The organism is Marinobacterium weihaiense, from assembly GCF_019061305.1.
GTDB classification, from domain to species: domain Bacteria; phylum Pseudomonadota; class Gammaproteobacteria; order Pseudomonadales; family Balneatricaceae; genus Marinobacterium; species Marinobacterium weihaiense.
The window spans coordinates 1-391,397 of record NZ_JAHQZT010000001.1; the positions used below are offsets into that span (position 1 = coordinate 1).

Annotated in this window: 354 protein-coding genes, 9 tRNA genes, 2 pseudogenes and 2 riboswitches; of the genes and pseudogenes, 144 read left to right on the forward strand and 221 right to left on the reverse strand. The window is 57.1% G+C overall.

The window, feature by feature from the left end; all coding sequences use genetic code 11:
• From KTN04_RS00005 to KTN04_RS00040, 8 genes and pseudogenes are all read left to right on the forward strand, one after another.
• A pseudogene (locus KTN04_RS00005) lies at positions 1–145 on the forward strand (electron transfer flavoprotein subunit alpha/FixB family protein); the annotation flags it as partial.
• 85 nt (positions 146–230) lie between these two features.
• The gene (locus KTN04_RS00010; RefSeq protein WP_217333156.1) at positions 231–1,382 is read left to right on the forward strand and encodes a helix-turn-helix transcriptional regulator; all 1,152 of its coding nucleotides are present in this window, start codon (positions 231–233) and stop codon (positions 1,380–1,382) included.
• 42 nt (positions 1,383–1,424) lie between these two features.
• Positions 1,425–2,495 (forward strand): tartrate dehydrogenase, encoded by a 1,071-nt coding sequence (locus KTN04_RS00015; RefSeq protein ID WP_217333157.1) that lies wholly within the window; start codon positions 1,425–1,427, stop codon positions 2,493–2,495.
• A 312-nt stretch (positions 2,496–2,807) separates the two neighbouring features.
• Complete coding sequence (locus tag KTN04_RS00020) at positions 2,808–3,590, forward strand: SDR family oxidoreductase (RefSeq protein ID WP_217333158.1); 783 nt, start codon at positions 2,808–2,810, stop codon at positions 3,588–3,590.
• A 54-nt stretch (positions 3,591–3,644) separates the two neighbouring features.
• Positions 3,645–4,640, forward strand: a complete 996-nt coding sequence (locus tag KTN04_RS00025; protein ID WP_217333159.1) for a bifunctional MaoC family dehydratase N-terminal/OB-fold nucleic acid binding domain-containing protein — start codon at positions 3,645–3,647, stop codon at positions 4,638–4,640.
• A 9-nt stretch (positions 4,641–4,649) separates the two neighbouring features.
• Complete coding sequence (locus KTN04_RS00030) at positions 4,650–5,084, forward strand: acyl-CoA dehydrogenase family protein (protein WP_217333160.1); 435 nt, start codon at positions 4,650–4,652, stop codon at positions 5,082–5,084.
• Positions 5,085–5,104: 20 nt separating this feature from the next.
• On the forward strand, positions 5,105–6,319 hold the full coding sequence (locus KTN04_RS00035; RefSeq protein ID WP_254262266.1) for an acyl-CoA dehydrogenase family protein: 1,215 nt from the start codon (positions 5,105–5,107) through the stop codon (positions 6,317–6,319).
• Positions 6,316–7,452, forward strand: a complete 1,137-nt coding sequence (locus KTN04_RS00040; RefSeq protein ID WP_217333161.1) for an acyl-CoA dehydrogenase family protein — start codon at positions 6,316–6,318, stop codon at positions 7,450–7,452. Before KTN04_RS00035 ends, KTN04_RS00040 begins: the two co-directional genes overlap by 4 nt.
• Here the strand turns inward: KTN04_RS00040 and KTN04_RS00045 are convergent.
• The 3 genes from KTN04_RS00045 to KTN04_RS00055 all read right to left on the reverse strand — a co-directional run bounded on the left by KTN04_RS00045 (position 7,449) and on the right by KTN04_RS00055 (position 12,017).
• On the reverse strand, positions 7,449–8,723 hold the full coding sequence (locus KTN04_RS00045; protein ID WP_217333162.1) for a PDDEXK-like family protein: 1,275 nt from the start codon (positions 8,721–8,723) through the stop codon (positions 7,449–7,451). The two genes, KTN04_RS00040 and KTN04_RS00045, sit on opposite strands and share 4 nt — an antisense overlap.
• Positions 8,724–9,028: 305 nt before the next feature.
• Positions 9,029–11,158: an oxidoreductase gene (locus KTN04_RS00050; protein ID WP_217333163.1), complete on the reverse strand. Its 2,130-nt coding sequence runs from the start codon at positions 11,156–11,158 to the stop codon at positions 9,029–9,031.
• A gap of 28 nt (positions 11,159–11,186) precedes the next feature.
• Positions 11,187–12,017 (reverse strand): alpha/beta fold hydrolase, encoded by an 831-nt coding sequence (locus KTN04_RS00055; protein WP_217333164.1) that lies wholly within the window; start codon positions 12,015–12,017, stop codon positions 11,187–11,189.
• A 392-nt stretch (positions 12,018–12,409) separates the two neighbouring features.
• On the opposite strand from KTN04_RS00055, the gene KTN04_RS00060 reads away from it, so the two are divergent.
• From KTN04_RS00060 to KTN04_RS00075, 4 genes are all read left to right on the forward strand, one after another.
• Positions 12,410–14,233 carry a long-chain-acyl-CoA synthetase gene (locus tag KTN04_RS00060; RefSeq protein WP_217333165.1) on the forward strand — a complete coding sequence of 608 codons (1,824 nt, stop codon included), beginning with the start codon at positions 12,410–12,412 and terminating at the stop codon, positions 14,231–14,233.
• A 10-nt stretch (positions 14,234–14,243) separates the two neighbouring features.
• Positions 14,244–15,461: a thiolase family protein gene (locus KTN04_RS00065; protein ID WP_217333166.1), complete on the forward strand. Its 1,218-nt coding sequence runs from the start codon at positions 14,244–14,246 to the stop codon at positions 15,459–15,461.
• Between the two features lie 3 nt (positions 15,462–15,464).
• Positions 15,465–16,397, forward strand: a complete 933-nt coding sequence (locus tag KTN04_RS00070; RefSeq protein WP_217333167.1) for a bifunctional OB-fold nucleic acid binding domain-containing protein/MaoC family dehydratase — start codon at positions 15,465–15,467, stop codon at positions 16,395–16,397.
• 180 nt (positions 16,398–16,577) lie between these two features.
• Complete coding sequence (locus KTN04_RS00075) at positions 16,578–17,738, forward strand: NAD(P)H-dependent flavin oxidoreductase (protein ID WP_217333168.1); 1,161 nt, start codon at positions 16,578–16,580, stop codon at positions 17,736–17,738.
• A gap of 10 nt (positions 17,739–17,748) precedes the next feature.
• Here KTN04_RS00075 and KTN04_RS00080 read toward each other — a convergent pair whose 3' ends face one another.
• From KTN04_RS00080 to KTN04_RS00120, 9 genes are all read right to left on the reverse strand, one after another.
• Positions 17,749–18,948, reverse strand: a complete 1,200-nt coding sequence (locus KTN04_RS00080) for a VWA domain-containing protein (RefSeq protein ID WP_217333169.1) — start codon at positions 18,946–18,948, stop codon at positions 17,749–17,751.
• On the reverse strand, positions 18,948–21,239 hold the full coding sequence (locus tag KTN04_RS00085; RefSeq protein WP_217333170.1) for a DUF5682 family protein: 2,292 nt from the start codon (positions 21,237–21,239) through the stop codon (positions 18,948–18,950). Before KTN04_RS00085 ends, KTN04_RS00080 begins: the two co-directional genes overlap by 1 nt.
• Positions 21,240–21,251: 12 nt before the next feature.
• Entirely contained in the window at positions 21,252–22,331 is a 1,080-nt protein-coding gene (locus KTN04_RS00090; protein ID WP_217333171.1) for an AAA family ATPase, read from the reverse strand.
• A complete protein-coding gene (locus KTN04_RS00095) occupies positions 22,328–23,980 on the reverse strand; it encodes a hypothetical protein (protein WP_217333172.1) in 1,653 nt (550 codons plus the stop codon). Before KTN04_RS00095 ends, KTN04_RS00090 begins: the two co-directional genes overlap by 4 nt.
• A gap of 2 nt (positions 23,981–23,982) precedes the next feature.
• The gene (locus KTN04_RS00100) at positions 23,983–25,326 is read right to left on the reverse strand and encodes an SWIM zinc finger family protein (protein ID WP_217333173.1); all 1,344 of its coding nucleotides are present in this window, start codon (positions 25,324–25,326) and stop codon (positions 23,983–23,985) included.
• 94 nt (positions 25,327–25,420) lie between these two features.
• Complete coding sequence (locus tag KTN04_RS00105; RefSeq protein WP_217333174.1) at positions 25,421–26,695, reverse strand: hypothetical protein; 1,275 nt, start codon at positions 26,693–26,695, stop codon at positions 25,421–25,423.
• A gap of 49 nt (positions 26,696–26,744) precedes the next feature.
• Positions 26,745–27,227, reverse strand: coding sequence for a hypothetical protein (locus tag KTN04_RS00110; protein ID WP_217333175.1), 483 nt, complete (start codon positions 27,225–27,227; stop codon positions 26,745–26,747).
• A gap of 786 nt (positions 27,228–28,013) precedes the next feature.
• Complete coding sequence (locus tag KTN04_RS00115) at positions 28,014–29,090, reverse strand: NAD(P)H-dependent flavin oxidoreductase (protein ID WP_217333176.1); 1,077 nt, start codon at positions 29,088–29,090, stop codon at positions 28,014–28,016.
• 13 nt (positions 29,091–29,103) lie between these two features.
• Entirely contained in the window at positions 29,104–30,303 is a 1,200-nt protein-coding gene (locus tag KTN04_RS00120; protein WP_217333177.1) for a YbfB/YjiJ family MFS transporter, read from the reverse strand.
• 56 nt (positions 30,304–30,359) lie between these two features.
• On the opposite strand from KTN04_RS00120, the gene KTN04_RS00125 reads away from it, so the two are divergent.
• Positions 30,360–31,196, forward strand: a complete 837-nt coding sequence (locus KTN04_RS00125; RefSeq protein WP_217333178.1) for a LysR family transcriptional regulator — start codon at positions 30,360–30,362, stop codon at positions 31,194–31,196.
• Positions 31,197–31,260: 64 nt separating this feature from the next.
• Here KTN04_RS00125 and KTN04_RS00130 read toward each other — a convergent pair whose 3' ends face one another.
• Positions 31,261–31,680, reverse strand: coding sequence for a DUF4399 domain-containing protein (locus tag KTN04_RS00130; protein ID WP_217333179.1), 420 nt, complete (start codon positions 31,678–31,680; stop codon positions 31,261–31,263).
• A 156-nt stretch (positions 31,681–31,836) separates the two neighbouring features.
• Positions 31,837–32,775 carry a LysR family transcriptional regulator gene (locus KTN04_RS00135; RefSeq protein WP_217333180.1) on the reverse strand — a complete coding sequence of 313 codons (939 nt, stop codon included), beginning with the start codon at positions 32,773–32,775 and terminating at the stop codon, positions 31,837–31,839.
• A 139-nt stretch (positions 32,776–32,914) separates the two neighbouring features.
• On the opposite strand from KTN04_RS00135, the gene ydiJ reads away from it, so the two are divergent.
• Both ydiJ and rraA read left to right on the forward strand, forming a co-directional pair.
• Positions 32,915–35,971 carry a D-2-hydroxyglutarate dehydrogenase YdiJ gene (ydiJ, locus tag KTN04_RS00140; RefSeq protein WP_217333181.1) on the forward strand — a complete coding sequence of 1,019 codons (3,057 nt, stop codon included), beginning with the start codon at positions 32,915–32,917 and terminating at the stop codon, positions 35,969–35,971.
• A 94-nt stretch (positions 35,972–36,065) separates the two neighbouring features.
• Entirely contained in the window at positions 36,066–36,560 is a 495-nt protein-coding gene (gene rraA / locus KTN04_RS00145; RefSeq protein WP_217333182.1) for a ribonuclease E activity regulator RraA, read from the forward strand.
• Between the two features lie 60 nt (positions 36,561–36,620).
• On the opposite strand, the gene KTN04_RS00150 is transcribed toward rraA, so the two are convergent.
• Positions 36,621–37,847 (reverse strand): EAL and HDOD domain-containing protein, encoded by a 1,227-nt coding sequence (locus KTN04_RS00150; protein ID WP_217333183.1) that lies wholly within the window; start codon positions 37,845–37,847, stop codon positions 36,621–36,623.
• Positions 37,848–37,970: 123 nt separating this feature from the next.
• Here KTN04_RS00150 and ylqF point away from each other — a divergent pair, with 123 nt between their 5' ends.
• The 3 genes from ylqF to KTN04_RS00165 are packed head-to-tail and all read left to right on the forward strand — an operon-like array spanning position 37,971 to position 40,384.
• Positions 37,971–38,891 (forward strand): ribosome biogenesis GTPase YlqF, encoded by a 921-nt coding sequence (gene ylqF, locus KTN04_RS00155; protein WP_217333184.1) that lies wholly within the window; start codon positions 37,971–37,973, stop codon positions 38,889–38,891.
• Positions 38,888–39,184: a hypothetical protein gene (locus KTN04_RS00160; protein WP_217333185.1), complete on the forward strand. Its 297-nt coding sequence runs from the start codon at positions 38,888–38,890 to the stop codon at positions 39,182–39,184. The genes ylqF and KTN04_RS00160 overlap by 4 nt, the downstream gene beginning before the upstream one ends.
• A 24-nt stretch (positions 39,185–39,208) precedes the next feature.
• Positions 39,209–40,384: a BaiN/RdsA family NAD(P)/FAD-dependent oxidoreductase gene (locus tag KTN04_RS00165; RefSeq protein ID WP_217333186.1), complete on the forward strand. Its 1,176-nt coding sequence runs from the start codon at positions 39,209–39,211 to the stop codon at positions 40,382–40,384.
• 48 nt (positions 40,385–40,432) lie between these two features.
• Here the strand turns inward: KTN04_RS00165 and KTN04_RS00170 are convergent, their stop codons facing one another.
• Positions 40,433–41,263, reverse strand: a complete 831-nt coding sequence (locus tag KTN04_RS00170; protein WP_217333187.1) for an enoyl-CoA hydratase-related protein — start codon at positions 41,261–41,263, stop codon at positions 40,433–40,435.
• A gap of 183 nt (positions 41,264–41,446) precedes the next feature.
• Between KTN04_RS00170 and KTN04_RS00175 the strand changes: the two genes are divergently transcribed.
• The gene (locus KTN04_RS00175; protein ID WP_217333188.1) at positions 41,447–42,145 is read left to right on the forward strand and encodes an endonuclease; all 699 of its coding nucleotides are present in this window, start codon (positions 41,447–41,449) and stop codon (positions 42,143–42,145) included.
• Between the two features lie 45 nt (positions 42,146–42,190).
• Here KTN04_RS00175 and KTN04_RS00180 read toward each other — a convergent pair whose 3' ends face one another.
• From KTN04_RS00180 to KTN04_RS00205, 6 genes are all read right to left on the reverse strand, one after another.
• A complete protein-coding gene (locus tag KTN04_RS00180) occupies positions 42,191–42,433 on the reverse strand; it encodes a hypothetical protein (RefSeq protein ID WP_217333189.1) in 243 nt (80 codons plus the stop codon).
• 255 nt (positions 42,434–42,688) lie between these two features.
• Entirely contained in the window at positions 42,689–44,596 is a 1,908-nt protein-coding gene (locus tag KTN04_RS00185) for a radical SAM protein (RefSeq protein WP_254262267.1), read from the reverse strand.
• Positions 44,597–44,869: 273 nt separating this feature from the next.
• Positions 44,870–46,465, reverse strand: coding sequence for an isocitrate lyase (locus tag KTN04_RS00190; protein WP_217333191.1), 1,596 nt, complete (start codon positions 46,463–46,465; stop codon positions 44,870–44,872).
• A 510-nt stretch (positions 46,466–46,975) separates the two neighbouring features.
• Positions 46,976–48,121, reverse strand: coding sequence for a cupin domain-containing protein (locus KTN04_RS00195; RefSeq protein WP_217333192.1), 1,146 nt, complete (start codon positions 48,119–48,121; stop codon positions 46,976–46,978).
• On the reverse strand, positions 48,114–48,377 hold the full coding sequence (locus KTN04_RS00200) for a hypothetical protein (protein ID WP_217333193.1): 264 nt from the start codon (positions 48,375–48,377) through the stop codon (positions 48,114–48,116). Before KTN04_RS00200 ends, KTN04_RS00195 begins: the two co-directional genes overlap by 8 nt.
• Positions 48,378–48,435: 58 nt before the next feature.
• Positions 48,436–49,167: an RNA methyltransferase gene (locus KTN04_RS00205; RefSeq protein WP_217333194.1), complete on the reverse strand. Its 732-nt coding sequence runs from the start codon at positions 49,165–49,167 to the stop codon at positions 48,436–48,438.
• 170 nt (positions 49,168–49,337) lie between these two features.
• Here KTN04_RS00205 and KTN04_RS00210 point away from each other — a divergent pair, with 170 nt between their 5' ends.
• A complete protein-coding gene (locus KTN04_RS00210; protein WP_217333195.1) occupies positions 49,338–50,090 on the forward strand; it encodes an HD domain-containing protein in 753 nt (250 codons plus the stop codon).
• Positions 50,091–50,107: 17 nt separating this feature from the next.
• On the opposite strand, the gene KTN04_RS00215 is transcribed toward KTN04_RS00210, so the two are convergent.
• A complete protein-coding gene (locus KTN04_RS00215; RefSeq protein WP_217333196.1) occupies positions 50,108–50,941 on the reverse strand; it encodes an alpha/beta fold hydrolase in 834 nt (277 codons plus the stop codon).
• A 58-nt stretch (positions 50,942–50,999) separates the two neighbouring features.
• On the reverse strand, positions 51,000–52,364 hold the full coding sequence (gene purB / locus KTN04_RS00220; protein ID WP_217333197.1) for an adenylosuccinate lyase: 1,365 nt from the start codon (positions 52,362–52,364) through the stop codon (positions 51,000–51,002).
• Between the two features lie 259 nt (positions 52,365–52,623).
• On the opposite strand from purB, the gene KTN04_RS00225 reads away from it, so the two are divergent.
• Together KTN04_RS00225 and KTN04_RS00230 are read left to right on the forward strand one after the other, a co-directional pair.
• Positions 52,624–53,973: a sulfite oxidase gene (locus KTN04_RS00225; RefSeq protein ID WP_217333198.1), complete on the forward strand. Its 1,350-nt coding sequence runs from the start codon at positions 52,624–52,626 to the stop codon at positions 53,971–53,973.
• 9 nt (positions 53,974–53,982) lie between these two features.
• Positions 53,983–54,345 (forward strand): hypothetical protein, encoded by a 363-nt coding sequence (locus KTN04_RS00230; protein WP_217333199.1) that lies wholly within the window; start codon positions 53,983–53,985, stop codon positions 54,343–54,345.
• 19 nt (positions 54,346–54,364) lie between these two features.
• On the opposite strand, the gene hflD is transcribed toward KTN04_RS00230, so the two are convergent.
• The 3 genes from hflD to KTN04_RS00245 are packed head-to-tail and all read right to left on the reverse strand — an operon-like array spanning position 54,365 to position 56,621.
• Positions 54,365–55,039 carry a high frequency lysogenization protein HflD gene (gene hflD / locus KTN04_RS00235; protein ID WP_217333200.1) on the reverse strand — a complete coding sequence of 225 codons (675 nt, stop codon included), beginning with the start codon at positions 55,037–55,039 and terminating at the stop codon, positions 54,365–54,367.
• The gene (gene mnmA / locus KTN04_RS00240) at positions 55,039–56,172 is read right to left on the reverse strand and encodes a tRNA 2-thiouridine(34) synthase MnmA (RefSeq protein WP_217333201.1); all 1,134 of its coding nucleotides are present in this window, start codon (positions 56,170–56,172) and stop codon (positions 55,039–55,041) included. The genes hflD and mnmA overlap by 1 nt, the downstream gene beginning before the upstream one ends.
• A 2-nt stretch (positions 56,173–56,174) precedes the next feature.
• Complete coding sequence (locus KTN04_RS00245) at positions 56,175–56,621, reverse strand: NUDIX hydrolase (protein WP_217333202.1); 447 nt, start codon at positions 56,619–56,621, stop codon at positions 56,175–56,177.
• A gap of 90 nt (positions 56,622–56,711) precedes the next feature.
• On the opposite strand from KTN04_RS00245, the gene moaE reads away from it, so the two are divergent.
• A complete protein-coding gene (gene moaE / locus KTN04_RS00250) occupies positions 56,712–57,170 on the forward strand; it encodes a molybdopterin synthase catalytic subunit MoaE (protein WP_217333203.1) in 459 nt (152 codons plus the stop codon).
• Between the two features lie 4 nt (positions 57,171–57,174).
• On the opposite strand, the gene KTN04_RS00255 is transcribed toward moaE, so the two are convergent.
• Positions 57,175–57,795, reverse strand: a complete 621-nt coding sequence (locus tag KTN04_RS00255; RefSeq protein ID WP_217333204.1) for a pseudouridine synthase — start codon at positions 57,793–57,795, stop codon at positions 57,175–57,177.
• Positions 57,796–57,807: 12 nt separating this feature from the next.
• Complete coding sequence (cspD, locus tag KTN04_RS00260; protein ID WP_217333205.1) at positions 57,808–58,014, reverse strand: cold shock domain-containing protein CspD; 207 nt, start codon at positions 58,012–58,014, stop codon at positions 57,808–57,810.
• A gap of 295 nt (positions 58,015–58,309) precedes the next feature.
• Between cspD and clpS the strand changes: the two genes are divergently transcribed.
• Positions 58,310–58,642, forward strand: a complete 333-nt coding sequence (gene clpS / locus KTN04_RS00265) for an ATP-dependent Clp protease adapter ClpS (protein WP_217333206.1) — start codon at positions 58,310–58,312, stop codon at positions 58,640–58,642.
• 14 nt (positions 58,643–58,656) lie between these two features.
• Entirely contained in the window at positions 58,657–60,915 is a 2,259-nt protein-coding gene (gene clpA, locus KTN04_RS00270; RefSeq protein WP_217333207.1) for an ATP-dependent Clp protease ATP-binding subunit ClpA, read from the forward strand.
• A gap of 33 nt (positions 60,916–60,948) precedes the next feature.
• Here the strand turns inward: clpA and infA are convergent, their stop codons facing one another.
• The 4 genes from infA to trxB form a co-directional block, all read right to left on the reverse strand.
• Positions 60,949–61,167, reverse strand: a complete 219-nt coding sequence (gene infA / locus KTN04_RS00275; RefSeq protein ID WP_217333208.1) for a translation initiation factor IF-1 — start codon at positions 61,165–61,167, stop codon at positions 60,949–60,951.
• 89 nt (positions 61,168–61,256) lie between these two features.
• Positions 61,257–61,973, reverse strand: a complete 717-nt coding sequence (locus KTN04_RS00280) for an arginyltransferase (RefSeq protein ID WP_217333209.1) — start codon at positions 61,971–61,973, stop codon at positions 61,257–61,259.
• Entirely contained in the window at positions 61,966–62,685 is a 720-nt protein-coding gene (gene aat / locus KTN04_RS00285) for a leucyl/phenylalanyl-tRNA--protein transferase (protein ID WP_217333210.1), read from the reverse strand. The genes KTN04_RS00280 and aat overlap by 8 nt, the downstream gene beginning before the upstream one ends.
• Complete coding sequence (gene trxB / locus KTN04_RS00290) at positions 62,685–63,641, reverse strand: thioredoxin-disulfide reductase (RefSeq protein WP_217333211.1); 957 nt, start codon at positions 63,639–63,641, stop codon at positions 62,685–62,687. The genes aat and trxB overlap by 1 nt, the downstream gene beginning before the upstream one ends.
• A 235-nt stretch (positions 63,642–63,876) precedes the next feature.
• Here trxB and KTN04_RS00295 point away from each other — a divergent pair, with 235 nt between their 5' ends.
• The 6 genes from KTN04_RS00295 to KTN04_RS00320 all read left to right on the forward strand — a co-directional run bounded on the left by KTN04_RS00295 (position 63,877) and on the right by KTN04_RS00320 (position 71,558).
• A complete protein-coding gene (locus tag KTN04_RS00295) occupies positions 63,877–66,489 on the forward strand; it encodes a DNA translocase FtsK (RefSeq protein WP_254262268.1) in 2,613 nt (870 codons plus the stop codon).
• Positions 66,490–66,491: 2 nt separating this feature from the next.
• Positions 66,492–67,148: an outer membrane lipoprotein chaperone LolA gene (gene lolA / locus KTN04_RS00300; RefSeq protein WP_217333213.1), complete on the forward strand. Its 657-nt coding sequence runs from the start codon at positions 66,492–66,494 to the stop codon at positions 67,146–67,148.
• The gene (locus KTN04_RS00305; protein WP_217333214.1) at positions 67,148–68,500 is read left to right on the forward strand and encodes a replication-associated recombination protein A; all 1,353 of its coding nucleotides are present in this window, start codon (positions 67,148–67,150) and stop codon (positions 68,498–68,500) included. The genes lolA and KTN04_RS00305 overlap by 1 nt, the downstream gene beginning before the upstream one ends.
• Positions 68,497–68,868 (forward strand): fluoride efflux transporter CrcB, encoded by a 372-nt coding sequence (gene crcB, locus KTN04_RS00310; protein WP_217333215.1) that lies wholly within the window; start codon positions 68,497–68,499, stop codon positions 68,866–68,868. Before KTN04_RS00305 ends, crcB begins: the two co-directional genes overlap by 4 nt.
• 63 nt (positions 68,869–68,931) lie before the next feature.
• Entirely contained in the window at positions 68,932–70,206 is a 1,275-nt protein-coding gene (gene serS / locus KTN04_RS00315) for a serine--tRNA ligase (RefSeq protein WP_217333216.1), read from the forward strand.
• A gap of 143 nt (positions 70,207–70,349) precedes the next feature.
• Positions 70,350–71,558 carry a UbiH/UbiF/VisC/COQ6 family ubiquinone biosynthesis hydroxylase gene (locus tag KTN04_RS00320; protein WP_217333217.1) on the forward strand — a complete coding sequence of 403 codons (1,209 nt, stop codon included), beginning with the start codon at positions 70,350–70,352 and terminating at the stop codon, positions 71,556–71,558.
• A gap of 87 nt (positions 71,559–71,645) precedes the next feature.
• On the opposite strand, the gene KTN04_RS00325 is transcribed toward KTN04_RS00320, so the two are convergent.
• Positions 71,646–72,131 carry a phasin family protein gene (locus KTN04_RS00325; RefSeq protein ID WP_217333218.1) on the reverse strand — a complete coding sequence of 162 codons (486 nt, stop codon included), beginning with the start codon at positions 72,129–72,131 and terminating at the stop codon, positions 71,646–71,648.
• Between the two features lie 174 nt (positions 72,132–72,305).
• Complete coding sequence (locus tag KTN04_RS00330) at positions 72,306–72,692, reverse strand: phasin family protein (RefSeq protein ID WP_217333219.1); 387 nt, start codon at positions 72,690–72,692, stop codon at positions 72,306–72,308.
• A gap of 344 nt (positions 72,693–73,036) precedes the next feature.
• Here KTN04_RS00330 and KTN04_RS00335 point away from each other — a divergent pair, with 344 nt between their 5' ends.
• Both KTN04_RS00335 and KTN04_RS00340 read left to right on the forward strand, forming a co-directional pair.
• Positions 73,037–75,952, forward strand: coding sequence for an insulinase family protein (locus tag KTN04_RS00335; RefSeq protein ID WP_217333220.1), 2,916 nt, complete (start codon positions 73,037–73,039; stop codon positions 75,950–75,952).
• 70 nt (positions 75,953–76,022) lie between these two features.
• Positions 76,023–76,877 carry a DMT family transporter gene (locus tag KTN04_RS00340; protein ID WP_217333221.1) on the forward strand — a complete coding sequence of 285 codons (855 nt, stop codon included), beginning with the start codon at positions 76,023–76,025 and terminating at the stop codon, positions 76,875–76,877.
• 90 nt (positions 76,878–76,967) lie between these two features.
• Here KTN04_RS00340 and KTN04_RS00345 read toward each other — a convergent pair whose 3' ends face one another.
• Together KTN04_RS00345 and metH are read right to left on the reverse strand one after the other, a co-directional pair.
• The gene (locus KTN04_RS00345) at positions 76,968–79,196 is read right to left on the reverse strand and encodes an NADP-dependent isocitrate dehydrogenase (protein ID WP_217333222.1); all 2,229 of its coding nucleotides are present in this window, start codon (positions 79,194–79,196) and stop codon (positions 76,968–76,970) included.
• 424 nt (positions 79,197–79,620) lie between these two features.
• The gene (metH, locus tag KTN04_RS00350) at positions 79,621–83,343 is read right to left on the reverse strand and encodes a methionine synthase (protein ID WP_217333223.1); all 3,723 of its coding nucleotides are present in this window, start codon (positions 83,341–83,343) and stop codon (positions 79,621–79,623) included.
• A 486-nt stretch (positions 83,344–83,829) separates the two neighbouring features.
• Here metH and KTN04_RS00355 point away from each other — a divergent pair, with 486 nt between their 5' ends.
• Positions 83,830–85,725, forward strand: coding sequence for a propionyl-CoA synthetase (locus KTN04_RS00355; RefSeq protein ID WP_217333224.1), 1,896 nt, complete (start codon positions 83,830–83,832; stop codon positions 85,723–85,725).
• Between the two features lie 143 nt (positions 85,726–85,868).
• Here KTN04_RS00355 and KTN04_RS00360 read toward each other — a convergent pair whose 3' ends face one another.
• The 3 genes from KTN04_RS00360 to KTN04_RS00370 form a co-directional block, all read right to left on the reverse strand.
• Positions 85,869–86,048, reverse strand: a complete 180-nt coding sequence (locus KTN04_RS00360) for a DUF7230 family protein (protein ID WP_217333225.1) — start codon at positions 86,046–86,048, stop codon at positions 85,869–85,871.
• Positions 86,049–86,375: 327 nt separating this feature from the next.
• Positions 86,376–86,825: a YeeE/YedE family protein gene (locus tag KTN04_RS00365; RefSeq protein WP_217333226.1), complete on the reverse strand. Its 450-nt coding sequence runs from the start codon at positions 86,823–86,825 to the stop codon at positions 86,376–86,378.
• 1 nt (position 86,826) lies between these two features.
• Positions 86,827–87,270: a YeeE/YedE family protein gene (locus KTN04_RS00370; RefSeq protein ID WP_217333227.1), complete on the reverse strand. Its 444-nt coding sequence runs from the start codon at positions 87,268–87,270 to the stop codon at positions 86,827–86,829.
• A gap of 146 nt (positions 87,271–87,416) precedes the next feature.
• On the opposite strand from KTN04_RS00370, the gene KTN04_RS00375 reads away from it, so the two are divergent.
• Positions 87,417–88,715 (forward strand): tyrosine-type recombinase/integrase, encoded by a 1,299-nt coding sequence (locus tag KTN04_RS00375; RefSeq protein WP_217333228.1) that lies wholly within the window; start codon positions 87,417–87,419, stop codon positions 88,713–88,715.
• Positions 88,716–90,147: 1,432 nt separating this feature from the next.
• On the opposite strand, the gene KTN04_RS00380 is transcribed toward KTN04_RS00375, so the two are convergent.
• The 7 genes from KTN04_RS00380 to KTN04_RS00410 form a co-directional block, all read right to left on the reverse strand.
• Positions 90,148–90,699, reverse strand: coding sequence for a DUF6933 domain-containing protein (locus KTN04_RS00380; RefSeq protein ID WP_217333229.1), 552 nt, complete (start codon positions 90,697–90,699; stop codon positions 90,148–90,150).
• Between the two features lie 24 nt (positions 90,700–90,723).
• Positions 90,724–90,996: a hypothetical protein gene (locus KTN04_RS00385; protein ID WP_217333230.1), complete on the reverse strand. Its 273-nt coding sequence runs from the start codon at positions 90,994–90,996 to the stop codon at positions 90,724–90,726.
• A 336-nt stretch (positions 90,997–91,332) separates the two neighbouring features.
• A complete protein-coding gene (locus KTN04_RS00390; protein ID WP_217333231.1) occupies positions 91,333–97,284 on the reverse strand; it encodes a DUF4011 domain-containing protein in 5,952 nt (1,983 codons plus the stop codon).
• A 231-nt stretch (positions 97,285–97,515) separates the two neighbouring features.
• Complete coding sequence (locus KTN04_RS00395) at positions 97,516–97,815, reverse strand: hypothetical protein (protein WP_217333232.1); 300 nt, start codon at positions 97,813–97,815, stop codon at positions 97,516–97,518.
• Between the two features lie 45 nt (positions 97,816–97,860).
• The gene (locus tag KTN04_RS00400; protein ID WP_217333233.1) at positions 97,861–98,535 is read right to left on the reverse strand and encodes a response regulator; all 675 of its coding nucleotides are present in this window, start codon (positions 98,533–98,535) and stop codon (positions 97,861–97,863) included.
• 78 nt (positions 98,536–98,613) lie between these two features.
• Entirely contained in the window at positions 98,614–99,048 is a 435-nt protein-coding gene (locus KTN04_RS00405) for a response regulator (protein ID WP_254262269.1), read from the reverse strand.
• A 42-nt stretch (positions 99,049–99,090) separates the two neighbouring features.
• The gene (locus KTN04_RS00410) at positions 99,091–99,750 is read right to left on the reverse strand and encodes a DNA-binding protein (RefSeq protein WP_217333234.1); all 660 of its coding nucleotides are present in this window, start codon (positions 99,748–99,750) and stop codon (positions 99,091–99,093) included.
• Positions 99,751–99,894: 144 nt separating this feature from the next.
• On the opposite strand from KTN04_RS00410, the gene gap reads away from it, so the two are divergent.
• The 4 genes from gap (at position 99,895) to KTN04_RS17240 (ending at position 102,286) form a co-directional block, all read left to right on the forward strand.
• Entirely contained in the window at positions 99,895–100,899 is a 1,005-nt protein-coding gene (gene gap, locus KTN04_RS00415; RefSeq protein WP_217333235.1) for a type I glyceraldehyde-3-phosphate dehydrogenase, read from the forward strand.
• A gap of 104 nt (positions 100,900–101,003) precedes the next feature.
• Positions 101,004–101,089 (forward strand) — tRNA-Leu (locus KTN04_RS00420).
• 83 nt (positions 101,090–101,172) lie between these two features.
• Positions 101,173–101,406, forward strand: coding sequence for a hypothetical protein (locus KTN04_RS00425; protein WP_217333236.1), 234 nt, complete (start codon positions 101,173–101,175; stop codon positions 101,404–101,406).
• Positions 101,407–101,448: 42 nt separating this feature from the next.
• A riboswitch (glycine riboswitch) is annotated at positions 101,449–101,540 on the forward strand.
• Between the two features lie 3 nt (positions 101,541–101,543).
• A riboswitch (glycine riboswitch) is annotated at positions 101,544–101,638 on the forward strand.
• Positions 101,639–101,668: 30 nt separating this feature from the next.
• On the forward strand, positions 101,669–102,286 hold the full coding sequence (locus KTN04_RS17240) for a trimeric intracellular cation channel family protein (protein WP_217333237.1): 618 nt from the start codon (positions 101,669–101,671) through the stop codon (positions 102,284–102,286).
• Between the two features lie 145 nt (positions 102,287–102,431).
• Here KTN04_RS17240 and KTN04_RS00435 read toward each other — a convergent pair.
• The 10 genes from KTN04_RS00435 to mtnN all read right to left on the reverse strand — a co-directional run bounded on the left by KTN04_RS00435 (position 102,432) and on the right by mtnN (position 108,762).
• Positions 102,432–102,505 (reverse strand) — tRNA-Cys (locus KTN04_RS00435).
• 102 nt (positions 102,506–102,607) lie between these two features.
• Positions 102,608–102,681: transfer RNA gene (locus KTN04_RS00440), tRNA-Cys, on the reverse strand.
• A gap of 18 nt (positions 102,682–102,699) precedes the next feature.
• A tRNA-Gly gene (locus KTN04_RS00445) sits at positions 102,700–102,775 on the reverse strand.
• Between the two features lie 97 nt (positions 102,776–102,872).
• Positions 102,873–103,421: a CDP-diacylglycerol--glycerol-3-phosphate 3-phosphatidyltransferase gene (gene pgsA, locus KTN04_RS00450; protein WP_217333497.1), complete on the reverse strand. Its 549-nt coding sequence runs from the start codon at positions 103,419–103,421 to the stop codon at positions 102,873–102,875.
• A gap of 32 nt (positions 103,422–103,453) precedes the next feature.
• Positions 103,454–105,283 carry an excinuclease ABC subunit UvrC gene (uvrC, locus tag KTN04_RS00455; RefSeq protein WP_217333238.1) on the reverse strand — a complete coding sequence of 610 codons (1,830 nt, stop codon included), beginning with the start codon at positions 105,281–105,283 and terminating at the stop codon, positions 103,454–103,456.
• Positions 105,284–105,290: 7 nt separating this feature from the next.
• Positions 105,291–105,605, reverse strand: a complete 315-nt coding sequence (locus KTN04_RS00460; RefSeq protein ID WP_217333239.1) for an excinuclease ABC subunit C — start codon at positions 105,603–105,605, stop codon at positions 105,291–105,293.
• A 62-nt stretch (positions 105,606–105,667) separates the two neighbouring features.
• Positions 105,668–105,811: a hypothetical protein gene (locus KTN04_RS00465; RefSeq protein ID WP_217333240.1), complete on the reverse strand. Its 144-nt coding sequence runs from the start codon at positions 105,809–105,811 to the stop codon at positions 105,668–105,670.
• Positions 105,812–105,872: 61 nt separating this feature from the next.
• Positions 105,873–106,742, reverse strand: a complete 870-nt coding sequence (locus KTN04_RS00470) for an NAD(P)-dependent oxidoreductase (protein ID WP_217333241.1) — start codon at positions 106,740–106,742, stop codon at positions 105,873–105,875.
• 29 nt (positions 106,743–106,771) lie between these two features.
• Positions 106,772–107,959, reverse strand: coding sequence for a pyridoxal-phosphate-dependent aminotransferase family protein (locus KTN04_RS00475; protein ID WP_217333242.1), 1,188 nt, complete (start codon positions 107,957–107,959; stop codon positions 106,772–106,774).
• Positions 107,960–107,997: 38 nt separating this feature from the next.
• The gene (mtnN, locus tag KTN04_RS00480) at positions 107,998–108,762 is read right to left on the reverse strand and encodes a 5'-methylthioadenosine/S-adenosylhomocysteine nucleosidase (protein WP_217333243.1); all 765 of its coding nucleotides are present in this window, start codon (positions 108,760–108,762) and stop codon (positions 107,998–108,000) included.
• A gap of 412 nt (positions 108,763–109,174) precedes the next feature.
• Here mtnN and cspE point away from each other — a divergent pair, with 412 nt between their 5' ends.
• A complete protein-coding gene (cspE, locus tag KTN04_RS00485; RefSeq protein ID WP_217333244.1) occupies positions 109,175–109,381 on the forward strand; it encodes a transcription antiterminator/RNA stability regulator CspE in 207 nt (68 codons plus the stop codon).
• A gap of 121 nt (positions 109,382–109,502) precedes the next feature.
• Here the strand turns inward: cspE and KTN04_RS00490 are convergent, their stop codons facing one another.
• Positions 109,503–110,810, reverse strand: a complete 1,308-nt coding sequence (locus tag KTN04_RS00490) for a DEAD/DEAH box helicase (RefSeq protein ID WP_217333245.1) — start codon at positions 110,808–110,810, stop codon at positions 109,503–109,505.
• A gap of 266 nt (positions 110,811–111,076) precedes the next feature.
• Between KTN04_RS00490 and KTN04_RS00495 the strand changes: the two genes are divergently transcribed.
• Positions 111,077–111,556 carry an S-ribosylhomocysteine lyase gene (locus KTN04_RS00495; protein ID WP_217333246.1) on the forward strand — a complete coding sequence of 160 codons (480 nt, stop codon included), beginning with the start codon at positions 111,077–111,079 and terminating at the stop codon, positions 111,554–111,556.
• 101 nt (positions 111,557–111,657) lie between these two features.
• On the opposite strand, the gene KTN04_RS00500 is transcribed toward KTN04_RS00495, so the two are convergent.
• A complete protein-coding gene (locus KTN04_RS00500) occupies positions 111,658–112,425 on the reverse strand; it encodes a pseudouridine synthase (protein ID WP_328515940.1) in 768 nt (255 codons plus the stop codon).
• Positions 112,426–112,463: 38 nt separating this feature from the next.
• Positions 112,464–112,551: transfer RNA gene (locus tag KTN04_RS00505), tRNA-Ser, on the reverse strand.
• Positions 112,552–112,666: 115 nt separating this feature from the next.
• Here KTN04_RS00505 and KTN04_RS00510 point away from each other — a divergent pair.
• The 7 genes from KTN04_RS00510 to KTN04_RS00540 all read left to right on the forward strand — a co-directional run bounded on the left by KTN04_RS00510 (position 112,667) and on the right by KTN04_RS00540 (position 116,148).
• The gene (locus tag KTN04_RS00510; protein ID WP_217333248.1) at positions 112,667–113,347 is read left to right on the forward strand and encodes a Bax inhibitor-1/YccA family protein; all 681 of its coding nucleotides are present in this window, start codon (positions 112,667–112,669) and stop codon (positions 113,345–113,347) included.
• A gap of 71 nt (positions 113,348–113,418) precedes the next feature.
• A complete protein-coding gene (tusD, locus tag KTN04_RS00515) occupies positions 113,419–113,817 on the forward strand; it encodes a sulfurtransferase complex subunit TusD (protein WP_217333249.1) in 399 nt (132 codons plus the stop codon).
• Positions 113,814–114,176, forward strand: coding sequence for a sulfurtransferase complex subunit TusC (gene tusC, locus KTN04_RS00520; protein WP_217333250.1), 363 nt, complete (start codon positions 113,814–113,816; stop codon positions 114,174–114,176). The genes tusD and tusC overlap by 4 nt, the downstream gene beginning before the upstream one ends.
• Positions 114,173–114,454: a sulfurtransferase complex subunit TusB gene (tusB, locus tag KTN04_RS00525; RefSeq protein ID WP_217333251.1), complete on the forward strand. Its 282-nt coding sequence runs from the start codon at positions 114,173–114,175 to the stop codon at positions 114,452–114,454. Before tusC ends, tusB begins: the two co-directional genes overlap by 4 nt.
• A 1-nt stretch (position 114,455) precedes the next feature.
• Entirely contained in the window at positions 114,456–114,788 is a 333-nt protein-coding gene (locus KTN04_RS00530; RefSeq protein WP_217333252.1) for a TusE/DsrC/DsvC family sulfur relay protein, read from the forward strand.
• Entirely contained in the window at positions 114,785–115,588 is an 804-nt protein-coding gene (locus KTN04_RS00535; protein ID WP_328515941.1) for a hydroxypyruvate isomerase family protein, read from the forward strand. Before KTN04_RS00530 ends, KTN04_RS00535 begins: the two co-directional genes overlap by 4 nt.
• Positions 115,585–116,148 (forward strand): chemotaxis protein CheW, encoded by a 564-nt coding sequence (locus tag KTN04_RS00540; RefSeq protein WP_217333253.1) that lies wholly within the window; start codon positions 115,585–115,587, stop codon positions 116,146–116,148. Before KTN04_RS00535 ends, KTN04_RS00540 begins: the two co-directional genes overlap by 4 nt.
• A gap of 81 nt (positions 116,149–116,229) precedes the next feature.
• Here KTN04_RS00540 and KTN04_RS00545 read toward each other — a convergent pair whose 3' ends face one another.
• The 14 genes from KTN04_RS00545 to KTN04_RS00610 form a co-directional block, all read right to left on the reverse strand.
• Positions 116,230–117,129, reverse strand: coding sequence for a radical SAM protein (locus tag KTN04_RS00545; RefSeq protein ID WP_217333254.1), 900 nt, complete (start codon positions 117,127–117,129; stop codon positions 116,230–116,232).
• Positions 117,130–117,134: 5 nt separating this feature from the next.
• A complete protein-coding gene (locus tag KTN04_RS00550) occupies positions 117,135–117,911 on the reverse strand; it encodes a TatD family hydrolase (protein ID WP_217333255.1) in 777 nt (258 codons plus the stop codon).
• A 29-nt stretch (positions 117,912–117,940) separates the two neighbouring features.
• A complete protein-coding gene (locus KTN04_RS00555) occupies positions 117,941–118,291 on the reverse strand; it encodes a PilZ domain-containing protein (protein WP_217333256.1) in 351 nt (116 codons plus the stop codon).
• A 13-nt stretch (positions 118,292–118,304) separates the two neighbouring features.
• Positions 118,305–119,300, reverse strand: coding sequence for a DNA polymerase III subunit delta' (locus tag KTN04_RS00560; protein ID WP_217333257.1), 996 nt, complete (start codon positions 119,298–119,300; stop codon positions 118,305–118,307).
• Positions 119,297–119,929 (reverse strand): dTMP kinase, encoded by a 633-nt coding sequence (tmk, locus tag KTN04_RS00565; RefSeq protein ID WP_217333258.1) that lies wholly within the window; start codon positions 119,927–119,929, stop codon positions 119,297–119,299. Before tmk ends, KTN04_RS00560 begins: the two co-directional genes overlap by 4 nt.
• Before the next feature lie 4 nt (positions 119,930–119,933).
• Complete coding sequence (gene mltG / locus KTN04_RS00570; RefSeq protein ID WP_217333259.1) at positions 119,934–120,968, reverse strand: endolytic transglycosylase MltG; 1,035 nt, start codon at positions 120,966–120,968, stop codon at positions 119,934–119,936.
• Positions 120,962–121,789, reverse strand: a complete 828-nt coding sequence (gene pabC, locus KTN04_RS00575; protein WP_217333260.1) for an aminodeoxychorismate lyase — start codon at positions 121,787–121,789, stop codon at positions 120,962–120,964. The genes mltG and pabC overlap by 7 nt, the downstream gene beginning before the upstream one ends.
• Positions 121,790–121,820: 31 nt before the next feature.
• Entirely contained in the window at positions 121,821–123,059 is a 1,239-nt protein-coding gene (fabF, locus tag KTN04_RS00580; RefSeq protein WP_217333261.1) for a beta-ketoacyl-ACP synthase II, read from the reverse strand.
• Between the two features lie 93 nt (positions 123,060–123,152).
• Positions 123,153–123,386, reverse strand: coding sequence for an acyl carrier protein (gene acpP, locus KTN04_RS00585; protein WP_010323864.1), 234 nt, complete (start codon positions 123,384–123,386; stop codon positions 123,153–123,155).
• A gap of 181 nt (positions 123,387–123,567) precedes the next feature.
• Entirely contained in the window at positions 123,568–124,311 is a 744-nt protein-coding gene (gene fabG / locus KTN04_RS00590) for a 3-oxoacyl-ACP reductase FabG (RefSeq protein ID WP_217333262.1), read from the reverse strand.
• 25 nt (positions 124,312–124,336) lie between these two features.
• Entirely contained in the window at positions 124,337–125,266 is a 930-nt protein-coding gene (gene fabD, locus KTN04_RS00595) for an ACP S-malonyltransferase (RefSeq protein WP_217333263.1), read from the reverse strand.
• A 114-nt stretch (positions 125,267–125,380) separates the two neighbouring features.
• Positions 125,381–126,412: a phosphate acyltransferase PlsX gene (gene plsX / locus KTN04_RS00600; protein WP_254262271.1), complete on the reverse strand. Its 1,032-nt coding sequence runs from the start codon at positions 126,410–126,412 to the stop codon at positions 125,381–125,383.
• 2 nt (positions 126,413–126,414) lie between these two features.
• The gene (gene rpmF / locus KTN04_RS00605) at positions 126,415–126,594 is read right to left on the reverse strand and encodes a 50S ribosomal protein L32 (protein WP_217333264.1); all 180 of its coding nucleotides are present in this window, start codon (positions 126,592–126,594) and stop codon (positions 126,415–126,417) included.
• Between the two features lie 17 nt (positions 126,595–126,611).
• Positions 126,612–127,046: a YceD family protein gene (locus KTN04_RS00610; protein ID WP_254262272.1), complete on the reverse strand. Its 435-nt coding sequence runs from the start codon at positions 127,044–127,046 to the stop codon at positions 126,612–126,614.
• 211 nt (positions 127,047–127,257) lie between these two features.
• On the opposite strand from KTN04_RS00610, the gene KTN04_RS00615 reads away from it, so the two are divergent.
• On the forward strand, positions 127,258–127,839 hold the full coding sequence (locus KTN04_RS00615; protein ID WP_217333266.1) for a Maf family protein: 582 nt from the start codon (positions 127,258–127,260) through the stop codon (positions 127,837–127,839).
• Positions 127,840–127,845: 6 nt separating this feature from the next.
• Here KTN04_RS00615 and sppA read toward each other — a convergent pair whose 3' ends face one another.
• From sppA to paaN, 5 genes are all read right to left on the reverse strand, one after another.
• The gene (gene sppA / locus KTN04_RS00620; protein ID WP_217333267.1) at positions 127,846–128,880 is read right to left on the reverse strand and encodes a signal peptide peptidase SppA; all 1,035 of its coding nucleotides are present in this window, start codon (positions 128,878–128,880) and stop codon (positions 127,846–127,848) included.
• A gap of 14 nt (positions 128,881–128,894) precedes the next feature.
• Positions 128,895–129,557, reverse strand: a complete 663-nt coding sequence (locus tag KTN04_RS00625; RefSeq protein WP_217333268.1) for an HAD family hydrolase — start codon at positions 129,555–129,557, stop codon at positions 128,895–128,897.
• A gap of 30 nt (positions 129,558–129,587) precedes the next feature.
• Entirely contained in the window at positions 129,588–130,334 is a 747-nt protein-coding gene (locus KTN04_RS00630; protein WP_217333269.1) for an SDR family oxidoreductase, read from the reverse strand.
• A 147-nt stretch (positions 130,335–130,481) separates the two neighbouring features.
• Positions 130,482–131,267, reverse strand: coding sequence for an enoyl-CoA hydratase-related protein (locus KTN04_RS00635; RefSeq protein WP_217333270.1), 786 nt, complete (start codon positions 131,265–131,267; stop codon positions 130,482–130,484).
• 14 nt (positions 131,268–131,281) lie between these two features.
• Positions 131,282–132,952 (reverse strand): phenylacetic acid degradation protein PaaN, encoded by a 1,671-nt coding sequence (gene paaN, locus KTN04_RS00640; protein ID WP_217333271.1) that lies wholly within the window; start codon positions 132,950–132,952, stop codon positions 131,282–131,284.
• A 402-nt stretch (positions 132,953–133,354) separates the two neighbouring features.
• Between paaN and paaF the strand changes: the two genes are divergently transcribed.
• From paaF to paaK, 6 genes are all read left to right on the forward strand, one after another.
• On the forward strand, positions 133,355–134,137 hold the full coding sequence (paaF, locus tag KTN04_RS00645) for a 2,3-dehydroadipyl-CoA hydratase PaaF (RefSeq protein WP_217333272.1): 783 nt from the start codon (positions 133,355–133,357) through the stop codon (positions 134,135–134,137).
• Positions 134,138–134,140: 3 nt separating this feature from the next.
• Entirely contained in the window at positions 134,141–134,932 is a 792-nt protein-coding gene (paaG, locus tag KTN04_RS00650) for a 2-(1,2-epoxy-1,2-dihydrophenyl)acetyl-CoA isomerase PaaG (RefSeq protein ID WP_217333273.1), read from the forward strand.
• Positions 134,933–134,940: 8 nt separating this feature from the next.
• The gene (gene paaH / locus KTN04_RS00655; RefSeq protein WP_328515942.1) at positions 134,941–136,446 is read left to right on the forward strand and encodes a 3-hydroxyacyl-CoA dehydrogenase PaaH; all 1,506 of its coding nucleotides are present in this window, start codon (positions 134,941–134,943) and stop codon (positions 136,444–136,446) included.
• Positions 136,443–136,898, forward strand: coding sequence for a hydroxyphenylacetyl-CoA thioesterase PaaI (paaI, locus tag KTN04_RS00660; RefSeq protein WP_217333275.1), 456 nt, complete (start codon positions 136,443–136,445; stop codon positions 136,896–136,898). The genes paaH and paaI overlap by 4 nt, the downstream gene beginning before the upstream one ends.
• An 11-nt stretch (positions 136,899–136,909) precedes the next feature.
• Positions 136,910–138,118 carry a 3-oxoadipyl-CoA thiolase gene (pcaF, locus tag KTN04_RS00665; RefSeq protein WP_217333276.1) on the forward strand — a complete coding sequence of 403 codons (1,209 nt, stop codon included), beginning with the start codon at positions 136,910–136,912 and terminating at the stop codon, positions 138,116–138,118.
• Positions 138,119–138,195: 77 nt separating this feature from the next.
• Positions 138,196–139,482 carry a phenylacetate--CoA ligase PaaK gene (gene paaK, locus KTN04_RS00670; protein ID WP_254262273.1) on the forward strand — a complete coding sequence of 429 codons (1,287 nt, stop codon included), beginning with the start codon at positions 138,196–138,198 and terminating at the stop codon, positions 139,480–139,482.
• 62 nt (positions 139,483–139,544) lie between these two features.
• On the opposite strand, the gene rnk is transcribed toward paaK, so the two are convergent.
• Entirely contained in the window at positions 139,545–139,931 is a 387-nt protein-coding gene (gene rnk, locus KTN04_RS00675; RefSeq protein WP_217333278.1) for a nucleoside diphosphate kinase regulator, read from the reverse strand.
• Between the two features lie 379 nt (positions 139,932–140,310).
• Here rnk and KTN04_RS00680 point away from each other — a divergent pair, with 379 nt between their 5' ends.
• Entirely contained in the window at positions 140,311–140,742 is a 432-nt protein-coding gene (locus KTN04_RS00680; protein ID WP_217333279.1) for an RrF2 family transcriptional regulator, read from the forward strand.
• Here the strand turns inward: KTN04_RS00680 and KTN04_RS00685 are convergent.
• Entirely contained in the window at positions 140,739–142,052 is a 1,314-nt protein-coding gene (locus KTN04_RS00685) for an MFS transporter (protein WP_217333280.1), read from the reverse strand. The two genes, KTN04_RS00680 and KTN04_RS00685, sit on opposite strands and share 4 nt — an antisense overlap.
• 116 nt (positions 142,053–142,168) lie before the next feature.
• Between KTN04_RS00685 and KTN04_RS00690 the strand changes: the two genes are divergently transcribed.
• Positions 142,169–143,080 (forward strand): DMT family transporter, encoded by a 912-nt coding sequence (locus KTN04_RS00690; RefSeq protein WP_254262274.1) that lies wholly within the window; start codon positions 142,169–142,171, stop codon positions 143,078–143,080.
• Here KTN04_RS00690 and KTN04_RS00695 read toward each other — a convergent pair.
• On the reverse strand, positions 143,055–143,657 hold the full coding sequence (locus tag KTN04_RS00695) for a hypothetical protein (protein WP_217333281.1): 603 nt from the start codon (positions 143,655–143,657) through the stop codon (positions 143,055–143,057). The two genes, KTN04_RS00690 and KTN04_RS00695, sit on opposite strands and share 26 nt — an antisense overlap.
• 11 nt (positions 143,658–143,668) lie before the next feature.
• A complete protein-coding gene (locus tag KTN04_RS00700) occupies positions 143,669–144,016 on the reverse strand; it encodes a PilZ domain-containing protein (protein WP_217333282.1) in 348 nt (115 codons plus the stop codon).
• A 199-nt stretch (positions 144,017–144,215) separates the two neighbouring features.
• Between KTN04_RS00700 and KTN04_RS00705 the strand changes: the two genes are divergently transcribed.
• Entirely contained in the window at positions 144,216–144,785 is a 570-nt protein-coding gene (locus KTN04_RS00705) for a rhodanese-like domain-containing protein (RefSeq protein WP_217333283.1), read from the forward strand.
• 71 nt (positions 144,786–144,856) lie between these two features.
• Positions 144,857–145,531 (forward strand): response regulator, encoded by a 675-nt coding sequence (locus tag KTN04_RS00710; RefSeq protein ID WP_217333284.1) that lies wholly within the window; start codon positions 144,857–144,859, stop codon positions 145,529–145,531.
• Positions 145,532–145,573: 42 nt separating this feature from the next.
• On the opposite strand, the gene KTN04_RS00715 is transcribed toward KTN04_RS00710, so the two are convergent.
• The 8 genes from KTN04_RS00715 to pedF form a co-directional block, all read right to left on the reverse strand.
• On the reverse strand, positions 145,574–148,171 hold the full coding sequence (locus KTN04_RS00715; protein WP_217333285.1) for a hybrid sensor histidine kinase/response regulator: 2,598 nt from the start codon (positions 148,169–148,171) through the stop codon (positions 145,574–145,576).
• Positions 148,161–149,321 (reverse strand): nitric oxide-sensing protein NosP, encoded by a 1,161-nt coding sequence (nosP, locus tag KTN04_RS00720; protein WP_217333286.1) that lies wholly within the window; start codon positions 149,319–149,321, stop codon positions 148,161–148,163. Before nosP ends, KTN04_RS00715 begins: the two co-directional genes overlap by 11 nt.
• A gap of 272 nt (positions 149,322–149,593) precedes the next feature.
• Positions 149,594–150,739 (reverse strand): porin, encoded by a 1,146-nt coding sequence (locus KTN04_RS00725; RefSeq protein WP_254262276.1) that lies wholly within the window; start codon positions 150,737–150,739, stop codon positions 149,594–149,596.
• 323 nt (positions 150,740–151,062) lie between these two features.
• The gene (locus KTN04_RS00730; protein ID WP_217333287.1) at positions 151,063–152,835 is read right to left on the reverse strand and encodes a PQQ-dependent methanol/ethanol family dehydrogenase; all 1,773 of its coding nucleotides are present in this window, start codon (positions 152,833–152,835) and stop codon (positions 151,063–151,065) included.
• 178 nt (positions 152,836–153,013) lie between these two features.
• On the reverse strand, positions 153,014–153,934 hold the full coding sequence (locus KTN04_RS00735; RefSeq protein WP_217333288.1) for a quinoprotein relay system zinc metallohydrolase 1: 921 nt from the start codon (positions 153,932–153,934) through the stop codon (positions 153,014–153,016).
• Between the two features lie 9 nt (positions 153,935–153,943).
• A complete protein-coding gene (locus tag KTN04_RS00740) occupies positions 153,944–154,729 on the reverse strand; it encodes a quinoprotein dehydrogenase-associated SoxYZ-like carrier (RefSeq protein WP_217333289.1) in 786 nt (261 codons plus the stop codon).
• A gap of 38 nt (positions 154,730–154,767) precedes the next feature.
• Positions 154,768–155,706: a transporter substrate-binding domain-containing protein gene (locus tag KTN04_RS00745; RefSeq protein WP_217333290.1), complete on the reverse strand. Its 939-nt coding sequence runs from the start codon at positions 155,704–155,706 to the stop codon at positions 154,768–154,770.
• Positions 155,693–156,133, reverse strand: a complete 441-nt coding sequence (gene pedF / locus KTN04_RS00750; protein ID WP_217333291.1) for a cytochrome c-550 PedF — start codon at positions 156,131–156,133, stop codon at positions 155,693–155,695. The genes KTN04_RS00745 and pedF overlap by 14 nt, the downstream gene beginning before the upstream one ends.
• 386 nt (positions 156,134–156,519) lie before the next feature.
• On the opposite strand from pedF, the gene KTN04_RS00755 reads away from it, so the two are divergent.
• A complete protein-coding gene (locus KTN04_RS00755; protein ID WP_217333292.1) occupies positions 156,520–158,400 on the forward strand; it encodes a methanol/ethanol family PQQ-dependent dehydrogenase in 1,881 nt (626 codons plus the stop codon).
• Between the two features lie 91 nt (positions 158,401–158,491).
• A complete protein-coding gene (locus tag KTN04_RS00760; RefSeq protein ID WP_217333293.1) occupies positions 158,492–159,142 on the forward strand; it encodes a pentapeptide repeat-containing protein in 651 nt (216 codons plus the stop codon).
• 94 nt (positions 159,143–159,236) lie between these two features.
• Here the strand turns inward: KTN04_RS00760 and KTN04_RS00765 are convergent, their stop codons facing one another.
• The 8 genes from KTN04_RS00765 to KTN04_RS00800 all read right to left on the reverse strand — a co-directional run bounded on the left by KTN04_RS00765 (position 159,237) and on the right by KTN04_RS00800 (position 165,009).
• A complete protein-coding gene (locus tag KTN04_RS00765; protein ID WP_217333294.1) occupies positions 159,237–159,647 on the reverse strand; it encodes a hypothetical protein in 411 nt (136 codons plus the stop codon).
• 52 nt (positions 159,648–159,699) lie between these two features.
• Positions 159,700–160,002 (reverse strand): DsrE family protein, encoded by a 303-nt coding sequence (locus tag KTN04_RS00770; protein WP_217333295.1) that lies wholly within the window; start codon positions 160,000–160,002, stop codon positions 159,700–159,702.
• A 2-nt stretch (positions 160,003–160,004) separates the two neighbouring features.
• Entirely contained in the window at positions 160,005–160,736 is a 732-nt protein-coding gene (locus KTN04_RS00775; protein ID WP_217333296.1) for an ABC transporter ATP-binding protein, read from the reverse strand.
• Positions 160,721–161,506 carry an ABC transporter permease gene (locus KTN04_RS00780; protein WP_217333297.1) on the reverse strand — a complete coding sequence of 262 codons (786 nt, stop codon included), beginning with the start codon at positions 161,504–161,506 and terminating at the stop codon, positions 160,721–160,723. The genes KTN04_RS00775 and KTN04_RS00780 overlap by 16 nt, the downstream gene beginning before the upstream one ends.
• A gap of 10 nt (positions 161,507–161,516) precedes the next feature.
• Positions 161,517–162,518, reverse strand: a complete 1,002-nt coding sequence (locus tag KTN04_RS00785; protein ID WP_217333298.1) for an ABC transporter substrate-binding protein — start codon at positions 162,516–162,518, stop codon at positions 161,517–161,519.
• Positions 162,519–162,630: 112 nt separating this feature from the next.
• Positions 162,631–163,272, reverse strand: coding sequence for a response regulator transcription factor (locus KTN04_RS00790; RefSeq protein ID WP_217333299.1), 642 nt, complete (start codon positions 163,270–163,272; stop codon positions 162,631–162,633).
• 4 nt (positions 163,273–163,276) lie between these two features.
• On the reverse strand, positions 163,277–164,554 hold the full coding sequence (locus tag KTN04_RS00795; protein WP_217333300.1) for a sensor histidine kinase: 1,278 nt from the start codon (positions 164,552–164,554) through the stop codon (positions 163,277–163,279).
• Between the two features lie 14 nt (positions 164,555–164,568).
• Entirely contained in the window at positions 164,569–165,009 is a 441-nt protein-coding gene (locus KTN04_RS00800) for a cupredoxin domain-containing protein (protein WP_217333301.1), read from the reverse strand.
• Between the two features lie 167 nt (positions 165,010–165,176).
• On the opposite strand from KTN04_RS00800, the gene KTN04_RS00805 reads away from it, so the two are divergent.
• Genes KTN04_RS00805 through KTN04_RS00820 form a run of 4 tightly spaced genes read left to right on the forward strand, consistent with a single transcriptional unit; the run spans position 165,177 to position 168,908 of the window.
• Positions 165,177–166,370 carry an ABC transporter substrate-binding protein gene (locus KTN04_RS00805; RefSeq protein ID WP_217333302.1) on the forward strand — a complete coding sequence of 398 codons (1,194 nt, stop codon included), beginning with the start codon at positions 165,177–165,179 and terminating at the stop codon, positions 166,368–166,370.
• On the forward strand, positions 166,370–167,341 hold the full coding sequence (locus tag KTN04_RS00810; RefSeq protein WP_217333303.1) for a YVTN family beta-propeller repeat protein: 972 nt from the start codon (positions 166,370–166,372) through the stop codon (positions 167,339–167,341). The genes KTN04_RS00805 and KTN04_RS00810 overlap by 1 nt, the downstream gene beginning before the upstream one ends.
• Before the next feature lie 38 nt (positions 167,342–167,379).
• The gene (locus tag KTN04_RS00815) at positions 167,380–168,120 is read left to right on the forward strand and encodes an ABC transporter ATP-binding protein (protein WP_217333304.1); all 741 of its coding nucleotides are present in this window, start codon (positions 167,380–167,382) and stop codon (positions 168,118–168,120) included.
• The gene (locus KTN04_RS00820) at positions 168,111–168,908 is read left to right on the forward strand and encodes an ABC transporter permease (protein WP_217333305.1); all 798 of its coding nucleotides are present in this window, start codon (positions 168,111–168,113) and stop codon (positions 168,906–168,908) included. Before KTN04_RS00815 ends, KTN04_RS00820 begins: the two co-directional genes overlap by 10 nt.
• A 13-nt stretch (positions 168,909–168,921) precedes the next feature.
• Here the strand turns inward: KTN04_RS00820 and KTN04_RS00825 are convergent, their stop codons facing one another.
• Positions 168,922–170,652: a hybrid sensor histidine kinase/response regulator gene (locus tag KTN04_RS00825; RefSeq protein WP_217333306.1), complete on the reverse strand. Its 1,731-nt coding sequence runs from the start codon at positions 170,650–170,652 to the stop codon at positions 168,922–168,924.
• The gene (gene ercA, locus KTN04_RS00830) at positions 170,636–171,826 is read right to left on the reverse strand and encodes an alcohol dehydrogenase-like regulatory protein ErcA (RefSeq protein ID WP_254262277.1); all 1,191 of its coding nucleotides are present in this window, start codon (positions 171,824–171,826) and stop codon (positions 170,636–170,638) included. The genes KTN04_RS00825 and ercA overlap by 17 nt, the downstream gene beginning before the upstream one ends.
• 203 nt (positions 171,827–172,029) lie before the next feature.
• On the opposite strand from ercA, the gene KTN04_RS00835 reads away from it, so the two are divergent.
• The 4 genes from KTN04_RS00835 (at position 172,030) to KTN04_RS00850 (ending at position 176,655) form a co-directional block, all read left to right on the forward strand.
• Entirely contained in the window at positions 172,030–173,337 is a 1,308-nt protein-coding gene (locus KTN04_RS00835) for an NAD(P)/FAD-dependent oxidoreductase (protein ID WP_217333307.1), read from the forward strand.
• Between the two features lie 127 nt (positions 173,338–173,464).
• On the forward strand, positions 173,465–173,839 hold the full coding sequence (locus KTN04_RS00840) for a thiol-disulfide oxidoreductase DCC family protein (RefSeq protein ID WP_217333308.1): 375 nt from the start codon (positions 173,465–173,467) through the stop codon (positions 173,837–173,839).
• A gap of 66 nt (positions 173,840–173,905) precedes the next feature.
• Positions 173,906–174,793 (forward strand): ADP-ribosylglycohydrolase family protein, encoded by an 888-nt coding sequence (locus KTN04_RS00845; RefSeq protein ID WP_217333309.1) that lies wholly within the window; start codon positions 173,906–173,908, stop codon positions 174,791–174,793.
• Positions 174,794–175,101: 308 nt separating this feature from the next.
• Positions 175,102–176,655 carry a methyl-accepting chemotaxis protein gene (locus KTN04_RS00850; protein ID WP_217333310.1) on the forward strand — a complete coding sequence of 518 codons (1,554 nt, stop codon included), beginning with the start codon at positions 175,102–175,104 and terminating at the stop codon, positions 176,653–176,655.
• A 2-nt stretch (positions 176,656–176,657) separates the two neighbouring features.
• Here KTN04_RS00850 and KTN04_RS00855 read toward each other — a convergent pair whose 3' ends face one another.
• Entirely contained in the window at positions 176,658–177,275 is a 618-nt protein-coding gene (locus KTN04_RS00855; protein WP_217333311.1) for a LysE family translocator, read from the reverse strand.
• Positions 177,276–177,426: 151 nt separating this feature from the next.
• On the opposite strand from KTN04_RS00855, the gene KTN04_RS00860 reads away from it, so the two are divergent.
• A complete protein-coding gene (locus KTN04_RS00860) occupies positions 177,427–178,848 on the forward strand; it encodes an aminotransferase-like domain-containing protein (RefSeq protein ID WP_217333312.1) in 1,422 nt (473 codons plus the stop codon).
• Positions 178,849–178,915: 67 nt separating this feature from the next.
• Positions 178,916–179,098 (forward strand): PLDc N-terminal domain-containing protein, encoded by a 183-nt coding sequence (locus tag KTN04_RS00865; RefSeq protein ID WP_217333313.1) that lies wholly within the window; start codon positions 178,916–178,918, stop codon positions 179,096–179,098.
• Between the two features lie 3 nt (positions 179,099–179,101).
• On the opposite strand, the gene hypE is transcribed toward KTN04_RS00865, so the two are convergent.
• Genes hypE through hypF form a run of 6 tightly spaced genes read right to left on the reverse strand, consistent with a single transcriptional unit; the run spans position 179,102 to position 185,021 of the window.
• Entirely contained in the window at positions 179,102–180,139 is a 1,038-nt protein-coding gene (hypE, locus tag KTN04_RS00870) for a hydrogenase expression/formation protein HypE (protein WP_217333314.1), read from the reverse strand.
• 23 nt (positions 180,140–180,162) lie between these two features.
• Entirely contained in the window at positions 180,163–181,278 is a 1,116-nt protein-coding gene (gene hypD, locus KTN04_RS00875) for a hydrogenase formation protein HypD (RefSeq protein WP_217333315.1), read from the reverse strand.
• 26 nt (positions 181,279–181,304) lie between these two features.
• Positions 181,305–181,559 (reverse strand): HypC/HybG/HupF family hydrogenase formation chaperone, encoded by a 255-nt coding sequence (hypC, locus tag KTN04_RS00880; protein ID WP_217333316.1) that lies wholly within the window; start codon positions 181,557–181,559, stop codon positions 181,305–181,307.
• Positions 181,560–181,571: 12 nt separating this feature from the next.
• Positions 181,572–182,339, reverse strand: a complete 768-nt coding sequence (gene hypB, locus KTN04_RS00885) for a hydrogenase nickel incorporation protein HypB (protein WP_217333317.1) — start codon at positions 182,337–182,339, stop codon at positions 181,572–181,574.
• The gene (gene hypA / locus KTN04_RS00890; RefSeq protein ID WP_217333318.1) at positions 182,339–182,680 is read right to left on the reverse strand and encodes a hydrogenase maturation nickel metallochaperone HypA; all 342 of its coding nucleotides are present in this window, start codon (positions 182,678–182,680) and stop codon (positions 182,339–182,341) included. The genes hypB and hypA overlap by 1 nt, the downstream gene beginning before the upstream one ends.
• Positions 182,673–185,021, reverse strand: coding sequence for a carbamoyltransferase HypF (hypF, locus tag KTN04_RS00895; RefSeq protein WP_217333319.1), 2,349 nt, complete (start codon positions 185,019–185,021; stop codon positions 182,673–182,675). Before hypF ends, hypA begins: the two co-directional genes overlap by 8 nt.
• A gap of 217 nt (positions 185,022–185,238) precedes the next feature.
• On the opposite strand from hypF, the gene KTN04_RS00900 reads away from it, so the two are divergent.
• A complete protein-coding gene (locus KTN04_RS00900) occupies positions 185,239–185,598 on the forward strand; it encodes a hypothetical protein (protein ID WP_217333320.1) in 360 nt (119 codons plus the stop codon).
• A 103-nt stretch (positions 185,599–185,701) separates the two neighbouring features.
• Here KTN04_RS00900 and KTN04_RS00905 read toward each other — a convergent pair whose 3' ends face one another.
• From KTN04_RS00905 to KTN04_RS00930, 6 genes are all read right to left on the reverse strand, one after another.
• A complete protein-coding gene (locus tag KTN04_RS00905; RefSeq protein WP_217333321.1) occupies positions 185,702–186,448 on the reverse strand; it encodes a phosphate/phosphite/phosphonate ABC transporter substrate-binding protein in 747 nt (248 codons plus the stop codon).
• Positions 186,449–186,461: 13 nt separating this feature from the next.
• Positions 186,462–186,923, reverse strand: a complete 462-nt coding sequence (locus KTN04_RS00910) for a PAS domain-containing protein (RefSeq protein WP_217333322.1) — start codon at positions 186,921–186,923, stop codon at positions 186,462–186,464.
• A 72-nt stretch (positions 186,924–186,995) separates the two neighbouring features.
• Complete coding sequence (locus tag KTN04_RS00915) at positions 186,996–187,358, reverse strand: roadblock/LC7 domain-containing protein (protein ID WP_217333323.1); 363 nt, start codon at positions 187,356–187,358, stop codon at positions 186,996–186,998.
• Between the two features lie 64 nt (positions 187,359–187,422).
• Positions 187,423–188,055, reverse strand: a complete 633-nt coding sequence (locus tag KTN04_RS00920; protein ID WP_328515943.1) for a hypothetical protein — start codon at positions 188,053–188,055, stop codon at positions 187,423–187,425.
• Between the two features lie 44 nt (positions 188,056–188,099).
• Positions 188,100–189,338, reverse strand: a complete 1,239-nt coding sequence (locus tag KTN04_RS00925) for a hypothetical protein (RefSeq protein ID WP_217333324.1) — start codon at positions 189,336–189,338, stop codon at positions 188,100–188,102.
• A 23-nt stretch (positions 189,339–189,361) separates the two neighbouring features.
• Positions 189,362–189,832 carry a hypothetical protein gene (locus tag KTN04_RS00930; RefSeq protein WP_217333325.1) on the reverse strand — a complete coding sequence of 157 codons (471 nt, stop codon included), beginning with the start codon at positions 189,830–189,832 and terminating at the stop codon, positions 189,362–189,364.
• A 295-nt stretch (positions 189,833–190,127) separates the two neighbouring features.
• Between KTN04_RS00930 and acnB the strand changes: the two genes are divergently transcribed.
• Together acnB and KTN04_RS00940 are read left to right on the forward strand one after the other, a co-directional pair.
• A complete protein-coding gene (gene acnB, locus KTN04_RS00935; RefSeq protein ID WP_217333504.1) occupies positions 190,128–192,725 on the forward strand; it encodes a bifunctional aconitate hydratase 2/2-methylisocitrate dehydratase in 2,598 nt (865 codons plus the stop codon).
• A gap of 171 nt (positions 192,726–192,896) precedes the next feature.
• Entirely contained in the window at positions 192,897–193,319 is a 423-nt protein-coding gene (locus KTN04_RS00940) for an immunity protein Imm33 domain-containing protein (RefSeq protein ID WP_217333326.1), read from the forward strand.
• A 16-nt stretch (positions 193,320–193,335) separates the two neighbouring features.
• Here the strand turns inward: KTN04_RS00940 and amrA are convergent, their stop codons facing one another.
• Positions 193,336–193,923 (reverse strand): AmmeMemoRadiSam system protein A, encoded by a 588-nt coding sequence (gene amrA / locus KTN04_RS00945; RefSeq protein ID WP_217333327.1) that lies wholly within the window; start codon positions 193,921–193,923, stop codon positions 193,336–193,338.
• Positions 193,910–194,710, reverse strand: a complete 801-nt coding sequence (gene amrB / locus KTN04_RS00950) for an AmmeMemoRadiSam system protein B (protein WP_217333328.1) — start codon at positions 194,708–194,710, stop codon at positions 193,910–193,912. The genes amrA and amrB overlap by 14 nt, the downstream gene beginning before the upstream one ends.
• A 60-nt stretch (positions 194,711–194,770) precedes the next feature.
• Here amrB and amrS point away from each other — a divergent pair, with 60 nt between their 5' ends.
• Positions 194,771–195,850, forward strand: a complete 1,080-nt coding sequence (gene amrS / locus KTN04_RS00955; protein WP_217333329.1) for an AmmeMemoRadiSam system radical SAM enzyme — start codon at positions 194,771–194,773, stop codon at positions 195,848–195,850.
• Here amrS and KTN04_RS00960 read toward each other — a convergent pair.
• The 15 genes from KTN04_RS00960 to leuC form a co-directional block, all read right to left on the reverse strand.
• Positions 195,827–196,798: a tRNA dihydrouridine synthase gene (locus KTN04_RS00960; RefSeq protein WP_256449034.1), complete on the reverse strand. Its 972-nt coding sequence runs from the start codon at positions 196,796–196,798 to the stop codon at positions 195,827–195,829. The genes amrS and KTN04_RS00960 overlap by 24 nt on opposite strands.
• A 48-nt stretch (positions 196,799–196,846) precedes the next feature.
• A complete protein-coding gene (locus KTN04_RS00965; RefSeq protein WP_217333330.1) occupies positions 196,847–198,073 on the reverse strand; it encodes an O-succinylhomoserine sulfhydrylase in 1,227 nt (408 codons plus the stop codon).
• Between the two features lie 8 nt (positions 198,074–198,081).
• Complete coding sequence (gene purF, locus KTN04_RS00970) at positions 198,082–199,605, reverse strand: amidophosphoribosyltransferase (protein ID WP_217333331.1); 1,524 nt, start codon at positions 199,603–199,605, stop codon at positions 198,082–198,084.
• A 51-nt stretch (positions 199,606–199,656) separates the two neighbouring features.
• The gene (locus KTN04_RS00975; protein ID WP_217333332.1) at positions 199,657–200,151 is read right to left on the reverse strand and encodes a CvpA family protein; all 495 of its coding nucleotides are present in this window, start codon (positions 200,149–200,151) and stop codon (positions 199,657–199,659) included.
• Between the two features lie 67 nt (positions 200,152–200,218).
• Positions 200,219–200,770 carry an SPOR domain-containing protein gene (locus tag KTN04_RS00980; RefSeq protein WP_217333333.1) on the reverse strand — a complete coding sequence of 184 codons (552 nt, stop codon included), beginning with the start codon at positions 200,768–200,770 and terminating at the stop codon, positions 200,219–200,221.
• Positions 200,767–202,056, reverse strand: a complete 1,290-nt coding sequence (gene folC / locus KTN04_RS00985) for a bifunctional tetrahydrofolate synthase/dihydrofolate synthase (protein WP_217333334.1) — start codon at positions 202,054–202,056, stop codon at positions 200,767–200,769. The genes KTN04_RS00980 and folC overlap by 4 nt, the downstream gene beginning before the upstream one ends.
• The gene (gene accD, locus KTN04_RS00990; protein ID WP_217333335.1) at positions 202,053–202,997 is read right to left on the reverse strand and encodes an acetyl-CoA carboxylase, carboxyltransferase subunit beta; all 945 of its coding nucleotides are present in this window, start codon (positions 202,995–202,997) and stop codon (positions 202,053–202,055) included. Before accD ends, folC begins: the two co-directional genes overlap by 4 nt.
• A gap of 85 nt (positions 202,998–203,082) precedes the next feature.
• Complete coding sequence (locus KTN04_RS00995) at positions 203,083–203,700, reverse strand: phosphoribosylanthranilate isomerase (protein WP_217333336.1); 618 nt, start codon at positions 203,698–203,700, stop codon at positions 203,083–203,085.
• Between the two features lie 56 nt (positions 203,701–203,756).
• A complete protein-coding gene (gene truA, locus KTN04_RS01000; RefSeq protein WP_217333337.1) occupies positions 203,757–204,596 on the reverse strand; it encodes a tRNA pseudouridine(38-40) synthase TruA in 840 nt (279 codons plus the stop codon).
• A 12-nt stretch (positions 204,597–204,608) separates the two neighbouring features.
• Positions 204,609–207,263 carry a FimV/HubP family polar landmark protein gene (locus KTN04_RS01005; RefSeq protein ID WP_217333338.1) on the reverse strand — a complete coding sequence of 885 codons (2,655 nt, stop codon included), beginning with the start codon at positions 207,261–207,263 and terminating at the stop codon, positions 204,609–204,611.
• 130 nt (positions 207,264–207,393) lie between these two features.
• Entirely contained in the window at positions 207,394–208,398 is a 1,005-nt protein-coding gene (locus KTN04_RS01010; RefSeq protein WP_217333339.1) for an Asd/ArgC dimerization domain-containing protein, read from the reverse strand.
• Positions 208,399–208,471: 73 nt separating this feature from the next.
• Complete coding sequence (gene asd, locus KTN04_RS01015) at positions 208,472–209,587, reverse strand: aspartate-semialdehyde dehydrogenase (protein ID WP_217333340.1); 1,116 nt, start codon at positions 209,585–209,587, stop codon at positions 208,472–208,474.
• A gap of 115 nt (positions 209,588–209,702) precedes the next feature.
• Positions 209,703–210,788, reverse strand: a complete 1,086-nt coding sequence (leuB, locus tag KTN04_RS01020; RefSeq protein WP_217333341.1) for a 3-isopropylmalate dehydrogenase — start codon at positions 210,786–210,788, stop codon at positions 209,703–209,705.
• 26 nt (positions 210,789–210,814) lie between these two features.
• Positions 210,815–211,462: a 3-isopropylmalate dehydratase small subunit gene (gene leuD / locus KTN04_RS01025; RefSeq protein WP_217333342.1), complete on the reverse strand. Its 648-nt coding sequence runs from the start codon at positions 211,460–211,462 to the stop codon at positions 210,815–210,817.
• A gap of 15 nt (positions 211,463–211,477) precedes the next feature.
• Positions 211,478–212,896, reverse strand: coding sequence for a 3-isopropylmalate dehydratase large subunit (leuC, locus tag KTN04_RS01030; RefSeq protein ID WP_217333343.1), 1,419 nt, complete (start codon positions 212,894–212,896; stop codon positions 211,478–211,480).
• Between the two features lie 150 nt (positions 212,897–213,046).
• Between leuC and KTN04_RS01035 the strand changes: the two genes are divergently transcribed.
• From KTN04_RS01035 to KTN04_RS01045, 3 genes are read left to right on the forward strand one after another with little or no spacing between them, the layout of a single operon-like run.
• Positions 213,047–213,916, forward strand: a complete 870-nt coding sequence (locus KTN04_RS01035) for a LysR family transcriptional regulator (protein ID WP_217333344.1) — start codon at positions 213,047–213,049, stop codon at positions 213,914–213,916.
• Between the two features lie 52 nt (positions 213,917–213,968).
• A complete protein-coding gene (locus KTN04_RS01040) occupies positions 213,969–214,838 on the forward strand; it encodes a poly(R)-hydroxyalkanoic acid synthase subunit PhaE (RefSeq protein WP_217333345.1) in 870 nt (289 codons plus the stop codon).
• Entirely contained in the window at positions 214,825–215,886 is a 1,062-nt protein-coding gene (locus KTN04_RS01045; RefSeq protein ID WP_217333346.1) for an alpha/beta fold hydrolase, read from the forward strand. The genes KTN04_RS01040 and KTN04_RS01045 overlap by 14 nt, the downstream gene beginning before the upstream one ends.
• Before the next feature lie 4 nt (positions 215,887–215,890).
• On the opposite strand, the gene phaR is transcribed toward KTN04_RS01045, so the two are convergent.
• The 7 genes from phaR to prmB all read right to left on the reverse strand — a co-directional run bounded on the left by phaR (position 215,891) and on the right by prmB (position 221,670).
• Entirely contained in the window at positions 215,891–216,445 is a 555-nt protein-coding gene (gene phaR, locus KTN04_RS01050) for a polyhydroxyalkanoate synthesis repressor PhaR (RefSeq protein WP_254262279.1), read from the reverse strand.
• A gap of 13 nt (positions 216,446–216,458) precedes the next feature.
• Entirely contained in the window at positions 216,459–216,713 is a 255-nt protein-coding gene (locus KTN04_RS01055; RefSeq protein ID WP_217333347.1) for a DUF6489 family protein, read from the reverse strand.
• A 63-nt stretch (positions 216,714–216,776) separates the two neighbouring features.
• Positions 216,777–217,931 (reverse strand): MFS transporter, encoded by a 1,155-nt coding sequence (locus tag KTN04_RS01060; protein WP_217333348.1) that lies wholly within the window; start codon positions 217,929–217,931, stop codon positions 216,777–216,779.
• 62 nt (positions 217,932–217,993) lie between these two features.
• The gene (gene speE / locus KTN04_RS01065; protein WP_217333349.1) at positions 217,994–218,851 is read right to left on the reverse strand and encodes a polyamine aminopropyltransferase; all 858 of its coding nucleotides are present in this window, start codon (positions 218,849–218,851) and stop codon (positions 217,994–217,996) included.
• Entirely contained in the window at positions 218,829–219,326 is a 498-nt protein-coding gene (gene speD / locus KTN04_RS01070; RefSeq protein WP_217333350.1) for an adenosylmethionine decarboxylase, read from the reverse strand. The genes speE and speD overlap by 23 nt, the downstream gene beginning before the upstream one ends.
• Positions 219,327–219,606: 280 nt before the next feature.
• Positions 219,607–220,704, reverse strand: a complete 1,098-nt coding sequence (gene aroC / locus KTN04_RS01075; protein ID WP_217333351.1) for a chorismate synthase — start codon at positions 220,702–220,704, stop codon at positions 219,607–219,609.
• Positions 220,705–220,752: 48 nt separating this feature from the next.
• Positions 220,753–221,670, reverse strand: a complete 918-nt coding sequence (gene prmB / locus KTN04_RS01080; protein WP_217333352.1) for a 50S ribosomal protein L3 N(5)-glutamine methyltransferase — start codon at positions 221,668–221,670, stop codon at positions 220,753–220,755.
• 68 nt (positions 221,671–221,738) lie between these two features.
• Here prmB and KTN04_RS01085 point away from each other — a divergent pair, with 68 nt between their 5' ends.
• The 3 genes from KTN04_RS01085 to folE all read left to right on the forward strand — a co-directional run bounded on the left by KTN04_RS01085 (position 221,739) and on the right by folE (position 224,083).
• Complete coding sequence (locus KTN04_RS01085) at positions 221,739–222,311, forward strand: Smr/MutS family protein (RefSeq protein ID WP_217333353.1); 573 nt, start codon at positions 221,739–221,741, stop codon at positions 222,309–222,311.
• A gap of 82 nt (positions 222,312–222,393) precedes the next feature.
• On the forward strand, positions 222,394–223,461 hold the full coding sequence (locus KTN04_RS01090) for a PilT/PilU family type 4a pilus ATPase (protein WP_217333354.1): 1,068 nt from the start codon (positions 222,394–222,396) through the stop codon (positions 223,459–223,461).
• Between the two features lie 82 nt (positions 223,462–223,543).
• Entirely contained in the window at positions 223,544–224,083 is a 540-nt protein-coding gene (gene folE, locus KTN04_RS01095) for a GTP cyclohydrolase I FolE (RefSeq protein ID WP_217333355.1), read from the forward strand.
• A gap of 20 nt (positions 224,084–224,103) precedes the next feature.
• Here the strand turns inward: folE and KTN04_RS01100 are convergent, their stop codons facing one another.
• The 7 genes and pseudogenes from KTN04_RS01100 to dinG form a co-directional block, all read right to left on the reverse strand.
• On the reverse strand, positions 224,104–224,955 hold the full coding sequence (locus KTN04_RS01100) for a DUF4892 domain-containing protein (RefSeq protein ID WP_217333356.1): 852 nt from the start codon (positions 224,953–224,955) through the stop codon (positions 224,104–224,106).
• A gap of 4 nt (positions 224,956–224,959) precedes the next feature.
• Complete coding sequence (locus tag KTN04_RS01105) at positions 224,960–225,823, reverse strand: alpha/beta fold hydrolase (RefSeq protein WP_217333357.1); 864 nt, start codon at positions 225,821–225,823, stop codon at positions 224,960–224,962.
• A 78-nt stretch (positions 225,824–225,901) separates the two neighbouring features.
• Positions 225,902–226,360: a SixA phosphatase family protein gene (locus tag KTN04_RS01110; protein ID WP_217333358.1), complete on the reverse strand. Its 459-nt coding sequence runs from the start codon at positions 226,358–226,360 to the stop codon at positions 225,902–225,904.
• On the reverse strand, positions 226,357–227,388 hold the full coding sequence (locus KTN04_RS01115) for an NAD(P)H-dependent glycerol-3-phosphate dehydrogenase (RefSeq protein ID WP_217333359.1): 1,032 nt from the start codon (positions 227,386–227,388) through the stop codon (positions 226,357–226,359). Before KTN04_RS01115 ends, KTN04_RS01110 begins: the two co-directional genes overlap by 4 nt.
• A 41-nt stretch (positions 227,389–227,429) precedes the next feature.
• Positions 227,430–227,642 carry a hypothetical protein gene (locus KTN04_RS01120; RefSeq protein WP_217333360.1) on the reverse strand — a complete coding sequence of 71 codons (213 nt, stop codon included), beginning with the start codon at positions 227,640–227,642 and terminating at the stop codon, positions 227,430–227,432.
• A gap of 520 nt (positions 227,643–228,162) precedes the next feature.
• Positions 228,163–229,488, reverse strand: a pseudogene (gene rhlB / locus KTN04_RS01125) (ATP-dependent RNA helicase RhlB); the annotation flags it as partial.
• Between the two features lie 5 nt (positions 229,489–229,493).
• Positions 229,494–231,599: an ATP-dependent DNA helicase DinG gene (gene dinG / locus KTN04_RS01130; RefSeq protein WP_217333362.1), complete on the reverse strand. Its 2,106-nt coding sequence runs from the start codon at positions 231,597–231,599 to the stop codon at positions 229,494–229,496.
• Positions 231,600–231,724: 125 nt separating this feature from the next.
• Here dinG and lexA point away from each other — a divergent pair, with 125 nt between their 5' ends.
• Both lexA and KTN04_RS01140 read left to right on the forward strand, forming a co-directional pair.
• Positions 231,725–232,339, forward strand: a complete 615-nt coding sequence (gene lexA, locus KTN04_RS01135) for a transcriptional repressor LexA (protein ID WP_217333363.1) — start codon at positions 231,725–231,727, stop codon at positions 232,337–232,339.
• A gap of 17 nt (positions 232,340–232,356) precedes the next feature.
• Positions 232,357–232,764 carry a SulA-like leucine-rich domain-containing protein gene (locus KTN04_RS01140; RefSeq protein WP_217333364.1) on the forward strand — a complete coding sequence of 136 codons (408 nt, stop codon included), beginning with the start codon at positions 232,357–232,359 and terminating at the stop codon, positions 232,762–232,764.
• Positions 232,765–232,786: 22 nt separating this feature from the next.
• On the opposite strand, the gene KTN04_RS01145 is transcribed toward KTN04_RS01140, so the two are convergent.
• Together KTN04_RS01145 and topA are read right to left on the reverse strand one after the other, a co-directional pair.
• Entirely contained in the window at positions 232,787–233,314 is a 528-nt protein-coding gene (locus tag KTN04_RS01145; protein ID WP_217333365.1) for a DUF6586 family protein, read from the reverse strand.
• 46 nt (positions 233,315–233,360) lie between these two features.
• The gene (gene topA / locus KTN04_RS01150) at positions 233,361–235,994 is read right to left on the reverse strand and encodes a type I DNA topoisomerase (RefSeq protein ID WP_217333366.1); all 2,634 of its coding nucleotides are present in this window, start codon (positions 235,992–235,994) and stop codon (positions 233,361–233,363) included.
• A gap of 173 nt (positions 235,995–236,167) precedes the next feature.
• Here topA and KTN04_RS01155 point away from each other — a divergent pair, with 173 nt between their 5' ends.
• Positions 236,168–236,884 (forward strand): DNA topoisomerase I, encoded by a 717-nt coding sequence (locus tag KTN04_RS01155; RefSeq protein ID WP_217333367.1) that lies wholly within the window; start codon positions 236,168–236,170, stop codon positions 236,882–236,884.
• Between the two features lie 3 nt (positions 236,885–236,887).
• Here the strand turns inward: KTN04_RS01155 and KTN04_RS01160 are convergent, their stop codons facing one another.
• On the reverse strand, positions 236,888–237,394 hold the full coding sequence (locus KTN04_RS01160; protein WP_217333368.1) for a hypothetical protein: 507 nt from the start codon (positions 237,392–237,394) through the stop codon (positions 236,888–236,890).
• Positions 237,395–237,559: 165 nt separating this feature from the next.
• Here KTN04_RS01160 and KTN04_RS01165 point away from each other — a divergent pair, with 165 nt between their 5' ends.
• A complete protein-coding gene (locus KTN04_RS01165; RefSeq protein WP_217333369.1) occupies positions 237,560–238,000 on the forward strand; it encodes a universal stress protein in 441 nt (146 codons plus the stop codon).
• Here the strand turns inward: KTN04_RS01165 and KTN04_RS01170 are convergent.
• Positions 237,997–239,880, reverse strand: coding sequence for an ATP-binding cassette domain-containing protein (locus tag KTN04_RS01170; protein ID WP_217333370.1), 1,884 nt, complete (start codon positions 239,878–239,880; stop codon positions 237,997–237,999). The genes KTN04_RS01165 and KTN04_RS01170 overlap by 4 nt on opposite strands.
• A 147-nt stretch (positions 239,881–240,027) precedes the next feature.
• On the opposite strand from KTN04_RS01170, the gene KTN04_RS01175 reads away from it, so the two are divergent.
• Positions 240,028–241,968, forward strand: coding sequence for a transglycosylase SLT domain-containing protein (locus tag KTN04_RS01175; RefSeq protein WP_217333371.1), 1,941 nt, complete (start codon positions 240,028–240,030; stop codon positions 241,966–241,968).
• 6 nt (positions 241,969–241,974) lie between these two features.
• Here KTN04_RS01175 and KTN04_RS01180 read toward each other — a convergent pair whose 3' ends face one another.
• A complete protein-coding gene (locus KTN04_RS01180; protein ID WP_254262280.1) occupies positions 241,975–242,226 on the reverse strand; it encodes a glutaredoxin family protein in 252 nt (83 codons plus the stop codon).
• Between the two features lie 105 nt (positions 242,227–242,331).
• Here KTN04_RS01180 and KTN04_RS01185 point away from each other — a divergent pair, with 105 nt between their 5' ends.
• From KTN04_RS01185 to KTN04_RS01195, 3 genes are all read left to right on the forward strand, one after another.
• Positions 242,332–242,868: a PAS domain-containing protein gene (locus tag KTN04_RS01185; RefSeq protein WP_217333372.1), complete on the forward strand. Its 537-nt coding sequence runs from the start codon at positions 242,332–242,334 to the stop codon at positions 242,866–242,868.
• A gap of 8 nt (positions 242,869–242,876) precedes the next feature.
• On the forward strand, positions 242,877–244,364 hold the full coding sequence (locus KTN04_RS01190) for a methyl-accepting chemotaxis protein (RefSeq protein ID WP_217333373.1): 1,488 nt from the start codon (positions 242,877–242,879) through the stop codon (positions 244,362–244,364).
• Between the two features lie 161 nt (positions 244,365–244,525).
• The gene (locus tag KTN04_RS01195; protein WP_217333374.1) at positions 244,526–246,271 is read left to right on the forward strand and encodes a PHA/PHB synthase family protein; all 1,746 of its coding nucleotides are present in this window, start codon (positions 244,526–244,528) and stop codon (positions 246,269–246,271) included.
• A 60-nt stretch (positions 246,272–246,331) separates the two neighbouring features.
• On the opposite strand, the gene KTN04_RS01200 is transcribed toward KTN04_RS01195, so the two are convergent.
• On the reverse strand, positions 246,332–247,783 hold the full coding sequence (locus tag KTN04_RS01200; RefSeq protein ID WP_217333375.1) for an NAD-dependent succinate-semialdehyde dehydrogenase: 1,452 nt from the start codon (positions 247,781–247,783) through the stop codon (positions 246,332–246,334).
• A 239-nt stretch (positions 247,784–248,022) separates the two neighbouring features.
• Here KTN04_RS01200 and KTN04_RS01205 point away from each other — a divergent pair, with 239 nt between their 5' ends.
• The 4 genes from KTN04_RS01205 to KTN04_RS01220 all read left to right on the forward strand — a co-directional run bounded on the left by KTN04_RS01205 (position 248,023) and on the right by KTN04_RS01220 (position 253,087).
• Positions 248,023–249,363 carry an MATE family efflux transporter gene (locus KTN04_RS01205; protein ID WP_254262281.1) on the forward strand — a complete coding sequence of 447 codons (1,341 nt, stop codon included), beginning with the start codon at positions 248,023–248,025 and terminating at the stop codon, positions 249,361–249,363.
• Positions 249,302–250,366 carry a DUF3080 family protein gene (locus tag KTN04_RS01210; RefSeq protein WP_217333377.1) on the forward strand — a complete coding sequence of 355 codons (1,065 nt, stop codon included), beginning with the start codon at positions 249,302–249,304 and terminating at the stop codon, positions 250,364–250,366. The genes KTN04_RS01205 and KTN04_RS01210 overlap by 62 nt, the downstream gene beginning before the upstream one ends.
• 127 nt (positions 250,367–250,493) lie before the next feature.
• Entirely contained in the window at positions 250,494–251,129 is a 636-nt protein-coding gene (locus tag KTN04_RS01215; RefSeq protein ID WP_217333508.1) for a transglutaminase-like cysteine peptidase, read from the forward strand.
• Between the two features lie 2 nt (positions 251,130–251,131).
• Entirely contained in the window at positions 251,132–253,087 is a 1,956-nt protein-coding gene (locus tag KTN04_RS01220; RefSeq protein WP_217333378.1) for a bifunctional diguanylate cyclase/phosphodiesterase, read from the forward strand.
• Here KTN04_RS01220 and trxC read toward each other — a convergent pair.
• The 3 genes from trxC to tusA form a co-directional block, all read right to left on the reverse strand.
• A complete protein-coding gene (trxC, locus tag KTN04_RS01225) occupies positions 253,076–253,510 on the reverse strand; it encodes a thioredoxin TrxC (protein WP_217333379.1) in 435 nt (144 codons plus the stop codon). The two genes, KTN04_RS01220 and trxC, sit on opposite strands and share 12 nt — an antisense overlap.
• 61 nt (positions 253,511–253,571) lie before the next feature.
• Complete coding sequence (locus KTN04_RS01230) at positions 253,572–254,018, reverse strand: ProQ/FinO family protein (RefSeq protein ID WP_328515945.1); 447 nt, start codon at positions 254,016–254,018, stop codon at positions 253,572–253,574.
• A gap of 120 nt (positions 254,019–254,138) precedes the next feature.
• Positions 254,139–254,384 carry a sulfurtransferase TusA gene (tusA, locus tag KTN04_RS01235; protein ID WP_217333381.1) on the reverse strand — a complete coding sequence of 82 codons (246 nt, stop codon included), beginning with the start codon at positions 254,382–254,384 and terminating at the stop codon, positions 254,139–254,141.
• 120 nt (positions 254,385–254,504) lie between these two features.
• On the opposite strand from tusA, the gene KTN04_RS01240 reads away from it, so the two are divergent.
• The gene (locus tag KTN04_RS01240; protein ID WP_217333382.1) at positions 254,505–254,786 is read left to right on the forward strand and encodes an antibiotic biosynthesis monooxygenase family protein; all 282 of its coding nucleotides are present in this window, start codon (positions 254,505–254,507) and stop codon (positions 254,784–254,786) included.
• A gap of 12 nt (positions 254,787–254,798) precedes the next feature.
• On the opposite strand, the gene rlmM is transcribed toward KTN04_RS01240, so the two are convergent.
• Entirely contained in the window at positions 254,799–255,878 is a 1,080-nt protein-coding gene (gene rlmM, locus KTN04_RS01245) for a 23S rRNA (cytidine(2498)-2'-O)-methyltransferase RlmM (RefSeq protein ID WP_217333383.1), read from the reverse strand.
• Positions 255,879–256,272: 394 nt separating this feature from the next.
• Here rlmM and ccoN point away from each other — a divergent pair, with 394 nt between their 5' ends.
• From ccoN to KTN04_RS01315, 14 genes are all read left to right on the forward strand, one after another.
• Complete coding sequence (gene ccoN, locus KTN04_RS01250) at positions 256,273–257,703, forward strand: cytochrome-c oxidase, cbb3-type subunit I (protein WP_217333384.1); 1,431 nt, start codon at positions 256,273–256,275, stop codon at positions 257,701–257,703.
• Between the two features lie 22 nt (positions 257,704–257,725).
• On the forward strand, positions 257,726–258,346 hold the full coding sequence (gene ccoO / locus KTN04_RS01255) for a cytochrome-c oxidase, cbb3-type subunit II (RefSeq protein ID WP_217333385.1): 621 nt from the start codon (positions 257,726–257,728) through the stop codon (positions 258,344–258,346).
• A 6-nt stretch (positions 258,347–258,352) separates the two neighbouring features.
• Entirely contained in the window at positions 258,353–258,553 is a 201-nt protein-coding gene (locus KTN04_RS01260) for a cbb3-type cytochrome oxidase subunit 3 (protein ID WP_217333386.1), read from the forward strand.
• Positions 258,550–259,452 (forward strand): cytochrome-c oxidase, cbb3-type subunit III, encoded by a 903-nt coding sequence (gene ccoP, locus KTN04_RS01265; protein WP_217333387.1) that lies wholly within the window; start codon positions 258,550–258,552, stop codon positions 259,450–259,452. The genes KTN04_RS01260 and ccoP overlap by 4 nt, the downstream gene beginning before the upstream one ends.
• 132 nt (positions 259,453–259,584) lie before the next feature.
• Positions 259,585–261,009 carry a cytochrome c oxidase accessory protein CcoG gene (gene ccoG / locus KTN04_RS01270; protein WP_217333388.1) on the forward strand — a complete coding sequence of 475 codons (1,425 nt, stop codon included), beginning with the start codon at positions 259,585–259,587 and terminating at the stop codon, positions 261,007–261,009.
• A gap of 73 nt (positions 261,010–261,082) precedes the next feature.
• Entirely contained in the window at positions 261,083–261,598 is a 516-nt protein-coding gene (locus KTN04_RS01275) for a FixH family protein (protein ID WP_217333389.1), read from the forward strand.
• Between the two features lie 8 nt (positions 261,599–261,606).
• Complete coding sequence (locus tag KTN04_RS01280) at positions 261,607–264,060, forward strand: heavy metal translocating P-type ATPase (protein ID WP_217333390.1); 2,454 nt, start codon at positions 261,607–261,609, stop codon at positions 264,058–264,060.
• A 3-nt stretch (positions 264,061–264,063) separates the two neighbouring features.
• Complete coding sequence (gene ccoS, locus KTN04_RS01285; RefSeq protein WP_217333391.1) at positions 264,064–264,258, forward strand: cbb3-type cytochrome oxidase assembly protein CcoS; 195 nt, start codon at positions 264,064–264,066, stop codon at positions 264,256–264,258.
• Positions 264,255–264,932, forward strand: coding sequence for a sulfite exporter TauE/SafE family protein (locus KTN04_RS01290; RefSeq protein WP_217333392.1), 678 nt, complete (start codon positions 264,255–264,257; stop codon positions 264,930–264,932). Before ccoS ends, KTN04_RS01290 begins: the two co-directional genes overlap by 4 nt.
• Before the next feature lie 72 nt (positions 264,933–265,004).
• Positions 265,005–266,396: an oxygen-independent coproporphyrinogen III oxidase gene (gene hemN / locus KTN04_RS01295; protein ID WP_217333393.1), complete on the forward strand. Its 1,392-nt coding sequence runs from the start codon at positions 265,005–265,007 to the stop codon at positions 266,394–266,396.
• Positions 266,397–266,510: 114 nt separating this feature from the next.
• Positions 266,511–267,290, forward strand: a complete 780-nt coding sequence (gene fnr, locus KTN04_RS01300; RefSeq protein WP_217333394.1) for a fumarate/nitrate reduction transcriptional regulator Fnr — start codon at positions 266,511–266,513, stop codon at positions 267,288–267,290.
• A gap of 203 nt (positions 267,291–267,493) precedes the next feature.
• Entirely contained in the window at positions 267,494–268,036 is a 543-nt protein-coding gene (locus KTN04_RS01305; RefSeq protein ID WP_217333395.1) for an adenine phosphoribosyltransferase, read from the forward strand.
• Positions 268,037–268,132: 96 nt separating this feature from the next.
• Positions 268,133–268,585 carry a thioredoxin domain-containing protein gene (locus KTN04_RS01310; RefSeq protein ID WP_217333396.1) on the forward strand — a complete coding sequence of 151 codons (453 nt, stop codon included), beginning with the start codon at positions 268,133–268,135 and terminating at the stop codon, positions 268,583–268,585.
• A gap of 38 nt (positions 268,586–268,623) precedes the next feature.
• Complete coding sequence (locus tag KTN04_RS01315; protein ID WP_217333397.1) at positions 268,624–269,535, forward strand: recombination-associated protein RdgC; 912 nt, start codon at positions 268,624–268,626, stop codon at positions 269,533–269,535.
• A 2-nt stretch (positions 269,536–269,537) separates the two neighbouring features.
• Here the strand turns inward: KTN04_RS01315 and KTN04_RS01320 are convergent, their stop codons facing one another.
• On the reverse strand, positions 269,538–270,188 hold the full coding sequence (locus KTN04_RS01320; protein WP_217333398.1) for a rhodanese-like domain-containing protein: 651 nt from the start codon (positions 270,186–270,188) through the stop codon (positions 269,538–269,540).
• Between the two features lie 143 nt (positions 270,189–270,331).
• Here KTN04_RS01320 and queE point away from each other — a divergent pair, with 143 nt between their 5' ends.
• Positions 270,332–270,961 carry a 7-carboxy-7-deazaguanine synthase gene (gene queE / locus KTN04_RS01325; RefSeq protein WP_217333399.1) on the forward strand — a complete coding sequence of 210 codons (630 nt, stop codon included), beginning with the start codon at positions 270,332–270,334 and terminating at the stop codon, positions 270,959–270,961.
• 2 nt (positions 270,962–270,963) lie between these two features.
• On the opposite strand, the gene KTN04_RS01330 is transcribed toward queE, so the two are convergent.
• Complete coding sequence (locus tag KTN04_RS01330) at positions 270,964–271,851, reverse strand: bile acid:sodium symporter family protein (RefSeq protein WP_217333400.1); 888 nt, start codon at positions 271,849–271,851, stop codon at positions 270,964–270,966.
• A 327-nt stretch (positions 271,852–272,178) separates the two neighbouring features.
• Between KTN04_RS01330 and KTN04_RS01335 the strand changes: the two genes are divergently transcribed.
• On the forward strand, positions 272,179–273,348 hold the full coding sequence (locus KTN04_RS01335) for a cation diffusion facilitator family transporter (protein WP_217333401.1): 1,170 nt from the start codon (positions 272,179–272,181) through the stop codon (positions 273,346–273,348).
• 69 nt (positions 273,349–273,417) lie between these two features.
• Here the strand turns inward: KTN04_RS01335 and gor are convergent, their stop codons facing one another.
• Positions 273,418–274,773 carry a glutathione-disulfide reductase gene (gene gor, locus KTN04_RS01340; protein WP_217333402.1) on the reverse strand — a complete coding sequence of 452 codons (1,356 nt, stop codon included), beginning with the start codon at positions 274,771–274,773 and terminating at the stop codon, positions 273,418–273,420.
• Positions 274,774–274,957: 184 nt separating this feature from the next.
• Between gor and xthA the strand changes: the two genes are divergently transcribed.
• Positions 274,958–275,773 carry an exodeoxyribonuclease III gene (gene xthA, locus KTN04_RS01345; protein ID WP_217333403.1) on the forward strand — a complete coding sequence of 272 codons (816 nt, stop codon included), beginning with the start codon at positions 274,958–274,960 and terminating at the stop codon, positions 275,771–275,773.
• 22 nt (positions 275,774–275,795) lie between these two features.
• Here xthA and KTN04_RS01350 read toward each other — a convergent pair whose 3' ends face one another.
• Positions 275,796–276,734, reverse strand: a complete 939-nt coding sequence (locus tag KTN04_RS01350) for a universal stress protein (protein WP_217333404.1) — start codon at positions 276,732–276,734, stop codon at positions 275,796–275,798.
• A gap of 158 nt (positions 276,735–276,892) precedes the next feature.
• On the opposite strand from KTN04_RS01350, the gene KTN04_RS17245 reads away from it, so the two are divergent.
• Positions 276,893–278,176 carry a GGDEF domain-containing protein gene (locus KTN04_RS17245; protein WP_217333405.1) on the forward strand — a complete coding sequence of 428 codons (1,284 nt, stop codon included), beginning with the start codon at positions 276,893–276,895 and terminating at the stop codon, positions 278,174–278,176.
• A gap of 12 nt (positions 278,177–278,188) precedes the next feature.
• On the opposite strand, the gene KTN04_RS01360 is transcribed toward KTN04_RS17245, so the two are convergent.
• Positions 278,189–279,592 carry a solute carrier family 23 protein gene (locus KTN04_RS01360; RefSeq protein WP_217333406.1) on the reverse strand — a complete coding sequence of 468 codons (1,404 nt, stop codon included), beginning with the start codon at positions 279,590–279,592 and terminating at the stop codon, positions 278,189–278,191.
• Between the two features lie 361 nt (positions 279,593–279,953).
• Here KTN04_RS01360 and KTN04_RS01365 point away from each other — a divergent pair, with 361 nt between their 5' ends.
• Positions 279,954–280,238 carry an ArsR/SmtB family transcription factor gene (locus KTN04_RS01365; RefSeq protein WP_254262306.1) on the forward strand — a complete coding sequence of 95 codons (285 nt, stop codon included), beginning with the start codon at positions 279,954–279,956 and terminating at the stop codon, positions 280,236–280,238.
• On the opposite strand, the gene KTN04_RS01370 is transcribed toward KTN04_RS01365, so the two are convergent.
• The 3 genes from KTN04_RS01370 to KTN04_RS01380 all read right to left on the reverse strand — a co-directional run bounded on the left by KTN04_RS01370 (position 280,239) and on the right by KTN04_RS01380 (position 284,041).
• Positions 280,239–280,511, reverse strand: a complete 273-nt coding sequence (locus KTN04_RS01370) for an AzlD domain-containing protein (RefSeq protein WP_254262282.1) — start codon at positions 280,509–280,511, stop codon at positions 280,239–280,241.
• Positions 280,512–280,543: 32 nt separating this feature from the next.
• Entirely contained in the window at positions 280,544–281,239 is a 696-nt protein-coding gene (locus tag KTN04_RS01375) for an AzlC family ABC transporter permease (protein WP_217333408.1), read from the reverse strand.
• Between the two features lie 66 nt (positions 281,240–281,305).
• The gene (locus KTN04_RS01380; RefSeq protein ID WP_217333409.1) at positions 281,306–284,041 is read right to left on the reverse strand and encodes a bifunctional acetate--CoA ligase family protein/GNAT family N-acetyltransferase; all 2,736 of its coding nucleotides are present in this window, start codon (positions 284,039–284,041) and stop codon (positions 281,306–281,308) included.
• 210 nt (positions 284,042–284,251) lie between these two features.
• Here KTN04_RS01380 and KTN04_RS01385 point away from each other — a divergent pair, with 210 nt between their 5' ends.
• Together KTN04_RS01385 and KTN04_RS01390 are read left to right on the forward strand one after the other, a co-directional pair.
• Positions 284,252–285,988: a PHA/PHB synthase family protein gene (locus tag KTN04_RS01385; RefSeq protein WP_217333410.1), complete on the forward strand. Its 1,737-nt coding sequence runs from the start codon at positions 284,252–284,254 to the stop codon at positions 285,986–285,988.
• Positions 285,989–286,217: 229 nt separating this feature from the next.
• A complete protein-coding gene (locus KTN04_RS01390; RefSeq protein WP_217333411.1) occupies positions 286,218–286,424 on the forward strand; it encodes a PA3496 family putative envelope integrity protein in 207 nt (68 codons plus the stop codon).
• An 18-nt stretch (positions 286,425–286,442) separates the two neighbouring features.
• On the opposite strand, the gene KTN04_RS01395 is transcribed toward KTN04_RS01390, so the two are convergent.
• From KTN04_RS01395 to ectA, 5 genes are all read right to left on the reverse strand, one after another.
• Complete coding sequence (locus tag KTN04_RS01395) at positions 286,443–287,393, reverse strand: TPR end-of-group domain-containing protein (RefSeq protein WP_217333412.1); 951 nt, start codon at positions 287,391–287,393, stop codon at positions 286,443–286,445.
• Positions 287,381–288,811 (reverse strand): aspartate kinase, encoded by a 1,431-nt coding sequence (locus tag KTN04_RS01400; protein ID WP_217333413.1) that lies wholly within the window; start codon positions 288,809–288,811, stop codon positions 287,381–287,383. Before KTN04_RS01400 ends, KTN04_RS01395 begins: the two co-directional genes overlap by 13 nt.
• Before the next feature lie 105 nt (positions 288,812–288,916).
• A complete protein-coding gene (locus KTN04_RS01405; RefSeq protein WP_217333414.1) occupies positions 288,917–289,315 on the reverse strand; it encodes an ectoine synthase in 399 nt (132 codons plus the stop codon).
• A gap of 55 nt (positions 289,316–289,370) precedes the next feature.
• Positions 289,371–290,645 carry a diaminobutyrate--2-oxoglutarate transaminase gene (ectB, locus tag KTN04_RS01410; RefSeq protein WP_217333415.1) on the reverse strand — a complete coding sequence of 425 codons (1,275 nt, stop codon included), beginning with the start codon at positions 290,643–290,645 and terminating at the stop codon, positions 289,371–289,373.
• 13 nt (positions 290,646–290,658) lie between these two features.
• Positions 290,659–291,171 (reverse strand): diaminobutyrate acetyltransferase, encoded by a 513-nt coding sequence (ectA, locus tag KTN04_RS01415; RefSeq protein WP_217333416.1) that lies wholly within the window; start codon positions 291,169–291,171, stop codon positions 290,659–290,661.
• A gap of 281 nt (positions 291,172–291,452) precedes the next feature.
• On the opposite strand from ectA, the gene KTN04_RS01420 reads away from it, so the two are divergent.
• Positions 291,453–291,980: a MarR family winged helix-turn-helix transcriptional regulator gene (locus KTN04_RS01420; RefSeq protein ID WP_217333417.1), complete on the forward strand. Its 528-nt coding sequence runs from the start codon at positions 291,453–291,455 to the stop codon at positions 291,978–291,980.
• A gap of 91 nt (positions 291,981–292,071) precedes the next feature.
• On the forward strand, positions 292,072–293,133 hold the full coding sequence (gene hisC, locus KTN04_RS01425; protein ID WP_217333418.1) for a histidinol-phosphate transaminase: 1,062 nt from the start codon (positions 292,072–292,074) through the stop codon (positions 293,131–293,133).
• A 17-nt stretch (positions 293,134–293,150) separates the two neighbouring features.
• Here the strand turns inward: hisC and KTN04_RS01430 are convergent, their stop codons facing one another.
• Positions 293,151–294,041: a GGDEF domain-containing protein gene (locus KTN04_RS01430; RefSeq protein WP_217333419.1), complete on the reverse strand. Its 891-nt coding sequence runs from the start codon at positions 294,039–294,041 to the stop codon at positions 293,151–293,153.
• A 163-nt stretch (positions 294,042–294,204) separates the two neighbouring features.
• Here KTN04_RS01430 and KTN04_RS01435 point away from each other — a divergent pair, with 163 nt between their 5' ends.
• Positions 294,205–295,410 (forward strand): EAL and HDOD domain-containing protein, encoded by a 1,206-nt coding sequence (locus KTN04_RS01435; protein WP_217333420.1) that lies wholly within the window; start codon positions 294,205–294,207, stop codon positions 295,408–295,410.
• A gap of 28 nt (positions 295,411–295,438) precedes the next feature.
• On the opposite strand, the gene KTN04_RS01440 is transcribed toward KTN04_RS01435, so the two are convergent.
• From KTN04_RS01440 to KTN04_RS01460, 5 genes are all read right to left on the reverse strand, one after another.
• Positions 295,439–295,735: a c-type cytochrome gene (locus KTN04_RS01440; protein ID WP_254262283.1), complete on the reverse strand. Its 297-nt coding sequence runs from the start codon at positions 295,733–295,735 to the stop codon at positions 295,439–295,441.
• 135 nt (positions 295,736–295,870) lie between these two features.
• Positions 295,871–297,787 (reverse strand): molecular chaperone HtpG, encoded by a 1,917-nt coding sequence (gene htpG, locus KTN04_RS01445; RefSeq protein WP_217333422.1) that lies wholly within the window; start codon positions 297,785–297,787, stop codon positions 295,871–295,873.
• A 76-nt stretch (positions 297,788–297,863) separates the two neighbouring features.
• Complete coding sequence (locus KTN04_RS01450) at positions 297,864–298,325, reverse strand: PaaI family thioesterase (protein ID WP_217333423.1); 462 nt, start codon at positions 298,323–298,325, stop codon at positions 297,864–297,866.
• Positions 298,309–298,797, reverse strand: coding sequence for a PaaI family thioesterase (locus KTN04_RS01455; RefSeq protein WP_217333424.1), 489 nt, complete (start codon positions 298,795–298,797; stop codon positions 298,309–298,311). Before KTN04_RS01455 ends, KTN04_RS01450 begins: the two co-directional genes overlap by 17 nt.
• On the reverse strand, positions 298,794–299,513 hold the full coding sequence (locus tag KTN04_RS01460; RefSeq protein ID WP_217333425.1) for a DUF599 domain-containing protein: 720 nt from the start codon (positions 299,511–299,513) through the stop codon (positions 298,794–298,796). Before KTN04_RS01460 ends, KTN04_RS01455 begins: the two co-directional genes overlap by 4 nt.
• A gap of 55 nt (positions 299,514–299,568) precedes the next feature.
• Here KTN04_RS01460 and KTN04_RS01465 point away from each other — a divergent pair, with 55 nt between their 5' ends.
• Positions 299,569–300,441 (forward strand): DMT family transporter, encoded by an 873-nt coding sequence (locus tag KTN04_RS01465; RefSeq protein ID WP_217333426.1) that lies wholly within the window; start codon positions 299,569–299,571, stop codon positions 300,439–300,441.
• Between the two features lie 3 nt (positions 300,442–300,444).
• Here KTN04_RS01465 and KTN04_RS01470 read toward each other — a convergent pair whose 3' ends face one another.
• Positions 300,445–301,914 carry a protein adenylyltransferase SelO gene (locus KTN04_RS01470; RefSeq protein ID WP_217333427.1) on the reverse strand — a complete coding sequence of 490 codons (1,470 nt, stop codon included), beginning with the start codon at positions 301,912–301,914 and terminating at the stop codon, positions 300,445–300,447.
• Between the two features lie 123 nt (positions 301,915–302,037).
• Between KTN04_RS01470 and KTN04_RS01475 the strand changes: the two genes are divergently transcribed.
• Positions 302,038–302,361 (forward strand): DUF3301 domain-containing protein, encoded by a 324-nt coding sequence (locus tag KTN04_RS01475; RefSeq protein WP_217333428.1) that lies wholly within the window; start codon positions 302,038–302,040, stop codon positions 302,359–302,361.
• Here KTN04_RS01475 and KTN04_RS01480 read toward each other — a convergent pair.
• The 11 genes from KTN04_RS01480 to sdhC form a co-directional block, all read right to left on the reverse strand.
• Complete coding sequence (locus KTN04_RS01480) at positions 302,358–302,822, reverse strand: YaiI/YqxD family protein (protein WP_217333429.1); 465 nt, start codon at positions 302,820–302,822, stop codon at positions 302,358–302,360. The genes KTN04_RS01475 and KTN04_RS01480 overlap by 4 nt on opposite strands.
• Before the next feature lie 10 nt (positions 302,823–302,832).
• Positions 302,833–304,209, reverse strand: coding sequence for an ATP-dependent RNA helicase DbpA (gene dbpA, locus KTN04_RS01485; RefSeq protein WP_217333430.1), 1,377 nt, complete (start codon positions 304,207–304,209; stop codon positions 302,833–302,835).
• 120 nt (positions 304,210–304,329) lie between these two features.
• Positions 304,330–305,211 carry a succinate--CoA ligase subunit alpha gene (sucD, locus tag KTN04_RS01490; RefSeq protein ID WP_217333431.1) on the reverse strand — a complete coding sequence of 294 codons (882 nt, stop codon included), beginning with the start codon at positions 305,209–305,211 and terminating at the stop codon, positions 304,330–304,332.
• A 2-nt stretch (positions 305,212–305,213) separates the two neighbouring features.
• Positions 305,214–306,380: an ADP-forming succinate--CoA ligase subunit beta gene (gene sucC / locus KTN04_RS01495; RefSeq protein ID WP_217333432.1), complete on the reverse strand. Its 1,167-nt coding sequence runs from the start codon at positions 306,378–306,380 to the stop codon at positions 305,214–305,216.
• Between the two features lie 125 nt (positions 306,381–306,505).
• Complete coding sequence (gene lpdA / locus KTN04_RS01500; protein WP_217333433.1) at positions 306,506–307,945, reverse strand: dihydrolipoyl dehydrogenase; 1,440 nt, start codon at positions 307,943–307,945, stop codon at positions 306,506–306,508.
• Positions 307,946–307,985: 40 nt separating this feature from the next.
• Positions 307,986–309,197 carry a 2-oxoglutarate dehydrogenase complex dihydrolipoyllysine-residue succinyltransferase gene (gene odhB, locus KTN04_RS01505; protein ID WP_217333434.1) on the reverse strand — a complete coding sequence of 404 codons (1,212 nt, stop codon included), beginning with the start codon at positions 309,195–309,197 and terminating at the stop codon, positions 307,986–307,988.
• 57 nt (positions 309,198–309,254) lie between these two features.
• A complete protein-coding gene (locus KTN04_RS01510) occupies positions 309,255–312,086 on the reverse strand; it encodes a 2-oxoglutarate dehydrogenase E1 component (protein ID WP_217333435.1) in 2,832 nt (943 codons plus the stop codon).
• 319 nt (positions 312,087–312,405) lie between these two features.
• Positions 312,406–313,110 (reverse strand): succinate dehydrogenase iron-sulfur subunit, encoded by a 705-nt coding sequence (locus KTN04_RS01515; RefSeq protein ID WP_217333436.1) that lies wholly within the window; start codon positions 313,108–313,110, stop codon positions 312,406–312,408.
• 12 nt (positions 313,111–313,122) lie between these two features.
• Positions 313,123–314,898, reverse strand: coding sequence for a succinate dehydrogenase flavoprotein subunit (gene sdhA, locus KTN04_RS01520; protein WP_217333437.1), 1,776 nt, complete (start codon positions 314,896–314,898; stop codon positions 313,123–313,125).
• Between the two features lie 3 nt (positions 314,899–314,901).
• Entirely contained in the window at positions 314,902–315,249 is a 348-nt protein-coding gene (gene sdhD, locus KTN04_RS01525; protein WP_217333438.1) for a succinate dehydrogenase, hydrophobic membrane anchor protein, read from the reverse strand.
• Positions 315,243–315,620, reverse strand: a complete 378-nt coding sequence (gene sdhC / locus KTN04_RS01530) for a succinate dehydrogenase, cytochrome b556 subunit (RefSeq protein WP_217333439.1) — start codon at positions 315,618–315,620, stop codon at positions 315,243–315,245. The genes sdhD and sdhC overlap by 7 nt, the downstream gene beginning before the upstream one ends.
• A gap of 447 nt (positions 315,621–316,067) precedes the next feature.
• Here sdhC and gltA point away from each other — a divergent pair, with 447 nt between their 5' ends.
• Positions 316,068–317,345, forward strand: a complete 1,278-nt coding sequence (gene gltA, locus KTN04_RS01535; RefSeq protein WP_217333440.1) for a citrate synthase — start codon at positions 316,068–316,070, stop codon at positions 317,343–317,345.
• Between the two features lie 470 nt (positions 317,346–317,815).
• Here the strand turns inward: gltA and KTN04_RS01540 are convergent, their stop codons facing one another.
• On the reverse strand, positions 317,816–318,346 hold the full coding sequence (locus KTN04_RS01540; protein WP_217333441.1) for a putative molybdenum carrier protein: 531 nt from the start codon (positions 318,344–318,346) through the stop codon (positions 317,816–317,818).
• Between the two features lie 341 nt (positions 318,347–318,687).
• On the opposite strand from KTN04_RS01540, the gene KTN04_RS01545 reads away from it, so the two are divergent.
• The 6 genes from KTN04_RS01545 (at position 318,688) to KTN04_RS01570 (ending at position 324,243) form a co-directional block, all read left to right on the forward strand.
• Entirely contained in the window at positions 318,688–320,121 is a 1,434-nt protein-coding gene (locus KTN04_RS01545; RefSeq protein ID WP_217333442.1) for a tyrosine-type recombinase/integrase, read from the forward strand.
• A gap of 604 nt (positions 320,122–320,725) precedes the next feature.
• Positions 320,726–320,923 (forward strand): helix-turn-helix transcriptional regulator, encoded by a 198-nt coding sequence (locus KTN04_RS17360; protein WP_217333443.1) that lies wholly within the window; start codon positions 320,726–320,728, stop codon positions 320,921–320,923.
• Positions 320,920–321,057, forward strand: coding sequence for a hypothetical protein (locus KTN04_RS01555; RefSeq protein WP_217333444.1), 138 nt, complete (start codon positions 320,920–320,922; stop codon positions 321,055–321,057). Before KTN04_RS17360 ends, KTN04_RS01555 begins: the two co-directional genes overlap by 4 nt.
• Entirely contained in the window at positions 321,054–321,935 is an 882-nt protein-coding gene (locus KTN04_RS01560) for a toprim domain-containing protein (RefSeq protein WP_217333445.1), read from the forward strand. The genes KTN04_RS01555 and KTN04_RS01560 overlap by 4 nt, the downstream gene beginning before the upstream one ends.
• Positions 321,932–323,833, forward strand: coding sequence for a DUF927 domain-containing protein (locus KTN04_RS01565; protein WP_217333446.1), 1,902 nt, complete (start codon positions 321,932–321,934; stop codon positions 323,831–323,833). The genes KTN04_RS01560 and KTN04_RS01565 overlap by 4 nt, the downstream gene beginning before the upstream one ends.
• Positions 323,833–324,243 carry a TubC N-terminal docking domain-related protein gene (locus KTN04_RS01570; RefSeq protein WP_217333447.1) on the forward strand — a complete coding sequence of 137 codons (411 nt, stop codon included), beginning with the start codon at positions 323,833–323,835 and terminating at the stop codon, positions 324,241–324,243. The genes KTN04_RS01565 and KTN04_RS01570 overlap by 1 nt, the downstream gene beginning before the upstream one ends.
• 1,761 nt (positions 324,244–326,004) lie before the next feature.
• On the opposite strand, the gene KTN04_RS01575 is transcribed toward KTN04_RS01570, so the two are convergent.
• Positions 326,005–326,598 carry a hypothetical protein gene (locus KTN04_RS01575; protein ID WP_217333448.1) on the reverse strand — a complete coding sequence of 198 codons (594 nt, stop codon included), beginning with the start codon at positions 326,596–326,598 and terminating at the stop codon, positions 326,005–326,007.
• 296 nt (positions 326,599–326,894) lie between these two features.
• On the opposite strand from KTN04_RS01575, the gene KTN04_RS01580 reads away from it, so the two are divergent.
• The 7 genes from KTN04_RS01580 to KTN04_RS01610 all read left to right on the forward strand — a co-directional run bounded on the left by KTN04_RS01580 (position 326,895) and on the right by KTN04_RS01610 (position 335,736).
• Positions 326,895–329,648 (forward strand): DNA methyltransferase, encoded by a 2,754-nt coding sequence (locus tag KTN04_RS01580; RefSeq protein ID WP_217333449.1) that lies wholly within the window; start codon positions 326,895–326,897, stop codon positions 329,646–329,648.
• A gap of 52 nt (positions 329,649–329,700) precedes the next feature.
• Complete coding sequence (locus KTN04_RS01585) at positions 329,701–330,033, forward strand: type II toxin-antitoxin system RelE/ParE family toxin (RefSeq protein ID WP_217333450.1); 333 nt, start codon at positions 329,701–329,703, stop codon at positions 330,031–330,033.
• Positions 330,030–330,338, forward strand: a complete 309-nt coding sequence (locus KTN04_RS01590) for an addiction module antidote protein (protein ID WP_217333451.1) — start codon at positions 330,030–330,032, stop codon at positions 330,336–330,338. Before KTN04_RS01585 ends, KTN04_RS01590 begins: the two co-directional genes overlap by 4 nt.
• Positions 330,339–330,367: 29 nt before the next feature.
• Entirely contained in the window at positions 330,368–332,449 is a 2,082-nt protein-coding gene (locus KTN04_RS01595; protein ID WP_217333452.1) for a DEAD/DEAH box helicase, read from the forward strand.
• A complete protein-coding gene (locus tag KTN04_RS01600; RefSeq protein WP_217333453.1) occupies positions 332,446–333,720 on the forward strand; it encodes a GIY-YIG nuclease family protein in 1,275 nt (424 codons plus the stop codon). The genes KTN04_RS01595 and KTN04_RS01600 overlap by 4 nt, the downstream gene beginning before the upstream one ends.
• 53 nt (positions 333,721–333,773) lie before the next feature.
• A complete protein-coding gene (locus KTN04_RS01605) occupies positions 333,774–334,685 on the forward strand; it encodes a hypothetical protein (RefSeq protein ID WP_217333454.1) in 912 nt (303 codons plus the stop codon).
• Between the two features lie 352 nt (positions 334,686–335,037).
• The gene (locus KTN04_RS01610) at positions 335,038–335,736 is read left to right on the forward strand and encodes a hypothetical protein (RefSeq protein ID WP_217333455.1); all 699 of its coding nucleotides are present in this window, start codon (positions 335,038–335,040) and stop codon (positions 335,734–335,736) included.
• A gap of 823 nt (positions 335,737–336,559) precedes the next feature.
• Here KTN04_RS01610 and KTN04_RS01615 read toward each other — a convergent pair.
• The 11 genes from KTN04_RS01615 to uvrB all read right to left on the reverse strand — a co-directional run bounded on the left by KTN04_RS01615 (position 336,560) and on the right by uvrB (position 348,165).
• Complete coding sequence (locus tag KTN04_RS01615; RefSeq protein WP_217333456.1) at positions 336,560–336,754, reverse strand: hypothetical protein; 195 nt, start codon at positions 336,752–336,754, stop codon at positions 336,560–336,562.
• Positions 336,755–337,053: 299 nt separating this feature from the next.
• Positions 337,054–337,130: transfer RNA gene (locus KTN04_RS01620), tRNA-Val, on the reverse strand.
• 122 nt (positions 337,131–337,252) lie between these two features.
• Positions 337,253–337,906 (reverse strand): response regulator, encoded by a 654-nt coding sequence (locus KTN04_RS01625; protein WP_217333457.1) that lies wholly within the window; start codon positions 337,904–337,906, stop codon positions 337,253–337,255.
• Positions 337,903–339,273 (reverse strand): cache domain-containing protein, encoded by a 1,371-nt coding sequence (locus KTN04_RS01630; protein ID WP_217333458.1) that lies wholly within the window; start codon positions 339,271–339,273, stop codon positions 337,903–337,905. The genes KTN04_RS01625 and KTN04_RS01630 overlap by 4 nt, the downstream gene beginning before the upstream one ends.
• Before the next feature lie 65 nt (positions 339,274–339,338).
• Positions 339,339–340,628, reverse strand: a complete 1,290-nt coding sequence (locus KTN04_RS01635) for a TRAP transporter large permease (RefSeq protein ID WP_217333459.1) — start codon at positions 340,626–340,628, stop codon at positions 339,339–339,341.
• Positions 340,629–340,642: 14 nt separating this feature from the next.
• On the reverse strand, positions 340,643–341,179 hold the full coding sequence (locus KTN04_RS01640) for a TRAP transporter small permease subunit (protein ID WP_217333460.1): 537 nt from the start codon (positions 341,177–341,179) through the stop codon (positions 340,643–340,645).
• A gap of 86 nt (positions 341,180–341,265) precedes the next feature.
• Complete coding sequence (locus KTN04_RS01645) at positions 341,266–342,339, reverse strand: TRAP transporter substrate-binding protein (protein ID WP_217333461.1); 1,074 nt, start codon at positions 342,337–342,339, stop codon at positions 341,266–341,268.
• Between the two features lie 177 nt (positions 342,340–342,516).
• Positions 342,517–344,247, reverse strand: a complete 1,731-nt coding sequence (locus KTN04_RS17250; protein WP_217333462.1) for a sensor histidine kinase — start codon at positions 344,245–344,247, stop codon at positions 342,517–342,519.
• Positions 344,237–345,373, reverse strand: a complete 1,137-nt coding sequence (locus tag KTN04_RS01655; protein WP_217333463.1) for a substrate-binding domain-containing protein — start codon at positions 345,371–345,373, stop codon at positions 344,237–344,239. Before KTN04_RS01655 ends, KTN04_RS17250 begins: the two co-directional genes overlap by 11 nt.
• 32 nt (positions 345,374–345,405) lie before the next feature.
• A complete protein-coding gene (locus KTN04_RS01660; protein WP_217333464.1) occupies positions 345,406–346,143 on the reverse strand; it encodes a sulfite exporter TauE/SafE family protein in 738 nt (245 codons plus the stop codon).
• Between the two features lie 9 nt (positions 346,144–346,152).
• Positions 346,153–348,165: an excinuclease ABC subunit UvrB gene (gene uvrB, locus KTN04_RS01665; RefSeq protein WP_217333465.1), complete on the reverse strand. Its 2,013-nt coding sequence runs from the start codon at positions 348,163–348,165 to the stop codon at positions 346,153–346,155.
• A 210-nt stretch (positions 348,166–348,375) separates the two neighbouring features.
• On the opposite strand from uvrB, the gene KTN04_RS01670 reads away from it, so the two are divergent.
• From KTN04_RS01670 to KTN04_RS01695, 6 genes are all read left to right on the forward strand, one after another.
• Positions 348,376–349,563 carry a pyridoxal phosphate-dependent aminotransferase gene (locus KTN04_RS01670; RefSeq protein WP_217333466.1) on the forward strand — a complete coding sequence of 396 codons (1,188 nt, stop codon included), beginning with the start codon at positions 348,376–348,378 and terminating at the stop codon, positions 349,561–349,563.
• Positions 349,564–349,621: 58 nt separating this feature from the next.
• Complete coding sequence (locus KTN04_RS01675) at positions 349,622–350,806, forward strand: GGDEF domain-containing protein (protein ID WP_217333467.1); 1,185 nt, start codon at positions 349,622–349,624, stop codon at positions 350,804–350,806.
• 62 nt (positions 350,807–350,868) lie between these two features.
• Entirely contained in the window at positions 350,869–351,486 is a 618-nt protein-coding gene (locus tag KTN04_RS01680) for a TetR/AcrR family transcriptional regulator (protein ID WP_217333468.1), read from the forward strand.
• A 9-nt stretch (positions 351,487–351,495) separates the two neighbouring features.
• The gene (locus tag KTN04_RS01685) at positions 351,496–352,551 is read left to right on the forward strand and encodes an efflux RND transporter periplasmic adaptor subunit (RefSeq protein WP_217333469.1); all 1,056 of its coding nucleotides are present in this window, start codon (positions 351,496–351,498) and stop codon (positions 352,549–352,551) included.
• A complete protein-coding gene (locus KTN04_RS01690; protein ID WP_217333470.1) occupies positions 352,548–355,604 on the forward strand; it encodes an efflux RND transporter permease subunit in 3,057 nt (1,018 codons plus the stop codon). Before KTN04_RS01685 ends, KTN04_RS01690 begins: the two co-directional genes overlap by 4 nt.
• A 21-nt stretch (positions 355,605–355,625) precedes the next feature.
• Positions 355,626–356,927, forward strand: coding sequence for a TolC family outer membrane protein (locus KTN04_RS01695; protein ID WP_254262284.1), 1,302 nt, complete (start codon positions 355,626–355,628; stop codon positions 356,925–356,927).
• A gap of 64 nt (positions 356,928–356,991) precedes the next feature.
• Here the strand turns inward: KTN04_RS01695 and KTN04_RS01700 are convergent, their stop codons facing one another.
• The 7 genes from KTN04_RS01700 to KTN04_RS01730 form a co-directional block, all read right to left on the reverse strand.
• A complete protein-coding gene (locus KTN04_RS01700; RefSeq protein ID WP_217333472.1) occupies positions 356,992–357,783 on the reverse strand; it encodes a hypothetical protein in 792 nt (263 codons plus the stop codon).
• A gap of 24 nt (positions 357,784–357,807) precedes the next feature.
• Positions 357,808–358,455 (reverse strand): hypothetical protein, encoded by a 648-nt coding sequence (locus KTN04_RS01705; protein WP_217333473.1) that lies wholly within the window; start codon positions 358,453–358,455, stop codon positions 357,808–357,810.
• Positions 358,456–358,476: 21 nt separating this feature from the next.
• Positions 358,477–359,043 (reverse strand): dCTP deaminase, encoded by a 567-nt coding sequence (dcd, locus tag KTN04_RS01710; protein WP_217333474.1) that lies wholly within the window; start codon positions 359,041–359,043, stop codon positions 358,477–358,479.
• Between the two features lie 126 nt (positions 359,044–359,169).
• A complete protein-coding gene (gene apbC / locus KTN04_RS01715) occupies positions 359,170–360,267 on the reverse strand; it encodes an iron-sulfur cluster carrier protein ApbC (protein ID WP_217333475.1) in 1,098 nt (365 codons plus the stop codon).
• Positions 360,268–360,322: 55 nt separating this feature from the next.
• Complete coding sequence (locus KTN04_RS01720) at positions 360,323–363,799, reverse strand: acyl-[ACP]--phospholipid O-acyltransferase (RefSeq protein WP_217333476.1); 3,477 nt, start codon at positions 363,797–363,799, stop codon at positions 360,323–360,325.
• Positions 363,792–364,400, reverse strand: a complete 609-nt coding sequence (locus KTN04_RS01725; RefSeq protein WP_217333477.1) for a TetR/AcrR family transcriptional regulator — start codon at positions 364,398–364,400, stop codon at positions 363,792–363,794. The genes KTN04_RS01720 and KTN04_RS01725 overlap by 8 nt, the downstream gene beginning before the upstream one ends.
• Before the next feature lie 96 nt (positions 364,401–364,496).
• On the reverse strand, positions 364,497–365,261 hold the full coding sequence (locus KTN04_RS01730) for an EAL domain-containing protein (protein ID WP_217333478.1): 765 nt from the start codon (positions 365,259–365,261) through the stop codon (positions 364,497–364,499).
• A gap of 182 nt (positions 365,262–365,443) precedes the next feature.
• Here KTN04_RS01730 and KTN04_RS01735 point away from each other — a divergent pair, with 182 nt between their 5' ends.
• Positions 365,444–366,031 (forward strand): peptidylprolyl isomerase, encoded by a 588-nt coding sequence (locus KTN04_RS01735; protein ID WP_217333479.1) that lies wholly within the window; start codon positions 365,444–365,446, stop codon positions 366,029–366,031.
• Between the two features lie 61 nt (positions 366,032–366,092).
• Here KTN04_RS01735 and paaE read toward each other — a convergent pair whose 3' ends face one another.
• From paaE to KTN04_RS01765, 6 genes are all read right to left on the reverse strand, one after another.
• The gene (gene paaE, locus KTN04_RS01740) at positions 366,093–367,193 is read right to left on the reverse strand and encodes a 1,2-phenylacetyl-CoA epoxidase subunit PaaE (protein WP_217333480.1); all 1,101 of its coding nucleotides are present in this window, start codon (positions 367,191–367,193) and stop codon (positions 366,093–366,095) included.
• A 9-nt stretch (positions 367,194–367,202) separates the two neighbouring features.
• Positions 367,203–367,742: a 1,2-phenylacetyl-CoA epoxidase subunit PaaD gene (gene paaD / locus KTN04_RS01745; RefSeq protein ID WP_217333481.1), complete on the reverse strand. Its 540-nt coding sequence runs from the start codon at positions 367,740–367,742 to the stop codon at positions 367,203–367,205.
• Between the two features lie 26 nt (positions 367,743–367,768).
• Positions 367,769–368,533: a 1,2-phenylacetyl-CoA epoxidase subunit PaaC gene (paaC, locus tag KTN04_RS01750; protein WP_217333482.1), complete on the reverse strand. Its 765-nt coding sequence runs from the start codon at positions 368,531–368,533 to the stop codon at positions 367,769–367,771.
• Positions 368,534–368,567: 34 nt separating this feature from the next.
• Positions 368,568–368,861 carry a 1,2-phenylacetyl-CoA epoxidase subunit PaaB gene (gene paaB, locus KTN04_RS01755; RefSeq protein WP_217333483.1) on the reverse strand — a complete coding sequence of 98 codons (294 nt, stop codon included), beginning with the start codon at positions 368,859–368,861 and terminating at the stop codon, positions 368,568–368,570.
• Positions 368,862–368,875: 14 nt separating this feature from the next.
• Positions 368,876–369,817 carry a 1,2-phenylacetyl-CoA epoxidase subunit PaaA gene (gene paaA / locus KTN04_RS01760; protein WP_254262285.1) on the reverse strand — a complete coding sequence of 314 codons (942 nt, stop codon included), beginning with the start codon at positions 369,815–369,817 and terminating at the stop codon, positions 368,876–368,878.
• A gap of 265 nt (positions 369,818–370,082) precedes the next feature.
• Complete coding sequence (locus KTN04_RS01765) at positions 370,083–370,847, reverse strand: metallophosphoesterase (RefSeq protein WP_217333485.1); 765 nt, start codon at positions 370,845–370,847, stop codon at positions 370,083–370,085.
• 146 nt (positions 370,848–370,993) lie between these two features.
• Between KTN04_RS01765 and KTN04_RS01770 the strand changes: the two genes are divergently transcribed.
• Positions 370,994–373,177, forward strand: coding sequence for a putative bifunctional diguanylate cyclase/phosphodiesterase (locus tag KTN04_RS01770; RefSeq protein WP_217333486.1), 2,184 nt, complete (start codon positions 370,994–370,996; stop codon positions 373,175–373,177).
• 212 nt (positions 373,178–373,389) lie between these two features.
• On the opposite strand, the gene KTN04_RS01775 is transcribed toward KTN04_RS01770, so the two are convergent.
• From KTN04_RS01775 to KTN04_RS01795, 5 genes are all read right to left on the reverse strand, one after another.
• Positions 373,390–373,465: transfer RNA gene (locus tag KTN04_RS01775), tRNA-Ala, on the reverse strand.
• Positions 373,466–373,498: 33 nt separating this feature from the next.
• Positions 373,499–373,574 (reverse strand) — tRNA-Glu (locus tag KTN04_RS01780).
• Positions 373,575–373,594: 20 nt separating this feature from the next.
• A tRNA-Ala gene (locus KTN04_RS01785) sits at positions 373,595–373,670 on the reverse strand.
• A gap of 89 nt (positions 373,671–373,759) precedes the next feature.
• Positions 373,760–375,244: a glutamate--tRNA ligase gene (gene gltX / locus KTN04_RS01790; protein ID WP_217333487.1), complete on the reverse strand. Its 1,485-nt coding sequence runs from the start codon at positions 375,242–375,244 to the stop codon at positions 373,760–373,762.
• Between the two features lie 95 nt (positions 375,245–375,339).
• Complete coding sequence (locus KTN04_RS01795; RefSeq protein WP_217333488.1) at positions 375,340–375,711, reverse strand: diacylglycerol kinase; 372 nt, start codon at positions 375,709–375,711, stop codon at positions 375,340–375,342.
• Between the two features lie 320 nt (positions 375,712–376,031).
• On the opposite strand from KTN04_RS01795, the gene KTN04_RS01800 reads away from it, so the two are divergent.
• Complete coding sequence (locus KTN04_RS01800) at positions 376,032–377,252, forward strand: OprD family outer membrane porin (protein WP_217333489.1); 1,221 nt, start codon at positions 376,032–376,034, stop codon at positions 377,250–377,252.
• 51 nt (positions 377,253–377,303) lie between these two features.
• Here KTN04_RS01800 and KTN04_RS01805 read toward each other — a convergent pair whose 3' ends face one another.
• From KTN04_RS01805 to KTN04_RS01815, 3 genes are all read right to left on the reverse strand, one after another.
• Positions 377,304–379,451, reverse strand: coding sequence for a UvrD-helicase domain-containing protein (locus tag KTN04_RS01805; RefSeq protein ID WP_217333490.1), 2,148 nt, complete (start codon positions 379,449–379,451; stop codon positions 377,304–377,306).
• A complete protein-coding gene (locus tag KTN04_RS01810) occupies positions 379,444–385,860 on the reverse strand; it encodes a DEAD/DEAH box helicase (protein ID WP_217333491.1) in 6,417 nt (2,138 codons plus the stop codon). The genes KTN04_RS01805 and KTN04_RS01810 overlap by 8 nt, the downstream gene beginning before the upstream one ends.
• Positions 385,861–385,998: 138 nt before the next feature.
• Positions 385,999–389,181, reverse strand: coding sequence for a DEAD/DEAH box helicase (locus tag KTN04_RS01815; protein WP_217333492.1), 3,183 nt, complete (start codon positions 389,179–389,181; stop codon positions 385,999–386,001).
• A gap of 214 nt (positions 389,182–389,395) precedes the next feature.
• Between KTN04_RS01815 and KTN04_RS01820 the strand changes: the two genes are divergently transcribed.
• A complete protein-coding gene (locus KTN04_RS01820; protein ID WP_217333493.1) occupies positions 389,396–390,874 on the forward strand; it encodes an anion permease in 1,479 nt (492 codons plus the stop codon).
• 65 nt (positions 390,875–390,939) lie between these two features.
• Here KTN04_RS01820 and KTN04_RS01825 read toward each other — a convergent pair whose 3' ends face one another.
• On the reverse strand, positions 390,940–391,233 hold the full coding sequence (locus KTN04_RS01825) for a helix-turn-helix domain-containing protein (RefSeq protein ID WP_217333494.1): 294 nt from the start codon (positions 391,231–391,233) through the stop codon (positions 390,940–390,942).
• Positions 391,234–391,397: the final 164 nt, after the last annotated feature.

The following is a 391,397-nucleotide window of genomic DNA, read 5'->3' on the forward strand; positions in this document are numbered from 1 at the left end:
GCATCTGGCCGGCATGAGTGATTCAAAAGTGATCGTCGCGATCAACAAGGACCCCGACGCGCCGATCTTCCAGGTGGCCGATTACGGCCTCGAAGCCGACCTGTTCGAAGCCATTCCGGCCCTGACCCAAACACTGGCCCGCTGAAACGGCCCCTGGCTGTCGATCACCCGTGCATGTGATGAAGCCGGCAGCCAAGCCGCCTGATTACTATAAAAACAAGGGACATGACATGAGCATGATTAGCGCCGACAGCCTCGATCAGTTTCTGTCTGAACTGTACGAGGCAACCATCGATAATGAACACTGGGGTGTTGCGCTGGAGATTATCAAGGATATCTTCAGTGCCAACTATGTCACGTTGATCATCCGCATGCCTCATGCTCAGGACGAGGATAATATCGGCCTGATGGTATCGGTCGGTGATCTGGACAACTCGGGTGAGATGATCTCCTTTCCCTACCGTCACAACCTGACCCCCTTTCACAATCAGGAGCCGGATCAGGTCTTTACCGTGTTCGATATCATGAAAGAAGCCAACTGGCGTGAAAACGCCTTTCGGACCCATTGGCTTGCCCCTTCGGATGTCTATCACGTGATGGGGGTGGATATCACGACCCAGGATTCGGGCCTGTTGCGGCTCAGAATTACGCGCGGTGAAAATCAGCAGCCGTTTGCCTGTGATGACAAGCAGTTGTGTGAGCGGCTGCTGCCGCATATCCGTCGGGCCTTGAGAATCAACAAGCAGATCGATCACAGCCAGAAGATCGAATCGGTCTACTCCCGTGCCATCAGCAAGCTGTCGATCGCCACCTTGCTGATTGACGAGCAGGGCACGGTGCTGGATGAAAACATTTATGCCCGCAGCATCATTGACGCCTGCGACGGTCTGAAGATCATCGGCGGCCGGCTTGAGGCCGTGTATCCCTCGGACAACAAGGAGCTGAAACGGTTGGTCAAGGAAGCCTTTGATGCGGCCTTGAGCGGCGAATGCCAGGTGTTGCCGGGCGCCATGTCGATTACCCGGCCCTCGGGTGAGGTCAGCCTGGGGCTGGTGGTGGAGCCGATTCCGGTCAACAAATGGTCCGAGGGCAAAAGTACGCCAATCGCCATGATTTATATCCGTGACGCCGCCGGCAAGCTCAATGCCAATGTGGATGTGGCACGCAAGCTGTTCGGACTGACCACGGCGGAAAACGCACTGGCGTTCAAGCTGGCCGATGGCCTGTCACTGGAAGATGCCGCCGAGGCGCTGAGCATCAAGCGCAACACGGCCAGAGCCCACCTGAGATCCATCTTTTCGAAGACCGGTATTCGGCGCCAGACCGAGCTGGTGCGTGTCTATGTCAACAGTGTTGCGGCACTGGGCAGTGATGAATTGTAAGCATCAATACTCATCAAACTCCTCAAGAATAAAAGAGATGACATGAAAGAATTCAATATAGCGGTGATTCCCGGTGACGGAATCGGCATGGAAGTGATTCCGGAGGGGATCAAGGTACTCGATACCGTGGCCGAAATGCAGGGTATTCGGCTCAACTACACTCACTTTGACTGGTCCTGTGAAACCTACCATCGTACCGGGCGGATGATGCCTGAAGGCGGCCTGGAGCAGTTGCAAGCGTTCGATGCCATCTTCCTCGGGGCCGTGGGTTTTCCGGGCGTGCCCGACCATATCTCGCTCTGGGGGTTGTTGCTGCCGATCCGTCGTGCCTTTGATCAGTACGTGAACCTGCGACCGGTGCGTCTGTTCGAAGGCCTGCAATCACCGCTGGCGGGCAAGAAGGAAGGCGATATCGATTTCTATGTCGTACGCGAGAACGTCGAGGGGGAATACTCCAATATCGGCGGTATCCAGTATGAAGGCACCGATGATGAAATCGTTTCGCAGCAGAGCATTTTTACCCGCAAGGGCACGGATCGTATCCTCAGATACGCCTTTGAGTTGGCGCAATCACGTGACAAGAAACATCTGAGTTCGGCGACCAAGTCCAATGGCCTGTTCCACTCCATGCCGTATTGGGACAGCCGCGTCGAAGCCATGGCGCAGCAGTATCCCGAGGTCAAGGTCGATCAGTATCACATCGACATCTTTACCGCGAACCTGGTCCGCATGCCGGAGCATTACGACGTGATTGTCGGCTCCAACCTGTTTGGTGACATCCTCTCCGATCTCGGCCCGGCCTGTACCGGTACCATCGCCATTGCACCCTCGGCGAATATCAACCCGGACCATCGTTTCCCGTCGATGTTCGAGCCGGTACACGGTTCCGCGCCCGACATTGCCGGGCAGAACATTGCCAATCCCATCGGCACCGTATGGGCGGCGGCCATGATGATGCAACATTTGGGCTGTGACGACATGCATGACACCATCATGCAAGGCATCGAAGATGTCATCCGCAACGGGGACAGCCTGACCCGAGACATGGGCGGCACCGCCAGCACCCAGGCGCTGGGTGACGCCCTTGTAAAGGCGATTGCAGCGGCGCACTGAGCGTTTAAGCCGGGGCGTAGATGTCACGTCCCGGCGCTTTCCACTGGCGTGCGCACGGCTATCATCAATACCGCCATTCCGGCGACCCATTCGGGGTCCCGTCTCTCTGTTTATTCTGCTCCAGCGCCTTGAATAAGGCCTGCACGTCAATACGCGTGTGCCGTTTTAATAAACCGGCTTCCGGCATTTAAAGGTGTAATTGTATTAAACATTATCTTTTCATTCATTAACCCTCAAACACCGTCCATTTGGACGTAGATTGCAGGGCAAGACACTGCCTAGACTATATAAATGAGATGTCTGGAGGCATATATGACTGGAACAGATAATTTTGATTATACCGGTAAAGTGGTTCTGGTAACCGGTGGTACAAAAGGAATCGGTTACGGGATTGCAAAATCCTTTCTTGCGGCACAGGCGACCGTGATTATATGTGGTCGCAACGCTCCCGAGAAACTGCCTTCCGTCAATGGCCGCGAGGCTGTCTTCATGCCGCTGGATGTACGTGATTATGACGCGGCCGAGGTAGCGCTGCAGCAGATCATCAATGATTACGGCCGGCTGGATGTGCTGGTGAACAATGCCGGTGGTGCGCCCCATGCCCTGGCGGGCGAAGTATCCCCCCGTTTTCATGAAGGTATTCTGCGCCTCAATCTGATCGCCCCCCTGAACCTGGCCCAGCTGGCCAACCGCCACATGCAGGCGCAGGAAGAGGGCGGTTGCATCCTGTTCATCGGCAGTATCAGCGCGCTACGGGCCTCTCCCGGCTCGGCGGCCTATGGTGCGGCCAAGGCGGGCGTGCTGTCACTGGCGGCGTCACTGGCTGTTGAGTGGGCGCCGAAAGTGCGCGTGGCAGCGGTCAGTCCGGGGCTCATCGAAACCGAACAATCTCATCTTCACTACGGTGACAGCGCGGGCATTCAGGCGGTGGCTGACACCATCCCTGCAGGACGCCTGGGGCAGCCGGAGGATATCGGCAATGCCTGCCTGTACATGGCCTCGCCCATGGCGGCCTATGCCAGTGGCAGCAACCTGCTGCTCAACGGAGGGGGCGAGCGTCCCGCCTTCCTGCAAGCGAGTACAACAACACACTGAAATGACTCGGCGTCGCCTGCAACAGGTGACCTCAATGGCTTGAGGAGAAGCGTTTTGGCTGAATACGAATGGTTGTCAGAGGTTCATGCATTGGTCGGTCGAGAATATGGCCGCGTCTATGCGTGGGATGAAGTAAACCCGATGATGGTGCGCCACTGGTGTGAAGTCATGGGTATTGAAAACCCGCTGTATACCGACCCGGAGTATGCAAAAAATTCCGAATTCGGCGAACTGGTCGCCCCTCCGGCCATGCTGCAGCCCTGGTGCCTTGAAGGGCTGCACATGAATAACTATCCGCCGGGCTCCACGGATGAAAATCCGTATGAAGTGCTGGGGTTGCTGGAAAAACAGGGCTATGCATCAGTCGTCGCCGTCAATTCTGAACTGCAGTTTGACCGTTACCTGCGCATGGGTGAAAAGCTGTATTACACCACCATCATTAAAGAGGTGAGTGAAGAAAAAACCACTGCACTGGGAACCGGCTTTTTTGTGACTCAGGTCATGCCGTTTTATTCGGTCAAAGAGAGCGGCGACGAAAAAGTCGGTGAACTCCTGTTCCGCGTCTTCAAATTCAGGCCCGCGCGTTCAAAAGAGTCCTTCGACAATGCACAAGCGGCCGACACCCAGTCAGAGGCCAAGGCCGCCACGACCATCAAGCGTCCGCGTCCCGGCATCAGTGATGATACCCGCTTCTTCTGGGACGGTTGCGCCAACAGCGAGCTGCGCATCCAGCACTGCAAGCGCTGCAGCGGCCTGCAGCACCCGCCGGCACCGGTCTGCAGCCACTGCCAGAGTTTCGACCTGGACTATCGCGTCAGCAGCGGCAAGGGTCACCTGTATTCGCATGTCGTGATGCATTACCCGGAAGTGCCGCCATTCGATTATCCCAATCCGATCGGGCTGATCGAGCTGGATGAAGGCGTGCGCATGATTGCCGGGCTTTCCGGGATCGCCCCCGAGGCGCTTGAAATCGGTCAGCGGGTTGAGGTCGAGTTCAAAACCTTCGATGACGACCTGGTCCTTCCCGTGTTCCGTCCTGAATCAGGCTGAGGAGTTGCTATGGATTTTACGTTAACTGAAGATCAGCGTGCGATTGCTGAAATGGCCCAGGGCCTGTTTCAGGATTTCTGCACCGATGAACGCATGCGCGAATTCGACCAGTCCGGTGCGACGATCATGCAGGACTTGTGGCAAACCTGTATCGAAACCGGACTGCATTCGCTGTATATCCCGGAAGCCTTCGACGGCAGCGGGCTGGGCATGACCGAACTGATGCTGGTGCTGGAAGCCCAGGGGCAGGGCCTTGGTCTGGTGCCCTTGTGGCGTCATCAGCTGGCGGCGGCTGCCCTGGCGACCTTTGCCGGTGAGCAGCACGGTGAACTGCTGGCGGGTGCCGCAACGGCCGAGACCCTGCTGACCTTTGGCGGCGGTACCAACGAGATTCAGCGTGAGCTGATTGCCCAGTTTGGCCTGGGCATGCCGCGCGGGCGTTGAGGCAGGCAAAAGGAGACGCAATGATGAGCAGTATAGAGGCGTTTCGCGCCGACACTTGCGCCTGGCTGGAGGCCAACTGCCCTGCATCCCAGCGTGGACCAGCCAGGGACGGCGAACTGGTCTGGGGCGGTTCGCGGGTCGAGTTTCTCAACGAAGACCAGCGCCTGTGGTTCGAGCGCATGCGCGAACGGGGCTGGTTCTGCCCCGACTGGCCCACCGCCTATGGCGGTGGCGGCCTGAGCCCGGAAGAAGACGCCGTTCTGCAGCAGGAGATGAAGCGGCTGAAATGCCGCCCGCCCCAAATCAATCTGGGCATCTGGATGTTGGGACCGGTGCTGCTGGAATACGGCACCGAAGAGCAGAAGCAGCGACTGCTGCCGCCGATGGCGCGGGGCGAGGTGCGCTGGTGCCAGGGCTTCAGTGAACCCAATGCCGGCTCTGACCTGGCCAGCCTGCGCACGGCGGCGGTGGATGCCGGCGATCATTTTGTCGTGAACGGCAGCAAGATCTGGACCTCCTACGGCGACAAGTCCGACTGGATGTACTGCCTGGTGCGCACCGATCCACAGGCGGCCAAGAAGCAGGAAGGGATCAGCCTGGTGGTGCTGGACATGCACGCCGAGGGCGTCGAGGCACGCCCCATCGACTTGATCAGCGGCAAGTCGGCGTTCTGCGAAGTCTTCTTCGATAACGTGAAAGTGCCCAAGGACAACCTGATCGGGCCGCTCAACGGTGGCTGGACCCTGGCCAAGCGTCTGCTGCAGCACGAGCGCAGCGCCATGTCCAAGTTCGGCGATTTCTGCCTGCCGAACCATTTTGATCTGATGGAGATCGTCAACCGCTACCTGCCGCCGGATCGCCAGACACCCTCGGATATCGCGCTGCGGGCGCGGGCCCAATCGCTGGCGCTGGATGAGCAGGCCTATAACTTGACCGTGCAGCGCATGGGCCAACAGGCCCGCGCCGGTCAGGACGTGAGCGGGATCGCCGCCATCATGAAACTGGTGCATACCGAGCAGGAAAAGCAAAAATTCGAGCTGCTGGTGGATGTCATGGGGCACCGGGCACTGGGCTGGGAGGGCGATGAATTCGGTGAACAGGAGCTGGCCATCAGCAAGGCCTGGCTGCTGAGCTACACCCAGACCATTTCCGGCGGCTCGTCCGAAGTGCAGCTGAACGTGATTGCCAAGCGAGTGCTACAGCTGCCTGACGCGCCCAAAGGAGGCGCCCAATGAGCCTGATCTATAACGAAGAGCAGCGCATGCTGCTGGACACGGCGCAGGAGTTCTTTGCCGAACGCAGCCCGGTGTCCGCCCTGCGCGCCCTGCGTGACCGTGGTGATGAGCTGGGCTTTGAACCGGCCGTTTGGCAGGAGATGACCGAACTGGGCTGGAGTGCGATTCCGTTCCCGGAAAACCTGGGTGGGCTGGCGTTCGGCTATACCGGCATGGGTGCGGTGTTCGAGTCCGCCGGTCGTCACCTGAGCGCCTCGCCGCTGTTATCTTCCATCGTGCTCTGCGGCTCGGTGCTGGAACTGGGCGGCAGCGAACCCCAGCAGGAACAGTGGCTGGGTGAGCTGATCACCGGCAGCAAGCGTTTGGCGCTGGCGGTGGATGAAGGCGCGCGACATGCGCCCGATCAGGTCAGCCTGAGCGCCGTGCCCACCGATACCGGTTTTCAGCTCGATGGCCAGAAGGTGATGGTGGTGGACGGCCTGCAGGCCGACGGCTGGATTGTCGCCGCCTGCACCGGGCAGACAGCCGATGCCATCAGCCTGTTCATCGTGCCGGCGGGTACAGTCGGCGTTGAGGTGCAGCCGCAGCGCTTGATCGACGCACGCAACACGGCGCGGGTGAGCTTCACACATGTACAGGTGGCCCCTGAACAGCTGATCGGCGAGCTGGACCGGGGCGCTGCCATTCTGGAACGCGCACTGGACCGTGGCCGTGCCTGTCTCGCCGCCGAACTGCAGGGCGCTTGCGAAAGTCTGTTCCAGACCACGCTGGAATACCTGCGCACCCGCGTGCAGTTCGACGTGCCTATTGGCTCGTTTCAGGCGTTACAGCACCGTGCCGCCTGGATGCATGTGGAGCTGGAACTGGCCCGTTCCAGCCTGATGGCGGCACTGGCAGCCCTGGATGCCGATGATGCGCAGGCGGCGCAGCGAGTCAGCCTGGCCAAATGGAAGGTCGGTCAGATGGCGGACAGGGTCAGCGGTGAAGCGATTCAGATGCACGGTGGCATCGGTGTCACCGACGAGCTGGATGTGGGTCTGTACTTCAAGCGTATCCGTGTGCTCCAGGCCCTGCTGGGTGATGCCGATTACCACTTGGCGCGGGGCTATCAAGATAATCGCTCATCACACTAGGGAAGCATGGAAGGCAGGGGCCGATTGGAATCCAATAGGCGCCTGGCCCTTTCAATCAACTGGCGCTGGTGCTGCACCAGGGCCTCCACCCGTGCTTGACGGCTTTCAGCCTCAACCAGCGCCAGCACGGCCTCGTTGAAGTGGTGGAAGTTGAGGATGGCCGGTTGCCGTGCAGGGTCATGGTAATAACAAACCAGCCAATCCTTATGTTGATTAGCGACTGCGTTACCGTCCTTGAAATGCCCTTGAAACTGGTCGCGAGTACTAGCGCATGCCAAGGGCACTCCCGGTTTGGTTTCCAGCCGCAAGCCGTAGTGAATGGCATGATAGAGGTTGATATACAGACACAGCGTCTTCCCATCCTGGCGGCTGATCGGTATGCGCAGGCCGACATGCTTGCTATCCCGCTTACCATGGCAATATTCGTGGCACAGTGTTCTAAGGTTCTTGCTGTTGTATACCTCGGGCATGATGCCCAGGGTTTCAAATAGCTGTGTCTGCAACAGCTGCCAGAAATTCAGCATCACGCGGGTTTTGGCTTTTGGCAATGCCGCCGCGACCGCCAGTGCGGTGCCGAGGTCATCCTTGTCGTGTGCCAGCTGGTCGGCAAGCATGGAGGTCATGGTAAAGCCTGTTCCTGTAAGGGTTTCGATCAAGCGCCTATACTGCAGAATGCCGTGGGCCAGCTCCGGCTTGGGTTGGCTGCTTGCATGGCAGCTATTTAACCAGTGACGGATATCCCGGGCGAATGAAAGGCAGTGCACCTGTCGTGAATCCAGACCCTTCAGGCTGTCGGCCGAAGGCGCCTTGCCATCCAGCGTCAGGTACACCAGGGTGACGTGTTTTCGGCCCCGAGCCCGCTGCTCCAGTTCGGCATGGTAATCGGCTAGTTGCGCGGGCTGATCGGCCGCATCCACTTTGACTTCAATCCCGATCAGCCGATCCGGCATATCAACGACAATATCGATGCGTCGGCGCTCCTCGGTCGACAACTCCCGCGTTACGCGAACGGGTGAGCTGACGGGCGTGTTCAGTTGCAGCAGATCATTCTTGAACACCTGCAAAAAGCAGCTGCCCATGCCATGGCGTCCATTGGGGTCCAGCAGTTCGGCCAGAAAGCGGGAGTGGGTGCGCGCTTCATCCCGCTGCACGCCGAGAATGGCAAAGATATTGAATTGCTCACCCTGTCGATTGGCCTCTGTCCGGCACTGCTCGACGCGTCCACTCAGACGGGCGAAGGCAGGAGGGCAGGCGTGTCGGTTGGTGCTCATGCCGCCCCGGCCTTTGCGCTTTTGCAACGTGGTGCGCGGGCCGGTTTCAGCGCGTCGTGCTCGGCCAGAAAATGAAAGTTGGTGGTTTCGTTAGAAGTACCTGTTGCGCGCATAACCTGCAAAATCCCTTTCCCTGTAACCTGCAATGACCGCGGAGCCCCATTACGAGAGGCAACCCGCAACACGGGCTGTATTGTGTACGTAATAGCTTACGAAAACACAAGCGACCTGGCTATTGGCACAAGGACTCGGTGGGCAGGTCGGGAGCCGGCAGGGCTCCCGTGGGGGTAGGCATGCAGGGGTAATCAGACCGCCAGCGCCGCTTTCATGCCCGATGTGAGTGCGCCTTCGATGTAGGCCACCTCGTTGCCGTCGCCGATGTTGATGATCTCCAAACCGGGCCGGGACAAAGACCGGCTCAGGCAGGGGTTGGTTTCGGCGCCGATGGCCAGTACCACGGAGTCGGTGCTGATTGCGTGGCAGTTGCCCTCGGCATCGGAGTAGTTGACGCTCTTTTTGCCGATGGTGTGCACCTGGGTGTTTTTCTCCATCGCGACGCCGTGGCTTTCCAGGTTGTGCAGCACCTTCCAGCGGCGCACGATGGCCAGTTCGGCACCCAGGTCCGGGCCGGGTTCCAGTACGTGCACTTCTCGGCCACGTTCCACCAGAAATTCGGCCAGTTCCAGCCCGACCAGGCCGCCGCCGATAATGGTGACGCGCTTGCCCAGCGGCATCCACAGCTTGGACAGGCTTTGCATCGCTTCGGTGCTGTTGGTGACACCCACCAGCGAGCCGGATTTCATCATCATGCGCTGGGTCACGCTGAGCTTGCGTTTGGCGATGTCGTCACCTTCACCGGTCATCAGCTTGCGCAGCTCATCCCCCGACCAGACGTGTTTCTGATCGGCACCGGGAATATCCGGCGCATTGCGGCGCGCACCAACGGCGACGATCACCTGATCGGGCTGCAGGGCGTTGACCAGTGTGTCATCGGCGGTGGTATTCAGGCGCACGTCGATGGGCAGCTCGCGTACCTGTTTGATCAGGTAATCGAGCAGGGCACCGTTTTCCGGGTAGGCTAGAGCAGCGAAAAACAGGGTGCCGCCGAGACGGCCGCTGCGTTCGACCAGCGTGACCTGATGGCCGCGCAGGGCGCTGACGCGTGCGGCTTCAAGGCCCGCGGGGCCACCGCCCACCACCAGCACTTTGTGCGGGGCATCGCTGGCAATGATCTGCAGTTCGGATTCATGGCCGGTCTGCGGGTTGACCGCACACTTGACCCGTTCGTTGACGAAAATCTGGCTGACGCAGGCGTAGCAGTAGATGCAGGGGCGCACGTCGGCCGCGCGATTTTCCTTTAATTTGTTGGGCAGCTCGGGGTCGGCCAGCAGCTTGCGGCCCATGGCGACGAAATCGCACTGACCCTCGGCGATGGCGTGATCCGCAGCCTCAGGGTCCAGGCGACCGGCCGCGGTGACCGGGATATCCAGATGCGTGCGGAAATGGGCCGCCCATTCCAGGAAGCGTCCTTTGCCGTGTGGAATCGGCGCCTGGGTGAAGGCATTGCCGGTACTCAGGTTGGCATAGGCGGAGACACTGACCAGATCGATACCGGCCTGCTGGGCCATCTGCGCGGTGCGGGTGGCGTCGTCCAGGTTGATGCCACCGGGCAGATCCATTTCCACCGCGTCCATGCGCATCCAGACCGGAAACTCGGGGCCGACCCTGTCGCGGATGGCGTGGATCACATCCAGCAGCAGGCGGGCGCGGTTTTCCAGCGAGCCGCCATATTCATCATCGCGCTGGTTGTAATAGCCCGACAGGAAACCGGCCAGAATGTAATTGTGACCGGCATGAATTTCCACGCCGTCAAACCCTGCTTTCTGCGCACGCTCTGCCGCATCGGCGAACCAGGTGATCATTTGCCGGATATCATCCCGGTCCATGACGCGAATGCGTACGCCAGGCCGCTCACGGCCCTTGGACGAGCTGATGAAACGGCCCAGTTCCGATTGCGTCAGTGCATTGAACATGTCGGTTTTGGCGGCAGGCGGCATCGAAGGCACCCACAGCTCACGGCCTTCGGCCAGATCGCGGGTCGATGACTTGCCGGCATGCTGCAGCTGAATGGCGATCTTGGCGCCATGCCGGTGTACCCGGTCGGTCAGTTGTCGCAGCCCGGGAATGAAGTCATCCGATGAGATCCCCACCTGGTAGGGCTCGGCGGTGCCGCCGGGGTAGGCGATGGAACCTACGCCCATGGTCAGCAGCCCCGCTCCCCCCCTGGCGCGGGCCTCGTAAAAGGCTTGTATGCGTTCACCGCAATGGCCGTCCGCTTCGGCAAAGTTCGAGCCCATGGGGGCCAGCAGAATGCGGTTGGACAGCTCAAGTTTGCCGATCTTCCCGGGGGCGAGAAGGTGTTTGAAAGCGTTCACGGCCATACCTCCTGTTTATATCGATCGATCAACCGTGCTGGAGGAAGTCGATGCAGGTGCGGTTGAACAGGTCGGTATGCTCGACCTGAACCCAGTGGCCGCAGCGGTTCAGCATCAGGAAGCGGGCATTGGGCGCATGATCGAGAAACTTGAAGGTGCCCTCGACCGGGTTGAAGTTGTCGTTATTGCCCCAGAAGCCCAGCATGGGAACTTTGATCTCGTGCAGGCGCTCGGTCATGTTGGGCACCATCATGGTCGAGAACAGGTTGGCAGGCTGAGTGACCGCAACCGCTGCGCGCTCGATCAGCAGCTCCTCTTCCAGCTGAGACGGATCAAACAGCTGCAGCTGCATGACATGGCGCATCTCCTCGACGCCCATGGGGCCGCGGTTGAACACCTCCACCATGCGTACGATGCCTTCCATCTGGAAATAGGTTTCGCGCTCTTCCACGCCTCCCGGTGCCATCAGGATCAGACGCTCGACCGTGTCGGGATGCGCCAGGGTCTGGCCCAGTGCGATGGCACCGCCCAGTGAGTTGCCCAGCAGAGTGCAGGGCTTGAGGTCAACGGCTTCAATGAACTGGTTCAGACACTCGACAAAGAAGTCCAGGTCATAATTGCCGGTATCCGGCTTGTCGGAGCGGCCAAAGCCGGGCAGGTCGAGAATGATGTTTCTGAAGCCCTGCTCGGCAAACAGCGGGTAGTTGGTCTTGAAATTGCTGTGCCCGCTGGCGCCGGGACCGCTGCCGTGCAGCCAAATAACCGTGGGGCCCTGGCCTACGTCCAGGTAATGCAGAGTCAGTCCGTTTTCGAGTTCAACAAAATGGCCAACCGGAAGTGGAAAGTCTTGATGCTGCATGGTGATTCCTCTTTGTTTTTATAAGCCGGATATTCAACACACATTAATAGGCAAAACCCTGTTTTCAGGCATCGTCCAAATGGAGCAAACCTTTTCGTTAGTCCTGTTGAGGGATGCATGGCCCTGAAAATTGCAGCACCTTGTTAAGTGATGGATATCACTGCTGAACACGCCGTATCTGGCGTGTGCCGCAGATACCGGATTGGCCCGGTGGTCGCCGGTTCATGAGGCAGTGTTTGATCTTACCATACAGTCGCAAGCATCAACGGAAAGGGTCTTTTATTTATCCATTTTGAATGGCATGACTTTATATAAAAGGCCTTGCTTTAATCGTTGGTCTTAAAAGTTCACGCTTACTGAACCCTTATTATAAGAATGTAAGGTAACCTTTTATGAATATTGCACGCACCGCGCAGTCAATACCGCCCCGAGAGGAAACCCAGCGCAAGCTGGACCTTCGTGCAGCTGCGGCTGCTCTGATCAAGCCTTCTGACCACTACACGCTTGCCGACCGGCTGGAAGAACAGGTCGACCGCCTGGGGGAGCACGATTTTCTCGTTTATGGTGATCTCAGGCTCAGTTACGCGGCATTTGATCAGCGCGCCAACCGCGTGGCACAGGCTGCGCTGGCATCCGGGCTGCGTCCAGGCGATGTCTGTGCGTTTGCACTGGAAAACCGACCCGAGTTCTTCTCGGTCTGGTTTGGCCTGGCCAAGATCGGAGTCGTGGTCGCGTTCATCAATAACCAGATCAGCGGTCGGCCGCTGGTGCATGCGCTGGAATGCACCGATGCAAAGGCCGTGATCGTGGGGGAAGAGTGTGCGCAGAATTTTCATGAAACCGACGGTATCCGGGTACCGATGTGGCTGCTGCCCGATCCTGAAAAACCGGCCCCTGAAACGGTGCTGCAGGGCTTTGACCGCGGTTTCATGGACGCGCTGGAACAGGCATCGGACACGCGGGTAGAGCGCTCGCATCGAGCGCATATCACGGCCGAAACGCCTGCCCTGATGATCTTCACCTCCGGTACCACCGGGCTGCCCAAGGCTGCTATTTACAGCCATATGCGCTGGCTGTGCACGGGTGACGTGATGGGCGTGACCATTCACCCTACACCCGAGGACGTGTTCTACTGCTGCCTGCCCCTGTATCACGGCGCTGCGGCAACATCGGTGACCTCCACGGCCCTCAAGGCGGGGGCGTCTATCGTGCTGCGACGCAAGTTCAGTGTCAGTCGATTCTGGGACGATATCTGCAGCAATAACGTGACGATCTGCCAGTATATTGGGGAGATTTGCCGCTACCTGCTCAACCAGGATACACGCTGTACCGACCATACATTGCGGGTGATGATGGGCGCCGGCCTGTCTGAAAAGCTGTGGCGTCGCTGGATCGAGCGCTTTGGTGACATGGGCATTTTCGAAGGCTGGGGCTCTACCGAGTCCAATACCAATATCATTAATGTCGACAATCATGTCGGCGCCTGCGGGCGGATACCGGACTGGAGCAAAACCAATCTGCGCATTGTGCGCTATGACATCGAGTCCGATGAATATATCCGTGATGAGAATGGCTACCTGATGCTCTGTGAGCCGAATGAAGTTGGCGAAGGCATCGGCATGATCATCAACCATCCTGATACTGGTGGTGGCCGTTTCGAGGGTTATACCTCCAGGGAAGCCTCCGAACAGAAGATTCTGCGCAATGTCTTCAGCGAGGGCGACAGCTGGTGGCGCTCGGGTGACCTGCTGCGCTGTGATGAACATGGCTTCATCTACTTCATTGACCGTATCGGCGATACCTTCCGCTGGAAGAGCGAAAACGTGTCGACCCAGGAAGTCGCGGGGGCACTGTCCGACTTCAAGGGCGCCGAGCTGATCAATATCTATGGCGTCAAGGTGCCCGAGCATGAAGGCCGTGCCGGCATGGCCGCCATCGTGATGCAGAACGGGGCCACCTTTGATCCCAAGGCCTTTTATGACCTGACCACCGAACGGTTGCCAAGTTATGCCGTGCCGCTGTTTGTGCGCGTTGGTCAGGAAGCTGACCTGACCACCACCTTCAAGTTGAGGAAGGTCGATATTCAGCGCCAGGGTTACAGCCCCGAGTACTGTTCAGATCCGCTGTATGTCCGTAATGACAAGACCGGCACCTATGAACCCTATTCGCTGAGTCTGTTGAACAGTCTGGGCCTGCCCCCTTTCGAACACGAGTGAGGATCAATCGATGACGTATGGATTAAAGGGTGACGCGGCCATTGTGGGGGCCGCGCAGTATCGGCCCGAAAAATATGCCACGGCACCACAGATGTTCCACCTGGAGCAGGTGGCCGACTTGGCGGACCAGGCACTGGAAGACGCGGGCCTGAAAGCCAGTGATCTGGATGGCCTGGTGGTCAACGGTGCGCAGTTTCATGAAGCTTCGGTCTTCGTGCCGGCCATGGTCGCCGAATATCTGGGGATTGAGGTCAATTTTGCCGAAGCGGTCGATCTGGGCGGCTGCACCTCGGTTGGCATGATCTGGCGCGCGGCGGCGGCTATCGAGCTTGGTTTATGTGAAGCGGTGCTGTGTGTGATCCCGATGCGAATGGCGCCGCTGGCGCCTTCGGAAGATGCCGCCTGGATGGCGCGCGCCATGCGCTTTGGTGGTCACAGCACCGCGTACGGCGCACCCGAGGCCGAGTTCGACCTGCCGTACGGCCATATGGGCCAGAACACCGGTTACGCCATGATTGCCCAGCGCTACGCGGCGCAGTACGGCTATGATCAGGCGGCCATGGCCAAGCTCTGTGTGGCTCAGCGTACCAATGCTCAGGCCAACCCGGACGCCATGTTCTACGGCAAGCCGCTGACGGTGGAAGAGGTGCTCGGCTCCAAGATGGTGGCTGACCCGCTGCACGTGCTGGAGATCGTTATGCCGGTCGCCGGCGGTGCCGCCGTGATCGTCACCTCCAAAGAGCTGGCGGCGAAGACCAAGCACCGCCCGGCCTACGTGAAGGGCTTTGGCGAGCGCCTGTCGTTCAAGTCACCGTCCTATGCCAACGACATGACCGTAACCCCGGTCGCCGAGGCGGCCAAACGCGCCTTCGCCATGGCCGGCGTCAAGCCGCAGGACATGGATGCGGCGCAGATCTACGACTGCTACACCATCACCGTGTTGCTGTCGCTGGAGGATGCCGGCTTCTGCCCGAAAGGGGAGGGGATGCGTTTCCTCATGGAGAACGACCTCACCTTCAAGGGGAACTTCCCGCTCAACACCCACGGCGGCCAGCTCAGCTTCGGTCAGGCCGGTAGCGCCGGTGGCTTCTCACAGGTGATCGAAGCCTACACCCAGATCGCCGGGCGGGCCGGTGCGCGCCAGCTGAAACGCTGCGATCAGGTGTTCGTCTCCGGGACCGGCGGCGTGATGAGTGAACAGGGCGCATTGATTCTGCAGGGGGGCTAAGCCATGAGTCTGAAACCGATGCCAGAGATGACCGAGATCTCCAAGCCCTTCTGGCAGGGCCTCAATGAAGGCGAGATCCGTATCCAGCAATGTAACGCCTGTGAAGGTTGGGTGTTTTACCCACGCCGTCACTGCACCCACTGCCTGTCCCATGACCTGGCGTGGAAGCCGGTATCCGGCGAGGGCACGCTGTACAGCTACACCCTGACCCGCATCCCGACGCTGCCGGAATTTACCGACGAGATGCCGCAGGCCCTGGCGGTGGTGGAGCTGGCGCAGGGCGTGCGCGTCAACACTACCCTGGTGGGGCTGGCCGAAGACGAGATCCAAGTCGGCATGGCGCTCAAGCCGGTGCTGAATCAGGTGGATGCTAAGGGCAACACCCTGCTGCGCTTCACCGGTGCCGACAAGTCACTGGAGAGCCTGCCGTACGTGAACCCGCTGGGCAGCCTGCCGCGCAATGAGCAGGGCCAGGTGCAGGTCGGCGTCGATAACCCGGCCGCCCTGCAGGCGCTGGTCAGCGACGAGTACACCGAGTGGAGCAACCGCATTGTGGTCGATCAGGAACTGATCAACACCTTTGCCGAGCTTTCCGGTGACAGTTACTGGATCCACACCGACCCGGAACGTGCCGCCAAGGAGAGCCCCTTCGGCACCACCATCGCGCACGGCGCACTGGTGCAGATCCTGCAGTCGCGCCTGAACTTTGCGCTGCCGTTCGAAATTACGGGATTCCAGACCATGGTCAATTACGGCTCTGACCGTCTGCGCTTCCCGGCACCCGTTCCGGCCGGATCCGAGATCCACGCCCGGGCGCGGGTGAAGTCAGTGCAACAGTCCCGCAAGGGCACTGCGCTGACGCTTGAGGTCAATATCTACGTCGTGGGTAATGACCGTCCCTCGGTGGTCAATGAGCTGGTGATTCTGTATCGCTGATTGCCCAATCTGCCGTTTCGCCCCTGTACTTGTGTGTTCGCCCTGTTCCGGCAGGGCGCTTTTTACATACCCCGTCGTGCTTAAATCCAGCGTACCCCGCCCGCTCAAGGGGTATCCGCCGGGTACGTGAGCCGCGCATATCCAAGCCTGTTGAGGAATCCGTCATGATGACAGCCCGTCATGCCCGTGAAGAGCAACAATGTTCTGATCATTCGGCAGCCAACCCGCCCCCCGTCAAGCGCCTATCTGGACACCGAGTTGACCCGCCGTTTGGGATGCCGTTTTCCCATCGTTCAAACCGCCATGGGTTGGGTTGCGGACGCCAACCTGGTGATCGCGACCACCCGTGGCGGCGGATTCGGCTTTCTGGCCGGTGCCACCATCGAACCTCAGCACTTGGAAGCTGAAATCAATAAGGTGATCGAAGCAACCGGCGGCAGCAATTTCGGCCTCAATTTCCACATGTTCCAGGAAAACGCCATGCAATGCGTGGAGCTGGCGATCAAATACCGGCTCAAGGCTGTCAGCTATGGTCGCGGCCCTGATAAGGTCACCATTAGCCGTCTCAAGGCGGCCGGAGTGTTGTGTATCCCGACGGTGGGGGCGCTCAAGCACGCGCTCAAGGCCGTGGAGCTGGGGGCCGACATGATCACCATTCAGGGCAGTGAAGGCGGCGGCCACACCGGCGGAGTCCCGACCACGATCCTGCTGCCTCAGGTACTGGATGCCGTGGAGGTGCCGGTGATTGCGGCTGGCGGCTTTTCAACCGGTCGGGGGCTGGCATCGGCCCTGGCCGCGGGGGCAGCCGGCATTGCCATGGGCACTCGCTTCATGATGACCACCGATTCACCCACGCCAGCGCAGACGAAGGCACGTTATCTGGCGGTCCATGACCCTCAAAAGATTCGCGTGACCCGGTCGGTGGATGGCATGCGCCACCGTATTCTGGAAAATGCGTTCATTAAGAAGCTGGAAGCGGCAGGGCCGCTGAAAAAGCTGTTCATTGCCCTTGGCAGTGCCTACCGCTGGAAACGCGAGACCGGGATGACCTTCGGTCACATGATCAAGACCTTTTTCAAAGCGATCAAGGAAGATCCCGCCCAACTGTCACAGGTGGTGATGTCAACCAACCAGCCGGTTCTGCTGCAGCGCTCCATGGTCGATGGCGTGCCGGACGAGGGCATCCTGTCCGGCGGCCAAGTGGCGGCCTCGATTGACCAGCTGCTCAGCGCATCGGATCTGATTCATGGCATTGCCCGTGAGGCCGATGCCTGTTTGCAGCGCGTCTGTGCGTCGGGTGAGTCTCAGGCGCCCACACGCGAAGCATCCATGCCGCGCTGATTCACCCTGATCAGACTGTCGATTCTTCACCCGTCACCACCGGCAGGTTATGGCTGGAGGCAAACTGGTGCAGGTCGCGTCGTTCCAGTGCGGCGGCCATCAGGGGCGGGAAGAGATCGGGGGTACAGGCAAACGCCGGTGAGCCCAGCGCCGTGAACTGGCCGGCGATATGCCGGTTGGAGATCGGTGCACCATCATCGGACAGCGCCAGCAGGGTGACCAGATTGGTACCGCCCTCGATGATACGCTGGGCACTTTGCAGCAGGGCTTGCTTGTCACCGTTTTCATAGAGATCGCTGATCAGAATCAGCTGCGTCTCCGAGGGGTTGGTGATCAGCCCTTCGCAGTAGGTCAGGGCTTTGGCGATATCGGTTCCGCCCCCGAGCTGGATACCGAACAGCATATCAACCGGGTCCTGCAGCTGTTCGCTCAGATCAACCACCTCCGTATCAAACACCACCAGCTGCGTGTGCAGTGACGGCATGGAGCTGATCACGGCGGCGAAGATCGAGCTGTAAATGACGCTGTCCGCCATGGAGCCGGACTGGTCGACACACAGGATCACCTGCTTGGCCCGTCGCTGCCGACGTCCATAGCCCACTAGCCGTTCGGGGAAGATGATCTGTTCCTCGGGCTGCCAGTGCTTGAGGTTCTTGCGAATGGTGGCGTTCCAGTTCACCTCGGACGGACGCGGCCGGTTGCTGCGGCTGGCACGGTTGAGCGCCCCACGAATACTCTGCTCAGCCGCCGGACGATAATGCTGCATCAATTGCTCGACCAGCTGCTTAACCAGCTTGCGGGCATTGTCCTTGGCCTCGTCCGGGATGTAGTCCTTCATCATCAGCAGGCTGGCGACCAGATTGATATCCGGCTTGACCGCGTCCAGAAAGGCGGGGTCCTGCAGCAGTGATGACATGTCAAGCCGTTGCAGCGCATCGTTCTGGATGATGCTGGCGGCACTCTCCGGAAAGAGGGCACGAATATCCTTGAACCAGAGTGCGGCCTTGGGCAGCCGGCGGCCATAGTGGTGCCCGTAGCGCCCACCCTGGCTTTCACCCGGTATGTAGAGCTGTTCCATCAGTTGGTCGAGCCGAGTGTCCTGTTCAGACAGCGGCGTGTCCAGCTCGGCGTCGTTGCCCAGTACCAGGCGCCAGCGTCGTTGACGCTCGTCCTGCTGCAATTTTGGCTGATTGGGGTCCTTGATCGTCATTACGGCGTCTCCGTGGCCGGCAGGCCGAGGCCCAGCAAACGGCCCAATTGCTGGCGGGCCTGTTGGACCAGGCGCGCATCATGGGTATGGGGAGTATCGGCACGGCGATTGTGACCGTGGCGCACATGACGGCCGGTCAGCTGCAGATCCTGGGCGCTGAAAGACGAGAAGGCTCGGCGCAGCACCGGCAACACCTGCAGTAGATGATCTTCGCTCAGGCGGCACAGCCAATGATCCAGCAGCTGAAAAACTGCCGTGCCATAGATCAGGCCCGCAGCACTGCCGGCCAGCATCCCCTCGACCCAGTAGGCCGCGGCCATGGGGTCTTCGGGGTCGGAGAGTCGCAGGCTTAATTCGTGCTCCAGCGCTTCCGGCTCGACCCGATCGGTATCCAGCAGCATGCGGCCTACTCGGCCCTGAATCAGTGGGTGGATGCAGCGGTTGGCCCAGAGCGCCTGCAGGCTGGCATGCCAGCGCTCCAGCAGGTCATCGCGGCTGAGCATGCCGATGGCGCTGTGCGCGGCATCGACCGACTGCAACAATGCCCGTGCCGCGTCGTCATCAATGCCGGTACAGACTTGGGGGAGGCCGTTGCAGACACGGATGCTGATCACGTCCGTCAGCGGCATCAATTCGTCGGCCCTGAGCGCACGAACCGAGCCATAGCGAATGATCTGGGCAATTTTCAGCAAGGCCTGCATCAGCTCACCCAGGTCGGCTGAGACGGCAATGGCATCCCCCAGGCGCTGGATAGCCGGTGCCATCAGGCCGGGCAGGTGGCAGCGCAGCAGGGCGTCCACGGCGTCCAGCAACACCGGGGCGGAGTCTGCCGTATCCAGCCGTTCCTTGAGCCTGGCGGTGGCCGCGCTTTCCAGTGTGTTGCCATAGAGGCTGGCATCCAGCAAGGCGATGGCAAATTCAGGCTGCCAGTTAAGATCCCAGGTCTCCCGTGAGGTGCCGGTTCCGATGGACTCGCCTCCCGCAGCCCAGGGAATGCTCAGCAGGTCCAGGCGATTGAACAGCTGTGATTTGAGTAGAGCATTGGGCTGGCGCAGGTCCAGCTGCACCTGCTGCGGCTCCTGAGTGCGCTTGAGGCGCAGGCGCTTCAGGGTGGCGTTGAAATCCTGTTCCAGCGGCAGGATGGGGCTGTCGGCCGGGATGGAGCCGATACGTTCGCCGACCAGCAGCGACGGCCCGATACGTTCGATGGGCGCCTGGCGGCCCTCAGTCATCACGGATTGGGCCGCCTCCATCAGCTCGGCCAGTCCGGGCATATGCTGATCTCGCAGCCGGGCCAGGCTCAACGCCAGACGCACGGCGTCGATAACCTGGGCGCTGGAGGTGGCAAATCCCTGGCTGCGCAGGTTGGCGGCCACCCGGACCATCCAGGCGATGGCCAGCTGCTCCGGTGAGGCATCCTGATGCTGATAACGGTAAAGGTGCTCATACCAGCCAGGGGCCGCGATGCCCGCGTTGTAACCGGAATGGGTGCTCAGGCGCTGGTAGGTGTACGGAATCCAGGCCTGATCGATCTTGCGCTTGCGCAGGCCCTTGAGCAGTGCGTTGTCATCTTTGACCTTTGCCTTGGCGGCCAGTGCCGGCAGGTGCCAGGCGCCGCAAATGACCACGATGTTGTGGTATTGCTTGCGTGCGGCCCTTAGCTCGCGCCGCATCCAGGCCTCACGCAGGGCTTCGCGCGGATCGCCGGTCAATAGCGGGTCGGGGCGCGCACTGGATACCAGCTCGAAGATGGCTGCGAAGCTATCGAGGCCGCCGCGATGGTGCTCCACGTACTGATCCCACCAGACTTCAGCGTCCACAATGCCGCACCGGTGCAGAAACGTGTGGAGGGAGTCGGGCTCGGGCAGCGGGTGCGATGTGCCTGACTCTGCTTCAGGCTCGGTGCTGTCCGCCTCGATATCGGCTTCTGCAGATAGATTCCCGTTATCGCCCTGCTCATCCAGACTGAAGGTGATCGAGGCCGGCAGGTCGATCATCTGCAACGGAATGGAAGCCTGACCTGCGAAGTGCATGGCCTGCCATTCAGGCGTGAATTCGGCCCAGGGATAGATCATGCTGCAGCGGGGCTGGGCAGGATCATAGAGCAACTGCGCCACGGGGGGCTGCATGTCGGGCTTGAGCATGTCCTGCCAGCTGTCTTCCAGTTCCTTGGCACCTTCCAGCAGGATGACATCCGGCTGCAGGGCCTCCAGTGCCCGCTGCAGGGCGGCCGCACAGCCGGGGCCGTGGTGGCGTATACCCAGCAGGTGTACCTGATCGTCCAGTTTCATCGGTGCTCCCGGTTACAGAATCTGGCGCAGCGCTTCGTCCAGGTCGCGGTCGGCGGCCCGGTTCTTGAGGATGCGGTCGGCATAGTTGCGGAATACCAGTCGGTCTTCCGCCTCGCGTACCACGACCCCTTCCAGGCCGCTGGCGATATGGTCGGCCTGAATGGCATCGTCACCACCAAAATAGGCCGACATACTGATTGCCTGGCTGATGACGGAGATCGCTTCCGCCGGACTCAGCGTGGCGCTGGGTTTTTCGATCTTTTCACTGCCGGACTGGCCTTCACGCAGCTCGCGGAAAATGCGCACCACGCGCTGAATCTCTTCCGTCAGGTTGATCGGCAGCGGCAGGTCTTCAGCCTTGCACAGTTTGCCAACCTGATGCTCCACGATATTGATTTCGGTCTGTTCGTCGTCCGGCAGCTCAAGGCGCACAGTGTTGAAGCGGCGGGACAGGGCCTTGGACAGGTCGTTGACACCCTTGTCCTTGTCATTGGCAGTGGCGATGATGCTGAAACCGCGGCTGGCCATGACAGCGGTGTTCAACTCGGGGATCGGCATCATCTTTTCCGAGAGGATGGTGATCAGCGCATCCTGCACATCGGACGGAATACGCGTCAACTCTTCCACGCGAGCCAGCATGCCTGCTTCCATGGCGCGGAAAATCGGTGTTTTCACCAGTGCGCCGGTGTCGGTACCCTTGCTCAGGCGATAGGCGTAATCCCACTCGTACAGCACCTTTTCTTCGCTGATGCCGGCCGTACCCTGCACGATCAACTGGCTGTTGCCGCAGATGGCGGCGGCCAGCAGTTCGGACAGCGTGGACTTGCCGGTACCGGGCGGGCCGTACAGCAGCAGGGCGCGGTCGGTGGTCAGCGTGGCAACGGCGACCTGAACCGCCCGGTCGGCACCGAAGTACTTGGCACTGATCGGGGTATCGCCGGCCATGCCGCCGGTAATGAACAGCACAACCGCCTGTGGCGACAGCTGCCAGGCATAGGGGCGTGCGTGTCCGTTCTCGGCATCCCAGGCCTTGAGGATTTCGATTTCATCCTGAAAGCGGTCTTCGGCCAGTGGCTTGATCAATTCGTTCACGGGTGGTCTCCTTGCGATGTGCTGGCCTGTGAGTGCGTCAGGGATTGTCTGAACGCCATGGCCTCTCCAATTCGTTGACAGTGGTCGCGATACAGCGTGAGCTGGTCTTCGGTCAGTTTGTCCTTGTGTTCCGGCGGCCGATTGAGCTGCTCGGTCGTCAGGTTGAGCAGCAGCAGGGTGCAGGGGCCCGGCCCGTAGTCATCAATGAGTTCGGGTTGAAGCTGCTGCCACCAGCGCAGGCTGTCGGTCGGCGTGAGCTCAACACCCGCCAGGAGCAGGGCTTCGTCAAAACGTCCCAGCTGCAGCAGATGCCATGCATCCTGCTGCCGAATGCTGTCGACCAACGCGGTAGCGGCCTGGGGCTGGTTGACAACATGCCCCGCTGCCAGGCGCGCCAGGCTATGCTGCAGGTGGAAACGTTTGGGCTGGTCAGCCGCGTCATAGAGGATCGGCAGCAGGTGCAGCTGGCGGTGCCAGAAGAGGCTGTCCTGCATGAACGGCAGCAGCTCTTTGCAATAGCGGCTCTCAAGCAGCAGACGGCAGGCGTCTTCTTCGCAGGTGTCGAGCAGCTCCGCCCAGAGGCTGGGGCCGCTCAGACGAATCAGCTGTCCCAGGCGTGCGGCCGGCTTGCTGATGTCCAGATCTTCATGGCATCTGATATCGGCCACACCCAGGGTAATCAGTTCAGGTGTCAGTGCCTCCGGGGCCTGAAGGTCGAATCGGGCCTTTTTGGCTGTCGTGAAACAGGCCGCGGTAGCCTGTTTCAATCGATTAATGTGTTCATCAGCGGGCGCCGCAACCAGCTGCAGCCGCGTCTTCAACAGGGCCAGCAGCTGGCGTACTGATGTGGCGCGCTCGTCGGGCAGGTTATGTAGCCAGTCATGCATGTCTTGGCCGTCGGGTGACAATAACCAGTCGCTGATGCCGGCCAGCAAGTGAACCAGTGCCGTGCGCCCTTCTGCACGGGTACGCCCCCAGGCGGCACGAATGAAACCGGCCTGAACGGTCGCCGGCGTGCGTGCCAGAGCGCGCATCAGCCATCCGCGCAGGTTGGCACGGCCATCGTTGAAGATCTGAATCCAATGCTCCTGATCGGCATCGCTGACGGCCTGATCAGGGTGGCGCAGCAGGCGCTGGGCCGGGGCGATCCAGTCACTGCTGCCCGTCGACAGACGCTGGCTCCAAGCGGGCAGCAGCGAGAGCATCCAGCGCACACGGGGGCTGGCGCCCAGTCCACAGAGATCATCCAGGCCACGATAACCACCGCCAAACGCCTTGAGGGCCAACTCATCCGGCAAAGCGTAACCGGCGTTGAGCATGCAGCACAGCAGGGCCTGAACCCCGCTTTGGGTGAACCGCTCTTGCAGTTGGGCAAAGGCGGTCAGGCATTGTGGTGCAGGCGTCTGCAACACGACGCCGGGCTCGGGCGGCAGTGGCTCGATGGCGTCGGTGGCAGCGGGCAGGCGGGCAATGGAATGCTCAAGTTGCTGCAGGCTGAGCAGTTGCAGAAAACATTCGGCATCGGAGCGGAAATGCTCACGGACAAAGGTGTCGGTCAGATCGGCAGGGATCAGGCTATCCAGATCGGCGGCCTGGCTCAGGCCGGTCACAGCGGTTCTGACCAGCCGGTCCTGAAGCGTATCGGACATGTTCAGTCTCCAGTATTGTCGCTGGCCAGGCTGTGCCAGGTGTCGGCAAAATGTCCGCCCAGCGGCAGCAGTGTCTGCCCGTCACGGGTCGACATGAACAGCGTGCAAGGGGCAGGGCCTGCCAGGTGCATGAGCCTTAGAGTGGCCTTGAAATCAGGATCCAGCGCCATGGCATGGCCCCGGTTGTCAGCCAGTACCAGTGCGCCGGACAGTGACGCCAGGCGCATGCCGGAGACCATCAGTGGCCATTGCTCCGAAAACGGGTTCTGTGCCCGTTGCATCTGCACGCACTGGATGGCGTCCAGCAGGTTGTCATGGGCCGCCTGGGTCAATACATCCGGCGAGATCGGCGTCGGCTCAGTCAGCAGGTTGGTGGCTTCCAGTTCGGCACGCAAGGGTGACCAGGTGGAATCGAATCGGAGATGACCGTTCAGACTGCGGCCCGGGGCAAAGCCCCCGGGCAGTGAGGCGCCACCAGCGGCACTGGCAAAGTGCAGCAGATAGGCAAAGCGCTGGTGTTGCGGGTCCAGCAGCCAGATACGCTGCGAATTCAGGCCATCTTCGTAACGGCGTTCATTGCTGAGTACCAGCCAGTCACGGCACTCATCCGGCGGTGACGAGGTTGTGCGTGACCAGCCAATCTGTTGGCGCAGATAGGACAGTTCGCCTTCATCGAGGGTTTGACGATTGTGCCAGGCCTGACACAGCAGATTCAGCTGAGTAATCTCGACCAGTGCCTGCTCGGTGCTCTCGGCGCCCTGAGACACCAGACCACGCAGTGATTCGACCCGGTTGGCCAGTCCGCCCGCCTGAGCGTCGACCAGGCGCCGCCTCATATTGTCCCAGACATCATGGGTGCGCTTGCCGGATTCGGCCAGACCTGCAGTCAGAATATCTTCCAGGAACAGACGCAGCTCCTGAACCCCCTGATCCACATTGGCTTCTCGCTTTGCGGCACGCCGGGCTTGGGCTTCAGGGTCTTTGATTTCGCCGCTTGCACGGCTCTCTTTGGCCTTGGCGGCACCGTCACGCTTGGTGAGCCATTCCGTCAGAGGCTCAGGGCGCTCATCGGAGGTGGCCAGTGACGGATCATCCGCCACCAATAGCATCAGACCCATGATGTGCTTGCAGGGCAGTTTCTTGACCGGGCAGCTGCAGCGAAAGGCGGGACCATTCAGGTCCACGAGGGACAGGTATTCGCTGGAACCCAGGGCCGTGCCCCAGATGGCGCGGTCATCAGCACCGATATTGGTGTAGGCGGCGGGCTTGGCGATCTTGCGACCGCGGCTGAGGGTACCGCTGTCAGGCGCGAAGCTTTCGGCCTGATCCCTGGTCAGCTTGCTCATGCAATATCCTTATCGATCATGCTGTGTAAAACAGACGAGGCGAGAAGTCTCTTTGATTATGCCGCTCGGGGCAAGTGCGCTTTTTAAAATGCTGCTATAGGTCACCAAGGGCAAACCCTCGCAGGCAACGCAAGCCAGCCGAGTCTTCCAGAGGCCCCTTCAGACAGATCTGCCTGGCTTTGGGCTTCAATGCTACCGTGGGATCATCCGGATAATACGGATTGATCCAGTGACGTCCCGGGGCCGTTGGGGAGGGCGGGTTGATGGCATTGAACAGCTGAATCTTGCTGTCCAGGTCATGCAGCCTGGCGGCGTATACCCACATGTCAGGCGTGGCAACTCGGTTAAGCACTGTTCCCAGGGGGTTACGGACCCAATGCGCTTGTGGGCCAGGTCGGTTCTTGGCTGTTACAAATGCAACAAACTCGGCAGGGGATATTTCAGAGGCTGCAATGGGGTATTGGTAAACCGATAGCGCGGCATTGACAGTCAAGCCGGGTTTGAACAGTAATCTGGATAGCCAGGCTGGCATGGGGTGTTCGGAATCCAGCAGGTCCGGTTGACCGGACATGGTAAAAAGACCGTTGGATAACAGGGCAAATTCACGTGCCATGGCCATACGGAGACTTTTTTCTTTCAGACTGAGCGGGGCAAGTGGCTGGGCCGGAGATAGTTGAAAATGCTGCTGTAAAGCATTCAATAGATCGATCTGGTCGGACAGCAGACTGACGGCAACCATTTTGCCGATCATATGGCTTTCACGCGCAAGAAACTGTCGCATATGTTGCATATCGTCCAACACTGCAGCGCGTGCCCGGTGAGCTTGGCCATTTTGCGCCAGGCGGATAATGCTGCGAAGTGAAACTCTGCCAGCTGCCACCAGGTGCGGATAGGGCGGGAGAGGTTCTTCAAGGCTTGCGGTTGTCAGAACACGATAATCTCGTAGCGCATGGAACCGGCGCCAGCGAGACAACAGCTCGGATTCGGCAGGCGTCAGTGATGATTCGATAGCATGCAGCTCAAACAGGGATTTCAAGCAACCGGGGGTTTTAAAATGGCAAAACGCAGGTCCTTGTGGCAAGGGTATCCCGTCGTTAGGCAGTGCAGGTTGGAAAATGTCTGTTGTGTTTTCGGTTTGCTGTTCGTGCAGCTGCTCGCGCACGAGCACTTTCTGGCCGGCCACCTCCGGCGAATGATCCAAACGAGTATCAAAGCCCATCAGGTACACAAAAGCACGGCTTTGATCAGAGGGCTCTGCAAGCATCAGCAGCGATCGTGCGTCTGGTGAAAGATCGGGATCTTGGGTCAGGGTAGCGGCACTGATGACAAGCAGGCTTGCAACGAGCAATACCAGGAAAAACCGAGGCATATAAGGAACCGGGATGAACCGGCTGCTGGTAAACAGCCGGTTGCGGGTGTTAGAATAGGTTGATCAAACGTGCCCGGAAATCGCTTGCGGTGCGCGTCATGTACCAGCCATTTTCAATCGTCAGCGTGCTACCGTCCAGGCTAAACGCCGATTTATAGTCATCGAATTTCGGCTTGGGCTGTACCTGAATCATGCTGATCTCTGCAATGGCGGCTTTGTAGTCGGCATCATCGCTGCAGATTTTACCCAGCGCTTCCATGCTTGCAGCCGTACGATCACCCAGCTGAGCGTAAACCCAGTCGAGGCGCATGCCTTTGTCTTTGATAATGTCAGCATTCTGCTCCGCTGCGCCATCAACGCCCGCCCAGTCAACATTGACCGACAGCTCGGCGTTGCCGCATGCCGATTTCATGCTTTCCACGGCTGTGCTGATATTTTCTTCAGCTGCGCGCTGAGCCTTTTTTTCCTTGACGCCGGCCTGAGCGTTGGCGGCGAGAACGGCGAGACAGGCACAAGCAATTGCTTTTTTCATCTTTCCTCCATGAAGTGTATCTTAATTAAAACAAAAACAGGCATTATTACATCAGGTTGAATGGAATGTCCTGAATTCTGCTACAGAATTTCATATTCAACTTTAAAAATCAGGCAAACAATTACATGACTTGTCGTGAAAATCAATATTGAACAAAATTTTAATGGTTGTGTGTTACACCCATATTATGAACAGCGGCTTAACTTTTAAACCAATCGTTGGTAATTATTAAAAATTAAATTCTTTATTTTATTATGCGCAGATAGGTCGTTAAAAATTATATTTTGGCTGTTGAATTCATACTATCTATTTAATGGTTGTTGGCGTTCAAATTATATGCGGCTATCAGAGTGGAAATAAAAATGGCAGGGTTTTATATTGTTAATTGTGCGGTCAAGAATGATGAAGTTGAATTCGCGCATACCTTCTGATGGTTAAAAATGATAGTGGATATGAAAATAAAGCCACTAGGTGGCGAGTGATAAGTTGTGCGCCTTCAATAATTCAGGAAAGAGATAAGAGAGATGATTTGCTATAAATTATAGAAGTTGAGCATATAGATCCTATAGCTCTCAATAGAGGTACAGCGTAAACCTGAAGTAAAGGCTATTTTGTGCGATTCAAGAGGGCAGTGTTACGTCGCTGGTGAGGGCTGGGAAGAGGCCCCGGGGTTAGCGACACGCGCCTGCCAGCAAGCCCTGTTCCAGCAGGTTAAACAGGCGCATGTCACAGTCATGACCATGTATCGGGACCCCAAAGCCAAAGGCTGGTTCACGATAGGCTGGTCTACACAGCGGTGTGCGAATGCCCGTGTGCGTCCAGCGTAATGCCACTGCAAAGCTGGTGCGTCAGCGCCTGTGCTGAAACGGCCTTGCAGCCCTCGGTGTTTTGTCCGGCCCAGAGGGGAGTGAAATCCCCTTTTCCAAGACGTTCAGCTTGTGCTCTCAGGGAGGCAGATGCGGCGGTTGAAAGCGGGAAGGGTGGAGCATCGGGGGCGATCGGGCCCTGTTCGCGGATGATGCGATTGACGATGCCGCGAGCCGGTCGGCCGCTGAAGATGTTGGTCAAGGCCGTGTGCCGAGCAGCATCGCTTTGCAGGGCGGCACGATGCACCGCTGAGGTTTTGGCCTCGTGGCACAACAGATATGCCGTGCCGACCTGGACGCCGGCCGCACCCAGCAACAGGGCGGCTTTGACACCCCTGGCATCCGCAATGCCTCCTGCGGCAATGACCGGAACCGAAACAGCCGCAACGATTTGCGGCAGTAGCGCCAAGAGGCCCGTTTGAGTTGTGATGTCATCAGACAGAAACATGCCGCGATGCCCACCCGCTTCCAGTCCCTGGGCAATGATGGCGTCAACCCCCTGTTGTTCCAGCCAGAGCGCTTCCTCAACCGTCGTGGCCGATGAAAGCACCCTGGCACCACTGTCCCGCACTTGTTGCAATAGCTGCTGATCGGGCAATCCGAAGTGAAAGCTGACCACCTCCGGTTTCACCGCACTCACCACATCGGCCATGGCCTGGTTGAATGGCTGGCGGCCAGGCCCCGCAGGTGCGCCGGGTATCTCAACGCCGAGTTCATCATAATAGGGTCGAAACCGCTCAAGCCAGGTCTGCTGGATGACCGGATCAGTGTCGGGTTGCCGGTGGCTGAAGAAGTTCAGGTTGATGGGCCCGGAAGTGTGCTGACGAGCCTTGAGCACGGCATCTTGAACGCCTTCGGGCGTCAACATTGCGCAGGGAATGGAGCCCAGTCCCCCGGCCACGGACACGGCGGCGGCCAGTTCCCAATCCTGCACCCCGGCCATCGGGGCTTGGATAACGGGATATCGAACATTGAGCAGTGCAGTTATTGCGGTCATGTAAACTCCAAAATCAGGATGTTGCGCAGTTGAGGCGTTTTAGCCAGCAGGTTGTCAGGGTCAGCAGGCAGGATGCGATGATGCATCCCATTTCCAGTGCCGCTAGGCCGAAGGTGTTCAGATGTTCAAGCTGCTGGACCAGTATGGGTCCGGCAATCTGGCTCGATGCAAAGCCTGCGGTCATCAGGCCCAGCAAGGGGGTCGGGTTGTCCGGCTCCCGTTCACGTGCCAGCTGCAGCCCGGCCAAGGTTGCGAGCATGAACGTGCCGCCAACCAGCAAAGCCGAAAGGGCCAGGCATTCCAGCCGCTGGCCGAAGGCCGGGATCAGCACGCCAACGGCCATTACACCCTGTGCCGTTGCCCAGGTGCGTTGATGAGACCAGTGACGACATTTGAAAGCGACCAGGGCAACCGATAGCAATGCCGCCAGGCCAAAGATTGGCCAAGCAAGGCCAAATAGGTGCGGATTGTCGATTTGCTGCTGTGCCAGGGCAGGCAAGTAGGTTGCAGGGATGATATAGCCAAAGCCCGAGAGGGCGTAACAGCCGATCAGCGGCCAATGGCGCGCGTTTGGTGTCAGGTTACGCTGTACGTGGCGACCGGTTTCGCCGGACAGGTATCGGACCTCGGGCTGGCACAGGGGAAGCACGCTCAGTAACAGCGCCAGCAACCCCAGCATGATCCATGCATCGGTGGCAAACAGTGAGCCACTCAGCCATGTCAGCGTGCCGGTCAGCGCAATGCCTGCGCCAACACCGGTGTAGATCCAGCTGCCATGATGACGCTTATCGATGTGTGTCAGCGCATTCAGGCACCAACTGCTGGTGCAGACCAGCACCCAGGCGCTGAGCAGGCCACAGCCAAACCTCAGGGCGATGCCCGCCTGGGCGAGTTGCGGTATATCAAGTATCCCTGTACTCAGAGTCATCAGCGCGATGCCCAGCAAACCGGCCTTGAGTCCGATCAGGGGATGGCGCTGAAGCCAGAATGCGCTGAGGGCGCCCATCAGATAGCCCAGGTAATTGGCACTGGCCCAGCCGTATACGCTGGTGGTGTCCAGGAGGCCATCCCTGAGCATGAGCGGCAGCAGCGGCGTGAAAGCAAAACGGCCAACGCCCATGGCAACGGCCAGGGCCAGGGCGCCTGTCAGCACCAGTCGCAATGGCGTATAAGGGGGCGCAGCAAGTCGAGTCGTTTGATTCATGCTCGCCATTAGAAAGAATCCGGATATAATTAAAAAGTGAATAATATGTAGAGTCAATTCTCATAATGAGAACAATAACGATCGAAGATCTTGAAATATTTCAACGTGTTGCCCGTGGCGGGGGCATTCTGCGTGCCGCTGAAGCCCTGCACCGTGTGCTGTCCAACATCACCACCCGCATCAAGCGCTTCGAAGCCAGGCTGGGGCAGAAGCTGTTTCGGCGCCAGGGGCGCGGGCTGGTGCTCACCGAGGCCGGCCGGAAGCTGCTGGTGCATGCGGATGCTTTGCTGCAGTTGGCCGATGAAGTGGAAGCGGACATGTGTGGTGGACGTGTATCCGGGCGGTTGAGTCTGGGCTCGCTTGAAAGTGCGGCGGCGGCCTATCATGGCCGTTTCGATGATATTGCCGTTGAATTGAAGACCGGCAGTACCGGTGTGCTGCTGGATCTGTTGTACCGGAGTGAAATCGAAGCGGCGTTCGTGTCTGAGCCGTTTGATGGCGCAGGGCTGGATGGCCAACCGGTATTCGAGGAAAAACTTGTGTTGATCACGGGGTTGGGCTGGCCGCCGGTGTCAACGCCTGATGATTTAAGCGGACGGGCGCTGGTGGCTTTTCCACACGGTTGCTCCTACCGCCGTCGCTTGACTGAATGGCTGGCCTCGGCCGGCGTATCACCGCCGCGTTTCATGGATCTGAGTTCCTATCATGCCATCATCGCCTGTGTGGCTGCCGGTGCAGGGGCGGCCATTGTGCCGGAATCCGTATTGGCACTGGCCGATAGTACCGGCGTGCAGTGTCATGAACTACCGCATGAAGTGGCTCGAAACCACACGCATCTGGTTTGGCGCGGGGCGCCGAGTCGTTCGCTGCAAGCGCTGATATCCATGGTGTCCGGCACCTGAAAGCGTGCCGGGCAACAACAGCACCTGTGAAGCGCCGTGTGTTGTTGCCCTCGGCCGAGAGGGATCATTCAACCTGGATAGTGATCACCTCGGACATGACGGGCGGGTGATGCGGTGCATGTCCCATATCCCCCAGAATCAGCTGCAGGGTATGTTGACCCGCTGGCAGCGTTACCATGGTTTCCGTTTGTCCACCGCCAAAGTGCATCACTTCTTGCCCCATGGCCTTGCCAGACATCGGCATCTCTTTGCCATCGATCATCAGGTGATGGTGGCCGGTGTTGGCCTTGTCCATCCCGGCGGGCGCAACGCCCATGCCACTGAGTCCAAACTGGACCTTGAACGTTTGCGGGACAGTAGCACCGTCCTCGGGGGTAATAAAATAGACTTTGGCATCGGCAGGAGCGGGTGTGGCGGTTTCAGCAGCGAATACACCTTGCGCAAGCAGGGCGCTGAAACAGAACACTAATATTGACTTGAGCATCTGAATTCCCCTTTCGGTTGAGGGCCAGTGCCGCGGGCGTGCAGGACGCGCTAATTCCGTAACAGCAGGCCAATACACCCAACAGCATAGTTGATCCATTCGGAAAGGCCTTTTATCGGCCAGATGCCGATTGCTTGGCGCCGGAGGCCAATCGCCTCATTCGACTGCTTTCACCCAGGCCGGCAAGCGGATCTGGGCCAGATGCTGACGCAGGGTCTGCAGCAGTGCCGCAGCGGCGGGACTCAGCGCACGGCCCCGGCGGGTAATGATGCAGATTTCGCGCTCGATCACCGGTGTCTCCAGCGGGATAAAGCTCAGTCCGGCAAAGGAATGCACATCGGCGGCCAGCGCCGGCAGCAGAGTCACCCCCAGCCCCTGACTGATCAGCGCCGCCATGCCGGCGGGATTGGATACCTCGATCTGGACCTGGTCCAGCCGTGTCGGGATCTGCCCGCGTTGACTGAAACGGGTCAATTGGGCACGAATGCCGGTGTCGTCCGACAGTAATAGCAGATTGTCTTCCGGTACCTGCTGCCAGAGAACCGACTCGCGTCCGGCTAGGGGGTGATCGCTGGGCACCACCAGTCCATAGCGATCACGCAGCAGCGGGGCATAGGCCAGTTCCGGCTGCTGAGAGTGGTTGCCGGCCAGGGCGAAATCGACCTCGTTGTTCAACACCCGCTGCTCCAGGCTGCCGGCACTTTCATCCCGAATGGTCACCTGCATCGAGGGATACTGGTGCCGAAACTCGGCCAGGGCGCTGGGCAGCAGGCGGGTCACTACCGAGGGTGAACCGGCCACGCTGACATGGCCCTGCTGCAGCTGGGCGCGGGCGCGCAGATCGGTCATGGCGGCAGTAAAGTCGGAGTGCAGTCGTTCGGCCACCGGCAGGAAGCGTTCGCCTTCGGTGCTGAGCACGACGCTGCGCGTGGTGCGGTCAAACAGGGTCAGGCCGGCATCCTGCTCCAGCTGCTTGATGGTGGTGGTCAGGGCCGACTGTGTCAGATGCAGCCGCTCGGCGGCCCGGGTGAAACTGCCGCAACGAGCGACTTCTATAAAGGCTTGCAGGTGGCGAATGCCAATGGCGCTGCTCATAATTTATCAGTATTTATTGTTAATTAATAGAATTTAATCATTTGAATGATAAATGCGTTTTGCGCATCATTACTAGTCAAAATACACGTGTATAGATTTGCACCCTGAGCCGCCACGGTCAGCCAGCATCGGAGAGCCTATGATCCCGCGCATTGATACCATCGACGCTACCCAAAGCCTGTATCTGGATTTTATCGAAACCCTCAAGCAGCAGGGCTTCAAGGGCGATTTGAACCCGGATTATGCCAACCGCGTGGTGCTGGCCACCGATAACAGCATTTACCAGGTGCTGCCGCAGGGCGTGTTGTACCCGCGCAACACCGATGACCTGGTGATGATCGCCAAACTGTCCGACGAGCCGCGCTTCCGCGACATCGTGCTCAGCGCCCGGGGGGGCGGCACCGGCACCAACGGCCAGTCGCTGACCGACGGCCTGATCGTGGACGTGTCCAAGCACATGAACCATATTCTGGAAATCAACCCGGACGAGCGCTGGGTGCGGGTGCAGGGCGGCGTGGTCAAGGATCAGCTCAACGCGGCGCTCAAGCCCTATTGCCTGTTCTTTGCGCCGGAGCTGTCCACCAGCAACCGCGCTACCGTGGGCGGCATGATCAACACCGATGCCAGCGGCCAGGGCTCGGTACTGTACGGCAAGACCCGCGATCACGTGCTGGAGCTGACCAGCGTGTGGCTGGACGGGACGGTGTGGCAGTCCGGTGCCATCGATGATGAGGCCTTGGAAGATGCCAAGGAACGTACCGACCGGGTCGGTGAAGCCCACCGTCTGCTGGATTCCATCCAGAAGGAGAAGCAGGCCGAGATCGATGCCTGCTTCCCCAAGCTGAACCGCTGTCTGACCGGCTACGATCTGGCCCATATCCGGGATGAGTCCGGTCGTTTCAATCTCAACTCCGTGCTGTGTGGGGCCGAGGGGTCGCTGGCGTTTATCGCCGAAGCCAAGCTCAACGTGCTGCCGATTCCGAAATACGCCGCTCTGGTCAACATCAAGTACGACAGCTTTGAAACCTCGCTGCGTGACGCCAAGGCCCTGATGGAGTGGCAGCCGACCTCCATCGAGACCATCGACTCCAAGGTGCTCAACCTGGCCATGGGCGATATCGTTTGGGATACGGTGCGCGACTACTTCCCCGAGAAGGAAGGCGATCCGGCGATCCAGGGCATCAACCTGGTGGAGTACACCGGTGACGACGAAGCCGAGCTGCGCGCCAAGGTAGACAAGCTCTGCCAGCATCTGGAGAGCGTGAACGGCAAAGCGGGCAAGAGCTTTGGTTACAGCGTGGTGTATGGTGCCGCCGAGATCAACAAGGTCTGGGGCATGCGCAAGAAGGCGGTGGGCCTGTTGGGCAACGCCCAGGGCCAGAAACGACCGATCCCGTTTGTGGAAGACACCGCCGTGCCGCCGGAAAACCTGGCCGATTTCATCATGGCGTTCCGCAAGGTGTTGGATGACCGTGGCCTGGCCTACGGCATGTTCGGCCACGTCGACGCTGGTGTGCTGCATGTACGTCCGGCCATCGACATGAAAGATCCGGCGCAGGAAACGCTCATTCGTGAAATCACCGATGAGGTGGTGCGCCTGACCCAGGAATACAAGGGCCTGCTCTGGGGCGAACACGGCAAGGGCGTGCGTTCCGAGTACGCCCCCGAGTTCTTCGGTCCTCTGTATCCGGTATTGCAGCAGATCAAGGGTGTGTTCGACCCGCGCAACCAGCTCAACCCGGGCAAGATTGCCACGCCGATGATTGATGGCGCTGAGCTGCTCAAGATCGATAGCGTGCCCACCCGTGGCCAGCAGGATCGTCAGATCGATGCGCCCGTGCGTGAGCAGTACGACTCGGCCATGAACTGTAACGGCAACGGTGCCTGCTACAACTACGACCCCAACGATGCCATGTGCCCGAGCTGGAAGGGCACCCGTGAGCGGATCCATTCACCGAAAGGGCGTGCCTCTCTGATCCGTGAATGGCTGCGCCTGATGGCCAATCGAGGCGTGGATGTGACTGCCGAGGCGGAGCAGGTGCGTGAGCGTGGCTTTATCCGCTCGCTGCCCAGCCGTATCCGCAACACCCTCGACAAGCGCAAGGGCGAATACGATTTCTCCAACGAAGTGCATGAAGCGATGATGGCCTGCCTGGCGTGCAAGTCCTGTGTCGGCCAGTGTCCGATCAAGGTCAACGTGCCGGACTTCCGCGCCCGCTTCCTGGAAGTGTATTACGGTCGCTACCTGCGCCCGATGAAGGATTATCTGGTGGGCAGTCTGGAATACATGATTCCGACCCTGTCCAAGTTCCCGGCGCCGTACAACTGGGCCATGCGCAACACCCTGGTGAAAAGCTTCATGCGCCGCGTGGGCGGCATGGTCGACAGCCCGGTGATCTGCACCAACAGTCTCAAGCAGGGTCTGGACCAGCGCGGCATCGAGCTGGCCACCCCTGAGATCATTCGTGGCCTGACCGTGGCTCAGCGCGAGCGCACCGTGGTGATCGTGCAGGATGCCTTTACCAGCTATTTCGAAACCCGTCTGGTGCTGGACTTGGTGGATCTGCTGGGCAAACTGGGTTTCTACGTGCTGGTGGCACCGTTCATGCCCAACGGCAAGCCGCTGCACGTTCACGGCTTCATGAAGGCATTTGACACGGCTGCCAAGCGCAATGCGCAGATGCTGCAGCAAATTGCCGAGTTCGAGGTGCCGCTGATCGGTATCGACCCGTCCATGACCCTGACCTACCGCCAGGAGTACAAGGACGTGGTCGAAGGCGAACTGCCGCCGGTGCAGCTGATTCAGGAGTGGCTGAGCACGCGCCTGGCGACGGCCGAGCTGCCTGAAGTGGTGTCATCCAATGTTTACCATCTGATGGCGCACTGCACCGAGAAAACCTCCGCGGCGCCGTCCATTCGTCAGTGGCAGCAGATCTTCGAAGCGCTGGGCCAGAAACTGGAAGTGATCTCGACCGGCTGCTGCGGCATGTCCGGTACCTTCGGCCATGAAAGCGACAATCTGCAACGCTCCAAGGATATCTACGAGCTGAGCTGGCGCGGTATCGTCAACCAGCCTGACAACAAGGGCAAGCTGGTGGCGACCGGTTATTCCTGCCGTTCTCAGGTGAAGCGCTTTGATGATCAGCAGCTGCCGCACCCGGTGCAGGCATTGCTGGACGCGTTGCAGGCCAACTGAGCACAGGGTCCCTACTGCATAAGTTGTAGTGCAAATGCAGCAGGGATCGGCCATCATGCGCGCCAATATTCACTGAGTCTGGAAGGAGTACGCAATGGAAGATCTGCTGCCTGATCTGTGTGATCACTTTGAAGCACTGGTGCAGGTTGTCGAGCCGATGTTCGGCAACTTTGGCGGTCGCGAAACCTTTGGTGGCGAAATTGTGACCATCAAGGCGTTTGAAGACAACTCACTGGTCCGTGAGCAGGTGGCTCAGCCAGGCAAGGGCAAGGTGCTGGTGGTTGATGGTGGTGGCTCCATGCGTCGCGCCATGCTGGGTGACATGCTGGCGGAAAAGGCACAGGACAACGGCTGGGAAGGGATCATCATCTACGGCTGCATCCGTGATGTGAATGCCATTGCTGATCTGGACCAATTGGGCGTTCAGGCGTTGGGTGCGCACCCGATGAAAACCGAAAAGCTGGGCGTGGGTCAGCTGAACGTGCCGGTCACCTTTGGTGGCGTGACCTTCCGTCCGGGTGAATACGTGTATGCCGACAATAACGGCGTGTTGGTATCACCGCAGAAACTGGAATTGCCGGAAGGCTGATTCCTGTCGGGTGCGCACTCGCGCATCCGCTCTCATTCTACGTTGCCTGTGCTTTCAGGCTTATTCGTACATCGCCTGCATGGATTCCTTGGTCCATTTGAGACTGTGACGGTAGGCCGCTTCATACAGCGAAATGTTGAAGTTGCTGGGCAATAGATCCCAGTCGCCGGACTCATAGGCCATGACCTGCTTGAGTACCTGGCCCATGTTACCACCGCCGTTGCTAAGCGCATCCTTGATGTCTTCACCCAGTGGCAACTGTTCCAGCAGGGTTGGCTGGTCGAGATCCAGCATGGCATGCAGACCGGACATCATGCCCACCATGAAAAAGCCCGAAGGGTTGGGCAAATTTTGGCTTTGGGCGATCATTTCGCACATGTGGCCGCGGGTCAGCAGAATCCGGGTCAGTTCTTCGGGCTTGTCCTTGTTGGCTGAAATGGCAATCAGCGTGGCCCACTTGCGTACCTGCTCCATCCCCAGCAGAACCACGGCTTCCGCCACGGATTCCACCTCACGTACCAGGGAGTAGGCAGCTGAGTTGACAATTCTCAGCAGTTTATAGGTGAGAATCGGGTCGCGAATGATCATGTCTTCCAGCCGTTCAGGCGTGGTGGACGGCTTCTGCAGCTCCTGAATCAGCTGCATCAGCGCGATCTGGTTGGCGCTGACCTTGCGGCCTTTTACGACCTTGGGCTTGCTGAGGAAACTGCCCTGGAACAGCTTGTAACCGCTTTCGATGCAGTCTTCCAGGGTTTGAAAGCTGTGAATGTTGCCGGCCAGCAGGGTGGACTTGAAGGGGGCAAGCTGGCGGGCCTGTTCGGCGATGGCGGCAGCGTCCAGGTTGCTGACATCAATATGCACGATCTTGGCCAGCTTCAGTGCTGTATCGCAGGCCGGCGTGTAAGTGAAGTCATACAGGGCAAACCGGTAGCCATCCTTTACCATGGCGTGCATGGCGCGCAGCAGTTCCATGTTGTCCGGCTGGGTCAGGCGAATGAAGATGACAACCTGTTTGGAAGGCAGGGCCGGCATGCTGCCGTCCAGAATCATCTTCTGGCTGACGCGGATGAAAGCCGGTACGCGCTTGATCTCTCCCTGATCGGAAATGCTGGTATATGCATGAAGCAGCAGCTCCGAGCTGGATTCAGCCTCGGGATCGACCTCCAGCATGGCGCCAAGGTGTCCTTCATCGCTTCCGACCAATTCATACGCGATCACACGCTGTTGATGGTCGAAGATGGGCTGACGTGCCAGCAGTGGCTGGCCCTGTTCGGTCGTACTGTCCATTAATGTCCCCGAATCGAGCAATACAAAAAACTGATTTTATCATCTCTTCGCGCTTCATCGGTATGGCTCAAGCCTTTGCAGGGGTATAATGTGCGCCCTTCCAAGCAACGTACTGGATTTAGTATGACCCGTATCAACTGGTTTCCCGGCCATATGCACAAGGCGCGCAAGGAAATTGCTCAAGTCATGGACGAGATCGATGTTGTGATCGAAGTCCTCGATGCCCGTTTGCCGATGTCGAGTGAGAACCCGTTGGTGGATCAGCTGCGCAAGGGCAAGCCAGTATTGAAACTGCTTAACAAGCAGGATTTGGCTGATCCCGAACGTACCCGACAGTGGTTGGACTATTTTAACGCGCGCGAGGATATCACGGCTGTGGCGCTGGATATTCAGCAGAAAGCCGTGATCAAGCGCATCCCCGAGATGTGCAAGCAGATGGTTCCGGCCCGTACCCGCCAGGAGCGTCCGGTACGGGCCATGATTATGGGCATTCCCAATGTCGGCAAGTCAACGCTGATCAACGCATTGCTCGGGCGCAAGATCGCCAAGGTGGGCAATGAGCCCGCCGTGACCAAGGCGCAGAAGCGCTACAGTGTACACAACGGTATGGCGCTGTCGGACACACCCGGCATCCTGTGGCCGAAGATCGAGGATGAGGATTCAGGCTATCGGCTGGCCGCCAGTGGCGCCATCAAGGACACTGCCATCGAGCATGAAATGGTGGCTGCCTACGCGGCAGGGTTCATGCTCAGCGACTATCCTCAGCGCCTGCAGGAGCGTTACAAGCTCAAGGCGTTGCCGGAGGGGCAGGATGCCCTGTTGGATGAAATCGGTCGCAAACGTGGTTGTTTGCGACCGGGCGGCGTGGTCGACCGCCACAAGGCGTCCGAAATTCTGCTGACGGAATTGCGCGCTGGCAAGCTGGGCACCATCACCTTCGAAACGGTCGAAGAGTGGGAACGTAAACGAATTGAAGCTGAACAGGCAGCGGCGGAGGCGGCGGCAGAAGCAGCTGCGGCAGAAGCCGAGGAGAACAAGTCATGAGTCGTAACAAAAAATCACGCAAAACCGGTGCCTTTATGACGGTGCTGGAGCGCAAGCCGACCAAGCAGGAGCGTCTGGCCGACCCAACCAGCAAAGAAAGCCGCCGCAAGCGTTCGCTGGAGCAGCGCAAGAAGCACAAGTCCGTACTGGAGAAGACCCGTGCAACCCAGTCCGCTACCGAGCGTGACACTAAGGCCGGACGCAAGGGGACGCGCCATGGGGGGCCGCTGGCTGCCAAAATCCGTCGTTTGAATGCAGAAAAGCGTGAACAATCTGCTGCGGCAGATGAATAACCGGTGTAGCGGGCGGAGTAATTTGTGACATACGATGTTGTCGTCATTGGCGGGGGCGCGTCCGGCCTGATGTGTGCCGCCACGGCCGCCTACCGTGGGCGCAGAGTGCTGGTGCTGGAGCACACCAAAAAATTGGGACGCAAGATTCTGATGTCCGGTGGAGGGCGATGCAACTTCACCCACATGCATAATACGCCGGCCAACTTTCTGGGCGCCAATCCGCACTTCTGCAAATCCGCGCTGAGCCGTTACAAACCGCTGGATTTTGTCGAGCTGGTGGATCGTCATGGCGTTGAATACCACGAGAAAACCCCCGGACAGCTGTTCTGCAATGAGTCCAGCAAGGAAATATTGCAGCTGTTGTTGACCGAGTGCGATTGGGCCGGGGTCGAACTAATGACCGAAACCAGTGTGTTTTCAGTGACTCAGGCAACCACCGGCTACTACATCAAGACATCACGGGGGCAGTTCGTGGCGCCGTCAGTGGTGATTGCCACGGGAGGGCTATCGATTCCCAATGGTGGCGCGACCGGGTTTGCCTATGAGATTGCCGAGCAGTTTGGCCTGGCTGTCACATCGCGTCAGGCGGCACTGGTTCCCTTTACCCTGCAGCCGGACCTGCTGGAGCATCTCAAGCCGCTCTCGGGTGTGTCTCAGCCAGTGAGTGTCAGCTGCAACGGCATGACGTTCAGCGAGAACATGCTGCTGACACACCGAGGCCTTAGTGGTCCTGCGATGCTGCAGATATCGTCCTATTGGTGTGCAGGTGACATGATTGAAATCGATCTTGTACCGCAGCTGGCGTTGGACGAGTGGCTGCGTGAACAACGCCATGACCGACCCAAGGCTGAGTTGCGCACGCTCATGGCTCAGCACATGACCAAGCGTCTGGCGCAAACACTGTGTGATCTTTGGGGGTTTGAAGGGGAGCTTGGCCAGTACAGCAACGTGCGTCTGCAGGAAGCTGCACGGCAGTTCAAGCGCTGGCAGATCAAGCCGTCGGGGACGGAAGGCTACCGAACCGCTGAAGTTACCCTCGGCGGCATCGAAACCGATGAGGTCTCGCAGAAAACGTTTGAGGCCAAAAAGGCGCCCGGCCTGTATTTCATTGGTGAGTGTCTGGATGTGACCGGTCATTTAGGTGGGCACAACTTCCAGTGGGCCTGGGCATCGGGGCATTGCGCCGGTCAGCATGTCTGACACGGCGCTTAGTACGTAATACGTATTGAGTATTTTTAGTACAAAATACTACTTGCCACGATAGACACCTTCGCGGCGCTCCACAAAAGCATTGACCGCTTCGACATGGTCATCGGTGTTATGCAGCATGCCTTGCCAAGCGGCACAAAGCTCCAGAAAATCGGGCAGCTCCTGTCGCTGGGCCTGCTTCATCAGGCGCTTGCCCATACGCAGCGCCTGGGGCGGCTTGGCAGCCATTTGGCTGGCCAATGTCAGGGCGCGAGACATCAATTGCTCAGCCGGGATCTGTTCCATCATCAATCCGAGTTGTACCGCTTCTTCCGCATGCACCAGACGGCCGGTCAGCGTCATTTCGGCCGCACGTTGGTAGCCGATGAGTCGCTGCAGGAACCAGGCGCCGCCATCACCTGGAATAATGCCCAGATTGACGAAGGTTTCGCCAAAAGTGGCACGTTCGGAGCCGATCCGAATATCACACATGCAGGCCAGATCACATCCGGCACCGATCGCGGGACCGTTGATGGCAGCAATGATCGGTATTTCAGCCCGGTGCAGGGCAAGCGGGATGCGCTGTATGCCCTCGCGGTATTTGCGTTCCAGTTCCAGTGCCGTGCCACCAAAGGGGCCTTCCCGGTGATCGCCGTCACGAAATTGCATCTCCTTAATATTGCCTCCGGCACAGAAGGCCTTGCCGTTGCCGGTGATGATCAAAACTGATACATCAACACTGCGATTCGCCCACTCAACGGTATCAACAATATCATCGATTAGAGCCGTGCCGGTGAGGGCATTGCGCAGATCATCCCGGTCAAGGGTCAGGATGGCAACACGGTTTTCGAGGTCGATGTGGGCGTCTTGTAAATAAGGGATATTCGCCATGGTCTGTCGCTCCCTGTTCATTATTGTTATCGGTTCAGGCTGGTGCAAAGAGTTTCAAGAATATCAGAAGTGATACGCCAATGGGCTTGCGTATCCATCAAAATGCCGTAATGATGCCGCCCTGGCAAAGGACGCACGTGCATTCAAGGATGAGTTTGTACCTCTTTGCATACGGTAGTTGAAATGCGCCTGATGTTTGCCCTGTTCGCCACCCTGGTGGCGACACCCGTGGTTGCCGATACACCATCGTCGTTTTATTCCGCCAAGAAAATACTGTCACGTGAAGTCTATCAGTCTGATGATCGCGTCACCTTTTACTGTGGCTGCCGCTTTGATGAGCAGCCGATTCCCGGCAAACCGGAGCGAACACGCCTGGCACCGGATGCTGCCAGTTGCGGCTTGCTGCCGCGCAAGAATGCCAATCGTGCGGCTCGTATCGAGTGGGAGCATGTCATGCCGGCCTGGGAGTTCGGCCACCAGCTGCAATGCTGGCAGCAGGGCGGGCGCAAGGCCTGCCGCAAGGATCCGGTATTCAAAAAGATGGAGGCGGATCTGTATAACCTTGTGCCTGCCGTGGGAGAACTCAATGGTGATCGTTCGAACTTCCGTTTTGGCATGATTCCGGGCGAGCCAAGGCTCTATGGCCGTTGTGACTTTGAAGTGGATTTTCAGGGCCGGGTAGCAGAGCCGCCGCCGCATGTCAGGGGCGACGTTGCACGCACTTACTTCTACATGGCAGATCGATACGGTGTTCGTCTGAGTCGTAAGCAGTTACAACTGTTTCGAGCCTGGGCGGCGGAAGATCCGGTGGATGCAGTTGAGCAGCGTCGTGCCCGCCGTATCCAGGCCATACAGGGGCACGCTAATCCGTTTGTTGAATAGGAACGAAGCACGCAGGCGGTTCGCCTGAACCCCTTCGCTGCCGTTTCAGCTCCCGGTAAAGAAACCGCGTGCGGAATTTTCCATCGCGTCCGCGCTTTTGCGTCCGACGCCTACCTTGATGATCAATTTGGGTGGCTTGTCGGTGCTGGTGTCGGCGGTAACGTGTGAAATTTCCTTGACCTGATAACGGTCGCCGGCATGTTCAATGTATTCTCCGGCAAAGGGGCGGGTCTGCAGGTAGACCTGCTTGCGTGTGCCGTCTTGAAAGGCAATGAGGGCTGTCAGCATGGGGGCTATCCTCGTTCATTCCTTGGGTCGTTGAGGGGGGGGGCAGAAAACTGATACATGAGTATACACAAAAACAAATGTTTGATTATCGCGTTGTGTGTATTTAGCTTCGGTTCGCTGCGCCTGATCAGGCAAGTGCTTTCATGCGACACTTCCTGCATTGGCACCGGCCGCTGAATACGATGTATATCGACTCGGCCCTGCATGGTCGCCGTTTGCCTTGATCAGGTGCCATGATGCTGTGTTTACTGCCGGTCAGTCATTGCTGATAACAATGAAATTGTTAACCGCTTTCGCAACAAGGTCTCTCGGAATGCCGGTATCGGCGACCGGCCGTTCAAACCAGAATCCCATTGGCTCTTCATAGCCGACGCCATGCATGTAGTTGTAGACGGCTTTTCTGAGACCGGCGCCCAGCATGTCATGGTCAGTACCGGTAGGATCGATGAAATCCACATCGTTCTCGGCAAACAGGATTTCGTCAGGCTCTACCAGCGTGATGCCATATTCCTCGGGATTCATGCCGATCGGGCTGTGCACCGTAGCCACAAAACGGTGCCAGAATGCCGACTGGAAACATCCCTCCTGCATCAGCTGGCGCACCATTTCGAGCGAATCGACGGTCTCCTGCTCGGTTTGCGTGGGGAAACCATACATGAGGTAGGCGTGAACCAGAACGCCTGCATCGCTGAAAGCCTTGGTGACACGGGCGACCTGCTCAACGCTGACGCCTTTTTTCATCAGCTTCAATAGCCGGTCGGATGCTACTTCCAGTCCGCCACTGACAGCGATGCAACCCGAGTCGGCCAGCAACTGGCAGCGCTCGGGGGTGAAGGTTTTTTCAAAGCGGATATTGCCCCACCAGCTAATCATCACCTTACGTTCAATCAGCCGCGTTGCCAGTGCAAACAGCAGTTTGGGTGGCAGAGCTTCATCGACAAAATGGAAGCCGGTCTCACCGGTTTCTTCGATCAGCTGCTCGATACGGTCCACCAGTACATCGGCGCTGGCCGCATCATAGCGGTCGATATAATCCAGGCTGACGTCGCAGAAGCTGCATTTGCGCCAATAGCAGCCGTGCGCGATGGTGAGCTTGTTCCAGCGGCCATCGCTCCAGATGCGGTGCATCGGGTTCAGCATTTCACACAGCGAAAGGTACTCACCCAGTGGCAGGCCGTCGTAGACCGGTGCCCCCACATCAGACTGCGGAATATCGTGCAGCTCCGCGTTGTTGTTGAAATGTACGAAGATTTCGCCATCTTCATCTTCGGCCAGAAAGTAGGTCCGTACCAGCTCATCGACGCCACGCTCGCCGTTAAGGTACTCCAGCAGGGTCAAAAAGGGGCGTTCACCGTCATCCAGGCAGATGAAATCGACAAATTCGAAGACGCGAGGGTCCTTCAGTGCGCGCAGTTCGGTATTGATGAACCCGCCCCCCATGACAACCGGTAGGTCTGGATTGACGGCCTTGCAGGTTTGAGCGATACGCAGGGCACCCAGCATGTTGCCGGGAAAGGGAACCGTGAGCGCCACCACATCCGGCTGTGTTTCTTCCAGGTATTGCTCGACCAGCTGCTCCAGAATTTCGGCGCTGAAACTTGGCTCGCCCATCAAGGTATCGTAGAGATTGTCGAAGCTAGGGTTGGCGGCGGCCAGCTGCTCGCCGTAACGACTAACCTCAAAATAGGGGTCAACGCCCTGGGTAATGACGGCTGACAGATCGTTGATAAACAGAGTGGTCAGATACTTGGCTTTATCCTGCACACCCAAGCTGCCAAAAGCCGCTTTCAGCACATCACCGGATACGGCTTCCATCTGGGCAATGGCGTCAAATGCGGGACCCTCGGGCAGGAAACGACGAGAATTGATACGCAACGCGAGACTTGGGTCCTTACCCTGCAAAAAGCGAATCGCCGCTTCGACTGTCTGCTGGTAGCGATCAAACTCGGCCAGAAAATTGAAGATCACCTCCGGCAGTTCGTCATCTTCAAACTGTTCGTAGTTGGCTTCTACATGCTGACGAATGATGTCCAGTGCAGGGGCGGTCATCATCTCCAGAAACAGCTCGATGGCCGGATCACGCTGGACCGCCTTATAACCGCGTGAGCGTAAAAAGCCCGTCAAATACGCAGTCGCCGGGTAGGGCGTATTCAACTGAGTCATCGGGGGGGTCATGAGAAGAACGGTCATAGTCAGCCTTGGAGTAGTAAGCCGTTAAGCTCGATGCCAAATCGAGCGCGGCAACTGGAACAGTTGCCAAAACAGGACGCGATTCTAACAAATGAACCGGGTGGGTACTAAGGAAGATATATGGCTGAGTAACGCAGGGGGCGAACAGGAAGGAGGCCACACATAAAAAAACCGCACCATCTCGGGGAAGAATGGTGCGGTTTCTCAACACGTCCGGGTGCGGGGGGCACCCGGAGGAAACAGTTCTTAGAACTGGTTCATGGTGTTGTCTTTACCAGAAGCCTTCAGTGCAGCATCACCAGAGAAGTACTCTTTGTGATCGTCGCCCATGTCAGAACCAGCCATGTTCTGGTGCTTGACACATGCGATGCCCTGACGGATCTCTTTGCGCTGTACACCTTCAACGTAGCCCAGCATGCCGGCATCACCGAAGTACTCTTTGGCCAGGTTGTCGGTAGACAGGGCCGCAGTGTGGTAAGTCGGCAGTGTGATCAGGTGGTGGAAGATACCAGCTTCGCGGGCAGCATCAGCCTGGAAGGTACGGATCTTCTCGTCTGCAGCGGCAGCCAGCTCGGTCTGATCGTATTCAGCAGACATCAGGTTGGCGCGGTCGTAGGCAGATACGTCCTTACCTTCTTCAGTCCAGGCATCGAATACCTGCTGACGGAAGTTCAGCGTCCAGTTGAAGGACGGGCTGTTGTTGTACACCAGCTTGGCATTCGGTACTGCTTCACGGATGCGGTTAACCATGCCAGCGATCTGACCAACGTGCGGCTTCTCGGTTTCGATCCACAGCAGGTCGGCGCCGTTCTGCAGAGACGTGATGCAGTCCAGAACAACACGGTCTTCGCCAGAGCCTTTCTTGAACTGGAACAGGCCAGAGGCCAGACGCTTCGGCTTCAGCAGCTTGCCGTTAGCCTTCACAACGACATCGCCGTTGTCGATGTCGTCAGCGCTTTCGATGTAGTCACCGTCCAGGAAGCTGTTGTACTGGTCGCCAAGGTCGCCCGGTTCGTTAGTAACAGCGATCTGCTTGGTCAGGCCAGCCCCCAGGGAGTCGGTACGGGCAACGATAACACCGTCTTCAACACCCAGCTCCAGGAACGCGTAGCGTACGGCGCGGATCTTGGCCAGGAAGTCAGCGTGCGGAACGGTTACTTTACCGTCCTGGTGGCCACACTGCTTCTCGTCAGATACCTGGTTTTCGATCTGGATCGCACAGGCACCGGCTTCAATCATCTTCTTAGCCAGCAGGTAAGTGGCTTCTTCGTTACCGAAACCAGCGTCGATGTCAGCGATGATCGGCACTACGTGAGTCTGGAAGTTGTCAATCTGACCCTGCAGTTCAGCTTCTTTAGCTGTGTCGCCGGCTTCACGAGCGTCGTCCAGCTGACGGAACAGGCCGCCCAGTTCACGAGCGTCAGCCTGACGCAAGAAGGTGTACAGCTCTTCGATCAGAGACGGTACAGATGTTTTTTCGTGCATGGACTGGTCGGGCAGCGGACCAAACTCAGAACGCAGTGCAGCGATCATCCAGCCTGACAGGTAGAGGTAACGCTTGTTGGTGTTACCGAAGTGCTTCTTGATCGCGATCAGTTTCTGCTGACCGATGAAACCATGCCAGCAGCCCAGAGACTGAGTGTACTGAGCAGTGTCTGCGTCGTAGTCGGCCATGTCCTGGCGCATGATCTTGGCAGTGTAGCGTGCGATATCCAGACCGGTCTTGAAACGGTTCTGCAAGCGCATGCGAGCAGCGTATTCAGGGTTGATCGCTTCCCAGGTTTCACCCGCTGCTGCACGAGCAGTAGAGATAGCATCGATCTCGGTTTTGTATGCTGACATGGTCATTCCTTCACAGTGTTTGTGTTTAGGTAATGCTGGAAGCGGAGGCGTTGAGTCACCGTTTCCAAATTAAGCGCCGGATCCGTTTGGGGTCGTCCCGGCGTTGTTGAAGCAAATGATGGTCTCACCGGCACGGCGAGTCAAAGCGATTTTGTGCAGAGCAGCAAGGATGTAGTCAGACTACACTGCCGGAGATGACAGAACTGTAAAAACACTACAGCTGGCAATGTGGGGCAAGATGGCTGCAGGCAAGTAACCATGCAGTTTTGAGGGGCTAAAACTTAAGGCTGAGCCACTTTGGTATTAGATGGTAAAACAGCGTTTTACATGATTTTGTGGTTATATAGGGATGATTTTTTATTCTTAATTAATCTATAGTGTTTTCACTACATTTTATGAAAAATTCACTATTTCAAAGGGTTATGGTGGTTTTCCTTACGACCAAAGTCGATCAAGAAACAAAGCCACCCCGTGCGGAGTGGCTTTTTGTAGTCGAGCCCAACGTGTCTACTACATATGAAGGTAGACGCTACCCTGGTTAATCAGCTGCAACAGTAGTATGCGCGACTCGCGGTCATCCAGGCAGGTATCGACCTGGTTGGCACAGAGCTGTTTGGCTAGCGCGATGGCCGCGGGTGCACAAAGCGCGAATACCTGCCCATCGGCAAACAGCGTAAAGTGTTCATTATCGTCATGGAATGCCAAGCGGGCACCTTCGGTCACGACTGGCTGAGCGCCGCCTGTCAGCGTCTCGCTCAACTCGGCCTCGGTCAGTGCCGCGTCCGGTACGTTGAGCTCGGGATATTTGGGTTCGGTCATGAACTGGCCCAGCCAGCCGGCCAGCTGTGCGGGGTCATCAAGATACTGGCGCAGAATACCCTGCACTCGAGCGATGGCATCCTGGCCAATTTCGCCGGGATGGGGCTGCATTTCAAGGTCAGGATCCTCGTAACGCAGGTCTGAGCTGAGCCCGTCACAGAGTCGCGAGGTCAAGCCTTGCAGAATTTCGGCATGAGAGGGCGCCCGGAAACCGATGGACCAGGTCATGCAGCCATCTCCCACGCCAACGCCGTTGTGCCCCACGCGCGGGGGCAGATACAGCATGTCGCCGGGCTGCAGCTCCACGCTGTGCTCAGCGTGCCACTGCGGCAGGATCATGACCGGCGTATTTTCCCGGCGGGGCGAGTCCTCCCCGTACAGTCCGCCAAATTCCCAGCAACGCACACCCTCGGCTTGCAGCAGGAACACATCATAGTTGTCGTAATGCGGGCCGACCCCTCCTTGATCGCTGGCGTAGCTAATCATCAGGTCATCACGGCGCCATTGTGGGATGAAGTCAAAAGCCTGCAACAGGGGAGCAACATCCGGCACCCAGTGATCAACGGCCTGTACCAGCAGTGTCCAGGGCTTGTGCCCCAAAGTGGCAAAGCGGTCTTCGTCAAAGGGGCCGTGCTCCAGCGACCAGTCGCCGCTGTCGGGGTCGGTTTCGATCAAACGCGATTCCACGTCTTCTTCGCAGGCCAGCCCCGCCAGCTCGTCGGCACTGATGCACGGTTCGAAGTCGGGAAAGGCATTGCGGATCAGCAGGGGCTTTTTCTGCCAGTATTCGCGCAGGAACTGCTCGGCGCTAAGGTCGCCCCAGTGTATTTCAGTCATTGATATTCAAAAGCTCCGCCATTTCTGTGATGGCATCCTCTAATTCGGCCATGACCTTGCGGGTGTCACGTGCCGAGAGGGCTGCCTTGCGGTCATTACCGACCATGCGCATGCATTTACGAATCCGTTTCATGCAGTCCTGAACCCCGTTGACGTTCAGCTCGAACTGTTCGAAGTCCCGTGCGGTTGCCTGCAGGCTATTGCGAAGGGCTTCAGCCTGAGCGGCCAGTTGGTTCAAAGAGTGTGCGTGGCTCATGTTCTCTCCTTGCTTATTGTTGTGTCCACTGTACATGCAGGCTGCGGATGGCAGCCTTTTAATGCTTGTCTGTCGTGGGCGTATCCAGAACCTCTTCGACCGAGGTCAGGATGCCACGCAGCATGCCCAGTTCGGCCTTTTCCGGCCGAGTGCGATTGAAGTAGCGTCGCAGCTTGTCCATCACCCGCCCTTCATGCTGAGGAATGATGAAACGGGTCCGTCGCAGTACTTTTTCCAAGTGCTCATAAAACAATACCATTTCCTGCTGGCGCGGATAGGGGGCAGGCTCCGGCAGTGTATCGATCTGCCTGGATGCGCGACGCAATTCGTAGCACACCAGTTGAATGGCCTGGGCAATATTCAGTACCGGATAGTCTTCATTGGCGTCGATGAAGAGGTGGCGGTGACACAGCATCATCTCCTCGTTGGTCAGCCCCATGGTCTCGCGGCCGAACAGGATTGCCACCTGACCATTACGGGCCTCGTCCGCTACCATGAGGGCCGCCTGTTCGGCATCCATCAGTGGCTGATCGAAACTGCGCTGGCGGGCACTGGTACCAATGACCAGCTGGCAGTCGGCAATGGCCTCTTCGACCGTACTGACCACGCGAGCACTGTCCAGCAGATCTTTAGCCCCGGCGGCACGGGATTCCGCCTCATCGTGAGGGTACTCGACCGGGTCGACCAGCCAAAGCTGACTCAGGCCCATATTCTTCAATGCCCGGGCGGCCGCGCCGATGTTGCCGGGGTGGAAGGTGTTAATCATGACAATGCGGATGTTTTCGAGCATAACGGCCTCGCAGGTTGGAATGCAGCGCATTATAAGGGGGCAACCGGGGGTAGTGAAACGTTGTTCGCGAGTTGGCCCGCACGTATATGGAGACAGTTGTGGGGCGGGGCAATGCCGGTTACTCTTTAGCCGTTTTTTATGGATGAATGACTCAAGCATGAGGGCATGCCATGTCAGCCAAGGATGACACTCACACCTTGCACAGTCTTAGTGACTTGCTGGGTTCCGACAGACTCCCGGATACCCCCCGCAGCGACCTGTTTGAAAGGGTGGCTCATGCCGATGACGGCATTGACTGTACGCCAGGCGTGGGCTTTGATGAAGAAGCGTTCCATGGTTCGCGTTCGCTGGTGATGCCGACCAGTCAAGCGCGTGAAATCTGCCTGGCTCGGGTGCGCGATTACGCGCTGGCGGCACACAAGGGGCAGGTACGCCGTTATACCCGTGAACCCTACTGGAAGCACCTGGCCGATGTCGCTGGCCTGGTGACCACATCAAGGTGCAGTACGCCAAGGGCTCTGGCGCTGGCTTGGTTGCATGATATCGTCGAAGACACGGCCGTTACCCTGCGTGAAATCGAGCGTGATTTCGGCGCCAGTATCGCTGATGGCGTGCGCTGCCTGACCGGCTCGGCCAATACCATGATTTCCCGAGAGGCGCGCAAACGCCGTGATAGAGAGCGGTTGGCTGCCGGTGATGCCGACGTGCACACCGTCAAGTTGGCCGATATGGCGTCCAACCTGTCGTCAATTGGCCTGTTTGATCCTGACTTTGCACTGGGCGGTTATCTGGAGGAAAAGCGTCTGGAGATGGGCGTGCTGACGCAGGGAGACGAAGGGCTGAGAAAGCTCGTTAGAGCTTTATGGCTTGAGGCCCGGCAAGTCGCCGAGCGGGCTGTTCCTACCATGGGGGATCCGTTCTGAGTGCCTGCGTGACCCGATCAGAGTTTGTGCATCCAGCGGCGCAGGTCATGGGCAAACTTCTCCTTGTGCCACAGATGCGGCGAGTGGTCTGACTGCGGATAGACATGGAGTTCCGGAAAAGGCAGCCGGGACTCTATCCACTCGGCCACTTCGTGCGTGTAGAACTGGCTACTGTCCCCGTAGACCATCAATACCGGGCAGTTGATGCGCGGCAACAGGTCGCGGTAGTCCTGCTGCGTCAACGATTCCCAGCAGTGACGCAGCGCCGTGCCGTTCAGGCCGTTCAGGTATTCGCGCATCTGCTGAAAGCCCCGGCTGTTCTGCACATAATTCTGGTGGCTGCGGGCATTCAGGCCATTGGCGGCCAGTTCCAGCACGCCTTCGGCAAAGTCTTCATCCAGCCGTTCAAGGAAAGCCTGATTGCGGTCATGATCGAAGTCGCCGTAAATGCCCAGTGACCATTCACCGTCTGTCAACAGCCTGGGTGACTGGTCAACAATGCAGATACCCGCCAGGCGTCTCAGTCCATGGTTGCGGATATATTCCCAACTGATCAGCGCGCCCATTGAGTGCCCCACCAGGACGGCGTCGTGGATGCCGTGGTGGTCCATCAGCCGTTCAAGGTCGTCGGCCATTTGACTGATCTGCATCTGCTGCGGCAGGGGAGGCGGGTGCTGCCCGTGGCCTCGGGCATCCCAGCAGAATGTGTGATGGCAATCGCTGAGTTCGTTGGCGAACGGCAGCCATTCACGGGCGCCGGAGGTCCAGCCGTGGAGAAAGAAAACGGCCTGGCCACGCCCGAGGCTGACAAAACGGATGGGGTGTCGATCGGTACCGAGCAGAGTTTCCATACAGCTCACCTGACGAGTAAAGATACAAAAACGGGGCCTTCAGGCCCCGTAATGTGCATTAGATACGCTTGGCCTGGTCGGCGGCGTTGCCGATGTACAGCGCCGGCGTCAGTGCCTTGAGTTCAGCCTTGGCCGCTTCCGGCATGTCCAGAGAGTCGATGAAGTTCTGGATGGTCTCCTGATTCATCTCCTTGCCGCGGGTCAGATCCTTCAGCTTTTCGTACGGCTTCTCGATGCCGTAACGACGCATGACGGTCTGGATCGGCTCGGCCAGGACTTCCCAGGCGTTGTTCAGATCTTCCGCCAGACGCGCAGCATTGATCTCCAGCTTGCCGATGCCTTTCAGGCTGGCCTGGTAGGCGATCAGGCTGTGGCCGAAGCCGACACCCAGGTTACGCAGCACGGTAGAGTCGGTCAGGTCGCGCTGCCAGCGGGAGATCGGCAGTTTGGCGGCCAGATGCTGCATGATGGCGTTGGCAATACCCAGGTTGCCTTCGGAGTTTTCGAAGTCGATCGGGTTGACCTTGTGCGGCATGGTGGAGGAGCCTACTTCGCCGGCAACAGTCTTCTGCTTGAAGAAGCCCAAGGAGATGTAGCCCCACACATCACGATCGAAGTCGATCAGGATGGTGTTGAAACGGCATACGACATCAAACAGTTCTGCGATGTAGTCGTGCGGCTCGATCTGGGTGGTGTACGGGTTCCAGGTCAGGCCCAGGCTTTCAACGAAAGACTTGGCGTTGGCTTCCCAGTCGATATCGGCATAGGCGGACAGGTGAGCGTTGTAGTTGCCTACGGCACCGTTGATCTTGCCCAGGTACTCGATTTGATCCAGCTGCTTGAGCTGACGCTGCAGACGGTAGGCAACGTTGGCCATCTCCTTGCCCATGGTGCTGGGGGAGGCGGTCTGGCCGTGGGTGCGGCACAGCATCGGCTGGTCAGCGTGCTCACGACCCAGTGCGGCGATGGCATCGGTGACCTGCTGCATCTGGCTGCGCGTTACTTCAACACCGTGGCGCAGCATCAGCGCGTGAGACAGGTTGTTGATGTCTTCAGAGGTGCAGGCGAAGTGAACGAATTCGTTGACCGCCATCAGCTCGGCGTTATCGGCGATCTGCTCCTTGATGAAGTACTCAACCGCCTTCACGTCGTGGTTGGTGGTACGTTCGATCTCCTTGATCCGCTCGGCGTGCTCGACACTGAAGTTGTCGACCAGGTTGTCCAGCAGTGCGTTGGCTTCTGCGCTCAGGGCCGGTACTTCCTGGATCTGCGGGTGGGAAGCCAGCTGCTGCAGCCAGCGGACCTCGACCTGTACGCGGAAACGGATCAAACCGAATTCACTGAATACAGCGCGCAGATCAGCAGTTTTGCTGCCGTAGCGGCCATCAACCGGGGATACGGCGGTAAGGGCGGAAAGCTCCATGTTACACAGTCTCACTTGTCAGCTTGTGTCATTAAAGGGGCGATTATACGGAAAATGGCCGCTACTGGGTATGCCGTTGGCGAGGTTTGCGGCGCCTTGGACACCTGCCGGGGAAAAAGCTGCTACGCTCAAATGCGAGAGACTGCCGGACGGGTGCAGGGTGCCCGTCTATCCGGATAGACCAATAAGAACAGTCTGGTCGCGCCGACCGCCGCATAGAAGGAGTCGGTGAACGGTCAGGCCCGAAGGAGTTCTCGCCATGAGTCACAAGAACAAAGACGCGGTGGGGCAGGGCCCCGATACCCGTGGTATTCATGAATTGTATGCAGAAGATCCGGCTGAAGCCGACCGCAAACTCTGGGGGCGGCAGGTGGATCCGGCGTCCCGGCGCGGTTTTCTGAAACGCTCCAGCCTGCTGGCGATGGCCTCGGCGCTGGGTGCCAGTGCCATCCCCTTTGGAGATAAGATGCCCGGTGGGTTGATTCCGGCGGCGCTGGCCAATACCACCGAGCCTTTTGCACTGGCAGGCAAGGATGGTCTACGTGTCTTGAACGATCGTCCCATCAATGCGGAAACACCGGCCCACCTGCTGGATGACCGTGTTACACCCAATAATCGTATGTTTGTGCGCAACAACGGCTTGCCGCCGGAGATGAATGCCATTGATACGGCGACCTGGACGCTGGAAATTGCGGGCGAATCCTGCGAGAACCCCATGACATTCACTCTGGCGGAATTGAAGGAACGATTCAAGCATCACACCTATCAGCTGCAGGTGGAGTGTGGCGGCAATGGCCGCTCCGAGTTTGTCCCTTCGGCCAGTGGCAACCAGTGGACACTGGGAGCGGTTGCCTGCCCGCGGTTTACCGGCGTGCGCGTGCGTGATGTGCTTGAAGCCTGTGGTGTCAAATCGGATGCTGTGTATATCGGCTATTACGGTGCCGATCAGCACCTGAGCCGGGATCCGTCCAAGGAGGCCATTTCACGCGGTGTACCCATTGAAAAGGCGATGGAAGACGAATCGCTGATTGCCTGGGCGATGAATGATGAAGACATTCCCCTGCTGAACGGCCACCCATTGCGACTGGTCTGTGGTGGCTGGCCAGGTTCGGTATCCGGTAAATGGCTTAAGAAAATCGTCATTCGCAACCAGGTACATGACGGTGCCAAGATGTCACCGCCTTCCTATGCGGTACCCAAATATCCGGTCGCCCCCGGCACGGAGGTGCCCAAGGCGGATATGAAAATCATCGGTTCCATGCCGGTGAAATCACTGGTTACCTTTCCCAAATCGGGCCTGACCCATGCGCTGGATGTGCCCCTGGCTATCCGTGGCCACGCCTGGGCCGGTGATCTGGCGGTCAGTGAAGTTCACGTCTCGATCGACTTTGGTGCCACCTGGCAGAAGGCCACGCTGGAAGCGCCTGCAAATCGGCTGGCCTGGCAGCATTGGTCTGCCGAACTGCGCTTTCCGGAAAAGGGATACTACGAAGTATGGGCGCGCGCGGTGGATACCGAAGGGCATTCGCAACCCATGGTTGTGCCGGGCTGGAACCCGAGAGGCTATCTCAACAATGCTTGCCACCGCATTGCGGTTCAGGTGGCATAAGGAGGGCGTATGAAAATCCTGCCCGTGGCCAGCCTGGCGCTGGCCCTGTTGATGCCACTGCCGGCAGCGGCTGAAAAAGATCCTGCTACGGGGCTTGTACTGGCCGATGGCTGGGAAGCAGTACGCAACAACTGCACCGCCTGTCATTCTGCCGGGCTGGTGACCCAAAACAGCGGCTCACGCAACTACTGGCTCAACCTGATCCGCTGGATGCAGGCGACACAAAACCTGTGGCAGTTTGACCCGGCAACCGAGAAAACCATTCTGGATTATCTGTCGACGCACTATGGCGTGAAGGAGGGCGCGCGGCGTGAAGCACTCCCGCGCGACCTGATGCCCGTTAATCCGTACAAGGCTGACAGTAACTCATGACGATATAATCTGCGGGCCATCAGGCCCGCATGATGCGTCGCAGTGAAGGCTTGAGGCGCGAGCGGAAAAACAGCATGTGCCAGCGCTTGCCGCCGACCTGACGCCACAACAGCGTGGCACGGATGCCGGCCAGCAGTAGCGCGCGAATGCGTGCAGCGTTTTCGGTGTTCTGCAGATGTCGCGGATCCCCTCCGACCTGAATGCGGAAGCTGAACTGGCTGATGGTTTCCTGGTACAGGTTATCCAGCGCCGCGATGACATTGCGATGTGTATACGCCACCGGCGCCAACGGTACGCTGGAAGCAGCATCCTGGTCGTTGAAGTAGCGTGCCTTATCGGCAATCGCATCAATGCCCTTGCCCAGCTTTGACATGACGTCAGGATGCTTGTCGAGTTGGCGTTCCAGCATGATCATGCCCAGTACATACTGGATGATCTGCTTGTTCTGCCCACTTTCCTTTTTTTCCACCATGTCCTGCAGGTGACGCAGGCCAAGACTCAAGCCATAGGGCACTTCCTTGACGCCGCCGAAGACATCCTCGGTTAGCTTCGGGTTAGTGGCAAACAGGCTGGCAATACAGGTTTCATAGTTGTTCTGCGGCACCATGCCGCGTTGCGCAACCTGATCCACCAGGCTTGCAGCCTGAAACATGCCGGCCAGGGCTATGGTCTGTTCATCGTGTTGGCGTGACATCAGGCCTCCTTGGCTGAAGCGGCTACCGAGTGACGGGAAGTGGATTCAATGACGCCCCCCCCCAGGCAAAGGTCATCGCGGTACAGTACCACGGACTGGCCTGGCGTCACCGCACGCTGAGGCGTGTCAAAGATGACGCGATAGCCGCCCTCGGGTGCGGCCTCAAGGGTGCAATCCTGGTCCGATTGGCGGTAACGTACCTTGGCCTTGCAGCGCAGCGGCAGAGCAGGGGCTTCGCCGCTGATCCAGAAGATATCGCCGGCATGCAACCAGTCCGCATACAACAGCGGGTGCTGGCCTTGCACGGCAATCAACACATTACGGTCCAGGTCCTTGGCCGCGGCAAACCAGGGCTCTTCCGGATAGTCCTTGAGGCCACCGATGCCAAGCCCCTGACGCTGGCCAATGGTGTAGTACATCAGGCCCTGGTGGTCGCCGATCACGTCGCCATCGGGTGTTTCAATCTTGCCGGGCTGAGCCGGCAGGTACTGCTTCAAAAAGTCGCTGAAACGGCGCTCGCCAATGAAGCAGATGCCGGTGCTGTCTTTCTTGTCATGCGTGACCAGACCGTGCTCTTCCGCCAGTCGGCGCACTTCCGGCTTTTCCAATTCTCCCACCGGGAACAGGGTCAGCTTCAGCTCCTCTTCGCCCACCTGATGCAGGAAGTAGCTCTGGTCCTTGTTGGCGTCCAGTCCCTTGAGCAAAACGGTATGTCCGTCACGCTCGCCGCGGCGCACGTAATGCCCGGTGGCAATCATGTCCGCACCCAGCATGCGGGCGTATTCCAGAAATGCCTTGAACTTGATTTCCCGGTTGCACAGGATATCGGGGTTTGGCGTGCGGCCTGCCTTGTATTCTTCCAGGAAGTGCTCGAATACGTTATCCCAGTATTCAGCGGCAAAGTTGGCACTGTGCAGGTGAATGCCAAGCTTGTCGCAGACTGCCTGGGCATCGGCCATGTCTTCCTTGGCGGTACAGTATTCAGTGCCGTCATCCTCGTCCCAGTTCTTCATGAACAACCCTTCCACCTGATACCCCTGTTGCAGCAGGATCAGAGCGGATACGGAGGAGTCCACGCCGCCGGACATGCCGACGATCACTTTGGTCTGGGCGTTGGTTGCAGGTGCAGTCATGTTCAAGCGGTTTCCTGAATAAATTCGAGCGGATAGCGCATGCCGCTCAGGTAGTCATCGATACAGCGGGTTACCAGTTCACTGCGCAGGTCGTTACGGCGCGCCTCCAGTTCTTCCCGCGTGAGCCACAGCGGTCCGATGATGCCGTCATCGAGTACCGCGCCATCCACCGGTGCAAGCGGGCGTGCAATGAAGCAGAAACGGTGGTAAGTCACGCCGTTGGAGGGCGCGCGATAGGTGTACAGCCCCAGCAGCGCCTCGGGCTCAACGTGCCAGCCGGTTTCTTCCAGTGTTTCCCGGCAGGCAGCCGCCACAAAACTTTCACCCTCTTCGAGGTGTCCAGCCGGCTGATTGATCACGGCGCGTCCGCCGGCCATCTCCTCCACCAGCAGGAAGCGCCCGTCCTGCTCAATAATACAGGCAACCGTTGCGTGGGGTGTCCAGCGCATCACATCTCCATCATACTCTGTTGTACTGGATCCAATGATAACAGTTTGCCGTGATGTTTGTCGGGTATCCCCTTGGCGAGGACAGGTGTAATGAATGATTTAATACGGGTGCAGGTCGAGGATTTCAACCCCGGGCAGTATCAGGAATGGCTGCGCGAGGGCGGCGTCGAGGCTGGCGCCATTGTCACCTTTACCGGTCTGGTCCGCGATCAGCTTCAGGGAGCGCTGGAAGGGCTCTATTTGGAGCATTATCCGGGCATGACAGAACGGGCGCTGGCGGATATTGTCCGGCAGGCACGGCGGCGCTGGCCGCTGGGCCGTGTACTGGTATGCCATCGCATCGGGTGGCTGCAGCCCGGAGATAATATCGTCTTCGTCGGCGTTGCCAGCGCGCATCGAGCCGAAGCCTTCGAGGCCGCAGCTTTTCTGATGGACTACCTCAAACGTGACGCGCCTTTCTGGAAAAAGGAACGCATCCGTGGTGACGAGCAGTGGGTTGAGCAGAAGGACACCGACCTGCAGGCTGCAAAGCGCTGGTTAACCGATTGAAGAGTTAGCGCGCACGTGCCGGTCGCCTGGTCGTGTTGGCATGGCCTCGCTTGATGGGCTTGGTCGGACGTTGCCGCGGCAGGTTGACGCTTTCTTGCCGCCATTCACCGGGTGCCAGTGTATCCAGTGACCAGGGGCCAATCGACCAGCGAATCAGGCGCAAGGTGGGGAAGCCAACGTCTGCCGTCATGCGCCGTACCTGGCGGTTACGGCCTTCGGTAATAGTCAGTTTCAGCCAGCTGGTGGGCTGTTCCTTGCGGTAACGCACCGGGGGCGTGCGCGGCCACAGCCATTCCGGCTCATCAATGCGCTTGGCTTTGGCAGGGCGCGTAGGACCGTCCTTCAAGGTTATACCATTGCGCAACCGCTCCAGTGCTGCATCTGAAATCAGGCCATCAACCTGCGCATAGTAGGTTTTGGGCATTTTGAAGGCGGGATTGGCCAGCTGGTGTTGAAGCTGCCCATCGCCCGTCAGAATGAGCAGGCCCTCGGAGTCATAGTCCAACCGCCCCGCAGCATAGACTCCGGGGACCTTGATGTAATCGGCGAGTGTCGCGCGCGCACCCTGGTCGGTAAACTGGGTCAGTACCCTGAAGGGCTTGTTGAAGAGCAGGATGGTCGACATGTATAACGCTGATTACTCCGCGGGCTGAATATTGATGGCGTGCAGCCCCTTGGGGCCTTCCTGAGTTTCGAATTTAACGGCTTGGCCGGCCTTGAGGCTTTTATAACCGTCCATGGCAATGGCCGAAAAATGGGCAAACAGTTCTTCGTCATGCGCTTCGGACAAAATGAATCCGTACCCTTTTGCATTGTTGAACCATTTAACTGTCCCTATCTGCATCACTACTTCCTCCTGCGACATTCGGAGCCTTGCTCCTTCGGTCATGTCCCGCACACGGCTGTGTATCGGGGTTCCTTTTAAAAAAGCTAGAGTCAGGGACTGCAGGCGGGCAACCGTGGAAGTCAGCCACGAACGGCGTAGACTTATGGGCAGGCTGCCTTTAACCTCTCCTTGTATGAGGCCGAGTATAGCATTTGCAGTCCATGACACTAGATGGCGCAGGGCTTTTCCGGCGGGATTTAGACTAATATCGAAGGTAGAGATGTTGCTGCAAAAGGTGCAAGAGTTCAGATTGATGGGAGCCGACCATAATGCTGATGAAGACCATCCGGGAGAGGGCGGTCTGGCAACAGCTGAAGCCAAACCGGCACTCAAGCGGCCGCCGATGTATCGCGTCGTGTTAATGAATGATGACTACACGCCGATGGATTTTGTGGTTGAAGTGCTGATGATTTTTTTCAGTATGGATCAGGAAAAAGCGACACAGGTGATGCTTGCGGTCCATACTCAGGGTAAGGGCGTATGCGGTGTATACACCCGTGACGTTGCCGAAACCAAGGCAGCTCAGGTGAATCAGTACGCCCGGGAAAACAAACACCCTCTGCTGTGTGAAGTGGAAACGGTCTGACGGAGGCGAATGCCATGCTGAACCGAGAGCTTGAAGATACCCTGAGCGTTGCATTCCGGTCTGCCCGGGACAAGCGACATGAATTCATGACGGTCGAGCACCTGCTGCTGGCATTGCTCGATAACCGCCAGGCAGCGGAGGTGTTGAATGCCTGTGGTGTTGATTTGGACCGGCTGCGTCAGCAGCTGACCCAGTTCATCGAAGAAACTACTCCCCTGTTGCCGGACAACATTCCCAACATGGAAACTCAGCCGACACTGGGCTTTCAGCGCGTGCTACAGCGGGCCGTCTTCCACGTCCAGTCATCCGGCAAGACCGAAGTCAGTGGTGCCAACGTGCTGGTGGCCATTTTCAGCGAACAGGAAAGCCATGCCGTATTTGTGTTGCAGCAGCAGGGCATCGAGCGTGTTGACGTCGTCAATTACATCTCGCACGGTATTTCCCGTATCAATGAAAGCGAGTCAGACGACCCGGAAGCTGCCGTTGAGGGCGAGGAAAGCAGCGAGAAGGGCAAAAGTCCGCTGGCGCAGTATGCCGTTAACCTGAATCAGCAGGCGGCACAGGGGCGGATCGATCCGCTGGTGGGCCGCGACGCTGAAGTCGAACGCGTGGTGCAGATTTTGTCCCGTCGCCGCAAGAACAACCCCTTGCTGGTCGGTGAGGCGGGCGTGGGCAAGACGGCCATTGCCGAAGGTCTGGCCAAGCTGATAATCGAGGACAAGGTGCCTGATATCATTGCGGAAAGCGTGGTGTATGCCTTGGACCTGGGGGCCTTGCTGGCCGGCACCAAGTACCGTGGCGACTTCGAAAAGCGCTTGAAAGCGCTGCTGAACGAGATTCGCCAGCAGTCCAAGGCCATTCTGTTCATCGATGAGATTCATACCATCATCGGTGCCGGTGCGGCGTCCGGAGGCTCCATGGATGCGTCCAACCTGCTCAAACCATTGCTCAGCTCCGGCGAGATTCGCTGCATTGGTTCGACAACGTTCCAGGAGTTCCGTGGCATTTTCGAGAAGGATCGTGCCCTGGCGCGCCGATTCCAGAAAATTGATGTTCTGGAGCCCAGTGTCGAAGATACTTACCACATCCTGCGAGGACTCAAATCGCGCTTTGAAGAACATCATGATCTGGAATACACCGACGCGGCCCTGCGTGCGGCCTCCGAACTGGCGGATCGTTACATCAACGACAAGCACATGCCGGACAAGGCCATCGATGTGATCGATGAAGCCGGGGCCTACCAGCGCTTGATGCCGGAAGAGCAACGCAAGCGCGTGATTGACGTGGTAGACGTTGAAAGCGTGGTCGCCAAGATTGCGCGCATTCCGCCGAAAAGCGTGTCGACTTCCGACAAGGATCAGCTGCGCAAGCTGGAGAACAACCTCAAAATGGTGGTTTTGGGGCAGGATGAGGCAATCGATTCTCTGGCCTCGGCCATCAAGCTGTCGCGCGCTGGCCTGAAAGAGCCCAACAAGCCTGTAGGCAGCTTCCTGTTCGCCGGTCCCACCGGGGTCGGTAAGACCGAAGTGACTCAGCAGCTGGCCCGTATTCTGGGAATCGAGCTGGTGCGTTTCGATATGTCCGAGTACATGGAGCGGCACACCGTGTCACGCCTGATCGGCGCACCTCCGGGCTATGTCGGTTTTGATCAAGGTGGTTTGTTGACAGAGGCGATTACCAAGTCACCGCACTGTGTACTATTGCTGGATGAGATCGAGAAGGCGCATCCGGAAGTCTTTAACCTGCTCTTGCAGGTCATGGATAACGGTACCCTGACCGACAATAACGGCCGCAAGGCGGATTTCCGCAACGTGATTCTGGTCATGACCACCAACGCCGGTGCCGAGGCCCAGAGCCGTCCGTCGATCGGCTTTACGCGTCAGGATCACAGCTCCGACGCAATGGAGGCGCTCAAGCGCCTGTTCACGCCGGAATTCCGTAACCGTCTGGATGCCGTGATTCAGTTCAAGGCGCTGACGCTGGATATCGTCAAGGGTGTGGTCGACAAGTTCCTCACCGAACTACAGGCGCAGCTGGACGAGAAACATGTGGTTCTGCATGTTGATGAAAGCGCACGCGCCTGGCTGGCCGAGCATGGTTACGACGTCAAGATGGGCGCGCGCCCTATGCAGCGTCTGATTCAGGAAAAACTGAAGAAACCGCTGGCTGAAATGATTCTGTTCGGGGAGCTGGCAGAGTCGGGTGGCGACGTGGATATAAGTGTGGGTGAAGACGGGGAGATCAGCGTGGAGGTCGCAGCGGTGGCAGCCTAACGGCTGCCATCCACCGGAACCGCGCCTGGTAAATTAACGGGCGCGGTAGACGATGCGACCTTTGCTCAGGTCGTACGGAGTCAGCTCAACCTTAACCTTGTCGCCGGTCAGGATGCGGATGTAATTTTTACGCATCTTGCCGGAAATGTGAGCCGTTACAACATGACCGTTCTCGAGCTCTACTCGGAACATGGTGTTGGGCAGGGTATCAACAACAACCCCTTCCATTTCAAATGAATCTTCTTTAGCCATTCACTACCTACCTTTGAGGCTGGATTGCCTGTTTGGAAAGCGCAATATTCTGCCTGAAATTGCGCTTGAATTCAAAATCTATCCTTGAGTTATGCCTTATCCATCAGTTTCCACTCGCCATTATGGAGCATTTCCAGTGGCGAATAGGCCGTTTTATAGTTCATTTTCCTGCACGACTTGACCCAATACCCAAGATATAGAAAAGACAGACCCAGCCGGCATGCCTGGCGTATTTGCCAAAGTACCGCATAAACACCCAGGCTGCGTCTATATTCATCCGGATCGTAGAAGGTGTACAGGGCGGACAAGCCCTGATCCAGCCGGTCGGAAACCGCGATGGCCAGCAGGTGACCGTCGGTATTTCTGAACTCGTAAAAGCAGCTGTCGGCACAGCCTTCCGTCAGAAAGTTGCTGAATTGATCTTCACTGGGCGGGTACATGTCACCGTCGGCATGACGTTGACGAATATAGCGCTCATAGAGCGCGTAATATTCATCCGTCAGACGGCAAGGCGCCGATTGCACGACAAGATCCGCGTTGCGGTTTTCGATGCGACGCTGGGTTTTTGACGGGCGAAAGCGGTCAACCGGAATACGCACCGAGATACAGGCCTGGCAGCCTTCGCAATGGGGACGGTATATATGGCCGCCACTGCGGCGAAAACCTAAATCGGACAACTGGCTGTACAGGTTGCGGTCAATACTGGTGCGGGGGTCTACGAACAGCGTTCGGGCCTGGCGGTCTGGTAGGTAACTGCAACCGTGCTCGGGTGTGGCGTAAAACCTCAGCGTGCGCAGATTACTCATGACGGGCTCCAGTGATGTCGTCACGGCTGATTGCAAACGACCACGCATGGCATACGGGAGTATCACGCAACTGTTCCAGCCGGCGCGTGAAATCCTGACGCGGAATTTCGGTCGCCCCCAGACTGGCCAGGTGGTCGTTGTATACCTGACAGTCAATCAGCTCATACCCCCAGTATTGCAGCTGATGGGCCAGCCAGGCAAAGGCGATTTTGGATGCATCCCGCTGGCGGGAAAACATGGACTCGCCAAAGAACACTCGACCGATCGCCAGTCCGTACAGGCCACCGACCAGCTCGTCGCCTATCCAGACCTCGACAGAGTGCGCATGCCCCTGATGGTGCAGGTTGAGATAGGCGCCGAAGATGTCGTCACTGATCCAGGTGCCTTCCTGACCACGCCGGGGCGCGGCACAGGCTGCCACGACCTTGGCGAAGGCCTGATCGAAGGTAACCCGGTAATCCTGCTTGCGCAGCCGCTTGCGCAGACTGCGTGACAGGTACAGTTCATTCGGAAAGAGCACACAGCGGGGGTCCGGGCTCCACCAGAGAATGGGTTCACCCGGGTTGTACCAGGGGAAAATACCGTTGCGATAGGCGTGCAACAGCCGTGCCTCGCTGAGATCCCCCCCGGCTGCAAGCAGTCCATCCGGCTCGACCAGTGCCTGCTCGAGGGGAGGGAATTCCAGACTGTCATCGGCCAGCCAGAGAATCATCAGCTGTCGAGGTTATCCAGGAATTTTTCGGCATCCAGCGCCGCCATGCAGCCGAAACCGGCCGAGGTAATTGCCTGACGGTAGTTATGATCACACACATCACCGGCGGCAAATACGCCCTCGATGCTGGTCTGAGTGGCATTGCCCTCCAGACCGGAGCGAATCTTGAGATACCCGTCCTCCATGTCAAGTTGGCCGACAAACAGGTCGGTATTCGGTTTATGACCGATAGCAACAAATACGCCCTGCAGGTCCAATTCTTGGGTGCTGTCATCCGTTGTGCTGCGCACACGCATGCCCGTGACGCCGCTGTCATCGCCCAGCACTTCGTCGAGCTGATGGTTCCACAGAATATTAATGTTGCCGTTTTCGGCCCGTTCGAGAATCTTGTCCTGCAAAATCTTCTCGGCGCGCAGGCTGTCGCGGCGGTGTACCAGTGTCACTTCTGCTGCGATATTGGACAGATACAGCGCTTCCTCGACCGCGGTATTGCCCCCGCCAATGACGGCAACCTTCTGACCACGGTAGAAAAAACCATCACAGGTTGCACAGGCACTGACGCCCTTGCCCATAAAGGCTTCTTCAGACTCAAGCCCGAGATACTGTGCCGATGCACCGGTGGCAATGATCAAAGCGTCACAGGTGTACTCGCCCATGTCGCCCTTGAGGCGGAAAGGACGGTTGCCCAGGTCGGTTTCGTTGATATGATCGAAGATGACCTGAGTATTGAAACGCTCGGCATGAGCCTGCATGCGCTGCATGAGTTCAGGGCCCTGAACGCCGTCCACATCACCCGGCCAGTTATCGACATCCGTGGTAGTAGTCAACTGGCCGCCGGCCTGCATGCCGGTAATCACGACCGGTTCAAGGTTGGCGCGGGCTGCGTAGACGGCAGCAGTGTAACCGGCGGGGCCCGAACCCAGAATAATCAGGCGATGATGCTGTACTTCGCTCATGAGTGTTCCAATTCCACGTTAAGATGTTCGTAAGCTGGCTCATGCGATCATGAGCCCTCGGCAGATTGACGCTGACTCTAAACCTGCGGGCATGGATTGTCTATTCCGAGGCCTGTCGCGATAGCGCGCCTGTCACGCGATTCCCTTTTAGAACAGGGCAATAGTCTGCTTCTGTGAGCGTATTATGGTATTTTTGCGGCAGCTAGATGATCTGTTGAGTGTAAGGATAACCGGATTGAGTGATAACCACCCCAAAAGCCCGCATTCGCTGGCAGAGCAGCTGATTACCGTCGCTCGCGAAAGCGCTCTGATTCTGTTGATCGGTGCCAACCTGTTCCTGCTGCTATCGCTGATTGGGTATGACCCGCGTGACCCCGGCTGGTCGCACTTGGGTTACCAGCCTAAGGTGGAGAACTTTACCGGTGCGGCAGGCGCCTGGCTGGCTGATGGCGTTATTTCATCGATCGGGATCGGGGCCTATCTGTTGCCGGGGCTGTTGCTATGGCCTGCTTGGCGCTTTCTGCGCCGCCCCAGGCATAGTTTGCTCGACACCCTGCCACTGGTGATGCTGAGGGTCACGGGCGCGGCCGTTTTCATGTTGAGCCTCTGTGCACTGGCATCAATTCACTTGTCAAATGAGGGGCTGCATTACCCGTTCTCCGTTGGTGGTCTGCTGGGGCAGGCGCTTTCAGACTGGAGCGTCAGCTGGTTCAGCGTCACTGGCAGCTCGGTCGTTTTGTGGACCCTGCTGCTGCTGGGACTCACGCTATTTATGGAAATTTCATGGCGTGATGCGCTTGAGTATGTGGGTGACAGGATCCTGTTGGCTGTCGAGTGTACTCGCGACCGCATGAGTAACGGCTGGTGGCAGGGAGCTCACACCGAGCCGGAATGGGACGATACGTCGCCTGAAGCACGAAAGCCGCTCTCGGAGCCGCTGCGCAGGCAGGCCCAGCACGAGCTGCCGGTTGCCCCGCCTGCTCGCGGTCAGACGTCTTCGCGTGTCGAGCCTTCACTGTCGGGTATGGCTGATGACCCCGTGCCGTTTGAGTTTGCGCCCGCCTCAGGTACGGCAGCTCCGATGACAGCGACACGGGACGAGCCACAGGCACTCGTCGACAATGCAATCGCTGCCGTAACCACTCAGGCCTCTCCAGTTGAACAAGCTGAAGCCATGCGCAGCGAGCAACCGGCTCCAGCGCGCCGATCTGCACCGCCTGTTGAACCGGCCCCCACTGGGGCAGCAGAAGCGGCACAGGCCAAAAAGAATCTGAAAATCGTCCCCCTGTCCGAGACGCATCAGCCACTGGCGGCCGAGGCCGATCAAGAGCCCACGCAGAAACGCAAGCAGCTGCCGCGACTGCCGTCTCTGGACCTGCTGGACCCGCCGTCCGAGCATCATGAAAACGGCTATAGCGAAGACGATCTAGAGCAGATGTCGCGCTTGCTGGAAACCAAGCTCAATGACTTCGGTGTGAAAGCGGAAGTAGTTGAGGTTAACCCCGGCCCCGTGATTACCCGGTTCGAACTGCAACCTGCACCTGGCGTCAAGGCGAGCAAGATCTCGAACCTGTCGCGTGATCTGGCCCGTTCCATGGCCGTGACCAGTGTACGAGTGGTTGAAGTCATCCCCGGCAAATCCGTGGTCGGTGTGGAAATTCCCAACGAGGTGCGCCAGACCGTGCATCTGAGCGAAGTGCTCAATGCCAAGCCTTACCTGGAGGCTTCTTCACGCCTGACGCTGGCGCTGGGCAACGACATTGCCGGTAATCCAGTGGTCGCCAACCTGGCCAAGATGCCGCACCTGCTGGTAGCCGGTACAACCGGCTCGGGCAAGTCGGTAGGCGTCAATGCCATGCTGCTGAGCCTGCTGCTCAAGGCGACACCGGACGAAGTAAGGCTCATTCTGGTCGATCCGAAAATGCTGGAGCTGTCGATTTACGAAGGTGTGCCGCACCTGCTGACACCGGTTATCACCGACATGAAGGAGGCCGCCGGTGGCCTGCGCTGGTGCGTGGCCGAAATGGAACGTCGCTACAAGTTAATGGCCAAGATGGGCGTGCGTAACCTGGCCGGCTTCAATGACAAGGTCATCAATGCGCAGGAAGCCGGCCAACCGCTGGCGGATCCACTGTGGAATCCTCAGGAACACGGTTTGCCGGATAACGAGCCGGCCCCCGCATTGGAAACGCTGCCGTACATCGTGGTGGTGATCGACGAGTTCGCCGACATGATGATGATGGTCGGCAAGAAAGTTGAAGAACTGATCGCCCGTATCGCGCAAAAGGCACGCGCGGCGGGCATCCACCTGATTCTGGCCACACAGCGTCCTTCCGTGGATGTGATTACTGGCCTGATCAAGGCCAACGTGCCGACGCGCATCGCCTTCCAAGTGTCGTCCAAGATCGACTCGCGTACCATTCTGGATCAGGGCGGTGCGGAGAGTCTGCTGGGCTACGGTGACATGCTGTACGTGCCGGCCGGCACCAGTATTCCGAACCGTGTTCACGGTGCGTTCGTCAGTGACGACGAGGTACACCGTGTCGTCGAACAGTGGAAGCTGCTGGGTACGCCGAACTACATCGACGTGAACTTGTCCGAAGGAGGGAGTGAGTCCGGCGGCAGTGGTGGCGGCTTCGACGACGAGCAGGATCCGCTGTATGACGAAGCGGTCGCTTTTGTTACTGAGTCTCGCAAGGCCTCGATTTCCAGTGTTCAGCGCAAGCTGAAGATCGGCTACAACCGTGCCGCACGGATGATTGAATCCATGGAAGCCGCCGGTGTCGTGTCCGAAGCCGGCAGCAACGGTCAGCGTGAAGTGCTGGCCCCACCACCCCCGAGGGATTAACAATGATCAAATCCATACTGACCAAGGTAGTGGTACATGTGGTAGCAACGGCCACATTGGTACTAGGTGCCACTGTAACCCAGGCCAGCCCCGTCACTGAACTTGACGCTCTGCTGTCGGGACATGAGGCCGCCCGGGCTAACTTTACCCAGTTTGCCCTTAACAGTGACGGCAACCGGGCCGAGGATTCCAGTGGCCATTTCGTGGTTGCCCGCCCGAATCGCTTTCGCTGGGTGACGGAAACCCCCTTTGTGCAGGAAATTGTCAGCGACGGCGATTTCATCTGGATTCATGACCCCGATCTGGAGCAGGTGACACGCAAGCCGGCCAACGGCCAGAACAACAGTGCTCCGGCGATGATTCTCAATGGCCAGATCGAACAGCTGAGCGAACGCTTCGACATCGCCCGCATCAACGCCAGTGAAAACGGCGTAGCGCTCTATGAGCTCAAGCCACTGGATGCCGAGAACGCCACCTTTACCCGCATCCGGCTGCTATTCGAGGGTGAACGGATCAGCGAGCTGTCCATGGAAGACAGTCTTGGCCAGCGCAGCATGCTGGTCCTGGATGATCTTGAATACGACCCCGAACTGGAAGAGGGCGTGTTCGCGTTCATTCCTCCAGAAGGCGCGGATGTCATTCTGGACCCGGGTCAGTAATGCAGGATCTGTTCAGCAACCAGCCGCGAGGGTATCAGCCACTGGCAGCACGCATGCGCCCCGATTCTCTGACGCGTTACATAGGTCAAAGTCATCTGCTGGCGCCAGGCAAACCGCTGCGCCAGGCGCTGGAACAGGGTGCCATACACTCGATGATTCTCTGGGGACCGCCGGGAGTCGGCAAGACCACCCTCGCGCAATTGGTGGCGCACCAGGTGGATGCCCATTTCATGACCGTTTCGGCGGTGCTTGCCGGGGTCAAGGAAATTCGTCAAGCCGTGGATGAGGCGCGCCAGGTCAAGGCGCAAAGCGGACGCAAGACCATTTTGTTCGTGGACGAGGTTCACCGTTTCAACAAGTCGCAGCAGGATGCTTTCCTGCCCTATGTGGAAGATGGCACGGTCATCTTCATTGGTGCCACGACGGAAAACCCCTCGTTTGAACTCAACAACGCGTTGTTGTCACGGGCCAGAGTATATCTGCTGCGCTCGCTGACCCATGACGAACTCATGCAGGTGGTAGAGCAGGCGCTGCAGGATGAGGAGCGTGGGCTGGGAGCTCTATGCCTGCAGATGTCGGCCGAGATGCGCGAGCAGGTGGTGCGGGCAGCCGATGGTGATGCACGCACCGCGCTGAATCTGCTCGAAATCGCCGCCGATCTGGCGCAGGAGCAGGCTGATGGCAGTCGCCAGGTAACCCCGGACGTGCTGACTGAAGTGCTGCAGGCCGGTGGACGCCGGTTCGACAAGGGCGGTGATCATTTTTACGACATGCTGTCAGCGTTTCACAAGTCGGTGCGCGGCTCATCCCCCGACGGCGCACTCTACTGGTACTGCCGCATGCTGGACGGCGGTGCCGATCCGTTGACAGTGGCGCGGCGGCTGGTTGCCATCGCCTCGGAGGATATCGGCAATGCCGACCCCCGTGCCATGCAGGTCGCGCTGTCGGCCTGGGATGCCTTTGAGCGGGTCGGCCCTGCAGAAGGGGAGCGCGCCATTGCCCAGGCGGCGGTGTACTGTGCCTGTGCGCCCAAGAGCAACGCCGTGTATCGCGCCTTCAACCAGTGTCGGGCCGAAATACGCGAGCAGGGATCGCTGCCGGTTCCGGAGCACCTGCGCAACGCACCCACCAGCCTGATGAAAGACCTGGGGCATGGCGCCGAATATCGCTATGCCCATGATGAACCCGACGCTTATGCAGCGGGCGAGAACTATCTTCCGGAGGCCATCGCCGACCGACAGTGGTATCGGCCGGAACCGCGCGGACTGGAAATCAAGATTCGCGACAAGCTTCAACACCTGCGCCAGCAGGATGCGCACAGCCCCAGGCAGCGTTACCGGAGGCAGCGATGATGCACCTGTTGGCCGTGGCGCTGGGGGGCGCTTTGGGTGCGCTGGGGCGCTACTGGGTCAGCGGTATGCTGAACAACGCCGAACATCGCCTCCCTTTGGGCACCCTGACGGTGAATATTCTGGGCTCCTTCCTGATGGGCGTCTGCTTTGTACTGATTCTGGAGCGTGCCAGGTTGTCGCCCGAGTTGCGGCCGCTGTTGATGGTCGGTTTTCTCGGTGCCTTTACTACCTTTTCCACTTTTTCGCTGGAAACCGTGGCCATGATCGGGGAAGGGCATGTCATGTCGGCGCTGATTTATATATTATTGAGCGTTTCATTGTGCATTACGGCACTGGGTGCCGGATTGTGGTTGACCCGCTTGTTCTGACAACACGTGTTCCGAAGACAAGTGTTCTGACAACTGTTCTGACAACAAGGTAAGTTTGATCTCATGCTGGATCCGAAATATGTACGCGCCAACCCGGAAGAGGTGGCCAATCTGCTGAAGAAGAAGGGCTACGAGTTTCCGGTGGAGCAATTTGTCGAGCTGGATAACCAGCGCAAGGCTATCCAGACCGAAACCGAAACCCTGCAGAACGAGCGCAACACCCGATCGAAAGGCATCGGCAAGGCCAAGGCGGCCGGTGAAGACATCCAGCCGTTGCTGGCGGAAGTACAGAATCTGGGTGATCAGTTGGACGCGGCCAAGGAGCGCCTGAATGATGTTCAGGCCCAGTTGGATGACTTGCTGCTGGGCGTGCCCAACATTCCGCACGACTCCGTGCCTGAAGGTGCCGACGAAGATGATAACGTGGAAGTGCGCACCTGGGGCACGCCTGCCGCGTTCGACTTCGAGCCGCTGGATCATGTTGCCCTGGGCGAGAAAAACGGCGAGCTGGACTTCGAAACGGCTGCCAAGTTGACTGGTTCACGTTTTGCCGTGATGAAGGGCAAAATGGCACGCCTGCACCGTGCTTTGACTCAGCTGATGCTGGACACCCATATCGGTGAGCACGGTTACGAAGAGATCTATGTGCCGTACATGGTCAACGCAGACTCCCTGCAGGGGACTGGTCAGCTGCCGAAATTCGAGGAAGACCTGTTCCGTATCCCGTTCGGCGAGCGCGATTACTACCTGATCCCGACCGCAGAAGTGCCGGTAACCAATACCGTGCGTGACGAGATTGTCGATGCTGCCAATCTGCCGCTGCAATACACCTGCCACACGCCGTGCTTCCGCTCTGAAGCGGGTGCCTCTGGTCGTGATACCCGTGGCATGATTCGTCAGCACCAGTTCGATAAAGTCGAGCTGGTACATGTGGTGGAGCCGAGTAAATCCTGGGATGCGCTGGAGGCTCTGACAGGTCACGCTGAAGCGATCCTGCAGAAGCTGGAGCTGCCGTACCGTGTGGTCGCGCTCTGCGGTGGCGACCTGGGCTTCAGTGCGGCCAAGACCTACGACATCGAAGTCTGGCTGCCGGGCCAGGGCAAGTTCCGTGAAATCTCGTCCTGCTCCAACATGGGAGATTTCCAGGCACGTCGCATGAAGGCCCGCTGGCGCAACCCGGAAACCGGCAAGCCGGAATTGGTCCACACCCTCAACGGATCAGGCCTGGCGGTGGGCCGTACACTTGTGGCCGTGCTGGAGAACTATCAGACAGCCGACGGCAAGGTGCGCGTACCTGAAGCACTGCAGCCCTACATGGGCGGCGTGACCGAACTCTGAAACCGTCTCAGAGACAGGTTCGCCACTGAGCCCCGCCCAAGCGGGGCTTTTTTATGGCAGAACTGACCTCGGGCAAGCGTGCGTATCAGGCATCGAGTATACTGGCCTGCACCACGGAGGCATTGGGAGTGAGGAGCGCAGCGATGAAAACGCGGTATGATGTTCTGATTGTAGGGGGAGGGATGGTCGGCTCTGCACTGGCCTGTGCCTTGGGTAACACAGGGTTGTCGGTCGCTGTTCTCGAGCGTCAACTGCCGGAGCCCTTTGTGGCCAGCCAGCCACATGATCTGCGTGTCTCCGCGCTCAGTATTGCCTCCGAACGTTTCCTGCAGAATATCGGTGCTTGGGATGGCATTCGTTCTCGTCGCAGCTGCCCTTACAAGCGCATGAAAGTCTGGGAGCGTAGCTCTGACAAGGGTGCGACCGAGTTTGATGCCGCCGACAGCGGTTACAGCCATCTGGGTCACATTGTCGAAAACCGCATCGTGCAACTGGCACTGCTGGAGCGGCTGGGCGAACTGGACAATGTAGACCTGATCTCGCCGGCGCGCACCCTGCGCATCGATTATTCGCCCGGCGCAACGCTGGTCGAGCTGGAGGGCGGTGAGCAGGTTGTGGGGCGCCTCGTAGTTGCAGCCGATGGCGGTGATTCCATGGTGCGTCAGGCTGCAGGCATTGGTGTGACCAAGTGGGACTACCATCAGCATGCCCTGGTCGCCGGCGTGACTACTGCTTACGGACAGGAAGACATCACTTGGCAGCAGTTTCAGCCCAGCGGTCCGTTGGCCTTTTTGCCGTTGAGCGGACACAACGCCTCGGTGGTCTGGTACAACACGCCTAACGAGGTGAAGCGTCTGCGCGCCTTGCCGGACGATGCCTTTCTGCAGCAGCTGCACGCCAACTTTCCGCCTGAACTGGGCACCATTACAGAAATTCAGGGGCGCAGCAGTTTTCCGCTGCGCCGTCAGCATGCACAACAGTATGCGCTTGAAGGGCTGGTACTGGTGGGTGACGCGGCACACATGATTCATCCATTGGCCGGGCAGGGCGTCAATATCGGCATGCTCGATGCGGCCGCCTTGGCTGAAGTGCTGCTGCAGGCACACGCCCAAGGTGAAGCACATGAATCCATGCCGGTGCTGTCACGTTACGAAAAGCAGCGTCGACACCACAATCTGCTGATGATGCAGATCATGGATGGCTTTTATCATGTGTTCACCAATGATATCGGCCCGCTGAAACTGGTTCGCAACCTGGGGCTTGGGTTGGCAGGACGTATTCCACTGGCCCGTCGCCAGGTAATGGAATTTGCAATGGGTATACGGGGCAGCCTGCCAGGCTTGGCACGCTGACCATGGCGCGAAACTTACGCACGTAAATACGAAAAAGACCGCCCGGGGGCGGTCTTTACATGTATCAATTCGGTGTGTCAGGGCAATTCAAGCCGTAGCAGCGGCTGAGGCCGAGTTTGACTTGCGAGTAGCAGGCTTGGCATTGGTAGCGGCCGGCTTTTTGCTCTCGTCGTCGGTTTTGGGCATGAAGGAGCTGAAGTCGAGGCCCTTCATGTCGAAGGACGGCATTTCGAACTTGGTCATGTACGACATGTCACCCAGAGAGCTCAGGCTTTGCTCGAACAGGGCGGAGGCCTCCTCGCGCACTTCATTCAGTGCGGCCAGTTCCTGCTCGGCCGTATCGGTCCACTTGGCTTCTTGAGATTTGATGAAGCTCATCTGCAGCTCGAACACTTCCTTCGGCTCTTTCACTTCAGACAGCGCTTTGACCTGAGCCAGGCCGGCATTGACAGAATCCGTGAAAAACGCGGACTGGAGTGCAAAGATCTTTTCGGCAGCCTTGCGGTTGGCTTCGGCCAGATCAGCGACGGGTTTCATTTTGTCCTGCATCTCTTTCAGCATGTTGTCATACATGATCGCTCACCTTTGTGTAATGCAAATATGTGCAAGTTCCCTGTGATTACTGCAGTGCAGCAATCGGTATCCTATTGGGCTTCGATCAGTATTGCAAACCTGTCCATGCGCCCCTGTCATGTCGAAGCCGGGCATTCCAGGGATGCCCCGGAGCAAAAGCTCCGGGAGGCCTTTTTACTTGGCGTTCTTGCCGGTCATGTCCATCGGCTTCATGAACTTCTGCAGTTCAGCCATGAACGGCATGTTCTGAACGTCGCCCATGTCAGTGACACTTTTCTCGACCAGCTCGGTCAGCTGCTCCTTGGCTTCGGCCAATGCTGCCATTTCCTTCTCAGCAACATCGGTCAGCTTAGACTCGACTTCTTTCAGGTACTTGACCTGGAGTTCGACCGCAGCCTTCGGCTCGCGCACTTCGGCCAGGGTCTTCATCTGGTTCAGGCTGGCATTAACGAACTCGGACACGTAACCGGACTGCAGAGCGATCAGCTTCTCGGTGGTTTTCTTGTTGATTTCGGCCATATCCATAACCGGCTTCATGGAATCTTTCATCTTGTCGTACATGCGGGTCACCTCTTGACTGACGTTTATCAATGACGATTACAGTGATTTACTGCGTTTTGTGCATTGCAACATAGCCACCACTCTATTGGTTACAATTTGTACTGTCAAGCGTTATTTGTGCGCTGCACAAAAAATATGGGTGCCATAAAATTCGAGGGTTGGGAGCAGAAAGATGGCAGCGTCCCTTCAAGCAGTTCCAGGTATTGCGCTGCAGTATTAATACCCCAGGCAGAAAGACACGCTCAGCACTGACCACTCCGGCTGCTGTCGTACACTGCAATGATGATCCGGAATGGTTACAATGCGATAAAATGTTTATCGACAGTCAACGGAAAAGGCTTCTCATGCAAGCAGAACAGAGTCATCCCGCATTTCGTTTCCTGCAGAGCAGGGTTGTAGAGGCCCTGAATATAGAAGTAGCCGAGTACGAGCATGTCGCGACAGGTGCGCGCCACTATCATATGGCGTCCGATCACGATGAAAACGTGTTCCTGGTTGCCTTCCGTACCGTCCCTGAGGATTCACGCGGTGTAGCACATATTCTCGAGCACACGGCTTTGTGCGGCAGTGAACGCTATCCGGTTCGCGACCCCTTCTTCATGATGACCCGGCGTTCACTCAACACCTTTATGAATGCATTTACCAGCAGCGACTGGACGGCCTATCCTTTTGCCAGCCAGAACCGCAAGGATTACTTCAATTTGCTCGATGTCTACCTGGATGCGACTTTCTTTTCGCGCCTTGATTCACTCGATTTTGCCCAGGAAGGGCACCGGGTAGAGTTTGTCGAACCGAACAATCCGGATACCGAGCTGGTGTACAAGGGCGTGGTTTACAATGAGATGAAGGGCGCCATGAGTTCGCCGGTGTCTACCCTGTGGCAGACGCTGACACGTTACCTGTTTCCAACGACTACTTATCATCACAACAGTGGTGGTGAGCCAGATTGCATTCCGGATCTGACTTACGATGATCTGCTCGAGTTCTACCGCAGCCATTATCATCCGAGCAACGCCGTTTTCATGACCTTCGGCGATATCCCGGTGGCCGAGCTGCAGCAGCGCTTTGAAGACAACGCGCTGTCGCGCTTCGAGCGGCGTGATGATGTCATCGCGGTAGAAGACGAGAAACGCTACTTTGCACCGGTTCGAGTTGAGGAAGCTTATGCATTGACGCAGGACGACTTGAGCCGCTCAACGCATCACGTCATGGGGTGGCTGCTACCACGCTCCATTGATCTGGATGACCTGATGCAGGCTCACCTGCTGAGCCGCGTCCTACTGGACAACTCCAGCTCTCCGCTGCGGGCAGCACTGGAATCCACCGACCTGGGCAGCGCACCCTCACCACTCTGTGGCTTGGAAGACTCCAACCGCGAAATGAGCTTCCTGTGCGGCCTTGAAGGCAGCGAGCCCGAACATGCCGCTGCATTTGAGTCGCTGGTGATGGAGACGCTGGAAAGTGTGGCACGTGATGGCATTCCCATGGATATGGTAGAAGCCCAGCTGCACCAGTTGGAATTGACCCAGCGCGAGATTACCGGCGACGGCTATCCGTTCGGCCTTCAGCTGATCATGGCATCCATGTCGGCCGCCATTCATCGCGGTCATCCGATCGATGTACTGGATATCGACCCGGCATTGGAAAAACTGCGTGAACAGATCAAGGATCCGGAATTCATTCCGGGATTGATCCGCCGCTGGTTGCTCGACAACCCGCACCGGGTACGTCTGACCCTGCGACCGGATGCCGAGCTGGCTGAACGTCGCGATGCTGCTGAAGCTGCACGCCTGGCGCAGATCAAGGCAGGCCTGAATGATGAGCAGAAGCAGCAGATCATTCAGCAGGCCCAGGCTCTGGAGGCGCGTCAACAACAGGTGGATGACGACAGCATTCTGCCAACGGTGACACTGGAGGATGTGCCGGCGGAACTGAAACTGCCGACGGCCACGGAGCTGGCACAGGGCGTCCTCAACACGACCCTGTTCCATGCCGGTACCAATGGTCTGGTATACCAGCAGGTGATCATTGACCTGCCAAATCTGAACGAAGATCAGCAGGCCCTGTTGCCGCTCTATACCTACTGTCTAACCGAGCTGGGCTGTGGTGAACGTGACTACCGGGCCAATCAGGCCTACCAGAGTCAGGTGACCGGCGGTCTGCATGCCTACACAAGCCTGCGCGGCAGCGTTGGTGATGAGCAAAAGGTCAACGGTTTTCTGGTGATGTCCGGCAAAGCCCTGAGCGTCAATAGCGACAAGCTGACAGCCTTGATGGCCGAAACACTAGACCACGCGCGTTTTGACGAGCACGGCCGCATTCGAGAAATCGTTGCTCAGCAGCGTGCCCGTCGCGAGCAGAGTATTACCGGTTCCGGCCATGCCCTGGCGATGATGGCTGCCAGCGCAGGCTTTGCCCCCGTGGCCCGATTCAGCCACTATACCCGTGGCTTGGAAGGTGTACGCCGCGTCAAGGCATTGGACAAGCAGCTGGAGCAGGCCGATGCCCTGCAGCAACTGTCCCGTGAGTTGACCGCGCTGCACGGTCTGATCCGTCAGGCTCCCCGACGCTTCCTGCTAGTGGCCGAAGAGGAACACCAGCAGGCGGTTCTCAATCAGCTGGAGCAATACTGGCAGCCAGCCGAGTCGTCCGACTTTGCTCCGTTGGCCTTGCCAAGTACGCGTGAACCGGTGAAGCAGCTATGGCTAACCAGCACCCAAGTCAATTTCTGTGCCTGCGCCTTCCCGACAGTTGCCACTGGCCATCAGGATGCGGCGGCTTTGACAGTGCTGGGCGACTTTCTGCGCAACGGTTATCTGCACCGTGCCATTCGCGAGCAGGGTGGTGCTTATGGTGCCGGTGCCGGACAGGATAACGGTGATGCCATCTTTCGCTTCTTCTCCTACCGCGACCCGCGTGTGGAAGGTACTCTGAACGACTTCCAGCAGGCCGTTGATTGGCTCAACGCCTGTGAAGACGAACAGCAGCGCCTGGAAGAGGCCGTGCTTGGAGTAATCAGTTCAATGGACAAACCGGGGTCTCCGGCGGGCGAGGCAAAATCGACCTACCACAGCTCTCTGTTTGGTCGCACGCCGGAGGTGCGTCAGGCCTTGCGTGAACAGATCTTGGCGGTAACGCTGGATGATCTCAAGCGCGTTGCCCAAACCTATTTGGTGCCAGAAAAGGCCAGTGTGGCGGTGGTCACCAGCCAAAAAACGGCCGAAGCACTGCCGGCCGATTACGAACGCATCAGCATCTGATACGCCGTTCCTACCTGTCATGGCTGCCTGATTGTCTCGGGCAGCCATTTTCATTTCTGGAGTCTTGTTTTTGAATGCCAACCCCTTGTTGCAGGGGGCATTGCTGATTCTGCTGTCTGAATGGATGCTGGTGGCCAGCGGTATTATCATCCGTCAGCTCAGTGATAGCCTGCCCACTGAAGTTCTGGTGTTTCTGCGCAACAGCCTTGGTCTGCTGTGGCTGCTGCCCTGGATCATTCGCCGAGGGCGTCGTGAACTGCCCACGCAGCGTCTGCATCTGCACCTGCTGCGGGCGCTGGTCGGCATAACCGCCATGTCCTGTCTGTATTACTCCTGGGCCAACCTGCCACTGGCTCAGGCGGCGCTGCTGAAACAGACGTCGCCTTTCTTCGTTCCGGTGATTGCCTTCTTTTGGCTGGGCGAGCGCATTAATGCAGCCGTGCGCTGGGCGATATTGGTCGGTTTCATGGGGGTGCTGCTGATTCTGCAGCCGGGTTCGGGGGCGCTGGAATGGGCCATGATGGCAGCCCTGGCGGGTGCCGCACTGGGTGCCACCGCCAAGGTGTGTATTCGGTCGATGCGTTCTACCGAATCACCCCAGCAGATCGTGTTTTATTTTGCCCTGTTCGGATCCTGTCTGGCTGCCGTGCCGGCCTGGCAGAACTGGGTCATGCCGATGGGCACGGATTGGTTATGGCTGCTGGCCCTGGCCGCCGCCTCGACTCTTGCACAACTGCTGCTCAGTCGTGCCTATGGTTTGGCGGGTGCCGGTACTCTCGGACCCTTCACCTATGCCTCCATTCCATTTGCGGCATTGGCAGGATGGTGGATATGGGACGAAGCTATGGGTCTTTGGACGCTGGCCGGTATGGGACTGGTGTTCATGGGAGGCATGCTGGCACTTAAGGGGCAGAGCAGGGCGTAGATCCCCTGTGATACCCTGATCAGTACACATGGGTACAAATAAAAAAGCCCGGTCACTTGACCGGGCTTTTTACTTTCTGCAAGAGCTGGCTTACTGTTTGAAGCTATCCAGAATCTGGTTGAAGGTGGCGCTCGGACGCATCACCTTAGCAACGGTTTCCAGACTGGCATGGTAGTAGCCATCCAGTTCAGCCGGCTTGCCCTGTACAGCATTCAGTTCGTCAACGATCTTCTGCTCGTTTTCGGTCAGTGCATCTGCCAGCGGCTTGAATTCGGCGGCCAGTTCAGCATTCTCGGTCTGAGCGGCTACTTCCTGTGCCCAGTACATGGCCAGATAGAAGTGGCTGCCACGGTTGTCCAGCTCACCCGCCTTGCGTGACGGAGACTTGCCGTTTTCCAGCAGACGTTCGGTTGCTTTGTCCAGCGCCTTGGCCAGAATCTGAGCGCGCGGGTTGCCTTCCTTCAGGCCCAGCTCGTCCAGAGAAACGCCCAATGCCAGGAACTCGCCCAGGGAGTCCCAACGCAGATGGTTCTCCTGCTCGACCTGCTGTACGTGCTTGGGCGCAGAGCCGCCGGCACCGGTTTCGTACATGCCGCCACCGGCCAGCATCGGTACGATGGACAGCATCTTGGCAGACGTACCCAGCTCCATGATCGGGAACAGGTCGGTCAGGTAGTCACGCAGTACGTTACCGGTTACGGAGATGGTGTCCTGACCACGGATCATACGCTCCATGGAAACACGGATAGCTTCGTTGTAGGACATGATGCGGATGTCCAGACCTTCGGTGTCGTGCTCCTTCAGGTACTCTTCAACCTTCTTGGTCAGCTCCAGGTCGTGGGCACGTTCTTGGTCCAGCCAGAAGATGGCCGGCGTGTCGGACTGACGAGAGCGGGTAACGGCCAGCTTGACCCAATCGCGGATCGCCGCGTCCTTGGTCTGGCAAGCGCGCCAGATGTCGCCTTTCTCGACGTCGTGCTGCATCAGCACGTTGCCGTTGGCATCAACCACACGCATGGTGCCGTCCGCTTCGATTTCGTAGGTCTTGTCGTGAGAACCGTATTCTTCGGCTTTCATCGCCATCAGACCAACGTTCGGTACGCTGCCCATTGTGGTCGGATCGAACGCGCCGTTGGTCTTGCAGAAGTTGATCATTTCCTGGTAGATACGTGCGTAAGTGGACTCCGGCATAACCGCTTTGGCGTCCTTGGTCTTGCCGTCGCGGCCCCACATTTTGCCTGAGCTGCGGATCATGGCCGGCATGGACGCATCGACGATAACGTCAGACGGTACGTGCAGGTTGGTGATGCCCTTGACGGAATCAACCATTGCCATTTCCGGACGATGCTCGTAGCAGGCGTGGATCGCTTCTTCGATCTCGTCCTGAGTGGACTGCGGCAGGGTCTTGATCTTCTCGTAGACGCTGCTCATGCCGTTGTTCGGGTTAACACCGATTTCGTTGAACAGATCGCCGTACTTGTCAAACACTTCACGGTAGAACACACGTACCGCGTGGCCAAATACGATCGGGTGGGATACCTTCATCATGGTCGCTTTAACGTGCAGGGACCACATGATGCCGGCTTCTTTACAATCCTGCAGCGTGTCTTCAAAGAACGCGTCCAGTGCCTTGGCGCTCATGAACATGCTGTCCAGAACTTCACCCTTTTCCAGGGGCAGTTCCTTCTTGACGACCGTCTCACCACCCTTGGGTGTGAATTCGATGCGTACATTGCCGGCTTCCGGCATAGTGATGGACTGTTCGCTGGAGAAGAAATCACCTTCGCGCATGTAATCGGCGTGAGAGCGAGACGCCTTGCTCCATTTGCCCATGGAGTGCGGGAACTTGCGGGCGAACGCCTTGACAGCTGCCGGCGCACGGCGGTCGGAATTGCCCTGACGCAGAACCGGGTTTACCGCGCTGCCCAGGATCTTGGCGTAACGGTCGTTGGCATCCTTTTCCTCATCAGTCTGCGGGTTATCAACAAATTCGGGTACATCGTAACCCTGACCCTGCAGTTCCTTGATGGCAGCACGCAGCTGCGGCACGGACGCACTGATGTTCGGCAGTTTGATGATGTTGGCGTGCGGGTCCTTGGTCAGCTCACCCAGGGAAGCAAGGCCATCGACGACGCGCTGTTCTTCGCTCAGGCGCTCGGGGAAGGCGGCCAGAATACGGCCGGCCAGAGAGATATCGCTCAAGTCAACTTCGATGTCTGCAGAAGACGCGAAGGCACGTACAATCGGCAGCAGCGAAGAGGTCGCCAGTGCCGGTGCTTCATCAGTAAGGGTATAGATGATTTTTGATTTTGTAGGCATGTTTTTCCCCGAAATGATTTATGGCTGGATTGCCAAAGGCTCGTTCGGGCGATGGATAATCACCCTGCGCTGTCCAGATGTAGAGCCTGGCGCTTGTAAATCGGCTACAAATTATAATGCCTGAAAGGGTGATTTCATACCCGGGAAGTATCGACTTAGGGCTAAGTTTGCCTCAATTCATGACTGGGCCTTGCAACGCTGTGTTGTATTGCAATTACAGTTTCAGGTCACATCCCTTATACGAAAGGTGCATTTTTGCACAATTTTTTGTAGCAAAATAAACTGATGATTCTGCGACGAAAATGATCGCACACCAGGGTCAGGCCGGAACGAGCGTTAAACCAGAATATGAAAAGGGGCTTACCCTAAGGACAGCCCCTGTACTGTACGGTGTGCGGCTTGGTATTGCAGAGCCGTCGTCGGTTTACCCCTGTTCCGGCTCGTAACCCAGATTGGGCGCCAGCCAGCGTTCGGCTTCGTCCATGCTCATGCCTTTGCGCTTGGCATAGCTTTCCACCTGATCTTCGCTGATCTTGGCCACACCGAAGTAACGCGCATCCGGATGGCTGAAGTACCAGCCGCTGACCGCGGCGGTCGGCAGCATGGCAAAGCTGTCTGTCAGCGTCATGCCGGCATTATGCTCCACGTCCAGCAATTCCCACAGCAATGCCTTTTCGGTGTGATCCGGGCAGGCCGGGTAGCCCGGTGCCGGACGAATACCCTGGTACTGTTCGCGAATCAGCGCGTCGTTATCCAGATTCTCATCGGCGGCATACCCCCAGAACTCGGTACGCACACGCTGATGCAGACGCTCGGCAAAGGCTTCCGCCAGACGGTCAGCCAGTGCTTTGATCATGATGCTGTTGTAATCATCATGATCGGCTTCGTACTGCTCGACCCACTTGTCGATACCGATACCCGCGGTGACCGCGAAAGCACCCACGTAATCCTGCACGCCGCTGTCCTTAGGCGCCACGTAGTCACTCAGGCAATGGTTATAGCGACCTTCCACCTTCTGGGTCTGCTGGCGCAGGTGGTGCACCTTCATGCGCACTTGGTCACGAGTCTCATCGGCATAGATTTCGATATCGTCATGGCCCACACAGTTGGCCGGGAAAAGGCCGAAGACGCCGCGTGCCTTCAGTTTCTTGTTGTCGATGATGTCACGCAGCATCAGCTTGGCATCTTCATACAACTTGCGCGCTTCTTCGCCCACCACTTCGTCATCCAGGATGCGCGGGAAGCGACCGGCCAGCTCCCAGGACTGGAAGAAGGGCGTCCAGTCGATGCACTGGGCCAGCTCTTCCAGATCGTAGTCTTCGAGCACATGGATGCCCGGCTGCAGCGGTACCGGCGCCTGATAGCCTTCCCATTCGATCGGTTGACGATTGGCGCGGGCGGCTTCGAGTGTTACGCGGCGCTGGTCATGCTGACGCGCGGCATGACGCTCGCGCACCGCTTCATATTCGGCTTTGATCTCCTTGATATAGCTGTCTTTCTTGGTTGCCGACAGCAGGGAGGACGCAACCCCTACAGAACGGGAAGCGTTGGTGACGTGTACCACCTGGTTGTTCTTGTAGTTGGGCTCGATCTTCACCGCGGTGTGGGCCTTGGAAGTGGTGGCGCCACCGATCAGCAGCGGGATATCGAAGCCCTGACGCTGCATCTCCTTGGCCACATGCACCATCTCGTCCAGTGACGGGGTGATCAGGCCGGACAGACCGATAATATCGGCATTGGTTTCGCGCGCGGTCTGCAGGATCTTCTCGGCCGGGACCATGACACCCAGGTCGATGATCTCGAAGTTGTTGCACTGTAGCACCACGCCGACGATGTTTTTACCGATGTCATGCACGTCGCCCTTGACGGTCGCCATGACGACCTTGCCGGCGGAGCTGCTTTCATTGCCCTGCTTTTCTTCTTCAATGAAGGGCATCAGGTAGGCCACGGCCTTCTTCATCACACGGGCGGATTTGACCACCTGAGGCAGGAACATTTTGCCGGCACCGAAGAGGTCACCGACGATGCCCATGCCATCCATCAGCGGGCCTTCGATCACCTGTAGCGGGCGTTCGTAGTTGTGGCGGCACTCTTCCACGTCTTCATCGACGTAGTCGGCAATGCCTTTCACCAGCGCATGGGCCAGGCGCTTGTTTACGTCCCACTCACGCCATTCCAGATCCTGCTTGACCGAAGACTCGGACGCGCCGCCGCGGTATTTCTCGGCCAGTTCCAGCATGCGCTCGGTACCGTCTTCACGGCGGTTGAGCACGATATCTTCCACGTGTTCACGCAGTTCTTCCGGCAAGTCATCGTAGATCGCCAGCTGACCGGCGTTGACGATGCCCATGTCCATGCCTTTCTGGATGGCATGGTAGAGGAACACGCAGTGAATGGCTTCACGCACTTTGTCGTTGCCGCGGAAGGAAAAAGACACGTTGGACACGCCGCCGGACACCTTGGCGTAGGGCAGGTGCTGTTTGATCCAGCCGGTGGCATTGATGAAGTCGTTGGCGTAGTTGTCGTGCTCTTCGATACCGGTGGCGATGGCGAAGATATTGGGGTCGAAGATGATGTCTTCCGGCGGGAAGCCGACCTTGTCCACCAGCACGCGGTAGGAGCGTTCACAGATCTCGATCTTGCGCTCGTAGGTGTCGGCCTGACCGGTTTCGTCAAAGGCCATGACCACGACAGCCGCACCATAGTGACGGATCTTGCGTGCCTGGGCGATGAAGTTCTCTTCACCTTCCTTCAAGGAAATGGAGTTGACCACGCCCTTGCCCTGGATGCGTTTGAGACCTTCTTCCATCACGTGCCACTTGGAGGAGTCAAGCATGATCGGCACACGGGAGATATCCGGCTCGGAGGCGATCAGGTTAAGGAAGCGGTTCATCGCCGCTTCGGCATCCAGCATGCCTTCGTCCATGTTGATATCAATGATCTGGGCGCCGTTTTCCACCTGCTGACGGGCTACTTCCAATGCGGTCTCGTAGTCGCCTTCCTTGATCAGGCGGCGAAACTTGGCGGAACCGGTGACGTTGGTACGCTCGCCCACGTTGACGAACAAAGTATCGGCGCCGATGTTCATCGGTTCCAGGCCGGACAGGCGACATTCGACGGCGACCTCGGGAATCTGACGCGGCGCCTGGTCCAGCAGCGCCTCTCGGATCACCTGGATGTGGTCCGGGCGGGTACCACAACAGCCGCCCACGATATTGACGAAGCCTGACTGGGCCCATTCGCGGATCTCTTCCGCCATCTGCTCTGGGGTCTCATCATAACCACCAAAGGCGTTGGGCAGACCGGCATTGGGGTGCACGGATACATAGGTATCGGCCACGCGGGACAGCTCTTCCACGTACTGGCGCAGTTCCTTCGGCCCCAGGGCACAGTTCAAGCCAATGCTCAGCGGGCGCGCATGGCGCACCGAGTTCCAGAACGCCTCGGTGGTTTGGCCGGAAAGGGTGCGGCCGGAAGCATCGGTAATGGTACCGGAAATCATCACCGGCACGCGGATGCCGTGCTGCTCGAAGTAGTGTTCGAGGGCATAGATGGCAGCCTTGGCGTTCAGAGTGTCGAAAATGGTCTCGATCAGAATGATCTGGGCGCCACCTTCCAGTAGACCGTCAATTGACTCGGTGTACGCTTCAAACAGCTCGTCGAAGGTCACGTTGCGGTAGCCCGGGTCATTCACGTCCGGTGAAATGGAGCAGGTACGGTTGGTTGGGCCCAGCACACCGGCCACGTAACGTGGGCGATCCGGTGTTTTCGCGGTCATGGCATTGGCGGCTTCGCGGGCTAGGCGGGCGGCGGCCACGTTGATCTCGCGGCTCAACGCCTCCATCTCGTAATCGGCCATTGCGATACGGGTGGCGTTGAAGGTGTTGGTTTCGATGATATCGGCGCCACCTTCAAGGTAGGCGGTATGGATGTCACGGATCATATCCGGCTGAGTCAGCACCAGCATGTCGTTATTGCCTTTGACATCCAAGTGCCAGTCGGCAAAACGTTCACCACGAAAATCCGCTTCGGTCAGCTGGCGCTCCTGGATCATGGTGCCCATGCCGCCGTCGAGCATCAAAATACGTTGGTTCAGAGAGTGACTGAGTTGCGCATGCAGATTATTGTCGTTCACGTGTACATCCATTATGTGACCTGTATAGAGAGGACGCATTGTAGTCCAAAGACGAGGCAAATTGCCTGAGTGCTGGTCATACAGGATTGAAAATATTTAAAGATTGTTGCGAGGCCGATACTTTTCCAGCGTTTTTCAGGGAGCGGCAGGGCGTCAGCGGAAATCCGATTGCGCCTACTGCTGTATACGGCGGCATGCTGCGCGTCGACAAAGGGCACCGCATTCTGGATACATGAACACCCTTAGATTAACGAATCATGTCGACACTTTGTGCATTTCAGTGTTGCCACTCGACTGATGTCATCATACTAAAGTTGCGTTTTTTACTCACAAACCACTGTTTACGTTCTATTTGCCGGGATTTGCCCCCTCATGCTAAGCCTTTTGTCGTAGTTTCCTCAGCGATAACTTTCGCTAGAGTTCCTGACCAATGACCTAAAGTGTCAACAATAAAAAAGATCTGGTTCGAACACCCACCGAGAGTTAGAGGATGCTGCAATGACGTATCATGCAGAATACACCAAGTCTGTTGAAGCCCCCGAAACGTTCTGGGCCGAGAAGGCAGCTGAGCTGCCCTGGTTCAAACAGCCGGAGCAGATTCTGTCCAAGGATGAGAATGGTATCGATCGCTGGTTTGCCGATGGCGAGATGAATACCGCCTATATGGCACTGGACTACCATGTCGAAAATGGACGTGCCGATCAGGCCGCCATTATCTACGACTCTCCGGTCGCCGATACCAAGCGCGTTATCACCTACCGTGAAATGCGTGATCAGGTGGCCAGCTTTGCAGGCGTACTCAAAGCTCAGGGCGTTGCGAAGGGCGACCGCGTGGTCATTTACATGCCAATGGTACCGGAAGCGCTGATCGCCATGTATGCCGTTGCCCGTCTGGGTGCGATCCACTCGGTGGTATTCGGTGGCTTTGCACCGCATGAACTGGCTGTACGTATCGAAGATGCCGAGCCCAAGGTCATTGTGACGGCTTCCTGCGGTATCGAAGTGTCCAAGGTAATCGAATACAAGCCGATGCTCGACGAAGCCATCGAGCAATCCGTGCACAAGCCGGATGCCTGCGTGGTGCTGCAGCGTCCCCAGGCCAAGGCCGAGCTGGTTGCAGGCCGTGATCTCGATTGGGAAGAGGCCATTGCCCAGGCCGAGCCGGCCGACTGCGTTCCGGTCAAGGGTACCGATCCGCTGTACATCCTCTATACCTCCGGCACGACCGGCAAGCCCAAGGGTGTGGTACGTGATAACGGCGGCCATGCCGCTGCGCTCAAGTACTCCATGAAGGCAATCTACAATATCGAGCCGGGCGATGTCTTCCTGGCCGCGTCTGATGTGGGCTGGGTTGTGGGTCATTCCTACATCGTCTATGCGCCGCTTCTGGCTGGCGCGACCACCATCGTGTACGAAGGCAAACCGGTTCGCACTCCGGACGCCGGTGCCTTCTGGCGCCTGTGTGAAGAGTACAAGATCAAGGCACTGTTTGCGGCACCGACGGCCTTCCGTGCCATCAAGAAGGAAGACCCGGAGGGCAAGCTGGTTGGCAACTATGATCTGTCCAACCTGGAAATCATCTTCATGGCCGGCGAGCGTTTGGACCCGCCGACCTACCACTGGACCATCGAGAAAACCGGCAAGCCGGTCATCGACCACTGGTGGCAGACCGAAACTGGCTGGGCCATCTGCGGTAATCTGATGGGCATCGAAGCCAAAGAACCCAAACCGGGCTCCGCATCCTTGCCGATTCCGGGCTTCAACGTCCAGATTCTTGATTCTGACGGCAATGAGCTGCCGGCCGGCGAGCAGGGTGCCATTGCCATCAAGCTGCCGCTGCCGCCCAGCTGCCTGCCGACCGTCTGGAACAACCACGAACGTTTCAAGAGCGGCTATCTGACAGACTATCCGGGTTATTACACCTCTGGTGACGGCGGCTACAAGGATGAAGATGGTTACGTTTTCATCATGGGACGCACCGATGATGTCATCAACGTGGCCGGCCACCGTCTCTCGACCGGTGAAATGGAAGAGATCATTGCCGACCATCCGGCAGTGGCCGAATGTGCCGTCATCGGCATCAACGACAACCTCAAGGGTCAGGCTCCGGTAGGCCTGGTCCTGCTGAAGGACGGTGTTGATATTGATGAAGAGGAACTGGAGAAGGAATTGATCGCCATGGTGCGCAAGGAGATCGGTCCGATCGCCTGCTTCAACAAGGCAATGGTGGTACAGCGCCTGCCGAAGACGCGTTCTGGCAAGATCCTGCGCAAGCTGATGCGCCAGATTGCGGATGGTCAGGAGTATACCGTGCCGTCCACGATCGATGATCCGAGCAGCCTGGCAGAAATCGAAGCGCTGATGGATGAGCGCGGCCTGGTCCAGCACGCCTGATTAGCTGAACGGTATCGAATGACAAAGGCAGCCTCAAGGCTGCCTTTTTTACGTTTATAAGCATTGGTGCCCGCGGACACACGAAACGGACTCGGTGTGCTGGCTGGCGCCGAAAACCGGCAGACAGCAGGTTTCAGCCCTTATCAGGCCGCCGCAGCGAGTGCGACGTCCTGATAAGGGCTGATGCCCTTGTGCTTTACCTTGCCACGCTTGAGCGCTTTCTTGCGATCTTCAAATTTGGCTGCCTTGTTGAAACAGCGAGCGTGTTTGGCAACGTAGTTACGAGTGTCTGGTTCCACTGTGCCGTGTTCCCGTTTTTTCATCGTTTTCTCCTGGGCAAGAAGCCCGCGATGGGTATGAATGTGCGCACCAACGCAAGGCACGCATTTTGTGGTCTAGTCCGGCGTTTCCACACCTGCACAGCAGTAACCGGCTCGGCATCCTTGTTGACGCTTCCTTGAAGCAAGGGTCTGGCTCAGAGGGCATGGAGTGCCACGCGGCAGGCATGGAATTGAACAGGCAGCAGATTAGAAAACAAACACGCCCGCTGCAAGCATTTATGGCCCCAGATCCACAATATAGGCTGGCGCACGCTGGCATGCACCGGACACCAAGAACCCGTTCCAATGTCCGATGCTCGCGCCGATGTCCTATTGGCGGTCCTGGCCATGAGTGGGCCGGTGTGCCAGATGCCAGCGGGTGGCAAAGGTGCCGACAACAAAGGCAGCCACAACGGTCAGAATGTCGCTATCGGCAAAGCTCAGGGACGTCAGCATGGGGCCCGGGCAATAACCGGCCAGTCCCCAGCCGATTCCGAAAATGGCCCCGCCCATTACGATGCGTTTATCGACCTGCTGGCGCGTAGGCAATTGGAAGTACTCAGCCAGCAGCGGCTTGTTGCGCTTGAGAATCAGCGGGGTCGCGATCATGTTGATCAACAGGCCTCCGGCCATGACAAAAGCCAGCGACGGATCCCATTGTCCGGTAATATCCAGGAAGTTGATGACCTTGGCCGGATCAATCATTTGTGCCACCGAGAGGCCAAAGCCGAACAGGGTGCCGGCCAGCAGGGCGGCGATAATACGTTTGCCATGTGTCATATCAGGCGGCTCCCAGCAGATGACGGGTGACAAAAACGGTCAGCAGCGCGCTGCCCATGAAGCAGAGCGTCGCCACAAGCGAGCGAGGACTGCGTCGAGCCAAGCCACAAATGCCGTGACCACTGGTGCAACCGCTCCCGATCTGAGTGCCGATGCCCACCAACAGCCCCCCCGCAATCAGCCACGGCTTGCTGACAACCGCTTGAATATGCTCGACGCCGGCACCGAAACCCGTGAGCTGATACAGCAGTCCGCCCAATACCAAGCCGACGAGAAACACGATCCGCCAGCCGATATCACCCTTTGACTCGGGATAGATCACGCCGCCGGCGATACCGGAAATGCCGGCGATGCGTCCCTTGGCATAGAGCAGAAAAGCGGCAGCCAGCCCGATCAGAGCACCGCCGATCAAGGCGGGCCATGGCGTAAAGTTCACGATGGTCATAAGCGAAGCACCCTATTTATTAGATTGTTCTTATATATTAGCCAGTCCTGCATGGCCGCTCAAGCATAGCGTGACACGGATATCTGGTGAATGGGGCGACCAATTGTTAAAGTGGTCTTATACATTAAGCATTTAAGTACTTGTATATGAATGAAATATCTGCAGCCATCCCGCTGTTTGATGCCGTTGATCACCTTGAAGACGGCAATGCACAGGTCAACGAATATCTGGCACGCGTAACACTTGGTCGGGTCGATGATGCGGCACTGGTCTATGAGTACTCGGTGGACTGGCTGCTGGAACAGCGCGCCAGTGAAAACAACTACAAGACCTACAGGTCCGAGCTGACCACCTTTCTGTACTGGTGCTTCGAGATCGAACAGGCGAGTCCGCTGGCGATTACCCGGCGCAGCCTGTTTCGTTACGTCGAGTTCTGCCGCCAGCCCCCGGATGTTTTGATTGGCTATTTCAACACCGCCCAGTTCAAAACCCATAAGGAAACCGGTGAGCGGCTGCCGAACCCTGCCTGGCGGCTGTTTCTGGGCCGGCGCCGCGACGGGGAAATACTGCCGTATCGACTCAGCGAACCGGCCTTACGGACCAAGCTGGCAATTCTGTCAGCCTACTACAGTTATCTAATCGACGAGGAGCTGACCGAACGCAACCCCGCGCGACAAATCCTCAAAAGCGGCGTTTTCAAGGCCGGTGACCAGTTTCGCGCCAGTGGCGAAGATAACGAAAACCTCAAGGCATTCAGCGAGCTGCAATGGTCCTATGTGATGGGAACCGCCCTGAAGCTGGCACAGACCGATCCGGAGCTGCACGAACGCACACTGTTCCTGGTCAGCCTCATGTACGGCTGTTATCTGCGCATATCGGAAGTTTCGGCGCGGCCGGGGTTTGCCCCAATGATGGGACAGTTCCGGCGTGACAGCCAGACCGGCATCTGGAGCTATCACATTCCACGCAGTAAGGGCGGCAAGCAGCGCAGTGTTGCCGTGTCCCATGCACTGCTGACAGCCCTGAAGCGTTACCGCCGCTACCTGGGGCTGAGTGATTTGCCGCCCCCGGGAGATGAAACTCCGCTGTTTGTCCGCCATCGGGCAGCGGGGCACGGCCGCGATGCGGGCATTCAAAATGCCAACCTGGGCATTCGTCAGATACGCGAGTTGCTGGATGAGCTTTTCAGCCAGGCCGCCGTGAGCGCGGAAGAGGACGGTTTTATCGAAGATGCCAACGAGATCCGACAAATGACACCTCACAGTCTGCGTCACACGGGCATCACCCATGATATCAACCTGAACGGCCGCCCCTTGTCACATGTTCAGGCTGATGCCGGCCATGACAGTATCGACACGACCTCGCGCTACCTCCATACCAGTCGTGTCGAACGGCATGAGTCGGCGGCAGGCAAAAAGCTGGATCGCCTGCAGGAAGCGGAATGACAGCCGGTACCGGGCTACGCTTATGGCAGTGCTCACGTAAGGGGCAGGGCATGTGATCCAAGATACGTACCGGTGTGCTGATGGCGGTTCCAACCCGGCGGATACCGAGGAGCCTCCTTTGATTTATGCCGTGTCCTGGCGCGGCGGTGAGGAATCGTGCCAGGTTGTAAGGGTGATCTCGACAAACACCCTGAGCGCGTCAATATCCATGCCATCGCAGTGGGTATCACACTCCGGGAGGCCTGGCTTACAGAGCAGCGGGTGAACTTTCTGTATCCGGGCTCAAATTCGTTACTGGATATGTGGCACAGGCTGCAGTTACCACTGTACAGCCCGTACAAGTGCCTGGGCGTGAGTCCGGCGCCCGATGTCTCGGGTCGGTTGGCAGGCAGAACGACCACACACGCAACCGAACATGACACGGCTGATCAAAAAGCCATCGAGTTCATGTAGCCAGCCGGTTTGTGGCTATCAGGCAATTGTACCGACATCTTGGCCATAGCGCCGGAACTAACGCCACAGGTGTAGCGGCAACGTTCATGCCGACACGCGACTGTGCGGAAATACCCATGAGTCAGACATGAGGTGCATGCCGATCATAGTAACGGGCATTTTCAAGCGCTTCCTGACCATTGCACAGCGCGCAGCATTGCAAGCGGCAAACCGATCTCAACCGTGCGCTGAAAGTGACTGACCGACGACTGCGTGACAACGAAAAACCACTGTGATCAGACACGCAGACATGGTACGTGCTGAAGGCTGATCAGCACGACCAGAGTGCAGAGCACGGAACAAGCTCAAGACTGTCAGGATACTCAGCCAGCGACGCCAGATAACCGGCATACAGGGGTCAGTGATTGATTCGATGCACAGGCAATACAGGATGGACTGCAAGATTCATGCGAAGCCAGCCTGAGCAGGACTTCAAGCATGGTATGAAAGATGAATCTGGCGAGTCAAAAGTCAGCGATGGCCGAATGCCAAAATGGCCTGATATGGATATGCCGATAAATCAGGTTATCGGTATTGAGGTGCATGATAGCCATCGAGGCTGCCACCCCGATAAGACCGCCTCACCAAAGCACCGAAATGCCACAATATTACACTTCGTATAATGTATATTATGTTAAATTAACTATTATTTCAGGCTCATGGTTTCTGGGCTTGTGACGCTTCCAACCACGTTGGGATTACGTACCGGCAATTTGGTATTCATCTTGGTGCCCTTACACTCCGGGCGTCATCCTGATTTTGTGGCTACCTCAAAGTGCCTGCGCCCTGAACCTGAGTCGTCAGTGCTTCCCTGTGCTAACTAACGCTCTGCTGACTTATCAGTCGATTAAGCCCCCTGAATTTGGTGCGGAGAGTCGCGAAGATTTGAGTTTTGCGGGCTGAAAGCCGTTCCGTGCAAGCTGGTGACGACTGTACGCGATTAGTGCATGGCCTCGCGTGGGTCTGGTAGCTGCTTCAGCAGATTGTGCATCTCTGCAGCTGGCCAAATGAACTCTCGCTTCTTCATGCCTTTGATCCCGCATGGTCGCTCACACAGCTTCGCCGACACTGAGTATGGTCCCAGTTCCATGATGTCACGGCCATCCCAGGTAAATGCATCCAGATCAAGCATCATGTTTTTCAATGTGCCTTGTACTGATCGGCTGCACACTGTGTCGAAGCTCAGTTCATCGACCAAGCCAATGGCTCGTTCCATCAACTCTGCGGGATAACCCAGCTTGAGCATGGTGTTGGCCAGCATATCCCTGAACCAGAACGTCAGTGCCTTGAGCTCTTTTTGCGTCACGCCGATCAACGCCAATGAGAACCGCGTCTGGTCGTGGGTAAACACCAGACACTGACGACGCTGAATCGTGGTGATATTGGCATGCCATTCACCCAATGCAGATGGGCTTTCCTCAGGCGCATCTGCAATCTCAAAACCTGCCTTTTTGAGCTTGTCGGCCAACTTCTTGGTAACGTGGATTCTCATGTTTTTACCATAATCCCTTGATACCTATGCATTTCCCTTGTTCAGCAGCATGTCAAATACCACTCGCGCAAACCCTTGAGCGACCTGCGGATTACTGAGAATCTGCAGCATCTGGTTCTGGTGTGCTTCCGAGCTTCCCATGACTGCATCATCGACCGCCTGCGGAAAGTCACCGAGAAATGCCTGCTCAGGTGTGTTGTTCCTCAGCTGGTGCATCACACGATCATTCTCCCCTACTTTATCCGCTACGGTGCGGGCGTAATTGAGCATATCGGCATCGGCCAGGTTGTCGGTCAATTGGTATGTCCGTTGCCAGTTGTATCGTTCCATCAAGTAGAAGCTGATATCCCGTTGGGCTTCACTGGCTGAAATATATCCTTATATCCTGATGTCGCGGTGCGTGAGGACACCTGCAGACATCCGCCGGGGCCACACGGTGGCCAATAATCTGGCTACACTGCGCCTGTCGCCTTCAACCAGTTAACGTCGAGAAACGACCAAGAAAGCCAGCACCCGCCTGGAACAACGGCTGGCGGCTATGAATATCAGCCATCTGGAGAACGTGATACATACTTAAAAATGTTCACGCTCTCACCCCGGCCTTGCAGGTGTTAAAGAGACTGAATACTTCGATTACCCCACAAGGTTCTGAGCATCACGGATCCATGCTTCAAACGTGCTCGTGGTAGATGGATGCCGGCGTCCAATCTTGAACTCATTGAACAGCCAGTCAACGGGGTCTTCTGGTTGTGCCGCCAATGCTGCACGAGCAATACCTATCTGCTCCTGGTAACACAATCCCTTCCAGTCACGCTCCTGACCAAAAGCGTTCAAACCTCGCCACGGGATCTCATCACACACGTCCTCTGGCGACAGCCAAACCGTCGTATTCTCATCTTCACCATCCCAGAAACCGGCCCAACCGGCAATTACGTCGCGCAGGTGCTGTCGCTGCTTGCGAGAACTTCGATTCAAATCGTGCTTCTGGGCAATATCTAGAGTGAGCTCGTGAAGCGAAATGCCATTTTTCCGTTGAAGCACGGCACGCGCCAATGCACTCAAATTATCCCGATGTTCCACCTGGAAGTAGCACTCCTTGTCATATGCAGGAAGGTCTGCCAGAACATCACCATCGACGGGATGCATCGTATCAGCGGACGTCGGGGACAAAACAGCACGATTTTGTACGGTCTCATCAAAGGCTTCAGGTTGATGAGCACTTAGCTCCGGAGCCTCATGACGCTGACCGATCTCCGCTCTGCCAGCTACTTTCTGCGGCGCATCAACCCATTCAGGTTCCTGTTCCTGTTCCTGCTCGGTCTTGGTCTCGGCTGATTCGAGTATTTCCGCTTCAGCAGATGCGGCACACTCGGCAGCTTGTCGGTCTTCCGCCAAGAGGTTTTCCAGACGCTCGTGCAAGCGCTTCATTGCGTACTCCGGCTCCTGGAAATAGTCGGTCGACCACAGTCGAAGAATACGCCAACCAAGATTTTCCAGAATAACCTGGCGCACCCGGTCACGATCCCGTGCCGAGGGTGAACCATGATAGGTTGCCCCATCACACTCAACACCAGCAAGGTACTCACCCGGTTTATCCGGATGCACAACCCCCAGATCCACTCGGAATTTGGATACCCCAACCTGGGTTTGGACCTTCCAACCCCTTTCGCGCAATGTCATCGCGACAGCCTGCTCAAACGGTGAGTCGAACTGGTCCACACCATAATTGGCCGTACTAAATTCAGCGAGAGCGATAGGCCCACGCTCTGCGAATTCGAGATAGTTTTTCAAATGCTCCACGGCCGTCGCTTTGGTTCGCGACAGATCCACCATGGAAGAGTCAAAACTGGTGAATAACAACACTTCAGTTGTTGCACGCGTTACCGCAACATTGAGTCTGCGCTCGCCTCCCGTCTTGTTCAACGGTCCAAAGTTCATGCTCATGGTGCGGCCTCCAGGTTCAGTGGGGCCATACGTCAGAGAAAGAATGATGATATCCCTCTCATCACCCTGAACCGATTCCAGGTTCTTCACAAACAGCGGATCGTAGGTATCGGTTGCAGTAAAGAAGCGCTCCAGTTCAGGGTTATTCCGACGTGCTTCATCCATTAGGTCTTCAATCATGCGCTGCTGTTGCGAGTTAATGGTCACGATACCCATCGTTCGCACTGGCGCACCCTGCAACGTTGCCGTCAGCAGTTTGACGACTTCCGCGACCACGGCCTGCGCCTCAATGACATTCGTCTGTCCACGGCCCTTGGCATAGACCCCGTCAACACGGTGTAACGTCACCGCACTCTCTTTGGTCTCCGCCGACGGGAAAGTCCTTAATTGGTTTTCGTAGTAATGCGAGTTAGAGAATGCGATCAACGTTTCATGACGACTGCGGTAGTGGCCCGTCAAGCGCAGATGGGGCAAGCGTGCGGCCAGAGCCTGATCAAGGATGGACTCCAGGTCACCTTCATCCGAATCCTCTTCTTCCTTACGCCCGAAGGTATTGCTGGGCGGCATCTGTTTGGGGTCACCAACCACGATGACGTTCTTGCCACGCGCAATCGCACCAACGGCATCCCAAGTGGTGATCTGTGAGGCCTCGTCAAATACCACAAGATCGAAGAGTGCAAAATCTGCCGGCAGGAATTGCGCCACGGATAGCGGAGACATCATGAAACAGGGCGTCAGATCCGTCAGTGCCGCTCCCATTTCCTTGACCAGCGCCCTCACCGGCTTGTGGCGGGTTTTCTTGGTGAGTTCACGTGCCAGCACGCCGTACTCCGCCGGCGCATTGGGTGCGTTACGATCGGGCACAGCACCCGCTGTTTTCGCCAGGATATAATCAGCAGTTGTCTCGGCGACCTCCGCATCAAGCTCCCTGAACATCTCGATGGTTGATTCATGCGAAGCGCCTGCGAACTGCACCAGTGAAGGACTCTGGTCGATTAATTTCGGAGCCAGCCAAATGCAGAGCGCCGTCATTGCATTATCTTCACATGCATGAGGGACAATGACGCGATTTTCTAGGGCCTGTGACAGTGGCTCAAGCTGATACTGAGCCGCTTTTTGTTTCGCTCCCAGCCATCGACACCATCGGTTCAAGCGTTCGCTCTGCTGCTCAATCACTGCGAAGTCTGCTGCGATTGTAGCCAAGTCATCTCCCTGACGGATGGTGACTTGCAACTGTGCCGCTTCTTCCACCAGCTCGGCCAGCTGCGCTGCATCATCAGCCACCGTCCGAGACAATTTGACCAGCGGTGTATTTTCGGTGAGGTAGTCTCGCCCTTCCACGAGCACTGAACGTAGCTTGCGCAATGGAATGGCAGGATCATCAAAGGTGCTAATGAATGCCTTGAACAGCTCCATCGCTTTGATGCCATTGGCCAGAGTTCGCTCTAATTCTTCTGCCTCTGAATCTACCCCTGCCCAAATACTGCTACCCTCAAGTTCAGCTGCACTCTTTTTGAGCGTTTGCAACGTCTCACGAGCGGCAAGTGCCTTCTCCAGAATGCTGAAGTCCGAGATCTTCTCGAGACCCTGTGCGCACATTTGCTGACGCAGACTCCGACGTTTAAAAAACCCGAACAGGCCTGTTGCGTCATTGCGCTGTTGGATCCATTGATCCCAGGCGCAGTCCTCCAGCATGTTCCACTTGAGACCATGCCCAAAATCCCGGATCTGTTCTTGCAACCGAGCATGTAAGGGCACGCATTCTTTTAACGCTTTGACACGTGCGAGCCCTCCTTGTTGGAGCGCAAAAACAACATCAAAACGCATCACAAACTCGCACAACTCTGCCAAACGGGCCAACTGCACATGCTTATCTGGTGAAATGTGATCTAGGGGAACCCCCAAGGCCTCCAATAACGTCTCTGCATTGGAACGAGCCTGCTTGGCGATCGCACTGATGCGCCTTGCAAAGGTCACCAGAGAGGTACGCCACTGGTTGGAAAATTCCTGTTGAGTAACCGATTCAAAGTGATCCGGCTCCAGGTCTTCAATTTCACCAAAAGCGATCCCCAGTTCTCGTGCGGTCTCCAAATAAGGATCGAGCTCAGCTTCAGTTGTGATGGGTGCCTGAAGCAGGTCTTCAGGCCAATCCAGGCGTAACGGATGCTCATAGGAAAAACGGACCACCCTCGCCATCGCATCACGGGCAGACAAGCCAAGTGCATGGGGGCGGTGCAATTCAACAACGTAGCTATTCAGCCCGTGCCTAACCTGTTCCAGCTTCTGCGCCTTGGCGACCCAGTCACTCTGGGAGGCACTTTGACGCCGCGTCCAGGCTCCGCCCAGCTGGTCCAACACCGATTTCTTGTTGGCCTTGTTGGAGTGCAATTCCAGACACAGGTGGGCCAGTCCTATCTTCTCCATGCGACGGTATACCACTTGGAGCGCCGCCATTTTTTCAGCCACAAACAGGACCTTTCGCCCTTGCGCCAGGTTGTGGCAAATGATGTTGGCAATGGTTTCCGACTTGCCTGTTCCGGGTGGGCCTTCCAGGACAAAGTCTTGAGGGTGAGATGAAGCCTCAACCGCCACCATTTGAGAAGAGTCGCAGTTCAGGGGTGCATAGAAGTCTTCCGGCGAAATTTTCTCATCCACACGATCACGTTCGATGAAGCGATGATCCTGATTGAACGCAGCCGTTGGGCGCTCAATCAGATGCTCCACAAACGGGCTTCTTTTGAGCAGCTCCGTGCGGTCACGCAAGTCTTTCCACATCAGGTACTTGGCAAAGGAAAATGAGCCGAGAACAATTTCCTCCACCACGATAAATCCAGGTTGTTCCTGGATGGCCGCACGAACGATATTCCAGATCGCCTCGACATCGACACCGGATTCATCTTTAGGGAGGTCATTGCGTAGCTGATCCAGCGTGATGTCGTAATCCGCCTGAAGCATCTCGATCAGCGTCAAGTTGAAGATCGGCTCTTCGTCAGCCAGCTGAGAGAGCTTGACCGGTGCCTGCGCGCTGCGGCGCTCAAGCTTCACCGGCAACAAGATCAGCGGGGCACGGAACGATTTGTCACTTTCAGGAGTTTCCTTCCAGCGCAGCATCCCGATTGCCAAAAACAGCGTATTGCTGCCCCCCTCTTCCAGGTCGTTCTTGGCTTTACGCAGCAGTTCGATCAGCTTGGTTTCGGCTCGTTTTGCCGTCTCATTCACAATGAGCTTTTTGTTATCAAGCTGTTGCAGCGCAAATTCCCGATGCAAGTCCTCGCCTGTCGATAACCGAAATGCTTCGGCACTGCGTTCTTCATCCACGAGCGGTGTATCTTCGGCTGACACAAATCCGAATATTTGATCAGCGGCCAGCATGTCCTCCAACTTGCCCAAGTCTGGACAAAAGAGCTTCAGCGCCGATTGTTTTACATTCAGCAGCGGGTTGCGTTTGGTCAAATCCAGCAGCTTACGCTGCCACATGTCAATCCGTGTCTCTGGTGTTTCTTCATAAACCCGCTCGTCCCCGCGCACCGGTGGCAGTGGCGGTGGACCGTCTATACCGATCGACACCACACGCGCAACGGTTTTACTGTCTGTTTCGGGTGCGTCTTTAGGGCGTTCTTCAATGATACCGATGGGTTTGATTCGACGTGCCCGTGCCTGCTTGATATCAATCAGCATGACAAAGTCGGATTCCTTGTCTTCTTCCAACAAGGTTTTCGCGTGATCAATAGCTTGCTTAAACGTAACGGGTGAATCGTTGGTGACCAGCGTCGTCTCGAACATGACAAGGTCAGACGTATCCATGCGCTTCCTCAAATCGATGGGGTCATCGTTGGTTAGCACCGGAAAGCATTCATCAATCAACCAGAAACCGGCAAACGCATGGGTCTTGGTTAGCGCAATAACGGGGTTCAACCCCATATTTTCGAGGCAACTCGCAAACAGGACAGACGTATCCAGGCACGCAGCGGTTTTATGCTCCAGGATATCCTTGGCCGGGCGGATGCGCTGCCCCTGTTTTGCCCAACCATTCGGTGGCGACAGGTACATCAAACGTTCGTTGAAAAGCGTGGCCCACAACGCAGCACCGAACAAGAATGGCCGCTCGCGGGTATTCGACTGGTAACCATCGATAGCACTGTTCTGACCATCATCACGCAATCCTTGTGCGACTTTTGCGGTCAACGCTTCAACGGCATGGACATTAGGCTGCACAAAAGCACCCAACAACTCAGCTTGACGAGACTCACCGCCCCAATAATCGCCTGGCAGCACACTCACTTCATAATGAGAAGTCAGCTCCCGTGACTGCCCTTCTGCATCGATATAGGATGCGGCAAATGTCAGCTGAACCTGCATCTCCTCTGTCAGGCCCGTCAGCTTCTCGAACTGGGGCTTTAGTGGTCGTTCTTGCAGTTTTGCAGACTGTCCCGCAGCCAAGCGGTCTATTAACCACTCTTCCGGTTCAAAGAAGACGGGATCACTGGTGAGCCGTATCCGAATATCAGTGATACTCCCAGAAGGCTCGCCTTCAGTGGCCTCAGGTGCTGAAACCAGCGCACGCTTGAGCAACGGATAGGCGTTCTGTTGCGCCGCCAAAGAGAAGGTGGAGGCCAATTCGCAATTGAGGTGCAACTCCATGTTAACGTCCTTTTTGATCCTTGAAACATCGTATCGGCTTACGAAATATGCTCCCAAGCCAAGCAATCAGCCTGCCAGGTTAAGGCGTAGTCGCCTGACCCTCAACTCTCAAGTTCAGCCTGGTTAAATCGTGTTGAATTCAGCGGCATATAGCAGTGAAGAATAGTTGTTCATGTTTTCCCTGTTCCTCCCATCAGGATAAATACACGCGCCGAGCAGCCTACCCCACCGTTAATGAAAATTCGCGGGAGGTTGGGCGGCAATGCTGTCCAGGTAGTTGCAAATCAAGCCGGGATGAAGCTCTACCAACTCACTGGTGAGTTCTGACTGGACAACAAACATCTGGTGGCACGGGGACGGGTCGGTTTTGGCCAACACTTCGTACAGGCGCCCTTTCGTGAGCACCTTGTGGTTGTGGTCAATCAGATCCGCTTCAATCTGGACCAAGGTTCCGACGGGGATGACCATCCATAGCTGATGTGATTCCAGAATCATCTCCGTACCGATATCACGCACTTCAGATACGGTCATGGCTTCACCTGCTGCTGAATGTATCTCTCCTAGTATAGACCCCAGTCAGGCCTGAATGATTCCGGAACGCAGGGCCAGGTGAATGATTTCTGAGCCATTACTGAGCTTGAGCTTGCGCAAAATGTTGGCACGGTGGGCATGGACGGTCTTGGGGCTGAGAAAAACGCTTTCGGCAATCGCATTGACGCTACGCCCTTCGGCCAGCAGGGTGAAAATCTCCAGTTCACGGCGCGTCAATTGCGCGATCGGAGAGCAATCGGCACCGCCGGCAGCATCCTGGTTGATCTGCTGACTGATCGCCGATGAAAAATACTCGCGCCCCGCATTGACTTCACGCACAGCGTGAACGAGTTCATTCTGCGCACAACGCTTGGTGACGTAACCCTTAACGCCGGCTTCGGCAACACGTGAGGGATAAGGGCTGGCCTCCCAGATGGTGAGCACCAGAATGCGCGCATCCGGGTCGCCGAGCATGATACGCTTGATCGCATCCAGCCCCCCGGATGTCGAGGACGCCTCGGTATTGTCATGGTCCGCGGGCATGGCCAGGTCCATCACGACCACATCAGGTTTGACTTCACGATACAGCTCAACGGCCTGACTGCCGTTTTCTGCCTCCGCGACGATCTCCATATCCGCCTCTTTAAGCAACATGTGCTGAAAGCCTGCACGTACAATTGAGTGATCATCAACCAGCAGGATACGGATTTTTTTGCTCATTCTCGGGTTCCTTCAAAATCTGAATGCAGCATAACAGATTGGTGTCGCCCACTCATGCAGGAGCACTTCCCCTTTGGTCTAGGTCAAGTGACTTTCGGCACCACGATAGACACCCGAAGTATCCAGGTCGATCGCTTCCGCCGAAAGACCGGTACCGTCATCAAGGTGCGCCGGAATGGCAACAAGATCATCACTGAAACCGATCAAATGAATCCCTTCCTTTTCACAGTGTGCCAGTACTTTTTCAAGCGCCTTGAGAACGGTCTCCTGACGGTCGGTAAAACGGTCCTGCTGCTCCTGGCGACGCTTGCGGCTTGTCACTGAACGGATGACATAGTCACCTTGGTCCAGCAACTGAATGGTCAACCCCGGCAGTTTTTCACGCACCAGGACCGCTTTGGCAACTTCAAACAAGGCGGCATCACGGCAGCTGATTGAATCACCATAACAGCATGACTTGAGGCGCTCTTTGACCTGTTCCACTCGCATGTCGGCTTCCAGGAAAAACTCCATATTTCAGCACCTTACAGGGTAATCATAGAGTAATACATGCGGTTATAGCCCGGCCTTTAGAGACGCATTCTCGCCACTCAGACGATCGTTCTGACGACGCAGACGCTCGATTTCTTCTTCCTGAATACGCGAACGCACGCGGAGCTCAATCATGGCCTCATCATTTAACCCCTGACGATCGCCAAGCTTTTCCAGCTGTCGTACTTCGTGCATAGCTTGATCACGCTCCATTGTCAGTCGAATTTGAGCTTCCTCGAGCTCAAGAATGCGCTTCTCAAGCTGGTGCTTTTCATCTGCCAGCTGCTCGCACCGCTCCAGCAGTCGTGCATTTTGCTGCTGAGCGGCCAGCAAGGCTGATTCGCCGTCATACCGTCGTGCATCAGAAGCCTGCCGAAGTTCTGCCTGCTTCTGCTCCAGCTCAATACGCTGTTGGTTGAAGCGATGCTCGGCATAGGCCAGTGCTCGATTCCAGGTTTTATCCGCTAGCTGGATAACGGGCTCAGGGAGCTCTGGATGCTCATTACGGCGCTGAATGCGCGCAGCGAGTGTGTGCCACCAGTCATTCAGGGCGCGATTGATGGTTGTCAGGCTACCGCTGCCAAGGCGCTCGCGCACGTTCTGCTGAGTCGGCCGGATACCCTCCGACAGCAGCTGATCCGCCACTTCAATGGCGCGGCTATGTGTATCGTTTTTCTTGGCCATAAAGTACTCAATATGTACTAATGATATGTATCAATTGTGATGCGTATTAAACGCGCTTGCTCGCCCGGGTGCAAGCAATTCCCTGCATACCACCACAGCAAATTCATTTATGATGACAACAGATTGAGAAAAGGAGTAACTCTAATGCCCATTAAAATTGCAATAAACGGCTATGGCCGCATTGGCCGCAACATTCTGCGCGCACTGTTTGAAAGCGGTCGTCAGGACGAATTCCAGGTGGTCGCCATCAATGATCTTGGTGACGCCTCTATCAGCGCCCACCTGACCGAGTTCGACTCCGTACACGGGCGATTCATGTGGCCGGTAAAGGCCATTGACGGGCATCTGCAGGTTGGTGAATACGCAATCCCCATGCTGCAACAGGCTGATCCGCATGCCCTGCCCTGGAGGGATTATGACGTTGATATCGTCCTTGAATGCACCGGCCGATTCACCGCGCGCGAACAAGCTGAAATTCATCTGCAGCAAGGCGCCCGCAAGGTACTGGTATCCGCACCCGCCAAGGGTGCCGATGCCACCATCGTATTCGGCGTGAACGAGGAGAGCCTTGGCGCGGATGATCGGATCGTATCCAATGCATCCTGCACCACCAATTGCCTGGCACCGATGGCCAAGGTATTGAATGACGGGCTCGGCATTCAACAGGGACTGATGACAACCATCCACGCCTATACCAACGACCAGCACCTGACGGACGTATATCATACCGACCTGTACCGCGCCCGCGCCGCTGCACTGTCGATGATCCCGACCAAAACCGGTGCTGCCAGCGCGGCTGGCCTGGTCCTGCCGGAACTGGATGGCCGCCTGTCCGGCCTAGCCGTTCGCGTACCGACGGCCAACGTTTCCCTGGTAGATCTGACCTTCACCGCCGCACGTGAAACCTCGCGGGATGAAGTCAACCAATTGATGCTCAATGCCGCCCGCGGCAACATGAGCAATATCATCGAGTTTAACGAAACACCTCTGGTCTCGATCGATTTCAACCATCACAGCGCCTCTTGCGTATTCGATAGCCTGCAAACCCAGGTTATGGGCAGCATGGTAAAAGTCTTTGCTTGGTATGATAACGAGTGGGGCTTCTCCAACCGAATGCTGGATACCGCCGCACGCATGGCGCAGCTATAAGTCAAATGCGCATTGTCGATTGACATTTGTCGATTTCAACGCGACAATGCGCCCTTAACGCATTGATTAAAAAGGCACATGCTTTTTAACGGCGTATCCCCCCAGCCCGGATGGTGAAATTGGTAGACACAAGGGATTTAAAATCCCTCGGCCTTAGGCTGTACCGGTTCGAGTCCGGTTCCGGGCACCACATCCATACGCCGCCATGCCTTCCTGTATTAATGTGACGTCCTGATCCTCATTGGCATGTGTATTGCCCAGGTTTACTCCATCATGATAGATACTTGTGAAGTTTCTGCTTTTCTGATGAGCCTTAGCCTCGAGCAGCTGGAAAAGATAAAGCTAGACCTTGAAAAAAAAGTCGAGCAGAAAAAGCAACAACAGAACCTGGAAACACAAAAGCCCCGCTCCCGCATACCGCCAACCTACAACGACCTCGATGCCCTGGCCGCCAACACGGGGCTGGACCTTAGCGGACTCATAAAGGACATCAAGCGTCGCAGTTGATACTCAAGTCTATTGGAGTATTACACTCAGTCAGCCTATAATCCCCTCCTCGCAGGAGAGAGGGCGGAATTCAGTCGCCCCGCCGAAGGCGCAAACTCCCATAATCGCTCAGGCACATGTACTGCGACCGCAACTGGATAACGTCGACTGGAGAGAGGCCATCAAGGCCCACCGAAGGGGCAACGCAGTCATCGCTGCGCAAACTCTCAGGTAACCGGACAGAGGGAGAGGCGAAAACAACACCCGATCGGGAGGTATTTTCGTGCTCACCTACATCTATATTATTGCCATTACCGCCGAAGGCATGTCCGGCGCGCTCGCCGCAGGCCGTCGCAATATGGACATCTTTGGCGTTGGCGTCATTGCATTTATCACCGCACTTGGCGGTGGCACCATTCGCGACATTTTACTGGGCAACTTTCCAGTTTCCTGGACGCAACACCCGCCCTACATTTATCTAACCGTTTCGGCCGGCCTGCTGACGATCGTCATCGCACGCTTCATGCACCATCTGCACAAGCTGTTTCTGCTGCTGGACGCCATGGGACTTATCGCCTTCACGATCATTGGCTGCAACGTCGCCCTGGAGCTGGAATACAATATGGCTGTTGTGGTCATGGCGGGGATGATTACCGGCATATTTGGCGGCATCCTGCGTGACATCCTATGCCAGCGCGTTCCTGTTGTATTCAGGCACGAACTATACGCCAGCGTCTCCCTGCTGGTCGCCCTGCTCTACCTGAAGCTAAATGCACTGGGGATTGATCAGGATATCAATCTTGCAGCATCATTCGCCTTTGGCCTCAGCCTCCGCCTATCCGCTCTGTATTGGCATTGGTCATTGCCGACCTTCTGCTATGAGCCCGAGCGCTGGAAGTGACTCCACAGAATCAGTCAACCATAGGGTGCCTACGGCGCCCTTTTTAACGCGCATTTGCTTGAGACATGGAGTGACTAAGAGGCCAGTAGAAAAGCAGCGACTCTTCTTGCGAGCAAAAAAGCGAGTAGGACTGATAATCAATTGATGGAGGCTGGAGTCGGAATCGAACCGGCGTACACGGAGTTGCAGTCCGCTGCATGACCACTCTGCCATCCAGCCATCATAAAAAGGTTGATTCAGGCTATTCAGCCTTTATACAACCAATTGCTCGGTCGAGCATATTCGGTAGGTTAAACGTGCATTCACACTCATAGAGTTGAATGGAGGCTGGAGTCGGAATCGAACCGGCGTACACGGAGTTGCAGTCCGCTGCATGACCACTCTGCCATCCAGCCATCACGTTTATTGTTGAGTGGAGCGGGAAACGAGACTCGAACTCGCGACCCCAACCTTGGCAAGGTTGTGCTCTACCAACTGAGCTATTCCCGCGTCTCAACAATGGTGCGTATTATAGAGACCTCAGCTTGAGTGTCAACTGTATTAAGAAAAAAAAGTTCAAAAAAGCGCTTAATAATTAACCACTTACTTAAATATCATCACTGAGGTGGGGCCAGGCGGCTCGAAGATACACCACCATCGACCACAGTGTCAGCACTGCGGCGCCGTACAAAGCGACTATTCCAACCCAGGACAGTATCGAGTCCAAGGGTGCCGCAATCAACACCAGAATGGACACCATCTGTAACGTGGTTTTAAGCTTCCCGATCATGGATACCGCAACACTGGCGCGCTGCCCCAGCTCCGCCATCCATTCACGCAAGGCTGAAATCACGATTTCACGACCAACGATGATCGTGGCGGGCACTGTGACAAGCGGACTTTCAAAGGCCTCTACCAGCAAAATCAGAGCAGCGGCAACCATCAATTTGTCAGCCACCGGATCCAGAAAGGCTCCGAAAGGAGAGCTTTGATCAAGGCGCCGTGCAAGATAGCCGTCAAACCAATCCGTAATGGCTGCCAGACCGAAAATGGCAGAGGCCATCCAGGGTGCCCAGGCATAGGGCAGATAAAAGACCAGTATGAACACCGGTATCAAAACAATGCGCAGCAACGTCAGCAAGTTGGGTATTTTAATCGTGAGCAAGTGAATATCCCGTTACATCAAGGTCAACTTTCGGGGTGGAGGGTTGCATAGATTTCCTGTGCAAGCGTCCGGCTTATACTAGAGACTTTAGCGATTTCTTCAATACTGGCACTCTCCACTTCCTTCAGACTGCCAAAATAACGCAGCAGTTCGCGCCGCCTTTTCGGCCCGACGCCGGGAATATCTTCCAGTCGAGACTGTCGGCGCGCCTTGTTTCGCTTCGCCCGGTGACCCACAATGGCAAAGCGGTGCGACTCATCACGAATATGCTGTAGCAGGTGCAATGCAGGAGAGTCAGAAGCCAAAATAGCCTCATCCCCTGTTTGGCCATCTATGAGGATTTCAAATCCGGCCTTGCGAGTAGGCCCCTTGGCAATACCCACCACCCGCACATGCCTTATTTCAAGACCGCGCAACACATCCATAGCCTGCGCTACCTGCCCTTTGCCACCATCAATAATCAGCAGATCCGGCAAAACCCCTTCATCACGAATAACACCGGCATAACGCTTTTCCAGTGCTTGATGCATGGCCGCATAGTCATCGCCCGGCGTGATACCGTCAATATTGAAGCGACGATAGTCCTGCTTCCTGGGGCCTTCGCGATCAAATACCACACAGGAAGCCACCGTTGCTTCACCCGAGCTATGACTGATATCGAAGCACTCAAGCCGGGAAGGCGTATCCGCAAGCCCAAGCTCCTTCTGCAGTGCCAGAAAACGGTTGTGCATGTTCTGTTTACTGGCCAAGTAGCTGCTGAGCTGCTGCTCGGCATTGGTCAATGCCAGGCGCTGCCAGCCAGCGCGGTCACCACGAACATTATGCTGCAGGCTGACCTTGCGGCCACGGTGTTGCTCAAGCGCCTGCTGCAAGCATTCGCGATCGGCAAGTTCAGCAGTCGTAATGATCAGCGAAGGAATCTCACGAGGGCCCGAAAGATAAAACTGTGCAACAAATGCAGACAGCACCTCATCCGCCGCATCCTCTACCGACACTCGAGGGTGATAAGCCTTGCTGCCAATCACGCGACCGCCTCGCACGAACAGCGCATGCACCGACGTTCCGCCAGGCTTTACAACACATCCGAAAACGTCGGCCTCTCCTGCCTGCCCGGATACGTACTGCTGCTCCTGCACCTGTCGCAACGCAGTAATCTGATCGCGTAGCTGAGCGGCACGCTCAAAGTCCAGCGCCCTGGATGCATCGTCCATATCAACCGCCAACTGCTGCATGATTTCAGGACTGCGCCCCTCCAGAAACAGCATGGCATTACGCACATCCTGTCGGTACTCGACATCTGAAATCATGCCGACGCAGGGCGCCGTACAACGCTGAATCTGATATTGAAGACAAGGGCGTGACCGATTACGAAAAAAGCTGTCTTCACATGAGCGTATGCGAAAGACCTTTTGCAAAAGGTTGAGGCTTTCCTTGACCGCGTTGGAGCTGGGGTACGGGCCGAAGTAACGCCCTTGCTTTTTGCCTGCGCCACGCCGAAACCGAATGGCAGGGTAAACATCCCGATCAGATACAAAAATATAGGGGTAAGATTTGTCGTCTCGCAGCAGAATGTTGTACGGCGGCCGCTGCTGTTTAATCAGATTCTGCTCCAACAGCAACGCTTCCGTCTCGCTGCCGGTCACAGTAACCTCGATATGGCATATTCTAGCCACGAGCGCCTGAGTCTTGGGGCTTAGACCGCTGCTACGGAAATAGCTACTGACGCGATTGCGCAGATTTTTAGCTTTACCGACGTACAGAATTTTTCCTTCGGCATCATACATCTGATAGATGCCAGGCCGGCGAGTCAAATCCTTGAGGAAAGCCTTGCTGTCAAACGCGTTTTCAGACAAGTGGATATCAACCTACGGCATTGAGCGTCTTGTTGGCATCCATATGCAGGTGCGTTGCTTCGGTATGAATGCGCTCAAGCTGCTCACGCGTAGCATCTAGGATACCCGCGCCACGCGACAGGGAAACCTCGAGATATACACCGATTTCGGCATAATAATAAAGTCGCGCATCAAAGGAGCGTGCACGCTTTAATTTGCTAAGTGAAATCTGTGCGCCGTTAACCAGAATGGTATTGATGTCATTATCCGACAACAGCGGGTGACGCTCTCGTTCGCCGGGCGACGGGACCGGGTTGGTTCTGGGGCGAGTATTGATGGTCATGATGACTCCTTGGGCGCAGACAGGGTGGAAAACGCCCGGTAAACCGGGCGCAAGACAGCATGTTACTTCTGCTGAGCCTTGGCGGCATCCTTGGCCATTTCACGCTTCATGAAGCGAATGCCAAAGAAAGTGATAACCAGCATGGACGCAACGATCATGATGCTGGGAGCAAAAGACATCAGGCTGTACTTGTCGATATCGAGCATGGAACTACCTCAGTTGTAATCATTCTGATAGGTGGGCATAAAACTCGGCATTATCGGAGCTTTATTGCCCTTTCTCAAGCCTTTTGAGCAGGCTGGAAGTGTCGAGTCGACCACCACCCTCGGCCTGCACATCGGCGTAGAACTGGTCAACCAGTGCGGTCACTGGCAGACGCGCGCCATTGCGGCGTGCCTCATTGAGCGCAATTTGCAAATCCTTGCGCATCCAGTCCACCGCAAAGCCGAAGTCGTAGCTATCAGCCAGCATGGTCTGGTGACGGTTCACCATCTGCCAGGAACCTGCTGCTCCGTGTTGAATGACATCAAAGACAGCCTCGCCATCCAGTCCGGAACGCCGCACAAAATGTACCGCCTCCGCCAACCCCTGAACAAGGCCGGCAATGGCAATCTGATTGACCATTTTGGCAAGCTGACCGCTTCCCACTTCACCGAGCAGTCGCTGAGACTTAGCATAGGCACCCAGCACAGGTCTCACCCGCGCGTAGTCCGTCTCGGTACCACCAATCATTACACTCAAGGCACCGCTTTCGGCACCGGCCTGGCCACCGGAAACCGGCGCGTCCAGAAAAGCCAATCCACGCGTACGCGCAGCCTGGTCCAGCTCTCGCGCAACTTCTGCCGAGGCTGTGGTATGATCCACCAAAATAGCGCCCGGCTTCATTTCGTGCAGCACCCCCTTATCTCCAAGGGTGACTTCACGCAGGTCTTCATCATTGCCGACACACGTGAAAACGATATCGACTCCCTTGGCAGCCTCGGCCGGAGTTGCTGCGTGGCAGCCTGAGTGCGCACGCACCCAAGCTTCTGCCTTGGCAATCGTGCGGTTGTAAACACACACCTGATGACCGGCTGCTGCCAAGTAACCTGCCATGGGAAATCCCATGACGCCCAGACCGATAAATGCAATATTCATGACGCTTCCTCCCTGTTAGGTCACGCGGTTCAGGCCACGCTCTCGGCATAGCAGGCAGCCGCTGCAGCAGCTGCACGACCGGCGGTAACATCCGCGCCCTGCTCTACCAGTGCATTTTCCAACGCATCCAGGCACAACATGACGTGACGGCGAGAGCAGCTACTGCCCATCAGGCCGATACGCCAAACCTTGCCAGCCAGGGCACCGAGCCCTGCACCGATTTCCAGGCTGTAATCGGATAGCAGGCGCCCGCGCAGAGCAGCATCATCGACTCCATCGGGAATCATGACCGAGTTCAGCTGCGGCAAGCGCACGTCCGCAGCCACGGCCATTTCCAGACCCATGGCCTCCAGCCCCGAACGCAGGGCGGTATGATGATGCATGTGACGCTGCCAGGATGCTTCAATTCCTTCTTCTTGCAGCATCACCAGCGACTCATGCAGACCGTAAAGCGCATTTACTGGTGCCGTATGGTGATAAGCGCGCTTTTGCCCGCCACCCCAATAACCCATCACTAGGTTCTTGTCCAGAAACCAACTGGGGGAACGGGTCTTGCGATTGCGCACAGCCTCAAGCGCACGCTCACTGAATGTCACCGGCGAGATCCCGGGGGGAGCCGACAGGCATTTTTGTGTTCCGGAGTACAGGGCATCAACACCCCAGGCATCCACTTCTAGCTCGATACCTGCTAGCGATGTAACAGCGTCCACAATGCTCAGACAGCCATAATCACGCGCTAAAGCACACAATGCCTTGGCATTGGATTGAACGCCGGTTGAGGTTTCAGCATGCACGAAGGCCAATGCCTTGATGTTGTCATGCTGCTCAAGCAATGCTCTCACTTTGTCGACGCTGACCGCCTCCCCCCAGGGGTCTTCTACCATAAGGGCGACACCACCAAAGCGTTCGACATTTTCCTTCATGCGACCACCGAACACGCCGTTTTGGCAGACGATAACCTTGTCGCCAGGCTCGACCAGGTTAACAAAGCAGGCCTCCATGCCGGCCGAGCCAGGCGCGGATACCGGCAGTGTCAGCGCATTCTCGGTGCGCAACGCGTACTGCAGCAGCTGCTTGATCTCATCCATCATCCCAATGAAGGCCGGATCCAGGTGGCCAATGGTCGGTCGAGCCATGGCGGCGAGCACACGTGGGTGCACATCCGAGGGCCCTGGACCCATGAGTGTACGCAATGGAGGATGAAAGGATTTGATCATTTTTATTCCCTTATATTTCAAAAGATTGCATTACAGACTTAGCGTGACTTTTTATATTCGGTAATGCGTGCGACGATGGCCATGACCATCTCGGCAGAGTGTTTTGCCGCCGTTTCCAGGAACTGTGAAAACGACAGATTGGACTCCTTACCGGCAATATCAGATAACGCGCGAATGACAATAAAAGGTGTATTGAACTGATAGCAGGTCTGCGCAATGGCTGCAGCCTCCATTTCAACCGCTTGCATGGTCGGGAACAGAGTACGCGTATGCGCAACACGATCCGGACAGCTCATGAAGCTATCACCTGTCGCAATCAATCCACGCACGGTACGAGTATGTGGCAGCAGCGCAATGCACTCCTCAGCCAGACGAGCCAATAGCGGATCTGCCGCAAAAGCGGGCGGCAAGCCCGGCACCTGCCCCGGCTCGTAGCCAAAGGCTGTTACGTCCACATCATGATGGCGCACCTCATCCGAAATGACGACATCGCCGACATTTAGCGAGCAATCAAAGCCCCCGGCAGAGCCGGTATTGATCACGCAGTCCGGCGCGAAGGTTTGCAGCAAAAGCGTTGTGCCGATGGCAGCGTTTACCTTGCCGATACCGGATTTGAGCAACACCACCTCTGCTCCATGGAGGCGTCCCGTATAGAAGTCAAAGCCTGACAGGTTCTGGGCCTCAAGCTCATCCAGGCTGTTTTTCAGCAGCTCGACTTCTTGATCCATGGCACCGATAAGGGCGATGCGAGGTGGGCGTGAAAGTGAAGCAAGAGAATCGGCAAAAAAGGTTTTTTTGGTCATCGGATACGACTAGTGTTGGCGTGATTGTGGGCAAAAACGCATGCTACCACGGCTGTCTGAATTGGCAATTGTTTACGACGTAATGGGCACACATCCCTTTCATGCATCAAAACCCGAGTGACACCGGATCAGCACGCTGTGCAGAAAGCTAATCACAACACCAAGCGTACCATTAATATCGGGTACGTATCGTGTACCCTATACCAAAGCGAGCATCAATAAAGATTGACACGCATGTTGATCTCTATAGAATGAAATCGCTTGAAAGTTAAGACGATATTTACCGGGACCTATTTTGAAATCACGCCTCGTCGTTTTATTCTTCATGGGTCTACTGAAGTAGATAGCATCACTTTTTAGCGCTTTATATCGGGCCCGAGCCCGAAAATATTTGAATTATAGGAAAGATAGCATGTCTACTACTACCGGCACTGTAAAATGGTTCAACGAAACTAAGGGCTTCGGCTTCATCGAGCAGGAAAACGGCCCGGACGTTTTCGCACACTTCAGTGCCATTCAGGGATCTGGCTTCAAGACTCTGCAGGAAGGCCAGAAAGTCGAATTCACAGTGACTCAGGGCCAGAAAGGTCCTCAGGCTGAAAACATCGTCGCTCTGTAATCCATACAGAGTCGAGATAAAAAAAGCGACCCAAGGTCGCTTTTTTTGTGCATGTCCTTTGTGCTCCAAGTACAAGTACAGCCCCCTGTCAGAAACTCTGACAGGGGACTGTAGAGTAAATTCAGCTGACAGCCGCAGCAGGCTGAGTACTGCGCGGACGACGGGAGCGACGGCGCGCCTGCGCACTGCCCGCAGGCCGCTGACCATCCTTATGCTCCTTGTGCGGGCGCGACTGGCCGCGGTTACTGCCACTGCGACGCCCCGGTTTTTTGGCACCCTTGCTCTCCGGTAGCGGATGCACCGGCTCAAAGCCCTCTATTGTCCGACGCTCAACAGTCTGGCGAATCAAACGCTCAATCCCGATCAAAAACTCGAGCTCTTCCTCACACACCAGGGAAACCGCTTGCCCCTTTGCGCCGGCACGCCCGGTACGACCAATACGGTGCACGTAATCTTCAGACACATTGGGCAGCTCGAAATTCACGACCTGCGGCAACTGGTCAATATCCAGTCCGCGCGCCGCAATATCGGTCGCAACCAGCGTGGTGATGGCGCCGGATTTGAAATCAGCCAAGGCACGCGTCCGCGCACCCTGACTCTTGTTGCCGTGAATGGCTGCTGCCTTGACGCCAAAGCCTTCCAGATAGCGTGTCAGCTTGTTGGCACCATGCTTGGTTTTGGTGAAAACCAGTACCTGCTCCCACTGATTTTCGCCAATCAGCTTCAACAGCAACTCCGGCTTGCGCTTCTTGTCGACCGGACACAGCCACTGCGTAACGGTATCTGCTGTGCTGTTCCCTGGATTCACAGAGACCTCAACTGGATCGTTCACAATACCTTGGGCCAGCTTGCGAATCGGATCGGAGAACGTAGCCGAAAACATCAGGTTCTGACGTCGCTTGGGCATCAGATTTAGAATCTTGCGGATATCGTTGATGAACCCCATATCCAGCATTCGATCCGCTTCATCCAGCACCAGGATCTCAAGCTGATCAAAACGCACGGCATTTTGCTGATACAGATCCAGCAAGCGCCCCGGCGTAGCGACCAGCACATCGACGCCGCCCCGCAAACGCATCATCTGCGGATTGATCTTGACCCCGCCAAACACCACTGCAGAGCGCAGCTTGAGGTTCTGGCCATAAATGGACACGCTTTCGCCCACCTGTGCGGCCAGTTCACGCGTTGGCGTCAACACCAGCGCACGCACCTGGTTGCCCCGAGCAGGCTTGCCTGCCATCAGGCGTTCCAGCATGGGCAACGTGAAACCGGCGGTCTTACCCGTACCCGTCTGTGCGGCCGCCATGACATCCCGTCCGGCCAGAACAGCCGGAATCGCCTGCTCCTGAATCGGTGAAGGGGTACTGTAGCCCTGATCAGCTACTGCTTTCAGCAAAGGAGCAGACAGCCCCAGAGAAGCAAAACTCATGCAACAATAATCTCTTGATTTACAACAGAAATATCCGACAGACCGTCGAGAGGCGACGCAGAGGTGAGAAATGTCCGGGATATCGAGGACTGCAAGCTTACAGGAGAGCAGCGCCGCCCGCCATCTCAATCTGGGAACCTGTCAGCCTCCTCGCGCTCTGTTATGATATGCACCGACAGACGTGTCGACGCGGTGATTGATCCGGGCTTCCGGCTTCAAAACACGTTAAGCGATTATCATAACCAATTGTTTTTAAAGGACTCCACATGAACGTCGAAAGCTTTAACTTCAACCACACCAAAGTTGTGGCACCCTATGTCCGCCTGGTCGGTGTGACCGAAGGCAAGCAGGACCGGGTCCACAAATATGATGTCCGTTTTTGCCAGCCCAATCAGGCACACATGCCGATGCCCTCGCTGCACTCGCTGGAGCACATGATTGCCGAGCTGATTCGTAACCACCTGGATTGTGTGCTGGATTTCAGCCCGATGGGCTGCCAGACCGGCTTCTACCTCTCGGTACTGAATCACGACGACTACAACGAAATTCTGGATGTATTCGCACGCACACTGGAAGATGTGCTGGTTGCCACTGAAGTACCCGCCTGCAACGAATTACAGTGTGGCTGGGCTGCGAGCCACGACCTTGAAGGCGCCAAGGCCGTTGCGCGCGACATGCTAAGTCGACGCGAAGATTGGCCACAGGTTTTTGCTGACGAAAACGATCCGGACAACTGGCTGTCCTGATTCGTTTCCGGTTACCGCTGCGCGACGGCAGCGGTAACCGGATATCCCTTTTTTGCTGACGAAAACGATCCGGACAACTGGCTGTCCTGATTCGTTTCCGGTTACCGCTGCGCGACGGCAGCGGTAACCGGATATCCCTCTCTCCAACCCAGACGCTCGAACAACTCCCGCACGTCATCCCCCACTCCCGCCTGAATATTGAGGCGACAACCGCTGACAGGATGCTCGAACTCGATGCCCACGGCCATCAGCAACAGCCGATGACTATCGAGATGCTCGCGAAACAGTCGGTTATGACGCCCCTCTCCATGCTTGGTATCGCCCACGATCGGATGCAAGATATGCTTCATGTGGCGTCGGATTTGATGTTTTCGCCCGGTTGTGGGCTTGACTTCAACCAGCGAATAGCGCGCTTCGGGATAGCGGCCGACCGGAATCGGCAGCGCAACCTTGGCAATGCGCCGGTAAGCTGAAACTGCGTCCTGCGCTTCCTTGTCGGGGTTAGCGTGGGGCTCGGCGATCTTGTCGTGAATCGGCTTGAGCGCATAGTCAATCACGCCTTCCTCATCGGCCCATCCACGCACCACACACAGATAAGTTTTCTGCACCTGCCGCTCGGCAAATTGCTGCTGAAGACTGTGAGCAACGGCCTTGTTGCGAGCAAATAGAATGACGCCAGACGTGGCGCGGTCCAACCGATGCACCGTGTGAACCGTCTCGTTCGGGTAGCGCAGTTTCAGCTGAGCAGCCAGGTTGGGCGTGCGGGCCGGCGCAATCCAGCTGGGATGAACCAGCAAGCCGGCAGGTTTATTGACGGCAACAAGGTATTCATCCTCGTAGAGAATTTCCAGGCTAGCAGTATCGGACACGGGGAACTCGCAGACGGCAGGCATGTCAGAGAAAAGAATGGCGGAGGGACAGGGATTCGAACCCTGGGAGCCTCTCGACTCGTCGGTTTTCAAGACCGGTGCTTTCGACCACTCAGCCATCCCTCCGCACAAATAGAAATTCTACTGGGAATCTTTTTGATGTCAAATCATCAAAACTATTGAAAATCACCAACAAACCCTCATCATTGCAAACAAGAAGGAAATCAATAAGAGGTTCATGATGGATAACACTCGTACGCTTGAAGCCCGCTCTTCACAGGCGGTATTGGAGACCAACAAGGTCATCCGCAACACCTATATGCTGCTGTCGATGACACTGGTATTCAGTGCCGTCACGGCGGGTATCTCCATGGCGATCAACCCTCCGTTCATGGTGTATCTGGGCAGCGTATTGCTCAGCTTTGTACTGCTGTTCGTCATCAACCGCAAGCAGAACAGTGCCGCCGCACTGCCGCTGACCTTTGCCTTTACCGGTCTGCTGGGCTTTGGCCTGGGTCCGATTCTGAACCACTACCTGGCCATGGCCAACGGTAGTGAAATTGTGCTGACCGCCATGGGTATGACCGCAGCTACTTTCCTGGGTCTGTCGGCATACGTCCTGAGCTCGCGCAAGAACTTCAGCTTCATGGGCGGTTTCCTGGCCGCCGGCTCTATGATTCTGATCATTGCCATGATCGCGCTGTTCATCCTGCCACTATTCGGTGTTGATATTTCCGGCATTCAGCTGGCCTTCTCCGCCGCCGTGGTACTGCTGATGTCCGGTTTCATCCTGTATGACACCAGCAACATCGTGAACGGGCACTACACCAACTACGTCATAGCCACTGTTGGCCTTTACCTGAGCATCTATAACCTGTTTGTACACCTGCTCAGCCTGGTTGGCGCCTTCAGCGACGACTGATCGCGCCTGCTAAACCAGCCCCGCAATCTGCTAGGATAGCGGGGCTTTTTTATTTCGGATTGAAGCCACCGATGATCTTTACCCTCGTGATTCATACTGCACCCTATCAGGCACCCGCCGCCGGTACGGCACTGCGCTTTGCCCGCGCCGCCCTGGACGCGGGACACAGCATTTACCGCGTGTTTTTCTATCGTGACGGTGTTCACAACGCGACAAGCCTCGCAGCCCCGCCGCGCGATGAGCAGCATATCCCGCAACAATGGCAGGCCTTGGCGGAGCAGCATGATCTCGACCTGGTTGTCTGCATTGCCGCTGCCGTGCGCCGAGGCATCATGGATGACAACGAAGCCAAGCGGCATGAAAAAAATGCGGCCAACCTGGCAACCGGCTTCGAGTTGTCGGGACTGGGTCAGCTGATTGAAGCGACACAGGCGTCCGACCGAGTGATTACCTTTGGAGGCATGCGATGAGCCAAAAGCCCGTTCTGATTATCTCGCGGTCCGCTCCTTTCGCCTCATCGTCAGCGCGCGATGCAATAGATATCGCGCTCAGCGCAGCCATCTTCGATCTCCCGGTGAGCCTATTGCTGCTGGATGATGCCGTGCTGCAGCTGCTGCCGGGCCAGGATGGTACGCCGATCAGCGAGAAAACCTCTCACGCCATGCTCGGGGCACTGCCGATGTATGACATCGAAACGCTCTACACGAGTGAAGACAGTCTTGCCCTGCACGGCCTGAGCGCTGCCGAGCTGTTACCTGAGCCGGAAGTCCTGAACACGCAGCAACTACAACAGCTGATCAGTCATCACCCGGTGGTATTGACGCTATGACGCTCCATATTCTCAATCGCTCGCCCAGCGACAAGGGCATTTTCAACAGCTACCAAGCAGCATTGACCGCTGACGATACTCTCCTGTTGATCGAGGAAGCCGTCTACTGGATACTGCCACACCATTCTGCATCCCTGTCCGGGCTGCCGGCACGGGTTGTGGTGCTGGCACCTGACAGGGCCGCCAGAGGGGTTACCAAAGGTGAATACGAAGAAGTCGACGATGCCGGCTTCGTCATGCTCACCCTTGAACACGAACGTACTCTGAGCTGGTTTTGATATGCACCTGATTGTAAACGACGTTGAAATCCTTCTGGATGATGAGGGCTATCTCTACGATCTTGAACAGTGGAGCCCGGATGTCGCGCTTCAGCTGGCGAAAGACGATGGCCTGACGCTCACGGAGGCCCATTGGGAAGTGATTCATGTGTTGCGCGACTTCTACCGCCAGTATCAGCTTTCCCCCGCCATGCGCCCGCTAGTAAAGGCGGTGGGTATCGCCCTGGGCAAGGACAAAGGGCGCAGTATTTACCTGATGCAGCTGTTTCCGGGCAGTCCGGCCAAGGTTGCGGCCCGCCTGGCCGGCCTGCCCAAACCGGAAAATTGCCTGTGACTCACGCTTTGAAATTTGCCGCTAATCTAAGCCTGCTGTTCACCGAATACCCGCTGCCGGAGCGCTTCGCGGCCGCCCGCAAAGCCGGGTTTGATGCTGTGGAAGTCCAGTTTCCGTACTCCTTGCCACTGGATGATATTGCCGCTGCACTGGCGCGATACCGGTTGCAGCTGGTTTTGATCAACATCCCTGCAGGGAATTGGGCCCAGGGTGAGCGCGGGCTGGCCTGCCTGCCCGAGCGTGAAGCGGAGTTTGCAGCGGGTCTGGAGCAGGCCCTGCACTGGGCACGCGCACTGGGGGTTGGCAAACTTAACTGCCTGGCCGGCGTACCGCCCGAGGAGGCCGATACCGACCAGGTGCAAGCAACACTTGAAGCGAATCTACAGCTGGCCGCTCGACACTGCCATGACAACGGTATCCAGCTGATGATCGAAGCCATCAACACCGAGGATATTCCCGGTTTCTGGCTGCATTCCAGCCACCAGGTGCTCGAGCTGATCGAACGCTTGAAGCTGCCCTCAACGGCGCTGCAGTATGACGTGTATCACATGCAGATCATGGAAGGCAATCTGATCTCGACTTTGAAGCAAAATGCAGACAAAATCGGTCACATACAAATTGCCGATGTGCCCGGCCGCCATGAGCCCGGCAGCGGTGAAATCAATTACCCCAATCTATTCAAGGCGCTTGAGCAAATGGGCTACAGCGGCCATATTAGCCTTGAGTACAACCCGCAAACGACCACTGAAGCCGGTCTAGGCTGGTTGAAACACTGGACGATACAGGACAGAACGCCATGAGCTTGAATTCAGCGGCTGAATATTTAAAAACCCTTCAGGATGGTCAACAGGCCGAATCGGATCACTCGCGACGCTCACAACAGGAAGAAGTCGTTTATCACCAGTGGGCGACCTTCCGTGTCGATAACGAGCTGTATGGCATCGACGTCATGCAGGTCAAGGAAGTGCTTCGCTTCAGCGAGATCACGCCGGTACCCGGCGCCGACAGCTCCATCCTGGGCATTATCAACCTGCGCGGCAATGTGGTCACGGTCATTGATACTCGCCAGATGTTCGGACTGCCGCTGGTGCCCTACGATGACGAAACTCGCGTGATCGTGGTGGAGTTCAATGAGCAGGAAGTGATCGGCCTGGTGGTGGACAGTGTCGATGAGGTCATTAATCTGCCGCACAACGACGTGGACCGTGCGCCCAGCGTCAGTGGCGACGACTCCACCAAGCGCTTTGTGCAGGGCGTGTGCTACTACAACAACATCCTGATCATTCTGCTTGATCTGACCAAGATGCTGCTCAGCATTACGCCATTGACCGAAGAAGAGCTACTCAGCGGCAATTATTGAGCCGTAGGTGATTCGGCCTCAGCGGGCAAGCAATGCCACTGAGGCCCGGCCCCGAAATCTCGTCTTTTGCCTGCTTCAGGCTTAGAAGCGGCCCTGATACAGCGGTATATCCCTTGATTGGGCGTACTCGATCGCCTGGTCGATCTCGGTCAGCATGCGGGCCTTGTCCTTGCCCAGCACCCCCTTCAATACCAGGCGATTGGACACATGGTCGCTGCGAAAGATGGTTTGTGATAGCTCGGTCGCCGCAATCAGCGTGCGCATTTCCTGAAACAGCCCCTGAGCATCCAACGGCTGGAACTGACCGCCATAGCCATCCTGCACGCGCTGCTCGGCGTCACGACGGAAAAACAAAACCAGCGTCGCCAGATATTCAGGCTGTACCAGGTTCACAAGACGGGCGGACTCGCGTGCATGTGATTCCGAATGCATACGACCACCTGCACCGTTGATCAGCATGACAGAACGCTTCATCCCCGCCTCTTTCGCTTTCAACAGGGCTTCGGCCGTGGAGTCAAAGGTCTCACCCTTGTCGAACGCTTCCAGAACCCGGTTGCAGCCGCTTTCGGCACCCATGTACATCAGACTCAAACCCAATTCACGCAACTGTGCGAGTTCTGCAACCGTTTTGTTTTTCAGGTTGGACGGCAGGCAGTAGGCCGACACGCGGCGCACATTTGGCAGGTAAGTTTTGATCGCCTGCAGTATTGTGCTCAATCTTCGCACGGACAGCGCCATGGCATCGCCATCGGCCAGAAACACGCGCCGGACCCAGGGCATGGATGCGCCACAGCGCTGAATCTCGGCAATGACGTCGGCCTCGGCCTTGGGACGAAAGCGCTTGTGCTCATCCGTGTACATGTCACAGAAGGTACAGCGGTTCCAGCTGCAGCCATTGGTGACCTGCAGGATGAGTGAATCCGCCTCGCTGGGCGGGCGGAAGACCGGCTCGATGTAGTCAAAGGGGGGCTGATGATACATAAGACTCAGCGGGTACGCTTGAAGAGCCGATAAAAGTTGGCAGTAGTCTGCTCCGCCACGGCTTCGACGGGGACGCCTTTGAGTTCAGCCACGCAGGCGGCCACATCCGCCACGTAGGCAGGCTGGTTCTGCTTGCCACGAAACGGCACCGGGGCCAGATAGGGTGAATCCGTCTCAACCAGCATGCGATCCAGGGGTACCGCCTTGACCACTTCACGCAGCTCGGCCGCGTTGCGGAAGCTGATGATGCCGGAGAACGAAATCATGTAACCCAGATCCAACGCCGCCTTGGCCATTTCAAGCGACTCGGTGAAGCAGTGCAACACCCCTGCCGAGTTGGTGTTACCGTGTTCACGAATCAGTTTCAGCGTATCTTCTCGAGCGTCACGTGTGTGCACGATAACCGGCAGATCCAGCTCACCGGCCAGTTCCAGATGACCGGCAAAGCTGGCCTGCTGCTGTTCACGCGTTTCCTGCGAATAATGGTAGTCAAGGCCCGTCTCGCCCAATGCCACTACGCGCGGATCGGCCGCCAGCTGCCGCAGACGACTGGCGTCGAACGGGCACTCTTCGATATGAAGCGGATGAATACCGGCCGAAAACCATACATTATCGAAGTGACTGGCACTGGCACGCATGCTGTCGTACCGGTTCAAATCGACACAGACACACAGCATCTGCTCAACGTTACGCGCACGCGCGGCGCTGATCACGTTGTCCATGCTGTCGTCATGCTTGCTCAGGTCCAGCATATCCAGGTGACAGTGCGAATCTATTAACATGGTGCCTCTACTAACGTTGTCTTGATGGGTTACAGCGTGTTGGTACGGCGACCAGATCCATCCATGCCGGCCAGATAGGTTTCAATCTTGCGTACCAGGGCCGAGTCATCGCCTGACAGCTGAATGCCGATACCGGGGGTACGTCCGCCCTGCGCCGCTTTCGGCGTTACCCAGATCACCTTGCCGGTTACCGGCACCTTGTCCGGCTCGTCCATCAGCATCAGCAGCATGAACACCTCTTCCCCCAACTGATAGGTACGCGTTGTGGGAATGAACAGGCCACCGTTGGTCACGAAAGGCATGTACGCCTTGTACAGGCTTTCCTTGTTATCGATCGTCAGCGACAGTATGCCGTGGCTGATCCGCGGGATGATGGACATGGGCTCAACACTCCTATGTTTTTCGTGCCAGGCCAGACCATTGCAGCAGCAAACGCTCAAGCAGCAACTGCCGATTGGGGTTCTGGCGCAACATCAGGCTGACCCTCTCCTCCTGGATTCGGTCAGCCAATGCAAAGATTTTAATACTGCTGGCCTGCTTGGCAAGCGCCTGCAGCATGCGCTTCATATCTGGATTGACTGCCGGTTCCGAGAGACCGGCCAGCTGCATGCGCACAATGTCGCTGAGCAGGCTGTTTAACCAGTCGAGGCATTGTAGCAGGTCGAACTTGCTCATCTGTAGAGCCAGATCAGTAACTGAGACACGGTCTCGCAGCAGATCCGCAAGCCCGGTCATCAGCTTCTTGCGCTGCTCCAGCAGATCACCCTCATAAAGCTGACGCGCCCTCAAGGGGGCGCCATGACACAGACGCAACAGCTGCTCTGCCCGATCAGCTTCCAGGCCCAGAGTTTCGGCCAACCAGGCAGACGCATCGGCCGGGGATGGCGTTGCAAAATCGATGCGCTGGCAACGGCTGCGAATGGTTGCCATCAACTGCCCCGGCTGATGACACACCAGCAATAGCAGCGTTCTGTCACCCGGCTCTTCCAGGATTTTCAGCAACGCATTGGCTGATGAGGTATTCAGCGCTTCCGCCGGCTCCATGATCACCACGCGGTAACCACCCTGTTGTGCGGTACTGTGCAGGTGATCGATCAGCGTACGCACCTGATCGACCTTGATCGGCTTGCCGACTCCCTCGGGGCCGATTCTGATCAGGTCCGGGTGATGACCCGCCTGACGCAGCTCACAGCTGTGACACTGCCCGCAGGGTGCTGACCCTAGAGGCGCATGACACAACAGCAGATTGGCCAGTCGTTCGGCAAAATCATATTTGCCCACACCCGCAGGGCCCGACAGCAACAGCGCATGCGGCAGACGATCGGCCTGCTGCTGTGCAATCAAGCGCTGCCACTGACGCTCGAACCAGGGGTACAGCTCGGCACTCATGCCGGTACCTCCAACACCCGTAGCAACGCCTGGCTGATCTGCTGTTGTACGTCCGGCAACGCCGGCGCGGCATCAATGACGGCAAAGCGGCCCGGGTCGGCGGCAGCACGCTGCAGGTAATGCTGCCTGACCGCCTCGAAGAAACGGCTTTTTTCCGACTCGAAACGGTCCGGTGCGCTGCGTGCACGCGCACGCTCAAGCCCGACACTGACCGGCAGGTCCAGCAACAGGGTAAGGTCGGGCTGCAGGCCGTCCTGAACCAGGTTTTCCAACACCTGGATCTGCGCGGTGTCCATGCCACGACCGCCACCCTGGTAGGCATAGGTTGCATCGGTAAAGCGATCGCATAATACCCACTTGCCCGCCGCAAGGGCCGGCTTGATGACCTGCTCAAGGTGCTGCGCTCGAGCAGCGAACATCAGCAACAACTCGGTCAGATCAGCAACTGGCTCTGCACGCGGCGTTAACAGCAGCGTACGTATGTCTTCAGCCAGAGGCGTACCGCCCGGCTCTCGGGTACGCAGCACCTCCAGCCCGGCGCTTTCCAGTGTCTGCTGCACGAAGTCAAGGTTGGTCGTTTTGCCAACGCCTTCGGTGCCTTCAACCGTGACAAAGCATCCTCTTGGCATCTGGTCAGTTCTCCGGTGATGAGCGATAGTCGGCTCGCCGCTGCAGCTGATAGCGGCGTACGGCTCGATTATGCTCTTGCAGCGAGCGTGAAAAATGGTGCGAACCGTCCCCCTTGGCCACAAAATACAGCGTCTTGCCGTCTGCCGGGTTCAAGGCCGCTGTAATGGCTTCACGCCCCACCAGTGCAATGGGGGTCGGCGGCAGTCCGTCGATGACATAGGTATTCCAAGGGGTCGGGCGGCGCAGGTCGGCACGGGTAATGTTGCCCTTGTAGCGCTCGCCCATGCCGTAAATGACCGTCGGATCCGTCTGCAGGCGCATGCCCCGCTGCAGGCGGCGGACAAACACACCGGCAATTTCACTGCGTTCAGAGGGCACCCCGGTTTCCTTTTCGATGATCGATGCCATGATCAGCGCTTCATAGGGACGCTTGTAGGGCAACGCTTTGTCACGCGCTTGCCAGGCAGCCTCGAGAACCTCTTTGAGGTCGTCGTGCGCTCGTTTGAGCAGCTGAAGGTCGGTCATGCCCCGCTGAAAATGGTAGGTCTCTGCCAGAAAAAGCCCCTCAACAGCCTCGGCATCACTCCCCAGCACTTTCAGCAGCTGGTCTTCACTCATGTCATCCAGCTCGTGCTTAAGGCGATCATTATCCAGCAGAGCGGCCTTGAGCTGCTTGAATGTAGACCCTTCGACCAGGGTAAAGGTGTAGTTGATGGTGTCCCCGTTGACGACCTTCTCCAACAGCTGCTGCAGGGTCAAGCCGGGCTCAAGCTGATACTCCCCCGCTTTAATGCCGGTAACCCAGGGTGTGCGGTAGGCTTCGGCCCGCAGCCACATGTGATGGTCGACCAGACCTTCCTCTTCCAGCTGTAGAGCAAAGCGACGAAACCAGGTACCTGGTTCGACTGTCAGCACACGCTCCTCAGCAAGTGGCAGCGGTGCACTCAGTACCTGTTGCAACTGCTGTAATGCAGCCCAGGCCGCTCCCATCAGCACTAAAGCCAATAGCAGACAGAAGAGAATGAATTTTTTCAGCATGAGGACATCCGTTGTTTAAGGGCTGACTGTAGATTTCGGGTATGCGGACCAACGGGATAGCGCACATCCCCAAGGCGCACGATCGGCCAGATACCGATCAGGCTGTTGCAGACCATCACTTCATCGGCCGACTCGACGCTGTCACGATCATACTGCCCGACTTCAACCTCGAGCCCAAGCTCCGGTGCCATGCTCAACAGTTGGGCACGGACAATCCCGGAGACACCCGCTTCGCTCAAGTCAGGCGTGCACAAGTGCTGCCCACGCACGAACAGCAAGTTGCTCATGGTCCCCTCGACCACTCGTCCAAGGGTGTCCAGAACCAGCCCCTCGCGGATGCCGGGGTCTCGCCACTCGTTGCGTGCCAGGACCTGTTCAAGGCGGTTAAGATGCTTGATGCCGCTCAAAAGGGGCTGACAGGCCAGGCGTGTCTGACACCAGCGCGCATGAATGCCGTCTTCGGGCATATCCGGATACACCGGCATCGGTGACAAGGACAGAATGCGACAGGGCTCGACAGGATCTGGCCTCAGGTAGCCACGGCCGCCCGAACCGGAGGTCACCATGATCTTAAGAACCGCCATGCCGGCGGGAAACTTCAACCGACCCAGATCCTGCTGCAACTGAGCCATGAGGTTATCGGTTGGAATGCCCAGACGAGCACAGCCGTCCAACAGGCGTTGCTGGTGCTGGGATAGGAAAATCGGCTTGCCATCCTGTACGGGCAGAGTCTCGAACAGGCCGTGGCCATAGGCAAGACCCCGATCGGTCGGAGCGACACACTCGGCAACCTGCCCGTTGATCAGCGTTTGTACCTGCATCCATCGCGGGAGGCCTGCGCCTCCCGTCTCCTCAGATACGGTTGAAGATCAGGGTACCGTTGGTACCGCCGAAACCGAAGGAGTTGGACATTGCGGCATCAATCGCGCACTCCTGCGCACTGTGAGCAACGTAGTTCAGGTCGCAGCCTTCAGACGGGTTATCCAAGTTGATGGTCGGAGGTGCCACCTGATCACGCAATGCCAGCACGCAAAAGGCTGCCTCAACGGCACCGGCCGCCCCCAGCAGGTGACCGATCATCGACTTGGTGGAGCTCATACGCACCTGCTCGGCAGCACTGCCCAGCACGCGCTTGGCCGCATTTGACTCGGCAATATCACCCGCCGGCGTGGACGTGCCGTGGGCGTTGATGTAGTTGATGCGTTCGACTGCAATCGCGGCATCATTGACCGCATTCTGCATGGACAATGCGGCACCGGCACCATCTTCCGGCGGCGCGGTCATGTGGAAGGCATCATCGGACATGCCAAAACCGGCCAGCTCGCAATAGATATGCGCACCGCGTGCCTTGGCATGCTCGTACTCTTCCAGAATCAGCACACCGGCGCCGTCACCGAGGACAAAACCATCACGGTCACGATCCCAGGGGCGGCTCGCAGCCGTCGGGTCATCGTTGCGCGTAGACAGTGCACGAGCAGCCGAGAAACCAGCCAGACCCAGCGGTGTGGTTGCCATCTCAGCACCACCGGCCACCATGACATCGGCATCACCGTACTGAATCATGCGCATGGCATGGCCGATGTTGTGCGTACCACTGGTACAGGCTGTGGTGATGGCAATGTTAGGGCCGCGGAAGCCGTACTTGATCGCCACATTACCGGAAATCATGTTGATGATGCTGCCCGGTACAAAGAACGGGGAAACACGACGTGCCCCGCTGGCATTCAGCGTGTCATGGGTTTTTTCGATCATCGGCAGACCGCCGATACCGGAACCGATGGCACAGCCGATACGATGCGAGTTGGCCTCAGTGGCTTCAATGCCGGAATCATCGATGGCCTGGGCTGCAGCGACCATTCCGTACTGAATGAACAGATCCATCTTGCGCGCTTCCTTCGCGCTCATGTAGGGATCCAGGTTGAAATCCTTTACCGATGCAGAGAAGCGTGTTGCGAACTGAGACGCGTCAAAAAACTCAATTGGCGCCACACCGCTTTTACCGGCCAGGATATTGTCCCAGGTGTCCTTCACGGCATTGCCTACGGGTGTCAGCAAACCGATACCGGTCACAACAACTTTTCTGCGAGACATCCTACTCCTCCAGCCTCCAAGGGCCTTACAAAAGAAAAGCCGCACTATATTCGCATATAGATGCGGCTTTTCGGCTAATTCTGTGGGGATTGATTACTGATGAGCGTTGATGTAATCGATCGCCAGCTGAACAGTTGTGATCTTCTCAGCTTCTTCGTCGGGAATTTCGGTTTCGAATTCCTCTTCCAGCGCCATAACCAGTTCAACCGTGTCCAGGGAGTCAGCGCCCAGGTCTTCGACGAAGGAAGCAGAGTTAACAACTTCTTCTTCTTTGACGCCCAGCTGTTCAGCGATGATCTTCTTTACGCGCTCTTCAATGTTACTCATATCTCTTCCTATTTTTTCTCAATACCATCACATCGCAGGATGCGACATGGAATTTTAGAAAACCCATTACGCTCTGGCAACTAGCGTGACGGTGTGAAATTTAATAACCCGTCAGCTGACGGCCAATTATCAACAAATCCGCGAAAAAAACAAATTTTTATGCCACTGATGCTGTTCCGCATCAGGACATATACATTCCGCCATTCACGTGAATCGTATCACCGGTGACATAAGCACCGCCATCACTCGCCAAAAAGCCGACAACGGCCGCGATCTCTTCCGGCTGACCAAGACGGTTCATCGGAATCTGAGCCTGCAGACTCTGCTTGTGCTCGTCAGCCAAGCCAGCGGTCATATCGGTATCGATGAAACCTGGTGCCACGCAGTTGACGGTAATGTTGCGTGAACCGACTTCACGGGCCAGCGCACGTGTAAAACCTTCCATGCCCGACTTTGCTGCCGCGTAGTTGGTTTGACCCGCATTTCCCATAGAGGCCACGACGGAGCTCACATTGACAATGCGCCCCCAGCGCGCTTTGGTCATACCACGCAGACAACCCTTAACGAGGCGATAGATGGAGTTGAGGTTGGTGTTGATTACACCGTCCCACTCGTCATCTTTCATGCGCATCAGGATGTTGTCCTTGGTGATACCAGCATTATTGACCAAAATCTCGATGGTACCGAAATCGGCTTGAATACCCTTCAACACCGCTTCGACAGACGCGGTATCCGCCACATCCAGCACCATGCCGATACCCTTGTTGCCGACTTCAGCCAGATAAGACGAGATGGCCTCCGCGCCCTTCTCGCTAGTGGCTGTTCCGACCACAATCGCGCCCTGCGCCGCCAGATTGGTGGCAATTGCCTTGCCGATACCCCGTGTTGCACCCGTCACCAGGGCAACCTTGCCTTCAATACTCATGATAGTTTCCTGATATCCGTTGAATTCAGCCCAGGGACTTTTCCAGACCGGCCGGATCGCTGATGGAAACGCCCACCAATGCGCGATCGATCTTCTTGTTCAGACCGGTCAGCACCTTGCCCGGACCACACTCAACCAGAGTTTCAACACCCTGAGCCGCCATAGACTGAACGGACGCCGTCCACAGTACCGGACTATACAGCTGAGCCAGCAGGTTGTTCTTCAGTTCTTCCAGGTCAGCCGCCACGGCCGCAGATACGTTCTGAACTACCGGCACTTCAGGCTGCTGCAGCGTGATGGAGGCCAGAACCTCTGCCAGCTGCTCCGCCGCAGGCTTCATCAACGCGCAGTGAGACGGTACGCTGACAGGCAAGGGAACGGCACGCTTGGCACCGGCAGCCTTGCAGGCCTCAATACCGCGTTCAACCGCCGCCTTTTCGCCCGCAATGACAACCTGTCCGGGACAGTTGTAATTGACAGGAGAAACAACGTCGCCCTGAGCGGCTTCTTTGCACGCCTTGGCAACGGCATCATCATCCAGGCCCAGAATGGCAGCCATTGCACCGCTGCCCGCGGGTACCGCCTGCTGCATGAACTCACCACGCGCCTTGACCAGGCGCACGCCGTCCGCCAGTGACAAGGCACCGGCACACACCAGCGCCGTGTACTCACCCAGGCTGTGGCCAGCCATGACGCAGGGCTTTTCGCCACCCTGCTCCTGCCACAAGCGCCACAGCGCAACACCTGCCGCCAAAAGCGCCGGCTGCGTGTTTTCAGTGCTGTTCAGAGCCTCTTCCGGCCCCTCCTGAGTCATCTGCCAGAGATCAAACCCGAGCACCTCGGAGGCTTCGGCAAAAGTCTGCTGAATGACCGGGTGTGCGGCGGCAAGCTCTGAGAGCATCCCCAGCTGCTGCGAACCCTGGCCGGGAAAAACGAAAGCAAGCGTTTGCGACATGGCTTCCCCATACTGTACTAGTGACATTCATACTGCGATTCATGCAAGCGAAACGCAGCCAATAAAGGCCGTAAGTGTACAACATTCGGGAATAATTAGAACGCCCCGCAACCCTCAGGTGCCGGACGGATCGTGCAGGTAGCGCTCCAGCCGCTCGCTGATGCGGGCGGGTATATTCATCTCGGCTTCTGAGACAGCCTGATCAATGGCGTGACCAAAGCAGTGACTGCCGGCACTGCCATGACTCTTGACGACAATGCCCTGCAACCCTAAAAGACTGGCCCCATTGCGACGCCCCGGGTCGAGCTGCTGCTGCAGCTCTTTCAACACCGGACGAGCCAGCAATGCCAGGGCGCGCCGATATAAGCTGCGAGTAAAACTTTGCTTGAGTTTGCTGCTGACCAGTCGCGACAAACCTTCGCAACTTTTCAGGGCAATATTGCCCACGAAGCCGTCGCACACCACCAGGTCGGCCTCACCACTAAACACCCCGTCTCCCTCGATGAAACCGATATAATTGAGTTCGGGCTGCTCTTTCAGAAGGCGTGACGCCAGTTTGACCTGCTCGTTACCCTTGATCTCCTCAGCACCGATATTCAACAAGGCCACACGCGGAGAGTTGATGCGTTCGACCGCACGCACCATGACCGACCCCATGATGGCAAACTGCAGCAGATGCTCCGCTGAACAGTCAACATTGGCCCCAAGGTCCAGCATATGGCTATGACCTGTTACGGTCGGAATGGCAGATGTAATCGCCGGCCGGTCAATACCGGGCAGCATCTGCAGAATACCACGACCCAATACCATCAACGCTCCCGTATTGCCGGCGCTGACACAGGCCCGGGCACGGCCCTCAGCAACACTCTGCAAAGCGATATACATGGATGAGTCCTGGCGACGACGCAGGGCAAAAGTGGGACGCTCATCCATAGCCACGACCGAGTCGGCATGAACAAGTTCAATGCGCTCAAGGATGCCATGGTCACAGCGCACTATTAGAGGGGAAATGATGTGGCTATCGCCGACCAACAGAATACTCAAGGAGGGGTGACGCTTGAGAGCGTCCAGTGCAGCAGGCACTGTAACGCGGGGACCGAAGTCCCCGCCCATTGCATCAACAGCGATGCAATAACGAACCGTCAAGCTTACTCGTCGCCTTTGGCAACAACCTGACGACCGCGGTAGAAACCGTCAGCGCTGACGTGGTGACGACGGTGAGTTTCACCGGTAGTTGCGTCTACAGCCAGAGTCGGGTTGCTCAGCGCATCGTGGGAACGGCGCATATCACGCTTTGAACGAGACTTTTTGTTCTGCTGTACTGCCATGGTATATAGCTCCTGGTTTAACTCTTATCGGCCTTTTCTTTAAGCTGGGCCAATACACTGAAGGGGTTGGGTTTTTCTTCCTGCGTCCGGGCCGTTTCCACGTCGCCGAACGAGGTCTGAATACTGCAGTCATCATGATACGGGACCAGCGGCAGACTCAGCATCAGCTCGTCCTCAATGACTGGCAGCAGTTCAATCTCGTCCGTTTCCAAGATCAGCGGATCATAGTAACGGGGCAAATTCTGTGCCTGCTCTTCGGTCAATGCAACCGCAAGATTCAGTGTGGCATCAAGCTCGACACTGACGGGCTCAAGGCAGCGCTGGCACGTCATGCTGACGACACCGTGCATCTCACCACTGAGCACCCGCAGGCCCTGTTCATCCTTGGCAAACCCGACTTCGACGTCGATGTTACCGCTGTCATCGCACAGGAAGGAGGTAAGGCGCGGCATGTCAGAAACAGCGGCTGGGCCTTTGAATACTACTTCCCGCTCGGCGAGTTTGCGAGGGTCAACTTTTTTCGGTAATGGACCGTACGACATAAGCGCGCAATTCTATGGTCAGAACCCCTTGCTGTCAAAGAAAATAGGGGTTTAAGTAATTTAAATCAGGGTTAATATGATACCAGAAACATTTAACAGTCGTGGTCCAAAAGGAAAAATCATGTTACCCACCCTTGTACTCGCCTCCAGTTCTCCCTGGCGAAGGGAAATTCTGGACAAACTGGGCCTGCCCTATCGCACCAAACACCCGGAAATAGACGAGACGGCACTGGCGAACGAGAGCGCCGCAGTGCTAGTGTCGCGCCTGGCCGAAGAAAAAGCCAGAGCTGTGGGCAGAAGCTTCCCGGACGCGCTGGTTATCGGCTCCGACCAAGTCGCTGTATTGGACGACCAGATCATCGGCAAGCCCGGCACACATGACCGTGCGACCGAACAGCTGAAGGCTGCCTCGGGGCGCTCGGTCACCTTCCTGACCGGCCTGTGTCTGCTCAATACGCGCACCGGCCACTGCCAAGTCGATACCGTGCCGTATCAGGTGCATTTCAGGCCGCTGGACGATGATCTGATTGAAGGTTACCTGCAGCATGAACAGCCCTATAACTGCGCAGGCAGCTTTCGCTCCGAAGGCAGCGGTATTGTCCTGTTCGAGCGTCTGGAAGGCGACGACCCGAACACCCTGGTTGGCCTGCCCCTGATTCGCTTGGTACGAATGCTGGAAGCCGAGGGTGTTCGTCCGTTCTAGTTGCGATCAGCGCAGCTGATACTCATCCTGCAGACCCAACTGCAGAGACAACTCCTTGGCAACACCGATACCGAGGCGCTCGACCAGGCGATCAAGCGCCTGCGGTCGCGCCGTGTAATCCACCAGCTTTTCGGCACCGACGATCTCGCGTGCAACCATGGAACTGCTGCCAAGCCCATCAATCAGGCCCAGTTCCAGCGCCTGCTCACCCGTCCAAACCAGACCGGAAAACACTTCGTCACCGCCCTTGAGGCGATCACCGCGCCCTTTTCTGACCTGATCGATAAACTGCTGATGAGTAGTATTCAGCACCGTTTGCCAGAATTCACGATCATCGTCCTTGAGTGGCGAGAAGGGATCCAGAAAGGCCTTGTTATCCCCGGCCGTCAGCGTGCGACGCTCCACACCCAGCTTGTCGATCAAATCAACAAAGCCGAAACTGGATGAAATCACACCAATGGAGCCCACCAGACTGGCCTTGTCCGCATAAATTTCGTCAGCGGCAGCCGCGATATAATAGGCACCGGATGCACCAATATCCGCAATGACCGCATATACCTTCTTTTCAGGGTGCAGCGCACGCAGGCGCTTGATCTCGTCATACACGTAACCGGACTGAACCGGGCTACCGCCGGGGCTATTGATGCGAAGAATGACCGCCTGGCTTTTTTCGGCCTCGAAGGCATTGCGCAAGGCCCGGATGATGCCGTCAGCACTGGCCTCCTCGTCATCCATGATCGGCCCCTTGACTTCAACAATGGCGGTATGTGCCTGAGGCACCATTTTATCGGCGTCCAGCTGCTTGCCGAACCAGAAGATCCCCAACAGGCTGAACAGGTATACAAACGTCAGCAACTTGAAGAATATGCCCCAGCGTCGTGCGCGACGATGCTCGACATGCAGGCTGCTGACCACCTTTTCGATAAGGCGCCACTCTTTCTGCGTGGATGGCCGTTGCAGCGACGCCTCGCCCGACTCCCGCTGACGCTCCGGCTCGCGAGAGCCGGCCGCACCTTCTTCACCCCAATGATTCTCGCTCACGATATTCCCTCACTTCAGATAGTTTGCGCTGAAAGACCGTCGAGCCAGGCTTCCAGTTCCGCAAAATGATGAATCTCACAGGCCGGCTCAAGCACCTTGAGACGGTCAATGTGATGGGCGCCATAACTGACCGCGACGGTATCCATACCCGCGCGCCGCCCCATTTCCAGATCGTATTCGGTATCCCCGATCATGAGCGCATGACGGCGGTCGACACCGGTTTCGACCAGCAGCTCGTGCAGCATGTGCGGATCCGGCTTGGACGTCGTCTCATCGGCGCAGCGGCTGGTTTCGAACAGCGCGCCGATACCGGTCTCGGCAAATACATGCTCCAGCCCCTTGCGACTCTTGCCGGTAGCCACGGCCAGTCGATACCCCTTGGCCTTGAGGCTTTCAAGTGTATGCTGCACTCCCGGAAACAGGGCTGTCGGTGTCTCATCAGCGCCCAGGTAATAATGCCCATAGCGCTCGCGCATCGGCTCGATAATGTGATCACCCTCGCCCGGGAACAGCGCCTGGATCGCCTCCGGAAGGCCAAGGCCGATGATATCCCTGGAGGCTTCCCAGGTCGGTACCGGAAGATCGAGATCTTTGGCAGCAGCACGGATGCTGGATGCAATTCGCTGGGTCGAATCAATAATGGTACCGTCCCAATCGAAAATCAGTAGCTTATACAAGCTTAGCTCCTTTGCGGTTCAGCCGCGTGATCAGTTTTCCTGACGGGTTGGCCAGATCAGCAACTCGCCTACATCCACATGCGCCGGCTGCTCGAGTGCGTAGACAACCGCATTGGCAATGTCATCCGGCTTGAGCATGGCCGCTTCATCGCCGTACATGTTGCTTTTGACAATACCGCGAATCTTGTCATGGCCAATACTGTCTGGCAGCTCGGTATCGACTGAGCCGGGCTGAATATCGGTCACGCGCACCCCGAAGCGAATCGCTTCTTTGCGCAAGGTTTCGGAAATGGCCCGCACCGCATGCTTGGTACCGGCATAGACACCGGCACTCGGGTAGGTGACACGTGCCGCAATGGAGCTGACATTGATGATATGACCCTGCTTGCGCTCGGCCATGCCGGAATAGACGGCATGAATGGCATAGAGCACACCCTTGATGTTCACATCGATCATCTGATCCCACTCGTCCACTCGGCCATTGATGATAGGGCTGATCGGCATGGTACCCGCGTTATTGATCAGGATATCAATACCGCCCTGCTCGGCCAGTGTCACAGCCAGTGCTTCCATGGCCGCACGATCACTGACATCCACCGGTGCCACATGCACGTTGACCCCCAGCTCACGCAGCTCTGCAGCCAATTCATGCAAGCGCTCGGCACGGCGCGCAGAGATCACCACATCCGCGCCCTGCTGAGCCAAGCGACGCGCAACCGACTGACCGATACCCGAGCTTGCCCCGGTAATCCAGGCCCGCTTTCCTTTGAATTTCATTACTGTACCCAATACTGTTGAATGGATTTCATGATGGCAATGGCGCCTATTCTGACCCATGCCGCCCGGCAGCGTCCACTGACGCCAGAATGCAAAAAACCGCTGACGCGAGCGGCAGCGGCTTGAGGATCGGCGATTCAGACAACCTTAACGGTGCTTGAAGTCCGGCTTGCGTTTCTCGGCAAAGGCATTCATGCCCTCGGCACAGTCCTCGAAGGCAAACGTGGACTGGAACGCATGACGCTCGTGACGCAGACCATCCGCCAAATGCGCACTGACCGCCATGTTGACCGACTGCTTGATCATGGCCACGGCGGGCGCCGAGTTGGACGCGATCTTGCGTGCGGTCTTGAATGCCGCTTCCAACAACGTCTCGGCCGGCACAATCCGTGATACCAGACCGCTGCGTTCGGCTTCCTCGGCATCCATCATGCGCCCGGTCAGGCACATTTCCATCGCCTTCGCTTTGCCCACCGCCTTGGTCAGGCGCTGAGTGCCACCGGCACCGGGCATGGTGCCGATGCCGATTTCGGGCTGACCGAACTTCGCCGTGTCAGCTGCGATGATGAAGTCGCAGGCCATGGCCATTTCACAGCCGCCGCCCAGGGCAAAACCCGCCACGGCCGCAATCACCGGCTTGCGGGCTTCGTCGATGGCTCGCCAGCAGTCACGCTTTACATACGGAAAATCAAGGCCGTACAGAGAGGCGAAGTCATGTTCCTTCATCTCCTTGATATCGGCCCCTGCTGCAAACACCTGCTCACCGCCGGTGAGCAGGATGCAGCGAACACCTGCATCCGCTTCCAGCGCATCGATGGCCTGACCCAGCTCGGACGTCAGCTGCAGGTTGAGCGCATTCATCGCCTTGGGGCGGTTGAGCGTAACGATGCCAACACCGTCACGCTGCTCCACCTGTATGGTTTCAAATTCCATTACCGGCTCCTGACTCACTTCGGGTGACGACGGCTCTGCACGAAGCGGAAACGGTTGGCCACGAACGCATAATCCGACAGCGACGCATTCGCAGCCGGGTTGCCGCCGGTAGCATGGAAGTCACTGAAGGCCGCACTCTGGTTGACGAACACACCACCGGTCAGGTTGGTGCTCAGTGCAACGCAGGCATCCAGTGCGGCTTCTTCGATCTTCTCAATCTGAGCTTCGTCGCTGCTGTAGCAACCCATGGTGATGGCACCGTGCTTCTTGACGATATCGCGTGCCAGTTCGATGCTGTGATCGCGGCTATCAGAGCGCACGATGAAGCTGATCGGGCCAAACAACTCCTGACCCCATACATCTTCTTTCTCGGCATCGATGGTCATGATCAGCGGGCTGCGGACACGCGCATTTTCAAACTGCGGGTGAGTCAGCTTTTCGGAATCACGTACAACAGTACCCAGACCTTTGCTGTCTTCGATGCGCTGTGCCGTCGCTTCAGACTGGATGGCACCCAGTACCATGGCGGCACGATCGGGATCGGACAGGAACTTGGTGACACCGGTCGCAATAGCTTCAGCCACTTCATCAAAGGACTTGTGACCCTGGTCGGTATCGATACCATCCTTGGGCACAAAAATATCCTGAGTCGTGGTGCACATCTGGCCGGAATACAGACTCAGTGTGAACGCCAAGTTGCGAACCATGCCTTTAAAGTCATCGGTAGAGTCGATAACAATCGTGTTGGCACCGGCTTTTTCGGTGTAAACCTGGGCCTGCGGGCAGTTCTGCTCCAGCCAGTCACCGAAAGCCGTGTTACCGGTGAAGTCGATCAGCTTCACTTCTGGGCGCTGCGCCAGTTCCATGGTTTCAGGCTTGGCCGGATCGGCATCGACATACAGCGATACGATGTGCGGCGGCAGGCCCTGCTCTTTCAACACGTCCTGTGCAACCTGAACACTGATAGCCGCCGGCAGTGCCGCTGCCGGGTGCGCCTTGACAACAACCGGGTTGCCGGTAACCAGAGAGGCGAACAGGCCAGGATACGTGTTCCAGGTCGGGAATGTGGAGCAACCGATCACCAAACCTACACCACGACCACAGGCAGTGAATTTCTTCTCCATCACCAGTGGGTCATGTTTGCCCTGCGGCTTGGTCCAGGTTGCCTGCGCCGGAACGCCTGCCATGGTTTCGTAACCGTAGGCAACCGCTTCAAGGCCACGGTCCTGCGCGTGAGGACCGCCCGCCTGGAAGGCCATCATGAAGCCCTGGCCAGACGTGTGCATGACAGCGTGGGCAATTTCGAAACTGCGCTTGTTCAGGCGATCCAGGATTTCCAGGCAAATGCCGGTACGCCCCTCGACACCCTGGTCACGCCAGACCTTGCGGGTTGCATCCATGGCCGGGAGCAGCTTATCCATATCAACAGTCGGGTACTGCACATTCAGCTCAATACCGTAGGGAGAGACTTCAGCCCCCGTGCGACCGCTGACACCCGGCATATCCAGTTCGAAGGGTTTGTTCAGGTGAGCCTTGAATGCCGCTTCCCCATCAGCCGCCGCTGTTTCGCCATAGGCGCGCGGGCTGGGGTTTTCTGACCAGGGGCTGTAGTAGTCACGACTATGAATTGCTGCCAGTGCACCATCCAACGTTGCCTTGTGCTTGGCAAAAAGATTCTCGCTCATCAGGGGTCTCCCATCTGCTTTGCGCCTGAAATGATACGACGCGGGTATGTTCTGGTTATTTGGTCAGCGCCTGAAGCACTGCCGGACAGGCGATCGTCTATTGACGTTCCAGCCCTCGCCACACAGCGCTCCTGTGCATTCTTTTACTGGAGCAATGATGCTTGGAGCAACACGATACAACAAAGAATGTGATACTAAAAGAACAATGAGTTCTTCAAATATTGTATCTCTTTTATCTTTTGGGGTAATCTTGGATGACATCGGGGTGGCCCTGCTGCACCACTATAGCGGATTTGCACTTGGCTGCACCCGCAAAAATAAGTGCCCCGGCCGGCATACGCCAAGCGCACTCCGCTGACGCGACGCCGGGCACAATAACAATAGACAGATGACGGTATTTCTATGCAACACGAATATCAGGATATCCTGGTGTCAGATGTTTCCAGCGGTGTACTGACCATCACCCTGAACCGCCCGGAAGCCTACAACGCTCTGCGCACTCAGCTGCTGAGCGAAATCGCCAGCGTGCTTCAGCAGGTCACACATGATGACGCCGTGCGGGCCGTGGTCGTGACCGGTAGTGAGAAGGTATTTGCCGCGGGTGCCGACATCAAGGAAATGGCCGCGCTGGACACCGTCGGCGTTCTCAACGACCCCCGCGTTCTGCACTGGCGCACCATCGCCCAGTTCCCCAAACCGCTGATTGCCGCGGTTAACGGTTTCGCGCTCGGCGGCGGCTGCGAGCTGGTCATGCATGCCGATATCGTGATTGCCGGCGACAACGCCCAGTTCGGGCAGCCCGAGATCAACCTCGGCATCATTCCGGGTGCCGGCGGCACCCAGCGCCTGCTGCGTACCGTGGGCAAGTCCATGGCGATGCAACTGGTACTGTCCGGCGAGTTTATCTCGGCACAGCAGGCGCGCGACTTCGGCCTGATCAGCGAGGTCACGATTCCCGAACGCACGCTTGAACGCGCCACGGCCTTGGCACGCAAGATTGCCACCAAACCGCCCATCGCCGTTCGCCAGGCCAAGGAAGTACTGCTCAAGGCCTACGACACGACGCTGGAAAGCGGCCTCACTCTTGAGCGCAAGGCCTTCACCCTGCTGGCAGCCACCGAAGACCGTAATGAAGGCATTGCCGCCTTCATGGAAAAACGCAAACCGAACTTCACAGGAAAATGACCCATGGCTTACGAAACGATTGAATTCGCGATTACCGACGGGGTTGCGGTACTGACCCTGAACCGTCCGGACCGGATGAACAGTTTCAACACCCAGATGCATGCTGAAGTTCGGGACGCGCTGAAACAGGTCAAGAAAAGCGACGAGGCCCGCTGCCTGCTGATCACCGGCAACGGCCGCGGCTTCTGTGCCGGTCAGGACCTGAGCGACCGCAATGTCGCACCGGGCGCAGAGATGCCGAACCTGGGCGAGTCCATCGAACAGAACTACAACCCGCTGATCCGCAGCCTGCAGGCACTGGAAATGCCAGTCATCTGTGCCGTCAACGGCGTGGCGGCTGGCGCCGGTGCCAACATCGCCTTCGCCTGTGACATCGTATTGGCCGCTCGCTCCGCTTCCTTTATTCAGGCCTTCTGCAAGATTGGTTTGGTACCGGATTCCGGCGGTACCTGGACCCTGCCGCGTCTGGTCGGCCATGCCCGCGCAACCGCACTGACCATGCTGGGTGACAAGATCAGTGCCGAGCAGGCGATGGCCTGGGGCATGATCTGGAAGTGCGTTGACGATGAGGCGCTGCAAGCAGAAGCACAGAGCATGGCCCGTCATCTGGCCACCCAGCCCACCAAGGGCCTGGCCTTCATCAAGCGTGCCCTGCAAGCCAGCTGGAACAACAGTTTTGACGAGCAGCTGGACCTGGAACGTGACCTGCAAACGTTGGCCGGTCGCACGGAAGACTATCGCGAAGGCGTCTCCGCCTTCATGGATAAACGTCAGCCCACTTTCAAAGGCAAATGATCATGAGCATGTTTACGACTGATTCCGTAATCGGTGTTATCGGTGCCGGCACCATGGGCGCCGGCATTGCCCAGGTTGCCGCCAAGGCCGGCCATCCGGTACTGCTGTTTGATGCTGCTGAAGGGGCCGCTGCGCGCGGACGCGAAGGCGTGGCCAAGGGCCTGGAGAAACTGGTCAGCCGCGGCAAGATGACAGCCGATGAAGTTGAAGCGCTGGTTGGCCGCATTCAGGTCATTACGTCACTTGAAGAGATGGCACCGGCGGCGCTGGTCATCGAGGCGATCGTCGAGCGTCTGGACGTCAAGCAGAGTGTTTTCGGTCAGCTGGAAGAGATCTGCTCCGAACAGACCGTACTGGCCACCAACACCTCCTCCATTTCCGTAACTGCCATCGGCAGCACGCTGAAGCGCCCGCAGAACCTGGTCGGCATGCACTTCTTCAATCCGGCGCCGATCATGAAACTGGTCGAAGTCATCAGTGGCCTGGATACACGCCCGGAAATTGCCCGCGACATCTATGACCTGTCTGCCAGCTGGGGCAAGAAGCCTGTCCACGCCAAGTCGACACCGGGCTTCATCGTCAACCGGGTGGCACGTCCCTTCTACGCGGAAGGCCTGCGCATCTACCAGGAAGGCGGTGCCGACAATGCGACTATCGATGCCGTAATCCGCGAAGCCGGTGGTTTCCGCATGGGGCCGTTCGAACTGACGGACCTGATCGGTCATGACGTCAACTATGCCGTCACCTGTTCCGTATTTGACGCCTATTACAACGACCCGCGCTTCCTGCCATCTCTGGTGCAGCAGGAACTGGTCAATGCCGGCCACTTCGGCCGCAAGTCCGGCAAGGGCTTCTATGATTACAGCGAGGGTGCCGAAAAGCCCCTGCCCCATACAGTCGATGCCGCTGCCAAACCGAACACGGTGACCATCGAGGGCGACCTGGGGGTTGCCGAACCACTGGTGGAGCTGTTCCAGAACGCAGGTATCGAAGTCACGCGCACGGATGGCGACGGCCGTATTCAGGTCGGTGATGCCACTCTGATGCTGACCAACGGCCAGTTCACCACGGTACGTGCGGCGGAAGTCAGCAACCGCAACCTGATTCACTTCGACCTGGCACTGGATTACGCACAATCCGGTCGCATTGCGCTCGCTCCGGCGGACAAGGCCGACACCAAGGCCATTGCACAGGCGGTGGGCCTGTTCCAGGCTGCAGGCAAGGCGGTCAGCATCATTGACGACATTCCGGGCATGATTGTCATGCGTACGGTTGCCATGCTGGCAAATGAAGGCTTTGATGCCGTCAACCAACGGGTCTGCAATGAGGAAGCCGTCGATATCGCCATGCAGGGCGGCGTCAACTATCCTCGCGGCCCCATCAGCTGGGCAACGGCGGTTGGCCTGTCCCGCATTCTGAATGTACTGCGCAATCTGGGCGCGAGTTACGGCGAAGACCGCTACCGTCCGTCTCCGCTGCTGCTGCGCAAGGTTGCCGGAGGTCGTCAGGCGTGAACGTCACTGATATGACTCCTGAACAACTGGCCGTGGCCTCCAGCAATGCCATGCATGCCAACGATCACGCGGCCAAGGGGCTGAACATTCAGATCGATGAAATTCGCCCGGGCTATGCCCGCCTGAGCATGAAAGTCCGCAAGGATATGCTCAACGGCCATGACATCTGCCACGGCGGCTTCATTTTTACGCTGTCTGATACAGCGTTTGCACACGCTTGCAACAGCTACAACAAGGTGACCGTTGCCAGCGGCTGCAGTATCGAATTTGTTGCCCCCGGCTTCCTGGACGACACCCTGACTGCAGTGGCGCAGGAACGCCAGCGCAAGGGCCGTACCGGGGTATACGACATCACCGTTTATAACCAGAACAATGAAGAGCTGGCCTTTTTCCGCGGCAAGTCCTACCAGATCAAAGGGACACTGCTGCCGGAAGACGAGACCAACGCCTGAGGAGAAACCCGATGAAAGACGCCTTTATCTGTGATGCGATCCGTACCCCGATCGGTCGCTATGCCGGTACTCTGGCCAGCGTGCGAGCCGATGACCTGGGTGCGATCCCGATGAAAGCGCTGATGGAGCGCAACCCGGAAGTCGACTGGAGCCAGGTGGACGATGTCATCTACGGCTGCGCCAACCAGGCCGGTGAAGACAACCGTAACGTAGCCCACATGTCCACGCTGCTGGCCGGCCTGCCGGTTGCCGTGCCCGGCACCACAGTCAACCGCCTGTGCGGTTCCGGCATGGATGCCGTCGGTCTGGCGGCCCGTTCCATCAAGTCCGGCGATACCGAACTGATGATTGCCGGCGGCGTCGAGTCCATGTCCCGCGCGCCGTTCGTGATGGGCAAGGCTGAATCCGCCTTCACCCGCAACCCCAACGGTCTGTTCGATACCACCATCGGCTGGCGTTTCATCAACCCGCTGATGAAGGCCCAGTACGGCGTGGAAACCATGCCCGAAACCGCCGAGAACGTGGCCGCCGACTTCAACATCAGCCGTGAAGATCAGGATGCCTTTGCCCTGCGCAGCCAGCAGCGTACCGCTGCCGCCCAGCAGAACGGCAAACTGGCAGAAGAGATCGTGCCGGTGACCATTCCGCAGCGCAAGGCCGACCCCATCGTCTTTGACACGGATGAACACCCGCGTGCCAGCACCACGCTCGAAGCCCTTGCCAAGCTGAAGGCTCCCTTCCGCGAGGGCGGCTCGGTGACTGCGGGGAACGCCTCAGGTGTCAACGATGGCGCCTGTGCCCTGCTGATCGCATCTGCCGAGGCGGCCAAGGCCAACGGCCTGACCCCGAAGGCCCGTATCGTCGCCATGGCCACGGCCGGTGTCGAACCCCGCATCATGGGCTTTGGTCCGGCTCCGGCTGCCCGTAAGGTACTGGCGAAAGCCGGGCTGAGCATTGATGATATGGATGTCATCGAGCTGAACGAAGCCTTTGCCGCTCAGGCACTGGCCGTCACCCGTGACCTGGGACTGGCCGATGATGCCGCACACGTCAACCCCAATGGCGGTGCCATCTCCCTGGGCCACCCGCTGGGCATGAGCGGTGCTCGCCTGATCACCACGGCCATGTACGAGCTGCACCGCACCGGCGGCCGCTACGCACTGTGCATGATGTGCATCGGTGTCGGCCAGGGCATTGCCACCATCATTGAGCGCGTCTGATCCCCAATCGGGCGCCAATAACCATAATTACGACAAACAACGGGATAATAATAAGCATGAACACTCAACAGCCTTTAATGCGCGGATCCCTTGAAGAAATCGAAACTGCCAGCATCGACGAGCTGCGTGCGCTTCAGTTGCGCCGCCTGCGCTGGAGTCTGGCCCACACTTACAACAACGTCCCCCACTTCAAGCAGAAGTGTGACGAGAAAGGCGTTCACCCCTTTGAGCTGAAAACGCTTGAAGACCTGAAGCATTTCCCGTTCACCACCAAGCAGGACCTGCGCGACACCTACCCGTACGGCATGTTCGCGGTACCGATGGATGAAGTAGTCCGTATCCATGCGTCTTCCGGCACCACCGGCAAGCCGACCGTTGTAGGCTACTCACAGAACGACATCGATACCTGGGCCGATGTGGTGGCGCGTTCCATCCGTGCCGCCGGTGGTCATCGCGGCGACAAGGTACATGTGGCATATGGCTATGGCCTGTTCACCGGCGGCCTGGGTGCGCACTACGGTGCCGAGCGCCTGGGCTGCACCGTCATCCCCATGTCCGGCGGTCAGACCGAGAAGCAGGTGCAGCTGATTCAGGACTTTGCGCCTGACATCATCATGGTCACGCCGTCCTACTTCCTGAACATTCTGGACGAGATGGAGCGCCAGGGTATCGACCCGCGTGAACTGCCGCTGCGTACCGGCATCTTCGGTGCGGAGCCTTGGACTGACGAGATGCGCAAGAACATCGAGCAGCGTGCCGGCATCAACGCCGTCGACATTTACGGTTTGTCTGAAGTCATGGGACCGGGTGTTGCCATGGAGTGCATCGAAACCAAGGACGGCCCCACCATCTGGGAAGATCACTTCTATCCGGAAATCATCGACCCCAATACCGGTGAAGTTCTGCCGGACGGTGAATACGGTGAGTTGGTATTCACCTCACTGACCAAGGAAGCACTGCCGATCATTCGTTACCGTACCCGCGATCTGACTCGACTGCTGCCGGGCACTGCCCGCCCGATGCGCCGCATCGACAAGATTACCGGCCGTTCAGATGACATGCTGATCATTCGTGGCGTGAACGTGTTTCCGACCCAGATCGAGGAACAGATTCTGAAGGTACCGGCACTGGCGCCGCACTACGAGATCGTCATCAGCAAGAACGGCAACCTGGATATGGTTGACGTCAAGGTCGAGCTGACGCCGGAAGCCAGCGGAGCCGACGAGAGTGCCGTAATCAAGGAGCTGCAGCACCATATCAAGTCTTACATCGGCATCAGCACTCGCATTCATATCGTGCCGGTCGGCAGCATTCCGCGTTCGGAAGGCAAGGCCAAGCGCGTGTTCGACGAACGCAAGGGCTGAATCTTTCGGGCACAAAAAAGGCCGGTCATATGACCGGCCTTTTTCGTTGCGATGTGCACGGCTCAGGCGTGCTCCACCTCGATGATCTTCACATGGCTGTGCTTGCCGTCCGGCAGGCGCCAATCGATGGTCTGCCCCACTTCCAGGCCCAGCAGAGCCGAGCCAATGGGGGCCACGATGGAGATGGCATCTTCCTTACCCGCCATCTGGTGCGGGTAATACAGCGTTCGATGAAAACGCTGGCCGCTCTCCTCCACTTCAAAGGTGACCGTCGAATTCATGCGAACCACATCGTCGGACAGCTCATTCTCAGCCACGACATCGGCACGCTCAAGCTCTGCACGCAGGCCATCCAGTGCCTCGTTGTCGCGATATTCCTTGCGCTCCAGCATGGATTCGAGTTGATCGATATCTTTCTCAGATACCTTGATACCGGGCATATCAGCCATTTTCTACTCCATTGATAGTACATAGCGCCCTCCTACCGGGAAGGCAGCAAACAATACTTAAGTTTTGGGAATTCCCGTAAGCCCGCACCGATCCGGCACGGGAAAGTGCGGATTCAGAGGCGGGCAAACGGGCCTGCAACACTGCAGGCCAGAAAGATGTGTAATCCGTACGGGTTTAACATGGTGTCTTTAAAACTCAAGAAGGCGCCCACATGGGCGCCTTCTGCGTGTTAATTCAATACGACTATTGTTAGCCTTTTGATACCCAAAAGGCAAGCACCTGTCGATCTATTTCACGTATTATTGACGTATCAAGCCTGTACTCATGGAAGGTGCTGTAATGGGTACGACCACCGCAAGATCAACAAGGGCCCCCGCCATGCAATTGAGCCGTTTCACCGATTATTCCCTTCGCGTTCTGTTTTATGTGGCGACCAACCGAGAGCGCCTTGCAACACTTGGCGAAATAGCGGGGTTCTACGGAATTTCCCTGGAGCATCTGCGCAAGGTTGTACATGCGCTGGGCAAAAGCGGTCACCTGGAAACCTTTCGCGGCAAAAAAGGTGGCATTCGCCTTGCGATTGCGCCCTCGAGCATCAACTTGGGTGCGCTGATAAAGCAGACGGAAGGCGAATACCCGCTGATCGACTGCAGTATCGGCCCTTGCTGCCTGGTTACGTCCTGCTCACTGCAAACGGTGTTGGCCGAAGCGCAGCGAGCCTTTTTCAGCTGCCTGTCAGGCTATACACTCGACGACCTTTTGGATAACCCTGTCATGCAACAGCAGCTAATTGCGACTGATGAACCCTAATCACTCACTTCAGGTAACCCCCTTGCCAGCCACACGCCGGCCAGCCCCATAAACGACATCAGCAGCACGATATCAATCAGCTCTACCACCGAGGTCAGCGCTCCCAAGCTACCGGCCAGCAGCAGCACAACACCGATCAGGGTGTTGCTGAGGGCAACGTAGTCCGTGCGCCGGTTGCCTTCCGCCAAGTCGGTTACGTAGGTCTTACGCCCGATACGTACCCCCTGATGGGCAATGCTCAACACGAAATAAGCCAGCGGCAACAGCCAGACCAGCTCCAACCAGGCCGGGTTGAGCCAGTCCAGCAACCACAGACCGACTCCCAGCAAGGCAGCCAACAGCCCCGAGCACGCCATCACCTGCCGACTCGACAGATCCGCAAAATGCCCCCATACAGGCCCGGATATCAAACTGGCGGCACCGCTCGACAGCAAAAAAAGTCCCAGCAAACCGCTGCTACCATCACTCTGCTGTTGAGCCAGCACAACATAATAAGGCGCGGTCAGGGCCGAACAGAGAAACAGTGCTCGCGCTATCACGAAGCGCCGAAAGGCAGCGTCGGTACGCAGGATACCCAAGCGCTTAAGCGCTTCAGACAGGGCATTCACACCACCTTCAGTCGCTCCGGGATATTCCTTCACACCGGCATACAGCAGGGCTGCCAGCAGCCATATCAGCCCTGCCGCGACCAGCAATATCGCGTACTCTGGGGGTGTCTGCAGCCACCCCTGACCGGTCACCAGTATGACACCACCTGCCAGCGTCACCAGCCCGGCCAGGCTCGCCGACCAGCCGTTCAGTTTGCCGCGCCGCTGCTTGGGAATGGTCTTACCGGTCACATCCTTGGCTGCTACCGAACAAAGCCCACGTGCAAGGCTGAAAACAACGAGCAAGCCGACAAGCACCCAGCCTGCCGTCAAACCACTCAATTGCCAGGCGGCAAGCCCCATGAGCATGATCGTCACCCCCTGAATGACACTGCCCAACACCCAGCTCCATTTGCGCACGTTCTGACGACGCACATGACTGGCGATCACTAACTGTGGAATCAGAGAGCCCGACTCGCGAATCGGGACCAGCAGGCCCAACAAATAAAGCGGTGCACCCAGGGCTTCCAGAACCCAGGGCAGCACAATCTTGGGGTTGGCAATGGCATCTCCAAGTTTGGTCAAAAACTGCGAGCACAACTGGCGCAGGAAATTGCCGGGCACTGCCTGGCAGGCATCATCATCAATCGCCTTGCAGGCACGCGCATCTTCCTCGTTCATCAATTTGGCATAAAGGTTTTCCGTCAATGAACTGCGCGACATCTGCCCCTCCCTTGTCGAAATATTGCGTCCAAGCCTAACAGGTGACTCGCTACAGGCAAAAGTACCGCTACCATTGCCCGCCTGTTAGACTTGCATGTTTTTTTGTGAGCAGACTCATGTTCAAGGAACGACACCCATCACTCACGGCAGCTTTCTGGATGACTGGCGCCCTGTTTTCTTTCATGGCCATGGCCATTTCGGGACGTGAGCTCTCCGCTGACTTTACCACTTATCAAATCCTGTTCTTCCGCAGCCTGGTCGGTGTGCTGCTGATAGCGGCTCTGATCAGCACAAGCCGCCCGGGGTGGCTGCAGGTACATACCCAGCGTAGGGGCGCTCATTTGCTGCGTAATATTGCTCACTTTGGGGGGCAGTACGGCTGGTTTTACGGTTTGGCCTTCATTCCGCTGGCCGAGGTGATCGCAATCGAGTTCACCACCCCGGTCTGGACAGCCTTGCTGGCCTGCCTACTGCTGGGAGAACGCCTGACAGCGCCGAGACTGGCTGCGCTGGTGCTAGGAGTGGCCGGTTTGCTGCTGATTCTACGGCCGGGCAGCGGCACGCTGCAGCCGGCTGCACTGGCCGTCATGGCTGGCGCCATTGGCTATGCACTGTCATACATTCAGACCAAGTCGCTGTCGGCCACCGAAACGCCACTGTGTATTCTGTTTTACATGACGCTGATCCAGTTGCCTTTCGGCATGGTGCCTTCGCTGCTGCACTGGCAGACCCCGCCACTGCATGCCCTGCCCTGGATTGTGCTTGTCTCGATCACTGCCATGAGTGCGCATTACTGCATGGCACGCGCATTCAGGCTGGCCGATGCCACCGTCGTGGTACCCATGGACTTCATGCGCCTGCCCTTGATCGCCCTGGTCGGATACCTGTTTTATGATGAGTTGATTGACTGGCCCGTGGCCTTGGGGGCGTTGATGATGCTGGCGGGCAATCTGATTAATATTCGTGCCGAGCAGCGCAAGTCAGGCCTGCGCCAAGAGGTCTTCAAAGCACCTCGGTCACCAGAATAAGTTCGCAGGCACCGTTGCCTGTATCTTCTCGGCTGAGCGAGCTGCGCCAGCGCCAGCCATCTTCTGCACGGGCCTCCACCAGAAAGCCCTTGAAACGCAGCTTGTCCGCTTCACCGACCGCTTCGAGCTGCTCCCGTACCTGGTCGCTGGCTGGAATCAGGTGCATGTTGGCACTGCTGACCGAGACTTCACGTTTGGGAATCGGCAACTGCTGGCTACGCCAGTAATACCAGCGCCCGGACTGACGAATCTTGAACTGCTCGATCACGTCAGGGTCAGACATGCGCCCCCACCCCAGGGCAAAATCCCAGGGTGACAGCTCGGCCTCGCGGCCCAAGCTGTAATTCTCGCGCCCCAGCACACGGGCATCCAGAGTGAATTCCGCCAGCAATTTAAGCTGGTAGTCATCGATCTGCACCGTCGCCACAGCATCCAGATTGCGCTGTGAGGGCTGATTGGGACTCAACGACAGGCTAACCAACGGCGCATCAACCGGAGGTGTGGGTGACGAGAACGGGTTGGTGAGCCAGAAGCCTGCCAACAGCGCCAGCCCCAGAGCAAGGTGCAGAGGTCTCATGATATTACCGATTAGTTCAGACGCGCGGATACGAAGGTGTCGATGTCCTGCAGCGCCTGCTCATCGGTTGACACGATATGCAGCCCCAAACCGATACAGTCATGAGCCGTGCGACGCTTGTAGACAATGCGGCAGTGACAGTGCAGTGCACTGGTGCTCAATCCGAAGTGCAGCCAGATTTCGGTTGCACCCAGGCCTTCCGGTGGCTGCAGGTCGGACAACATGTCACCACCTTCGACATGGAAGCCACTGCGACTTATGTTGACCACCCGTACATCGATCATTCTCCCGTCGGCCGTTTCCAGTTCGGCGGCCACATCGCAGGGAATACGGGGATAGATACGTCGTTCCTGAAACATCACATCTCTCATTTCGAAAACCGTCGCTTAATCATAGGCAGTGTTTGCATGCTCAACAATGCCCTCGATCATGCCTCGGGCCCATGGGGTGGCGATATCAGCAGATTCACTTACTACTTCAGTACACGTTCATTGGCGCCAACGTCGCATTCAGTCCAACTGCTGCCCAAGGTGTAATGAGAATAATGGAGAGATGCTCATGAATGTGTTGCCGTACTGGACAGGAGTAGTTCTGGCACTGATTGCCGCCCCACACGCCATCGAGTCGGCGCAGGCTGATGCCTGGCCGGACAATGCCGAATATTTCTCATGGGACGGTTATCGTGTTCTGCACTACCGCAGCCCAACGCCGAATCATGCTGAAGGTGGCCAACGCATCAATACCGCTCAAGTGCGCACATTGATGAAAAACCGTTCGCCTGCACTGCTGAATGTGCAGCCTGTGGCTTGGCAACATGGTATCTTTCTGCAGACGGCACCCCATTATCAGCTGCCCGGCAGTACCTGGCTTCCCAATGTGGGCCAGGGCGAGTTGACTGATCGCTGGCGCGAGTATTTTCAGCGCGGCCTACATGACCTCAGCCAGGGCAATCGCCACCACCCCATTGTCGTTTATTGCACTGCAGACTGCTGGATGTCCTGGAATGCAGTCAAGCGTGCGGCAACTTGGGGTTACACGCAGCTGTACTGGTATGCCGAAGGGATTGATGGCTGGCAGCAGGCCGGATACACACTGGATGTGGCCGTGCCGGTTGCGCTTGAAAAATAAAGCCGTAACGAATACGCCTAGCAAGGATGACACGCTGGCATCAGCATAATAACGATAACGGGGAATCCAACGTGTACAAAATTCTCATCGCTGACGACCATCCGCTTTTCCGTGAAGCGATCACTAACGTCATTCAAACCGGCTTCCCGGATGCACAGACCCTGGAGACTGAAGACCTGGACAACGCCCTGACGCTAGCACAGGAGCAGGACGATCTGGATCTCGTACTGCTGGACCTGAACATGCCGGGCATGAGTGGCCTAAATGGACTGATTTCGATGCGCAATGAGGCGCCGACCATACCAGTGGTGATTGTGTCTGCAGAAGACGACAAGCAGATCGTATTGCAGGCGATTACTTGCGGCGCGGTCGGTTTCATCTCCAAATCCTCACCGCGCACGCAAATGACCGAAGCCTTGCAGCAGATTTTAGACGGTAACGTCTACCTGCCTTCAGACATCATTCGTCAAAGCGGTCAGGACACCAGCCGTCGCAACCGCCGCAACAACGAACACCCCCAGCTAGCGCCCGAGCTGCTCTCCTCCCTCACCCGGCGCCAGCTGCTGGTACTGGAACGCATGGCCAAGGGCGAATCCAACAAGCAGATTGCGTACAACCTGCACATTGCCGAAACCACGGTGAAAGCGCACGTGTCTGCCATTCTGCGCAAGCTGGGTGTCCACAACCGCGTACAAGCGATACTATCTGCCAGCGATATCGATTTTGCCCAATACCTGCGCCGTTGACTCCAGCCTTCAATACAGCACTCGCCTGCCCGCTTGCATCTCTCAACGTTGCAATAAGTGGGCAAGGGTTGCTTTCAGTTTAAGTGGCCTTACCGGCTTGTTCATCAATAGATAGCCCTCGTCCTTCACGGCCTGTTTCAGTTCATTACTGTAGTTGGCCGTGATCATCAGTACCGGTGGCTGATCACTGCGCCGCTGCAGAATCTGAGCAACCAGCTCGACACCGGTTACGCCGTCATCAAGATGATAATCGGCAATCAGCAGATCCAGCGGTGCACTGCCCACGGCAAGCTGCTGTTGCAGGTCTTCCATGCCCAACGCCGTCACGACATCACATCCCCAGCCTTCCAAAAGCGTGGCCATGCCAGCACAAATGGACGCATCGTTATCCACCATCCAGATACGTGCGCCCTGCAGCTGATCGTCGAAAGCGGGGTTACGAAACACTGGGGCAAAGGCTTCGGGATTAAGATAGCCCAGCGGCAGCTCGACCGAAAATACGGAGCCGATGCCTTCGCGTGAGCGGACCCGCACCGGATGTTCCAGCATCTGGCTGATCTTATCTACAATCGCCAGTCCAAGCCCCAGCCCCTTGTCATGCTGGTGCTGGCGACTGGGAATACGGCGAAACTCCTGAAAGATTTCTGTTAGCTTGTCTTCTGGAATGCCCGATCCTGTATCCCAGACTTCAACCAACACCCGTCCACACCGCCGCCGACATCCCAGCAGCACTTCGCCACCGGCATCGGTATAGCGCAAAGCATTGGTCAGGAAATTGCGCAGAATACGCGCCAGCAGCGTGGCATCGCTCACCACAACGGCATCACTGCCGCGGAATCGGAACCTGAGGCCTTCTGCAGCCGCCACCTGGGTATATTCGGCCGCCAGTGTGGTCAGCAACTCGTTGAGACGGAACGGCGCCACATCCGGCTTAATCACACCCGCATCCAACTTGGAAATGTCCACCAGCGTGCCCAGCAGCGTCTCCACGTCCTGCAGCGAATTGCTGATGGATCCGATCAACGTGCCGATCCGTTCGGGCATGGCCTGCTCTAACAACGCACCGGTAAAGAGCCGGGCCGCATTCAGAGGCTGAAGCAGGTCATGGCTTACCGCGGCCAGAAACTTGGTTTTGGACAGGTTGGCCTGCTCCGCATCCTGTTTCGCTTCCAGCAGGCGCGCCTCGATAGCCAGGCGCTCATCGATCTCCTGGCGCAGCTGCTGATTTACCTCCGTCAGTTCGGAGGTGCGTTCCTTTACCCGCTGCTCCAGGTTCTGGTATGCCTGCTGCAGCGCCAGCGCCGTGCGCTTGCGTTCGGTAATATCGCGAATCAGCACGAAAAAGCCGATGGTGCGTCCCTGGGCATCCAGATTGGGTACATAGGACTTGAGCATGTGCCGGTTCTCACCGGCCGCATTGTATTCGTCAATCTCGAAGGTGGTGTTCTCGCCCCCCAGTGCACGCTGTATGTAGGGCTCCAGACGGGCATAGAGCTGATCACCATGCACCTGGCGAATGCTCTGTCCCAGCAATGTGCCCCGTGGCCAACCATACCAGTCGTCATACACCTGATTGGTGAACTGAAAGTGACCGTTCTCGCCGACGTAGGCGATCAGAGCCGGGATATGGTCGGTAATCAGCCTGAGCCAATGTTCGTTTTCACGCAGGGTTTCGGCATAACGGTAGCGCTCGGTGATATCGGTATAGGTATTGACGAACCCACCAGTCGGCATGGGATGGGTACGTACCTCGATCACCCGGCCATCCGGCAGCCGCTGCTCCAGCTCGTGCAGCGGCTGGCCTCGACCATCCAGAATGGCGGGCGTCAGCAGATCCACCGGCGACGGCTGCATCAGGCGATCGAAGGGACGACCGGCCACGGCCTGCACCCCCGTCAGCTCGACAAAACGATCATTCCAGACTTCCAACTCGCCCTGCGGGTTGATCAGGGCAACCCCCTGGGAAAGGTTGTCCACGGTACGCTGCAACAGGCGGCTTTTCTGTGCCAGTGCCTGCTCCCGCTGAGCGGCTTCACTGGCTTTCAGATCGGTGATGTCGGTATAGAGTATGACCAGACCGCCTTCACCGGTATGACGCTCGCTAACCTGTACCCAGCGCCCGTTGGCAAGCCTGTAGACAGTCGCTTCGTCTTCTCCACCGACATGCTCTTCGACAATGACGCCTCTCTCCAGCGCCAGGCGCCGCACATCCTGAATGGTGGCACCGCGCTCGATTTCGGTCCCCGTCCCTGCCCAGTATTCACGGAAGCGACGGTTGAACACCAGAATGCGGCGCTGTTCGTCAAAGAGCACAAAGGCATCCGAGATGCTTTCAATGGCATCGGTCAGACGCTGATGCGCCATCGCCGCTTCCTGATTGGCCTGTATCAGAGCGAAGTTGCTGCGCTTGAGCTCCGCCAGGGCCGCATTGAGCGCCTCGGTCCGCTCACGCACCTGTTCAGCCAGTACCACGGAATGCTCAAAGGCGGCATAGGGCGCCGTTCGCACCGTGCTACTGGATTCAACCCGCTCGATCAGCGCATCCTTCATGCGGGTCAGCTTGTCGTTGTCCTGTTCCAACTCAGCAATGCGCGCCAGCAGCGCTTCACGAGACAGGTCGGCAACCGATTCAGTAGTCATGCGCACTCCTGCCGATAACGACACCGGTGAAAGTCTGGTTGAGGTGCATGCCGTCGTATTGTTCGCCGTAGGTGTTGAAACCGATGACATTATGCTTCACCAGAAAGTCGGAGGTTTCATCGGTACGGCGGGTATATTCGGCCTCCAGCCGGCGCAGGAAACAGTCACAGCCGATGGTGATCATCGGTTCCCCAAGGGTCTGCTCGATGCGCTCAAAACGGTGTGCCAGGTTATCCAGCATGGCATCCGGCTGCATGGCCGTCAGCACGATGCCGTTTTCAACGGCGCAGTAGAACGTCAGGCTGAGGTCGGGATTGACCTTCTGGATCGAGCGCACGTAATACTCCTGGCCAATCCGCACCGCCAGCGGATTGAGGGCAAAGACACGGTAATCGAGCTGATCCGGGTCCAGGCCCAGTTGTCGGGCGTATTCGAGTGCGGCAGGTTCAGCATTGAGCTCATAGACGGTGCGTGTTGCCGGGTCGGCATCGGTCACGATCAGCTTCTGTTCCAGGCTGCGCATGTGATGCGTGGTGAAGACTTCGAAATCCAGTGGCGTATTGACCATAATCACCACCGCCGCACGGGTACGAAACTGGCCTGCGTGATAGACATGCGTACCGGTCAGATGGATATCGTCTCCGGCAGACCCGCCGAAGTGCGGAATGCTGCCCAGTACCGAATCCAGGTTCAACAGCACCAGCTCTTCCTGACTGGACAAACCGTCCAGCAGGGTCAGCGCAAAGGTATGTCCCTTGGTCGGGGCAACATGAAGGTCACGACAACCGGCCACCAGCCCGTCGATCAACGTTTGCGCCTGAGTCAGACTGAAGTCATCCAACGCCTCCACCAGCCCGACCTCGATCGCAAACAGGTTGCGATCAAACCCGAGCGCCGTGATCGTGCCCTGATCATAGCCGCGCGGCGTCAACTCACCGGCCGTGGTGCAACCGGCCAGGCGAATGCCATCAAAGGCGGCTTCCAGGCTCAGTGACAATGCCTCAAGGTCATATTCGGCAGAGCAGAAGAACAGAACAAAACCCAGCTCAGAATGAACCAGAGTGTCGGCCAGCTCACGAGCGGCAACATCGGGGTCCCGTGAAGAGGACATGGCGGATCGAATCGGTTGTGCGAACAAGGGCGCGTTCATCAAGGGGTACTCGCGCTGAAAAAATATGGCAGCTTTCAGTTTAATCCGCCTCCGCGACGCTGGTAATGCTACTTCAGTACCTGAATCCCGCCCCGGCAATAACCTTTAGACTATTGATTTAAAAATGAAAAATACTTGAATGACCAATCACGTGTCATCGGGTGGCAAAAAATACGACCAAAGCAGTAGCCGCTGGACAGCAGGCATAAAAAAACCGCACAACCGGTGAAGGGGTCCAGTCGTGCGGCCAGATGATGTGCAACAGGTCTTTTTTACCAGGTCAGAACAGCACCCAGGGCAACAGTATCGTTCTCTTCCTCGCCGAGGGTTGTGCCCTTGATTTCAGTCTGGTCGTATTCAGCGACCAGCTTCAGGTTACTGTTGACGCTGTAGAACCAGGCCACGGCGGTGTTTTCATACGTGAAATCGACCGCTTCATCACCCTCGTTTTCACCATAGGACAGCGCGACTCGGTTTTTGCCGAACGAGTAGGAGCCCTGTAACAGGTAACCGTCCATTTCAAAGCTTTCATCCGCCACGAAGTTGTCGATCGATGCCGGGTGGATGCCCTCGCTCTGGAAGCCGGATGCGGTCAGAGACAAGCCGCCAAACTTGACATTGGCACCATAGGACACGCCGGTAGAATCGATGGTTTCGACATCATCACCTTCCGGATTGTCAGAGCTCTGATACAAGCCGCCCAGCCAAGCCTTGAAGGAGCCCTGACTGAAATCGGTACCATAGGTCAGTTCGGCTTCGAAACGCGGTGTTTCTTCAGATGAGTCGGTATCGGATTTGCTCGGGTCGAAGATGCCCGCAGCCGCCTGAAAGCCGCTCTTGACCGGGCTGCGGTAGGTGATCTGTGCTTTCGGGAACGGGTAGGTATAACCGCTGCCGATGTTGCCAAAGGAAACGTTGCCACCGTCGATCAGGCCGAGGGTGTCGGATGACTGGCCGTAGCCCATCAACAGCTCGTCGGACATGATGTTAGTACGATTGAACAGGCCGAAGTCCTTGCCGATCAGTACTTGGCCCCAGTCGCCATCGACCGTGCCGTAGAACTGACGTACATCGATACCGGTGTCCGTACCCAGCGACTCACCGCGCCCCTGATTTGCAGCCCTAACCACATCGGAGTCGTTAATGCTGACCCAAAAGGATGAACGCGCACCCAGTTGCAGGTCGCCGGTATCTTTGCCGAAGTTGAAGCCGATCCAGTTGGGCAAGAAGCCCATCTTGACGCGTGATTGGGTGCGCTCGTCATTATCACTATGAACATAAAAGGCGTTGATCATGCCATCAGTACTGAAGGTGGTGCCATCCTGGTCATACAGCTTGATTTCGGCCTGTGCCTGTGCCGCCATGCCCAGTGCGACCAGCGCAGGCAGAAGTTTAATGGTCATTTTCTTATTTTTCATGGTTTCTCCCAGATAGGTCCGTCAGTCATGACATCGTGATTACGATGGCTTGATGATCGCGTCTGGAAGCAGGCAAACCCATGCTGCGCAAGATTTGTTTACATGGCACTTTGGCGGCTCAACCCGGGCAGTAATCCGAGTCTGTATACCCCGGTATTACGACCCTGACCCAATGTCGCAGAAGCAGGTGCAATATTAGAAAAAGCTCATAGCATACTGATTCAATTAGATGATTCCGAACAGAAAAGTTCAACGCAAAAAGCCCCGCCGAGCAACTCGACGAGGCTTTGATTGACGCTGAGAGTCAGGTCAGGGGCGCTGGATCAGCCCTGCTTGGGCAGCTTGAAGGTCCACACCGAACCACCCTGGTTCAGATGCTTGACACGCTTGGCGACTTCACCGCCCCACAGCGGCACCGCACCACCCCAACCGGAGACGACGGAGACATATTGCTCGCCATCCATCTCCCAGGTAATCGGTGAGCCGACAATGCCGGAGCCGGTCTGGAACTTGTACAGCATCTCACCGGTCTTCGCGTCAAAGGCCATCAGGTAGCCTTCGGGGTTGCCGGTGAAAACCAGGTTGCCTTTGGTGGCCAGTACTCCGCCCCACAGCGGCGCATAGTTTTCATAGCGCCAGACTTCCTGACCGTTTTTCGGGTCGATCGCGCGCAGAACGCCGATATAGTCCTCGTTCAGCGGCTTGATGGTGAAGCCGGCCCCCAGGTACGCCGCCCCTTTCTTGTAGGAGACTGGCTCGTTCCAGATATCCATGGCCCACTCGTTGGACGGTACGTAGAACAGACCGGTGTCCTGACTGAAGGCCATCGGCATCCAGTTCTTGCCGCCCAGGAAGGAAGGCGCGGATAGCACCGGCTCGCCCTTGTTGCCCTCTTTGGCATCGGCCGGATTGCCCGGGCGACCGCCTTCTTTGAAGATCGGGCGACCCTTGTCGTCCAAGCCTTCCGCCCAGGTGATCTTGTCCACGAACGGGAAGCCGCGAATGAAATCACCGTTTTCACGGTTGAGAACGTAGAAGAAACCGTTGCGGTCCGCCGTGGCTGCAGCCTTAACGGTCTTGCCGCCATCCTTGTAATCGAACGCGATCAGCTCATTGACGCCGTCGAAATCCCAGCCATCGTGCGGTGTGGTCTGGAAGTGCCAGACGATCTTACCGGTGTCCGGATCGACCGCCAGGCGTGACGAGGAGAACAGGTTGTCACCGGGGCGCAGATGCGAGTTCCAGGGTGCCGGGTTACCGGTACCGAAGAACATCAGATCGGTTTCAGGATCGTAGGTACCGCCCAGCCAGGTGGCCGCGCCACCGGTCTTCCACAGATCGCCGGTCCAGGTCAGCCCGGCTTCGCCACCGGAAATGCCGTTTTCGATCTTCTTGCCATTTTTCCAGATGTAGCCCATGTGGCCTTCAACCGTCGGACGGCTCCAGACGATGTCACCGGTCACGGCGTCATACGCCTCAACCTTGCCGACCACGCCAAACTCACCCCCGGAAACACCGGTGATGATCTTGCCCTTGACCACCAGCGGTGCGGCGGTCAAAGAGTAGCCTTCCTTGTAATCAGCCACTTTCTTCTTCCACACGACCTTGCCGGTATCCTTGTTCAGGGCCACCAGCTTGGCGTCGAGGGTACCGAAGATCACCAGATCGCCATAGAGTGCGACACCACGGTTAATCACGTCACAGCAGGGCATGATGCCGTCCGGCAGACGGGCGTTGTATTCCCAGAGTTCCTCACCGGTTTTGACATCGATGGCAAACACGCGGGAGTAGGAACCGGTGACGTACATGACGCCATCCTTCACCATCGGCTGGGATTCCTGACCACGCTGCTTTTCGCCCCCGAAGGAGAACGACCAGACCGGGCGCAGCTCCTTGACGGTTTCGGTGTTCAGCGTATCCAGCGGGCTGTAACGCTGAGCGCGCGGCCCAAGTCCATTGGAGACCACATCATCCGTGGTCATCTGGTCGGCAAGAATATCCTTGTCGGTAATACCGGCCTGTGCCACACCGGCACAGGACATGGCAGCCACCAGTGCGGTCAAGGCAAAGCCTTTGCTGCGGCCAAATTTCTTCATCGCTGTCCCCTTTCAGGTTTTTTGTTGTCCGGGAGCAGTCGGGAAAATGTCCCGACCCGTATGGGCATTTTTGAATCTGCCCCCTGATCCAGCAATTGCACTGGCGGACCGGTTTTCTCCTCACTTGGTCGTAATACTCGTCGCAAAGCCCCATGAAGCGGGGCTTTTGCTCTCGGCGTCAAGGCTCGAAAACCGCCTGTTCATAGTCGGGATAGAGATGAAAGACCGTGCGTTCAAACTCGGCCCGGCGCAGAGCGATGCTGTCAAAAGTCGCGGGAATGGGCAGCGCCATGGTTTCGGTCATACTCAGGCCCTGCTCGGCAGCATCGGTCAGCACCCGGTCCAGCCATTCCAGGTAGGCCTGCATCTGGTCCAGCGCGCGCCCATCCTCCACACGCGGCCCGTGCCCCGGCAACATCAACGTGAAGGGTATGGCACGCAATTGCTCCAGCTCCTGATGCCATTGCATCAGGCCCGGCGTGTGTGGCGTGGTCAGCGCGCGCTGGTAGAACACCATGTCAAAGGGAAAGAGCACACCCGTGGTGTGATCGAACAGCACCAGATCGGCGCCGCTGTGACCGCTCAGCGCCAGCCATTCCAATCGATGCCCGCCGATATCGATAATGCCGGGCGTCAGCGTTTGCGAGGGCACCACCACGTCAGTGCCCCGCATCCAGTCCCCGACCAGCCGATACATGTTCTCCGCAAAGGCATCCCCGTTGCGCCGAATCTGCTCACGGGTCTGCTCCAGCGCCGCAATGGGCACATCCGCGAAGGCCTGGTTGCCCAGAAAATGATCCGGATGCTGATGGGTATTGATGATCAGACGCATGGGCTGATCAGTCGTAGACTCAATCAGTTGACGCAGGGCTTCACCGTACCGTTTCGAGACACCTGTATCCAGCACGATGACGCCTTCCGCCGTCACTATGAACGCCGTATTGACGATATTGCCGCCGTTTTCCTGACTGAAGTCTTCCGTCTTGCCCTCCACGAACCAGGTATTGCGCGCCACCTGCTCCGCCTGAAGGTCGTATTCCAGCGCCGCCTGAACCGGCAGCGCCAGCCACAGCAGTATCCATCCGCTCAGGTATTTCATCGGACCTCCTCACAGTGCCTGTTCGAATTCATTACCGCCATTGTCACGCAGCCACAGCGAATACCCCTTTCGGTCATCCGTCAGGTCGAAGGTGATAACCGGATTCTCCGCAACCGGCGGTGACAGTTCCATGCGGACAACGGTCTCGCCTTCAGGCGACTTCAAGTGAACCTGCTGCAGATAGAATTCCGGTATGGCATCCACCAGCCCCGTATCCATGGGATGGATGACGCGGAACTTGTAACGTGCCCCCTCACCGGTATCGGTAGCAAAGCGTCGCGCCTTCACCTCCCCCAGATGACTCTGCCAGTAAGGGTCCGCGTTACCCATGCTGGGGGTAGTACAGCCGCCACCGGCCGCATCCAGATTGGCATACCCCACATGCCACTCCCCCGCGTGAGTCAGCACCGCCGCCCGAACCGCCGTGCTTTGCTGTACCTTGATGCGCAGCGAAACCTTGGGGCTGGCACCCGCACTGGGATAATAATTGAAGATATGCTGAATGGGATTGAGATCGGCCCAGACCACCATGCGCTGAATGCGACCCTGAAAGGCGCGTGCATCGATGGTAATGGGGACTTGGGTGGGGTCTTCGGCAAAAGCGGGCACATCCACCTTGATCGCCTGACTGAAGCGGTAATCGGCATCGCCGATAAAAATGTTACGGGTATAGTCCCACATGACCGAGTTCAGCGGATCCGGCGGCTGTGCCGCCTGCGCTTTCGGAAAGATCAGCAGGGCCAGCAGCCCTGCTCCACACAATGACGCACACAGGCGCCAACGCTGTTGATTCATCCTTGCCTACCTCTTTTTGTTATTGTGCAGGTGCCGGGTCAGTGCTGTTCGGTCAGTGCCTCCTTGGCCACCTGATAGAATTCAGGCTGGGTATAGCGCAGGCCATAGTCGGCGAAGAGCTGCTCCATCTCGCCGGAGCGAATCATGCGATCCAGCACCTCTTCGACGGCATAGCCCAGCTGGCGATCGGTCTGGCGAATGGCGATGCCGATATCCCAGGTCTGCTTGCCCATAGTAGGAAAACCATTCTCGGCCAGGCGGTATTGATCAGAGCCGGCCTGTGCCAGCAGCCAGTCGATTTCGGACTGCATCGCCATCACCGCCGCCACTTCACCGTCCTGCATGGCGGCAAAGGCTTCACGTGGATGGGTATAGTGACGCGTCATCTTGCGCATGCGCCCCTGCAGGGCCGACGTGAAATAGAACGCGGGCACGCTATCGACTTCCACGCCGATGGGTTCGTATTGAAACACCGCTACCGTGCGCACCGCATCCAGACGCTCACTGTCATAGGCGACCTGCCAGCGTTCCTGTTGGTAGGGCGCCTTCATCACCACATGCTCATTGATCAGGTAACCGAGCGAATCCTGCTTGTAGGCATAGGCCTTGTCATAGGGCACACGCAGCATCACGTCAGCCAGCTTTTTCATCGCCAGCGGATTGTCCTCGTCCTTGTCCAGGTAATGCCCCTTCCAGACATTGTTGCGCAGGTCATCTTCCAGGTTTTCATCCGGAATGATCCAGTGCAGCTGCAGTTCAAGATCAAATGCCGCGGCAACACGCTTGGCGATTTCCACATCGACACCGGCCGGCTGACCATCCTGCATGAATGAGTAGGGAGGGAAATCCTGATAGATACCCATGCGAATATACCCGGACGCCATGACATCATCATATAAACGCGCAAAGGCCTGCTCGCACGCGAGCAGGCCCATCACCAGAGAGATAAGCGCGTTGGGCAGCTTATTCCTCAACATACTTGGTCTCCAGCCAGCTGCGGATGGCCCAGAGCGCCTCCTGGCTCAGCGTATCGGCCATCTTCGGCATGTAGACGGCACCGTCACGTACCGCACCATTGATGACACGGTACTTGTACCATTCGTCACCGTCATAATCCGCGGTCAGGTAACGCAGGTCAGGGGCGATACCGCCGGAAATGGCGTCCAGACCATGGCAACGGGCACAGTTCTGATTGTATGCTGATGCACCGATTTCAACGGCACGGTCGAAGTCGTCGGAATCGCGGTAGGGGTTGGTATCGGCCCACTCTTCACCCAGCGGCGTCAGCCCCTCGGTATCTACCGCTTGAGGCACTACATCACCGTGGGCCAGAACTGTGCCGGAAAATGTGCTTGCCAGTGCTGCAGCGGCCACCAGGCCTGTGATCGTGTTCAGCTTGGACATGCGGGTCACCCTTTATTGTTATCGGATAAACGAAATGCCGGACACGGTCGTCCGACCTTGATGACTCCATGATGAATCAGTGCCCGCAGGGTCAGAATTACACCTTGGCACCCAAAATATGGTCCCTTGGTAGTAAATTCTGCGCATGAACGGGCCCAAGGTTTGACAAACCGCTACTCAAGTCGTAAAACTAACGCATAACTTATTGATATTTTGGGAATTTTTCCCGACCTTTCGGGTTTTAACCCCAACCGTACCAGCCTGCATTCCCCGCATCCACGGGCGCTAATCCGTGGCCCCCTCCCCGCCTTGCTCCGCACAATGCCCATGAATCGCACGGCACCGGTCTTTCACCGGGCCACCTTACTCACCAACAGGGTATTGCAATGATGAAAACAACAATAACAGCCCCACGCCGTTCCATGCTGGCTCAGCGGGTTCAGGCCGTCATCCTGGGCGCAGCCATCGGCCTTGGCAGCGCCAGCGTGCAAGCGGCGACGTCGGACGTGACCTGGAACGATATTCTCAACGACCAGGCAACACCTGAAGATGTGCTGGGCTACGGTATCGGTCCCAAGGCGCAGCGCTACAGCCCGCTGACCACGGTCAACACCGACAATATCGAAATGCTGACCCCGGCCTGGTCGTTCTCCTTCGGTGACGAGAAACAGCGTGGCCAGGAATCCCAGGCACTGGTGCACGATGGCGTCATCTACGTCACCGCCTCTTATTCGCGCATCTTTGCCATCGATGCCAAGACCGGCAAGAAACTCTGGGATTACACGGCTCGCCTGCCGGACGATATCCGTCCCTGCTGTGACGTCGTTAACCGCGGTGCGGCCATCTATGGTGACAAGGTCTTCTTCGGTACGCTGGATGCCGCCATGGTGGCGCTGGACAAGGACACCGGCAAGGTGGTCTGGAAGAAGAAGTTCGGTGATCACTCCGCCGGCTACACCATGACCGGCGCACCGACCCTGATCAAGGATCAGAAAACCGGCAAGGTAATGCTGATTCACGGTTCTTCCGGTGACGAATTCGGCGTGGTCGGCAAGCTGTTCGCCCGTGACCCGGATACCGGTGAAGAACTCTGGATGCGTCCATTCGTGGAAGGCCACATGGGTCGCCTTAACGGCAAGGACAGCACCCCGACCGGTGATCCGCGTGCCCCGAGCTGGCCGGACGATCCCAACACCGAAACCGGCAAGGTTGAAGCCTGGAGCCATGGCGGCGGCGCCCCCTGGCAGAGCGCCAGCTTCGATGTTGAAAACAACCGCATCATCGTGGGTGCCGGCAACCCTGCCCCCTGGAATACCTGGAAGCGCACATCCAAGGGCGGCAACCCCCAGGATTACGATAACCTCTACACCTCCGGTCAGATCGCGGTTGACCCGACCACCGGTGAAGTGGACTGGTTCTATCAGCACACGCCGAACGATGCCTGGGATTTCTCCGGCAACAACGAGCTGGTACTGTTCGAATATGACGATAAAGGCAAAACCGTCAAGGCCACGGCTCATGCCGACCGTAACGGTTTCTTCTATGTCGTGAACCGCGAGAACGGCGACTTCATCCGCGCCTTCCCGTTCGTGGACAACATCACCTGGGCCACGCATATCGACCCCAAGACCGGCCGTCCGGTTGAAGTGGAAGGTCAGCGTCCGCCTCCCCCGAAGCCGGGCGAGAAAAAAGGCGAGTCCATCGAGGTATCGCCGCCCTTCCTCGGCGGCAAGAACTGGAACCCGATGGCTTACAGCCAGGATACCGGCCTGTTCTATGTACCGGGCAACCACTGGAAAGAGGATTACTGGACCGAAGAAGTCACCTACCAGAAAGGCGCCGCTTATCTGGGCCAGGGCTTCCGTATCCGTGAAATGTATGACGACCATGTCGGCATTCTGCGCGCCATGAACCCGCTGACCGGTGATATCGAGTGGGAACACAAGGAAAAACTGCCGCTATGGGCCGGCGTCCTGACCACCAAGGGTGGGCTGGTCTTCACCGGTACCGGTGACGGTTACCTGAAAGCCTTTGATGCCAAGAGCGGTGAAGAGTTGTGGAAGTTCCAGACCGGCTCCGGCATCGTCTCCAGCCCGATCACCTGGGAAATGGATGGCGAGCAGTACATCGGCATCGTGTCCGGTTACGGCGGTGCGGTACCGCTGTGGGGTGGTGACATGGCCAAGCTGACCAAGCCTGTTCCGCAGGGCGGTTCATTCTGGGCTTTCAAGCTGCCGAAGTGGGCTGACAAGGTCGCCAGCAAGTAAGGCTAAGTTTTCGCTGCTGTCTCCTGGGCCTGCCGATGGCAGGCCCTTTTTCCAGACCGCCCAGAACCCCTCGTGGATGAAGGAGTTCCTCATGTACAAGTCATTGCTGATCACCTCTGCACTGCTCTTCACCGGCATCAGCCTGCCGGCACAGGCCGGTTGTGAACCGGGGGAAAGCGCTCAATGTGCCGGTGCCGACCTGTCCGGTCAGGTCCTGTCGGGACGCCAGCTGGACAATATCAATCTCCAGGGCGCCAACCTGCGCCATGCCGATCTGCGTCATGCTGACCTGCGCGGTGCCAATCTGCAGGGCGCGGACCTGAGCCATGCCCTGCTGACCCGTGCCAATCTGGAAAAAGCCAACCTCAAGGGCGCCACCCTGGATCATGCCAACATGGTCGCTGTTTCAGGCTGGGCCATGCATGCCCAGGGCGCACAATTCCACGCGACCCGGCTGGATGGTGCCGACCTGTCCTTTGCACGCCTGAGCAACGCCCGTTTCAATGAGGCCGTGCTGTACGGAGCCAATCTCGAGATGGTCTGGGCCACCAAGACCCGGTTTGTGGGCAGCAATCTGCGTGATGCCAATCTGCAGGAAGCCAAGTTCAACTATGCCAACCTGCAAGAGGCTGACCTGCGCGGCGCCAGCATCCGCTTCGCCACCTTTCAGGGCACTCACATGCAAGACTGTCAGGCTTGCCCTCTGGACTGGGATCAGCCCAAGCACCCGATCAAGCCCTGATATCCTGCAACGGCGGCCCACTGGCACTCACGCCAGTGGCCAACCCTATTCCCCGCACCGGCATCTGCCGCACACCTCCACTCAACCCGCCGCTTTAGTGCTCCACGGCAATGAACCATCTGGGTTTCATGCGGTAAAAATCCCGTCGAACGTTATGCTTCAGGGCCTTTTTGGAATCCAGCACACGCGCGTCACCTCCATCCCTGACAAACACCGTCCAGTGCCAGAACGGCTGCCCGTTTTCGAGTCGCCACTTGATCGCCAACAGCGCCCGATCCGGCAGAGCGTCCCAGTCGGTAAACGGCGTTTCGCCGCTAGCGGCCCTGATCCCGAATGCCTGCAGCAGCCTGCGGACATGATCGGTCTGTGACCAGAGTCGTTGATCCCAGGCATGGATACCCAGCGCATTAGCCCTGGCGCGGGCCTCGGCATAGCTCACACCGGCCAGTGCAGCACAGGCCGCAATGCCACAGCCACTGACTTCTTCCTGAATGACGGCATCCACGTTGCCACCCTCCCTTCCGGTTGATGTGGTGCTTGCTTGACGGGGTTCGCCCTCAGGCGCGAACGTAGCTCCAGCCCTGCTGCTGCTGATGCACCAAGTGCTGGATCGCCGCCGGCACTACACGGGCGTTGTCCTGGGCACTGAGGCCCTGCTTGTCGAGGCTGTTGCGGCACAGCACCAGACGACTCAAAATTTCGTTATCGGTGATGCCAACCGCAATGGCAGCGGCCGGTCCATTGACCACCAGTTCCACCCGGGCATCGGGCTCGAGCTTGAGCAGGTTACGCAGATTGGCCTGCCCGCGCTGCAGCGCCTCGGGAGTCGGCGCATGAATCATGACCTTGAGAGTGTCCACGGTTAAAGCTCCTGTGCAATGGCATGTGCCAGCTGTTGCAAATCTTCGGCATTGCGTCCGCGCGGGCGTGCCAGCTCGACCGGCTGGTCCAACTGCACCCGTGCCGGACTGCCCGACAATACCACAACCCGATCCGCCAGGTAGACGGCCTCCTCGATGTCATGGGTGATGAACAGCACCGCGGCACCGGTTTTCTGCCAGATGTTGAGCAGCTCATCCTGCAGGTGCTGGCGGGTAATGGCATCCACGGCACTGAAGGGTTCATCCATCAACAGCAGGTCCGGGTGAACCGCTAGCGCGCGAGCGATACCGGCCCGCTGGGCCTGCCCTCCCGAGAGCTGATGCGGCCAACGATCGGCCAGTTCGGTCAAGCGGGTCAGTGCCAGCACCTCATCGATACGGGCTTGCTGGTCCGTCTTGCTCAAATTCAAGCCCTTGAGGCCATAGGCGATATTGCCGCGCAGGCGGCGCCAGGGCAGCAGGCGTCCGTCTTGAAAGACCGTGGCCCGACGGCGGCTGGCGTGGCGCTCGGGGATATCCAGGGTAATGCGGCCGCTACTGCTGTGCGCAAGATCGGCCACGCATTTGAGCAGCGTTGACTTGCCCACCCCGGACCCGCCCACCACGGCCACGAACTCGCCCTTCTCCACGCTCAGGTCAAGATTGGCAAACACCGGTGCAGGGTTATCGCCATAATGAAAGCTCAGCTGTTCAATCTTCAGGATGGGCGCCATTGCAGTACTCGCTTTTCGAATCGGGCAAACAGGGTGTCACTGAGCGTGTACACCAGCGAAATGACCAGCATGTAAATGACTACCGCTTCATAGGCACCAACACCGGCCGCGGCATTCATCTCCTGGCCCATGCCGGGCACGCCCAGCAGTTCGGCCGCAATCAGTGTCATCCAGGCCTGGCCGATGCCGGTTCTCATACCTGCCAGAATACCGGGGGCCGAAGCGGGCAGCGTCACGTTCAATGCCCGGTTCAGGTGGCCCTGCTGACCGAATGCTTGGGCCAGCTCATAGTACTTCGGGTCCACGTTGCGCACGGCCGACCAGGTGGCAAAATAATTCACCCAGAACACGCCAATGGCAATCACGAACGCGGCACCGGCATGGCTGACCTTGAACCAGGCGATGGCAAACACCACCCAGGCCAGCGGCGGTATGGGTCTGAGAATGCGGGCCAGCCAGGCATGCAGGGCATCCGTCCAGCGCGATGAGGCCGCCAGCGCTCCCACCAGAAAGCCCAGCAGCGTGCCCAGCCCCAGACCCCATACATAATGCACCAGGCTTGACAGAATGGCCGGCAGCAGGCGCTCGGAGCGCCATTCATCCAGCAGCGTCTGCGGCAGCCTGAAAGGATCGGGAATGGTACCGGCCCGTGCCCAACCGGTCACCTGCGCCAGCTTCCAGATCGCCACGAACGCCACCACGCCGGCCAGTCCCAGCAGTGCGCGACCGACAGGGTGTGCGACCCAGAACGAGGCCTTGGATGTGTGCATGGACAGCTCCTTAGGGGGTCAGGCTCTGGTAAAACCGGGTATCGAACAGCTGCTCAAGATCCACATCGGCTTTCAACGTGCCAATTTCGGCCTGAAAGTCACGCATGGCGCGCGTGCCCTCGATAATGCGGCGCGGATCATCAACAAAATTGGGACTGGCATTAGTCAATGCCTGCTGCACGATGGCCGCCGGCAAACGGCCACCACCGACATAGCGTTGAACGGCCACAACCGCCTGCTCCGGCTGTTCACGCAACAGGCGGGATACCTCCGCATGGACGCGCACCAGGGCCTGAACGGTGTCGGGAGCGTCATTGATCAGCGCCTCGCGTACCACCAGCACGGCCCCCGGCTGGTGCGGGAACATCTGTGAGCCGGCCGCGACCACCCGCGCATCGGGCAAACGATCCAGGCTGATGCTGACCACCGGCTCAAGAATAGCAGCGCCATCCACGGCCCCGGTCAACAGCGACTGCTGGATCTGGGCCGCACCCTGATGAATGATCTCCACCTGGGACGGGTCGATGTTCAGCTGTTTGCTCAGCCAATACTGGAGCACGGTTTCGGGTACGGAACCGGTTGGGAAGGTCGCGATCACCGGCTTGCGTCCCTTATCCGCCGCAAAGCGGCGGAAGGCCGTGGCGGGGTCACCGGAGGCAAAGTAAGGCGCCAGTTCACCCAGGGCCACCAGGCTGATCTGTTCGACAATATTCGACGCCACCACCTTGATGTCGGCGCCCTTGGCACGGGCTACCATGGCCGGGCCTATACCCAGATAGGCAATATCCAGCTGACCGGCCAGCAGTGCCTGTACCATGGCCGGGCCGTTCTGGAACTGGATCAACTCGGGGTCGGCAATGCCGATTCGGGCCAGCCGTTCGTCTTCAAGGGTCAGAAACGCCTGAGAGACCGGGATGATCGGCATGTAACCAATTTCGATCGTATCGGCCGCCGAGGCCGTGAGTGACCAGGCCGACAAGCAGAGCACGAGGGTAGAGAGCAGTTTGCGCATGACGGATCACTCCTTCATTGGGTAGACCCTCATGCTATATAATCATTTCAAAGTTAAAAATATATTTTTTATAACATTTTAAAATATAAATAGTTGATCTGATGACTGGGTTTTAACCGGATGGCCCCAGCTTCAGAACGCCGCATTGAATGGCCAGGTGAACCAGCTCGGCCGTGGAGGCAACCTGCAGCTTGTTTTTCAGCAGTGCGCTGTGGTTGGACACCGTTTTGACGCTGATACACAGCTGCTCGGCAATCGACTTGGGCGTCAGGCCCCGGGCCAGCATGACAAAAATCTCGAATTCGCGCTGCGTCATGCCATCCAGGCGCGGGTCCAGTCCGCCGTTGCGCTGCATTGCCAGACGCGTGGCCAGATCATGCTCCACGTAGGGCTGCCCGGCCAGCACCTTACGCACCGCTTCCAGCAGCACTTCCGGGCTGCTGCTTTTGGTGATGTACCCCAAGGCACCGGTATCCAGCGCCTGCTGCACCATCGGCAGTTCATCGTACATGCTGAAGAACAGAATGCGCGCCTCGGGGTCACGCTGCAGAATGCGCCGTGCCGCCTCCATGCCACTGATATCCGGCAGGTTGATATCCAGAATCACCGCATCGGGGCGGTGCTGCTGCCAGAGCGTCACGCTGTCCCAGCCATTGCTGGCCTCCACAATTTCACAGGACTCCAGCATTGCTGCCAGCAGGCTGGCATACCCCTGGCGCACCACGGCATGATCATCGGTCAACAGTATCTTCATCACGTCATCCTGTAGGGCTGGCAGCGGTTCCCAGGGGGATCGTCAGGCTCAAGGCCAGTCCCTGCCCCCTGGCCGAGGCCAGATCAAGTTCTGCGTTCATGTAGCGGGCCCGTTCATGCATGGAGCGCAGCCCGACGCCCGGACGCACCCCTTCAGCAAGCCCGCAGCCATCATCCAGCACCTGGACCCGGAGCTGTGCGCCATCGGATTGGAGGCGTATATCGACTCGACTGGCGTCGGCATGCCGGGCCACGTTGTTCAGGGCTTCCTGCAACAACCGGTAGAGGTGGGTCGAGGTTTCATGGTCGAGCACCGGAAGCCCATCAATCGACAGCTGACAGTTGACGCCACTGCTGTGCTGCCACTGTTCGGCCAGGCTGCGCAGCGACTCCTCCAGCCCCAGCGGTTCCATGATCACCGGATGCAGACTGCGGATCAGGCGTCGAAATCCCTGCTGCATCGCCTCACAGTCCGAGACGATCAATGGCGCCGTTTGTGCGACCAACACACTGTTGTCAGCGGTGTGGGTCATCAGGTAGGCACGGGCGCGAATGCCGGTGAGATACTGCCCCAGATCGTCATGAAGCTCGCGTGCCAGGTAGGACCGCTCCTTCTCCTGCAGTGCCATGAGTTCACGGGTCAGGCGACGATTGTCGGCCTGCTCCCGCTCCAACGCTTCGGCCATGCGATTGAAGTGGCTGGCCAGACGGTTGGCTTCAGGCACCACACAGGGTTGCAGGCGTGCGGTGAACTGGCCCTGCTGAATCTGATCCAGTGCGCTCAGCAGCTCACCGAAAGGACGCAAGCCACGGGATACGCCCCAGCTGATCGCGCCCGTTGACAACAGCGCCGCCACGGCAAACAGGATAAGCACCTGCAGTGCCGATTCCCACACCTCTTCCAGTTCGTCACCGGGGTCCGCCGTCAGCACCAGCATGCTGCCATCCGGGAGCGGCTGTCGACGCTCGATCAATGGCATGTCATCCGGCCAGACCCGAGCGGCAAACCAGGCCGGCACCTGATCCTGAATCACCGGTGACGGTGATACCCCCGGCGCCAGGCGCACCAGCTGCAAGTGACGCAATTCGGTGGCCAGCAGCCGCTCCAATTGCGCCGGTGTGCCCTCGGCCTGCGCCAGCATCTGATCGGCCATGGCCATGCCCGCTTCCAGTTCACGGGCAATATCCGTCTTGGCCTGGCGCAACAGCCCGGACAGACTCAGTACCAGCGCCACCACAAAGGCACCGGCCACCAGCAGATTCAGACGGACAACCGCACCCATACCGACTGCGCCACTCAGCGTACGCTGAACAGGCCCTGCATGCCCTTGTGCTCGAGCCCCTTCATGTAGAACTCGAACTCACCGGGCTTGATCGGCACAAAGTAAATCTCGGCTTCGCCAGCCTGTTCAAATTCCAGTTCAGTCAGCGCCACCGCCTTGATCTCCATGCCACCGGCTTCCACCTTACGCAGGAAAATGGACTCGAAGAACCCCGGTGCCTGCAGGGCATATTCCTTTAATCCGCTGGACACCACTTTCAGCTTGTAGGCCTGGCCGGTTTCGAGCTCATAGCGCGCCTGAGACATGGCATAGTCCGTCACCTCGCTCCCCAGCACCAGGTCGGGCAGGCGCTCGGGGCGTGTGGTCAGATCACCTTCGGCCACAGCCGGCAGACTGGTCAGGGTCATGGCACTGGCTGCCAGAGACAGCATCAGGGAACGCATCGGGGAAGGCATGGCATTTATCCTGTTCTTGTTCTGAATTTGTCCCACCATCCTAGTGACCTCAGCCCGGCGCAACATACTACTTCGGTACTGAATGTTTCCGACTTTCTGAATATTTCAACCACCGGGTATCGTCCCTAAGCTGATGGCATAACAACGATAACGATCGGAAAGGTGCCATGAATCTGCTGCCCACGCCCCCTCTGCCCCGTCTGATACTCGCCACCGCGCTGACGTTGCCCTTGACGGCAGTGGCGGCCATCACTCCCCTGGATGTCAATATCAGCTATATCGGCCTGGAACCGGATCACGGCGCCGTGCTGTCGAACATTCTCCCCGAACCTGCCGATGCGGGCCTGCCTGGCGCCCAACTGGGCATCGATGACAGCAACACCACCGGCCGTTTTCTGAAGCAGAAGTATCATCTGCATGCCCTGAGCACTGATGACACCGATCAGGTGCTGCCCCAGGTACTGGAGCAATATCAGCAGGGTATTCGCCTGTTTGTGCTCAACCTCCCGCGCGAGGTATTGGCCGAGGTCGCAAGCCAGTTGCCCGGGGATGTCGTGCTGATCAATGCCGGCAGCGCCGATGACGTGCTGCGGACCGAGCAATGCCTGCCGCGCATGTTGCATACGCTGCCGTCGCGGGCCATGTTGACCGACGCCCTGGCCCAGTGGCTGTCCAGTCGACGCTGGAATCGCTGGCTGCTGCTGGAGGGCAACCGCTCCGAAGACAAGGCTTATGCCGATGCGCTGGAACGCAGCGCCAAGCGCATGGGAGGACATATTATTGAGCGCAAGGCCTGGGACTATGACACCGACCTGCGCCGTACCGCCCAGAAGGAACTGCCCCCCTTCACTCAGACCGATGAATATGATGTGGTGCTGGTTGCGGATGAGCGTGGCGATTTCGGTGAGTATGTGCCCTACAACACCTGGTACCCGCGCCCGGTGGCCGGCACTCAGGGCATGTCGCCCGTTGCCTGGCATCGTGTGGTGGAAGCCTGGGGAGCCGCGCAGCTGCAAAGCCGCTTTGAAAAGCTCAGTGGCCGCTGGATGAACAGCCGTGACTACGCCAGCTGGGCCGGTGTGCGCACGCTGGCGGAAGCGGTGACGCAGACCCGTTCCACCGACCCTCAGGTACTGCTGACATTCATTTTGTCCGACCGGTTCCAGCTCGGCGCCTTCAAGGGCCGCAAGCTGACCTATCGCCCCTGGAGCGGCCAGCTGCGCCAGCCCATTCCGCTGGTGCACCCGCGCGCACTGGTATCGCAATCACCCCAAGAAGGCTTTCTTCATCCGGTCACCGACCTCGACACCCTCGGCTTTGATGCCGTTGAAAGCCGCTGTTCCCTGCAAGGAGACCTCTGATGCGCAAGCCCCCTTTCGTCCAAACCCTGCTGCTGAGCGCGCTGCTCGCCAGTCCTGCGGCACACGCCGCCAAGGCCTATGTATCCAATGAAAAGGACAACACGCTGTCGGTCATCGATCTGGCGTCGCTGACCGTTACCGACACCATTGATGTCGGTGAGCGCCCGCGCGGTATTGCGCTGTCCAAGGATCACAGCAAGCTGTTTATCTGCGCCAGCGACTCCGACACCGTGCAGGTGATGGACCTGGCCACCCACCGCATCATCGCCAACCTGCCGTCAGGCGAAGACCCAGAGCAGTTCTCGCTGCACCCGGACAATCGGCGCTTGTACATCGCCAACGAGGATGACGCGCTGGTGACCGTGGTCGATACCGAAAGCCATGAAGTCCTGGCGCAAATCGAAGTCGGCGTTGAGCCCGAAGGCATGGCCGTGAGCCCGGACGGACGCTGGGCGGTGAACACCAGCGAAACCACCAGCATGCTGCACTGGATCGATACCGAAACTCACCAACTGATCGACAATACGCTGGTGGACCAGCGTCCGCGCCACGTCGAATTCAGCCGTGACGGTGCTGTGCTCTGGGCTTCGTCCGAGATCGGCGGTACCGTTTCGGTCATCGATGTGGCCAGCCGTGAAATCATGCAAAAACTCACGTTCAAGATCCGCGGCATTCACCCGGACAAGATCCAGCCGGTCGGGGTCAAGCTGTCGGCGGATGGGCGCTATGCCTTCGTTGCCCTGGGCCCGGCCAACCATGTCGCCGTGGTGGATGCCAAGACCTACGAGGTGCTTGATTACCTGCTGGTGGGCAGCCGTGTCTGGCACATGGAGTTCACCCCCGATCAGCAGTACCTGCTGACCACCAATGGTGTCAGCGGCGATGTATCAGTCATCGATGTGGACGCGTTGAAGGTGGTCAAGTCGATCAAGGTCGGCCGCTACCCCTGGGGCGTAGTCACGCTGGACTGATATCATCTGTCCCCACCACAGACGCCAAGAGGGCTGCCATGGGCCTAGACGTACACCACATCAGCTTTCGCTACGGCGCCCGCACGGCGCTGGATGATGTCAGCTTTAGCCTGGCTGAAGGCCGGCTCAACGCGCTGCTTGGCCCCAACGGGGCTGGCAAAAGCACCCTCTATGCCCTGCTCACCCAGCTGTTCCGGCTGCAGAGCGGGGAGATTCGGCTCGACGGACACAGCATCCGCGGCCCTTCCCGCGTGCTCAAGCAGCAGCTCGGCGTCGTGTTTCAGCAAAGTACGCTGGACCTGGACCTGAGCGTCATGCAAAACCTGGAATACCACGGAGCCCTGCACGGCCTGTCCCGGCGTCAGGTGCGCCAGGAGGCCGGCAGCCTGCTGGAGCGCCTGGGGCTAGGTGATCGCCACCGGGACAGCATTCGCAGCCTCAATGGCGGCCATCGTCGGCGCGTGGAAATTGCACGCGCCCTGTTGCACCGCCCGTCCATTCTGCTGCTGGACGAAGCCACGGTCGGGCTCGATACGGCCGCGCGTCAGGCCATCAACCGGCATGTGCGCGAACTGTGTCGCGAGCAGTCTCTGACCGTGCTTTGGGCGACTCACCTGATCGAAGAGATTGCCCCCGACGATCCGGTGCTGGTGCTGCATCAGGGTCGGCTGCAGGCCGATACGACCGCCGAGCGTCTGTGTCGTCAACAGCAGGTGCCCACGCTGGGGGCAGCGTTTGAGCAACTGACCGGTTTGAGGGCCCCCACCCCATGCAGCTGAACGCTTATCTGATCGCCCTCAAGGGCATTTTGACCCGCGAATTTCTGCGTTTCGTCCAGCAGCGCACCCGCTTTTTCAGCGCTCTGGTACGCCCGCTGTTGTGGCTGGTGGTTTTTGCCGCAGGCTTTCGTGCCGCCCTGGGTGTCTCGATCATCCCGCCCTACCAGACCTACATCACCTACGAAACCTATATTCTGCCCGGACTGTGTTGCATGATTCTGCTGTTCAACGGCATGCAAAGCTCGTTATCGATGGTCTATGACCGCGAGATGGGCAGCATGAAAGTGCTGCTGATGAGCCCGCTGCCGCGCAGCTGGCTGCTGCTGTGCAAGCTGATTGCCATTGCGCTGCTGTCACTGGCACAGGTGTATGCCTTTATCGGGCTGGGCTTTCTGGTGGATGTGGAACCGCCACTGATTGGCCTGTTGACCGTACTGCCGGCGCTGTTGCTGACCGCCGTGATGCTGGGCGCCATCGGGCTGTTCCTGTCGGCGCGGATCCGTCAGCTGGAGAACTTTGCCGGCGTGATGAACTTCGTGATCTTTCCGATGTTCTTTCTTTCTTCGGCGCTCTACCCGTTGTGGAAGATGCGCGAGTCCAGTGAGTGGTTGTACTGGGTTTGCAGTTTCAACCCCTTCACCCATGCTGTCGAACTGGTGCGGTTCGCACTCTATGCCGAGCTGAACCTGACCGCATTGCTGGTGACCGGGGGCACCGCACTGGTGTTCACGGCACTGGCCTTGCTGGGCTTCAATCCTGAACAGACCGCGGGCGGCAAGAGGCGTTGAGCGCCCTGCGGCTTCAGTGACTTAACAGGTGTGTCATCAGCGCTCGGAGCTTGCCGGGCTTGACCGGCTTGTGCAGCACCTGCACGCTGGCCTCCCGGAAGGCACGGCGCGTATCATCGCTGCGATCGGCGGTCAGCATCACCATGGGCACTCGCTCCAGCCCCGCCGCGTTCATGTCATAGCGCAACGACAGGCCGGTCTGATCCGCTTCCAAGTGGTAATCGGCCAAAACCAGATCTGGCACTTGCGTCAGACAGTGTGCCTGCGCCGCTGCCAGGGTATCGACGGTCCTGACCCGACAGCCCCATCCTGCAAGCAACGCCTCCATACTAACCAGTATGTTCGGGTCATTATCCAGTACCAGGACGTTCAGCCCTTCCAGTGCATCCGACGGCCGCACCGGGGCGACAAGGGCCTCGTGTTTCAGAGACTGAGGCGCATGCGCCGCCAGCGGCACCTGTAGTGAAAAACAGGAACCACGCCCCACGCGAGACCCAAGTCGAATGGGATGGTCCAGCATGCGGGCAATGCGTTCGACGATCGCCAAGCCAAGCCCGACCCCCGCCGGCTGGCGCCGTGCCGACTGCAAACGGCAGAACTCTTGAAAAATGGCTTCCTGTTGATCACCAGGAATGCCCGGCCCGGTGTCCCACACCTGAATCAATAGCCAGTCACCCTGCTTGCGAAAGCCCAACAACACCCCTCCGTGCTCGGTGTAGCGAAAGGCATTACTGAGCAGGTTGCGCAGAATGCGCGTCAACAGACGAATATCACTGGCAATCCAGGCATCACGGCTGACAATACGAAACCCCAGCCCCGCCGCATCGGCGACCGGCTCGAATTCAGCCTGCAGGCTTTCGATCAGTCGCCTGACCGGAAAGCTCTGCAACTCCGGCTGAACAGCGTTCTGGTCCAGCTTGGAAATTTCCAGCAGATCGGTCAACAGGTGCTCGGCACCATCAAGCGCCAGATGTACCCGGTCCACCAGACCCGCTTCGGTCGCTGGCAGATCTCGCTCCTGCAGTGCCGCCACCAGCAGACGCGCGGCATTCAGGGGCTGAAGCAGGTCATGGCTGGCCGCTGCCAGGTACTTGTCCTTGCTCAGGTTAGCCGCTTCGGCCACCTCTTTGGCTTCGAGCATTTCCTGTTCGGCCTGTTGACGGGTATGCACTTCTCGCCAGAGCCGATCATTGAGGTCGACCAGTTCACGGGTACGCTCGTCTACCCGCTGCTCCAGCTCTTCATTCAGTGAGCGCATACGCTGCTGAACCCGCTGACGCTCGGTAATGTCAGCCACAAAGGCGACAAACACGGCTCGATCAGCCTGCCTGCGAAACAGGATGTTCATGGACACTTCCACCGCACTGCCATCGGCACGACGCAGCCGGGTTTCATACAGAAACAGCTGGCCATCCTGTACCAGACGTGCTGTCATCAAACGAAACTCCTGCTCGCTGAACAGCAGGTCGGTGGCAAAGTTGAGGCCCTCGGCCATGACCTCTGGGCTGTCATAACCACAGATGCGCGCCAGGGCACGGTTGGCCTTGCCGATATGGCCACTGAGGTCGGCCTGAAAGATGCCGTGCAAGGCATTCTCGAACAGCCACTTGTAGCGATTGCGTTCGGCTTCAAGTTCTTCGATCTTGCTCAGCAGCTCCGGGTAGTAACTCTTGCGTGCCGACTGTCCGCCCAGGCCGATCAGGTCTTCAAAGGTCGCTTCGCTGCCGTCAGAGGGCTTCTTCATACACGGCCTCAACATCACGGCGATTGGACTTGCGCGGGTTGGTCAGCAGGCAAGGGTCACGCAGTGCATTGACACTGAGATGCGGGATATCGGTCAGGTGCACGCCCTGTTCGGCCAGCTTTTGATACAGACCGACCTCGCGTTTCAAGGCGATCACATGTTGCATGAGGCGGCGCTTGATCTGTGACTGACTGAGCCCGCGCGGATCGATCCCCATGGTTTCCGCAACCACCCGGAAACGGTCGGTGGCCGCGTTATAGTTGAAGTCGATCACGTGCTCCAGCAGCATGGCGTTGCAAAGCCCATGAGGCAGATCCAGATAGCCACCCAGGCTGTGCGACATGGCATGCACGGCTCCGAGGATGGCGTTGGAAAAGGCCAGCCCGGCCCGCATGGAGCCCAGCATGACCTGTTCACGCAGATGACTGTCTTCCGGCTGTTCCACCAGCAGGGCCAAGTGGGTGTTAATCAGGCGAATGGCATCCAGGGCATGCATGTCGGTCAGCGGGCCACTGCCGGTCGAGACAAAGGCTTCGATCGCATGCACCAGTGCATCCACCCCGGTACAGGCGGTCAGGAAGGGATCCATGGTCCGCGTGGTGTCCGGATCGATCAATGCCACGTCCGGCACCACCGATTTGCTAACGATGGAGAACTTGAATTTCTCCTGCTGGTTGGAAATGATCGCGAACTGCGAGACATCGGCTGAGGTGCCGGCGGTGGTCGGGATGAAAATCAGCGGTGGAATCGGGCTTTCGATCCGGTCGATGCCTTCGAATTCCAGAATGCTGCGGCCATGGGCGCTAACGATGCCGATCCCCTTGGCACAGTCCATCGGGCTGCCGCCGCCGATCGCCACGATGACGTTACAGCCCTGCTCCCGGTAGGTGTCGGCCCCGCGCATGACCTGCTCGACACGGGGGTTGGGCGAGACATCCGTAAAGCGCACGCAAGGAATATCCTGGTCCTCCAGAACCTGCTCGATATCCTCTACCCAACCGGCTTGTTCCACCCCCGGGTCTGACACCAGCAAAACCTTTCGCGCACCAAAAGTTATGGCATAGTTGGCCACAGACTTGCGAGCACCGCTGCCGAAAATGATTTCGGGAGAAACAAACTTGCGCAGGCGGGCAATTTCACTCATGTACTGTACCTGTTTTGCCGCATCGGTCATGGCCGATACCTGATAATTATTATTGGACCGCTGGCATTATACGCAGCCACTCAACGACAGATACTGTACAAACGGCTACAAAAAATAACAAAGTTGCACAAAATGCCGCAATCCTGAGACTTTGGTATTAGCTACCATAGATGCTGAAAAATCTCGCCAAGGCAGCAGATTCAGGCTGCCGAAACAACAGGATAATGGCTGGCATGGACAAGACATCTCCCCTTTACCAACATGTCGTTGTGGTCGGTGGCGGCGCCGGTGGACTGGAACTGGCAACTCGGCTGGCACGTAAGTATCGGCGCAAGGGCCTCAAGGTAACCCTGGTTGATCGCGAGCCAACGCACATCTGGAAGCCGCTGCTGCACGAAGTCGCAACAGGCTCGCTGGACGCCGGCATCGATGAGCTGAGCTACAGCGCCCAGGCACGCAGTGCTGGGTTTACGTTCCAGGTCGGTCAGATGGAATCCATCGACCGTGACCAGCGCTGCATCTACCTGGCGGCCGTGAAAGGCCAAGACGGCCGGACGCTACTGCCGGTGCGCTCCCTGTACTATGACTACCTGGTGATGGCCGTGGGCAGTGTCACCAATGATTTCGGCGTTGATGGCGTGGCCCAGCACTGTACATTCCTTGATAGCCGCCACCAGGCCGAGCAGTTTCGTCGCACGTTGCTTGAATCCTGCTTGAAAACCAGCAACAGCAAGGATCAGCGCTTGCGCATCGCGATCGTTGGTGCCGGTGCTACAGGTGTCGAGTTATCGGCAGAGCTCTTCAATACGGCTCGGGAACTGGCCGCGTATGGTATTTCACGCCTTGATCGCAACCGTCTGGAAGTGGTGCTGATCGAAGCCGGCCCCCGTATCCTGCCCGCGTTGCCCGACCGCATCTCTCTGGCCGCCCGTCAGGAACTGGAAAAGCTTGGTGTTCAGGTACGACAGGACACGCGCATTGTCTCGGTCGATGCGGCCGGCCTGAACACCGATACCGGCGAGGTAATCGAAGCCGACCTCAAGGTGTGGGCGGCCGGCATTCGCGCTCCCGAGTTCGTCACCCGTTTGGACGGCCTCGAAACCAACCGCCTGAACCAGCTGGTAGTCCGGCCTGACCTGAGCACAACGCTGGATGAGCGCATCTTCGCCTTGGGCGACTGTGCAGCCTGTGCCCGAACGGATGGTGAAGGCAATGTGCCGCCTCGCGCCCAGGCCGCACATCAGATGGCTTCCTTCCTGTGCAAGCATTTTGGCCGGATCATCAAGGGTGACAGCCTGCCAGCTTATGAATACAAGGACTACGGATCACTGGTATCACTCAGCCGGTTCAGCACGGTGGGCAGCCTTATGGGCAATCTTACCAGCGGCAGCATGATGATCGAGGGTCGTATGGCCCGGCTGGTCTATGTATCCCTGTATCGTCTACACCAGCTGGCCATTTACGGCTATACCAAAACCTGCCTCATTGCCCTGGTTGACCGTATCAACAAGGTCATCCGCCCCAGACTCAAGTTGCACTGATCCAGCGGGAGCCCCGGTTTTCCGGGTTGCAGCACTGAGCTTTACCGGCCTCTGGCCGGTTTTTTTTTGCTCCGTTGTCCGTCCTGGCACGTACACTGAACGCATATACTCGGCTCAGGAAACGTTCATGCCCAATCGTCCAATACTGTTTTATGATGGCCAGTGTCCGCTGTGTCGCAAGGAAATCGCGCACTACCGGCGCCTCGATAGCCAGCAGCGAGTGGACTGGCGTGACCTGTTTGACCCGGATCTTGACCTGGCGGCTTATGGCATCACACACGAGGATGCCATGCGGGTCATTCATGGCGTGGATACACAAGGGCAGTTGCAGCGCGGCATTGCCGCTTTCATGCCGATCTGGGATGCCTTGCCCGGTTATCGGCACCTGGCGCGCATGATTCGGATCCTGCACCTGCAACGCCCACTGGACAGGATTTACCACTGGTTTGCCAAGCGCCGCTACTGCAGCCGCTGCCATGATGGCCAGTGCCGTATCGACTGAAGCAGCTAAGCAAGGATCTGCTAAGCTTGAGTGCACCCACGAGAGTTCATGTGCAGGTATAGTGACATGATTGACCGTCAACTCGCCGCCCAGCTGATCGAATCAGCCTTGATCGCTGACAGTTACTGCTTGGGGCTGCACTGGATATATGATCATGACCTATTGGACAGCACGCCCCTCAAGCTGGATCAGCTTAATGCCCCCATGAGTCATTGGCACGCCACCAAGTCCGCGGGGGATCTGACCCATTACGGTGATCAGCTGTGGCAGCTCTATCAGCACCTGCTGCAGGCACCAGCCTTTGATATCGACGCTTGCTCGCGTGCCTGGGTGGAGTTCATGCGGCATTATCACGGCTACCGTGACAAGGCCTCGGCCATTACACTGGACAGGCTCGACAAGGGAGAAAACCCGGCGGCCTCGTCCTCCACCGAGCTGTCGGTTTCGTCACGCATCGCCTGCGCACTGCTACACCCCTGTGATGAAACCGAATACCTGGCGCGTGTGGCCGCATTGACGCGCATGACGCACAACTCGCCATTGACACTGGAAACCACGGGATTCCTGGCACGATCACTCTGGTACACTCTGTCGGGATACCCCTTGCAACAGGCATTGGATACAGCCGGCTCGGGCTTGTCCGACCCTCTAAAGGCACTTGTCCAAGCCGGGCGTGAGACTGAACACCAGGACTCGGTTGCCGCCTTGCGGCATTTCGGCATCGCCTGCGATATTCGCCATGGACTACCCGGCGTCATACACCTGCTACAACATTTCAGTAATCCGCTGGAACTTTCCCGTGTTAATGTCAGTGCCGGAGGTGACAGCAGTGCCCGCGCCATGATCAGCCTGATGTTGCTTGTTGCCGAAGATCCGGATCGCTTTCAGCAACTGCCGGCAGACTGGCACCCTGGCTGTCTGCAAAGCAGCGGACCATCCATCATGAAGTCATGAAGTCATGAAGTCATGAAGAAAGACACATAATAGTGACTGGGTGTCTCTTTTTATGAGACACTTCAGCACCTTGGAGCTTCTTGTGTGTCGCTGATATGAAACTAGTGTTTCGTTGACAGCAGCTCCCCAGTCCATAGAATGCGCCCAAGACTCATCAAATACTGGCACGGTTGGCCTCTCGGCACTACCTTTAACCTGTATTGAAGCTGATGTGTGTCTGCTGATCTCCCCCCCCACCCGTGGTCATGCAGTCCGGGTACCAACCACGAACCACGTCAACACGGGTTCCCAAGGCTACAAAACATACAATGAAAAGAAACTTGCCCGTCACGGATACGGAAAAGCGCTTTCCCGACGATCAAAAACTGATTTCCACCACCGACACACGTGGAAATATAACCCATTGCAATGATGTATTCGTGGACATCAGTGGTTACACTCGGGAAGAACTTATAGGCCAGCCGCACAACCTGGTGCGTCATCCCGACATGCCCGAAGCAGCTTTCAAAGTGATGTGGGATCACCTGAAAGCCAATCGCCCCTGGATGGGCCTGGTCAAGAACCGCTGCAAGAACGGTGATTACTACTGGGTCAACGCTTACGTCACACCAATCACCGAAAACGGCAAAACCGTGGGCTATGAATCCGTACGCGTCTGCCCCAAGCGCAGTGATGTGGAACGCGCCGAGCGTGTCTATGCCAGCATCAACAATGGTAGCAAGCGCCTCGAGCGCCCGCGCCTACCACTTGCATGGATCGCGCTTGCGGCACTGCTCGCACTGTCACTGGGGCTGTTCGTCAGCGATTTGCAGTGGCCCGGGATGATACTGGCCGTATTGACTGCCGCTGGCAGCCTGGCCACATGCCAGCTGCATCAGCGCAAATTGCTCACCCGCGTACTGGGTTATATGCCATCCGCGTTCACGCACCCTGTTGCCGCGGCTACCTATACCGATGACCGTGGCCTGACCGCCGAACTTGAAGTAGCCATTCTCAGTGAGCAGTCACACCTGAATACCGTCCTGACACGCATCGAGGATGCGGCCCAACATGTCTCTAGCCGTGCAGCAACCAGCCTTGCAGTCTCCGAGCATTCTTGTGATGCCATGCGCCAGCAGCAGAGCGAAACCGACATGGTTGCAACCGCCATGCACGAAATGGCCGCAACCATCGCCGAGGTCTCGGGCCATATCCAGCAGACCGCCCAAAAAGCTGAAGCATCCAACAACACGGCCATCGAAGGCTGCGACCGAGCCTCAACCACGAGCAGTGCCATTACTCAGCTGGGTGACACAGTCAATCATATCGCCGAATCCGTCACCGGACTGGCCGAGCAGACCGGGCAGATTGCCCAGGCGGCCGAAACCATCGAGCAGATCGCCGACCAGACTAATCTGCTGGCACTCAATGCCGCAATCGAGGCAGCACGGGCCGGTGAACATGGTCGCGGCTTTGCGGTGGTCGCCGATGAAGTCCGCCAGCTTGCCCTACGTACGCAGACATCAACACAAGACATACACCGGATCGTTCAAGATCTGAAACAGCGCACTGAAACCTCCGTCGACATTGCCCACGCGGGTCAGCAGGAGGCCCATAACGGCATTGTTCAGGTCAATGAAACGGTTGACATGCTCAAGGACATTTCAGCGATGATGAGCACCATCGCCAATATGTCGATTCAGATGGCAGCAGCGGTTGAAGAACAAGCCCAGGTATCCGAAGAGATCAACGGTCAGATCGTTAACATCTCCGACCTGTCTCGCCAGAGTCTGGAACAGGCAGAAGAATCAGCCAACACCACCCGTGCACTACAATCGGTTGCGGCTGAGATGCACGAGCTGGTGTCCGGCTTCAAACGCTGATCTTAAACCAGAATCAGCGCTACGCAGGCGGCTGTCAGCCCCCCCATGGAAAGATTGAACAGGCGCCAGTGACGGGCGGTTTTCAGCAGCCGCCCGACTGCCACACCAAATCCCGCCCACAATGAAATGGCCGGTACCGTCACCAGCGCCATCAAGCCAATCAGCATCAGGGCCGAGGCCAGAAAGCCATCCCCTGCCAGTGTAAAGGACGCCACGCCTGAAATGGCCATGATCCAGGCTTTAGGATTGGCGAACTGAAAGGCCGCGGCCTGCAGAACCGACAGGGGGTGACTCGCCTGCTCCGCTTCCAGACTCGGCGGTGCCGCCGTGGCAATCTTCCACGCCAGCCACAACAGGTAAAGGCTGCCCACTACCTTGAGCACATTCTGCAGTACCGGCCAGGTCTTGAAAATGCCACCCAGCCCCAGGGCTACCGCTGCCATTAGACCAACACACCCGAGTGTGACCCCGATGATGTGAGGCAGGGTTCGCCTGAAGCCGAAGTTGGCTCCGGATGCGGTCAGCATCATGTTATTGGGACCTGGTGTCGCGGTCATACTGAGGGTAAAAATCATGACAGGAACAACCAGCGCAAGCAGTTCGCCCGTTGGCGTTTGCATTCGGTTCACCGTAAATTGTAAGGGTTCAATACAGGATTGAATTGAGTTCATAGTGGATACAATTAACGGTATTACGCAGCCTTCCCCTGAGCAATCCTTACTTTGTTACTGCTACAATCAATTGTACCCATGACAAACCAAGGATGAACCGATGAACGTGCAACAACGGGCTCGCGAGCGCTGTCAATGGCTGCCTGATCTGGAACAGGCATCAGGGCCTCGCTACAAGGCGCTGGTTGAACTGATGGCGGCCGATATCGCCCTCGGTGTACTTGAACCCGGTGCTCGCCTGCCCCCACAGCGATTGCTGGCCGATGCGCTGGGCGTTACGGTGGGAACCATTACCCGTGCATACCGGGAAGCGGAACGACGTGGCCTGGTCGAGGCCCGTGTCGGCAGCGGCACCCGTGTCAGGAGCCAGACGGACAACCGCCCTCACTTTCATCACCTGACCCGTGCCGGTGATGACAGTATCGACCTGTCATTGAGTATCCCCATCCCGACCTTTCGGCGGGAACAGCAACTGGCTCTCAGCCTGCAGCAGATTGCAACACAACCTCAGGCCATCAATACCGCGCTCTCCTACCAACCCGAACAGGGCTGCCTTGACCAGCGCCAGCAGCTGTGTCGCTGGCTCGAAACCCAGGGCCTGGCGCTGTCACCCGAGGAGCTGATCCTGACGGAAGGCGGTCAGCACGCGGACTTTCTTGCGCTTCAGGCCTTGATCAAGCCCGGTGAGGCTGTGGCTTCGGCTGCCCTGACCTACCCGGGCATGATCGCAGCTGCCCGCCAGCTGGGGCTCAAACACCTGGGAGTCGGCACCGACGCCGAGGGGATCCGACCGGATCTGCTGGAGCGCCTGTGCCAGCAACAGCGCATTCGCCTGCTCTACCTGATGCCTGAATACAACAACCCCACGGGCCATTCGATGAGCGAGGCACGCCGCCAGGCCATTGTCGAGGTTGCCCGTCGTCACGACATGCTGCTGCTGGAAGATGGGGTCCAGTTTGTACCGCCTCAAGCGCGTGGCACCCCCATGCATGAGCTCGCCCCGGAGCGGGCGATGTACATTTTTAGTGTCTCCAAGCTACTGGCGGGCGGTCTCAGATTCGGCGCCCTGCGCGCCCCCGCCAACCTGCTGCCACAGCTGCGCGCGGCCTTGCGCGCGCAGTGCTGGTCATCACCCGCACTGATGGGCGCCGTGACCTGCCAGTGGTTGACCAGCGGTGAAGCTGATGAGTTGCTGGCCTGGCAATGGGATGAGATCCGGCACCGTCAGGCACTGGTGCGAGAACTCCTGGCACCCTACGAAGTTTCGGCACATGCCTGCGGTTTTCATGCCTGGCTGCGCCTGCCAGAGGGCCGACGTGCAGCTGAATTCGTGCAACTGGCTGACACCCAGGGGGTGACGCTCATCGCCGCCGAGCCTTTCTGCGTCGGCAGCCAACCGGCGCCACAGGCCGTGCGCCTGTGCGTGACCCCTCCCCCCACACGGGAAGCTTTGGCGGAAGGACTCAAGCGAGTACGCCGTCTGCTGGATGATGAACCGCCCGTGCCCGCACCACTGCTGTAGCATGCAGAGCATTGACGGCATGTTATAGTCGAACGGTCGGCAATACAGAGTTCAGGGAGATACACGCATGTTGAGTGTTGAAGTTTCAGGTCTGTTCGGCCTGGTTATACTGGTGCTGGATGTGATGGCCATCATCAAGACCGTTCAAAGCCGCGCCAGCACCTCCACGAAAGTACTTTGGGTCGTCGCGATTCTGCTGCTGCCGGTACTCGGATTGATCCTCTGGTTCCTGTTTGGTCCACGTGACTAAACGCTAGCAGATGCGCGGCAACAACTCTCCGGTTGGCAAATCCAGCAGGCGCTCCGAGCCCATACCGGTCAGAATCTGCACCTGTCCGGCCGGCCCCGCCAGCACCTCACCAATGATGCAGGCTTCATGTCCAGCCGGATGAGCCTGCATCGCTGCCAGCAATGCTTGAGCCTGTTCCGCAGCCACCACTGCCACCAGCTTACCCTCGTTGGCAAAATGCAGTGCATCCAGACCCAGCAGTTCACACACGCCTCGCACCTCAGGCCGAACCGGTAACGCCGCTTCAAACAGTCGCATGCTACAGGCCGATGCTTGGGCGAACTCGTGCAACACCGCCGCAACCCCGCCTCGCGTGGCATCCCGCAGCGCACGAACCTGTGAACAGCGTGCCAGCATCTGTTCCACCAGCCCGTGCAACGGCTGACAATCACTGCTCCACTGACTTTCCAGCCCCAGTTCGCCACGCGCATTCAGTATTGCCGCGCCATGATCCCCCAGTGTGCCACTGACCAACACCGCGTCACCGGGACGGCACCGCGTGGCTGCAAGCTCGCACCCCTTCGGTATGACACCCACCCCGCTGGTATTGATGAACAGTCCGTCCGCCTGACCGCGAGGCACCACTTTGGTATCCCCTGTCACGATCTTTACACCGGCCTCACGGGCCGCGTCGGCCATGGAGCGAACAATGCGCTGCAGCAGCGGCAACGGCAGCCCTTCCTCAATGATGAAGGCACAGGACAGAAACAGCGGACGCGCTCCGCCCACGGCCAGATCGTTGACCGTACCGTTGACAGCCAGCCGGCCGATATCGCCGCCCGGGAATTCAAGCGGCTGAATAACATAACTGTCGGTGGCAAATGCAAGACGGTCCCCGACTGCCTGCAGGGCCGACAGGTCAAGCCGCGCCTGATCTTCCATCTTGGCCAGATAGGGGTTGTCGAAAGCTTCGGCAAAGAGTGTTTCGACCAGCTGGCGCATGGCGGCGCCTCCTGCTCCCTGTGCCAGGGTGATGCAAGGAACTGTGTCTGATTCCGACATTCAAGTGCCCTCCATGGGCGTTATCAGCGACGGTATTGATAGCAGGCGGCACAGGCGCCTTCGGACGATACCATCAAGGCACCCACCGGATGCTCCGGGATACATTCACTCCCAAACAGCGGGCATTGCTTTGGCTGACAGCAGCCTTTCAACACTTGATCACAACAGGCGGACGCCGGCTCAGGAGCGACACTTTCTGCCATGTCGAAAAGCCCGAAACGGCGCTCGGCATCAAAGGCCGCATAGGTCTGGCGCAGCCGCATGCCCGAGCGCGGAATATCACCCAGGCCACGCCAGAGCGCATGCTCCCGCAACTCAAACACCTCACTGACGGCGGCCAGTGCCTGGCGGTTGCCCCCCTCAGCCACCACTCGGGCATACTGGTTTTCCACACAAGCCTCGCCTGCCGCCAGCTGTGACAGCAGCATCAGCACAGACTGCAGGATGTCCACCGGCTCGAATCCGGCAATAACGAAAGGCTTTTGATACCGATGGGCAATGAACTCGTAGGGATGACTGCCAATGACCATGCTGACATGCCCGGGGCCTATAAAGCCATCCAGCTGTACATCCTTATCCTCCAGCAATGCCTGCAGCGTCGGCACGATGCTGATGTGGTGGCACAGCAGGCTGAAATTGGCAATCCGCTCACGACTGGCCTGCAATACCGTCAGCGCGGTTGCTGGCATGGTTGTTTCAAAACCGAGCGCAAAAAACACCACCTCACGCTGCGGATGAGCACGTGCCAGCGCCAGCGCATCCAGCGGCGAGTAAACAATTCGGACATCAGCGCCTTCTGCGCGCGCCTGCTGCAGGCTGGCACGGGTCCCCGGCACCCGCAGCGCATCACCGAAGGTTGCCAGTATGACGCCGGGGTGGGCGGCGACGGCCACACAGTCGTCGATACGCTCCCGCGGCAGCACGCAGACAGGACAGCCAGGGCCATGAACCAGCTCAAGCCCTGCTGGCAGCAGTGCCTCAAGCCCGTGCCTAAAAATCGTGTGCGTATGGCCGCCGCACACTTCCATAATCCTCACCGGGTGTCGTTGCCGCAGTGCCGGCAGTGCCATTCGTTCACGCACCCGTTGCAGCAACACCCTGGCATGAGCAGGGTCACGAAACTCATCCACGTATCGCATGGTACCGTTCCCCTTGGCAGGTCTGTTCATGCTGAACCGTGTTCTTGCGACAACTCGGACAGCAGGGCCAGTGTGGCCTTGGCAGCGTCCGCATCCATCAGCGCCATGGCAAACCCGACATGTATCAGCACCCATTGCCCCAACAGATCATGCGGATCGGTATCCTCGGCGAGCACACAGGCCAGATTCACGCGGCGACGCACCCCCGAAACCTCAACGGTAGCGCTCATGGGATCCGAGGGGTCAACGGCCACTATTTCAGCGGGAATACCCAGGCACATGGCAAACTCCTGTCAGCAGGGTGCTTGTTGATCGGAGGCACATGCACACTGTCTGGATATTCGTTCGCGATAACGCTGTTCAACCCATGCCTGCCAGTCCTGCAGGCCTTCACCTGTACGTGCCGATAACGCTATCACCTCGATATCCGGATTGATGCGCCGTGCATTGGCGATGCATTGTGCCTGATCGAAGTCCACGTAGGGGGCCAGATCGATCTTGTTAATGACCATCAGCTGTGCCGAGTGGAAGATATCTGGATACTTTAGCGGCTTGTCGTCACCTTCAGTCACGGACAGAATCACCACCCTTGCCGCCTCTCCAAGATCAAAGCCGGCCGGGCAGACCAGGTTGCCCACGTTCTCGATATACAGCACACCGCGTTCGAAATCTTCCAGCTCATCTACCGCGTGCCCCACCAGGTGTGCATCCAGGTGACAGAGCTTACCAGTGTTGATCTGAACGGCACGAACCCCGGTGGCTCGTATGCGTTCAGCATCGTTCTGGGTCTGCTGATCGCCCTCTATCACCGCCACCGGCCACTTTGCCTGCTGGGCCGGCAGGGTTTCACTCAGCAGCGCCGTTTTACCCGATCCCGGGCTCGACATCAGGTTAAGCACCAGCACCTGCTGCGAGGCAAAGCGTTCACGGTTGGCTTGAGCATGCCGGTCATTCAGGCTGAACAGGTCCAGCTCCACCTGCAACCGCCGAGCATGGGCAGGTCCATGCCGTTGCGCATCGCCGTCATGATCCGTCTGGTTACACCCACAAATTCCACACATCACTCCACCTCCAGCTCCCTGATTGTCAGCGTTTGGCCCGACAGTATCTGCAGCCGGGTCGAACCGCATTCACTGCACACCATCTCCCAGCTTTGAATCTCCATGCAGTGGCCGCAGGCCCGACACCGTGCCCGCGCCGGACAGGGTACAAGGTGCAACCGGGCCCCTTGTGCCAGGGTACCAAGACTGGCAGCCCGAAACCCGAACGCCATGGCTGCGGGCTCGACTGCCGCCAAGGGCCCCACTTCCAGCCAAACTGCTGTTACCCGACGAAAATCCTGCTGCTGAGCCTGTTCCTGCAACAGCTGAATCAACCCGCGACACAGGGACAGTTCATGCATGTTGCTTGTCCTGATGGCGCGCCAGAGCAACTGCGGCCTGACCCACGCTAAGGCCGGCATCATTGCAGGGCACCCGATGATGACATAACGCCTCAAAGCCCGCCGCAGCCAGTGCCTGCCGCAGCCAGGTCCGCAACAACCGGTTTTGCATCACGCCGCCGGTCAATACCACCTTTTCGAAGGGCTGTTCAGTGCCAATCGTCTGCACCAGCTGCAACAACCCTGCCACCAGGCTACGGTGAAACCTCAGCGCCACCTCGCGTCGGTCACACCCCGCACGAAGGTCCTCGATCAACAGTGGCCAGAGCGGACTTGCATCGAGTTGCCACCCCCCCTCTGTCATAGTCAGCTGCATGGCATAGCGACCACCCGTGTGATGCACATCATCCGATTGCATCTCCAGCGCCTCCCAGGCCAGGGCCTCCAAAGCCATGGCCGCCTGTCCTTCATGACTGATACCCTCAGCATAGCAGCCCAACGCCGCCGCCACGGCATCAAACAGACGTCCTGCCGACGAGCACAGCGGAGACTGAATGCCGGTTTCTATCATCCGCTGCAGTGCTTGCGTTCGTGCCGTACCCATCCAGGGCCAAAGTGCCTTCAAGGACTCGATCTCAATCTGCGCCTGATACAGACAGGCCACTAGCATGCGCCAGGGCTGGCGCGCCGCCGCATCTGCACCCGGCATCGGCATCGGTCTGAGCCCACCCAACCGCCTGACGTGAGAATAACTGCCATACAGGCACTCTCCGCCCCACAGCGTTCCCGTCTGACCATACCCCAGGCCATCAAGGCACAGGGCAAGCACCGGTTCGGCATGCAGCGGATGGCCGTGTTCAAACAGACAGGCGGCCATATGGGCATGATGGTGCTGCACCGAATGCATCGATTCCCCGGCAAGACCATCTGCCAGCCGGGTGGAGTGATAATCCGGGTGGCAATCTCGGCTAACACCGACAGGACGCAACCGCAGCAGTCCCATCCAGTCCCGGCCGCTCGATGCCGCTGCTCGGTAGGCTGCAAGCGCTTGCATATCGCCCTGATGCGTACCCAGTACCAGCTGCCCGCCCTGTACAAAGCTGAACGTATTTTTCAGGTCCCCACCGACGGCCAGCCAGGGCAGATCGGTGCGGAAGCCGGGAGGCAAGGGCAGAATGACCGGCACCATGCCCCGCCCCGGCCGAATCAGCTCGACAGCCCCGTCATCCTGATACACGACAGCATCGTCCAGACGGTGAACAATCGGGCGGTCATGCAATACCAGCAGGTCGACCCAGGGCAACAGCAGCGCGCGTGCCGCGTCATTATCAATGAGGGTCGGTGCCCCTGACACATTACCACTGGTCATAACCAGTGGCCTTTGCACGGCGACCATCAACAACAGATGCACTGGCGTGGATGGCAGCATGCAACCCAGCCAGGCTACATCCGCTGCGACATTGCGGGCCAAAGGACTGTCAGGGCGCGCCCGGCATAACACAACGGGCGCTTCGGCCGCAGACATTGTCTCAGCCTGCTGCGTCGTTATGTGCGCACAGGCCCTGGCCTGTTCGATATCCTCAAACATGACAGCCAACGGTTTGTGAGGCCGCTGTTTGCCCGTACGCAAGCGGGCGACCGCATTGGCTCGCCGTGCATCACAGCAAAGATGAAATCCTCCGGCCCCCTTGATCGCCACGATGCCGCCGGCAGCAATAACGCGCGCCATGTCTTCAAACGGGTCCTGTGCAGCTGCAACTTGTCCACGAGCATCCTCCAGCCATAATTCAGGCCCACAGGCGACACAGGCATTGGTCTCGGCATGGAAGCGGCGATCCGCCGGATTTTCATACTCCCCGGCACAGTTGCGGCACAGCGGAAACATCGACATGGCTGTGCGTGCACGATCATACGGCAAGGCGTGAAGGATGCTCAGGCGTGGTCCACATTGAGTGCAGCTGATAAAGGGATAGCGATAACGACGACTGTCGGGGTCAAAGAGCTCAGCACGACAGCTGTCGCAGGGGGCCAGGTCCGCCGGCACACTTATCCGGTTGTCAGACGATTGCACAGGCGAGGGCTCGATCAGGAATCCACCTGCCTTGGCAACCCTCCCCCTCTTCAAGGCAAGAGTCGTGATCTTATCCACGCAAGCGAGCGGCGGCAAGGACAGCAGCAGACGCTGACAGAATTCATGTTGCTTCGACTCACTGCAGAACAGGTCGATCTGTACGCCGTTACCGGTATTGCTGACACGGCCGGAGACACCCAGAGCGACCGCTGTTCGCCAGACATGGGGACGAAAGCCGACTCCCTGCACCCGCCCGCTGATTTCAATCCGCCAGCCCGCATCACTGCTCATGTACACCTGCTCCGGGTATCTGCTGCATACCATTTCACTGTAGCACTCGGGGTGATATCGGGTAAGACCGGCAGGTCATTGCCTTGATGACTGGAAGAACATTGCCGCCCGGGAAAGGAACGCTCCCACTGCGAACGGGCTACCCAACCGAATTGTCTGTACGGCATACATTTTGCTTATAGCCATGTATGACCACGGGCAACCTGGAAGCCGAACCATGAAAATCACCCACGACACCCCAAGTACACCGCACATCAGCCAACGCATTCGTGACGAAGCCGAAACCTCGGCCCGTTTCAGCCAGATCCTGGCACGCCAGGAAACAAGCCTACGCGCTGATACCGAACAGGCACGCCCAGAGGAGCCTGAACCGGCCATTCGGGACACCCTGATGGAACTGCTGCACATGAGCCCGGCTGAACGGATCCGCTACACGCTTCTGCGCCAAATGGGGCTGACAGAGGAATCGTTGCGTCAACTCCCGCCGCAAGAGCGCATGAAGGTCGAAGCCCTGATTCAGGAGGAGACCAAGCGCCAGCTGGCCGGCCAGGACGGCGCCTTGGACACAGGGGCGTGATGCATCTCCACAAGACCAGGACCTGCTGAGCAGCGTTACTTGGCCCTGCGCCGCACACAAAAAAGGCGCCACCAGGCGCCTTGAATGAATAATTGTAGACCGATTACTCAATCAGAGTATCGATCAGGTCGATCATGAATTCGGTTTCTTCCTCATCCATGACATCCCAGCCATCGAGCCCCATGCTTTTCAGCACTTCACGCCCCTTGGGGTCTTCTTCCATGCCAAGAAGACGCTCGCGGAGCAGCTCAGCATGTTCCTGCATGCGCGGACCAATAACCAGTGTGTGATGAACCACACTGATCTGGCTGCTGACCAGAGACTTGGTCTTGTTGCGCACCAGCTCGGACAATTCATCATAGCCTGCCTTGAGGAAAAAGCCGGCATCGGCCTGGCCATTCAACAGCGCCTTGGCAACCAGTACATAGCTGTCATATTCCTGGAAGCTGACATTGTCCTTATCAAGGTCAGCCGACTCCAGCATGATCATGCCCATGGTGTGAACGTCGGGATCAGCGGTTGTAGCAATCTTTACACCGGGCTCCAGATCTTCAACACAGTTGCGCGGATCATCGGCACGCGCCGCAATAACCGTTTCGTCGGCACGGTTGCGAGGACGTACCAGTACCTTAAAACCCAATTCGCGCACCAGCATGGATGCATCATAAGGGTTGGCGTAAATCAGGTCGATCTTGCCGTTGCGAATGTCTTCACGCTGGGCGTCGAAACTATCGTACAACTCCAGGTGCACACCTGTATCCAACTGTCGCTGCAGCCAGGTGTTGAAGATAAACCAACCTGAAAGATGAGTGGGGGGAAAGTCCGGACTCACCGATAAATTCAATGTCATTGCAGCACCTCACCTATCGCAGCGTTGCGTACAGAGCTTCGCTCTCCTTGATTTTGCTGCGTGATGGCTTGCGTCGGACAGAGGTATATCCTACCAGCTCACCATTGCGAATATTCGGAATCACAGTTGCCTTGACCCAGTAGTAAGAGCCGTCCTTGCGCAGGTTTTTAACATATCCCTGCCATTTCTTGCCCTGGGCAACGGTATCCCATAGATCCTTGAACGCCACTGCGGGCATGTCAGGATGTCTGAGGATGTAGTGATTGACACCCAGCAGCTCTTCCCGCGTGTAACCGGACATTTCAACAAAGGCACGGTTGGCATGCGTAATAATGCCCTTGGGATCAGTACGTGAAACGATCAGCTTACCGTCAGGGTAAGGCACCTCACGGTCAACGACTTTAGCCAGCCGTTCTGTGCCATCATAATATTTGATCAGCACTTCCTCGACTGAGCCGGTATCATGTTCGGACATAGACACTCCAGACCAGGAAAAAAGCGTGCACGCGCTTATCGGCTACTATGCACGCCGGGCACTAGCAAGGCTTCAAAGAATCTTGCCGATAGCGTCTGCTGCACGCTTGACGTCCAGGAAAATCAGACCCAGACGAGCATTGGTTTTCGCAACAACAGTCAGTACGGATTCCTGGTTGGCATGGGTCATCAGGATATAGCCATCCTTACCCTTAACCAGTACCTGCTCAAGCTCACCACGAGCCAGCTCCTGAGAAGTACGCTCACCCAGGGACAGCATGGCGGCACTCATGGCGCCTACACGGTCTTCATCCATGCCAGCCGGCAGAAGCGCATCAATCACCAGACCATCGGTTGAAATGACGGCTGATGCTTCGATCTCTGCAGATGTACCGTTGAGATCGTTAAGAATGGAAGTCAACATATCTGAGCGCATGGTAGTCTCCTTTTAGGCCATTAGCGCTGGTTGTAATCCTGTATAAAACGGCCAGCCCGTTTCATCAGTAATCCAGGTAGCGTCGGATCAGAACCGACATCAAATCCACAAAAGGCTGCCGATTCAGATGAGGCATCCCTTCCAAAATCAAAAGGAACTTCTGTTCGCCTACATGCAGGGTCCAGAAGCCCAGCTCACTCTGCCCGACCGCATCAATCAGCGCCCAGGAAGAACCATCAATACCCAGGTGGCGTCCCAGCAAAGCCTGGTGACGTTCATGCATGGATACCAAGTCCGCTGCCATGCCTGCAATGGCTTCGGCTTCTTCGTTTTCGAAACCGGACTGGCCAAGACAAAAACCTTGGTCATCGGCCAACAGCACTCGACCGTCAGCGAGGCTTGGCAGCAATTTGGGAAGCAGATCCTCGATCGTACCCGACGGAATGGGCTCAGGTGCTTCCGGCAGATCAACAAAGCCGTGCTGTACGGCCTTGTCCAGCAGGGTTTCTGCTTCTGCCTCAGGCAGCCCGGTCAATTTCTGCAGCAGAGACCCTAGATATGGGATGTGCGTATCAGCACTCAATAACTGCAGCAATAACGCCCGCAGCGTTTCTGCTTCGGTATTCAGCGTCGCATAGTACGCCCCGCTGGGCGTAACCTGAAAATACCGCGGGGTATCATTTTGCTCTTGATTCACGGTTTAGCTCCGAAAGATCCATGGTGTGAAACACACGTTTCCGGTCAGGGACAGTACAGACCGATGGCGTCCGCTGCCACAAAGAACGAGAACACGAAACGCTGTGGCACTTTCAACATTGACGCTATGTTCTGTGCCGACAGCCGCTGACTTTGCCAAAGCTCGGCAATACTGCGAGCATGAGGCGTCTCCAGCAGTCGTTCAAAATCCGGTGCCGCATTCAGCAGTCGCGGCTCCTCGGCCGATAAAGAATCGGGGATACGGCCACGTGCCGTAAACAAGGCCAGTTGCCACATCAGTTCGTCTGATGCCACACGGCGCCCCTGCGGGAGTTCTGAGTCAGCTTCACGTTCCTGCAACGATATCTCGTCAAAGCCAAAACGGGTGCGCGTCAGCTGCAACAACAGATCCGAATCCAACCCGACAAGAAACACCCTATCCTTGGGCAGATAGAAAAAAGCCCCCGGCACACCAACGATCTGCTGAACCTTTCCACTCTCGTCACCCTGACGCACACAACGCTGCACCCAGGGCAGCAGCAAGCCGTCAAGACTGAAATAGGCACGACGTCGCTCGTGGGCCGAATCCAGATTCACATCCGGGAGGCTGCCGCAGCACTGCTGAATCATCTCGGCAGACAGCTTGGGTGTCTGCGGTGCCTGAGGCTCCTCAACCGGTTCGGGCTTTTTCGGTTTGGGACGACTAGCCTGCTGCTTCTTGAGTTCACTTTGTGCCTCAAGAATCAAACTATTAAGTTCATTGCGTTCAAGGCTGAAGCGGCTACGTAACGCATTGCCTTCACGCTTTTCGCCCTCGCCCTTCCAGGCGGAAAGCGCTTCATTGCTACGCTGCTTGCGCGCCTCCCACTCGGCAAATACGGCTTCACGCTCAGATTCATCATGCGTTTGCACCGGCTCGGAACTAGCCTTGGCAACCGGCGTGGGTGCACCCGATTCAATGTGTTGATGAAGCTTGCCCAGCCCGTCCTGCAGAGCTTTCATGCTAAATGGGCGGTTTACCAGTGCAACTGCATCTTCGACCAGAGCGCAATCTGCAGGATCCACAACTGCAGCGAATGGAATATCCCCCTTGCTGCGCGCCCACTTCAAGCCTGATTCGGCAGAGGCACGATCACTGAAACCGAACAAAAGGCTTTCAGCTTTTTCAGCCGGAACAAGTGAGAAGCCCCCGGCTTTCCCCCCCTTGAAGAAGATCTCCAGCATGGCGACTTCGTTGGCTGCAAAGCCGATAATGCCTATAGAGTGGTTGCCACCAACCGACATGTCTTAATCCTTCTATGAAGCGCTCAATGAAGTTTATGCCTGGAAAGCTGCATGCAGCGTCCATTGCTCAAGACAGCATATTCCAGCGGTAAATCAGCCAGGCGTGTCAGGTCGCGCGTATCCACGGCCTTGTTCATGGCAATACGATAATCACTTTTGAGCAGAGGTCCCGACTGCTGAATGAGGCGATTAACTAGAAACTGCCCTCGCCCGCGCAACACAAGCAACAGATCTATAAGCGCGCCGGTTACCATGTCGCTATCTGCACACTGAATGGCCAAATAGATGCGGCGGATGTGATTGCGCAAGATGCGCGGTCGAGCAGCAACGAGTCGAGTCAGATAGCGCAGTGCCACGGTAGGTTGGGTGCCTACATAGATCAAACGCTTGTCAGCCTGCAAGTTGAACATGATTTGCAATTTACAGAGTTGCAGATCTGCTTTCAAAGAGCGCTCGTCCTGTGCGATTTCAGCCTGGCTGTGTGCTGAACCCATCAAGGCTACCTCCTGCCTGAGATAATGTATTCGCTTGTTATACGTAGCTTTTAATACGATTTCAAACACAGCTAATTTAAAATTGACCCGCATCAACAGCTTCAGGCCAATATCGCTTTGAAATCAGTCAATTTGGTCGAAAGTCTAAGGATCAGATTGTCGACACAATCTTAACTTTGTCACGACCTTCCGCTAGAATTCGCTCGCCAATCACCATTCGATACCTAGTCGATACGCCGTCGGTGGGGTTTTACCACTCCGGCGTCCGGCGGTGAAAACAGATGAGGGCCATATCGTGCTTGAAGCTTATCGTAAACATGTAGAAGAACGCGCTGCTGAAGGCGTACCGCCGAAGCCGCTTGATCCGGAACAGACTTCCGCGCTGGTTGAACTGCTCAAGAACCCGCCGGCGGGCGAGGAAGAATTCCTGCTTGAGCTGATCACCAACCGTGTACCGGCGGGTGTGGACCAGGCAGCTTATGTCAAGGCCGGTTTCCTGGCAGCCATTGCTAAAGGTGAGGCCTCCTCTCCCCTGATCGACAAGGTCAAGGCTGTAGAACTCTTGGGCACCATGCTGGGCGGTTACAACATTGCTCCGCTGATCGAGTGCCTGGACATTGCTGAACTGGCCCCGACATCTGCCAAGGCACTGTCTCATACCCTGCTGATGTTCGACGCTTTCCACGACGTGCAGGAAAAGGCCGAGGCTGGCAACGAGTTTGCCAAGCAGGTCATGCAGTCCTGGGCTGAAGGTGAGTGGTTCACCGCCAAGCCGGAAGTGGCTGAAAAAATCACCGTGACCGTATTCAAGGTTCCGGGCGAAACCAACACCGACGATCTGTCTCCGGCACCGGATGCTTGGTCACGTCCTGATATCCCGCTGCATGCCAACGCCATGCTGAAGATGGAACGTGAAGGCATCAACCCGGAAGAGCCGGGCGTCAAGGGCCCGCTGGCCCAGATTGAAGAAGTCAAAGCCAAAGGCTTCCCGGTTGCCTATGTCGGTGATGTTGTCGGTACCGGTTCTTCCCGCAAGTCCGCAACCAACTCCGTACTCTGGTTCTTCGGCGACGACATCCCGCACGTGCCGAACAAGCGTGCTGGCGGCTACTGCTTCGGTAGCAAGATCGCGCCGATCTTCTACAACACTATGGAAGATGCCGGTGCCCTGCCGATCGAAATGCCGGTCGACGACCTGAACATGGGCGACGTGATCGACGTGTACCCGTACGAAGGCAAAGTGTGCAAGCACGGTACTGATGAAGTCATCTGCACCTTCGGCCTGAAAACACAGGTCCTGCTGGACGAAGTACGTGCTGGCGGTCGTATCCCGCTGATCATCGGTCGCGGTCTGACTGAAAAGGCTCGTGAAGCACTGGGCCTGGCTCCGTCCGATCTGTTCCGCAAGCCGGAGCAGCCGGCCGATACCGGCAAGGGCTACACTCTGGCTCAGAAGATGGTCGGCAAGGCCTGCGGCATGGACGGCGTACGTCCGGGCATGTACTGCGAGCCGAAGATGACCACCGTTGGCTCTCAGGACACTACTGGTCCGATGACCCGTGACGAACTGAAAGATCTGGCGTGCCTGGGCTTCTCCGCCGATCTGACCATGCAGTCGTTCTGTCACACTGCGGCTTATCCTAAGCCGGTTGACGTGAACACTCACCACACCCTGCCGGACTTCATCATGAACCGCGGCGGTGTTTCCCTGCGCCCGGGCGACGGTGTTATCCACTCTTGGCTGAACCGCATGCTGTTGCCGGATACCGTGGGTACTGGTGGTGACTCCCACACCCGCTTCCCGCTGGGTATCTCCTTCCCGGCCGGTTCCGGCCTGGTTGCCTTCGCAGCCGCTACCGGCGTTATGCCGCTGGACATGCCGGAATCCGTTCTGGTTCGCTTCAAGGGCAAGCGCAACCCGGGCATCACCCTGCGTGACCTGGTACACGCCATTCCTTATTACGCGATCAAGCAGGGCCTGCTGACCGTTGAAAAGGCTGGCAAGAAGAACGCTTTCTCCGGTCGCGTACTGGAAATCGAAGGCTTGGAAGAGCTGACCGTCGAACAGGCGTTCGAACTGTCTGACGCGTCTGCCGAGCGTTCTGCTGCAGGTTGCACCATCACCCTGTCCGAAGACTCCGTTGCCGAATACCTGCGCTCCAACATCGTCATGCTGAAGTGGATGATCGCGGAAGGCTACGGCGATGCGCGCACTATCGAGCGTCGCATCAAGGGCATGGAAGAGTGGCTGGCTAACCCGAGCCTGATGCGTGCCGACGCGGATGCCGAATACGCTGAAGTGATCGAAATCGATCTGTCCGAAATCAAGGAGCCGATCCTGTGTGCTCCGAACGATCCGGACGACGCGCGTCTGCTGTCTGAAGTCCAGGGCGAGAACATTGATGAAGTATTCATCGGTTCCTGCATGACCAACATCGGCCACTTCCGTGCGGCGGGCAAACTGCTGGAAACTTCCGGCAAGTCCATCCCGACACGCATGTGGATCGCACCGCCGACTAAGATGGACCAGGCTCAGCTGAGCGACGAAGGTTACTACAACGTGTTCGGTAAGGCCGGTGCACGCATGGAGATGCCGGGCTGCTCTTTGTGTATGGGTAACCAGGCACGTGTAGCCGCGAAGTCTACTGTCGTATCCACCTCTACCCGTAACTTCCCGAACCGTCTGGGTGATGGCGCCAACGTATACCTGGCGTCTGCCGAACTGGCAGCTGTAGCGGCCCTGGAAGGGAAACTGCCGACTCCGGCCGAGTACATGGAATACGCCAGCAAGATCGACAGCATGTCAGGTGAAATCTACCGTTACCTGAACTTCGATCAGATGGAAAACTATGTAGCCAAGGCTGCAACCGTTATCCCGACCGTTGAAGCCTAACCTGCTACAGCTCTGAGACTGTAAGCTGGTATCCAAGCCCCGAGCCGCCTTCCCGGCGCTCGGGGCTTTTTGCATCCGACACGCACCGGCTGCTGTTTCTGTTGGTGGCGGGCAAACTGTTATACTGGCGCACACGTAGCAGAATTGAATTCCGTGATAAGGCAGACATTGATGAAATCACCGACACCCGATCAACCATTGACCGACGAGCAGGAAACAGCCCAAACCAAAAACGGCTTTCTGGCACTGGTTTCACGCCTGCTGCTTGAAGAGAAACTGCCCATCCGTTTCATGTACAAGACGGTTCCCGAGCATCTTAATGACACCGGCTGGCGCATGTACACCGGCTACGAGACTGAGGATTTCCTTGAGAATGAGCTGGTCAACATGATGCCGGTACCGCTGGAGCGCATTTGTCAGCTCGACCCGTCACTCACCGAACTGGTCGAGTATAATGCCGGCACGGTATGGGAACGCACGCCCGAGTCAGATGGCTGGGAACGTGTACACGACTTCCGCATTCCCGCACCGCGCGTTGATGTGGATATCACCAATGATGTCGACCGTTTCGAACAGCAGCACGAGCGTAGCTGACCCTTCGAGGCCGGCTCTACTCACATGCCGGCCGCTCTTCTGTCTCGGCAAAGCTGACGCTGCTATAGCGCCAGACCCGGACCTGATCCGACCAAAAATCATCCGCCAGCCCTGCCTTGCGTTTCAGCGCCTGCACGAACTCATCGGGCTGCGAAAAACTTTCCCATACCTGCGGCAAAAAGGTGGCTCGATGCTGCCCCGCCTGCAGCAACAAGCCATCTCGACCCGGCACCAGCTGACGCAGTAGGTCCGCCTCATCGCTGAAGGTGAAAACCTCCAGCGGCGAAAGCACCGACAGCGTAATCAGAATAGGCTCGGGTGTATTCAGCGGCGCAAAACGATAATCGTGCAGCGCCGCGCCACAGGCGTTATGCAGCACATCGTGCGCCAGCGGACGCGATGCCTCCAGTGAACCGATACATCCGCGCAAGCGCCCCTGCTCCGTCAGGCTGACAAAACAGGCCCCCCAGTGGCGCAGGAATGCGGGCAGTGACGTGATGTCCGGCATGTCGACGGAGCCCACCAACACCGATTGGCACACGCCGCGGCGCGCCAACGCTAGCAGGTACTGCTGCTGATCAGTTGAATACTCAATAACAGACATAAGACCCGTACCCCACGACCTGCGATTTGTCTCCGGCCGTGTCACCGGAGTTCATGCGCCCCAGACACTCCATGTGCAGGGAAGCCTCCGAGGCCGCCGCCAGCAACGCATTGAGGGCATGACAACCACAGGCCTGTTCCGAACCCAGACGGTTGTCCAGGTGTATGATCATGCGATCCGTAACGGCATCAAGGCGTCGCGCCTCGGCCCAAGAGTGATAGTGACTCAGATCGGTGCTGACCAGCACCAGAGTATCCGTCTGCTGCCAGCAGAATCGAATCAGCTTTCGGGCCTCCTCCTCGCCGCCCGGACCGACCAGCAAGGGGACAAGACTCACCTGAGGTGCTACCAGCTGCAGGAACGGCAGCTGCACTTCCAGCGAATGCTCAGGCCGGTGGGCTTCGGCATTGTGCGCAATATCAAACCGCGCACACACAACATTCAGAAACGGCCGATCGATTTCCATGACGCCCAGCGGCGTCTGCCAGTGTTCTTCCGTAGTTGCGGCAAGCCCAACCAGGGGCACACGATGATTGGGACCAAGCAGAATGATGCGCCGCATCTGCGCTGCGGCACAGGCTTGCCCCAGCAACAGATAGGCACGTGCAGCCACAGGCCCGGAATAGACCAGCCCGGCATGAGGCACGACAAAAGCACGGGGCGGCCGCGAGGGCATCGAGAGAGGAAGGGCATCGGCGAGCTGTGTTTCAACCAACTGTTGCAGCCCATCTGCCGATGCAGGATAAAACAGCCCGGCCACCGCTGGCGGCCTCACCTGATACTGCATATGCCTACCTCGCACATTGGCTATACTTACAAGTATAGATCCACTGGCGAGGACTGATGCATGCACATCGCTCATAGTGTTCCCACCCGCTACTGGCACCGGCTGGACAACGGCAAGCTGCAGTGCGATCTATGCCCCCGCTTTTGCAAGCTTGGCCCAGGCCAGCGCGGACTTTGCTTCGTGCGAGGGCGTGTCGGTGATGAGGTTCGGCTGTTGAGTTACGGCCTGTCCAGCGGCTTTTGCATCGACCCCGTCGAGAAGAAGCCTCTGAACCACTTTCTGCCCGGTACACCGGTCATGTCATTCGGCACCGCCGGCTGCAACCTGGCGTGCCGCTTTTGTCAAAACTGGGACATCAGCCGCTCCAGGCAAACGGAACGCCTCTGCGATAGCGCATCACCGGATCAACTGGCGCGTGCGGCCGTGGCCCACGACTGCCGCAGCATTGCGTTTACCTACAATGACCCGGTGATCTTTCATGAATATGCCATCGACGTGGCCAAGTCATGCCATCAGTATGGTCTACGCAGCATCGCCGTCAGTGCCGGCTACGTATGCCCCGCCCCCAGGGAAGAGTTTTATCAGTATATGGATGCCGCCAACATCGACTTAAAGGCTTTCACCGAGCGGTTCTATCACAGGATCTGTGGCGGCAGTCTGGCGCCGGTGCTGGACACATTGGAGTACATCTGCCACCAGACCGATACTTGGCTGGAAATCACGACACTGCTCATACCGGGGGAAAATGACAGCGATCGCGAAATTGCTCAGCTGTCACGCTGGATCAGCACACACTTGGGGGAGGAAGTTCCCCTGCACTTCACCGCCTTTCACCCTGACTGGAAGATGCTGGATCACCCGCCGACGCCACTGACAACACTCGAACGTGCGCGGATGATTGCCATGGAGGAAGGACTCAAATACGTCTATACCGGCAATCTGCCGGACGACACAGGCAACTCAACCTGCTGCCCAGAGTGCCGAACGCCGGTAATAGAGCGTTCCGGCTATATGATTACTGGATGGGCCGTAACATCTGAAGGCTGCTGCCAACACTGCGGTCACCGTATCGCCGGACACTTTGAAGCCAACCCTGGTCACTGGGGCTCACGGCGGCTAGCGATTGATATCAATCGCTGAGATTTCAACCGCCTGCTGCAGATACTCGGTCACCCGATGCGGATCCCGTTCGGTACGAATCGTCATGAACAGTGTTTCCGCCTGGGGGTAGTGCCGCTGCATCATGCGCAACCATTGCTTGGCACGGCCAGCCACATGCTTCGTCTCCAGACGATCCAGCACCATCAGATGGTAGGCCAACAGCAGTTCACATATCCGCGGCCAGGTCTCCACGGCCGCGAGCCCCTCACTGCCCTCACGCACCGCTTGGGCCAGAAACGGGTTGGCGATCAAACCACGCCCGATCATGACATCGTCACAACCACTGACTTCACGGCAGCGGTGGTAATCGTCGACTGTCCAGATATCACCATTGGCCACGACCGGCACCTTCACCGCTTCGCGAATGCGATCTATCCATTCCCAGTGTGCAGGCGGCTTGTAGCCTTCCACCTTGGTACGCGCGTGAACAGTAAGGCGCATGGCCCCGGCAGCTTCCATCGCCTGTGCGTTTTCAAGTGCCAGCGACTTGTCCTGAAACCCCAGACGCATCTTGGCACTCAGGGGCACCTGGTCCGGCAGTGCACGCCGCACCCCCGCCACAATGTCATGAACCTCTTCCGGGTCTTTCAGAAGAATGGCTCCCCCGCGGCTCTTGTTCACCGTTTTGGCAGGGCAGCCAAAATTCAGATCAATACCCGGCGCCCCCATCTCCACGGCTCGCACGGCATTTTCGCCCATTGCAACCGGGTCGTTGCCCAGTAGTTGCACCAGTACCGGTGTCCCCGACGGCGTCTGACTGCCGGCTCCGAGTTCAGGCGCCAGGCGACGAAACACCGATTCCGGCAGCAATTGATCCGTTACGCGAATGAATTCGGTAACGCACACGTCCACTCCCTGAATCCGCGTCAGCACATCACGCAGGGAATGATCCAAGACGCCCTCCATCGGGGCCAGGTATATCTTCATAGTGGGAATATCAGCATGAGGCCACTCCTGCGGAGTGGCCAGACAGGATCAGGCGCGCAGTGCATCAAGGCCGCGCTGGAGGTCGGCCTTGAGGTCATCAATGGATTCAAGACCGACCGAGAAACGAATCAGCCCTTCACGAATGCCGGCAGCTTCACGCTCCTCGGCACTCATTCGCCCATGCGTCGTGGTGGCCGGATGCGTAATGGTGGTTTTGACGTCGCCCAGATTGCCCGTGATGGACACCATGCGGGTCGCATCGATGAAGCGCCAAGCTTCATCTCGCTCGCCTTCCACCTCGAACGACAGTACGCCGCCGAACGCTGACTGCTGCTTGCAGGCCAGTGCGTATTGGGGGTGATCCGGCAGGCCGGAATAATACACCTTGCGAATACCCGGCTGCTGCTGCAGCCAGGTGGCAATGGCCAATGCACTTTCGCTCTGGGCACGCATGCGCAGCGGCAGAGTCTCCAGCCCCTTGAGAAAGACCCAAGCATTGAACGGGCTCATGCAGGCACCACCGGTACGGATGAGACCGAACACCTCTTCCATCTCGGCGCTGCGTCCGACCAGCACGCCGCCCACGCAGCGCCCCTGGCCATCCAGATACTTGGTCGCGGAATGCATGACGATATCCGCTCCGAGCGACAGCGGACGCTGCAAGGCAGGCGTCAGGAAGCAATTGTCCACGGTCAGCAGTGCATCATGACGATGAGCAATGGCTGCCACAGCCTCGATATCAGTCAACTCGGCCAGCGGATTGGACGGGGTTTCCATGAAAAACAGGCGGGTCGAAGGCGTCACGGCTGCTTCCCAGGCTTCCAGGTCCGTCGGATCGACGAATGTGGTGCTGATCCCCGCACGGCTGAGGTACTTGGTGAACAGCGATACCGTAGAGCCGAACACGCTGCGTGAACAAACCACATGATCGCCATGCGTCAATAGCGCCAGACCGAGATTGAGAATGGCCGCCATGCCGGAGGATGTTGCCACGGCGCGCTCTCCCCCTTCCAATGCGGCAATGCGCTGCTCAAAGGCCTCGACCGTAGGGTTGGTAAAGCGGGAATAGATATTCCCCGCTTCGTCTCCGCCAAAGCGAGCCGCCGCTTCCCGTGCACTGGAAAAAACAAAGCTTGATGTTGCGAAAATGGCATCCGAATGCTCGCCCTCGGCGGTACGGCTTTGGCCGGCACGCACCGACAGCGTATCGATGTCATAGTTTGCATCAGCTTCAAACTGAATACGCTGAGCGCGTTCATACGTGGATTGACTCATGCGTCGCCTCAATCGATCTTGTTGTGCAAGTCAGCCGACTCGTTGCCGTCATCGGAAGCCGGCTCAGAGGCAGCCTTGGCGTCATCGTTACGCTTGGCATCAATACGTGCCAGGTAATCCTCATCCACCGTGCCAGTCACATAGCGACCATCGAAGACGCAGGTATCAAACTCCTTGATCTCCGGGTTGAAGCAGGTCACGGACGCCTTGAGGTCGTCCAGGTCCTGATACAACATCCAGTCACAGCCAATGTACTCACCCACTTCGTCAGCGGTACGGCCGTGGGCAATCAGCTCACTGGCAGACGGCATGTCGATACCATAGACATTGGGGAAGCGCACTTCCGGTGCTGCGGAGGCAAAATAGACCTTCCGTGCGCCCGCATCACGGGCCATCTGCACGATCTGCTTGGAGGTGGTACCGCGTACGATGGAATCGTCCACCAGCATGACCACCTTGTCACGGAATTCGGCCTGAATCGGATTCAGCTTCTGACGCACCGACTTCTTGCGCAGTGTCTGCCCGGGCATGATGAAGGTGCGGCCGATGTAGCGGTTCTTGATGAAACCTTCGCGGAAAGTAACGTCCAGTGCACGCGCCATTTCCAACGCAGCGGTACGACTGGTATCCGGGATCGGGATGATCACGTCGATATCATGAGCCGGCATAACGCGCTTGACCTTCTCGGCCAGCTTGACGCCCATTTCCATACGGGAATGGTGTACGGATACACCGTCGATGATGGAGTCCGGGCGCGCCAGGTACACATATTCGAACAGGCAGGGGGCAATCTTGCTTTCCGGCACGCACTGACGCGTTGCTACCTTGCCGTCGGTATCAATAAAGATCGCTTCACCCGGTGCCAAGTCGCGCACCATTTCGAAACCGGACGTATCCAATGCCACGCTTTCGGACGCAACCATGTACTCTTCACCGGCGTCGGTCACCCGCTTGCCATACACCAGCGGACGAATGCCGCAAGGATCACGAAAGGCCACGATGCCATAACCGGTAATGATGGCGACTACGGCGTAACCACCCTGACAGCGACGGTGCACCTGTTCGACGGCCTGAAAGATATCTTCGGCGGTCGGCTGCAGCTTGCCGATCTGCTGCAGTTCATGCGCAAGGATATTCAGCAGCACTTCGGAATCGGACGTTGTGTTGATGTGACGCAGATCTGAGCGGAAAATCTCGTCAGCCAGCTTGTCAGCATTGGTCAGGTTGCCGTTATGGGCGAGTGCAATACCGTAAGGTGAGTTGACATAGAACGGCTGTGCTTCAGCAGCACTGGAGCTACCCGCCGTCGGGTATCGGACATGCCCGATACCCATGTTGCCATTCAGCTTTTTCATGTGCCGCGTACGGAACACTTCATTAACGAGACCGTTATCCTTGCGCAGGAAGAAACGGTTGCCCTCACAGGTCACCATGCCGGCCGCGTCCTGGCCACGGTGCTGCAGCACCGTCAAAGCATCAAAAATAGTCTGGTTTACGTAGGACTTGGCAACAATGCCGACGATACCGCACATTCAATCCACCTCAGAAGGATGTCGCTTAAAAAATGGCGCCGAGCGATCTGCTCAGCGTCCGATGTTCCATATTACCTGCCCGACGTCACTGGCCACCTGACGGGTCCAGCCCTCGAGCAATACAAAATGAGGAATCAATTCTGATTCCTGCCACCAGCGATCCTGGATGGCGGGAGTCATGCCCAGAAGAGCCACAATGACAATCACGACGAGACCGCCGCGAACCGCACCGAACCCCATGCCCAACACGCGGTCAGAGCTGGTCAGTCCGGTTGCATTCACCAGGGCCGAAAACAATGCACCGACAAGCGCACCAGCAATCAGCGTAATAACGAAGAGAATAGCAAACGCCGATACCAGACGCAGTGATGGAGTCTGGATGTAGGCTTCCAGCAGGACGCTGAGTGAAGGTGAGAACAGGCGTGCCAATACAAAGGCGGTTACCCAGGTCAGGAGGGATATCGCTTCGCGCACAAAGCCGCGTTTGAGGCTCATCAGGCTAGAAATTGCAATGATGCCAAGAATGGTCCAGTCAGCCCAGTTCATCGTTGATCGCCAGTCTCGAAAACAGCGCGCATTCTAACAGAGCCCACCGGTCAACCCAATGGTGAATTCATTGTGTCGTGAATCGAACAATCATGCCTTCCAACGAGTAATCCCGCTTCAGACGCCCCTGCAATTGCTCAAGGCGCGTACGCTGCAGATCGGGACCGACAAAGACCCTTACCAGGTCCGAACCATGACGTATGTAAACCTTGTATCCGTCCGCCACCAGCTCCTTGCGCAGAGCATGGGCATTGGCCTCATCACGAAAACTGGCCAGCTGCAGCGTCCAGGCAACTGGCACCTGCTCCTTGTCCAGCGCCGGGGTATCCCTGGTAGCATCGATCACGGGCTGCGCTTGCTCTACAGCAGGGCTGACCTGACGATCTGGCACCTTGACCACCGCGGGAGCGGCAGGATCGGCGGGATCGGGGGTATCAGGCAGCGAAGGATTGACCGGCTCGATATCGACCGGCGCCGGCAGTGCCGGTGCCGGCGGGATACGCTCACTGAGATGGCGTTCCCGGTAGCCGGAGCCATCGAGCAGCAGCGGAAACAGAACAAGCGCAGAGACAATGACTGCCGCCGCGCCCACCAGCCGTTTCTTCTGCCGGTCGGTCATTGCACCCCCTGCCGGGATACCAGGGCCAGTGCGTCGGCCACCGTAAAGAATGAGCCGGCGATAACCACACGACTGTTCGCAGCCTCTTCAACGACCTGCGCAACAGCGGTAGCCACGGATGCACTGCTGGAGATGCAGGATTCAGGGACTCCTGCATCCATCAGCACCCGCGACAATTCATCGGCATCCGCCCCGCGAGGCACATCAAGCGTCACCGGATACCAGTGCTCAACCACGGGCTTGAGGTGGTCGACAACGGCTGCAATATCTTTATCTGACAGCATTCCGAGGATCAGCGATACGGGCCGCTTACTCTGATCAGCCTCGAGCCTACTGGCAAGATAAGCCGCAGCCTCCGGATTATGTGCTACATCCAGCGTCACACCCAGCTCACCGAGCTGCGTCGACTGCATGCGACCAGTCAATTGCGCATGCTTGAAGCCATTGCGAATGGCGTCTTCATGAATGACAAAAGGCAAAAACTGCAACGCTTGGAGCACCAATGCGGCATTCTGTACAGGCAAGACAGGCAGCGGCAGGTGACGGTACTGCAGCGGCATGCCTTGCGCGCTCTGCCCACTCCATTCCCAGCCGTCTGCAAGCACAACAAAGCGATAATCACGACCGTTACACAACAGAGGGGCCGATAGAACGTCCGCATGCTCAATCAGTGCACGCGGAACATCTGGATCGCCGCACAGGGCAGGCTTGCCAGCCCTGTAGATACCGGCCTTCTCGAATCCAATTGCCTCACGGTCACTGCCCAGCCAGTCGGTATGGTCCAGCGCAACCGTGGTTACCAGGGCAATATCCGCATCGACAATATTGACCGCATCCAGGCGACCACCCAGACCCACTTCCAACAACGCCACATCGACCTGCTGCTCCGTGAACACAAGCAATGCAGCCAAGGTACCATATTCAAAGTACGTAAGCGGCACCCCCTCACGCGCCTGTTCAATGGTGTTGAAGGCACGAATCAGGGATGCATCATCAATCGGTTGCCCTGATACCGAAATCCGCTCGTTGTAGCGCAGGAAATGCGGCGAGGTGTAGACGCCGGTCTTGACACCCTGCTGACGCAGGATCGAGTCCAGCATGGCCAGCGTCGAGCCTTTGCCATTGGTGCCCGCAACAATAACACGCGTTGCAGTGGACAGGTTGATCGGCAACCGATCGGCGACTGCTTTGAGGCGATCAAGCCCCAACTCTATTTCGCTGGGATGACAGGCCTCGATACGCTCGAGCCAATCAGTGAGCGTCTGTGGCAGCTCGGGTGCATTCATGCCTTGCCGGATTCCGCTTCGTCTTCAATCGGCTCTACAGGCTCTGCCGGAGCCGTGACAGGTTCTTCAGCAACCTGAGCCTCAACAGCATCATGCTGCATCAACTTGCGCAGAATGCCGGAGATACGGGCAGGCAGCTCGCTGCGGCCGATAATCATGTCGACCTGACCGTGTTCCAGCAGGAATTCACTGCGCTGGAAGCCTTCGGGCAACTTCTCGCGCACGGTCTGCTCAATGACACGCGGGCCGGCAAAACCGATCAACGCATTGGGTTCGGCAATATTCAAATCCCCCAGCATCGCCAGCGATGCGGACACGCCGCCGTATACCGGATCCGTCAGTACCGAAATGTAGGGAATACCGGCTTGTTTCAGTTTTTCCAGCGCGGCACTGGTCTTGGCCATCTGCATCAGGGACAGCAACGCTTCCTGCATGCGCGCGCCACCGGAAGCAGCGAAGCAGATCAACGGAATACCCTCTTCAAGCGAAATGCGAGCCGCACGCACGAAACGCTCACCCACAACCGCCCCCATGGAGCCGCCCATAAAGCTGAATTCGAAAGCAACTGCAACAACCGGGAGGCCCTGAACCTGGCCGCGCATGGCGATCAGCGCATCCTTCTCGCCAGTCTGCTTCTGTGCAGCACTCAGGCGGTCCTTGTATTTCTTGGAATCGCGGAACTTGAGACGATCAACCGGCGTAACCTCGGCAGCCACTTCCTGACGCCCTTCCTCATCGAGGAACAGCTCCAAGCGGCGACGGGCGTTCAAACGCATATGATGGTCGCACTTGGGGCAAACATTGAGGTTCTTTTCAAGCTCGGGACGGTACAGAATCGAATCGCACTTGGGACACTTCTTCCACAACCCTTCAGGGATATTGGCGCGCTTTTTTTCATTGCGCACCAGAGACGGTACGATTTTTTCCAGCCAGTTGCTCATGTTTCACGTTCCTGTTCACGCCTTGCCTCTTCAAACGAAAGACAAGGCTATTGGAAATCAGTTACTTACTATAATACACAATGCTTTAAGACTGCTGAACGGCAGCCATGAAAGCTGAAATACGGGCATAATCCTTTCGCCCCGGCGCCATTTCCACACCACCAGACACATCCACGGCATAGGGCTTGACCTGACGAATGGCCGCGGCCACGTTGGTAGGCTCAAGCCCACCGGCCAGAATCAGCCGAGGCGCCAACTCAGGCGGAATCAGCGCCCAATCAAACACTTCCCCCGTCCCTCCGGGCACACCGGGACGGTAAGCATCCAGAAGAATGGAGCGCGCACTGCCGTAGTGTGCAGCCGTAGCCAGCACGTCGGTACCGGGTCGCATTCTGAGCGCCTTGATATAAGATCGGGAAAATCCGCGACAATAATCTTCAGACTCATCACCATGAAACTGCAACAGGTCGATACCCGTGCGCGCGATCACAGCGGCAACCTGCTCCCGCTCGGCATTCACGAACAGACCCACCGTCGTTACAAACGGCGGAAGCTCGGCAATGATGTCCGCAACGACTTCGGGAGACACATAGCGAGGGCTCGGCTCGTAGAAGACAAACCCGAGGGCATGAGCCCCTGCCTTAATGGCAGCCATGGCGTCATCAACACAGGTGATACCGCAAATTTTGGCGCGTGTAATCATGCTGTTTCCCGGAAAATGGCACAAGCCGACAATATTACCAAAGCCGTATCCAAGCGTCAGTCAGCAAGTAGCAGAAAATGAGGTCCCAAAGGCACTTGAGGCAACTTGAACAGATCCGGATAGCGCACATCTACAAAATAGAGACCATCAGGCGGGGCCGTCACCCCGCCCTGCCGGCGGTCTTTCGCCTGTAGCACCTGCAGCGCCCAATCCGGCGACTTTTGCCCCGCACCTACGGCCATCAGGACACCGGCGATGTTACGCACCATATGATGCAGGAAGGCGTTGGCACTGACATCGATCACAATCAGCTGACCGCTGCGAGAGACGCTCAAATTGCGAATTTCCCGTACGGGGCTTCGCGCCTGGCAGCCGACTGCTCGATAGGAGGTAAAGTCATGTTCGCCGTGCAGATGACTGGCTGCCTCCTGCATGCGCTCCACATCCAATTCACGATGAGTCCAGGTCACACCGCCGGCCAAAATAGCAGGGCGAGTTGGCGACGTATAAATCAGGTAACGATAACGACGCTCACGAGCCGAAAAGCGGGCATGGAAACAGCCCGGCACCTTGGTGGCCCACTTGATGGAGATGTCATCAGGCAAATGAGCATTGGTGCCCAGTGTCCAGGCGCGCGCGTCACGTTCAACCCAACTATCAAAATGGATAACCTGCTGACAAGCATTCACGCCAGCGTCCGTCCGCCCGGCGCACACCACCTGTACTGGATGATTGGCAATGACAGACAGTGCACGCTCGACTTCTGCCTGGATGGTTGGCACCTTGTCGAACGCCTGCAGCTGCCAGCCTCGATAGGCCGCCCCCACGTATTCGATACCCAGTGCATAACGAAAAGGGGCGATCGAAATCGCCCCGGTAGAGTTTTCTTTGCTCATTAAGTGTCTTGATCAGCCCAGCGTATCCAAGAGCTTGCGTGCTTCCGCCCGCTGGTCCTCGGAGCCTTCACTGGTAATTTCATTGAGAATATCACGCGCGCCCTCGTCATCTTCCATTTCGATGTAAGCACGCGCAAGATCCAGTTTGGTTTCAATTTCATCGGCATCGCTGAGCAGGTTCATCTTATCCAAGATTTCATCTTGCTCCTCGTTGCTCTGTTCATCCAGCTCGATTTCATCATCGGTGCTGTCCAGGAGCTCGTCCACCTCAGTGTTAAGATCCATCTCAAGGTCATGGCTGATATTGGACGCCAGTTCCTCTTCGGCCTCCTCGCCACTCAGCGGCGTAATGCCGGTGCTGACACCCTCATCATCTTCTGGGTCAAAGGATGCCAGAAGGCTATCGAGATCCGCATCAGCCGAATTTTCGTCCGTTTGACCTGCCGAGAAAAGCTCCTCATCATCATCGGCACTGCCCTGCAGCATGGCCTCCAATTCAGGATCCACTTCAAACTCGAGCTCATCCGCCGTCTGGACTGTTTCATTCAGACTATTATCTGCAGCTTCATCATTGTCACTGACGTCCGATGCTTGGGGGGCTTCCGCTGCCGCATCAGTCTCGAGGCCGCCCGGGAAATCCAGGTCACCCAGAAGATCTTCGACATCATCAGAGCCGGCCTCTTCAGCATCGTCAGCGGTGCTATTAAGCAGGAAGTCGAGATCATCGGCATCGTCATCATCGTTGGCCAACATGCTGTCGAGTTCGGAAGATTCATCCATCGCAGGCTGCGCAACGGAAAATTCAAGCGCACCATCGTCGCTCGAACCACTATCACTCTCTTCAGCCGCTTCGGCTTGGCCAAGCTCGCTCAGCAGATCCTGCTCAACATCATCTTCGGCACCGAGGTCAAACTCCGGCGAATCGATGCCGGATGCGTCCGACTCGGCACTGGATGACAAGTCATCCAGATCAAGGTCCATGTCCAGATCCAGTTCTTGCAGATCCTGATCCAAATCGGACAGATCATCCGCTTCATCCACAACACCTAATGTCTGCTCATCTTCTGCTGAGGCCAGCGAACTCATCGCCGGACGCACGAATTCTTCGTCCTCATCAGCTGTTGCAGTCTGTATAGAAGGCTGAACTTCGGATGTTTCTGCGACAGCAGCACCCGCCGCCGCAGCCCCCACCGCAGTTGCAGCTGCGACATTGACCGGCGCGTCGGATGTCTCTGCCTGCTTTTCGTCGCGCAAATCATCCGGCACGCTGACCAGCTCACGCTTGACTTCAGACTTGTCGCCGCGTTTGCGACGCAGTGCAAACAGCAAGCCGCCCAGCAGCGCCAGCGCACCTGCCCCCAGGCCACCCAGAACCATCGGACTCTGCAGCAGCGATTGGCCTGCTGCACTGCTGTCAGGTGCAGCAGCCGATTTACGACTCAACTCATCTTGCAGCGTTGACATCTGCTGAGATTGCAGCTCAAGCAAACGGCTCTGGGATTCAAGCTGCTCCAGTACAGAGCTCAACTTGTCGTTCAAATCCGCATTATCACGCTCCAGACGGTCGATCTGCTCCTGAGCCATTAGCACATCATTTTCAAGCCGTTCGGCAGTGGCAGACACAACCTGCTCACGATTACCCTTATCAGTCGATGCTGCGCTGCTGTCACTATCGATACTGCTGACACGTGCCGAATCAGGCTTGTCAGCACTCTCTTCAGTCGGCGCAACCACGGTCAATTTGGTATCGTCAGCGCCGGATTCAGACGCGGGGGCGACTGCAGTGTCGGGACCGGTTGCTGCAGTCTCGGACGTCTCCGAAGTTTTGCTCACATTCAGGGGAGCCTGGCTGTCTTCAGGCGCGTTACGACGGCCACGATTACGCCAGAATTCCATCTGACGCGCCACTTCGGCAACCGCCTCACGATGCGTCAGTCGGTTGACCTCGTCGGCACTTGGGATCGTCATCGACGCCCCCGCTTTGAGGTTGTTGATATTACCCGACAGGAAGGCCTGCGGGTTCTTGCGCAACAGGGCCAGCATCATCTGATGCTCGGTTGTACCCGAAGGTTTGTTGCGTTTGGCAATATCCCACAGGGTATCGTTGGCACCGACTGAAACCGTATTGCCACCCGGCACCCCGCCAGCAGCGGCTGTCGTAGTGGGGGTAGTTGCGCGGGGCTGCACGGGCACGGACGGCTCAGGAGCAACAAATTCACGGGTCTGAGCACGCGTAACGCTGCGGGTCGTACCCACCGGCGTCGGCTCGAAGACCGGCGGGTCCAACAGCAAGGTGTATTCGCGAACCATGCGACCACTCGGCCAGTTGACCTCAACCATGAAGTTCAGGAAAGGCTCTTGAACCGGCTCGCTGGACTTGAGACGGATACGCCCTCTGCCATCCGGGCTGACCAGCACCTGAAACTGTATATCGCGTAGATAACGGGCCTGACTACCCCCACTAGCCGTCGCGTACTCATCAAGAGATGCCATTCTGGGCTGAATCTGCAGCGGTGAGAGGTCGCGAACCTGCGTCAGTGTGATTTCAGCATCGAGCGGCTCATTCAACGCCGAATTGACCTGAATCGCTCCAAGTCCAAGGGCATTAACCTGTGACGCCCCCAGAGCTGCTGAGACCGCAAGGCTTAAGGCTAGTTTACGCAGCATCGGTTACTCCCTTTGGTGTAGTCTACGCGCCCTCTCCATTTCTTGCGAATCAGAGGGTTACGGATCCATATTGGTTGCAAGTATTATGTTTAAACGGCAGGCGGTCAATAGACAACACCTGCCATGTCGCCTATTGCTCGCCCGCCAGTATCAGCGCTATTTCAACTGCAGTCAGCGCACTGCCACGCCCCAGGTCATCACTCAAGGCATGCAGCGCAAAGCCGCTCTCACCTGAAGCATCCGGGCGGATGCGGTTGATGATCACCACATCCTGACCAATGACATCATTTACCAGGCTGGCAGCCTGACGAGCATTGCGGTCAAAACGCACTCCCTTGGCGCGATCCATCAGTTCCTGCACTTCATCCAGTTGCAGTGGCTGGCGGGTTTCGGCCTGAGCCACCACCATATCGCCATAAAAAACGGGGACACGAACGGCACTGACATCCAATTCAAGATCACCTGCTCCGAGCACCGCTGGCAATTGCTGCATGACCTGCTGCTCCAGTGTGGTAAACCCGTTTTCCTGGACTGCTCCGACGTCGGGGATCAGGTTGAATGCAATCTGGCGAGCAAAAAATGTCTCATCCACATCACGACCGTTCAACAGACGGGCCGTTTCCGTTGCCAGGGCTTCTACACCTTCACGACCTGCTTCTGAAGCGGCGCTCAACACGGTCAAGTTCAACTTGAGCAGTTCACAAGCCTGATGCAGAGGCGCCAAGGCCAACGCTGCGGCTATAGTAGCCGATCCGGGGACACCGATAATACGACCTGAGTCAATCGAACCGAGCAACTCGCCATTGATTGCAGGCACAACCAGCAACGACGGCTCCTGGTAGCGTTGCGGATACAGATCAATCACCTGCGCGGCGGACAGACTTTCCAGCATTTCCACAATGGACGACGGCAGTTGCTCCATGCACACAAATACCAATCCATCGGTGTCAGCCGATACGTCTTCCAATGGACGGGTACGACAGGCATGGCCACGAAACATCAGACTGCGTCCCGCTGCATCCGCTTCTTCAAACAGGCTGAGCTCGCCCACGTCAAGGGATGACTCATCCAACAGCTCAAGCAGCTTTTCGCCTTTCAGCGTTCCGGGGCCAATCAGGGCAACATTCAACGGCATTTTTCGAAAGTCTCACAAAGCAAAACAGCCCGGACAAACGCCGGGCTGAGGGAGTGGTACATTAAAGCGCCAATCAGCGCTCGATAAGAATTCGCAGCATGCGGCGCAACGGCTCGGCCGCACCCCACAGCAACTGATCGCCGACGCTGAAGGCATTCAGATAATCGGGGCCCATTTTCATTTTACGCAGACGGCCCACGGGTACGCTCAGAGTACCCGTCACTTTGGTCGGTGACAGGTCGCTGATGGTGGCATCACGCTCATTCGGAACTACGCTGGCCCAATCGTTGGCTTCTGCAATCATCTGCTCGATCTCGTCCAGCGGCAGATCCTGCTTCAACTTGATGGTGAAAGCCTGGCTGTGGCAGCGCATGGCGCCAATGCGAACACAGGTGCCATCAATCGGGATCGGGTTATTGGACAGACCAAGAATCTTGTTGGTTTCAACGAAGCCTTTCCACTCTTCTTTGCTCTGACCATCGGCCACGGCCTTGTCGATCCACGGGATAAGAGAGCCCGCCAGCGGCACACCGAAATTATCGGTTGCGAAAGCATCGCCACGCATGGTTTCAACTACCTGACGATCGATATCCAGAATGGCCGATGCCGGATCAGCCAGCAACGCTTCAGAACCGGCATGAATCTGACCCATCTGGGTAATCAGCTCACGCATGTTCTTGGCACCGGCACCGGATGCTGCCTGGTAGGTCATAGAAGAGATCCATTCGACCTGCCCCGCCTTGAACAGGCCACCCAAGCCCATCAGCATCAGGGATACAGTACAGTTGCCGCCGACAAAGTTCTTGATGCCGGCATCGATGCCCTGCTCGATTACATCCATGTTGACCGGATCCAGCACGATCAGGCTGTCATCGGACATACGCAGCGTGGAGGCTGCATCAATCCAGTAACCATCCCAGCCAGACTCACGCAGCGCCTGGAACACTTCATTGGTGTAGTCACCGCCCTGACAGGAAACGATCGCGTCCATCTGCTTCAATTCATTGATATCACGTGCATCTTTTAATGCCGGAATATCCTTGCCGATGTCGGGACCCGCTGCTCCTGCCTGAGAAGTGGTGAAGAAAACCGGCTCGGCAATATGGTTGAAGTCGTTCTCTTCCAGCATGCGCTGCATCAGAACTGAGCCGACCATGCCACGCCAGCCTACAAAACCTACACGCTTCATTCGTGCCCCCAAATATATAATTAGCTGTAAAACGAAACTCTGAATACGACACGGCGGATATTCGGATCAGCCGAATACCCGCCGCCATGAGTGCTCCCCTCAAAGAGCAGCAGTATCACGCCTTGAGTGCGGCGATTACTGCATCACCCATTTCGACGGTGCTGACGGCCTGCATACCTTCGGACATGATGTCCGGCGTGCGCAGATTCTGGTCCAGCACCTTGCTGACAGCCGCTTCAATCTCGTCTGCGGCTTCGCCTGCATTCAGCGAGTAACGCAACATCATAGCGACTGAGAGGATGGTTGCCAACGGATTGGCCTTGCCCTGACCCGCAATATCCGGCGCAGAACCATGGCAGGGCTCGTACATACCCTTGCCGTTTTCGTCCAGCGAAGCGGACGGCAGCATGCCGATGGAGCCGGTCAGCATAGCCGCGGCATCGGATAGAATATCACCGAACATGTTGCCGGTTACGACCACGTCGAACTGCTTCGGCGCACGTACCAGCTGCATGGCAGCGTTGTCCACGTACATGTGACTCAGCTCGACATCCGGATACTCCTTGGACAGTTCTTCCATGATCTCGCGCCACAGTACGGTCACTTCCAGTACGTTGGCCTTGTCGACGGAGCACAGGCGTTTGCCACGGGCGCGGGCCGCTTCAAACGCCACGCGCCCGATGCGGCGGATTTCGTTCTCGTCATACACGTAGGTGTTGAAGCCTTCACGGATGCCACCGTCCTTCTCGCGAATACCGCGTGGCTGACCAAAGTAGATACCACCGGTCAATTCACGCACGATCAGGATATCCAGACCGGACACCACTTCCGGTTTCAGTGTGGACGCGTGTGCCAGCTGCGGGTACAGAATGGCCGGACGCAGGTTGCCGAACAGTTCCAGCTGAGAACGGATACCCAGCAGACCCTTCTCCGGACGAATGGCGAAATCCGGGTTGGTATCCCACTTGGGGCCGCCCACGGCACCCAGCAAAATAGCATCAGCGGCTTGACACGCCGCCAGCGTTTCATCCGGCAGGGGAACGCCGGTCGCATCAATGGCCGCACCACCCACCAGTGCTTCATTGATCTCCAGACCCAGGCCATGGCGCTCGTTGATCAGCTCCAGCACCTTGCACGCTTCGGTCACGATCTCAGGACCAATGCCGTCACCCGGCAATACCACTACATTTTTTTTGCTCATCGGTTTTTCCTTGAATTCAGTACGGATTATTTGATCGCATCAAACAGCCAGGGGGCTTCCTGGCGACGGCGCGCCTCGTAAGCCTTGATTTCGTCGGCATGCTGCAGGGTGAGGCCAATATCGTCCAGGCCATTCAGCAGACAGTGTTTGCGGAAGTTATCGACTTCAAACGCAAACGCTTCACCCGAAGGCGTCACCACAACCTGACGCTCCAGATCTACGGTCAGCTCATAGCCTTCGCTGGCTTCTACTTCCTTGAACAGCTGATCAACCTGCGCTTCCGGCAGCACGATCGGCAGCAGACCGTTTTTGAAGCAGTTGTTGTAGAAGATATCCGCAAAACTCGGTGCGATCACGGCACGAATACCGAAATCATCCAGCGCCCAGGGCGCATGCTCACGACTGGAACCACAGCCAAAGTTCTCACGCGCCAGCAGGACACTCGTGCCTTGGTAGCGCGCCTGGTTCAAAACGAAGTCCGGGTTGAGCGGACGGTTGGCACAATCCTGATCCGGCTGTCCCTCGTCCAGGTAACGCAGCTCATCGAACAGGTTGGGACCGAAGCCCGCACGCTTGATCGACTTCAGAAACTGCTTTGGAATGATCATGTCGGTATCGACATTGGCACGATCCAGCGGTGCAGCAATACCGGTATGCTGGGTAAATTTTCTCATTTTGCTCTCCCCGTCTTACTGCATCAATTCACGAACATCGGTGAAATGGCCGGTCACCGCGGCCGCAGCCGCCATGGCTGGGCTGACCAGGTGAGTACGACCACCGAAGCCCTGACGGCCCTCGAAGTTACGGTTGGAGGTGGACGCACAGTGTTCGCCCTGACCCAACTTATCCGGGTTCATCGCCAGACACATGGAACACCCCGGCTCACGCCACTCAAGCCCGGCTTCGATAAAGACCTTGTCCAGGCCTTCGGCTTCCGCCTGCGCCTTGACCAGACCGGAACCCGGCACCACCAGCGCCTGCTTGACGTTGGCCGCAACCTTGCGACCTTTAACTACCTCGGCAGCCGCGCGCAAGTCTTCAATGCGGGAGTTGGTGCAGGAACCGATAAATACGCGATCCAACTGAATATCGGTAATCTTCTGATCGGCCTCCAGCCCCATGTACTGCAATGCACGACGAATACCGTCGGCCTTGACCGGATCGCTTTCCGCATCCGGGTTCGGCACCAGCGCATTGATCGGTGCCACCATTTCCGGTGACGTGCCCCAAGTCACCTGCGGCTGGATCTCTTCCGCCTTAATCTCGACGACGGTATCGAACTGGGCGCCCTCATCGGATACCAGTTCTTTCCATGCAGCCGCTGCAGCATCCCACTGCTCTGCGCTGGGCGAGAATGGACGGCCACGGAAATATTCGATTGTCGTGTCATCCACGGCAACCAGCCCCACACGTGCACCCGCTTCAATCGCCATGTTACAGATGGTCATGCGACCTTCCATGGAGATGGAGCGGATAGCACTGCCGCCAAACTCGATGGCATAGCCGGTACCGCCGGCGGTGCCGATCACACCGATGATGTGCAGCACCACATCCTTGGCTGTAACACCTGCGCCCAGCTCACCATCGACACGCACCAGCATATTCTTCATTTTTTTGGCAATCAGGCACTGGGTCGCCAGCACATGCTCGACTTCGGACGTGCCGATGCCGTGCGCCAGCGCACCAAAAGCGCCGTGCGTGGAGGTATGGGAGTCGCCACACACAACTGTGGTACCCGGCAGCGTCATGCCCTGCTCAGGACCGACCACGTGAACGATACCCTGGCGCTGATCGTTCATCTTGAACTCGGTAATGCCGAATTCGTCACAGTTGGCGTCCAGTGTTTTAACCTGGATGCGGGACACCGGGTCAACGATCTCGTCCACACCGCCGGCACGCTCGGTGGTCGGTACGTTGTGGTCAGGCGTGGCCAGGTTGGCGTCAATGCGCCAGGGCTTGCGGCCGGCCAAACGCAGGCCTTCGAATGCCTGCGGCGAGGTCACTTCGTGCAGAATCTGACGATCGATGTAGATCAGCGCACTGCCGTCTTCGTTCTGGCGCACCAAATGGGCGTCCCAGAGCTTGTCATATAAGGTTTTTGCGGCCATGTTGCTCTCCCCTTTGTGTTCATCCGGTCTCATGGCGAATGAGGCTATCCTAGAGCAGGGCTGCGCGATAAACAAATTCATAATTTTTATGTTTTGAATTCCGTCAAGGAATAGCTAGACTTTCATCACACGCTGAACACGGGATCTGACATGGACACCGCCGGCCTGCACGCCTTCGTAACCGTTGCCGATACGGGCTCCTTTTCACACGCGGCACAGTTGTTGTTTCTGACACAGTCGGCCGTCAGCAAGCGTATCGCACTGCTGGAAACCCAGTTGAGTTGCCGCTTGTTCGATCGCATTGGTCGCCAGGTCATGCTGACGGAAGCCGGGCTCGCCCTGCTGCCCAAGGCACGCGAGATTCTGGCTTCCATGGAAGACGCCGAGCGCATGATCGGCAACCTGTCGGGCCATATCGGCGGACGCTTGGCCTTGGCCACCAGTCATCACATCAGCCTGCACCGCCTGCCGCCGATATTGAAGACGTTCGTAGAGCGATTCCCCGCTGTAGAGCTGGACCTACAGTTCGCCGCCTCCGAGGTTGCCTACGAGGGTGTCTTGCGTGGCGAACTGGAGCTGGCCCTGATTACCTTGGCTCCCGAGCAGGATGCACGCATCTGCTCGCGCACCGTCTGGACTGACCGCTTGCAATATGTCGTGGGCCGCAACCATCCGTTGGCGACCAGCACTGAACCCGACCTGAGTGCTCTCAGCCGCTACCCAGCCATTCTGCCTGGCCCCGATACCTTTACCCACCAACGCGTGCGCCAACAACTGGCTCGCCAGGGCCTTGAACTCACGCTGGGCATGAGCACCGACTACTTGGACACCATCCGCATGATGGTCAGCATCGGACTGGGCTGGAGTTTGCTGCCCGAAACCATGATTGATGACCAGCTGGTCACGCTGAATACGGGCTCGGAGCCGATCGATCGCCCCCTGGGGTATATCCACCACCGTGACCGCACCCTGAGCAACGCAGCCGGCGAGCTGCTGACACTGCTGGCAACAGACATTTAATAACCGCCAGGCATGGTTTAAGATCAAAGCCCCCCAGTACTTGGAGATGCCCGTGACCGAAGACTTTCTGCACATGATGCGCCAGTGGCTTGAACAGCTGGAGCAGCATCAGGGCAACGCCAAACCGGACAAACCCCGTCAGCCGCACTCCCCGGGTGCCATCAACCCGGTACTGGATGATCTGCTGTTTCGCCTTACCCGCCAGAGTGAACACTTTTGCCGCTTCGGCGAGCAGCTGCTGCAACTGGACTCTGGCAACGCAGAGCTGGAAATCGACCACTTGATGACCGCTTATCAACATCATCTGGACCAGCTCAGCCTGGACTGGGTCTGGCACGGCTGGACACTGCCCGAACAACTACTGGCCGCTCTGCTGGTATATGCGCCTGAGACAGCCGGCAGCGCAACAGCACTGCGCAGCCTGATCGAGCTGGGCCAGCGCCTGCTGGACACACTGAGCGATACTCTTGCCCCCGCGCGCCTGGCGCCGCTGCAACAACTCTTGACACGCCTGGCATCCTTTGAACAGGCCCGCACAACCTATCTGTCCCAGTTACAGCAAATCAACGCCTCGGCGCTGACAGCCTTCAAAGCGCGCCTTGCCGAACTGCCGGTAAACGACCTTGAATCCCTGCACGGACTCTGGGTTGAAACACACCAACAGACATTCAGCGAACAGTCCGCTACCGATGAGTACACACGAGCACTGGGTGGCATCTGCAACACCGCCATGCAGTTACGACACGACTGGCAGCAATGGCTGGACCGCATGTATGCCGGTGCCGGCCTGGTCACATTGACACAGTATGACGAACTCAGCGCTGAGCATCACGCCCTGCGGCGCCGCGTCCGCCTCCTTGAGCGCCGAATGGCGGCACTGACAACTGCCGCTGACCACAAGGACGCGCATGAACCACGTTAAGCTTGACCCTGCCCGTGCACGGCAGCAGATTGATCGTCGCCGCAACAACGCTGACAGTGCCAACTGCGAGAGCAATCGCCGCGTACACCACCGACATAGCCCGCACACCCTGATATTTCAGAGCGGACGAATGCGCTTGCTGCATTTCAACGCCACCACACGACGTCGTCTCCACACCCCCTTGCTGATCTGCTATGCGCTGGTCAACCGCCCCTATATTCTCGACCTCAGCCGACAGCGCTCCATGATTGCACGCCTGCAGGATCAGGGCATCGATGTTTACCTGATCGACTGGGGTACCCCTCAACGCAGCGACCGTTACCTGAGTCTTGATGATTATCTGGATGAGAAGCTGGACCTTTGCGTCGAGCAAGCATGCCGCCACAGCCAACGCTCAAAGGTGAATCTGATGGGGGTATGTCAAGGCGGCGTTCTCAGCCTCTGCTACAGCCTGGCTTTCGCACACCGGGTACGCAATCTGATCACGCTGGTGACACCTTTTGATACCGATCCGCACCACTTCCGCCTCAACCGTCTTAGTCGTCACATCGACACCGGACTGGCTCAGACCACCTACGGCAACCTGCCAGGCCCCCTACTGAATGAATTTTTCACTCAGCTACAGCCACTGCAACTGACAGCCGGCAAACGCTTGAGTGCGCATGCACATCTGAGCGGTGACAATGCGGAACACTTTCTTTTAATGGAGCAGTGGTTGCAGGACTGTCCTGACTTGGCCGGAACGGCATTGGAGGAGTTCGTACAGCTGTTTTTCCGTGACAATGCTCTAATGGACCCGCAAGGGTTTTCTATCTGTGGTCAGACCCATCGCCTGGCTGCGCTACAGCCGCCACTACTGAATCTCTATGGTACAGAGGACACTCTGGTGCCACCACAAAGCACCACCGCAGCACGACAGCTTCTGCAGGGCAAAGATTACACTGAGCTCGCGCTCAAGGCTGGCCATATCGGCATGCTGAACGGTCGCAGGGCACTGGAGGAGCTACCCGCCACCATTGCCGCCTGGTTGCGGGTACGCGATGAATAAGAGCTCAGGTATCCGTCTTGCCGGATGACTTTGACGGTTCCGGCTCAGGTCCGGATTCAGCGGCAGTATCGTCCTGGTCTGCATCGGATCGACCCGCCTCTTCTTCCGGTCGCTGCGAAAACATGTTCCAGACCGCCATATTTTGATCGGCAATATGTCCCATCATGGTGAGCGGGTTGGCGACCCCCATCATGGTTTGCATCTGCTCACGAATGCGGTCCTGATGCTCCAGAAAGGCCGCAATGCTCTGCTCAAGGTACTGGCTCATCATGCCCTGCATGCTATCGCCATAGAAACGGATCAACTGCTGCAGCACCTGGTTGGTCAACAGCGTGCCATGACCTTCGGCTTCCTGCTCACTGATGATCTGCAGCAGGATGTTGCGGGTCAGGTCATTCCCGGTCTTGGAATCCTGCACCTGAAACTTTTCACCGTTAAGCACCAGCTGCTTCACGTCCTCAAGGGTGACATAGCAACTGCGTGAGGTGTCATACAAGCGACGGTTGGTATACTTGCGCAGAATCCGCACGGCCGATTCTCCTGCTCCACTCTGACTCATCCAAATGTTCCATTCAGTCGGCGTCACGACCGCCCTTGCCATACTGGTTCATCATGCCGAAAACCAGTTTCTGAAAGGCGTCCATCGAACCGATACCACTGTTAAGGTAAGGCTTGAGCAACGTCAGCGGATCATAGCCTTCGGCACCCGACTCCATCTGCTCTCTCACCTTATCGATCATATCCTGCTGCAGCCCGGACACATCCGGAAGACCCAGCGCCCGGCGCAGCTCTTCGGGTGTCATTTCAATATCAATTCTGAAATTCATCTGACGCCACCCTTAGTCATCCATTTTCAATTCATACTATAGCAATGGCACCTCAAAACAACCTCAGCACCCTGAAGGTCGATATCTTTGCGGATATATCCAGATCAAGGCCAGCACAAACGCCAGCACTGAGACCAGTGACGCCAGTGCAAATGTCATAACGCCCATACTACTCCAGAGCTGACCGGCCGCTACCGCCCCCAGCGCACCACCCGCACCAAATCCAAGACTGGAAAACAGCGCCTGCCCGCGCCCTTGTGTATTCGGGGTGAAGTAGTGCTGCACCAGCGCAATCCCAACGGCGTGCAAGCTGCCAAAGGTTGCGGCGTGTAGGGTCTGCGCCAGCAGCATCCAACCCAACTGCTCGGGCATTCCCGCCGTAAGCCCCCAGCGCACCACACAGAGCACCAGGCTGATCAACAGGATGATACGCAGGGAAAAACGACCCAATAGGCGTGGCATAACCGCAAACAACAACACTTCCGCGACCACCCCCAGCGCCCACAGCAGCCCAATTTCACCGCGGCTGTAGCCCAGCCCTTCCAGCAGCACACTGTAGAAGGTGTAATAAGGCCCGTGTCCAAGCTGCACCAGAAAACAGACCAGGAAAAAGACCAGCACCTGAGGTTGTTTCAGCACGGGTGCAAGCCGTTCGACTGACGCCGCAGCTTCGGCTGAGACCAGCGGCCCCGCGGGGATCAGCAACGTGCTCAACCAGATCAGGATCATGATTATGAATACCACGAACGGCACCAGCGCCACGGACATCATATCCAGTAATGGACCAACCAGCACTACAGCCAAAATAAAACCGACGGAACCCCAAAGTCGAATGCGGCTGTACTGGCGCCTGTTTTCGCCCAGGTGCCCCAGCGTAACAACCTCGAACTGTGGCAGCACTGCATTCCAGAAGAAACTGAAGGCCGCCATCACCAGCGCAATGCCGACCGCACCCTGCTGCCAGAAGATCAGTGCGAAACATAGCCAACTGGCCAACGCCCCCAGCCGAATGATCCGTAACCGCCGGCCAGTGATGTCGGCCAGCCAACCCCAAAGATTGGGCGCCAGCACCCGTGAAACATGCAGAATACCCATTAGCCAGCCAATAGTGACGGCGGAAAAGCCCAGCGACTGAAGGTACAGTGACCAGTACGGCAACAGCGTGCCCAGCAGGGCAAAATAGAACAGGTAGAAACCGGAAAGGCGAATATAGGGCATAGGGTCCTGATATGAAAAAGCCGGCTCAAGGCCGGCTTGCAAGGCATTGACCAAAAACCGAATTACGCGGATTCAAGCGCCTTGTTAACATACTGCGGCAGGGCAAAGCTGGCAACATGCAGCGCCGGCGTGTAGTAACGCGTCTCTATGCCGCTGCGTTCGAAGCGGGCTTCGATCTCGGACACGCCCTGCTGGCGCAGGTCCGCATTGTCGCTGCCCCAGGCAAACGCCATGACACCGCCCACATAGGTGGGAACCGCCGCCGTGTAGAATGACTGGTCAGCCACATAGGGCCCCAGGCGTCGACGGGTAGTGACCAACTCGTCCGGCTGCATGAACGCCACGCCGTTCTGGGCCACGAACACGCCACCGGGTGTCAGGCAGCGTTTACAGCCTTCATAGAAACGGCTGGAGAAGAGGACTTCTCCAGGGCCCACGGGATCGGTGCAATCGGAAATGATCACGTCGAACGTCTCGGCGCACTCGCTGACAAACTCGACACCATCGGCAATCACGATATTGGCGCGCGCATCCTCAAAAGCACCGGCTGAATGGTTCGGCAGGTACTGTTTGCACATATCAATAACAGCCTGATCGATTTCGACCTGGGTCACATGCTCAACACTGTCGTGGCGCAAGACCTCACGCAGAATGCCGCCGTCACCGCCGCCGATGATCAGCACTCGCGCGGCATGGCCATGGGCCAGAATCGGCACGTGCGTCATCATTTCATGGTAGATGAACTCGTCACGCTCAGTCGTCTGAATGATCCCGTCCAGCGCCATCACGGTGCCGAACTCTTCGTTGCGGAAGATGATCAGCTCTTGATGATCGGTGCGATGCTCAAACAGCACTTCATCAACGCGAAAATTCTGACCGTAACTGGTGTACAGCTTCTCAAGATAGGTAGTCGTCGTCATCAATGCTCACCTTGCCACGCAGGATTTCTTGTACATTCACTTCACTCGGTGCAAAAGCCGTTTCCAGAACCGGAACTGCCTTGGCAGGCTCGGATTCGCCACACATGAAGACATCAAAGGCCGCAAAGTTACGCTCGGGCCAGGTGTGCACGCTGATATGTGATTCGGCCAGTACCGCCACCCCGGAAATACCACCGTTGGGTGTAAAATGATGCAGGTGAATATGCAGCAGTGTTGCCTTGGCCGCTTTGATCGAGTCACGCAGGGCTTTTTCCATCACTTCAAGATCATCCAGGCGTGAAGCACCACGCAGATCAATGATCAGATGCGTACCGGCGTAACGGTGGCCGTCACGCTCAATGAAAAAGTCCAGACGTTCATCGTCATCGCCCTGGGTATAGGCGGGCCAATCGGCAACACTGCCTGCAGCCTCTTGGTCGATCACGTCGGACGCCAGGTCTATCGTTTCTTGCATGGGGGTCACTCCAGACAAGTCTGTGCTGACACAGAGTTCAAAAAACAAAATCCCAACCTTTCAGGCGGTACTCGGCTCATGCTGGAGCGACTTTCAGGCACTGGCCAAAGGTATCTTTCGACACCGCCAATACCGCTCCCTGAAACCGGCACACCCCAAAGGGTTGGGACTTTACGAAAACTGCCGCATTTAAACTGCGTTATGGACAGAATTCAAGCAAAAAAATACGCCCTGAACGAAAAAAACAATACCGCGCAACAAGCACCGCCGTCGTCACTTGTTACAGCTGCTTGAGCACCGGCAGATCGGTTTTCACGTCAGCGTTCTGACCACGGTGACGCAGCAGATGATCCAGCAGCACAATTGCCATCATCGCTTCAGCAATAGGCGTGGCACGAATACCGACACAGGGATCATGGCGCCCCTTGGTAACCACCTCGATCTCTTCACCGGACGCATTGATGCTGCGCCCCGGCAAACGCAGGCTGGAAGTTGGCTTGAGTGCAATGTGCGCTTCGATCACCTGACCGGTCGAGATACCGCCCAGGATGCCGCCGGCATGGTTCGAGAGAAAGCCTTCCGGCGTCATCTCATCCCGGTGCTCAGTCCCCTTCTGGTTGACCACGGCAAAACCGTCACCGATTTCGACCCCCTTCACTGCGTTGATGCTCATCAGTGCATGGGCAAGGTCGGCGTCCAGACGATCGAAAATAGGCTCGCCCAGCCCTACCGGCACGCCGCTGGCCTGTACCGAGATGCGTGCGCCAATGGAGTCACCCTCCTTGCGCAGTGCATCCATGTACTCCGCCATGTCCTCGGCCGCACGGGCATCCGGCGAAAAGAACGGGTTCTGATTCACCTGATCCCAGTCAAAACGCGCCGGATCAATTGCCACCGGCCCTAGCTGGGACAGGTAACCGCGCACAGTCACGCCCTTGGCCGCCAGCACTTTCTTGGCAATGGCACCCGCTGCCACGCGCATGGCCGTTTCACGGGCAGATGAGCGCCCGCCACCACGGTAGTCACGGAAACCGTACTTGTGTGAGTACACATAGTCGGCATGCGCCGGGCGGAAGGTTTCGGCGATATTGGAGTAATCCTTGGATCGCTGATCAGTATTCTCGATCAGCAGACCGATGGACGTTCCGGTTGTACGCCCCTCGAACACCCCGGAGAGAATACGGACTTCGTCTGGCTCGCGACGCTGGGTGGTATGGCGCGACGTTCCCGGCTTGCGACGATCAAGATCCGCTTGTAGATCGGCCTCACTCAGCTCGACCCCGGGGGGGCAGCCATCCACAATACAGCCGAGGGCCGGGCCATGGCTTTCGCCGAAAGTGGTGACAGTAAACAGTTTTCCAAAGCTGTTTCCGGACATGGTTCTTCTACTCTATCGCTAACGGATACGGACCGGCCGCACCAGGGTTCATAACAAGTGACAGTGTGCGCGCAGCTCTGCCGCCGTAATAACGAAAACGCCGTTGCCGCCATTCTCAAGCTCCACCCAGATCAACGGCACTTCAGGCAGACTGCTCATCAGGTGCACTTCGCTGTTGCCGACTTCCACCACCAGCAGACCGTCTTCAGTCAGATGCTCGGCCGCCTCACGCAGAATCCGACGCGTAACATCCAGGCCATCCGGACCGGAGCCCAGCGCCAGTGCCGGCTCATGCCCATATTCTTCAGGCATGGACGCCAAGTCGTCGGCATCGACATATGGCGGGTTACTGACAATCAGGTCATATCGTTCAGACCCTATGGCTGCATAGAGATCGCCCTGACAAGCGCGCACGCGATCATCAAGTTCATGACGACTGATGTTGCGACGTGCCACATCCAGCGCATCAGCGGATATATCGGCCAGGTCGACTTCCGCTTCGGGAAAGGCAAAGGCACAGGCAATGCCGATGCAGCCGCTGCCGGTGCACACATCAAGGATGCGGGAAACCGGACCGGGGCGCAGCCAAGGCTCGAACCCCTGATCGATCAGCTCGGCAATGGGTGAACGCGGAATTAGCACACGCTCATCCACATGAAACGGCAGCCCCATGAACCAGGCTTCACCGGTAATATAGGGCAACGGGCGCCGCAGCTCCGCCCGCTGGTGCACGTAGCCCAGCACCTTGAGTCGTTCTGCCGGTGTCAGGCGCGCATCCAGCACGACCGGGTCGGTATCCCAGGGCAGGTCGACCGCGTTGAGCACCAGCTGACAGGCTTCATCCCAGGCCGAGACATGGCCATGCCCGAAGTACACCTGATGTCGATGGAATTCACTCAGGGCCCAGCGGATGTAATCACGCAGGGTTACAAGGTGTTCAGTGATTGCGGCTTGATCCGACTTCATAAATCGCCTGATAATGGGTTTCGCTATAATAAAGGCGATTATGTTAATGAAAACCCCCGATGAACGCCATGTCTTATCCAACTGATACAGATTTAGACCAAGACCTCGACTTCAACAGTGCCATGCAGGGCGTGACGCCACTGAGCCATGATCGCCATGTCGAGCGGCCACAGCTCAAGCCGACCCTGAAGCCTGCACGTGACGAATCGACCCTCTACCGCCGCGCGGCCGCCTCCCAGGAGCTGGAACAGGTCATTGACGGTCTGTCATCGGAGGCCAGTGAAATCGTTGAATCCAATGATGAGCTGTTGTTTGCTGCACCAGGCATACAGATGGGCATGCTCAAGAAACTGCGCAAAGGCCATGTACCCTGGGAAGCCGGCCTTGACCTGCACGGCTACACGGTGGAGCAGGCACGCGATGAGCTGAGCGGTTTCATCCGGGATGCCGAGCGTCAGCAAATGCGAGCCGTGATCGTGGTGCACGGCAAGTCCTACTCCCAGGCGGGCCAGCCCGCCCTGCTCAAGTCCTGCGTCAATGACTGGCTACGCCAGCTGAATTCGGTACTGGCGTTCTGCTCGGCCCAACCCCGTGACGGCGGCACAGGGGCACTGTACGTATTGCTGCGGCGCGGCCGCTGAACCCCCTCATAACCCAAAATCCCGGCTATCCTTTCCTGCAGGGGCTGAAACCACATTCAGCCCGTCACGGAACAGGAACGCCATGATCGATCTGGACGCATATCTGCACACAATGGCTGAGACTGGCGCCTCTGATCTTTTTCTCAGTGCCGAGGCGCCCGCTCATCTCAAAACGGAAGGTATCATCAAACCCCTCGATGACCACGTGCTGACAGCCGAAACCATTGATGCGCTGGCCCGTTCCCTTATGACACCGGCACAGGTTGAGCAGTTCGCGCAGGAACTGGAAATGAACTTTGCTCACGCCAGCAGTCATAGCGGCCGCTTCAGAATCAATGTCTACCGTCAGCGCGGCAATACCGCCATGGTCATTCGCATGATTCGCCAGCAGATCCCATCACTGGAAAGCCTTAACCTGCCTGCTGTGCTGAAGAAGCTGGTTATGCTGCGCAGCGGGCTGATACTGCTTGCCGGCGCGACAGGGTCAGGCAAGTCAACCAGCCTGGCGGCGATGATTGAGCATCGCAATCAACGCATGCCCGGTCATATCCTGACGGTTGAAGACCCGATCGAGTACCTGCATACCAACCAAAAATCCCTGATCAACCAGCGCGAAATCGGTGTTGACACCCTGTCATACACCAGTGCGTTGAAGAACGCCCTGCGTGAAGCACCTGATGTCATTGTCATTGGTGAAATACGCGATCAGGACACCATGGAGCACGCACTGCGTTATTCGGAAACCGGGCATTTGTGCCTGTCGACCCTGCATGCCAACAACAGCACCCAGGCCGTGGAGCATATCGCCAATTTCTTTCCCGAAAGCAGCCATCACAAGGTCAATACCGACTTGGCCATGAACCTGAGGGCGATCGTGACTCTGCGCCTAATACGTGATAACACGGGCCACTTCATTCCCGCCACGGAGGTGCTGATCAACACGCCCTATGTCGCCAAGCTGATCGCTCGCGGTGAATTCAGCCGCCTGGCGGAAGCGATCGAACAGAGCAGCAGCGATGCCGCGCACACGCTCGATAGTAACCTGCTCAGGCTATATCAGCAGGGTCGCATCAGCCTGGAAGAGGCGCTCAGAAATGCAGATTCTCGCAACAACGTCGCCCTGCGGCTCAAATTGCTGGGCGGCCAATAAGCCCAGCCTCTTTACCCGAGTGTCATAATCAAGTAATTTACGCCGTTTTTACCCAGTCGCGTCGAGTAACCGAGGATCCAAGATGGAAACAGCCTACGCCCAGATCATTGAACAGCTCGGAGAGGACCTGAACCGCGAAGGGCTGAAAGACACCCCCAAACGGGCCGCAAAGGCGATGAACTACCTAACTCGCGGCTACAACCAGTCGCTTGAAGAAGTCGTCAACAACGCTCTGTTTCCGTCGGACAACAGCGAAATGGTGGTAGTGCAGAACATTGAACTGTACTCGCTGTGCGAACACCACCTGCTGCCTTTCATCGGCAAGGCTCACGTGGCCTACATCCCCAACGGTAAAGTACTGGGGCTATCCAAGCTGGCACGCATCGTCGACATGTATGCTCGCCGCCTGCAGATTCAGGAAAACATGACCCAAGAGATTGCGGAAGCCATTCAGTCCGTGACCGGTGCCGCTGGCGTGGCCGTTGTCATCGAGGCCCAGCACATGTGCATGATGATGCGTGGCGTGGAAAAGCAGAACGCATCGATGAAAACATCCATGATGCTGGGCACTTTCCGTAACAACCCGGCTACCCGTGCCGAGTTCATGTCACTGCTCAAGTGATTGATCCATTGCGGGAGGGCCTAGCCCTCCCTTAGCACCACCACCGCCACCTGGCGACGCCCACCCAGAACACTCGGCGCCAATGCACCAACGCCCTCCACGCGCAGCCGCTTGCCTTCACCGCCCTTTTCCACAATCAGCCGCTTAAGCCGCGCAGCTGCCTCCTTTGATTGACGCAGCGTCAGATCCAGGTCCTGCCCCTGCCAGTGCACCACCAGCCAGAGTTCACTTGCGGGAAGCTCTCGCTGCAGCTCGAGCACGGCCTGAACCGTACGATCCGGCGAGTCCGGCCAATCAGGCAGCTCCACATACCCCTGCTGGCGCAAGCGAACGCTCAGTTCGGTTGATGCCAGCGCTTCGTTTTCCAGCACATCCAGATGCAAATAGACACGGCCATTACCGCGACGTACAGAGTAAATGGCGACATGCGCCTGCTGCATGGTAAGCGCGGCATAAAATTGGCTACTGTCGACACCATACAATCGAGCCTGACCGAAGATCTCATTGGCCCAGAGATTGCTGGGACCACACTGGCGACCAGCGCATTCGAACAGCACCTCCGCGCCCTTGTTCAGCAGCTGTTCGCGCAGATAGTTGAAACCGGCTTCCGGCGAATAACCCGAAGGAAGCTGCCAGGTCATCCGGTTCAACTGGGCCTGCAACCGTTGCTCCCGGTCACTGCGCACCAAGCCATTGATCTTGATAATCCCCCCCAACATCAGCCGGTAATCAGGATCGGCACGCTCCACTTGGCTGATCAAGCGCGACAGGGGAAAGGGATCAAGCCCCAACGGCAGCGCTTCCTGTTGCGCTCTGACCGGGGAGATCACCAGCAACAGCACGCTTACCAATAAGAACAGCAGGCTTTTCATTCGCTTACTCCTTGCGCAGGTGCATAACCCCCGCATAAAACCGATTGATGATGTTGCCTATTGCTGCAGCTGGCCCTGGTTCCATGTGCAGATGATGGTTGCCTGCCAGCGTCTCACGCTGCAACTGCATGATCAAGGAAGCTCTCTCCTCGAGCAATGGCGTCCCTATACCGTTTGTCCCCATGAGCAGCAGGGCTGGGGCTTCGATGCGTTGCAAGAACGCACGTATCTGGTCTTCGGACATCCGTAGCACCGAAGGCAGTGCCAATGCCGGGTCACTGCGCCATCTGAAACCGCTGACGGTATGTACTATAGACCGCTCAACCAGCCAACGTGCCGCCTGCTCCGTGACAGGAAAACGCCCATTGGCGCGCGCCTCGATCGCTGCTTCCAGCGTCGGATACAAACGCGGAGAACGCTGCTTACGCTGCCGACGCCGAATAGCAAGGGCCATTTTCTCCGGCAGCTCTTCAGCTGCATCGGCCTGTGGTGCAAGTCCTTCAATCATGACAAGACTGGATACACGGTCCGGCATAGCCCCCGCCAGCAAGGCGGAAACACCCGCTCCCATAGAGTGCCCCAAAAGGTGAAAACGACTCCACCCCAGCTCATCGGCCACAGCAAGCACATCAGAGACGTTGTCCCAAATATAATACGGCATGGCTTCGGGGCGGTGCGCCGAAAAACCATGACCGACCAGGTCCAGGGCCACGAGGCGCACACCCTGAAGGTGTGGCTCCAGCGCCCGAAAGCTCGCTGCATTGTCCAGCCAACCGTGCAGTGCCAACACCGGCAAGCCATCCCCAGGCCCACAAGCGCGGGCAGCCATGACCTGACCATTAACTTCAAAACGAAGTTCGTCTGCCATTATCGGTTACGTCCCCAGGTTTAAAACGGATTGAACCGCCACTGCACAACAGCCTTGACAGCATGAGTGGCCGCCCACTCATGCCGGTGCTTCGTCCAGCCAGCGCACCAGCGTTGCCATGCCGGCGGCCGGCCAGTCCAGTTCCAGAAGCGCACCGCTGCAGGTCTGTACCGCCAGCGGCTCTGGGCGCCCTTCACAGAGCCAACTGATAAGCCGACCACACAGCGGCTGATGTGTCACGACGACAAGAGCATCAGTGTCAGGCACAAAAAAAGCCTCCATGACCTCCCCTGCCCGCAACGGCGAACCCGACGGAATCAGCGCATCACTAAGCCGATGCTGTCTCCCCTGAAGCAGCTCAGCCGTATGCATGGCTCGCTGCCAAGGGCTGCTCAGCACGGCATAATCACCCAGCAACCCCGTGAGCCTTTCCTGCATGCACTCAGCCTGATGCAGCCCCACCTGCGTCAGAGAACGGCGGGGGTCATTATCCGCGCCCGGAACCGCCTGCGCATGCCTCAGCAGTACCAGCTTCATGGCGCTTCCTGACGCGGCAGAACGAATTCAACATCGGTACTTTGTACGTTAAGCATCATTCCCCTGGCCACTTCCTTGACCGGCGCATGATTGAAGACCACTTCATAAAGGCCGGATACCAGCGGCATGTAAATGTCGCGACTCTCCGCCTTTTCCTTTATCAGACGCAGCGTATTGACCCCTTCGGCTACTTCACCCAGCGCCTCGACAGCCTGCTCAAGGGTCTTGCCTTCACCGAGCGCATAACCGACTCGGAAATTGCGGCTCAAGGGCGACATGCAGGTTACGATCAGATCGCCCACACCGGCCAGCCCCAGAAAAGTGAAAGGGTTAGCCCCCATACTGACGGCAAATCGGCTCATCTCGGCCAGGCTCCGCGTCATCAGCATGCTTTTAGTGTTTTCGCCCATCCCTAGCGCAGCACTCAGCCCCGCGGCAATGGCATAGATATTTTTCAGGGTTCCGCCCAGTTCAACACCATAGGTATCACTGCTGGCGTAAACTCGAAAATAGGAACAGTGCAGCAATGCCTGCACGCGCTCACGCAGCTCGGCATCAGTACTGGCAATGACCGTTGCCGTCAGCTGTTTCTGCGCTACTTCCTTGGCCAGATTGGGTCCACTGAGCACACCCACTCGGGCACCAGGGCACTCCTGTTCTATGATTTGACTCATTAGACAAAAGGAACCGGCCTCAATGCCCTTGGTCGTGCTGACCAGGAGCTGTTCGGGCTTAAGCCAAGGGAATGCCTGCTTGAGCACACTGCGAAAGGCACTGCTAGGAATGGCTATAAAGACAGCCTCGGCGTCACACAAGGCATCTTCCAGACTTGTTGTCGCACTCAAGGACGGCGCCAGCGTGCAATCCGGGAGGTAACGCCCATTGCGGCGCTGCTCGTTGATCTCGTCCACGGCAGCAGCATTGCGCATCCACAGACGAACCTGAAGGCCCTTTTCGGCCATCAGGTTGGCCAGCACCGTACCAAAGCTGCCACCGCCCAGGACGGCCACAGGGGACTGAGGTTGCATATTCTCTCCCTCGGGTTGAGCACGGGGGCGATGCCCCGCTTTCAGGATGGGTCTATCTTGTCCAGCAAACGGCTAATCCCGACAAACAGGAACTTGACCACGACAAAGGACAACACGGCCAGCCCAAGGAACAACAGCAACTGGTTGACATCATTAGTCCGCTGAAAGCCTGCAATTGCCACGGCCGCAAAGAAGGCGCTGGCAATCACTGCCAGCACCGTACTGATTCGCTGCAAATTATGCTTGTCGCTCATCGTTCGCTCGCGTTTTCTTTTCAGACTGCTCAGACTGCTCAGCATTCAGTGTTGAAGCCACCTGATCACCCTCAACCGATTTTGCTGTGGGCGCCACGGGCGCATCATCTGACTGTGCAATCGGAGCAAGCTCGTCCGCTTGCTCAGACACAAGCTCAACATCAACCTGGTCAGACTCAACGGCCTGCTCGGGCTCCGCCTCATCGACCACAGACACATCAGACCGGGCTTTCGGCGCCAGTTTCGATTCCTGCTCCTGCTTTGACTCAGCAGCTGCTCCCGTGTCGCCAGACTCAGCTAACTGCCCGCTCAGGGACTCTGAAGAAGTTGTAGATGTAGCTGACTCCTCGTCCGCTGCAGGTGCAGAAACGGCCTCATCCCCTTCAGTCGCCTCTGCTTCAGCATTAACCAAGTCAACCGCTTCTGCTTCTGCTTCTGCTTCTGCTTCTGCTTCTGCTTCGATGATGTCTTCCTTGGAACTCTCCGCTTGAGCAGTGCCCTCAATCTCTTGCAGTGGCTTGAGCAGCTCGGCTTCGGGGTGGATACACTCCAGCTTAACACCTGTCTCGCGCTCGATATCCGGGATCAGGAAGGAGTCGTCTTCACAGGCGAAGCAGATGGAAGTACCGGTCTGGCCAGCCCTGCCGGTACGGCCGATACGGTGAACATAGTCATCGGCATCTTCAGGCAGCTGGTAGTTGATGACGTGGGTCACGCCATCAATGTGAATGCCACGACCGGCCACATCCGTGGCCACCAGCACTTCGATCTTGCCGTTACGGAAGTCTTCCAGTGTCTTGAGACGCTTATTCTGCGGAATCTCACCGGACATCAGAGCGGCCTTGATACCGTCCTTGCTCAGGCGATCCGCCAGCGCCCGCGTTTCATGGCGACGGTTGCCGAATACGATGGCGCGTTCGATGCCATTGATGCGCAGGTAATTGCGCAGCAGCGGGTATTTGTCGTCACTGGACACCAGGAACACCTGCTGGGCCACGTTATCAGTGGTCTTGTGTTCAGACTCGATTTCGATCGTGACCGGATCCTGTGTCCACTGCGAAGCCAGCTTCATCACGTCGTCCGTGAAGGTGGCGCTGTACAGCAGGGTCTGGCGATCCGCCCCCTTACGCGGCGTTTGACGAATAATGGTACGCACATCCGGGATGAAGCCCATGCTGAGCATGCGGTCAGCTTCATCCAGCACCAGCACTTCGACGTTATACAGATCGATTTCCTTGTTGCGCACGAAGTCGATCAGACGTCCCGGCGTTGCCACCAGAATATCGACCGGACCTGACGCCAGCGCAGCACGCTGCTTGTCGTAATCCATGCCGCCTACCAGCGATACCACGGACAGTTCGGCATACTTGCCCAGGCCTTCGGCATCCGCCGCAATCTGCAGCGCCAGCTCGCGCGTCGGCGCAATGATCAATGCACGAGGCTCGCCCTTCTTGCGCTCGCCGTCCAGCGGATAGTCCAACAGATCAGTCAAAATGCCGATCAGGAAGGCCGCCGTCTTGCCGGTGCCGGTCTGAGCCTTGCCGATCAAATCACGACCATTCAACGCATGCGGGATGGTGGCCGCCTGAATGGGTGTGCAGTATTCAAAACCAAGATCAGCAATGGCGTGCATCAGCACATCCGGCAAGCCGAAGTCATGGAAACGACGCTTGCCCTCAACCACCGGCACCTTGAACATGACCGGTGACCAGTTGCCTTGCGTACGGGAAGCATCGCGCGGCTTGCGCGAGCGGCGACGGCGGCGCGGACGGTTGCTGTTCGGCTTCTGTTCGGAGCCGGCTGCGGCTGTGCTGTGTTTCTCTTCAGTACTCAAGATCGGATCCATTCAGATTAACGGTTTATTTCGCGCCGAAACGGAGGCAGCGAGTCTAGCAGTTGTCGCCCGTAGCGTCGCGTCACGACACGACGATCCAGTAACACTACACGCCCCCGGTCCTGTTCGGTACGCAGCAGTCGCCCTGCGGCCTGCGTCAAGCGCATGGAAGCGGCGGGCACGGTCCAGTCGGAAAAGGCATTGCCGCCACGCGCTTCAATCCATTCCGCCATGGTAGCATCGACCGGGTCATCCGGGACACTGAATGGCAGTTTGGTAATAAATACATCAGTCAAATACTGGCCGGGCAGATCCACCCCCTCGGCAAACGACGCCAGGCCGAAAATGATGCTCGGTTTGGCATTGTCGATCTGTGCGCGATGGCGGCGCAGCGTTTCCTGTTTGCTGTATTCGCCCTGTGCCAGGACGCTATTTTTAATGGATTCGTCCAGCCGTTCAAGCACTGAACGCATCTGACGCCAGGAACTGAACAGCACCAGGCCCGCCTGCACCGACGGCAGCTCGCGGTTCAGCACGTCCAGCACCTCGTCGGTATGCGCCTCGGGCTGCCCGGGATCGGTCTTCATGGCCGGCACCTGCAGCACGCCATGGCTGGCATAATCAAAAGGACTATCCAATCGCAGGGCCGTTGTATCCGGCGCCAGACCGAGTGAAGCAAACAATTGATCGAAGCGCCCCAGCGCCGTCAGCGTGGCAGAAGTCACGATGGCCGCATGACAGGCCTGCCACAGATGTTCGGACAAGGTTTCGGCCGCTGAAACCGGCGCACTGCGCAACTCAAGGTCTTCGCCGGAGGGTGATTCATGCTTGTTAATCCAGCGCGCGGTCGGCGATTTGCCTTCCACATCCTCACGGGCATAACTGTGTGCCAGCCAGGCGATATGCTGAACGCGCCCCCACAGGCTGCCCAGCTGCGGGAACCAGCGCTCGGCAGCGGCACGGGGAACATCGGCAATCCCGCCTTCCAGGGCCTCTTTCAACACATCAACGATCTGCTCCAGGTGCTGCTGAGCACGGTCGGCCGCATGGGCCAACATGGCGCTGGGCTCAATCAGGGGGTCAGGCACCTTGCCGTTGACGAAGCGATAGCGATCCTTGGGGTGCTGCTCCAGCATCGGACGCAACAGGACCTCCAGCTGCTCCAGCGACAGGCTCATGTCCTCAAACGGACGGTGCAGGCGTTCAACGGGGTCGGTCAGCTGTACCGGAGAGCCCGTATCCTGCAGCAGTTGCGCCAGCTGCTTCTGGCCATTGCGCAACAGACGACGACTACTGTCCAGCCGTGCACCGAAGGCAAAGTGACCACTGGCCTTGTCGGCCAGGTGGTGGCCCTCGTCAAAGATATAAATGGTCTTTTCGGGCTCAGGCAGTATCGCGCCACCCCCCAGCGCCAGGTCTGCCAGGACCAGATCGTGGTTGGCCACGATCACATCTGCCTCTTCCAGGCGATCACGGGAACGGTAGAACGGGCAAGCACTGAAATTCAGACAGCGACGATTACTACACTGCATGTGATCACTGGTCAGCGGTTGCCAGATACTGTCATCAATCTCTTCATTCAGGGCATCACGGTCACCGTCCCAGCGGCCGGCCGCATAGTCATCCATCAAGCCTTGATAACGCAATAGTACATCCGGCGCCAACTGCTCGGCTGCCTCGTCTTCATACAGCGCGATCTGGCCATACACGCCCTGCTGCTCCAGCAGGTATTCCACCTTGTTCAGACACAAGTAACGGCCACGTCCCTTGGCCAGCTGGTACTTCACCGCCAGCCCGGCATGCGCCTCGACCTCGGGCAGATCCTTGTTGATCAGCTGCTCCTGAAGCGCAACGGTTGCCGTGGACAACACCAGGCGACACTCTTTCGCCTGCGCCAGGGGGATGGCTGCCAGCAGGTAGGCTATGGTCTTGCCAGTACCGGTACCAGCCTCGACCACCCCAACGACAGGGCGTTCATCACCTTCACTCGTGCCGGCCTGTGCCAGGGTGCGCGCAACAGCCGCCACCATCTGCTTCTGGGCCGGACGTGCCTGCAGCCCCCGGCTTTTGAGAAAGCGGCTGTAAGCCCCCTGGATCTCCTGTTTATGCGCGTCGCTCAGCACCACCTGTTCCTCACTCTATTAGCGCCGGGAATTCTATCAAGATACTGGATATATAGACAGATAAGGCTTGACCTTGAATATATGCTGTATAAAATCACAGTAAACCGATTGAGGTAATGGCTGCTATGAAACTGACCAAGCGACAAACTGACGTTCTGGATTGTATTCGCCTGTACATCAACACCACCGGGTACCCGCCGACGCGGGCCGATATTGCCCGCGAATTGGGTTTTCGTTCCGCCAATGCGGCAGAAGAGCACCTCAAGGCACTGGATCGTAAAGGCGCCATCATTCTGACCAAGGGCGCTTCTCGCGGTATTCGGCTGCCGGAGGATGACGCCACGGCCAGCAGTGACACCGGGCTGCCGATCATCGGACAGGTTGCGGCAGGCGAACCGATTTTGGCACAGGAACACGTCGAGGATCAGTGCACTATTTCGGCCGACTTTTTCCGCCCTCGTGCCGACTACCTGTTGAGGGTCAAAGGCATGAGCATGAAGAACGTCGGCATTCTGGATGGCGACCTGCTAGCCGTTCATCAGACCCCAGACGCCAAGGACGGCCAGATTGTTGTTGCCCGTATAGGCGATGACGTGACGGTCAAGCGCTTCAAGCGTGACGGCCGCAAAGTTTATCTGATTGCCGAGAACGAAGACTTCGCACCCATTGAGGTCGATCTGTCGGAACAGGACCTGACAATCGAGGGGCTGGGAGTTGGAGTGATTCGGCAAGGCAATTGACCGACAGAGGTTACACCATGCCAGCCATTGACTGCATCGCCGTTCACGATCAAGAGCTGACGCCAACGGATAACAGCCGCATCACCGAGATACTGCTGCACAATCGCAGACTATCTCTGCATCCATTACTGCTGCCGATGATTACCGAGCTGAGCCGACACGACCGATGGCTGACACTGATCAACCCACCGACCAACCTCAATCGCGACATGCTTGCGCAGGCAGGCGCACTGACGGGCCACATTCGCTCACTGTGTAGCCGACACAACCGCTACGAAGCACTCCACCTGTGCCGCCGCGCACTGGAGGCAGGCACATCACATACCGTCATCACCTGGTGTGATGCCAGCCGCATCACTCCCCTGCCGCAGCTCGATGCGGCCGCCTGCCAAGGCAACGCTCAGGCCATTTTGGTACGGCACTGAAGATTAGCGCCATATACCGAATTCACCACTCCTGCATATTGGCACGCAGGCGTTCCAGAAGGTCACGGAATGCCTGCAGCCACGCATTGTATTCGGCCAGCACAGCATCATCTTCCGCATGATCGGGGTTAATTTGCAGCACATGGATCTCCGACACACTGCCATCACCGGATATGGTCGGTGCATACCCGTCTGCCGCATCCCAGCAGGAACGATAGGCCTTCAAAACCTTGTGCAGCCAACTGCTCGAATCCCGCTCCAGGTTTTCAAGTTCGCGCGCCTCGGGTGACTCCTGCCCGGTCGCTTCCAGCTGCTCCAGCAAGTCGCTGAAGTGAAGGACCCTTGAGGGGTCCAGCTTGTAGTTCTCGGCAACTTCCCGCAATAGCGAGGTGTACCCGCTGGCGAGAAAAAACAGTACCGATTCATGGTAGGACTCAATGCGCGGATTCTGGCTCCACTGCGGTGACGCTTGGGCCTGAACCAGCGCCTTGATGTGCAGACGTGCAAAATTCAGCTTCTGATTGGTACGAACCGCATACACATCACTCATGACTCGTCTACTCCCTTGCCCCTGTGCCAGATGGCACAATCATCAATCAGCGTTTGCCGCTGCGCTCTTCCTGCCAGCGACCATCCCGGTAGAAAGCCTTCCAGCCAGTCGCTTTGCCCTCGACCTCAGACATCACATACTGTTCCTTGGTCTTGCGACTGAAACGTACGACCGCAGGGTTGCCATCCGGATCCTTCTGGGGGGCGTCCATCAGGAACGCATACTTGGGATCGATCTCGTCCTTGTGCGGCACCAACTCAGCAACCAAAGGCGCACGGGTTTCACGCTTCTTGGGAAACTGACTGGCCGCCAGAAAGAGCCCGCTGGCGCCGTCACGCAGCACATAGGTATCTTCCACCTTTTGGCACTGCAACTCCGGCATCGGCACTGGATCCATCTTGGGTGGCGCCGGCTCGCCGCTTTTCAGCAATTTGCGGGTGTTCTTGCACTCGCTATTGGTACAACCAAAAAACTTGCCGAAACGACCCGTTTTCAACTGCATCTCTGCGCCGCACTTGTCACACTCGATGCTCGGACCGTCGTAGCCCTTGATCTTGAAGCTGCCCTGTTCGACCTCGAATCCGGTACAGTCCGGGTTATTACCGCACACATGCAGCTTGCGCTTTTCATCGATCAGGTAGGCATCCATCGCCGCATCACACAGCTTACAGCGATGCTTGTTGCGCAAGATGCGTGATTCTTCCTCTTCATCACCGTCCACACTGACCACTTCATCACCCGGAATCAGGTTGATGGTGCACTTGCAGCGCTCTTTGGGCGGCAGGCTGTAGCCAGAGCAGCCCAGGAACACCCCTGTACTGGCCGTACGAATCATCATCTGACGACCACAGTCGGGGCAGTCAATATCCGTCGGCGTCGGCGTATTGGGCCTCATGCCGTGCTCTTCACCCTGAGCATCACTGAGCTTGCCGGTGAAGCCGGTGTAAAAATCATTCAGCAGCGCTTTCCAGTCCACACCGCCCTGCGCCACTTCATCCAGCTTTTGTTCCATGCGGGCCGTAAAGCTGTAATCCATCAGATCACTGAAATTTTCGTTCAGGCGCTCGGTCACGATATCGCCCATCTTGCAAGCGTAGAAGCGGCGCCCCTGCACTTCCACATACCCCCGGTCCTGAATGGTGGAGATGATGGAAGCATAGGTCGACGGACGACCGATACCGCGCTTTTCCAGCTCCTTGACCAGACTGGCCTCGCTGTACCGAGGTGCCGGCTTGGTGAAGTGCTGGCGCGGATCCAGCTCGGACAATTGGAGCGTTTCACCCTGTTGAATATCCGGCAGAATCACATCTTCATCACTGCGCCCTTTCGGCGGCAGCACACGGGTGTAACCGTCAAAGCGCAGGATACGCCCTTTGGTGGTCAGCTCATAACCATTGCAAGCCACATGAATACGGGTACTGGTGTAACGGGCCGGGGTCATCTGACAGGCCATGAACTGACGACGAATCAGGTCGTACAGACGCTGGGCATCGGGCTCCATGCCCTTGAGCTGATCAACAGTCAGTGCCACGTCGGAAGGACGAATGGCTTCATGTGCCTCCTGCGCTCCCTCTTTGCTGGTATAGCTGATTGCCTCCGGCGGCAGATAGTCATCGCCATAGGTCTGCTGGATGAATTCACGACAACCGGCAACCGCTTCCGCACTCAAATTGGTGGAGTCGGTACGCATATAAGTAATGTAGCCGGCTTCATACAAGCGCTGCGCCAGCATCATGGTTTTCTTGACGCCAAAACTCAGACGCGTGCTGGCTGCCTGCTGCAGCGTCGAGGTAATAAAAGGAGCTGAGGGCTTGCTGCTGGTCGGTCGATCTTCACGCTTGTCGACCACCAGGCTACCGGCGCGCAAACGCTCTAGGTGCGTATCGGTCTCTTCACGACTGAGCGGGCGGAACGCCTTGCCGCCGTACTTGGCAACCTGCAGGCGCAGCGGCGTCTCAGCTGCTGTCAGCGTATCGGCATGCACCTCCCAGTACTCTTCCGGGATGAAGGCACGGATTTCGCGCTCACGCTCCACAATAAGCTTGACGGCAACGGACTGAACACGCCCGGCCGACAGACCACGCGCGATTTTTTCCCACAGCAGAGGAGACAACATGTAACCCACGACCCTGTCGAGGAAACGCCGGGCCTGCTGTGCATTGACACGGTTCAGATCCAGATCGCCCGGTTCTTCGAAAGCACCCTGGATTGCCTTCTTGGTGATTTCGTTGAACACAACCCGGCGGAACCGGCTGTCATCGCCCCCGATGGCTTCACGCAAGTGCCAGGCAATGGCTTCCCCTTCACGGTCCAAATCCGTTGCGAGGTAGATTTCATCGGCATTTTTGGCCAGCTTGCGCAGCTCTTCAACTACCTTTTCCTTGCCCGGCAGGATCTCATAATGTGCCTCCCAGTCATGGTCCGGGTCGACACCCATGCGAGCGATCAGCTGTTGATGCGCCTTTTTCTTCTTATAAGCCGCTTTTTCATCCGGCGACATTTTGCGTGTCAGCGCCGCTTGGCGAGCACGTTCTTTGGGATCACTCTTGCTGGCACTGCCGCTGGTTGGCAGGTCACGAATATGACCCACACTGGATTTGACCACATATTGGCTGCCCAGATACTTGTTGATCGTTTTGGCCTTTGCCGGTGACTCGACAATGACAAGAGTTTTTCCCATGAGATACGGATCCTTTTTACAGCGGGCAACCCAGAAACTGCGAGCATATATAAGGTGTGGTGCCGTCAGCGTCAAGCAGAGTCTGCAGCAAAAGATACCAGCAAGCGCCGCTGACACTTATAATAAGCCCGATAACTAATGTAAATTAACGCCTTTTCAGAGTGCCAAACCCCATGCTTGGAGACAACCTGTATCTTGTGCTCTTGATTGCCGGCGTCGGTATTCTCGCACTGGTGGTCAATTATGTTGTGACGACTCGTGAACAGGAATCCGAGGCAAGGCGCGAACGCCTCGACTGGCTGCAAACGCAGGCCGAGCACACTCTGAACGCACTGGCCGTACTCAAGGAGACAGGCTGTCGCCAGGATATCGTCGACAAGCTGAACCAGCACGCCATGGCATTGATTGAAGAAATCAGTCTGTTGGCACCGGACTCCGAACTGATGACGCAGGTCAGCGACCTGAAGGAAACCAGTGACCGAACACGGCCGGACAAGACCCGCCTCAACAGCGACCGTGCTGTGAAACGCGCACAAATCTACATCAATTTCGCTGAAAAGCTACTGATCCAGATGGCCAAGGCCGGCAAAATGACGGGGCAATTGGCACGCACATACCAGGAAGAGCTGTACTGGCTCAACGTATCGCTCGTTGCGGATGCCCACCGCCACCAGGCTACACGCCTGCTGGAAATGGGCGACAAGCACACGGCACTGACTCACCTCAAACACGCTAAGGCGGTGCTGGTGCGTGCAACCGCCCCCCAACGCCAGAAAAAACCCAAGCTCGACGAGATTCAGGCCAGCATCGACGGCATTCAGCCTCGGCGCAACTATGGCGCCGGCGCCCTTGCCGAATCACTGGATGACTACCTGAACGAGCAGCCCTGAAGCCTAAACCTTGCCAGACAAAAGAGGCTGAACAGCCGAATGCAAGTGGTCCAGGGCTTCAATCTCGCCACGCTCACGCCAATACAGGGTCAGATGCTGCGCCGTTGACTCAATGCCGATCACATCCTCCGGCACCGCCTGCAGCAGCGCATTCAAGCGCGCCAGACCAGCCGGCGGCAGAGCACCCGTGCCCCCGATCCAGCTCCACCCTTCCGCCAACCCGGCCTGATCAAGAGTATCCAGGCGGTGTATGTGCCAGTCGATCCAACGCTCGCGATCACCCCGTTCAAGGTTGGTCCGCAAAAAGCGGTAGGCCGCTACCAGTACGCTTTCGCCTTCAACCTCACCTCGTGCACGCGGCAGTTCAACGCGCGTCAGCTGCACCTGAATGCCGAGCTTGCGTGCATGCATACGCAGCTCCCCCTGGTGACGCTGTCGCGGTGTCGGCCGTATCCACAGCACGGAGCCGGTCAGCGAGATGAAAATCAATACAACAATGAGCCATTCCATTTTTGAGTCCCCGGGCTGTCGCGGCCCGTCAGAATTTGAAGATGCACTGTGCACCAACGTTTTGTTGACGTCGGTATGGGATGCAGCCGGAGGTTGATGCTATTCTGGAGACAGATCCCACACGTTGTATGGCTGCCATTGCAGCCCTTGAAAAGGACAATGCGCATGAGTATCTACACCCGAATTCTACTGGCACTGGACCTGTCCGAGGAGTCGGAACAATTGGCCAGCAAGACCGCCCAGATGGCCAAGGCCTTCGGTGCCGAACTGAACCTGATCCATGTAGTGGAGCCGCTCAGTTTTGCCTATGGCGGTGATGTTCCCATGGACTTGACCACCATACAGGAGCAGCTGGATGATCATGCCCGCAGCAAGCTGGACCAATTTGCCGAAAAAGTCGGTTATCCGATTAATCGCAAAATCATCGTCACCGGTCATACCGAGACCGAAATCCATCGCACAGCGGAAGAACTGAACACCGATCTGGTCATCGTGGGCAGCCACGGCCGCCACGGTCTCGCCCTGCTGCTGGGCTCAACCGCCAACGGCGTACTGCACGGCGCCAAATGTGATGTTCTGGCAATCCGGGTAAAGGACGAGGATTAACTCCCGTCCTGCATCGCCTCCAGCTCAACCCAGCGCTCCATCAGCGTTTCCAGATGCTGCTCCTGCTGATGGAGTTTCTCCAGTGTGGCTGCCACGTTTTCATGATCACCGGCATAAAATTCCGGTGCCGCCACTTGGGCCTGCAATGCTTCCAAGGCTGCCTCGGCATGCTCAAGCTGCTCCGGCAACTGGTCGAGCTCTCGCTGCAGCTTGTAGCTCAGCTTCTTGGATGCCTTTTTAACCGGCTTCACATCAACGGTTTTTGACGCCGGCTTTCCATGCACAGGCGCCACCTTGACCGGACGCTGTCGCAGCCAATCCTGATAACCGCCAACGTATTCCCGCACCTGTCCTTCGCCCTCAAACACCACTGAACTGGTCACGACATTATCCAGAAAACGACGGTCATGACTGACCAGCAGAATGGTGCCGTCGAAATTGAGCAGGATCTCTTCCAGCAGCTCCAGTGTTTCGATATCCAGGTCGTTGGTGGGCTCATCCAGTACCAGCACATTGGCTGGCTGACTGAACAGCCGGGCCAGTAGTAGTCGGTTGCATTCACCACCGGACAGAGCCTTAACCGGCGTGCGCGCCCGTTCGGGACTGAACAGAAAATCCTGAAGATATCCGATGATGTGCTTGCTCTGACCATTGATTTCGACACTTTCCCGTCCACCAGAGACGTTGTCGATGACGCTCTTTTCGGGATCCAGCTGACCGCGCAACTGGTCGAAATAGGCAACCTCGAGCTTGGTGCCCAACTTGACCTGCCCTGCATCCGGTTCCAGCTGACCCAGAATGATCTTCAGCAGCGTACTCTTGCCACTGCCGTTGGGACCAATCAGGCCAATGCGATCACCACGCTGAACCTTCATGGAAAAATCCCGCAGCAGTGGCTTGCCGGCATACTGCATGGAGACCTGTTCCAGCTCGGCTACCAGCTTGCCGGACTTCTGCGCTTCCTCAAGCCCGAAAGTCGCCGAGGACTGGCGCTCGCGACGCTGTGAGCGCTCACGGCGCATCTGCTCCAGCGCACGTACACGACCTTCATTGCGGGTTCGTCGAGCCTTGATCCCCTGGCGAATCCAGCGCTCTTCCTGTGCCAATTTCTTGTCGAATTCCGCGTTCTGACGGGCTTCCTCTTCCAGCAGTTGGGCCTTGAGTTCAAGGTATCGATTATAGCTGCCGGGGAAGCTGGTCAATGTACCGCGATCCAGCTCGACAATCCGTGTCGCCAGCTTTTCCACGAGTGCACGATCATGGGATACAAATAGAATGGCACCTCGGAACTCAAGCATCATCTGCTCAAGCCATTCGATGGTTTCGATATCAAGATGGTTGGTAGGCTCGTCCAGCAGCAGCAGATCGGGCTTCTGCACCAGCGCCGCGCCCAGCGCCGCACGCCGGCGCCATCCACCTGACAGCTCCGCCATACGGGTCTCCGCTTTCAAGCCAAGCTTATCCAGCACCGTTTGCACCTGCTGCTCCAAGTGCCAGCCGTCACGGGCTTCCAGCTGGTGCTGCAAATGTTCCATTTTCTGCAGCGAGGCGGCATCAGTTTGGTGTGACAAGGCGTCAAAGGCTTCACGCAACGCCAGCACCTCGCTCAGCCCTTCGGCAACCACATCATAGACCCGACGCTCATCAGCCGCGGGCAACATCTGCGGCAACTGGGCAACACGAATGGCCGGATCTTGCCAAACCTGGCCATGATCCACATGCAGTTCATTCGAAACCAGCTTCATCAAGGTGGACTTGCCGGCCCCGTTCAGGCCGACGAGCGCGATGCGCTCACCCGGGTCAATCTGAAAAGTGACATCATCCAGCAGCGGCGCCGCACTGAAACTGACGGAAACGCCCTCTAACTTCACCAACGGCATAAAGACTTGCATCCTGTCCTGAAATTAAACAGACGCTAGTGTACCTGAAATACAACCCGGGATTGAAAAAGCATGTTGCCGCTTATGTTTCATAAACCGCCGGTATACACTGTGGCAAATGCTCCCCCAGGCAACAGAGAGGTACATATGGTTCCGCTTCATCGCTGGCTGGTGATCAGTGCGCTACTCGCCGCACCGGCTACCGCCGATACGCTCGCAGAGACTCAGGATGAGCTGCGCGATGCCTTCGTCAAAAGCTACACGGCCATTGCTGCCGACCCGGACAGCATCAGTGAAATGATGCATGAAACTCTGGGCCATTACCCCCTGTACCCTTACCTGGAGTACCGGTTGCTAAACAGCCAGCTTGAACAGCAGACCCAAGCGCGCATTGACGATTTTCTGCAACGTCACGAGGATACGCCACTCTATGGCAGGTTGCTGTTTGCCTGGGCAAGGCACACCGGCGAACAGGGACACTGGCAAAACTTTGAACAGACCTGGAGCCGCATTCAGCGCCCCAGTACATCCCTGCAATGCCTGAACGGACGCCGCCTGCTTGATCAGGGCTCTCAGGATGCAGCATGGCAAACAGCCCGCATGCTCTGGACCGTCGGCCACTCACAGCCGGATATCTGCGACCCTCTGTTCGAGCCCTGGCTCAAGTCCGACAATTTCACCTCGGCCGATGCGCTGAATCGTTATGTGGCGGCCTTGACCAAGGGACGCACCGGGCTGGCGACTTACATTACGCGCTTCCTGACGACGGCTGAAGACAAATTACGAGCCGAGCAAGCATTGAAACTATACAAGACCCCTCGCCTGCTGCTGGACGATCCCAATCAGTTGAGCAAGGATCATCCTCACCGACACGCCCTGCTGGAGATGAACGTCAGACGTCTGGCGCGCAGTGATCTGGATGCCGCCATCCGGCTCTGGGTCCGTGATCGCGATCGACTGCAGGTACCTGAAGAGGCACAGCAGGAATTGACGGGCTACCTGGGTGTATGGCGCTCCAAGCGCTTCCCGGGCAGCAATGGCCGCCAGTTACTGGCTAAACTGGACCCGCATTACACGCATGCAGAGCTAACTGGCTGGCGTATTCGCCTGGCACTGACCGATCGGGACTGGCAGCAGGTCAACTCCCTGATTGGCAAGCTGCCGGAATCCGAACGTCTGTCGGACCGTTGGCAGTACTGGGATGCCATTGCCCGCCAGCACCTGGGCAAGCCGGTGCAGGACCAGCTGCGAACCTTGGCTGGCGAGCGTAGCTTCTATGGTTTCATGGCCGCACAGTTGCTGGGTCAAGACTACGCCCTGAACGATGAGCCGGCGCAGTTCAGCCAGGAAGCACTGGATACACTGGCGGCAACACCATCCTTTGAACGCATGCGCGAGCTGCTGGCCCTGGAGCGTTATACGGATGCACGCTCGGAGTGGAACCTGGCGGTTGCCGACATGACACCGGAACAGATCCACCTGGCCGCACACCTGGTCAAACGCTTTGGCTGGCACCATCAGGGCATTCGGGGCGCCATCAAGAGCGGGCAATGGAATGACATGCAATTGCGCTTCCCGGCACCTCATACCGAGCTGTATCAGCGTCACGCCAAAGCACGCAGCATTGACCCGACTTGGGCACTGGCTGTAACGCGCCAGGAAAGCGCCTTCTGGATGGGCGCGCGCTCACACGTTGGCGCACGCGGCCTGATGCAGCTGATGCCCGCTACCGCACGGGCCACCGCCCGCCGGCATGGCATCCCGCTGGCCGGCTTGGGTGCTCTGAACGAACCGGATACTAACATTCAGCTAGGTACCGCCTACCTCAGTGAGGTCGCAAAGCGCTTTGACGGCAACCAGGCCTATGCCTCGGCGGCGTACAATGCAGGCCCACACCGTGTCAGCCGCTGGCTGGAAGCGCGCGGTAAGCTGCCGCTGGATATCTGGATCGAGACCATCCCGTTTGATGAAACGCGCGGCTACGTGCAAAACGTACTTTCGTTCCGCGTTATCTATGAACGTCTGGCTAATCGGCCGGTTGCACTGTTCAGCGAGCAGGAGTTCAGCATGCTGGCTCTGCAGCAGTAACGGGGCTTACCGTTGCGGCAGTGCATCCATGAACTGCCGCAACTGATCTACATCAAAGGGCCAGCCCAGCTCGGCTGGGCCATCGCGCTCCACCAGCACCGGAATGCGTTCGGCATAGCGCTCCAGCAATGACGGTTCATAGACGATATCCACCAGATCCACTTCCGCTTCACCGGCCACCAGCCCCTGTTGCAGAACCGCGATCGCGTCCTCACACAAATGACAGCCTTCGGTTGTCATAAGGTCAAGCTTGCGCATGATCAAATATTTCCTTCATTTACTTACAGTTGTATGAATTTGGCTGCCAATCGCCTGACCTTGGCATATGATGTCGGCTACCACCCCTCGGCAGAAGTACGACCGATGAAAAACAAGACCTCAATCATCACGCCACGAGATAACGAACACGCATTGCAGGACGATGAGTTCATCGTCAGCAAGACAAACACCCAGGGTATCATTACCTACTGCAATCGAACATTCATGCGTATTTCAGGCTTTTCCGAAGCCGAACTCTTTGGCAAACCACACAATATCATTCGTCATCCCGACATGCCCAGAGGGGCTTTTCATCTGCTGTGGCAACGACTCAAATCAGGCCGGGAATTTTTCGGTTACGTCAAAAACCTGTGCAAGGACGGCAGCTATTACTGGGTCATGGCCAACATCACCCCGGACATCAATGCGTCTGGCACATTGGTGGGGTACTACTCGGTTCGTCGCAAGCCAAGCGCGCAGGCCATCAGAACCATTACCGACATCTATCAGCAGATGCACGCCGAAGAGCAGCGCGTCGGCCCGCAAAACGGTCCGCAGGCATCCGTCGACCTGTTGATGGAGACCTGTCGCGCACAGGGGTTCGATTACGACCATTTCATCATGCATCTTGACCAGCAGTGAGGCAACGCATGACCGACAAGCACTCTCAAAGCAGCGGCACCCCTTTCCTGCGCATCCAGCTTGATGCGGCCTGCGCAGGTTTTGTAGCCCTCACGCTATGCCCGAGCCTGATCGCTTGGCTGACCGTGGACTTCACCTTCTGGTTACTACTGCCATTGCCGTTTGCACTGCTGCTGACCGGCATCATTCATCGCAAGGGGCAGCGCGCGCTGAATACCCTGATCCGAATCGAGCATACGCTGTCCGAGGCCAACAAGGGAGGCTTTGATTCACGCGTGACACATACTGCCCGCTTGGGCGAAGTCGGCAAGGTAGCCTGGGAGCTAAACGATTTTCTCGACAAGATCGAAACATACTTCAAGGAGGTGGATTCATGCTTCCAGCATGTTTCTCAAGGGAAATACGACCGCAAGGCGCTCTACAGAGGCCTTCCGGGACAGCTGCGCGAGTCGCTGATTCGTATTAATACTTCGCTTGAGCTGATGCGAAAGGGCGCCGAGTTCATCGCCAGCAATGAGCTGAACTCCGACCTGCACACGCTTAATACCACACACCTGATCAACAACCTGCGCCAGAACCAGGCCGACCTGGTCAGCATCAGCCAGGAAATGGAAAGGGTCGAGGCTATCGCCACAAACAACGGCATTGCGGCACAGAAGAGTCAGCAGAGCGTCAATGACATGATTGTCTCGTTGAAGTCGATAAACACCACGACCGACGCTGTCGTCAATCTGATTCGCCAACTGGGCGAAGAGAGTCGACAGATGTCGGCATCGCTATCCTTCATCACCGAGATTGCCGATCAGACCAACCTGCTGGCACTCAACGCCGCCATTGAAGCCGCGCGTGCCGGTGAGCACGGACGCGGCTTCGCCGTGGTTGCCGATGAGGTCAAGGCATTATCGAACCGTACCAAGGAAGCCGCTATCGAGATCAGCACGACTGTCAGCAGCTTCAGTGAACGCGTGGACGAAATGGTTGTTCAAGCCACGGCCTCTGAGCAGGCCTCGAATGAACTGGGTGAAGTTGCACAAGGGCTGCATCAGCAATTCGCAACCTTTTCTTCTGCAGCGGATGAAACCTGTCAATACGTCAGCTATGCCAAAGATCTCACGTTTGGCTCCCTGGCCAAGGCCGATCACGTAATCTTCAAACAAAACGGCTACCTGATGTTTGACGAGAACAACGAACATCCGGATGTTCTGGAAGCCATCAGCATCGACCATGACCAGTGTCGCCTTGGCCAATGGTACTACCAGGGCCCCGGCAAGGAATCGTTCAGTAACACATCCAGTTATCGCCTGCTGGAAGCACCGCACCAGGAAGTCCATGCTGCAGTGCAGCGTGCCGTGGCACTGCGGAACGAGAACTGGCGAGAGGCCACTGACGTGCGACGCCTTATCGTGAAGGAAATGACACACGCAGAAGAAGAAAGTTACAAGATTTTGCAATATATTGATGACATGATCGGGGAACGCCACAGGAATATGGCTTGAAAATCATACTTGCAACCGCCAGCAGCCGGAGATTATGCTCGAAGACGTAATCGGCTGCTGGCCGGTCGACATGATCGCTAAACCGTTAGGCAGCGCATCCGACAGCCGTGTATTCGTCGGGCAGGCACCTTGAACTCAGCAGATATGGAACGCATGCACCTATGACGGACAAAGACGAGAATACCCTTAGCACAGACCCCCAGGAATTCATCAATTATGTAAACCGGGAAACCGGCAAGGTGCTGGAAATGTTTTCAGCCACCGGCGGCGACGATATTCTGCGCCAGTTCACCCAATCATGGACCGAACTGGCAACCCGTTCGCTGGAAGATCCCACAGTCTGGATTCGTGCCATTGCCGACTATCAGCAGGCGCAGTTCAACCTCTGGCGCAACCTGCTCAGTGGCAAGACCAGCGAAGAGCCCATCGCCGAACCCTCCCCCGGTGACCGCCGCTTCAAGGCCGAAGAGTGGTCGAAGAACCCCGTTTTTGACTATATCAAGCAGTCCTATCTGCTGACTTCACAGATGCTGACGGAAATGGCCCATAACGCCAAACTGTCTCCAGCCGAACAGCAGAAGCTGGAGTTTTACACTCGCCAGTACGTCGACGCCCTGTCACCGACCAACTTCGCCCTGACCAACCCCGAAGTACTGCAGCAAGCACTGGAAACCAAGGGCGCAAGCCTGGTTGAGGGCCTGAAAAACCTGTTGAGTGACATCGACAAGGGCCGCATCTCGATGACGGATGAAAGCGCCTTCGAGCTGGGGACCAACCTGGCTACCACCGAAGGCGCCGTGGTATTTCAGAACCACATTTTCCAGCTGATTCACTACAAGCCGCTGACCGAACAAACCTTCGAGCGACCCACCCTGATCGTGCCGCCGAGCATCAACAAATACTACATCCTTGATCTTCAGCCGGATAATTCTTTTGTGCGCTATGCGCTGGAACAGGGCCAGGATGTCTACCTGATCTCCTGGAACAACCCTTCTTCCGAGGAGCGTGACCTGAGCTGGGACGACTACGTCGGTGACGGCGTTATCAAGGCCATCGAAATCACCAAACGCATCAGTGGCCAAGACCGTCTGAATGCCGTCTCCTGGTGCGTGGGCGGCACCCTGATGGCATCGGCGCTGGCCGTGCTCGCCAACCGCAAGGACAACTCTGTCAGCAGCTGCACCTTCCTCACCACCCTGCTCGATTTCAGTGATCCGGGCGACCTCTGCGTCTATATTGACCAGCATCAGGTCAAGCATCTGGAAAGCAAGGTCAACAACGAGGGCATCCTGCACGGTCGCGAGCTGGCCACGTCATTCAACATGCTGCGTTCAAATGACCTGATCTGGTCCTACGTGGTCAACAATTACCTCAAGGGCCAGACCCCACCGCCGTTCGACATTCTCTACTGGAACAGCGACCCGACCAACCTGCCGGCCGAGTTCTATACCTACTACATCAATCGCATGTACCTGGAGAACAAGCTGGTGCAGCCGGATGCACTGACCATGTGCGGAGAGCCGATCGACCTGCGGCGCATCAAGACGCCCTGTTACTTCCTGTCGACCATGGAGGATCATATTGCCCCCTGGAAGGGCACGTTCAAGGCACTGGACCTGTTTGCCAATGTCGAGTTCGTACTGGGGGCGAGCGGGCACGTGGCCGGCGTCATCAACCCGGCCAAGAAGAACCGTCGCAACTATTGGATCAAGGGCGAGATGGGCAAGGGCCCCGAGGCCTGGCTCGAAAGCGCCGAACGCCACGAAGGTTCTTGGTGGGGCCACTGGAGCGACTGGCTGCGCCGCCGTGCAGGCAAGAAGGTTGATGCACCGAGCGAGTATGGCACCCAGGAGTTTCCAGTGCTGGAAGCCGCACCAGGCAGCTATGTGCGCAAGCGTCTCGATTGATTGAAACACACAACCGAAAACGGGGCCATCAGGCCCCGTTTTTACATCTGCGGCACCGGATCAAATACCGCCCATCAGCATGTATTTGCATTCCAGATACTCATCCAGCCCCTGCTGGGCCCCTTCACGCCCCAGGCCAGATGCCTTGATACCGCCAAACGGAGCCAGCTCGGTTGAAATCACGCCCTCGTTGATGCCGACCATGCCATACTCCAGCCCTTCGGCCACACGCCAGCAGCGTCCCAGATCACGGCTGTAGAAATAAGCTGCCAGACCATATTCGGTTGCGTTGGCCATTTCCAGCGCTTCAGCCTCATCCTTGAAACGGAAGACCGGCGCCAGGGGACCGAACGTCTCGTCGGTAGCCACGCACATGTCGGTGGTCATGTTTTTCAGTACCGTCGGCTCGAACCAGGTACGCCCCAGCGCATGCGGCTTACCGCCACAGACAACTTCGGCGCCTTTGGCCACGGCGTCATCAATGTGGAACTGAATCTTGTCAACGGCCGCCTGGTTTATCAACGGGCCCTGCTGGACACCCTCCTCCACGCCGGAGCCGACCTTCAGCTGTGACACACGCTGCGCCAGTCCTTCGACAAAGCGGTCATAAATGCCGTCCTGCACCAGGAATCGGTTTGTGCATACACAGGTTTGACCGGTGTTGCGATACTTGGACGCCATGGCACCATCCAGCGCCCGCTCCAGGTCCGCATCGTCGAACACGATGAACGGCGCATTGCCGCCCAGCTCCAGCGACAGACGCTTGACCGTGTCCGCACACTGAGCCATCAACAGCTTGCCGACACCGGTCGAGCCGGTAAAGGAGAGCTTGCGTACCTTGGCACTGCCGGTCAGCACAGACCCCAGCGCTTTGGGGTTACCGGTCAGGATATTGAAGACGCCGGCAGGGACACCGGCCCGCTCAGCCAGCTCGGCCAGGGCCAGAGCCGACAGGGGCGTGTCCTCCGCGGGCTTGCACACGAAGGTGCAACCGGCTGCCAGTGCCGGCGCCGCTTTGCGGGTAATCATGGCCGCCGGGAAGTTCCAGGGCGTGATAGCAGCAACCACCCCGACCGGTTCACGGCTCACCAGGATACGTGCATCACTCTTGTGCGTGGGCACGATCTCGCCATAGGCACGTTTGCCTTCTTCGGCGAACCATTCAATGAAGCTTGCCGCGTAGATGACTTCGCCCTTGGCCTCCGCCAGTGGCTTGCCCTGCTCCAGCGTCATCAGCAGCGCCAGGTCATCGGCATTATCCAGCACCAGTGCATGCCAGCGACGCAGAATTTCGGCACGCTCCTTGGCCGTTGTTTTCTTCCACTGATGAAAAGCACTCTCGGCCAAATCGACCGCGCGCTCGGCGTCGGTCTCTACCATCAGCGGCACCTGCGCAAGCTCCTCCCCGGTTGCCGGGTTAAGCACTGCGAAGGTCTCGCCACTGGCGGCATCGGTCCAGCGACCATCCACATAGGCTTGCTGACGCAGCAAGCGACTATCCTTCAGCTTCATTATTACCTCCAAACCAGGATTTCATACAGGGGCTTACGGGATTGCACTCCCGAGTGCCGACGCTTATGCTGTGGCACCCCACATCAATTAGGTTGTCGTTACAGCGGTTGCAGGGGGCGCGCCGAGCGCATGACCACACCATTACCCATGCCGTTAGAGTACAACATCAGACCGTGTTCATTTTAAGCCAGAAACGCAACGCAGAAATACGTTATTTGTTACAACTGGGCTGGCCCATCATGGTGGCACAGCTGGCGCAGAATGCGATGGGGTTTATCGATACCCTCATGTCCGCGCGCGCCGGCACTCAGGATCTCGCTGCCATTGCGCTGGGCAGCAGTTTATGGCTACCACTGTTTCTGGCACTGGCAGGTGTCTTGATGGCCACAACTCCGCTGGTCGCTCACCTGGTCGGAGCCGGACGCGAGCGCGCTACGCGACGCGTGCTGCACCAGGGATTCTGGGTTGCGGCTGTACTCAGCATTCTGGGTGTAGTACTGCTCAGGAATGCCGGTCCACTGCTTGATCTGCTTGGGCTTGACGCTACCCTGCAACACAAGACTCAGGCTTACCTGGACGCCATTAGCTGGGGGTTCCCCGCGTTTCTGTTTTACCAGGTAGTACGCAGCTTCAGTGAGGGCTTTGGCAAAACTCACCCGGTCATGCGTATCGCTGTACTAGGCGTATTATGCAATATTCCGCTAAATTATGTACTTATCTTTGGAAAGCTGGGTTTTCCAGCCCTTGGCGGCGTCGGCTGCGGTTATGCAACCGCTGCCGTCATGTGGATCATGCTGCTAACGGGGCTCGCCTACCTGATCAAAAGCCCACAATTCCGTCCATTGCACCTGCTGCTGCGCTGGCACAGGCCCGCTGTCAAACAGCAGCTGCAGATGCTGAAGCTGGGGGTACCCATCGGCTTCTCCTTGTTGATTGAGGCCAGCATGTTCTGCGTACTGGCGCTGATCCTGGCCCCCCACGGCGAGACCATCATCGCAGCCAATCAGATCACCATTAGCTACACGGGAATGATTTTCATGGTTCCGCTCAGTATTGCCATGGCCCTGACCATTCGTGTTGGACAACTGGCCGGACGCGGCGATCCCGAGGCCGCTCGCCACGCGGCGGGTACCGGCATCCTGATTACCCTGGTCATTGCCACGTTCAGCTGCGCCCTGTCATTGCTGCTGGCACGCAATATTGCCCTGATGTATACCTCGGTGGAGGAAATTGTGATCATGGCCGCCACCCTGATCAGCATCGGCGCCGTGTTTCAGTTTTCCGATGCGCTGCAGGTCAGTGCCGCTGGCGCCCTGCGCGGCTACAAGGATACGGCCATCCCGCTGGCACTGGTGTTTGTAGCCTACTGGCTGATCGGCCTGCCTGTCGGCTATGTACTGGGCTTTACCGACTGGATTACCGAGCCTCTGCTGGCCGCCGGTCTCTGGTACGGGTTGTTGATCGGCTTGAGCGCAGGCGCCGTATTCTTGACCACACGTCTCATACGGATCGCACGCCATGAAATGGTCAATGCTCGTGTTGGCAATACTGCTGGTGGGCTGCAATCAGAACGGTCCTGAATCCGAACTCAAGGATTACGCTGCCCGCGTCAGCAATGCGATCGAGCAGGATTTTGATCTGGTTTTCAGCGCCACCCTGCCGCAATACCCGGCCAAACGCCATCGCTCACTGACGCTGACGGAGCTGCGTGAGGGCGTCATTGACGTCTTCGACCTGCGCCGGTGTGGCCTGATGGAACTGATCGGCGAGCGCAATAGCTCGCTGGGTAAGCTGGCATTGCCATCCCAGCGCCTCATCTATGAAACCCGGTTCCTGCCGCCTCTGCGTGCCTGCATCCAATCACTTGAACAGCTGACCCCGCTTAGCGAAGAGGATCAAGATCTGCTTGAACGCCTGCGCCACATCGAGCAAGTCAAAACGCGCAATTACCCGCGTGTTGTCAGCAATGCTCTGTTCAACTCGGATGAAATCAGTCAACATTTTGCTATTAGCGGTTCAGCCGGACGCTTCGAGACCCCAGCGCCCCTAACAGGTCTTAGTCCGGCCCTGAAACGATTTGAGCATCTGGCGGACCAGGCTGACGATACACATTGGCAAGTCCCAGCCTGGATCACTGAACTTGAAACCAGCTACGAAGCCTTTTATCGCTCCCATTTCGGGCATGAATGGAGCCAGAGTCTATTATTGCTGACTCAAACCCTCGACCAGACGGCCGCCGCCATCGAAACTCGCCTGGCTCGACGCCCGATGTGTTTCAACAAGCGCCCGACCCCCCAAGCCAACATTGTTCGCAACGTTTTCACGCGGTATTACGCCGGGCGACTGCAGCCCTGGATGTCGAACATACACCGCAATGGCATGCAGTGGCGGCAACACTGGCAGGCATTGCGGCAAAAGCTGCCAACGACGCCTCACGTGGCAGCATATTTTGATCATATGCTGGCTGACCGGCCGGGTAGCCTTTGGCATGACTACCAGCAGGCACGCGAGCGACACACCCAAGCCTGGCAACAGTTGTTGGGGCAGTGTGGCATGATGCCGGGCAACTCCCCGAATGGTTGAGTAGCACCTGCTTTTCGACCATGATGGTGTCATTGCACGGATGGATGCCACAGTGTCGAATCCCGTTTCAACAGTCTTCAAGTTCTGGCCGGCCTGTTTAGCCCTGCTACTGCCCGCCCTTGTGATCATGGCAAGCCTGGTACTGGCCGATCAGACACGCCCACTGCGCCTGTCTGAGCAGCAGATAAGCCGCTACGGCCAACTATACGGCGAAGCAGCTGCCAAGCGTCTTGCCGCCTGGCAAGCGCTGCTGCAAGACGCTGCCAACCTCCCTGAGCCGCAAAAACTGGATGCCGTAAACCGCTTTTTCAACCAAGTCCGCTTCATCGACGACATTGATCACTGGGGCAAAGAAGACTATTGGGCCACTCCGGCCGAATTCCTGATCAGCAACGGTGGCGATTGCGAAGACTTTTCCATTGCCAAATACTACACCCTGAGAGCATTGGGAGTAGCCGATGAGCGCATGAGCCTGGCTTATGTCAAATCACTGGAGCTGAATCAGGCACATATGGTATTGACGTACTATGCCTCCCCCGAGGCCATGCCCGTTGTACTGGACAACCTGATCGGTGAAATTCGTCCCGCCGACAAGCGCCCGGATCTGCTGCACGTCTATACTTTCAACGGTGACAATCTCTGGTTGAGCAAAAAGGGCCGTCGAGCCGAACTCGTTGGTACTTCGGACCGGCTCAAACCATGGACCAGCGTTCAGTCCCGTGTCGAAAACAACAGCGTTAACCTGAATTCGCAGGAGCCCTGAGGATGTCACTCAAAAACCAATTGATTGCCACCGTACTCGCTGTTCTGCTCGGACTGGTTCTGAGCACGTTTTATATCCTTTCGGACAGTACCCGCGACACACTGCTGACACAACTGGAATCACATGCCGAAGACAGCGCCACGCATCTGGGCCTGTATTTGGCCCCCTACATGCAACGCAAGGACCAAGCGACCATCGCCACCGCCGTCAATGCCATTTTTGACAGCGGCTTCTATCAGCAGATCGAGATCCAGGACAGTCAGGGCAATGCCTTGTACCTCAAGCAGTACAAAGCCGATACCGCGATCAACGCCCCAGCCTGGCTGATCAGCCTGATTCCCATCACCCCGCCGGAAAAAGTGCGACCCATTACCTACCAATGGCAACAGGTCGGCAGCATTCATGTGCGCAGCCGCGCTGGCTATGCTTATGAACAGCTCTGGCAGAGCATGCAGCAGACGCTGGTGCTATTTGTCAGCCTGGCTGTGGCAACAGCGTTGATGCTGTCACTGCTGCTGCGCCAGCTGCTCAAGCCACTGCAAGGCGTCGAACATCAGGCCATGGCGCTGGCACGACGGGAATATATCGAACAACCCCACCTGCCCCGTACCCGCGAACTACGTCGCGTGGTCATGGCGATGAACCTCATGGTGCGGCAGGTCGAGCACATGTTTGCCGAGCAGAACCGCAATATCGAGTCCCTGCGCAGCACCGCCTACCGCGACAGCCTGACCGGCCTGAACAACCGCCGCGCTCTGCTGACACAACTGGCCGAACATCTGGAATACCGTCAGGACTTTGGTCCGGCCTCACTGGTATTGTTTCACCTAAACGACCTGCAGACACTCAACCTCCGCCTGGGTGAGGAAGACACCAACCATCTCATCCAACAATGCGCGCATAGCCTGCAGACCCTGGGCCAAGCAATGGGGCCACACGTGGTAGGCCGCCTCGGCGGCGGTGATCTGGTATTGATGACACAGCGCCGAGGGCTGGATGAATGGCAACAGAAACTGACCGGCACACTCAATCTGGCACAACAGCTGGTACACGGCCAACAGGCCAATGCGGCCGACATGCCGGTTGCCAGTATTGGCATCGCTTCCGGCGACCAGACCTGGAGCGTCGACAAACTGCTGTCACAAGCGCGCCTGATCCAACAAGAAGCTGAACAGGCCGGCAGTGGTCTCATGCTACTGCAGGATCAACAGCAACAACACGGCTGGTCTGAGCAGTGGCAAACCCATGTCGCCAACGCCATCCACAACGAACAGATTTTCCTGCAGCAGCAGACCCTTGAGGACGAAACCGGCCTATGCATTCATGCCGAAGTGTTTGCACGCATCCTTGATCAGGACAACACCCCCTGCCAGGCGGGTGACTTTCTGGGAGTCGCCCGCGACCTGAAGCTGCTGGAGGCCGTTGACCGCCTGATCGTCAAACATGCCATACAACACCTGCAACACCACCCACAGGCCCCCAAACTGGGCCTCAACCTAGCCAATCAGACGCTGGCGGAGCCCACCTTTGTCAAATGGCTGCTGCGTCAATTAAAAGACAGCCAGCAGGCTTCACGCATCAGCATCGAAGTCAATGAGACTGCCATCCTGACGCACCTTGACAACATTCGCCAATTGCGGAGTGCACTGGCCAAGCTGGGCGTACAATTCGGCGTGGACAATTTCGGCACCCACCCTAACGGCTTCAGCTACCTGTACGCCCTCAAGCCTGACTACCTGAAGCTGGACGGATCATTGATTCGTCAGCTGGACCAAAGCGACGAGGACCGTTTTTTCGTCAGCAGTCTGATCAGCGTTGCGCATAGTCTGGATATTCGCGCCTATGCCGAACACGTTGAGCGTGATACTCAGCATCAGGCGCTTGTCAGGCTGGGCATCGATGGCACCCAGGGCTACCTGCACGGCAAGCCGTCACCGCTGGCCGCATCACAGGTGTGATTCCACCCACTGCTGCAGACTGCGGGCATCCATGGCACCGGCACGACGGGCCAACTCAACGCCTCCCTGCAGCAGCAAAAGCGTCGGAATACTGCGTACCTGATATTGGGATGCCAGCTCTTGATGAGTTTCTGTATCCACTTTGACCAGCCGACACCGAGGCTCCAGCGCCCGAGCAACGCTTTCAAAGACCGGCGCCATCATTTTGCACGGACCGCACCAGGGGGCCCAGAAATCGATCAGCACGGGAATATCGGTATTGGCGACAATGCGCTGAAATGCGTGATTGTCCACATCGACAGGGTTGGCCGCAAACAGAAGGTGCTTGCATTTACCACAGTGGGGCGCTCGGTCGAGGCAAGACGAGGGAATTCGATTGGTTGCCAGACAGGCGGGGCAGGAAATATGCAGGGAATCGTTCATTGGGACCTCCGGTTGATCGGTTCAATGATCAATAGAGGCGCCCAATGACAATTTCAATCCATCAGCGGCCTTTCAAGTTGACCAGCGCTTCCAGCTTGCGGTTGAGGCGCTGCTCTTTTTCCTGCTGTCGCTGCTGCTGCTCTTCCTGACGCTGCTGCTTCTGACGCTCGCGACGCTGTGCCTGGATCTCCTTGATGCGCCCCTGCGCATGCTCGGCTTCGCCAGCCGTTACAACACCGGCGGCCTCACCCTTGAGGTCCACGCGCTCAACGCCCTCCTGTACCGCACGCAGATATGCCAAAGAGCGTACGTAAGTCGCCAAGGCACGCTTGATGCGATTGCGCGCCAGTTTTTCATCCGCGATCAAATCCTCCTGGATTCCGATCTTGAGCGGGCGCACCTTGTCACGGCTGAACGTCAGCGGGTAGGCTTCGATCAGCTGCTCCAGTGCAGCCTGGTTAGCGGCACGATTCTTAGAGCGATTTTTGCTATTGGCAGTTTGATTCACTGTTTGACTCTCTGTTTTACCGGTATCTGCCCTGCTCCGTGCTTCGGCAGCGGACAGTCTTTGTTCACACTCCTGCAGCAGCGATTCAACCTCGTGCTGCAGATTGATCAGATCTGACACTCAGCCAGCCCCTTTACGGATTAAATACTCGTAGCTCTGATTGTCCGACAGCCCCTGACTCAGCAACTCATGCCCAAGGAACGTACAAAACTTGGGAATATCACGCTGGGTGGAAGGATCGGTTGCAATCACCTTCAACACCTCACCTGCTGCCATTTCGCGCACCTTGTTGTGCAGCAACATGACAGGCTCGGGACACAGCAGGCCGCTGGCATCAAGCATTTGGTCAAAACCGGATTCATTCATGCGGGTTACCGTCTCTCCCGAGGCATGAGAATTTGAAGCGGCCAAAACCGTCAAAACAGGTTGCGACCTTATCAGAAGCAATTATCCTGATATGGAGACCATCTCTCAAGGAGTAAGCCCATGATTCGTGTATTGATTGAACGGCATGTTGCCGAAGAACTCAGCGAACATTATGAACAGGCATCGCGCGAAACGCTGCAACTGGCCATGCAGGCCCCCGGCTTCATTTCCGGAGAGGCACTGCATGATACGGCTGATCCAAGGCATCGTGCCATTCTGGCAACCTACCGATCCGAGCATGACTGGCAGCTTTGGCATGCGTCCGAGGAGCGGCGTGCCATGATGGATCGTATTGCCCCCATGCTCGAGCATGAAGAGAAAATAACGGTTTTCGCGCACTGATATCAGTTTGAATCAATTTTCAGGCGTAAGTGACAGCCAGCAGGTTATCTCTTCGCGATCGTGATATAGGTGGCGGGCTTCAAGCCGATATGCTATTCCGGCGGATGCAAGCTCCCCGCGCAGGCGTCCAAGGCAGTCCTCTACCTCGTCAAAGCGCTGTTTCATTGGCAACTTGAGATTGAAAATCGCATTACGGCACCAGCCATTGAGCGCCCAGTGAACGACCAGTTCAGTCACCCTTGCAGGCTTGTCAACCACATCACACACCATCCAGTCCACCGGCTTCGGGGGGGCAAAGGTAAAGGCATCTTCGCGGCGATGCTCCACCTGACCCGACTCCATCAAATCTTCATTCATCGGGCCATTATCAACCGCAATAACGAACATGTGCTGATTGACCAACTGCCAGGTCCATCCGCCAGGGGCCGCACCCAGATCGACCGCGGTCATGCCACCGGCCAGCAACTCATCACGGCGGCGCTTGGGAATGAAGTAATGCCAGGCTTCTTCAAGCTTGAGTGTGGAACGACTAGGGGCTGCAGCAGGGAACTTTAGACGCTGAATCCCCATCGGATGAGGCGAGCTGTTAGCTACCGGCGCCACACCTAACCAAAGCGTCTTGCCATCAATAACCATGACATGCAGGCGCCACTGACTACGCTGCTTGCGTGGCAACAGCAGTGACTGCTGACGCAAGGCCTGGGCCAGTGCCGAACTGAATTTGCGTGCAAAACCTTGCAGCTCACGCCCCTCGGTAGTATCGGCCACTTCGATCATCACTTCACTACAGGAGGGCATCTTGGCCACCTGTTCCGCGATAGGCGTGATGCGATCGGCAGAAGGCAGGCGTTCCAGACGCGCAACGCAGGCACTCCACTGTCGGGCGAAGACCAGATCGCGAAAGCGAAGCTTGCGAATCGCTACTTCTGCGGTTCCGGGCTCATGACAATGATAGATAACATATCCCTGTGCCGGCTCGAACTGCGGATAGCCATACACGCCAATTTCAGCACAACGGGTTGTGATTTCTGCCGCACACTCTTTTTCAAACCCGGAACGGCAATGCAGCAACAGTGTATTCAGCTCACTCATGAGGCCTCCTGAAATGAGCGCGAACTATAGTAATCCATTGGTCTAATAACAACCGTAAGGAAACTCGAAAGCGCGAAAAAACAACTCAAACACCTGCTTGATCCATATCAAATAAAGCCTTTTATTCGCGACAGATGCCGTTCATAAAACCGACAAAGCGGGCGCAGGTTCGGCATACACACACCCTTATTTTCAATACAACGTCGAATTCACATCGATAATTCAATGACTTGGGAGCTATAGCTTTACAATCCAACTGCATGGAGGGAGGAAAATGCCCTGCGACAATAAACCACAGTTAAAGGTTCCATTACATTGAAATGCCTTGGGTATTACCAGATAATTGCCGGTGGAACTCTTCTTACTACTATTAGCTTGTTGATGAGAGCCTGACATGAGCACTGCAACTGAACACCCGACTTACAACTACAAAGTCGTGCGCCAGTTCGCCATCATGACGGTGGTCTGGGGCATCGTCGGTATGGGCGTCGGCGTACTGATCGCCGCCCAGCTGGTGTGGCCTGCACTGAACTTTGAAATTCCCTGGTTGACCTACGGACGTATTCGTCCGTTACACACCAACGCGGTTATCTTCGCGTTCGGTGGATGTGCACTCTTCGCTACATCCTACTATGTAGTGCAGCGTACCTGTCAGACCCGACTGTTCTCTGATGCACTGGCATCGTTTACATTCTGGGGTTGGCAGGCCGTGATTCTGGCTGCCGCCATCACGCTGCCGATGGGTCTGACCAGCACCAAGGAGTACGCGGAACTGGAATGGCCGATCGATATCCTGATCGCTGTCGTCTGGGTCAGCTATGCAATCGTCTTCCTGGGCACCGTCAAGAACCGTAAAACGTCTCACATTTACGTGGGCAACTGGTTCTACATGGCATTTATCATTACGGTTGCCGTGCTGCACATCGTCAACAGCGTTGCCATTCCGGTCAGCCTGACCAAGTCCTACTCGGTGTACCCGGGTGCCGTGGACGCCATGGTTCAGTGGTGGTATGGCCATAACGCGGTAGGCTTCTTCCTGACTGCTGGCTTCCTGGGCATGATGTATTACTTCGTACCCAAGCAGGCCGAGCGTCCGATCTATTCCTACCGTCTGTCCATCGTGCACTTCTGGGCACTGATCGCCACCTACATGTGGGCGGGCGGTCACCACCTGCACTACTCAGCGCTGCCTGACTGGACTCAGTCTGTGGCCATGGTTATGTCCCTGATCCTGCTGGCACCGTCCTGGGGTGGCATGATCAACGGTATGATGACCCTGTCCGGCGCATGGCACAAACTGCGCACCGACCCGGTCCTGCGCTTCCTGGTGGTATCACTGTCTTTCTACGGCATGTCCACTTTCGAAGGCCCGATGATGTCCATCAAGACCGTCAACGCCCTGTCGCACAACACTGACTGGACTGTTGGTCACGTACACGCCGGCGCTCTGGGCTGGGTAGCCATGATCTCTATTGGTGCGGTTTATCACATGATCCCGCGCCTGTTCGGCAAGGCACAGATGTACTCTGTTGGCCTGATCAACACGCACTTTTGGCTGGCTACCATCGGTACCGTGCTGTACATCTGCTCCATGTGGGTCAATGGCATTCTGCAGGGTCTGATGTGGCGTGCAGTCAATGCCGACGGCACTCTGACCTACAGCTTCGTCGAAGCGCTTGAAGCCAGCCACCCGGGCTACCTGGTTCGCTGGATTGGTGGCATGTTCTTCCTGACCGGCATGCTGCTGATGGCCTTCAACGTTTGGCAGACCGTTCGCAGCGGCAGCCGCGTTCAGGCAGCTGAACCTGCTGCCCAGGCGGCCTGATTGAGACGAGGAGCGCATAGCAATGATCAAACATGAAACGATAGAAAAGAACATCGGCCTCATGATCCTGCTGATCATCATCGTGATCAGCGGCGGCGGCCTGGCGGAGATCGTTCCCCTGTTCTTCCAGAGCTCAACCACCAAGCCGATCGAAGGTCTGCGTACCTACAGCGCACTGGAGCTTGAAGGTCGTGACATCTACATCCGTGAAGGCTGCCACGTCTGCCACACCCAGATGATCCGTCCGTTCCGTGCCGAAACCGAGCGCTATGGCCACTACTCCACCGCCAACGAGCATGTATGGGAACACCCGTTCCTGTGGGGCTCCAAGCGTACCGGTCCTGATCTGGCGCGCGTAGGTGGTCGTTACTCTGACGATTGGCAGAAGGCTCACCTGTACAACCCGCGTGACGTTGTGCCCGAGTCCAAGATGCCGGCTTACCCTTGGCTGTTCGAGAATACTCTGAACGGTAAGGATACAGCTGCCAAAATGGAAACTCTGCGCAAGCTGGGCGTACCGTACACCGATGAACAGATCAGCACCGCTCGTGAAGACGTGCAGGGCAAGACCGAGATCGACGCTCTGGTCGCCTACCTGCAGTCACTGGGCAAAACGCACTCTGTTTACACAAACAAGCGGTAATTTTCAGTGAGTTACGAGGTTTATGGTCCCTATCTGCCGGTCATAATGCTGATTACCTTCATCGGCCTCTTTGTCTGGGTCCTTTTGCCCGGTAACAAGAAGCGTTTTGATGAAGCGTCCCAGCTGCCCTTCGCCGATGAAGAGCAGCACAAGAAAAGCAAGGACTCGGACCAGAACGGGACCCATAACAGGAGAGACAACAAATGAGTGCTTTCTGGAGCGCATGGGTAACCGTAATTACCCTGGCAGTCATTTTGGGCTGCGCCTGGCTGCTCTTTGCCACACGCAAGAGCGAAAAGTTCAAGGAAACGACCGAGCAGACCGTAGGTCACGTCTACGACGGCATTGAAGAGTTTGACAACCCGCTGCCGCAGTGGTGGTTCTACATGTTTGTAGCGACCGTCATCTTCGGCCTGGGCTACCTGATGCTCTACCCAGGTCTGGGCAACTTCAAGGGCCTGCTGGGCTGGACTTCCCACAACCAGTGGGAAACCGAGATGCAGCACGCCGAAGAAGTGTACCGTCCGGTCTTTGCAAAATACGCAGCACTGTCCGTTGAAGAGCTGCAGCTGCCGGCGAACGAAGAAGGTCTTAAAATGGGCCAGCGCATGTTCGCCAACAACTGCTCCGTATGTCACGGCACGGCCGGTACGGGCGCCATTGGCTTCCCGAACCTGACCGACGACGACTGGCTGTACGGTGGCGACCCGGCGACCATCAAGCAGACTCTGATCAATGGCCGTAACGGGGGTATGCCAGCTTGGGCTGATGTTCTGGGCGAGGATGGCGTACGCGATGTCGCCAGCTATGTCATGACCCTGAGCGGTAAAGAGCCCGTTGCAGGCACTGACATTGCCAACGGTGAAAAGCAGTATCAGGCACTGTGCACCGCCTGCCACGGCGCTGATGCCAAGGGCATGCACGCACTGGGTGCACCGAACCTGACCGACGATATCTGGCTCTATGGTGGTTCCTTCAAGCAGATCGCGCACACTATTCGTGCCGGTCGTGCGGGCGTCATGCCGGCACAGAAGAACCTGCTGTCTGAAGATAAGATCCACTTGATCACAGCCTACGTCTACAGCTTGTCTAATTCTGACAAGTAAGTGACACGGCGGTTGAAAAAAGGCGGCATGACGCAAGTCATGTCGCCTTTTTTGTTACGAGACTAGTATAATATTCAGCGTTCCTAATAAAACAGGAACGACCTGTCGACGTAATCAGCATTAGGTACTGGCATGAATCAGATACCGGTTAAGGACGTAACACCCAACAAGGGCAGCAAGCCGCAGCCTGAGGAATACAACCTCTACGCCAAGCGCGAGCACATTTACGTCAAGTTCTACAAAGGCTTCTTCAAGAATTTCCGTATCATTTCCGGCTTCATCATGCTGGCAATGTTTTACGGCGCTTCCTGGATTCAGTACGACGGCCGCCAGGCGATCCTCTTCGACCTCCCCAACCGTCAGTTCCACATCTTCGGTATGACATTCTGGCCGCAGGATTTCATGCTACTGTCCTGGCTACTGATCATCCTGGCTTTTACCCTTTTCTTCGTGACCGTCTTTGCCGGCCGACTTTGGTGTGGTTATGCATGTCCACAGTTCGTCTGGACTTGGCTGTTCATCTGGGCCGAGCGCATCACCGAGGGTGACCGGAACAAGCGCATGCGCATGGACAAACAGCCCATGAGCAAGCAAAAACTGGTACGCAAAACCGCCAAGCATGTGTTGTGGGTTGTCATCGCCATCACCACAGCGATTGCTTTTGTTGGTTATTTTTCACCGATCCGCGAGCTGATTCCCGACATTTTGGTGTGGGATCTAGGCCCCTGGGAAACTTGGTGGCTTGCTTTTTTTGCCGTGGCAACCTACGGCAATGCAGGCTGGCTGCGTGAGCAGGTCTGCATCTACATGTGCCCATATGCCCGCTTCCAGAGCGTCATGTTTGACCAGGATACCCTGATCATTTCGTATGACGAGGCCCGAGGTGAACCGCGCGGCAGTCGCAAAAAGAATGTCGACAAGCAGGCAGCCGGCTTGGGTGACTGTATCGACTGCAATGCTTGCGTACATGTATGCCCGGTTGGCATCGATATTCGTGACGGCCTGCAATATGAATGCGTTGCCTGCGGTGCCTGTGTTGACGCCTGTGATGATATGATGGACCGTATGGGCTATGAACGCGGACTGGTACGCTACACCACCGAACACGCCCTGAGTGGCAAAAAGACCAAGCTGCTGCGCCCCCGTCTTATCGGTTATTTTGCAGCCCTTCTGGTCATGTTTGGCGCCTTTATTTGGGCCATTGCCGACCGCGTTCCCCTTGAAGTCGACGTGATTCGCGACCGCGGCCAGCTATACACCAACACACCTTCTGGCAAAATTGAAAACGTATACACGCTTAAAATTGCCAACAAGGAACAGAATGACCACCTTTACCGTATCAGTGTGGAAGGCCTTGATGGCGTTCAGATGGTTACTGATGCGCGGATCAGCATTGCTGCCGGGGAGCTGCTCACCTACCCCGTACGACTGCAGATTGAACCGGACCAGCTCAACGCTACCAACTCAACCATTCTGTTCAGCGTCGAAGCCGAAGACAATTCTGCTATTCGCGTTGAAACCGAAAGTCGTTTCCTGGGTCCCATACCTCAACGGTAGTCCCTGAATAGACAATTTTGAGTTAGAATGACGGCCGGTTTGTCCCGGCCGTCTCTTTATTCGAAGGAGTGTCATGAACACACACGTTACCCCCCCTGCTCCCTGGTTCAAGCAACCCTGGCTCTGGTTCATACTGGCACCTCTCATCGCCGTCTTCATTTACGCCAGCATTTTCATGTACATTGCCGTCACAACCAGTGACGGTGTCGTCAAAGAAGACTATTACAAAATCGCACGCGGCATGAACATTGACACCTCACGAGCCGATCGCGCACGCGAGCTGGACCTGAACGCCGACCTGCGCCTGGACACACTTACTGGCGACATCAACCTCCGCTTGTCAGGCGTACTGGACACCTTCCCAGAACAGCTGCATCTGAACATCATTCACCCGACCCATCAGAAATATGACCAGCTGCTGACGCTGCGCAGTGTCGATGGCAAGGGCCTGTATGCAGGCAGCCTTGAAGGTGCAATGAGCAGCAAGCGATATCTGTCGCTGTCGCCTTTGGATGAAAGCTGGCAGCTGCGCCAGGAAATCGTCCCGCCCTTCAATGAGCAGCTGCGCTACTCCATGATTCCGCAGTGAATGAAGCTATGACTGTCATGCATGTGCCCGAGCAGCTCTCATGTTTTCACTGTGGCCTGCCGGTTCCTCCCGGCAGTGACTACACCGCCGTTATTGATGGTAAACGGCAGCCCATGTGCTGCCCGGGCTGCCAAGCGGTTGCACAAACCATTGTCGATGGTGGTCTGGATAATTTCTATCGCCACCGCGATCAAAGCAACGTCACCCCCCTTGCAGCGAGCGCGGCAGAGGCCGCTACTGCCGAACTGACCTTGTACGACTCGAAAAGTGTACAGGATGGGTTTGTCCGCTTTGTTGCTGATGACCATGCCGAGGCCACCCTGGTCATTGAAGGCATTACCTGTGCCGCCTGTGTCTGGCTACTTGAGCATCACCTCAGCAACCACGCAGGCGTGCAGCAGTTCAGCGTAAACCTCAGCAACCATCGTGCACGGCTGGTCTGGAATCCCCAGGCATGCAAGCTCAGCACCCTGTTTGCCGAGATCGGCCGTATTGGCTACCAAGCACACCCTTTCCACCCCAATACGGAAGAGGTGCTGCTTGAACAGGAGAAAAAACGCGCCATTCGGCGCCTGGGCATTGCTGGACTAGGTATGATGCAGGTCATGATGATGGCCATTGCACTCTATGCCGGCGCACTTCAGGACATGGAAGAACGTTTTGTCGAGTTCATCCGCTGGAGCAGTCTGGTCATCACCACACCGGTTGTACTTTATGCAGCCCAGCCGTTTTTCATCGCTGCGGTACGCGACATACGCAGCCGCCATCTCAGCATGGACGTTCCGGTGTCCATCGCCATTGGCGGCGCCTATCTTGCAAGCATATGGGCTACACTGACCAATAGTGGCGAGGTTTATTACGACTCGGTGACCATGTTCACCTTCTTTCTACTGATCGGTCGCTACGTGGAGATGCAGGCACGACACCGCACGGGCCGTGCGGGCAACGCCCTGATGGACCTGTTGCCCACCAGCGCCATGCTGTTGAGCGCAGACGGTCATGAGAAGCTGATTCCCGCCACCGAACTCAAGATGGGTGACCGCGTTCTGGTTCGCCCCGGCCATACGATCCCGGCCGACGGCGTTATTGTCGATGGTCGTAGCGCGATCAACGAGTCCGCGCTCACGGGCGAATACCTGCCTGTCACCAAGTCCGTTGATGATGCCGTTGTGGGCGGTACCATCAATGTCGAGCACCCGATTCAGGTATGCATCACTGAAGTCGGTGCCAACACACGCATTTCAGCTATTGTCGGGCTGCTAGACCGGGCCCATGCCGAAAAGCCGATGACCGCACGGGTTGCCGACCGGGTTGCGCGCTATTTCGTGATGGCGGTACTGCTGACATCAGTTACTGTGGCGACTGGCTGGTATCTGGTGTCACCGGAAGATGCCTTCTGGGTCACACTTTCGGTATTGGTGGTCACTTGCCCTTGCGCCCTTTCATTGGCAACACCAACCGCCCTGACGGCTGCTACCGGCACACTTCGCCAACAGGGTCTGCTTATTACGCGAGGCCACGTACTGGAAGGCTTGGCCAGTGCCACACATGTCATCTTTGACAAAACCGGCACCCTGACCGAGGGTAACCTCAGCATTCGCAAGATGGTGCCGATACGCTCGACAACATCGCTAACACCCTACAATATCGCAGCAGCGCTGGAACAGTCATCGGAGCACCCGATCGCGCGTGCCTTTCATCCTCACTTCACGCGTGCGGCTGATGATGTGAAAGTGGAAGTCAGCGCCGGCGTCGAGGGCTCCGTACAAGGCGAGCGCTACCGTATCGGCAAACCCGAGTATGCAGCCGCACTGTCAGGTCAGCCGCTACCGCAACAACCGGATCAGAACCTGCAGTGGCTTTTGCTCGCCGACACTCAAGGAGCGGTCGCCTGGTTTGCACTGGACGACCAGATCCGCCGTGATGCCCGCACGACCGTGGCAACTTTGAAGCACCTTGGACTTCAGGTTGGCATGCTGACGGGAGATGACTCGTCATCCGCTCAGCGCGTTGCCGACGAACTGGGTATCGATGCCGTCAAACAGGGCGTATCACCGGATGAGAAACTGGCCTTCATCAGCCAACTACAGGAACAGGGCGCCAGTGTTGTCATGGTCGGTGATGGCATCAACGACATTCCTGTGCTGGCCGGCGCCCGTACGTCCATCGCCATGGGCTCTGCCACGGACCTGGCCAAGACCAGTGCCGACGCCGTGCTCATTGCAAGCGAACTGGAACGCCTGGCCATTGCTCTGCTGGTCGCGCGCAAGACCCGCATGGTCATTCGCGAAAACCTGAGTTGGGCCCTGCTGTACAACCTGGTCGCCCTGCCATTAGCTGCTCTGGGCTTCATCGCACCTTACATGGCAGCCGTCGGCATGTCCGCCAGCTCGCTTATCGTTGTCGGGAACGCCATGCGCCTGTCGCGTCCGCCCCGTATTCGCCGCAAGTCCCAGGAGTAGTACATGGATATCATCTACCTGCTGATACCGATCGCCATCATTCTGGTCAGTGTTGCCATCTGGGCATTTTTCTGGAGTGTGAAACAAGGCCAGTTCGACGATCTCGAATCACCCGCTCACCGGATTCTGTTCGATGACGATGACGATCTGATTCCGGAGGATGCCAAGCCCGAACAAGATGCGGACAAAAAGCCTTGATTGATCTACCCCTATTAACCTCGGCACTGTTGTTTGGATTGGCCGGCAGTACGCATTGCGTCGGCATGTGCGGCGGTATTGCCGGCAGTGTCGCCATGAGCCAAAGCGCCGCTGCCGGCCGAGGCGTGCCACTCTTGGTAACGTTCAATACTGGCCGTATCGCCAGCTACGCCGTTGCCGGTTTCGCTATGGGACAGCTCGGTAGTCTGCTGACCAATAATGCCGAACTGACACTGGTGCTGCGTTCATTTGCGGCTCTGATCATGATCACCATGGGACTGTACATTGCCGGGTGGTGGCAGGGCGCTGCCTACCTGGAACGTGCTGGCGGCGTGCTCTGGCGACGCATTCGCCCCCTGAGCCGAGCCCTGCTGCCGGCCGACACGCTGACAAAATCACTGGCGCTAGGAGGGCTCTGGGGATGGCTGCCCTGTGGCCTGGTATACACGACGCTGCTGTGGTCAGGGACGGTCGCCGAGAGCCCCACCGGCAGCGCCATTTTGATGGCTGCTTTCGGCGTCGGTACGCTTCCAGCCATGCTCACAACCGCACTGCTGGCACGCCAGCTGCACCAGCTGCTGCAGCAGCAAATGACCCGCCACATTGCCGGTACCCTGGTCATCTTGTTCGGCATTGCCACCCTTCCTTGGACACTGTGGCTGCATCACGCTTGATATCCATCAACCCGCACGACTGTATTAAACATCTATAATACGTTTTTCGTATCATAGCCAAGAGGTGCCGTCGTGAACCCACATAGCAATGTCAGCTGGGATCTGGATCTTATTCATCGTTATGACCTGTCCGGCCCTCGCTATACCTCCTACCCAACTGCCATTCAGTTTGATTCGCCCCTTGCGGCGACCGAGCTGATCAGCGAAGGACGCGCCAGCGCTGACAACAACGCACCACTCTCGCTTTATGTTCACATCCCCTTTTGTGCACACGTGTGCTACTACTGCGCCTGCAACAAGACCATTATCCGCAACCGCAAGAAAGCACAGCCGTACCTCGACACGGTTTACCGCGAAATGAGCCAGCTGTCTGAGTGGTACCGGGGTAACCGCAAGGTCAACCAGTTGCACTGGGGAGGCGGCACACCTACCTTCATCAGTGATGACCAGATGCGTGAGCTGATGCAGGCATTACGCCAGCATTTCGACTTGCGTGACGATGACGAGGGAGATTACTCGATCGAAATTGACCCGCGCGAGATCGGTGAAAACACTCTGGAAGTACTGCGTGAAATTGGTTTCAACCGCATCAGCCTGGGGGTACAGGACGTCAACCTCAGAGTACAGGAAGCGGTTAACCGTGTTCAGCCCACCGAACAGGTACGTGCCGTGCTTGAACACGCACGTACACTGGGTTTCAAATCGATCAACATGGACCTGATCTACGGCCTGCCTCATCAAACCGAAGCAAGCTTTCAAGACACCTTGGATACGGTGATTGAAATGAGCCCTGATCGTCTGTCCGTATTCAACTATGCGCACCTGCCTGACCGTTTCCGTTCACAGAAGCACATCCGTGCCGAAGACCTGCCCTCGGCCGAAACGAAGCTCAGCATCCTCCAGAACACCATCAACCGGCTGCTGGATGCCGGCTATGTCTACATTGGCATGGATCACTTTGCCAAACCGGATGATGAACTGGCGATTGCTCAGGCCGAAGGCAAGCTGCACCGCAACTTTCAGGGTTACACCACTCACGCCGACTGCGATCTGGTAGCCATGGGCGTCTCTGCCATCAGTCAAATCGGCAACGTCTACTATCAGAACGAGCATGATGTAGCCGCGTACACCCAGGCTGTTGCGCAACAGCATCATGCCGTCAAACGTGGCGTAAAACTCAACACAGACGATCATATTCGCCGTGCGGTCATCACCCAGCTGATCTGTCAATTCGAGCTGGATACGCGCACGATCGAGCGCCGCTTCGAGATCGACTTCGACTGTTATTTCAGCAATGAACAGTCCGAGCTGACACAATTTGCCAATGACGGTCTGATTACGTCGCAGGATGGTATCATTAAGGTCACCCCGGCCGGACGACTGCTCATACGCCGCATCTGCATGGCTTTTGACGCTTATATCCCCAAGCAGCAGCCAACCCAGAAATTTTCGCGCATCATTTGAGCCAACCCCGGCACGGCAGGCCCGTATAGCGGGTCTGCCGCTTCACCCATGGGGGCAAATGTTACATAATGCCCGTGTAGCCATCGTGTGAAAAACCAACCAAAGGATGCCCTAATGGCCGATTGGAAATCTCAAGGAAAGCTGCACTGCTTACCTCAGGTACACTGCAAAACCTGCAGCCTGAGCACGCTGTGCCTGCCGGTATCGCTTGATCTTACCGAGATCGACCGGCTGGATGACATTATCGAAAAGAGCCGCCCCCTTAAAAAAGGTGAGCATTTGTTTCATCAGGGTGAACCCTTCAGCTCTGTATATGCGATCAGGGCCGGGACTATAAAAAGCTACACCCTGACCAACGAGGGTGAAGAACAGATCACCGGATTCTACTTCCCGGGCGAACTGGTTGGCTTAAGTGGCTTTGATGCGGAAAACTACCCCATGTCCGCCAAGGTGCTCGAAACCACAACCGTGTGTGAAATTCCGTTCGAGCGACTTGACGACTTGTCTGGCCACTTGCCGGAACTGCGTCGTCAGATGCTGCGCAGCATGAGCAAGGAGCTGCGGGATGACCAGCAAATGATGCTGCTGCTGTCCAAGAAGAACGCCGAGCAGCGTGTCGCCACTTTCCTGCTGAAACTGTCGCAGCGCTTCAAGGCTCGGGGCTATTCAGCTTCCAACTTCCGCCTGTCCATGTCGCGCAACGAGATCGGCAACTATCTTGGCCTGGCGGTTGAAACCGTAAGCCGCATTTTCACGCGTTTCCAGAAAATGGAACTTATGCGTGTTGATGGCAAGGAAGTACAGCTGACCAATCTGGACGAGATGTACCGCCTGTCTGGCGAGTCCCGCCAAGGCGAATGCCAGACCAGCCCGCAGGAAAATTCCAGCTCCTGAGCCAGGCAGAGCAAATACACTGTCGCTTTTTAACTGCACCAACCTAATACAAGGCAAAAAAAGGACGTAGCTCTCTCAAGCTACGTCCCAAGTTGCACAATGAAGTAGCCATCTCAATGTGTAACCCAACGTTTGTATTAAACCCTTCTTTTGAAACCGCGGCATTGAGTTATATCAATTGTGCGTCCAACGGAGATTGTTTCATGTCTTATGATGAATTCTATGTCAAGTCAGTGATTCGCTCGCTGCAGGACTGGCCGGAGCCTGGCGTCGTATTCCGCGATATCACGCCGATCTTCAAGGACCCCAAGGCAATGCATATGGTTTCGAATGCGTTCATCCAACGCTATATCGACAGCGACATTACCCATATTGCCTGCATCGATGCCCGCGGTTTCCTGTTTGGCTCAATCATGGCCTACCAGCTTAATCTGCCGCTAGTCCTGGTGCGCAAGAAAGGCAAGTTGCCCGGTGAAACCGTACATCAGGATTACCAGCTGGAATACGGCACTTCGGCTGTGGAAATGCAGATTGATGCCGTTACCAACGGTGACCGTGTCCTGCTGTTTGACGACCTCATTGCAACGGGCGGTACTCTGCTCGCGGCCTGCACGCTAATCAACAAGCTGGGGGCCGAAGTGGTCGAAGCGGCTGCACTGATCGATCTGCCTGACTTGCAGGGATCGACTCGACTGCAGGAGCTGGGCATTCCGGTCTACTCTCTGCTGGCCTATGAGGGTCACTGATCCCTGACGCCGACACTCTTTTTTCTGGAGTATCGACACTGGTGCAGACCGCTTACTGCGGCTGCATGCCCCCACCACTCTTTTTTGGATGCCGCCGTGAAACGCACCCTTGCCCTGTTGTTGTTGCTGGTCTGCCTGCCGCTGCAGGCGGGTGATCGACTGCCTTACTTCAGCGGTTTTGATACGCTCTCGCGTACCGCGCCCAATGCCCGGGTGCTGGTGATGCTTTTTTCCCAACCTGACTGCCGGTATTGCGACCTGGTACGGGAGGAGTTTCTGTTGCCGCTGCAGTCCCAACAACGTACGGATCTGGCCATCCGTGAACTTAAGGTCCCCAGCGACACCGAGGTCAGGAATGCAACACAACAACTGGTTACGCCAGGGACTTTCGCCAAGCAATATGCGATTGCATTTTACCCCAGCGTGCTGGTTATCAGCCCCGATGGCACACCTCTAGGCGAACCACTCATCGGTATCAGCTCGCGTGATTTTTACGGCTTTTATCTCGATCAGGCGATCAACAAGGCACTTGCGGCTTCTACTCCCTGATCCGAATGTTTCAATGACACCTTTCTTCTGGAGAATTCATGCTCTGGTTCCGCAACCTCATTTTCTATCGGTTTGAACCGCCCGCCGGGCTGACACAGGAACATCTTGAACAGGCACTGGCCTCACATCCTTTCAAGCCCTGCGGCAGTCAGGAGCTGAGCAGCAGTGGCTGGAACCAGCCGGTACAGGAAGCCGAAGACATGCTGGTATTCAGCAGCAACGGTTTTTTGCTGATTAACCTGGCTCAGGAAGAGCGCATTCTGCCGGCCAGCGTCATCCGCGAACAGCTCGATGAGCGCGTTGCGTTGATTGAGGCTGAACAGTCGCGCAAGGTCTATCGCAAGGAAAAGCTGCAGCTCAAGGATGAAGTCGTGCTGGACCTGCTGCCGCGCAGCTTCACCCGCCGCAAACGCACCGAAGCCATCCTGATGCCTCAACAGGGGTGGATTGTGGTAAATGCGTCAAGCCACAAGCGTGCCGAAGAACTGCTCAACCAGCTGCGTCAGGCCCTGGGGTCACTGACCGTGCGTCTGCCCCTGACACAGATTTCGGCCGACAAGGTGATGACGGCCTGGCTGCAGGGCGAAGCCATGCCGCAAGGCTGGGCGCTGGAAGACGAATGCGAACTGCGCGACCCGACCACCGAAGGCAGCAAGATCAGCGCCAAGGGGCAGGACCTGCTATGTGACGAGATCAGTGCGCACATCACGGCTGGTATGCTGGTCAAGCGCCTGGCTTTAGAATGGCAACAACAAATACGTTTTGTATTGCATGAAGACCTCAGCCTGCACCGGCTGAAACTGAGTGACGAGTACCGTGAACAGCTGGATGCCGAAGCACCGGAAGACGTACTGGCTGCGTGCGATGCTGAACTGGCACGCCTGGGACTTGAGTATGCGCGTCTGCTGCCGGAATTGCTGCAGACGCTTGGAGGCGAGGCGGAGCACTGACCTCAGGGGGTTTCGACCCCCTCACCCACCACGCTGAAGCCCAGGCTGGTCCAGGCCTGCATGCCACCACGGTAGTACTTGAGCTTCTCTGCTGGGTATCCGAGCGCCAAAAGCTTGCGAATCATGGCCGGTGTCTGACCACACCAGTAACCATTACAGAACATAGCCAATGTCTTCGCGCCGCCGAAGTCGTAAACCCCATCCTCGTTGCGCTTGATACCGAAGTCATCCAGCGCCCAGTCGCGATCATCTGGATCGTCCATCATGGTATAGGGATAGCTCTGTGCACCGGGTATCGTCAATCGTACATGCCAGCCAACGGTGCGCGTATCCACGATCATGACTGCATCATCACTCTGCGCTTGCATCATGTATTCCACGAACTCCCGCTCGCCAATGGTATCGACTGCATGGGGTGCGAACGGGTACATTGGCTGAGGAACCCCGCGCCAGGTAGTCGCATAGAGTTCATGAACGCGATTGGACTTGTCTTGATTGCGCATGACCTCAACTGGCTCGCCATCATGCATCACACTGAACGAATACAGCTCCGGGGTAATCATAACGCGTGTATCGGACTGCTCGGCCAGCGCCATACCGGACATTGTCATCAAGCCTGTAAAGGCCACCGCCGTCAACCAGCGTTTTTCCATGTTGATTTCTCCTTAACACACAAGTGGGGGCAGCACGGGCAGCCGAATTCATGGCCTGACCGCATGCCGGCCAGTTTTATCGCCCACAACTTGATCATTGTCAAATTGCCGATAAACTGACGCCTCAATAATCGGGAGCGTGCATGTACAGCGTTAAAGAAATTTTCTACACCCTGCAGGGTGAAGGTGCCCAAAGCGGGCGAGCCTCGGTTTTTTGCCGTTTTGCCGGTTGCAATCTCTGGTCGGGGCGAGAGCAAGACCGCAGCGGCTCCATCTGCGACTTCTGTGACACAGACTTTATCGGCACCGACGGCCAAAATGGCGGCAAGTTTGCCAGTGCGGATGCGTTGGCTGAACGTATCGAGTCATTCTGGCCACAGGGCACCGACAACCGTTACGTTGTGTGTACCGGTGGTGAACCAGCGCTGCAACTCGACGAAGCACTGGTCGATGCCCTGCACGCGCGCGGCTTCGAGATTGCAATCGAGACCAATGGCACCAAACCCCTGCCCAACGGCATCGACTGGGTTTGTGTCAGCCCCAAAGGCAGCAGTGACATCCTGATCACCAAGGGGGATGAGCTCAAGCTGGTCTATCCGCAGAGTGCAGCCATGCCGGAACGTTTTGCCGCATTTACGTTCAGCCATTACTACCTACAACCGATGGACGGCCCGCTACAGGACACCAACACGCGTCGCTGCATTGACTACTGCCAGGCACATCCACGCTGGAAACTGAGCCTCCAGACCCACAAGATGATCGGTATCGAATAACCCTACCCCTGCTGGGCACGCAGCGGCCGCATCCATACCGATCGGTTGCGTGCCAGCAGGATCATGGCTGCCGGTAGCTGCATCAAAACGCCATAAATCAACGCGCTGGCGGACATTTCTGCATTCTGCAACAGGCCACCGGTCACCAGTAACGCCGTGCCCGCATTTTGAATGCCGACTTCGATTGCCAGCGTGATACGCTGCTCATGACACACCCCTGACAGCCACGCCAGTCCATAACCGAATGCCAGTGCCAAGCAGGACAACGCCAGCGCCACGGGCCCAACCTGTGCCAGCATGCTCGGCAGCCCGTCCCAGTTGGCCCGCACGATCGCCGTCACGATCAAAATCATGAACACCAGCGCGCCTATCTTGACCGGCTTCAACATGCGCTTGCACAGCTGCGGCCGCCAGGCGGCGATCGTCATGCCCACCATGACCGGCACCAGCGTCACCAGCACCACCTTGGCAATGGTTGGCAACACCGGGAAACGACCGATATCTGCGCCAAGACCCTGGTATTGCAAAGCCCACAGAGTCAGTACCGGCAACGTAAAGGGGGTAATGAAGCTGGTGACTGCGGTCAAGGAGATCGACAGCGCCGTGTCTCCTCGCGCCAGCAGCGTCAACATGTTGGATGTAGCGCCACCCGGGGCGAAGGTCAGAATCATCATGCCAACCGCCAGCGCTGGCGGCAGCGAAACCCAGGACAGCACCATTAGCCCAAGCAACGGCAAAACCAGCAACTGCCCCGCCACCCCTGCCAGCAGGGCTCTGGGCTGCTGCCACAGGCGTACGAAGTGGCTGCGCTCAAGCGTCATGCCCACCCCCAGCATGATGCTGAACAGGGCAAGAGGCAGAATCCATTGTGTCATATACGAAGCTTGCACGAACACTCAACTCCTGCGCGACCGAAACCAGCCATGTTAAGGGATCAGTCATGAACGGACAATGACAGCGCCAGCCCGCGGCATGCCTGGGCTGGGCCAGCCTGCCCACATCTACTGTGGATAACGCTGTGAAAACCACTCTTTCAAACCCTGCCAGCGCCGATGAACTCTGGCATGAATACAGTTTGGTTGTTTTTTAAACATCAGTTTTATGACCAATAAAATCAATCGCTTAACTATCCTCCTAACACCACCAAAGGTATAGTGCTAGAGACTTTAGTCATATCCAGATATGATACGCCGCTGATTTAAGCGGAGTATCGACCCATGCAGGAACAACTGGACCAGCGCCGCAAGGCAGCCGAACGTGTCACCATCATTGGTGGTGCGCTTGATGGCGTACTGGGCCTGCTCAAGATACTGGTTGGCGTGGTTGCCAACTCCAGTGCCCTGATTGCGGACGGTATCCATTCGCTGTCGGATCTGTTCACCGATCTGATGGTCATTATAGTGCTGCGCCTCTCTCACCAGGCCCCTGACGAGAACCACCCGTGGGGACATGCCCGTTTCGAAACCATCGGCACAGTTGCACTTGGGGTCATCCTGGTTGCTGTTGGTGGTGCTATGGCCTATGAAAGTGTCAGTCTGCTGTTTGCCGAGGCCCCTCCTGCCCTCCCTGGCTGGCCTGCACTGGTCGTGGCGGCCATTTCGATCCTGAGCAAGGAATGGATCTTCCGCTACACGCTTAACGTCGGCCGCAAGCTGCAGTCGGACCTGATCATTGCCAACGCTTGGCATAGCCGTACCGACGCGCTGTCGTCGATCGTCGTTTTGGTTGCCGTAGGCGGCGCCATGGCGGGCATCTGGTGGCTGGATGCTCTGGCTGCCGTACTTGTGGCGCTGCTGGTGGGCAAGATCGGCTGGGAACTGGTTGCCAAGAGCGTGACTGAACTGGTTGATACCGCCCTGCCGGAGGAGCGTGTCAGCGAGCTGCGTGATCAGGTGCTGAGTGTGGAGGGAGTCGTCAATGTCCACAGCTTTAAAAGTCGCCTTATGGGCAATCAGAGCCTGCTCGAAATGCACCTGCAAGTCGCGCCCCACCTGAGTGCGGCCGAAGGTCATTACATCGGCGATAACGTGGTCTGCCGACTGCAAAGCCGCTTCGACAACATTGGCCATGTCATCTTTCACATCGACACCTACGATGACGAGGAGATGCATCCCGAGACCTTCTGCCCGGTGATGCCTGGACGCCGTGAAGTCAGCCAGCACCTGGATGCGGCCATGACCCGTATCCTGGGTGACAATCCGGATTATGAGCTAATTCTCTACTACCACCCTGAATACATTGACCTGGATATCAAGGCATCGGCGCAGATCCATCAGTTACTCGAACAGACCGGACTCAGCGCCGACGCCCTACAGCAGTCCCTGCGCGAACAGCTGGCCAGCCTCAACTGGTTCCGATATCTCAATCTCTGGTTGCCGCCGCGCTAAGATCTCACCAGCAAGGGCCATACAGGCACAAAAAAAGCCGGCAATGCCGGCTTTTTGCTGCTGGAGCTCTCAGCGCGCGGGCTCACGCATGGTCACAAACTCTTCCGCCGCCGTTGGGTGAATGCCGATGGTGCTGTCAAACACGGCCTTGGTCGCGCCGGCCTTCAAGGCCACACCAATCCCCTGAATGATCTCGCCCGCTTCAGCGCCTACCATGTGCACCCCGAGTACACGGTCAGTGTCCGCATCCACGATCATCTTCATCAGCGTGCGCTCTTCGCTGCCGCTGAGGGTATGTTTCAGCGCTCGGAACTCGGAGCGGAACACCTGAATGCGCGCATACCGTTCGCGGGCTTGCTCTTCGGTCAACCCCACGGTGCCGATATTCGGCTGACAGAAAACGGCCGTCGGAATGAGCTCATAGTCCACTTCCGAGCTGCCCCCGGCATACAGATGACGCACCAGCGCCATGCCTTCGGCCAGGGCCACGGGGGTGAGCTGAACCCGATCAATCACATCACCAATGGCATAAATCGACGGAACGGTACTTTGGAAGCTGTCGTTGACGATAATGGCACCACTGCTATGCTGTGCAACGCTGACATTTTCCAGTCCCAACCCGCGGGTATTAGGCACTCGCCCGGTCGCATACAGAATCTGGTCGGCTTCAAGGGTTCGACCATCGGTCAGCTGCGCCTGAAGGCGACCGTCGGCGAGCTTGTCGATCCGCGTGATATTGCAGTTGAAATTGAGGTTCACGCCCTTTTTGGCCACTTCCTGGGCCGTGAACTCACGCACTTCCTGATCGAAGCCACGCAGGAACAGATCGCCGCGATACAGCAGCTCGGTCCGCGCCCCAAGGCCTGCGAAGATGCCGGCAAATTCCACCGCGATGTAGCCGCCCCCCACCACGATGACATCCTGCGGGAATTGCTCCAGATCAAACACCTCATTGGAACTGATGACATGCTCGCGACCCTCGATATCCGGTACATGAGGCCAGCCCCCGGTCGCCACCAAAATACGCTCTGCGCTATAGGTCTGTTCACCGACACGCACTTCGTGCGCGCCGATGATTTCGGCGCGCCCATTGATGAGCGTACAACCGGCGTTTTCCAGCAGGCGCGTATAAATGCCGTTCAGGCGCGCGATTTCCTGCTGTTTGTTGTCACGCAAGGTCGGCCAATCAAACCGAACATCGCCGGCTGCAAGACCATATCCGGCCGCTTCATGAAAGCTCTCGGCATAGTGCGATGCATAGACATAGAGCTTTTTCGGAACACAGCCTACATTGACACAGGTGCCCCCAAGATAGCGGTCTTCTGCCACAGCCACCCGCACACCCTGTGCTGCCGCCATGCGACCGGCGCGCACCCCCCCGGAACCTGCACCGATTACAAACAAGTCAAAATCAAAATCTGCCACTGTAACTCCTTGAATACCTTAATTGTTGGCCGCTAATAGCCCTGTATTCTACCCCTGCTGACAGGTGGCTCCCAATTGAAACCCGGCACAGATGATAATAGTGAAAAGCTATGAAGCGAGGCCTGCAAAGTCTGTGCTTTCTGATACCATATCGCGCCTATTCACGTATCGCCACAGGTCCGACATGAAGCTGATCTCTTTCAATACCAACGGCATTCGCGCCCGCATGCACCAGCTTGAGCGCTTGATCGACAAACACCAGCCCGACGTCATTGGCATCCAGGAAACCAAGGTGGCTGACGAACAGTTTCCCGTCGCACAGATCGAGGCGCTGGGCTACCACGTGGTCTACCATGGCCAGAAAACGCATTATGGAGTTTGCCTGATTTCACGCCAGCCCGCTGAAAACGTGCAGTACGGATTTCCCACTGACGAACCGGATGCACAGCGTCGCATGATCATGGCGGATTTCACCAGCGCCAACGGCACACGCATGCGTGTACTCAACGGTTATTTCCCTCAGGGCGAGAACATCGATCATCCGATCAAATTCCCGGCCAAGCGCCGCTTTTATGCCGATCTGTTGCAACACCTGCAGGAGGCCTGCACCCCGGACCAGCCCCTGGTCGTGATGGGCGACCTGAACATTTCGGCCGAGGACCGCGATATCGGTATCGGCGAACCCAACCGCAAGCGCTGGCTGCGCACTGGCAAGACCAGCTTCCAACCGGAAGAGCGTGAATGGCTGGCGCGCCTGCATGAATGGGGACTTAAGGACTGCTTCCGCCACCTGCACCCGGATGAAGACCGGCTGTTCAGCTGGTTCGACTATCGCAGCCGAGGATTCGACGACGACCCCAAGCGCGGACTGCGCATCGATGCCATTCTGGCGACCCCCGTACTGGTGGAAGCCTGCATCGACAGCGGCATCGATTACGAACTCAGGGGCATGGAAAAGCCTTCCGACCATGCCCCGATATGGGCCGAGTTCGATACCTGAAACCCGCCTCCGGACTCTGTCATCAAAACTCAGTAACCGGACACTCAAAGGTGTCCGGTTTCAACACCAGAAGATCGCAATCGACCTGGTCCAGCAGACGCTCCGCCGAACTGCCCAACAGCATCCGATCCAGAAAACCGCGCGCCAGCGTGCCCATGACCAGCACATCCACCGGTGTTTCTTCAAGCCAGGCCGGCACTTTCTGGTGTAACTCCCCCTCAAGCAGATGTACACAGGGATCAGCGACTGTCAGTCCGAAGGGTTCGATCAAAGCATCTATGCGTTGCCGATGCTCCTGGCGTACCTTTTTCTGCAGCGACTCAAAATCCACCACCATGTGCTCATCAAAAATGGCGGAATGCGGCAATGTGTTGAACACGTGCAGCACATGCAATTCGCCTTCCAGCTGCCGAGCCAGCCCCGCGGCATGCTCCAACAAGCGCTTGTCCAGCGCAGCTGCCGCATCATCGAGATGAAAGGGATCTATGGCAGCCGCAATGATCGGGCGCGCCTGCCAGCGGGTGCGCTTGCTCAGCAGCAAGGGCGCCGGGCACTGGCGCAACAGGCGCCAGTCCGGTGCCGACAGCAGGCGTTGCAGGGCATTGGCATGCGGCTCGGGGGCATGAATCACCAGATCCGGCTGATAGCGCAATACCTTACGCACTATACCTTCAGCCCGATCCCGGTCCCAGTAGACATCAGCACCCGCTTCAGTCCCATCCGCCTGCAACTTGTCGACATGTGACATCAGTCCCTTTTCGGCCTTGCGCAGCACCGATTGTATTGCATGCTGACGCTGCTCATCGGCAAACAGATGGCTGGCCGACAGGCCGGACGAGTAGATGCAACTGAACAGCTCAACATGACTGTCGGCCCGGCACAGGCGACGCATCTTCTGCAACACTTCGCCTCGATGGTTGTCCTCACCCAAGCTGACCAACATGCGCTCATACTGATTCATGACACTCTCCTGCCGGTTATCTTTCCAGCAGCATAGCGCGCCTGAGAACTTTGCGTAAGTCATGCAACAACGGGCCATATCAGCGTATCCCAAAAGCGACACCAAGCACGCTAGATGTTAGAATGTTGATTTAGCATGACCTTGAGCTCAAGTCACTGGTGACCAGGAAAACCGCGTTACGCCTACTGCTATTGCTGCTGATTCCGTTGCCCTTGTTGCTTCCGACCAACCGCACGCTTTGGGCAGCAGAATACATGCTGTTCATCGTATCCTTGCCATGGCTGTTCGGTGGCATCGTTGCACTCCTGGCAACGGGCTTCAAACAGAGCCGCCTGCTGTTGCATGCACTGCACTTGGCAGCCGCTTCAGGATTACTGCAACTGATTGGCAATGCGGGGCTTAACCATCCGGCCGCTTACGTTGCACTGGTCTTCACGGGGCTGATCTGGCCGGTTATACAGCTGTGGATTTTATGGCGGCCTGGCTGCAACGTCTGGTCTCGATGCAACGCCATGCGAGCACTCTTTGTGCTGGCACCCTATGTGGCACTTTCACTACTGTTGCAGTACCAGCCCCTGCTGCTGGCCACCGCGCTGCCCCGCCTACCTGCCGCCTGCATCGAGTTTTTCATGGCCGGCACCAGTATCAGCAAGGGGGTATTCTGGTGGCAGCTGATGGTTCTATCGCTCACGCTGGCATTGTCCGTCCTCAAGCGGCACCCAGACATCTTGCCTTGCCTGAGCCTTAACCTGATCATGCTGGCCGCGCTGTTCAGTGTCGACAACAACCTCCATTCCGCACTGTTGCACCTGCTGGGGCAGGCATTGCTGCTGGCCGCACTAATCGAGCACGGCTATGCCATGGCCTTTGTGGATGCACTCACCGGTATTCCTGCGCGACGAGCGCTGGAGCATCAGTTGATCAATCCTGGTGCAAAGTATGGAATAGCCATGCTCGATGTTGACCACTTCAAACAGTTCAACGACCGCTATGGTCATGACACCGGGGATCAGGTATTGCGCATGGTGGCCGCGCAGGTGCAGCGTATAGGGGCGGGAGGGCGTGCGTTCCGTTACGGTGGCGAAGAGTTTACCGTGGTGTTTCGGCGCGGCTCCCCCCAGGCTGCCCTGGAAGCCCTGGAGACACTGCGTGAAGCCATTGCCGTGTACCCACTCACAATCCGCACCCCCAACCGTCCGAAAGACAATCAAGCCGGACGACAACAGCGCAACCGACACAATGAAACCGAAACAGTTCATGTGACCATCAGCATCGGCTTTTGCTGGCACCAGGGCGAAACAACCCCTGACGCTGTTATCAAGCGTGCCGATGAGGCACTTTATGAGGCCAAGCGCTCGGGCCGCAACTGCCTGCGCCAGGCCGGTCAAAACACCCACAAACAAAAAAGGCGAAGTCGCAATGACTTCGCCCGTAAACGCTGATACGCCCGATAATCAGCTGTTGCCGTATTCCTCGGCCCGCTCTTCGATGTGAATTGGCTCCTCAGGCTCCTCCCCGGCATGCTCCTGCAGCGCCTTTTTGGAGCGCTTCTCGAACAGCAGATACAGAATCACGCCCGCGGCCAGACCGTAGGCGGCACCGTACACGGACAGCACCACACCCATGGTACCGGCAACGCCCATTGAGGTGGCGTTATCGACCTGCTCAACGCCCACACTGATACACAGGTAACCGGTGATCAGCAGAGTCAGTGACAGCGCGATCGGCAGCACCGGCTTGAACAACGTCGCCAGCGGCAGGATAAACAGTGCGATAAAACCGACAATCCAGAAGACACTCACACCGCCATAGATGGTATCCATCGCCTTGCGACCATAACGGTAACGCTCGGCAATTGTTGCCATGGCGCCGGTAAACAGCGGGCCGGCCAGGCCCGGATACGGGGCCAGTAGCGAGTGCATCAGGTTACGGATCGCAGTCACCAAGTGAACGCGGTCAACGTTGACTTCAATCTTCTCGTCAGGGCGCAGGTGGTCAACACGCTTGAGCAGGCTCTGACCGACGATGATGTCACCAAAGGCAATGATGTAGGCAATAATCGCCGTCGGTACCGCCATCCACATCATCTCAAGAGACGGCAGCCCTACACCAAACACGGTGTAGTCCAACATCTTGTCGAATGCCGGCGTGGAGATACCGAACTCGATGTTGGGAATGGGGTATTCGCCCACTGCCCAGCCGATACCCATGGCCACCAGTGAACCCGGCACCATGCCGTAACCGGCGATAATACGCGCCCAGCGATGCTTTTCGGTCCAGTCACGGAACGACAGCGAGAACAGAATGTACCCCGTCACGGCACCGCCGATGATCAACGAAATAGGCGTTTCTGCCAGGCGACCGCCTTCAACAATTTCACCCGAAATGGCCGCGATGCCGGCCCCCATCAAGATGCCGCCCTTGATCGAGTTCGGAAACATGTCAACAAGCTTGCTGCCCAGCCGGGTGATGCCCAGAATGAAGAAGATCAGCGTCACCACCAGCTGCAGGCCAATCAGGGCACGAATGGACTCCTCACCCACTTCGAAGTTGCCCAGATACAAGGTCACCACCGGGATCGCTGGCGTAATCCAGCCTGGCACCATCGGTACCCCAAGCGCAGCGGGCAGCATGAAACCGATACCGCAGACCACAACGAATGCCAGCGCCACGTCATACGGTAGGCCCAGGTACTTCTCGAGCAGTGGAATCATTGCCATGCCGATCACGAACATGATCAGCGCCTGAATGGTTTCCGGCCATTCCCAGCGGAAGTGAATAAACGGTAAACGGATTTTAAAGGGTCCGAACTTCCAGAACGGATGTTCAGCTCCATGCTCGCGCCGATAAAGTCCCATAGTGCTCCCCATAAGCGATACGGTATTGTTCTTAAAATACCCCGAACACTCCTGTGTGTTTGGAGGCGAATGGACAGTACTTGCGGGCGAGAAACAAGTCGAGTTGTCGACAATCAACTTTAGTCGCTATTTCAACTAAAGTATACGGGAAAACCCAAATTCAAAGGCGAGAAACCCAAGCTCAAGTATACAAACGTGTTATAGAAATATGCTTTCTACGTATATTAGAAAAATGGGATTAAAGGGGCAAATGGGATAGTATTGTCGGCAAATAACAAGATCGTTGAGGATAACCGTGACTGATCAGCCTTCGTTCTCGCAGACCACTGCACCCGGCCTGCCCCAGGATAGTCTGGATATGATGAAGCAGAACGCCGCCGCCGCTGCCAAGCTGATGCGTGTTCTTGGCAACGACAGCCGCCTGCTGATTCTGTGCTACCTGGATGGCAAGGAGTTATCGGTATCCGAACTCAATCGCTGTCTGGATCTGAGCCAGTCAGCCCTGTCCCAACACTTGGCCGTATTGCGCCGCGACGGACTGGTGCGCACCCGTCGCGAGTCACAGACCATTTACTATTCATTGAATGGCAACACCGCCATCACCATTATACGTACCTTGCACGAACTGTTCTGCCCGGCGGCCTGATTAGCCCAGCAACCCTGTCTGCGTCAGGAACATGTACAACCCTGTTCCTGACAGGATGCTGATCAGCGGATTGCGCAGCCACAGATGCAGGGCTGCAACGACCGCCAGTGCGGCCAGAGATGGCAGCAAGTGCTGCCCTGTCACCAGTGCATCCTTGAGTGCATACATTAGCAGCAGGACCATCAACACTGGCGGCAGGTAACGCCCGAGGTGCTTGAGCAGTGCATGATCTGCCCAGCGATAGAGCAGCACAAAGGGCAAGGCACGGGTCATGAAGGTTGCCACCGCCGCAACAACAATCACACTCAAAAGATACGCAGTCGAGTCCACTCTACCCCCCCTCGCGCCATAATCAGCAATGAAATTGCCATCGCAATCGACAGCATCAGCATGTTGTCGGGACTGATCAGCAACGCCACAACACCGATTGCCAGTGCCAACGCAAACACCCGCGGTCGGCGAACGGCCCGATACTGCTCGATTGCCAGCACCAGAAACAATGCCGGCAAGGTAAACTCGATACCGGCGGTCGAAAATTCGATCTGTCCACCGATCCAAGCTCCCAGCGTGCAGCCGATCACCCAGTACAAGTGGTCCAGCGCCGCAATGCGAAACTGCAGACGATCACGCAGGCGGTCACAGCTGGTACGCAGCATGCTCAGCAAGGAAAAGGTTTCATCGGTCAGGGCATAGATCAGATACCAGCGCCGGGACCCCTTAAGCTTCAAGGTGCTGAGCAGGGACAAGCCGTACACCATATGCCGCGCATTCACCAGCAACGTCGCGACAAATACCTCGACCAAACCAGCGTGATTGGCCAGCAGCCCCACGGCCAGAAACTGCCCGGCACCGGCATAAATGACGATGCCCATCAGCATCGCGTACAACCAGTGATAGCCCAGGTCGGAAAACATGACGCCAAAGGCAGCGCCCAACGGAATATAACCAAACAGCACGGGCAAAGACAGCCGCAATGCTGACGTATCGGATTCAGGATTCATATCATCAGAGCTGCCGCCCGGATGGACGGCAACAATCAAAGCAGGATTGGATTAAGGCGCTTGAGCTCAGTGCTGCAGACGGTACATCTGCCAGTCCTCGGTCGGCTCATTGAGCATCATTTTCATGTCGATCACATCTTCTTCCATGTTGTAGCTGATCTTGAAGCCCAGCTTGCGGGCCAGTCCCTGCATGCCCTTGTTGGATGGCATGGTCGAACCAACCAGTTGCAGCGTTCCGCGCGCTCGGCAGTAGTCTATCGTCTTCTGCATCAGCATCACACCCAGGCCCTCGCCCTGCATGTCATCACGCACAACAATGGAGAATTCACTGCGTACATTATCAGCATCGGTGACGGCACGCACTACCCCCAGCGTTTCAAAACCTGCACCACTGAGTTTCGGAGCGGTCACTATAAATGCCATCTCGCGGTCGTAATCAATTTGGGTCCAGGTTGCCAACTCCGCATGCGTGGGCACGCCACGGCTGTAGAAATAGCGTAGCCGGATCGATTCCGGGCTAAGCGAGTTGAAGAACTCCAAGTGTGCCGGTTCATCCTCGCCACGAATGGCCCTGAGGGTCGCGGTTCGGCCGGAGCGCTTGAGCGCCACCTGCTCGCTCAGATATTCTGGGTATGGCGAAATCGACAGCTGTGCCGGTTCAGCCAGCGAAACGGCACAGTCAACCGCCAACAGCCCGCGCTTGTTCAGCAGTAGCGGGTTGATTTCCAGGCACTTCAGTTCGGGCAGATCCACTGCCATTTCCGACAAACGAATCAGCAGTTCACACAGGTGATCCACGTCCCGCTCCACCTGATAGCTGTTCTCGGCGATGATATTGTAGACACGTGATCGCTTGACCAGCTGGCGCGCCAGCGCAAAGTTCAGCGGCGGCAACATAATATTGCGATCAGCCAGCACATCAATGGTATAGCCGCCCACGCCAAACAGCATCAGCGGTCCGAATACCGGGTCACGGGTAATGCCGACGTTGATCTGCATCGACTGGAAGCCGCGCTTCATCTGCTGGACCACAAAGCCGTAACTGGATTCAGCGTCGTAGTTCTCCCCTACTCGATACGCCAGCTTGGTGGTGGCATGACGCACCTCGCTGATGGAATAAAGGTCCAGCGCCAGGTCACGCCAGCGCTGGTGAGAGGTATTGTCATAGCAGAAGGGGTACACGTTGTCGCGATGCAGCGCCTTGACCGCGACCGAACCGCCCATCTGTCGAGCGATATCCACCACACCAGGAATATCATCGGCATAGCCGGTATTCGGCGTCGGAATCTCGTACAGATCCAGCAGATCACAGGCCTCCGAATGCAGCAGATAGTCACGTCCGCTCGCCTGCGCATCCTGCAACATGGCACGCGCACGCTTGCGGTTGGGTAAGTTATGCAGGTGAAAAGGCGCCGGCGTCTGACGCATGGCCGCCTGATTGCGGTGGTACTCCACCATCTGCATGAATGCATCGACCGCCTCTTCGGGGGTCATGAAAGTGGGGATGCCCGAGGCATTGCAGTGATTGCGAGCCTCGATGGCCGAATAACGCCCCATCCAGCAGGTCAGCACATTGCGCGGGGTCTTGCGGGCCACTTTGATGACTTCATCGGCGGTTGCCACACTGGCCGCCATCCGCGTCGGCGCGTGAATGGTCAGCACAGCATCCACATTGGGATCCTTGGTCAACAAGCGGGTGGCCTCGGCAAAACGTTCGGGCGTAGCCTCGGTATTCAGATCAACCGGATTAAGCCCGTTCCAGCTGCTGGGCAGGATGTCCGCCAGCGCCTGCCGCGTTTCCTCGGTGATGTCCGCCAGCTTGCCCTGCTTGCGCAGCAATCGGTCGCAAGCCAGCGCATTGGGGCCCATGCCGTTGCACAGCAGCGCCAGGCGCTCGCCGCGCATGGGCTTCATCCGCGACAGGGTTTCCAGTGCGTTGAACAGCTGATCGGAGGTTTCCACGCGCACGGCACCGGCCCGGCGCAGAGCGGCATCGTACACCTGATCTTCATCACTCACACCCGGCGCCAGCTCGACCGAATAGCGACCGTCCTGAATGATATTGGACTTGAGCACCAGTACCAGCTTGTTGCGGGAAGCGGCACGCACGGCAGACACGAAATTGCGCGCTGATCCGATGATGCGGTCCATCTGCAACAGGATCGCCTGGGTGGCGGGCTCAGTGGAGAGGTAATCGATGATGGCCGGCAGGTCGACATCGACCCCGTCGCCCAGCGTCAGGAAGTGGGAAAAGCCAATCTCCTGACCGCTGGCCCAGTCGATCATGGCTGTGCCGATCAGTCCGGATTGGCCCACATAGGCCACCTTACCCTTCTGTATGTTGACATGCGCGTAACTGGCATTGAGTTTGGCCCCCGGCACCAGCAGCCCCATGCAGTCCGGCCCCAAAATACGGATGCCATAAGGACGTGCCGCTTCACGCACCTGTTCGCGCAGCGAAAATGCACGCGTACTTTCCTGCGGACTCAAGCCACCGGTCAGAATCATCGCCGCCTTGACCATGTTGGCCCCAAGCTTGCGAATGATGCCCGGCACACTCTCGGGCGGTGCACATACAATGGCCAGGTCGGGCATTTCGGGCAAATCGGCCACACTGTGATAACAGCTAATACCATTGACCGTTTCATATCCCTGCGCATTTACCGCCATCAAACGTCCGGGAAAACCACTGTCAATCAGGTTTCGCAGCACCACGCCCCCCATGCTGTCCTCGCGTTCGGAGGCACCGAATACGGCAATGGATTGGGGTTTGAAAAAACGCTTGAGGTATTTGGTCGACACTCAGTGTTCCTTTGTTGACGGTCGGATTTCTTTCAGGCGGCTTACCTGATAGCGTATTCTATATTTTTCGCACCTGCAGCAAAAGCGCTTCCAGGCCGCTTTGCGCAATTGGACTTTGGGTGAATTTTATTCATCCGCTTTTCATTATTTATGCGCTGGCAGGCTGATATGCTGGCCTGAAAGCACCCGTTATAGAGAAAGGACATTCACATGACGCGCATGCCGCTTCCCGAGATCAAGAACAGCATAGACCGAGTTATCCATGCAATCGAGGGGCGCTACACCAGCGGTCTTTCCCCTGCTTCATTAACACTGGCCTACATGGATTGGCTCATTCATGTCAGTCATTCGCCGGGCAAAATGAACGAAATGGTGGAAAATGGCCTGCGCAAGTTCAGTGCCTTCACCCTTTGGGCTGCCCGCGCGGGAATCGACCAGGATGCCGCGCCGTTCATCCGCTCTCTGCCGGGTGATCGGCGCTTCAATGACCCGGTCTGGAAGCGCTTTCCCTATAACGTCATGGCTCAAAGCTTTCTGCTGCAGGAGCAGTGGTGGCACTATGCCACAACCGGAATTCCCGGCGTGGCCAAGCACCATGAAAACGTGGTTTCCTTTGCGGCACGTCAGTGGCTGGATCTGTTTTCACCCACCAACTACCCGCTCACCAACCCGCACGTGGTTGAGAAGGCCATCAATACCGGCGGCCAAAGCCTGATGCAGGGCATGCAGAACCTGCTCGAAGATATGCAGCACAGCCTGCTCGAAGAGCCGGACCCGGACAGCCAGGCTTTTGCCGTCGGCAAGAATCTGGCCTGCACGCCGGGCAAGGTGGTATACCGCAACCGACTGATCGAGCTGATCCAGTACACCCCGACCACCGACAAGGTAACCGCCGAACCGGTGCTGATCACCCCGGCCTGGATCATGAAGTATTACATTCTCGACCTGTCCGAACACAACTCCATGGTGCGCTACCTACTCGACAAGGGGCACACGGTGTTTATGATTTCGTGGCATAACCCAGACGCCCGCGACCGGGACCTGGGTATGAGCGACTATCTCAACCGGGGCATCATGGAAGCGCTCAAGGCTATCAATGCTATCGTCCCTGAACGCAAGATACATCTTGTTGGCTACTGCCTTGGCGGCACCCTGGCCACCATTGCTGCTGCAGCCATGGCGCGCGACAACGATGACCGCCTGCAGTCACTGACACTGTTTACCGCTCAAACCGACTTCACCGAGGCCGGCGAGCTGATGCTGTTCATTGACGAAAGCCAGCTTAGCTACATGGAAGACATGATGTGGGAAAAGGGCTACCTGGACACCCAGCAGATGGCCGGCGCCTTTACTCTGCTGCGCTCCTACGATTTGCTCTGGTCGCGTATTGTCAGCGAATACCTGTTAGGAGAAAGCCCGCGCCAGAACGACCTCATGTCCTGGAATGCCGACTCCACCCGCATGCCCTATCGCATGCATTCGGAATACCTGCGACGCCTGTTCCTGAACAATGATCTGGCCAGCGGCCGTTTTCTGGTCAACGATCGTCCCATTTCGCTACGCGATATCCGGGTGCCCGTGTTCTGTGTTGCGACACAGAAGGATCATGTTGCTCCCTGGCGCTCCGTTTACAAACTCAATGACCTGATGAATACCGAAGTCACTTTCGTGCTCACCAGCGGCGGCCATAACGCTGGCATTGTCAGCGAGCCGGGACACCCACGCCGACATTATCAACTGGGCATCCAAACCGCCGAAGACAAGCACATCCCCGCTGATGACTGGCTGCAGCGGCATGAAAGCCGAGAGGGGTCTTGGTGGGAGCCCTGGAATCAGTGGCTCGACCAGCACAGCACCGAGAAGGCTGAGCCGCCCGCCATGGGCAACGCGGAGGCAGGCTATCCGGCCATTGACCCGGCGCCTGGAAATTACGTTTTTGAGCGCTGAACGCACACCGCCTGCACGCACGGGCGGACCATTGCCTTGATAGTTATTTTTACGGCATCTTGATAGCAAAATTTTATTTTGTAGCCCCTCACGGCTGATCTATATTCGCCATTGAGTGAGGGGCTGCACTGCAATTGCAAGCTTTTACAGGCCAGCCGAAACAGACTCCCCTCACACGATAAGAACGGCGGCTTCGCCGCTTTCTGGAACCTGCGTGAGAGAGAATGCGATGGGCACCAAACTCCGTGTCGATCAAGTCAATGATGACGAACTGAATGACTGGACTGAACAGTTCAGCGAAGAAGAAGAGGTCAGCCGTAGCCGGGTCAAGTACAACGGCAAGCGACGCCGCCAGATCGAAGATCTGATGGAAGACCGTCGCCTGATGCGACAGATCAGTAACAGCTACGACGACTTTGACTATTTGCGAGATTAAACGGCACAGCCGGCAGGACTATTTGTCCTTGCCGGCTGTTTCATCATCACGCTGCGTAAGTACCGACATGAAATCAGGCTCCTGAGACAGCGACAACAAACGCTGCTCCTGACGGGCCTGCTCCCGGTATTCATCCGAGATGCTGACCGCTTGCTTGAGGTAATCAAGCGCGATACGGCTGGCCCCCAGATCGGCATAGGCACATGCCAGCTGGAAGTAGGCGTGACCGCTATCGGGCTCCACAGTCAGCGCACGGTTGCACAGTGAAATGGCCCACTGATGTTCACTCAGCTCCAGTGCTGCATCGGCCTTGTACGTCAGGGCTTCAGCGTTGTCGGGACGCAACTCCAGTATTCGATCATACAAGCGCACCTTCTGCTCCCAGGAGGTTTCTTGGGATGCCTTCACCCACAGCGTTTGAACCTCGTTGGTGATTTCCAACTCGTGCTGGTTTTCCTGGATGATGCGCGATTTGCGTAGCAACTCCTTCTCGACTCGCTCCAGGCGCTCCTCGTACTCCTCCACCAGGCGACCAACTTTTTCGTCCGCAATGGACTGTACACGATCCTTGATTTCACGGATCGAGTTCCAACCCACGATCAAGAGAATCGACGACGCTGCAGCGATCAGGTAGAAGAAATAGGTAACCGTATCCGTTGCATACGAAATGGAGCTATTCGCAACCTTCAATTCGCGATCGGTGATTTCCCGAATCATTTCAACACGCTGGCGCTCTATTTCAGAACGCAACGCCTTGATTTCATCAATCATGTAACGCTCGATGAACGGGTTATACAGCGGCTCATCAAGCGTCTCGACGTGCTCGCGCATGCTCTCGTCCGTAACTGCAGGAGCCGCTTCTGACGCCGGCCCCATAACGGACTCGGCCCCCGAGTCGGGGGCCTCCTGTGCAGACAGTGCTGCCGGCAACGCCAGCAGCAACAGCATCACTACCCTCAGGCAGCGCATATGACATCTCCGTGGTCTTCCTGCTCGATCAGGGCATGATGCAAGGCGCGAACCGCCGATTCATAGTCATCCTGGTTGACAATGCACTGCATCTCCACCTGACGCATAGACTGGTGCAATGCCTGGATGCTGATGCCAGCCTTGGCCAGCGCCGAAACGGTTTTTGCCAGAATACCCGGCACTTTCAGGTCAGAACCGATGGCGGATACGATTGCCACCTTGTGCAAGGCTACTTCGGCGCCATCATACTTCTCACCGATCAGGCGTACGGCACGGTTGACCATTTTGCGTGAGCCGGCCACGAAATAGGTGATACTGTTGGCATCAGAATCACGGTTTACGACGTATAGCTTGAGGTCGTGCAGCAGACGGGACAGCTCAATGTCATAGCGCGCTTCACCCAGCATGTCCTGGTCGAAGATTTCGATGCCGAACACATTTGGGCGACCAGCAATGATCTCGACCTGCGGCTTGGCACTGCAGTAATCCGTGCTGATCACCGTACCGGCATGCTCAGGCTCGAACGCGTTTTTGATGCGCAGCTCGATCTCCTGCTGACGCAGCCCCTTGGCTGCCTTGGGGTGGATCGCTTCCATGCCCAGATTGGACAGCTGGTCGGCCACGTCATAATTGGTACGACCGATGGTCACGACATTGTCCAGGCCGACAATGCCCGGATCGGCCGTACTCAGGTGAAATTCCTTATGGATTACTGCTTCGATCGCACCCGTCTTGGTAGCAATTTTGCTGAACGTCATTTCACTGTAACCACGGTCAAAGGTTCGCATCAAACCTTCGCTGCAGTGCGTGTAACCGGTAACAATCGGCATCTCTGACGCGAAATCAATGTCCTTGAAACTGTGTTCGATCATCTCGTCGAACGACAGCGGCTTGGGCTGATCCCAACCGGACAGATCAACAAAACGAGCGTTGACACCCGCTTTCTTGAGTGCGAGTACGCTGTTGTGCGCGCTGTGGGCTTCACCGATGGCGGCCAGCATTTCGCGCACTTTCATCAGGTGCTCGTCCAGCTGGAAATGACCATGAGAGCAAAGCTGCTGCAAGTTGGACATGATGGCTTCTACATCACCGATGCGCTGGGTAATGAAGCGATCTGCCTCGGCTCGTTCCACGGAATCACCAAACAGCTCCTGGTTAATTTCAACCATACGCGCCTTCACCTCGGACAGCGCTTCACTCCAGGCACTCTCGTTTTCAGCATTGGCAAAACGAGCATATACCCCGGGCTCGCCGGTTTTCTTGTGCTCCAGAAGCAGATTGGTGATGCCGCCATAAGCGGATACGACGAAGATGCGGTTGTACAGTTCCTCACCGGTGCGTTCACCAATCAGAATGGTATCCATCAGCTCGCTGAAGCGACTCATGGAAGTGCCGCCAATCTTCTCTACAGTATGCATGTTATGTCCTGTTGGCCTCTCTTGTGTAATCCTGCGCCGGAATGGCATGTTGGTCGACATAAAAACATGCCGGCATTCGCCGGCATGTTTCACTTACTCGGGCGATCAGGCCTCGACCGTCTCCGCTTCCAGCGGATATACGCCATTCTCGTCGTGCACTTCTTTACCGTTCAGCGGCGGATTGAATACACACGCCAGCTTCATCTCTTTGGTGGCACGCAGCAGGTGCTCGTCATGTTCGTTGAGATTATACAGAGTACCCGGCTTGATCGGGTAGATCTTGCCATCTGCCAAGGTCTCAACTTCGCCTTCACCACTAATGCAATATACCGATTCCAAATGGTTTTGGTACCAGATATGGGTCTCGGTGCCTTCATAGATGGTGGTGATATGGAAAGAGTACCCCATGTTGTCGTCTTTCAGCAGCATGCGCGTGCTTTCCCAGTTCTGGGATACTACTCGACGTTCGGAATTTTCGCACTCTTCCAGTGTTCTTACGATCATTACAACTTCTCTTGTTCAGTGAGTGTATTCAGCTCGACATTGGTGCAAAGCGTCCTCAGGACGCCTTGCTCTGACGCTTCTCCAATGCGCTGGCAAACGACTTGTCCAGCACCTTGAGACCAAACTCGATCTGCTCATCGGTGATCACCAACGGCACCAGACACTTGACGACTTGGTCGTGTGCACCACTGGTTTCAATGACCAGACCCTGCTCAAACGCATGCGCAATGACATCTCCGGCCAGATCACCATCCGGGCACTCGATACCGCTCATCAAGCCACGACCTTTGAGCTTGAGGCTCTTGGCACCATGAGTACGAATAATGTCTTTCAGACCGTTGCGCAGTTTCTCAGCCTTGCGACGCACTTCTTTCTCAAAGCGATCATCGCTCCAGAAAGTCTTGAACGCGGCAGCAGCGGTGACAAATGCATGGTTGTTGCCACGGAAAGTGCCGTTATGCTCACCCGGGCTCCACACATCCAACTCTGGACGGAAAATGGTGACGGCAAACGGCAGGCCATAGGCACTCAGGGATTTGGACAGGGTAACAATGTCCGGTTTGATGCCTACTTCTTCAAAGCTAAAGAAACGGCCTGAACGACCACAACCGGACTGGATGTCATCCACGATCAGCAGCATGTCGTGACGACGACACACCTTTTCCAGGTTACGCAGCCACTCAAAGGACGCGGCATTTAAGCCACCCTCGCCCTGAATGGTCTCGACCAGTACGGCGGCAGGATGGTCGACACCGCTGCTCGGATCGCTTAATACCTGATCCAGGTATTCGGTTGTATCCACACCCTCACCCAGGTAACCATCGAACGGCATGCGCGTAATGTCCGGCATGGAAGTGCCCATGCCGCCGCGGTGGTGCTGGTTGCCGGTAGCGGCCAGTGCACCGCCGGTCACACCGTGAAAACCATTGGTGAACGAGATGATGTTGCTGCGCTTCTTGACCTTACGCGCCAACTTCATCGCCGCTTCAACACAGTTGGTACCGGTCGGACCGGTAAACATCACTTTGAAATCACCCATGCCACGCGGCTCGAGAATCAGGTCACGGAAAGTATGCAGGAAATTTTCCTTGGCCACGGACTGCATATCCAGGCCATGTGTAAGACCGTCTTCAGTGATGTAATCGATCAGTGCCTGCTTCAGCTCATCATTGTTGTGGCCGTAGTTGAGTGTACCGGCACCGGCGAGGAAATCGACATACTCCTTACCGTCTTCGGTTGTCAGTACAGCACCTTTAGCCTTGCTGAAGGTAACCGGAAAAGAACGGCTGTATGTACGAACTTCAGATTCAGTTTTCTGGAAAATATTCATCGATCTCTCCTGATTATGAATTCGGTGTAGTGAGCTTGAACGGACCTGCGCGGTACAAAACTTCATCGTCATGCAGACCGTCAAAATGCTCGTCGCGTGAGAACAGTACCGAGCGCTCAACTGGCGCTGACAAGGCGGCGAACACACGCGCAAAAAGGGTTTCAGAGGCAACGTTGCCCGGCGTAATGGTGGTTTCGATGTACTGAATACCCTCTGGCGCCAAGCGCTCGGTCAGTGCCAGCAACATCTTCTGTGCCAGTTTCTTGCCGCGACAGCGTGAATCAACAGCAACCTGCCAGACGAACAGCGTATCGGGGCGCTCGGGTGGCCGGTATCCGGAGATAAAACCAACCAGATCGCCATCTTCATCTTCCGCCGCGATACCGGTGTCGGCAAAGTGGCTGCACTGCAGGAGGTTGCAGTAAATGGAGTTCGGGTCGAGGGGAGAACAACGCTCGACGAGTTTGTTGAGTGCGAAGCCGTCAGTGGCCTCAGGCTTACGTAACGTAAAAATGTCAGATTCCATAGTATTTGATTTATTTAGCCTTGCTATGGTTTTTAGTATAAAACATATCTAGAATGACATTTCAAGCATGCAAGTGATCGCATGACTTAAGATTGTAACGCCCATAAAGCACTGTATTTGTGGTCTCACAGGCCCAATGCACTAATACAAAGGTCTAACACCTATTGCATTGCATTACAAAACATTAAATCCGGAGTAGTAAAGTTATTTTGCATTACTCAACGAATCAGGCTAAAAAGCGCGCACAACTGAAACCCGTACCGGAGAACCTTCCAAGCGCTATGGAAAAGAGTCAGGACGCGCTGGTATTACTGCGCCAGATCATTCGAGCCACAGACCTGCACGACAAGCATTTGAGTCGCATGACAGGTCTCACCATGCCGCAGCTGATGACCATGCAAACACTGCGTATCAACGGCCCGCTGACCATCGGCATGCTGGCAAAAGAAATGAATCTGGCCCAGGCCACGGTAACCAGCATTCTTGATCGCCTGGAGCGCAAGGGGCTTGTGCGCCGCGAGCGTAGCAACACCGACAAGCGCAAGGTTCTGGCATGCCCGACAGAAGAGGGGCTGGAGTTGCTCAAGTCGGCCCCCGCTACGTTGCAGGACACCTTCATCCGACAGTTTGAAGACATGCACGACTGGGAACAGTCAATGATCGTGGCCGCACTGGAACATGTATCGCACATCCTGGGGGCACACCACCTTGATGCAGCGCCCATGCTGGATATAGGCGCCCTGGACCGCACCAGCGACAGCCATATTCCCGAATACCTGCGTCAGTCACGCAACAGTACTCGCAACTGAGCAGCGCCCTGGCGCCGCCAAGTGATACCTGTTGCCCACACACGCCCTCTGCTATGATGATGGCTTTGCATGTGTGGATGGACGGTAGAAGATGAGTCAATTCTGGAGTCCGGCTATTCAGTCCTTGGTGCCCTACACCCCGGGGGAGCAACCCAAGGTGGATGGCCTGATCAAGCTGAATACCAACGAAAACCCTTACCCGCCAGCACCGGCCGTGGAAGCAGTGTTGCGTGAGTTTGATACAGAGCGCCTGCGCCTGTATCCGGACCCCGACTGTCACGCGCTCAAGCAAGCACTGGCAGACGAGGCAGGGTTGTCGCGGGACCAAGTTTTTGTCGGCAACGGCTCTGATGAAGTACTGGCACTGACCTTCATGGCATTGCTGCGCCATGAACAGCCGCTACTGCTGCCTGAAACGACCTACAGCTTTTACAATGTCTACATTGACCTGTTCAACATCGATGCCCGGCACATTCCGCTGACTGATGATTACCGCATCGATCTTGACGCCTACAGCAGCGAAAATGGCGGCATCATCTTCGCAAACCCGAATGCGCCGACAGGGGTCGGGCTAACGCTAGAGCAGATCAGCGATCTGCTGATTCGTAACACACATTCGGTAGTCGTGGTTGACGAGGCCTATGTCGATTTCGGCGCCGAAAGCGCCAGCCAACTGGTTGACCGCTACCCCAACCTGCTGGTTACCCAGACCTTCTCGAAATCACGTTCGCTCGCAGGCATGCGCGTAGGTTACGCCTATGGCCACCCGAAATTGATTGAAGCTCTGGAACGGGTCAAGAACAGCTTCAACTCTTATCCGTTGGACATGCTGGCTCAACAGACCGCCATTGCGGCCCTGCAGGATCGCGGTTACTTTCAGCACTGCGTTCAGCAGGTTATGGATACGCGTGAGTGGACCTGTGAGCAGCTGACATCCTTGGGGTTCGAGGTGCTGCCCTCGCAGACCAACTTTGTTTTTACCAGTCACTCGGAGGTGGCGGCTGCCGAGCTGATGCAGTACCTGCGCGATAACCGCATCCTGGTCCGTCACTTCACCAAACCCGGCATCGACAATCATCTGCGCATTACCATCGGCACGCCTGATGAAATGACTCGTTTGATCGAGTGCCTCAAGCAACATCCCTCGCTTTGATCATGCCGTGAGGCGCATTATAGCGCCTCACCCTCCACTCGATTGCGTCCGCTGTGCTGCGCAATAATCAAGTGCTCACGCGCCCGTTTCATCAACGATACCGCGCTGTCATCCAGCCTCACCGCCGAAGCGACACCAATGCTGACGGTCCAGGACAGATTGCCCGTTGCATGAGGAAGCTCCAGCTCAGCAATCGCCGTTCGTACACGCTCAGCAGCCAACACGCCCTGCTCATGGTTGGTTTCAGGCAATACCATCACCAGCTGATCATCCGCGTAACGCGCTAGAAAGTCAGAGGTACGCTTCAGTTGATGCAAGGTACTCACCGTTTGCTGCAAGACCTGATCACCGGCGTCCCAGCCATGCTGCTCATTGAACTTGCTGAAGCCATCGATATCGATTAGCAGTACACTGGCAGCACCGTCATAGCGCAACGCCTGAGCAACTGAAACCTCCAGTACCGGAATCATGGCACGGCGGTTATAGGCACCCGTCAGAGGATCACGCTGTGACTGATGTGACACCTTTCGTTCCAGATGCTTTTGCGCGGTAATATCACGGGCACTCCAGACCACCTCGCCCTGCTCCGTCATCACCAATCGCCCTTGAAACCAGCAGGCTTCGGACAACCCCTTTTCACGCAACACGGGCAAATGCTCAGGTCGCAATTGATATTCCAACTCAATCCATTCTTCGCCCTGCGACAACTCGACCAGCGCACTGCGGAAACGCTCCAGCAGGTCATCCGCCAGCAGGGACGACAAAGACGCACCCAGCAAATGCTCAGGCTGACACCAGTCGACACTGCCACCAACGGCTACAACGGTTTCGTTATCCAGAATCATGACCGGGTCGAGGCTAGCACTCAAAAGGCTGTTGTAGCGCGCTTCAAAGGCATCTGTATTCATATTTGTTCTCCAGATGGGCACAGGGTGCATGCAACCCCTTTGCACGCTCTCCTGCTGCAGCTTGTCTGCTTTGCATACAGTGAAGACTATACTATTTTAACGAGCCACCGCTTGACTCAAAATACATACATGAAAACAACCGTTTTCCTCTTGAGCACAGACAATGCCCGATAAGATTCTGATGGCGCGCCAACCCATTTTTGATACCACACTCAAGGTCGTGGCATATGAACTGCTGTACCGCAGTGAAGATGGTCTCAACCCTCTGCCCATGATCAGCGGCGAACAGGCCAGTAGCCGCGTTATTCTCCATTCCTACACCAGTATTATTGATAGAGGCAGTCTGCGCGTACTCCCGGCATTCATCAATTTCAGCCAAACGATGCTTGAATCGGACACCCTGCCACACCTGTCACCCAAGGAAGTTGTGATCGAGGTACTTGAGGACTGCAAGCCGACCCCCCAACTGATCGCCGCACTGAAACGCTTGCGCAACGCAGGCTTTCGGCTGGCGCTGGATGATTTCAGCTATCGGCCCGAGCTAAAACCACTGGTGGAGCTTGCCCACATCATCAAGCTGGATGTCCGCACCATGACCCATATACAACTGGCCGAGCAGATTGAACGACTCAAGCCGTTTCGCACCACATTACTGGCCGAAAAGGTTGAAACCTTCAAAGAGTACAGGCTATGCAAAGAACTGGGCTGCGAGCTGTTCCAGGGCTTCTTTTTTAGCAAACCCGAACTGCTCAAGGGGCACCCCGTTAGCAGCAATAAAATGATTCTGGGTCAGCTAATGAGCTACTTGAGTCGTCCTGATTGCACACTGGAGCAACTGAAAACACTGATCGCCCGCGACCCCGCACTCAGTTTCAAACTACTGCGACTGACCAACTCGGCAGCCTTCGGACTCCAGCACAAGGTCAGCAACCTGCACGAGGCCCTTGTCTATATAGGGCTCACGGAACTGAAACGCTGGATCTCGTTGATCATGCTGGCCGAAAGTCATGGCAAACCCAGCGAACTGATTCGACAGATACTGCTGCTAGCACGCTTTTGTGAACAGCTGGCGGAAACAAGCGAGGCCGTGGATTCGGGCGCAGCCTTCATGGCAGGCCTGCTGCTGCATATGGACGCCATGATGGATATGACCCAAACTCAACTGCTGTCACTACTGGATCTGGAGCATCACCTTCATCAGGCATTGCTCTACCGCGAGGGTGAGCTGGGGCGCCTGCTGGAACAGGTCGAAGCGTTCGTCCACGGCAACTGGCAGCGCACCGACCGGCAAGCGAGCCAACTGCAACGCTGCTACCTCGACAGTCTTGAGTGGACGCGCGAGTCGATGCAACTGCTGAGTCTGGCCTGACATCGGCCCGGCCGCTGCTCGTCACACCTTATTTCAGCGGTGCAACCATCGCCTCTACGGCCGCTTTCAACTGTTCTTCGTCGCAACTGCCGCACGTGCCCTTCGGCGGCATGGCGCCCTTGCCGGTCAAGACCGTCTGCGTCATCGCATCGACACCGGTGGCAATCCTCGATGCCCAAGCCGCTTTGTCATCCGGCTTGGGAGCCCCGCCCAAACCGGCCTGATGACAGGCCACACAATGCTTTTCAACAACGGCATCCGCCGTCATGGCCTGAGCCGACAATGACATTGCAACAGCACTTGACAGTATCAACAGTCTTTTCATCACACTCATCCCTTATTGTTCATGCTCGCTTCAGCATAAACGCTGGCGCCATCATGCCCCATGACCTGTGACAGACAAACGAAAAAGGGCGACTCGAAAGTCGCCCTTTTCATACAGCTTTGCAGTTCAATCGACTCAGCTGCTCAGTTCTAGCAGCAGCTTGTTCAAGCGCTGCACATAGCTGGCCGGATCGTCCAGGTTGGCACCAGCGGCCAGGCCCGCCTGATCAAAGAGTACCAGCGCCAGCTCGCCAAAGCGGTCTTCATCCGGCTCTTGGTCTAGCTTGTTGATCAGCGGGTGCTCCGGGTTGATCTCGAAAATGGGCTTGCTCTCCGGTACCGGCTGCCCCGCCGCTTCCATGATACGGCGCATCTGCAGCCCCATGTCATAGTCGCCAATCACCAGGCAGGCCGGAGAATCCGTCAGACGGTGAGTGATACGTACCGACTCGACCCTGTCTTCCAGCACCTTGCCCAAGCGCTCGATCAGGCCTTCGTGCTCCTTGGCCACTTCTTCCAGCTTCTGCTTCTCTTCCTCGGACTCGGTCTCACCCAGATCCAGCTCACCCTTGGTGACATCCTGGAAGTTGTGGCCGTCGAAGTCGAACAGCTGACTCATCATCCACTCATCGATACGGTCAGACAGCAGCAGCACTTCAATACCTTTCTTGCGGAACACCTCCAGGTGCGGGCTGTTCTTGGCGGTATTGAAATTATCGGCGACCACGTAGTAGATCTTCTTCTGACCTTCCTGCATGCGACCGATGTACTCTTCCAGCGAAACATTCTGTTCAGCTGTACCACTATGGGTCGAAGCAAAGCGCAGCAACTTGAGAATCTTGTCGCGGTTGGCCATATCCTCAGCCGGGCCTTCTTTCATCACCTGGCCAAAAGCCTTCCAGAAAGTGGCATACTTGTCAGCATCGTTCTTGGCCAGCTTCGCCAGCATGTCCAGCACGCGCTTCGTCAGCGCGGAACGCAGCTTATCCACGCTGGGGTCTTTCTGCAGGATTTCACGGGACACATTCAGGGACAGGTTGTTGCTGTCCACAACACCCTTGATGAAGCGCAGGTACAGCGGCAGGAACTGATCCGCCTGGTCCATGATGAACACCCGCTGCACATACAGCTTGAGGCCACGCGGCGCTTCACGGTTCCACAGATCATAGGGTGCATTCTCGGGCACATACAGCAGACTGGTGTATTCCAGATTGCCCTCAACCTTGTTGTGAGACCAGGTCAGCGCATCGGCAAAGTCATGCGAAATGTGCTTGTAGAATTCCTGATACTCCTCATCATTGAGGTCGGACTTGGAGCGGGTCCAGAGCGCGGTCGCCGAGTTGACGCTTTCCAGTTCAGGCGCCTTCTGTGCTTCTTCACCCTCTTCCTCGCTGCCCGGCAGCTCTTCCTTCAACATCTTGACCGGAATGGAGATGTGGTCGGAGTACTTGCGTACCAAGGAGCGCAGACGGAAGCCATCGGCAAACTCTTCTTCACCTTCCTTCAGCTTCAGCACGATACGAGTACCGCGCTGAGCCTTATCGATGTTGGCGATGGTGAAGTCACCCTCACCGGTGGACGACCAGTGCACGCCATTTTCAGCCGCTTCACCGGCACGACGGGTATAAACATCCACACGCTGCGCCACGATGAAGGCTGAATAGAAACCGACACCGAACTGGCCGATCAGTTGGCTGTCCTTGGCCTGGTCACCGGTCAGGCTGGACAGGAAGCCCGCCGTGCCGGACTTGGCGATGGTGCCCAGGTGCTCGATAACATCCTGGCGATTCATGCCGATGCCGCGATCTTCGATGGTGACGGTACCGGCATCCTTGTCGAATTCGATACGAATGTCGAGATCGGTATCCCCTTCGTACAGCGCATCATTGTTCAGGGCTTCAAAGCGCAGCTTTTCGGATGCATCCGACGCATTGGAGATCAGCTCGCGCAGGAAAATTTCCTTGTTGGAGTACAGCGAGTGGATCATCAGGTGCAGAAGCTGCTTCACTTCTGTCTGAAAACCAAGGGTTTCTTTCTGAGTTTCTGTAGTCATGGCGGGCTTACCTAACCTCCGAAAACAAACATTCAACCCTCACTGATATAAGGGCCGGTGTTGCGTTTTCAAGGGGTTAGTCTGCCTTAAATTGCAGGTTTTCGCTTTCCAGCAGAAAATGCGCGCGCGCCTGGGCAATGGGCTTGCTCTTACGCTCCTGCCACGCCAGCACCGAACAGTTGCCGACACGGCGCCCCTGACGGCTGATATGACAGATGGCATAGGTATCACGATCCAGTCCGGCACGCATGTAATCCAGCGAGAAATCGATGATCTTGGCCAGCCCCGGCTGAGGCATCTGCAGGGTCAGCTGGAACTGTGCCGTCAACTCCATGAACGCCGCAATCACGCCACCGTGGATGGCCGGAATCGTGGGGTTGCCGATATGATCACCACTGGCCGGCAGACGGAAAATGATTTCCTCGCCATAACAGACACATTGCACACCCAACAGACGCGCATAGGGAATCAGATCGACGAGCGGCTGATAATCACCGCTGCGCTTGGCGTCGGCGACCAGCTCAATCAACTGTTGCATGTTCATCTCCATCAATCAGACGCGCAAAGAGAGAATCCTCCGCGCCCCCTTCAGGACGCATGAAGGTCGCAATGCCGTAGGCCATCGGCCGGGAAGGATCTTCCTGGTACACGGATGCCCGTGTGAATAGAACGCTGCGTGTTACCCGGTAGCATTCTGCTGCCACATACAGAGGCTGGCTCTGCACCGGGGTGCGCATATGGTCAATGCGCAAGTCCAGGGTCGGACAGAGCTCGAAGGCTTCAAGCGCACACAGGGTGGAGGCGCTGCTGGCCGCGTCAACCAGTGTGGTCAATACGCCGCCATGAAGGTAGGTGTCCAGGCCTTCGCTGATCAGCTGCGACTGCACCGGCAACACCAGCGTGACCCGACTCTGCTGGGCCTGGATCACGCGGATGCCCAGCTTGCGCATATGTGGCTGCGCTGCCAGAAAACGACGGCAGCGGGCCAGGTAGTACTCATTGTCGATCACGATTCGCTCCCGGAACTCATCATCAGTGTCTTCAGCGTAGAAGAGGTAAATTCACGCCGATACAGCACAACCACGATGGTGGACGTCAGCAGCATGAACACCCAGGGATTGATGAACCAGCCCAGCACCGAGATGCTGAAGTAGTAAGTTCTCAAACCCAGGTTGAAATTGTGGGCGGCCATCGAAGCCATCGTGGCAATGCGATCGGCATGGGCCTTGAGCTGAGCCGGCGAAGGCTGCTCCGCCGGCAGCGGAGCCCCACCGATCATCACGGATACAAAGCCGTACTGACGCAGACTCCAGGTAAACTTGAAAAAGGCGTAGATGAACAGAACGACCAGCAGCAACAGTTTGAGCTCCCACTCCTGGCGCGTCGCCACCACGACAAAGGGCAGATCCTGCACCAGGTTGATCGCCTTTTCAGCCGAGCTCATCACCGTCATCAAGCCTGCCAGCACCAGGATGGTGGTCGACGCGAAAAAGGCCACGCTGCGCTCCAGGTTAGCAATGGCGGTCGTATCCGCAATTCGCACCTCGCGTGATAACATGCGGGTCATCCACTCAGTGCGATACAGATGCAGCATGCTCACCAGGCACGGCGTGGTATGGCTTTTATAGGCCGAATAGTACATGTAGCCGCGAAAACACAGCACAAACCAGGCCAGCCCCAGGGCATTGCCCCAGTTGTCCTGCAGCAGCAACAACGCTTTTTCCATCCATTACTCCGATGTCGATCTTGGCATGCGCATAATTTACAGGGATTGGGTTTCAGTGTCTTCCAGCAGTCACAATATCCCCGTCGGTGCTACCTTTGCACTGGCGACCACAGTGGTCATGAGTCTGGCCGCCGTACTGATCAAACTGACATCCGCCAGCGTCAGCATAGAGATGATCGTTTTTTTTCAGTACCTGCTGTGCGTGCTGGTGATGCTGCCCTGGTTGCGACAGGCCGGACTCACAGCACTTAAAACCACCCGCATCGGCACTCACTTGCTGCGCGGGCTGTGTGGTTGGGCCTGCTTTTACACCTATTACCTGGCACTGGAGAAAATTCCGCTGGTGGATGCTGCCCTGCTGCGCAATGCCGCACCGCTGTGTGTTCCGCTGTGGCTGCTGGTGTGGCATCGTGTCGGCCTGCACTGGCTCAGCTGGCTGCCGCTGCTGCTGGGGTTCATCGGCATCGCACTGATCATGCAGCCGGAGGGAGAAGGCTTCAGCCGCTGGCACCTGGTGGGGTTCATGGCCGCCCTCACGCTGGCCGGGTCCATTGTCAGCACCCGCGCCCTGACGGAGACCGAGCCGGTCAACCGCATTCTGTTCTATTACTTTCTGATTTCAACGCTGGCCGCGCTGCCGCTGGCGCTGTTGCAGTGGCAACCGCTGCCGCTCCAGAGCATTCCTTACCTGGTACTCATTGCAGGATCTATCTGGCTAACCATGTGGCTCTATACCCGCTCCTACAGCCATGCCCCTGCATCAGTCATCGCACCACTGAGCTATTTCGGCGTGGTGCTGACCGGCCTGTGGGGATGGCTGATCTGGGACCAGGTACCAACGTCCATAGCCTGGGCCGGTATCGGGCTGGTGATGCTCGGCGGTATCAGTTCAGTGTGGATAGGCGCCCGCCTGCAGAGCCGCCACTGAACATCAGGACGAACAGGTCAGATGAATGGACTCGGCCCAGTTCGGCGGCGGCCCGGCGAATCGCTCGAATCCGGGATGAGAATCGCTCGGATGGCGTAGCAGCGGCAACAGGGCCTGCAGCGGGCGATAATCCCCCTGGTGCGCCTCACGAATGACCTCTTCCGCCATGTAGTTGCGCAGGATGAAACGCGGATTCACCGACCGCATTTGCTGACAGCGCATAGGCGCACTGGCCGCCTCTGCCGCCAGGCGGGTCCGATATGCTGCCAGCCACTCGCGCAACATATCCGGTTGCGTTGCCTGGCTCAACATGGCTTCATCATCGCCATCCTGCTGCCACTCGCTCAACTGACGCAGGAACCGGTTGTGATCGATACGTTGCCGGGTCCAGATATCAACCAGCCGATCCACCAGGGCTTGATCATCGGGCTCAACCGCCTGCAGCCCCAGGCGCGCCTTCATACGCTCAAGATAAGCCGCTTGGTACAGGGACTCGAATCGGTCCAGCTCGGCCTCCAGTTCGGCGCGCTCAACCAGCGGCAACATCGCCTGCGCCAGTGCGGCCAGGTTCCAAAGTACAATGGAGGGCTGCTTGCTGAAAGCATAGCGTGCCTGATGATCATTCTTGTTGGCGACATGATCAGGCTCATAATGATCCAGAAAGGTATAAGGGCCGAAGTCGAAGGTCTCGCCGATAAGTGACATGTTGTCCGTGTTGAGAACACCGTGCACAAAACCATAAGCCTGCCAGGCTGCCGACAGTCGCGCCGTGCGTTCCAATACCTCGCGGTACATCGCCCTATACGGTTGTACATCTGCCTTCAGCTGCGGGAAATAGCGCTGCAGACAGTAATCAGCCAGCCGTCGCAAATCCTCATGCTGACCTGAATAGTAAAAATACTCGAAATGACCGAAACGCACGTGACAGGGCGTTACCCTCATCAATAGGGCACAAGGTTCCATGCCGTTGCGCAGGGTATAGTCCTCACTGCCAACCAGACAAAGCGCACGGGTCGTTGGTATGCCCAGCCCCGCCATTGCCTCGCCGGCGAGGTACTCGCGTATGCTGGAGCGCAGCACGGCGCGGCCATCGCCGAAACGCGAGAAGGCCGTTTTGCCGGCGCCTTTCACATGCAGGTCGTAGCGCTCCCCCTGCGCATTCAGGACTTCCCCCAACAGAACGCCTCGACCATCACCCAGATCGGGATTGTAGCTGCCGAACTGATGCCCGGTATACTTCATCGCCAGCGGCTCGGTACCCGGCAGGGGCTGCTGCCCATTGCAACAGTCTGCCAGCGCCTGAGGCGAGACGGCACAGGCATCCATGCCGATACGGCTGGCCACATCGGCGCTGAAAGCGATCAGGTGAGCATTTTTCAATGGCTGAATGGCAGTGCGCTGAAACCAGTGTGCCGGAAGGCGTGCATAGCTATTATCGAAATTGAGCTGATCCAGTGTTCTACCGGTATTCATCACCACTCTCCTGTTCCATTTCGACTATACCCTAGCATTTTAATCAGGTATTTTCAGCCCCCTGGTTTCAGGGTTATTTTTCGGCACCACCCTGTTAAGCTGCGTGCGAAAAAGGAGCTATGCATGTGGATTGAACTGGCAGATCTATTCTGGCTGACATTGGTAACGCTGCTGTGTTTTAGCTGGTGGCACAACCTTAAAATGCGCGAGTGGGCCACGCGCAAGGTCATCAAAGCCTGTGATGAGCGGGATGTACAACTTCTGGACGAGAGTATCGCGCTGGAGCACATTAGGCCGATTCGTGACTCCAGCAGCGGCCGACTGATAATGTTGCGCCGCTACCGATTCTACTTCACTTCAACCGGAGATGACCGTTACCCGGGCCATATCGAATTGAAGGGGCGATGCATGACGAACCTGCAGCTTGCCCCGTACCGAGTGGATTAGTCTGATGAAGCCGCGCGCAAGGCGCGCGTGATCAGGCGATCAAGCTGGTTGGCAAACTGCTGGCGATCAGACTGGTTAAGGGCTGCCGGACCGCCGCTCTGGACACCACTGGCACGCAGGGTTTCCATGAAGTCACGCATGTTCAGCCGAGCACGGATGTTCTCGGCCGTGAAGCGCTCGCCACGTGCCGTCAACGCCATGCCGCCCTTCTCGAGCACCTCCGCCGCCAGGGGAATATCACCCGTTATGACCAGGTCACCCGCTTCGACCCGGCGGACAATCTCATGATCCGCCACGTCAAAACCGGCCGCTACCTGAATGGCACGAATATTGGCAGCAGGCGGAACTTTCAGAGGCTGATTGGCGACGAGTGTCAATTCAAGCCCGCTGCGCTCTGCCGCACGAAATAAAATTTCCTTGATCACGACCGGACAGGCGTCTGCATCGACCAGAATCTTCATTCAGGACTCCTCAGCGCAACTGACGCACCCGGCAGCTACGGCCCTTGACCTTGCCTTGGGAGAGCACACGTACGGCATCGCGCGCAACCGGTCGGCTGACCGCCACATAACTACAGAAATCGAACACGCGAATCTTGCCAACCTGATCTCCTGTCAGCTCACCGCCTTTGGTCAGCGCACCCAGTATATCCCCCGGACGTATCTTCTGCTTCTTGCCGACATCCAGCTGCAGCGTTGCCATGGGGGGGCGGTAGTCGGTGGCAGCACTTCCCTTGGGCAGGGCCGTCGGCGTGATGATCATGTCCATCTGCGCTTCAACTCCCGCCAGCTTGAAACGTTCACGCTCGTTGAATAGCGTCACCGCCATACCGCTCTGGCCGGCTCGCCCGGTGCGCCCGATGCGATGCACATGCACCTGGGCTTCCTTGGAGGGGCGGTGATTGATAACCAAGTCCAGCCCTTCGATATCCAGGCCACGGGCCGCCACATCGGTCGCCACCAGCACCGATGCACTCTGGTTGGCAAAACGCACCAATGTCTGATCACGCTGACGCTGATCAAGATCACCGTGCAGCGCAACCGCCGCTATGCCACTCTGCTGCAGGTAACCTTCCAGATCGCGCACCTCCTGCTTGGTATTACAGAAGACAACGGCCGACACGGGACGATAGTGAAAAACCAGCCGGGTCACCGCATCGTCTCGCTGCTCATCTTCAACTAGGTGGAAGTGCTGCTGGATGCTGGTGTTTTGGTGCAGCGCCTCGACTTCAACCTTCACCGGCTCACGCATGATACGGGCCGCAATGGCTTCAATCGATTGCGGGTAGGTGGCACTGAACAACAGCGTCTGCCGCTGTTCCGGTGTCGTCGCAACAATGGCATCAACCGCGTCCTGGAAGCCCATCTCCAGCATCCGATCGGCTTCATCCAGCACCAGCGTCTGCAGGCGATTGAGCCTGAGGGTGCCTTTGCGCAGATGTTCCTCAATGCGCCCCGGGGTACCGACGACGATATGGGCACCGTGCTCCAGGGAACCGATCTGGGGGCCAAGCGGCATGCCACCGCAGAGCGTCAATACCTTTACATTGGCAATCTGACGCGCCAGTCGACGCAGCTCCTGCGCTACCTGGTCTGCCAGTTCACGTGTCGGACACAGCACCAGCGACTGCACATGGAAACGGCTGCTGTCGAGCCCCTGTAACAGCCCGAGCCCGAATGCAGCGGTTTTACCCGAGCCAGTCTTGCCCTGTGCAATCAGGTCACGCCCCGCGAGAATAACCGGCAGGCTATCTTGCTGAATCGGAGTCATGTAGTGGTATTCGAGGGAATCCAGGTTGCGCAGCAGTTCGGGTTTGAGCGCAAGATGGGAGAAAGGCAGTTGACTCAAGTGGGTTACCTGTCGGTGGCGTGACACAAAAAAGACATTCTAACAGAATGCCGGTGTCAGGCCCGAGACAGATACAAAAAAAGGCAGCCGAAGCTGCCTTTTTTACAGATCAGAAGAATCTTACTTCATTTCCCAGCCAGTGACTTCGGCCAGAGCCTTGCCAATGTCAGCAAGAGAACGAACAGTCTTCACGCCCGCGTCTTCCAGAGCCGCGAACTTCTCATCCGCAGTACCCTTGCCACCGGAGATGATCGCACCGGCGTGGCCCATGCGCTTGCCCGGAGGTGCAGTAACACCCGCGATGTAGGAAACAACCGGCTTGGTTACGTTTGCCTTGATGTAGGCAGCCGCTTCTTCCTCGGCAGAACCACCGATCTCACCGATCATGACGATCGCTTCGGTCTGCGGGTCGTTCTGGAACATTTCCAGAATGTCGATGAAGTTGGAGCCCGGGATCGGGTCACCACCGATACCGACACAGGTAGACTGACCGAAACCGGCGTCAGTCGTCTGCTTGACCGCTTCGTATGTCAGGGTACCGGAACGGGAAACGATACCGACTTTGCCCGGCAGGTGGATGTGACCCGGCATGATGCCGATCTTGCACTCACCCGGAGTGATCACGCCCGGGCAGTTCGGGCCGATCAGGCGTACGCCCAGTTCGTCACACTTGACCTTGCACTGCAGCATGTCCATCACCGGAATGTGCTCGGTAATGCAGACGATCAGCTTGATACCGGCGTTTGCGGCTTCCAGGATGGAATCCTTGCAGAACGGAGCCGGAACGTAGATGACAGATGCTTCAGCGCCAGTGGCTTCAACAGCTTCCTTGACGGTGTTAAACACCGGCAGACCCAGGTGCTCGGTACCGCCCTTGCCCGGCGTTACACCACCGACCATTTTGGTACCGTAGGCAATAGCCTGCTCAGAGTGGAAAGTACCCTGGCCGCCAGTAAAGCCCTGACAGATGACTTTGGTATCTTTGTTGATCAGAACGGCCATAATTATTTACCCTCCGCTGCTTTGACTGCCTGCTGAGCAGCATCAGTCAAGCTGGTTGCTGCAATGATGTCCAGGCCGGACTCAGCCAGCTTCTGCGCACCAAGTTCAGCGTTGTTACCTTCCAGACGTACAACAACCGGTACGTTGACACCCACTTCCTTGACTGCACCGATGATGCCATCCGCGATCAGGTCGCAGCGCACGATGCCGCCGAAAATGTTAACCAGAACGGCTTTAACCTTGCTGTCTTCAAGGATGATCTTGAAGGCTTCAGTTACACGTTCCTTGGTTGCACCACCACCAACGTCGAGGAAGTTGGCCGGGAAGCCACCGTGCAGGGAGACGATGTCCATAGTGCCCATTGCCAGGCCCGCACCGTTAACCATGCAGCCGATAGTACCGGTCAGAGCAACATAGTTCAGATCCCACTCGGCCGCGCGTGCTTCACGCTCGTCTTCCTGAGACGGATCCTGCATGGCCTGCAGATCCTTGTGACGGTATACGGAGTTGCCGTCGATTACGACCTTGGCGTCCAGGCAGTGCAGGTTGCCCTGATCAGTGATGACCAGCGGGTTGATTTCCAGCAGTGCCAGATCCTTTTCTTCGAACATCTTCGCCAGACCCAGGAAGATGTTGACGAACTGCTTGATCTGGTCGCCCTGCAGACCCAGCTGGAACGCCAGCTCACGGCCCTGGTACGGCTGAGCGCCGGTCAGCGGATCGATGGTTGCTTTCAGGATCTTTTCCGGAGTCTCTTCAGCAACTTTCTCGATTTCGACACCACCTTCGGTGGATGCCATGAACACGATACGACGGCTGGAGCGATCAACGACTGCACCCAGATACAGCTCATTGGCGATATCGGTGCAGGTTTCAACCAGGATTTTGGAAACAGGCTGACCGTTGGCATCTGTCTGATAGGTTACCAGACGCTCGCCCAACCACTTCTCGGCAAAAGCCTTGGCGTCAGCCGGAGAGTCAACCAGCTTGACACCGCCCGCTTTGCCACGGCCACCGGCGTGAACTTGGGCCTTGACGACCCACTTGTCACCGCCAATTTTTTCAGCCGCTTCTGCAGCCGCTTCCGGAGTATCTACCGCGATTCCCTGAGAAACCGGCAGACCATATTCGGCAAACAGTTGTTTGCCCTGGTACTCGTGAAGGTTCATGCTCTAATCCGTTTTGTTATCGGTTATACAGGTGCCCAATCCCCTGGTGCACAGGGCAAGGACACTTCTTTGCTCTGCAGAAACCTGCCGGGCGGGGTCACCGCACGACAGGCCAACCCTTCAGGTTATCGCTTTTTGCGATTTGCAATGTGAATGGCGTGATTGTCCACAGCCAGAGCCGCCTCATGGACAGCTTCGCTGACGGTCGGGTGAGCGAATACCATCAGCTGCAGATCCTCTGCACTGGAGCAGAATTCCATTGCAATCACACCCTGAGCGATCAGCTCGGAGGCAATGCCGCCGACCATATGAACGCCCAGAATACGGTCGGTTTCTTCATCAGCAATGATCTTGACGAAACCGTCAGTCGCATTGGCTGCCATTGCACGACCGGAAGCCGCGAACGGGAATTTACCAACCTTGTACTTGACACCCTCTGCCTTCAGCTGCTGCTCGGTCTTTCCGACCCAGGCCAACTCTGGGAAGGTATAGATGATGTTCGGGATGCAGTCGTAGTTCAATGCGGCCTTGTGACCAGCAATGATGTCGACTGCCATAATGCCTTCTTCAGATGCCTTGTGCGCCAGCATCGGACCGCGAACGCTGTCGCCAATCGCGAATACGCCCGGGGCATCGGTACGGCAGTTCTCATCCACAAAAATGAAGCCACGCTCGTCCAGCTTGACGCCGCTGTCTTCAGCCAGCAGACCCTGAGTCTGCGGACGACGACCCACCGCGACGATCAGTTTGTCGAAGACCATTTCCTGTTCGCCGTTGGCATCCGTGAACTTGACCTTCACTTCCTTGCCGTCAACGATCTCGGTGCCGGTGCAGCGAGCGCCCAGTTTGATATCCAGCCCCTGCTTGGTCAGCAGTTTCTTGGCTTCTTTGGCGACATCAACGTCAGCCAGTGCCAGGAAGTCATCCATCGCTTCCAGCACGGTCACTTCAGAGCCGCAACGTGCCCAGATAGAACCCATTTCCAGACCAATGACACCCGCACCGATGACACCCAGGCGCTTCGGCGTTTCGTCGATCTTCAGCGCGCCTTCGTTGTCCAGGATCAGTCCTTCGGTCAGCGGCGCCGGCGGGATCTCGACCGGCACGGAACCGGAGGCCAGAATCACGTTCTCAGCCGCATGTACTGACGTGCTGCCATCCTGAGCCGTTACTTCAACCTGCTTGTTGGCCAGCAGTTTACCGGTACCCTGCAGCAGGGTGACGCCATTCGCCTTGAACAGACCAGCGATACCACCGGTCAGGTTCTTGACGATCTGGTCCTTGCGGGCAACCATCTGCTTGGTGTCCATGTGCACGTTATCAGCCACGATACCCTGAGCGGCAAAACCGTGCTGGGCTTCATGAAACTTGTGCGTAGTTTCCAGCAGTGCCTTGGACGGAATGCAACCGACATTCAGGCAGGTACCGCCCAATACAGCCGTACCCTTGTCATCAACCCACTTCTCGACACAGGCAGTTTTCAGGCCCAGCTGAGCAGCACGGATCGCTGCCACGTAACCGCCAGGACCGGCACCGATTACAATAAGATCAAATTTATCTGACATTAGTTAATCCTGTCTTTCACTCGTTCGATTGCGGGTTGGATCACACATCCAGCAGCATGCGCGCCGGATCTTCCAGCAGATCCTTGATAGTGACGAGGAATTGTACCGCCTCTTTACCGTCAATCATACGGTGGTCATATGACAGCGCCAGGTACATCATCGGCAGGATTTCAACCTGACCGTTGACGGCCATCGGACGCTCCTGGATCTTGTGCATGCCCAGGATTGCTGTCTGCGGCGGGTTCAGGATCGGGGTGGACATCAGAGAACCGAATACACCACCGTTGGTGATGGTGAAGGTACCGCCCTGCATGTCATCCATGCCCAGCTTGCCTTCACGGCCACGCTTGCCGAAGTCGGCGATAGTGGCTTCCACTTCTGCCAGACCCATGGAGTCGGTGTCACGCAGCACCGGCACCATCAGACCGCGATCGGTGGATACGGCAACACCGATGTCCTGGTAGCCGTGGTACACCATGTCGTTACCGTCGATGGAGGCATTAACGGCCGGGAAACGTTTCAGCGCTTCGGTAGCTGCCTTGACGAAGAAGGACATGAAGCCCAAGCGCGCGCCGTGAGTCTTCTCGAACAGGTCCTTGTACTGCTTACGCAGCTCCATGACCGGCTTCATGTTGACTTCATTGTAAGTCGTCAGCATGGCAGCGTTCTGCTGCGCTTCAACCAGACGCTTGGCAATGGTGGCACGCAGACGGGTCATCGGAACACGCTTCTCGGCGCGCTCGCCCACCGGTACGTTCAGTGCCGGCGCAGCGGCAGCCGGAGCAGCCGGAGCCGCAGCAGGCTTGTTCTTGATGAAGTTCTGTACGTCTTCCTTAGTGATACCACCGTTCTTGCCGGTACCCGGGATCTGGGATGCATCCAGACCGTTTTCTTCAATCAGCTTGCGAGCAGCCGGACCGATCTTGTCGGCATCGGTTGTCGTTTCAGCGGCCGGAGCAGCGGCGGCTTCAGCAGCCGGTGCAGCGGCAGCCGGTGCAGCTTCAGAGGCGGCTGCGCCCGCTTCGAAGATGGCGATAACCTCTTCGGACAGAACGGTGTCGCCCTCGCCCTTGACGATTTCCTTGATCACACCGTCTGCCGGTGCAACCACTTCCAGAACGACCTTATCGGTTTCAATGTCGACGATCAGCTCGTCAGCGGAGCAGGCTTCGCCAGGCTGCTTGTGCCAAGTTGCAACTGTGCCGTCCGCTACGGATTCAGGGAAAGTCGGCGCTTTGATATCGATGGACATGCTGTTTCCTTTAATAATGCTGCGCAGGTTGTCGTGATTACTGGGACAAACCTGTCATTAACCGTTGATTGCTTCGTTGATCAGCTGTTCTTGCTGCTCAAGGTGAACCGAAATATAGCCTACCGCCGGCGCTGCCGCATGCGGACGACCGACACCCATCAGGTGCAGCTTCGGGTCATGCTGCTGCAACACATTGCGCATGTGATGCTGGCTGCAGTACCAGGCACCCTGGTTCATCGGTTCTTCCTGACACCATACGACGGAGTCGAGATTGGTGTACTCGGCAATTGCCTGCTTCAAAGCTTCTTCCGGGAACGGGTAAAGCTGTTCAATACGGACGATGGCAACATCGTCTTTTTCCAGCTCGGCACGACGGTTGTACAGATCGTAGTAGACCTTACCGCTGCACATCACCAGACGCTTGACGTTCTTCGGATCCAGTGTATCCACTTCCGGAATGACCGGCTGGAAAGTGCCTTCGGACAGGTCTTCCAATGAGCACACTGCCTGCTTATGACGCAGCAGGGATTTCGGCGACATCACAACCAAAGGCTTGCGCAGCGGGCGAACGACCTGACGACGCAACAGGTGGAAGATCTGTGCCGGAGAAGACGGTACACAGACCTGGATGTTGTGCTCGGCACACATCTGCAGGAAGCGTTCGAGGCGTGCTGACGAGTGCTCCGGCCCCTGACCTTCAAAGCCGTGCGGCAGCAGCATGGTCAGACCACACAGTCGGCCCCACTTGTGTTCGCCGGAGGTGATGAACTGGTCGATGACAACCTGGGCACCGTTGGCAAAGTCACCAAACTGGGCTTCCCAGATCACCAGCGCATTCGGTGTGGTCGTGGCATAACCGTATTCGAAGCCCAGCACCGCCTCTTCGGACAGGAAAGAGTCGTAGATATCGAAGCTCGGCTGACCTTCAGCCAGATTCTGTAAGGGTACGTAGTTGCTGGAATCCTTCTGGTTATGCACCACGGCATGACGGTGAGAGAAGGTACCGCGACCCACGTCCTGACCGGTCAGTCGAACCGGATAGCCTTCAGCCAGCAGCGTGGCATATGCCATAGTTTCGGCAAAGCCCCAGTTGATTTCCATCGCACCGGCAGCCATCTTCTTGCGATCTTCGTAGATCTTCTGAACCTGGCGCTGGATTGGAAAGCCTTCCGGGAATTCACAGGTCTTGTTGGCCAGCTCTTTCAGCAGCTTCTGGTCAACAGAGGTGTCACACTCAAACGACCACTTGTGACCCAGGTAAGGACGCCAGTCGACAAACAATTCCTTGTTGGGTTCCATAACCAAAGACTGGGCAACGTGCTCACCGTTTTCCAGCGCCTTACGGTAGTTCTGATCCAGAGCCTTGGCATCCTCCGCCGCCAAAACACCCTCTTCAATCAGGCGTGCAGCGTAAAGCTCTTTGGTGGTCTTCTGAGACTTGATCTTGGCATACATCAGCGGCTGAGTACCGGACGGCTCATCCGCTTCATTGTGGCCACGGCGACGGTAGCACACCAGGTCAATCACAACATCTTTGTTGAATTCGTTGCGGTAATCCAGCGCCAGCTGAGTCACGAAGCGAACCGCTTCAGGGTCATCGCCATTGACATGGAAGATCGGTGCCTGAACCATCTTCGCCACATCGGTACAATATTCGGTGGAACGCGCATCTTCCTTCTTGGAAGTGGTGAAGCCTACCTGGTTATTGACGACGATGTGAATGGTGCCGCCCGTCTTGTAAGCACGGGTCTGTGACATCTGGAAGGTTTCCATGACCACGCCCTGACCGGCAAACGCCGCATCACCATGGATGGAAACTGGAATGACGCTGTTGCCTGTCTTGTCGTCGCGGCGATCCTGACGGGCACGTACGGACCCCTCGACGACCGGAGACACGATCTCAAGGTGGGACGGGTTGAACGCCATGGCCAGATGCACTTCACCACCCGGGGTCATGACGTTGGATGAGAACCCCTGGTGATACTTAACGTCACCGGACGTTTCCAGTGTTTTCTTGCCTTCGAACTCACCGAACAGCTCTTGCGGGTTTTTGCCGAAGATATTGACCAGCACGTTGAGACGGCCACGGTGAGCCATGCCGATAACCAGCTCTTTTGCACCGTCACGACCGGCGCGCTGAACCAGCTCATCCAGGCAAGGAATCAGAGACTCGCCACCTTCTAGGCCGAAACGCTTGGCGCCGGCATAACGGGAACCCAGGTATTTTTCCAGACCTTCAGCCGCTGCCAGGCGCTCGAGAATGTGCTTGCGCTCGTCGTTGCTCAGTACGGGATGGCTGCGCACTGGCTCCATGCGAGACTGAATCCAGCGCTTTTCCTGGGTGTCGACGATATGCATGTACTCGGCGCCGACGGTAGTGCAGTAAGTTTTATTAAGATCAGCCAGGATTTCTTTAAGCGAGCTTTCTTCAGGGCCGAAGAATAGAGAACCGAGCTGAAAGCGTGTATCCAGATCAGCTTCGGACAGTTCGTGGAAGCGCAGATCCAGGTCGGGTACCTGTTCGCGTTCCATCAGGTTCAGAGGATCAATATCAGCATGCTGGTGGCCACGCACGCGGAAGGCATTGATCATGCGCAGCACGCGAACCTGTTTCTTTTCATGCTCCGAGCTAACACTGCTGCTCGAAACCGGAGTGGCACGCTTCTGATTCTTGGAGAGGAGAAGGAAGTGTTCCCGGATGGTGGAGTGAGGAACATCCTGAGAGATGCTTTCACCAACCTTGGGGAGTCGATCAAACTCTTCACGCCATTCTTGTGGAACAGCGTTAGGGTCCATCAAATAGGTTTCGTATAGTTGTTCAACATATGAAAGGTTGCCCCCATAAAGATGGGCATTCTTCCACATCTGCTCCATTATGCCATCTTGCATTATCATCTCACCCTGGCTCTGAGAGGGCGCTGCAACGGTCAGGCTGCACTATTTCCTGTACCGGCAGTCCTTCGACCCTCTGCTGATTACCGTTTTGTATATTCCTCGCAACCACCACGGATCGCGTGCGGTTGCGGGCAATAATTCTACGCTTTTTATTACAGGCTTTACACTGCCTGCGACTCGATTCTACAAAATATTCGCGCCGCGTCGACATAGGCCTTTTGGCTAGTGGCCGAAATAATGCCACAACCACCTGCAGCTTATTTCAGGCAAAAAAAAACGGCATCTAGGATGCCGTTTTCTGAGCTGACAACGATCAGGTTGCCTGCTGGATCAACATGTTGCGAATCTTGCCAATCGCCTTGGTCGGGTTAAGACCCTTCGGACAAACACTCACGCAGTTCATGATACCGTGACAACGGAACACACTGAACGGGTCGTCCAACTCGGCCAGACGCTCCTTGGTGGCAGTATCACGACTATCCGCCAAGAAGCGGTAAGCCTGCAGCAGACCGGACGGACCTACGAACTTGTCCGGATTCCACCAGAAAGATGGGCAAGAAGTGGAGCAACATGCACAGAGAATACACTCGTACAGACCGTCCAGTTCAGCACGCTCTTCCGGAGACTGCAAACGCTCAATCGCAGGCGCAGGCGTATCGTTGATCAGGAACGGCTTGATCTTCTCGTACTGCTTGTAGAACTGGGTCATGTCAATGACCAAGTCACGAATGACCGGTAGACCCGGCAACGGACGCAGAACCAGCTTGTCGTTCTCGACCACTTCGGACAGCGGCGTGATACATGCCAGTCCGTTCTTGCCGTTCATGTTCATGCCGTCGGAGCCACAAACACCCTCACGACAAGAGCGACGGTACGCCAGGGTCGCGTCTTTTTCCTTCAGCAGCTGGAGCAGATCCAGCACCATGATGTCCTTACCACCCGGGATGTCGATATGGACATCCTGCATGTATGGAGCATCATCAATTTCAGGGTTGTAACGATATACACTTACCAGCATCGTACCAGCCTCTTAATAAGTTCGTACTTTCGGCGGGAACGGGTCCATGGTCTTCGGTGCAAAGTTCACTGCACGCTTGCCTACGGACTTGTCCTGCGGGAAGAAGACAGAGTGGCACAGCCAGTTTTCGTCATCACGCTCGGTGAAGTCGTTACGGGCATGAGCACCACGAGATTCTTTCCGCTCCTCGGCCGCAATCGCAGTTGCTTCCGCAACTTCCATCAGGTTTTCAAGCTCCAGCGCTTCAATACGCGAGGTATTGAATGCCTGACTCTTGTCATCCAGATGTACGTTTGCAACACGTTCACGGATCTCTTCCAGCAGCTTCAGACCCTTCTGCATGCTGTCGCCGTCACGGAATACACCGAAGTACAGCTGCATGGTGTCCTGCAGAGTCTTGCGAACGTCGGCAACATTATCGCCACCAGTACTGTTATTCAGACGGTTCAGGCGCGCCATGGCTGCTTCGATGTCAGACTCGGTAGCCTGGGGCACTTCATAGCCTTCACGCATCTGCTGTTCGATCTGCATGCCAGCCGCACGACCAAACACCACCAGGTCAAGCAGAGAGTTGCCACCCAGACGGTTAGCACCGTGTACAGATACACACGCCGCTTCACCACAGGCAAACAGACCATTAACGATCTTGTCCTCGCCTGTTTCGGGATCAGGAGAAATTGCCTGACCGCCGATATTAGTTGCAATACCACCCATCATGTAATGACAAGTCGGCACAACCGGAATCGGCTCTTTCACAGGATCGGTAGCTGCGAATGTCTTGGACAGCTCACAGATACCCGGCAGGCGGGAGTGCAGAACTTCCTCACCCAGGTGATCCAGCTTCAGATAAACGTGGTCGCCGTTTTCACCGCAGCCGCGACCTTCCAGAATCTCCAGAATCATGGAGCGGGCAACAACGTCACGACCGGCAAGGTCTTTAGCGTTCGGCGCGTAACGCTCCATGAAGCGCTCGCCGTCCTTGTTGATCAGGTAACCACCTTCACCACGGCAGCCTTCGGTCACAAGCACGCCCGCACCGGCAATACCGGTCGGGTGGAACTGCCACATTTCCATATCCTGAACCGCAACACCGGCACGCATGGCCATGCCAATACCGTCACCGGTATTGATGAGGGCATTAGTAGTGGACGCATAGATACGACCCGCACCACCGGTAGCCAGTACCGTTGCCTTAGCCTTGACATACACGGTCTCGCCGGTTTCGATGCAGATAGCAATACAGCCAACCACGTCGCCCTGGGAGTTCTTTACCAGATCGACTGCATACCACTCATTGAGGAAAGTAGTACCGGCTTTCATGTTGGCCTGGTATAGAGTATGCAACAGAGCATGACCGGTACGGTCAGCTGCTGCACAGGTGCGCGCTGCCTGGGTCGGGTTATCCGGCCCCTTGGACTGACCACCGAACGGACGCTGGTAGATACGCCCCACTTCGGTACGGGAGAACGGCAGCCCCATGTGATCCAGCTCGAATACAGCCTGAGGACCTACAGAGCACATGTACTCAATTGCGTCCTGGTCGCCAATGTAATCTGACCCCTTGACGGTGTCATACATATGCCAGCGCCAGTCATCGTTCGGATCAGCACTCGCGATCGCACAGGTAATACCACCCTGAGCAGACACGGTGTGAGAACGAGTAGGAAATACTTTGGTGACACAGGCGGTATTCAGGCCTGACTGTGCAAGCTGCAGCGCTGCGCGCATGCCTGCACCACCACCACCGACTACAATTGCGTCGAAAGTAAGCGTACGCAGTTTAGACATGTTTTAGATACCCCACAGAATCTGAACGCCCCACACGACGTAGATAAACGCCAGCAGGCCGCATGCGGACTGGAATACAAAGCGAGCACCGGTCGGCTTGATGTAGTCAGTGGAAACAGACCACATGCCAATCCATGCGTGTGCTACCATGGACAGTATCGCCAGCAGGGTATAGATACGCATCACCGTACCATTGAACAGCTCTTTCCATTGCTCATAACCCAGATCCGGGTTCAACAGAAGGTAGCCGATCATGAAAACAGTGTAAGTCAGCAGTACCAGCGCAGTAACACGCTGCATCATCCAGTCATACAGACCACTGCGACCAAAGCTTGTAATACTAGTTACCATATCCAGACTCCCGCCAGCAGAATAGCGATTGCCGCTACTACTAAGGTGACTTTCGCAGCCAGACGACCGCTTTCCAGTTCTTCACAGTGACCCAGATCCATGACCAGGTGCTTGATACCTGCAAAGAAGTGGTACAGCAGCGCTGAAACCAGTCCCCATGCAATGAGTTTTGCCAGGAAGGACTCCTGGAGCATCTCAGCGGCTTCATTGAAGCCAGCCTGAGACTCCAGCGAAAGACTCAACACATACATCATAAAGATGGCGCCGAAGAACAGCGCCACCCCTGTTACGCGATGAATGATCGAAGAGATCGCCGGGAGTGGCTGTTTTATGGTTCTCAGATCTAAATTTACAGGTCTTTTCTTGTTCACGGCTCTAGTTCACACTTTTTTTCTGCCCAATTGCAGGACAAGAGGACAAGGTTGCTAGGAAGTGCTCAGAGAGTAGTACCTCGAGATGCCAGAACTGACACTAAACCAGCGGGCACGGTGGCAACTCAGGTGCGAGAGTATAGACAGATCGCATATGGAATACAACGCGATAACGGGCCCTTAAGGCTTAAGTCTAGTGTACTGATCCGAGGTTTATTGGTGTTCGTAAGGCCTTGGTTTACCACCGGACTTCTTTCTTTATACACAAGCCAAGACCAGTTTTAATCGCCTTCTTTTCAGCGTGTTGCATTACAACACTTTGCCTAAAGGCTTAATTGACAATCCCATTTCAAACTCTATAGTGGTCGAGTCCTTTTTCGGGCCATTTCCTATGACGCGGCGCATCAGTTTGCCGCAGCAATACAAACAGAATGATAGGAGCCTCTAATGGCTGACAAGAAAGCACGTTTGACAGTCGATGGTCTGGACGAAGCGATCGAATTGCCGGTTTACTCCGGTACTGAAGGTCCCGACGTCATAGATGTACGCCCGTTGACCGGTAATGGTCTGTTCACTTACGACCCCGGCTTCGTATCCACGGCGGCATGCGAATCCAAAATCACCTATATTGATGGTGCCAATGGTATTCTGCTGCATCGCGGCTATCCGATTGAACAGCTGGCTGAAAAGTCAGACTATCTTGAAGTCTGCTACCTGCTGCTGAATGGCGAACTGCCGACCGCAGAACAGAAAGAAAAGTTCGTCAACACCATCTCTAACCACACCATGGTTCATGAGCAGCTGAGCCAGTTCTTCAAGGGCTTCCGTCGCGATGCTCACCCGATGGCAATCATGTGTGGTGTTGTTGGTGCCCTGTCTGCCTTCTACCACGACTCTCTTGACATCAATGACCCGCACCACCGTGAAGTGTGCGCGTATCGCCTGATCGCCAAGATGCCGACTCTGGCCGCCATGTGCTACAAGTACTCCATCGGCCAGCCGTTCATGTACCCGCAGAATAATCTCAGCTACGGCGAGAACTTTTTGCGCATGATGTTCGGCACTCCGTGCGCTGATTATGAAGTCAATCCGGTGCTGGCCCGCGCCATGGATCGCATCTTCATCCTGCACGCTGATCATGAACAGAACGCGTCCACATCCACCGTTCGCCTGGCAGGCTCCTCCGGCGCCAACCCGTTCGCCTGCATTGCCGCCGGTATTGCAGCACTCTGGGGTCCGGCACACGGCGGCGCCAATGAAGCCGTGCTGAACATGCTGGATGAAATCGGCGATGCCGAAAACATCCCAGAGTTCATCGAAAAGGCCAAGGATCCGAACGACCCGTTCCGCCTGATGGGCTTCGGTCACCGCGTTTACCGCAACTTCGACCCGCGCGCCAAGGTCATGAAAAAGACCTGCGACGAGGTTCTCGGCCTGCTGGGCATCGAAAACGACCCGCAGCTGCAGATTGCCAAGCAACTGGAACAGATCGCCCTGGAAGACGAATACTTCGTCAAGCGCAAGCTGTATCCGAATGTCGACTTCTACTCAGGCATTATCCTGAAGGCAATCGGCATTCCGACCAACATGTTCACCGTAATCTTCGCCCTGTCTCGCACAATCGGCTGGATTTCACACTGGAATGAATTCCACTCCAGTCCGAACAAGATCGGCCGCCCGCGTCAGTTGTACACTGGCGAACAGCAGCGTGACTACCCGGCCTGATAAGCCTTGACTTTAAAAGCCCCGCCTTGCGGGGCTTTTTTTGTTGCACCCCTAGAACTCCTGCCTAGTGCTTTCAGCCTGTATTTCACCTATAGTTGTATCAGGATTCCATGCGTTCAAAAGGAGTATTGAACATGCTGTGCAACTGCCTACCCTGCCAGCGGCTCATCAACACAGGCCAGCGCCACCCTAACATCATTACCATTAGCCATATTCATCAAAGCGAACTGGCAAAGTGCGAAATTTGCTCAAGTTACTTTCTATATGAGAACGGCTTCTGGGAATTAATGTCACCTCAGAAAAATGCTTCCAGTATACATTCCGGGCTTTCAAAAGTTGCTTATATGCAAAACTGAATTGCAGACTTTTAGTATAAAATCCGCAGGCGTTAGTTTTCTTTTACGCCTGCTCCCTCTTCAACAACCAAATACCTGATACATAACTGCACAGTATTACAATCAGCCTGATGGTTAGTATTCTGGACTTTCACCTAACTCCGTCACCAATTCAATCATCCTGGCAACAAGCATGAATACATAGTCATATACCCCCGGACACCTTCCTTCTCGCGGGCCTGCAACATTCAAACAACCTACCCGGTTGTCACATACAAACTCGAGCAATGATACAGCGGCACTCTCATGAGTAATCATCGACATATCAATCAGCTTGAACGGCTTACCCTTCTTCAAACAGGAGGACAAGGCAAGCGCCGTACCACCCTGCGGCATACCATGATAGATAATGCAGTTAGCATCGGCTGCCTCAACATTCAAGCGCGTCCGCTGTCGATAGCCCGCCTCGATTTCGGTTAAAGGATAACGACCAGGAATCACACCATCCTCCGCCGCCCGCCCTGCCGGACAGTGACCGCCCACCGCCATGCCAGCGACCATCGCCGCATCAAGCCCCGCCCGATCCGCTCCCGTCTGACCACCACTGATAATTTTCTGCAAACCCGGATACACCAATCGCTCCCTCTTCCCTGAAAAACTGCGCACAACCAGGCGACCCTCCTGCACACCACGCGCAATCCACTCTGCGGCCCGCCACAACAACAAAAAAGCCGCTCGGCATGACCCGTTAGCGGCTTTCTCAAAATTTGGTAGGACTAACTGGATTCGAACCAGCGACCCCCACCATGTCAAGGTGAGAAAAGCCACTTTTCACCATTTCACTACACCCCGCGCCAGCACTGCGTTTCAGCGAATTACTCTTTTAGATTCAGTACCTTAGGATCAATATGCGTTGTTTCGCGTTGTATCTGTTAGTTTCTATAAATTGCGCTATCATGTTCCCGAAACGTTCCCGAGTTTTCCCGAGTCCATTTACAGGCTTAATCATGAGAAGAACCAGCACGACCAGGTTAACGTCAATCACAGATGCCAAGGCCCGGAAGTTTCTGAATGACGCAAGCATTGGTGACAGCAAAGAGTTGCAGTGCGAGATGATCCCCGGCTTCCACTTATGTAAGCGAATCGGCGCAAAGGGCGTGACCGGCAACTGGCGGTTTCGTTATCGCAGTGCATCCGGCAAATCCCTGAAGATGCCGCTTGGCAAGTTCCCCAATATCGCCCCAGCCGCTGCGGCTGAACAGGCCGCGATGTTTCGTGCCGACATTCTGAACGGTATTGACCCCAAGCAGGTGATTGATGACCGCAAGGCAGAACAGCGCCGCAAGGAGCAACAGGAGGCATCCCGCAAATTCCGCACCGTCCAGCAATATCTCGACGGGCCGTACACTGACCACCAGTCACACAAGATCGACCAGGGAAAACACACCTTGAGCATTATCCGAAGTGGATTCAAGGCAGCGAGGCCTAAGCGGGGGCGCAAGAAGTACGAAGGGTTGCTTGATCGCGATATGGACAGCCTGAGCAAGGCCGACATCATCCATTGGCAGCGAATCCAATACGAGGACGGCTATGCACATGACACCGTGAAGCGAGCGTATGGCGCACTCAAGACTATGCTCAACCACGCAGTCGAACATGAATACCTGGAGCGCAACCCGCTGGATCGGGTAAGGCTGGCTCCACCGCCCGATAAGGAGCAGGAACGAATTACCAGTGGTGAGGTTGTCGAACGACGCCGCATGTTAACCCCGGATGAGCTGGCGCAGATCCATACCGGCATAGAGCGGTATAGCGAACAGCTACGACAAGAGCGCCGTAATAGCCGCGCCCACGGCAAGCCCCATCTACCCGACTTGGACGCCGTGCCCTACCCCCACTGGAGCATCCCATTTACATTGGTGGCAATGCACACCGGCTTGCGACCTGGCGATATTAGGACGCTGACATGGCAAGAGCTGAACCTACCCTTCAAGCGACTTACCAAAACACCCCGCAAGACCCGCCACCATCCCGATCCTATGCAGATACGCCATACCCTGAGCGATGCTTTCAGTAACCAGATGACATTGTGGCACCAGCAGCAGGGATCATCTGCAACCGGATTGGTATTCCCATCTGAACGGACAGGCGGGGTAATGAGCAAAAAAGCGCATAACACGCACTGGGATCACATCATTGAGTTAGGCGAAGTCACGGAGAAGTTAGACTTCTACTGCCTGAGGCATCATTTCATAAGCAAGCTGGTGTCGGCTGGTATCCCGTTGCTAACCGTCGCGCACCTGGCCGGACACAAGTCCACAGCGATGATCGAAAGGCACTATGGCCACCTAGCGCCGGATCAGGCAGCCAATGCCTTGGCCATGTTGAGCGAATCCCTGAGCGGCACCCCGGCAGACAGCGCCAGCAAGGACACAGGGTAAAGTTTGCGGCTTGAGGTCCTACAAGTCCTATGCCCATCAATCACTGAGCATATAGAAACGTTGCAAAATAAAGTTTGATCTCATGGAACAACACTGTATAAAATCACACTGCCAATAAAATTGGCTGATTTATAACCAACTCAACACAGGAAAGTAATATGACAACAAAGACCATACTACTTGGACCCTGCGACAATTCTTCCCACTCAACCAAAATCGCTGTGAAACGAAAGATCGTTTCGACTACACATAAATCAAACATGAAGAGCGTTACTGATAAGGCAGCAAAGGCAGCAAAGGCAGCAAAGGCAGCAAAGGCCGCAAGATTGTGTAGCAGACGTTTTCGCGAAATGTTTATCAAGCGTACGCGCCAGCGACAATCATTGCTTGATCGAACACTGAATTCTGCGTGCGAAGGGGTGACACGCGCTATCTGTATCGTGGGCAACTCATCACGCTCAAAACGCAGCAGCCATACAAGCCGATTTGCAAGCTCCAGCGGCGCAGGCTCAAGCAGTGGAGACCCTGACCCAGAACCCGCACGACCGCGCTTAATCCCCCGCCTACTGGCCTCCCGCCTTGATGCTTTCAAGGAGGTGTTGGCATGAATAGCACACCCCAAATCGAATTACTGCGTACCAAGCAGGCAGCCGCCTATATCGGTGTTAGCCGCACTGGCTTATGGCGTCTTGAGCAAACAGACCCTACATTCCCGCGAAAAATCGTTCTGAGCAGTCGTTGTGTTGGCTGGCGCAAATCCTCGCTTGACGCATGGATGGCTAGCAAGGAGGGAGCAGCATGAGAAAGGAAGCAGCGACCCACACCACACAGGCCGCCGCCGTCAAGCAGATGCTCATTATAGCATTGACCGGCTGGCCTATCGAAACCGCGACCGTCCTTTTCGTGACTGCTATTCACTGGGGGTTGATTCGATGAGTAACCATATCCACGACTTCACGCAGTTCATGGCCGACCATGGCATCCAAACCCGCGCGGCTATCACCGATGATGGCGTGCTTCACCGCATCCACGTTGACGGCGACAAGCCGGGCACTCTGAATGGCTGGTACGTTCTGCATGGCGATGGCATCCCGGCTGGTGAGTTTGGAAGCTGGCGCACGGGCATCCAAGCAACCTGGAGCGCCAAGCCCGATGGTGAGATGACACACCAGGAACGCAAGAAACACCGCGACCGGCTGAAGCAGATGCGCCTGCAACGCGATACTGAACGCCAACAACGCCAGCAACAAACTGCCGACCAGGCTGCAAGGCTCTGGAGTGACGCCACAAGCGCCGATCCAGCGCACCCCTACCTGAGCCGCAAGGGAATCCAGCCGCACCATCTGCGCCAGCATGGCGAACTGCTGCTAGTGCCGATGATCGATGCAACAGGCGCACTCTGGAACCTGCAACGCATCTGCCCGGACGGCACCAAGCGATTCATGGCCGGTGGCCGGGTATCGGGCTGTTTTACACTGTTTGGCGACCTGAGCGCCGGGCCGGTATATGTCGCGGAAGGCGTTGCAACGGGCGCAACCATCCATGAGCAAAGCGGGCTGCCGACCGTCTGCGCCATGAATGCGGGCAACCTGCTGCCTGTCTGTACCGCCCTGGCCGATCCCGAGCGCCAGCTTACCGTCTGCGCGGATAACGATCACCGCACCCAAGGCAACCCCGGTATCACCAAGGGCCGTGAAGCTGCCGCTGCTGTTGGAGCGGGTTTAACCTGGCCTGATCCATGCGGGCTGGGCTGCACCTGCACCGACTTCAACGACGTGGCGCACTGCGCGAAGGCTCAGGGGGTGGCAGCATGAATACAGCTATCGACCTGAAGCCAAGAGAGCGGTTCGAAGGTGTCCCCAAAGGCTACACCTGCACCAGCAAAGGCGTTGTTCAGTTAGGGGATGATGACAAGCACACAACGATCACCACCCGGCCAATCGTGGTAAGGGCTGAAAGCCACGACAACGATAGTCGGAACTGGGGTGTTCAGCTTTGGTGGCTCGATAAGAAAGGCCGCGAACATGAGCGCATCATTCCGAAGCGTCTATTTCATGCGGCACCGGCAGAGCTGGCGCAAGTCCTGGCCGATGAAGGACTGCCGATTGCGCCCGGTGCTGAGCGTAAGTTGCTGGTGTATCTCAACTTGTTTAATGCAAAGCAGTGGCTGATCGCTGCCGACCGTACCGGCTGGCTGAATGGTGCCTTTGTCATGCCCCTGGAAACACTGCGCGAACCTGAAGGTGAACGGATTGTGTACCAGCCTGCGCAACTATCCAACCATACCCGCGTTATGCGCCGGAAGGGTTCGCTTGAGCAGTGGCAGGACGGCATCAAGGACGTGTCACCGCTGATTCAGTTTCTGGTGTGCGCCAGCTTGAGTGCCCCCGTCCGATACTTATGTGATGTTGAGTCTGGTGGCTTTCATATATGGGGCGAAACATCGCATGGCAAATCCACCGCCTTGCAGGTGGCGGCAAGCTGCTGGGGCAATGGTGCTGATCCACAAAAGTTTGGCGGGGGTGAGTGCTATATCAACCGTTGGAACGCCACAGATAATGCACTAGAAGCCAAATGCGAGATGCACAACGACTTGCCTATGATCGTGGACGAAATCGGGGAGAACGATTCCAAAGCCTTTGGCAGCACTATCTACAAGATATTCTCAGGCACTGGCAGAGATCGCAGTCAAGTCTGTGGCGGGCTGCGCGACTCGAAAAGCTGGCGTGTGTCTGTACTGAGTGCCGGTGAAATCGCGGTTGCCGACTTCATTCAGCAAGGTGGCGGCAAGGTGAAAGGCGGGCAACTGGTGCGCCTGATCGATATTGACGTGGCTAAGGCTCCACCTATTACGCGGGATGCCGAAGAATCCAATACACTCAAACAGCACTGCGCCGATCACTACGGCATGGCTGGCCCTGAGTTGCTGGAACGTGTCTCTGATCTGACTGAAGGCTGGAAAGAGCTGGATTATTTGCTGCTTGGCCCTGCTGATACCCCGCTGGCGCACCGGGCACGGCAACGCTTTGCACTGGTATGGCATACCGGGTTGATCGCCATAAAAGCAGGTGTACTGCCTTGGCAGGAAGCCGACATTCTGGATGCGGTACGGATAGCCTATGGCATTTGGCTTGAGCAGATCAGCACCGTGTCGGATGAGCATAGAGGCATCGTGAACGTGATGAATTTCATCCTTGCCAATGAAAGCCGGTTTGAAACAGGCAACGAGCAACACCCCGTCCGTGATCGTGTCGGCTGGATCAGAGACGGACGATATTGCTTTAGTCTGGCCGGGTTCAAAGAAGCCTGCGCGGGCGTGAATGAAGGCCAAACCAAGCAGGCATTGAATGATGCTAACCTGCTGCACCGTACCGCGAACCTGACAGCCCGTATTCGAGTGAACGGCCAAACCACTAACGTAGTCGCCGTTAAGGCTGAGATTCTGTCTTGGGGGGCAGATTCCACCAGTAGCACCAGTAGCGCCAGTAGCACACCAGCAACCACGCGGGATGTAGCCGCTACCGCCCCACAAGGGCAAGCAGTAGCACCAGTAGCGCAAACGGTGAATCAGGACACCCCTGCTACCGCTGCTACTGGTGTGCATACCCAAGCAGTAGCACCTGAAAGCCCCGCCGTTACTGGGGTGCTACCGCCGCTACTGCCGCTACCGCCTGAAAACGATCAGCCAATAAAATATCGGGAGGGTTTCTGATGGGACTGGCCACCGTACTGACTGAACGCGGTATTGATCTGTTGATTGAAGGCGATCAACTGATAGTGGAGTCACCCACTCCATTGACGGATGAGCTACGCGCCTTTGTTCGTGCCCATAAGCAACAACTACTCGATGAGCTGCGCGGCAACCCTGCTGCCAACGACTCAGGCGTGATGCTGTACTGCGCCGCTGATCTTGATCTGCCGATGTTGCCCGGCAACCCCGGAGATGCTGAGTTCATCAACAAGGCTTTAGAGCACTGTTCGTCTGAATGGCGGCACCAGCTGCTGACTGAGTACCGGGCAAAGTGGCTAACCGCTGCTGGATCACCTGAGCTGTTAGAGCACCAGCGCGACAATGCAGGCCGGTTTGCTGCTAACACCTGGCTGCGGACGCGGCTGCACTAACCCAACCAGGGCTGCTGATCTGGTGGCCCTTTTACTTGGCCCTGAATCAGCCACAGCGCCAGCAGGAACGCCGCTTTCCGTTGGCTCCACCGTTGGCCCTTCCGCATACACCAAAGCCCGCCACAGGGCTTAGAGTGGCCTGCTGATCTTGCTCACACTTCAAATGCGACCAAGCCGGTAATGGCTGGTTTTCAAATCTGACCATTGCTTACCGGGCTGGCGCTTCAGATTCTGGCCGCTGATCTGGGGTGCCCTGTTCCGGGGCCTCCTTCCCTGCCGGTTGCCGGTCCTCATCCTGAAGCATGAGCGTTAAGCACCGCACACCGCCCTGCCGTTCCTGCTGCTTGCCTTCCGGCTTGTCTGTCGGATTGCTCATCCTGTTACCCCTTCTGGATTTCAAATCTGATTGCGCGTAAGCCGACACCCTGCCCCGGCACACTGCTGGCGCTGGAATACCGTATCCTTTCAGGCTTCATCCTCCACTGGAGGACGAAAGCCGACACAGAAGCCGACACCTGAACAGCAGCAAAGCCGACACACCCGGCCCCCGGCCAAAGCCTGACCTGCTATTGCTCATCCTGCCACAAACCTCACCCGCTGGCGCTCTGCTACCTTACAAAACCTGACATGGCTGGCGCTGGGCTACTTCAAAAAACTTCAGTCCTGAAGCCTGTTGAGCTACTTCAGAAAACTCCAGTCCAGAACCGGTGAGGGCCAAGCCCATAACCTGAAAAAACCTGACATGGCAAACGGGATCACTCCAGATAGAAAGTCCCCAACCGGGGACGCATGAGTCCCCAAAGCGGGACTATTCAGCCGGGCATTACTGCCGATCAGCACCGCAAAGGTTCCGCAAAACCGGAACTATTGTTCCGTGAACCTGGAACTTTCGCCTGCCAATCAACCAACGATCAACCAAGCCGAATCCCAGCAGTAGCAGGCAACAGGACAGATCGACAGCACCGCTACCAACCAACGATCAACCAACGGATCAAGCAATACCGCCACCAGTACGCAACGGCAAAACTACCGAATCGGTACTTTTGAGCAGCAGTCCACTACAGGAAAATGGCAGTGACCCATTGACCTGATTTTTCAGGTGAATGACTAAGCCGGGTTTTCGGCTGAGTGACTGGCCCGAAATATCGGGTGAGCGACCCACACAGATTTGAAATCCGGATGGGCCTCCTCAGAATTGAGGACACCCAAGGCCATTACAGATACTTTGGGAAGTCCGGGCCAAGACTTCAGGCGATCCTGGCAATCACCTCCCATTTGCTGAACCTAATCATGAAGCCAGAGATCAGGCCACGAACCCATCGGGCCAAAGCAATGCAAATGTAGCACAGCAGATACCCCCGTTCTGAAACGAGCGCAGATTTTGCGCCAGCTTCCGGAGTTACCCGATTCCGGGTAGAGAAATACCCGATACCGGAATCACTCCAGCCGACACACCTATCGACACACCAACGGCACACATGCTGCCCGGCCACTGCTGCTGATTATCCAGCAGTGCCCTTTCCCTCAACCTGAGTAAAAGCCCGGAACCAGCTTCCTCAGATTGAGGAAGTTCCCGATATTCCGGGAGCGTAACTGCTGGCACATATCCAACATGCCAACTCCCGCCGATGGCGGAAGTTAATCAGAGCACAGGCAACATCCACCAATGGTGGAAGTTAATCAGGCTATCACTCAGTCAACGATCAACTCCCCCCAATGGGGGAAGTTAAGAAGCCGACCAACTTCCTTCATTGCAGGAAGTTACCAGAACGCCACCAGAGCGCCGATCTGTTGCGGGTATGCTGGCACATGGATCAACAACGAGAGGAGCGCACAGGGCGAAATAGGCCAGTGCTGGCGCTGGATACCAGCAAGGAGGGAACGAAACGTGACACCCCATCGAACGATTCCGATATTGGGTAGATTCAGGCCGGAGTCGCAAAGCACGACACCAGATCGCAAAGGGATCTCTGAAACGGAGCCCCCCACCGGCAGTAGCTTGACCAGCTCCAGCCATAATCGAGGGGTGAACGAATTAGGCACCCTGTTGGCCAGTGGCATTACAGTAATGGGTAAAGTACGAACAGGAGTTCGAACAAGTTTGGTACGAATTAGAGTTCGAACCAACCGGGCAAGGTACGCAGTGAAGTACGCAGCAAATCGGTATGTATTCAGGTGCGCACCGGCATGGTTAACAGTCGAAGTTAACACCGGAGCTAACACCTCCATGCGCACGGATGGAAACACCCTCAGGCGCACGACAAACCCGGTATCCACTAATCTGGTATCCAGGCCGGTATCCATGGAAACAAAGGCATGACGCAACACCGTTGCACTCAAACGCAACAGGGCCACGCGGGAGACAGCCAGACTGATGCAACTACAGGTGCAACCGCTTAAATACACCAGGCTGGTTAATATCTGACTGACTGGTGTCACAGGACGGGCATAAGCATTGGTGGCCGCTTATGACATTCACCACCGGCACAAAGCGCCAGCGTGACAATGCAGGTCGGTTTGCTGCCAACACCTGGCTGAGGGCAAGACTGCACTGATTACGGTGCCAAGGATGGTGCCACCCCCTACCCCCTCTCTGCCCAAGCGGCTATAGTTGCCTGTCATATATACGCTACACGCAGGACGCACGCTTCATGGCCTTCGACCAGACCTACTGCATGAACACCCTTCAGGCCGCCACCGCTGCAGGTGCTGATCCCGGTGAATTCATTTATGCCTTTCTTGACGCCTACGGCTTCCCCAGAGCGACGATCACCCAGGTGCGCAACAACGGGCAGCGCAATGTGGCATCTCGTAAGGAAGACGGCCATGTGGCGCTGAAGAACTGGCTGTACTTCATGCCGGTGCGTGAAGGCGAAAGCGTCCATGAAGCCCTGCAGGCACTTGCTGACGATGACGAACCACGCCGGCACAAAAGTCGCTTTCTGGTAGTGACTGACTACCGTGAAATCACAGCGCTGGATACCCGCACAGATGAACGGCTCGAGGTGGACTTCGACAAGCTGGCCACTCAGTATCTGTTCTTTGCACCAATGGCGGGGCTGGAGCGCACCAAGCACTTTGAGGAGGCATCAGCAGATCTCAAGGCAGCCGCCAAGATGGGCCGGTTGTTTGATCGCCTCAAGGAACACAATGCCTTTGAAACCACTGACCAGCGCCATGCTCTCAATGTATTCCTGACCCGCCTGCTGTTCTGCTACTTCGCCGAAGACACCGGCATTTTCAAATCAGGCGCCTTCACCCGAGTAATAACTGAGGCCAGCAGCGACAGCGGCGAAGACTTGCCGATCTTGCTGGCGCAGCTATTCACGGTGATGAATCAACCCGAATCGGACCGCCCTGCTGATCTGCCGGCGCACATCAGCCAGTTCCCTTACGTCAACGGCGGCCTATTCAGCGATGACCTGCAAATGCCCATCATTGGCGCCAGAGCACGGCGCATGATGATCGAGTGCGGCCAGCTCAACTGGGAAGCAGTAAACCCGGATATCTTCGGCTCGATGTTCCAAGCGGTTGTGGATGAGGAAAGTCGTGACAGCCTGGGCCAGCACTACACTTCTGTGCCCAACATCATGAAGGTGATCCGACCACTGTTTCTGGATGACCTCTATGCCAGCTTGGATAGCGCCAAAGGCCAGCGCAAGAAACTGGAATCCCTGCTGGAGCGTCTGACCCGAGTTCGGATATTCGACCCGGCAATGGGATCAGGCAACTTTCTGATCATCGCCTACAAGGAGCTGCGCCGACTGGAGATGGCGGTTTTGCGTGAGTTGCAGGCCGTCAATCTGAAGAACGCAATGCAGATGCAGCAAAATGAGTTCTTCATGAGCGGTATCCGTCTGAGCCAGTTCTACGGCATCGAAATTGATGACGCAGCCCACGAGATCGCACAGCTTTCGTTATGGCTGGCTGAGCACCAGATGAACACTCTGTTTGCCAAGGAGTTCGGCCATGCTGAACCTCTGCTGCCATTGAAGGATTATGGCCATCTGGTACTGGGTAACAGCCTGCGTATGGACTGGAATGCGGTATGCCCGAATGATGGCGAGGCCGAGGTGTTTGTATGCGGCAACCCTCCATTTGTCGGGCATGGCAACAGAGGGGATGAACAACTTGACGATATGAAACTTACGATCGGCAAAGCCGTCCGCACGTATAAATCGCTCGATTACGTTGCTTGCTGGTTCTATCTTGCAGCCGTTTACTGCAGTTCGGGCAATGCAAACGCCGCCTTTGTATCAACTAACTCTATCTGTCAGGGCAAGCAGACCGGGCTTCTTTGGCCAGTTATTCTTGGGCAAGGAGTAAAGATAGACTTTGCCTATCAGACATTCTCATGGAAAAACAGCGCACAGGGTAATGCAGGCGTACATGTCGTGATCATCGGGTTGAGCAGACAAGAGCGTCAGCGGCGACTGTTTACTCGCATCCAAGGTGAGTGGCATCTACACAAGCCTGATAACATAAGCCCGTATCTACTCGAAGGCGGTAACACTGTAGTCAGTGAGCGCAGGAAAGCGCTTGTTGCTGATATACCCAACATGATTTTCGGCAATATGCCAAATGACGGCGGCCACCTGTTACTGAGCACTGAAGAGAAAAATGCTCTTGTAGCACAGACACCGGAAGTAAGTGGATGCATTAAGCGTTTACTGGGTGCCCAAGAGTTTTTGCAGGACAAAGAACGTTGGTGCCTCTGGTTAACGGATGAACATGCCAAAAAGTTACAGCAGCTACCCGAGATAGATCGACGGATAAAGTTGGTTGAGTCTACGCGGCTTGCTAGTAGTGACGCAGGGACAAGAAAACTTGCCGAGCGTCCGCATCAATTTCGTGACCTGAACAATCCAGACTCATTCATCCTTGTACCAAGCGTCACCTCTGAGCGCCGTACTTACGCACCCATTGGAATATTTGATAGCAGCGTTATTGCAACCAATCTTGCCATGATCATCCCCAACGGCACCCTCTATGAGTTCGCTATCCTGTCTACCCAAATGCACATGGACTGGCTGCGCCTGGTCGGTGGACGGCTGAAAAGTGACTACCGCTATTCAGCAACACTGGTTTACAACACCTTCCCTTGGCCGAATGCCAGTGACAATCAGCGCAGTATGATTGAGAAGCTGGGCAGGCAGATCATCTTGACCCGAGGTGCGCACCCGGACAAAACGCTGGCGCAAATGTACGATCCCGACAAAATGCCGGACGATCTGCTGCAGGCACACCAGGCACTCGACCTTGCCGTAGAGCGCCTGTACCGAGAGCGCCCCTTCCGTGATACGGCCGAGCGGCAGGAGTTTTTGTTGGCTCGCTATGAAGCATTGATCGAAGCAGAACAGCGTAACACCAAGACCGGCGCAAGACGGCGTACATCAAGCGACTGAATAGCCTCACCTGCACAGACACTGACGTAGCTTTCAAGCTACAATGGTTGATATGATTGAGCTAAAGCACTACCTGACCAGCGATGGCCATGACCCTTTTCAGGCGTGGCTCGATGCCACCAAGAAAAAGGACATTCAGGCGGCGATGCGCGTGTTGACCCGCCTCAACCGACTGGCGCTGGGCAATGCCGGCGATACCAAAGCCGTTGGTGAAGGCGTGATGGAGCTGCGTATTACCTATGGCCCCGGCTATCGAGTGTATTACGCCGATATTGGCGGGCGCCGGGTGTTGCTGCTGATTGGTGGCAGCAAAAAACGCCAACAGCAGGATATCACTCAGGCCAAAGCGTTTCTGGCGGATTATCGAGAGAGAATAGAATCATGAAAAACCATGACGATGCTGTAATCGAGATGCTGCGTTCCGACCCCAACATGGCGGTTGAGTACCTGCGTGCAGCGTTTGACGAACTGGACGAAGAAGGCGGCGAATCTGCCTTTTTGATCGCACTACGCCATGTAGTTGAAGCACAAGGCGGCATGACGGTAATTGCTGAACGGGCCAAAGTGTCTCGAGAAAGCCTGTACCGTGCCCTGTCACCCAAGGGTAACCCCACTCTGCGTACCATGACCGCCGTGATGCGAGCGACCGGCATCCACTTCCACGACCTGACACAGGCGGCACCACACTAACCAAACAATGAACCAGGGAGGGCTTCACAATGGCCGAGTTGATCAAGGTCGAATATGCACGCAATGGTAAAAGCGCCAGTAGTAACGCACAGGGGATGCGGGAGATGCAGGCCCGTGCCTATGCCAAGCGAGACAGCCAATACCTGCTGATCAAGGCACCACCGGCATCAGGTAAATCACGGGCACTGATGTTCCTGGCGCTGGACAAACTAAATCGCCAGGAGCTACGCAAGGTCATTGTCGCCGTGCCGGAAAAATCCATCGGCGCCAGCTTCAAGGACACAGACCTTACCACTCATGGCTTTGAATGGGATTGGCAGGTTGAAAGCCGGCACGACCTTTGCCGTGCCGGTAATGACAGCGGCAAGGTAGACGCCTTCCGTGCCTTTATGAATGACCCCGCCGCCAAGACACTGGTCTGTACTCACGCCACCCTGCGCTTTGCCTTCGACAAACTCACCCCTGCCGACTTCAACGACTGTCTGGTGGCGATTGATGAGTTCCATCACGTGTCCGCTGACGAAAATAACCGGCTGGGCGCTCTGATTGATGACCTGATACGATCATCCAGCGCCCATATTGTTGCCATGACCGGCTCCTACTTCCGAGGCGATGCAGCCCCTATCCTGCTGCCGGACGATGAAGCCCTGTTCGATAAAGTGACCTATACCTACTATGAACAGCTCAATGGCTACCGTTACCTGAAGTCATTGGGGATCGGCTATCACTTCTATCAGGGCAGCTATCTGGATGCCATCCATGAAGTGCTGGACCCGGAACGCAAAACCATTGTTCACATTCCCCATCGCAACAGCGGCGAAAGCACCACTGATAAGTACAGTGAAGTGGATTACATTCTGGATGCGCTGGGCAAGGTGGAAGATCAGCATGCTGAAACAGGCATCATCACCGTGCGCCACTCATCCGGCCGTCTACTGAAAGTGGCCGATCTGGTGACGGATACCCTTGTCCGCACCCACGTTCAGGAATACCTGCGCCAGGTAAACCATCGGGATGATGTCGATGTGATCATCGCACTGGGCATGGCCAAGGAGGGCTTTGACTGGCCCTACTGTGAGCATGTGCTGACCATCGGCTACCGCAACTCGATGACCGAGATTATCCAGATCATCGGCCGTGCCACCCGTGACAGCGAAGGCAAATCACACGCTCAGTTCACCAATCTGATCGCCCAGCCTGACGCCGAAGACGCAGACGTACAGAACAGCGTCAACAACCTGCTCAAGGCAATTACTGTTTCCCTGCTGATGGAGCAGGTGCTGGCGCCCAGCATCAACTTCAAACCCCGCTCTCGCATCAAGCCCGGTGAAACTGTTGAGCCCGGCACTGTGGTGATCGAAGACCGTGATGCGCCAGTGTCTCAAAAGGTGATGGATATTCTGCAGTCTGGCGGGCAGGAGGATATTATTGCCGCCCTGCTGCAGGAGCCAAAAGTCGTGGCAGCGGCCGTCACTGAGGCTACCGAGCCTGAAGTGATCAACCAGACCGAGATACCCAAGGTCATAGAGCGACTGCACCCTGATCTTGATGAAGGCGAACGAGAGCTGCTGCGTGAAACCGTACTAACCACCATGCAAGCCCGTGCCACCGGTGGCCTGTTCAGCGAAGCGGACTTGCCAGACGGCGCACAGATATTGGAACCAGACGGTCGCTACGATACACAACCCGGCGGTGAAGCCGTCAATCCCGATCAGCGACCGGGTGAAGCGACTGATGATGATAACATCGATGCCGGCAGTGCTGGCGGCGGCCGTCAGTTCCTCAAAATCGGGGATAAGTTCGTCAACATTGAGCACTTGAACATCGACCTGATCAATCAGATCAACCCCTTCCAGGGCGCCTACGAAATTCTGTCCAAGGCGCTGACCGCACCTGTACTCAAGACCATTCAGGATGTCGTTGTCAGCAAGCGCACACAGATGACCGAAGAGGAAGCGGTGATTCTCTGGCCCCGCATCAATGCCTTTGTCCAGCAGAAGGGCCGGCCACCTTCCGTGACCAGCGACGATCAAATGGAAGTACGCTATGCCGAAGCGTTGGCCTATATTCAACAGAAGAAACGTGAGCGGATGAAAGGAGCCACCGCATGATTCGCACCCGCCGTGAGCCACCGACAAGGCGCACCTTGGATGATATTTTTTCCGGTGATGATCCCCTAGGCCTACTCAATGTAACGGCTTCACGGGCATCAGCACCCACGGCGGATGAGCGACTTTTGAGCGGCTTTCAGGCTGTTGAAGCATTTGTGAGTGAAAACGGACGGGAGCCTGACCAAGACGCTGAAGACTTGCAGGAAGCCACCATGGCCGTGCGACTGGCCGCCATCAGAGCCAATCCTGAACATCGGGACACACTGGCGCAACATGACGACCTCGGCTTGCTGAGCGCCAGCACAGACACTGACGGACAGACTGGCACACCCCAGCCTGCCGGCGTGACTGAAGCAGCCGAATTGGACAATGTAAGCTCACTGGATGACATACTCGACAGCGACCCCTTTGGTCTGTTGTCAGTGGATGCCGAAGCCGAGTCTATCTTCGAAATGACGCATGTGAGCGAGCCAGAAGAAAAGCAGCGCCCGGACGAGATTGCCAAGCGCACAGTCTGCGATGACTTCTACCGCTTCGAGCGCCTGTTTGATGAAGTGCGTGATGCTATACGCAACGGAGACGCCGAAACCGTACCGTTCAAAAAAGAGTCGCAGATTGACGAAGGCGATATGTTCATCCTCAACGGCATGATCTGTATTGCTGATCAGGTCGGCAAAGAAAGCGTAGGTGCCGGTGCCAAGTTTAACCCCAGGCTGCGTGTCGTATTCGACAATGGTACTGAATCCAACCTGCTGCTGCGCTCGCTGGCACGGGCACTCTACAAGGACGAAACCGGCCGCCGCATCCTGGAGCAGGATAAAGCCCTGAATGGCCTTGCAGGACTGACCCACAAAGACCAGCAAACCGGCATCATCTATATTCTGCGCTCGCTGAGCCATGACCCGGTATTGAAGCAGGTGCGGCACCTGCACAAAATAGGCTACACCGAAAAGGACTTGGACAAGCGTCTGGCCGGTGCCGAGCGCCAGCAGACCTACCTTGAAGCACCGGTAAAGGTGGTGGCGTCATTCGACTGCTACAACCTGGACCCGCACCGCTTTGAACGACTGATCCATGCCATGCTACATAACCAGCGAGTGAACGTGACACTGCACAGCCGTGACGGTGGCACCTATCGCCCCCGTGAGTGGTTCGATGTAGAGCTGGATACCGCACGGGAAGTCGTGAAGCGCATTATTGACGGCAGCATTATCCAGTATCGGATGGATAATACGACTGGGAGGCTGGTGGAGAAGGATTTTAATATCTGAAGTTATAAAGAATACACTCGCATAGGACTATATTTCATAAAGAGGGACTTAAAATGAGTGAAAGAACTAAAAATGGATTTAGATATGTTTGGACAATAAACTTTTTATACTTTGCTTATAATTTTTTTAAAGTACTTTACGCAATTAATGGTCCTGATTTTTCAGGCGAGTTTGCAATGGCCATTTTAAGATTCATTGGTGGATTAGTTATTTTTAGCCCTATTGCTTTTATTTTAGGCCTTATTTTTTATAAGAAAAAAGAATCAATACAGCAATCTAATAGTGAAAACCCTATATCAACGAATCAGAATGAAAAGACTGAACACTCTAAAAAAGAAACCCCTCCAAAAACAATCACAACTAGCAATTTTGAAAGCCAAGAAAAGTGGGAAGTACTTACAGAGTACTGCCCAATGATGAGTGAATATCACCAAAGACTAAATCAGTTATCGAGAGGCCTTGCAGATAGGTATATGGCAGTAGCTTGCCAAAAAAACTATCTTGATAAAGACGGAAGACTGATGAAAAGGATACTCAGTCTTTATCTGGAAAAGCACTATGGCAAAAGTGAGGAAATACAAAACTTTGCACTTAACCTTATCAGAGATGAAAGGCATGACGCCCTTGACTACCTTAAAAAGCATATAGATATTGTAGGCGATCAAGTTTCGCCAAGAGAAATTATTGAAAAAATAGAAGATAAGTTTTTTCAACCTTCTGATTTAATCGATGCAATAAAGAGAATCATGGCGTATAACGATTCTTTCTACAGCTGCATACTTAATGAAAACAACCAAACGATTTTGTATTTATTTATTTCGAAACAGCTTTCATCTGTAGGTTATGATGTAGTTGAAAAGGGAAAGCAGGTTATGATAGCTGGCAAAAAAAACAGGTATGAGTTTAACGACAGAAGTCATTTCATCCAAGAAATAAGAGGAATAGTAGACGAAATTTTAGAATAAAATTGAATGACCAACGGGTGTAACCGTTGCAGTGTTCACCCGAGTACTCAAAAATAGTGGTACTGGCCGTTAGTGCAGCGATGAACCAGGCACCCCAAAAGTTCTAAATATTAGTGGTAGTCTTATCAGTGCACTCAATAAAAAATACGAAAGTACATCTCAACAATAGATCGATCTAAAATTGACATTTATCAGCGGATAAAATCAAAGCTAAAGTTACATCGAAAGCCAATAAAGGCTGAATCTGTAAAGCTGCCAGAATTCGACACCCAAAACCAAGAAACAAACTGCTACACGGAAATTCGATACACCAGTAAGGCCAAGAAATGAACGGAAATCTAGGGAGGACAATATGGATTTTACCTATATAGAGTCAGAAGGTTATGAGTACGTAAACTCATTTTCAATAGTTAAAAACAAAAACTATGAAAATCCTGATTGTGTCTTTTTACCAATTTCAGATGGCAAGCTCGGTTTTAAACCAAAGCTTGAGGTCAAACTATTGAGGTATGAGGTCACCGAAACCTACTGCTGGGAACTTTTCCCGTACAAGTCTGGCCCCGAACCAAGACAAACTACCGCATTCAAACTCAAGGGAATTGGGATGATCAATGGTGGTATGAAAGTCTGCATACTGGAGGATGAAACGCTTTATAACCAGATACCGGTTACTCTTTGGGTCGATCCAGCTTGTGTTATAGCACGCACAACACTTTATATAGGTGAAAACTCCCCTGAATTTGTAGTTTGGATCCCTGCAGAAGGGTTCAATCAACTGTTGGTAAATCTCAGAACCCTAAGTGACCCAACTTTATATATCCGGGGCAAACTGAATCTAGGTCATGTATACATTTCCGACAGGGACATTCAACGCTGCTTTATCGATGATGACCGTAGCGACATGACATTAAACCTATTTCGGTATCCCAAAAAGGTACTGAACTATAACGAAATCCCAGAAGAAATGCGCAAAGTACACATTGATCAGCGTCCTTCTCAACAAGCTCGAGTCAGTATCAGCTTTACAAGCCAGTTTGGAGATGTGAATTAGCTCTGTTGGGCGTTGAGTTACCTAATTGAATCCTGACCGTGCGGGAACACCTCCACCAAAACGCAAATAGCACTATCGAAAGCGTGCGCCCAATGGCCCCAACGAAAGCAATAAGTGTCAAAGTACGAATAGAAGTTCGAACTAGTTTCGTACGAATTGGAGTTCGTACCGACCGGCACAGCGAGCAAAGTTCGCAGTGAAGTTCGCGGCCTCTGGTTCGCAGTAGAGTGCAAATCAACCGGGCAAGGTACGCAGAGAAGTGCGCACAAAATTGGTACGCATTCAGGTGCGCACCAAAGCGTTAACAGGCGATGGTTAACACTGGAGTTAACAGGCTCACACACATGGAAACACAGTTGCCATCCATGCTCCATGGCGGAAGGCTGTCATGCTCGGATATTTTCCGACTCACTGGTAAATAGCAGGTAGTGACAGAACGTCACCAGCAGGTTTCCAAATAGGTTTCCGCGGAATCGGCATCCAGACTGGTATCCACGGAAACCAGTAGTAACGCAATGTCGTTGCAATAGAACGCAACACCCCTACGCGGGAGGGGGGCGGATCACTGTTGTGGGCTAGCGCTGCAACCGGCATGGCAACCGGGTATACTGGTGGACATGGAGTACACCACCCAATTCAGAAGGAACTGAACATGGAATACGTTACCGCTGCCGTACTGCTAATCGCCATTAGCACTGCACTTCCTGAATCGCCGTCTAGGGCGAAAAGGCACCATCTACCGCGCTGACGACTCGATCACCCGCCCTGTATTCGAGCCGGACAGCGATCCCATCAAGGACAGGATCGAGATCCGCTACAGCCGTCAATCGGATGATGATTGATCCATCTGCTTGCCTCGTTCCAGCTCTGCAATCAGCTCATCCATAGAGATTGGCTGATGCGCGTCCAGGCCAGGCGGTAGCAGCATCACCGCCTGCGTTATCTCGCGTGCGGTACTGGCTTGCTCCAGCGCCTTGCGAAACGACTGAAGGTCGTTGTCGTGCTTGTCGCTACTCATCCAAGAAACTCTCGTGGATTACCCCAACCTTGCCCCAATGACTGCGACACTGAGGCCACACTAAGGTGGATGGGGAAAGTAAATCTATGGTCCGGTCATGCTACCTGAGCGCCGCCCCCGTCTTTTTCACACGACCGCGAAATATGAAATCTTTTTTGAAGCCACCAGTTGATATCGTTGCTGGGGATCAAACGCAGTCGTTAATGTTCCCGAATCGTTCCCGAGAATTTTTCCCGAATTCCGGACAGAAAAAAAGCCACTCGGCATGACCCGTAAGTGGCTGATTTTCTTGGTAATTCTGGTAGGACTAACTGGACTCGAACCAGCGACCCCCACCATGTCAAGGTGGTGCTCTAACCAACTGAGCTATAGTCCTTCGATGTGCTGTGCATTATAAAGATCTCTTTTCCGGGTGCAAGTACTTTTTAAACTTTTTTCTATCTTTTCATAAGGATGCAACAACTGTTCATAATACAGCCAACCTATTGGCACTAGGCTTCATGCCAACTGAACCAAGTTGTGCTCTATGGCATAACGTGTCAACCCGGCCGCAGTATGTACCCCCAGCTTGGACTTGATGTTTTGCCGATGCGTCTCCACAGTTCGTACGGATATGCCCAACACACGAGCGATCTCCTTGTTGTTATGTCCTTCTGCCAGCAGCTTTAGCACTGTTTGCTCACGATGGGTAAGCTGCACCTCAACCGTACATGTATTCTCAGCGGGTGTATCAAACTGACTAAACATCGTTTGCGAGGCACTGGCACTGAAGTAAGTTCCGCCATGGAAAACCGTCTCGACCGCCTTGACCATTTCCGCTGCCGTTACATCCTTGAGCACGTAGCCTTTTGCACCCGCCTGAATCAGCTGAACCATATACTCACGATTATCGTGCATACTGAGTATCAGCACACGTACCTCTGGCAGTTGCTGTCCGAGCACACGTGTCGCTTCCAGGCCATTCATCACCGGCATGGAGATATCCATCAGTACCACGTCCGGCATCAAGGCCTGACATTGGCTGATCGCCTCCTGTCCATTACCGGCACGCCCCACCACCTCGATGGCGCCTTCATCCTCCAGGCGCGCCTGAATGCCATCGATCACCAGCGGATGGTCATCCACCAACACGACCCTGATTTTTTGCGTCATACATTTAAGCCTTTCTGTTGCAATGACAGCCCTGCCAACAGCGTAGCACCCTGCCCCGGTTTCGACAGCAGCCGGAACTCGCCCCCCAGCAACTCGACACGTTCGCGCATATTGCGCAACCCGATGCCCTCAAAGCGCTCGAGCACTTCAGTGTCAAAGCCACACCCATTATCCTGCAGGCGCAGCCACAGCATCCCCCCTTGGCACCACAGGCTGATCCGCAGCAGACTTGCATCTGCATGCCGCTCAACGTTGGTCAACCCCTCCTGTACCAGCCGATAAACCGTGATTTCAACATCTTCAGGTAAGGGACTATCGGGCAAGCGAAGGTCAAGCTTGAGTCGCATGCCCGTGCGCTCACTGAAACGTGCCAACAGTCCGTCCAGAGCAGCCCTGAGCCCCAGGTCATCCAGCAGTGTCGGCCTCAAGTCATGCGAGATACGCCTCACTTCCTGAATGGCCTCATTGAGCACCTCATAGCCCTGATTCAGATCATCCAATCCGCTCATGTCACTGCTCTTCAGTTTGCGCTGGGCCAGCTCAATCCGGTATAGCACCGACACCATCAACTGATTGATGCCGTCATGCAGCTCACGCGAAAAGCGCCGTCGGTCGGCCACATTAGCCAGCACCGAACGATGTGCCAGCAACCTGAGGCGGCTGTCCGCCAGACGGTTTTCATGCAAGTTGACTGCAATTCCTACCAGCACGACCAACACCACCGCGACCGACATGATCACTAATACGGTAAAGAAAGTATTGCGGATATTGCGATTGACCTGAGCACGAATTTTCGCAACTTCGCGGCTGATATCATCCAAGTATAGCCCGGTGCCCAGCATCCAGTCCCACTTGGGCAGCAGCACGACATAGCTGAGCTTGTCGATTTGTTCGCGTCGTGACGGCTTGCGCCAGACATAGCGATGAAAACCGCCTCCCTCTTCTACTCTGGCAAGTAGATTGCGGATAACGTAATCTCCACGGCTGTCCTGCAGGTCCATCAGGTTCAGGCCAACCAGTTCAGGCTCGGTGGGGTGGACCAGATTGGTGCCGTCCAGCGTATAAACAAAGAAGTAGCCATCCTTATCCTGGCCGAACGTCATGTCGGTCAGAATCTTGCGCACCTCGGCCTGGGCCTTCCGATCATTTTCGCCGGCGCTGTCAACGATATGCCCAATGGAAGTCATGGCCAAGCTTACATAGTTCTGTAGCTCGCGGCGCTTGGATGCCAGCAGGTTATCCTCGAATAGCTTGATCTCTTCTTCGGATAGTTGCCTGGCCTGGTTGAGACCAATCCAGGTGACCGTCGAGGTCACTACCATCATAGGCAGTAGAGAGAGCAGCAGAATCTTGAATTTGAGCGGCATTGTGAATACCTGCCAAAAACGGAAACAAAAGCCCCATGCTCAGCATGGGGCTCTGATTTCGCAGTCTAGACCAGACCGTACAACTCAGGGAACAGCAGAATGGAGATCACAATCATTACCTGCAGGATAATGAAGGGCACCACCCCCTTGTAAATATCCAGTGTCCTCACTTGTGGCGGCGCAACGCCTTTCAGGTAGAACAAACTGAAGCCAAAGGGTGGCGTCAGGAAGCTGGTCTGCAGATTCATCGCGATGAGAATGGCAAACCATAGCGGTGCAATACCCAGAATTTCGGCCGCTGGCAGCAAAATCGGCACGATGATGAAGCTGATTTCCACGAAGTCGATAAAGAAGCCGAGGATCAGGATCGCCAGCATCGACAGCAACAGGAACCCCATGGCACCGCCCGGCAAGTTAGACAAGTAATGCTCGACCACCTCTTCACCACCGGTGTAGCTGAACGCCATTGAAAATGCCGTCGCCCCCAACAGGATGGCAAACACCATAGCCGTAACCTTGACCGTCTCGGCCGCAGAATCGAACACCATCCGCCAGCTGAACTGGCCGTAGATCAGCGCCAGAAAAAGCGCACCGACACCGCCCAGGGCCGATGATTCGGTCGGCGTGGCGATACCAGCAAAGATCGAGCCCAGCACCACCAGAATGAGCGCCAACGGCGGAATAATGGCCTTTAGCGCCTTGAAAATCTGCTGCTTGCGCGTACCGTCATTCGGATCCATTGGCAACGCTGGTGCTGCCTCGGGCTTGACCAGGGTGTAGATCAATATATAGATCACATAGGCACCGATCAGGATGGCGCCCGGCAGTATGGCTGCCTGGAACAGGTCCCCCACCGGAATACCCATCACATCCCCGAGTATGATCAGAATAATGGACGGCGGAATAATCTGCCCAAGAGTACCGGAGGCACAGATGGTGCCGCAGGCCAGCTTCTTGTCATAGTTGTACTTGAGCATTACCGGCAGCGAGATCAAGCCCATGGCCACCACGGATGCGCCCACCACCCCTGTGGATGCCGCCAGCAGCGCCCCTACCAGTACCGTGGAGATCGCAAGCCCCCCCCTAACCCCACCGAAGAGCTTGCCCATCGATTCCAGCAGTTGTTCGGCCAGGCGTGTTTTCTGTAGCACGATACCCATGAACACAAACAGCGGCACCGCCATCAGCACCGTATTTTCCATGATGCTCTGAATGCGGAACGGCATGAACGCAAACATGTCCGGCCCTTCGGCATAGACCCCAAACCAGAGCGCCACGCCACCGAATATGAAGGCCACCGGGAAGCCGATCAACAGCATCACCAGGGCCACAAAAAACATTGTAATACCGATCATCCTGTCACCCCTTATCAGTGCTGCGTCGGAATGTAATCATCACTCCTGTGATGACCGTTCAGCGTATTGATGGATCTCAGCATCATCCCCACGCCGCTGATAAAGGTGCAGAAAAATGCAAAAGGGATCACCGCCTTGATGATCCAACGGTACGGCAACCCGCCCGGATCACCGGAGCTTTCACCAAGCTCAAAGGATTCGCGGGCGAAATCAACGCCGTACCAGGCCACCAGCAGGCAGAACGGAAACAGCAGCGTCAGGGTGCCGAACAGGTCGATCAGTGCTTTTTTCTTCACACTCAGGCCCTCGTAGATCAGGTCCACGCGCACGTGACCGCCGGCCTTCAGGGTAAAGGGCACCCCGAGCATGAACATCGCGGCAAACAGATGCCACTCCAGCTCCTGCATGCCGATGGAAACATTGTTAAACAGGTACCGGGTGATCACGTCATAGAAGACATTGAACAGCATCAGCACAAAAAGAACGGCAGAGATCTTGCCCAACCAGTCCGAAAAAGCATTGATCGTCTGCTCAAGACGTAAAAGAAACATGTGAAATCCTCGCACAAGGATATACAGACCGGGGACGATTCAGGTCAGGCAGGACCCGCTTGTCGGGATCCTGCCACTGGTTAGGTTTACTCGAAGCTGTTCAGGTAGGCACGGTCAGCAATATCGGTCCACTGACGCACCGTTTTCAGGTAGCTGTCTTGCGAATCCAAAATTTCCTTGGCCAGTTCATCCTGAGCCGCGTGCTCCGCCAACAACTCATCGTTTGCCTGACGCAGTGCGCGAATCACTTCATCCGGGAAAGACTTGACCTGCACATTGGGGAATTCTGCCTTCATGGCTGCCCAGTTCTCACCGGACTCATGGTGCGACTTGATGGTCATGTCATAGGCAGCAACACGCATCGCGGCCTTCAGGATCTCCTGCAGGTCACCCGGCAGTTTCTCGAAGGTGCGCTTGTTGACCAGGAACTGGAGCTCCGTACCCGGCTCATGCCATCCGGTATAGTAGTAAGGCGCAATCTTGTGGAAGCCCATGCGCAGGTCCATAGACGGACCAACCCACTCAAGCGCATCGATGGTGTTGCGTTCCAGCGAGGTATAGAGCTCTCCCGGCGGGATATTGGTCGGGTTGGCGCCCAGCTTGGCCAGCACTTCACCGGCAAAGCCCGGAATGCGCATTTTCAACCCTTGGAGGTCGTCAACGGAGTTAATCTCTTTCTGGAACCAGCCACCCATCTGGACGCCGGTGTTGCCGCCGGGGAATGACAGCAGATTGAACGGCTCGTAGACCTTCTGCATCAACTCCATGCCACCGCCATAATAGAACCAGCCATACTGCTCTGTAGCGGTCATGCCGAAAGGCATGGTGGTGAAATATAGCGTATTAGGCACCTTGCCCTTCCAATAATAGGATGCCGAATGCCCCATGTCATACTGGCCTGCACGCACCATATCAAATACGCCAAACGCGGACTTGTGCTTGTTAGCGGTATCAATGCGAATTTCGATACGACCATTGGACATTTTGTTAGCCAAGTCGGCCATGCGGCGGGCCGGCTCACTGAACACGCCAAAGTTGGTGGGCCAGGTTTCGGCCAGTTTCAGCTTGTAGACTTTTTCAGCGGCTTGGGCCGGACTGATCATCGCGGCGGCACAGACTGCGGCGGCCACGATTTTGCGGGCAAAGGTCAGTTTAAGCATTGTTTTTATCTATCCTCTGTTGTCGTTCTGACCGACAGGACGGACATGCTGCCGGTATCAAGCAGTATCGACAGACAGAGGGGATAAAAACATTCGCATTAACGCGCAAGCGGGCGCTGATACTACGCAGTCCGCTGCGCAATCACCGCAGCTCCGCCTACGCAAAACTACTGAGTTTCAGGAGATGGACAGACTCGACCCAACGCCAGCATAGGCATGCTCGGCCGGCACAAACACTTCAATACGCACACCACCGGCCTGCAGCGAAGTAATATCGAGACTGGCGTGCATGTGTTCGGCACGCTCACGAATCCCCAGCAGCCCGAATCCGCCCGTACGGGTGTTGCGCTCGGACTCCAGCCCGCGACCATCATCTTCTATCACGAGTCGTACACCATCCTGCTCATCCACCAGCCGAATCAACACATAAGTGCCTTCAGCATGCTTGATGACATTGGACAGAGCCTCCTGAGCAATGCGGTACAGATTGGACATCAATTCATGTTGCAGCGGACGCTGCTGGTGAATGTCAAATTCGAGCGCATAATCCATCTGCTCCAGAATCGGCACAGCTGGCAGCGAGGTCAGGCTGACACCGAGACCGAAGTCATTGAGCTCGAACGGCCGCAGCATCCGAATACGCTTGTAAACAGTATCATAGATCGTATTCACGAGCGCGATGGCCTGCTCCAGGTTATGCACCGAAGGCTGTCCCTGCTCAAGCTCTTCACGATGCAACTGCAAGTTCATCTTCACCGCCACCAGCAGCTGCGCCATATCATCATGCAATTCGTTGGAGAGCCGCAGGCGTTCACGCTCCTGAGTTTGCAGCAGGTGCTGCAGTATCTGGCGTTTTTCCTCATTATTGCTGGATAAACGGGTGTTGAGGGCTTCGAGTTCGTCTTCTCGCGATTTCAGACAGTTGACGATGGACACGATCTCCTCTCCGATCAGGTTGAACTCGTGAATCAGCGTTTGTGGCCAGCGCGTATTGCGGTCCGTATTGGCCAGGCGCGTAAAGGCAATCAGCTGTTGCAGCTGACGATCAACCGCCGCAGATAGCAGAAGCGACAACACCAGAGAAACAACCAGCGCCAGCAGGCAGCCGTACATCAGGGTTTCAATCAGTGCTTCCCGCAACTGTTGCTGAGCGTGATTGCTCGACACCAGACCTATGCGCACATCCTTGCCAAGTGCCGTCAAACCCGGAGAAAAGGTGATATTGGCAGCTGCGGCGGCATTTGATGCGGGCAGATCCATATCCATGCCTGTCAGCAGCTTCTGCCCCCTGAACAGCCCCAGCGCTTCAAGGTTATCGGAGGCAATCAGCAGTCGGTTCAGCAGGTAACGATTGTGGCTCAGTCGCACCCCCGCCATTAATTGCCCGAAGATCTCGCCGGTTTCACTCAAATCCAACGGTACCGAGTAGATCGCCAACAGCTCACCTTTCGCTTCCACCAGGCGCCAGCCGTGAGCTGCAAACACCGGCTGTCCGCGGCTCAGCTCAGCGCAGGACAAGGCACTCAACTCGGGCACGTAACTGCGTGACAGCTCACACTGCCGCTGGCCGAAAAACGAGACTGCGATAAAGTCATAGTGCGTGTTTTCGTAACTGTCTTCCCAGCGTGTCAGACTGCGCAGGAAACCTGCCTGGTCCCCTGCATGCAGTGCCGTCACACGCTCGTTGTTGGCACTGATGGCCAGCGCTTCCTCTTCAACCTCGTGCAGATAGCGGCTCAAGCGCTCTTCATATCGTGATGCCAGTGCACGGTTGTAGTTTTGTGCCTGGTCCCGAATCACGGATTGGGACTCGAAGAACGTGGTACTGACAAAGACCGCCAGAAACACCAGTGATGACACCAGCGTGAGCAGAAACGAGAGCGTTTTGAAGCGTGGCTTAGTAATCACGACCGGCTCCCGAATAACGGCGGGCGTACGCCTCGTGTTGATGAATTTCGGCATCAGACATGCGACTATCCAGCACCACGAACTGGCCCGAGAACACCGTCGGCACAGGCTTGCCTTGCAACGTACGACTGATGGCTTCGGCAATGGCAATACCGGCCTCATCACCCAACCGCATAAGTACAGTATCCAGACGTCCTTCACGCAACTGCTCAATTTCTTCCGGCCCGCCGCCCCAGCCATTCACTGATAGCGACTGGCCTGATGCCTCGAGTGCATCAAGCGTTCCCAGGGCCACATCGGTGGAACAGGCATAAATATAATCCAGCTCAGGGTGCTGCGACAGCATTCGGCCGGCAGCCTCACGGCCGCCATCGCGACTTGAGTCGGAATAGTAGCTGCTCAACATACGGTGCCCCGGCGGCAGCGCCTCGATGAAACCGCTGCCACGCATCTGACTCACCAGCCCCTTGCTGCGAAATAGCACGCCGTAGCGTGCTCCCTCTGGAAAACGCTCGGCAAAATGACGTGCCAGAATACGCCCGCCCTCGATATGGTCAAAGCCGACATACATGAACGGTTGACGGTTTTTCCAGCTTTTCAAAGGTGTGGTTATATTCTGCAGAATCAGACGCGTATCAGTATTCTGAATCAGGCGCTCAATGATATGACGGTGACGTGGCGAATCCAGAGTGTAGATCAGAAAGTCCGGTTGCCATTCAAGCAGTTCGCGAATCTGGCGAATCTGCTCGTCTAAGTGTATGTTCGGCGCCGTGTAGCGCGTTTCAAGCCAATAACGAATACCAAGGTCATCCAGGCGTCCGGTCAAGGCATTTTCACTGTCCGACCAGTAACTCGAAGCCTGCAGGCCAGGGTATACTTGGGCAATGCGAACCGGCCGATGCTGCTCCCCCGAATGTATCGACCGCGGTGGTGATTGCACCGCTCGTGTCAACGCTTCAAGCCAGGGCAGCTCTTCGGGGTGGTCCTCATAATACTGCTCGTACAGCCAGTAATCATCCAGGCTTGCCGCCTGAGAAACACTCGCCATCATGGCCAGTAACATCAACGCCAGCAGGCATACCCGCTGGTTTTGACCCACATCGCCTCCCTGTTTGAACGTCAGCATCCGTACTCGGCTCCCCGTTGAGCAGTCGGCCCTCAGGCCCGAACGAAAAAGATGGCGGTCATGGCTAGCCCGACCAATACCACGAAGATCTTGACCGCCCGCGTCGGCAGCAAACGTGACAGCGCGGCCCCCTGATAGCCACCCAGCGTCGCCGCCAGCATCATGACGATGGCTTCCAGCCAGAGCACTTTGCCCGCCAGCGCAAAGGCCATAACAGAAATCAGCGATACCACAAACGAGACCCAGTTTTTGAGCCCGTTCATCAGCAGCATATTACTCATGCCGGCGGCCGCGAACATGGCCAGCAGCATGATGCCCAACCCACCATTAAAATAGCCACCATATACCGCCACCACAAACAGGCCTGGCAATAATGGAAGTGGATGCTCACTTTTGCGTATCCGCGCCAATACCGGCTGCCCGAACGCGAACATCAAAGTGGCCAGCAACAGCAGAGCCGGCACAACCTGCGAAAAAAGTTCAGCCGGTGTCATCAGCAGCAGTGTGCCACCCAGGAGACCACCAGCCAGCCCAACCAGTGACATCTGTATGTGCTGGCGACGCGTCATCTGACGCAATTCCTGCCGAAAGCCAGCAGCACCACCCAGATAACCGGGGAGTACTGCCACGGCGCTGGTGGCATTGGCCGTGATCGGCGGCACACCGGCCCAGACTAGCGCCGGAAACGTCAGGAAGGACCCCCCGCCGGCGATTGAGTTCAGAACACCTGCCAGATAGCCGGCTACGATGAGTACAGTCCACTCCAACATCCCTGATCCCTATCCACTGTGCTTGAGGCGTTCCAGCTCATCGCGATAGCCGGCCGCCTTTTCGAATTCCAGATTCTTGGCCGCCTCGTACATCTGATCTTCCAGACGACTGATCGCCTTGGCCAATTCGGCCGGCGTCAGTGCAGCAGCATCCACATGATAACCGGTTTCGGACTCTGCAACCTTGCGCGTGCCGGTTCGTCCACGCTTGCCTGGTATCTGCTGAGCCCCCTCCATGATATCCGCCACCGACTTGCGAATCCCCTTTGGGGTAATACCATGCTCGGCATTGAAAGCCAGCTGCTTTTCACGTCGGCGTTCGGTTTCATCCAGAGCGCGCTGCATGGAACCGGTCATGCGATCAGCATACAGAATCGCACGCCCGTTCACGTTACGCGCGGCACGTCCAATGGTCTGAATCATCGACGTTTCGGAGCGCAGGAACCCTTCCTTGTCCGCATCCAGAATGGCTACCAGCGCCACTTCCGGCATATCGATGCCTTCACGCAACAGGTTGATGCCGACCAGCACGTCAAACTCGCCGATCCGCAGATCTCGGATGATCTCGACCCGCTCCACTGTATCAATGTCGGAATGCAGGTAACGCACACGGACATCATGCTCAGCCAGATACTCAGTCAAATCCTCAGCCATGCGCTTGGTCAACACGGTAACGACGACCCGCTCCTTGCGCGCTACCACCTGATTGATCTCCTGCAGCAGATCATCCACCTGCGTACTGGCGGGACGCACGTCCACGATCGGATCGACTAGCCCGGTGGGCCGCACGACCTGCTCGACGATCTGCTGCGCATGCGCCGCTTCATATTTGCTGGGCGTGGCCGACACAAACACCATCTGCGGTGCAATGCGCTCCCACTCCTCGAACTTCATAGGCCGGTTGTCCAGCGCCGAGGGCAATCGGAAGCCGTATTCAACCAGTGTTTCCTTGCGCGATCGGTCGCCTTTGTACATGGCACCGATCTGGGGCACCGTCACATGCGATTCATCAATCACCAGTAAGGCGTTATCCGGCAGGTAGTCAAACAGCGTCGGAGGGGCTGCGCCGGGCTCACGCCCGGACAGATACCGCGAGTAGTTCTCGATCCCCGAGCAGTACCCCAGCTCCAGGATCATCTCGATGTCATACAACGTCCGCTGCTCCAGGCGCTGGGCTTCCACCAGCTTGTTGTTGTCCTTGAGCTGCTTTAGACGCTGCTGCAGCTCGTCCTTGATATGCTCGGTGGCTTCCAGCAGTGTCTCTCGCGGCGTTACGTAATGAGTCTTGGGATAAATGGTCGCCCGCGGCACCTTGCGCAGCACCTCGCCGGTAAGCGGATCGAACCAGGCGATCTGATCAACCTCGTCACCGAAAAGCTCGATGCGTATGGCTTCCTTTTCAGATTCAGCCGGAAAAACATCAATCACGTCGCCGCGCACCCGGTAGGTGCCACGATGGAATTCGATATCGTTGCGTGTGTACTGCAGCTCGGCCAGGCGGCGCAGCAAGTCGCGCTGGTCAATCAGATCACCGCGATCAAGATGTAACATCATGGACAGGTAAGACTGGGGGTCACCCAGACCATAAATGGCCGATACCGTCGCCACGATGATGGCGTCATCCCGCTCCAGCAAAGCCTTTGTGGCCGACAACCGCATCTGTTCGATATGATCATTGATGGAAGCGTCCTTCTCGATAAATGTATCAGAGGACGGTACATAGGCTTCTGGCTGGTAGTAGTCGTAATAGGAAACAAAGTACTCCACGGCATTATCGGGAAAGAACTCCCGAAACTCGCCATACAGCTGGGCTGCCAGCGTCTTGTTATGGGCCATGATAATGGTGGGGCGTTGCACGGCCGCGACAACGTTGGCTATGGTGAAGGTCTTGCCGGACCCGGTCACCCCCAGCAGCGTTTGCGCCGCCAGCCCCGATTCCAGGCCATCCACCAGTGCACTGATCGCTGCCGGCTGGTCGCCTGCTGGCGCAAACGCTGACTGTACATTGAATCTCTGCTTCATGACTCTACCGTTTTCACAGATGACCGCGCAGTATAACGCGACGGCGCAGCATCAAAAAATGTTTCCCCGCCATCATCGCAACGGCGACAAATACAGGGCCGACAAGGGTTTTTTCCATACAGGCATTCAGACCAGGCCATTTATGCTGTATGCTCATTTGGCTATATGCATTGATGGATACCTTGCACCGATTATAGAGAGGACCGAGGCTTGGACGTGCAACTTTCCAACCGCGTGAACAGCATCAAACCTTCCCCGACACTGGCCGTCACTAACCGTGCCGCCGAACTTCGTGCCGCGGGCAACGATATCATTGGCCTGGGTGCCGGCGAACCGGATTTCGATACGCCGGAGCACATCAAGGCCGCTGCCACCAAGGCCATTCAGGATGGCTTCACCAAATACACCGCCGTTGACGGTACGCCCGCGCTGAAACAGGCGATCATCAACAAGTTCGAGCGCGAGAACGGTTTCAAGTACGAAGCCAACCAGATTCTGGTCTCCAGCGGCGGCAAGCAGAGCTTCTTCAACATGTCTCTGGCCCTGCTCAACCCGGGTGACGAAGTGGTCATTCCGGCACCGTACTGGGTGTCCTACCCGGATATGGTACTGGTTGCCGAAGGCAAGCCGGTCATCATTACCACCACTCAGGAGCAGCGCTTCAAGATAACGCCGGCACAGCTGGAAGAAGCGATCACCGACAAGACCCGCATGGTGGTTCTGAACAGCCCCTCCAACCCGTCCGGCGTAGCCTATACACTGGAAGAGCTGCGGGCGCTGGGCGATGTACTGAAACAGCACCCGAACATACTGGTCGCGACCGATGACATGTATGAACACATATTGTTCACCGACAAGCCGTTCTGCAACATTTTGAACGCCTGCCCTGAACTGTATGACCGTACTGTCGTGCTGAATGGTGTTTCCAAGGCCTACTCCATGACCGGCTGGCGTATCGGCTATGCCGCAGGCCCTGCCAAGCTTATCGGTGCGATGAAGAAGATCCAGTCACAGAGTACCTCCAACCCGAACTCCATTGCTCAGGTTGCAGCACAAGCCGCACTTGACGGCCCACAGGACTGCGTTGAGATGATGGTTAGCGCATTCAAGCAGCGTCACAACTTCGTGGTTTCGTCCCTGAATGAAATCGAAGGCGTGGACTGCATTGAGGCCGACGGTACTTTTTATGCATTCCCGAGCTTCCAGGCCGTGATCGACTCGCGCCCCGAATTCGAGAATGACATTGCACTGGCCGAATTCCTGCTGCAGGAAGCCGGTGTGGCACTGGTACCCGGCTCCGCGTTTGGCGCTCCCGGCAACATGCGCCTCTCCTTTGCCACCAGCATGAATGTACTTGAGTCGGCCATCAGCCGCATCAAGACTGCCCTGGAAAAGTGATCCCATACGCCCCGGTCCTCCCGGGGCGTTTTCTTTTACCCCATCCGATACCTGTGCCATGAAAACCCGAGCCCTCACCGAGTTGCTGGCATCAACCTCCGCTCCCGCCCTGCTTTTGAAAGACAATGATTTTCGATGGAGCAATGATGCCTTTAAACAATTGCCTTTGCAGGAGCAAGACAAGCTTCAATCCTGGGGCAACACAACTGATGATGATCTACTGGTGTGCAACGGCACTCTGTTTGAGCGCCTGACCGCTGCCGACCACACTCTGGTGATTGCCAGTGGCCACCGTGCGGCTCACCAGCAGCGCCGCCTGCTGCAGGCCCTGATCCCCCTGCTTCAGACGGGAAACAACCCGTTTTTCGTACTGCCCCAAATTCTGTGTGAAGTGCTGGAGTGGGACGCCTGCGCCGCCTGTACGCGCCTCAGTGACAGCCAATTCAGCCTCGTGGGCCATTGGCAAAACGGCCAACAACAGCCGCCACGCACCCTGGAGCAGGATGTCAGCCTTGCCAAGTCACTATATGTGGCTGATGCCAGCCCGACCCAAATTGCTGCCTGGGAGCTCCCTACTGAAGACCCTCTCCTGCCCGGATGCGGCGTATGGCTCGCTCAACGCATCGATGACGCAAAGGGCATTGCCAGGGGACACCTGGCCATGTGGCATCAATCCCCCCCCGCCAATCTGGCCGATAGCATTCACGTGATGCAGCTGTGTGCTGACCTAGTGGGCAGCTGGCTGCCCAGTGAAGCCACCAAACCCGAACAAGCAATTTTTCAGTCTGACTCACTGACACGCCTGCCACAACGGGACGCACTGGACCATGCCTTGACCGCATCAGAGCACCAGTATCCAACCGGTGACCAACTGTTGGCACTGATCGATATCGATAACCTCTCGCGTATCAACAATGAGCGCGGGCAACAGACAGGTGACCGCGTGCTCTGCACATTTGCTGACAAGCTGCAGCATCTGTGCCGACCGGACGATCGACTTTTCCGTTTGGGTGGTGACGAATTCGTACTGTTAATGCCGGTTGGCAAGCAGGCCAACTCCCTGCTGAAACGTCTTGATCAGCTTAATCGCAGCATGGCTGAGCAATTGGGTACAGCATTTCATGCCAGCGCAGGCATAGCCAAGCTAAGTGAGGCCAACGGCAGCGGTGATGACCTTTTGCTGATTGCCAATTCCCGCCTGCAGCAGGCCAAGCAGTCGGGTAACGGAAAGTTGTCGCCTTAATATTGAACCGTTCATTCCACTAAGGCACAATGCGCCCTTTCTGGAATGAACGGTTTAATTACATGAGCAGAGGCAGGCCTCCCACACACAGCCGTGAAGAACTGCTGGAAATTGGTAACACCCTGTTCCAGCTGCACGGCTATCACGGCACCAGCCTTAGCATGATTCTGGATGCCTGTGGTGTTTCACGCGGGTCTTTTTACAACTACTTTGGCGGCAAAGAGCATTTCGCCATCGAGGTTATCGAGCACTATCACCCGCTGGAAATTGACCGCTGGAACAGTGAGTTTGCTCAGCTGGAGGGGAGCCATGCCGCCAAGCTCGAACGCATGATGCATAAGCTGATTGAAGAGTTCAGCATGAGCCATGAACGCATCGGCTGCCTCTTGGCCAACCTGTCCGGCGAGATGGCGCTGGCATCACAGGCTTTTCGTGATGCCATTCGCAATGCCATTCAGCGCGTCATCCATGCCATTACCGAGGACATGCGCCTGTGCCAGGAGGAAGGCAGCGTACGCACTGACCTCAAGCCCGAACAGTTGGCTTGGCTGCTCTGGGATTATTGGCAGGGCGCACTGCTGCGTATGAAAACCGAGAACAACCGTGAGCCGCTGTACCAAGCCGTCGATATGCTCTGGCATCGTCTACTGCCACCACAACCTGATTCCCCCACTCCCTAAGAGAAACGCATGAAAAGGAACCTTGTACTTCTACTGCTTTGCTCACTGACTGCCATGCCTGTGCAGGCCGAGACGTCAGAGCCATCGCAACCCGCCGGCTTGCCCGCCGAAGTCATCACCGTCACTTCCGCCTCATTGACCGAACAGCTCAACGCTGTTGGTGTGCTTCAGGCCAATGAAGCCGTGATGGTCAGCCCCGAGCAGAATGGCCGCGTCAGTGACATTCTGTTCTCAGAAGGGCAGAAAATTGAAGCCGGCACACCGCTGTTCCAACTTGACAGCGCACTTTACGACGCCGCCCTCGCACAGGCACGCGCACGCGCGCGGCTGAGCGAGCTGGAGTACCAGCGCGCCTCAAGCCTGTTGGAAAAGCGAGTCGGCTCACGTACCGAACATGACACCCGCCTTGCGCAACTGCGTGTCGACCAGGCTGAGGTCGCTCTGGCCCAGACCCAGCTCGATAAAATGACGGTACGCGCTCCTTTCTCCGGCACACTCGGGCTACGCCAGGTCAGCCCCGGCGATTTTGTTACCTCTGGCCAGCCGCTGGTCGAACTGACCGACCTGTCGACACTCAAGGTCGAATTCAGCATTCCCGAACGCCACCTGCAACAATTGCAAACCGGTCAGCCCCTGTCGCTGATCATTGATGCCCTGGGCGCTGATGCATTCGCCGGTGAGATCTATGCCATTGCCCCAAGCGCCAACCCGACCAGCCACAACATCCGGGTGCGCGCACGTGTCCCCAACCCCGATGGCGTTCTGCGCCCGGGGCTCTTTGCACGCATTCAGGTTGAAACCGCGCGTCATGAACAGGCGCTGGTCGTGCCAGAGCAAGCCCTGATCCTGCAGGGCAATCAGACACTGGTCATGCAGCTGAATGCCGACAACCAGGCCGAGCTGACCCCGGTCACCACCGGCCTGCGCCGCTTCGGCGAGGTTCAGATTCTGTCGGGGCTCGCTCCCGGCGCCGTAGTCGTCACGGCCGGACACCTGAAACTGCGCCCGGGCATGCCTGTCACACCGGTCTTTGCTGATGCACCGGACGAGGACGCCGACGCATGATACTGTCCGACATCAGCATCAAGCGCCCGGTTCTCGCGACCGTGATGAGCCTGCTGGTCCTACTGGTCGGCCTGATCGCCTATGACCGCCTCAGCGTGCGCGAATATCCCAAGATCGACGTACCCGTGGTATCGGTCGAAACGGTCTACCCCGGCGCCAGCGCGTCCATCATCGAATCCCAGGTCACCAAGATCATCGAGGATTCACTGTCCGGCATCGAGGGCATTGATTTCATCAGCTCGATCAGCCGCTCGGAAAAAAGCCAGATTTCCGTCACCTTCAGACTCGAGCGTGACCCGGACGATGCGGCCAGTGAGGTGCGTGACCGGGTTGGGCGTGTGCGCGGCCAGCTACCGGATGATATCGAGGAACCCGTGGTCGCCAAGTCCGAAGCGGATGCCCAACCGATCATCTGGATTGCGCTTTCGTCGGACACCCACACCACCATGGAAGTGACAGATTACGCCGAAAACCGCGTCAAGGACCCGCTGCAGACCGTACCCGGCGTAGCCAGCGTGATGATTGTTGGTGAGCGTCGCTATGCCATGCGCATCTGGCTGGACCCACAGAAGATGGCCGCCTATCGCATCGTGCCCGGCGATATCGAAGCCGCCCTCAGTGCCCAGAACGTCGAGATTCCGGCCGGCCGTATCGAGAGCCGTGACCGCGAATTCACTGTACTGGCACAGACCGACCTGAACACGGTCGAGGAGTTCGAGCGCGTTATCATCCGTAACGACAACGGTTACCCGGTGCGCGTAAGCGACATCGCCCGTGTCGAGATTGCGCCGGCTTCCGAACGCAATACCGCACGTTTTAACGGCGACAATGCCGTGGCCCTAGGGGTCATCAAGCAGTCAACCGCCAACCCGCTGGACGTATCGGCCGGCGTACGCGAGATGCTTGAACAAATTGATCAGAACCTGCCCGAAGGGATGCACGCCCAAATCGGCTACGATTCATCGCTATTCATCGAGGAATCCATTGACTCGGTGTTTACCACGCTCTGGCAGGCCGGGGCGCTGGTGGTGCTGGTGATTTTCTTCTTCCTGCGCAACCTCAAGGCCACGCTGATACCGGTCCTGACCATACCACTGTCCTTGATCGGCGCCTTTGCCATGATGTCGCTGCTGGGCTTCTCGATCAATACCCTGACCCTGCTGGCACTGGTACTGGCCATCGGCCTGGTGGTAGACGATGCCATCGTCATGCTGGAAAACATCTACCGCCACGTGGAAGCCGGGCTGGACCCGATTCAGGCCGCCTTCAAGGGGGCACGAGAGATCGGCTTTGCAGTCATCGCGACCACTGCCACTCTAGTAGCGGTCTTTGTCCCGGTGGCTTTTTCCACCGGCCGTACCGGCAAGCTATTCACCGAGTTCGCGCTGACACTGGCGGGGTCGGTTGTGGTGTCGACCTTCATTGCATTGTCGCTCTCGCCCATGCTCAGCTCCCGCCTGCTGCACCACGAGAAGCGCCACAGCGCCCTGTTCAACCTGATTGAAAACGGTCTCAACACCATCAGCGCTGCCTATCAGTGCCTGCTGAGCCGAGTCCTGCGCTCGCGCCTGCTGGCGGTAGGTCTGCTGGGGGTTAGTGCAGCCGGAGCCGCCTATTTCTATCAGCAACTCCCTCAGGAACTGGCACCGGTCGAGGACAGGGGCACCATCATGACCTTTTCCATCTCACCCGAAGGCTCCTCGGTGGATTACGTCGACCGTTATGCACGCCAAGTGGAGTCCATCGTCGGCCAGGTACCTGAAGGCATGTACTATTTCGGTGTTGTCGGCTTCCCCAGCGAGACCAACTCACTGACCTTCCTGCGCCTGCAGGACTGGGACGACCGCGAGCGCAAGCAGCAGGCCATCACCGAAAGCCTCACTCCACAGCTGTACGGCGGCGTAACCGGCAACATGAGCTTTGCCATGAATCCGCCGTCACTGGGCCAGAGCATCATTTCACGACCGGTGGAGTTCATCATCAAGACCACGGCCGATTATGAGCAGCTGGCGATCATCACTGATCAGATGCTCGCCAGGATGGCGCAGAACCCGGGGCTGGCCCAGCCGGATACCGACCTGAAACTGAACAAGCCGGAGCTGGTGGTCACATTGGACCGTGACAAGGTTTCGGATGTCGGCATCAACGTCAACACCATTGGCCGCAGCCTGGAAACCTTCATGGCCGGCCGCGAACTGACTCGCTACAAGCAGCAGGGCGAGCAGTATGACGTCATACTGCAGGTCGAAGACCGGTATCGCCAAACCCCCGCAGACCTGACCCATGCCTATGTACGGGGTGACGCCGGTGACATGATCCAGCTCGCCAACCTGGTGCGTGTGGAAGAAAGCATCACCGCCAAGGAACTGAACCATTTCGACAAGCTCAAGGCCGTCAAGATTCAGGCCATGCTGGCACCGGGATACAGCCTGGGTGAAGCACTGGCCTTCATGGAAAGCAGCCTGCAGGATATTGCACCGGATGCGCTCTACGACTATGCCGGCCAGTCACGCGAATTCAAGGAATCCAGCAACACCCTGCAGATGACCTTTGGACTGGCGCTGATCTTCATCTTTCTGGTGCTGGCAGCCCAGTTCGAGAGTTTCAAGAATCCGCTGATTATCATGCTGTCGGTGCCGCCGGCACTGGCGGGCGCCCTGCTGGCACTGCACTACAGTGGCGGCTCGCTGAGTATTTACAGCCAGATCGGTCTGATCACACTGGTCGGCCTGGTCACCAAGCATGGCATCCTCATTATCGAGTTTGCCAACCAGTTGCAGGATCGCGGCACGGCACTGGCCGATGCCATTGTCGAAGCATCCGCACTGCGACTGCGCCCGATTCTGATGACGACCGGCGCAACCGTGCTGGGCGCCCTCCCCCTGGCCATGGCCTTTGGTGCCGGTGCCGAGTCACGTCAGCAGATCGGCTGGGTTATCGTGGGAGGCATGCTGTTCGGCACTCTGCTGACACTGTTCGTCATCCCCACCGTCTATAGTTACTTTGGTAAACGCAACTTCCGTCAGGTCGAGCCTGATCCTGCATACCGATAAGGAAGCACGCACGTGAAAAAAATGAAGCAACAACTCATTCCACTGCTGTTGGCCGGCTCTCTGGCCAGCACCGGCGCACATGCAGGTGCTCTGGCTGATCTGTATCAGCTGGCACTGGACAACGATCCTCAGCTCAAAGCTGCTGAAGCGACTTATCTGGCAGGGCAGGAAGCTGTCCCCCAGGGCCGTGCCGGACTGCTGCCACAGATCAATGCCGGTGCCAGCTACACCCACACGGACAGTGGCGCGCTGGACCAGTCGGCCAAGGACCGAGCCTGGCAGGTATCACTGGTACAGCCGGTGTTTGATACCACCAAATGGTTCACCTTCCAGAAGAGTAAGGTGATCAGCGAACAGGCTCGACTGCAGTTCGACTTGGCGCAACAGCAGCTGATTCAGCGCTCGGTCAATGCCTATCTGGGCGTGCTCAACGCCATGAGCGCACTGGAAACCGCCCAGGCCCAGGAGCGCGCCCTGAAGCGTCGTCTAGACCAGGTCAACGCCCAGTTCGACGTCGGCCTGATTGCTATTACAGATGTCCAGGAAGCCCAGGCGTCATTCGACAATGCGGTGGTGCAGCGCATTGACGCAGAAGGAGCTCTGGCCAACAGCTATGAAGCCCTGGAGCGCCTGGCCGGCGAGTCGCTGGAGCAGGTTGATCCCCTGCGCGAGGATTACCCCATCGAAGCCCTGTCACCTGCCGATCCGGCCGCCTGGCTGGAAAAGGCGCGCAGCGGCAACCTGGCCCTGAAACTCAGCGAACTGGGGGTGGAAACCAGCCGCCGCGATACCCAGATTGCCCGTTCGGGCCACCACCCCAAGGTGAATCTGGAAGCGGCCTACGGTTACAGCGAAAACGAATTTCAGCCCACGACCGGGCAGTGGGATGACAACAGTCAGGTTGCGCTGACCCTGAGCGTACCGTTGTTCTCAGGTGGCGGCACCAGTTCACGCGTACGTGAAGCCGAACAGGGACTCTATGCCGCTCAGTACAACCGCGAAGACCAGTACCGTGCTGTCACCGAGCAGACACGCTCGCTGCTGCGCGATCTGCAGACCAGCGTACAAAGTGTGAAGGCGCGACTGCAAAGCATCAAGTCACGCGAAACCGCCCTGCGTGCCACCGAAGAAGGCTTCAACGTCGGCACCCGCAACGTGGTAGATGTGTTGCAGGCGGAGCAGGCCCTGTACCAGGCCCGCCTCGACTATGCGACAGCTCGCTTCAACCATGTCTCAACCCTGTTCCAGTTCAAGCTGCAGCTGGGTACCCTGAGCCCGGATGATCTGCTGGCACTGGACGAATGGCTGGACGCCAGCGCCTGAGCCACAAAAAAAGGCCGGTGAGCTGATTCACCGGCCTTTTTTCATATCCTGATCGAAACGGGGTTCAATGCAGGGTCGGGCTGTCCTCGTCCGAATCCGGAACAATCAACTGGCCCGAACCATCCATGGCCAAAGCGCCCTGTTCCTGTGCCAGCTCCAGCAACTGCTGCAGCAGCATTTCGGTCAGGTGGGCACTGATGATCAGGCCTGCGGGCGGATCGCCCTCGAACAGCTCCTCGTCCACCAGATCGTCGGCCCTCAGCCCCAGCAGCAGCGGATTTTCGACAATCAGCGGCGCCAGATCATTCGGTGCAAACACCACATAATCGGACGACACCTGCAGGGCCAATTGGTAAGCATCATGGGCTGCCTCAGACAGCTGCTTCAGGTAGGCTTTTTCAGCCGCGTTGAACAGCACGCTCAGCTGGCTGGTGCCACCGGACAGATCGGGGCCCCCTTCTACATCGCTGTAATCAATGCTTTTCACGGCCGGGACGTTATCCAGCTCCCAAGCATCCACGAGAATGCGATCCTCACTATCGACCTCCAGCCATTCACGGTTGACTGCAACTGCCAATAGCCCCTCCAGAGCGGCCGCACAGATATTACTGGTGACGATAACGCCGACGCTGGGATTATCCACCTCGGCCGGGTCTTCCACCAGCTGGCTGGCACGTGCCGACAGCAGCTTCGGATCATCAGCAATCAGCTCCGCCAGTGCCCTCGGGGGGAGGTTGAGTTTCTGCTGACACACCCGGTGAGCCGTGATATACGGTTCATGCTGACCGGTGTCCTGCATCACGCGCACGTATTCCTGGCGCAGCTGATCCATCATTTCTGCCAAACGCTGACTCATATCGGCCTCTTCAGTCACGGCGGTTCAGTGAATCGTAATGCCGACCGGCTTCACGTCGTCTTTCATTTGATCGAAGGCGACACGCAGTTGCTGCAACGGGATCAAACCGAAGTCGATTGGATCCTGCGGCAGCTCACACCAGTCCAGCGCCCAAACACGCGTCATCAACTCGTACTCGCCAATCAGCGCATCCAGAAAAATCATCACCGCTTCAACGCGCGGGTCCATTTCCAGAATCTTGGGCGCATCCTGCAGGTACACGGCCAGTTGCATCTTGCCGTTGATCACTCGCAATGAACACCAGAACTCTTCAATGTCGCACAGCTCTTCGCCCAAGTTCACACAAGAGGGAATCGGATCGTAGCGGTGGTTGAAAGCCCTGAAGGAAATTCCGCTCAGCTCCGGCGCAGCCCCCACCACGCTAAGCACGGCATGGATGGATTCAGGATAGCCGTCACAGCCGAAGATCATCTCGACCGGGCCTTCTTCGTGCTCCCGTTCGAAATGAAACGTCAGGTTGCGGTCGATTTTCTGCAGACTGTCACGATAGGTCGTCAGCAGGCCCTCGGCGTCAAAGTGCATCTCCTGCTGGCTTTGCAGCAGTTGGTCGAGAGTACGTTCGATCTGTTGCCAGAACGCCTCGATCCGTTTCAGATCAGGTTTGAAATTCATGCCCACCCAGTATCAAAAGTATCAGGTTCGCGGAACAACAACACCGGTCTGTCCCTGGTATTTGCCGTTGCGGTCACGATAGGAAGTTTCGCAGACGTCATCCGCACCCAAAAACAGCATCTGTGCCACACCCTCATGGGCATAAATGCGCGCAGGCAGTGGCGTCGTGTTGGAGAACTCCAGCGTCACGTGGCCCTCCCACTCGGGTTCCAACGGTGTGACGTTCACGATGATGCCACAGCGTGCATAGGTGCTTTTACCCAGGCAGATGGTCAGCACATCACGCGGAATACGGAAGTATTCGACGGTACGCGCCAGAGCAAAGGAGTTGGGCGGAATGATGCAGACATCAGATTTCACATCGACAAAGCTGTCCGGGTCGAAGTGCTTGGGATCAACGATGGACGAGTTAATGTTGGTGAAAATCTTGAATTCGTCCGCACAACGCACATCGTATCCGTAACTGGACGTTCCGTATGACACGATCGGCTGATCGTTGGCCCGACGTACCTGACCGGGCTCGAACGGCTCGATCATTCCATGCTCATCCGCCATGCGACGAATCCAGCGATCTGACTTTATACCCATAACACTCTATCTACCTGAAAAAACAGTCCTGAAAACAGTTCAGCAACGTAACAGCGCATTCTAACCGTTTTGCACAAAAAAAACCGCCCCGACCAAGGGCCGGGGCGGAAATATCATCTCGCTGTACTAATCCAATTCGACCGCAATGTTGGGTATGGAGTTCCCGCCGGTTGCACATTTTTCTGCCAGGGCCGCGCTGACACGCCGGGCAATCGCTCTATAGCGTTCAGCATGGGCGCTGTCCGGCTCGGCAATCACCGTTGGCCGACCGGCATCCGTCTGCTCCCGAATCGCCAGCGCCAGCGGCAACTGACCCAGCAGTTCGGTGTGATAATCATCCGCGATGCGCTCGCCACCCCCGGCGCCGAACAGCGCCTCTTCATGGCCGCATTGACTGCAGATGTGCACGCTCATATTCTCCACTACACCCAGCACGGGGATATCAACCTTGCGGAACATCTCGATACCCTTTTTGGCATCCAGCAATGCGATATCCTGAGGCGTGGTGACTACAACCGCTGCACTGACCGGCACACGCTGCGCCAATGTCAACTGGATGTCACCGGTGCCGGGCGGCATGTCGATCAACAGGTAATCCAGATCCTGCCACAGCGTTTGGTTCAGCAATTGCTGCATGGCACCACTGACCATGGGGCCACGCCAGACCATGGGCGTGTTTTCGTCCACCAGATAGCTCATCGACATGGATTGAATACCGTGTCGTTCGATCGGACGAAAGTATTTTTCTTCTGCGGTTTCCGGTCGCTCGCCTTCCAATACCCCCAGCATCATGCCTTGGCTGGGGCCGTAAATATCGGCATCCAGTATGCCAACACGGGCACCCTCGGCCGCCAGTGCCAGCGCCAGGTTGACCGTGGTGGTCGACTTGCCGACCCCGCCCTTGCCGGAAGCAACAGCGATGATGTTCTTGACCCCGGCCAATCCGGAAAGCTTTTTGGGGCTGGGGTGCGCATCGATCTGCTGCTCGATCACCAAACTGATGGCTCGCCCTTCAGCCAGCGGTGCCAGCGCATCTTTCAGCGCCTGCTTGATGTCAGCGTGGCGCGTGGCGCAGGCGTGCTTGCACTGAATGCGCAGTTCAATGCCGGTCTCGCTGACTTCGACGGCCTGCACGGCACCGGCCGCCGGCAGTGATTGCTTCAGATCCGGGTCGATATAGGCCGCCAGGGCCGTTTCAACCTGCTCTCGGGATAACGCTGTCACTGAGCCTCCTTCATTGCCTGTGACGGCAATAATAACCAACTGGATTACTGGGACATTATGCCCCAGTTTCCCCAACCAGATCCAGCGCCAGCCGTTTTGCAGCCGCCAGGTCAGTCTTGCCACTGCCCAACACCGGAATCTGTTCGACCTTTATCACCTGAGCGGGGCGGTACAGTGCCGGCACATCCGCCTTGCGCAGCCGGGACTGCACGTCTTCCGCATCTTCCTCGACCAGTAGCACGATCCGCTCGCCCTTCTTGTCATCCGGCACCGCGACGGCGGCCAGACGCTGCTCCTCATAGCCAAGACCACGCCCCAGCGCCGTTTCCACAGCGGACAGCGACAGCATTTCACCGCCCACTTTGGCAAAGCGGGAATATCGGTCCACGATGGTCAGGAAGCCGTCCTCATCCAGGTGGCCCTTGTCACCGGTCTTGTACCAGCGCAACCCATCCTGTTCGACAACCACTTCAGCGGTTTTTTCAGGGTTGTTCAGATACCCCTTCATGATCTGGCTGCCCCCGAGCAGAATCAGGCCATCTTCTCCGATCGGCAGCGGCTCAAGCGTATCTGGATCGACGATGCGGAACATGGAACCCGGCAGTGCCATGCCCACCGTGCCCTGACGCTCACCCACCTGTACGTTCCAGAAGCGGGTATCCAGGTAGTCCGGCAGATTCACACCGGCCACCGGCGTGGTCTCGGTACAGCCATAGCCTTCCAGCACCGGCACCTTGAAACGTGCTTCAAAACCGGTCTTGATAGTAGGCGAGAGTTTCTCGGCACCGGCCACCACCACGCGTAAGCTGTCGAACATCAGCGGATGCAGACGCTTGTTGCGCATGTAAATGCCCAGGAAGGTGCTGGTGCCGCACAGAATCGTGGCTCGGTAACGCGCCGCCGCCTTGCCGATATTGGCCGCATCCATGGGGTCGGGGTGGCACACCAGTGGAATGCCTTCCACCAGCGGCAGCATGCAGGTAACCGTCAGACCGAAGGCATGAAACAGCGGCAACGTCGCCAGAATGCAGTCATCGTTTTGAACGTTCAGCACCGCCGAAATCTGTTTCAGGTTGGCCATCATATTGCGATGACTCAACATCACCCCCTTGGGTGCACCTTCACTGCCGGATGAAAACAGAATGGCCGCTGTATCATCAAGCCCGCCCTTGCCGGCATAGAGCCACTGCAACACCGGCCGCGGCAGCAACACCGACTGCATCAGCGTCAGGACTGATTCGGTCTTGCCAATACCTTCCTTGACCGCTTCCAGCTTGACCACCGTTACCCGGGACAGCAACTCCTCGAGCTGCACGCCGCGCTGCTCCAGCTTTTTCAGGAAGCGCTCCGAAGTCACCAGGGTCTTCACGCCCGCCTGTTCCAAGGCACTGATCAAGGCCGATTCAGGTGCCGTGTAATTGAGATTAACCACCGTTTTGCCTGCCATCAGCGCCGCCATGTTGGCAATCGCCCCCCCGGCCGCCGTCGGCAACAGCATGCCCAGATTCTGCCCTTGCAGACGCTTCAAACGACGGCTGAACAGGATGCTGGCGGTCAGCAGACGACGGTGATTCAGCACCGGACCATTCAGGTCGGTCAAGGCCCAGTCCGTCGGCGCACTCTTGGCGGTGCGGATGAAGGCCGCCGGCAGGGTTTCCAGAGTGTCGGTGTATTCGTTCCAGGCCCGTACCGACAGCTCGACCACCGCCTGCTTGACCGCTTCGGCACGAGATTCCAGTGGCAGCGGCGTGCCGAAGGAGACAATGACGTCACGACGAATCCCCTGACTGGCAATGGCCTGCAGGCGTTCGCTGGAGCGAGAGAAACGGCTGCCCCACAGTCCGCGCAGATAGAACGGTACGATACGGACTGCCGGCAAGGTTTCATCCTCACCAACCTGTGCGATACGTTCGAAGCCGCGCTTGAATTCACCCAGCTGCCCACTGTAGCTGATGGCACCTTCAGGGAAGAGACAGACCACCTTGCCGTCGGCCAGCAACTGACGCACCTGTTTCATGGCACTGCGGCTACCACCGGTGGAGATCGGAATGACACCATAGAGATCCAGAAACCAGCGTAGATACCAGCGTTCGTAAATGGAACGTTCCATGACAAAATGGATATGGCGCGGGCAGGCCATTTGGACCATGGCCCAGTCCAGCCAGCTGATATGGTTACCCAGCAGGAGCACGCCTTCACCACTGGCCGGCAGATGCTCAAAGCCCTGCACCTTGAGGTTGTAGCGGCGTCGAACCAGCGCCGACACCAGCAGACGAATCAGTGCCTGGGGCAGCACCAGGACCGCAAAGCACGCACCGGCCACACCGACGGCACCGAGCAACCAGAGCAGATTCAGAGACGGAATCGATACCAGAGCACTGCCGACGGTCAGGATCAGGAAGGCCAGCATGCCGAGATTCTGCACGAAATTGTTGCCCGCCAGCACACGCCCCAAGCGCACTTCGGGGGCGTTGAACTGAATCAGCGCGTTGAGCGGTATGGTCATCAATGCACCGCTGACGCCGATCAGCAGAAAGGCAACAGCACTGAGCCAGATGGAATCCAGCGTCGGCAGCATGAGCAGACCGGCCGCCACCCCCACGGCACCGAGGGGAATCAGCCCGGCATTGATGAAATGACGCGACAACCGAGCCGCCAGCACCGACCCCAGCAGAATACCGATGCCCGCCATGGCCATCACGCTTTGAATCACGAAGGTATTATTCTGCTGCAAATGCGCTTCGGCGTAGGCCGGAAACACGGCCAGCATCACCTGGCTGACCGACCAGAACAGGGTCAAGCCAATGATGGACAGCAGGATAACGCGTGGCTCCCCCAGTGCTCGCAGGTTGCGCTTGAGGCTACGCCCGGTGAGGTAATCCTGCATGTCGAAGTGCTGAGTGCAGTCGGTTGTGCTCAACGCGGGCAAGCGATAGGCCAGCACCAGCTCGATCAGTGCACCGCCTACCAACAGCCAGCCCAACGGCGCCACTTCGGTCAGGATACCGGTTGTTGTCATGCTTTCCAGGCCGGCTACACGCCATTCGAACAGCGCCGAGAACGCCACAATGCCGCCCAGAATCGCCACCATGGTGGTCGCCTGAATCCAGCCATTGCCCTCGCTCAGGCGTTCGTTACCCACCAGCTCGCGAATGAAACCGTACTTGGCCGGTGAATAGAGTGCACTTTGCAAGGCCAATACGAATGTAAGTGCAAACGCCGGAATAAACCATCCCAGGTAGTAACAGCCGGTAATGGCCAGCGTTACTGCAACGGCTACCCAGGCCGAAACACGCATGACGCGGTGCTTGGGGTACTTGTCGGATAAAAATCCAGCCGGTGTAAACAGCAGGATGAACGGCAGCAGGATCAGGCCGTTAACCACGGCGGTGAGCAGAATCTGGGTATCGCCGTCATACACCTTGAACAGGGTATTTTGAATCGTGATCTTGTGCCCCAAATCCACGAAGGCATTGATGAAGGCAATGGCCACGAAGGCCACAAAGCCTCGCAACCTGAGCAATTCAAGCATGATGTGACTCCTTGTCCCAGCCTGCCAGCAGGCTATCGATCAGATGAATGCGAATGTCTTCAGCCGTCATTGCATCAGGCAAAAACAGCTTGTTGCTGTGTTCCAGTTGCGTCAGGCCATGGATGCCGCTCCACAGGATACGGCTGCGCAACTGACGCTCATGCCGATCAATCCGGGGATACAAGCGCGCAAGGCAGCCATCGATGTGTTCAAACAGCCCGCCAATACGGGTACTCAGTTGGTCAGGCAGCGGATTATCCGTGTTGGAGCGGTGCTCGAACAGCAGCCGCCAGCGTTCGGGGTACTGTTCGGCAAATGCCTGATAGATCCGGGCACAACCCTGAAGGCAAGCTACCGGGTCGGTTTCATCCACCTCCTTGATAGCCGCCATCAGGCAGGACAGCGTGCGTTCATTCAACTGCCAGCACAGGTCATCCAGGTTACTGAACAGGGTATATAGTGCACCCACCGAATAGCCGATAGCCGTTGCGACCTTGCGAGTGCTCAGGCCTGCCAACCCTTCCTGTGCGATGATGCGCTCGGCACTGGCCAGTGCCATTTCTCTCAGCTCTTCACGGGTATGATCGTTACGACGCGCCATGCCTGCCCTCCTTTTTGAACACTGTTCAATTAATGCCGAAAAATATAGAGAGGTGCCGGCAAGGAGTCAAGGTGATTTTGAACAGCGTTCAGTATACTAGAGGTACAGCGTTTCCACGACGGTTGGCAGGCTTTCGAACCCTGGCTTGGCAAAATAGTAGCCCTGCATCAGGCGCACACCTTTCGCACGAAAATATGCCATCTCCTCCCGGGTTTCGATGCCCTCAGCCAGCTGGGTAATCTCCAGACGCTGACAGATATCCAACAGCCCTTCAACAATGATCTGCTTGACCGGAAGAACGTGAATATCACGAACAAGCTCCATATCAAGCTTCAGTATGCTGGGCTGAAAACCGGCCAGCAGATTAAGACCAGCATGGCCGGCACCAAAATCATCCAGTGCGGTCACGAACCCTTGAGCGCGGTAATGCTCGAAAATGCGCGTCAGGTGCTTGGTATCATGCACCTGTTCCGACTCGGTGATTTCGAACATAATGCGCTCAGCCGGAAAATCATACTCCCGGGCTGCGGCCAAGGTACTGCGGATACAATGCTCCGGGGAATATACCGCGTTGGGCAGGAAATTGATGCTCAGGACCTGCTCAAGCCCCAACCGTGCTGCCAATGTGATCGCCTTTACACGACAGGCCTGGTCAAAGGCGTAGCGGTTTTCTTCATTGACCCGCGACAGCACTTCACCAGCCCCCTGCCCTTCGATCCCGCGCACCAGTGCCTCATAGCCAAAGATACAGCCGGATTCCACATCAACGATGGGTTGAAACGCAAAGGTAAAATCGAAATCCAGACAGATGCTACAACCGGCACAACCGACAGGCATACTGTGTTCGATAAGATCCGACATATAAAACTCCAGGCCTGATGAACAAAAGACAGGTTAAGATGGTGATCAGTTTAGTCGCTCGGTACAGTCATACGCGACCACACTCTGCAAAAGCAGCCATACGCAGAATGATTGTCTCCAGATTAACACACTTATAGCCTGGCACTGCAGCCTCTTTTTGCAACATTCAAGGAGTATACAACATGATCAAGCCCCTGCTGGCGGCCCTCACGCTCAGTATGAGCCCCCTCCTCGCACATGCCGAAACACCTGACGCAGCAGCAGCGATTGTAAGCCTCAATACCACTTTGGGCAGCATCGAACTGACCCTGAATCCGGCACAAGCCCCCGCCAGTGTTGAAAACTTTCTTCAATATGTTGAAAGCAACCACTATGACGGCGTCATCTTTCACCGCGTGATTCCCGGCTTCATGATTCAAGGTGGCGGTTTTACGCCCGAGATGCAGCAATTGGAGACAGGGACTCCTGTACAGAACGAGTCTGACAACGGCCTGAGCAACCGTCGCGGCACCATCGCCATGGCCCGCACCCGCGACCCGGACAGTGCCACCGCTCAGTTTTTCATCAATACATCTGATAACCGTCGCCTTGACGGCATGCCAGGCCGCCCCGGCTATACCGTGTTCGGCGAGGTCACTGAAGGCATGGATGTGGTCGATGCAATCAACCGCGTGCAAACCACCCGCAAGGGGCGCCATCGCGACGTTCCGGTCGACCCGGTCATTATTGAAAGCGCCCGCGTTATCACCCCTGCGCCTGCAGCGGAATAAGCCGCGCCAACCGATACAAAAAAGCCCTGCAATGCAGGGCTTTTGTTGGATCAGGTAATCATCAGTTACGCTGGTCGAAGTCCAGCACCACCTCATTGGTGATCGGGTGCGCCTGACAGCTGAGCACGTAACCGGCTTCGATTTCGTGTGGCTCCAGGCCGTGGGAGATGTCCATCTCCACTTCACCCTTGATCAGCTTGCACTTGCAGGTGGAGCAAACACCGCCCTTGCACGAGTACGGTAGGTCCATGCCCACTTCGATACCAGCATCAAGGATGTTCTGACCGACTGTCGCCAGATCGAACATCACCGAGCGGCCATCAGCCACGACGGTCACCTTGCTCATCTTCTCTTCGCCGTACTGAGCCACGCGTGCCTGGGCTTTGGCCAGAGTCGCTTCAGCATCCGCAGAGGAGCTGGCAAAGAGTTCGTAATGGATCTGCTCGTCACTCAGGCCTTCCATGCGGAAACCGCGCGAGACCTCAGTCATCATCGCTTCAGGACCACAGATGAAGGCTTCATCAGTGTTCTTGATATCGATCAGGCCCGCCTTCTGCAGCGCGTAGCCCTTTTTGTTATCGATACGGCCATTCAGCAGATCGGCACCCTGGTCTTCATAGTCCATGATGTTGATCCACTGGAAGCGATCCATGTAACGGTTCTTGACGAAGTTCAGCTCGTCCTTGAACATCACGGTGTTGGAACGCTGGTTGCCGTAGATCAAGGTCACCCGGCTGTTGGGCTCGATGTCCAGCACCGACTTCATGATAGAGATCATCGGCGTAATACCGGAACCGGCCGCAATGCACATATAGTTCTTGGCATTGTTCGCGCTCAGCTCAGTGTAGAAGCTGCCCTGCGGCGGCATGACTTCGATATCCATGCCCGGCTTGAAGTGATCGTTGGCGTAGTTGGAAAAACGGCCACCATCCACACGCTTGATGCCGACACGCATGTGACCATCGGTTACGCCAGAGCAGATGGAGTAAGAACGACGCACGTCTTCTCCATCAATCATGGCGCGCAGGGTCAGAAACTGGCCCTGGATAAACTTGAATTTCTCGGTCAGTTCTTCAGGAACAGCAAAGGTCACGCTAATGGCCGAGTCGGTCTCCGGCTGCACATCGGCAATCTTCAGCGTGTAGAAATTGGTGTCAGACATCGCTTCACCTTATATTTTTTTAAAGTAGTCAAACGGCTCGTTGCAGTCGTTGCACTGGAACAGTGCCTTGCAGGCGGTGGAGCCAAACTCGCTAATCCGGCGGGTATTGCGTGAGCTGCAATGCGGGCACTGGGCATGCGCATCCGGCGTCAGGCCATCGTCATCCAGCTCGGCGTCTTCCGGCGGCGCTATGCCGTAATTGCGTAGCTTGCGCCGTCCATCCGGCGACATCCACTCCGAACTCCAGGCCGGTGACAGCTTGGTCTTGACCTCGACCTGGTCGTAGCCGGACGCCTTGAGCGCCGCGATAACGTCGTCGGTAATGGTGTTCATGGCCGGACAGCCCGAGTACGTGGGGGTGATGGTGACCACAATGTGGTCACCATCACGTTCCACATCACGCAATATCCCCAGATCCCAGATGCTCAGCACGGGGACTTCAGGGTCCTTGACCTGGTCGAGCAGGTCCCAGAGATCCTTGACGTCAGCCGCGTTGCGCTGCTGCAGACGGCGGTACTGCTCTTCCGGCATCAGTGATATTTCGTTCATGTGTTATCTCCCGCGAACGCCTGCACTTACCACTGACAACCCGGGTAAGAGCGGTGCACAATCTGCATCTCGGTCAGCATGTGACCCAGGTGCTCGGTATGGTAGCCGGTCCGGCCGCCACGCACGGCCCAGTCGTCTTCCGGCACGGTCAAGGTGGCTTCAGTCAGGATGTCGCTGACCATCTTGAGCCAGGTATCACGCAGCTTGGAGACATCGACACCGATACCGGCATCCGCCAGCATCTGCTCGGTTTCATCCATGTCGAACAGCTCATGGGTGAAGCCCCACAGGGCGTCGACCGCTTTCTGCGTGCGCTTGTGGCTCTCTTCGGTACCGTCACCCAGACGCATCACCCACTCGCGACTGCGACGCAGGTGATACTTGGTTTCCTTGATGGCCTTGGCCGCGATGGCGGACAGGGTTTCATCCTTGGACTGCAGCAGTTCCGGCAGCATGACCGTGTAGTACACATCGGCAAACAGCTGACGCACCTGCGAGTAGGCAAAGTCGCCCTTGGGCATTTCCATCAGCAGCAGGTTGCGATAGTCACGGTCGCTGCGCATATAGGCGAAGTCATCTTCGGTACGGCCATCATCGGCCAGCTCGGCAGCATAGGTGTAGAACATGCGCGCACGGCCGATGTAGTCCAGCGCCACGTTACCGTAGGCGATATCTTCTTCCAGGAAAGGACCGTAGCTGACCCACTCGGAGATCCGGTGACCCAGCACAACCGAGTCGTCACCCAGGCGGGTCGCGTATTCCAGCGTTGCCGCTTTGATTGCATCACTCATTACTTGTCTCCTCAATCTGTCCCGTTAAACACAATTACATGTTGTTGACGGGTTCAGGCAGCACGTAATAAGTCGCGTGGCGATACGGCTTGTCGTCGTTCGGATCGTAGAAGCAGTCGGCATCGTCTTCCTGAGAGGCGACGATATCGCTGGACTTGACGACCCACAGGCTGACGCCTTCACTGCGACGGGTATAGCAGTCGCGGGCATATTCCAGCGCCTGCTCGTGATCTTCGGCGTGCAGGCTTCCGACGTGCTTGTGATCCAGACCGCGCTTGGAGCGCACAAACACTTCAAACAGTTCCAGTTTTTCAGTTGGCTTTGTCATCTCGGATATCCTCTTTACGCCGCATTTTGCGCTTGCTTGGCGCGTTTCTTTTCGTTGTATGCCGCAATGGCGTCACGGACCCACTCACCTTCTTCGTGAGCGGCCACATGGTGTTCGATGCGCTGACGGTTACAGTGACCGTTGCCGTTGATCACGCTCCAGAACTCATCCCAGTTCAGGTCGCTGCTGTCATAGTGGCCACGCTCTTCGTTCCACTTCAGGTTCTGGTCCGGATGCTCCAGACCCAGTACTTCGATCTGCTTGACGGTCTGATCGATGAACTTCTGGCGCAGGTCGTCGTTGGTCTCGCGCTTGATCTTCCATTCCATGGATTTCTGGGAATGAGCCGACTCGGAGTCGTGCGGACCAAACATCATCAGCGCCGGCCAGTAGAAGCGGTTCAGTGCGTCCTGAGCCATGGCCTTCTGTTCCGGGGAGCCTTTGGCCAGTGCCAGCATGGCTTCATAGCCCTGACGCTGATGGAAGCTCTCTTCCTTGCAGATGCGGATCATGCCGCGCGAGTACGGGCCGTAGGATGTACGCTGCAGGGATACCTGGTTGACGATGGCCGCACCATCCACCAACCAGCCGATGGCCGCAACATCCGCCCAGGTGAGAGTCGGGTAGTTGAAGATGGACGAATACTTGGCCTTGCCCGTCTGCAGTTGCTCGATCATTTCAGAGCGAGAAATACCCAAGGTTTCCGCTGCGCTGTACAGGTACAAGCCATGGCCGGCTTCATCCTGCACCTTGGACAGCAATACCGCCTTGCGGCGCAGTGAAGGCGCGCGGGTGATCCAGTTACCTTCCGGCTGCATGCCGATCACTTCAGAGTGAGCATGCTGGGAGATCTGGCGAATCAGATTCTTGCGATAGGCTTCCGGCATCCAGTCCTTGGGCTCAATCTTCTCTTCCGCTTCGATTTTACGCATGAAATTCTGTTCTTCGGGCGTCATCGTTCTGCTCTCCGATCTTATGTTTCGTTCTTTCGCACTGTGTAACTTATTCTTGTAAGTCATAGTGGTTTTCTGTATCGCGCCAAAGGGGACTGCATTGATGGGACCCCTGCCTGAACGCGATACCACAAGATACGCTCACCAGCATGCGATAGATTAAATGTACACCATCTCTTTCGATTAATGATACACAAATTACAAAAAAATTTTCAATAAATGTATCACTTAGATCAATGACCATTTCGGTCAACCGATGATGCGCCGGTTACGCATCTACTTGGCGAGACAATGGCGGCACATGAAACAGCTCACCCACCTCGATCGCGGTAATTCTGGGACGGGCTGTCTTGCCACGGCTTCTATAGCGCACATCGAACAGAGCCGCCCCCGTATCGACATACACGCCGTTACCGCATCGCCCAACACCCGGCACCACCACATGTCCATGCACACAAAGGTCCACGCCACCAATCCAACGCTCGAACCCCGGCACGCGAACCGGACGCTGCCACAGAATTTCATCTCGCAGCGACATTTCTTTGGGCAAACGCTCACGTAGATCCGGCCAATCCCCCTGCGGCAGGGTACTGTGTGAAATCAGCAGCAGACGCCCATCAGGCAGCTCCAGCTCAATCACCCAGGGCAGCTCACGTGACAGCCGCTCACACCAGCAACGCAGGTCAGCATGACGCGCAAAGAAATGTTCCGGCCCTTCTCCCAACCAGGCACGTCCGCCATAACGCATCCAATCATCCACACTGATACTGTCAGAATCACTCAGCCAATCGAACAGGATCTGTTCATGATTGCCGCGCACGGCAAAAAACCAGGGTTCACGCAGCAATTCCAGGCAGGCTGCCGAATCAGGCCCCCGGTTAATCAGGTCTCCAACTGAAAATAGGCGATCTCGCCGGGTATCAAAGCAGACAGCATCCAGTTCGGACTGCAGCGGCCCCAGCCAGCCATGAATGTCACCCACGACAAAATCACGTCCTGACGCATTCGGCTCTATTCGTTGCACTACTGTCACTGATAACTCCTTTACTGCGCGTTTCGGCCAGCTCACACCTTGATAATAGTAGGTCTGGCATTCCACCATTCGGGCACCGTCATGATCTTCATCATGGATTGTAGTGGTCAACTAATCATACCCCCTGTATCCATGGCGATCCCCCAGTGACTCGACAACGCCGAATCAACATCATTACTCTGGCCACCCTCGTTCTGATCACGGCATTGGGGGCATACACCACACACACGGGCCTGGATCTCTACAAAACACGCCAGGACATGTTGCTGACCGAGCTGCTCAACAGCCAGGCATCCACTATTGAGAACCGGGTGCAGCATGTTCTGGCCGCTACTCAGATCCTTGCGCAGGAGGTACGCCAACAGCAAGGCACACCCGTAGACTTCCACTCATACGCCGCAGCCATGATGCCCTCCTTCCCCCTGGCCAGCAGCTTGCAACTAGTACCCGGCGGTATTACGCAACTGATCTATCCTCCGGGCTCGGGCAGTCCGGGGCATGACTTGCTCAATAATGACAAGCGGCGCGATGAGGCCCGACTGGCTGTCGACAGCCGCACCCTGACACTGGCCGGTCCTTTTGAACTGAGGCAGGGCGGCGTCGGCATGGTTGCGCGCAACCCGGTATTTTTGCCGACAACAGATGGCCCGGAGCGTTTCTGGGGCTTTGCATCCGTAGTAATAGACCTCGACCGCCTGATCGGCATCTCCAATCTGCGGGAGCTGGAAGCACGCGGTTTTCGATACGAGTTGAGTCGCACACGGCCAGGCGCAAACCAAGAAGCCATTTTCAAGCGGTCAATCGAGCCAATCAATGCCGACTGGCTGGCCATCAATATCCGCCTGCCCAATGCTCATTGGATACTGAAAATGAGCCTAGAAGCGCCACATACGCGCCTTGGCTATTGGGGGGGATATGTTATCAGCCTGATCTTTGCACTGCTGTGTGCGGTAATGATCAGACGCATACTGCGACAGCCATTGATACTGGAGCAGATCATCGAGAAGCAGACACATACCCTTCATCACCAGGCCAACTATGAGCCGGTTACCGGACTGGCCAACCGACTTCACTTCAGCGATGAAGTGTCACGCTGCTGCCGCCGCTGCCAGCAACAGCATTATCAAGCAGCCGTACTGATCATGGACCTGGACCACTTCAAGGATATCAACGACGAATACGGGCATCCGGTCGGCGACGCCATCCTCAAGCAACTGGCTTCACGACTGGAGCATCTACCGCTGCACAACCGTCTGGTTGCGCGTTTGGGCGGTGATGAGTTTGCCTTGTTGCTGCGCGAACTCCCGGACAACCAACACCTGAGCCAGACCGCTCAACAGCTGTTGGACAGCATTGCTGAGCCGTTGCAAACACGCGGCCAGACATTTCGCTTATCCGCCTCAATCGGGATTGCGACTATCCCTGAAGATGGTCTGGACAGCGCCACCGTCCTGCAGCATGCCGATATGGCCATGTATGCCGCCAAGCAGTACGGCCGCAGCCGCTTCTGTTTTTACGACCCTGCGCTACAGCAGGCTGCTGAAGCCAAAAACGCATTGAACAAGGCGCTTAGCAATGCTATCGAACAGGGTGAGATGCGGCTCCATATGCAACCCATCATACGGCTCTCCGACGACTATGTGGCAGGCTATGAAGCCCTGATTCGCTGGCAATATCCGGATCAAGGACTATTGCCACCCAATCATTTCATTACCATCGCAGAAGAAAGCCAGCTGATCTTCCGGCTGGGCTACTGGGTCGTGGAAGAAGCCTGCCGTCAGATTCGCGCGCACGATCTCAAGATATGGGTGGCCGTCAACCTGTCGCCCCGTCAGTTCAATGATCCACAACTGGTCACGCGCATCACGCGCATACTGACCGACCACCAAGTGCCCACCTCTCAGATTGAACTGGAAGTGACCGAATCATGCCTGATTGATGACGTCGATCGAGCAATTGCCACCCTGGAGGCGCTTTGTCAGGCCGGTTTCTCTATTTCTCTGGATGATTTCGGCACCGGTTACTCTTCATTGGCACTGCTCAAGCAACTGCCAGTCAGCAAGCTAAAAATTGATCGCAGCTTCATCCGCGATCTTGACGAGGAAGATCGCCAAATTGTCGAGGCCACCACACGTTTGGCACATACCTTGAGTCTGAGCGTGGTCGCAGAGGGCATAGAAACCGAGCGCCAGGCACTCATTTTGAAGGATATGACCTGTGACTATGGCCAGGGCTATCTGTTCAGCAAACCCAAGCCCCTGTCGGCACTTACAATGCATCACGGCTTATCAGGAGCCAAGGCCGTAGCCAACAGACAAAACGCATCCTGACATCTCTTTGAGATCGACCGAAAGCAAGCGTTACGCGCTGAATAATGTATAGAGCGACAGTTGCCGACAGACACAACAAACCGGACCAACCGACAAAATAGGGTATTGAGGTATTGAGGTATTGAGGTATTGAGGTATTGAGGTATTGAGGTATTGAGGTATTGAGGTATTGAGGTATTGAGGTATTGAGGTATTGAGATACTTCAATAAAGTGGTGGAGCCTAGCGGGATCGAACCGCTGACCTCGACACTGCCAGTGTCGCGCTCTCCCAGCTGAGCTAAGGCCCCACAATGGGTCAGACCGAAGTCTGTAATGATAGGTGGCGTCCCATAGGGGGTTCGAACCCCTGTTACCGCCGTGAAAGGGCGGTGTCCTAGGCCACTAGACGAATGGGACGCAGTGGTAAATGACGATTTTGGTGGAGCCTAGCGGGATCGAACCGCTGACCTCAACACTGCCAGTGTTGCGCTCTCCCAGCTGAGCTAAGGCCCCTTCGTCACAGGACGGGGCGTATATTAATCGCCCCCTCCTGTGGTGTCAAACACTTTTTGCAAAAAACTTACAAAAAATGTTCTGACGAATCATGCGCTTAGCGCGCGATACTCTTTTTCCAAGCGTTTGGTTTCCTTCTTGGACGGCGAACCGATGACTTCCAACGCGTGGCGCAGGCGTGCACGGCTCATGTCCGGCCCCAGAATCGACATGGCATCCACCACCGATACACTCTGCGAGGTACCGGCAATCGCCACGAACAGCGGGAACAGGAAATCACGGATCTTGATCTCCATACCATCGGCCAGGCCCTTCAGCTCGGCAAACAGACTGTCACGGTCCCATTTGGTCTGCTGGTCCAAGTGCCAAACACTGAACTGCAGAATGCGACGGATCTCGTCCAGCTCGATCTTCTTGTGCGCGAAATCAGCTTCAGTGATCGACAGCATGCCACTGAGGAAGAAACCGGCCAGCGGGGCCACATCAGAAAACTTCTCTATACGCGGCTGAATCAGCGGAATAATCTGCATCAGATATTCGGGGTTCAGCGCCCATTTTTGCATCTGTGCCGCAAACTGCTCCGGAGATAATTCTTCACGGATCCACAGACCGTTCAACCAACTCAACTTCTCCTGGTCGAATACCGGCCCGCCCAGCGATACACGCTGGATATCGAAGTTGGCGAACATCTCGTCACGGTTAAACTTCTCACGCTCGTCCGGCATGGACCACCCCATGCGGCCGAGGTAGTTCAGCAGCGCTTCCGGCAGGTAGCCCATGCGCTGGTAGTACAGGATGCTGGTCGGGTTCTTGCGCTTGGACAGCTTGGACTTGTCCGGGTTACGCAGCAGCGGCATATGGCACAGCTGCGGCATCTCCCAGCCAAAGTACTGGTACAGCAGTTTGTGCTTGGGTGCGGAGTTGATCCACTCCTCGCCACGGATCACGTGGGTGATCTTCATCAGATGATCATCCACCACGTTGGCCAGGTGGTAGGTCGGCATGCCATCGGACTTGAGCAGGATCTGCGCATCCACCTGGCCCCAGTCCAACTCGATGGGGCCGCGCAGCATGTCATCGATGACACAGATGCCGTCTTCCGGCACCTTCATGCGCACAACGTAAGGCATGCCCGCCGCCATGCGACGCTCGACCTCATCCTGAGGCAGCTCAAGATCACTTTGCTTCAGCGCAGTGTGCTTGCCTTCGGCCTTGCGTGTTTCACGCAGCTCATCCAGTTCTTCCGCAGTACGGAAGCATAGAAAAGCCGTGCCTTCTTCCACCAGACGCATGGCAAAGTCCTTGTACATGTCCTTGCGCTCACTCTGGCGGTAAGGACCATGAGGACCGCCAACATCCGGCCCTTCATCCCACTCCAGGCCCAGCCAGCGCAGAGAATCCAGAATCGCCTGTTCCGACTCGTCGGTGCTGCGGGTCTGGTCGGTATCCTCGATACGCAGAATGAACTGACCGCCGTGCTGGCGGGCAAACGCGAGGTTGAACAGTGCAATATAGGCGGTGCCGACATGCGGATCGCCGGTCGGAGACGGCGCTACACGGGTGCGAACAGTCATGATTCCTGTACTCGGTCCTGTTGTGGTTGCGTAAAAGTCGCGATTATAGCCTGCCGACCGGGGTGGCGACCATGCCGGCCTGAAGCTCGATGAAGTCAACTCAGGTTGTCATACCCGATCCCGCCCCAAATCAGGACCGTGATAATCAAGGCAAACAGAACAGCGGCCGACCCCAGATCCTTGGCCAGTCCGGCCAGGGTATTGAACTCGGTACCGGCGCGATCCACGATGGCCTCGATAGCGGTATTGAGTAGCTCCATGATCAACACCAGCAACAAGGCACTGATCAGCAACCCCAGCTGTAGCCCTGTTTCCGCCAGCCAGACAGCCGCCGGCAGCATGACCACTGCGGCCCAGGTCTCATACCGAAACGCAGGCTCCTGCCTGTAAGCCGCGCGCAGCCCCTTGAGTGAGTAACGGGTAGCAAGGTAGAACCGCTTAAGGCCCGTTGTCTTGGTAACAATCATGGCAAACCCTCGGCCAGCGGTGCCGGCAGCAAAACGATTTTCGTATGGCATCACATGACAGCAACAGATTCATTGCTCTCATGCCGACTGGGCAGACAATGTTACTCCATGACGGTAATGATACGTAATACTGATAAATCTGATGACTTTAATCATGGTTGTTATCCATTCAGGCCATCACCACACCACATCCTTGTGACGCCCTGTTTGTGGAAATGCGACAGTTTCACTACAATGCACAGCGTTTTAAGCACCCCTTCGTGCATACAAAAACAACTTTGAGTTTGCCCGCAAGAGGCGAACCCTGAGGAACTGTTATTATGAAAGCGCTGTACAAAACTCCCCTGGCGCTGGCTATCGCCGCCGGCACACTGGCATCTGCTCCGGCTGCATTCGCAGCAGACGAGCCGAGCCTGAACATTAACCTGCGTACGCTGTACTTCGACCGCGACTTCCGCGATGGTACCGAAGATCGCTACGCCGCATCTCAAGCGGTACATGTTAATTATGTCTCCCCTTACTATAACGGCCTGATCGGTTTTGATGCCTCTGTATACGGTGCGCTGAAGCTGGATGGCGGTAAGGAAGACGAATTCATCGGCATGCTGCACAACGATGACGGCAACACCGACAGCTACGCCAAGCTGGGCCAGGCGTACCTGAAGCTGAAGCTGGGCGAGAATACCGAGCTGCGTGCCGGCCGCATGGTACTGAACACGGCGCTGCTGTGGGATGACGATTCCCGCTCTACTCCGAGCTCTACTCAGGCGGTCAAGCTGGACACTCAGCTGGGTGGCGCTGATCTGTACGCCATCTACAGCGATCGTGCAGTCAACATGGCTGACACCACGTTCAACCGTTACGAAGCAGCCAACGGTGAAGACTATGAATTGTACATCGTGGGCGGCAGCTACGGCTTTGCCAACGGCCTGAATGTACAGCTGGCTCACGGTGTCGCCGATGAATACCTGCGTCAGAGCTACCTGAACGCATCCTTCCCGGTTGAGCTGTCCAACGGCGACAGCATGCTGTTTGATGCGCACTACTACGATGGTTCCGATGACGGTGCCCTGTACGGCAGCGATTACGACTCGACCCTGCTGAACCTGGCTGGCCGCTACACCACCGGTGACCTGACCATGACCCTGTCCTATCAGAAGATCGGCGGCGACAACGGCTACGACTACAGCTGGGATGGCTTCGAGAACGACAACCACATCCTGATGGCGTGGAACTCCGTTCAGTACTCTGACTTCAACAATGACGACGAGCAGTCTTTGCAGGTTCGCGCCGACTATAATGTCGCTGCCGTTCCGGGCCTGAGCCTGATGGCGCGTCACACCGAAGGCTGGGACATCGACGCCGGCACTGAAAACGACCTGGAAGAGAGCGAAACCGATCTGGAAGCCAAGTACGTGTTCCAGGCCGGTTCACTGGAAGGCCTGTCGCTGCGTGCACGTGTTGCACACTATGAAAGCGAAATCGGTGACGACGTGGACGAATTCCGCCTGATCGCCAACTACGGTTTCAGCGCTCTGTAAGCATCGCTTCAACGCGCACATGAAAACGGGCCCTTTCGGGCCCGTTTTTGATTAGCGCAAAAACCGACTCGGCTCGCCCGCGTAACTCACATAAAGCCCTTGTACCGCACGCGTTGCTGCCACATGCAGCAAAGCACGTTCGTTCAGCTCGTTCTGTTGCTGCTCTACCGGGTCATCGCTGCTGCCCATCGCCAGCGCAAGCGGCACCACATCGGCATTAATACCGGCCAGGAACATATAACGGAACTCCAGACCCTTCACCCGATGCATGGTGGCCAGGCGCACCCCTGCCACATTTCGGTTGTCGGTCTGCTGATTCAGCACCTGAACGGCTATCCCCGCCTGCTGCAGGTAAGCGGCCAGCTCATCACGACGCTTGCGAACGCGAGTGACAATACAGATATCGCGGCTTTCCACGCCGTCTTCCAACAGCTGTACAATCTCGCCGGCGATGCCAACCTGCTCGGTCTGACCATCGGCATACCCGGTCACCACCGGCTCGGTACCGTGCAGCAGCGAACGGTAGTCGGTGCTCTGGTCTTCACCACCATCAAGATCATCCACGCTCACCCCTTCCAGCAAGGCGCTGGCGAAGCGGCGGGTTTCTTCGGTGGTGCGGTAGTTGATGCGCAGCTTGCGGCTGCGGCCCACGATCCTGATGCCGCAGTGCCCCATCACGGCATGACGACGGTAAATCCGCTGGTGGCCATCACCGACGATAAACAGATCGTTGTCCTGTTCCGGCAGCAACTGGCGGATCAACGTTAATGCCTGAGGCCCCATATCCTGCGCTTCATCCACGATCACGCTGCGGTAGGGCAAACGGATATCACGACTCTGCAACAGATCCACTGCATCCAGGGTGGCATCCTCGAAGGTTTTCAGCCCCTGATGATTGAGCTGGGCGCGTACTTCTTCGAACACCGGCCAGATCTCGGCACGCTGCTTGCGGTTCAGGGCTACGCCACGACCGATGCGGCTGGCCTTGAAATACTCCGCCTTGGTATGGACTCGCTGAGGCAGAATGACCCGCTCCCACTCCTCCTTGTAGAAAGAGTCCGGCAGCCCCAGGGCCGGGTTCAGTGCCAGCGCCTGCTGCCAGATACGGTGATACTCGGGCGAGGCGTTCTCATAAACGATTTCGTGGGGATAGTGGTTGCGGCGCAGAAACTCCTTCACCCAGCCATCGATATGTTTGACCTCGATCCGCTCCAGCTCTTCGGCACTGCAAATTTTGCGCAGGTTGGCGGCAATATCGGTGGCCAGGTTAACGGTGAAGGTCGTGAACAGCAGTTTCTCCTTGCCCCCGAGCAACTGCTGTACCAGCCAACGGGCTCGATGCATGGCTACCACGGTTTTGCCGGTACCGGCGCCCCCCAACACACGCACCGGGCCGTTCCAGTGACGCTCAACCAGTTTGCGCTGAGACGGGTGCAGATAGACACGCCAACGTTCCAGTGGCGCATTCAGCATCGCCTGCAGCTCAAGATCATTATCAACCACCCAGAACTGGCGCTGACTGGAGGGGCGCGCCAGTGCGGCGGCAATATCATCGGTGTCGACACCGGCGGCTTGTGGTGCCAGATAGTCCTGCTCGATCTCCTGCCAATCGGCACCCGCCGCCAGCAAATACAGGGGCTCATACGCCTCGACCGGCAAACGCGATTCCAGCGCTTCCAGTTCGGCTTCGGCCGTCAGCGATTGCACCCTGGCCGTCAGCGCCTGGGGCACACCGATTTGGTGCAGCTGCTCCTCCGACAGGCTGAACAAAGGCTCAGTCTGCTCAGACGTTACCAGCGGCTCACTTGAGGCACCCGAACCAACTGAAGGTTCGATAGCGTTGACCGGCTGCTCGCTGCTCTCGTAAATCTGCAAGGTCCCCGTCCCCGGATGGACTTCGCAGGCATGGCGGCGAGCCCAGTCATAGGCATCATCATGCTTGTCGACCCAGAGCAGCAGATAGACATTACCCTGGTCCGGGGCACGCACAATGCCGCGATAGTTCTGGTCAATTCGGACCGAACGATAGTGACCATCCTTGGCATCATTGATCTTTTCGTAATTGATGCCGGAGGCACCGGGGTCCTGGCGGAATTTACTGACAAATTCCAGCGTCTTTTTCTGCGTGGTTTTGGGCAGGCGCGTCAGCGCCAGCATAAACTTGTCCGCGATGGCAACGCGGGGCGTCTGCTCAGTCATCGTGTTGCTCCTTGTCGGCGGCGATCAGCGCCTGCGCCAGCGTGTCCAGTTGTGCCTCATCGCGCCATAACTGCCAACCGGATGCCGCGAGACGTTCAATGCTTCCCTCGTCATCCGGTACAAACGCCAGCTTCAAATCCGGCCACGCCCACTCGGTGGCCGCTACGACGGCGATGCCCTGTCGAATATCCTCACCCACCAGGGGAGCGGGCAATTGCCCGGCGGTTAGCTGCCAAAGCCGTTCCAGTGCATCCGGATAAGCGGTGTACTCCATCGCTTCCAGCCACTCGGCCGTCATGGCGACCGACTCGGGTGGTGGCTCCTGGGCTAAGTCCATCGGCTGCAGCGCATCATAGGCCGCCTGCTCGATGCCGCTGCGGCACACACCGGCAAAATCCGGCATGAACTGCAGCAGATTGACCGCACACCAGTACCGCCGCCACACCAGGCGGAAATCCTCGTGATCCTCAGCGGTATCATCAAGCCAGGCCAATACCGCAGGCCCCTTGGCAAGCTGCTCGGGCTGCTTGAACGCCGCCTGACCCATCGCCGCGATCAACGTGAGTTCGGGTAGATCATTTAAACTCGCCTGGCCGCTCACACAGCCTGGCTGCAGCCGCTGCTGCCAGTCATGCGGGGCGTAATCACGCATTTGCTGCAGCCCAAAGACATCCTGAGCACCGGCAGCGGCAAAATCCAGTAGACAAAGGGCACGGCTGCGCGCTGCGGTCACTAAGCCCTGCTCGCCGTGTGCCAGATAATAAATCAGCCAACGCAAACCGCCCTGTTGCAACAGAGGGGTCTGGCTTTCAAACGATGGCCAGTGCAGACGCGCGGCGATTTTGCCGTATTGCATCAAGGTACTCGGCACCAGAGGGTGCACCAGCCAGTCGGTCTCAGGGTGGGTCTGCGCCTGGCCTTTGGCGGGCAGATCCTGCCAGTTGAGACTCCAGACGCGGAAACGCCCTGAGTTCAGCAACGCCTGGCGTTTGATACTGTCATCGCGCACCCGGCCGGCGTGGTATTCATAGCCATCCAGATAGATCGCCACCGGCTTGATACCGGCCGCTTCACTGGCCGGCCAGAACACAAAGTCCGGTCGGGTGCTGATCGCAATCCCATCGGCCGCCCCCAGCTCCACCTGCGGCTCCAGCATCCAGCTACGCAGCTGCCCCTGCTCGTCGCGTACACTGAGTGCAGCCCCCGGCTTGCCATTCACCTGGCGCCGGGTAAAACCGATATCCGGCCCCCAACCGGCCAACGTCTGCTCGAAACGCTTTTCCAGCTCGCTTTCATGCAGGGCGTTGAGGCTTTCGGGGTTCAGCTGTTCAACCGCGTGCAGTTGTTCACGGCGCTGCAGAATTTCTTCCAGCAACTCAACCGCCGCGCGGCGGGAGATCAACTCCAGATGGCGGCTTTCACGATAGGCAAACAGGCAGCGATAACAGCCATCCTTACCTTCGGGATGATGGTTGCAACTGCAGTTTTTCAGATGTTCCAGCGCCGAATTCAGCATGCCCATCAGTTGGTCCGGTGACAGCAGCAGCTGTTTCAGATAACCGGTACCGCCGGGCACCGTATCCAGAATCACCAGATAGTGGCGGCGCAGATCGCCATTGCCCGGTTCCGGCTCGGAATAGCGGGTGATCTGCAGATGGCCCACATCACCGCCGAAGAAGGCCTTGAGCCCCAGATGCAGCGTAGCCACCAGGCTTTGCAGCGCCACATCCGAACCCTGCACCTCGGCTACCGGCAGCAGCAGGCGCACCGCCTCGGAGGTCAGCTCACGGTACAGATACAGGGTATTCCAGAAATCGGCCGGATCACCCTGGCGGTTCTCCTTGCGCAGGCGACAGTTGATGCTGTGGTTGCGGCGCAGATCACGGCTGGCGGTTTGTACCTTGCCGCAGTGACGGCAGATATTGAACCCCGGCCGTTTGGCCGCCTTGCCGGCGATCTCGAATTCCATGCCATCATCGCCACGACGACCGAAATTCACCTCGCGGAAGGTCGCCTTGCGCAGATACTCAAAACCGAACGGCAGCGCCGGATCATCGAGCCGGTAGGCCCGCTCGGAGTCGCCTTCGTCAATATCCACCAGCAGCTGGCGGTTGTAGAACACCGGCTCACGCTGTTCGCTGTCATCACCGATCCGGCTGTCACGGTCATGGGTATTGGCAAACACCTGGCGCAGTCTCAACAGCGTTTGCTGCTGCGAACTATTGCGCCAGAGATCGCTTTGGCAACGGGGGCAACGCTCATGGGCATCCGCGGATGGCAATGGCTCGGCATAATGACACTGGTTGCACAGCCGCCACTCTTCGGCGCTGGACAGATTGATATCGATCTGATCGATCTCCACCCGACGGCCGATACCGTAGAAGCGGCTTTGCGGCACCAGTTCACCCAGCGCGGCGGCCGAGGGCCGCACAATCTCGAACACCTTTTTCTCGTAGGTTTTTTTCTCGCTGTCCTTGATGCCGCCGCTGTTGTTATCGCGTCCTGTGCCCTGGCTGTCCCCTTCGGTGGGCTGCTCGTGCTTTTCCACCCTGCGGAAAATCACCGACTGCAGGCGCACGCCCTCTTCGGGGAACGCGTAGTTGGGCAGCAACCCCTCATCGGTGAAGAAGTTCAGCGTTGGCCGAGCATTGACCGCTTTTTGCAGCTCCAGCAAGCCGGAGCGCTCGCTACGCGCATCACTTATCAGCCCCTCCACCACTTCATCTTGGGGTTGCTGCTCCAGCTCGTTCAGTGTCTTTTGCAGCTCATCGATCATCTTGCGCCGGGACGTACGCTCCTGCTGCAGTTCATGCAAGCGGTTGACCAGACGGTAGTCGATGGGCGGCTGGCCACCGGTGCCGAACAGGAACTGCTCCAGATGCCGGCGACTGGCCATATCCGCATCCAGCTCGGGGAACAGGCGCACAAAATCGTTGAACAGCGCACTGCCCTGCTGCTCGATAAACGCCAGCAGGTTGTGCGGGAAAACGCTCTTGTCCTGACGCTCGATGCCGTCGAGCAACAGCTTGAGCGTGGCCGGAATGGCGCTGTCGTCGATACCGCTTGCCGTCCAGCGGTCGAAGCAGAAGGCGATCAGCTGGCGCTCCAGCACCGCACTGGCATTCAGATAGACGCCCGGCGTGCTGACACTGCCCGCCATCATCTCTTCCGGCTCGTCATAGAAGTAGAGATCATGCGGCGCACCGTTCACCAGGGTGACGTTCAGTGCGTTGCCGTCCTTGCGCCCGGCGCGACCGATACGCTGCAAATAGTTGGCCTGTGCCGGTGGCACCGAGCACAGCAGCACCGACGACAGATCACCGATATCGATACCCATCTCCATGGTGGGCGTGGCCGACAACAGGTTGATATGCCAGGGCTGTTGCCCCTGCTTGAAGGAATTTTCGATGCCAAGGCGCAGATCCGGTGGCAACAGGCCGGTATGCTCGGAGGTGACCAGTCGTACCGGCGGCTTGGCGGCAACCGGAGGCGCGGTCATGCGGCCCGGCTGATAGTGGCCAAAACAGGTGCTGCGCTGGCAACCCAGGCCCTGCCAGTCCATCAGCTGGTCCTGCCCCACCTGCAGCTGATGATTACAACAGTCACAGTTGAGCTGTGCCACCTGGGTCACGCACAGCCAGAGATCGGGATTCAACGACCAGACCGGCTCGCCGCGCACCTCATGCTCCAGCAGCAAGCCGCTGCGGGTCAACGCCGCCAGCACACGGCTGAACACCTGGCGCAGCGAGGCTGACGCCATCACTGCATCGGCCGCCAGCGTCTTGGCGAACCAGCGCTGATGCCAGCCGGTCGGCGACATCAGGGTATCGAAATGCTTGGAGACTTTTTCCAGCGACACAAACGCCGGCAGACGTGCGCCCTTGCCAAAGCCCTGCATCCAGGGCAACTGATTGAGCAGATAATCCTTGCCGCCTTCACGGCGATAACTTTCCAGCACCGAATGGTTAAACGCGCCCCGGGTGCGCAAGCGCCAGAGCAGGCCCAGCATAAACCGGCGCAGTTCGCCCGCCTCCAGAGCGGCCAGCTCGGCGACCTCCTGCTGCAACTCCGGCAGTGCCGCCGCCACCGCCTCATCCAGCGCCAGCAGATCGGGAGCGGCCACCGCCCGACCGGTACGCTCCAGGGTGCGACCGATACGGCTGCCCAGGCCAAACTCGTTCACCACCTCCCAGTTCAGCCGCGGGCGTATCCAGCGCTCGATCAGCTCATCCGACTCCAACCGACCACTGGCCTGCAACTGCTCCCACTCCTGCAGCCATTCCATATTGGGGGCGATAAAGGTGGCCACGAAGGCTTCGCGCCCCAGCCGGTCGAGCCAGAAATCGGCAAACTGCTCCGCCGCCATCGACAGCGGCATCGCCTGCAGGCGCTCATGCAACGCCTGATGCAGCGCCGTGCGTAACGTCTGCCGCCAGGTGCGGGCACCGAAAAAACCGGCCCGATGTGCCGCATCCTGCACCGAGTCGGAAAAGGTGATCAGCTTGTGGTCATCATTGAAGGTCGAGCCAAACAGCTGACTGATCATCACACTGGCCAGACTGGCCGCCCGCGACCCCATCAGACTCAACCCATTGGTCGCACCGCAGTGGGGACAGTCAGGCACAAATTGGGTGATCTTGGCGCCCTTCTGCTGGCGATCGGCCCGCATCACCGGCTGCCACACCCGCTGCAACTCGGCTGTCGGAGCCTCACAGCCTGCGCACTCGGTAGCACCCGCCTGCCCTAGCGTACCGCAGCGGCCACAAAAGCTGCGCACCGGCCCATAACCGGGTGCGTCCCCTTCGGGCAGGGGAAACAGCACCTGGGTGTCCGGGTTCCGGCTAAACCAGGCATCATAGATCAGATCACGGTCATCGCTGAGCTGGGCCTCACCGGGTATCTGGCGACTGACCCAACCGGTCGCGTGGCATTCACGACAGTGGGCCACCGGCAGATGGTAATGTTCATTCCGGGCGTCCAGATCATCCGCCAGGCGCAGTGTCGGCTCGCGTTCGACACTGGCCAGCAAACGGCGCAGCTCGCGCAGCCACAGCTGATAGCGCACCTGCAAAAACGGCCCGGTGCCGCCGGTTTCCGGCTGCTCGCGCCAGGGCTGACGCCAACTGCGCGCCGTGGAGATCAGCGCCACCAGACTCGCCAGCATCATGCTCGCTTCTTCGGGCCGACAGTGGCGCTGCTGTTGCCAGTCCTGCAACAGACGGCGCAGATCCAGCAGGCCGGATGCCGAACGTACCAGCATCTGGCAGGCCTCATGACCCTTGAGCAACTCACCCAGGGCCACACAGGCCCGCGCCCGGACCATCTCGTCCTGACTGGTCAGCCCCTGTGGCGGCTGCTCGAACCAAAGCCCGGCGTGGGCGGCAATGTAATCGTCAATGGAGCGGTACCGCTCCGGCACCATCGCCCGCAACTGCTGGGGACTCGGCCAGCGACTGCCGCCTGTGGTATCGCCCGCCTGCAAAAACTCATCCGGCTGCAAACGGTCTTCCAGAATCACCGCCCGCTCATCGAAGGGTGCCGAGAAAATACGCGAGGCATAATCGGTCAGCTGCGCCACGGCACCGGCATCGCCGATCGTTGCCGAGGTACCGACACAGGCCAGCTCATGACCCGCCTGGAGCCGATCACGCAAACGCCGGATCAAACAGGCGAGATCCGTGCCCTGGGCGCCATCGAAGGTGTGCAATTCGTCCACCACCAGATAACGCAGTCGACCGGGATCATTGTGCCGCCAGATCGGTTGATCCTTGGGCCGCAGCAGCAGGTAATCCAGCATTTTGTAGTTGGTGAGCAGAATGTCCGGCGGGTTTTCGCGCTGGGTTTTCTTGCAGGTGATCACATAATCCGGCGTCATCTGCGTATGCGGCGACTGGTCGTTATCACCCACAAACAGCCCGACCCGCACCTTGCCGCGCAGCTCGTCACGGCCATGAATTTCCTTGGCAAAGCGGCGTGCCTGGTCGGTCGCCAGGGCATTCATCGGATAAATGATGATCGCTTTGATCCCTGCCCCCTGATGGGCGGCACAATGATCCAGCACCGGATACATGAAACACTCGGTCTTGCCTGAACCGGTGCCGGTGGCCACCAGCGTTGGCAATGGCTGATCGCCACACAGGCGCTGAAACGCCAGCAGCTGATGCCGGTACGGCGGAAAGCCCGGATGAAACTGGCGCAAGGGCAGCTCCGCGCCCGGCGCCAGGGTACGGAACGGCAACCCCAGGTTCAGCCAAGGGCCTTTGAACAGGGCATCGAGGGTATCGACATAATCATCCATCGCCGAGCGACCGTCATCACGACGGAAACCGGGGGTAGAGGCAGGAAAGGTGGTACGCAGAAAACGGGCAACGCCATCGATCAACTCGGGCGCCACAAGCGATGGCAGCATGGTTCAATCCCTGGAACAAGATAACGGCAACAACAGGTTATAACAGCAGGACCGATGCAATACATCCATGAACTGCTGGTAAATACAGACAGGAACCTTAACCGAGAAGTGACGGCGGCGCCAGACACGGGACCGGCGCTAGCCTGCCAGCAAACCCAGCAGCGCCTCGCTGTCGTTCGGCAAAGCCGCCTTGCCGGTGGCATTAAAGAGCGCATCGGCCAACGCCTGCTTCTGTTGCTGCATCTGCTGAATACGCTCTTCTACCGTATCCATCGCCACCAATTTGTAGACGAACACCGGCTTGTCCTGACCGATACGATAGGCGCGATCGGTCGCCTGTCGCTCCACCGCCGGGTTCCACCAGGGGTCGATATGAATGACGGTATCGGCAGCGGTCAGGTTAAGGCCGCTGCCACCGGCTTTCAGGCTGATCAGGAACAGCGGCACTTCGCCTGACTGAAAGCGATCAATCGCTGCCTGGCGCTTGCGCGTCTGGCCGGTCAGCTTGCTGTACGCAATTTTTCGCTGTTTTAGCACTTCCTCGATAAGGCCCAGCGCCTGGGTGAACTGTGAAAACAACAGTATCCGCCGTCCCTCCTCCACCATCTCCGGCAAGGTATCCGCCAGCCATTCCAGTTTGGCGCTTTGGGTGATGTTGGCCGCCTTGTCCAACTTCACCAGACGCGGATCGATACAAGCCTGACGCAGCTTGAGCAGCGCATCCAAAAACTCGATATGGCTGCGCGCCATGCCCTTGCTGGCGATCAGATCACGAATGCGCTTTTCCATGCTGACCCGGATCGCCTCATACAATTCACGCTGGCGACCGCCGAGCTCCACATGCTGCACCATCTCGCTCTTGGGTGGCAGTTCGGCCACCACATCCTGCTTGGTCCGGCGCAGCATGAACGGGGCGACCAGACGTGCCAGCCCCTGCTGACAGTCGGCATCGTTGTCATTCTCGATCGGCTTGCGGAACTGCTGATTAAACTGCTGCCAGCCGCCGAGCAGCCCCGGCAATGCAAAGTCCATCAACGCCCAAAGTTCGCCCAGGTGATTTTCCAGCGGCGTACCGGTCAGACAGATTCGGCGCTGGGCCTGAATGGCCCGCACCTGCTTGGCCAATTTGGTTTTCGGGTTCTTGATCGCCTGGGCCTCATCCAGCACCAGCAAACTAAACCCCTGCTCCCGATAATGCGCGGCATCGCGCAGAATCAACGGATAGCTTGTGATCACCAGATCCGCGGTTTCCAGCTGCGCAAACCGGGCCGCTCGGTCCGGGCCGTGAATCAGACACACCTCAAGATCAGGCGTAAACTGCCGCGCCTCGTTCACCCAGTTTCCCATCAAACTGGTGGGGGCCAACACCAGCGCGGGCTGCAACAAAACATTGTGCTCTTTCATCCGCTGGATCAGCGCCAGGGTTTGCAGGGTTTTACCCAGCCCCATGTCATCGGCCAGAATGCCGCCAAACTCATATTCCTGCAGAAAATCCAGCCAGGACAGTCCCTGCTGCTGATAATCGCGCAGTTGCGCCTGCAGGCCTTGCGGCGCTGCAACGGGTTGCAGTCCGCTAAAGTTCTGTAGTTTTTCGAGCAGCTGCTGCGTTGCGGGCGCATCGCGAAGATTCAACTCCAGCTCTGGCTCTGCCGCCAATCGCGCCGCCTTGAAGGGCGGCAGACTGATCCCGGTCAGCCGATCTTCGCGGAACATCTCCAGGATCAACTCATGCAAGGGATGCAATGAACGGGTGTCGATCTGAACGATGCTCTCATCCACCATATAACTGAGCTGTTCCGGCTGGCCTTCCGCCAGCCAACGCTCGATCACCGGGCGCACATCCAGTTGATGCTCACCCAACGGCAAACGCAAGCCGAACTCGAACCAGTGGTTATCACCGTCACCGACATTAAAATCAAAACTGGTTGTCTGAACGTCGTAGCGGTAGCTGTCATCAACCTCCACTAGCCAGCCTTCGGCTTGCAGCTTTGGCAAGGATTCATCCAGCAGGTGCTGCCAGGCGGCCATGAACGCATCAAGACTGTTTACATCAGCGGGACGCAACACCGGCTCATCGTCCAATGTTTCCTGAACAAACAGCCCAAGATCAAACAGCCTGAGAATCGCCTGGTGCTCGGTTGCAAAATCGGTCTCGATCAGCAACTGACGCCCTTCATGCTCCGCCATAAAGCGAACCTCGGGCTCATCGCTGAACGGCACGCGGCAACCTTCATAATCAAATGCCAGCGCCAAACCCGGTAGCCAGTAGCCGGCCTCCTGTTCGGTCGCTACCAGACGCAGCACCGGCGTTGCCTGGTTACAATGTTCAATTTTTTCGGCCTGCTCGGGCAACGCCAGCTGCTCAGGCGTCAGCCTGCAACCCAACTCGTAGGACAGCAGCGGCAGTTCTGTTGAAGACACCGGCGGCATACGCGACAGGTGGATCACCTGCTCCGGTGCCATATCCGTCTGCAGCGGCCCCACCACATCCTCAAGATCATCCAGATAAAACAGCGGCGAAAGCGGCAACACTTGGCAGGGCTCGCCGGTCAACAGGGGCACCAACCGGGTTTGATCATGGTCACTTTGCCACTGCCATTGCAGCTCGCGCTCCCTGGAGAGCTGCAATGGACGATAATGGTCGTACACAAACAACCGCCCCGTTTGCAGCATCTGTTGCAAGAGTGAGCCGCCGGAGCGTCCCTGTAACGGATAGCTGGAGTGTCCGGAACGCCCATCCGCCAGTTGGCGAAGGATGGCAATATCCATCTCTGTCAGCATTTTGGGCGCGATATAGGGGCTTAACTTGAATAGTTCAACATTAAACGGCTTGACCTGGCTCCAGCTGCCATTCAGTTTCAGATAGCCTTTGTGAAGCTCGATGTCACAACCCAAATCCCGCGGCTGCAGCACATACAGCAGATGCTGACGGCTGGGCTCAAGCTCGACCCGGCCGTCCGCCTGTAGCTCCGGCCTTCCACCGGGCCACTGCTGCAGCCAGGTTTGCAAGGGTGAAGGCAGAGCGCCACGACCACTCCCCTGCATGTTACGCCCATACAGAAACAGCCAGGTCAGCGCGGTCGCCACCACATGCTTGCAATCCCACCCAACGGGGCAACTGCAACGACCATACAACTCTTCGCCGGCCTGACGCAGGTTAACGGTATACACCCGGTTGCCGTCCACCAACGCCTGCACCTGATCCGCGGCGGGGTTATCGGTCAACAGCTCGACTCGGCCTTCCAAATAGTAAGCCTCACCACGTTGAAATGTCTTCTGATCGACCAATTCCTGTATCTGGTTGTAGCTGAAGTTCAACATGGGGCGTGCTTCCGGCAAAAAATCGATATTCTACTTACAACCGTTACTGGTTGCACTGCAGCCTCGAACACCTGAAAACCCGCACAGTGCGCATCAAAGGTTTGAGTGAATTCCGCAACCCTTTGACCTGCCTCGCCTTTTATTCCAATCCCATTGGACTTAAGTCGAACAGCGGCCAATAATGCAGTGTCAACTGTACAAATGGAGTAACACCATGCCCGCCTCTCCCACTGGGCGCTCGGATCTGCGCCCGATACCGGCCCTTATTGCCGTTGCCATCGGCATCACCGTTTGGCTGCTGCCTCAACCTGAAACCGTTTCCGACCAGGGCTGGCTGATGCTGGCCATGTTTATCGGCACCATCGCCGCCATTATCGGCAAGGCAATGCCCATCGGCGCCATTTCCATTCTGGCGATTGCCATGGTCGCCGCCTCGGGCGTGACCAGCGACAACCCCGGCGCATCGATCAAGAACGCCCTGGGCAGTTTTACCAGCCCGCTGATCTGGCTGATTGCCATCGCCATCATGATATCGCGCGGCCTGATCAAGACCGGGCTGGGCGCGCGGATCGGTTATCACTTCATTGCCCTGTTCGGCAAACGCACCCTGGGGATCGGCTACGCGCTGGCGCTGTCGGAATTGACCATCGCGCCGGTCACGCCAAGCAACACCGCCCGAGGCGGCGGCATCATCCACCCGATCATGCAATCCATCGCGCGCAGTTTTGACTCCACGCCGGAGCACAACAGCACCGGCAAAATCGGCAAATACCTGGCGCTGGTGAACTACCACTCCAACCCGATCACCTCGGCCATGTTCATTACCGCCACTGCACCCAACCCGCTCACCGTCAAGCTGATTGCCGACGCCACCGGCGCCGAGATCAGCCTGAGCTGGACCACCTGGGCGTTGGCGATGCTGCTGCCGGGACTGGTGGCGATTGCACTCATGCCACTGGTGCTGTTCCTGTTCTTCCCGCCGGAAATCAAGAAAACCGAAGACGCCACCGGCTTTGCCCGCGAACGGCTGGCCGAACTGGGCCATGTCACCCGGGGTGAAAAAATCATGCTTGGCGTCTTTGCCATCCTGCTGATGCTCTGGGCCGATGTGCCGGTTTGGTTGTTCGGTGATGCCTATCAACTCAACGCCACCACCAGCGCCTTTATCGGCCTGTCGATCCTGCTGGTCACCGGCGTACTCACCTGGCAGGACGTGCTCACTGAAAAAAGCGCCTGGGATACGCTGGTGTGGTTTGGTGCCCTGGTAATGATGGCTTCGCAGCTCAACAACCTGGGCGTGATCGCCTGGTTCTCGGCCAGCATTCAGGATCTGATCACCCAGACCGGCCTCGGCTGGGCAGGGGCAAGTGCGTTGCTGGTGGTGGTGTTCCTCTACTCGCACTACTTCTTTGCCAGCACCACCGCCCATATCACCGCCATGATGGCGGCGTTTTTAAGCGTCGGTTTGGCCATGGGCGCACCGGCGATGCCCTTCGTGCTGATGATGGCGGCAGCGTCTTCCATCATGATGACCCTGACGCACTATGCCACCGGCACCTCACCGGTGATCTTCGGCTCCAACTACGTCACCCTGGGCGAATGGTGGCGGGCCGGTTTTATCATGAGTGTCGCCAACCTGATCGTTTGGGTGATCGTCGGCGGACTCTGGTGGAAACTGCTGGGCTATTGGTAAACAGCGAATCACGGCAGGCGCGGCATGGCCGTGCCTGCTCATCCTCTTTTATTTTCTGGACCGGCCTAAAGCTCATCCTTCAGTACCTCCTCGATACTGGTCGGCATGACACCACGCGCAACACGGGAACGCGTCAGATCATACAACCGTGCCAGGTCATCCAGGGTTTGCCACAACAACAGGAGCTGCCGAAAAGAGATCTGACCGGTCAGTTCAAACTTTTTGATCGTCGGGGCCGGTACACAACTGCGTTCGGCCAGGGCATCGCGTGACAACTTGGCCTGCTCACGCAATTTACGCAGGTGCGCGGCAAACGCCTGCTGCACATCCTGATCATCAAGCAACTGAAATGCGGGCATAGCACACAACACCACTTGGTAGATAATAATAGATACCATTACATCCCAAAAAGGGATTTTCAGCTCTTTTTAGATGTCAAGTCCCGCATGATTATAAGGTCGCTTTTTAAAAAGTTCCGGATGGGTTTTATGCCACTCCTTCATCGCCATGATGGGTGGTTTGG

Excerpts from the sequence above, each read along its gene's own strand:
- KTN04_RS01590 (WP_217333451.1), top strand. The coding sequence starts at position 330,030 with ATGAAAAACCATGACGATGCTGTAATCGAGATGCTGCGTTCCGACCCC.
- KTN04_RS00305 (WP_217333214.1), top strand. The coding sequence starts at position 67,148 with ATGCAGGATCTGTTCAGCAACCAGCCGCGAGGGTATCAGCCACTGGCA.
- KTN04_RS01630 (WP_217333458.1), bottom strand. The coding sequence starts at position 339,273 with ATGCCGCTCAAATTCAAGATTCTGCTGCTCTCTCTACTGCCTATGATG.
- KTN04_RS01090 (WP_217333354.1), top strand. The coding sequence starts at position 222,394 with ATGATCGATCTGGACGCATATCTGCACACAATGGCTGAGACTGGCGCC.
- KTN04_RS00545 (WP_217333254.1), bottom strand. The coding sequence starts at position 117,129 with ATGTATCATCAGCCCCCCTTTGACTACATCGAGCCGGTCTTCCGCCCG.
- KTN04_RS00015 (WP_217333157.1), top strand. The coding sequence starts at position 1,425 with ATGAAAGAATTCAATATAGCGGTGATTCCCGGTGACGGAATCGGCATG.
- KTN04_RS00185 (WP_254262267.1), bottom strand. The coding sequence starts at position 44,596 with ATGACTCAGTTGAATACGCCCTACCCGGCGACTGCGTATTTGACGGGC.
- leuB (WP_217333341.1), bottom strand. The coding sequence starts at position 210,788 with ATGAGCAAAAAAAATGTAGTGGTATTGCCGGGTGACGGCATTGGTCCT.
- KTN04_RS00110 (WP_217333175.1), bottom strand. The coding sequence starts at position 27,227 with ATGAAAAAAGCAATTGCTTGTGCCTGTCTCGCCGTTCTCGCCGCCAAC.
- KTN04_RS00390 (WP_217333231.1), bottom strand. The coding sequence starts at position 97,284 with ATGGAGTTGCACCTCAATTGCGAATTGGCCTCCACCTTCTCTTTGGCG.
- KTN04_RS01320 (WP_217333398.1), bottom strand. The coding sequence starts at position 270,188 with ATGGAAAAACGCTGGTTGACGGCGGTGGCCTTTACAGGCTTGATGACA.
- KTN04_RS00170 (WP_217333187.1), bottom strand. The coding sequence starts at position 41,263 with ATGGCGAATATCCCTTATTTACAAGACGCCCACATCGACCTCGAAAAC.
- KTN04_RS01655 (WP_217333463.1), bottom strand. The coding sequence starts at position 345,373 with ATGCTGACGTTCAAACAGGGAGGCGATGTGGGTCAAAACCAGCGGGTA.
- tusA (WP_217333381.1), bottom strand. The coding sequence starts at position 254,384 with ATGAATGAATCCGGTTTTGACCAAATGCTTGATGCCAGCGGCCTGCTG.
- KTN04_RS00055 (WP_217333164.1), bottom strand. The coding sequence starts at position 12,017 with ATGCAGCATCAAGACTTTCCACTTCCGGTTGGCCATTTTGTTGAACTC.
- KTN04_RS00130 (WP_217333179.1), bottom strand. The coding sequence starts at position 31,680 with ATGCTCAAGTCAATATTAGTGTTCTGTTTCAGCGCCCTGCTTGCGCAA.
- KTN04_RS00860 (WP_217333312.1), top strand. The coding sequence starts at position 177,427 with ATGAACGTGCAACAACGGGCTCGCGAGCGCTGTCAATGGCTGCCTGAT.
- KTN04_RS01105 (WP_217333357.1), bottom strand. The coding sequence starts at position 225,823 with ATGGCAGACGAACTTCGTTTTGAAGTTAATGGTCAGGTCATGGCTGCC.
- KTN04_RS00715 (WP_217333285.1), bottom strand. The coding sequence starts at position 148,171 with ATGACTACTGAATCGGTTGCCGACCTGTCTCGTGAAGCGCTGCTGGCG.
- KTN04_RS01680 (WP_217333468.1), top strand. The coding sequence starts at position 350,869 with ATGAGCAGAGGCAGGCCTCCCACACACAGCCGTGAAGAACTGCTGGAA.
- KTN04_RS01435 (WP_217333420.1), top strand. The coding sequence starts at position 294,205 with ATGCCCGATAAGATTCTGATGGCGCGCCAACCCATTTTTGATACCACA.
- KTN04_RS00700 (WP_217333282.1), bottom strand. The coding sequence starts at position 144,016 with ATGTTTCAGGAACGACGTATCTATCCCCGTATTCCCTGCGATGTGGCC.
- ccoP (WP_217333387.1), top strand. The coding sequence starts at position 258,550 with ATGAGTGCTTTCTGGAGCGCATGGGTAACCGTAATTACCCTGGCAGTC.
- KTN04_RS01510 (WP_217333435.1), bottom strand. The coding sequence starts at position 312,086 with ATGCAAGATGGCATAATGGAGCAGATGTGGAAGAATGCCCATCTTTAT.
- KTN04_RS00035 (WP_254262266.1), top strand. The coding sequence starts at position 5,105 with ATGATGAGCAGTATAGAGGCGTTTCGCGCCGACACTTGCGCCTGGCTG.
- mtnN (WP_217333243.1), bottom strand. The coding sequence starts at position 108,762 with ATGACCAAAAAAACCTTTTTTGCCGATTCTCTTGCTTCACTTTCACGC.
- KTN04_RS00380 (WP_217333229.1), bottom strand. The coding sequence starts at position 90,699 with ATGAGAATCCACGTTACCAAGAAGTTGGCCGACAAGCTCAAAAAGGCA.
- hflD (WP_217333200.1), bottom strand. The coding sequence starts at position 55,039 with ATGTCACGCCAACACGATGAACAGACCATAGCCCTGGCCGGCATGTTT.
- paaK (WP_254262273.1), top strand. The coding sequence starts at position 138,196 with ATGCGCGGATCCCTTGAAGAAATCGAAACTGCCAGCATCGACGAGCTG.
- KTN04_RS01420 (WP_217333417.1), top strand. The coding sequence starts at position 291,453 with ATGGAAAAGAGTCAGGACGCGCTGGTATTACTGCGCCAGATCATTCGA.
- sdhD (WP_217333438.1), bottom strand. The coding sequence starts at position 315,249 with ATGGTAACTAGTATTACAAGCTTTGGTCGCAGTGGTCTGTATGACTGG.
- KTN04_RS00925 (WP_217333324.1), bottom strand. The coding sequence starts at position 189,338 with ATGTCGGTTGGTGGCAACCACTCTATAGGCATTATCGGCTTTGCAGCC.
- KTN04_RS00225 (WP_217333198.1), top strand. The coding sequence starts at position 52,624 with ATGAGTCACAAGAACAAAGACGCGGTGGGGCAGGGCCCCGATACCCGT.
- KTN04_RS00855 (WP_217333311.1), bottom strand. The coding sequence starts at position 177,275 with ATGCAAACGCCAACGGGCGAACTGCTTGCGCTGGTTGTTCCTGTCATG.
- serS (WP_217333216.1), top strand. The coding sequence starts at position 68,932 with ATGCTGGATCCGAAATATGTACGCGCCAACCCGGAAGAGGTGGCCAAT.
- KTN04_RS01360 (WP_217333406.1), bottom strand. The coding sequence starts at position 279,592 with ATGGGACTTTATCGGCGCGAGCATGGAGCTGAACATCCGTTCTGGAAG.
- KTN04_RS00190 (WP_217333191.1), bottom strand. The coding sequence starts at position 46,465 with ATGTCAGCATACAAAACCGAGATCGATGCTATCTCTACTGCTCGTGCA.
- KTN04_RS00020 (WP_217333158.1), top strand. The coding sequence starts at position 2,808 with ATGACTGGAACAGATAATTTTGATTATACCGGTAAAGTGGTTCTGGTA.
- sdhA (WP_217333437.1), bottom strand. The coding sequence starts at position 314,898 with ATGTCTAAACTGCGTACGCTTACTTTCGACGCAATTGTAGTCGGTGGT.
- paaG (WP_217333273.1), top strand. The coding sequence starts at position 134,141 with ATGGCTTACGAAACGATTGAATTCGCGATTACCGACGGGGTTGCGGTA.
- ylqF (WP_217333184.1), top strand. The coding sequence starts at position 37,971 with ATGACCCGTATCAACTGGTTTCCCGGCCATATGCACAAGGCGCGCAAG.
- KTN04_RS00795 (WP_217333300.1), bottom strand. The coding sequence starts at position 164,554 with ATGGGTGCGGTTGTCCGTCTGAATCTGCTGGTGGCCGGTGCCTTTGTG.
- KTN04_RS00105 (WP_217333174.1), bottom strand. The coding sequence starts at position 26,695 with ATGCCTCGGTTTTTCCTGGTATTGCTCGTTGCAAGCCTGCTTGTCATC.
- crcB (WP_217333215.1), top strand. The coding sequence starts at position 68,497 with ATGATGCACCTGTTGGCCGTGGCGCTGGGGGGCGCTTTGGGTGCGCTG.
- KTN04_RS00705 (WP_217333283.1), top strand. The coding sequence starts at position 144,216 with ATGAATGTGTTGCCGTACTGGACAGGAGTAGTTCTGGCACTGATTGCC.
- KTN04_RS00835 (WP_217333307.1), top strand. The coding sequence starts at position 172,030 with ATGGACAAGACATCTCCCCTTTACCAACATGTCGTTGTGGTCGGTGGC.
- truA (WP_217333337.1), bottom strand. The coding sequence starts at position 204,596 with ATGAGCAAAGAAAACTCTACCGGGGCGATTTCGATCGCCCCTTTTCGT.
- KTN04_RS00320 (WP_217333217.1), top strand. The coding sequence starts at position 70,350 with ATGAAAACGCGGTATGATGTTCTGATTGTAGGGGGAGGGATGGTCGGC.
- speD (WP_217333350.1), bottom strand. The coding sequence starts at position 219,326 with ATGCAAGAAACGATAGACCTGGCGTCCGACGTGATCGACCAAGAGGCT.
- KTN04_RS01375 (WP_217333408.1), bottom strand. The coding sequence starts at position 281,239 with ATGAATCCTGAATCCGATACGTCAGCATTGCGGCTGTCTTTGCCCGTG.
- KTN04_RS00135 (WP_217333180.1), bottom strand. The coding sequence starts at position 32,775 with ATGAGCAGCGCCATTGGCATTCGCCACCTGCAAGCCTTTATAGAAGTC.
- KTN04_RS01220 (WP_217333378.1), top strand. The coding sequence starts at position 251,132 with ATGTCACTCAAAAACCAATTGATTGCCACCGTACTCGCTGTTCTGCTC.
- accD (WP_217333335.1), bottom strand. The coding sequence starts at position 202,997 with ATGAGCAACTGGCTGGAAAAAATCGTACCGTCTCTGGTGCGCAATGAA.
- purB (WP_217333197.1), bottom strand. The coding sequence starts at position 52,364 with ATGGAGCTTTCCGCCCTTACCGCCGTATCCCCGGTTGATGGCCGCTAC.
- pabC (WP_217333260.1), bottom strand. The coding sequence starts at position 121,789 with ATGCAGGTACAAACGCTGATCAACGGGCAGGTTGCCGAGTGTGTCGCT.
- trxC (WP_217333379.1), bottom strand. The coding sequence starts at position 253,510 with ATGAACGATTCCCTGCATATTTCCTGCCCCGCCTGTCTGGCAACCAAT.
- lolA (WP_217333213.1), top strand. The coding sequence starts at position 66,492 with ATGATCAAATCCATACTGACCAAGGTAGTGGTACATGTGGTAGCAACG.
- leuD (WP_217333342.1), bottom strand. The coding sequence starts at position 211,462 with ATGAGAAAATTTACCCAGCATACCGGTATTGCTGCACCGCTGGATCGT.
- KTN04_RS01545 (WP_217333442.1), top strand. The coding sequence starts at position 318,688 with ATGAGAAGAACCAGCACGACCAGGTTAACGTCAATCACAGATGCCAAG.
- KTN04_RS01820 (WP_217333493.1), top strand. The coding sequence starts at position 389,396 with ATGCCCGCCTCTCCCACTGGGCGCTCGGATCTGCGCCCGATACCGGCC.
- KTN04_RS01115 (WP_217333359.1), bottom strand. The coding sequence starts at position 227,388 with ATGCAACCTCAGTCCCCTGTGGCCGTCCTGGGCGGTGGCAGCTTTGGT.
- KTN04_RS01730 (WP_217333478.1), bottom strand. The coding sequence starts at position 365,261 with ATGTCGGATCTTATCGAACACAGTATGCCTGTCGGTTGTGCCGGTTGT.
- clpA (WP_217333207.1), top strand. The coding sequence starts at position 58,657 with ATGCTGAACCGAGAGCTTGAAGATACCCTGAGCGTTGCATTCCGGTCT.
- KTN04_RS01370 (WP_254262282.1), bottom strand. The coding sequence starts at position 280,511 with ATGACCCGTGCCTTGCCCTTTGTGCTGCTCTATCGCTGGGCAGATCAT.
- odhB (WP_217333434.1), bottom strand. The coding sequence starts at position 309,197 with ATGTCCATCGATATCAAAGCGCCGACTTTCCCTGAATCCGTAGCGGAC.
- paaF (WP_217333272.1), top strand. The coding sequence starts at position 133,355 with ATGCAACACGAATATCAGGATATCCTGGTGTCAGATGTTTCCAGCGGT.
- KTN04_RS01695 (WP_254262284.1), top strand. The coding sequence starts at position 355,626 with ATGAAGCAACAACTCATTCCACTGCTGTTGGCCGGCTCTCTGGCCAGC.
- mnmA (WP_217333201.1), bottom strand. The coding sequence starts at position 56,172 with ATGACTGCACCTGCAACCAACGCCCAGACCAAAGTGATCGTCGGCATG.
- KTN04_RS00495 (WP_217333246.1), top strand. The coding sequence starts at position 111,077 with ATGAACGTCGAAAGCTTTAACTTCAACCACACCAAAGTTGTGGCACCC.
- KTN04_RS00330 (WP_217333219.1), bottom strand. The coding sequence starts at position 72,692 with ATGTACGACAAGATGAAAGATTCCATGAAGCCGGTTATGGATATGGCC.
- KTN04_RS01480 (WP_217333429.1), bottom strand. The coding sequence starts at position 302,822 with ATGAAGATTCTGGTCGATGCAGACGCCTGTCCGGTCGTGATCAAGGAA.
- KTN04_RS01800 (WP_217333489.1), top strand. The coding sequence starts at position 376,032 with ATGAAAGCGCTGTACAAAACTCCCCTGGCGCTGGCTATCGCCGCCGGC.
- fabD (WP_217333263.1), bottom strand. The coding sequence starts at position 125,266 with ATGTCGCAAACGCTTGCTTTCGTTTTTCCCGGCCAGGGTTCGCAGCAG.
- hypD (WP_217333315.1), bottom strand. The coding sequence starts at position 181,278 with ATGCGATACGTGGATGAGTTTCGTGACCCTGCTCATGCCAGGGTGTTG.
- KTN04_RS01045 (WP_217333346.1), top strand. The coding sequence starts at position 214,825 with ATGAACCACGTTAAGCTTGACCCTGCCCGTGCACGGCAGCAGATTGAT.
- KTN04_RS01460 (WP_217333425.1), bottom strand. The coding sequence starts at position 299,513 with ATGGAAAAAGCGTTGTTGCTGCTGCAGGACAACTGGGGCAATGCCCTG.
- gltX (WP_217333487.1), bottom strand. The coding sequence starts at position 375,244 with ATGACTGTTCGCACCCGTGTAGCGCCGTCTCCGACCGGCGATCCGCAT.
- KTN04_RS01720 (WP_217333476.1), bottom strand. The coding sequence starts at position 363,799 with ATGCTTGAATTGCTCAGGTTGCGAGGCTTTGTGGCCTTCGTGGCCATT.
- cspE (WP_217333244.1), top strand. The coding sequence starts at position 109,175 with ATGTCTACTACTACCGGCACTGTAAAATGGTTCAACGAAACTAAGGGC.
- KTN04_RS00490 (WP_217333245.1), bottom strand. The coding sequence starts at position 110,810 with ATGAGTTTTGCTTCTCTGGGGCTGTCTGCTCCTTTGCTGAAAGCAGTA.
- KTN04_RS00080 (WP_217333169.1), bottom strand. The coding sequence starts at position 18,948 with ATGACGATCAAGGACCCCAATCAGCCAAAATTGCAGCAGGACGAGCGT.
- KTN04_RS00510 (WP_217333248.1), top strand. The coding sequence starts at position 112,667 with ATGGATAACACTCGTACGCTTGAAGCCCGCTCTTCACAGGCGGTATTG.
- mltG (WP_217333259.1), bottom strand. The coding sequence starts at position 120,968 with ATGCTGAAAAAATTCATTCTCTTCTGTCTGCTATTGGCTTTAGTGCTG.
- KTN04_RS00755 (WP_217333292.1), top strand. The coding sequence starts at position 156,520 with ATGATGAAAACAACAATAACAGCCCCACGCCGTTCCATGCTGGCTCAG.
- KTN04_RS00095 (WP_217333172.1), bottom strand. The coding sequence starts at position 23,980 with ATGTCCGATACGCTTCAGGACCGGCTGGTCAGAACCGCTGTGACCGGC.
- KTN04_RS00410 (WP_217333234.1), bottom strand. The coding sequence starts at position 99,750 with ATGGCCAAGAAAAACGATACACATAGCCGCGCCATTGAAGTGGCGGAT.
- hypB (WP_217333317.1), bottom strand. The coding sequence starts at position 182,339 with ATGTGTGGAATTTGTGGGTGTAACCAGACGGATCATGACGGCGATGCG.
- KTN04_RS01475 (WP_217333428.1), top strand. The coding sequence starts at position 302,038 with ATGTGGATTGAACTGGCAGATCTATTCTGGCTGACATTGGTAACGCTG.
- tmk (WP_217333258.1), bottom strand. The coding sequence starts at position 119,929 with ATGCCAAGAGGATGCTTTGTCACGGTTGAAGGCACCGAAGGCGTTGGC.
- KTN04_RS01515 (WP_217333436.1), bottom strand. The coding sequence starts at position 313,110 with ATGCTGGTAAGTGTATATCGTTACAACCCTGAAATTGATGATGCTCCA.
- KTN04_RS00010 (WP_217333156.1), top strand. The coding sequence starts at position 231 with ATGAGCATGATTAGCGCCGACAGCCTCGATCAGTTTCTGTCTGAACTG.
- KTN04_RS01565 (WP_217333446.1), top strand. The coding sequence starts at position 321,932 with ATGAATACAGCTATCGACCTGAAGCCAAGAGAGCGGTTCGAAGGTGTC.
- folE (WP_217333355.1), top strand. The coding sequence starts at position 223,544 with ATGGAAACAGCCTACGCCCAGATCATTGAACAGCTCGGAGAGGACCTG.
- KTN04_RS00940 (WP_217333326.1), top strand. The coding sequence starts at position 192,897 with ATGAAATCACCGACACCCGATCAACCATTGACCGACGAGCAGGAAACA.
- KTN04_RS01570 (WP_217333447.1), top strand. The coding sequence starts at position 323,833 with ATGGGACTGGCCACCGTACTGACTGAACGCGGTATTGATCTGTTGATT.
- leuC (WP_217333343.1), bottom strand. The coding sequence starts at position 212,896 with ATGGCCGCAAAAACCTTATATGACAAGCTCTGGGACGCCCATTTGGTG.
- KTN04_RS00475 (WP_217333242.1), bottom strand. The coding sequence starts at position 107,959 with ATGATCAAATCCTTTCATCCTCCATTGCGTACACTCATGGGTCCAGGG.
- ectA (WP_217333416.1), bottom strand. The coding sequence starts at position 291,171 with ATGGAATCTGACATTTTTACGTTACGTAAGCCTGAGGCCACTGACGGC.
- KTN04_RS01165 (WP_217333369.1), top strand. The coding sequence starts at position 237,560 with ATGAGTATCTACACCCGAATTCTACTGGCACTGGACCTGTCCGAGGAG.
- KTN04_RS01305 (WP_217333395.1), top strand. The coding sequence starts at position 267,494 with ATGTCTTATGATGAATTCTATGTCAAGTCAGTGATTCGCTCGCTGCAG.
- KTN04_RS00800 (WP_217333301.1), bottom strand. The coding sequence starts at position 165,009 with ATGCCTTCCCCGATGCGTTCCCTGATGCTGTCTCTGGCAGCCAGTGCC.
- KTN04_RS00905 (WP_217333321.1), bottom strand. The coding sequence starts at position 186,448 with ATGACATTGAATTTATCGGTGAGTCCGGACTTTCCCCCCACTCATCTT.
- KTN04_RS00115 (WP_217333176.1), bottom strand. The coding sequence starts at position 29,090 with ATGACCGCAATAACTGCACTGCTCAATGTTCGATATCCCGTTATCCAA.
- KTN04_RS01685 (WP_217333469.1), top strand. The coding sequence starts at position 351,496 with ATGAAAAGGAACCTTGTACTTCTACTGCTTTGCTCACTGACTGCCATG.
- KTN04_RS01120 (WP_217333360.1), bottom strand. The coding sequence starts at position 227,642 with ATGAGCGACAAGCATAATTTGCAGCGAATCAGTACGGTGCTGGCAGTG.
- KTN04_RS01210 (WP_217333377.1), top strand. The coding sequence starts at position 249,302 with ATGAAATGGTCAATGCTCGTGTTGGCAATACTGCTGGTGGGCTGCAAT.
- KTN04_RS00635 (WP_217333270.1), bottom strand. The coding sequence starts at position 131,267 with ATGGAATTTGAAACCATACAGGTGGAGCAGCGTGACGGTGTTGGCATC.
- KTN04_RS00695 (WP_217333281.1), bottom strand. The coding sequence starts at position 143,657 with ATGAGACCTCTGCACCTTGCTCTGGGGCTGGCGCTGTTGGCAGGCTTC.
- KTN04_RS00745 (WP_217333290.1), bottom strand. The coding sequence starts at position 155,706 with ATGTTGAGGAATAAGCTGCCCAACGCGCTTATCTCTCTGGTGATGGGC.
- sucC (WP_217333432.1), bottom strand. The coding sequence starts at position 306,380 with ATGAACCTTCACGAGTACCAGGGCAAACAACTGTTTGCCGAATATGGT.
- KTN04_RS01595 (WP_217333452.1), top strand. The coding sequence starts at position 330,368 with ATGGCCGAGTTGATCAAGGTCGAATATGCACGCAATGGTAAAAGCGCC.
- KTN04_RS00865 (WP_217333313.1), top strand. The coding sequence starts at position 178,916 with ATGTTGAGTGTTGAAGTTTCAGGTCTGTTCGGCCTGGTTATACTGGTG.
- KTN04_RS00175 (WP_217333188.1), top strand. The coding sequence starts at position 41,447 with ATGCGCCTGATGTTTGCCCTGTTCGCCACCCTGGTGGCGACACCCGTG.
- KTN04_RS00685 (WP_217333280.1), bottom strand. The coding sequence starts at position 142,052 with ATGTCGCGCAGTTCATTGACGGAAAACCTTTATGCCAAATTGATGAAC.
- ccoG (WP_217333388.1), top strand. The coding sequence starts at position 259,585 with ATGAATCAGATACCGGTTAAGGACGTAACACCCAACAAGGGCAGCAAG.
- hypF (WP_217333319.1), bottom strand. The coding sequence starts at position 185,021 with ATGAGCAGTGATGCGGGCTGGCGGATTGAAATCAGCGGGCGGGTGCAG.
- rnk (WP_217333278.1), bottom strand. The coding sequence starts at position 139,931 with ATGGCTGATATGCCCGGTATCAAGGTATCTGAGAAAGATATCGATCAA.
- KTN04_RS00065 (WP_217333166.1), top strand. The coding sequence starts at position 14,244 with ATGACGTATGGATTAAAGGGTGACGCGGCCATTGTGGGGGCCGCGCAG.
- KTN04_RS01160 (WP_217333368.1), bottom strand. The coding sequence starts at position 237,394 with ATGGAATGGCTCATTGTTGTATTGATTTTCATCTCGCTGACCGGCTCC.
- KTN04_RS00325 (WP_217333218.1), bottom strand. The coding sequence starts at position 72,131 with ATGTATGACAACATGCTGAAAGAGATGCAGGACAAAATGAAACCCGTC.
- KTN04_RS00725 (WP_254262276.1), bottom strand. The coding sequence starts at position 150,739 with ATGAAAAATAAGAAAATGACCATTAAACTTCTGCCTGCGCTGGTCGCA.
- KTN04_RS00775 (WP_217333296.1), bottom strand. The coding sequence starts at position 160,736 with ATGGCGCCCATCCTGAAGATTGAACAGCTGAGCTTTCATTATGGCGAT.
- paaB (WP_217333483.1), bottom strand. The coding sequence starts at position 368,861 with ATGACAAAGCCAACTGAAAAACTGGAACTGTTTGAAGTGTTTGTGCGC.
- ccoN (WP_217333384.1), top strand. The coding sequence starts at position 256,273 with ATGAGCACTGCAACTGAACACCCGACTTACAACTACAAAGTCGTGCGC.
- folC (WP_217333334.1), bottom strand. The coding sequence starts at position 202,056 with ATGAATGCACCCGAGCTGCCACAGACGCTCACTGATTGGCTCGAGCGT.
- KTN04_RS01335 (WP_217333401.1), top strand. The coding sequence starts at position 272,179 with ATGCAGGAACAACTGGACCAGCGCCGCAAGGCAGCCGAACGTGTCACC.
- KTN04_RS01005 (WP_217333338.1), bottom strand. The coding sequence starts at position 207,263 with ATGCTGCGTAAACTAGCCTTAAGCCTTGCGGTCTCAGCAGCTCTGGGG.
- KTN04_RS00810 (WP_217333303.1), top strand. The coding sequence starts at position 166,370 with ATGCGCAAGCCCCCTTTCGTCCAAACCCTGCTGCTGAGCGCGCTGCTC.
- KTN04_RS00825 (WP_217333306.1), bottom strand. The coding sequence starts at position 170,652 with ATGAAGAAGCCCTCTGACGGCAGCGAAGCGACCTTTGAAGACCTGATC.
- KTN04_RS01200 (WP_217333375.1), bottom strand. The coding sequence starts at position 247,783 with ATGAAGCTGAAGGATAGTCGCTTGCTGCGTCAGCAAGCCTATGTGGAT.
- KTN04_RS00555 (WP_217333256.1), bottom strand. The coding sequence starts at position 118,291 with ATGTCCATCATCCCGCGGATCAGCCACGGCATACTGTCGCTGACGATC.
- KTN04_RS00425 (WP_217333236.1), top strand. The coding sequence starts at position 101,173 with ATGATAGATACTTGTGAAGTTTCTGCTTTTCTGATGAGCCTTAGCCTC.
- KTN04_RS00205 (WP_217333194.1), bottom strand. The coding sequence starts at position 49,167 with ATGCTCGAAAACATCCGCATTGTCATGATTAACACCTTCCACCCCGGC.
- gltA (WP_217333440.1), top strand. The coding sequence starts at position 316,068 with ATGGCTGACAAGAAAGCACGTTTGACAGTCGATGGTCTGGACGAAGCG.
- KTN04_RS00820 (WP_217333305.1), top strand. The coding sequence starts at position 168,111 with ATGCAGCTGAACGCTTATCTGATCGCCCTCAAGGGCATTTTGACCCGC.
- KTN04_RS00150 (WP_217333183.1), bottom strand. The coding sequence starts at position 37,847 with ATGGACAGTACGACCGAACAGGGCCAGCCACTGCTGGCACGTCAGCCC.
- KTN04_RS01195 (WP_217333374.1), top strand. The coding sequence starts at position 244,526 with ATGACGGACAAAGACGAGAATACCCTTAGCACAGACCCCCAGGAATTC.
- KTN04_RS01735 (WP_217333479.1), top strand. The coding sequence starts at position 365,444 with ATGATCAAGCCCCTGCTGGCGGCCCTCACGCTCAGTATGAGCCCCCTC.
- KTN04_RS00850 (WP_217333310.1), top strand. The coding sequence starts at position 175,102 with ATGAAAAGAAACTTGCCCGTCACGGATACGGAAAAGCGCTTTCCCGAC.
- KTN04_RS00460 (WP_217333239.1), bottom strand. The coding sequence starts at position 105,605 with ATGACCATCAATACTCGCCCCAGAACCAACCCGGTCCCGTCGCCCGGC.
- speE (WP_217333349.1), bottom strand. The coding sequence starts at position 218,851 with ATGACGACGACTACCTATCTTGAGAAGCTGTACACCAGTTACGGTCAG.
- fabF (WP_217333261.1), bottom strand. The coding sequence starts at position 123,059 with ATGTCTCGCAGAAAAGTTGTTGTGACCGGTATCGGTTTGCTGACACCC.
- tusC (WP_217333250.1), top strand. The coding sequence starts at position 113,814 with ATGAGCCAAAAGCCCGTTCTGATTATCTCGCGGTCCGCTCCTTTCGCC.
- KTN04_RS01615 (WP_217333456.1), bottom strand. The coding sequence starts at position 336,754 with ATGAGTAGCGACAAGCACGACAACGACCTTCAGTCGTTTCGCAAGGCG.
- KTN04_RS00780 (WP_217333297.1), bottom strand. The coding sequence starts at position 161,506 with ATGCACACATCCAAGGCCTCGTTCTGGGTCGCACACCCTGTCGGTCGC.
- KTN04_RS01440 (WP_254262283.1), bottom strand. The coding sequence starts at position 295,735 with ATGAAAAGACTGTTGATACTGTCAAGTGCTGTTGCAATGTCATTGTCG.
- KTN04_RS01660 (WP_217333464.1), bottom strand. The coding sequence starts at position 346,143 with ATGTTGGAGTGGACTGTACTCATCGTAGCCGGCTATCTGGCAGGTGTT.
- KTN04_RS00280 (WP_217333209.1), bottom strand. The coding sequence starts at position 61,973 with ATGAGTAATCTGCGCACGCTGAGGTTTTACGCCACACCCGAGCACGGT.
- KTN04_RS00395 (WP_217333232.1), bottom strand. The coding sequence starts at position 97,815 with ATGACCGTATCTGAAGTGCGTGATATCGGTACGGAGATGATTCTGGAA.
- tusB (WP_217333251.1), top strand. The coding sequence starts at position 114,173 with ATGACGCTCCATATTCTCAATCGCTCGCCCAGCGACAAGGGCATTTTC.
- KTN04_RS00070 (WP_217333167.1), top strand. The coding sequence starts at position 15,465 with ATGAGTCTGAAACCGATGCCAGAGATGACCGAGATCTCCAAGCCCTTC.
- gap (WP_217333235.1), top strand. The coding sequence starts at position 99,895 with ATGCCCATTAAAATTGCAATAAACGGCTATGGCCGCATTGGCCGCAAC.
- KTN04_RS00960 (WP_256449034.1), bottom strand. The coding sequence starts at position 196,798 with ATGAAGATATACCTGGCCCCGATGGAGGGCGTCTTGGATCATTCCCTG.
- KTN04_RS01705 (WP_217333473.1), bottom strand. The coding sequence starts at position 358,455 with ATGAATTTCAAACCTGATCTGAAACGGATCGAGGCGTTCTGGCAACAG.
- queE (WP_217333399.1), top strand. The coding sequence starts at position 270,332 with ATGTACAGCGTTAAAGAAATTTTCTACACCCTGCAGGGTGAAGGTGCC.
- KTN04_RS00405 (WP_254262269.1), bottom strand. The coding sequence starts at position 99,048 with ATGGAGTTTTTCCTGGAAGCCGACATGCGAGTGGAACAGGTCAAAGAG.
- KTN04_RS00610 (WP_254262272.1), bottom strand. The coding sequence starts at position 127,046 with ATGCCGCGCCTTACCTCCTTCCTGTGCGATGACAGCGGTAACATCGAC.
- amrB (WP_217333328.1), bottom strand. The coding sequence starts at position 194,710 with ATGCAGTATCAGGTGAGGCCGCCAGCGGTGGCCGGGCTGTTTTATCCT.
- KTN04_RS00230 (WP_217333199.1), top strand. The coding sequence starts at position 53,983 with ATGAAAATCCTGCCCGTGGCCAGCCTGGCGCTGGCCCTGTTGATGCCA.
- KTN04_RS01625 (WP_217333457.1), bottom strand. The coding sequence starts at position 337,906 with ATGACGCAAAAAATCAGGGTCGTGTTGGTGGATGACCATCCGCTGGTG.
- KTN04_RS00040 (WP_217333161.1), top strand. The coding sequence starts at position 6,316 with ATGAGCCTGATCTATAACGAAGAGCAGCGCATGCTGCTGGACACGGCG.
- KTN04_RS01555 (WP_217333444.1), top strand. The coding sequence starts at position 320,920 with ATGAGAAAGGAAGCAGCGACCCACACCACACAGGCCGCCGCCGTCAAG.
- ydiJ (WP_217333181.1), top strand. The coding sequence starts at position 32,915 with ATGATCCCGCGCATTGATACCATCGACGCTACCCAAAGCCTGTATCTG.
- KTN04_RS00245 (WP_217333202.1), bottom strand. The coding sequence starts at position 56,621 with ATGCGCTGGACACCCCACGCAACGGTTGCCTGTATTATTGAGCAGGAC.
- infA (WP_217333208.1), bottom strand. The coding sequence starts at position 61,167 with ATGGCTAAAGAAGATTCATTTGAAATGGAAGGGGTTGTTGTTGATACC.
- KTN04_RS00060 (WP_217333165.1), top strand. The coding sequence starts at position 12,410 with ATGAATATTGCACGCACCGCGCAGTCAATACCGCCCCGAGAGGAAACC.
- KTN04_RS01725 (WP_217333477.1), bottom strand. The coding sequence starts at position 364,400 with ATGGCGCGTCGTAACGATCATACCCGTGAAGAGCTGAGAGAAATGGCA.
- KTN04_RS01175 (WP_217333371.1), top strand. The coding sequence starts at position 240,028 with ATGGTTCCGCTTCATCGCTGGCTGGTGATCAGTGCGCTACTCGCCGCA.
- lpdA (WP_217333433.1), bottom strand. The coding sequence starts at position 307,945 with ATGTCAGATAAATTTGATCTTATTGTAATCGGTGCCGGTCCTGGCGGT.
- amrA (WP_217333327.1), bottom strand. The coding sequence starts at position 193,923 with ATGTCTGTTATTGAGTATTCAACTGATCAGCAGCAGTACCTGCTAGCG.
- ercA (WP_254262277.1), bottom strand. The coding sequence starts at position 171,826 with ATGACCGATGCGGCAAAACAGGTACAGTACATGAGTGAAATTGCCCGC.
- KTN04_RS00980 (WP_217333333.1), bottom strand. The coding sequence starts at position 200,770 with ATGACCGACCGGCAGAAGAAACGGCTGGTGGGCGCGGCGGCAGTCATT.
- fnr (WP_217333394.1), top strand. The coding sequence starts at position 266,511 with ATGGCCGATTGGAAATCTCAAGGAAAGCTGCACTGCTTACCTCAGGTA.
- KTN04_RS00615 (WP_217333266.1), top strand. The coding sequence starts at position 127,258 with ATGTTACCCACCCTTGTACTCGCCTCCAGTTCTCCCTGGCGAAGGGAA.
- KTN04_RS01605 (WP_217333454.1), top strand. The coding sequence starts at position 333,774 with ATGAGTGAAAGAACTAAAAATGGATTTAGATATGTTTGGACAATAAAC.
- KTN04_RS00100 (WP_217333173.1), bottom strand. The coding sequence starts at position 25,326 with ATGAGCAAGCTGACCAGGGATCAGGCCGAAAGCTTCGCGCCTGACAGC.
- hypC (WP_217333316.1), bottom strand. The coding sequence starts at position 181,559 with ATGTGCCTGGGTATTCCCGCTGAAATAGTGGCCGTTGACCCCTCGGAT.
- KTN04_RS00760 (WP_217333293.1), top strand. The coding sequence starts at position 158,492 with ATGTACAAGTCATTGCTGATCACCTCTGCACTGCTCTTCACCGGCATC.
- KTN04_RS00805 (WP_217333302.1), top strand. The coding sequence starts at position 165,177 with ATGAATCTGCTGCCCACGCCCCCTCTGCCCCGTCTGATACTCGCCACC.
- KTN04_RS00470 (WP_217333241.1), bottom strand. The coding sequence starts at position 106,742 with ATGAATATTGCATTTATCGGTCTGGGCGTCATGGGATTTCCCATGGCA.
- sucD (WP_217333431.1), bottom strand. The coding sequence starts at position 305,211 with ATGGCCGTTCTGATCAACAAAGATACCAAAGTCATCTGTCAGGGCTTT.
- hisC (WP_217333418.1), top strand. The coding sequence starts at position 292,072 with ATGAGTCAATTCTGGAGTCCGGCTATTCAGTCCTTGGTGCCCTACACC.
- KTN04_RS01205 (WP_254262281.1), top strand. The coding sequence starts at position 248,023 with ATGGTGGCACAGCTGGCGCAGAATGCGATGGGGTTTATCGATACCCTC.
- KTN04_RS01145 (WP_217333365.1), bottom strand. The coding sequence starts at position 233,314 with ATGAGTGATGTGTATGCGGTTCGTACCAATCAGAAGCTGAATTTTGCA.
- KTN04_RS00845 (WP_217333309.1), top strand. The coding sequence starts at position 173,906 with ATGATTGACCGTCAACTCGCCGCCCAGCTGATCGAATCAGCCTTGATC.
- KTN04_RS01640 (WP_217333460.1), bottom strand. The coding sequence starts at position 341,179 with ATGTTTCTTTTACGTCTTGAGCAGACGATCAATGCTTTTTCGGACTGG.
- KTN04_RS01055 (WP_217333347.1), bottom strand. The coding sequence starts at position 216,713 with ATGAATTTCAGAATTGATATTGAAATGACACCCGAAGAGCTGCGCCGG.
- paaD (WP_217333481.1), bottom strand. The coding sequence starts at position 367,742 with ATGAACGAAATATCACTGATGCCGGAAGAGCAGTACCGCCGTCTGCAG.
- dcd (WP_217333474.1), bottom strand. The coding sequence starts at position 359,043 with ATGGGTATAAAGTCAGATCGCTGGATTCGTCGCATGGCGGATGAGCAT.
- metH (WP_217333223.1), bottom strand. The coding sequence starts at position 83,343 with ATGGATGTACACGTGAACGACAATAATCTGCATGCGCAACTCAGTCAC.
- KTN04_RS01405 (WP_217333414.1), bottom strand. The coding sequence starts at position 289,315 with ATGATCGTAAGAACACTGGAAGAGTGCGAAAATTCCGAACGTCGAGTA.
- KTN04_RS01700 (WP_217333472.1), bottom strand. The coding sequence starts at position 357,783 with ATGAGTCAGCGTTTGGCAGAAATGATGGATCAGCTGCGCCAGGAATAC.
- KTN04_RS00345 (WP_217333222.1), bottom strand. The coding sequence starts at position 79,196 with ATGCCTACAAAATCAAAAATCATCTATACCCTTACTGATGAAGCACCG.
- KTN04_RS00045 (WP_217333162.1), bottom strand. The coding sequence starts at position 8,723 with ATGAGCACCAACCGACACGCCTGCCCTCCTGCCTTCGCCCGTCTGAGT.
- pcaF (WP_217333276.1), top strand. The coding sequence starts at position 136,910 with ATGAAAGACGCCTTTATCTGTGATGCGATCCGTACCCCGATCGGTCGC.
- hypA (WP_217333318.1), bottom strand. The coding sequence starts at position 182,680 with ATGCATGAACTGTCCCTGTGTCGCGGGTTGATTCAGCTGTTGCAGGAA.
- KTN04_RS01315 (WP_217333397.1), top strand. The coding sequence starts at position 268,624 with ATGCTCTGGTTCCGCAACCTCATTTTCTATCGGTTTGAACCGCCCGCC.
- paaE (WP_217333480.1), bottom strand. The coding sequence starts at position 367,193 with ATGTCTGACACCAATTTCTACACGCTGAAGATTGCCGATGTGCAGCCG.
- rpmF (WP_217333264.1), bottom strand. The coding sequence starts at position 126,594 with ATGGCAGTACAGCAGAACAAAAAGTCTCGTTCAAAGCGTGATATGCGC.
- KTN04_RS00930 (WP_217333325.1), bottom strand. The coding sequence starts at position 189,832 with ATGGGTTCAGCACACAGCCAGGCTGAAATCGCACAGGACGAGCGCTCT.
- KTN04_RS00560 (WP_217333257.1), bottom strand. The coding sequence starts at position 119,300 with ATGAGTGCCGAGCTGTACCCCTGGTTCGAGCGTCAGTGGCAGCGCTTG.
- KTN04_RS00630 (WP_217333269.1), bottom strand. The coding sequence starts at position 130,334 with ATGAAATTCAAAGGAAAGCGGGCCTGGATTACCGGGGCAAGCTCGGGT.
- KTN04_RS00965 (WP_217333330.1), bottom strand. The coding sequence starts at position 198,073 with ATGAGTCAATCCACGTATGAACGCGCTCAGCGTATTCAGTTTGAAGCT.
- KTN04_RS00200 (WP_217333193.1), bottom strand. The coding sequence starts at position 48,377 with ATGAGCCACGCACACTCTTTGAACCAACTGGCCGCTCAGGCTGAAGCC.
- KTN04_RS01430 (WP_217333419.1), bottom strand. The coding sequence starts at position 294,041 with ATGAATACAGATGCCTTTGAAGCGCGCTACAACAGCCTTTTGAGTGCT.
- KTN04_RS00355 (WP_217333224.1), top strand. The coding sequence starts at position 83,830 with ATGACGTATCATGCAGAATACACCAAGTCTGTTGAAGCCCCCGAAACG.
- KTN04_RS00740 (WP_217333289.1), bottom strand. The coding sequence starts at position 154,729 with ATGAATCAACAGCGTTGGCGCCTGTGTGCGTCATTGTGTGGAGCAGGG.
- ccoS (WP_217333391.1), top strand. The coding sequence starts at position 264,064 with ATGGATATCATCTACCTGCTGATACCGATCGCCATCATTCTGGTCAGT.
- KTN04_RS00690 (WP_254262274.1), top strand. The coding sequence starts at position 142,169 with ATGTTCAAGGAACGACACCCATCACTCACGGCAGCTTTCTGGATGACT.
- KTN04_RS01215 (WP_217333508.1), top strand. The coding sequence starts at position 250,494 with ATGGCAAGCCTGGTACTGGCCGATCAGACACGCCCACTGCGCCTGTCT.
- KTN04_RS01180 (WP_254262280.1), bottom strand. The coding sequence starts at position 242,226 with ATGCGCAAGCTTGACCTTATGACAACCGAAGGCTGTCATTTGTGTGAG.
- KTN04_RS00680 (WP_217333279.1), top strand. The coding sequence starts at position 140,311 with ATGCAATTGAGCCGTTTCACCGATTATTCCCTTCGCGTTCTGTTTTAT.
- KTN04_RS01805 (WP_217333490.1), bottom strand. The coding sequence starts at position 379,451 with ATGACTGAGCAGACGCCCCGCGTTGCCATCGCGGACAAGTTTATGCTG.
- uvrB (WP_217333465.1), bottom strand. The coding sequence starts at position 348,165 with ATGAAGCAGAGATTCAATGTACAGTCAGCGTTTGCGCCAGCAGGCGAC.
- KTN04_RS00910 (WP_217333322.1), bottom strand. The coding sequence starts at position 186,923 with ATGTCCGAACATGATACCGGCTCAGTCGAGGAAGTGCTGATCAAATAT.
- xthA (WP_217333403.1), top strand. The coding sequence starts at position 274,958 with ATGAAGCTGATCTCTTTCAATACCAACGGCATTCGCGCCCGCATGCAC.
- KTN04_RS01280 (WP_217333390.1), top strand. The coding sequence starts at position 261,607 with ATGACTGTCATGCATGTGCCCGAGCAGCTCTCATGTTTTCACTGTGGC.
- KTN04_RS01585 (WP_217333450.1), top strand. The coding sequence starts at position 329,701 with ATGATTGAGCTAAAGCACTACCTGACCAGCGATGGCCATGACCCTTTT.
- KTN04_RS00335 (WP_217333220.1), top strand. The coding sequence starts at position 73,037 with ATGCAAGCAGAACAGAGTCATCCCGCATTTCGTTTCCTGCAGAGCAGG.
- KTN04_RS00840 (WP_217333308.1), top strand. The coding sequence starts at position 173,465 with ATGCCCAATCGTCCAATACTGTTTTATGATGGCCAGTGTCCGCTGTGT.
- KTN04_RS01365 (WP_254262306.1), top strand. The coding sequence starts at position 279,954 with ATGAAGCAGAACGCCGCCGCCGCTGCCAAGCTGATGCGTGTTCTTGGC.
- KTN04_RS00900 (WP_217333320.1), top strand. The coding sequence starts at position 185,239 with ATGAAAATCACCCACGACACCCCAAGTACACCGCACATCAGCCAACGC.
- KTN04_RS01400 (WP_217333413.1), bottom strand. The coding sequence starts at position 288,811 with ATGCATACTGTAGAGAAGATTGGCGGCACTTCCATGAGTCGCTTCAGC.
- KTN04_RS01675 (WP_217333467.1), top strand. The coding sequence starts at position 349,622 with ATGAAAACCCGAGCCCTCACCGAGTTGCTGGCATCAACCTCCGCTCCC.
- KTN04_RS00790 (WP_217333299.1), bottom strand. The coding sequence starts at position 163,272 with ATGAAGATACTGTTGACCGATGATCATGCCGTGGTGCGCCAGGGGTAT.
- ccoO (WP_217333385.1), top strand. The coding sequence starts at position 257,726 with ATGATCAAACATGAAACGATAGAAAAGAACATCGGCCTCATGATCCTG.
- KTN04_RS01390 (WP_217333411.1), top strand. The coding sequence starts at position 286,218 with ATGGGCACCAAACTCCGTGTCGATCAAGTCAATGATGACGAACTGAAT.
- KTN04_RS01470 (WP_217333427.1), bottom strand. The coding sequence starts at position 301,914 with ATGAATACCGGTAGAACACTGGATCAGCTCAATTTCGATAATAGCTAT.
- tusD (WP_217333249.1), top strand. The coding sequence starts at position 113,419 with ATGATCTTTACCCTCGTGATTCATACTGCACCCTATCAGGCACCCGCC.
- rlmM (WP_217333383.1), bottom strand. The coding sequence starts at position 255,878 with ATGAGTGAGCTGAATACACTGTTGCTGCATTGCCGTTCCGGGTTTGAA.
- cspD (WP_217333205.1), bottom strand. The coding sequence starts at position 58,014 with ATGCAGATAGGGACAGTTAAATGGTTCAACAATGCAAAAGGGTACGGA.
- prmB (WP_217333352.1), bottom strand. The coding sequence starts at position 221,670 with ATGAAGTCGGATCAAGCCGCAATCACTGAACACCTTGTAACCCTGCGT.
- phaR (WP_254262279.1), bottom strand. The coding sequence starts at position 216,445 with ATGAGTCAGAGTGGAGCAGGAGAATCGGCCGTGCGGATTCTGCGCAAG.
- KTN04_RS00360 (WP_217333225.1), bottom strand. The coding sequence starts at position 86,048 with ATGAAAAAACGGGAACACGGCACAGTGGAACCAGACACTCGTAACTAC.
- rraA (WP_217333182.1), top strand. The coding sequence starts at position 36,066 with ATGGAAGATCTGCTGCCTGATCTGTGTGATCACTTTGAAGCACTGGTG.
- KTN04_RS01110 (WP_217333358.1), bottom strand. The coding sequence starts at position 226,360 with ATGAAGCTGGTACTGCTGAGGCATGCGCAGGCGGTTCCGGGCGCGGAT.
- KTN04_RS00465 (WP_217333240.1), bottom strand. The coding sequence starts at position 105,811 with ATGCTCGATATCGACAAGTACAGCCTGATGTCTTTTGCTCCCAGCATC.
- KTN04_RS01190 (WP_217333373.1), top strand. The coding sequence starts at position 242,877 with ATGACCGACAAGCACTCTCAAAGCAGCGGCACCCCTTTCCTGCGCATC.
- KTN04_RS00085 (WP_217333170.1), bottom strand. The coding sequence starts at position 21,239 with ATGAAACTGGACGATCAGGTACACCTGCTGGGTATACGCCACCACGGC.
- KTN04_RS01170 (WP_217333370.1), bottom strand. The coding sequence starts at position 239,880 with ATGCCGTTGGTGAAGTTAGAGGGCGTTTCCGTCAGTTTCAGTGCGGCG.
- KTN04_RS01240 (WP_217333382.1), top strand. The coding sequence starts at position 254,505 with ATGATTCGTGTATTGATTGAACGGCATGTTGCCGAAGAACTCAGCGAA.
- KTN04_RS00550 (WP_217333255.1), bottom strand. The coding sequence starts at position 117,911 with ATGTTAATAGATTCGCACTGTCACCTGGATATGCTGGACCTGAGCAAG.
- KTN04_RS00975 (WP_217333332.1), bottom strand. The coding sequence starts at position 200,151 with ATGAACTGGGCTGACTGGACCATTCTTGGCATCATTGCAATTTCTAGC.
- moaE (WP_217333203.1), top strand. The coding sequence starts at position 56,712 with ATGAATGATTTAATACGGGTGCAGGTCGAGGATTTCAACCCCGGGCAG.
- htpG (WP_217333422.1), bottom strand. The coding sequence starts at position 297,787 with ATGACTACAGAAACTCAGAAAGAAACCCTTGGTTTTCAGACAGAAGTG.
- KTN04_RS00995 (WP_217333336.1), bottom strand. The coding sequence starts at position 203,700 with ATGATTACACGCGCCAAAATTTGCGGTATCACCTGTGTTGATGACGCC.
- KTN04_RS01385 (WP_217333410.1), top strand. The coding sequence starts at position 284,252 with ATGACGCGCATGCCGCTTCCCGAGATCAAGAACAGCATAGACCGAGTT.
- KTN04_RS01275 (WP_217333389.1), top strand. The coding sequence starts at position 261,083 with ATGAACACACACGTTACCCCCCCTGCTCCCTGGTTCAAGCAACCCTGG.
- fabG (WP_217333262.1), bottom strand. The coding sequence starts at position 124,311 with ATGAGTATTGAAGGCAAGGTTGCCCTGGTGACGGGTGCAACACGGGGT.
- KTN04_RS01810 (WP_217333491.1), bottom strand. The coding sequence starts at position 385,860 with ATGCTGCCATCGCTTGTGGCGCCCGAGTTGATCGATGGCGTTGCCCGT.
- KTN04_RS00530 (WP_217333252.1), top strand. The coding sequence starts at position 114,456 with ATGCACCTGATTGTAAACGACGTTGAAATCCTTCTGGATGATGAGGGC.
- nosP (WP_217333286.1), bottom strand. The coding sequence starts at position 149,321 with ATGAACGCGCCCTTGTTCGCACAACCGATTCGATCCGCCATGTCCTCT.
- KTN04_RS01815 (WP_217333492.1), bottom strand. The coding sequence starts at position 389,181 with ATGTTGAACTTCAGCTACAACCAGATACAGGAATTGGTCGATCAGAAG.
- purF (WP_217333331.1), bottom strand. The coding sequence starts at position 199,605 with ATGTGCGGTATCGTCGGCATTGTTGCCAAGTCCTACGTAAACCAGACT.
- hypE (WP_217333314.1), bottom strand. The coding sequence starts at position 180,139 with ATGTCGGAATCAGACACAGTTCCTTGCATCACCCTGGCACAGGGAGCA.
- aat (WP_217333210.1), bottom strand. The coding sequence starts at position 62,685 with ATGATTCTCTGGCTGGCCGATGACAGTCTGGAATTCCCTCCCCTCGAG.
- KTN04_RS00210 (WP_217333195.1), top strand. The coding sequence starts at position 49,338 with ATGTCAGCCAAGGATGACACTCACACCTTGCACAGTCTTAGTGACTTG.
- KTN04_RS00735 (WP_217333288.1), bottom strand. The coding sequence starts at position 153,934 with ATGAAATACCTGAGCGGATGGATACTGCTGTGGCTGGCGCTGCCGGTT.
- KTN04_RS01010 (WP_217333339.1), bottom strand. The coding sequence starts at position 208,398 with ATGCCGTTGAATGTTGCCCTGATTGGCCCCGGAACGCTGAAAGGCGAA.
- KTN04_RS00125 (WP_217333178.1), top strand. The coding sequence starts at position 30,360 with ATGAGAACAATAACGATCGAAGATCTTGAAATATTTCAACGTGTTGCC.
- KTN04_RS01610 (WP_217333455.1), top strand. The coding sequence starts at position 335,038 with ATGGATTTTACCTATATAGAGTCAGAAGGTTATGAGTACGTAAACTCA.
- KTN04_RS01560 (WP_217333445.1), top strand. The coding sequence starts at position 321,054 with ATGAGTAACCATATCCACGACTTCACGCAGTTCATGGCCGACCATGGC.
- KTN04_RS01155 (WP_217333367.1), top strand. The coding sequence starts at position 236,168 with ATGCTTGGAGACAACCTGTATCTTGTGCTCTTGATTGCCGGCGTCGGT.
- KTN04_RS01395 (WP_217333412.1), bottom strand. The coding sequence starts at position 287,393 with ATGCGCTGCCTGAGGGTAGTGATGCTGTTGCTGCTGGCGTTGCCGGCA.
- KTN04_RS01085 (WP_217333353.1), top strand. The coding sequence starts at position 221,739 with ATGTCTTATCCAACTGATACAGATTTAGACCAAGACCTCGACTTCAAC.
- KTN04_RS00915 (WP_217333323.1), bottom strand. The coding sequence starts at position 187,358 with ATGCGCTCAGATATGTTGACTTCCATTCTTAACGATCTCAACGGTACA.
- KTN04_RS01635 (WP_217333459.1), bottom strand. The coding sequence starts at position 340,628 with ATGATCGGTATTACAATGTTTTTTGTGGCCCTGGTGATGCTGTTGATC.
- paaH (WP_328515942.1), top strand. The coding sequence starts at position 134,941 with ATGTTTACGACTGATTCCGTAATCGGTGTTATCGGTGCCGGCACCATG.
- KTN04_RS00255 (WP_217333204.1), bottom strand. The coding sequence starts at position 57,795 with ATGTCGACCATCCTGCTCTTCAACAAGCCCTTCAGGGTACTGACCCAG.
- lexA (WP_217333363.1), top strand. The coding sequence starts at position 231,725 with ATGAAACTGACCAAGCGACAAACTGACGTTCTGGATTGTATTCGCCTG.
- KTN04_RS00120 (WP_217333177.1), bottom strand. The coding sequence starts at position 30,303 with ATGGCGAGCATGAATCAAACGACTCGACTTGCTGCGCCCCCTTATACG.
- KTN04_RS01185 (WP_217333372.1), top strand. The coding sequence starts at position 242,332 with ATGAAAAACAAGACCTCAATCATCACGCCACGAGATAACGAACACGCA.
- paaN (WP_217333271.1), bottom strand. The coding sequence starts at position 132,952 with ATGAGCGAGAATCTTTTTGCCAAGCACAAGGCAACGTTGGATGGTGCA.
- asd (WP_217333340.1), bottom strand. The coding sequence starts at position 209,587 with ATGAAGCGTGTAGGTTTTGTAGGCTGGCGTGGCATGGTCGGCTCAGTT.
- trxB (WP_217333211.1), bottom strand. The coding sequence starts at position 63,641 with ATGAGCGAAGTACAGCATCATCGCCTGATTATTCTGGGTTCGGGCCCC.
- topA (WP_217333366.1), bottom strand. The coding sequence starts at position 235,994 with ATGGGAAAAACTCTTGTCATTGTCGAGTCACCGGCAAAGGCCAAAACG.
- KTN04_RS01795 (WP_217333488.1), bottom strand. The coding sequence starts at position 375,711 with ATGATTGTTACCAAGACAACGGGCCTTAAGCGGTTCTACCTTGCTACC.
- KTN04_RS00215 (WP_217333196.1), bottom strand. The coding sequence starts at position 50,941 with ATGGAAACTCTGCTCGGTACCGATCGACACCCCATCCGTTTTGTCAGC.
- KTN04_RS00400 (WP_217333233.1), bottom strand. The coding sequence starts at position 98,535 with ATGAGCAAAAAAATCCGTATCCTGCTGGTTGATGATCACTCAATTGTA.
- paaC (WP_217333482.1), bottom strand. The coding sequence starts at position 368,533 with ATGAGTGATGCAATCAAAGCGGCAACGCTGGAATACGCGACCCGCCTG.
- KTN04_RS01690 (WP_217333470.1), top strand. The coding sequence starts at position 352,548 with ATGATACTGTCCGACATCAGCATCAAGCGCCCGGTTCTCGCGACCGTG.
- paaA (WP_254262285.1), bottom strand. The coding sequence starts at position 369,817 with ATGACGCCCGAAGAACAGAATTTCATGCGTAAAATCGAAGCGGAAGAG.
- KTN04_RS01645 (WP_217333461.1), bottom strand. The coding sequence starts at position 342,339 with ATGCTTAAACTGACCTTTGCCCGCAAAATCGTGGCCGCCGCAGTCTGT.
- KTN04_RS00180 (WP_217333189.1), bottom strand. The coding sequence starts at position 42,433 with ATGCTGACAGCCCTCATTGCCTTTCAAGACGGCACACGCAAGCAGGTC.
- KTN04_RS00370 (WP_217333227.1), bottom strand. The coding sequence starts at position 87,270 with ATGACCATCGTGAACTTTACGCCATGGCCCGCCTTGATCGGCGGTGCT.
- KTN04_RS01100 (WP_217333356.1), bottom strand. The coding sequence starts at position 224,955 with ATGAAAAGCCTGCTGTTCTTATTGGTAAGCGTGCTGTTGCTGGTGATC.
- KTN04_RS01035 (WP_217333344.1), top strand. The coding sequence starts at position 213,047 with ATGGACACCGCCGGCCTGCACGCCTTCGTAACCGTTGCCGATACGGGC.
- KTN04_RS00195 (WP_217333192.1), bottom strand. The coding sequence starts at position 48,121 with ATGACTGAAATACACTGGGGCGACCTTAGCGCCGAGCAGTTCCTGCGC.
- KTN04_RS00375 (WP_217333228.1), top strand. The coding sequence starts at position 87,417 with ATGAATGAAATATCTGCAGCCATCCCGCTGTTTGATGCCGTTGATCAC.
- KTN04_RS00785 (WP_217333298.1), bottom strand. The coding sequence starts at position 162,518 with ATGCGCAAACTGCTCTCTACCCTCGTGCTCTGCTTGTCGGCCTGGTCA.
- KTN04_RS00075 (WP_217333168.1), top strand. The coding sequence starts at position 16,578 with ATGCCCGTGAAGAGCAACAATGTTCTGATCATTCGGCAGCCAACCCGC.
- KTN04_RS00730 (WP_217333287.1), bottom strand. The coding sequence starts at position 152,835 with ATGAAGAAATTTGGCCGCAGCAAAGGCTTTGCCTTGACCGCACTGGTG.
- KTN04_RS00030 (WP_217333160.1), top strand. The coding sequence starts at position 4,650 with ATGGATTTTACGTTAACTGAAGATCAGCGTGCGATTGCTGAAATGGCC.
- amrS (WP_217333329.1), top strand. The coding sequence starts at position 194,771 with ATGCACATCGCTCATAGTGTTCCCACCCGCTACTGGCACCGGCTGGAC.
- aroC (WP_217333351.1), bottom strand. The coding sequence starts at position 220,704 with ATGTCCGGAAACAGCTTTGGAAAACTGTTTACTGTCACCACTTTCGGC.
- KTN04_RS00160 (WP_217333185.1), top strand. The coding sequence starts at position 38,888 with ATGAGTCGTAACAAAAAATCACGCAAAACCGGTGCCTTTATGACGGTG.
- KTN04_RS01350 (WP_217333404.1), bottom strand. The coding sequence starts at position 276,734 with ATGAATCAGTATGAGCGCATGTTGGTCAGCTTGGGTGAGGACAACCAT.
- KTN04_RS01140 (WP_217333364.1), top strand. The coding sequence starts at position 232,357 with ATGCCAGCCATTGACTGCATCGCCGTTCACGATCAAGAGCTGACGCCA.
- KTN04_RS01825 (WP_217333494.1), bottom strand. The coding sequence starts at position 391,233 with ATGCCCGCATTTCAGTTGCTTGATGATCAGGATGTGCAGCAGGCGTTT.
- KTN04_RS00815 (WP_217333304.1), top strand. The coding sequence starts at position 167,380 with ATGGGCCTAGACGTACACCACATCAGCTTTCGCTACGGCGCCCGCACG.
- KTN04_RS00540 (WP_217333253.1), top strand. The coding sequence starts at position 115,585 with ATGAGCTTGAATTCAGCGGCTGAATATTTAAAAACCCTTCAGGATGGT.
- KTN04_RS01450 (WP_217333423.1), bottom strand. The coding sequence starts at position 298,325 with ATGCAACAGTTGATTGAGCTGGTCGCCGACGCCAAGCGCAGCGGTGAT.
- KTN04_RS00365 (WP_217333226.1), bottom strand. The coding sequence starts at position 86,825 with ATGACACATGGCAAACGTATTATCGCCGCCCTGCTGGCCGGCACCCTG.
- clpS (WP_217333206.1), top strand. The coding sequence starts at position 58,310 with ATGGGAGCCGACCATAATGCTGATGAAGACCATCCGGGAGAGGGCGGT.
- KTN04_RS01060 (WP_217333348.1), bottom strand. The coding sequence starts at position 217,931 with ATGCCCTATATTCGCCTTTCCGGTTTCTACCTGTTCTATTTTGCCCTG.
- KTN04_RS17360 (WP_217333443.1), top strand. The coding sequence starts at position 320,726 with ATGAATAGCACACCCCAAATCGAATTACTGCGTACCAAGCAGGCAGCC.
- pedF (WP_217333291.1), bottom strand. The coding sequence starts at position 156,133 with ATGTCCAAGCTGAACACGATCACAGGCCTGGTGGCCGCTGCAGCACTG.
- ectB (WP_217333415.1), bottom strand. The coding sequence starts at position 290,645 with ATGAATATTTTCCAGAAAACTGAATCTGAAGTTCGTACATACAGCCGT.
- acpP (WP_010323864.1), bottom strand. The coding sequence starts at position 123,386 with ATGAGTAACATTGAAGAGCGCGTAAAGAAGATCATCGCTGAACAGCTG.
- KTN04_RS01600 (WP_217333453.1), top strand. The coding sequence starts at position 332,446 with ATGATTCGCACCCGCCGTGAGCCACCGACAAGGCGCACCTTGGATGAT.
- KTN04_RS01580 (WP_217333449.1), top strand. The coding sequence starts at position 326,895 with ATGGCCTTCGACCAGACCTACTGCATGAACACCCTTCAGGCCGCCACC.